The 430,319-nt window shown below is 57.7% G+C and carries 357 protein-coding genes, 9 tRNA genes, 9 rRNA genes and 3 pseudogenes (1 of these 378 only partly in view); 123 read left to right on the forward strand and 255 right to left on the reverse strand.

Features of this window, described 5'->3' with window-relative positions; all coding sequences use genetic code 11:
• Positions 1 to 295, reverse strand: the 5' end (the start) of a protein-coding gene (locus GQR90_RS15635; protein WP_158774909.1) for a 3-deoxy-7-phosphoheptulonate synthase. The gene continues 851 nt to the left of window position 1, outside the view; 295 of the gene's 1,146 nt are visible here — the first part of the coding sequence; the start codon lies at positions 293 to 295; the stop codon falls past the left edge of the window.
• A 781-nt stretch (positions 296 to 1,076) separates the two neighbouring features.
• On the opposite strand from GQR90_RS15635, the gene GQR90_RS15640 reads away from it, so the two are divergent.
• Positions 1,077 to 1,631: a sigma-70 family RNA polymerase sigma factor gene (locus GQR90_RS15640; protein WP_158774910.1), complete on the forward strand. Its 555-nt coding sequence runs from the start codon at positions 1,077 to 1,079 to the stop codon at positions 1,629 to 1,631.
• On the forward strand, positions 1,610 to 2,320 hold the full coding sequence (locus tag GQR90_RS15645) for an anti-sigma factor (RefSeq protein ID WP_158774911.1): 711 nt from the start codon (positions 1,610 to 1,612) through the stop codon (positions 2,318 to 2,320). Before GQR90_RS15640 ends, GQR90_RS15645 begins: the two co-directional genes overlap by 22 nt.
• A gap of 130 nt (positions 2,321 to 2,450) precedes the next feature.
• Here GQR90_RS15645 and folM read toward each other — a convergent pair whose 3' ends face one another.
• The 5 genes from folM to trxA form a co-directional block, all read right to left on the reverse strand.
• Entirely contained in the window at positions 2,451 to 3,164 is a 714-nt protein-coding gene (gene folM / locus GQR90_RS15650) for a dihydromonapterin reductase (RefSeq protein WP_158774912.1), read from the reverse strand.
• A gap of 21 nt (positions 3,165 to 3,185) precedes the next feature.
• Positions 3,186 to 3,980: an FAD-binding oxidoreductase gene (locus GQR90_RS15655; RefSeq protein WP_158774913.1), complete on the reverse strand. Its 795-nt coding sequence runs from the start codon at positions 3,978 to 3,980 to the stop codon at positions 3,186 to 3,188.
• Between the two features lie 87 nt (positions 3,981 to 4,067).
• Entirely contained in the window at positions 4,068 to 5,537 is a 1,470-nt protein-coding gene (gene ubiD, locus GQR90_RS15660; RefSeq protein WP_158774914.1) for a 4-hydroxy-3-polyprenylbenzoate decarboxylase, read from the reverse strand.
• Between the two features lie 154 nt (positions 5,538 to 5,691).
• On the reverse strand, positions 5,692 to 6,951 hold the full coding sequence (rho, locus tag GQR90_RS15665) for a transcription termination factor Rho (protein ID WP_158774915.1): 1,260 nt from the start codon (positions 6,949 to 6,951) through the stop codon (positions 5,692 to 5,694).
• Positions 6,952 to 7,477: 526 nt separating this feature from the next.
• Positions 7,478 to 7,804 carry a thioredoxin gene (gene trxA, locus GQR90_RS15670; protein ID WP_158775606.1) on the reverse strand — a complete coding sequence of 109 codons (327 nt, stop codon included), beginning with the start codon at positions 7,802 to 7,804 and terminating at the stop codon, positions 7,478 to 7,480.
• A 356-nt stretch (positions 7,805 to 8,160) separates the two neighbouring features.
• Here trxA and ppx point away from each other — a divergent pair, with 356 nt between their 5' ends.
• Positions 8,161 to 9,699 (forward strand): exopolyphosphatase, encoded by a 1,539-nt coding sequence (gene ppx / locus GQR90_RS15675; RefSeq protein ID WP_158775608.1) that lies wholly within the window; start codon positions 8,161 to 8,163, stop codon positions 9,697 to 9,699.
• A 35-nt stretch (positions 9,700 to 9,734) separates the two neighbouring features.
• Here the strand turns inward: ppx and tilS are convergent, their stop codons facing one another.
• The 18 genes and pseudogenes from tilS to rpsB form a co-directional block, all read right to left on the reverse strand.
• A complete protein-coding gene (gene tilS / locus GQR90_RS15680; protein ID WP_158774916.1) occupies positions 9,735 to 11,132 on the reverse strand; it encodes a tRNA lysidine(34) synthetase TilS in 1,398 nt (465 codons plus the stop codon).
• A gap of 166 nt (positions 11,133 to 11,298) precedes the next feature.
• Positions 11,299 to 12,252 (reverse strand): acetyl-CoA carboxylase carboxyl transferase subunit alpha, encoded by a 954-nt coding sequence (gene accA / locus GQR90_RS15685; RefSeq protein WP_158774917.1) that lies wholly within the window; start codon positions 12,250 to 12,252, stop codon positions 11,299 to 11,301.
• A gap of 236 nt (positions 12,253 to 12,488) precedes the next feature.
• Positions 12,489 to 15,989, reverse strand: coding sequence for a DNA polymerase III subunit alpha (dnaE, locus tag GQR90_RS15690; protein ID WP_158774918.1), 3,501 nt, complete (start codon positions 15,987 to 15,989; stop codon positions 12,489 to 12,491).
• A 431-nt stretch (positions 15,990 to 16,420) separates the two neighbouring features.
• A pseudogene (rnhB, locus tag GQR90_RS15695) lies at positions 16,421 to 16,963 on the reverse strand (ribonuclease HII); the annotation flags it as partial.
• A 237-nt stretch (positions 16,964 to 17,200) separates the two neighbouring features.
• On the reverse strand, positions 17,201 to 18,352 hold the full coding sequence (gene lpxB / locus GQR90_RS15700) for a lipid-A-disaccharide synthase (RefSeq protein WP_158774920.1): 1,152 nt from the start codon (positions 18,350 to 18,352) through the stop codon (positions 17,201 to 17,203).
• 2 nt (positions 18,353 to 18,354) lie between these two features.
• Positions 18,355 to 19,122: an acyl-ACP--UDP-N-acetylglucosamine O-acyltransferase gene (gene lpxA, locus GQR90_RS15705; RefSeq protein ID WP_158774921.1), complete on the reverse strand. Its 768-nt coding sequence runs from the start codon at positions 19,120 to 19,122 to the stop codon at positions 18,355 to 18,357.
• On the reverse strand, positions 19,119 to 19,562 hold the full coding sequence (fabZ, locus tag GQR90_RS15710) for a 3-hydroxyacyl-ACP dehydratase FabZ (RefSeq protein ID WP_158774922.1): 444 nt from the start codon (positions 19,560 to 19,562) through the stop codon (positions 19,119 to 19,121). The genes lpxA and fabZ overlap by 4 nt, the downstream gene beginning before the upstream one ends.
• Before the next feature lie 175 nt (positions 19,563 to 19,737).
• Positions 19,738 to 20,775, reverse strand: coding sequence for a UDP-3-O-(3-hydroxymyristoyl)glucosamine N-acyltransferase (gene lpxD, locus GQR90_RS15715; RefSeq protein WP_158774923.1), 1,038 nt, complete (start codon positions 20,773 to 20,775; stop codon positions 19,738 to 19,740).
• A gap of 91 nt (positions 20,776 to 20,866) precedes the next feature.
• On the reverse strand, positions 20,867 to 21,379 hold the full coding sequence (locus GQR90_RS15720) for an OmpH family outer membrane protein (RefSeq protein WP_158774924.1): 513 nt from the start codon (positions 21,377 to 21,379) through the stop codon (positions 20,867 to 20,869).
• Between the two features lie 116 nt (positions 21,380 to 21,495).
• Positions 21,496 to 23,832, reverse strand: a complete 2,337-nt coding sequence (bamA, locus tag GQR90_RS15725) for an outer membrane protein assembly factor BamA (protein WP_199269441.1) — start codon at positions 23,830 to 23,832, stop codon at positions 21,496 to 21,498.
• 245 nt (positions 23,833 to 24,077) lie between these two features.
• A complete protein-coding gene (rseP, locus tag GQR90_RS15730; protein ID WP_158775610.1) occupies positions 24,078 to 25,433 on the reverse strand; it encodes a sigma E protease regulator RseP in 1,356 nt (451 codons plus the stop codon).
• Between the two features lie 86 nt (positions 25,434 to 25,519).
• Entirely contained in the window at positions 25,520 to 26,749 is a 1,230-nt protein-coding gene (gene ispC / locus GQR90_RS15735; protein ID WP_158774925.1) for a 1-deoxy-D-xylulose-5-phosphate reductoisomerase, read from the reverse strand.
• Entirely contained in the window at positions 26,746 to 27,549 is an 804-nt protein-coding gene (locus GQR90_RS15740) for a phosphatidate cytidylyltransferase (protein ID WP_158774926.1), read from the reverse strand. Before GQR90_RS15740 ends, ispC begins: the two co-directional genes overlap by 4 nt.
• A complete protein-coding gene (uppS, locus tag GQR90_RS15745; protein ID WP_158774927.1) occupies positions 27,549 to 28,292 on the reverse strand; it encodes a polyprenyl diphosphate synthase in 744 nt (247 codons plus the stop codon). Before uppS ends, GQR90_RS15740 begins: the two co-directional genes overlap by 1 nt.
• 55 nt (positions 28,293 to 28,347) lie before the next feature.
• Positions 28,348 to 28,905 (reverse strand): ribosome recycling factor, encoded by a 558-nt coding sequence (frr, locus tag GQR90_RS15750; RefSeq protein ID WP_158775611.1) that lies wholly within the window; start codon positions 28,903 to 28,905, stop codon positions 28,348 to 28,350.
• Between the two features lie 4 nt (positions 28,906 to 28,909).
• Positions 28,910 to 29,650: a UMP kinase gene (gene pyrH, locus GQR90_RS15755; protein ID WP_024951246.1), complete on the reverse strand. Its 741-nt coding sequence runs from the start codon at positions 29,648 to 29,650 to the stop codon at positions 28,910 to 28,912.
• Positions 29,651 to 29,766: 116 nt separating this feature from the next.
• The gene (gene tsf / locus GQR90_RS15760) at positions 29,767 to 30,636 is read right to left on the reverse strand and encodes a translation elongation factor Ts (RefSeq protein ID WP_158774928.1); all 870 of its coding nucleotides are present in this window, start codon (positions 30,634 to 30,636) and stop codon (positions 29,767 to 29,769) included.
• Positions 30,637 to 30,815: 179 nt separating this feature from the next.
• Positions 30,816 to 31,550, reverse strand: a complete 735-nt coding sequence (rpsB, locus tag GQR90_RS15765) for a 30S ribosomal protein S2 (RefSeq protein WP_024951245.1) — start codon at positions 31,548 to 31,550, stop codon at positions 30,816 to 30,818.
• Between the two features lie 313 nt (positions 31,551 to 31,863).
• Between rpsB and map the strand changes: the two genes are divergently transcribed.
• From map to GQR90_RS15800, 7 genes are all read left to right on the forward strand, one after another.
• The gene (gene map / locus GQR90_RS15770; RefSeq protein ID WP_158774929.1) at positions 31,864 to 32,655 is read left to right on the forward strand and encodes a type I methionyl aminopeptidase; all 792 of its coding nucleotides are present in this window, start codon (positions 31,864 to 31,866) and stop codon (positions 32,653 to 32,655) included.
• 5 nt (positions 32,656 to 32,660) lie between these two features.
• A complete protein-coding gene (locus GQR90_RS15775) occupies positions 32,661 to 35,372 on the forward strand; it encodes a [protein-PII] uridylyltransferase (protein WP_158774930.1) in 2,712 nt (903 codons plus the stop codon).
• Positions 35,373 to 35,529: 157 nt separating this feature from the next.
• Positions 35,530 to 36,729 carry a succinyldiaminopimelate transaminase gene (gene dapC / locus GQR90_RS15780; protein WP_158774931.1) on the forward strand — a complete coding sequence of 400 codons (1,200 nt, stop codon included), beginning with the start codon at positions 35,530 to 35,532 and terminating at the stop codon, positions 36,727 to 36,729.
• 41 nt (positions 36,730 to 36,770) lie between these two features.
• Positions 36,771 to 37,127, forward strand: a complete 357-nt coding sequence (locus tag GQR90_RS15785; RefSeq protein ID WP_158774932.1) for a Spx/MgsR family RNA polymerase-binding regulatory protein — start codon at positions 36,771 to 36,773, stop codon at positions 37,125 to 37,127.
• Between the two features lie 39 nt (positions 37,128 to 37,166).
• The gene (gene dapD, locus GQR90_RS15790; RefSeq protein WP_158774933.1) at positions 37,167 to 38,192 is read left to right on the forward strand and encodes a 2,3,4,5-tetrahydropyridine-2,6-dicarboxylate N-succinyltransferase; all 1,026 of its coding nucleotides are present in this window, start codon (positions 37,167 to 37,169) and stop codon (positions 38,190 to 38,192) included.
• Positions 38,193 to 38,347: 155 nt separating this feature from the next.
• Positions 38,348 to 39,544 (forward strand): succinyl-diaminopimelate desuccinylase, encoded by a 1,197-nt coding sequence (dapE, locus tag GQR90_RS15795; protein WP_158774934.1) that lies wholly within the window; start codon positions 38,348 to 38,350, stop codon positions 39,542 to 39,544.
• On the forward strand, positions 39,541 to 39,966 hold the full coding sequence (locus GQR90_RS15800; protein ID WP_158774935.1) for a hypothetical protein: 426 nt from the start codon (positions 39,541 to 39,543) through the stop codon (positions 39,964 to 39,966). The genes dapE and GQR90_RS15800 overlap by 4 nt, the downstream gene beginning before the upstream one ends.
• Positions 39,967 to 40,104: 138 nt before the next feature.
• Here the strand turns inward: GQR90_RS15800 and GQR90_RS17790 are convergent, their stop codons facing one another.
• Entirely contained in the window at positions 40,105 to 40,569 is a 465-nt protein-coding gene (locus tag GQR90_RS17790; protein WP_158774936.1) for a cold-shock protein, read from the reverse strand.
• Between the two features lie 503 nt (positions 40,570 to 41,072).
• Between GQR90_RS17790 and GQR90_RS15810 the strand changes: the two genes are divergently transcribed.
• Positions 41,073 to 41,345 carry a SlyX family protein gene (locus tag GQR90_RS15810; protein ID WP_158774937.1) on the forward strand — a complete coding sequence of 91 codons (273 nt, stop codon included), beginning with the start codon at positions 41,073 to 41,075 and terminating at the stop codon, positions 41,343 to 41,345.
• Between the two features lie 107 nt (positions 41,346 to 41,452).
• On the opposite strand, the gene trxB is transcribed toward GQR90_RS15810, so the two are convergent.
• The 3 genes from trxB to GQR90_RS15825 all read right to left on the reverse strand — a co-directional run bounded on the left by trxB (position 41,453) and on the right by GQR90_RS15825 (position 44,080).
• Positions 41,453 to 42,412, reverse strand: a complete 960-nt coding sequence (gene trxB / locus GQR90_RS15815) for a thioredoxin-disulfide reductase (protein ID WP_158774938.1) — start codon at positions 42,410 to 42,412, stop codon at positions 41,453 to 41,455.
• A gap of 431 nt (positions 42,413 to 42,843) precedes the next feature.
• Positions 42,844 to 43,446: a peroxiredoxin gene (locus GQR90_RS15820; RefSeq protein ID WP_024951235.1), complete on the reverse strand. Its 603-nt coding sequence runs from the start codon at positions 43,444 to 43,446 to the stop codon at positions 42,844 to 42,846.
• 268 nt (positions 43,447 to 43,714) lie between these two features.
• The gene (locus tag GQR90_RS15825) at positions 43,715 to 44,080 is read right to left on the reverse strand and encodes a CPXCG motif-containing cysteine-rich protein (protein WP_233266348.1); all 366 of its coding nucleotides are present in this window, start codon (positions 44,078 to 44,080) and stop codon (positions 43,715 to 43,717) included.
• A 289-nt stretch (positions 44,081 to 44,369) separates the two neighbouring features.
• Between GQR90_RS15825 and acnA the strand changes: the two genes are divergently transcribed.
• The gene (gene acnA / locus GQR90_RS15830; RefSeq protein ID WP_199269442.1) at positions 44,370 to 47,114 is read left to right on the forward strand and encodes an aconitate hydratase AcnA; all 2,745 of its coding nucleotides are present in this window, start codon (positions 44,370 to 44,372) and stop codon (positions 47,112 to 47,114) included.
• 107 nt (positions 47,115 to 47,221) lie between these two features.
• On the opposite strand, the gene GQR90_RS15835 is transcribed toward acnA, so the two are convergent.
• From GQR90_RS15835 to radC, 11 genes are all read right to left on the reverse strand, one after another.
• Entirely contained in the window at positions 47,222 to 48,901 is a 1,680-nt protein-coding gene (locus tag GQR90_RS15835; RefSeq protein WP_158774939.1) for an NAD-dependent malic enzyme, read from the reverse strand.
• Between the two features lie 311 nt (positions 48,902 to 49,212).
• Positions 49,213 to 50,457 carry a YeeE/YedE family protein gene (locus tag GQR90_RS15840; protein WP_158774940.1) on the reverse strand — a complete coding sequence of 415 codons (1,245 nt, stop codon included), beginning with the start codon at positions 50,455 to 50,457 and terminating at the stop codon, positions 49,213 to 49,215.
• Between the two features lie 212 nt (positions 50,458 to 50,669).
• Entirely contained in the window at positions 50,670 to 51,683 is a 1,014-nt protein-coding gene (locus GQR90_RS15845) for a tryptophan--tRNA ligase (RefSeq protein ID WP_158774941.1), read from the reverse strand.
• 236 nt (positions 51,684 to 51,919) lie between these two features.
• The gene (gene ald, locus GQR90_RS15850; protein WP_158775614.1) at positions 51,920 to 53,041 is read right to left on the reverse strand and encodes an alanine dehydrogenase; all 1,122 of its coding nucleotides are present in this window, start codon (positions 53,039 to 53,041) and stop codon (positions 51,920 to 51,922) included.
• Between the two features lie 178 nt (positions 53,042 to 53,219).
• Entirely contained in the window at positions 53,220 to 53,732 is a 513-nt protein-coding gene (locus GQR90_RS15855; protein WP_158774942.1) for an acyl-CoA thioesterase, read from the reverse strand.
• Positions 53,729 to 54,097, reverse strand: a complete 369-nt coding sequence (locus tag GQR90_RS15860) for a putative signal transducing protein (RefSeq protein ID WP_158774943.1) — start codon at positions 54,095 to 54,097, stop codon at positions 53,729 to 53,731. The genes GQR90_RS15855 and GQR90_RS15860 overlap by 4 nt, the downstream gene beginning before the upstream one ends.
• Positions 54,098 to 54,212: 115 nt before the next feature.
• On the reverse strand, positions 54,213 to 55,403 hold the full coding sequence (locus GQR90_RS15865; protein ID WP_158774944.1) for a class I SAM-dependent rRNA methyltransferase: 1,191 nt from the start codon (positions 55,401 to 55,403) through the stop codon (positions 54,213 to 54,215).
• 118 nt (positions 55,404 to 55,521) lie between these two features.
• Positions 55,522 to 56,337 (reverse strand): bifunctional DNA-formamidopyrimidine glycosylase/DNA-(apurinic or apyrimidinic site) lyase, encoded by an 816-nt coding sequence (mutM, locus tag GQR90_RS15870; RefSeq protein WP_158774945.1) that lies wholly within the window; start codon positions 56,335 to 56,337, stop codon positions 55,522 to 55,524.
• A 158-nt stretch (positions 56,338 to 56,495) separates the two neighbouring features.
• Entirely contained in the window at positions 56,496 to 56,651 is a 156-nt protein-coding gene (rpmG, locus tag GQR90_RS15875; protein ID WP_024951224.1) for a 50S ribosomal protein L33, read from the reverse strand.
• Between the two features lie 92 nt (positions 56,652 to 56,743).
• Positions 56,744 to 56,980 carry a 50S ribosomal protein L28 gene (rpmB, locus tag GQR90_RS15880; protein WP_158774946.1) on the reverse strand — a complete coding sequence of 79 codons (237 nt, stop codon included), beginning with the start codon at positions 56,978 to 56,980 and terminating at the stop codon, positions 56,744 to 56,746.
• Positions 56,981 to 57,377: 397 nt separating this feature from the next.
• Positions 57,378 to 58,052: a RadC family protein gene (gene radC, locus GQR90_RS15885; RefSeq protein ID WP_158774947.1), complete on the reverse strand. Its 675-nt coding sequence runs from the start codon at positions 58,050 to 58,052 to the stop codon at positions 57,378 to 57,380.
• A gap of 318 nt (positions 58,053 to 58,370) precedes the next feature.
• On the opposite strand from radC, the gene coaBC reads away from it, so the two are divergent.
• The 5 genes from coaBC to slmA all read left to right on the forward strand — a co-directional run bounded on the left by coaBC (position 58,371) and on the right by slmA (position 63,480).
• Positions 58,371 to 59,669: a bifunctional phosphopantothenoylcysteine decarboxylase/phosphopantothenate--cysteine ligase CoaBC gene (coaBC, locus tag GQR90_RS15890; RefSeq protein WP_158774948.1), complete on the forward strand. Its 1,299-nt coding sequence runs from the start codon at positions 58,371 to 58,373 to the stop codon at positions 59,667 to 59,669.
• A 57-nt stretch (positions 59,670 to 59,726) separates the two neighbouring features.
• Positions 59,727 to 60,185 (forward strand): dUTP diphosphatase, encoded by a 459-nt coding sequence (dut, locus tag GQR90_RS15895; RefSeq protein WP_158774949.1) that lies wholly within the window; start codon positions 59,727 to 59,729, stop codon positions 60,183 to 60,185.
• Positions 60,186 to 60,269: 84 nt separating this feature from the next.
• The gene (locus tag GQR90_RS15900; protein WP_158774950.1) at positions 60,270 to 61,652 is read left to right on the forward strand and encodes a phosphomannomutase/phosphoglucomutase; all 1,383 of its coding nucleotides are present in this window, start codon (positions 60,270 to 60,272) and stop codon (positions 61,650 to 61,652) included.
• Positions 61,653 to 61,830: 178 nt separating this feature from the next.
• Entirely contained in the window at positions 61,831 to 62,748 is a 918-nt protein-coding gene (gene argB / locus GQR90_RS15905) for an acetylglutamate kinase (RefSeq protein ID WP_158774951.1), read from the forward strand.
• Between the two features lie 114 nt (positions 62,749 to 62,862).
• On the forward strand, positions 62,863 to 63,480 hold the full coding sequence (gene slmA, locus GQR90_RS15910; protein WP_024951218.1) for a nucleoid occlusion factor SlmA: 618 nt from the start codon (positions 62,863 to 62,865) through the stop codon (positions 63,478 to 63,480).
• Positions 63,481 to 63,629: 149 nt separating this feature from the next.
• Here the strand turns inward: slmA and GQR90_RS15915 are convergent, their stop codons facing one another.
• The 5 genes from GQR90_RS15915 to ftsY all read right to left on the reverse strand — a co-directional run bounded on the left by GQR90_RS15915 (position 63,630) and on the right by ftsY (position 70,678).
• Complete coding sequence (locus GQR90_RS15915) at positions 63,630 to 66,260, reverse strand: putative bifunctional diguanylate cyclase/phosphodiesterase (RefSeq protein ID WP_158774952.1); 2,631 nt, start codon at positions 66,258 to 66,260, stop codon at positions 63,630 to 63,632.
• Positions 66,261 to 66,435: 175 nt separating this feature from the next.
• Positions 66,436 to 67,311, reverse strand: a complete 876-nt coding sequence (gene rpoH, locus GQR90_RS15920) for an RNA polymerase sigma factor RpoH (protein WP_158774953.1) — start codon at positions 67,309 to 67,311, stop codon at positions 66,436 to 66,438.
• Positions 67,312 to 67,557: 246 nt separating this feature from the next.
• Complete coding sequence (ftsX, locus tag GQR90_RS15925) at positions 67,558 to 68,592, reverse strand: permease-like cell division protein FtsX (protein ID WP_158774954.1); 1,035 nt, start codon at positions 68,590 to 68,592, stop codon at positions 67,558 to 67,560.
• Positions 68,589 to 69,257 carry a cell division ATP-binding protein FtsE gene (ftsE, locus tag GQR90_RS15930; RefSeq protein WP_158774955.1) on the reverse strand — a complete coding sequence of 223 codons (669 nt, stop codon included), beginning with the start codon at positions 69,255 to 69,257 and terminating at the stop codon, positions 68,589 to 68,591. The genes ftsX and ftsE overlap by 4 nt, the downstream gene beginning before the upstream one ends.
• A complete protein-coding gene (gene ftsY, locus GQR90_RS15935) occupies positions 69,254 to 70,678 on the reverse strand; it encodes a signal recognition particle-docking protein FtsY (protein ID WP_442778553.1) in 1,425 nt (474 codons plus the stop codon). The genes ftsE and ftsY overlap by 4 nt, the downstream gene beginning before the upstream one ends.
• 526 nt (positions 70,679 to 71,204) lie before the next feature.
• Between ftsY and rsmD the strand changes: the two genes are divergently transcribed.
• Entirely contained in the window at positions 71,205 to 71,879 is a 675-nt protein-coding gene (rsmD, locus tag GQR90_RS15940) for a 16S rRNA (guanine(966)-N(2))-methyltransferase RsmD (RefSeq protein WP_158774957.1), read from the forward strand.
• Between the two features lie 229 nt (positions 71,880 to 72,108).
• The gene (gene zapB, locus GQR90_RS15945; RefSeq protein WP_158774958.1) at positions 72,109 to 72,363 is read left to right on the forward strand and encodes a cell division protein ZapB; all 255 of its coding nucleotides are present in this window, start codon (positions 72,109 to 72,111) and stop codon (positions 72,361 to 72,363) included.
• 132 nt (positions 72,364 to 72,495) lie between these two features.
• On the opposite strand, the gene GQR90_RS15950 is transcribed toward zapB, so the two are convergent.
• The 6 genes from GQR90_RS15950 to prfB all read right to left on the reverse strand — a co-directional run bounded on the left by GQR90_RS15950 (position 72,496) and on the right by prfB (position 77,990).
• Positions 72,496 to 72,990: a GNAT family N-acetyltransferase gene (locus GQR90_RS15950; RefSeq protein ID WP_158774959.1), complete on the reverse strand. Its 495-nt coding sequence runs from the start codon at positions 72,988 to 72,990 to the stop codon at positions 72,496 to 72,498.
• Positions 72,987 to 73,967 (reverse strand): hypothetical protein, encoded by a 981-nt coding sequence (locus GQR90_RS15955; RefSeq protein WP_158774960.1) that lies wholly within the window; start codon positions 73,965 to 73,967, stop codon positions 72,987 to 72,989. The genes GQR90_RS15950 and GQR90_RS15955 overlap by 4 nt, the downstream gene beginning before the upstream one ends.
• Before the next feature lie 2 nt (positions 73,968 to 73,969).
• Positions 73,970 to 74,293, reverse strand: a complete 324-nt coding sequence (locus GQR90_RS15960; protein ID WP_158774961.1) for a BolA family protein — start codon at positions 74,291 to 74,293, stop codon at positions 73,970 to 73,972.
• Between the two features lie 194 nt (positions 74,294 to 74,487).
• Positions 74,488 to 74,871 carry a hypothetical protein gene (locus GQR90_RS15965; RefSeq protein ID WP_035159577.1) on the reverse strand — a complete coding sequence of 128 codons (384 nt, stop codon included), beginning with the start codon at positions 74,869 to 74,871 and terminating at the stop codon, positions 74,488 to 74,490.
• Between the two features lie 313 nt (positions 74,872 to 75,184).
• Entirely contained in the window at positions 75,185 to 76,723 is a 1,539-nt protein-coding gene (gene lysS, locus GQR90_RS15970) for a lysine--tRNA ligase (RefSeq protein ID WP_158774962.1), read from the reverse strand.
• Between the two features lie 168 nt (positions 76,724 to 76,891).
• A protein-coding gene (gene prfB / locus GQR90_RS15975) for a peptide chain release factor 2 (protein ID WP_158774963.1) occupies positions 76,892 to 77,990 on the reverse strand; the annotation gives its coding sequence in 2 pieces (ribosomal slippage) (positions 76,892 to 77,914 and positions 77,916 to 77,990; 1,098 coding nt in all).
• A 452-nt stretch (positions 77,991 to 78,442) separates the two neighbouring features.
• Here prfB and GQR90_RS15980 point away from each other — a divergent pair.
• The 6 genes from GQR90_RS15980 (at position 78,443) to GQR90_RS16005 (ending at position 87,111) form a co-directional block, all read left to right on the forward strand.
• Complete coding sequence (locus tag GQR90_RS15980) at positions 78,443 to 80,062, forward strand: peptide ABC transporter substrate-binding protein (protein WP_233266349.1); 1,620 nt, start codon at positions 78,443 to 78,445, stop codon at positions 80,060 to 80,062.
• Positions 80,063 to 80,216: 154 nt separating this feature from the next.
• Positions 80,217 to 81,905 carry a peptide ABC transporter substrate-binding protein gene (locus tag GQR90_RS15985; protein ID WP_158774964.1) on the forward strand — a complete coding sequence of 563 codons (1,689 nt, stop codon included), beginning with the start codon at positions 80,217 to 80,219 and terminating at the stop codon, positions 81,903 to 81,905.
• A 121-nt stretch (positions 81,906 to 82,026) separates the two neighbouring features.
• Positions 82,027 to 82,953: an oligopeptide ABC transporter permease OppB gene (oppB, locus tag GQR90_RS15990; RefSeq protein ID WP_158774965.1), complete on the forward strand. Its 927-nt coding sequence runs from the start codon at positions 82,027 to 82,029 to the stop codon at positions 82,951 to 82,953.
• A gap of 12 nt (positions 82,954 to 82,965) precedes the next feature.
• Positions 82,966 to 83,889, forward strand: coding sequence for an ABC transporter permease (locus GQR90_RS15995; RefSeq protein WP_158774966.1), 924 nt, complete (start codon positions 82,966 to 82,968; stop codon positions 83,887 to 83,889).
• Positions 83,890 to 84,070: 181 nt separating this feature from the next.
• Positions 84,071 to 85,666: an ABC transporter ATP-binding protein gene (locus GQR90_RS16000; protein WP_158775617.1), complete on the forward strand. Its 1,596-nt coding sequence runs from the start codon at positions 84,071 to 84,073 to the stop codon at positions 85,664 to 85,666.
• A 263-nt stretch (positions 85,667 to 85,929) separates the two neighbouring features.
• Complete coding sequence (locus GQR90_RS16005) at positions 85,930 to 87,111, forward strand: porin (protein WP_158774967.1); 1,182 nt, start codon at positions 85,930 to 85,932, stop codon at positions 87,109 to 87,111.
• A 181-nt stretch (positions 87,112 to 87,292) separates the two neighbouring features.
• On the opposite strand, the gene GQR90_RS16010 is transcribed toward GQR90_RS16005, so the two are convergent.
• The gene (locus GQR90_RS16010) at positions 87,293 to 88,558 is read right to left on the reverse strand and encodes an OmpP1/FadL family transporter (RefSeq protein WP_158774968.1); all 1,266 of its coding nucleotides are present in this window, start codon (positions 88,556 to 88,558) and stop codon (positions 87,293 to 87,295) included.
• 434 nt (positions 88,559 to 88,992) lie between these two features.
• Here GQR90_RS16010 and GQR90_RS16015 point away from each other — a divergent pair, with 434 nt between their 5' ends.
• Together GQR90_RS16015 and GQR90_RS16020 are read left to right on the forward strand one after the other, a co-directional pair.
• Positions 88,993 to 89,448: a MerR family DNA-binding protein gene (locus tag GQR90_RS16015; protein ID WP_158774969.1), complete on the forward strand. Its 456-nt coding sequence runs from the start codon at positions 88,993 to 88,995 to the stop codon at positions 89,446 to 89,448.
• Positions 89,445 to 92,234 carry a heavy metal translocating P-type ATPase gene (locus GQR90_RS16020; protein WP_233266350.1) on the forward strand — a complete coding sequence of 930 codons (2,790 nt, stop codon included), beginning with the start codon at positions 89,445 to 89,447 and terminating at the stop codon, positions 92,232 to 92,234. Before GQR90_RS16015 ends, GQR90_RS16020 begins: the two co-directional genes overlap by 4 nt.
• 676 nt (positions 92,235 to 92,910) lie before the next feature.
• Here GQR90_RS16020 and rrf (GQR90_RS16025) read toward each other — a convergent pair.
• The 13 genes from rrf (GQR90_RS16025) to ffh form a co-directional block, all read right to left on the reverse strand.
• Positions 92,911 to 93,026: ribosomal RNA gene (gene rrf / locus GQR90_RS16025) — 5S ribosomal RNA — on the reverse strand.
• Positions 93,027 to 93,183: 157 nt separating this feature from the next.
• A 23S ribosomal RNA gene (locus GQR90_RS16030) occupies positions 93,184 to 96,072 on the reverse strand.
• 241 nt (positions 96,073 to 96,313) lie between these two features.
• Positions 96,314 to 97,854 (reverse strand): 16S ribosomal RNA (locus tag GQR90_RS16035).
• The 16S, 23S and 5S rRNA genes sit together here, the layout of an rRNA operon.
• A 479-nt stretch (positions 97,855 to 98,333) precedes the next feature.
• Positions 98,334 to 100,184, reverse strand: a complete 1,851-nt coding sequence (locus GQR90_RS16040) for a single-stranded-DNA-specific exonuclease RecJ (RefSeq protein WP_158774970.1) — start codon at positions 100,182 to 100,184, stop codon at positions 98,334 to 98,336.
• Between the two features lie 114 nt (positions 100,185 to 100,298).
• The gene (gene thrC, locus GQR90_RS16045; protein ID WP_158774971.1) at positions 100,299 to 101,690 is read right to left on the reverse strand and encodes a threonine synthase; all 1,392 of its coding nucleotides are present in this window, start codon (positions 101,688 to 101,690) and stop codon (positions 100,299 to 100,301) included.
• Between the two features lie 104 nt (positions 101,691 to 101,794).
• Positions 101,795 to 103,111 (reverse strand): homoserine dehydrogenase, encoded by a 1,317-nt coding sequence (locus tag GQR90_RS16050; RefSeq protein WP_158774972.1) that lies wholly within the window; start codon positions 103,109 to 103,111, stop codon positions 101,795 to 101,797.
• Between the two features lie 182 nt (positions 103,112 to 103,293).
• Positions 103,294 to 104,064 (reverse strand): DsbC family protein, encoded by a 771-nt coding sequence (locus GQR90_RS16055; protein WP_158774973.1) that lies wholly within the window; start codon positions 104,062 to 104,064, stop codon positions 103,294 to 103,296.
• Between the two features lie 39 nt (positions 104,065 to 104,103).
• Positions 104,104 to 105,009 carry a site-specific tyrosine recombinase XerD gene (gene xerD / locus GQR90_RS16060; RefSeq protein WP_158774974.1) on the reverse strand — a complete coding sequence of 302 codons (906 nt, stop codon included), beginning with the start codon at positions 105,007 to 105,009 and terminating at the stop codon, positions 104,104 to 104,106.
• Positions 105,010 to 105,242: 233 nt separating this feature from the next.
• On the reverse strand, positions 105,243 to 105,599 hold the full coding sequence (gene rplS, locus GQR90_RS16065; protein ID WP_158774975.1) for a 50S ribosomal protein L19: 357 nt from the start codon (positions 105,597 to 105,599) through the stop codon (positions 105,243 to 105,245).
• A 196-nt stretch (positions 105,600 to 105,795) separates the two neighbouring features.
• A complete protein-coding gene (gene trmD / locus GQR90_RS16070) occupies positions 105,796 to 106,548 on the reverse strand; it encodes a tRNA (guanosine(37)-N1)-methyltransferase TrmD (protein WP_158775620.1) in 753 nt (250 codons plus the stop codon).
• Positions 106,549 to 106,573: 25 nt separating this feature from the next.
• Complete coding sequence (gene rimM / locus GQR90_RS16075; protein ID WP_233266351.1) at positions 106,574 to 107,074, reverse strand: ribosome maturation factor RimM; 501 nt, start codon at positions 107,072 to 107,074, stop codon at positions 106,574 to 106,576.
• 74 nt (positions 107,075 to 107,148) lie between these two features.
• The gene (gene rpsP, locus GQR90_RS16080) at positions 107,149 to 107,400 is read right to left on the reverse strand and encodes a 30S ribosomal protein S16 (protein WP_024953044.1); all 252 of its coding nucleotides are present in this window, start codon (positions 107,398 to 107,400) and stop codon (positions 107,149 to 107,151) included.
• A gap of 201 nt (positions 107,401 to 107,601) precedes the next feature.
• On the reverse strand, positions 107,602 to 109,038 hold the full coding sequence (ffh, locus tag GQR90_RS16085) for a signal recognition particle protein (RefSeq protein ID WP_158774977.1): 1,437 nt from the start codon (positions 109,036 to 109,038) through the stop codon (positions 107,602 to 107,604).
• Between the two features lie 329 nt (positions 109,039 to 109,367).
• On the opposite strand from ffh, the gene GQR90_RS16090 reads away from it, so the two are divergent.
• The 3 genes from GQR90_RS16090 (at position 109,368) to GQR90_RS16100 (ending at position 113,110) form a co-directional block, all read left to right on the forward strand.
• Positions 109,368 to 110,165 carry a cytochrome C assembly family protein gene (locus GQR90_RS16090; RefSeq protein WP_158774978.1) on the forward strand — a complete coding sequence of 266 codons (798 nt, stop codon included), beginning with the start codon at positions 109,368 to 109,370 and terminating at the stop codon, positions 110,163 to 110,165.
• A gap of 123 nt (positions 110,166 to 110,288) precedes the next feature.
• Positions 110,289 to 111,566: an HlyC/CorC family transporter gene (locus GQR90_RS16095; RefSeq protein WP_158774979.1), complete on the forward strand. Its 1,278-nt coding sequence runs from the start codon at positions 110,289 to 110,291 to the stop codon at positions 111,564 to 111,566.
• A 311-nt stretch (positions 111,567 to 111,877) separates the two neighbouring features.
• Positions 111,878 to 113,110, forward strand: coding sequence for a multidrug effflux MFS transporter (locus GQR90_RS16100; RefSeq protein WP_158774980.1), 1,233 nt, complete (start codon positions 111,878 to 111,880; stop codon positions 113,108 to 113,110).
• A gap of 121 nt (positions 113,111 to 113,231) precedes the next feature.
• Here the strand turns inward: GQR90_RS16100 and GQR90_RS16105 are convergent, their stop codons facing one another.
• Both GQR90_RS16105 and GQR90_RS16110 read right to left on the reverse strand, forming a co-directional pair.
• Positions 113,232 to 115,124 carry an MFS transporter gene (locus GQR90_RS16105; protein ID WP_158774981.1) on the reverse strand — a complete coding sequence of 631 codons (1,893 nt, stop codon included), beginning with the start codon at positions 115,122 to 115,124 and terminating at the stop codon, positions 113,232 to 113,234.
• Entirely contained in the window at positions 115,121 to 115,765 is a 645-nt protein-coding gene (locus GQR90_RS16110; RefSeq protein WP_158774982.1) for a TetR/AcrR family transcriptional regulator, read from the reverse strand. Before GQR90_RS16110 ends, GQR90_RS16105 begins: the two co-directional genes overlap by 4 nt.
• 294 nt (positions 115,766 to 116,059) lie before the next feature.
• Between GQR90_RS16110 and GQR90_RS16115 the strand changes: the two genes are divergently transcribed.
• Together GQR90_RS16115 and GQR90_RS16120 are read left to right on the forward strand one after the other, a co-directional pair.
• The gene (locus GQR90_RS16115; RefSeq protein ID WP_158774983.1) at positions 116,060 to 116,770 is read left to right on the forward strand and encodes an SOS response-associated peptidase; all 711 of its coding nucleotides are present in this window, start codon (positions 116,060 to 116,062) and stop codon (positions 116,768 to 116,770) included.
• A gap of 102 nt (positions 116,771 to 116,872) precedes the next feature.
• Complete coding sequence (locus GQR90_RS16120; protein WP_158774984.1) at positions 116,873 to 119,854, forward strand: insulinase family protein; 2,982 nt, start codon at positions 116,873 to 116,875, stop codon at positions 119,852 to 119,854.
• Between the two features lie 104 nt (positions 119,855 to 119,958).
• On the opposite strand, the gene sbcB is transcribed toward GQR90_RS16120, so the two are convergent.
• From sbcB to minC, 4 genes are all read right to left on the reverse strand, one after another.
• Positions 119,959 to 121,434, reverse strand: coding sequence for an exodeoxyribonuclease I (gene sbcB, locus GQR90_RS16125; RefSeq protein WP_158774985.1), 1,476 nt, complete (start codon positions 121,432 to 121,434; stop codon positions 119,959 to 119,961).
• A gap of 112 nt (positions 121,435 to 121,546) precedes the next feature.
• Complete coding sequence (gene minE, locus GQR90_RS16130; protein ID WP_024953035.1) at positions 121,547 to 121,810, reverse strand: cell division topological specificity factor MinE; 264 nt, start codon at positions 121,808 to 121,810, stop codon at positions 121,547 to 121,549.
• Entirely contained in the window at positions 121,807 to 122,625 is an 819-nt protein-coding gene (gene minD, locus GQR90_RS16135; RefSeq protein WP_158774986.1) for a septum site-determining protein MinD, read from the reverse strand. The genes minE and minD overlap by 4 nt, the downstream gene beginning before the upstream one ends.
• A 189-nt stretch (positions 122,626 to 122,814) precedes the next feature.
• A complete protein-coding gene (gene minC, locus GQR90_RS16140; RefSeq protein ID WP_158774987.1) occupies positions 122,815 to 123,558 on the reverse strand; it encodes a septum site-determining protein MinC in 744 nt (247 codons plus the stop codon).
• Positions 123,559 to 124,088: 530 nt separating this feature from the next.
• On the opposite strand from minC, the gene GQR90_RS16145 reads away from it, so the two are divergent.
• Entirely contained in the window at positions 124,089 to 126,902 is a 2,814-nt protein-coding gene (locus tag GQR90_RS16145; protein WP_158774988.1) for a DUF349 domain-containing protein, read from the forward strand.
• Positions 126,903 to 127,143: 241 nt separating this feature from the next.
• Here the strand turns inward: GQR90_RS16145 and phbB are convergent, their stop codons facing one another.
• A complete protein-coding gene (phbB, locus tag GQR90_RS16150; protein WP_158774989.1) occupies positions 127,144 to 127,890 on the reverse strand; it encodes an acetoacetyl-CoA reductase in 747 nt (248 codons plus the stop codon).
• Between the two features lie 373 nt (positions 127,891 to 128,263).
• Here phbB and GQR90_RS16155 point away from each other — a divergent pair.
• The 5 genes from GQR90_RS16155 to GQR90_RS16175 all read left to right on the forward strand — a co-directional run bounded on the left by GQR90_RS16155 (position 128,264) and on the right by GQR90_RS16175 (position 130,272).
• Positions 128,264 to 128,340: transfer RNA gene (locus GQR90_RS16155), tRNA-Met, on the forward strand.
• A gap of 45 nt (positions 128,341 to 128,385) precedes the next feature.
• A tRNA-Met gene (locus GQR90_RS16160) sits at positions 128,386 to 128,462 on the forward strand.
• Positions 128,463 to 128,507: 45 nt separating this feature from the next.
• A tRNA-Met gene (locus tag GQR90_RS16165) sits at positions 128,508 to 128,584 on the forward strand.
• A gap of 120 nt (positions 128,585 to 128,704) precedes the next feature.
• Positions 128,705 to 129,184, forward strand: coding sequence for an EVE domain-containing protein (locus GQR90_RS16170; RefSeq protein WP_158774990.1), 480 nt, complete (start codon positions 128,705 to 128,707; stop codon positions 129,182 to 129,184).
• A 122-nt stretch (positions 129,185 to 129,306) separates the two neighbouring features.
• On the forward strand, positions 129,307 to 130,272 hold the full coding sequence (locus tag GQR90_RS16175; RefSeq protein WP_158774991.1) for a tetratricopeptide repeat protein: 966 nt from the start codon (positions 129,307 to 129,309) through the stop codon (positions 130,270 to 130,272).
• A 518-nt stretch (positions 130,273 to 130,790) separates the two neighbouring features.
• Here the strand turns inward: GQR90_RS16175 and GQR90_RS16180 are convergent.
• The gene (locus tag GQR90_RS16180) at positions 130,791 to 131,951 is read right to left on the reverse strand and encodes a MalY/PatB family protein (RefSeq protein WP_158774992.1); all 1,161 of its coding nucleotides are present in this window, start codon (positions 131,949 to 131,951) and stop codon (positions 130,791 to 130,793) included.
• Between the two features lie 111 nt (positions 131,952 to 132,062).
• Here GQR90_RS16180 and GQR90_RS16185 point away from each other — a divergent pair, with 111 nt between their 5' ends.
• From GQR90_RS16185 to GQR90_RS16225, 9 genes and pseudogenes are all read left to right on the forward strand, one after another.
• Positions 132,063 to 132,488, forward strand: a complete 426-nt coding sequence (locus GQR90_RS16185) for a hypothetical protein (protein WP_158774993.1) — start codon at positions 132,063 to 132,065, stop codon at positions 132,486 to 132,488.
• 575 nt (positions 132,489 to 133,063) lie between these two features.
• Positions 133,064 to 133,501 carry a universal stress protein gene (locus GQR90_RS16190; RefSeq protein ID WP_158774994.1) on the forward strand — a complete coding sequence of 146 codons (438 nt, stop codon included), beginning with the start codon at positions 133,064 to 133,066 and terminating at the stop codon, positions 133,499 to 133,501.
• A 96-nt stretch (positions 133,502 to 133,597) separates the two neighbouring features.
• A complete protein-coding gene (locus GQR90_RS16195) occupies positions 133,598 to 135,148 on the forward strand; it encodes an alanine/glycine:cation symporter family protein (protein WP_199269443.1) in 1,551 nt (516 codons plus the stop codon).
• A 226-nt stretch (positions 135,149 to 135,374) separates the two neighbouring features.
• Entirely contained in the window at positions 135,375 to 136,394 is a 1,020-nt protein-coding gene (locus tag GQR90_RS16200) for a zinc-dependent alcohol dehydrogenase family protein (protein WP_199269444.1), read from the forward strand.
• A complete protein-coding gene (locus GQR90_RS16205; RefSeq protein WP_158774995.1) occupies positions 136,394 to 137,224 on the forward strand; it encodes a hypothetical protein in 831 nt (276 codons plus the stop codon). Before GQR90_RS16200 ends, GQR90_RS16205 begins: the two co-directional genes overlap by 1 nt.
• 65 nt (positions 137,225 to 137,289) lie before the next feature.
• A pseudogene (locus GQR90_RS16210) lies at positions 137,290 to 137,691 on the forward strand (acyl-CoA thioesterase); the annotation flags it as partial.
• A gap of 80 nt (positions 137,692 to 137,771) precedes the next feature.
• On the forward strand, positions 137,772 to 138,251 hold the full coding sequence (locus GQR90_RS16215; RefSeq protein WP_158774997.1) for an aminoacyl-tRNA deacylase: 480 nt from the start codon (positions 137,772 to 137,774) through the stop codon (positions 138,249 to 138,251).
• Between the two features lie 67 nt (positions 138,252 to 138,318).
• Complete coding sequence (locus tag GQR90_RS16220) at positions 138,319 to 138,648, forward strand: hypothetical protein (protein WP_158774998.1); 330 nt, start codon at positions 138,319 to 138,321, stop codon at positions 138,646 to 138,648.
• Complete coding sequence (locus tag GQR90_RS16225; RefSeq protein WP_158774999.1) at positions 138,626 to 139,153, forward strand: DUF501 domain-containing protein; 528 nt, start codon at positions 138,626 to 138,628, stop codon at positions 139,151 to 139,153. The genes GQR90_RS16220 and GQR90_RS16225 overlap by 23 nt, the downstream gene beginning before the upstream one ends.
• Before the next feature lie 121 nt (positions 139,154 to 139,274).
• Here GQR90_RS16225 and GQR90_RS16230 read toward each other — a convergent pair whose 3' ends face one another.
• Positions 139,275 to 140,621: a sodium-dependent transporter gene (locus tag GQR90_RS16230; RefSeq protein ID WP_158775000.1), complete on the reverse strand. Its 1,347-nt coding sequence runs from the start codon at positions 140,619 to 140,621 to the stop codon at positions 139,275 to 139,277.
• Positions 140,622 to 140,981: 360 nt separating this feature from the next.
• Here GQR90_RS16230 and GQR90_RS16235 point away from each other — a divergent pair, with 360 nt between their 5' ends.
• Complete coding sequence (locus GQR90_RS16235) at positions 140,982 to 141,539, forward strand: TIGR00730 family Rossman fold protein (protein ID WP_158775001.1); 558 nt, start codon at positions 140,982 to 140,984, stop codon at positions 141,537 to 141,539.
• Positions 141,540 to 141,565: 26 nt separating this feature from the next.
• Here the strand turns inward: GQR90_RS16235 and GQR90_RS16240 are convergent, their stop codons facing one another.
• On the reverse strand, positions 141,566 to 143,368 hold the full coding sequence (locus GQR90_RS16240; protein WP_158775002.1) for a GNAT family N-acyltransferase: 1,803 nt from the start codon (positions 143,366 to 143,368) through the stop codon (positions 141,566 to 141,568).
• A 185-nt stretch (positions 143,369 to 143,553) separates the two neighbouring features.
• On the opposite strand from GQR90_RS16240, the gene GQR90_RS16245 reads away from it, so the two are divergent.
• Positions 143,554 to 144,522, forward strand: a complete 969-nt coding sequence (locus tag GQR90_RS16245; protein WP_158775003.1) for an NAD(P)H-quinone oxidoreductase — start codon at positions 143,554 to 143,556, stop codon at positions 144,520 to 144,522.
• A 144-nt stretch (positions 144,523 to 144,666) separates the two neighbouring features.
• Here the strand turns inward: GQR90_RS16245 and GQR90_RS16250 are convergent, their stop codons facing one another.
• A complete protein-coding gene (locus tag GQR90_RS16250; protein ID WP_442778528.1) occupies positions 144,667 to 145,164 on the reverse strand; it encodes a hypothetical protein in 498 nt (165 codons plus the stop codon).
• A 210-nt stretch (positions 145,165 to 145,374) separates the two neighbouring features.
• On the reverse strand, positions 145,375 to 145,860 hold the full coding sequence (locus tag GQR90_RS16255; protein ID WP_158775004.1) for a tetratricopeptide repeat protein: 486 nt from the start codon (positions 145,858 to 145,860) through the stop codon (positions 145,375 to 145,377).
• Positions 145,861 to 146,174: 314 nt separating this feature from the next.
• Between GQR90_RS16255 and GQR90_RS16260 the strand changes: the two genes are divergently transcribed.
• The 3 genes from GQR90_RS16260 (at position 146,175) to yaaA (ending at position 148,700) form a co-directional block, all read left to right on the forward strand.
• Complete coding sequence (locus GQR90_RS16260) at positions 146,175 to 147,206, forward strand: NADP(H)-dependent aldo-keto reductase (RefSeq protein WP_158775005.1); 1,032 nt, start codon at positions 146,175 to 146,177, stop codon at positions 147,204 to 147,206.
• Positions 147,207 to 147,345: 139 nt separating this feature from the next.
• A complete protein-coding gene (locus GQR90_RS16265; RefSeq protein ID WP_158775006.1) occupies positions 147,346 to 147,798 on the forward strand; it encodes a DMT family transporter in 453 nt (150 codons plus the stop codon).
• 113 nt (positions 147,799 to 147,911) lie between these two features.
• Positions 147,912 to 148,700 carry a peroxide stress protein YaaA gene (yaaA, locus tag GQR90_RS16270; RefSeq protein WP_158775007.1) on the forward strand — a complete coding sequence of 263 codons (789 nt, stop codon included), beginning with the start codon at positions 147,912 to 147,914 and terminating at the stop codon, positions 148,698 to 148,700.
• A 13-nt stretch (positions 148,701 to 148,713) separates the two neighbouring features.
• On the opposite strand, the gene GQR90_RS16275 is transcribed toward yaaA, so the two are convergent.
• Positions 148,714 to 149,319, reverse strand: a complete 606-nt coding sequence (locus GQR90_RS16275) for an isochorismatase family protein (RefSeq protein ID WP_233266352.1) — start codon at positions 149,317 to 149,319, stop codon at positions 148,714 to 148,716.
• Between the two features lie 73 nt (positions 149,320 to 149,392).
• On the opposite strand from GQR90_RS16275, the gene GQR90_RS16280 reads away from it, so the two are divergent.
• A complete protein-coding gene (locus GQR90_RS16280) occupies positions 149,393 to 150,274 on the forward strand; it encodes a Tim44 domain-containing protein (protein WP_158775008.1) in 882 nt (293 codons plus the stop codon).
• Between the two features lie 853 nt (positions 150,275 to 151,127).
• Here GQR90_RS16280 and rrf (GQR90_RS16285) read toward each other — a convergent pair.
• From rrf (GQR90_RS16285) to ilvC, 5 genes are all read right to left on the reverse strand, one after another.
• Positions 151,128 to 151,243, reverse strand: a 5S ribosomal RNA gene (rrf, locus tag GQR90_RS16285).
• A 157-nt stretch (positions 151,244 to 151,400) separates the two neighbouring features.
• Positions 151,401 to 154,289 (reverse strand): 23S ribosomal RNA (locus GQR90_RS16290).
• 241 nt (positions 154,290 to 154,530) lie between these two features.
• Positions 154,531 to 156,071 (reverse strand): 16S ribosomal RNA (locus GQR90_RS16295).
• 734 nt (positions 156,072 to 156,805) lie between these two features.
• Positions 156,806 to 157,657, reverse strand: a complete 852-nt coding sequence (gene pssA / locus GQR90_RS16300; RefSeq protein ID WP_158775009.1) for a CDP-diacylglycerol--serine O-phosphatidyltransferase — start codon at positions 157,655 to 157,657, stop codon at positions 156,806 to 156,808.
• Positions 157,658 to 157,869: 212 nt separating this feature from the next.
• The gene (ilvC, locus tag GQR90_RS16305) at positions 157,870 to 158,886 is read right to left on the reverse strand and encodes a ketol-acid reductoisomerase (RefSeq protein WP_158775010.1); all 1,017 of its coding nucleotides are present in this window, start codon (positions 158,884 to 158,886) and stop codon (positions 157,870 to 157,872) included.
• A 360-nt stretch (positions 158,887 to 159,246) separates the two neighbouring features.
• On the opposite strand from ilvC, the gene ilvY reads away from it, so the two are divergent.
• Positions 159,247 to 160,167 carry an HTH-type transcriptional activator IlvY gene (ilvY, locus tag GQR90_RS16310; protein ID WP_158775011.1) on the forward strand — a complete coding sequence of 307 codons (921 nt, stop codon included), beginning with the start codon at positions 159,247 to 159,249 and terminating at the stop codon, positions 160,165 to 160,167.
• A 134-nt stretch (positions 160,168 to 160,301) separates the two neighbouring features.
• Here the strand turns inward: ilvY and ilvN are convergent, their stop codons facing one another.
• The 5 genes from ilvN to rluD form a co-directional block, all read right to left on the reverse strand.
• Positions 160,302 to 160,793, reverse strand: coding sequence for an acetolactate synthase small subunit (gene ilvN / locus GQR90_RS16315; RefSeq protein ID WP_158775012.1), 492 nt, complete (start codon positions 160,791 to 160,793; stop codon positions 160,302 to 160,304).
• On the reverse strand, positions 160,793 to 162,517 hold the full coding sequence (locus tag GQR90_RS16320; RefSeq protein ID WP_158775013.1) for an acetolactate synthase 3 large subunit: 1,725 nt from the start codon (positions 162,515 to 162,517) through the stop codon (positions 160,793 to 160,795). Before GQR90_RS16320 ends, ilvN begins: the two co-directional genes overlap by 1 nt.
• Positions 162,518 to 163,167: 650 nt before the next feature.
• The gene (clpB, locus tag GQR90_RS16325; protein ID WP_158775014.1) at positions 163,168 to 165,798 is read right to left on the reverse strand and encodes an ATP-dependent chaperone ClpB; all 2,631 of its coding nucleotides are present in this window, start codon (positions 165,796 to 165,798) and stop codon (positions 163,168 to 163,170) included.
• Between the two features lie 288 nt (positions 165,799 to 166,086).
• Positions 166,087 to 166,866: a peptidoglycan editing factor PgeF gene (gene pgeF, locus GQR90_RS16330; protein ID WP_158775015.1), complete on the reverse strand. Its 780-nt coding sequence runs from the start codon at positions 166,864 to 166,866 to the stop codon at positions 166,087 to 166,089.
• 68 nt (positions 166,867 to 166,934) lie between these two features.
• The gene (gene rluD / locus GQR90_RS16335) at positions 166,935 to 167,888 is read right to left on the reverse strand and encodes a 23S rRNA pseudouridine(1911/1915/1917) synthase RluD (protein ID WP_088744178.1); all 954 of its coding nucleotides are present in this window, start codon (positions 167,886 to 167,888) and stop codon (positions 166,935 to 166,937) included.
• Between the two features lie 106 nt (positions 167,889 to 167,994).
• Here rluD and GQR90_RS16340 point away from each other — a divergent pair, with 106 nt between their 5' ends.
• Positions 167,995 to 168,786, forward strand: coding sequence for an outer membrane protein assembly factor BamD (locus tag GQR90_RS16340; protein ID WP_158775016.1), 792 nt, complete (start codon positions 167,995 to 167,997; stop codon positions 168,784 to 168,786).
• A gap of 133 nt (positions 168,787 to 168,919) precedes the next feature.
• Here GQR90_RS16340 and GQR90_RS16345 read toward each other — a convergent pair whose 3' ends face one another.
• Positions 168,920 to 170,554, reverse strand: coding sequence for an NAD+ synthase (locus GQR90_RS16345; RefSeq protein ID WP_158775017.1), 1,635 nt, complete (start codon positions 170,552 to 170,554; stop codon positions 168,920 to 168,922).
• A 180-nt stretch (positions 170,555 to 170,734) separates the two neighbouring features.
• Between GQR90_RS16345 and GQR90_RS16350 the strand changes: the two genes are divergently transcribed.
• Positions 170,735 to 171,001 (forward strand): PP0621 family protein, encoded by a 267-nt coding sequence (locus GQR90_RS16350; protein WP_158775018.1) that lies wholly within the window; start codon positions 170,735 to 170,737, stop codon positions 170,999 to 171,001.
• Between the two features lie 59 nt (positions 171,002 to 171,060).
• Here GQR90_RS16350 and thiO read toward each other — a convergent pair whose 3' ends face one another.
• From thiO to rplU, 26 genes are all read right to left on the reverse strand, one after another.
• The gene (thiO, locus tag GQR90_RS16355) at positions 171,061 to 172,206 is read right to left on the reverse strand and encodes a glycine oxidase ThiO (RefSeq protein ID WP_158775019.1); all 1,146 of its coding nucleotides are present in this window, start codon (positions 172,204 to 172,206) and stop codon (positions 171,061 to 171,063) included.
• Positions 172,207 to 172,381: 175 nt separating this feature from the next.
• Complete coding sequence (locus GQR90_RS17695; RefSeq protein WP_158775020.1) at positions 172,382 to 172,825, reverse strand: type IV pilin protein; 444 nt, start codon at positions 172,823 to 172,825, stop codon at positions 172,382 to 172,384.
• A 92-nt stretch (positions 172,826 to 172,917) separates the two neighbouring features.
• Entirely contained in the window at positions 172,918 to 175,701 is a 2,784-nt protein-coding gene (locus GQR90_RS16365; protein ID WP_158775021.1) for a pilus assembly protein, read from the reverse strand.
• A 628-nt stretch (positions 175,702 to 176,329) separates the two neighbouring features.
• Positions 176,330 to 176,866 (reverse strand): pilus assembly PilX family protein, encoded by a 537-nt coding sequence (locus GQR90_RS16370; protein WP_158775022.1) that lies wholly within the window; start codon positions 176,864 to 176,866, stop codon positions 176,330 to 176,332.
• A complete protein-coding gene (locus tag GQR90_RS16375) occupies positions 176,863 to 177,813 on the reverse strand; it encodes a PilW family protein (protein ID WP_158775023.1) in 951 nt (316 codons plus the stop codon). The genes GQR90_RS16370 and GQR90_RS16375 overlap by 4 nt, the downstream gene beginning before the upstream one ends.
• A complete protein-coding gene (locus tag GQR90_RS16380) occupies positions 177,813 to 178,334 on the reverse strand; it encodes a hypothetical protein (protein ID WP_158775024.1) in 522 nt (173 codons plus the stop codon). Before GQR90_RS16380 ends, GQR90_RS16375 begins: the two co-directional genes overlap by 1 nt.
• On the reverse strand, positions 178,309 to 178,866 hold the full coding sequence (locus GQR90_RS16385; RefSeq protein WP_158775626.1) for a GspH/FimT family pseudopilin: 558 nt from the start codon (positions 178,864 to 178,866) through the stop codon (positions 178,309 to 178,311). The genes GQR90_RS16380 and GQR90_RS16385 overlap by 26 nt, the downstream gene beginning before the upstream one ends.
• 258 nt (positions 178,867 to 179,124) lie before the next feature.
• Entirely contained in the window at positions 179,125 to 179,595 is a 471-nt protein-coding gene (locus GQR90_RS16390) for a type IV pilin protein (protein WP_158775025.1), read from the reverse strand.
• Positions 179,595 to 179,948, reverse strand: a complete 354-nt coding sequence (locus tag GQR90_RS16395; RefSeq protein ID WP_158775026.1) for a hypothetical protein — start codon at positions 179,946 to 179,948, stop codon at positions 179,595 to 179,597. Before GQR90_RS16395 ends, GQR90_RS16390 begins: the two co-directional genes overlap by 1 nt.
• Positions 179,949 to 179,959: 11 nt before the next feature.
• Positions 179,960 to 183,574 carry a pilus assembly protein gene (locus GQR90_RS16400; protein ID WP_158775027.1) on the reverse strand — a complete coding sequence of 1,205 codons (3,615 nt, stop codon included), beginning with the start codon at positions 183,572 to 183,574 and terminating at the stop codon, positions 179,960 to 179,962.
• A 13-nt stretch (positions 183,575 to 183,587) separates the two neighbouring features.
• Positions 183,588 to 184,166: a pilus assembly PilX family protein gene (locus GQR90_RS16405; RefSeq protein WP_158775028.1), complete on the reverse strand. Its 579-nt coding sequence runs from the start codon at positions 184,164 to 184,166 to the stop codon at positions 183,588 to 183,590.
• The gene (locus GQR90_RS16410; protein ID WP_158775029.1) at positions 184,166 to 185,161 is read right to left on the reverse strand and encodes a PilW family protein; all 996 of its coding nucleotides are present in this window, start codon (positions 185,159 to 185,161) and stop codon (positions 184,166 to 184,168) included. The genes GQR90_RS16405 and GQR90_RS16410 overlap by 1 nt, the downstream gene beginning before the upstream one ends.
• Positions 185,158 to 185,667, reverse strand: a complete 510-nt coding sequence (gene pilV / locus GQR90_RS16415) for a type IV pilus modification protein PilV (protein WP_158775030.1) — start codon at positions 185,665 to 185,667, stop codon at positions 185,158 to 185,160. The genes GQR90_RS16410 and pilV overlap by 4 nt, the downstream gene beginning before the upstream one ends.
• The gene (locus GQR90_RS17710; RefSeq protein ID WP_158775627.1) at positions 185,664 to 186,164 is read right to left on the reverse strand and encodes a GspH/FimT family pseudopilin; all 501 of its coding nucleotides are present in this window, start codon (positions 186,162 to 186,164) and stop codon (positions 185,664 to 185,666) included. The genes pilV and GQR90_RS17710 overlap by 4 nt, the downstream gene beginning before the upstream one ends.
• Before the next feature lie 87 nt (positions 186,165 to 186,251).
• Positions 186,252 to 186,740, reverse strand: coding sequence for a type IV pilin protein (locus tag GQR90_RS17795; RefSeq protein WP_325064278.1), 489 nt, complete (start codon positions 186,738 to 186,740; stop codon positions 186,252 to 186,254).
• A gap of 223 nt (positions 186,741 to 186,963) precedes the next feature.
• Complete coding sequence (gene ispH / locus GQR90_RS16430) at positions 186,964 to 187,932, reverse strand: 4-hydroxy-3-methylbut-2-enyl diphosphate reductase (protein ID WP_158775031.1); 969 nt, start codon at positions 187,930 to 187,932, stop codon at positions 186,964 to 186,966.
• Between the two features lie 54 nt (positions 187,933 to 187,986).
• Positions 187,987 to 188,430, reverse strand: coding sequence for an FKBP-type peptidyl-prolyl cis-trans isomerase (gene fkpB / locus GQR90_RS16435; RefSeq protein WP_158775032.1), 444 nt, complete (start codon positions 188,428 to 188,430; stop codon positions 187,987 to 187,989).
• Between the two features lie 20 nt (positions 188,431 to 188,450).
• Positions 188,451 to 188,978: a signal peptidase II gene (gene lspA / locus GQR90_RS16440; RefSeq protein WP_233266353.1), complete on the reverse strand. Its 528-nt coding sequence runs from the start codon at positions 188,976 to 188,978 to the stop codon at positions 188,451 to 188,453.
• 141 nt (positions 188,979 to 189,119) lie between these two features.
• The gene (ileS, locus tag GQR90_RS16445; protein WP_158775033.1) at positions 189,120 to 191,951 is read right to left on the reverse strand and encodes an isoleucine--tRNA ligase; all 2,832 of its coding nucleotides are present in this window, start codon (positions 191,949 to 191,951) and stop codon (positions 189,120 to 189,122) included.
• Between the two features lie 11 nt (positions 191,952 to 191,962).
• Complete coding sequence (gene ribF, locus GQR90_RS16450; RefSeq protein WP_158775034.1) at positions 191,963 to 193,096, reverse strand: bifunctional riboflavin kinase/FAD synthetase; 1,134 nt, start codon at positions 193,094 to 193,096, stop codon at positions 191,963 to 191,965.
• Positions 193,097 to 193,249: 153 nt separating this feature from the next.
• Complete coding sequence (murJ, locus tag GQR90_RS16455; protein ID WP_267902057.1) at positions 193,250 to 194,809, reverse strand: murein biosynthesis integral membrane protein MurJ; 1,560 nt, start codon at positions 194,807 to 194,809, stop codon at positions 193,250 to 193,252.
• Positions 194,810 to 195,058: 249 nt separating this feature from the next.
• Positions 195,059 to 195,325, reverse strand: coding sequence for a 30S ribosomal protein S20 (gene rpsT / locus GQR90_RS16460; RefSeq protein WP_158775035.1), 267 nt, complete (start codon positions 195,323 to 195,325; stop codon positions 195,059 to 195,061).
• A 276-nt stretch (positions 195,326 to 195,601) separates the two neighbouring features.
• Complete coding sequence (proB, locus tag GQR90_RS16465) at positions 195,602 to 196,783, reverse strand: glutamate 5-kinase (RefSeq protein WP_158775634.1); 1,182 nt, start codon at positions 196,781 to 196,783, stop codon at positions 195,602 to 195,604.
• A 244-nt stretch (positions 196,784 to 197,027) separates the two neighbouring features.
• Positions 197,028 to 198,224 carry an Obg family GTPase CgtA gene (gene cgtA, locus GQR90_RS16470; protein ID WP_158775036.1) on the reverse strand — a complete coding sequence of 399 codons (1,197 nt, stop codon included), beginning with the start codon at positions 198,222 to 198,224 and terminating at the stop codon, positions 197,028 to 197,030.
• Positions 198,225 to 198,349: 125 nt separating this feature from the next.
• The gene (gene rpmA, locus GQR90_RS16475) at positions 198,350 to 198,607 is read right to left on the reverse strand and encodes a 50S ribosomal protein L27 (RefSeq protein ID WP_158775037.1); all 258 of its coding nucleotides are present in this window, start codon (positions 198,605 to 198,607) and stop codon (positions 198,350 to 198,352) included.
• A gap of 33 nt (positions 198,608 to 198,640) precedes the next feature.
• Positions 198,641 to 198,952 carry a 50S ribosomal protein L21 gene (gene rplU, locus GQR90_RS16480; protein ID WP_158775038.1) on the reverse strand — a complete coding sequence of 104 codons (312 nt, stop codon included), beginning with the start codon at positions 198,950 to 198,952 and terminating at the stop codon, positions 198,641 to 198,643.
• 284 nt (positions 198,953 to 199,236) lie between these two features.
• Here rplU and ispB point away from each other — a divergent pair, with 284 nt between their 5' ends.
• The 3 genes from ispB (at position 199,237) to GQR90_RS16495 (ending at position 200,782) form a co-directional block, all read left to right on the forward strand.
• Entirely contained in the window at positions 199,237 to 200,226 is a 990-nt protein-coding gene (gene ispB / locus GQR90_RS16485; RefSeq protein WP_158775039.1) for an octaprenyl diphosphate synthase, read from the forward strand.
• 171 nt (positions 200,227 to 200,397) lie between these two features.
• A tRNA-Pro gene (locus tag GQR90_RS16490) sits at positions 200,398 to 200,474 on the forward strand.
• 83 nt (positions 200,475 to 200,557) lie between these two features.
• Positions 200,558 to 200,782, forward strand: coding sequence for a hypothetical protein (locus GQR90_RS16495; protein ID WP_158775040.1), 225 nt, complete (start codon positions 200,558 to 200,560; stop codon positions 200,780 to 200,782).
• Positions 200,783 to 200,827: 45 nt separating this feature from the next.
• Here GQR90_RS16495 and GQR90_RS16500 read toward each other — a convergent pair whose 3' ends face one another.
• Positions 200,828 to 201,088, reverse strand: a complete 261-nt coding sequence (locus tag GQR90_RS16500) for a hypothetical protein (RefSeq protein WP_158775041.1) — start codon at positions 201,086 to 201,088, stop codon at positions 200,828 to 200,830.
• A 197-nt stretch (positions 201,089 to 201,285) separates the two neighbouring features.
• Here GQR90_RS16500 and GQR90_RS16505 point away from each other — a divergent pair, with 197 nt between their 5' ends.
• From GQR90_RS16505 to GQR90_RS16515, 3 genes are all read left to right on the forward strand, one after another.
• Positions 201,286 to 202,140 (forward strand): TlpA disulfide reductase family protein, encoded by an 855-nt coding sequence (locus tag GQR90_RS16505; protein WP_158775042.1) that lies wholly within the window; start codon positions 201,286 to 201,288, stop codon positions 202,138 to 202,140.
• Between the two features lie 173 nt (positions 202,141 to 202,313).
• Positions 202,314 to 205,256, forward strand: coding sequence for an RNA polymerase-associated protein RapA (rapA, locus tag GQR90_RS16510; protein ID WP_158775043.1), 2,943 nt, complete (start codon positions 202,314 to 202,316; stop codon positions 205,254 to 205,256).
• A gap of 159 nt (positions 205,257 to 205,415) precedes the next feature.
• Complete coding sequence (locus tag GQR90_RS16515; protein ID WP_158775044.1) at positions 205,416 to 206,192, forward strand: RluA family pseudouridine synthase; 777 nt, start codon at positions 205,416 to 205,418, stop codon at positions 206,190 to 206,192.
• Positions 206,193 to 206,228: 36 nt separating this feature from the next.
• On the opposite strand, the gene GQR90_RS16520 is transcribed toward GQR90_RS16515, so the two are convergent.
• Complete coding sequence (locus tag GQR90_RS16520; protein ID WP_158775045.1) at positions 206,229 to 207,164, reverse strand: TIGR01777 family oxidoreductase; 936 nt, start codon at positions 207,162 to 207,164, stop codon at positions 206,229 to 206,231.
• Positions 207,165 to 207,430: 266 nt separating this feature from the next.
• Here GQR90_RS16520 and GQR90_RS16525 point away from each other — a divergent pair, with 266 nt between their 5' ends.
• The 12 genes from GQR90_RS16525 (at position 207,431) to fabB (ending at position 219,365) form a co-directional block, all read left to right on the forward strand.
• A complete protein-coding gene (locus GQR90_RS16525; protein WP_158775046.1) occupies positions 207,431 to 208,621 on the forward strand; it encodes an NAD(P)/FAD-dependent oxidoreductase in 1,191 nt (396 codons plus the stop codon).
• A gap of 37 nt (positions 208,622 to 208,658) precedes the next feature.
• Entirely contained in the window at positions 208,659 to 209,042 is a 384-nt protein-coding gene (locus GQR90_RS16530; RefSeq protein ID WP_158775047.1) for a sirohydrochlorin chelatase, read from the forward strand.
• A 278-nt stretch (positions 209,043 to 209,320) separates the two neighbouring features.
• Entirely contained in the window at positions 209,321 to 210,232 is a 912-nt protein-coding gene (locus GQR90_RS16535; RefSeq protein WP_158775048.1) for a MerR family transcriptional regulator, read from the forward strand.
• A 48-nt stretch (positions 210,233 to 210,280) separates the two neighbouring features.
• Positions 210,281 to 211,768: a deoxyribodipyrimidine photo-lyase gene (gene phrB / locus GQR90_RS16540; RefSeq protein ID WP_233266354.1), complete on the forward strand. Its 1,488-nt coding sequence runs from the start codon at positions 210,281 to 210,283 to the stop codon at positions 211,766 to 211,768.
• A gap of 75 nt (positions 211,769 to 211,843) precedes the next feature.
• Positions 211,844 to 212,314, forward strand: coding sequence for a nuclear transport factor 2 family protein (locus GQR90_RS16545; protein WP_233266355.1), 471 nt, complete (start codon positions 211,844 to 211,846; stop codon positions 212,312 to 212,314).
• 161 nt (positions 212,315 to 212,475) lie between these two features.
• On the forward strand, positions 212,476 to 213,288 hold the full coding sequence (locus GQR90_RS16550) for an SDR family NAD(P)-dependent oxidoreductase (protein WP_158775049.1): 813 nt from the start codon (positions 212,476 to 212,478) through the stop codon (positions 213,286 to 213,288).
• Positions 213,289 to 213,377: 89 nt separating this feature from the next.
• Positions 213,378 to 214,724, forward strand: a complete 1,347-nt coding sequence (locus GQR90_RS16555) for an NAD(P)/FAD-dependent oxidoreductase (protein ID WP_158775050.1) — start codon at positions 213,378 to 213,380, stop codon at positions 214,722 to 214,724.
• Complete coding sequence (locus GQR90_RS16560) at positions 214,724 to 215,533, forward strand: DUF1365 domain-containing protein (protein ID WP_158775051.1); 810 nt, start codon at positions 214,724 to 214,726, stop codon at positions 215,531 to 215,533. Before GQR90_RS16555 ends, GQR90_RS16560 begins: the two co-directional genes overlap by 1 nt.
• Before the next feature lie 31 nt (positions 215,534 to 215,564).
• Positions 215,565 to 216,848, forward strand: coding sequence for an SAM-dependent methyltransferase (locus GQR90_RS16565; RefSeq protein ID WP_158775052.1), 1,284 nt, complete (start codon positions 215,565 to 215,567; stop codon positions 216,846 to 216,848).
• Positions 216,849 to 216,850: 2 nt separating this feature from the next.
• Entirely contained in the window at positions 216,851 to 217,378 is a 528-nt protein-coding gene (locus GQR90_RS16570; protein WP_158775053.1) for a DUF2878 domain-containing protein, read from the forward strand.
• 240 nt (positions 217,379 to 217,618) lie between these two features.
• On the forward strand, positions 217,619 to 218,134 hold the full coding sequence (gene fabA, locus GQR90_RS16575) for a 3-hydroxyacyl-[acyl-carrier-protein] dehydratase FabA (protein WP_024952758.1): 516 nt from the start codon (positions 217,619 to 217,621) through the stop codon (positions 218,132 to 218,134).
• 13 nt (positions 218,135 to 218,147) lie between these two features.
• The gene (gene fabB / locus GQR90_RS16580) at positions 218,148 to 219,365 is read left to right on the forward strand and encodes a beta-ketoacyl-ACP synthase I (protein WP_158775054.1); all 1,218 of its coding nucleotides are present in this window, start codon (positions 218,148 to 218,150) and stop codon (positions 219,363 to 219,365) included.
• 108 nt (positions 219,366 to 219,473) lie between these two features.
• On the opposite strand, the gene GQR90_RS16585 is transcribed toward fabB, so the two are convergent.
• From GQR90_RS16585 to GQR90_RS16605, 5 genes are all read right to left on the reverse strand, one after another.
• Complete coding sequence (locus GQR90_RS16585; RefSeq protein ID WP_158775055.1) at positions 219,474 to 220,241, reverse strand: lysophospholipid acyltransferase family protein; 768 nt, start codon at positions 220,239 to 220,241, stop codon at positions 219,474 to 219,476.
• 12 nt (positions 220,242 to 220,253) lie between these two features.
• Positions 220,254 to 221,138 carry a sugar nucleotide-binding protein gene (locus GQR90_RS16590; RefSeq protein WP_158775056.1) on the reverse strand — a complete coding sequence of 295 codons (885 nt, stop codon included), beginning with the start codon at positions 221,136 to 221,138 and terminating at the stop codon, positions 220,254 to 220,256.
• A 62-nt stretch (positions 221,139 to 221,200) separates the two neighbouring features.
• Positions 221,201 to 223,702 carry a bifunctional diguanylate cyclase/phosphodiesterase gene (locus GQR90_RS16595; protein WP_158775057.1) on the reverse strand — a complete coding sequence of 834 codons (2,502 nt, stop codon included), beginning with the start codon at positions 223,700 to 223,702 and terminating at the stop codon, positions 221,201 to 221,203.
• A gap of 363 nt (positions 223,703 to 224,065) precedes the next feature.
• Positions 224,066 to 224,719, reverse strand: a complete 654-nt coding sequence (ssb, locus tag GQR90_RS16600) for a single-stranded DNA-binding protein (RefSeq protein ID WP_158775058.1) — start codon at positions 224,717 to 224,719, stop codon at positions 224,066 to 224,068.
• 87 nt (positions 224,720 to 224,806) lie between these two features.
• Positions 224,807 to 226,222 (reverse strand): MFS transporter, encoded by a 1,416-nt coding sequence (locus GQR90_RS16605; RefSeq protein ID WP_158775059.1) that lies wholly within the window; start codon positions 226,220 to 226,222, stop codon positions 224,807 to 224,809.
• A 206-nt stretch (positions 226,223 to 226,428) separates the two neighbouring features.
• Here GQR90_RS16605 and uvrA point away from each other — a divergent pair, with 206 nt between their 5' ends.
• A complete protein-coding gene (gene uvrA, locus GQR90_RS16610) occupies positions 226,429 to 229,326 on the forward strand; it encodes an excinuclease ABC subunit UvrA (RefSeq protein WP_158775060.1) in 2,898 nt (965 codons plus the stop codon).
• Between the two features lie 48 nt (positions 229,327 to 229,374).
• Here uvrA and GQR90_RS17720 read toward each other — a convergent pair.
• The 53 genes and pseudogenes from GQR90_RS17720 to GQR90_RS16870 form a co-directional block, all read right to left on the reverse strand.
• Positions 229,375 to 229,609 (reverse strand): annotated as a pseudogene (locus GQR90_RS17720) (integrase core domain-containing protein); the annotation flags it as partial.
• A gap of 226 nt (positions 229,610 to 229,835) precedes the next feature.
• A complete protein-coding gene (rplQ, locus tag GQR90_RS16615) occupies positions 229,836 to 230,222 on the reverse strand; it encodes a 50S ribosomal protein L17 (protein WP_024950676.1) in 387 nt (128 codons plus the stop codon).
• A gap of 46 nt (positions 230,223 to 230,268) precedes the next feature.
• Positions 230,269 to 231,267, reverse strand: coding sequence for a DNA-directed RNA polymerase subunit alpha (locus GQR90_RS16620; protein ID WP_024950675.1), 999 nt, complete (start codon positions 231,265 to 231,267; stop codon positions 230,269 to 230,271).
• 76 nt (positions 231,268 to 231,343) lie between these two features.
• Positions 231,344 to 231,964, reverse strand: coding sequence for a 30S ribosomal protein S4 (rpsD, locus tag GQR90_RS16625; RefSeq protein ID WP_024950674.1), 621 nt, complete (start codon positions 231,962 to 231,964; stop codon positions 231,344 to 231,346).
• Positions 231,965 to 231,976: 12 nt separating this feature from the next.
• A complete protein-coding gene (gene rpsK / locus GQR90_RS16630) occupies positions 231,977 to 232,360 on the reverse strand; it encodes a 30S ribosomal protein S11 (protein ID WP_024950673.1) in 384 nt (127 codons plus the stop codon).
• Between the two features lie 30 nt (positions 232,361 to 232,390).
• Positions 232,391 to 232,747: a 30S ribosomal protein S13 gene (gene rpsM / locus GQR90_RS16635; RefSeq protein ID WP_024950672.1), complete on the reverse strand. Its 357-nt coding sequence runs from the start codon at positions 232,745 to 232,747 to the stop codon at positions 232,391 to 232,393.
• A gap of 131 nt (positions 232,748 to 232,878) precedes the next feature.
• Complete coding sequence (gene rpmJ, locus GQR90_RS16640; protein ID WP_077373351.1) at positions 232,879 to 232,992, reverse strand: 50S ribosomal protein L36; 114 nt, start codon at positions 232,990 to 232,992, stop codon at positions 232,879 to 232,881.
• Between the two features lie 33 nt (positions 232,993 to 233,025).
• Entirely contained in the window at positions 233,026 to 234,360 is a 1,335-nt protein-coding gene (secY, locus tag GQR90_RS16645; RefSeq protein ID WP_158775061.1) for a preprotein translocase subunit SecY, read from the reverse strand.
• On the reverse strand, positions 234,361 to 234,795 hold the full coding sequence (gene rplO / locus GQR90_RS16650; protein ID WP_024950670.1) for a 50S ribosomal protein L15: 435 nt from the start codon (positions 234,793 to 234,795) through the stop codon (positions 234,361 to 234,363). It abuts the gene before it with no gap.
• A 3-nt stretch (positions 234,796 to 234,798) separates the two neighbouring features.
• On the reverse strand, positions 234,799 to 234,981 hold the full coding sequence (rpmD, locus tag GQR90_RS16655; RefSeq protein ID WP_024950669.1) for a 50S ribosomal protein L30: 183 nt from the start codon (positions 234,979 to 234,981) through the stop codon (positions 234,799 to 234,801).
• Between the two features lie 6 nt (positions 234,982 to 234,987).
• Positions 234,988 to 235,488, reverse strand: coding sequence for a 30S ribosomal protein S5 (gene rpsE, locus GQR90_RS16660; RefSeq protein ID WP_158775062.1), 501 nt, complete (start codon positions 235,486 to 235,488; stop codon positions 234,988 to 234,990).
• Between the two features lie 11 nt (positions 235,489 to 235,499).
• Positions 235,500 to 235,850 carry a 50S ribosomal protein L18 gene (rplR, locus tag GQR90_RS16665; protein WP_024950667.1) on the reverse strand — a complete coding sequence of 117 codons (351 nt, stop codon included), beginning with the start codon at positions 235,848 to 235,850 and terminating at the stop codon, positions 235,500 to 235,502.
• A gap of 9 nt (positions 235,851 to 235,859) precedes the next feature.
• Positions 235,860 to 236,390: a 50S ribosomal protein L6 gene (rplF, locus tag GQR90_RS16670; RefSeq protein WP_158775063.1), complete on the reverse strand. Its 531-nt coding sequence runs from the start codon at positions 236,388 to 236,390 to the stop codon at positions 235,860 to 235,862.
• Between the two features lie 9 nt (positions 236,391 to 236,399).
• On the reverse strand, positions 236,400 to 236,792 hold the full coding sequence (gene rpsH / locus GQR90_RS16675; protein ID WP_158775064.1) for a 30S ribosomal protein S8: 393 nt from the start codon (positions 236,790 to 236,792) through the stop codon (positions 236,400 to 236,402).
• A 32-nt stretch (positions 236,793 to 236,824) separates the two neighbouring features.
• Entirely contained in the window at positions 236,825 to 237,130 is a 306-nt protein-coding gene (rpsN, locus tag GQR90_RS16680) for a 30S ribosomal protein S14 (protein WP_158775065.1), read from the reverse strand.
• Between the two features lie 9 nt (positions 237,131 to 237,139).
• Positions 237,140 to 237,679: a 50S ribosomal protein L5 gene (gene rplE, locus GQR90_RS16685; protein WP_065392566.1), complete on the reverse strand. Its 540-nt coding sequence runs from the start codon at positions 237,677 to 237,679 to the stop codon at positions 237,140 to 237,142.
• 17 nt (positions 237,680 to 237,696) lie between these two features.
• Positions 237,697 to 238,014 carry a 50S ribosomal protein L24 gene (gene rplX / locus GQR90_RS16690; RefSeq protein WP_024950662.1) on the reverse strand — a complete coding sequence of 106 codons (318 nt, stop codon included), beginning with the start codon at positions 238,012 to 238,014 and terminating at the stop codon, positions 237,697 to 237,699.
• Positions 238,015 to 238,029: 15 nt separating this feature from the next.
• Complete coding sequence (gene rplN, locus GQR90_RS16695; RefSeq protein ID WP_024950661.1) at positions 238,030 to 238,401, reverse strand: 50S ribosomal protein L14; 372 nt, start codon at positions 238,399 to 238,401, stop codon at positions 238,030 to 238,032.
• Positions 238,402 to 238,452: 51 nt separating this feature from the next.
• Positions 238,453 to 238,713, reverse strand: coding sequence for a 30S ribosomal protein S17 (gene rpsQ, locus GQR90_RS16700; protein WP_158775066.1), 261 nt, complete (start codon positions 238,711 to 238,713; stop codon positions 238,453 to 238,455).
• Position 238,714: 1 nt separating this feature from the next.
• Positions 238,715 to 238,906: a 50S ribosomal protein L29 gene (gene rpmC, locus GQR90_RS16705; protein ID WP_024950659.1), complete on the reverse strand. Its 192-nt coding sequence runs from the start codon at positions 238,904 to 238,906 to the stop codon at positions 238,715 to 238,717.
• Positions 238,906 to 239,319 (reverse strand): 50S ribosomal protein L16, encoded by a 414-nt coding sequence (rplP, locus tag GQR90_RS16710; RefSeq protein ID WP_158775067.1) that lies wholly within the window; start codon positions 239,317 to 239,319, stop codon positions 238,906 to 238,908. The genes rpmC and rplP overlap by 1 nt, the downstream gene beginning before the upstream one ends.
• Before the next feature lie 11 nt (positions 239,320 to 239,330).
• A complete protein-coding gene (rpsC, locus tag GQR90_RS16715; protein WP_024950657.1) occupies positions 239,331 to 240,023 on the reverse strand; it encodes a 30S ribosomal protein S3 in 693 nt (230 codons plus the stop codon).
• Positions 240,024 to 240,034: 11 nt separating this feature from the next.
• Entirely contained in the window at positions 240,035 to 240,367 is a 333-nt protein-coding gene (gene rplV / locus GQR90_RS16720) for a 50S ribosomal protein L22 (protein ID WP_024950656.1), read from the reverse strand.
• A gap of 19 nt (positions 240,368 to 240,386) precedes the next feature.
• Positions 240,387 to 240,662 (reverse strand): 30S ribosomal protein S19, encoded by a 276-nt coding sequence (gene rpsS / locus GQR90_RS16725; RefSeq protein ID WP_024950655.1) that lies wholly within the window; start codon positions 240,660 to 240,662, stop codon positions 240,387 to 240,389.
• Between the two features lie 22 nt (positions 240,663 to 240,684).
• A complete protein-coding gene (gene rplB / locus GQR90_RS16730; protein ID WP_158775068.1) occupies positions 240,685 to 241,512 on the reverse strand; it encodes a 50S ribosomal protein L2 in 828 nt (275 codons plus the stop codon).
• 16 nt (positions 241,513 to 241,528) lie between these two features.
• Entirely contained in the window at positions 241,529 to 241,825 is a 297-nt protein-coding gene (gene rplW, locus GQR90_RS16735) for a 50S ribosomal protein L23 (protein ID WP_024950653.1), read from the reverse strand.
• On the reverse strand, positions 241,822 to 242,427 hold the full coding sequence (rplD, locus tag GQR90_RS16740; protein WP_158775069.1) for a 50S ribosomal protein L4: 606 nt from the start codon (positions 242,425 to 242,427) through the stop codon (positions 241,822 to 241,824). Before rplD ends, rplW begins: the two co-directional genes overlap by 4 nt.
• Positions 242,428 to 242,440: 13 nt before the next feature.
• Positions 242,441 to 243,079: a 50S ribosomal protein L3 gene (rplC, locus tag GQR90_RS16745; RefSeq protein WP_024950651.1), complete on the reverse strand. Its 639-nt coding sequence runs from the start codon at positions 243,077 to 243,079 to the stop codon at positions 242,441 to 242,443.
• A 151-nt stretch (positions 243,080 to 243,230) separates the two neighbouring features.
• A complete protein-coding gene (gene rpsJ, locus GQR90_RS16750) occupies positions 243,231 to 243,542 on the reverse strand; it encodes a 30S ribosomal protein S10 (protein WP_024950650.1) in 312 nt (103 codons plus the stop codon).
• A 149-nt stretch (positions 243,543 to 243,691) separates the two neighbouring features.
• Positions 243,692 to 244,885: an elongation factor Tu gene (tuf, locus tag GQR90_RS16755; protein WP_158775070.1), complete on the reverse strand. Its 1,194-nt coding sequence runs from the start codon at positions 244,883 to 244,885 to the stop codon at positions 243,692 to 243,694.
• Between the two features lie 29 nt (positions 244,886 to 244,914).
• Positions 244,915 to 247,032 (reverse strand): elongation factor G, encoded by a 2,118-nt coding sequence (gene fusA, locus GQR90_RS16760; protein WP_158775071.1) that lies wholly within the window; start codon positions 247,030 to 247,032, stop codon positions 244,915 to 244,917.
• 18 nt (positions 247,033 to 247,050) lie between these two features.
• Positions 247,051 to 247,521: a 30S ribosomal protein S7 gene (gene rpsG / locus GQR90_RS16765; RefSeq protein ID WP_024950648.1), complete on the reverse strand. Its 471-nt coding sequence runs from the start codon at positions 247,519 to 247,521 to the stop codon at positions 247,051 to 247,053.
• A gap of 101 nt (positions 247,522 to 247,622) precedes the next feature.
• Positions 247,623 to 247,997 (reverse strand): 30S ribosomal protein S12, encoded by a 375-nt coding sequence (rpsL, locus tag GQR90_RS16770; protein ID WP_024950647.1) that lies wholly within the window; start codon positions 247,995 to 247,997, stop codon positions 247,623 to 247,625.
• A 138-nt stretch (positions 247,998 to 248,135) separates the two neighbouring features.
• Positions 248,136 to 252,377 (reverse strand): DNA-directed RNA polymerase subunit beta', encoded by a 4,242-nt coding sequence (gene rpoC / locus GQR90_RS16775; protein WP_158775072.1) that lies wholly within the window; start codon positions 252,375 to 252,377, stop codon positions 248,136 to 248,138.
• Between the two features lie 87 nt (positions 252,378 to 252,464).
• The gene (gene rpoB / locus GQR90_RS16780; protein ID WP_158775073.1) at positions 252,465 to 256,541 is read right to left on the reverse strand and encodes a DNA-directed RNA polymerase subunit beta; all 4,077 of its coding nucleotides are present in this window, start codon (positions 256,539 to 256,541) and stop codon (positions 252,465 to 252,467) included.
• Between the two features lie 209 nt (positions 256,542 to 256,750).
• Positions 256,751 to 257,116 (reverse strand): 50S ribosomal protein L7/L12, encoded by a 366-nt coding sequence (gene rplL, locus GQR90_RS16785; protein ID WP_158775637.1) that lies wholly within the window; start codon positions 257,114 to 257,116, stop codon positions 256,751 to 256,753.
• 92 nt (positions 257,117 to 257,208) lie between these two features.
• On the reverse strand, positions 257,209 to 257,718 hold the full coding sequence (rplJ, locus tag GQR90_RS16790; protein ID WP_158775074.1) for a 50S ribosomal protein L10: 510 nt from the start codon (positions 257,716 to 257,718) through the stop codon (positions 257,209 to 257,211).
• 261 nt (positions 257,719 to 257,979) lie between these two features.
• The gene (rplA, locus tag GQR90_RS16795; protein ID WP_158775075.1) at positions 257,980 to 258,672 is read right to left on the reverse strand and encodes a 50S ribosomal protein L1; all 693 of its coding nucleotides are present in this window, start codon (positions 258,670 to 258,672) and stop codon (positions 257,980 to 257,982) included.
• Positions 258,673 to 258,674: 2 nt separating this feature from the next.
• Positions 258,675 to 259,106, reverse strand: a complete 432-nt coding sequence (rplK, locus tag GQR90_RS16800) for a 50S ribosomal protein L11 (RefSeq protein WP_158775076.1) — start codon at positions 259,104 to 259,106, stop codon at positions 258,675 to 258,677.
• 117 nt (positions 259,107 to 259,223) lie between these two features.
• Positions 259,224 to 259,757 (reverse strand): transcription termination/antitermination protein NusG, encoded by a 534-nt coding sequence (gene nusG / locus GQR90_RS16805; RefSeq protein WP_024950642.1) that lies wholly within the window; start codon positions 259,755 to 259,757, stop codon positions 259,224 to 259,226.
• 10 nt (positions 259,758 to 259,767) lie between these two features.
• On the reverse strand, positions 259,768 to 260,136 hold the full coding sequence (secE, locus tag GQR90_RS16810) for a preprotein translocase subunit SecE (RefSeq protein ID WP_043334897.1): 369 nt from the start codon (positions 260,134 to 260,136) through the stop codon (positions 259,768 to 259,770).
• A gap of 77 nt (positions 260,137 to 260,213) precedes the next feature.
• Positions 260,214 to 260,289, reverse strand: a tRNA-Trp gene (locus GQR90_RS16815).
• Positions 260,290 to 260,453: 164 nt separating this feature from the next.
• A tRNA-Thr gene (locus GQR90_RS16820) sits at positions 260,454 to 260,528 on the reverse strand.
• A gap of 35 nt (positions 260,529 to 260,563) precedes the next feature.
• Positions 260,564 to 260,637, reverse strand: a tRNA-Gly gene (locus GQR90_RS16825).
• A gap of 46 nt (positions 260,638 to 260,683) precedes the next feature.
• A tRNA-Tyr gene (locus GQR90_RS16830) sits at positions 260,684 to 260,767 on the reverse strand.
• Positions 260,768 to 260,877: 110 nt separating this feature from the next.
• Positions 260,878 to 261,717, reverse strand: coding sequence for a type III pantothenate kinase (locus GQR90_RS16835; protein WP_158775077.1), 840 nt, complete (start codon positions 261,715 to 261,717; stop codon positions 260,878 to 260,880).
• Positions 261,714 to 262,694, reverse strand: a complete 981-nt coding sequence (locus GQR90_RS16840; protein WP_158775078.1) for a biotin--[acetyl-CoA-carboxylase] ligase — start codon at positions 262,692 to 262,694, stop codon at positions 261,714 to 261,716. Before GQR90_RS16840 ends, GQR90_RS16835 begins: the two co-directional genes overlap by 4 nt.
• 99 nt (positions 262,695 to 262,793) lie before the next feature.
• Positions 262,794 to 265,163, reverse strand: a complete 2,370-nt coding sequence (locus tag GQR90_RS16845; RefSeq protein ID WP_158775079.1) for a DUF2339 domain-containing protein — start codon at positions 265,161 to 265,163, stop codon at positions 262,794 to 262,796.
• Positions 265,164 to 265,875: 712 nt separating this feature from the next.
• Positions 265,876 to 265,991, reverse strand: a 5S ribosomal RNA gene (gene rrf, locus GQR90_RS16850).
• 157 nt (positions 265,992 to 266,148) lie between these two features.
• Positions 266,149 to 269,036: ribosomal RNA gene (locus tag GQR90_RS16855) — 23S ribosomal RNA — on the reverse strand.
• Between the two features lie 241 nt (positions 269,037 to 269,277).
• Positions 269,278 to 270,826, reverse strand: a 16S ribosomal RNA gene (locus GQR90_RS16860).
• 578 nt (positions 270,827 to 271,404) lie between these two features.
• Positions 271,405 to 274,344: an FAD-binding and (Fe-S)-binding domain-containing protein gene (locus GQR90_RS16865; RefSeq protein ID WP_158775080.1), complete on the reverse strand. Its 2,940-nt coding sequence runs from the start codon at positions 274,342 to 274,344 to the stop codon at positions 271,405 to 271,407.
• 62 nt (positions 274,345 to 274,406) lie between these two features.
• A complete protein-coding gene (locus GQR90_RS16870) occupies positions 274,407 to 276,113 on the reverse strand; it encodes an L-lactate permease (RefSeq protein ID WP_158775081.1) in 1,707 nt (568 codons plus the stop codon).
• 424 nt (positions 276,114 to 276,537) lie between these two features.
• On the opposite strand from GQR90_RS16870, the gene GQR90_RS16875 reads away from it, so the two are divergent.
• Genes GQR90_RS16875 through GQR90_RS16885 form a run of 3 tightly spaced genes read left to right on the forward strand, consistent with a single transcriptional unit; the run spans position 276,538 to position 281,254 of the window.
• Positions 276,538 to 277,308 (forward strand): FCD domain-containing protein, encoded by a 771-nt coding sequence (locus tag GQR90_RS16875; RefSeq protein WP_158775082.1) that lies wholly within the window; start codon positions 276,538 to 276,540, stop codon positions 277,306 to 277,308.
• The gene (locus GQR90_RS16880) at positions 277,305 to 279,785 is read left to right on the forward strand and encodes an ATP-binding protein (protein WP_158775083.1); all 2,481 of its coding nucleotides are present in this window, start codon (positions 277,305 to 277,307) and stop codon (positions 279,783 to 279,785) included. Before GQR90_RS16875 ends, GQR90_RS16880 begins: the two co-directional genes overlap by 4 nt.
• A 47-nt stretch (positions 279,786 to 279,832) precedes the next feature.
• The gene (locus GQR90_RS16885) at positions 279,833 to 281,254 is read left to right on the forward strand and encodes a sigma-54-dependent transcriptional regulator (RefSeq protein WP_158775638.1); all 1,422 of its coding nucleotides are present in this window, start codon (positions 279,833 to 279,835) and stop codon (positions 281,252 to 281,254) included.
• A 50-nt stretch (positions 281,255 to 281,304) separates the two neighbouring features.
• Here GQR90_RS16885 and GQR90_RS16890 read toward each other — a convergent pair whose 3' ends face one another.
• The 3 genes from GQR90_RS16890 to GQR90_RS16900 all read right to left on the reverse strand — a co-directional run bounded on the left by GQR90_RS16890 (position 281,305) and on the right by GQR90_RS16900 (position 284,352).
• Complete coding sequence (locus GQR90_RS16890; protein WP_158775084.1) at positions 281,305 to 282,012, reverse strand: metal-dependent hydrolase; 708 nt, start codon at positions 282,010 to 282,012, stop codon at positions 281,305 to 281,307.
• A gap of 280 nt (positions 282,013 to 282,292) precedes the next feature.
• On the reverse strand, positions 282,293 to 282,835 hold the full coding sequence (locus GQR90_RS16895; protein WP_158775085.1) for a gamma carbonic anhydrase family protein: 543 nt from the start codon (positions 282,833 to 282,835) through the stop codon (positions 282,293 to 282,295).
• A 173-nt stretch (positions 282,836 to 283,008) separates the two neighbouring features.
• On the reverse strand, positions 283,009 to 284,352 hold the full coding sequence (locus GQR90_RS16900; RefSeq protein WP_158775086.1) for a sodium-dependent transporter: 1,344 nt from the start codon (positions 284,350 to 284,352) through the stop codon (positions 283,009 to 283,011).
• A 343-nt stretch (positions 284,353 to 284,695) separates the two neighbouring features.
• On the opposite strand from GQR90_RS16900, the gene prlC reads away from it, so the two are divergent.
• Entirely contained in the window at positions 284,696 to 286,744 is a 2,049-nt protein-coding gene (prlC, locus tag GQR90_RS16905) for an oligopeptidase A (RefSeq protein WP_158775087.1), read from the forward strand.
• 136 nt (positions 286,745 to 286,880) lie between these two features.
• On the forward strand, positions 286,881 to 287,132 hold the full coding sequence (locus tag GQR90_RS16910; protein WP_158775088.1) for a YheV family putative zinc ribbon protein: 252 nt from the start codon (positions 286,881 to 286,883) through the stop codon (positions 287,130 to 287,132).
• A gap of 110 nt (positions 287,133 to 287,242) precedes the next feature.
• Here the strand turns inward: GQR90_RS16910 and sodC are convergent, their stop codons facing one another.
• Both sodC and metF read right to left on the reverse strand, forming a co-directional pair.
• Positions 287,243 to 287,788, reverse strand: coding sequence for a superoxide dismutase [Cu-Zn] SodC (gene sodC, locus GQR90_RS16915; RefSeq protein WP_442778529.1), 546 nt, complete (start codon positions 287,786 to 287,788; stop codon positions 287,243 to 287,245).
• 240 nt (positions 287,789 to 288,028) lie between these two features.
• A complete protein-coding gene (gene metF / locus GQR90_RS16920) occupies positions 288,029 to 288,880 on the reverse strand; it encodes a methylenetetrahydrofolate reductase [NAD(P)H] (protein ID WP_158775089.1) in 852 nt (283 codons plus the stop codon).
• A 320-nt stretch (positions 288,881 to 289,200) separates the two neighbouring features.
• Between metF and GQR90_RS16925 the strand changes: the two genes are divergently transcribed.
• Positions 289,201 to 290,130, forward strand: coding sequence for an AEC family transporter (locus GQR90_RS16925; RefSeq protein ID WP_158775090.1), 930 nt, complete (start codon positions 289,201 to 289,203; stop codon positions 290,128 to 290,130).
• A 75-nt stretch (positions 290,131 to 290,205) separates the two neighbouring features.
• Here the strand turns inward: GQR90_RS16925 and GQR90_RS16930 are convergent, their stop codons facing one another.
• From GQR90_RS16930 to GQR90_RS16940, 4 genes are all read right to left on the reverse strand, one after another.
• The gene (locus GQR90_RS16930) at positions 290,206 to 291,117 is read right to left on the reverse strand and encodes a UDP-2,3-diacylglucosamine diphosphatase (RefSeq protein WP_158775091.1); all 912 of its coding nucleotides are present in this window, start codon (positions 291,115 to 291,117) and stop codon (positions 290,206 to 290,208) included.
• A gap of 138 nt (positions 291,118 to 291,255) precedes the next feature.
• On the reverse strand, positions 291,256 to 292,428 hold the full coding sequence (locus tag GQR90_RS16935) for a GGDEF domain-containing protein (RefSeq protein ID WP_158775092.1): 1,173 nt from the start codon (positions 292,426 to 292,428) through the stop codon (positions 291,256 to 291,258).
• 342 nt (positions 292,429 to 292,770) lie between these two features.
• Positions 292,771 to 292,896 (reverse strand): hypothetical protein, encoded by a 126-nt coding sequence (locus tag GQR90_RS17770; RefSeq protein WP_267902036.1) that lies wholly within the window; start codon positions 292,894 to 292,896, stop codon positions 292,771 to 292,773.
• Between the two features lie 504 nt (positions 292,897 to 293,400).
• Positions 293,401 to 294,882: an NCS1 family nucleobase:cation symporter-1 gene (locus tag GQR90_RS16940; protein ID WP_158775093.1), complete on the reverse strand. Its 1,482-nt coding sequence runs from the start codon at positions 294,880 to 294,882 to the stop codon at positions 293,401 to 293,403.
• Between the two features lie 471 nt (positions 294,883 to 295,353).
• Here GQR90_RS16940 and GQR90_RS16945 point away from each other — a divergent pair, with 471 nt between their 5' ends.
• Positions 295,354 to 296,094 (forward strand): aspartate/glutamate racemase family protein, encoded by a 741-nt coding sequence (locus GQR90_RS16945; RefSeq protein WP_158775094.1) that lies wholly within the window; start codon positions 295,354 to 295,356, stop codon positions 296,092 to 296,094.
• Between the two features lie 128 nt (positions 296,095 to 296,222).
• Here GQR90_RS16945 and GQR90_RS16950 read toward each other — a convergent pair whose 3' ends face one another.
• The 3 genes from GQR90_RS16950 to metK form a co-directional block, all read right to left on the reverse strand.
• Positions 296,223 to 297,494: a cation:proton antiporter gene (locus GQR90_RS16950; protein ID WP_158775095.1), complete on the reverse strand. Its 1,272-nt coding sequence runs from the start codon at positions 297,492 to 297,494 to the stop codon at positions 296,223 to 296,225.
• A gap of 262 nt (positions 297,495 to 297,756) precedes the next feature.
• Positions 297,757 to 298,281: a YgjP-like metallopeptidase domain-containing protein gene (locus GQR90_RS16955; protein WP_158775096.1), complete on the reverse strand. Its 525-nt coding sequence runs from the start codon at positions 298,279 to 298,281 to the stop codon at positions 297,757 to 297,759.
• 215 nt (positions 298,282 to 298,496) lie between these two features.
• Positions 298,497 to 299,717 (reverse strand): methionine adenosyltransferase, encoded by a 1,221-nt coding sequence (gene metK, locus GQR90_RS16960; protein ID WP_158775097.1) that lies wholly within the window; start codon positions 299,715 to 299,717, stop codon positions 298,497 to 298,499.
• 527 nt (positions 299,718 to 300,244) lie between these two features.
• Here metK and tkt point away from each other — a divergent pair.
• The 8 genes from tkt (at position 300,245) to GQR90_RS17000 (ending at position 309,438) form a co-directional block, all read left to right on the forward strand.
• Complete coding sequence (gene tkt / locus GQR90_RS16965; protein ID WP_158775098.1) at positions 300,245 to 302,239, forward strand: transketolase; 1,995 nt, start codon at positions 300,245 to 300,247, stop codon at positions 302,237 to 302,239.
• A gap of 521 nt (positions 302,240 to 302,760) precedes the next feature.
• Positions 302,761 to 303,921, forward strand: coding sequence for a type I glyceraldehyde-3-phosphate dehydrogenase (locus tag GQR90_RS16970; RefSeq protein WP_442778530.1), 1,161 nt, complete (start codon positions 302,761 to 302,763; stop codon positions 303,919 to 303,921).
• Positions 303,918 to 305,081, forward strand: coding sequence for a phosphoglycerate kinase (locus GQR90_RS16975; protein ID WP_158775100.1), 1,164 nt, complete (start codon positions 303,918 to 303,920; stop codon positions 305,079 to 305,081). Before GQR90_RS16970 ends, GQR90_RS16975 begins: the two co-directional genes overlap by 4 nt.
• A 120-nt stretch (positions 305,082 to 305,201) precedes the next feature.
• On the forward strand, positions 305,202 to 306,266 hold the full coding sequence (fba, locus tag GQR90_RS16980; RefSeq protein WP_158775101.1) for a class II fructose-bisphosphate aldolase: 1,065 nt from the start codon (positions 305,202 to 305,204) through the stop codon (positions 306,264 to 306,266).
• Positions 306,267 to 306,465: 199 nt separating this feature from the next.
• On the forward strand, positions 306,466 to 306,840 hold the full coding sequence (locus tag GQR90_RS16985) for a translation initiation factor Sui1 (protein WP_158775102.1): 375 nt from the start codon (positions 306,466 to 306,468) through the stop codon (positions 306,838 to 306,840).
• A 43-nt stretch (positions 306,841 to 306,883) separates the two neighbouring features.
• Positions 306,884 to 307,396 (forward strand): YbaY family lipoprotein, encoded by a 513-nt coding sequence (locus tag GQR90_RS16990; protein WP_158775103.1) that lies wholly within the window; start codon positions 306,884 to 306,886, stop codon positions 307,394 to 307,396.
• A 103-nt stretch (positions 307,397 to 307,499) separates the two neighbouring features.
• Complete coding sequence (locus GQR90_RS16995; protein ID WP_158775104.1) at positions 307,500 to 308,420, forward strand: nuclease-related domain-containing protein; 921 nt, start codon at positions 307,500 to 307,502, stop codon at positions 308,418 to 308,420.
• Positions 308,421 to 308,604: 184 nt separating this feature from the next.
• Positions 308,605 to 309,438: an ATP-grasp domain-containing protein gene (locus GQR90_RS17000; RefSeq protein WP_158775105.1), complete on the forward strand. Its 834-nt coding sequence runs from the start codon at positions 308,605 to 308,607 to the stop codon at positions 309,436 to 309,438.
• 134 nt (positions 309,439 to 309,572) lie between these two features.
• Here GQR90_RS17000 and GQR90_RS17005 read toward each other — a convergent pair whose 3' ends face one another.
• The 6 genes from GQR90_RS17005 to glnA form a co-directional block, all read right to left on the reverse strand.
• Positions 309,573 to 311,324 (reverse strand): BCCT family transporter, encoded by a 1,752-nt coding sequence (locus GQR90_RS17005; RefSeq protein WP_158775106.1) that lies wholly within the window; start codon positions 311,322 to 311,324, stop codon positions 309,573 to 309,575.
• Between the two features lie 206 nt (positions 311,325 to 311,530).
• Complete coding sequence (locus GQR90_RS17010; RefSeq protein ID WP_158775107.1) at positions 311,531 to 312,868, reverse strand: deoxyguanosinetriphosphate triphosphohydrolase; 1,338 nt, start codon at positions 312,866 to 312,868, stop codon at positions 311,531 to 311,533.
• A 214-nt stretch (positions 312,869 to 313,082) separates the two neighbouring features.
• Complete coding sequence (gene glnG, locus GQR90_RS17015; protein ID WP_158775108.1) at positions 313,083 to 314,492, reverse strand: nitrogen regulation protein NR(I); 1,410 nt, start codon at positions 314,490 to 314,492, stop codon at positions 313,083 to 313,085.
• Positions 314,489 to 315,568: a nitrogen regulation protein NR(II) gene (glnL, locus tag GQR90_RS17020; protein WP_158775640.1), complete on the reverse strand. Its 1,080-nt coding sequence runs from the start codon at positions 315,566 to 315,568 to the stop codon at positions 314,489 to 314,491. The genes glnG and glnL overlap by 4 nt, the downstream gene beginning before the upstream one ends.
• 263 nt (positions 315,569 to 315,831) lie before the next feature.
• A complete protein-coding gene (locus GQR90_RS17025) occupies positions 315,832 to 316,443 on the reverse strand; it encodes a DUF4124 domain-containing protein (RefSeq protein WP_158775109.1) in 612 nt (203 codons plus the stop codon).
• Between the two features lie 453 nt (positions 316,444 to 316,896).
• Positions 316,897 to 318,303: a glutamate--ammonia ligase gene (gene glnA, locus GQR90_RS17030; RefSeq protein WP_158775110.1), complete on the reverse strand. Its 1,407-nt coding sequence runs from the start codon at positions 318,301 to 318,303 to the stop codon at positions 316,897 to 316,899.
• Between the two features lie 628 nt (positions 318,304 to 318,931).
• Between glnA and typA the strand changes: the two genes are divergently transcribed.
• From typA to rnk, 4 genes are all read left to right on the forward strand, one after another.
• Positions 318,932 to 320,740 carry a translational GTPase TypA gene (gene typA, locus GQR90_RS17035; RefSeq protein ID WP_158775111.1) on the forward strand — a complete coding sequence of 603 codons (1,809 nt, stop codon included), beginning with the start codon at positions 318,932 to 318,934 and terminating at the stop codon, positions 320,738 to 320,740.
• Between the two features lie 467 nt (positions 320,741 to 321,207).
• The gene (locus GQR90_RS17040; RefSeq protein WP_158775112.1) at positions 321,208 to 321,375 is read left to right on the forward strand and encodes a hypothetical protein; all 168 of its coding nucleotides are present in this window, start codon (positions 321,208 to 321,210) and stop codon (positions 321,373 to 321,375) included.
• Positions 321,372 to 322,262, forward strand: coding sequence for a WYL domain-containing protein (locus tag GQR90_RS17045; protein WP_158775113.1), 891 nt, complete (start codon positions 321,372 to 321,374; stop codon positions 322,260 to 322,262). Before GQR90_RS17040 ends, GQR90_RS17045 begins: the two co-directional genes overlap by 4 nt.
• 154 nt (positions 322,263 to 322,416) lie before the next feature.
• The gene (gene rnk, locus GQR90_RS17050) at positions 322,417 to 322,830 is read left to right on the forward strand and encodes a nucleoside diphosphate kinase regulator (RefSeq protein WP_158775114.1); all 414 of its coding nucleotides are present in this window, start codon (positions 322,417 to 322,419) and stop codon (positions 322,828 to 322,830) included.
• 293 nt (positions 322,831 to 323,123) lie between these two features.
• Here the strand turns inward: rnk and GQR90_RS17055 are convergent, their stop codons facing one another.
• Complete coding sequence (locus GQR90_RS17055; protein ID WP_199269445.1) at positions 323,124 to 324,686, reverse strand: coniferyl aldehyde dehydrogenase; 1,563 nt, start codon at positions 324,684 to 324,686, stop codon at positions 323,124 to 323,126.
• A 269-nt stretch (positions 324,687 to 324,955) separates the two neighbouring features.
• Positions 324,956 to 325,032 (reverse strand) — tRNA-Arg (locus GQR90_RS17060).
• Positions 325,033 to 325,174: 142 nt separating this feature from the next.
• On the opposite strand from GQR90_RS17060, the gene GQR90_RS17065 reads away from it, so the two are divergent.
• On the forward strand, positions 325,175 to 325,783 hold the full coding sequence (locus tag GQR90_RS17065; protein ID WP_233266356.1) for a c-type cytochrome: 609 nt from the start codon (positions 325,175 to 325,177) through the stop codon (positions 325,781 to 325,783).
• A gap of 79 nt (positions 325,784 to 325,862) precedes the next feature.
• Here GQR90_RS17065 and rep read toward each other — a convergent pair whose 3' ends face one another.
• From rep to pyrE, 4 genes are all read right to left on the reverse strand, one after another.
• Complete coding sequence (gene rep, locus GQR90_RS17070; RefSeq protein WP_158775115.1) at positions 325,863 to 327,941, reverse strand: DNA helicase Rep; 2,079 nt, start codon at positions 327,939 to 327,941, stop codon at positions 325,863 to 325,865.
• A gap of 100 nt (positions 327,942 to 328,041) precedes the next feature.
• Complete coding sequence (gene trmL / locus GQR90_RS17075; protein WP_199269446.1) at positions 328,042 to 328,515, reverse strand: tRNA (uridine(34)/cytosine(34)/5-carboxymethylaminomethyluridine(34)-2'-O)-methyltransferase TrmL; 474 nt, start codon at positions 328,513 to 328,515, stop codon at positions 328,042 to 328,044.
• A 145-nt stretch (positions 328,516 to 328,660) separates the two neighbouring features.
• Positions 328,661 to 329,221 carry a YfaZ family outer membrane protein gene (locus GQR90_RS17080; protein WP_199269447.1) on the reverse strand — a complete coding sequence of 187 codons (561 nt, stop codon included), beginning with the start codon at positions 329,219 to 329,221 and terminating at the stop codon, positions 328,661 to 328,663.
• A gap of 55 nt (positions 329,222 to 329,276) precedes the next feature.
• Positions 329,277 to 329,951, reverse strand: coding sequence for an orotate phosphoribosyltransferase (pyrE, locus tag GQR90_RS17085; protein ID WP_158775117.1), 675 nt, complete (start codon positions 329,949 to 329,951; stop codon positions 329,277 to 329,279).
• Positions 329,952 to 330,037: 86 nt separating this feature from the next.
• Between pyrE and GQR90_RS17090 the strand changes: the two genes are divergently transcribed.
• Positions 330,038 to 330,805 (forward strand): exodeoxyribonuclease III, encoded by a 768-nt coding sequence (locus GQR90_RS17090; protein WP_158775118.1) that lies wholly within the window; start codon positions 330,038 to 330,040, stop codon positions 330,803 to 330,805.
• A 140-nt stretch (positions 330,806 to 330,945) separates the two neighbouring features.
• Here the strand turns inward: GQR90_RS17090 and rph are convergent, their stop codons facing one another.
• Entirely contained in the window at positions 330,946 to 331,692 is a 747-nt protein-coding gene (gene rph / locus GQR90_RS17095) for a ribonuclease PH (protein ID WP_158775119.1), read from the reverse strand.
• Positions 331,693 to 331,902: 210 nt separating this feature from the next.
• On the opposite strand from rph, the gene GQR90_RS17100 reads away from it, so the two are divergent.
• A complete protein-coding gene (locus tag GQR90_RS17100; RefSeq protein ID WP_158775120.1) occupies positions 331,903 to 332,766 on the forward strand; it encodes a YicC/YloC family endoribonuclease in 864 nt (287 codons plus the stop codon).
• A gap of 92 nt (positions 332,767 to 332,858) precedes the next feature.
• On the opposite strand, the gene GQR90_RS17105 is transcribed toward GQR90_RS17100, so the two are convergent.
• The gene (locus tag GQR90_RS17105; protein ID WP_158775121.1) at positions 332,859 to 335,432 is read right to left on the reverse strand and encodes a restriction endonuclease-like protein; all 2,574 of its coding nucleotides are present in this window, start codon (positions 335,430 to 335,432) and stop codon (positions 332,859 to 332,861) included.
• A gap of 45 nt (positions 335,433 to 335,477) precedes the next feature.
• Entirely contained in the window at positions 335,478 to 337,340 is a 1,863-nt protein-coding gene (locus GQR90_RS17110; protein ID WP_158775122.1) for an MrcB family domain-containing protein, read from the reverse strand.
• 551 nt (positions 337,341 to 337,891) lie between these two features.
• Here GQR90_RS17110 and GQR90_RS17115 point away from each other — a divergent pair.
• Positions 337,892 to 338,320 carry an organic hydroperoxide resistance protein gene (locus GQR90_RS17115; protein WP_158775123.1) on the forward strand — a complete coding sequence of 143 codons (429 nt, stop codon included), beginning with the start codon at positions 337,892 to 337,894 and terminating at the stop codon, positions 338,318 to 338,320.
• A 135-nt stretch (positions 338,321 to 338,455) separates the two neighbouring features.
• Here GQR90_RS17115 and GQR90_RS17120 read toward each other — a convergent pair whose 3' ends face one another.
• Together GQR90_RS17120 and GQR90_RS17125 are read right to left on the reverse strand one after the other, a co-directional pair.
• On the reverse strand, positions 338,456 to 340,036 hold the full coding sequence (locus GQR90_RS17120; protein WP_158775124.1) for a BCCT family transporter: 1,581 nt from the start codon (positions 340,034 to 340,036) through the stop codon (positions 338,456 to 338,458).
• A 282-nt stretch (positions 340,037 to 340,318) separates the two neighbouring features.
• The gene (locus GQR90_RS17125; protein WP_158775125.1) at positions 340,319 to 341,899 is read right to left on the reverse strand and encodes a BCCT family transporter; all 1,581 of its coding nucleotides are present in this window, start codon (positions 341,897 to 341,899) and stop codon (positions 340,319 to 340,321) included.
• 281 nt (positions 341,900 to 342,180) lie between these two features.
• On the opposite strand from GQR90_RS17125, the gene GQR90_RS17130 reads away from it, so the two are divergent.
• Entirely contained in the window at positions 342,181 to 343,218 is a 1,038-nt protein-coding gene (locus tag GQR90_RS17130) for a GlxA family transcriptional regulator (protein WP_158775126.1), read from the forward strand.
• A 100-nt stretch (positions 343,219 to 343,318) separates the two neighbouring features.
• On the opposite strand, the gene GQR90_RS17135 is transcribed toward GQR90_RS17130, so the two are convergent.
• Positions 343,319 to 344,506 carry an MFS transporter gene (locus tag GQR90_RS17135; RefSeq protein WP_158775127.1) on the reverse strand — a complete coding sequence of 396 codons (1,188 nt, stop codon included), beginning with the start codon at positions 344,504 to 344,506 and terminating at the stop codon, positions 343,319 to 343,321.
• A 378-nt stretch (positions 344,507 to 344,884) separates the two neighbouring features.
• Here GQR90_RS17135 and gmk point away from each other — a divergent pair, with 378 nt between their 5' ends.
• From gmk to GQR90_RS17155, 4 genes are all read left to right on the forward strand, one after another.
• Complete coding sequence (gmk, locus tag GQR90_RS17140) at positions 344,885 to 345,541, forward strand: guanylate kinase (RefSeq protein WP_158775128.1); 657 nt, start codon at positions 344,885 to 344,887, stop codon at positions 345,539 to 345,541.
• Positions 345,542 to 345,841: 300 nt separating this feature from the next.
• Positions 345,842 to 346,093, forward strand: a complete 252-nt coding sequence (rpoZ, locus tag GQR90_RS17145) for a DNA-directed RNA polymerase subunit omega (RefSeq protein WP_158775129.1) — start codon at positions 345,842 to 345,844, stop codon at positions 346,091 to 346,093.
• Between the two features lie 109 nt (positions 346,094 to 346,202).
• A complete protein-coding gene (locus GQR90_RS17150) occupies positions 346,203 to 348,368 on the forward strand; it encodes a RelA/SpoT family protein (RefSeq protein ID WP_158775130.1) in 2,166 nt (721 codons plus the stop codon).
• Positions 348,369 to 348,599: 231 nt separating this feature from the next.
• Positions 348,600 to 348,989: a RidA family protein gene (locus GQR90_RS17155; RefSeq protein WP_158775131.1), complete on the forward strand. Its 390-nt coding sequence runs from the start codon at positions 348,600 to 348,602 to the stop codon at positions 348,987 to 348,989.
• Between the two features lie 183 nt (positions 348,990 to 349,172).
• On the opposite strand, the gene GQR90_RS17160 is transcribed toward GQR90_RS17155, so the two are convergent.
• The gene (locus tag GQR90_RS17160) at positions 349,173 to 350,060 is read right to left on the reverse strand and encodes an NAD-dependent epimerase/dehydratase family protein (protein WP_158775132.1); all 888 of its coding nucleotides are present in this window, start codon (positions 350,058 to 350,060) and stop codon (positions 349,173 to 349,175) included.
• Positions 350,061 to 350,131: 71 nt separating this feature from the next.
• Between GQR90_RS17160 and GQR90_RS17165 the strand changes: the two genes are divergently transcribed.
• Both GQR90_RS17165 and recG read left to right on the forward strand, forming a co-directional pair.
• Positions 350,132 to 351,103 (forward strand): hydrogen peroxide-inducible genes activator, encoded by a 972-nt coding sequence (locus tag GQR90_RS17165; RefSeq protein ID WP_158775133.1) that lies wholly within the window; start codon positions 350,132 to 350,134, stop codon positions 351,101 to 351,103.
• A gap of 13 nt (positions 351,104 to 351,116) precedes the next feature.
• On the forward strand, positions 351,117 to 353,258 hold the full coding sequence (gene recG, locus GQR90_RS17170; RefSeq protein WP_442778531.1) for an ATP-dependent DNA helicase RecG: 2,142 nt from the start codon (positions 351,117 to 351,119) through the stop codon (positions 353,256 to 353,258).
• A 102-nt stretch (positions 353,259 to 353,360) separates the two neighbouring features.
• Here recG and yccS read toward each other — a convergent pair whose 3' ends face one another.
• Entirely contained in the window at positions 353,361 to 355,613 is a 2,253-nt protein-coding gene (gene yccS / locus GQR90_RS17175; protein WP_158775134.1) for a YccS family putative transporter, read from the reverse strand.
• A 196-nt stretch (positions 355,614 to 355,809) separates the two neighbouring features.
• On the opposite strand from yccS, the gene GQR90_RS17180 reads away from it, so the two are divergent.
• Complete coding sequence (locus tag GQR90_RS17180; protein ID WP_158775135.1) at positions 355,810 to 356,214, forward strand: DUF2780 domain-containing protein; 405 nt, start codon at positions 355,810 to 355,812, stop codon at positions 356,212 to 356,214.
• 88 nt (positions 356,215 to 356,302) lie between these two features.
• On the opposite strand, the gene GQR90_RS17185 is transcribed toward GQR90_RS17180, so the two are convergent.
• From GQR90_RS17185 to GQR90_RS17195, 3 genes are all read right to left on the reverse strand, one after another.
• Entirely contained in the window at positions 356,303 to 356,659 is a 357-nt protein-coding gene (locus tag GQR90_RS17185) for a hypothetical protein (RefSeq protein ID WP_158775136.1), read from the reverse strand.
• 136 nt (positions 356,660 to 356,795) lie between these two features.
• On the reverse strand, positions 356,796 to 357,071 hold the full coding sequence (locus GQR90_RS17190; protein WP_158775137.1) for an HU family DNA-binding protein: 276 nt from the start codon (positions 357,069 to 357,071) through the stop codon (positions 356,796 to 356,798).
• Positions 357,072 to 357,315: 244 nt separating this feature from the next.
• Positions 357,316 to 358,500, reverse strand: coding sequence for an NAD(P)/FAD-dependent oxidoreductase (locus GQR90_RS17195; RefSeq protein ID WP_158775138.1), 1,185 nt, complete (start codon positions 358,498 to 358,500; stop codon positions 357,316 to 357,318).
• A 221-nt stretch (positions 358,501 to 358,721) separates the two neighbouring features.
• On the opposite strand from GQR90_RS17195, the gene GQR90_RS17200 reads away from it, so the two are divergent.
• The 4 genes from GQR90_RS17200 to phoR all read left to right on the forward strand — a co-directional run bounded on the left by GQR90_RS17200 (position 358,722) and on the right by phoR (position 362,584).
• Positions 358,722 to 359,399, forward strand: coding sequence for a chorismate--pyruvate lyase family protein (locus GQR90_RS17200; protein ID WP_233266357.1), 678 nt, complete (start codon positions 358,722 to 358,724; stop codon positions 359,397 to 359,399).
• Positions 359,400 to 359,469: 70 nt separating this feature from the next.
• Complete coding sequence (gene ubiA, locus GQR90_RS17205; RefSeq protein ID WP_158775139.1) at positions 359,470 to 360,360, forward strand: 4-hydroxybenzoate octaprenyltransferase; 891 nt, start codon at positions 359,470 to 359,472, stop codon at positions 360,358 to 360,360.
• A 231-nt stretch (positions 360,361 to 360,591) separates the two neighbouring features.
• Positions 360,592 to 361,281 carry a phosphate regulon transcriptional regulator PhoB gene (phoB, locus tag GQR90_RS17210; RefSeq protein WP_158775140.1) on the forward strand — a complete coding sequence of 230 codons (690 nt, stop codon included), beginning with the start codon at positions 360,592 to 360,594 and terminating at the stop codon, positions 361,279 to 361,281.
• Between the two features lie 7 nt (positions 361,282 to 361,288).
• Positions 361,289 to 362,584 (forward strand): phosphate regulon sensor histidine kinase PhoR, encoded by a 1,296-nt coding sequence (phoR, locus tag GQR90_RS17215; protein ID WP_158775141.1) that lies wholly within the window; start codon positions 361,289 to 361,291, stop codon positions 362,582 to 362,584.
• A 123-nt stretch (positions 362,585 to 362,707) separates the two neighbouring features.
• Here the strand turns inward: phoR and cysZ are convergent, their stop codons facing one another.
• The 6 genes from cysZ to GQR90_RS17245 form a co-directional block, all read right to left on the reverse strand.
• Positions 362,708 to 363,433, reverse strand: coding sequence for a sulfate transporter CysZ (gene cysZ / locus GQR90_RS17220; RefSeq protein ID WP_158775142.1), 726 nt, complete (start codon positions 363,431 to 363,433; stop codon positions 362,708 to 362,710).
• A 232-nt stretch (positions 363,434 to 363,665) separates the two neighbouring features.
• The gene (gene phoU, locus GQR90_RS17225; protein WP_158775143.1) at positions 363,666 to 364,391 is read right to left on the reverse strand and encodes a phosphate signaling complex protein PhoU; all 726 of its coding nucleotides are present in this window, start codon (positions 364,389 to 364,391) and stop codon (positions 363,666 to 363,668) included.
• 196 nt (positions 364,392 to 364,587) lie between these two features.
• A complete protein-coding gene (pstB, locus tag GQR90_RS17230; protein WP_158775646.1) occupies positions 364,588 to 365,394 on the reverse strand; it encodes a phosphate ABC transporter ATP-binding protein PstB in 807 nt (268 codons plus the stop codon).
• Positions 365,395 to 365,423: 29 nt separating this feature from the next.
• Entirely contained in the window at positions 365,424 to 367,229 is a 1,806-nt protein-coding gene (gene pstA, locus GQR90_RS17235) for a phosphate ABC transporter permease PstA (RefSeq protein WP_158775144.1), read from the reverse strand.
• Positions 367,226 to 369,382 (reverse strand): ABC transporter permease subunit, encoded by a 2,157-nt coding sequence (locus GQR90_RS17240; protein ID WP_158775145.1) that lies wholly within the window; start codon positions 369,380 to 369,382, stop codon positions 367,226 to 367,228. The genes pstA and GQR90_RS17240 overlap by 4 nt, the downstream gene beginning before the upstream one ends.
• Before the next feature lie 113 nt (positions 369,383 to 369,495).
• Positions 369,496 to 370,422, reverse strand: coding sequence for a PstS family phosphate ABC transporter substrate-binding protein (locus GQR90_RS17245; RefSeq protein ID WP_233266359.1), 927 nt, complete (start codon positions 370,420 to 370,422; stop codon positions 369,496 to 369,498).
• Positions 370,423 to 370,890: 468 nt separating this feature from the next.
• Between GQR90_RS17245 and GQR90_RS17250 the strand changes: the two genes are divergently transcribed.
• Positions 370,891 to 371,343: an acyl-CoA thioesterase gene (locus GQR90_RS17250; RefSeq protein WP_158775147.1), complete on the forward strand. Its 453-nt coding sequence runs from the start codon at positions 370,891 to 370,893 to the stop codon at positions 371,341 to 371,343.
• 76 nt (positions 371,344 to 371,419) lie between these two features.
• Here GQR90_RS17250 and GQR90_RS17255 read toward each other — a convergent pair whose 3' ends face one another.
• The 3 genes from GQR90_RS17255 to hexR all read right to left on the reverse strand — a co-directional run bounded on the left by GQR90_RS17255 (position 371,420) and on the right by hexR (position 375,918).
• Positions 371,420 to 372,523: a TRAP transporter substrate-binding protein gene (locus GQR90_RS17255; RefSeq protein ID WP_158775148.1), complete on the reverse strand. Its 1,104-nt coding sequence runs from the start codon at positions 372,521 to 372,523 to the stop codon at positions 371,420 to 371,422.
• 168 nt (positions 372,524 to 372,691) lie between these two features.
• Positions 372,692 to 374,914, reverse strand: coding sequence for a DNA helicase II (uvrD, locus tag GQR90_RS17260; protein ID WP_158775149.1), 2,223 nt, complete (start codon positions 374,912 to 374,914; stop codon positions 372,692 to 372,694).
• A gap of 137 nt (positions 374,915 to 375,051) precedes the next feature.
• A complete protein-coding gene (hexR, locus tag GQR90_RS17265; protein WP_158775150.1) occupies positions 375,052 to 375,918 on the reverse strand; it encodes a transcriptional regulator HexR in 867 nt (288 codons plus the stop codon).
• A 166-nt stretch (positions 375,919 to 376,084) separates the two neighbouring features.
• Between hexR and GQR90_RS17270 the strand changes: the two genes are divergently transcribed.
• Entirely contained in the window at positions 376,085 to 376,309 is a 225-nt protein-coding gene (locus tag GQR90_RS17270; RefSeq protein WP_158775151.1) for a PA3496 family putative envelope integrity protein, read from the forward strand.
• Between the two features lie 394 nt (positions 376,310 to 376,703).
• Here GQR90_RS17270 and GQR90_RS17275 read toward each other — a convergent pair whose 3' ends face one another.
• Both GQR90_RS17275 and GQR90_RS17280 read right to left on the reverse strand, forming a co-directional pair.
• Positions 376,704 to 378,071 (reverse strand): sodium-dependent transporter, encoded by a 1,368-nt coding sequence (locus GQR90_RS17275; RefSeq protein ID WP_158775152.1) that lies wholly within the window; start codon positions 378,069 to 378,071, stop codon positions 376,704 to 376,706.
• Positions 378,072 to 378,452: 381 nt separating this feature from the next.
• Positions 378,453 to 379,361: a DUF72 domain-containing protein gene (locus GQR90_RS17280; protein WP_158775153.1), complete on the reverse strand. Its 909-nt coding sequence runs from the start codon at positions 379,359 to 379,361 to the stop codon at positions 378,453 to 378,455.
• Between the two features lie 270 nt (positions 379,362 to 379,631).
• On the opposite strand from GQR90_RS17280, the gene GQR90_RS17285 reads away from it, so the two are divergent.
• Complete coding sequence (locus GQR90_RS17285; protein ID WP_158775154.1) at positions 379,632 to 380,363, forward strand: YitT family protein; 732 nt, start codon at positions 379,632 to 379,634, stop codon at positions 380,361 to 380,363.
• On the opposite strand, the gene rluF is transcribed toward GQR90_RS17285, so the two are convergent.
• From rluF to argC, 22 genes are all read right to left on the reverse strand, one after another.
• Positions 380,360 to 381,586, reverse strand: a complete 1,227-nt coding sequence (gene rluF, locus GQR90_RS17290) for a 23S rRNA pseudouridine(2604) synthase RluF (protein WP_158775155.1) — start codon at positions 381,584 to 381,586, stop codon at positions 380,360 to 380,362. The two genes, GQR90_RS17285 and rluF, sit on opposite strands and share 4 nt — an antisense overlap.
• A 181-nt stretch (positions 381,587 to 381,767) precedes the next feature.
• Positions 381,768 to 383,615 carry a glutamine--fructose-6-phosphate transaminase (isomerizing) gene (gene glmS / locus GQR90_RS17295; RefSeq protein ID WP_158775156.1) on the reverse strand — a complete coding sequence of 616 codons (1,848 nt, stop codon included), beginning with the start codon at positions 383,613 to 383,615 and terminating at the stop codon, positions 381,768 to 381,770.
• Positions 383,616 to 383,626: 11 nt separating this feature from the next.
• The gene (locus tag GQR90_RS17300) at positions 383,627 to 384,406 is read right to left on the reverse strand and encodes a DeoR/GlpR family DNA-binding transcription regulator (protein WP_158775157.1); all 780 of its coding nucleotides are present in this window, start codon (positions 384,404 to 384,406) and stop codon (positions 383,627 to 383,629) included.
• Positions 384,407 to 384,592: 186 nt separating this feature from the next.
• A complete protein-coding gene (gene glmU / locus GQR90_RS17305; RefSeq protein ID WP_158775158.1) occupies positions 384,593 to 385,963 on the reverse strand; it encodes a bifunctional UDP-N-acetylglucosamine diphosphorylase/glucosamine-1-phosphate N-acetyltransferase GlmU in 1,371 nt (456 codons plus the stop codon).
• Positions 385,964 to 386,257: 294 nt separating this feature from the next.
• A complete protein-coding gene (locus GQR90_RS17310; protein ID WP_024951962.1) occupies positions 386,258 to 386,683 on the reverse strand; it encodes a F0F1 ATP synthase subunit epsilon in 426 nt (141 codons plus the stop codon).
• Between the two features lie 29 nt (positions 386,684 to 386,712).
• A complete protein-coding gene (gene atpD / locus GQR90_RS17315; protein WP_024951963.1) occupies positions 386,713 to 388,086 on the reverse strand; it encodes a F0F1 ATP synthase subunit beta in 1,374 nt (457 codons plus the stop codon).
• A 56-nt stretch (positions 388,087 to 388,142) separates the two neighbouring features.
• Entirely contained in the window at positions 388,143 to 389,009 is an 867-nt protein-coding gene (gene atpG, locus GQR90_RS17320) for a F0F1 ATP synthase subunit gamma (RefSeq protein WP_024951964.1), read from the reverse strand.
• A 70-nt stretch (positions 389,010 to 389,079) separates the two neighbouring features.
• Positions 389,080 to 390,624 (reverse strand): F0F1 ATP synthase subunit alpha, encoded by a 1,545-nt coding sequence (gene atpA, locus GQR90_RS17325; protein ID WP_158775159.1) that lies wholly within the window; start codon positions 390,622 to 390,624, stop codon positions 389,080 to 389,082.
• Positions 390,625 to 390,640: 16 nt separating this feature from the next.
• Positions 390,641 to 391,183 carry a F0F1 ATP synthase subunit delta gene (locus GQR90_RS17330; RefSeq protein ID WP_024951966.1) on the reverse strand — a complete coding sequence of 181 codons (543 nt, stop codon included), beginning with the start codon at positions 391,181 to 391,183 and terminating at the stop codon, positions 390,641 to 390,643.
• A 13-nt stretch (positions 391,184 to 391,196) separates the two neighbouring features.
• Positions 391,197 to 391,667: a F0F1 ATP synthase subunit B gene (locus GQR90_RS17335; protein ID WP_024951967.1), complete on the reverse strand. Its 471-nt coding sequence runs from the start codon at positions 391,665 to 391,667 to the stop codon at positions 391,197 to 391,199.
• 64 nt (positions 391,668 to 391,731) lie between these two features.
• Entirely contained in the window at positions 391,732 to 391,980 is a 249-nt protein-coding gene (atpE, locus tag GQR90_RS17340; protein ID WP_011508579.1) for a F0F1 ATP synthase subunit C, read from the reverse strand.
• A gap of 101 nt (positions 391,981 to 392,081) precedes the next feature.
• Complete coding sequence (gene atpB / locus GQR90_RS17345; protein ID WP_158775160.1) at positions 392,082 to 392,945, reverse strand: F0F1 ATP synthase subunit A; 864 nt, start codon at positions 392,943 to 392,945, stop codon at positions 392,082 to 392,084.
• A 9-nt stretch (positions 392,946 to 392,954) separates the two neighbouring features.
• Entirely contained in the window at positions 392,955 to 393,359 is a 405-nt protein-coding gene (locus tag GQR90_RS17350) for an ATP synthase subunit I (protein WP_158775161.1), read from the reverse strand.
• 382 nt (positions 393,360 to 393,741) lie between these two features.
• Positions 393,742 to 394,689 (reverse strand): ParB/RepB/Spo0J family partition protein, encoded by a 948-nt coding sequence (locus GQR90_RS17355; protein ID WP_158775162.1) that lies wholly within the window; start codon positions 394,687 to 394,689, stop codon positions 393,742 to 393,744.
• An 18-nt stretch (positions 394,690 to 394,707) separates the two neighbouring features.
• On the reverse strand, positions 394,708 to 395,475 hold the full coding sequence (locus tag GQR90_RS17360) for a ParA family protein (RefSeq protein WP_158775163.1): 768 nt from the start codon (positions 395,473 to 395,475) through the stop codon (positions 394,708 to 394,710).
• A gap of 152 nt (positions 395,476 to 395,627) precedes the next feature.
• A complete protein-coding gene (gene rsmG / locus GQR90_RS17365) occupies positions 395,628 to 396,278 on the reverse strand; it encodes a 16S rRNA (guanine(527)-N(7))-methyltransferase RsmG (RefSeq protein ID WP_158775164.1) in 651 nt (216 codons plus the stop codon).
• Positions 396,275 to 398,221, reverse strand: coding sequence for a tRNA uridine-5-carboxymethylaminomethyl(34) synthesis enzyme MnmG (mnmG, locus tag GQR90_RS17370; protein ID WP_158775165.1), 1,947 nt, complete (start codon positions 398,219 to 398,221; stop codon positions 396,275 to 396,277). The genes rsmG and mnmG overlap by 4 nt, the downstream gene beginning before the upstream one ends.
• A 1,283-nt stretch (positions 398,222 to 399,504) precedes the next feature.
• On the reverse strand, positions 399,505 to 400,251 hold the full coding sequence (locus GQR90_RS17375) for an amino acid ABC transporter ATP-binding protein (protein ID WP_158775166.1): 747 nt from the start codon (positions 400,249 to 400,251) through the stop codon (positions 399,505 to 399,507).
• 80 nt (positions 400,252 to 400,331) lie between these two features.
• Positions 400,332 to 401,003 carry an amino acid ABC transporter permease gene (locus GQR90_RS17380; RefSeq protein ID WP_158775167.1) on the reverse strand — a complete coding sequence of 224 codons (672 nt, stop codon included), beginning with the start codon at positions 401,001 to 401,003 and terminating at the stop codon, positions 400,332 to 400,334.
• Positions 401,004 to 401,149: 146 nt separating this feature from the next.
• Positions 401,150 to 401,911, reverse strand: a complete 762-nt coding sequence (locus tag GQR90_RS17385) for a transporter substrate-binding domain-containing protein (RefSeq protein ID WP_158775168.1) — start codon at positions 401,909 to 401,911, stop codon at positions 401,150 to 401,152.
• Positions 401,912 to 402,160: 249 nt separating this feature from the next.
• Entirely contained in the window at positions 402,161 to 402,514 is a 354-nt protein-coding gene (gene erpA / locus GQR90_RS17390) for an iron-sulfur cluster insertion protein ErpA (RefSeq protein WP_158775169.1), read from the reverse strand.
• Between the two features lie 175 nt (positions 402,515 to 402,689).
• On the reverse strand, positions 402,690 to 403,733 hold the full coding sequence (gene argC, locus GQR90_RS17395) for an N-acetyl-gamma-glutamyl-phosphate reductase (RefSeq protein WP_158775170.1): 1,044 nt from the start codon (positions 403,731 to 403,733) through the stop codon (positions 402,690 to 402,692).
• A 230-nt stretch (positions 403,734 to 403,963) separates the two neighbouring features.
• Here argC and GQR90_RS17400 point away from each other — a divergent pair, with 230 nt between their 5' ends.
• The 6 genes from GQR90_RS17400 (at position 403,964) to GQR90_RS17425 (ending at position 411,042) form a co-directional block, all read left to right on the forward strand.
• A complete protein-coding gene (locus GQR90_RS17400) occupies positions 403,964 to 405,715 on the forward strand; it encodes a chloride channel protein (RefSeq protein ID WP_158775647.1) in 1,752 nt (583 codons plus the stop codon).
• A 151-nt stretch (positions 405,716 to 405,866) separates the two neighbouring features.
• Positions 405,867 to 406,298, forward strand: coding sequence for a protoporphyrinogen oxidase HemJ (gene hemJ, locus GQR90_RS17405; RefSeq protein WP_158775171.1), 432 nt, complete (start codon positions 405,867 to 405,869; stop codon positions 406,296 to 406,298).
• 3 nt (positions 406,299 to 406,301) lie between these two features.
• Complete coding sequence (thiD, locus tag GQR90_RS17410; RefSeq protein ID WP_158775172.1) at positions 406,302 to 407,195, forward strand: bifunctional hydroxymethylpyrimidine kinase/phosphomethylpyrimidine kinase; 894 nt, start codon at positions 406,302 to 406,304, stop codon at positions 407,193 to 407,195.
• A gap of 283 nt (positions 407,196 to 407,478) precedes the next feature.
• Complete coding sequence (gene hemL / locus GQR90_RS17415) at positions 407,479 to 408,771, forward strand: glutamate-1-semialdehyde 2,1-aminomutase (RefSeq protein WP_158775173.1); 1,293 nt, start codon at positions 407,479 to 407,481, stop codon at positions 408,769 to 408,771.
• 159 nt (positions 408,772 to 408,930) lie between these two features.
• The gene (locus GQR90_RS17420) at positions 408,931 to 410,505 is read left to right on the forward strand and encodes a bifunctional aminoglycoside phosphotransferase/ATP-binding protein (RefSeq protein WP_158775174.1); all 1,575 of its coding nucleotides are present in this window, start codon (positions 408,931 to 408,933) and stop codon (positions 410,503 to 410,505) included.
• Positions 410,506 to 410,628: 123 nt separating this feature from the next.
• On the forward strand, positions 410,629 to 411,042 hold the full coding sequence (locus GQR90_RS17425; protein WP_158775175.1) for a hypothetical protein: 414 nt from the start codon (positions 410,629 to 410,631) through the stop codon (positions 411,040 to 411,042).
• A 133-nt stretch (positions 411,043 to 411,175) separates the two neighbouring features.
• Here GQR90_RS17425 and GQR90_RS17430 read toward each other — a convergent pair whose 3' ends face one another.
• The 7 genes from GQR90_RS17430 to GQR90_RS17460 form a co-directional block, all read right to left on the reverse strand.
• Complete coding sequence (locus GQR90_RS17430) at positions 411,176 to 412,285, reverse strand: hypothetical protein (protein WP_158775176.1); 1,110 nt, start codon at positions 412,283 to 412,285, stop codon at positions 411,176 to 411,178.
• A gap of 259 nt (positions 412,286 to 412,544) precedes the next feature.
• Complete coding sequence (locus tag GQR90_RS17435; RefSeq protein WP_158775177.1) at positions 412,545 to 413,033, reverse strand: hypothetical protein; 489 nt, start codon at positions 413,031 to 413,033, stop codon at positions 412,545 to 412,547.
• A gap of 350 nt (positions 413,034 to 413,383) precedes the next feature.
• A complete protein-coding gene (locus GQR90_RS17440) occupies positions 413,384 to 414,220 on the reverse strand; it encodes a CsgG/HfaB family protein (protein WP_158775178.1) in 837 nt (278 codons plus the stop codon).
• A gap of 28 nt (positions 414,221 to 414,248) precedes the next feature.
• Positions 414,249 to 414,662 carry a curli assembly protein CsgF gene (locus tag GQR90_RS17445; RefSeq protein ID WP_158775179.1) on the reverse strand — a complete coding sequence of 138 codons (414 nt, stop codon included), beginning with the start codon at positions 414,660 to 414,662 and terminating at the stop codon, positions 414,249 to 414,251.
• Between the two features lie 79 nt (positions 414,663 to 414,741).
• A complete protein-coding gene (locus GQR90_RS17450) occupies positions 414,742 to 415,245 on the reverse strand; it encodes a CsgE family curli-type amyloid fiber assembly protein (protein WP_158775648.1) in 504 nt (167 codons plus the stop codon).
• A 5-nt stretch (positions 415,246 to 415,250) separates the two neighbouring features.
• Positions 415,251 to 415,934 (reverse strand): LuxR C-terminal-related transcriptional regulator, encoded by a 684-nt coding sequence (locus GQR90_RS17455; protein WP_158775180.1) that lies wholly within the window; start codon positions 415,932 to 415,934, stop codon positions 415,251 to 415,253.
• Between the two features lie 557 nt (positions 415,935 to 416,491).
• Positions 416,492 to 417,151 (reverse strand): LuxR C-terminal-related transcriptional regulator, encoded by a 660-nt coding sequence (locus GQR90_RS17460; RefSeq protein ID WP_158775181.1) that lies wholly within the window; start codon positions 417,149 to 417,151, stop codon positions 416,492 to 416,494.
• A 484-nt stretch (positions 417,152 to 417,635) separates the two neighbouring features.
• Between GQR90_RS17460 and rdgB the strand changes: the two genes are divergently transcribed.
• The 4 genes from rdgB (at position 417,636) to GQR90_RS17480 (ending at position 422,026) form a co-directional block, all read left to right on the forward strand.
• Positions 417,636 to 418,256 carry an RdgB/HAM1 family non-canonical purine NTP pyrophosphatase gene (gene rdgB, locus GQR90_RS17465; protein ID WP_158775182.1) on the forward strand — a complete coding sequence of 207 codons (621 nt, stop codon included), beginning with the start codon at positions 417,636 to 417,638 and terminating at the stop codon, positions 418,254 to 418,256.
• A complete protein-coding gene (gene hemW / locus GQR90_RS17470; protein ID WP_158775183.1) occupies positions 418,256 to 419,455 on the forward strand; it encodes a radical SAM family heme chaperone HemW in 1,200 nt (399 codons plus the stop codon). The genes rdgB and hemW overlap by 1 nt, the downstream gene beginning before the upstream one ends.
• A 77-nt stretch (positions 419,456 to 419,532) precedes the next feature.
• Positions 419,533 to 420,195, forward strand: a complete 663-nt coding sequence (locus GQR90_RS17475) for an OmpA family protein (RefSeq protein ID WP_158775184.1) — start codon at positions 419,533 to 419,535, stop codon at positions 420,193 to 420,195.
• A 250-nt stretch (positions 420,196 to 420,445) separates the two neighbouring features.
• Positions 420,446 to 422,026 carry a 23S rRNA (adenine(2030)-N(6))-methyltransferase RlmJ gene (locus GQR90_RS17480; RefSeq protein WP_158775185.1) on the forward strand — a complete coding sequence of 527 codons (1,581 nt, stop codon included), beginning with the start codon at positions 420,446 to 420,448 and terminating at the stop codon, positions 422,024 to 422,026.
• Positions 422,027 to 422,147: 121 nt separating this feature from the next.
• On the opposite strand, the gene GQR90_RS17485 is transcribed toward GQR90_RS17480, so the two are convergent.
• The 6 genes from GQR90_RS17485 to rpmH all read right to left on the reverse strand — a co-directional run bounded on the left by GQR90_RS17485 (position 422,148) and on the right by rpmH (position 429,879).
• Positions 422,148 to 423,944, reverse strand: coding sequence for an ABC transporter ATP-binding protein (locus GQR90_RS17485; RefSeq protein WP_158775186.1), 1,797 nt, complete (start codon positions 423,942 to 423,944; stop codon positions 422,148 to 422,150).
• A complete protein-coding gene (locus tag GQR90_RS17490) occupies positions 423,941 to 425,830 on the reverse strand; it encodes an ABC transporter ATP-binding protein (protein WP_158775187.1) in 1,890 nt (629 codons plus the stop codon). The genes GQR90_RS17485 and GQR90_RS17490 overlap by 4 nt, the downstream gene beginning before the upstream one ends.
• 113 nt (positions 425,831 to 425,943) lie before the next feature.
• Positions 425,944 to 427,359, reverse strand: coding sequence for a tRNA uridine-5-carboxymethylaminomethyl(34) synthesis GTPase MnmE (gene mnmE / locus GQR90_RS17495; protein ID WP_158775188.1), 1,416 nt, complete (start codon positions 427,357 to 427,359; stop codon positions 425,944 to 425,946).
• 201 nt (positions 427,360 to 427,560) lie between these two features.
• Positions 427,561 to 429,225 (reverse strand): membrane protein insertase YidC, encoded by a 1,665-nt coding sequence (yidC, locus tag GQR90_RS17500; RefSeq protein ID WP_158775189.1) that lies wholly within the window; start codon positions 429,223 to 429,225, stop codon positions 427,561 to 427,563.
• A 118-nt stretch (positions 429,226 to 429,343) separates the two neighbouring features.
• Positions 429,344 to 429,733 carry a ribonuclease P protein component gene (gene rnpA, locus GQR90_RS17505; protein WP_024951035.1) on the reverse strand — a complete coding sequence of 130 codons (390 nt, stop codon included), beginning with the start codon at positions 429,731 to 429,733 and terminating at the stop codon, positions 429,344 to 429,346.
• Positions 429,734 to 429,744: 11 nt separating this feature from the next.
• Entirely contained in the window at positions 429,745 to 429,879 is a 135-nt protein-coding gene (gene rpmH / locus GQR90_RS17510; protein WP_024951036.1) for a 50S ribosomal protein L34, read from the reverse strand.
• Between the last annotated feature and the right edge of the window lie 440 nt (positions 429,880 to 430,319).

The following is a 430,319-nucleotide window of genomic DNA, read 5'->3' on the forward strand; positions in this document are numbered from 1 at the left end:
GTGCAGCCTTCGTGTCGTGGATCGAACATGGCCCCACGACAACCAGCATGCGGTCATCTTCACCGGCGAGAATGGCGTTGATCTCGGCACGATGCTGAAGAAGTTCGGTTTGCAGTGCAGCACTGACTGGCAGGCTCACTCGTAGTTCAGCGGCGCTGGGCAAGGCTTCACGACTGATGCGCCCAGTAGTCAGGGAAGGTGTCGGGCGGGCATCAGGGATCGTCACAGTAGCGTTCTCGGTCTCATTCTCGGAAAGGTCGTTAGCCGTCATGACACGTTCAAGGCTGGCATTCATGGTCTTTATCTCCGGTGATGAAGCATCTGCTCCATCACGCAATATTCAGTCTGGCAAACAGGGACTTCGCAACATGTCACTCTGGTGGCTCTCGCCCTGCCCCGCGGTGACAGCGGCAAGAGATAGGGCGCCACTAAATCGCCAGCGCCAATAACCATGCACGACCCGTAAGGAAGCAAGGATGAAGCGAGTCAATGTGGTCGTGGTGCGCATGGCAATTCCTCTGTTCATTCAAGCTGAGATCATTCGTGTCGCGATTGCTGGTCTACCAGTCCCGAGACGATGCCCTGTATTCGTACAAATTGACCGGACCATAAATACAAAAACCCCCGGTCGTGGCTGCGACCGGGGGTTTTTCAAGGTGGTGGCAGCCCGTACAAGACAGGCGCGCCGTAACCTCAGGCGCGCCCCTGTATAAACCAATACCAATAATCCGCAGCACACGTACTGCTGACTACCTGACCCGAAGGGCAGACAGTGGCAGAACGCAAGCTGGAAGATGTCGGGGGGTTCATGGGCAAGACCAGTATCCATTAACAACAATAAAGTGACATTATGCCAATAACGTAACGCATGAAGCGCGAGATCTCTATCCTTGCATCCAGAATCGTCGTGCGCAAGCGTGATCAGGCAACTATTCGTTGCCAGCTTGGCGTAAGGGAGACTATCGGCTCAGATATGCATCAGTATAATCATTGCTTGCCGACCGATCTTGATGACCGGCAACGCGCATTCGTTCAGCGGTGTCTGACCTACCGCGCCCACAGCCTGGAATGCATGCATGCAGGATACCCGAAATGACGCACTCGTAGAGTATCTGCTGGGATGTGCCCGGCAGGATGCAAAGGCACTGGATCGACTTTATCGTGCAACCAGTGCGCATCTATACGCTCAGTTGATGCGTATCTTGAGACATGAGGCATCCGCGCAGGATTGTCTTCAGCAGGTATACATCCGGATATGGGCTGCCGCTGGCCAGTATGATGCCAACCGCGCCCGCCCGATGACTTGGCTTGGCACCATGACTCGCAATATCGCCATCGACTGGATACGTCGACAGCGCCCCAGCGAGCATGACAGTGATGAATTGATCGCAGCCATGCCAGGGCTCAGTGATATCGAGGCAGATGTCGACCTGGCCCAGCATAGTGGTGAACTCCATCAATGCTTGGCCGAGCTGAATGATGATCAGCGCCGCGCCCTGGAACTGGCCTATTTCGAAGGCCTAACCCACCAGGATCTGGCCAACCAATTGGACCAGCCCTTAGGCACCGTCAAGAGCTGGGTCCGACGTGGACTCGAGAGGTTGAAGATATGCATGAGTCATTTGATCTGAGCGACCCCGAACTGCGCGAAATCGCAGCGGGTGAATACGCGCTCGGCACACTGACACGTGACGAACGCACAGCTTTTGAATCGTTGCTGTCCGTCAGCCACGACGTACAACGCGATGTAGAACGCTGGCGCGAACACCTGAACGTGTTCAACGAGCAGCTGACACCCATTGCGCCGCCTGCCAGTGTCTGGAAAGGCATCGCCGAGGCGACCGGTACAGCCCGCCAGCCGTGGTGGCGTCGCCTTGGCCTCTGGCAAGGCATGACAGCTACCGCCTTCAGTGTCGCGCTCGCCATAACGCTGACCTTCAGTCTCGGACAGAACGAGAGCATGGAGAGCGACTATGTGTTCGTGGTCAGTAACCCTGACAGCAGCCCTGGCTGGATCGTCAATGCGTCTCACTCGGGCGAGATGATGGTGCAGGCCGTGAGCCCCAATGCTCCCGCCCCTGGCAAGGTCTGCGAACTCTGGCTGATGACCAAGGATGGCGAGAAACCCATGTCATTGGGCATCCTGCCGCACTCCGGCTCCATGAAGGTGGAAGTGCCGAAGGAATATCTCGCGGCCTTCCCTGACAGTGATCTCGTGATCACGCTGGAAAACCCGGGCGGCGCCCACTCTGGCAAGCAGATGGGACCGACACTCAAGAAAGGTCAGTTCACTGCTGTCGAAGGGCGTCATATCCTGTAGATGACAGGTCGCAGCACGATATGCCATCAACGAAAATGCCCCCGCTGAAAAGCGGGGGCATTTTTGTGTGCATCATCTGGCTAGCCTTCTGGCGCAAGCGATGCCAGAGGCATCATTGGTCAAAAGCCCATCACTTGAGGTGACGGCCTCCATCTACCGGCATGGTGGTACCTGTCACATAGTGGCTGTCGAGCAGGTAGCGCATTGCCTGCCAGATCACACCCGGCCCCGGCACGCTCTGCATCAGTGACTTGGCTTTCGCCCGTTCGGCATAGTCATCATCGTCGTCAGGCTTGAGCATGATCAATGCTGGCGCAATCGTATTGACCTGAATGCGTGGGGCAAACATGGCCGCGAACGATAGCGTCAGGTTCTCGAGCCCAGCCTTGCTGGCCGCATAGGCCGCATGCTTGCTGGAGCCCTTCTGCACCACGAAGTCACTCATGTGGATGATATCGGCTTGTGATTCGATACCCGCCTCAAGCAGATCACGCAGTGCCAGATTGATCAGATACGGTGCCTGCATGTGAATACGGAAGAGATGTTCGAAGCTACTCCCTGCCGCCTCTCCATCAGTGTCCGGCAACCAGTCACTGGCGTTGTGCACAATGGCCCGAAGAGTCGGCGTCAGCTCACGTATCGCCGCGATGAACGCATTGATGCCCTCCTCCGTGGAAAAGTCAGCCTGAACAGTACGCACGCCAAGCGCCCGCAATGCTTCCAACTCATCACGCTCACGCCGATAGCTGATGATGACTGAATGGCCATCATCCACCAGCCGCTCGGCGCAATAGCGCCCAAGTCGTTGGGCGCCTCCGGTAATCAGAATCGGTGACTGACTCATGCTCTGGTCTCCTTCAAGCCTTCAAGCAGATACAAGCGTCGGGTCAATCAGCGGTACGCGCGGCGCATAGCTGAAGACGTCAGAGCTCAGCCCCGCCTCTTCAACACCTAGTGGCGTCAGTGCATCGACACAGGCGTACACCATGCCCGGTGAGCCAGACAGATAGATTCGCTTACCGGCCATACTGCCAGCATGCTGACGCAGTGCGGCATCGATACGCCCCAGATGACCTGTAAAGCCCGTCTCAACGCCAGCGGCTTCCAGCGCCAGATGATGCGCATCGCCAAGTGCCGGCGCTTCTTCCAACACCGGGATATAGCGGAAGTTGGGCTGGCTGGCAGCCCAATTGATCGCCGCACTTTCCAGATACAGATCACGCCGCTCGCGCGCCGCCCACCACAGCTCGATGGGCTGAGTCAGGCCACGCGCGAAAGCCGCCTGCAGCATGGCGTGCATCTGCGAGAAACCGGTGCCGGCACAGATCAGCACGATCGGGCTGGGGTCTTCGAGGTCCAGCACGCACTCGCCATTCGGCAGACGCAACTCCAGCTGATTCGCCGCAACCAGTAACGACCGCAGGTGCGCCGAGTTACTGCGCTCCGGCCAGTGCTGGATATGCAGCTCAAGCACGCCATCATCACTGGCGGCATTGGCGATGGAGAACGGTACCCAGATGGTGTCATCGAGCTTCATCTCGAGATACTGGCCCGGCGCATGCGCCAGGGCCTCGGGACGTGCGGCAAAGCGCACACGAAACACGTCCGGGGTCAGATCTTCCACACTCTCGACATGACAGGTCAGGGTCCGCGCCGTCATCGTATCCTCTTGTTGTCTGAAGCCTGCCACCACGTACTCGCGCAGCGACAGGGGTGTATGCGTAGGTGCCGATAGAAAAGAAGGGTATCAGTCCAGAATGCCCAGACTTTCCCAGCGCTCATCGACACGGGATTTGATCTCGTCACTCATCACGATGGGTTCGCCCCACTCGCGATCCGTCTCCCCCGGCCACTTGTTGGTGGCATCCATGCCCATTTTCGAGCCCAGACCCGCCGTCGGCGAAGCAAAATCAAGATAATCGATCGGCGTATTGTCGATCAGAACGGTATCACGGCTCGGGTCCATGCGCGTGGTGATTGCCCAGATGACATCCTCCCACTTGCGGGCATCCACGTCGTCATCCAGCACGATCACGAACTTGGTGTACATGAACTGACGCAGGAAGCTCCAGACCCCCATCATCACGCGCTTGGCATGACCGGGATACTGCTTCTTCATTGTCACGACCGCCATGCGGTAGGAACAACCTTCCGGTGGCAGATAGAAGTCGACGATCTCGGGGAACTGCTTGCGCAGAATCGGCACGAAGACTTCGTTGAGTGCCAGGCCGAGAATCGCCGGCTCATCAGGCGGTCGCCCGGTATAGGTAGAGTGATAAATGGGATCACGACGATGGGTGATACGCTCGATAGTGAAGACGGGGAAACTCTCCACCTCATTGTAATAGCCGGTGTGATCACCGTAAGGGCCTTCCTGCGCCATGTCATCCGGATACAGGAAACCCTCGAGGATGATCTCGGCACTCGCCGGCACTTCAAGATCCGATAGGCCACACTTGACCAGCTCAGTGCGCGAGCCGCGCAGCAGACCAGCAAAGGCGTATTCGGAGAGCGAGTCCGGCACCGGCGTCACGGCGCCCAGTATTGTCGCCGGGTCCGCCCCAAGTGCGACGGCAACCGGGAATGGCTCGCCCGGGTGCGCCTTCTGCCACTCACGGAAGTCCAGCGCGCCACCACGATGTGCCAGCCAACGCATGATCAGACGATTCTGGCCTATCTTCTGCTGGCGGTAGATACCGAGATTCTGGCGCTCTTTATGCGGTCCGCGCGTGATCACCAAGGGCCAGGTGACCAGCGGCGCCGCGTCGCCCGGCCAGCAGTGCTGGATAGGAATCATGTCGAGATTGACAGCATCGCCTTCAAGTACGACTTCTTGGCAGGCGGCACGCTTGACCCGTTTAGGCCCCATGCTCATCACCTGCTTGAAGATCGGCAGCTTGTTCCAGGCATCGCGGAATCCCTTGGGAGGCTCCGGTTCCTTGAGAAAGGCCAGCAGCTCGCCCACCTCACGCAGTGCTTCTACGGACTCCTGCCCCATCCCCAGCGCTACGCGACGTGTCGTGCCGAACAGATTGCCCAGCACCGGCATGGTATGGCCCTTGACGTTCTCGAACAGCAACGCCGGCCCACCTGCCTTCAGGGTACGATCGCATATCTCGGTCATCTCTAGATAAGGATCAACCTCAACACTGATTCGCTTGAGCTCACCCTTCTCTTCCAGCGCCGCGATGAAATCACGTAAGTCTCGATACTGCATGGGCTATTCCGCTCGGCTTGAACAAGTCTTGAGCATACCATTGCCGACCGGCAGTCGGCAGGTCATCAACGCAAGACGCCCGCCTCCTGATAAGGGAGACGGGCGTCCTGGTGAATACAGACACTGTCGATCTGAAAAGCCGGACCAATGACGATCAGCGGCGCTTCATGGCCTCGAAGAACTCGAGGTTGGTCTTGGTATCTTTCAGACGGTCAATCAGGAACTCGGTGGCCGCGACATCTTCCATCGGATTCAGCAGCTTGCGAAGAATCCACATGCGCTGCATTTCATCTTCAGACGCGATCAAGTCTTCACGACGCGTGCCTGAACGACGAATGTTGAGGGCCGGGAAGACACGACGTTCAGCCAGCTTACGATCGAGATGGGCTTCCATGTTACCGGTACCCTTGAACTCCTCGAAGATGACTTCGTCCATCTTGGAACCGGTATCGACCAGCGCCGTGGCGAGGATGGTCAAGCTACCGCCTTCCTCGATATTACGTGCGGCACCGAAGAAGCGCTTCGGCTTCTCGAGAGCATGTGCATCAACACCACCGGTCAACACCTTGCCGGAGGACGGCACGACGGTGTTGTAGGCACGTGCCAGACGAGTGACAGAGTCGAGCAGAATGACGACATCCTTCTTGTGCTCGACAAGGCGCTTGGCCTTCTCGATCACCATCTCGGCAACCTGCACGTGACGTGCCGGCGGCTCATCGAAGGTAGAGGCCACGACTTCGCCACGCACGGTGCGCGACATCTCGGTGACTTCTTCAGGACGCTCATCGATCAGCAGCACGATCAGATGACATTCAGGATTGTTGCGCGTAATGGAGGCGGCGATGGTCTGCAGCATCATCGTCTTACCGGCCTTAGGCGGTGACACGATCAGGCCACGCTGGCCCTTACCGATCGGTGCAGTCAGATCCAGAATACGGGACGTGATGTCTTCAGTGGAACCATTACCGATTTCCATCAGCAGACGCGACTGGGGGAACAATGGTGTCAGGTTTTCAAACAGAATCTTGTGCTTGGCATTCTCGGGACGGTCAAAGTTGATCTGACTGACCTTGAGCAGCGCGAAGTAACGCTCACCTTCCTTCGGCGGACGAATCTTGCCGGAGATGGAGTCGCCCTTGCGCAGATTGAAACGTCGAATCTGGGAAGGTGAAACATAGATGTCGTCGGGGCCAGCTAGATAGGAAGAGTCTGCGCTACGTAGGAAGCCGAAGCCGTCCTGCAGAATTTCCAACACACCGTCGCCGTAAATATCCTCACCGCTTTTCGCGTGTTTCTTGAGGATGGCGAAGATAATGTCTTGCTTGCGCGAACGTGCCAGATTTTCAACGCCCATGGTCTGGGCAAGTTCTAGCAGTTCGGGGACGGTATTTTGCTTGAGTTCGGTAAGATTCATCGGCTTTGTTTGAACGTGGCTCATGTCAGCAGGGCTGAAAGATTAAGAAGGGAATCGAGAAGACAGACAGGAGGCAGAGACTGGCACCGAAAGGTGCAGGCAGAACTCGACAGCATTCCCGGGGGCAAGCGCCTGAGTTGGATAAAGACAGGTGCTAAAGGTTCAGGAAAGATCACTCACCACAACCGTACAACAACAAGTTCAGCGACGGAGTGTCGAGTCACTACGGCCCAGTCTGATAGACATGGGGCGTCGTGCTTCCTGACTGAAAAGTCTTCTCGATATGGAATCTAGCGGTATGAATCGCCTGGCAGCTGACCTGTAATGGTAGGACAGAGTTACCAGAAGGCTGGCTGACAACTGGGGGACCGTGGGACGGTCGACATGACGCAATCAGAGAGCGTGTAATCAGGCGAACGCTTCGATGGTAGTCAAGCCGACGCCCGAACGCAAGCCCCCGCATCAAGGGCCGGAGGTAGAGGAGAGTTCATCGCGAACTCATCGACACCACCAGCATGGACATGGCTTAAAGATTGGCATCCAGAAAAGCGGCCAGCTGAGCACGCGGCATGGCGCCTACCTTGCTAGCTTCGACATTACCGCCCAGAAACAGCATTAGCGTCGGTACACCACGAACACCAAAGCGGGCTGCAAGCTCAGGGGCTTCATCAACGTCAATCTTGACGATATTCAAGCGTCCGGCGTATTCCTCGGCCAGCGCTTCAAGCGTCGGAGAGACTGTCTTGCACGGCCCACACCAGGACGCCCAGAAATCGACAAGTACCGGTTGCTCACTCTCCAACACGACTGACTCGAAATCCTTCTCTGCAATCTGTGCCACACGCTCGCTCATCGCGATGTTATCTCCCAGGCTGCTCCAGTCTTGCTGATCATCAGTGATCATGCGCAAACCATGCACTTTCTGTCATATCACGACCCTAGAATACCATGCTCTGCGTGATGCATGTGCCAACAAACCCTATCCTGCATGTCAGTAGAGCGCAGCAAGAGGTTTGACACCTCACGCAAGTCACCGCAATCTTGCAAAAGTCCCCTGTCGCCATCGTATGCGATGTTATCTTTTGTTGCGCCAGGCTAGATGCATCAGTTCACGCATACAACCGTCAGGCCCGTGCCGTGACCCTGTCGTGAAAGGCCTGTCATAAAGGACTCTGCCCCTTGAGTGATTCTGTCCCCGCCTCACCCCTACTGCCCGCCAATGCCGGCGATAAAAGCCTTGGCTCTGACGATGATGCATCGCTGCTCAAGCTGGCCGCCATCGACCTTGGCTCCAACAGCTTTCACTTACTGCTGGCCAATTATCAGGAGGGTCAGTTGCAGGTAGTTGCCAAGCAGGGTGAGAAGGTCCAGCTAGCCGCAGGCCTCGACGAAGACGGCATGCTCAGTGAAGAGGCCATGGAACGAGCACTTAATTGCCTTGGTCAGTTCGCGCCCTTCATCGATGGAATCGAGGCTGACAATCTACGCATCGTGGGCACCAACGCATTACGCGCTGCCCACAACAGTCAAATATTGATCGACCGTGCCGAAGCATTGCTGGGACATCCGATCGAGATCATCGCCGGCCGTGAAGAAGCACGCCTCATCTATCTGGGGGCAGCTCACGCGCTGGCTGACGTGCATGGGAAACGCCTGATCATCGACATTGGTGGCGGCTCTACCGAATTCATCATTGGTGAGCAGTTCGAGCCCCAGCTATTGGAAAGTCTGCACATGGGCTGCGTCGCCTATACCAGGGCCTTTTTCACTGACGGCGAGATCAGCGAGAAGCGCATGCGACGTGCAGAGCTTGCCGCCCGCTCGGAATTGGCCAGCATTCAGCGCAGCTATCGTGAGATGGGTTGGGATGACCCTGTGGGTTCGTCGGGCACCATCAAGGCGGCCGCCAGCGTACTGGAAGCTCATGGATGGGCAGCACATGGACTCGTCACACGCGAAGGACTCCAGCGTCTGCGCACAGCACTGCTGGGCTTCAAACGCCTCGACAAGGTCAATCTCCCGGGCTTGAAAAGCGATCGAGCGTCGGTGTTCCCCGCAGGTATCGCCATCCTGTGCGCGGTGTTTGAATCCCTTGAACTTGAACAGTTACGTTACTCAGATGGGGCGCTGCGTGAGGGCGTATTGTTTGACCTGGTCGGCCGCAATACTGCCGAAGACTCCCGCATTACGGCCATCGATCTGCTGCGGCGTCGCTATGCAATTGATACTCGGCATGCTGATAACGTACGTACTACCGCGCTCGCCCTGTTCGATCAGGTTGCAGAGGATTGGACACTCGGCGCGACATCTCGTCAGATGCTGGCGTGGGCAGCAGAGCTGCACGAGGTTGGCCAGGCCGTTTCGCATAGCCAGTTCCATCGGCATGGCGCCTACCTGATCGAGCACTCCGACCTGGAGGGTTTCTCACGGCCAGAACAGAAAGCGCTGGCCTTCCTGGTACGCGCTCACCGCCGCAAGTTTGCCACCCGTGAACTAGCCAGTCTGCCACTGACACTACAGCCGCGAATCGCACGCCTGGCTCGCCTGCTACGCATTGCGGTAATGCTCAATCATTCGCGCCCAGAGCAGCCGGTACTCGGCACATGCCTTAACGCACAAGGCGATGAGCTAACGCTCTCGTTGGCCGAGGAATATCGTGACCACAGCCTGATCCATGATGACTTGAGTCAGGAAAGCGTATTGCAGAAAGCCGCTGACATGACGCTGACCCTCGAGGACTTTGACTAGCCATTACGTGATTTCCAGCCTAGCAGCATCGGGACTCAAGGCTGATCGTGTGGGGCTAGTAGCCACCAGCCCCGCGCCGGATGCCATATTCCTTCGATCCGCTCCTCACTTACCGCTTTGGCTGCCTCTTCACATTGTCGACTTGCTCCCGTCATCTGCCTCGCCACACGCAGCAGGTGACGCTGCCAAGGAGGAATATCGGCTTCCTGCAACAACCGCTTGAGGTCGCGTCGACCACGCCCCGGTACACGTAACATATCGCCGGGCTGTCGCGGCGTGATATTCACCGTGTCAGGGTCTCTCCCCAGTGCGTGCCATGCCAAACGTGCCTGAGCCTCCAGTGCATACCCTGCATCAGCATCTCCTTCGGCATCAGCATCAACCTCAGTGACCTTCCACCACAGCTGGCCCCGCCAAGCACGTACTACCACAGCATGCCGAGTATTCGCCCACCGCACCTCACCCACCGATGCTGATGGCGTCATGATCAACTGCTGCACACTCATTAGCCGCCCCCGTGGTGGCACCGGCCAGTCTCTCGCGTGACACAGATGCCGCAGCACCAACCGCTGACGCGCCTCCCCCAACATGGCGAGCCTTGCTTGCGACAGACGCAGCGAATCATCGTCGGTGCTCGGCGAAACTTCCAGTAGTAAAGGTGCCAGCAGTTCAGCGGCCAGCTCCTCCAGCAACTGCTGCTCTTCCTGCAGATGATGTGCCGATCGCGCCAGACTGGTAGTTGCCTGTGGCCAGCGCTCTTCAAGCTTCGGCACGACAACATGACGTAGATAGTTGCGATCGAAATGTTGATCAGCATTACTGGGGTCTTCGCACCAGTCGCGCGTCGCGCACATATCCTGCTCTCTCGCTAATGCTGCAAGTTCGCGTCGCGAGACGTTCAGCAATGGCCGCACTAGCCGGGCTGCCCCCCTGGCCCCCAGTCTCAGCGAACGCTCATCCGGCATAGCCGCCAGCCCGCGCCCACCACTACCTCGTAGAGCATTGAGCAGCAATGTCTCGGCTTGATCATCACAATGTTGCGCCAGCCACAAGCTGTCGCCGTCGCGCGCGCAGTCAGCCAGCGCAGCCAGGCGTCCCTCACGTGCGGCAGCCTCAAGCCCGCGAGCCTTCAGCACCGTGTCAGATAACGCCAGATGGCGCACACTGAGCGGTAAGCCCAGTTGTGAGGCGACTCGTCGTGCGAAACATTCAAACGCATCATTGGCCTCCTGCAGGCCATGATGCACGTGCACCAGTCGCAGACGCCGAGGGCAATCATGTGCGGCCCGCGCCGCCAGACGCGCCAGCATCACCGAATCCAGCCCTCCGGACAGCGCGATCCATACCGTATGATCAGCAGCGGTGTTCGCCAGCGCACGCTGAACAGCAGCCAGCACGAGGGACATGGGCATCTCGCATAGCGGGAGAGGCATATGGACTCCTGAGTAAAGGGACGCACGTAGTGGGATGTGAGTTTACGCACGACCTATAACGCGATCTTCCGCGCACTCTGCAACGAAAAGACGCCCCCGGAAGGCTTCCGGGGGCGTCTTGATAATCGTATGTCAGCTCGACAACCGTTCAGAGCTGCTTACTCGCTCAGGCCGGAGCACCGTAGCTCATCAGACGCTTGTAGCGGCGATCCAGCAGGGCTTCCGTATCCAGCGCGCCAAGACGCTCCAGACCTTCACCCAACACCGCCTTGATGCTGTCGGCAGTCGCTTGCGGGTTGCGATGCGCGCCCCCCAGCGGCTCCTTGATCATATTATCGACGAAGCCCAGCTCCTTGAGGCGCGAGGCCGTGATGCCCATGGCATCAGCCGCATCAGCTGCACGCTCTGCACTCTTCCACAGAATGGAGGCGCAACCTTCCGGCGAGATCACCGAGTAGGTGGAGTATTGCAGCATGTTCAGCTCATCACATACGCCAATGGCCAGTGCACCACCGGAACCACCCTCGCCGATCACGGTAGAGATGATCGGCGTCTTCAGGCGAGACATGACGGCCAGATTATAGGCGATGGCCTCTGACTGACCACGCTCCTCGGCACCGATACCCGGATAAGCACCTGGGGTATCGATGAAGGTCAGGATCGGCATCTTGAAACGCTCTGCCATTTCCATCAGGCGACACGCCTTGCGGTAGCCTTCCGGACGCGGCATACCGAAGTTGCGGCGAACCTTTTCCTTTACGTCACGACCTTTCTGGTGGCCAATCACCATCACCGGCTTGTCGTCGATACGTGCGATACCGCCGACCAGTGCTGCATCATCAGCGTAGTGACGGTCACCGTGTAGCTCGTCGAAGTCCGAGAACAGATTCTCAAGATAATCGAGGGTATACGGACGCTGCGGATGGCGCGCCAGCTGGGTAACCTGCCAGGCACCGAGGTCCTTGAAGATGGACTCGGTGAGCTTGGTACTCTTGCCCTGCAGGCGCTCGATCTCATCAGCCAGACTCACCTGGGAGTCGTTACCGACCAGACGGAGTTCCTCGATCTTGGCCTGCAGCTCAGCGATCGGCTGTTCAAAGTCCAGATAATTGGGATTCATAAGGCGTTTCGTTCGTCGTCTCGGGCAGCCAGGAAAGCGAGTCGGCCGGGTCACTCCCCCTGAGCGAACGCTCAGGCGATCTGTGGCTCGCGGCGGTCACAGTCGGCATGGAAAAAAGATAGAAGAGCATTATCGCACCCTGTTCGACAGGTGCAAACCTTGCCCGCCTGTATCATTGCTTGTTCACATTATTCCGACAGCAAACCGGTAACGCCAGTGCCTGCTGTCGGAGGACATCAATCTCGATACTTGAGGCGTACGCCCCGCTGCCCTTCCACCTCGCCTAGCTGCACCAGTAGCTCATCACTGGGAGACACTCGCCAATTCTCCCCTAGCTCCAGCCAGGCTTCGGCGGAGGCATTACGGTAACGCAGGCGCATTGGCAGGCCTTCACGCGCAAGATGCGGGGTCAGTAAATTCGACAGATCGCGTGTGAAACGCCCGCTGATATCGTCAGCGACAACACTTATTTCTACCGCCTCACCGAAGCGCATCCGCGCATCGATAATCGGCGTAACATCTTTGCCGCGCAGCCGCAGGCCACCGGAATAATCATCCTGACTGACCTCACCTTCGACAATCACTATCGTGTCTGGTGCCAGCTTATTGCGCACTTGATCATAAAGCTCACCGAACATCGATGCCTCTATGCGACCGGTGCGATCATCCAGTGTCACGAAAGCCATGGTGTCGCCACGTTTTGACTTCATGGTGCGCATGGCAATGACCAGCCCGGCAATACGCTGCGGCTCACGCGAGGGCTTCAGGTCGCTGATACGCGCATTGATGAAGCGCTTGAGCTCCCCTTCATACTCATCGATGGGATGACCGGTCAGATAGAGGCCCAACGTCGTCTTCTCACCGGCCAGACGTTCCTTGTCGGTCCACTCACGTGCCTTGCGATAGCCTGCGTAAACATCCTTTTCAGGCTCACTGAAGGCATCACCAAACATGTCGATGATCCCCACGTCATTATTGGCGTGATTCTGCGATGCGGCCTTGAGTGCATCCTCCACGGCCAGCATCAGCACTGCACGTGACGGACCGATGTTATCCAGCGCACCAGAGCGGATCAGTGCTTCCAGGGTGCGCTTGTTGATTTTCTTGGCATCGATACGCTTGCAGAAATCGAAGATATCACTGTACGGGCCGCCCTCGGCACGTGCGCTGACGATCGCCTCGATGGGTCCCTCGCCAACCCCGCGAATGGCGCCCAATCCATAGACCACGCGACCTTCCAGATCGACAGTAAACTTGTAGCCACCGATGTTGACATCCGGCGGTGTCACCGTCAGGCCGATATGACGACATTCCTCGATCAGCGGCACCACCTTTTCGATGGTCTGCATCTCAGTGGAAATGACCGCCGCCATGAACGGGCCTGGATAATGCGCTTTCAGCCAACCAGTCTGGTAGGACACCAGGCCATAGGCTGCCGAGTGTGACTTGTTGAAGCCGTAACCCGCGAACTTCTCCACCAGGTCAAAGATGTTACCGGCAAGGTCTTTATCAATATCCTTGTCGGCACACCCTTCCATGAAGCCGGCACGTTGCTTGGCCATTTCTTCCGGCTTCTTCTTGCCCATCGCACGGCGCAGCATATCGGCCTGACCTAGCGTATAGCCGGCCAGTACCTGTGCGATCTGCATGACCTGTTCCTGATACAGGATGATGCCATAGGTCGGTTCCAGTACTGGCTTGAGTAGCTCGTGCTGATAGTCCGGGTGTGGATAAGATACTTCGGCACGACCATGCTTACGGTTGATGAAGTCATCCACCATGCCGGACTGCAACGGGCCGGGGCGGAACAACGCCACCAAAGCGATCATGTCTTCAAGACAATCGGGCTTGAGCTTCTTGATCAGCTCCTTCATGCCACGCGATTCCAGCTGGAAGACGGCTGTTGTTTCCGCCTTCTGCAGCATGTCGAAGGTCTTGGCGTCATCCAGCGGGATGTCCTCGATCTCCAGCGCTCCAAGCCCTTCACGCGCACGGATCTTGTCGACCATCTCGGTTGCCCAGTCGATGATGGTCAGGGTGCGTAACCCCAGGAAGTCGAACTTGACCAGCCCGGCTTCCTCGACGTCGTTCTTGTCGAACTGGACGACCAGACCGTTGCCATCTTCGTCGCACAGCAACGGCGCAAAGTCGGTAAGCTTGGTCGGTGCAATCACCACGCCGCCAGCGTGCTTGCCGGTACCACGCGTGGTGCCCTCGAGCTTGAGGGCCATTTCCCAGATTTCCTGAATTTCCTCGTCGTTCTCGACGAATTCCTTGAGCTGCGGTTCCTGCTCAATGGCCTTCTCAAGCGTAATACCCACTTCAAAGGGGATCAGCTTGGAGAGCTTGTCACCCATCGAGTACGGCTTACCTTGAGCACGCGCCACATCACGCACCACGGCCTTGGCAGTCATGGTGCCGAAAGTGACGATCTGTGATACCGCGTTACGCCCGTAGCGTTCGGCCACATAATCAATGACACGATCACGCTTTTCCATGCAGAAATCGACGTCAAAATCGGGCATCGAGACACGTTCCGGATTCAGGAAGCGCTCAAACAGCAGATCGTATTCCAATGGGTCAAGATCGGTGATCTTCTGAGCATAGGCGACCAGCGAACCGGCACCGGAACCACGCCCCGGGCCGACCGGTACGCCGTTGTCCTTGCCCCACTGAATGAAGTCCATCACGATCAGGAAGTAGCCGGGGAAGCCCATCTGCAGGATGATATCGAGCTCGAAATCCAGCCGCGTGCGATAGCGCTGCTCAATCTCGGCCCAGGCATTGGTGCCCCGCGGATGTTTGATCAGCGGATACAATTTGTCGAGACGTTCCGTCAGGCCATCATGTGAAACCTTGCGGAAGAATTCATCCATCGTCATGCCGTCCGGCACCGGAAATTCGGGCAGGAAGTAAGTTCCCAACTGGACGGTAACCGAGCAACGCGCCGCGATCAGCACACTATTTTCGAGCGCCTCGGGAATGTCGGAGAACAGCTCACCCATCTCCTCAGCGGTCTTGAGATACTGCTCATCGCTATAACGGGTTTCGCGGCGCGGGTCGTCCAGCGCCTTGCCCTCTCCAATGGAGACTCGTGTCTCGTGCGCCCAGTAATCGTCACGTTTGAGGAAGCGCACATCGTTGGTCGCGACCACGGCAGTATCGGTCGCCTCGGCAAGGGCTACCGAGAGATGAAGACACTCCTCCTCGTACTGACGTTGCGTACGTGTCAGCTCCAGATAGAAACGATCACCGAAGACTGCCTTCCACTCGGCCAGCAAGGCGCGGGCGCTATCCTCGTGATCGGACAACAGATGGCGGCCAATTTCGCCTTCACGACCACCCGACAGCACGATCAACCCTTCAGCTTGATCGAATATCCACTGCTTTTCCAGATAGGCCTTGCCCTGCTTCTGGCCGTCAGTCCAGCCACGTGAGATCAGCTCGGTCAGATTACGATAGCCAGTCTCATTCATCGCCAGCAAGGTGATGCGGTACGGACGCGTGACATCCTGAGAGTTGATCAGCCACAGATCAGACCCGATGATCGGCTTGATCCCCGCACTCCGCGCATTGGTATAGAACTTGACCAACCCGAACAGATTGGCCTCATCCGTGACGGCTACCGCCGGTTGACCTGCGGCAGCCGTTGCCTTGATCAGCGGCTTTACGCCGGGCAGGCCATCGACAAGAGAGAACTCGGAGTGAACGCGCAGGTGAACAAAGGGCGTGGTCATGGAATCGGCTCGTGAAGTCTGCGTGACGGTGAAAGATTTTATCGCGGGTGCTGGCGAGGCGATGGGCCCCACATTGTGAGGCACATCCGTGGGCAACAGCACATCAAATGCAGGCTTGAAGGATAGCGCGTCGCCTTGCTCGGCTGTAGTGCTGGTATTTTCGACCATGGCTACTGCAGGCTTACCAGAAGATGTCTCCTGCTCGACCGCCGTTGTGATAGGCGGCACCTGCGATGCAGGTATCTCTGTCGATATGGAAATATTGGCATCGTACTTGCCGACAGGGGTTGGCGCCGCGGGCTCACTGGCATCAGTCAGACCACGGCTTGCGGCTTTTTTTCAGCAGACACTACCGTCTCTTCGACTGGAGTGGACAACGGAACAAGCACATCTTCCGGTACCACCTGTGGCACATGTCCGGCCATGAAGAGACGCTTGACCGGCCCGAAACTCTTGCGATGCAAGGTGAGGATGCCGTGCGCTTCAATGGCAGCCTGGTGTTCCCGCGTCGGATAGCCCTTATGGCGCGCAAAGCCGTAGACCGGGAAGTGGCCATCGAGGGCTGCCATCTGAGCATCGCGGTGCACTTTAGCCAGAATCGAGGCCGCACCGATGGCGGCGTGACGCAGATCACCCTTGACCACCGCCATGCCGGGAATCTCATGGCCCGGCAAGCGATTGCCATCGACCAGCAGATACTCGGGGCGTACGCCCAGCGCATCGATGGCACGCCGCATGGCCAGATGCGTCGCCTGGTAGATGTTGAGTTCATCGATCTCGTCGCTGGTTGCCTCAGCAATCGCCCAGGCCCAGGCACGAGTCCGGATCTGTTCAGAAAGGGCCAAGCGCTTCTTCTCGCTGAGCTTCTTAGAATCGGTGATGCCCTCGATGGGATCACGCGGATCCAGAATCACCGCTGCCGCCACCACTGGCCCGACCAGCGGCCCGCGCCCAACCTCATCGATACCCGCCATCAATTCACCATGATAGGGAATCACCAGCGCAGGAAAGTCGTCGGCAGGTTTGCGCTTGCGTGCGGGGGGCGTGGGTGCTGTAGAGGCATCGGCAGAGTCAGTCATGGTATCTCGAAGGCGTCAGACAACAGACAGACCGCTACTGCGATCTGCCTGTCTGGATGAATCAATAGTGGAGTAGAGTCGTGTCAGATCAAAATGATGTCGGCGTAGGTGTCACACAGAACAGAAACTGTGTCAGCGACCTGCCAGCTCACCGATGGCGCGTGCAGCGGCAGCACTGGCATCGCAGGTCAACTCTCGATGCATGGCTTCGAAACGCTCACGCAGCTCGCGCTGACGACAGATGTCGCCAGCAGCGCGTGACAACAAAGGGGCGAGGCTTTCTTCGATGGCTTCAGGAGTCGCAGCATCCTGAATCAGCTCCGGCACCAACGTTTCACGGGCAATCAGATTAGGCAGCGAAATCCACTCGGTCTTGACCAGATGACGTGCAATGCGATGTGTCATCGGTGCCATGCGATACGCCACTACCATCGGGCGGTGACACAGCAGACATTCAAGCGCTGCTGTGCCCGATGCCAGCAAGACAGCATCTGCGGCTGTCATTGCCTCGCGTGATTGACCATCCACCAGGTGAATGCGGGTACGATCGAGAGATGCACGATCTTCCATCAGTGCTTCAAGTTCAGTACGCCGGAGAGGCGTAGCAGCGGGAATGATGACTTCAAGGTCAGGGTAACGCAGACACAGCCGCTCAATAGCGGACAGGAAGGTATCACCAAGGAAACGAATTTCGTTACCGCGTGAACCCGGCAACACAGCGAGCAGCTGAACCTCAGGATCGAGGCCCAATTGCTCACGTGCAGCAGCGCGGTCGTCTATCAATGGCAGCTCGTCAGCCAGCGGATGACCCACGAAGGTCACCGGCACCTGATGCTCACGATAAAAAGCTGCCTCGAAGGGCAGGAAGGTCAGCATGCGATCAACCGCGCGACGGATCGTCTTCACACGCCCCTGCCGCCAAGCCCACACAGAAGGGCTGACATAGTGCGCGGTAGTGATACCGCGCTTGCGCAGACGTAGCTCGAGCCCAAGATTGAAGTCCGGTGCGTCGATGCCGATCATCACGTCCGGCTGCCATTCCAGCGCATCGCGCAGCAAATGACGACGTACCTTGATCAGCTCCGGCAGGTGCTTGAGCACCTCCACTAGCCCCATCACGGAAAGAGTCTCTAGCGGATAGAGACTGTCGAAGCCCTCAGTCTGCATGCGCGGACCGCCAATACCTCGAAACTCGACGTCGGGGTAACGTGCCTTGAGCGCACGCATTAGACTAGCGCCGAGGATGTCACCGGAGAGCTCCCCGGCTACCAGATAGATGCGCATGCTTAGCGTGTCAGGCCGCGAGTAGACGCTTTGAGAGAGGCGATAAAGATATCGCGCTCGGCAAGCGGCGGCTCGGCTTCAAGCTGCTCAAGTGCCTGTGCCAGTGTCAGGCCCTGACGGAAGACCGTCTTGTAGGCCGTATTCAGGGCAGAAATGGTCTCACGAGCGAACCCACGACGCTTGAGACCAACGCTGTTAAGACCATGCGCTTCAGCAGGATGACCATTGACCATCACGAAGGCAGCAATATCCTTGGTAATGATGGAGCCACCACCGGCCATGGCATGCTCGCCGACATGACAGAACTGATGCACTGCCGACAAACCGCCCAGAATGACATGATTGCCAACGTGGACATGGCCGCCAAGCGTCGCCTGGTTGGCCATGATGCAGTCGTCACCGACGATGCAGTCATGGCCAACGTGTGCGTAGGCCATGAGCAGGTTACGGCTGCCAATGCGAGTAAGACTGGCATCCTGGATAGTACCGCGATGCAGCGTTACACCTTCGCGGATGACGTTATCATCCCCGATTTCCAACCGGGTCGGCTCGCCTGCGTACTTCTTGTCCTGACAGTCCTCGCCGATCGACGCGAATTGAAAGATACGATTACGCTCACCGATGATGGTAGTGCCCTTGATGACGACGTGCGGCCCCACCACCGTGCCAGCGCCGATCTCGACATCAGCCCCGATCACGCAAAACGGACCGACCTCGACATCATCGGCCAAGCGGGCGCCGGGATCGACAATGGCAGTAGGATGTATCAAGCGACCTTCCTCTCGGCACAGATGATTTCGGCCTCACAGACCACGTCGCCGTCGACCTTGGCCTGACAGGCGAACTTCCAGATTCCACGCTTCTCGCGCAGCACACGGGCACTGATTTCAAGCTGATCACCCGGCATTACCGGACGCTTGAAACGCACCTTGTCGCTACCGACGAGATAATAGATATAGCCATCGGCAGGACGCTTGTCGACGGTCTTGAAGCCGAGAATACCGGCTGCCTGAGCCATTGCTTCCACAATCAGCACACCTGGCATGATCGGATGACCCGGAAAATGGCCATTGAAAAACGGCTCATTGATGCTCACATTCTTACGCGCGACGATGTACTCGCCAAGGGTCAGCTCCATGACCCGATCGACCAGCAGGAAAGGATAGCGGTGCGGGAGATACTCACGGATCTCGTTGATGTCCATAACCATTGGCTTACAACCTCTGAAATAACGAAATGCCTGCCGCACTCGGGCAGGCATGTAATGACGGTCCGGGCCGCCGTTCAGGCAATGGCGCGCATTATAGCGTTCTTGCGCGAGGCTGGCAGCCGCTCATTGCCCGACAGATCGCCGAGCAAACAATAGGAACCCTTCAAAACAGGAGCTACTTGTCCTTCAGCTGCTTCTCGACCTGATTCAAGCGTCGTGCCAACTGGTCGAGCTGCTTGAAACGCACAGCATTGCGACGCCACAGGCTGTTGTCCATTGCGCCGGTACCGGAGGAATAGACACCCGGCTTGGTGATGGAATTGGTCACCAGACTCATGCCGGTCACCTGCACGCCATCCGCAATTTCCAGGTGCCCCGCCAGGCCCACACCACCGCCCATCAGGCAGTAGCGTCCGACTTTGGTGGAGCCGGCGATGCCGACACAGCCTGCCAGCGCCGAGTGATCACCGATCTGCACGTTGTGTGCGATCTGGACCTGAGAGTCGATCTTGACGTCATTACCGATGATGGTATCGCCGAGCGCGCCACGATCGATACTGGTGCAGCTGCCAACTTCCACATCATCACCGATCAACACACCGCCGAGCTGGGCAATCTTGTGCCACCCCTTGCCGTCATGCGCAAACCCGAATCCATCGGCCCCGATCACGCAACCGCTGTGCAGCACGGCGCGCTCACCGATCAACACACCATGATACAGCGTGACATTGGGATGCAGCAGTGCACCCTCACCCACCGCGCTATCAGCACCGATGACACAGCCGGCCAGAATGCGGGAATTGTCACCGACGCTTGCGCCCGGGCCGATCACGACCTGAGGACCGATCTCGACGTTTTCGCCAAGCGTCGCAGTCTCATCGACGACCGCACTGGCGTGAACACTGCCTTGCGGCGCACCAGCCAGCGGGTCGAAAAGACGCGACAGCTCAGCGTAAGCCAGATAAGGATTGTCCAGCACCAGCGCATTGCACTTGCATTCATCAAGATGGCTCTCGTGAAGCAGGACGGCAGTGGCTTCGGACTCACCTAGATATTTGAGATAGGCGCGATTGGCGAGGAAGGCAATATCACCCGGAACAGCGTCTACCAGGGTCGACAAGCCGGTGACTCGAACCGCTGGGTCACCGACCAGTCGAGCGCCCAGGCGCTCAGCCAGATCCTCGAGGGTGTAGGAGAATTGTTGCTTTTTCATTCTGTCTCTGGGCGCTGGGCGCCTCTGGCTCGCATTCGTGTTGGCATACTCGGATGCAACACACCCCGCGCGCTCAGCGCGCGGAATGTACTCAGTTGAGCGAGTTGAAGACCTGAGTCACTTCATCGGTCAGATCCAAACCGTCCTTGCTGTAGACCGTCGCACTGCGGTCTACCAGCAGTTCGACATCATGCTTGTCGACCACTTTCTGAATGGCTTGATCCAGCTTGGGCTTGGACTGCTTGAGGAAAGCCTGCTCGGCCTGCTGCTGCTGCTGCTGAACCTGGCCGCGCAGCTGCTGGAACTGACCGCCCTTCTGACGCAGCTGCTGCTGCATGGACTTGCGCTCGGAATCAGACATCACCGCGCCATCTTTCTGCAGCTTCGCCTGAAGGGACTCGAGTTCCTTGGCAAGTGCCTTGGCCTGGTCCTGCTTGCCAGCTAGCTGATTCTTGAGCTGATTCATGGAGATCTTGGCGGAGTCGGAGCTGAGCAGCGCCTGGCGCCAATCAAGAACGGCAACATCGGAGGCCTGTGCCAGCATTGGAGTTGCAAGGGCAGCGAGGCCGCCTGCCAGACACAGCGCGCGGGTCAATTTACGCATCAAAAAACTCCTTGTAGACCTGTTGTTTGATGATCGACGCCAGAACAGGAACAGGCGGGGTCGATCGTCATGGCAAAGGCCGCACCGGCATCAACTGGTGCGGCAAACAGCGGTATTTAGAAGGTCTGACCCAGCGAGAACTGGAAGATCTCGGTGTCGTCGTCGTCGTCACTGCCGATCGGCTGCGCGACGCTGAAGGTCAGTGGCCCTACCGGGGTGATCCACGACAGTCCGATACCGGCACTGTAATTCAGATCACCCAGATCCACACCGCTTTCACAGCTGCTGCTGTAGCTGGAACTCACGTCATAGCAGGAAGTCTGGAACGTGTTACCGGCATCGACGAAGAATGACGGCTGGACGCTACGCTTGTCCTTGACGAAAGGCATCGGGAAGATCAGGTCGATCCCGCTTTCGATCAGGACGTTACCGCCCAAGGTATCGTCATCACCATCGTCGACTTCCGTGGAAGACTGACCCAGGGTGTTGGAGCTATACCCTCGCACGCTGCCAAGGCCGCCCGCGTAGAAGTTCTTGAAGAACGGATAGCTATTGCCGGAGAACGAATTGGCATAGCCCAGCTCAGTACGGAACTTGAGCGACCAATCTCGATTGAGCTCGAAATACTTGGCACCCTTGTAGCGGAACTTGTAGTAATCCGCATCGGAGCCCGGAACAGCGACCTCGAGGGACAAGGTCTGCGAACTCCCCGCCGTCGGCAAGATGCCGCGATTGAGGTTGTTGCGTGACCAGCTGGCGGTCAGCTTGTACAGATTGAAGTCTTCACCTTCATCTTCGATGTACTCGGTGACCTCGGATGGACTGTCGTCGAAGTCTTTCACGCGCACGAACTCATAACCGGCGCCGAAGTTCAGGCGCGAGAGCTCGTTGATCGGATAACCGAAGTTGATCCCGCCACCAAAGCTGTCTGTCGCATAGCTTGCAACATCATCATCATCGTCATAGTCCACCTTGCGGTAGAAGATGTTGTAGCCACGAGAGATGCCGTCCAGCGTCCAATACGGGTCGGTATAACCGAAGCTGACGTTGGTGTAGTCATCCGACTTCTGGGCATTGATGTTGACTTCGTTACCGGTGCCCAGGAAGTTCTTCTGCGACAGGCCAACCCCGTAGATGACACCGTCACCCTGGGAGAAACCGACGGAGGCGGAGATGGAACCCGAAGCCTGCTCTTCGACGTTGTAATTGACGTCCAGCTGGTCCGACTCTCCAGCCACGGGACGAGTATCAACATCAACCTGCTTGAAGAAACCAAGACGTTCAAGCTTCTGCTTGGACTGCTTGATCTTGTCGGTAGAGGCCGGTGCACCTTCATATTGGGTCAACTCACGACGCAAGACTTCGTCTGCGGTCGTGGTATTGCCCTTGAAGTTGATGCGTCGCACATAGGCACGTTTGCCTGGATCAACCGCGAAGGTCAGATCAACGGTATCGGACTCTTCATTCACTTCAGGGATGGCATTGACCTTGGCAAAGGCAAAACCATCAGCCCCAAGCGCTTGACGCAGCGACTCACTGGAAGCCGTCACATCGCGCTGAGAATAAAGGGCATCCGGCGCCAGCTTGACCAGCTCCCGGGCACGCGGCTCCTTCATCTTGATGTCACCCGCAAAGCCGATCTTGCCAATCTTGTACGGCTTGCCTTCATCGACATTGATGGTGACAAAGATTTCGGATTTGTCCGGTGAAATGGAAACCTGGGTCGAACGCACCTGGAAATTGACGTAGCCACGATCCAGGTACCAGGACTTGAGTGTCTCGATATCGCCTGTCAGCTTCTCGCGGGAATATTCGTCATCAGAGAACCAGCCGAAGAACCAGCTGGGACGATCCTCAAGCTCCAGCTGCTCACGCAGGGTCTCATCATCAAAGGCATCGTTGCCGATGATGTTGATCTGGTGGATCTTGGCGATCGTCCCTTCCTTGACGTCGATATTGACTTGAACACGATTGCGCTCAAGCTCCTCGACCGAGGTTTCGATACGTGCGCTGTAACGCCCCTGGGCCTGATAGACACGCTCAAGCTCACGCTGCATTTCTTCCAACGTGGAACGCTGCAGCACCTGCCCTTCAGCAAGCCCAGCCTCTTTGAGGCCTTTACGCAGGTCCTCATCAGGAATCTGCGAATTACCATCAATTTCAATCTTGGAGATGGTAGGACGTTCGACGACATCGATGATCAACACATCGCCGTCACGCTTGAGCTGGATGTCATCGAACAGGCCAGTATCGAACAACTGACGCGCCGCAGAGGACAAATCGTCCTCTGCGACATTCTGATCCGCGGACACAGGGAAGGCGTTGAAGACGGTGCCCGCAGACACGCGCTGGAGGCCTTCTACCCGGATATCCGATATTTTAAAAGACGCAGCCAAGGCGCCCTGACTGGCCCCGAGCAGCGCAGCTGCCAATCCAATGGTCTTGAGTTTCATGCAGTCGCTTCGCTTCTCTGGATTCCGCCCGCTTGGGTGAACAGGCACCTTATACACAACCCCCTGCAACTGACAAGACAGCTGCCAGCGGAGGTCGGCAGTCGGGGCCGAAGTCGTGTGGGCATGATGACGGGAGTTGGGCACATTGACCAGCCCGCGCAATGAATTGACCCTCATGGGCACTGACAGTTCAGATTCGGTTCATCTGGATAGGGCGATCATGCAAGAACCGCCCTCCGAATTCATCACCACAGACGCATGAGGTCGAAGTAGATGGCCATCAGCATGAGCGATCCTACCAGCGCCATACCGATTTTTAGCCCCGCGTTCTGCACTCTTTCAGACAGTGGCTTGCCGCGCACAGCCTCCACCAGGTAGAACAGCAGGTGCCCCCCGTCCAGTACTGGAATTGGCAGCAGATTCAATACGCCAAGACTAATGGACAGGTAGGCCATAAAGCTCAGAAACGCTTCAAGTCCAGAGCGCGCCGTATCACCTGCAATGCGCGCGATGGTAATTGGACCTGACAAATTGGAAGGTGCAATCAACCCCACCAGCATCTTGCGGATGGAATCGAGCGTCAACACGGTCATTTCACCAGTCTTGCCGATCGCCTGACCCACTGCCGCCAGCGGCCCATAACTCAGCTCACGCTGATACTCCGCCGGCCAACTGATATTCTCGACACCAGCACCCACCTGACCAATAGTGCGTCCATCCTCAAGGGAATGGCTAGCCGGCGTCAGCGACAAGGTCTGCTCGCGGCCACCGCGGGCGATCAAGACCGACAACGTCTTGCCGGGAGCGCCACGCACCCGTTCCACGAAATCGATCCAATCGACCACCAGCACACCGTCAATGCTAACAATACGATCGCCAGCGTTAAAACCAGCGGCCTTGGCAGCACCTTCATCCAGCACCTGCCCAAGCACTGCCGGTAACTGTGGCCGCCACGCCGTGATCCCCAGCGTTGCCAATGGACGCGGCGGATCCTGGTCGACCAGGAAGTGATTGACCTTGAGCGCCTGCTCGCGCGTTGCACTGGCACCGTCAGCACGGGTGGTGATATTCAAATGGTCATCACCGATGGCACCGATCAAGCGCAGGTTGATTTCATCCCACGAGCGCGTCGGCTGACCATTGATGGCAACGATCTCAGCCTTGGGTGAAAGTCCGGCCAACCCCGCGGGTGAATCCGCCGCCACACCTCCAATCATCGGTACGACACTGGTGGTGCCAGCGACGAACAGTGCCCAGTAAGCCACGATCGCAAGCAAGAAATTTGCAAGCGGCCCAGCACAGACCACCGCAATACGCTTCCATACGGATTTGGTATTGAAGGCCAGATGGCGTTCTGAAGGGTCAACCGGCCCCTCACGCTCATCCAACATCTTGACGTAACCGCCTAGCGGTATCGCTGCCAGCCCATACTCGGTGCCATGGCGATCAGTCCACGACCAGAGCGGCTTGCCAAAACCAATGGAGAAGCGCAGTACCTTGATGCCGCAGCGACGTGCGACCCAGAAATGGCCGTATTCATGGATGGTGATCAGCACACCCAGCACGACAATCACCGCAAGAATATTCTGGATCACACCCATCATTCGCTCCTGGAGATTAGTGCCCGACATGGGCAGTCCGTGTGCCGACTCTCATACCGAGAGTGGCAGGCGAACCAAGGTACGACTCAGGGACTAAGGGCAGCAAGCTGCTCGCAAGCAAGCTTCCGCGCGGCCGCATCTTCGGACAGGATTATCGCCAGGCCATCCACCGCATGTGGCGGCCGCGCCTGCATCACCGCTTCCACCAGAAGAGGAATGCGATCGAAGGCCAGCTGGCCATCAAGAAACGCCGCGACCGCAACTTCATTGGCAGCATTCATCACCGCAGGCCAGGTGCCACCTGCTGCAATGGCTTCACGCGCCAGCCGCAGACATGGAAAACGCACTTCGTCCGCCGCCCGGAAATCGAGGCGCGCGATCTGGAAGAGATCCAACGGTTCGACGCCCGCATCGATGCGCTCCGGCCACGCCAACGCATAGGCGATGGGCGTGCGCATGTCAGGATTGCCCATCTGCGCCAGCACCGAGCCATCGCTGTAAGCTGCCATCGAGTGAATGACACTCTGCGGATGTACCACTACCTGGATGTCATCTGGCCGACAGGCAAATAACCAACAGGCTTCAATCAACTCCAACCCCTTGTTCATCAGGGTGGCGCTATCGACAGAAATCTTGCGCCCCATCGACCAGTTGGGGTGCGCACAGGCCTGATCAGGCGTGACAGTCGCGAGACGCTCAACAGGCCACTCCACGGCATCACGGAATGGGCCGCCAGACGCCGTCAGCAGCAGCTTTTCGACGCCGATAGAAGCAAAGCCGTCTCGATGCTGAGCCGGCAGGCACTGGAAGATAGCGTTGTGCTCGGAATCAATCGGCAGCAGGGTCGCACCATGCTGTTTCACAGCGTCCATGAACAGCTGACCGGCACACACCAGCGCTTCCTTGTTGGCTAGCAAGACACGCTTACCGGCACGCACCGCAGCCAGCGTGGGCAGCAAGCCTGCAGCACCGACAATCGCGGCCATTACGCTATCAACTTCCGACGCTTCGCTGATATCAACCAGCGCTTGCTCACCGTAACGCACCTCTATTGGCGTTCCGGCATAGCTCTTGACGCCTGACAGCGCTTCGCGAAGCACCTCTGCCGCGCCAGCAGAGCCAATCACGACCACCTGTGGCCTGTGTTCAAGACAGAGTGCCAGCAGCTTCTCGTGACGACTAGCGGCCGTCAAGGCATGCACACAATAACGCTCGGGATGGCGCGAAATCACATCCAGCGTACTCGTACCGATAGAGCCAGTAGCGCCCAGAATGACAATGCGCTGACGAGCAGGCGTCACAGCAGTAACATTCATGCGCCACCTCCCAGAATCCACGGCAGCAATAGTGAGAACAGCGGCACAGCGGCAGTCAGGCTATCGATGCGGTCCATCACGCCTCCATGGCCGGGCAGCAGCTGACTGGAATCCTTCATCTTCCGCTCGCGCTTGAACATGCTCTCGAGCAGATCCCCCAGCACCGAGGCTGCCGTTACACCAAGCGTGACCAGCAGCAACGGCAACCAGTCAGCAAAGCCTGACAGTGCATAGCCAGTGGCCAGCAACCCAGTAGCTACCAGCCCGCCATACACGCCCTCCCAGGACTTCCCGGGACTGACGCGTGGCGCCAGTTTGCGCTTGCCGAATCGCTTGCCCGAAAAGTAGGCGCCAATATCCGCTGCCCAGACCATCAGCAGTACATACAGCAGCCACTCACCGCCACTCGCCTTGAGCTGAATGAAACCAAACCAGGTCGGCAGCAATGCCAGCATACCCACGGCCAGACGCACACCCGTGGCATGCCACTCCTGGCTGGCAACGGGGTAGCGCATCACCCAACGCAGATTATTTGCCCAGGCCAGCGCCGCCAGATACAGCGGCCAACGGGCGTGAGAGTCATCAGCAAGCCAAGCCAATAGCATCAGTGCCATCAAGGCGAGCGGGAAGATCAGACGTGCCGCACCGGCACGTACGCCGGACAAATTGGCCCACTCCCACGCCCCCAACATCACCACACCACCGGTAAAGACGGCAAAGGGTGCACCATCGAGACCAAACAGCCCCAGTAGCGCCAAGGGCGCGAGAATCAGCGCGGTAATAATACGTTGTTTGAGCACTAGAGCCCCTCGGCGTCGAGTTGTTCGCTGGTCATGCCATAACGACGCTGACGCAGGGCATAGGCATTGAGCGCCTCGTCAAAAGCCACCGAGTCGAAATCAGGCCATAGCACTGGTGAGAAATAGAACTCGGCATAGGCCAGCTGCCAGAGCAGGAAGTTGGAGATGCGCTGTTCGCCACTGGTGCGGATACACAGATCCACTTCAGGCAGCTCATTCAGACAGACTTCTGCCCCTAACCGCTCTTCGTCGATATCAGCTGCCGCCAACTCACCACGCTCGACCTGTTCAGCCAGACGGCGGGCCGCCTCAGTGATATCCCAGCGTCCGCCGTAGTTGGCACAGATCACCACGTGCATACCGCGGTTATCGCACGTCATGTCTTCGGCGCTCTGGATATGCTTCTGGATGGAACTGGAAAAGCGGCTGCGCTCCCCGATGACAGAGAGGCGGATATCGTGACGATGAAGCTTCTTGACCTCACGCTTGAGCGCCATGAGGAACAGCTCCATCAGCGCACTGACCTCCGTGGCCGGACGCTTCCAGTTTTCACTGGAGAAAGCAAAAAGAGTCAGCACCTCGACGCCCTGTTCGGCAGCGCGACGAATGGTACTGCGGACGGTCTCGGCACCGGCACGATGGCCACGGATGCCTGCCCAACCGCGGGATTTTGCCCAGCGATTGTTGCCGTCCATGATGATCGCCACATGGCGTGGCGTAGAGAGGGAATTCGGTGACGTCATGGGGTCTCACTACGAGCACCGGATGCCGCCGACAGAGCGCCGGCGGCAGACCCGATCAGACCTGCATCAGGTCGGTTTCCTTGTGCTCCAGAGCACTGTCGACTTCTGCAACATACTTGTCGGTCAGCTTCTGGATCTCGTCTTCTCCGCGACGTGCATCGTCCTCGGACACGTCCTTGTCCTTGAGCAGGCTCTTGATGTCGCCGTTGGCATCACGACGAACATTGCGGAGTGCAACACGGGCGTTTTCCGCTTCTCCGCGCGCCTGCTTGGTATAGCCGCGACGCGTCTCTTCCGTCAGCATCGGCATCGGAACACGAATTACGTCACCGTTAGAAGACGGATTCAGGCCCAGATCGGACGTCATGATGGCCTTCTCGACCTTCGCCACCATGGGTCTTTCCCACGGCACGACAGTCAGAGTGCGCGCATCTTCAGTGGTGATGTTCGCCACCTGATTCAGCGGCACCTGACTACCATAATAATCGACGGTCACGGCATCCAGAATACTCGGATGCGCACGGCCGGTACGGATCTTGCTGAAGGCGGCACCGAGAGACTCGATGGTCTTCTTCATACGTGCTTCGGCGTCTTTCTTGATGTCGTTGATCACAAACTTACCCTCTTCTGTCAATCAGCGTGCCTTCCTTGCCACCCACCACCAGGTTGAGCAGCGCGCCTACCTTGTTCATGTTGAACACCCGCACTGGCATGTCATGGTCACGCACCAGACAGATGGCGGTCAAATCCATGACGCCAAGCTTTTGATCCAGCGCATCGTCATAGCTCAGGCTGTCGTATTTCACGGCATCCGGGTATTTGACCGGATCCTTGTCATAGACACCATCGACCTTGGTCGCCTTGATGACCGCGTCCGCATCAATCTCGATGCCGCGCAGACATGCCGCAGAATCGGTCGTGAAGAACGGGTTACCGGTACCGGCGGAGAAGATGACCACATCACCCGAGGTCAGGTAGCGAATCGCGGTACGGCGATCGTAGTGCTCGACCACACCACTCATCGGGATGGCAGACATCACGCGAGAGCGAATATTGGAACGCTCAAGAGAATCGCGCAGCGCCAGACCATTCATGACAGTCGCCAACATACCCATATGATCACCGGTCACACGCTCCATGCCAACTGCCTGCAGGGCTGCGCCGCGAAACAGGTTACCGCCACCGATCACGATGCCGACCTGGACGCCGATACCCACCAGCTGACCGATTTCCAGCGCCATGCGGTCAAGCACCTTGGGATCGATGCCAAACTCGCCATCGCCCATCAGGGCCTCACCGGAAAGCTTGAGCAGTATGCGCTTGTACTTGGCATTGCGTTCAGCGGGAATGGTGGCCATGCGAAACTCTCCTGATACTGACACTACGGGGAACGGGGTGGCCCGAAGGCGGGGGCCAGATACACGATGGCGTGCGACTAAGCGCACGCCATCGTGAGAGTGGAATCAATCAGCCATTACGCGCGGCTGACCTGCTCCCGGACTTCAGCTGCGAAGTCGACTTCTTCCTTCTCGATACCTTCACCGACTTCCATACGTACGAAGGAAATCACTTCACCACCGGCGGCCTTGGCAAACTCGGCGACGGTCTGGTTCGGATCCTTGACGAACGGCTGTTCGGTCAGGCTGTTCTCAGCCAGGTACTTCTTCAGACGACCCAAGGACATCTTCTCGGCGATTTCTGCCGGCTTGCCAGCCATGTCAGGCTGAGCAAGGATGATGGCCTTCTCGGAATCCATCTGCTCCTGCGGCATGTCCGACGGACGTGCGCAAACCGGGTTAACGGCTGCGACGTGCATGGAAATGTCACGAGCCGCGTCACCAGTACCACCGGTGAGAAGCGTCAGCGCAGCGATACGGCCACCGTGGACATAACCACCGACGACGCCACCAGCCGGTGCTTCGACGATTGCAGCACGACGAACGGAGATGTTCTCACCGATCTTCTGGACCAGCTGACCGCGAGTATCTTCCAGCTCGCCTTCCATCAGGGAAGCGATATCGGTGTTCTTGGTTGCGAACACACGATCGGCGATCAGGTTGGTGAAGGCCTTGAAATTGTCATCACGAGCGACGAAGTCGGTCTCGGAGTTGATTTCGACCATCACGCCGTAGCTGGAATCATCGGCGACCTTGATGACGATGGCGCCTTCAGCAGCCACACGGCCCGCTTTCTTGGAGGCCTTCAGGCCGGAGTTCTTACGCAGGTTCTCAATCGCCAGCTCGATGTCGCCACCGGCTTCGGTAAGAGCCTTCTTGCATTCCATCATGCCGAGCGCAGTACGCTCACGCAGTTCCTTTACCATAGATGCGCTGATAGCTGCCATGGGATGAAACCTCTGTCGTGTCGACGTCTTTGAATACGGGAATTCGGTCACGACCGCACCAAGCGGTCGCAAATAAGGGGGCCGTGGCCCCCTTATTGCTTGACCTGACTGCCGTTGGGCTAGGCCATGCTGCCTGAGTATAGCGCAGCGTTCATGACAGTCAGATCAAGCCGCCAGGATCACTCAGCTGCGTCTTCTTCAGCCGCAGTCTCGACAAACTCACCGGCCAGCTCTTCTTCCTTGTTCTTGCCACAGGCGTTTGCAATTGCCTGGACATAGATCTGGATAGCGCGGATGGAGTCATCGTTACCCGGAATGACGTAGTCCACGCCGTCCGGATTGGAGTTGGTATCGACGACGCCGATGACCGGGATGCCCAGCTTGTTGGCTTCGTTGATCGCGATGCGCTCGTGGTCAACGTCGATCACGAACATTGCGTCCGGAAGGCCGCCCATGTCCTTGATACCACCGATGGAACGCTCGAGCTTGTCTTGCTCACGAGTGGCCATCAGGACTTCTTTCTTGGTCAGCTTCGCGAAAGTACCGTCTTCATGCATCTGCTCAAGTTCACGCAGACGCTTGATGGACTGACGGATCGTCTTGAAGTTGGTCAGCATGCCGCCCAACCAGCGATGGTTGACGTACGGCTGACCAGACTTGCGAGCTTCTTCCTTGATGATCTTGCCGGCAGCGCGCTTGGTGCCCACGAACATGATCTTGTTGCCATTGGCAGCCATCTTCTCGACCACAGCGACGGCTTCATTCAGAGCCGGCAGTGTGTGCTCAAGGTTGATGATGTGGATCTTGTTGCGAGCGCCGAAGATGAACTTGGACATCTTCGGGTTCCAGTACTTGGTCTGGTGACCGAAGTGTGCGCCTGCCTTGAGCAGATCGCGCATGTTGACTTGCGCCATGTGAATATCTCCTGGATATCGGGTTGGGCCTCCACGTCCCCCATGGATCCAACCGCTTGCGCGGCACCCGGGACCATGTGACGGAACGTGTGTGGATTGGGGTTATGTACGCGTTCCTGCAAGCTGTTGCCGTCTGGTCTACTCACAAGCGACCTGTCGGGTAAATTTGCAGGAAAGCGCGCGGCTTTATACCATAGCTCAACTGCGATATGAAGTCGTCGATGTCCTCGTGGATATGCGACTTACCTGGACATTCTCCCGCCACGCGCGGTCTGGCGGCGTTTTTCCTCCCTCATTACTGCCTAGAGTCCACATGAACATTCCCATCAAGACAGCTGAAGAAATCGACAAGATGCGCGTCGCCGGCCGTCTGGCGGCCGAGGTACTGGAACTGCTCGACGAACACATTCGTCCGGGCGTCACTACCGGCGAGTTGAATCGCGTGGCGCACCACCACATCACCGAGGTGCAGGGCTGCATTCCAGCCCCGCTCGACTACCACGGCTTTCCCAAGTCCATCTGCACCTCGATCAACCACGTGGTGTGTCACGGCATTCCGGATGACAACAAGAAGCTGAAGAAGGGCGATATCCTCAACATCGATATCACCGTCATCAAGGATGGCTACCACGGCGATACCTCCAAGATGTACATCGTCGGCGAGCCCACCATTCAAGCCGAGCGCCTGTGTCGCGTCACCCAGGAATGTCTCTACAAGAGCATTGAACTGGTACGCCCCGGGGTACGTCTGTCAGCGCTTGGTCGTGTAATTCAGAAGCACGCCGAGTCGGCCGGTTATAGTGTAGTACGCGATTTCTGTGGCCACGGCATTGGTGCCGGCTTCCATGAAGATCCGCAGGTGCTGCATTATGATGGCTATGAAGCACGCGCTGACGCTGAGCTGCTCGAAGGCATGTGCCTGACTATCGAGCCAATGATCAATGTTGGCGGCTACAAGGTAAAAGTCCTCAAGGATGACTGGACTGCTGTCACCAAGGACAAGAGCCTGTCTGCCCAATGGGAACATACCCTGCTGGTGACAGCGACTGGCGTCGAGGTGCTCACGCGTCGCGCTGAAGAGGACTTCTCCTTCCTCGAGGGTTGATCACGATGCTCCTGCACCACTACCACTTCGTCGAACGCGAAGCGCTTTACGACGCTGTCACCTTCGATCGCGAACTGGCCACGACGAAGATGCCCATCCCGCTGTTCAAGCGGGCATTGGCGCAGGTGCAGGAGCGGCTTGAAACCCGCTTCAAGGCAGGCGCCGACATCCGTGATCTCATTCATGGTCGTGCCCGTGCGCTGGATCGCCTGCTGACGATTGCCTGGCAGCGACAGACATGGCCGGATGCCGGTATCGCCTTGCTCGCCGTCGGCGGTTATGGCCGCGGCGAGCTGCACCCTCATTCTGATATCGACCTGCTACTGCTACTGGAGCAGGACGATGACACGCCCTATCGCGAGGCGCTGTCTGCCTTCATCACCTTCCTGTGGGACATCGGTCTCGAGATCGGCCAATCAGTACGTTCGCTGAATGATTGCGAGCGTGAGGCACGCGCGGATGTCACCGTGATCACCAACCTGCTCGAATCACGCGTTATCGCCGGCCCTCAGCGGCTGCGCGAAGCCATGCGTGAGCGACTGGCTACCGAGCACCTGTGGCCAGCAGAGGCCTTCTTCGAGGCCAAGTGGCAGGAGCAGATCACCCGTCACCACAAGTTTGCCAACACCGAGTACCACCTCGAGCCCAACATCAAGTCATCCCCCGGCGGCCTGCGCGATATCCAGATGATCGGCTGGGTCGCCAAGCGTCATTTCGGGGTTGAACGCTACGACAATCTTGTGGAACTGGGCTTCATGAACGATGCCGAGCTGCGCATCCTCAGTCAGGGCCAGGCCTTCCTGTGGCAGGTACGCTTTGCGCTGCACATGCTGGCCGGCCGCGCTGAGGACCGCTTGCTGTTCGATCATCAGCGAGCTATCGCCGAACTGTTTGGCTTCATCGACACACCGGAGCATCTCGCGGTCGAACAGTTCATGAAGCGCTACTATCGTCACGTCACTGCACTTGCTGGCCTCAATGACATGCTGCTGCAGCATTTCGATGAGGCCATCCTGCGCCGAGACGAGCCAGTCAGTGTGGTGGCGCTGAATCCTCGCTTCGAGATCCGCAATGGCTATATCAGTCTGCGCGAGGAAGGCGTGTTCCGACGTCGCCCTGCCGCGCTGCTGGAGCTATTCCTGCTGATGGCGCAACACCCGGAGATTGAAGGCGTGCGCGCCGACACCATCCGGGCGCTTCGCGATCATCGCCATCAGATCGACGACGCTTTCCGCGATGATGTGCGCAATCAAAGCCTGTTCATGGAACTGATGCGCTCCGGCGGCAACATCCCTCGCGTGCTCAAGCGCATGTCGCGCTATGGCATCCTTGGCAAGTATCTACCGGCCTTCGGCCGTGCCGTCGGCCTGATGCAGCACGACCTCTTCCACGTCTATACGGTAGATGCCCATACGCTACGCCTGCTCAAGGTTGTGCAAGAATTCCGCGTCCCGGATGCCGAAGATGAGTTTCCTGTCGCAGCAGCGCTGATCCGTGAGCTGCCCAAGCTAGAGCTTTTATGGATTGCCGGGCTCTATCACGATATCGGCAAGGGACGCGGCGGCGATCACTCAGAGATTGGCGCGCTGGAAATCGAAGACTTTGCACAACGTCATGCGCTCAGCCTGCGTGACACCCGCACACTGAGCTGGCTGGTACGCCACCACCTGCTGATGTCGATGACGGCACAGAAGCAGGATATCGCCGACCCTGAAATCATCACCCGCTTTGCTGAAATTGTCGGCGACGAGATGCATCTGGATTATCTCTATGTGCTGACAGTGGCTGACATCAACGCCACCAACCCATCGCTATGGAATGGCTGGCGGGCTTCACTGTTGCGCCAACTGCACATGGAAACCCGCCGCGCGTTGCGTCGTGGCCTGGAGCACCCACCGGAGCGTCACGAATGGATTGCCGAAACGCGTGAGGAGGCGCTCTCTCTGCTGATCGGCATGGGCACCACACGCAGCGATGCCGAAGCGTTATGGACCAGCCTCGGCGATGATTACTTTGTGCGTTATGCCCCGAGCGAGGTGGCGTGGCACACCCAAGGCATTCTCGCGCGGCAAGCCAATCCTCAGTACGACGCAAACGGCGAGCCACTGCCGCTGGTATTGACGAGCGCGCCGACCGAGGAGATGACCGAAGGTGGCACCAAGGTCTTTATCCATACCCGTTCGGTCGACAACCTGTTCGCTGCCACCGCGGCCGCACTTGAGCAGCTGGGCCTGTCGATCCACGACGCGCGTATCGCCACCTCCAGCCACAACTGGACGCTCAACACCTTCATCCTGCTGGATGACGATGGCGAGCCAATCCGCGACGCCACGCGCCTGGCTGATATCCGTACGCACCTGGTCGAGGAACTCGATGATCCAGATGACTACTCGGTGATCGTCAATCGCCATACGCCACGCCAGCTCAAGCATTTCCGTATCGCACCGCGCATCACGCTGAGCCAGGACTACACCAACGGTCGCAGCGTACTGGAAGTGGTCGCCTCGGATCGTCCGGGCCTGCTGGCGCGCATCGGTCGCGTCTTCATGGAGCATGAGATAGCCATCGATGCAGCCAAGATCGTCACCCTTGGCGAACGGGTAGAAGATATTTTCTTCATCACCGATCGTGCGGGCGATCCCATCACCGATCCAGAGCAGCAAGAGCGTCTACGCGATGCTCTGACGGAAGTACTGGAGGTCGGCGAGCGCGGCTAGGTCAGTACTCGAGGTAGCCAGGCGGCGCACATACGATTGAGGGTGCCGCCTCGCTTCCCTATAATCGCGAATCGACTTGCATGGCAGTCCACCGGACGCCTTCTCCTCTTGCTCGGCCCCATGCTTTACGCTCACGGCCATCACTTATGGAATGTGCATGAATCCGGATCTCGACCAGCTCAAGCCCTATCCGTTTGAAACCCTGGCCAAGCTGCGAGAAGGCGTCGTGCCCAACCCGGCGCTGGAGCCTATCGCGCTGACCATCGGTGAGCCGCGTCACGCGCCGCCAGAGTTCGTGCTCGACACCCTGCGTGAGCACATCATGGGCGTGGCCAAGTATCCAGCCATTGGCGGCATACCCGAACTGCGCACAGCCATCGCACAGTGGCTTGATAAGCGTTTTTCGCTGAATGTCACGCCCGACATCGAGCGACAGGTTCTGCCGGTCACCGGCACCCGTGAAGCGCTGTTTTCCTTCATTCAGGCCACACTGGATCGCACGCGCCCAGCACGGGTATTGGTGCCGAACCCCTTCTATCAGATCTACGAAGGCGCCACGCTGCTGGCCGGCGGTGAAGTCACCTACCTGCCCTGCCCCGCTGAAAACGGCTTCCGTCCTGACTACGCGGCGGTACCGGCCGATGTCTGGCGTGATACCCAGATCGTCTTCATCTGCTCACCGGGCAATCCCACGGGTGCGGTGACACCGCTGGCCGACTTCCAGCAGCTGATTCGCCTCGCGGATAAGCACGACTTTCTGATCGCCTCTGATGAGTGCTATTCAGAGCTGTATCTCGACGAAGCCACCCCGCCGCCGGGTCTGCTGGAAGCCTGCGCCGCCATGGGTCGCGATGATTACACACGCTGTGTCGTGTTCCATTCGCTTTCCAAGCGCTCCAATCTGCCCGGCTTGCGCTCTGGCTTCGTGGCCGGCGATGGCGAGGTGATCCGTCGCTTCCGTCATTACCGCACCTATCACGGCTGTGCGATGCCGCTACATCATCAGTACGCATCTATCGCCGCATGGAATGACGAGGCGCATGTATTGGCCAATCGCGATGCCTACCGCGAGAAATTTACCGCCGTGACCGACATACTGGCCCCAGTGATGGACTTCCCGACGCCCGAAGCCAGCTTCTATCTCTACCCCGCCGTACCGGGTGGTGACGATGCTGCTTTTACGCGTGAGCTACTGCGTGAAGAGGCCGTCGGTGTTCTGCCCGCCAGCTATATGGCCCGTGAAGTTGATGGCGTGAATCCAGGCACCGGGCGCATTCGCCTGGCACTGGTGGCCGAACTGGCACAGACCGTTGAAGCAGCACAGCGCCTACGTCGCTTCGTGGAACGCATTCGCTGAATCCTGACCTCTCTCGATCAAGGCCGTTCAAGGAGATCACCATGCATGTGCTCTACGGCATCAAGACCTGTGACACCTGCCGCAAGGCGCGTCGTGCCCTCGACACGCAAGGGGTGCCCTATCGCTGGCACGACCTGCGCGAGGATGGCCTCTCCGCCAGCCTGCTGGACTCCTGGCTGACAGGTACGCCATGGGACCTTCTGCTCAACAAGCGCAGTACCAGCTGGCGCGGACTGAATGATGAACAACGTGACAGCATCGACGCCAACAGCGCGCGCACCTTGATGTTGGAGCACCCGACCCTGATCAAGCGTCCCATTCTCGAGCTTCACCTCACCGAGAATGCGCTGGATCTGGTGATCGGCTATGACAAAGCGGTCTACGAGCCGCAAGACTGATACGCCCTTTCACTACTGGACACCCCGGAGATTGACACGATGTTGAGCCTTGCCCTCGGAATCGGCACTCAGAACACTACCGGCGACTGGCTGGAAGTCTACTATCCCGCCCCGCTTCACACGCCGAATGCTGCCGTCGCTGAAGCCGCACGCAAGGCACTCGATGCGCCGACTGGCACCACTGCCACCAGTTTCCTGCCGGAACACTGCGCCGCACTGGCAAGCGCCCTGCGCGACGCTGGTGACACGGCTCAGGCTGAACTGGCTGAAAGCCTGGCCGCCGCTCAGCGCCCGCTGGTCGCCATGTTCATCGAGGAAGACGCCGCACCGCAGAGCGTGCCGGAGGTCTACCTCAAGCTACACCTGCTGTCCCACCGCATGGTTCGTCCACACGGCATCAACCTGACCGGCATGTTCGGTCTGCTCAAGAATGTCGCCTGGACCAATGAAGGCGCCATCGATATCGAAGAGCTGCCGGCACGCCGCCTCAAGGCACGTCTGGAAGGACGCACCCTGTCCGTGGACTGTGTCGACAAGTTCCCGAAGATGACCGACTACGTGGTGCCGACCGGCATCCGCATCGCCGACACCTCTCGTGTGCGTCTGGGTGCCTACCTGGGCGAAGGCACCACCGTGATGCACGAAGGCTTCTGCAACTTCAATGCCGGCACCGAAGGCCCGGGCATGATCGAAGGCCGCATCGCTGCAGGCGTCGTCGTCGGCAAGGGCTCTGATCTCGGCGGCGGTTGCTCCACCATGGGCACCCTGTCCGGCGGCGGCAACATCGTCATCAAGGTCGGCGAAGGCTGCCTGATCGGCGCGAACGCCGGTATCGGCATCCCGCTGGGTGACCGTTGCACCGTGGAAGCTGGCCTGTACATCACTGCCGGCACCAAGGTCATGGTCTTCGACAACGAAGGTCAGGAAGTCGAGACAGTCGCAGCACGTGATCTGGCGAGCCAGAATGACCTGCTGCTGCGTCGCAATTCTGTCACCGGGCGTGTCGAGTGCCTCACCAACAAGAGCGCCATCGCACTCAACGATGCTCTGCACGCGCATAACTGATCCGTGTGTCGAACGCCTATCTGAGATGAAACATGGATAGGCGTTCACCGAATCATCCGGCTCGGGCTTGCCCGGGCTGGAACGACGACGTTCTGTCACCTTTCTGAATTTCGCGTTGCCGTGTCTCACGACAATGCCCTCTGCGATGGCCCACGATGACTGATTTGCACGCACCGCTTCCGCCACGCCCCACCGATCTATCACCGACGCTGGAACTGGCCTTCGATCTGATCGAGCGCCCCTCCGTCACGCCAGATGATCTGGACTGTCAGGCACTGATGATTGAGCGCCTCGAAGCCATTGGCTTCGAGATCACACGCTTGCCGTTCGGCGATGTCGAGAATTTCTGGGCGGTGCGCGGTCATCATGGCCCTGTAATGGCGTTCGCTGGCCATACCGACGTCGTACCTACTGGCCCTGAGGCCAACTGGCAGTACCCGCCGTTCTCGCCGTGCATCGACGCTGACGGCTTCCTGTGTGGCCGTGGCGCTGCCGACATGAAGGGCTCGCTGGCCGCCATGTTGACTGCCACCGAGCGCTTCGTGACGACGCACCCGGATCACGAAGGCCGCATCGCTTTCCTGATCACCTCCGATGAAGAAGGCCCCGCGGTGCACGGTACACGCGCTGTGGTTGAGCACCTGCGCGAGCATCACGAACGTCTCGACTATTGCATCGTCGGCGAACCATCCTCCACCGACTATGCCGGTGACGTCATCAAGAATGGTCGGCGTGGTTCGCTAGGCGCTGTCATGCGTGTTCGTGGCATTCAAGGTCATGTGGCCTATCCGCATCTGGCACGCAATCCAATCCACGAGGCCGCACCGGCGCTGACCGCACTGACTGCTGAGCATTGGGATGACGGCAATGCGTTCTTCCCGGCGACCAGCTTCCAGATTTCCAATATTCGCGGCGGCACTGGCGCGACCAACGTCATCCCCGGCGAGCTGGAAGTCGTGTTCAACTTCCGTTACTCCACCGAGCTGACGGCAGATGACCTCAAGCGTCGTACCTACGAGATTCTTGAAAAACACGGCCTGGATGTCGAGATCGACTGGAATCTCAGCGGTGAGCCCTTCCTGACGCCAGAAGGCGCGCTGGTCGATGCCGCCGTCCATGGCGTGGCGCGTGCACTGGGTCGCAAGCCGGTACTGTCCACCTCCGGTGGCACCTCGGATGGTCGCTTCATCGCCACACTCGGCACTCAGGTCGTTGAGCTAGGCCCGGTCAACGCCACCATCCACAAGATTGACGAGCGCGTGTTGGCCAGCGATCTGGATCAGCTCTCCAGCGCCTACGAGCACATCCTCGAATACCTGTTCGTCCCCGCGACCCGAGAGGCAACGGCATGAGCCATACCATTAACGCTACCGCCTTCGACCCTGACGATGAGCAGTATCCAGACATCGAAATTTACCTGAAGCCGCTCAGCATTGAGGCTCTCGGTGCCTGGCTGGGCGAGCAATTCGGACAGGTAGTCGTATTTCAGCCCGCGGGCAGGCTTCAGCACCGTGCTCGCCTGACACGTGATGGCAACGACATTGCATTGCTGGTGGTAGAAAAAGTGGCCAACGGCTTTGCCAGCCTATGGTTCGACAGTGCAGCCACGCCATGGGCACGGGATGTGGACTGTGCTCGTGCCGCTGCCGCTGCACTGCAGGTGGAGAGTCGCTGTTCGCTAGGCAGTTGGCAGCCCGGCGATGAGCCAGACCGCTTCTATCGCATCTTGCCGGATGGTAGCGAAGAGGCATTTACCTGGCCGGACAAGGGCTGAGCAAATACGCCGCTCTCGCTGGTTGGCCAAGGCTTCATCGCCAGATGCAAGAACGCCCCGCAGGCAAGCCTGCGGGGCGTTCTTGTTTTCAAGCACTGCGCCATGCTCTCCCGGCTACCCGAGAGAGCATGTCACTCCTCAGGTGATGACAGTGACATCATCCGCCTGCAGGCCACGCTCATTACTGATGATGTGATAGCGCACTTTCTGACCTTCAGCCAACGTACGATGACCCTTGCCACGAATAGCACGGAAGTGAACGAAAACATCTTCACCGCTCTCACGAGTCACGAAGCCATAACCCTTGTTGACGTTGAACCACTTGACCTCGCCAATCTCACGATCATCGTCTTCGACTTCAGCCATGGCAGCCGTACGCGGTGACAGCGCAGGAATGGCCAGTGTTGCAACTAACAGCAGAACGAAGACTGCGACCGCGGCAGCACCGTAGGCTAGCTCGAACCCTTCAATACTCAGTGCATGGTTCAAGATTTCAGCCAACTCACCACCGGTCAGAGTAATGAAAACAGCGATCAGCAACGGTGCCGGCAATGCCAACAACACGCTGATGATGAAACAACGGAATAACGTCTTGGAACTCATCAAGATAAACTCTCTCAAGTAATGGATGTAGGTAGATCACGATAGAGACAGAAGGCGGTAATTCAGATGATCCGTATCAGAATGTTCTGCCTCATATCGTCGCAAGGACAGTGGTCCTTATGCCTGGCGGGTTACGTGTCAAAAGATCCGCCGGGCATCAGGAAATCTGTCTGAACACAGCGCCTCTCGGCGGTGCCCGCAGCCCGCACTGCCACCGAAGCGACAGGGTTGACCACGTCTTGGCTCGTGATGCAGGTTGCCCCGCATCAGTCGATGGAACCGGCAGTAGAGTGTATCGAGAAAGTCTCGACGCCATCTCTTGCCGTCAACAGGTGCGTTACGCGAAAAAGGGGTAAATCGCACCATAATCAGTCTATCACGGCTCATCCATGCACGCCTGATGCTACTCGGAGGCAATACTTCAACTCTAATCATGCCATGTCGCACGACGGCATTTCTGACTCAACGCTTTACCTCTCACACCGCCGCGGAGCACATTGACAATGCCAGTCTCTCTCGACCCTGATCTTGCAACACGCAATGAAGATCACCTGGAAGCACGTCTTGAAACGCTCGAGTCGCGCCTCGCCCATCAGGACGACTGGCTCGACACGCTGGACAGTACGGTTATTGCTCAACAGCGCCAGATAGAGACGTTAGAGCGCCTCAATGCCCTGATGGCAGTCCAACTCCGCACTCTGCGTGAGCAAGCCAACACGGGAGGCCAGGACGACGATCATGCGTCGCTGCAAGACGATCTCCCGCCACACTATTGAACTCCTTCGACATGCCCCCCACATCCGGCGACCCTATAACGCAAACCGGCCCCGCAGTAAGCCGCGGGGCCGGTCAGTCACTCTGTCACGCATGAGCTAGTGGCTCATCAGGCGACAAGGCCATCGAGATAACGCTCCGCATCCAGTGCTGCCATGCAGCCGGTGCCGGCAGAGGTGATGGCCTGACGATAGACATGGTCCATCACATCGCCACAGGCGTATACGCCGGGAATGCTGGTCTGCGTCGCATTGCCTTCCAGACCGGACTGCACCTTGAGATAACCGCCCTGCATCTCAAGCTGGCCCTCAAACAGGCTGGTATTCGGGCGATGGCCAATGGCGATGAACACGCCCATGGCGCTCAAATCCTTGGTGGCACCGCTTTCGACCTGTCGCAGACGCACACCGGTCACGCCGGTGTTGTCGCCCAGCACCTCGTCCAGCGCATGGTGCCACTCGATTGCCATATTGCCGTTCTCGACTTTATCGAACAGCTTGTCCTGTAGAATCTTCTCGGCACGCAAGCTGTCACGGCGATGTACCAGCGTCACCTTGGAAGCGATGTTGGACAGATAGAGCGCTTCTTCAACGGCAGTATTACCGCCACCGACGACTACGACTTCCTGATTGCGATAGAAGAAGCCATCGCACGTCGCACAGGCCGACACGCCCTGCCCCATGAACTGCTGCTCGCTAGGCAGGCCCAGATACTGAGCGCTGGCACCAGTGGCGATGATCAGCGCATCACAGGTGTAACTGCCATTGTCGCCCTTGAGCAGGAAGGGACGTTCACCGAGGGTGACGTCATTGATATGGTCAAACAGCACCTCGGTCTCGAAGCGCTCGGCGTGACGACGCATGCGCTCCATCAGCTCAGGCCCCTGGACACCGGCATCATCGCCCGGCCAATTATCGACATCAGTGGTGGTCGTCAGCTGCCCACCCATCTGCAAGCCGGTAATCAGCAGCGGCTTGAGATTGGCGCGCGCAGCATAGACGGCGGCGGTGTAACCCGCAGGGCCGGAGCCGAGAATGATCAGGCGTTCGTGACGGACGACGTTGCTCATGGATGACCTCGATGGCAAACACACTAGTGAAACAGGAAACATCATCCGCTTGTACAAACGGATGGTCAGTGATCTGAGCCATGCAGACGTTCGGGCTCCCAGCGCTTGCGACGAAGTGATGTTCGCGAAGGACCGGCATGGCTCAGTGCACTGCATGTGAAGATGAAACGCCTCATGCTCCCATGACAGGGGTGGCAGAGTAGCGCAGACGGCGACGGCTTTCAGCACTCCACTCAGACCGGCATGGCAGAAGCTTATGTCGACATCACCTGTGCCCACCTCTTGCACGTCACTAGATGTGCAGAAGCCGCCGCCAAAGGCGACGGCTTCCGGTATCACCTACCTCTCGATATTCTCAAGAGGCAGGCGACTCGCTTGTAGAGCGGGCGGCGACCAGCTCGCCGATACCCTTCTCTAGTTCAGGCAGCGACTTACAGACTGCTGGAGTGGCCAGCCAGGTACTTGGCGACGCCTTCAGCAGTATCTTTCATGCCTTCCTGACCTTCTTCCCAGCCTGCCGGGCAAACTTCGCCGTTGGTCTGGTGGAACTGCAGGGCTTTGACCATACGGACCATTTCATCGACGTTGCGGCCCAGCGGCAGGTTGTTGACGACCTGGTGCTGAACAACGCCGTCTTCGTCAATCAGGAAGGAAGCGCGCAGAGCGACACCTGCTTCCGGATGCTCGATACCATATGCCTGTACGATTTCGTGCTTGACGTCGGCCACGATCGGGAAGCCGACTTCACCGATGCCGCCAGCGTCCGGAGAAGTCTTGCGCCATGCGTGGTGAGTGAACTGGGAGTCGATGGAAACACCGATGACTTCAACACCGAGTTCCTTGAACTTCGCCAGACGATTGTCGTGGGCGATGATTTCAGACGGGCACACGAAGGTGAAGTCCAACGGCCAGAAGAACAGCACGCGCAGCTTGCCCTTGGAATCGGACAGCTTGTAGTTGTCAACGATGGTGCCGTCACCCAGTACTGCTGCGGCTTCGAAATCCGGGGCTTGACGTCCGACCAATACGCTCATGGTGATCTCCTGAAAATGATGATGATGTTAAAGGCAGCGGGCCGCCTTCGTGATGAATCGCTACACAGACTAATCGTCACAGGTTGCAGATGCCAAATGTTTGCCACAATCAGCATCATAGAAATTGGCTATAGCAGTTCAATGACAGTGATGTTGAATGCCTTGCCGCCAGAGTACTCGTACTGTGCAGCCAAAGCACTGTGTGATCAAAGCACTGCGTGATCAAAGTGCTCAGGATGCCGTGTAGCAGCATCGTGCCGCACCAGGATCATAAGACATCATCATCCTGGCCGATATCCACTCCGTTCAGCTCACCACTGACCAGATCTACCTGCTGGCGCACCTGAATCGGCTGACAGCAGCGTTCGCAGTCGACGATATTCAACGCGCTACCTTCGCCCAGATCGAGAAACAACGTAAAGGGAGTATCGCAGTAAGGGCAGTTGATCTCGGCTTCATGCAGCGCATCATTGGTCGCCCCCTCCCCTTCACTCTCTAGTAACTCATGCCCTGGCCATTCATCGGGCTGGCCAGCAGAATGCTCCGCCAGCCATTGCTCAACGGCAGCATCAAGCATTTCATCATCTTCCGGCAGTCCTGCAGACTCCGGGCTTTCACTGGCGTCATCACGCATGGCAACCTCCACGACATCGGCGTCGGCGACCGCCGACTCTCACCTGTATGGCAGCGAACGCGACACTGGGTTCCTTACTTATACTGCGTCCATTACGTTGCGTACGCTTGATTTTCTGTCACATGATGACCATAGCTTTAACCATGACGTAATTTGCGATTTTGGATATCGCTCGCCTGCGACGCTTCGCATCCGGCCAGACAGCACCTGACGACAGCGCTGTTTTTGATAGCTGCTTGATGAATCATCAGTTATTGGTCCGGGCAAGATAATGACAAGGAGGAGAATCATGGGTTCCCAGCACTCTCAGTCACTGGATTCGCTCAATACACTCTCCGAGCTAAAGGTCGGAGACAAGCAGTATCACTATTACTCGCTGAAGAAAGCGGCCGAGACGTTGGGCGACCTGACGCGATTACCCTTCACTCTCAAGGTGCTGCTGGAAAACCAGCTGCGCTTCGAAGATGGCGAGACCGCCACCAAGGCTGACATCACGGCATTGGCCGACTGGCAGAAGACCGCTTCCAGCACGCATGAAATCGGCTACCGCCCGGCACGTGTTCTGATGCAGGACTTCACCGGCGTGCCGGGCGTGGTCGATCTGGCCTCGATGCGTGATGCTGTCAAGAAGCTCGGCGCCGACCCGGAGAAGGTCAATCCTCTGACACCGGTGGATCTGGTCATCGATCACTCGGTCATGGTGGACCACTACGGTGATGCCTCAGCCTTCAAGGACAACGTGCGCATCGAGATGGAGCGCAACCGCGAACGCTACGAGTTTCTGCGCTGGGGCCAGCAGGCTTTCGATAACTTCTCCGTCGTGCCGCCAGGCACTGGCATCTGTCACCAGGTCAATCTCGAGTATCTGGGCCGCGCCGTCTTTACCAAAGAGGAAGATGGCAAGACATTTGCCTATCCTGACACGCTAGTCGGCACCGACTCGCACACGACGATGATCAACGGCCTTGGCGTACTGGGTTGGGGCGTCGGTGGCATTGAGGCGGAAGCCGCGATGCTGGGCCAGCCCGTCTCGATGCTGATTCCTGAGGTGGTCGGCTTCAAGCTCACCGGCAAGCTCAACGAAGGCATCACCGCGACTGACCTGGTATTGACCGTCACCCAGATGCTGAGAAGCCGTGGCGTGGTCGGCAAGTTTGTCGAATTCTATGGCGACGGCCTTGATGACTTGCCGCTGGCCGATCGCGCCACCATCGCCAACATGGCACCGGAATACGGCGCAACCTGTGGCTTCTTCCCGCTGGATGGCGAGACGCTCAACTACATGCGCCTGTCTGGTCGTTCCGACGAACAGGTCTCACTTGTCGAAGCCTATGCCAAGGAGCAGGGCCTGTGGCGCGAAACAGGGCATGAGCCGGTGTTCTCCGACATCCTTGAGCTGAACATGACCGAAGTCGTGGCCAGTCTCGCTGGCCCCAAACGCCCGCAGGATCGTGTTGCACTGACGGACATCAAGCAGGCCTTTGAGAAGATTCTCAATGAGCAGCTGGGCGAAGTGCCGACGGTCGAGGAAGGCAAGTGGCTCTCTGAAGGCGGCCAGACAGCCGTGGATGTCGAACAGAGCTATGACAAGGACGTCGGTTACAGTGAACTTGAAGGTGAAACCTTCCGCCTTGATCACGGCGATGTCGTCATTGCCGCCATCACCTCCTGCACCAATACGTCCAACCCCAGCGTGATGCTGGCGGCGGGCCTGGTGGCACGCAAGGCGCGCGAGAAGGGCCTGCGCAGCAAGCCATGGGTCAAGACCTCACTGGCGCCGGGCTCCAAGGTCGTCACCGACTATCTGACGTCCGCCGGTGTGCAGGAGGATCTCAACGCACTGGGCTTCAATCTGGTCGGCTACGGGTGCACTACCTGTATCGGTAACTCCGGCCCGCTACCGGACTCCGTCGAAGCTGCCATCAACGAGCGAGACCTGACGGTCGCCTCGGTGCTGTCTGGCAACCGTAACTTCGAAGGCCGTGTGCATCCCAACGTGCGTACCAACTGGCTGGCGTCACCGCCCCTTGTGGTCGCCTATGCATTGGCCGGTACCGTGCGGACTGACCTTTCCAAGGAGCCGCTGGGCAAGGATACCGAGGGCAACGATGTCTTCCTGAAGGACATCTGGCCGACCCAGGCTGAAATCGCCACGGCCGTCGAGCAAGTACGTACCGAGATGTATCGCAAGGAGTACGCCGAGGTCTTCGACGGCGACGAGACATGGCAGGCCATCGAGGTTCCGGAAGCCGAGGTATACGAGTGGAAAGACTCCACCTATATTCAGCATCCGCCCTTCTTCGAGGGAATGAAGCGTGAGCCGGAACCCGTCAAGGATGTCGAAAATGCCCGCGTATTGGCCATGCTTGGCGATTCGGTGACGACGGATCACATCTCCCCCGCCGGTGCCATCAAGCCAGACAGCCCGGCCGGCCATTATCTCAAGGAGCACGGCGTCGAGGTCAAGGACTTCAACTCTTACGGCTCGCGTCGCGGTAATCACGAAGTGATGATGCGCGGTACCTTCGCCAACGTGCGTATCCGTAACGAGATGCTCGATAACGTCGAGGGTGGCGAGACCCGTCACGTGCCTTCCGGTGAACAGATGGCGATCTATGATGCCGCCATGAAGTACGCCGAGGACAAGACACCTCTGGTGGTGATAGCAGGCAAGGAATACGGCACAGGCTCCTCACGGGACTGGGCTGCCAAGGGTACCCTGCTACTGGGTGTGCGCGCAGTGATTGCCGAATCCTACGAGCGCATCCACCGCTCCAATCTGATCGGCATGGGCGTCGTACCCTTGCAGTTCCCGGAAGGCGAGAGCCGTCAATCCTTGGGCCTGACCGGTGACGAGGAAGTCAGCATCAGCGGCCTGAATGACCTGAGCGCCGGCGGCAAGGTCAAGGTCACCTTCAAGGGCGAGAAAGGCGAACAGGAAATCGAGGCACTCTGCCGTATCGATACCGATAACGAGCTGGAGTACTACCGTCACGGCGGCATTCTCCACTATGTGCTGCGCGGCATGCTGTAATCCTCAGTTCCACTGCATGTGATTGAGTCGTAAGCATCAGAAAGACAAAAACCCCCGCAGGCTGAGCCTGCGGGGGTTTTTTATGCGACATTCCTTGCGACGAGAGCTTAGAAGGCCTTGCGACGATAGGAGCGGTAACGCGGCTGCCAGAAGTTCTTCTCGATATTGGCGAGTATCACCTCTTCGCTGGATGCCAGTGCCACGCCATCGGCCTGCGCCTGACGCGCCACATCGAAGGCGATCTGCCGACTGATGGACTGGATGTCGCCTAGAGACGGCAGCAATGCACCTTCGCCGTTCACGACGATAGGCGCGTTGTTGGCCAGCGCATTGGCCGCGGCCATCAACATGTTGTCGGTGATGCGCGAAGCATTGGCTGCCAGCACACCCAGACCGATGCCCGGGAAGATGTAGGCGTTATTGCACTGTGCAATCACATGAGTCTGACGATTGTGCTCGACCGGCGCGAACGGGCTGCCAGTGGCAACCAGCGCCTTGCCATCGGTCCATTCAATGACTTCAGCCGGCGTCACTTCGACACGGGAGGTCGGGTTGGATAGCGGCATGACCAGCGGGCTTTCACAGCCGGCATGCATGGCACGAATCACGTCTTCGCTGAACAGGCCGCGCTGACCGGATACGCCGATCAATATCGTCGGACGTGCACCCTTGACTACGTCCAGCAGCCCACGGTCACCCAGTTCGGCAACGCTGCCCACGTCATGGGCCAGACGACTCTGGAAGTCATAGAGGCCATCCATATCGCTGGTCAGCAGACCAAAACGATCGACCATGAAGACGCGCTTGCGCGCTTCGCGCTCGTCCATGCCTTCTTTGACCATCGCCACCACGATCATCTCGGCGATACCGCAACCCGCACTGCCGGCGCCCAGGAAAGTGACGCGCTGATCAGAAAGCTTTTCGCCCTTGGCCTTGCAAGCTGCCATCAGAGTCGCAACGACGACGGAAGCAGTTCCCTGGATGTCGTCGTTGAAGCAGCAGACTTCATCGCGATAACGCTCAAGCAGCGGCATGGCATTGGCCTGCGCGAAATCCTCGAACTGGATCAGCGCTTTCGGCCAGCGACGCTTCACGGCCGTGATGAAGTCGGCGACAAAGCCGTTGTAGTCATCGCCCGTGACGCGCTCGTGACGCCAGCCCATGTAACGCGGATCGCCGAGCAACTTTTCGTTGTTGGTGCCAAGATCCAGCGAGATCGGCAGCGTATAAGCGGGACTGATGCCGCCACAGGCGGTGTAAAGGGACAGCTTGCCAATCGGGATGCCCATGCCGCCGATGCCTTGATCGCCCAGCCCCAGGATACGCTCGCCATCGGTGACAACGATGACCTTGACGTTGTCCTTGGTCGCGGAGCGCAGGATGTCATCCATGTGCTCACGGTCCGGATAGGAGATGAACAGGCCACGGTGATTACGGTATATATTGGAGAACTCTTCACACGCCTGACCGACGGTCGGAGTGTAGATGATCGGCATCATCTCTTCGAGATGCTCCTCGAGCACACGGAAGAACAGGGTCTCGTTGTCGTCCTGCACCGAACGCAGCAAGATGTGCTTGTCGAGATCATTGGTGCATTGCTGATACTGACTGTAGACCCGCACGACCTGCTCTTCGATGCTCTCGACATTCTGTGGCAGCAGCCCCATCAGATTGAAGCTGACACGCTCTTCAAGGCTGAAGGCACTGCCTTTGTTGAGCAGCGGCATCTCGAGCAGGCTCGGGCCAGCATAAGGAACATACAGGGAGCGCTTGGAAGTATCGGTCATGGCGGGACTCTTCATTCAGTTGGGACGACCTCACGCCCGACACTCTCTGCAGCATGACTGCAGGCTGCCGTACGCCCGAGGGACCTGTCGACGTGCGACTACCACGTGCGACCAGGGCCGAATGATAACATGCGCACCTTATGCACCGGCAGTCTGGGACGAGGTTGCCTGACGTTGCGTTGCGAGATGCCATTCACGATGCAAGACGCCCCGCACGCCACTCTCATCGAGGGGCAGGCAGGGCGTCCGGGGTCATGCGCTTCACAGTGAAAGTCGGGTATCTATCGCCGTCTTGCCACTTGCCTTCTGGCTCAGGCGAGGTCGGCCCGCGAGGCTGCCTTGCGGGGGGCCAACGCAAAGAAGGGGCGCAGGCGCACACCCAGCATGTTGCCGGCGAAGGCCATCACCAACCACAGCCAGCCATGCAGGCTGCCAGAGGCGATACCGCCGAAGTAGGCACCGATGTTGCAGCCGAAGGCCAGGCGCGCACCATAGCCCAGCAACAGCCCACCGATCACTGCCGCGATCAGCGAGCGCAGCGGAATGTCCCACTTCGGCGCGAACTTGCCCGCCAGCAATGCCGCAGCCAGTGCGCCGACCACGATACCGATATTCATCACCGTGGTGATATCGCTGTAAAGCGGTGCTGCCAGCGCCTTGGCATTGCCGGCTGCCTGCCAGTAGCCCCAATCACTCACATCAAAGCCCAGCGTGGTATACGCCTTGGCGCCCCACAGTGCGAAGGCTGAGGTGATGCCCCACGGCCGACCAGCCAATGCCAACGTCGCGAAGTTGAGCAGCGCCAGCGCCACGGCACCCGTCAGTAGCGGCCACGGGCCACGCAGGAAACGTGACAGCCCACGCGGCTGACTGTCAGTCTCGGCGGCCCTCTCGAGCGTGCCATGACGACGCTTTTCCAGTGTACGTGTCACCACCACGATGATGGTAAACAGTACCAGGCTTACAATGATACCGCCCACTGCGCCGAAGCTATCCACCAGCGAGACCGGCGGCAGTGATGGCAGGCTCTGCCACCAGCTGAAGTGCGCGGTACCGATCACGGAGCCAACGCAGAAGAAGATCAGGGTGATCATCATGCGTGCATTGCCGCCACCGACTGTGAACAACGTGCCCGAGGCACAGCCGCCACCCAGTTGCATGCCGAGCCCGAACAGGAAGGCACCGACTACCACCGAGATACCCAACGGCGACACGAAGCCCGATACCTCCTGCCCCCACAGACTGCCCGCTGCCAGCACCGGAAAGAACAGCACCACGGCAATCGCCAACATCAGCATCTGGGCGCGTAATCCACGACCACGACGGTCAGTGATGAAAACACGCCATGCAGATGTGAAACCGAAGGCGGCGTGATAGAGCACTACGCCCAGAGCGCCACCGACCAACAGCAATAGCCCCTGCCGCCAGCTGGCCACCAGGGTCAGGATGATGGCGGCGATCACCAACAGCCCACCGGCCCAGATGGCACGCGGATTGATAGTGGTGGAAGGCAGATCAGGCCCGCTGGCCCTGCCCTGTATTGCGTCGTGTTTCATATCTCGCTCCCCGACATTCTGGTCATGTTGCATTCATCATTGCGCCAAGCCTAACGCCTTCCCTTATGCCTGTGAACGAACTTTCAGAGCGCTGATCATTCCATGCAGGCATATAAAGCCATGAGGCGTCACTCACCCGGCCTTTTCACGAAAACACCCGCCATCGAAAACGATGACGGGTGTTCATGGCGATACGTGAAATGACGTAGGCGTTAGAGGAAGCTACCCAGACCCACTGCGCTCCGTAGACGCGCCATCATCGGTGCAGCTTCATCACGTGCACGCTCGGCACCACGCTTGAGAATGGCCTCGACATGCGCCGGATCTTCCATCAGTGCTACGTAACGCTCACGCGGGTCCTTGAGATGAGCATTGAGGTACTCGAACAGCTCATTCTTGGCATCACCCCAGCCGATACCGGCCGCATACTGCTCACGCATGGCCGCCACTTCCGCCTCGTTGGCGAAGGCCGAGTAGATCTGGAACAGTGAACAGGTGTCCGGATCTTTCGGCTCACCCGGCTCCAGCGAGTTGGTCTTGATCTTGCGCACGCTCTTGAGCAGCTGCTTCTCGGTGCCAAACAACGGGATGGTGTTGTTGTAGCTCTTGGACATCTTGCGACCGTCAAGACCCAGCAGCAGCTGGGATTTCTCGTCAGTCACCGCCTCAGGCATGGTGAAATAGTTGCCCTTGAAGAGGTGATTGAAACGTCCCGCCATGTCGCGGGCCATCTCGATGTGCTGAATCTGATCACGCCCGACCGGCACCTTGTGCGCATTGAACATCAGGATGTCCGCCGCCATCAGCACCGGATAGCTGAACAAGCCCATGCTGATGCCGCGATCCAGCTCATCGATACCACTCTCTTCGTTCTCGGCCACGGCGCCCTTGTAGGCATGCGCACGATTCATCAGTCCCTTGGCGCAGACACAATTGAGCAACCACATCAGTTCCGGAATTTCCGGCACGTCCGACTGGCGATAGAAGATGGCGTTGTCGGTATCCAACCCCAGCGCCAGCCAGGTCGCGGCGATCTCACGACGCGATTCCTGTACGCGCTTGGGGTCCTGACACTTGATCAGGGCATGGAAGTCAGCCAGGAAGTAGAAGGACTGGACCGTCGGGTCCTGACTGGCGTCGATAGCAGGCTTGATAGCGCCAACATAGTTGCCGAGGTGAGGGGTGCCGGTAGTCGTGATGCCGGTAAGAACGCGAGTCTTGGTCATGGATGCACTTCTTGGCCGTCTGTGTCGGAGTAATCTTGCAATGTACGTTGCAACAGAACGCATCGGGGCCACCGCCTCAGACGGGAGCCCCGATGCATGATTGCCATTATCTTACCCCGAGGCGGATAGCCTCCGTAAGGCCTACCCCTCGCCCTGCCTTATGCCCTGGTCGCATTCGAGGGCCTGGTATGCAAGTCCCTCTCTTTAATCTCAAGCCTTGCCCCCGCCTCCCTCCACTAGCCTTTTCTCAGCGCCTCATCCAATGGCGTAACGGGCATATCGAAGGCTTCACCGACTTCCGGCAAGATGAGGTGGCCATCGTGAACATTGAGGCCGCCAGCAAAGTGACGATCTTCACTTAACACCTTGCGGAAGCCACCATTGGCGAGGCGTACGACATACGGAAGCGTGGCACTGGTGAGGGCCTGAGTCGATGTGCGCGATACGGCGCCGGGCATGTTGGCCACGCAGTAGTGAACGATGCCATCGACCAGATAGGTGGAGTCAGCATGCGTGGTCGGTCGGCTGGTCTCGAAGCAGCCACCCTGATCAATGGCAACATCCACCAGTACCGCACCGGGCGTCATGTTACGCAGGTGCTCACGTCGTATCAGCTTGGGCGCTGCGGCACCGGGGACCAATACCGCACCAATGATGAGCACCGAGTGGCGTATCGCCTCGTCCAATGCTTCAGAGGTGGAATATACGGTACGAATCTGGCCCTGATAACGATGGTCCAGCGTCTCGAGGCGTGCGAGTGATGTATCGAGAATCACCACTTCAGCACCCAGCCCCAATGCCATGCGCGCGGCATTCTCGCCCACTACGCCACCGCCGATGACTGTCACGCGGGCCGGGGCAACACCAGGCACACCCGGCAACAGCACACCCAACCCGCCCTGCGCCTTCTCCAATGCATGCGCGCCGGCCTGAATCGCCATACGCCCAGCAACACGACTCATCGGGGCCAGTAGCGGCAAGCCGCCAGCAGGGTCCGTCACCGTTTCGTAGGCAATCGCGGTGACGCCACTGGCCAACAGGCCCTCGGTCAGCTCGCGAGCGGCAGCCAGATGTAGATAGGTGAAGAGCGTCTGACCCTTGGATAGTCGCGCCACCTCGTCAGGCTGAGGCTCCTTGACCTTGAGGATCAACTCAGCCGCAGCAAAGATACGCTCAACGTCTGATTCAAGCCGCGCACCGACACCTTGATACTCGGCATCACTGTAGCCGCTGCCCTCCCCGGAGCCACACTCGACAGTCACCTCGTGCCCATGAGCGATCAGCTCACGTACCCCCGCGGGGGTGAGTGCGACGCGATACTCATGGTTCTTGATTTCCTTCGGCACGGCGATCTGCATGGCGAATTCCTTGTGCTGCTGGTGAAGTGCTGCTGGCGGAGTGCTGCTGGTCAAGTAATACGCATTGCACGCAATACCCTTTAAGCACAGCAGACATGACGCTGACTCGCCAGCCAGATACCAGTGGCTTCCACCAAATCACACCACCTTTACAGAACAATGGATGCAAATTTGGCGACTAGGCAGATTCCTCACTCACCAGCGCCTCGCCATAGCACTCACGATAGGCAGCTGGCATACGCCGGGCGCGTCCACTGGAGAGCTCTATACACACAAAGCGTGTCCGCGCAGCGAGCAACGACACCCCATCACTGCAACGGCGCAATTGAAAGCGTCGCGTCAGGCTCAGTCGCCCATCACAGTCCACCAACCAGGTCGCCAGCATCAGCGTCTCACCGAGACGGGCACTGGCCAGATAGTCGATCTCATGCCGATGAATGGCCATCGCGCGATCCTGCTCACGGTAGTGATCAAGTCCTAGCCCGAGCGCTTCGGAATGCGCCCAGCTGACCTGCTCCAGCCAGCGGACATACTCCACATTGTTGACATGCCCATAGCCGTCCAGGGACTCCTGGGCCACCGTGATCGGCAGTAGAAATGGACGAGGCAATGCCCAGCCGGGAGAAGCCGCGTTCAACTCGTCGGACGTTGCCAAGGCCTCGGCAGTCGGCCCATCATGCGGCAAGCTCATGCGACAAACTCCGAATCAGTGCTCGTGTCGGTAGCATGGCCATCCGGTGGAGCACCCACATCGATGGGTGCGCTGGCACCACAGGCCCAGCATTCGCTGAAGCTTCCTTCGAGGCATTCACCACAGGCACACTGCCAATCCGGCTGGGCAGGCGCTGACTCGATACGTGCCAGCAGTTGCTGGGCGCGCGATAGATTATGCTCAGCCACCCATAGCTGCGGCTCGCAATCATGTACCGGAAGCTCACCTGCCGCCGCACCAAGCAGGCGGTTGCGCAGTTCACAGGGAATGCCCTCGCTCTCCAGCAGATTGCGCCAATGATCGATGAGCACGAGGTTATGGTGAGATGTTAGTCGTCTATACATGCCCTCAGATTACCAGAGTCCCGGAAGGACGAAAGCCATAAACGACAGCGCCGCCCCGAAGGGCGGCGCTGTTACAGCCATGACGTCAGCGCTGAGCACTGATCAATCACGATGCTTAGTCACGATACACGCGCAGGCCGAGTGCCTTGAGATAGGACGTCTCGGGGATCGACGGGTGCACCGGGTGATCACTGCCTTGATGGCCCTGGAAGATGACCTGGCCGTGTCGATCCTGGTGACGTACAGCGCCACGCACGACATCCATCAGGCGATCCGGTGCCAGATGCATGGAGCAGGAACCTGACATCAGCAGGCCGTCACGGCCCAACAGGCGCATGGCTTCACGGTTCAGGCGCGCATAGGCACGCTCGCCGTTGGTGATGTCCTTGCGCTTGCGGATGAAGGCCGGCGGATCAACGATGATCACGTCAAACTGCTCGCTTTCAGCACGCAGTGCCGCCATGGCTTCGAAGACATCGCCTTCCGCAGTGGAAACACGGTCTTCGACGCCATTGAGCACGGCATTGTCAGAAACGCGTTGCAATGCGGCGGCAGAAGAGTCGACACACAGCACTTCGCTGGCGCCATGTGCAGCAGCCTGCACGCCCCAACCACCGACGTAGCTGAACAGATCCAGGACGCGCTTGCCCTTCACCTGACGGTTGAGCCACGCACGGTTGTCGCGGTGATCATAGAACCAGCCGGTTTTCTGGCCATCGAGTACCGGCGCGGTGAACTTGACGCCGTTCTCTTCCAGCATGACGTCGTCCGGTAGTTCGCCGTAGACGACTTCGACGCTGCGATCGAGTTGTTCCTGACGACGGCCACTGGAATCGTTCTTGAACACGATAGCCGTCGGCTTGACGACCTTCAGCAGCGCATCGACGATCACTTCCGCCAGACGCTCCATACCGAAGGTATTGAGCTGACAGACCAGCACGTCACCAAAACGGTCAACGACCAGACCCGGCAGCAGGTCACCTTCACCATGAACCAGGCGATAGTAAGGCTTGTCGTAGAGGCTCTCACGCAGGGCCAGCGCCTGATTGAAGCGATGCACCAGCAACGAGCGGTCGAGACACTGTTCTGGGTCGCGCGACACGATACGCGCGCAGATCAGCGAGTTCGGGTTGACGTACGCCACCCCCATCGCACGACCATTGCTGGCCTCGATGATCGCTTGAGCACCCGGCTCGAAATTCTTGATCGGCGTTTCGGCGATGTCGACTTCATTGGAGTACAGCCACAGATGGCCAGCCTTGAGGCGGCGATCAGCATTCTTTTTCAGGCGCAGACGTTCAGTCACGGTAAATATCCAGAAAGCAGAGGAAGGGGACAGGACGACGACAGGACGCGCCCGAACGGGCCTATTCTAGTCGTCATGGCGGCCCCGGTCACGGAAGGGCCCCCGGTCAAGCAGTGGACTAGTGCTGGCAGTAAGGGCAAAAGCAGCTTGCCCGCTGGCCAAGCACCAGACTCATGATCTCGTGGCCGCATTCGCGACAGGGCTCGCCACCACGTCCATAGACATTGAGACGCTGGGCAAAGTAGCCCGGTTTGCCGTCGCCGCCAACGAAGTCACGCAGGGTCGTTCCGCCCTGCTCAATAGCCGCTGCCAACACCGTACTTGCCGATGTGACTAGCCGTCCGCACTCCTCACGGGTGACGTCACCTGCAGGTCGACGCGGATCGATGCCGGCCGAGAACAACGCTTCACTCGCGTAGATGTTACCGACACCGACCACGTTGGCGTTATCCATCAGGAACGGTTTGATCGCGACACGGCGGCGGCGCGAACGCGTAAAGAGATACTCGCCGGTAAATGCGTCAGACAGTGGCTCCGGCCCCAGTCGGCTCAACCGGATATCGGCATATGGGTCACCGCGCACGAAATCCACGAAGCCAAAGCGACGCGGGTCGTGATAGCGCAGTATCTGTCCGTTGCCCAGCACCACATCTACGTGGTCGTGAGTACGCGGCGGAGTGCCCAGCGGCACCAACCTGAGGCTACCCGACATCCCGAGATGCCAGAGTAGATGGCCCTCGGCGATAGGCAGCAACAGGTACTTGGCACGCCGAGACAATTCGCCAAAGCGATGCCCGACCAACCATTCAGCAAGCTCTCCCGGGACAGGGGTACGCAGACGTGGCTGACGCACGATCACCTCAGTGACCTCCTGGCCCTCGACCAGCGGTGCGATACCGCGGCGAGTCGTCTCGACTTCTGGCAATTCGGGCATACTTCGTCCTCGACTTACGACCAAACGCACAACAGGGTGGCGGCCAGTGCCGACACCCTGTTGCAGGAGATGCCCTATCGGGCAGCATCCAGATACTCGAAAACCCGGTCAGGACCGGGTTTTCGAGGGTTCCGACAGCACGCTGACGGGAAACAAGATCACTTGATCTTGGATTCCTTGTACATCACGTGCTTGCGAACAACCGGATCGTACTTCTTGAATTCAAGCTTGTCCGGAGTGTTACGCTTGTTCTTGTCGGTGGTGTAGAAGTGACCGGTACCGGCACTTGACACCAATTTGATCTTGTCACGCATTTTCAGTTTCCTTCCACATTCGCATTCACCGAACGGATGAGAGCTTCGCTCTCGGTCCGGTTGCCATGGCTACAAGGGCTGTCTTCTAAAATTTAGAAGCGCTCGCCACGTGCAGTGAGGTCCTTGAGGACTTCGTCGATACCCTTCTTGTCAATGATGCGCATGCCCTTGGTAGAGACACGCAGCTTGACGAAGCGCTGCTGGGATTCAACCCAGAAACGGTGGGAGTGCAGGTTCGGCAGGAACCGGCGACGAGTCTTGCGCTGGGAGTGAGAAACATTGTTACCAGTCACCGGGCGCTTGCCGGTAACCTGACATACTTTGGACATTGGAGCCTCCAACCGCTGCGTTGGCTAAGTTGTTCAAAACCTGTCGGGCAAACCGGAAGTGGCAGGCGCCGCCTCATGCCCTGATTTCAAAGTGTGTTACGTCCGTTCCGGAAGACAAGCTTCAGGGTACTGGAACGTGCAGGCGCAGCATTTTACCCGAAGAGGAACGCGAAAGCACGCCCAAGACGGATTTTTTTCGCCAACACGCCCGTGCCCGAAGTGTCACATCGGTACAGCCGCTTGCTTAGCCGAACGCTTCACTCAGCCAATGTCGGCCAGAGTGGTCGCGAATTCTGTGGTGGGTGATACGGGAGGCGCAACATTACCACAACCAGTGCCCTGTTTTGCAATCCCCCCGTGCTACAGCATGCCCCTCACGATGCTGGCGAGCTGCCCTTTATAGCCAGCCACGCTCTGCAAAAGAGATGACTTCACCGTCGCCAACGACGAAATGATCCAGCACACGGATATCAAACAAGCCCAATGCCTCTTCCAGTCGTTGAGTGATGCGTCGGTCGGCATCGCTGGGCTCAGCGACGCCCGAGGGATGGTTATGCGCGAGAATCAAGGCACCTGCATTGAGTGCCAGCGCACGCTTTACCACTTCACGCGGATAGACAGCGGCGGCATCCAGCGTGCCGGTAAAGAGCGTCTCAAAGCGTATGACGCGATGCTGACTATCAAGAAAGAGTGCCGCAAAGACCTCATGCGGTAGATCCCGTAGATGTGACGACAGATAGCGCCTCACGAGTACGGGCGACGTCAGCGCGGCCCCCCGCATCAACAGACTTTCCAGGTGACGACGCGACAGCTCAAGCGAGGCCTGCAGCTGGACATACTTGGCATCACCAAGGCCTCGGGCGGAGCAAAACTCCTCTCGCGTCGCCTCCAATAACGGTCTAAGACCACCAAAGGTGGTCAATAGGTCACGCGCCAGATCCACGGCAGAGCGCCCCTTGATACCGACTCGCAAGAATATTGCCAACAACTCGGCATCCGACAGCGCAGCAGCACCCAGCGACATCAACTTCTCGCGCGGGCGCTCCCCAATCGGCCACTCTCGAATCCCCATGCTTCACCTCTTCCGCGTCGTCTGAAATACGGCTTGAGAATCGGCGTCCAGCGCTAGCGCTGATGTACGCTTCGTACCAGCCAAGACCCATCGTTAAGAATGAGAAGCGTGGTGACTCAAAGCCATGCCTGCCACTGACACTCTCAACGCTTGTCGCTTCAACGCTAGCCTTGGAAATCAGGATGGCATGTCAGTAAATGCACTCGTGGTAGACGCCGCACCCCGTCGGAGACGCTACGCAAGGTTGCGTCGCGGTGATATGGTAGAGAGCAGACTCGAGAGCTTCGACATCGACGAATCAGGGACGCAGGACATATCATGCACTCACTTGCTGGACGGCATATTCTACTAGGCATTAGCGGTGGCATTGCGGCTTACAAGGCCGCCATTCTCACCCGTCTTTTGAAAAAGGCCGGTTGTGACGTGCGTGTTGCCATGACGGAGGGAGCCCAGGCCTTTATTACGCCACTGACCCTGCAGGCACTGTCGGGCAATCCCGTGCATACCTCGCTACTCGACCCCGAGGCAGAAGCCGGCATGGGGCATATCGAGCTGGCGCGCTGGGCAGAGGTCATACTCATCGCTCCCGCCACTGCCGACCTGATGGCGCGGCTGGCCCACGGCCATGCCGATGACCTGCTGACCACGCTGTGCCTGGCCAATAGCGCATGCTGGGTGATGGCTCCGGCGATGAATCAGGCCATGTGGGCGCACCCCGCCACCCAGCGCAATGCCCGCCAGCTTGAGTCAGATGGCTGGACACTGCTCGGTCCTGACAGTGGCGAGCAAGCCTGCGGTGATGTTGGCGCAGGACGCATGCTGGAGCCGGAAGCCATCTTCAGTGCTCTGAGCACCTTGATGGACGAGCTGCCAGCCCTTGCACCTGCCGGAAACGTACTGCCCGCTGCAGGTCTGACAGTCACCATCACGGCAGGCCCGACTCGTGAGGCGCTCGATCCCGTCCGCTACCTGAGCAATCATAGCTCCGGCAAGATGGGCTATGCGCTGGCAACAGAGGCCATCGCATTGGGTGCCAAGGTGCGCCTGATCAGCGGCCCTGTTGCACTGCCAACACCAGAAGGCGTAGAGCGTATCGACGTGGAGTCTGCACTCGAGATGCAGACAGCAGCCGAGGGGGCACTCGATGACAGTGACATCTTTATCGGTTGCGCCGCCGTCGCTGACTTCCGGCCTGCCGAGATCGCCACCCATAAGCTCAAGAAGCAAGCTGGCGAAGCGCAGATGCACGTCGTGCTGACGCGCAACCCCGATATCATCGCTGGCATTGCCAGCCACAGCCACGAACGTCGCATGGCCGGACAACCATCACCACTGGTAGTGGGCTTTGCTGCCGAAACGCGCGATGTCATCTGCTACGCTCGCGACAAGCTGACGCGCAAGCGCCTGGACATGATTGTGGCCAATGATGTCAGTACACCGGGGCTCGGCTTCGGCAGCGATTCCAATGCCGCCACATTGCTGTGGCACGAGCACGATACGATCGCGCAGCAGGCTATCGATGCCTGCCCAAAATTGGCGCTGGCGCGTGAGATATTGCTCCGCGCGCTGACGCTTCATCACCGCAAGACAGACATCGGCCCCCGAAAGCGACGTTGAGTGTGACGCTATCGCGGTGACCTCACCTGCTACCATTAACGACCAGGACATACCTTGATGACCCGCCCCCGGCTCGAACTCAAGATTATCGACGAGCGCGTTCGCGACTATCCGTTACCGCATCACGCCACTCCCGGCAGTGCCGGGATGGATCTACGCGCCCTGCTCGATGCGCCGCTGACACTGGCACCCGGTGCCTGCGAACTGGTGCGCACTGGCCTGGCGATTCACATCGCCGACCCAGCACTGGCCGGCATGATCCTCCCGCGCTCCGGCTTGGGTCATAAGCACGGCATCGTACTGGGTAATCTGGTCGGCTTGATCGATTCCGACTACCAGGGCGAGCTGATGATTTCGGTCTGGAACCGCGGCACCAGTGAGTTCGTACTAGAACCCGGCGAGCGACTGGCACAGTACGTGCTAGTACCTGTCGTACAGGCCGAGCTGGTTGAGGTTACGGAATTCAAGGCCAGTGAGCGCGGCGAGGGTGGCTTTGGCCATTCGGGTCGCCACTGAGCCTCACACATTCGCGCCATTCACCACAGGCCAGCAAGCCGGCCTCGCTGCTTCAATGATTGATTCAACCGACAGGGATGCACCATGAGTCAGGTACCCGCTTCAATTTTTCGCGCCTACGACATCCGTGGGATCGTAGATGAAACCCTTACAGAAGATGGCGTACGCGCTATTGGGCAGTCCATCGGTAGCGAAGCTGCCGCGCGCGGTGAATCTACCGTCGTGGTCGCCCGTGACGGTCGCCTCTCCGGCCCACGTCTTTCCAAGGCATTGATTGCGGGCCTGCGTGACGCCGGTCGCGATGTCATCGACATCGGCATGGTGCCGACGCCGGTGCTTTACTACGCCACCCATATTCTGGAAGGCACTCGTTCAGGCGTAATGCTGACAGGCAGCCACAATCCGGCCAATTACAACGGATTGAAGATCGTACTGGCAGGCGAGACGCTGTCTGGTGACGCCATCACCGATCTGTACCGTCGCCTCACGGAAAATGATCTGAGCCAAGGCGAAGGCAGCCTGCGCGAAGAAGACGTTCGTGAGCGCTACCTGGATCAGATCACCGGTGATGTGGTCGTCAAGCGTCCGCTCAAGGCCGTGGTCGACTGCGGTAACGGCGTAGCGGGCGAAATGGGACCGGAGCTGATCCGCCGCCTTGGCGTTGACACCATCGCGCTGTTCGACGAGATCGACGGCAACTTCCCGAATCACCATCCGGATCCGGGCAAGCCGGAAAACCTCCAGGACCTGATTGCCAAGGTGAAGGAGACCGGTGCTGACATCGGCCTGGCTTTCGATGGCGACGGCGATCGCCTGGGCGTCGTCACGCCCAAGGGCGAAATCCTGTATCCGGATCGTCTCATGATGGCCTTGTCGGAAGATCTGATCGAACGCGTCCCGGGCGCGCGCATCATCTTTGACGTCAAGTGCACGGGCAATCTGGCCACCGTGATCGAGAAAGCCGGTGGCACGCCGGAAATGTGGCGCACGGGTCACTCTCTCATCAAGGCGCGAATGAAGGAAACTGGCGCAGCGCTGGCTGGTGAGATGAGCGGCCACATCTTCTTCAAGGAGCGCTGGTTCGGCTTTGATGACGGCCTCTATGGCGCAGCGCGTCTGCTGGAAATTCTCGCCAAACAGGACGTGGACGCTGACACCTTCTTTGATCGTTACCCCCAGGACCTCGGCACCCCTGAGATCAATGTCGAGGTGACCGACGAGACCAAGTTCGCTATCGTCGAGCGTCTTGCACGTGAGGGCGATTTCGGCACTGACGGCGTCAAGACCACTCTCGACGGCATCCGTGTCGACTACGCCGATGGCTGGGGCCTGTGCCGCGCATCCAACACCACGCCGGTGCTGGTGCTGCGCTTTGAAGGCAAGTCAGAGGAAGCGCTCGAGCGTATCAAGGACAGCTTCCGTGTCGCGCTCAAGCAGGCAGAACCCAGCATCGTGGCCCCCTTCTGATCTGATCAGCACACGATGTATCAGCGCCCCAGCATGCGCTGATGCGCGGCATGCAAGCGCAACATGATGGAATGGATAGCAGGTGCGGCGATGGGAAGATCCCGGCGCCGCACCTGCTTGTCCGCTGACAGTTTCCGGAGACAATTTCCGGACCTATTTTCTGTGGAGTGATACGCTGATGAGCCACGCCAACCGCGACCCGCATCAGGTGGTCGAGGTCCTGTCCGAAGCCCTGCCTTATATCCAGCAGTTCTCCGGCAAGACTGTGGTGGTCAAGTACGGCGGCAACGCCATGACCGAAGAAGCCCTGATCAACTCCTTTGCACGTGACATGGTGCTGATGAAGGAAGTCGGCATCAATCCGGTGGTCGTGCACGGCGGCGGCCCTCAGATCGGCGCTTTACTGGCCAAGCTCAACATCGAATCACGCTTTGTTGATGGCATGCGCGTCACTGATGCCGAGACAATGGATGTAGTCGAGATGGTACTCGGCGGCCTGGTCAACAAGGGTATCGTCAATCTGATCAATCAGTGCGGCGGCAAGGCCATCGGCCTGACCGGCAAGGACAATAGCCAGATTCGTGCACGTCAGCTCAAGGTCAGCGGCCATATGCCGGGCATGAATGCTTCTGAAATCATCGACATTGGTCATGTTGGTGAAGTGGAGCACATCTCTACTGATCTGATCGAATTGCTGACGCGCAATGACTTCATTCCGGTCATCGCACCGATTGGTGTCGATGCGCAAGGTCGTAGCTACAACATCAATGCTGACCTCGTGGCAGGCAAGGTCGCCGAAGCACTGGGCGCCGAGAAGCTGATGCTGCTGACCAACGTGGCGGGCCTTTTGAATGCTGAAGGCGAAGTGATGACCGGCCTGACAACGGAGGCGGTAGATGCGCTCATCGAAGATGGCACCATCTATGGCGGCATGCTTCCCAAGATCAGCTGTGCTCTGGATGCCGTGAAACAAGGCGTTCGTAGTGCGCACATCATCGACGGTCGTGTGCCGCATGCCACCTTGCTGGAAATCTTCACGAATGCCGGGGTTGGCACGCTGATCAGCAATGCCGAGGCAGAGACTGGCACTGCATAAAGAGCCTAAGCTGGGGCATGCCCCAGTGTTTCGCGCGAGGCAGCCACAACACGCCTCAGGACACGGACCCGCCCATAGCACATCGCTACAGGCCGCGAGAAACGACAAGATCCCATGACGCAGGCGAATCCAAAACAATCACGTCGCGAACAGATCCTCCAGGCACTCGCTTTGATGCTGGAAGAGGACAGCGGCAAACGCATCACTACCGCAGCACTGGCACGTCAGGTCGGCGTATCAGAGGCAGCACTTTATCGTCATTTTCCCAGCAAGGCGCGAATGTTCGAGGGGCTGATCGAGTTCATCGAGACCACCCTGTTCGAGCGTATTGCGCTGATCCTTCAAGACAACGACACTGCTCATGCTCGGGTGCATCACATCCTGAGCTTGCTGCTGGGCTTTGCCGAGAAGAATCCGGGTCTATGCCGATTGCTCAACGGCGATGCGCTTACCGGTGAGACGGCACGCCTCCGCGTGCGCATGGCGCAGCTGTTCGAGCGTCTCGAAACGCAGCTCAAGCAGGTATTGCGTGAAGCCGAGCCTCGTGAGGGACTACGGCCGGCCATCACTGTCACAGCAGCTGCCAATCTGCTGCTGGCCTGTGCAGAAGGCCGTATCGGTCAGTATGTGCGTAGCGATTATCGCAAACGTCCGACCGAGCATTGGGAAGACCAGTGGATGCTGCTGAGCCGCGATCTACTGCTGAGCAGTCAGGAACGTATCGCTGTTTAACAGCGTCCGCCCCTGACAACGCATGAAAAAGCCCCATCGGCAGTAGCCGATGGGGCTTTTTTACCTCGAGCATCTCTTCAGACAGGGCTCTCATCATCCCTACAACATGCATCCAAGACGCGCGCCAGTATCAGTCATGAAGTGGCATGTCAGTTCGGTGTCGCGTAACGCTCGACAATGGCTTCCGCTGACATCGGTCGCGCCAGCAAGAAGCCCTGATAGGAATCACAGCCCAGACGCTTCAGACCTTCGAGCTGCGCCTCAGTCTCGACACCCTCTGCCACAATCTCATGCCCCAGCGAATGACCCAGGCTGATGATGGCCCCTAGCAGCTGAGTCGCCTGATGATTGGGGCAACGACTGTCACTGCCGGCCTCCACAACCGCATCCATCTTCATGACGAAACTTCGATCTACCTTGAGCACATCCAGCGGTAACGATGAAAGATAGGAGAGCGAGGAATAACCTTGCCCGAAATCATCCAGCGCCACTCTGACTCCCAGTTCACGCAGTGCATTCAATACAGCAAGCCCGCCTTCCATGTCTTGAATCAGTAGCGTCTCGGTCACCTCAACCTCCAATCGCGTCGGTGCGAGATTCTGGCTTTCCAGTACGCTGATCACCTCATGCTCATAACCGGAAGTCAGCTGACGTGCCGAGAGATTGACGGCCATACGCGGCATGTGAAGTCCCGCATCCTCCCAGCGCACCATCTGGGCACAGGCTTCTTCCAGCACAAAGCGTCCGAGTCGGAAAATCAGACCCGTTTCCTCTGCCAATGGAATGAATTGCGCGGGAGAGATCATACCCAGCTCCGGATGCTGCCAGCGCAGCAGCGCCTCGACACCCAGCAACTCACCCTCGGCATTCAGTTGTGGCTGGTAGTGAAGGTATAACTGGTCACGATCGATGGCTTGACGCAGGTCCTGCTCCAACGTCATGCGTGACGCAACATGCTTGTCCAGTGACGACTCCCAGCACAACGCATGATCTCCGCGCGACTTGGCGTGATAAAGCGCAACATCGGCATTCAACATCAGCGCCTGTGCATCGCCACCCGCTTCTGCCAGCGCATACCCTGCCGTCAGGCTGATGATCAGCGGCCGCCCCAGAATCGTAAACGGACGCTCAATCTTCTGCTGAATGTCTTCCACTATCTGCGCCGGATGCTCATTGCCATGTGGAAAATAGAGGCCGAACTCATCAGCCCCAAGCCGCGCCACCAATCCGCCAGGAGGCAACAGGCGACGCAAACGCTCACCCATCGACACCAGCAGCTGATCGCCGGCCTCGTGGCCTAGCCCATCATTGACGGTGGAGAAGCGATCAATATCGGCGTAGATCATCAACCCGCCGACCGCGACATTCTCACTTGCCGCCGCCATGAAGGCCTTACGATTGTGGAGCCCGGTCAAGGCGTCATGACGTGCGAGAAAGTCGAGCTGGCGCTCGGATTCTTTATGGGCGCTGATGTCGAGCAACAAGCCCTCCCAGTAGCGCACTCCGTCGTCGCCTTCAATCATCACGCTACGCTCCAATACCCAGCGCTCGTGGTCAGCGATGATTCTGAACACCTGCTCCTGGCGCATCTGCGCGCACATCGCCCAGTGACGCGCCGTACTGACGGCCTGACGATCGTCTTGATGGATCAGCTCGGACAGCGTGACCCCAGCGCCCACCAGTGACTCGGCAGAACGCCCGAAAATTTCCGCTGCACCGCTACTGATAAACGTCAGTACACCGGTATTGACCTCAATGCGGTACACCACGCCCGGCAGATTATCCATCAGGGTCACCAGCGTGCGCGAGCGCGCCGTCATGGATTCCAGCGCTCCCTCAAGCTCATCATCTCGCTCACTACGCTGGCGTTCAGCACGCACCACGACAACGAGGAGAACCATCAGGAAGATACCGCCCAACAATAGACCGAACCAGGTACGCTGCCACCAGAACCACCATAGAGTGGACACTGGCTGACTCACCACGCTGAACAGTTTCAATGGGGCGATATAGCTGCCCGCCGCCATCCGCGCCTGCCCATCAAACCCCGGCACATGATAACGACGCACACCGCGCTCAGAGATGTACTTGCCCATATTGGCAAGCGAAGACAGCGGGAGCTTTCCGGCTACACCAAGCGCATGCTCTTGAGGGCTGGAAAACAACAGCAAGCCGTTGGTAGAAAACAAGCGTAACCGCTGCCCGTGATCAGCACCGGGATTGGCCAACAGACTACGAGACTCGGCGAAGTCCAGGCAGCCGACGATCAGCCATGACATACCATCGATCTTCATATGCCGATAAAACGGTATGCCTGGCTGCCCGGAAGCCAGCGGCAGCGCCGACCCAAACAGCAAGCTGCTACGACCGGGCAATGCTTGCGCCTCGGCCTGAGAAAGCTGCCAACTGCAGCTGCGCCCGACGCCAATCTGATGCAGGCTGCTTCCGCGGTAATCAGCGAAGGGCACCACCATCAAGGACACTAGCGCGGGGTGCCGTCCCAGTGCACTATCAAGCGAGCCACGCCATTGCTCATCAGTCTCTCCACGCAGCACGCGTTCCAGCACCAACATCTCGCGAGCGACATCCGAGATCAGCTGCTCGGTAGAGATATGCAGCTGAGTATCCAGGGTTTCTAGCCTGCGCATTTCCTGCTCGCGCACATCAAACCATTGGCTGGCCAGATAAAGCCCCCCCAGCACCACCAGCAAGGCGGCATTGATTCCAAAAATCCGCCAGAGCGAATGTGTGCCACCGTCACGGCGAGTAGTCGGGTCCACAGGGCCACCATCAATAAAATGATATATGTCGCAATGTGACAGAATGAAACATTATGTTGCACTGTTCAACTGCTAACTACAGAAGTACCAACATCTACTTTGCCTCAACTAAGAAGCCCCACCGAGAATCTCGGCGGGGCTTCTTTCATGACAGCGTTAAGAACAAAAGGTGAATTTAGGCCGCGAAACCTTCACTCATATCCCCCATCCATTCACGCAGCTTCTTCATGGCATTTTTCTCAAGCTGACGAATACGCTCGGCAGACACGCCATAGATATCCGCAAGCTCATGCAGCGTGGACTTGTTATCACTCAACCAGCGTTGCTGGAGAATATCGCGTGAGCGCTCATCCAGTGCAGCCAGCGCTTTCAGCAAGCGGCCATGGGAGTCATTCTCCATGTCTTGCTGCTCAACCCGGGCGGCCGGATCAAGACTATGATCCTCGAGATAATTGGCCGGCGCCTGATAAGCAGAACTTTCATCATCGCTGGGACCTGCATCAAACCCGGCATCGTGTGCCGAGAGACGGCTTTCCATCTCGCGCACTACCGTAGGTTTGACATCGAGGTCACTCGCGATCGCGTCCACCTCGTCGTTGTTCAACCATCCCAGACGCTTCTTGGCACCACGCAAGTTAAAGAACAATTTGCGCTGAGCCTTGGTGGTCGCGACCTTGACGATACGCCAGTTACGCAACACGAACTCATGGATTTCGGCCTTGATCCAATGCACAGCAAAGGAGACCAGACGAACCCCCTGATGAGGGTCAAAACGCTTGACCGCTTTCATCAGGCCAACATTGCCTTCCTGGATCAGATCTGCCTGCTGCAGGCCATAACCGCTATAACTGCGTGCGATATGCACGACGAAACGCAGGTGCGACATGACGAGGCGGCGCGCTGATTCCAGATGATTATCTTCATGCAGTCGTAACGCTAGCTCATGCTCTTCTTCCGCAGTAAGCACAGCGATACGATTCACCGACTGAATATAGCCGTTTAGATCTTGACCCGGTGACAGATGGCCAAGTGGCTGAAGACTGGTGCTCATAATACAGGGTCTCCATGGTTGCCTAGTTCACGCATGCAAGTAGTAAGACTGTGAAGGTAACAACAGGTTCCCGTCAAGGGCTGTACATGACGTGTATAAATGTCATGACACGTTTCACGACGTAACACCGAAGAGTGGGAATATCGTTTAATTGCCCACTCCACCTTCACTGCTGCCCGGCAACATGTTGCCGGAGCGTAATCAGTGTCTGCCTTTATGACGACATCAACAGCTAACCACCCAAAATCAGCGCGGAGATATGCTGGCGAGATGACGCCCCACCGCAAACCAGGCACCGATCCAACCCAGCATTGTACTCGAAAACAGTAACGAGGCACTGCCCGCTGCCCCCAGTGAAGGCAACATATAGTGGCCACCATAGCTTTGTACAAGAGCAGAGACCGGAGCGACTAGCCAGTTGCCGCCCAGTGCCAGAATGCCACAAGCCAGCAATCCTCCCCCCAGCCCGTACCAAGCACCGCTGTACAAGAATGGCCGTCGCACAAAGGCGTGCGTCGCTCCAATCAGTGTCACCACTTCAATTTCCTGTCGGCGGCTCTCTACGGATAGGCGAATGGTATTGCCCACCACTAGCAGAACGCCAAGCCCAAATAATACTGCCAATCCCAGCGTCACTTTTTGACCCAGCTCACCTAGTTGGCGTAAACGCTCCAACCAGGCCAGATCGAGTCGCGCACTCTCGATGCCCGGCTCGTGCTCAAGTCGACTGGCGAGCTGGCGTACGGACTCAGGTGTCGTATCGATCGGCGTAATCATGATGCTGGCAGGGAGTGGATTATTATCCAGCAGACTCAAGGAACGCTTGAGATCCAGTGCCTGGGCAAACTCTTCCATACCTTCAGCCGCAGTGATCAGACGTACACCGCCGATGCCTTGCTCATCTCGTAACCTATCTGCCAGATCCAGCGCCTGACGCTCACCGACAGACGTCTTGAGATACAACGTGAGCTGGGCACTATCATTAAGCTCATTGTCCAGCAATCGCGCACTATCCAGCGCCAGCCACAACGCTGCCGGCAACGTCAGTGCGATCGCGATCGCCAGCATGGTCAGCAAACTGGCAATCGGCGTAACCAACAGTCGGCGAGCGCTATCACGTGCCATGGCACTGTGATGACGTAACCAACTGCGATAACGGCTTTCGATGGAGACACGACTGGAACGCGCACCCTTACGCGCGCGACGCTCGGCAGCATCGTCGGTATCAGTCGATTCAGGGAGCGACTTGCGAGGCCGCGATGGGGGACGAGTGGAGCTCATCGGGCATCCTTATCAGCAATCAGGCGGCCATCGGAGAGTTCAAGCGTACGATGATGAAGGCCTGCAATCAGCGCCAGATCATGGCTGGCAATCATCACCGTAGTGCCGATACGATTAAAATCCTCGAACAGGCGCATGATATCGGCAGATAACGCCGGATCAAGGTTGCCAGTAGGTTCATCAGCCAGTAGTAACGCAGGCTTGTTGACCACTGCCCGCGCAATGCCTACTCGTTGCTGCTCACCACCGGACAGTTCAATCGGCAGTGCCTTTTCTCGATGAAGCAGGCCCACCTTATCGAGCGCAGCACGCACGCGCCGCGCCTGTTCGCGTGGCGTGAAGCCCTGGATCATGAGTGGCAGAGCCACGTTATGAAAGATATTGCGATCACTGAGCAGCTGATGGTCCTGGAAGACCACGCCAATCTGGCGACGGTAATACGGTACCTGAGAGGCATGCAGCCGGCCAATGTCATGCCCGGCCACCATGATTCGTCCGCGCGAGGGCCGCTCAAGGAGCATGATCAGCTTGAGCAGAGAGCTTTTCCCTGCACCGGAATGCCCGGTAAGAAAGACCATCTCACCACGCTCGACGTTGAAGTCGAGCCCAGCCAGTGCATCAAAACGCCCACCATAGCGCTTGCCTACATGCTCGAATGCGATCATGCCTCGCGCTGCTCCTCGTCGACCTCTTCCCCGCTACGGGCAAACAGTGCGTTGACGAAATCATCGGCGGCGAAGGGGCGCAGATCATCCACTCCTTCACCGACACCGATGTAACGAATCGGCAGATTGAGCTGCTTGGCCAGCGCAAAGATGATGCCACCCTTTGCAGTACCGTCGAGCTTGGTCAGCGTCAGGCCAGTAATGTTTACGGCCTCATGGAAGGTAGACGCTTGCGCCAGTGCGTTCTGACCGGTACCCGCATCCAATACCAGCATCACTTCATGCGGTGCAGCAGCGTCCAGCTTGGCCATCACGCGCTGTACCTTCTTGAGCTCTTCCATCAGATGGCTCTTGTTGTGCAGACGACCCGCAGTATCGGCAATCAGGATATCGATATTACGTGCCTTGGCGGCTTCCAGTGCGTCATAGATGACAGAAGCACTATCCGCCCCCGTGTGCTGAGCGATGACCGGTACCTTGTTACGCTCACCCCAGACCTTGAGCTGCTCGACCGCGGCAGCACGGAAGGTGTCGCCCGCCGCCAGCATCACGCTACGCCCCTGACTCTGATAACGCTTGGCCAGCTTGCCGATGGTGGTGGTCTTGCCGACACCATTGACACCAATCATCAGGATCACGAAGGGACCACTGCCCTTGGGCGGTAGCTCGATATCACGCGCGACGGGAGCCAGCATCACACGCAGTTCTTCCTGCAATGCCTCATAAAGTGCCTGCGGCTCCTTCAACTCCTTGCGGGAGATACGGGCCGTCAGGTTGTCGATGATCTCGGTAGTTGCCTCAATGCCCACATCTGCCATCAGCAGTTGCGTCTCGAGATCCTCCATCAGCTCATCGTCAATCTGCTTCTTGCCAAGGAAGAGGCTCGCGACACCCTCGGTAAGATTGGCGCGCGTCTTGCCAAGCCCTGCCTTGATGCGAGCGAAGAAACCACGGCGCGGCTTCTCGCGGCCATCGCGAGCAGTATCCCGCTCATCTTCCGAGGCGCTGGCCGATGTATCAGCGTCCTGCTCCTCGTGGATAGAGAGGACGGAGCCTTCAGCGGTACGAGAGCCTTCAGCGGTACGAGAGCTTTCAGCAGCACGCACTTCCGCTTCCTGACGGGCCTGTTCTAGCGCCGCCCTCTCTTCTTCCTCGATGGCCGCAAACTCGGCTGCAGCACGCGCTTCAGCAATGCGCTCTTCTTCCTGTCGTGCGGCAACCCGAGCGTCTTCTACACGTGCGGCTGCAGCGACTTCTGTCGCAATGGCTTGTGCTTGGGTCTCGGCTGCCTTTTCAGCCGCAACTCTTTCTGCTTCAGCCTTGGCGGCCTGCTCGACAGCGATGCGATCTGCTTCAGCCCTGGCAGCCTGCTCGGCAGCGATGCGATCTGCTTCAGCCCTGGCAGCCTGTTCGGCAGCGATGCGATCTGCTTCAGCCGTGGCAGCCTGCTCGGCCGCGATGCGATCTGCTTCAACCTTGGCAGCCTGTTCGGCAGCGATGCGATCTGCTTCAGCCTTGGCAGCCTGCTCGACAGCGATGCGGTCTGCTTCAGCCTGGGCAGTCTGCTCGGCCGCGATGCGATCTGCTTCAGCCTTGGCGGCCTGCTCGGCCGCGATGTGCTCTGCTTCAGCCTTGGCAGCCTGCTCGGCCGCGATGTGATCTGCTTCAGCTTGGCTGGCCTGCTCGGCAGCAATGCGATCTGCTTCAGCCTGGCTGGCTGGCTCGTCAGCCGGTGCAGAGGTCTGCTGCGTCTGTTCAAGAGCCTGTTGCTCGAGAGCCTGCTGCTCAGAGGCGTTCTGCTCCTGAGCCTTATGTTTCTTGCGCTTGAAAAAACCGAACATGGCGAGACAGTCCTGAACCCGTGAAAGTGGCCTCATCCTACCATCCCTTCGGGGCTGAAGGTACGCACCGCGCGGCATCCGGCGTCGCACATGCTAGACTCGCGGCATGAATAAACGCGCATCTTCCCAAGGCCCCGCTCGGGGCAAATCCTCAGCGACCTCACGTAGCGGCGAGCATCGTGGTCAGCGGGGTCAGACGACCGGTGGTGCCGGGCGCCTACGCATCATCGGCGGGCGCTTCAAGCGTCGACTGTTGACCGTGATCGATGCGCCGGGGCTGCGCCCGACGCCGGACCGTGTTCGCGAGACACTATATAACTGGCTCGGCGCGCATGTCGCAGACGCTCGCGTGCTCGATCTGTTTGCAGGAAGTGGCGCTCTGGGGCTTGAAGCATTGTCCCGCGAAGCAGCACATGTCACCTTCGTCGAGCGCGAGAACCGTGTGGCACGTGCACTCCAGGCGAATATCGACACACTGGCCGGCGATACAACACTGCCCGCCAGTGTATCGAGCGCAGAGGTGATGCATTGGCTTGAGACAGTCCAGCCACCACAAGGAGGCATGGACCTGGTACTGCTCGACCCGCCCTTCCGTCTCGATCTCGCGGCATCCAGCTGCGCCTTGCTAGAAGCTCGGCACTGGCTCAGCGATGACGCCATGATCTATCTGGAAGTCGAGTCAGGCCTCGAGCCAACTGTACCCGCCAACTGGCAATTGCATCGTGAAAGCCGTGCCGGCGATAGCCATGGGCGCCTATATCAGCGCTATCCGCCAGCCTGAGCCATGGAGAGAATAGCCCGTCGGATGGCAGCGAAAGCCGTCGCCGTGCGGCTTTCGCTCTTGTGTCGACCCAAGCGGCGTCGTAGTCTGCCTGCAGGCGGGTATCGCTGTGCCGTCCGGCAAGGACTTCCGGAGTGGCTGATCTTCATCGCACCAGCATTCACCGCATACGTTTACCGCCCTTAACGAACATCCTCGAGCCGCCAAAGTGGCCCGACAAGGAGATAGCATGAGCACCGAACTCTTTACCCAACTTGAGCAGAAAGTCGGCCAGGCCATCGACACCATCGAAATGCTGAAGATGGAAGTTGATGAACTCAAGGAAGAGAACCAGCGTCTGAGCGAGGCCAAGAATGGTCAGGGCGAAGAGCTTGAGCAACTACGTCAAGCCAACACTCGCTTGCAAGAGGAGCGTGATCAGTGGGCTGGCCGTCTGGAATCTCTGGTGGCACGTTTCAGTGAAACCGAAACCCAAGACGTCTGAGGTTCAGGGCACCTGAAGCGATGAAGCGTCAGAACATCTGATATTTCAGTGCCCTGGAAACAACAATGCCCCCGACAGGAGACTGCCGGGGGCATTGTTGTTTGTACTGGTACGCAAGGTACGGTCGTCGAGTCAGCCGAGCGGACAGGACATCAGCACGGCATCTTCACGCGCCCCGTCAGCGGCAGGGTAATAGCGTTTGCGAATACCGTCTTCACAGAATCCGGCGCGAGCATAGAGCGCCCGCGCCGGAAGATTCCCCGCGCGTACTTCCAGCAACAATCGCTCAAGCCCTCTCTCTCGATGCCAATCACCCGCACGCGCAAGTGCCCCTTGCAGCAGCAACTGTCCGATGCCCTGCCCGCGCAACTCAGCGTGGACGGTGATCGCCTCGATTTCTGCCTCGAAAGGGCCACGCGCCACCACCACGAAACCCGCCAGGCGTTCAGGCTGCCGATTCATCGCCGGTAGGTACCACCCCAGTACACATCGAGTGGTATCGCTAAGCACCCCCACCAGCTGGCACTTGCTCAGACCGTGTGGCTGACCCGCATCAATGACGAGCAGAGCAGTCAGAGTGGCATCATCGTGCGCCAGCTCGCGTAGCCCCCCCGACACCTTACTCATGCTGAATCGCCCGACGTGGCACTCTCACTTTTCCAGCCACGTCCCCAGCGAACCAGCAGTGGCCATAGTGCACGCTTGGCTTCACTGGAATGTGCGAGCGCCGCCAGCGATGGCCCGTGCCAGATAGGCAGGTTCAGCAGGCGTGACTCACCTGTGCCATTCATCGATGACGTGATATCCAATACCTTGCAGAGTGCCTTGCTTGTCTCATCGTTGCCAAAGACAAGTACGCGTTCCGGCTGCCACTCACGCCGCGCTGGCCCAGCAAGGAAAGCCCGCAGCCCTTCCTGAGCTTCTTCCAACGGAGCACTGGCCTTGAGGTTTGGCAACAAGGGCCAGCGGAAGCGACTGAACGTGAGCTTACGTGACTCAGTGATACCTGCCGCGCGCCATAGCGCTTTCAAGAGTGCCTCGCCTTGCAGATGCGGCGCCTCATCACCCGGGAGCAGTACCAGCCAGCGACCGTCAAGTGCAGCGATCTGCAGACTGAAGCGCAATGGAGGCTGATCAGCCGGTGGCGGCGTAACAGCCGCTTCGTCAGTCATCTCGGCAGGCGTTGACATCTTTTCAGGCGGTGTGCCCCAAGAAGCGGTACTGCCTTGCTCCACTGGCAGCGAGACTGACGAAGCGGAAGATGACAAGGCCGACGGCGCCTGGGCTGCTGGCGTTTTCGGCTGCTGCACAGAGTCTGCCATGCCCAGTAGCGCACGCGCGTTCTGCGATGGCGGCGGACCCGCAGGGCGAGTGGTAGCCTCCGGCGCACGAACAGCCAAGGGAGCCGTCTGATGTGCCGCCGGACGCGGCGCCTCATCAATCAGAGCGTGCAAGCGCGCCTGTGGCGCTACAGCCTCATGCGTGATCAGCTCAGGCCATTCGCATGCCGCGGTGGGCAGCGCATTGGGCAGCTGGTAACGACCAACCCAAGCGGTCAGCCCCATCGCGTCCAGATATTGCAGGCGTTGCGGTTCAGAGGTCATGGTCAGTGCTTGCCACCGCTCTTGCTTCCACCCAGGCAGTTGGGAGAATCAGGAATCTCGCCACCACGCGCCGTCCACTGCTGCGGGGTATACAAATGCAGTGCCAAGGCATGAACGGGACCCGCCAACTCTTCATCAAGCAATGCATAGAGTAGCTGATGGCGTTTTACCGGCATCAGCCCCTCAAAGCGCGTACTGACCAAGGTGACCTTGAAATGCGTCTCGGAGTTGGCCGGCACACTGTGCATGTGGCTCTCGTTGACGACCTCGACCATCAGCGGGTCGAGCGTCGTGAGCTTGCTTTCGATCTCGGCCTGGACGCTCATGCGCACTCTCCTGTAACAGGGCAACTACCGAACGGACGGCAGGATAAACGGGACGATACGGGCAACATCCATTGCTCCATGTCAGAGACTGGGCACACAACGCAAATGGCCCCGAGCATATTGCCCGGGGCCATTGTAACGCCTGTAGCGCTGACTGGTAGTGCTAGCCGTCAGTCAGGTAAACACAGGTATGCTCAGTCGAGGTCTGCGAGCAGCTCATCGTCCACTTCGCAGACTTCCAGCGGCGCCTCGTCATCGAGATCCACTGCCAGATAGCTGTGCTCGACGGTGATGAAGCTATTGAACAGCGCCTTGTCCAGCGGCTGCGGCCAATGGCGAGTGTCTTCTTCCCAGGCACGCAGCTCACTTTCGAGTACGTCAAGCCAACGCTCGGACACGAAGCCATCCAGCGCCTCACGGGTATCCATCTCGGGAATCAGGTAGACGGTACTCTCCTGATTGACATCCTCCAGCGCCAGATCTTCGCCACCCTCGCCATCGGATTCCAGCGAGTTGATCCAGTCGACAAACGCCTGGGTCGGCTTGACGCTCAGGGCGGAACGGTTAAGCAGCTTCATTCTGCACTCTCCAGGACATTCAGGGGCAATTCCCAAGATAAGACACACCGTTCACCTGCTGTGCGTGACATGCCACACGTACATAAAGGCCGGTGAATCTCGGGGCGCTGCTGTCGGATATCGTCGTGTAAAAAGGCCGACAGACAAGACGCCGACCATTATGGCCGCTCGCAGGCGACAAAGCCAAGCGTCGCCGTGCCTCGTCGTTCATGACGCGACGCAATGTACCGACTCACGCACATGAAAAACGCCCCCGATCATGGATCGAGGGCGCTGAGGAGCAGCGGTGCTGTTCGTCACTCCGCCAAGCGACTTAGTCCTGCTGCGGACGCATCGCCGGGAACAACAGTACGTCACGAATAGAGGCACTATCCGTCAGCAGCATCACCAGACGATCAATGCCGATGCCTTCGCCAGCTGTCGGTGGCATGCCGTATTCCAGCGCGCGCACGTAATCAGCATCGTAGAACATGGCTTCGTCATCACCAGCATCCTTCTCAGCAACCTGCGCCTGGAAGCGTTCCGCCTGGTCTTCTGCGTCGTTGAGCTCCGAGAAGCCATTGGCGATCTCACGACCACCGACGAAGAACTCAAAACGGTCAGTGACGTGCGGGTTGTGGTCATTACGACGCGCCAACGGACTGACTTCGGCCGGATATTCAGTGATGAAGGTCGGCTGGTCGAGACGGTGCTCGGCGACTTCCTCAAATATCTCGGTCTCGAGCTTGCCCAGCCCCCAGATCGGCTTGACCTGAATACCCAGACGCTCGGCCGTGGCGCGCGCTGCCTCGAGCGTAGCCAGATCATCATCGCTGATGCCATCACTGTACTTGATGATCGACTCACGCATGGTCATCTGAATGAAGGGTTGGCTAAGGTCGTACTCGCTGCCCTGACAGGTAATCTGCATGGTACCGAGCACTTCCTGTGCCGCCGTGCGAATCATGTCCTCGGTGAGGGAAATCAGGTCACGGTAGTCCGCGTACGCCCAGTAGAACTCCAGCATGGTGAATTCGGGATTGTGTCGTGTGGACAGCCCTTCATTGCGGAAATTGCGGTTAATCTCGAACACACGCTCGAAGCCACCCACCACCAGACGCTTGAGGTACAGCTCCGGCGCGATACGCAGATACATCTGCATATCCAGCGCATTGTGATGCGTGATGAACGGACGCGCCGTCGCACCACCCGGAATCTGCTGCAGCATCGGCGTCTCGACTTCCATGAAGCCACGGTCGCTGAGGAAGCGACGGATGGAGGCGACGATACCGGCACGCAGCGCGAAGGTGCGACGCGACTGCTCGTTCATGATCAGGTCGACATAACGCTGACGATAGCGAATTTCCTGATCGGACAGACCGTGGAACTTGTCCGGCAGCGGACGCAGGTTCTTGGTCATCAGCTGGGCGCTTTCGATCATGACATACAGATCGCCCTTGCCGGATTTATGCACCGGACCGCTGGCACCTACGATGTCACCGATGTCCCAGCTCTTGATATCGTCGAGCAACGCTTCCGGTAGACCTTTCTTGTCGACGTAGAGCTGAATCTGGCCGGAGACTTCCTGCAGCACGATGAACGGGCCACGTTTACGCATGATACGGCCAGCGACGGCCGCCTTGCGATCGAGGGTCTCGAGCTCGGCCTTGTCTTTCTCGCCAAGCTCGACCAATAGATCAGCGGCGAGGCTGTCACGGCGAAAATCATTGGGGAAGGCGCTCTTGCCTTCGGCAGCAGCCTGCTCGCGACGAAGGCCAAGTTTGGCGCGACGCTCGGCAATCAGGTGGTTTTCTTCCTGGGCCTGTTCGGTGGCCTGCTGCTCATCAACGGCGGGGGTCTGCTCTGTCGACATGGAGGTGCCTGTCTCGTGTCAAAGGGTCATGGCCAACAGGCCACGACAGATCATGATCAGACTGAAAGGAGTCTCCGCCAGCTCTGATCGCGATACGGGAATTCATGGCCTCCACCGCACTGAGCGGTGGAGGCGAGGGAAGCCCCAAGGGTCAGCGAGTGCCGAACCTTAGAGCCCCATCTTGAGGCTGGCGACGATGAAATCATCAAGATCGCCATCGAGCACCTTGTCACAGTTGCTCGACTGGACGCTGGTTCGCAGGTCCTTGATACGCTGGTCATCTAGGACATAGGAGCGAATCTGGCTGCCCCAGCCGATATCAGACTTGGAGTCCTCGAGTTCCTGCTTGGCCGCGTTGCGCTTTTGCATCTCGGCTTCGTAGATACGCGCCTTCAACATCTTCATGGCACGATCACGATTGGAATGCTGGCTACGCTCGGTCTGGCAGGCCGCCACGATGCCCGTGGGGACGTGGGTGATACGTACCGCCGAGTCGGTGGTGTTGACGTGCTGACCACCTGCACCCGAGGAACGATAGGTATCGGTGCGCAGATCAGCCGGATTGATGTCTATCTCGATGTTGTCATCGATTTCCGGCGACACGAACACGGATGCGAACGAGGTGTGACGACGGCCGCCTGAGTCGAAAGGACTCTTGCGGACCAGACGATGTACGCCAAGCTCGGTGCGCAACCAGCCAAAGGCGTAATCACCTTCGACATGGATGGTCGCGGACTTGATACCCGCGACTTCACCGGCACTCGCCTCGACGATCTCGGTCTTGAAGCCGTGATGCTCAGCCCAACGAAGATACATGCGCAGCAGGATATTGGCCCAATCCTGCGCCTCCGTTCCGCCGGAACCTGACTGGATGTCGAGATAGGCGTTGTTGGCATCCATCTCACCGGAGAACATCCGGCGGAACTCGAGCTTCTCAAGGCTAGCCTTGAGGTGATTGAGTTCGCGGACGACTTCATCCACGGTACCTTCGTCGTCTTCCTCGACGGCCATTTCCAGCAAGTCGCTGCAATCGGTCAGACCGTTGCTCATGTCATCGAGGGTCTTGACGACCAGCTCCAGCGACGCGCGTTCCTTGCCAAGCTTCTGAGCGTATTCCGGGTCATTCCAGACGTCCGGATTCTCGAGCTCGCGGGAGACTTCCTCTAGCCGATCCTGCTTGTCGGCATAGTCAAAGATACCCCCTCAGGACTTCTGCCCTTTCGGACAGGTCCTTGATGAGGTTGGTAATCGGATTGATCTCTTGCATGGTCGTCCTGTCTTGAGGCGATGATGCGTGAATGGGTGCGCGGCGGCTCTGTCATGTACGACAGGTTACAAGACGTGCGCCCAGAAGGCGCACGCGCAAGCCGACAACGCGCAAAGCCCGATATTGTAGCCATTTCCCTGCGTGGCGACCATGCCTGTCGCCAGCGTCGACGTAGTGGATTGTGCTGACTACTCTCCGAAGTCGCAGATGGCGCACACAGCACCTTTCAGAAACGTGAACACGACTAAAGTTATTGACCGCTCCTGAAACGTTGAACCCCTCGCCAGCGTTGCTCTGCATGCCGCCTATCGAATACTTGCATGCGTCATCCATTTTTTAACATGGACAGCATGGCCATCTAAGTTCAATGGTAGACAGTACATGCTGGCTCCATGATTCATGCCAGCGGCATAACAGCATCATCACTAACAACAATAGCGAGCCACTCGATCATGAGACAGCTGCACACCGATTCACCGGCGATGCCCCCCGGTTTTCCGCTCAAGCGTCTGGTCACCTCTCTGCTGCTGGCTGGTAGCCTTGTAGCCTCAAGCGGCGTACTCGCTGACACTCTCAAGCTGGCCATCATGGGCGAGCCCGCCTCACTGGACCCGCAGCAGATCTCGGGCACCTGGGAAAATGATGTGGTCGGCGATCTGTTTGAGGGCCTGATCACGGAAGCCGCCGATGGCAAGCGTGTTCCCGGCGCGGCCGAATCCTGGAAGATCTCTGACGACGGCACGACCTATACCTTCGCGCTGCGCAAGGACGGCAAGTGGTCGGATGGCCAGCCAGTGACCGCTGATGATTTCGTGTTTGCCCTCCAGCGCATCATGACGCCAGAGAACGCCTCGGATTACGCCTACATTCTCTATCCGATCAAGAATGCCAAGGCCATCAACACTGGCAAGGACAAGCCAGCGTCGCTGGGTGTGCGTGCCGTCGATGATTACACCCTCGAGATCACGCTTGAGCGCCCGACACCCTACTTCCTGGATCAGCTGACTCATTACACCGCCTACCCGCTGCCCAGACATGTGGTGGAGAAGTACGGCAAGGATTGGACTGACCCGGGCAAGATGGTCTCCAACGGTGCATTCGAGCTGACCGAGTGGCAGCCACAGACCCGCATCGTCGCGGTCAAGAATCCCGAATTCCATGATGCCAAGGATGTCGCACTCGATGAGGTGATCTACTACCCCATCGAGGAGCGTAACAGTGCCCTGAAGCGTTTCCGTGCCGGCGAGATCGACATCGCGCGCGAGTTCCCGACTCAGCAGTACCGCTGGCTGAAAGAGAACCTGCCGGAAGCGACTCACGTCGCGCCCTACCTGGGCATCTACTACTACGTTCTCAACTCACGCGATGGTCATGCCACTGCCGACCCACGCGTGCGCGAAGCGCTCAACCTGTCGGTACGCCGCCAGGTCATTACCGACAAGATTCTTGGCACCGGTGAAGTCCCCGCCTACAGCTTTGTGCCAACAGGGGTGAATCACTACGACATCCAGGAGATGGCCTTCAAGGACATGTCGATGGATGAGCGCATGACGAAAGCCAAGGCGCTGATGAAAGAGGCCGGCTATGGCCCAGACAAACCACTGGAACTGACCCTGCGTTACAACACCAGCGAAGACCACAAGAAGATCGCCATCGCGGTCGCCGCCATGTGGAAGCCGCTGGGCGTGAAGGTCAATCTGCTGAATGCCGAAGTCGCCGTGCATTACGAGGACATGCGTCAGGGCAAGTTCGATGCTGGCCGCGCCGGCTGGATCGGTGACTACAACGACGCCCAGAACTTCCTCAACCTGCTGGAAACCGGCGTGCCCAACAACTACGGTGCCTATTCCAACAAGGCGCTGGATGCCGACATGAGCAAGGCGGCCAATACGCTGGACATGGACGCACGTGAAAGCTTGATGCAGGACGCCGAGCGCAAGGCACTGGACGACTATGCCGTACTGCCGATTCACTACTACGTGTCGCGCAACCTGGTGAACCCCAAGCTTCAGGGATGGCAGGACAATATCGAGGATACCCACCGCTCGCGCTGGATTTCATTCTCCGAATAATTCTCTGCACCATCAGGTGATCACGCTCCCGACCTCAGGGTCGGGAGCCTCCACCCTCTCGCTATCGAAGCTTCATGCAGCGGTAGCCAAGAGAGTGACGTCCGCCATGGATGGCAATGTCGCGTCGCCTGACGGGCGACAAGGAGCCTGCAGCATGCACTTTTCTTCCCCTGTCGATCGCCCTGTTGGCGTTCGTTTTGGCGTGGCCGCGTGTCACGTCTCGCGCCAATCACTCCCCGCGATATTCGTGAGTACCGGTCTATTACTGGCGGGCCTGCTTCCCCTATCACAGGCACTGGCAGCCGATACCGAGCCACGCTCATCTCAGCACGCCCCCCAGGTATTACGTATCGCCAATGGTGCCGAGCCTGGCTCTCTCGACCCTCAGCTGACCAATGGCACCTGGGAGACGCGTATCACGCGTGACCTGTTCGAGCCACTGATTGCCTACGCGCCTGACGGCACCTTGGTAGCGGGATTAGCCGAACGCTGGGAGGTCTCCGATGATGGCCTACGCTGGACCTTCCATCTGCGCGAAGGCCTTGAGTGGTCCGATGCGACCCCGCTCACTGCCAACGATGCTGTCTTCGCGCTACGCCGATTGATGACACCTGAAACAGCGGCGCATAACGCCACACTCTACTATCCGATCGTCAATGGCCGTGCGGTCAATACTGGCGAACTACCACCGGAAAAACTCGGTGTCTCGGCACCCGATGCTCAAACGCTAGTCATCTTGCTCAGCCATCCTTCGGCTACCCTCGAGCAAACGCTGGCCATGAGCGAGGCCGCGCCACTGCCCCGCCATGTCATCACTGCCAGCGACAGTCAATGGACGCGCCCCGCGAACATGGTCAGCTCTGGTGCCTTCGTCCTGAAGGAATGGGCACCGCAGTCACACATAGAACTCGCACCGAACTCGCACTATTACGCTGCGGGCAAGGTCGCGCTCGATACGGTGATCTATCTGCCCATCGAGGAGGGCCACGCGGCGCTCAATCGCTTTCGCGCCGGCGAGGTCGATATTGCCTACAGCGTTCCCGCCAGCCACTTCGCGTGGATAAAGAAGCACCTGCCTGAGGCACTGCATACCTACCCGATTCTCGGGGAGTACTTCTACGCATTCAATCTACGCGACGGCTCACCCGTCGCAGACCCACGTATTCGGCGTGCGCTGAACCTGGCCACTCGTCGTGACGTGATCACCGAGCGCATCCTTGGCATGGGGCAGATCCCCTCGCTGCACTTCGTGCCAAATGCGCTCACTGATCACACCGGTGGCCGGTTTGATTTTGCTGACTGGCCAATGGAAAAGCGCATGGCACGCGCCCGCGAACTGATGGCAGAAGCCGGTTTTGGTCCAGAACATCCTCTGGCACTGGAGCTGCGCTACAACACGCTGGAAGACCACAAGAAGATCGCGGTGGCATTGGGCGCAATGTGGAAGCCACTCGGCGTTGCCGCCACCCTGACCAATACCGAGGCTGCCGTTCACTATCGTGATTTAGCACAGGGCAATTATCAGGTGGGCCGCTACGGCATGATCGCAACGATTGCCGATGCCTACGACTTCCTGAACGCCTTCACTTCCGATAACACCTCTAACGCACCCGGGCTGCATTCACCGACTTATGACGCGCTGATCTCCGCCGCTGCGAGCGAAGGCGATGCCCAGGTACGCCGCCAGCACTTGCACGAGGCCGAACAGTACCTGCTAGACCATGATGTGGTGCTGCCGCTTTACGACTACGTGACCTCGAGCCTGATTACGCCGCGCCTGGCGGGCTGGGCACCGAATGCGCTGGACGTACACCCAAGTCGCTTCATGCATTTCGATGAGTAGTGCTGATAAGCCGCTGATCCTGATCATTCATGGCCAAGCGTTTCGATTGAGTCACTGCTAGCCACCACTGCTATCAACAACAACGACACACAGCCGGGCACTCTCCCGGACGGAGCACGCGATGCTGATCTACACCCTCAAGCGATTGCTGCAGGCGATTCCCACCCTGCTGATCGTGATCACCCTGTCGTTCTTCTTGATGCGTGTCGCACCCGGTGGGCCATTTGATGGCGAACGACGTTTGCCACCCGAAATCGAGCAGAATCTACGCGCGGCCTACCATCTCGATGAGCCGCTACCAATGCAGTACCTGCGCTATCTCGGGGATCTGGTGCAGGGCGATCTCGGGCCATCCTTCAAGTACAAGGACTTCGATGTCAGCGAGCTGATCAGCCAGGGCTTTCCCGCGAGTCTGGAGTTGGGGATGTGGGCAATCATCGCCGCATTGCTGGTCGGCGTGCCGCTGGGGGTAATCGCTGCACTCAAGCGAAACTCGACGGCTGACTACGTCGTGATGAGCACGGCGTTGGCGGGTATCGCAGTACCCAATTTCGTGATTGCACCGATGCTGGCACTGGTATTCGGCGTACTGCTGGGTTGGCTGCCTGCCGGCGGCTGGAACAATGGTGCCTGGCAGAACCTGATCCTGCCCGTGGTCGCGCTCTCCATCCAGCAGATCGCCTATATCGCTCGCATGATGCGCGCCAGCATGATCGAGGTACTGGGCAGCCACTACATTCGTACCGCGCGCGCCAAGGGCCTCAGCGAGTGGAAGGTCATTCTGCACCATGCACTACAACCGGCAATGCTGCCCGTCGTCTCCTACCTCGGCCCAGCCATCGCCGGCATCATCACTGGCTCGGTGGTGATCGAGCAGATCTTCGGTATTCCCGGCATCGGCCGCTACTTCGTGCAAGGGGCGCTCAACCGCGACTACACCCTGGTGATGGGCACGGTGGTGTTTTACGGCGCACTGATTCTGGTGCTCAACCTGATCGTCGACCTGCTGTACAGCGCGCTCGACCCACAGATTCGCTACGACGACTGAGACGAGGCCAACATGTCCAACACTACTCCAACGCCTCACGGCCACGCCGCTGCCAGTATCCTTGATGGCAAGCCACCTGCTGCACCAGCCGGCGACAGCCTGACTCGCGATGCCTGGCGCCGTCTCAAACAGAACCGTGCTGCCATGTGCAGCCTGGTGGTAATGGCCGTGATCATACTGGCCTGTCTTGTCGGCCCTTGGCTGACGCCCTTTGAACTCGACGAAGTGGACTGGGATGCCATTGGTACTGGGCCAGACCTTGCCTCCGGCCATGTGTTCGGCACTGATGTCAACGGTCGTGACCTGCTCACTCGCACCCTACACGGCGGCCAGATCTCACTCTCGGTGGCACTGGTGGCCACCTTCGTCAGCCTGGTGATCGGTGTGCTGTACGGCGCGATTTCCGGCTATTTCGGCGGGCGGACCGACAATCTGATGATGCGCTTCGTCGACATCATGTATTCGTTGCCGTTCATGTTCCTGGTGATTCTGTTGATGGTGGTCTTCGGGCGTAACATCTTCCTGATCTACGCGGCCATCGGCGCGGTGGAATGGCTGGATATGTCCCGCATCGTGCGAGGCCAGGTGCTAGCGCTCAAGAAGCGTGAGTTCGTCGAGGCAGCTCATGCCCTCGGTGTGCGTGATCTACAGGTCGTGACCCGCCATCTGATCCCCAATGCGCTAGGCCCGGTGATCATCTATGTCACCTTGACGGTACCCAAGGTCATCTTGCTGGAGAGCTTTCTGTCATTCCTCGGCCTCGGCGTACAGGAGCCGCTGACCTCATGGGGCGTGCTGATTTCCGAAGGCAAGGACATGATGGAAACCGCGCCCTGGATGCTACTGGTGCCGTCGATCTTCCTTGCCGCCACCCTGTTCTGTCTCAACTTCCTCGGCGATGGCCTGCGTGATGCCCTCGACCCCAAAACTCGCTGATACCGGAGCGCTGATGATGACCACTTCCCACTCCCCCTCCGGTACTACTCATCCTGCCGTTGGCGCCCCGCGCCCTTCAGGAAACGCCGGCGATGCTCCTCTCAGCGTTGGCGATCAGGCACGCGCCGATACCCTCTCCCGTCTCGGCCTTGAGGCCGAGGCGCCAGGCACGCCATCACTGATGGAAATCGAAGATCTGCGCGTCGACTTCCAGCTGCCGGATGGCCCCGTCCCTGCGGTCAAGGGCATAAGTTTCACCCTCAACAAGGGTGAGACACTGGCTCTGGTCGGCGAGTCTGGCTCTGGAAAGTCGGTGACATCTACCGCCATCCTGCGCCTGCTACCTGAACTCGCTGAGGTACAAGGCGCCATCCGCCTGCGTGGCGAAGACTTGCTGAGCGCCTCGACGCGTCGCATGCGTGAGCTGCGCGGCAATCGAATCGCCACCATCTTCCAGGAGCCGATGACCTCGCTGAACCCGCTACATCGCGTCGGGCGCCAGATCATCGAAGTACTCTCTCTGCATCGTGACCTAAAAGGCCGCGCAGCGCGCAACAAGGCACTGGAACTGCTGGAGCAGGTCGGTATCCCGGAACCCGCACGACGTATTGATAGCTTTCCCCATGAGCTGTCCGGTGGTCAGCGTCAACGCGTGATGATCGCCATCGCGCTGGCCTGTGAGCCAGACCTGCTGATCGCCGATGAGCCCACTACCGCGCTCGACGTCACGGTGCAGGCTCAGATTCTTCGTCTACTCAAATCACTGCAGAAGCGCTATGGCATGGCGATTCTGTTCATCACTCACGACCTTGGTATCGTGCGCCACTTCGCAGACCGCGTCTGCGTGATGCGCTACGGGGAACTGCTTGAAAGCGGCACGACACACGACGTGTTCGACAACCCCAAGCATGCCTACACTCGTATGCTTCTCGATGCCGAGCCTACCGGCGAGAAGCTGCCCGTCGCCGCAGATGCACCGGTATTGCTATCCGCCAGAGACGTGCGCGTCAGCTTCACCATCAAACGTCCATTGTTCGGGCCCAAGATCACCTTCGAGGCGGTGCGCGGCATCAGTCTCGACGTCAAGCGTGGTCAGACTATCGGCATCGTAGGCGAATCCGGCTCAGGCAAGTCGACGCTAGGCCGCGCCTTGCTGCGCCTGCTGAAGAGCAAGGGTCAGATCACATTCGATGGTATCAATCTCTCGCCGCTGGATGCCGCAGCGTTGCGGCCACTGCGTTCGCGTATGCAGGTGGTATTCCAGGATCCGTTCGGTTCACTGTCGCCCCGCCTCACTGTCGGCGAAATCATCAGTGAGGGCTTGCGCGTACATCATCCTGAATTCAATCGTGCCCAACGTGATGCCAAGGTCTGTGAGGCACTTGATGAAGTCAGTCTCGATCTCTCCATGCGCAACCGCTATCCCCATGAATTTTCTGGAGGACAGCGCCAGCGTATCGCCATCGCCCGTGCGCTGGTACTGAAGCCTGAATTCCTGTTGCTGGACGAACCCACCTCGGCACTGGATCGCTCGGTGCAGGTCACGGTGATCGATCTGCTGCGCGACCTGCAGGCACGTCATGGTCTGACCTATCTATTCATCAGCCATGATCTCGCGGTCGTCCGCGCGCTCTCTGATCACCTGATCGTGATGAAGGACGGTGAGGTGGTGGAAAGCGGCAGCACGCGCGCCATCTTTGATGCGCCAAGCGAGACCTATACCCGTGAGCTGATGCAAGCTGCTTTCGCCCCGGATCTGGGGCACACCGCTCACTGAACCCATGACGAAATGACATGAAAGTCTGATGGGCGCCTCGTGCGCCCATCAAGACCCCACCTTGCCCGAAGGAAGGCAGACTCCTCGTATTGAAGGCATTCGGAATAGCGACAATACATGGGAGAGGCCTTCCGTCGGACAGGAGGAATCGACGTCACAGGACAAACGAACGTCGGTTTCATACAGGGTGCCTGCATCCTGATCACCGCCGGAGCAGGAGGCTCCGGTGTTACCAACATCCCGAAAAACCACAAGAGATGATGATGCAACCTACAACAACAGCCAGCATCCCCTCCCTGACCCACTCTCGTCTGCGCCGCGCGATGGCGGCAGGTCTGCTAAGCACAGGACTGCTGGGCATGGCCTCTGCGGCACAGGCCATCGAGGTCTACAAGACCGATGTGGATCGTATCGAATTCAGTGGTCGCCTGGCGGCATATGCCGTCGTACAGGATGGCGAACACGATGATATCTACAATGGTGGCTCACGCGTGCGTTTGATCTACCAGCATGAGTTCCAGCAAGGCTGGAGTTCAATCGCCTATGCCGAATGGGGCTTTGACCCGTGGTTCAAGGACGGCACTGACGCACATTACAAGCGCTCTCTTTATGCGGGCGCCAGCAATGACAAGTACGGCAGCTTTACGGTCGGCAAGCAGTACGGCCCCTGGTATGACATGGTGGCTGGCAACACGGATTGGTTCTGGATCAATGGTGGCGAGGCGTCCGGTACCTTCAGTGGCCGCAATGGCGATGGTGGCCTGCACGGCACCGGGCGCCCGGACAACTCGATCTACTGGAAGAAGGATGTCGGCGAATTCACCGTCGGCCTGCTGTATCAGCTCAGCCATGATGGCAAGCACAGCAACGACGAGTATTCGCTGGTCGATGGTGCAATCGTCACCGATACCGATTACACCGGGTATGAGCGTGACTACAGCTATGAAGCCGCACTCAACTGGAACCCGACCGATGACCTGACCATCGGCGGCGTCTTCCACCACACGGAACTGACCGATTACGACAACAGCGGCAGCGCAGAGAATGGCGATATCGATGCCTGGCTGCTGGGCGGCCACTGGTCACCAGGTAACTGGTATCTTGCCGTGGTCGGCGGCGAATACCGCAATCATATCGCCGGCAGCGTGCTGGACTCCTCCGAGGATTACGTCGACAAGGCGCGTGGCGCTGAAGTTGTCGTCAACTACAAGTTCAAGGATGTCATCCTGGGCGACGATTCGGTCGAGCTCTATGGCGGCCTGAACCACCTGAAAGATACCAGCAGCGAAGCGCGTTATGCCTATCAGGTCCTCGGGACTGCCTGGCGGGGCAAGGGCTTCACTCTGGCCTCTGAATACCGCTTCGACAACAGCCGTCAATCTGATGGCAGCGAGTACAGCAGCAACAAGGACCAGCTGATGTTCCTGGTACGCTACGACTTCTGATCGACCGGCATTTGCCTGCCGCCAATGCTTGCACCAGGGGGTAGCCTGTCTGTCGCATCACGAGTGCTTGATCAGCGGAACCAGCAAGATATCTACACAAAAAAGCGCCCGGTCATGTGACCGGGCGTTGCCGTATTGACCACTCTGAAATCGTCATCAGAGCGACAAGAGCATGATGTGATCAGAAGCGGTATGTCGCACCAAGACCGAAGCCATGAGCCTCGTTCTCGTACTCGGCCTCGAAGGTGCCGGAAGAATCGTCCGTAAGGCTGACAGTGACGGCATCTTCCCACAGGTAGGTATAGGCCATGTCGATGGTCAGATCGGGAATCGGGGTCCAGCCTGCACCCACAGAGAAGATCGTGCGATCCCCGGTGGGAATACGAACACTACGATCGGTATCCACCGTCGGGCTGTTGTCGTAGGCCAGACCGGTACGCAGCAACCATTGCGGGTTGAGCTGATAGCTCAGGCCAACCGCGTACTGCCAGCTGTCCTTGTAGTTCTGTTCTTCGACGATCGTGCCAACAATAGTGTCGGTTTCCACCTCGATGGCATCGAAACGACTCCAGCGCACCCAGGTCGCACCGGCCATCACCGTCCAGCGGTCATCAATCTGATGGGTGATGCCGAAATCGATGCTCTCGGGCAAGGTGACATCCAGCGAGGCATCCCCGGAGTCGGAGAAGGTACCGAACTGGGTCAGAAGATCAGAGACATCTGCACTGCCTTCCAGGCTGTAATCAACCTTGGAGTGGTAAGCCAGGCCCAGCGTGGTACTCGGGACCGGTTTGAAGATGACACCGACGTTGTAGCCCCAGGCTTCATCATCCCCTTCGATCGAGACCTCACCATCCGAGGTGATCCCGGTCGTATTGGACGTCAGCTCGCCCTCTATGCGGTTATAGGTGACACCGGCGCCTATTGCCCACTTTTCATTGATGCGGTAGGAAATCGTCGGCTGGGCCGTGACGACTTTCACTTCACTGTAGCTGCCGTGATAGCGGCCCTGGAAGTCGGAATCATAGTCGGTGATGACCCCATAGGGGGCGTAGACACCGAAACCCAGGGTGACCCGGTCGCTGACCGGCTGCACATAGTAAAAGGACGGTACGGTGGACCCGGGCACCATGTCATCACCGGAACTTCCTGAAACATCACGCCCCAGCGCATCAGTGGCCTCTTTTACATCAATGTCATTGCTGACATCGAGATAGGTCGCGCCCGCAGTTATCTGGGCACGATCGAGAAACGACATGCCGGCAGGGTTGCCGTAAACGGTCGAGGCATCGCTGGCGTTGGAGGCACGCCCGGCGAAAGATGTCCCCTGACCACTGATGCTCTGCTCATTGAGCTGGAAGGCACCCGCCTGGACGCCACCAGCATAAGCAGTGGCTGCAGCTGCCAGCGCAACTCCGAGGGTGAGTTTGTTAATGTTCTTTTTCATTATTGGTGGCGTCCCATTGCAGATGGCTTGGAGAGCTGCATGTTGTTGTTATCGTTCGCTGATGCGTAGCCCTGTCACATACGTTGTGGGCGAGTCGCGCGCCCAAGTCAAGGGCGAACGATTGTTTGAATATGGAGATTTCTAGTATGCAGGGAACTTTCAGTCACACTTGCAAATGCGTCAGGTCGCTAAGCCTATGTCCTGCGGTCTATTTGCACGTTTAATTGCAGCGTTTAAAACACCCACCGACACATCAGCCTCTCTCTAGCCTATTGGTCGAATATCAGATTTATTTCATATAACTCATCCCTTGACCTATGTGTTGCACATAGGTCTTACACTGATGATCGACATGGCAGATATCCCGCTGGCAGCGTCACTGGCAGCTTTGCCAAACCCGCTTCCTGCATCAAGAACCTAGAGGAGATTGCGCAATGAAAGTCGCTGAGCTAGCCCGAGCCGGTGGCGTCACTGCCGAAACGGTTCGACATTACACACGACAAGGTTTGATTACCGCGCAACGCGATCCTGGTAACAATTATCAGCGCTTTGATCAGCAAGCACTGACGCGGATCAAATTCATCAGTCAGGCACGCCTGCTAGGCTTCAGCCTTGCCGATATACGCCAGATTCTGGAGCAAGCAGATCACCAGGACTCTCCCTGTCCGCTGGTGCGTGATCTGCTCCAACAACACCTACCCAAGGTCCGTGAGCGTATCCGTGAGCTAGAAGCTCTGGCCGGACGCATGGAGTCTGCCCTCGATAGCTGGCAGGAAATGCCGAACGGTGTACCAGATGGAAACAGTGTCTGCTGCTTGATCGAAGGGCTACCACGAGAGGCCATCACCAAGACCTCTCCTACCGAACATCTTCACGGGAGGACATCATGAATCAGGCAACACTTCCCAATACACGACTTCTGCGTACACAAGGCTTGAGCTGCCAAGCATGCGTGAGCGGTATTCGTCGCGCACTGCTGGCCCGAGACCCGAAGGCTGAGATGATCGGCGCGCCGGATGACCAACTATTGCTGATCCGCAGTCAACTCGATGAGCAAGCGCTGCAGCATGTCGCAGAAGACAGTGGTTATCCGCTCGAAATTGAAGCACTGACCAGCAGCGATACACTGTCCCTGCAGGTGTATGGCATGCACTGCCAGAAATGCGTTTCCAAGCTACGTACGGCGATCCAGCACTGGGACCAAGCTGCTGAAGTCAGTGGTGTCCCTGCCGATAATACATTGCAGGTAGACAGTACCGTGCCGCGAGCACTGCTCGACCGCATAGTGCTTGATAACGATTACTCGCTGGAAGCCGTTGAAAACCCTGATGCTGCTGTCGAGACTGTAGCTACCACTACGTCAACGACTGTCGATGACACTCCGACGTCGATGGTCAGCCCCCTCACGGGGAACAAGGAGTTCTCGCTAACGGGTATCACGTGCGCCAGCTGTGTAGCGACCATTCAAAAAGCGCTGGATGGACTCGAAGGAGTAGAAAGCGCAGAGGTCAATTTCGCCTCGCGCACCGCTCAGGTGAATAGCCGGCTCGATGACAAAGACATCATTGCAGTGATAGAAGGCGTCGGCTATGGCGCCAGCCCGATTGCAGACCCCCAGGCTAGTGATCAGCAGCAGCAACAGGATGCTCAGCACGAATACCGTACGCGGATTCGCGACAGCATACTGTCACTGGGTATCGGTATTCCGCTGATGATCAGCATGTTCTTTCATCATCCGGGCTTTGAAGGCGCCGAACGGGGTGTATGGCTAGCGATCGGGGTGGCAGTATTCGCAGTACTCGCGACGGCAGGCCGTAGCTTCTTCACCAGCGCCTGGAAGGCGTTCACTCATCATCAGGCCAACATGGATACCCTGGTGGCACTGGGTACCGGTGCAGCATGGCTGTACTCGATGGGCGTGTTGTCATTCCCTGAAAGCATTCCTGAAGCTGCACGCGGACTATATTTTGAAGCCTCTACCATGATTATCGGCTTGATAAGCTTGGGTCAGGCGCTGGAAGTCCGTGCACGCGGCCGTACTCAGCAGGCACTACGCTCGTTATTGGACCTTCAGGCACGTACCGCACGAGTGATACGTGATGGCGAAGAACGCGAAATCGATGTTGATGACGTACGCAGTGGCGACAAGGTCCGCATACGCCCAGGCGAGCGCATCCCTGTCGATGGTCGTGTGACCGAGGGCAAGAGTCATATCGACGAATCGATGCTCACAGGCGAGCCTTTGCCTGTCGCGCGTGGCGCCGGTGATGAAGTTGCCGCAGGCACACTCAACACACGCGGCAGTTTGGTATTCGAAGTCAATCGTATCGGTAGCGATACACGCCTTGGCCGCATCATTAGCCAGGTGCGCCAGGCACAGAACTCACGGCCTCCTATAGGACGGCTAGCCGATACCATTTCTGGCGTCTTCGTTCCCAGCGTGATGATCATCGCGATTGTTGCCGCCCTGATCTGGTTCAACTTCGGGCCTGCTCCGACGGGCGTTCATATGCTGGTCGTCGCAACGGCCGTGCTGGTAATTGCTTGCCCCTGCGCTTTGGGATTGGCCACGCCCATCTCGACCATGATCGGTGTCGGCAAGGCAGCAGAATACGGCGTACTGGTTCGCAGCGGCGAAGCATTGCAAACAGCTAGTCGCCTCACAGCACTTGTCGTGGATAAAACAGGCACTCTGACCCGCGGCAAACCAGAAGTCACAGAGACGCATATTGTGACAGGAGAAGATGAAAACAGCGTGCTAGACGCTGCGCATGCGCTGGAACGTGGCTCTGAGCATCCATTGGCGGCAGCACTGCTAACGCATATTGAATCCAAGCGTCCGGAAGCATCACGCGCTTCAGCTTTCAGTGACTATCACACGCTGAGCGGGCGCGGTATCAGCGCTCAAGATGATAAAGGACACCTCTGGCGGATGGGTAATGCCGCGATGCTGGAAGAGGCCGGCATTAGCCTTGCACCACTGGCTGATATCATCTCTGAGCTAGAGGACAACGCCCGCACGCTGATACTGATGGCGCGCGATGAAACATTGATTGCGGCTTTCGGCCTGGCGGATCCGCTACGCGAAGATAGCCGCGAGGCAGTTGCTCGCCTACATGCCATCGGTCTGAAGGTGATAATGCTAACCGGTGATAATGAACACACGGCCGCGGCGGTAGCTCGCGAAACCGGTATTGATGATTATCGCGCAGGAGTCTCACCTGACGACAAGCACGACGAGATAGCACGCCTCCAGGAAGAGGGCCATGTGGTCGGTATGGTCGGGGATGGCATCAATGATGCTCCGGCTTTAGCGCTAGCAGATGTAGGCTTCGCCATGGGAGAAGGGACAGATGTCGCCATTGAAACGGCCGGCATAACACTGATGCAGCCATCACTGGGTGGGATTGCCGATGCTATTGCGATCAGCCAGGCTACGCTACGCAACATCAAACAGAACCTGGTCGGTGCCTTCGGCTATAACCTGATTGGGATTCCCATCGCTGCCGGTATCCTCTACCCCTTCACCGGCATCTTGCTTTCGCCCGTCATTGCCGGACTAGCCATGTCATTGTCATCCGTCACCGTGGTGACCAATGCCAATCGCCTACGCAGCTTTACGCCTCCGGGCGGCACTCACTCCTCACGCAACATCTCACATGGAGACACAGCATGATGTGCATAGTCGTTAATCTAGCCGGTCTGGGGCTGATCGCTGCTATCGTCTGGTGGTTCTGGCTCGCCAAATCCTGAGCCTGATCATCATTCACTGACGGCAATAACTCTCTATAAAGTCCTGCTACGCCCTCTGCGTAGCGGGACTTTTTTGCATCCACTCCGCACCCATGTTCTTTCGCTTAACCTCTATATAAGTTCAGAAGTATGTACTGCTACCCTTTACGTATTTATGGAATCAATACTCAATTTCCTCGCCCTACTTCGTTACCCTCCCTACTTGATCGCACTTGATGGAGAAACTATCCAGCGACATGACTCCTATGCTTTCACTTGATCTATCCCAATCAATAACCCGCATCAACCAATGGATTCATTTCGCTGAAGAGAGTGATACACAATCCCCTATCACCATTAACTCGTCCATCGCCTGCCCTGTCATCGAGGTGTCATTGCACGAAGAGTACGTCATTTCCTCCAGTGACTCATGCCAAGCCCGAAATTCAGCCATCTCAAGCACTGTACCGAGGCCCTACTCTCTATAAACGCACAACGCCCCTGTCGCGGTGGCGACAGGGGCGTTTGAGAGTTATTGCTTCAGATATTTTCTGGGCATTTTTCTGTGCACAAAGAGAACCGCCCCTGTAGCAAGGCTACAGGGGCGGTTCAGTATAAGTGCCTGACGATGACCTACTCTCACATGGAGAAACTCCACACTACCATCGGCGCTAAGCGGTTTCACTTCCGAGTTCGGCATGGGATCGGGTGGTTCACGCTCGCTATGGTCGTCAGGCGAAACGGTGGTACCTTGCGGTACCTGAGTCTCAAGGCTTTCGGGCCTCGTGACTCGCAATATGAATCATGCTGAACGCTATGTCGGAGCTGTCTGACGCACACTGTCGTGTGTCGTAATCCCGGCGGTTCGCCGAAGCAAACCCCTTGGGTGTTATATGGTCAAGCCTCACGGGCAATTAGTACTGGTTAGCTCAACACATTGCTGTGCTTCCACACCCAGCCTATCAACCTTGTAGTCTTCAAGGGCCCTTCAGGAGGCGCAAGGCCTCAGGGAAGTCTCATCTTGAAGGGGGCTTCCCGCTTAGATGCTTTCAGCGGTTATCCCGTCCGAACGTAGCTACCGGGCAATGCCACTGGCGTGACAACCCGAACACCAGAGGTTCGTCCACTCCGGTCCTCTCGTACTAGGAGCAGCTCTTCTCAAACTTCCGACGCCCACGGCAGATAGGGACCGAACTGTCTCACGACGTTCTAAACCCAGCTCGCGTACCACTTTAAATGGCGAACAGCCATACCCTTGGGACCGACTTCAGCCCCAGGATGTGATGAGCCGACATCGAGGTGCCAAACACCGCCGTCGATGTGAACTCTTGGGCGGTATCAGCCTGTTATCCCCGGAGTACCTTTTATCCGTTGAGCGATGGCCCTTCCATACAGAACCACCGGATCACTAGAACCTACTTTCGTACCTGCTCGACGTGTCTGTCTCGCAGTCAAGCACCCTTATGCTCTTGCACTCAATGCACGATTTCCAACCGTGCTGAGGGTACCTTCGTGCTCCTCCGTTACTCTTTAGGAGGAGACCGCCCCAGTCAAACTACCCACCATACACTGTCCTCGATCCAGATAATGGACCTGAGTTAGAACGCCAATGATGTCAGGCTGGTATTTCAAGGTTGGCTCCACCTGAGCTAGCGCCCAGGTTTCCAAGCCTCCCAGCTATCCTACACAGACAACATCAGCATCCAGTGTAAAGCTATAGTAAAGGTTCACGGGGTCTTTCCGTCTAGCCGCGGGTACACAGCATCTTCACTGCGATTTCAATTTCACTGAGTCTCGGGTGGAGACAGCGTGGCCATCATTACGCCATTCGTGCAGGTCGGAACTTACCCGACAAGGAATTTCGCTACCTTAGGACCGTTATAGTTACGGCCGCCGTTTACCGGGGCTTCGATCAAGAGCTTCGGACGAATCCTAACCCCATCAATTAACCTTCCGGCACCGGGCAGGCGTCACACCCTATACGTCCGCTTGCGCGTTTGCAGAGTGCTGTGTTTTTAATAAACAGTTGCAGCCACCTGGTATCTTCGACCGGTAAGAGCTTACGGAGCAAGTCCTTCACTCAAACCGGTGCACCTTCTCCCGAAGTTACGGTGCCATTTTGCCTAGTTCCTTCACCCGAGTTCTCTCAAGCGCCTTGGTATTCTCTACCTGACCACCTGTGTCGGTTTGGGGTACGGTCGCATATGATCTGAAGCTTAGAGGCTTTTCCTGGAAGCGTGGCATCGGCAACTTCCTGACCGTAGTCAGTTCGTCTCGCATCTCGACCTCAGAGGAACCGGATTTGCCTGATTCCTCGGCCTACATGCTTTCACCAGGACAACCAACGCCTGGCTCACCTAGCCTTCTTCGTCCCCCCATCGCAACCATATCCGGTACGGGAATATTAACCCGTTTCCCATCGACTACGCGTTTCCGCCTCGCCTTAGGGGCCGACTCACTCTGCTCCGATTAACGTAGAACAGAAAACCTTGGTCTTCCGGCGGGGGAGTTTTTCACTCCCCTTATCGTTACTCATGTCAGCATTCGCACTCGTGATACCTCCAGCAGACTTCTCAATCCACCTTCATTGGCTTACACGACGCTCCTCTACCGCTCATCCATAAGGATGAACCCGTAGCTTCGGTACCTGATTTAGCCCCGTTATATCTTCCGCGCAGGCCGACTCGACTAGTGAGCTATTACGCTTTCTTTAAAGGATGGCTGCTTCTAAGCCAACCTCCTAGCTGTCTGAGCCTTCCCACATCGTTTCCCACTTAATCAGGATTTTGGGACCTTAGCTGACGGTCTGGGTTGTTTCCCTTTTCACAACGGACGTTAGCACCCGCTGTGTGTCTCCCACACTGCATTCATCGGTATTCGGAGTTTGCGTCGGGTTGGTAAGTCGGGATGACCCCCTAGCCGAAACAGTGCTCTACCCCCGATGATGATATGTGAGGCGCTACCTAAATAGCTTTCGAGGAGAACCAGCTATCTCCGGGCTTGATTAGCCTTTCACTCCGATCCACAGCTCATCCCAGCATTTTTCAACATACTTGGGTTCGGGCCTCCAATTGATGTTACTCAATCTTCACCCTGGCCATGGATAGATCGCCCGGTTTCGGGTCTATACCCTGCGACTGGTCGCCCAGTTAAGACTCGCTTTCGCTACGCCTCCCCTAATCGGTTAAGCTCGCCACAGAATATAAGTCGCTGACCCATTATACAAAAGGTACGCGGTCACAGAACAAGTCTGCTCCCACTGCTTGTACGCATACGGTTTCAGGATCTATTTCACTCCCCTCGCCGGGGTTCTTTTCGCCTTTCCCTCACGGTACTGGTTCACTATCGGTCAGCCAGGAGTATTTAGCCTTGGAGGATGGTCCCCCCATGTTCAGTCAAGGTTTCTCGTGCCCCGACCTACTCGATTTCACGATACTCAGACTTCGACTACGGGACTATCACCCTGTATCGTCAGGCTTCCCAGCCTGTTCGTCTGTCAGTTGTATCGCTTAAGGGCTGGTCCCCGTTCGCTCGCCGCTACTTGGGGAATCTCGGTTGATTTCTTTTCCTCCGGGTACTTAGATGTTTCAGTTCCCCGGGTTTGCCTCTATAGGTTATGTATTGGCCTATAGATACTCACCTGATGGTGAGTGGGTTTCCCCATTCGGAAATCGTTGGGTCGCAGGGTATTTGCCACCTCGCCAACGCTTATCGCAGGCTATCACGTCCTTCATCGCCTCTGGCTGCCAAGGCATCCACCGTATGCGCTTAATCGCTTGACCATATAACCCCAAGGGGTCTGTCAAGGATTACGAATTGTCGGACAACTCCGACATATCGTTTGATGGACATATGCTTGGCGCACATATCCATCGTCAGCATGATTCACATTGTTAAAGAGCGGCTGTTCAGTGAACAGTGAGAAGCGCACTCGTAGGAGCGCGCTTGCCACTGCCGGCTAAGCCAGCAATAAGATCAGGTAATTCGTTGTGAGCACTTGCCGCGAGCGATAAACAGTGTCGATAAGGAGGTGATCCAGCCGCAGGTTCCCCTACGGCTACCTTGTTACGACTTCACCCCAGTCATGAACCACACCGTGGTGATCGCCCTCCCGAAGGTTAGGCTAACCACTTCTGGTGCAGTCCACTCCCATGGTGTGACGGGCGGTGTGTACAAGGCCCGGGAACGTATTCACCGTGGCATTCTGATCCACGATTACTAGCGATTCCGACTTCATGGAGTCGAGTTGCAGACTCCAATCCGGACTGAGGCAAGCTTTATGGGATTGGCTCCACGTCGCCGTATTGCAACCCTTTGTACTTGCCATTGTAGCACGTGTGTAGCCCTACCCGTAAGGGCCATGATGACTTGACGTCGTCCCCACCTTCCTCCGGTTTGTCACCGGCAGTCTCCTTAGAGTTCCCGACATTACTCGCTGGCAAATAAGGATAGGGGTTGCGCTCGTTACGGGACTTAACCCAACATTTCACAACACGAGCTGACGACAGCCATGCAGCACCTGTCTCAGAGTTCCCGAAGGCACCAATCCATCTCTGGAAAGTCCTCTGGATGTCAAGGGTAGGTAAGGTTCTTCGCGTTGCATCGAATTAAACCACATGCTCCACCGCTTGTGCGGGCCCCCGTCAATTCATTTGAGTTTTAACCTTGCGGCCGTACTCCCCAGGCGGTCAACTTATTGCGTTAGCTGCGCCACTAAGTCCTCAAGGGACCCAACGGCTAGTTGACATCGTTTACGGCGTGGACTACCAGGGTATCTAATCCTGTTTGCTACCCACGCTTTCGCACCTCAGTGTCAGTATCAGTCCAGAAGGCCGCCTTCGCCACTGGTATTCCTCCCGATCTCTACGCATTTCACCGCTACACCGGGAATTCTACCTTCCTCTACTGTACTCTAGCCAAGCAGTTCCAGATGCCGTTCCCAGGTTGAGCCCGGGGCTTTCACACCTGGCTGACTTAGCCACCTACGCGCGCTTTACGCCCAGTAATTCCGATTAACGCTTGCACCCTCCGTATTACCGCGGCTGCTGGCACGGAGTTAGCCGGTGCTTCTTCTGCGAGTGATGTCCTTCCTCTAGAGTATTAGTCCAAAGGCTTTCTTCCTCGCTGAAAGTGCTTTACAACCCGAAGGCCTTCTTCACACACGCGGCATGGCTGGATCAGGCTTTCGCCCATTGTCCAATATTCCCCACTGCTGCCTCCCGTAGGAGTCTGGGCCGTGTCTCAGTCCCAGTGTGGCTGATCATCCTCTCAGACCAGCTACGGATCGTCGCCTTGGTGAGCCATTACCTCACCAACTAGCTAATCCGACATGGGCTCATCCGATAGCGCAAGGTCCGAAGATCCCCTGCTTTCTCCCGTAGGACGTATGCGGTATTAGCCTGAGTTTCCCCAGGTTGTCCCCCACTATCGGGCAGATTCCCATGCATTACTCACCCGTCCGCCGCTCGACGCCTTCTAGCAAGCTAGAATCGTTTCCGCTCGACTTGCATGTGTTAAGCCTGCCGCCAGCGTTCAATCTGAGCCATGATCAAACTCTTCAGTTGATAAGCTTGATAGTCTGTTAAGCAGACCAAACTTGGTTCAGAGTCAAACTTCTCGTGAGAGGCTTGCTCCGATATTTGGTGACCTTGTCACCACTCATCGGCAAGCGCTCACACGAATTACCTGATCAAATTTTTAAAGAGCGTCGCTGTTAAGCGAGGAGGCATATTCTACCAGGAACGCTTGAGAAGTCAAGCACTTGGTGATGAGTCAGTCGACTGCCTCTAAGCATCATCAAGTAGTGAGGGGCGATGCCCGTTCACGTGTTCCGTAAGGTGTGCGGCGTATTCTAGCGAATCTGCCGGGATTGTCAAGTGGAGTGTTTCGGAGAGATTTGAAAAACATCAATCGAAACAATCACCTGCACACCTCTTTCACCGCTGGTAACGCCCTGCGTCACCGGCAGCGGATGCGTACTTTACGCACCGAACTGGTTCAGCGCAAGGGCTTTTGGGTCGAAATGTCATCTTTATCGCACACGTCACGCCGGCAGGGCATATTCCAGCATCAACTGGAGTGTTTCTCGGCCTCGCCAACGGTTGCGAGACAACTTATAAGCGCAGTGCAGAAGATCTCCCAGGCCAAAGACGGGAGCTTCGCCAGGCGTTAATGCTCTGAACCAGATGGCTTTTATGCGCACTCGCCCCAACGACAGCTCCAAAGAGAGGTGGCTACCGCCAGCACCTACGGGCCGCAAGCTTTCTATCATGAAGCGCCCCTCGAAGAGAGGCGCTTCAAACTCACGCCCGAAAGGTGCGAGCCGCTCGATCTCGTCGAGAGTCGTCAGACTCAGCTGCCCTTCTGCCAACTCTCCATCACTCAGTATCAATGGATTGAGCGACTGATCACCTAGCTGCTCGTCAGCGGCCTGTTGAATGGCTTGAACAAAGGCATCTTTCTCTTCCATTGGCAGCCCAACGCCGGCGGCCCCACTGTGACCACCGAAACGCGGCAAACAGTGCGGGGCTAAATCATGAGCCCGCTGCAAGGCATTACGCAGATGCAGCCCTTCAATAGAACGACCCGAGCCTGTCAGCATACCTGGCGCCGCCGCTGGGGTAAGCACGACAGCAGGACGACCAAATTTCTGAACCAGGCGAGAAGCTACAATCCCCTGCACTCCCGGATGACCATCTTCAAGGTAGATGACGATGATTTTATGCCCTGCCCGCAGCGACTCCATGGCGAGCGAACGCGCCGACTCCACCATGTCAGCTTCTATCGTCTTACGTGACTGATTGTCCTGATCGAGCACATCCAAAGCCTTGTTTGCCACCGTATCTTCACGCGCCAGCATGAAGTGCAGCGCAGCATAAGGATCATCAAGGCGAGAGCGTGCATTGATGCGTGGCCCCATCTGAAAGGCCAGCGTCTCGGCATTGAAAGGTACACTATCAGCACCAAGGCGCTCAGCCATCGCACGCCAGCAGGGCTCCTGCATGCGATTGATCAGCGTCAGGCCGAGATTGACCACTGCACGATTGATTGCACTGCCCCCCAGCGACACACAGTCCGCCACGGTACCCAGTGCCACATATGACAGCCACGGCGAGAGCTTGGGCGCATCGCCAGGCAACCTGCCCTGCTCGATCAACACGTTGCGGGTCAGCGACATGGTTAGCCAGGCCACCATACAACCTGCAATAGTGGCATCCGGATAGTCACAATCAGCACGTGTCGGATTGACAGTGGCATAGGCCGAGGCTGGCGGCCCTTCAAGCGGTAGTGCGTGATGGTCTGTCACTACCACCTCTATCCCGGCCTCTTTGAGCAGCGCCAGACGCGCCTCATCACTGGAGCCGCAATCAGCAGTAACGATCAATGAGGGTCGCGGCGACAACGTCATGATTCGCTCAACCAGCGACAGACTGATCCCATAGCCATCGTGTATACGATGACCTATCAAGCTATGCACGTGATCATTCGGCACGCCAAACAGCTCGGTGAGTGTACGCAGCATCACTACATGGGAAGTGATGCCATCTACGTCATAGTCCGTCAGAATGCCAATGTGCTCACCGTCACTGACCGCGCGAGCAATACGCTCGGCGGCGCGACGACCATCTGCCAGCCGCTCGGGATGCTCAATATGCTTGAGTGCCGGCGTGATCAGTGCTTCCAGCGGTGCCTTGCAACTCTCCAATGTCAGTCGCCCGGCCAGTACACGAGCCTGCAATTCACTCAGACCTGTCGCGATGCCCTGTTGATAGAGGCGCTCGTCCCGTGCACGCGGACGAATGACGCGCGCAATGCTGACCGCGAGCGTACGCTCATCCGGACGCGCCAAAGTGCTCTGGAATGAAGGGGCCGGCAAGGTGGAAGTGACTGACATGAAGGACTCCTGACAAACGACATGGCCGCCATTTCGGCAGAAGACTGCAAAAATGACGGCCATGAAAAAATGACTACCGATCAGCCCCAAAGGCCCGACCGGTAGCTGATGCGATCACCCGCGGCGATTCTCACGCACGAACTTCTGCACGGCAGCCAATTCAGCTGGCAGCACGCTGTAACGCTCTTCGCGTTCAAGCAGATCACTCAGGTGCGGCGGCAGATCAACACCCGCAAAGCCTGCACGCGCGACAGCCTCAGCGAACTTGGCGGGATGAGCGGTCGCCAGCGTAATCATCGGTGTCACGGTATCAGTGCGGCAGGCTTCTGCCGCGCGATAGCCTGTGGCCGTATGCGGATCAAGAATCTCGCCGGTACGCTGATGTGCCTCACGAATGACCTCAAGGATCGTCTCGTCGTCGACGCTATGACTAGAGAACAGCTCACGCAGCTTGGCCAGCGGTGCATCCGCCAATGCCGACGGTTCACGCGAGAAGTGCTCAAGAAGCTCGCGGATCGCCTTGCCATCACGTCCATAGGCTTCAAACAACAGCCGCTCGAAGTTGGAGGACACCACGATATCCATCGACGGTGCCAGCGTCGCTTTCAGCTCCTGACGCGAGAAGTCATTGGAGGAGATCGTACGGTGCAGGATATCGTTGGCGTTGGTGGCGATCACCAACTGACGGACCGGCAACCCCATGCGCGAGGCCAGATACCCGGCAAAGATATTGCCGAAGTTGGCCGAAGGGACCGTGAAGCTAACCTGACGTGCCGGCGCACCAAGTGCGACGCCCGCTGCTATGTAATAAACCGTCTGGGCCATGATACGCGCCCAGTTGATCGAATTGACCGCGACCAGACGCGTACCATTCAGGAAGTCCTGATCAGCAAAGCTGGCCTTGACCATTGCCTGAGCATCATCAAAATTGCCTTCGATGGCAATATTGAAGACATTCGGTGCCAGCACTGAAGTCATCTGGCGACGCTGCACTTCAGACACCCGGTTATGCGGATGCAAAATGAAGATATCCACGTGGTCGCAGGCACGACACCCCTCAATGGCAGCAGAACCGGTATCACCCGACGTCGCTCCCATGATGATGGCACGTTCGCCACGCTTGGAGAGGAAATGCTCGAGCAAACGGCCCAGCAACTGCAGCGCGACATCCTTGAAGGCCAGCGTCGGCCCGTGAAACAGCTCCAACAGATAATGATTGCTGTCGAGCTGATTGAGCGGCACTACCGCATCATGACTGAACGTGGCGTAAGTCTCGCGCACGATACCGCGAAATGTCTCGTCATCGATGGCGCCGTCGACAAACGGCTTCATGACACGGAAGGCAATTTCCGCATAAGACTCACCAGCCATCGCACTGAGCTCATCAGCACTGAACTGCGGCAAAGTTTCCGGTACATACAAGCCACCGTCGCTGGCCAGCCCTGTCAGGACTACATCTTCAAACCCGAGCGCCGGCGCCAGGCCGCGCGTAGAAATATAACGCATGTCGTGTCTTCCCGTGGCCTTTGCCACCTGAATGATTCTTGCCCTTCCGACCCTCGCCGGCTGCCCAGCGGGAGTGACCAAAAGCCACTCCCGAATGCACGCCGTTAGGCGTTGTCGTCGAGATCTTCGACGCGGATACGCACCACGGAGCCAGCGACATCGACCAATGCTTCCAGCTGACGAATCGCTTCGTTCATATGCAGCTCACGAGCACGGTGCGTCAGCAGAATGATCGGCACCAACTCACCTTCGGTGGCTTCCTTCTGGATAATCGCCTCGATGGAAATGCCCTGCTCAGCAAGTATTGTTGCGACACGCGCCAATACGCCTGGGCGATCCACTGCCTGTAACCGCAAATAGCAGGCAGTTTCGATATCTTCCATCGGCAGAATCGGCAACGTATCACCGTGCTGATTGACCTCAGAGAAGGCCAGATACGGCACGCGATAGCGATGGTCAGTCGCAATGTCCCGCGCCACGTCGAGGAGGTCAGCCACGACAGCTGAGGCCGTCGGCTCAGCACCAGCACCCGCTCCGTAGTAAAGAGTAGGGCCGACCGCATCACCCATCACTTCAATGGCATTCTTGACGCCATGCACATTGGCCAGTAGGCGCTCCTTGGGGATCAGCGTCGGATGCACGCGCAATTCGAGCCCCTTGCCAGTCGCACGCGTGATGCCCAGATGCTTGATGACGTAGCCAAGGTTATCAGCCTGTTCGATGTCCTCGGCAGTAATGCGCGAAATGCCTTCGGTGTAGGCCTTGTCGAACTGCAGCGGTACACCAAAGGCAATAGAGGCCAGGATGGTCAGCTTATGCGCGGCATCGATACCTTCGATATCGAAGGTCGGATCAGCCTCGGCATACCCTAGCGCCTGCGCTTCAGCCAACACGTCATTGAAACTGCGGCCTTCGTCACGCATCGCACTGAGAATAAAGTTGCCTGTGCCATTGATGATTCCAGCCAGCCACTGGATGCGATTGGCACCCAGGCCTTCGCGCAATGACTTGATGACCGGAATGCCACCGGCAACAGCGGCTTCGAAAGCGACCATGACGCCCTTTTCAGCAGCAGCACGGAAGATCTCGTTACCGTGTACGGCAATCAATGCCTTGTTGGCAGTGACGACATGCTTGCCATTGGCAATGGCTTCCATCACCAGCTCATACGCGACGTCATAGCCGCCAATCAACTCGACCAGCACATCAATCTCGGGATTGCGCGCCACCTCGAAGATGTCATGAGTACGGCTGACACCAGTGAGATCGCAGTCGGGATTATCACGTCGTGCACCGATCTGTTCGATAATAATAGGGCGCCCGGCACGACGCGCAATTTCATCGGCATTACGGGTCAACACGTTGAACGTGCCGCCACCTACGGTACCCAGACCACAGATTCCTACTTTCACCGGTTTCAACGTCGCTTTCCTCTCTTGTTACTGTATCCAGCGTTGATGGCCGCGCCTGTTGCGCTGTCGCCTTGCCGACCTGTCGTCGGTCTCTTATCCAGACAGCATGAACCTGCTGCAGTCTGCCGTGACCACGGTAGCAAGGCAGGACGGCCTGTCAACGCGTGATCGATGTATTACTTGCCTTCCACTCAGCTATCAACACCCAGCATCGTGGCAAGGCGGTCAACCGGAAGGTAGCCCGGCACCATCTGGCCATCTGGCATCACGATCGCCGGCGTGCCCTGAACCCCCATGCGCGTACCGAGCTCAAACTGGCTAGCGACCGGAGCATCACAACTAGCGGCCTGCTTGGGCACCTCACCTTCATTCTTGATGCGATTCATGGCTTCAGTAGGATTCTCGGCGCACCACACCTGAGCCAACTCACGGGCCCCCTGAGAGCGCATGCCCCCGCGCGGGAAAGCCAGATAGCGCACTTCGATGCCGCGTGCGTTCAGCTCAGGCACTTCCTTGTGCAGCTTGCGGCAATAGGGGCAGGTGGTATCGGTAAACACGCTGATAACTGCCTTGACCTCACCAGCAGGCCGGAAGATGACCATGTCATCTTCGCTGACATCAGCCAGCAACTTGCGGCGCTCACCATTGGCCTTCTGCTCACTGAGATTGACCAGCCCCTTCTCCGCATCATTGCGATACATTTCGCCAACAATCAGATGCTGACCATCAATGTCGGTATAGAAACTCTCACCACTCGTCAGACGTACCTCATAAAGTCCCTTTATCGGACTGGAGGCCAATGTCTCGATCGGCAGCGGTTTGCCATTGACGACCAACTTGCCACGCAGGTCATCCAGTGCATCAGCCTGCGCCAGCGGTGCCAGAAGTGTCAGTAACGCGCCGGCACCAAGCAGGCGGAGAGCGTACGTCAGACGCTGTGTCCGGGGGGGAAGTTTGCTCATTGATCTCTCCTTGACGTCCGCGGGCGAGGTCATAGCCCATCAGCCACGCGGATGGTGTTCGGCATGCAGGCGTTCCAGGCGCGCCTGGGCCACATGAGTATAAATCTGGGTCGTGGATAGATCGCGATGTCCCAGTAACAGCTGCACAACGCGCAAATTGGCACCGTGATTAAGCAGGTGCGTAGCAAAAGCATGGCGGAGCGTATGCGGTGACAGCGGCTTGTCGATGCCGGCCGTCACAGCATGGCGACGGATGCGATGCCAGAAAGTCTGCCGTGTCATTGCGCTATCGTGCCGACCGGGAAACAGCGCCGGACGTGCCTGGTCGGCCATCATCGCAGGTCGGCCAACGGACAGCCAGCGTGACAACCAGTCACAAGCTTCCTCCCCCAATGGTACCAGCCGCTCGCGATCACCCTTGCCGATGACTCGCACCACACCTTGGCGAAGGTTCAGCGCATCAACGCTCAAGTTCACCAACTCACTGATGCGCAATCCCGCACCATATAACACTTCAAGCATGGTGCGATCGCGCAATCCAATGGCGGTCTCCAGGTCCGGAGCCTCCAGCAAGCGCTCGACTTCATCTTCATCCAATGTGCCGGGAAGACTGGGGATCACACGGGGCAGACGCACCTCATGCAGAGGATCGGACTCGATCATCCCTTCTGCCAGCGCCCAACGATAAAAGCGTCGCAATGCCGATAACAGGCGCGCGGTAGAGCGAAGCGCATGCGACTCGCGACGCGAATCACAGAAGGCCTGTACCTGCGGTGAGGTCACTGACAACAAGGGCATTCTTTCTGTGCCATCTAACGCTTGAACAGACAACCAGCGCCGCCATGCGTCGAGATCACTACGATAAGCACCAAGCGTATTGTCACTGGCACCACGCTCAAGCCACAGCGTGTCGAGAAAGCGCTCAACAAGTCCATCGTCATCCATGATACCGGCGCCTCCTTGATTATCGAGTGAATGTAATGTGCACGTGACTGTCAATTCTACTCTGACAGCCTGACAGGTGGATTAACCCGCTCCACTCATCGCAGCTTTCCGACTTTCGGAAACGAGAACACCCCGCCATGCGATGCATGGCGGGGTGTTCTCTACGAGAGTACAAGTGGCAATTCGTACCCTCGTGGGGTGCCGAGTTCTGCATTCAGAAAATACGGAGCCGCTTAGCCCAGCTTTTCTTTGATACGTGCGGACTTACCGCTACGCTCACGGAGGTAGTACAGTTTGGCCTGACGCACGTCACCACGACGCTTGACGGCGATACCGTCAACCTGCGGGCTGTAAGTCTGGAAAGTACGCTCGACGCCCACACCGTGGGAGATTTTGCGAACGGTGAAAGCGGAGTTCAGACCGCGGTTACGCTTGCCGATCACCACGCCTTCGAAGGCCTGCAGACGTTCACGAGTACCTTCCACGACCTTGACCTGGACGACGATGGTGTCACCCGGTGCAAAGGTCGGGATTTCCTTGACCATCTGCTCGTTTTCGATCGCCTGGATCAGTTTATTCTTGCTGCTCATCGCTAGCTCCAAATTCGTTAGCATCAACCCTGAGGCTGATGTTTGTCATGACCCCGGCACCGCAAACGGCCTTGAACACGGGGATCGACCTTGTGTGTGACGCGCCACGGGGCTCCCGCAAGATGACTCCGGGCCGTGCCGCACCTCCGCCACGATGGAGACCTTCTCCTAAAAGCGAACGCAATGTCCGCGAAGATCAGGCCTTACCTTTCCGGGCGTGCTGCGCGATGAACTCGTCGAGCAGCTTGCGCTCCTCTCGAGTCAACGTGCGGCTCTCAAGCAAATCCGGACGCCTTAGCCAAGTACGTCCCAGAGACTGCTGTAACCGCCAGCGCTTGATCAGAGCATGATTGCCACTGAGCAAGACATCTGGCACCCGCTTGCCGTCGATGACTTCGGGGCGAGTGTAGTGCGGACAATCGAGCAAACCATCGGTGAAGGAATCTTCCTCCGCGCTGGCTTCATGCCCAAGTACGCCCGGCACCAGGCGTGCCACCGTATCGATCAAGACCATGGCTGGCAGCTCACCGCCAGACAGGACGTAATCGCCGATCGACCATTCCTCGTCGATCTCCTCCTCCACCACGCGTTCATCAATGCCTTCATAGCGTCCGGCCACCACGATCAGGCGCTCTTGCGTCGCCAATTCGCGGGCACCGGCCTGGTCCAGCCTGCGACCTTGCGGGGAGAGATAGATCACACGGGCATTGTCACCGCCAGCGGCGCGAGCGTCACGAATGGCGCCACGCAGAGTCTCGACCTTCATCAACATGCCGGGACCTCCGCCGTAGGGACGATCATCGACCGTACGGTGCCTGTCGGTGGCGTAGTCACGCGGATTCCAGAAATCGACCTCGAGCAGGCCTTTATCGACCGCCCGGCCGGTCACGCCACTGGCCGTAATGGCCGTGAACATTTCCGGAAACAGACTTACTACACCAATCCACACAGGCATCAGCTCTCTGTGCTTAACATCAGAATTCGGGATCCCAATCGACGCTTATGCGCCCAGTGACGAGATCCACATCGCGAACCACCTGATTGGGAAGGTACGGCACAAGCCGTTCCTTCTCATCGATACTGTCGTCGTTCGGCTTGATCACCAGAACGTCGTTAGCACCGGTTTCCATCAGAGTGCTCACTTTCCCGAGGCGCTGGCCATCCAGCGTCACCACCTCGAGACCTTCCAGTTGATGCCAGTAGTACTCACCCACCTCCAGCTGCGGCAGATGTTGCTTGGGCAGGAGAATCTCCGCTCCAGCCAATGCCTGCGCAGCCTCACGACTATCGACACCTTCCAGCTGTGCCACCAGGCCTTTGCCATGGCGACGGGCTTGCATGAGGCGTGCGGGAATCTGCTTCCCGTCCAGCTTCAGCATCCAGCCGGCATAATCAAAGATGCCGTCGATCGGGCTGGTGTAGGAATACACCTTGAGCCAGCCTTTCACGCCATAGGGGCTGGTAAGCTTCCCCATGACTACAACATCATCACCATGCGGTGAATGTGCAGTCGGCTGCGGGTTATTGGAGTGAGTAGGCATCCTGGATATCAAGCCTGCTGCTTGCCAGCTTCCTTGAGCAGCTGAGCGACACGGTCAGAGACCTGTGCGCCCTGCTGCTGCCAGTGAGCGACGCGCTCGAGATCGACGCGCAGACGCTCTTCCTGGCCGCGAGCGACCGGGTTGAAGAAGCCGACGCGCTCGATGAAGCGGCCATCACGGGCTGTGCGGGAATCAGCTACAGCGAGGTGGTAGAAGGGACGCTTCTTGGCGCCACCACGTGCCAGACGAATGGTAACCATTGCGTAATCTGTCCTTCGTGTTGAAGTGAAAAACGTGCCACAGAACTCGGCTTCGCATGGAGGGTCCACACGAAGAGGCGACATTCTACGGAAATTGACAAGCCTTGGAAACCTTTTTCCAAGGTCACACAAACGCTCCGCAACACCATCGGCATCGTGGAGCGCAATTCTTGGCGATAAAGACCGTCAGGCGTCAGAGGCTTAGCGGCGCGGGAAGCGACCGCCACCCATTCCGCCAGGACCGCCCATTCCGCCCATACCACCGGGGCCACCCATGCCGCCGGGACCACCACCACCGCCCATCATGCCAGACATGCCGCGCATCATTTTCTGCATGCCGCCTTTCTTGCCGGCCTTCTTCATCATCTTGGCCATCTGCTTGTGCTGCTTGAGCAGACGATTGAGATCAGGCACCTGGGTACCGGAGCCCATGCAGATGCGACGCTTGCGCGAGCCGTTGATGAGATCAGGATTGCGGCGCTCCTTGTGCGTCATGGAGTTGATCATCGCCTCAAGCTTGCCCAGCTCCTTCTCGCTGGCCTGGCCCTGGGCAGCTTCTGCCAACTGGCCCATGCCCGGCAACTTGGACATCAAGCTCCCCATGCCACCCATGTTCTTGAGCTGCTGGAGCTGATCACGGAAGTCCTCAAGATCAAAACCCTCGCCCTTCTTGACCTTGTTGGCCAGCAGCTCGGCCTTGCCCTTGTCGACGGTACGTTCGGCTTCCTCGATCAGCGACAGCATGTCGCCCATGCCGAGGATGCGGGACGCAACACGGTCTGGGTGGAAGGGTTCGAGCGCATCGACCTTCTCACCCATCCCCATGAACTTGATCGGCTTGCCAGTAATGTGGCGCACGGACAATGCTGCCCCGCCACGTGCATCACCATCGGCCTTGGTCAGTACCACACCGGTCAGCGGCAAGGCTTCATGGAAGGCCTTGGCAGTGTTTGCGGCATCCTGACCGGTCATCGCATCAACGACGAACAGCGTCTCATCCGGTGAGAGGGTGCGATGCAGTGCCGTGATCTCGTCCATCATGTCGGCATCGACATGCAGACGGCCTGCGGTATCGACTAGCACCACATCGTGGAACTGGATGCGTGCGTGCTTCATTGCCGCTTCAGCGATCGCGACCGGCTGCTGAGAAGAATCAGACGGGAAGAAATCGACGTCCACTTCCTTGGCCAGCATTTCGAGCTGATCAATGGCCGCAGGACGATAGACGTCAACCGAGACCACCAATACTTTCTTCTTCTCACGCTCACGCAGGTAACGCGCCAGCTTGGCGACGGTTGTCGTCTTACCCGCGCCCTGCAGGCCCGCCATCAAGATGACGGCTGGATTGCTCTTGAGCACCAGCCCTTCATTGGCCTCGCCCATGATCGATTCCAGCTCCTGCTGGACGATCTTGACGAACTGCTGGCCCGGCGACAGGCTCTTGGACACTTCCTGACCGACGGCACGCTCACGTACACGGTCGATGAAGGCCTTGACCACTGGCAGGGCAACATCCGCCTCAAGCAACGCCTTACGCACTTCGCGCAGGGTGTCCTTGATGTTGTCTTCCGTCAGCTTCGCCTGGCCGGTAATCGACTTCAGCGTGTGCGACAGACGATCACTCAAACTTTGAAACATGGGCCTCTCCGGCTAGGGACGTCTGGGGTCCGCGCAGCGGGACGAGAATATGAAACTATCTCGACTCCGACGTCACGGCATGACGCCCCAGCGCGTAAATGGTTATCCTGCGGCACATTATACGCACAGGGCGGGTCTGTCTCCATGATAGGTGCACTGATGATCAGGACAATATGTGTATCGCTGCACCTCCTTCATCGACATAAGCCGTAATAGAAGTACCGAGGTAGATGCAATCCCGCCAGTGCTTTCGGTATAGTCTCTGCATATAGACAGCGCCTCAGATGAGACCTGCTCTCCCATACCCTCCGGCACCTGGACAACAGCACATGCAGGCTCTGCCCTTTGCCATTCTGGCCATCATTTTCTATCTCGCTGCCGGTCTCTGGCAGGGCCTGACACTGACGCGCCGTGTTCCGGTACGCGCACGACTGGTGCGCAGCCTTGCGCTGATTGCCGTTGCCTGCCACGCCGTCATCGTGTGGGTCACCCTCAATCACGGTGGACAGCTCCACCTGGGGCTATTCGAGAGCGGCTCACTGGTCAGCTGGGCCATCAGCCTGCTACTGGTCGTTGCAAGCCTGTTCAAACCCGTGCTTGCCGGCGGCGCGGTGCTGTTCCCCGTTGCTGCAGCCTGTGTGCTCGGAGTAATCAATCTGCCGAGCGCCAATACCGAAAACCCGCTTTCGCCCGGACTTATCGCCCACATCTTCACGTCTGTGGCAGCGCTCGCCTTCCTTAGCATCGCTGCCATGCAGGCAGGCTTGCTCTCACTCCAGCAGCATGCACTCAAGACGCGTCACACCCGCGGCATCGTGCAGGTGTTACCGGCGCTGACCAGCATGGAACGTGCGCTATTTGAATTGATCTGGGCCGGCATGATCCTGCTGAGCGTATCGATCATCAGCGGCATGATCTATCTCGACAACATGTTCGCTCAGCACATGGCCCACAAGACTGTCCTCAGCTTAGGTGCTTGGGTAATCTTCGCCATTCTGCTGTTCGGGCATCACGTTCTGGGATGGCGCGGACAGCGTGCAGCACGCTGGACGCTCGGTGGCTGCCTGGTATTGGCACTGGCTTTCTTCGGCACCAAGTTCGCATTACAGATTGTCTTCGCTCACTGACATCAAGCCCATGAATGCCACGCTCTGCCCTGTCGCGGTTCACTCATGCCTGTCTTGGCGGATGCAATGCAATTGGCGTGGCAGTATCATGCGCGTAAATCCGCCACCGAGGACCCTTCACTCTTGAGCGACGACACCCCGTTGGGGCTGCTGTTCGGCCTACTGGTCGTTCTGATCATCCTCTCTGCCTTCTTCTCGAGTTCCGAGACCGGCATGATGTCGATCAACCGCTACCGCCTGAGCCACCGCGAGAAAAGCGGTGAGCGCGGTGCCAAGCGCGTTACCCGCCTACTATCCCGTCCTGACCGCTTGATCGGCGTCATTCTGATCGGCAATAACTTCGTCAACAATCTGGCTGCGTCACTGGCCACCATCATCGCCATCCACTATTTCGGTGATGTATCTGGCCCGGCTGTCTCTACCGCCGTGTTGACCATCGTGGTGCTGATCTTTGCGGAAGTGACGCCGAAGACCATGGCCGCCTTGAACCCTGAGCGCATTGCCTATCCGGCCTCACTGATTCTCGAGCCGATGCTCAAGGTGCTTTATCCGCTTGTGTGGTTGGTCAATGGCATTTCCAATGGTCTGCTGCGCCTGTTTGGCGTGCGTGATGTCAGCAACAATGCCGACAGTCTGACGCGCGACGAGCTGCGTACCGTCGTGCACGAGGCAGGCAGCATGATTCCCCGCCGTCACCAGGGCATGCTGCTGTCGATTCTTGACCTTGAGAACGTGACCGTCGATGACATCATGGTGCCGCGTCAGGAAATCTTCGGCATTGACCTCGATGACGACCTCGACATCATCCTGAGCCATGTTCGTGCGAGCCAACACACTCGCGTACCGGTCTACAAGGGCGACATCAACAACATCATCGGCATCCTGCACCTGCGCAATGCCGCTCGCTTCCTGTCGCTGGACGAGATCACCAAGGCCTCCATCATCCAAGAGGCTCGCGAGCCGTACTTCATTCCGGAATCCACGCCGCTGCACACGCAGCTGCTCAACTTCCAGAAGCAGAAGCGCCGTATCGGTATCGTGGTCGACGAGTATGGTGACGTGCAGGGTCTGGCGACGCTGGAAGATATCCTGGAAGAGATCGTCGGCGAGTTCACCACTGACGTAGCCGGCACTCATCAGGAGATTCATCCGCAGGACAACGGCAGCTACGTCATCGAAGGCACGGCCAACATTCGCGAGATCAACAAGGCCATCGGCTGGCAGCTGCCGACTGACGGCCCCAAGACACTCAATGGCTTGATCCTCGAGCATCTGGAGTCGTTCCCGGACGCGCCTGCCAGCCTGGCGATCGGCACCACGCGTATCGAGATCCAACAGGTGAAGGACAATCAGATCACCTCGGCTCGCTGCTGGCAGGCAGCGCGCACCACGCGAGGCTGATGAACCGCTTGCAGCATTGGCTCGACAGAGCGTGCTGGCAACACGCAAAGGCCCGCCATCCGGCGGGCCTTTTGCCTTCAATTCTCGCGCAATGCGGTATTGCATTGCGCGGGGCGGTCAGCGACTGACGCAAGCGCTATCCTGTGCCGATGCCTGAAAGATCGGCACAGTGATCGATACATGGTATCCGGCGCGGGCATCTGCGTGCGGCGACTGCCACATGACCCTCTACCGCTGACGATTCCCGACTGGTGCTACCCCAGCCAGATGCATCGCCAGACAGGCTTCTCCACTCAATCCCGATGGCTCTCATGACCTCAGCTTCCACCCACACCTCGACGCCGGCCCTGCACCAACAAGCGCGCTTTACGCTGATGCTGGGCCTGATGGTCGCACTCGCCCCACTCGGAACCGACGCCTACCTTCCCGCCATGCCCGAAATGGCCAGCAGCTTCGGGGTGGATGATCATCAGATCGGACTGACCATCACGGCCTTCTTCTTCGGCTATGCCATGGGTCAGCTGGGAGGAGGCCCGCTGTCTGACAGTCTGGGGCGTCGTCCCGTTGCCCTGAGTGGCTTCGTACTGTTCCTCATCGCCGGACTCGGCTGTGCGCTGACTCAGGACTTTCATTGGCTACTGGGCTTGCGCGTACTGCAGGGGATCGCCACCGGCATGACCGGCGGTGTGTCTCGCACAGTGGTGAGAGATGTCGCGACCGGCAAGGACGCCGCCCGCCTGATGACCAATGTGACCATGGTGTTGATGACAGCTCCACTGATCGCGCCATCTCTGGGGGCGCTCGTGATCTCGCTGAGCGACTGGACAACCGTCTTCTACGCCTTGGCGGTCTATGGCCTGCTGGTCGGACTGACCATCTACCGCTGGTTGCCGGAAACCCATCCTGCCAGTGAGCGAACCCCCTTCCGGCCGCGCAATGTGCTGCGCAGCTACCGTGAGGTTCTGACCACACGCGGAGTGCCGGGGCACCTGATTCTGATCCTGTGCGGGCCGGGCATCATGTTCACCTTCATCACCAATGCCAGCTATCTGTATCAGGGGCTGCTCAACATGACGCCGACCCAGTTCGCCCTGGCCTTCAGCGCCAACGTGGTGGCCATGTTCGTGGGCAATCGTCTCAACCACGCTGGTCTCAAGCACCTGCGCACACGCACATTGGTCAAGATGGCGCTGGGGGTTCAACTGACAGGGATCTGCGTGCTGCTTGGCCTCGCTCTGACGGATTCGATCACTGCCAGCACCCTGATTCCCGGCATGCTGGTAGTGCTTGGCGCGGGCGCCATGATCACGCCCAACATCATGGCCGACTATCAGTCACTCTTCCGCCGCGGTCACGGCGTCGCCAATGCCATCTCCGGCACCGTGCTCTTCATGGGGGGTGGCCTCTACGGCGCCTTCGCCAGTCTGTGGCTGAACGGTGACAACATGCTGCCGGTACCGCTGGTAATGTTGGCCGCCTGCCTGCTGGGCTGCTTCGGTTTCTGGATCACGCGCCATACCGCCCCGTCCAATCAGACTGCCTGAGGCACCGCGCTAGCAGAGCAAGGAAGCAGAACACAAAAACGCCGCTCCGGAGACTCGAAGCGGCGTTTTTCATGGCGATGTCACCAAGCTTATCCAGACCAAATCAGCCACGCTTGGCACATCATTGACCTCGCGCCAGACGGGATGCCTTGCGGTGCAGATCGCGTACCGCATCCTCGAGCTCCTTCGCCTTCACGGAATCAGCCTCGAAGGTACGCCCGACACACAGCTCGACACGACCGCGAATACGTCGCGGCCACTTGGAGAATGCCGGGCCTCCACCGTGAGAGAACCAGGAGCCCCACAACCCACCTAGTGCCATCGGAATCACCGGTGCCGGATTACGCGCCAGGATCAGCTCCAGCCCGCGCCGGAAACGCCCGACCTCACCATCGCGAGTCAATTTACCCTCAGGAAAAATCATCACGACCTCACCGTCACGTAGTGCCTTGCCGACCTCTTCCAGTGAACGCCTTACACCTGCGGGGTCCCTGCGAGAAGAATCGACCGGGATAGCGCCCGCGATCCGGAAGAACCATTTCAACCACGGTGAGTTATAGATCTCAGCGTCCATCAAGAAACGCAACGGCCGTGGGCTGGCCCCCCCAAGAATCAGGGCGTCCATGAAGCTGACATGATTGCAGACCACCAGTGCCGCCCCCTCTGCCGGTATCCGCCAGCGCCCCTTGAGGTGCAGACGGTACATCAGATGAATGAGGATGAAGATATTGAGACGCAGGAAGGGGCGAGGATCACGCAGCATGCAGACCACGGCAATCAGTGCGCTGATCAAGGCTAGCACCAACAGGAAGTCAGGCAGGCTACGCTCCAGCGTACTGAGCATCAGAATGCCGAATCCGGCTGACAGTACCATCAGCAAGGCATTGAGCACGTTATTAGCCGCAATCACGCGCGCACGATAACTTTCCGGACTGCGAATCTGCAGCAGAGTATAGAGCGGCACGATATAGAGACCGCCACCGAAGCCAATCACACCAAGATCCAGGCACATCCGCCAGAATCCTGCCACCTGAAGCAACTCCAGCAACGGTGTCGCCTGCGCCGCACTGCCCAGTGTCGGGCGCAGGGCGAGATCCAGTCCGCCAACGAAGATGATCAGTGCACCAAAGGGTACCAAGCCGGTTTCGAGTCGACCGCGCGAAACACGCTCGCAGGCCAGCGACCCCATCCCAATGCCGATCGCAAAGGCTGCCAACAGCGCAGACGTCGCGCCTTCCGCACCATGCACAATATCGCGCGCATAGGCTGGTAACTGAGTGAGATAGCTAGCCCCGAGAAACCAGAATGCGCTGATGCCGAGCAGTGCCCACTTGAGGCGACGATTCCCCAGCCCTTCACGCATTACCGAGATGCTACCGGAGAGAGGTCGCCAGGGGACAGGGCCTGGTGATAGCGATGGCGCCGGCGGGATTTTTCGCGCCACGAACACACCAAGTAGCGATAGCGTGACCAGCGACGCAGACAGGGCCCAGCGTGCCAGATCCCCTCCGAGTGCCATCAGGGCAGCGGCGGCTAGCGTACCGATCAGAATGGCGAGGAAGGTGCCCAGCTCGACCCAGGCATTGCCGCTGACCAGCTCATCAGGCTTGAGATGTTGCGGCAGAATGGCGTATTTGACGGGGCCGAACAGTGCCGACTGGGTGCCCATCATGAATAGCAGCGCCAGCAACAGCTCCCATGCTTCAAAAATCAAGGCACCCGCTGCGACACTCATGGTCGCTAGCTCCAGCCACTTGAGATTGACGATCAGCCGCTGCTTATCCAGGCGGTCTGCCAGCAGGCCGCCCCAGGCAGAGAACAGCAAGAAAGGAAGGATGAACAACCCGGCCGCCAGATTATTGACGATGCCGGTATCCCACCCTCGCTGCTCGATCACCACAAAGGTCATCAATAGCAGCAAGGCATTCTTGAAAAGATTGTCGTTGAAGGCACCAAGGGCCTGGGTCCAGAAAAAAGGCGCGAACCGTGGGCGCCGGAGCAAATCTCGACTCATTGCTCCTCTTCCGTCACATCCCCCGCACTTGCAGCCTCGCTGCGCACTCTGAGCCCTGCCAGCATGGTATCAAGCAGCTGGTCCAATAGTTCAGTCACTTCCAGTGGCTGACCCTGCCACAGGCCAAGGCGTTCATTCATGCCCAATTGAACCAAGCCATGCACGCTACCCCACAGGGTGCGTGCCATGCGTTTGGCTTCAACAGACTCGACACGAGGGGCGTACTCAACCAACGCTATCTCGACACGCTCGAACAATCCTTCAATCATGGCGTTCTGACGCTGGTCCAGCTCACCTTCCTTTGCCAATGGGAAGTCAAACAACAACTGCCAGCGGTAGGGATCACGCTGGGCAAAGCCCCAATATGCGCGCGCAAGCGACTTGAGACGCTCTGAAGGGCTCGGCGTCTCATGCCCGGCAATCGCAGCATGCAGACGGTCCAGCGTCGCCAGATTGACGTGCTGGAGCAGGTTGCCAAAACTGCCATAAAGCTTGAGCAGGGTACTGGGCGCGCAGCCGACTTCACGAGCCAGGTTGCGTAGAGACAGGGCGTGAACAGGCTGCTCTTTGAGCCATTCATCGCAGGTCTCCATTACCCGCGCATGCAGCGCTTCCGGTGCATGCTGACGTGGACGGGCCATCGAATTCCTCTGATGCTTGAGATGCGTTACCGCGTAGCAAATCTAACGCGGTGTGTGTCCGCACTGCACGGGTGAGCAAAGCCATAGGATGTCATTGCAACATCTTTTGAAGCGGCCCGTATCAGCCATTGAATCGAACACTGTTTCCGTCCAGCATATCGAGACTGAGCGCAAACGCAAGCGCCACCAAGGTGTGGCATGCTGTTGCATGCCGCATGCTCTGGGCTCATGGCCGCCCATTGGGCAGCATGAGAGCCTGCATGTTCCTCTCGCCCTCCGCCTTCAAGGATTTCCGTGGCCGGACGTCTGTATATCCCCCCCTTCCCCGAAGACCTGCCGCCTCGCGACCTGCTCGGCAAGCTCGCGACCGCCTCACTCACTCGCCAACTGCGCAATGAGCTGCTGACCAGCGCCAACCGTGCACCGCGCATGCCGGCCTCGATGTTGCGCCTTGAAGGCCAGAAGCTGCGCCTGGTGCCTGCACTGTGGGGGCTGACGCCTAGCTGGCTGGACATCATGGACCATGCCCCACACGTAGCACGTGCGGAGACGCTGGAAACGCGACGCATGTTTCGTGAGTCCTTCATCAGCCAGCGGGCACTGATCCCCGTCGGTGGTGTCTACGTCTGGAAGGAACAGCCCAACATGAAGCAGCCGTTTCTGATCACGCATGCCGATCGTGCACCCTTGCTGCTGGCAGCGCTCTGGACTCGCCACTTCAGTCCGCCATTGATAGAAGGCATGCCGCCGGAAGGGCGCGACAGCTTTGCCTTGATCAGCGTGGGATGTGCGGGTGTCAGCGCTCGCCTTACTGACCGAATGCCAGCCGTCATTGCGCCGCATCAGGTACGTGAGTGGTTAACGGCTGACACACCATTGGAAACGGTACGTGGCATGCTGGTACCCGATGCCAGGCTCGCGGCATTTCCGGTAGCACGGCGCGTCAATGATCCAGCACATCAGGAATGGAGTGTGGCGCACCCTACCGGCCCCATGCTGACCTAAGTCTTGCTCACGCGTCCGTCAGCGCGTTGAGCGCGTAGCTCATATACAGCGGCGCACTCATTACCGCCTTGCCGTCACCGGTCTTTCGTACCAGGAGAGAAGATGCCACTGCTACCCAGGTTTCGCCCACTCGGCCTAAGCGCCGCCATCGCCGCCATCGTTCTGGCTGGTCTCTCCCCCACTCTCGCGCTAGCGGAAACTGCCAGCCCACCCGGCAGCCCCCAGAGTGTCAGCGTGAACACGCAAGCGGGGCCAGTCATCAAAAGCGAGAATGACAAGCGTAGTTATCGCAGCCTGACTCTCGATAACGGCCTCAAGGTACTGCTGGTAAGTGACGCCGATGCCGACAAGGCAGCGGCGGCCATGGACGTGGAAGTGGGGAGTGCTCAAGACCCGAAAGATGTGTTGGGGCTGGCACACTTCCTTGAACATATGCTGTTCCTGGGGACCGATCGCTATCCTGATCCAGACGCCTACCAGGACTTCATCACCAAGCATGGCGGCCAGCACAATGCCTTTACTGCCAGCCAGGATACCAACTTCTTCTTCGATATCGACCCTGATGCCTTTGATGAGGCATTGCCACGTTTTGCACGCTTCTTCGTCGCGCCGCAGTTCAATGCCGAGTATGTGGATCGTGAGCGTCATGCGGTGAACTCTGAATACCAGGCGCGCATGCAGGATGATGGGCGTCGCGTATACGAAGCCGTCGAGAAGGCGCTGAACCCTGAGCATCCTTTCAATCGCTTCAGTGTGGGGAGTCTCGACACCCTGCAAGACACTGACGCCGGCAGCCTCCGTCAGCGATTGGTGGATTTCTATACCGCTCACTACGGCGCAGGTGTCATGCGTCTATCGCTGGTGGGCCCGCAATCTCTCGATGTACTGGAGCAACTTGCGCGCAACAACTTCAGCGATGTCCCTGATCGTGACCTGACACGTTCCGATATCGATGTACCGCTGGTCACACAAGGCGAGCTACCGGCACGCCTCGAGGTCAAGACGCTGAAGCAGGAGCACGAGCTCGCGTTCATGTTCCCGATCGATGACCCTATCGAACATTATCGCGCGCAGCCCGTCAGCTATCTCGCCAACCTGATCGGTCATGAAGGTGAAGGCAGCCTGCTTGCGTCTCTCAAAGCCAAGGGCTGGGCAGATGCCCTCTCCGCCGGTGGTGGCCTCAGCGATGGCCATAGTGCGCTGCTCAGCATCAATATCACCCTGACGCCAGAAGGCGCCAAGCACCAGCCCGAAATTCGCGCAGCGTTGTTTGATTATCTGGCCTTGATCCGTACGCAGGGTGTCAACGACTGGCGCTACGCTGAGCAAGCCAAGCTGGGCGAGCAGGAATTCCGCTTCCAACAGCGTAGCTCGCCAGTCGACCTGGCCAGTAACCTGGCGATGATGATGACGCGCTATCCGATCAAGGACGTGCTGGCCGCCCCCTACCTGATGCAGAACTTTGACGCGCCGCTGCTCGACAAGACACTGGCACGCCTCACGCCGGATAATATGCTGGAGGTCTACTCTGGCCCCGAGGTAAATGGCGACGAGCAGGGCCAATGGTTCAAGGCGCCTTACACGCTGACGCGCCTGAAGACTGATGAAGTCGTCTCGGACACTGCGAAAGACACCTCTGATGACACATCGACCGACGCGGCTGAACCACTGTCCAGTCAATTGACCCTTCCCGAGCCCAATCCCTACCTGGCCAGCGACTTCCGCGTACTGTCACTGCCCAAGGCCGCACCGTCACAACTGCTGGATGAGCCAGGCGCAGAACTGTGGTATCAGGGCAATGACAGCTTCGGTGTACCACAGGCAGAGTGGCGCTTCGGGCTACTCAACCCTGAGGTAAGCACGACGGTCGAAGAGCAAGTCATGAATCGTGTATTGGCGGCCTGGCTGAACGAGAGCCTCAACTCGCGCCTTTACCCGGCACGACTGGCAGGGCAGGACGCACTGGCCTATGCCCATGGCCGCGGCATCACACTGCAATTCAATGGCTGGCGTGATGGACAACAGCCCGAAATGCGCGAAGTGCTCAATCAGCTGGTCAATGGCGAGATAGTGCCCGCCACGCTCGAGCGCATTACCCAGCGTCTACGCCGTGGCCTGCAAAATCGCGCACAGGCACCGCTCTACTCCCAGCTGGGGCGCAGTCTCAGCGAGACGCTAGTGGGCCCGCTGGCAACCACACCTCAGATGATGGCTGCACTGGACAAGGTAGACAGTCAAACACTAGACACCTTCCGCAAGCGCTTCCTCGCCCGCCTGCACGTGCAAGCGATGGTGACCGGCAACCTCTCTGCCGCACAGGCGAAAGAAACCGGCCAGCTAGTGTTCAATGGCCTCGCACCACGTGTCACGCGTGAGGCAATCCCGGCACTGGAAGTTCGTCAGATCAGTCAGCAGACTGAATTGCGGCCGGACAGCACTCGCAGTGATGCCGGCGCGCTGCGCTACCTGCAGGGCCAGGATCGTACGTTGCAAAGCCAGGCACGCCTCGCCGTGTTAGGGCAGTTGATCGAAGCCCCCTTCTACAGCCGTCTACGTACCGATGAGCAACTGGGCTATATCGTCTCGGCGAGTTACTCACCAATGCTGGATGCACCAGGCTTGAGCATGCTGGTGCAATCGCCGTCCAAGGACAGCAAGACGCTATTCTCGCGCATGGATGCCTTCATGGCCGAGTTCGATAGTCGCGTTCAGACACTCGATGAGTCGGCGCTGGCAACCTACCGCCAGGCCGTCATTGACAGCCTGACCCAGAAGCCACGCCGCCTATCTGAGCTGGCCGCACGTAACTGGAACGAACTGAGCTTCGGCTGGACCGGCTTTGATCGTCGTCAGCAGCTGGTCACTGCCGTGAAACAGATCAGCCCGGAAGACATCCGCGCGACCTGGAAGCGACTGCGGACCGCTGACTCGCTGGAACTCGCCTTCGACCCGAATACGCCCAGCAACTTCAATGAGCGCATTCCGAAGCTCGCGCTACCCCTCCTGCCGGAGGCACCGCGCGCCCAGGCGGAAGCGACCACGTCGGCCCCTTCTGCACAGCAAACAGGCGGCGCGAAGCACTGACAGGCGCTGGGCTTGGCAATGGCCCTACACAAAACGACCCCGGCGAAATCGCCGGGGTCGTTTTGTGTAGGGCCATATTTTAACGTCCGCCTAGCCTGGCCGTTCTAGCCAAAGGCCTGGGACGGCATGATGCCTTCCACATACATCGCCAGCTCTTCAAGAATCTGTACCCGATCAGGGTCTTGCTCGGACTGTCCCAATTGCTGGATTTCTGCCACAAATCCCTTCACGGTCAGGCTAGCCACCGTCTCGTCATTCATGCGCTCCCAGCGCCACTGCTCCCAACGCTCGCGTTCGGCAGAGTTGAGCGTATAGCCGTAACTGCGTGCGCGATAGCGGAACAGCATCTCTTCAAGACGGCCATCCTGAAAGGCGAACGGCGTATCGTCCAGTGCTTCCGGATGCGTGGCACGCACCCGTTCCATCTCCTTGCGATCTGCCGGCGAGAAGAAGCCACCAGAGTAAAGCATCAGATCCGGATCAGCGGGAGGCTCAGGCGGTGCTTCGGCAAACACCTGCGCCACCTTCACGCCAATACCCACATTGTCCTTGAGCCACTTCCAGTGCACACGACATTGCGCGGGATCGATCTGGAAGCGCTCGACGATCTCGCCGTACTCACCCTTGCTCGGCCCCTCGACATCCTTGAGCGCATTGGCGGGCAACAGCACTGGACTCTTGTTGAGATGGATGACCTTGAGTGGAATACGCTCCTCGCCTTCGGCCAGATCATCCGCACGCGCAAACACACGGGCACGAATTTCCTCTGCCGTGAGCTCCATCATCGGTGCAGGGTCTACCGACAAGTCATAGACAATCACACCATTGGCATTGGACGGATGCTCTGCCAGCGGCACGACAAGCGCACCACATGCCCGCGAAGCAGGATAGCGACGCGAGATATGCAGCATCGGCTTACGTGCGCCAATATCGAGCAGGCTCGCGACGTGGCGCTTGTTACGCAACTTGAGCAGGTAGTCAAACAGGCGCGGATTGCGCTCCTTGAGCAAGCGCGCCAAGGCAATGGTCGCACGTACGTCAACCAGCGCATCGTGAGCTCCGGCATGCTCGATACCATTGGCTGCCGTCAGGTGCTCCAGGCGGAAGCTGGGCGCGCCGTCTTCACGCTTGGGCCACTCGATGCCCTCAGGACGTAGTGCATGGAAGGCTCGCACGATATCGATCAGATCCCAACGCGAATTGCCGTTCTGCCATTCACGTCCATACGGATCGAGGAAGTTGCGATAAAACAGATGGCGACTGACTTCGTCATCAAAACGCAGGCTGTTATAGCCCAGCGTACAGGTGCCCGGCACGCTCATCTCGTCGTTGATACGCCCAGCGAACTCAGCCTCCGGGATACCGCGCCGCTCAGCCTGCTGTGGTGTAATCCGCGTAATGAGACACGCCACCGGATGGGGCAAGAAGTCGTCAGCTGGCTTGCAGTAGAGCGTCAGCGGCTCGCCAATCTCGTTGAAATCGGCATCGGTACGAATGGCCGCGAACTGCGAAGGACGATCACGGCGCGGATCAGCGCCGAAGGTCTCGTAGTCGTGCCACAGGAAGGTGGGCTCTGCCACAGGAAATCTCCACGCGGGCGGTCTGAAAATGAACGTGCCAGAACACCGTACTCAGCAAGGCTGGCACAGTGCTCTGGCAGGAAGGGTCAGGCGTGACGCAAGGCGCCGCCGATCAATTTTTCTCGCCGGGACGCGGCAAGGTGACATTGAGCTCCAGCACTGAGCAATCGTCTTCGCGATCAAGAGAGATGTTGATGGCATCTTGATCGACCTGAACATACTTGCGGATCACCTCAAGCAGCTCGCGCTCCAGCATCGGCATGTAATCCGGCTGGTCACGCTGACTACGCTGGTGCGCAACGATGATCTGGAGCCGCTCCTTGGCGACATTAGCGGTCTTCTTGCGCTCTCGCTTCAGAAAATCCAGTAATTTCACTTGCGCCCCCCTCCGAACATTCTGGCCAGTAGACTGCGCCTCTCAACTTCATGGAAACGCAGCGGCACTTCCTCGCCCAACAGGCGGGAGACGCAGTCAACATACGCCTGTCCGGCATCGCTTTTCTGATCGTGTGTTACCGGCACGCCCTGATTGGAGGCACGCAGTACGGCATCGGATTCCGGGATCAGGCCAATCAACGGAATCGACAGGATTTCCTGGATGTCCGTCAGATTAAGCATATCGCCACCGGTCACACGTGCCGGATGATAGCGAGTAATCAACAGGTGCTCGACGACCGGTGTCTCGCCGAGCTCTGCGCGGCGGGTCTTGGACGATAACAGACCAATGATCCGGTCGGAGTCACGTACCGAGCTGACCTCAGGGTTGGTGACAACGACGGCTTCGTCAGCGAAGTACATCGCCAGCTGAGCACCGCGTTCGATACCTGCCGGGGAGTCACAGATGACGTAATCGAAATCCTCACGCAGCGCGATCAGTATCTTCTCGACGCCTTCCTGAGTCAGCGCATCCTTGTCACGAGTCTGAGACGCCGGAAGGATGTGCAGATTGTCGATACGCTTGTCGCGTATCAGGGCCTGTTTGAGATTGGCTTCGCCTTGGATGACGTTCACCAGGTCATAGACCACACGGCGCTCGCAACCCATGATCAGGTCCAGGTTACGCAGACCCACGTCGAAGTCGATCACGACCGTCTTGTTGCCACGCAGAGCCAGTCCGGTGGCAATGGCGGCGGCGCTAGTCGTCTTGCCAACCCCGCCCTTGCCTGACGTCACTACGATAATCTTGGCCAAAGGTATCTTCCTTGCTGAGAGTCACCCGCAGAACGGGGATCGCCTGTAAATATTAGGGTTCGTTTCACGCGCAACCGTGTATGAATCAGAAACCTCGTAAACACCGGTCTTGCGCGACACGATGATGTAAGCACCAATGTCGACAGATAGTTGGCGGACCGCGACATATCATCAACGGCCTTCGCGTTATCAGTTGAGTCGTGCGATGCAGAGTTGATCGTGTTCAAGCACGACTTCGACACTGGCGCCCAGCAAACGGTTGTCGATATCATCAAGCCGCTTGTAGGTACCGGCTACCGAGAGCAGCTCGGCATGCAGTTCCTTACAGTAGATGCTGGCATTGCGGTCGCCATGAATACCGGCCAACGCGCGACCACGCAAGGCCCCATAAATATGCACGCTGCCAGCGGCCAGAATCTCGGCGCCCGCATTCACCGCCCCGATAATGACGAGGTCACCATCAGAGGCACTGATCTGCTGACCTGAACGCACCGTGCCACGAAATACCTTGCTGGCATGAACAGGTTCTACCTCGGGCTCAGGCTCGGGGGCGGCAACAGCTTCAGGCTCGGCAACTGGCGGCACGGATTCCAGTGTACGACCACGGTGCTCCTGCGGCGGGAACCAGCCAAGTCCCAAGGCCCAAGCCGACTGGCGCACAGGGTCACCGCCGCCACGGACAGCCACGGGCAGTAATTTATGGCCACGGCACACGGCACAGATGCGCTCCAGTGCCAGATGCGGTTCATCGAGTTTCTCGACGCTCAACACTACCGGCGTGTGCTGAAAAAAGGCCGGCGACTGATTGAGCTTACTGGCCAGCTGGGCCCGGATCTGCTCCGGATCACCACTGGCCAGCTCCATGACCGTCATCGGCAGCATGCCGCCCTTGAAGATGAAGGCCTGAGAGGCCCTGTCCGTACTGAGACTCATGACCTGACTCCGGGTTGCGTAAGGAGTATCGAAGCCCTTCGACACTCTTGATGATGCACGTGAAGCCCGATGCATCCTCCGAGTGGCATCCCGAAGAAGAAGGCCACTTGGATAACATAGCTCTCACTCGCACATGACACAGCGCTGTATCACATACCCTGAATAACAAAGCACCTGGCGACAAGGCTCTGGATAACAAAGCTATGTGAGCTGACACGGCGCTGCAACTGATGATACGGCCAGCAGACCGCACTGTCAGGTGTCGCGAGGTCACGACGTCATCACTATTATCACGACCATGATGCGTCACACGGCCCGTGATGTCGCGCACGGAGCCTTGCCAAGCCAGCCATGCGCATTCATCCACACGTGAGAACACACAAATGGGAGCCTGCGACTGATAAGATAGTGGGGTGACGAAATTCATGCGCCGTCACCCCGGAATCGATGTCGACGCTACCAAACCACGTCTATCTTCGTGACCGGCTGTTGTTGCGCCCCTCTATTTTTGCCTGGATAACCGCTCTCTCATGACCGGACTGCTTTCCCGCCTCACTGGCCGCCTTTTCACGCCTCGCTGGCAACATGCCAACCCCGCCATTCGCTCTGCTGCCACCGATCAACTTGATCCTGACATCCCGGAACAGCGCAAGATTCTGGAAACGCTGATTCTCAGCGATTCCGCTCTTGAAGTGCGCCATGCCGCTCTGACACGCATGCAGACGCCTGAGCGCTTGCTGCCGCTGCTGGATCGTGCCGATGGGTTGGTCCGCGAACGTCTGGTTGAACTGCTGAGTGGTGGGCAGGATGCTCCCTCGCTGCTGAGCCGAGAGCAACTGGTCGAGCGCTTGGATGATAGTGAGCTGCTCTCGGCTGTTGCCGCGCGTGGCGACAACCAGCAATTGCGTCTGACAGCACTGGCACGCATCGACGATGAAGATGCGCTGATCCAGCAGGCCTGCCACAACACCATCGCGGCAGTGCGTCATGCTGCAGCAGCGCGTATCACAAGCCAGACCGGCCTTGAGCGCCTTGTGCGTGATGCCAAGCGTGACCGTCACGTACAGCGTCAGGCGCGTGACACCTTGGCACGTCGCCGCGCTGATGCGCAGGAAGCCGATGCCCTCACTGTCAGCCGTGACAACCTGCTACGCCAGATGGAAAAGCTGCCCCGTCAGGCGTGGGAGGACAGCGTGCCGTCGCGCTATCGCTCACTGCTGCGCGAGTGGGAGCGACTGCCAGCCGCCGAGCACACGACTCAACAGTACTTTGAAGATGCCCGTCAGCAGGCATACAAGGTCATCAGCGATCATGAGTCACGTGAACAGGCCATTCGTGAGCACGAGCGCCTGAGCGCCAATCTGAGCACACACCTGACAGAAATCCTGACAGCCCTGACGCACGCCAGGGATGACCTGCAGAGTCGTGAACGCGTCAATGATCATGATTTCGCCAGCCTGCAAGCCCAGCGTCGTCTGCAAGGTGAGCGCTGGCGCGAGTTGACCGACCAATTCTCGGCGCCGTCTGAATTGCTGGAGCAGCATCAACGCCTGCAACAGCAACTGCAGAATCCACTGGATGCCTGGCATCGTCATCAACTGGCTCAGGTCGAACTCGACGCCGCGTTGGTCGACAACGATATCGAGCAGATGATGCGTCTGGAGCGGGAAATCGCCTGGCCATCGGGCCTGCCGATGACCGCGAGCCTCATTGCGCTTCAAGAAGCCTTGGCCAATGCTGCTCCGGCAATCTCGGATGAAGCGCAACGCGAAGACGACGCGGAGCAGCCGTCAGCCATCGACGAAGCCGCGAGCTCTGCTCTCGATGCCGCGGCACTCGACGCTGAAATCGATATGCTGGAAGCTCAGCTCGATGCTGGCAAGCTCAAGCCTGCCAGTCGACTACACCGCTCACTACGTGACCGTAGCGAAGGGAAGTTGGACGCTGCCCGTCAGACACGCCTACGCCAGCTCGGTGCCCGTGTGGCAGAGCTGCGTGACTGGCAGAATTTCGTCGCCGCACCAAAGCGTGAACAGTTGCTTGATGCCATCACCACACTGGCCGAACGCGACGATATCGGCGATGAGCAGCGTGACCGCCAGCACCAGCTGCTGATTCAGCAGTGGCGCGAGCTGGCCGATGCCGCAGCGACCCGTGAGACAAGCCAGGCCTTCCGCACAGCCTCTGACGCCATCAAGCAGCGCCTCACGGAGTACCGTGAGGCTCGCAAGCAGGCGCGTGAGCATAATCTCGCCATGCGCCAGTCACTCTGCGAGCAGCTGGAATCTCTTGACGGCCATGCCATGGACGATGCTGACCCGGACTTCCTGCGTCAGATTCGTGATCGTGCGCGTGAAGAGTGGCGCCGCCACACACCGGTACCAGCAGGCCCTGGACGCCAGCTGTCGCATCGCTTCGGCGAAGCACTCACCGCGCTACAGAGCTTGATCGATAACCGCGCGGGGCAGATTGCCGCCGCCAAGCAAGCATTGGTAGAAGCAGCTGAGGCGCTGGCCGATGAAAATTCGCCCGCGCGTCCGCGCGCCGAGCAGGCCAAGACACTGCAAACCCGCTGGCGTGAGCTGGGCCGTGCTCCCAAGGGCGAGGAGCAACGCCTGTGGACAGCCTTCCGTGCTGCCTGTGATCGTATCTTCGCTGCCCGCGATCAAGACCGCGAAGACCGTGACAGTCGCGAACAAGTCCGCCTTGATCAATGGCAGGCACTGATCGAGCGCCTCGACAGCTGGGAGCCAGAAACACTCGAAGACGCTGCGCAGCTTGATGATGCATTGAAAGAAGCTGATAGCCTCGGCGCACTGCCGCGCGGCAAGCGTGGCGACGGTATGCGCCGCCGCTGGAACGGCATCCTCAAGCGCCGCGAACAGCGCCTGGATGAGCTGCATGCTGTGCAACTACTCGAAGAATGGCAGCAATGGCGCGATCTTCTGGAGCAGCATGCTGTCGCCGACGCCAGCGCTATCCGGGGCGACATCAGCGAGGTTGAATTGCCAGACACCTCGGCATTCGACGACAACAGCCGTCAGGCCAATGCAGCACGTAACATGATGCGCCAGGCTGAACCCAGTAACTGTAGCGCCGCCAACGAGCGTCTGGCCGAGCTGCGCGTGCATCTGGCCATCCTGTTTGAAGCACCGCTGGGAACCGAAGATGAATCGCGCCGCCTGACCGTTCAGGTGGCACGCATCAATCAACAGCTAGGTGAGCGCATGGAGCGTGAAGAAGAGCTGGATGAAGTGCTGGACGCCCTGCTCGCCAACGGCCCGCTGGATTGGGATGCCTGGCAAACCGAGCTGCCACGTTTCGATGCGCTATTCAATCACTAGCAGCAGCATGTGAACCGCAGCACGTCATGACGTAGGTCAGCGCCGCACCTGAACGGCGCAATACAAAATAAGCCCCCGCCTCTCTCGAGGCGGGGGCTTATTTCATCATGGAGGAATCATCCTCCATCTGGACTCAATCAGCATGCCCTGCAAGTGCACTCTCCAGCCTCATGAACACGGGCCGGATGAACGTGAGCCGAAAGAACCAACTGGCGCGAACCAGTGCAAGGCGAGCGTCGCCTCACCCCATGAACTGACCACCATTGATGTCCAGGTTGGCGCCGGTGATGAATCCTGACTTCTCGTCGGCAAGGAAGGCGACAGCACGCGCAATTTCTTCCGGAGTACCGTAGCGCTTGACCGGAATGGTTTCACGGATGGATTCGCGAATCTCTTCCGGAATCTTCATGATCATGTCAGTGGCAATATAGCCCGGTGACAGGGTATTGACGGTGATGTTCTTGGTCGCAGTTTCCTGCGCCAATGCCATCGTCAGGCCGTGCATCCCGGCTTTGGCTGCCGAGTAGTTCACCTGGCCAAACTGACCCTTGCGGCCATTGATGGAGGAGATGTTAACGATGCGACCGTACTTGTGCTCCAGCATGTCGTTGATGACAGCACGGCAGGTATTGAAGACGCTATCGAGGTTGCAGTTGATGACCTCGCGCCATTGCTCATAGCTCATCTTGCGCAGAGTGGTGTCACGCGTGATGCCCGCACAATTGACCAGTACGGAGATCGGCCCGAAACGCTCACGAATTTCATCCACACCGGCCTGACAAGCCTCGAAGTTATCCAGCTCGATACCAGAGAGAGCGATGTTCTCGAACCCGGCAGCATGCTGCTCTATTAGCCAACCCTCTGCCTTTTCCTTGTTCCTGTACCCAGCGATGACCTGATACCCCTGGCTCGCCAGCTCACGACAAATAGCGGAACCAATACCACCGGTCCCACCGGTAACCCATGCAACGGGTGCTGTTTGCGTCATGGTGTTGTAACTCCCTGTTCCTGGAACGTCCTGTGTCCTGTAACGGACACAGCATGGCATGTTCCCGGTCAGCAACCTGCCCTTGGGCAGTTTGCCGCCTCGGTAATAACGACAATAGCGACTCTCTCCAACAGCGTGATAACCACCGTGCGCTCAACGCATTCGGCTATCAGCTTGTCCGAGGCGCGTCACAGTCCAGTATGGACAATATCCAGCCGGAAAGTATGTAGCAGATCTCTCACATGCAATGACGACTATCTCCTGAATCTCGATGGCAGGTTTGTCCTCACTCGCACATCGCAAAGTCTTTGCACCAATTACGGGATAACGGTTGACCCAGCGCTGTATATGCTTATACTACGCCCCACGTTGATGCGGGGTGGAGCAGTCTGGTAGCTCGTCGGGCTCATAACCCGAAGGTCATCGGTTCAAATCCGGTCCCCGCTACCATTGAAGAGTCAGTATTTTCAGACTTTTAGGGAACCAACGTAGTGTTGCGGGATGGAGCAGTCTGGTAGCTCGTCGGGCTCATAACCCGAAGGTCATCGGTTCAAATCCGGTTCCCGCTACCAACATCTGATGCGTCAGAGAGTTGGAGCAAAAGCAGTATCCAGTGTTGCGGGGTGGAGCAGTCTGGTAGCTCGTCGGGCTCATAACCCGAAGGTCATCGGTTCAAATCCGGTCCCCGCTACCAAGAATTCGAAAGGCTTGATGCTTATGCATCAGGCCTTTTTCGTATGCGCACAAAAAAACATGTCCAGCGCGGTAGCATGCGAGAATCTTCAGACACCATTTTCCTTGCAGGGAGTCTCGCATGCGCCATTGGCTAGTCAAGACGGAGCCCGACACCTTCTCTCTGGAAGATCTACGTCGTGAGTCTCCCGCGCTATGGGATGGGGTTCGCAACTATCAAGCCCGCAACTTTCTACGTGAAATGAGCTGCGGCGATGTAGTGCTTATCCAGCATTCCAGCTGCAAGGTGCCTGCAATAGTGGGGCTAGCCGTCGTCAGTGAGATCGCACTACCGGATCCTACTGCCAGCAATCCTGATCACACGGGGTTTGATTCTCGCCAGGTCGCTGATCTGGAAGCGGGAAAGCCACCCCGCTGGCTGGCACCGCACCTTGCTTATCTGCGCCCGCTCTCCGCCACTCTCCCCCTGCCTCGCATCAAGGCCGCTCCACCGATGGCCGAAAGCCACCTGGTAAGGCGCGCACGCCTTTCCGTGATGCCACTAAACGAGAAGGAAGTCGCCTGTATCGCCTCTTTGGCGGGCGACAGCCTGATACCCTGAAGTGCCAATGCCTGCCTCTCATGTGCGAGCACCTTGAACTCCGCTGCGTCGGCCCGCATCATCAGGCCAACCGGCTCGCTTGCGAGCCTTGAATCGCATACAGAATCTTCGGGGCATGTCTCATGATCATCGATCCCAATACCGGCAAGCCATTGACCGGAAATGACACCACTGCAGCCCAGCCAGAAGGCATTGTCGGCGCTGGCAGCGCAGCAGCCCCCCGACAGGCGGAGGATGCCAACACCTACATCATTGATGTCGACATGAGCAATCTGCAGCAGGTACTGGAAGCCTCCATGCAGGTGCCGGTGCTACTTGACTGCTGGTCACCGTCGAGCGAATCCTGCCTGGCACTGATACCGGTACTGGAGAAGCTGGCACGGGAATATGCCGGTGGCTTCATCCTTGCCAAGCTGAATGTCGATGACAACCGTGATATCGCCGCTCAGCTGGGCGTGCAATCAGTGCCGGACGTCAAGCTGGTGATGCAAGGCTCTCTGTCTGGCAACTTCACCCAGGCACTGTCGGAAGCAGAAGTCACCACGTTCCTCGCTCAGCATCAGGTGCTACCTGCAGCGGGGGGCGGCCCTAACCTGTCAGAACAGGCGGCAGAAGCGCTTGAGAACGGTGACCTCGGCACTGCCAAGGCGCTATATCAGCAGCTCGCTCAGGACGCACCGGATGTACCGGAATACCGTATCAATCTCGCCTCCGTTCTCGTGGCCGAAGGCAATGGCGAAGACGCTCGCCAGCTGCTCGACTCACTGAAGCCGGAAGATCGTGATGGCGCGAAAGCGCGCGGAGTCAGGGCGCGCATCGATTTCATCGCCGAAGCGCCGACGCCGGAAGACGTCCAGGCAATGATGGAGCGAGACGACAGTGAAGCACGCTACCAACGTGCCATGCGCGATCTGGCTGATGGTCATTACGAACTGGCACTGGATGCTCTGATCAGCCTGGTCAAGACCGATCGCCAGTACGGTGAAGACCTTGCACGCAAGACACTGCTGCGCGTATTCGATGCTCTTGGCGCAACGCATGAGCTAACGGTGCGCTTCCGCCGCCAGCTCTTCGCGCTGATGTATTGATATCGCATCACTTGAGACTTGATGCCCCTCTGCGGATACGATGCTGACGGCCATCAGACGGTAAAAAAGCGCCCCATGGACATGAGATGTCCATGGGGCGCTTTGCGATGCCGTACGTGAATCCATGAGAGTGCGTGGCGCTGCGCGGACGGTGCCTTGGCTACGCGCTATGAGCGATGACGAGACCAGCCTCTGAGTAGTGAGGGTCGCGCCCGCGCCTGCTGTGCGGTAAGCGGAAACTCCCAGAATACATCCTCAAGCGAAGCGCTGGCCTGACGCGCCAGTCGCAGACAGCCACCATGGCAGCACCACTGGTGGCAGGCAGCATACGAGACTCCCTCCCGCCAGACAGACCCTTGCCCGTTCTCTGCTGAAATCTCGCGCATCATCGCTCCACCTCCTGAATGACAGCCGCTCGTTTCGAGCGACCTCACTACAGACTTAACGATAATGATTATCAATTCAAGGAAGAGATACACAAGACTTCGATGACGTGATCTGGATCATGCTCTCGTCTGTCACTTATCTTGAGCCGCCAGCCGTTGATCCATCTGTAATAACGCCTGCTCCAGCTGTAACCGGGTAGTCCCGTAGTTCAGACGTACAAATCCCGGCCAACCAAAGTCAGCACCGTCTGACAGGGCGACATCGCACTCATCAATCAGCGTCTGCTGTGGTGAATCCCCCAGCCCAGCCTGACGCATATCCAACCAGGCAAGATAGGTCGCTTCTGGCCGCGACATGCTGACGCCGTCCCAGCGCGCCACATACGCTTCCAGCAGATCGAGATTGTCACGCAGCACGCTCAACAACTCCTGACGCCACGGCTCGCCCTCACGCCATGCCGCTTCGGTCGCTGCCATGCCAAGCACATTGGTATCGGGCATCAGGCCATTGGTTGCATCAGTGAAGCGCGCGCGTAACTCGGGATTGGTGATCACCGCACAGGCGAATGTCAGCCCGGCCGTATTGAAGGTCTTGGAGGGTGCCCACAAGGTCACGCAACGCGCTGCCAGCTTTTCATTCAAACTGGCCAAGGGAATATGACGAGCCGTCGGGTCAACGACCAGATCGGCATGCAACTCATCGGAAATCACCAGCAGATCATGACGCTCGATCAGCTCTGCCAGTGCATCGAGCTCTTCCTCGCGCCAGACGCGGCCGGTAGGATTATGCGGATGGCACCATAGCAGCAGCTCGGTCTCGGGCGTGATCGCCGCTTCCAGCACCTCCATGTCCAGACGCCAAGGGCCACCCGCTGTCAGTGGCTCTGTCAGCGGTGCCATCTGCGCCAGGCGGCCAGTCTTCTGGGCCACCTTCAAAAAGGGCGGATAGATCGGGGTCGTCGTGACCACGCCAGCACCGGGTGACGTCAGTGCCAGACTGGCCAGGTGCAGTGCCGGCACCACACCAGGTAGCCAGACAATAGCCTCACGCGGCACCTCCCAGCCATAATGCTCACGACTCCAGTCGCGCAGACTGTCGTCAAGACTGCTTGAGGGCTTGGCATAGCCGTAAACCGGATGTGCCACTCGCTCAGCCAGTGCTCGTGTCACTGCCGGTGGGGCGCTGAAATCCATGTCAGCAATCCAAAGCGGCAGGATATCGGCATCGTAGCGATCCCACTTCTGGGATGGATACTGGCGTCGATCAATAGGGGTGAGAAAATCATATTCCATGACGGGTTCTCCCTGTAGCAGGTAACGTGAGGCAGGACTCGTCATCTCGCCGATAAAAGGCTAGCGAGTACAACAATCCCTGTGGATTTACTACAGCATAAGGCTTTGCGCATGTCAGAAGACACTTTTTACCAACAGGCACAGCGGGGTCTTCCCGGCTTGCTGGTCGCCTGGCTGACCCATGGCCGAGGCGACAGTGAGCGTCTTGCCGTACTACTGGCCGATACGGCACGCGTAGCAAGCCTCGGCCAGCCTTCATCCAACCCCGATGGGGCGATGCTGGAACGCTGGGCCAATGATGGCGGTGCGCCTCTATGGGCACCCAAGGCGGCATTATTCCTGTTGATGCAGATGCCAGCGCGCCCTCTCCCCGGCGACAGTGATGCAGCCTGCGCCTGGGCCTATTGCTGGATGCGCATGCGTGAGCATGCCAGCCCCGACGCCGCGCTGATCGCACTGCCTGAACACCTGCGTCAGCCACTGGCATGGCCCATTGACGCCGCTTGGCAAGACCTTACCCACCAGCGGCTGGTGTAGCCCGATAGCGAAAGTCTACCGGTAGGCTAGCCTCGCCTGCCAACTCCCCTTCTGCGACTGCGCTTTGCACAACCTGTCGTAGTCACCTAGTGGCGGCCACCTGCTAGTGCTTGACGCGGTCGCCAAGCAAGAATGTCTTGCGCCTTTACTTTGCCCCTACCCTGACTCCTCATCCAGACCTCTCCTCGCTACTGCATATTTCTTTAGGCATTCCAGCCACCACAATTCAGCTACCGTACATAACTTCTATTTCCCGAAGTCCATGGCCTGCCGGATAACAGTCCACTCGCGCTCTGCTTGTGCACCATCACGACCCATGGTGGCAGCGCTGTCGTCTGGCAACTGGCGACAGCACCTTGTTCACAGTGGCCCAGGAATTATCAGGCACGGTAAATGCTTGAGTAGCGAAGGCTTCTCAATATTCTTTCGTTTAATCATCGTTTCATGAAGCGTTATTAACGCAGGGATTTCTGCCAGTTACGAGGAGTAAAGTTCATTCAACCGTCTACGGACGGTATTTCAACAAGAATCCGCTAGCCGCATCACAATGGCTAGCAAGCTCCTGGAGAGCCTTAATGACCACCTCCCTGATTGTCGGACTGGATGGCACACCGGGTGGCGATAGCGCCATCGCCCATGCCAAGCGGGTCGCCACCCTCATCGGGCCAGAGACCAATATCATTCTGTGTTACGTCGTTGAGTGGTCGCCCTACAGCTTCAACACGCCGGAAGAGAATGCTCAACGCGCTGGACGCCGTGAGAATGAGATCAAGCTGGCACGCGAACGCGTATTGGCACCGGCCATCGCTGAACTGGAAAAAGAGGGTTATCAAGTAGAAGGACGAGTACGCCACGGTGATGCGGCCGAGATCCTGAGTCTGCTGGCTCGCGAAGTGAATGCCGAGCTGATCATCGTCGGCCGCAAGGGTGAGAGCGTCCGCTCGCGCATTTTCGGTAGCGTCACCGCTCATCTGATTCAAGAAGCCTCCGTTCCCGTCACTGTCGTGCCCTAGCCCCATGAAATGCCCTTGGCAAAGCACTGGGCAAATAGCACACGTCATGTCCCGGCCCCCCTTATAACGACAACATGCTTCTCGAGGTTTCTTCTCATGAGTCGAATTCGCTCCCTGGCCCCCTGGGCCGCTACCATGGCAGCCTTCATCGCCAGCCTTATCGCAAGCCCTGCACGTGCTGAAGGCATGGATCAAGCCATCAGTGACATCATTGGCCCGATCGTCAATCCGATCGTCTCGTTCATCTTCTATTCCGTGCCGGTGGCAGGCACCCAGTTCCCGCTGATCGTCGGCTGGCTGATCATTGCTGCCGTCGTCTTCACCCTGTACTTCGGATTCGTGCAGTTCCGCCTGTTCGGCCATGCCATTCGTCTGGTCAAAGGGGATTACACCGACCCGAAGGATGAAGGTGAGGTCACCCACTTTCAGGCACTGGCCACAGCCCTATCTGGCACAGTCGGACTCGGTAACATCGCTGGTGTCGCCGTGGCTGTCTCACTCGGTGGCCCGGGCGCGACTTTCTGGATGATTCTTGCTGGCCTGCTCGGCATGGCCTCCAAGTTCTGCGAATGTACCCTGGGGGTGAAGTACCGCAACATCAATCCGGATGGCTCTATCTCCGGTGGCCCGATGTACTACCTTTCCAAGGGCTTCGCTGAAAACGGCAAGGCTGGTCTTGGCAAGGTACTCGCGATCTTCTTCGCCATCTGTGCCATCGGCGGTTCCATCGGCGGCGGCAACATGTTCCAGGCCAATCAGTCCTATCAGCAGGCCGTCAACGTCACCGGCGGTGATACCAGCTTCCTGATCGGTTACGGCTGGCTATTCGGCCTCGTGATGGCGGCCATTGTCGGCATGGTCATCATCGGCGGCATCAAATCCATCGCTCGCGTCACCGAGAAACTGGTCCCGATGATGGCGATCATCTATGTAATCTCAGCCCTCATCATTCTCGGCTTCAACTTCAGCGCGATTCCGGATGCCTTCAGCGCCATCATTGAAGGTGCCTTTGCTCCAGTCGCGGTCGGTGGTGGTATCGTCGGCGTACTGATTCAGGGCTTCAAACGTGCCGCTTTCTCCAACGAAGCCGGTATCGGTTCTGCTGCCATTGCTCACTCTGCGGTCAAGACATCCCAGCCGGCCACTGAAGGTATCGTTGCGCTGCTCGAGCCGTTCATCGATACCGTCGTCATCTGCACCATGACTGCATTGGTTATCGTCATCACTGGCGCTTACCAGGTCGAAGGCCTTGGTGGCGTTCAATTGACCTCCTACGCCTTTGAAACCGCCTTCCCGTGGTTCCCGTATGTGCTGGCACTCGCGGTACTGATGTTCGCCTTCTCTACCATGCTGTCCTGGTCCTACTACGGCCTGAAGGCATGGACCTACCTGTTCGGTGAAGGCAAGGGTTCTGAAATCCTCTACAAGCTGATCTTCCTTGCTTTCGTCGTCATCGGGTCGTCCATGAGCCTGGGGCCGGTCATCGACTTCTCCGATGCGATGATCTTCGCCATGTCCATCGCGAACGTCATCGGCCTCTACTACCTGATGCCAGTCGTGAAGCGCGAGCTGAGCCAGTATCTGGCCAAGGTAAAGTCCGGCGAAATAGCACCGGTCGACAAGAAGGCCAAGCGTCAGAACGCCTGATGGCAGCATGTTACGTACTGTGGATCAGACACTGAGATAGGCTTTCTGGCCGCAACATGCTCCAAGCCCCTGCCTGATGGCAGGGGCTTTTGCGTTTCTGAACACACAATTCAGCAAATCACCCTGTACAACCCGCCTTGGTCGCATTGCCGAGTCTCGGTGCAATGGGTAGGGTGTGCCGTTCACTGGCCGAGATGGCCGGAACTTGTTTCAACGAGGACGTCACATGCTCGCTTCCATGCACGCCATGGTGCTGCGCAACCCCGGCCCGGATGCCGAATTTGTTGCTACTGAATGCCCACTACCCACACCTGGCCCTGGTCAGGTGCGTATCCGTGTCGCGGCATCCAGTGTCAATCCGATTGACCTGAAGCTGGCGGGTGGCCTTGTGACACTGCTCCCGCCCACTCCCAGCGTGCTGCACGGTGATGTCGCCGGTGTGGTCGATGCTGTCGGCGACAATGTGCTGACCTTCTCGCCCGGTGATGAAGTCCTCGGGTTTGCCGGCGGGGTTGGTGCCCATCAAGGTGCATTGGCCGACTACATGCTAGCCGACGAGCGTTTGATCACTCGCAAGCCTCGCCGCCTGAGCTTCATGGAAGCAGGTGCCCTACCCGTCGTATTCATCACGGCTTGGCAGGCACTGATTGAGCGCGGCCAGCTGGAAGCCGGACAGCGCGTACTGATTCACGGGGGTGCCGGTGGTGTGGGGCATATCGCGCTTCAGATCGCACGCTGGCTGGGCGCAGAAGTCACCGCCACGGTCTCAAGCGATACCAAGGCACATATGGCACGTGCCTGCGGTGCAGAACACGTCGTGCTCTACCGCGAGGAAGCCGTGTCGGAGTATGTCGCACGCCTGACCGAAGGCCAGGGCTTTGACCTGGTATTCGACTGTGTAGGAGGTGACAACCTGGCCGCCAGCTTCGCCGCCAGCAAGCTAGGCGGTCGCATCGTGACGATCAATGCCCGCACCATGGCCGACCTCTCGCCGCTACATGCCGGCAGTCGCAGCCTCGAAGTACTTTCTATCCTGCTGCCCCTGACGGCTGGCATCGGTCACGAGCAGCAACGTCAGGCACTGGGCAAGCTGGTGGAGTTGGTCGAGGAAGGCGAGTTCAAGGTCCACCTTGACGACCGCCAGTTTGATTTCAGTGAGGTAGCCGAGGCACACCAGCATCAGGCTTCTGGACTAGCACTTGGCAAGATCTCGCTTTGCCATCGACGCTTTTGGGACTCGCATTGATGGAAAGCGTTTTGACGCCAGAATTTGGCCTGCAAGTGCTGAAACTGCTGATTTCCATCGCGGTGGTCCTGGGACTGTCGCTGGTCGCAGAGCGACTCTCGACCCGTACCGCAGGAATGCTGTCTGGCTATCCGCTGGGCACGGCCATCACATTAGGGTTTATCGGCATCGAGATCTCGCCTGATTTCGCCGGCCAGAGCGCCGTCTATACCCTGGCGGGCTTTTCTTCGACGCTCGCACTAGGAACGGGTTACTGGCTTGGCGGTCGCGCGACGGGTATCCGTGGCGTGATCAATGGCACATTGGGCGGCATGCTGGCATGGCTGGTGGCCAGCCTGGTGCTGGCGCAGTTCAATTTCACACGCGTGACAGGCGTGCTGGTTACGCTTGCCGCCATCGCGCTCTGTATGCGCCTGTATCGCAATGTGCCAGAAACACCCGCCAGCAAAACGCCCTTCTCGTGGATCACTCTGATGGCACGCGCAGCATTGGCCGCCGGCATCGTGTTCAGCATCACCGCACTAGCCCATGTGCTGCCGCCTTCGTGGGCGGGGCTGGTCGCGGCATTTCCGGTCACCATGTATCCATTGCTGGTCATCTTGCATCTGACGCAAGGGCCATCAGCCGTTGCCACCGTGATCAAGCACTACCCCGCGGGTCTTGGCTCGCTGCTGTGCTACGCCGTGGTGGTCTCGCTCAGTTATCCGACGATAGGCGTCGCGCTCGGCACTCTATTGGGCTTCCTCGTGGCAACAGCATGGCTTGCCGTGTTCATTCCACTGCAACGACGATTGATCTCGCGTCGAACGACACAACTCCAGTCTTCCTGATAGTCTGAGGTCAATGGGCCGATTGGAGCGCCTTCGGCAGCGCGAACGTTCACAGGAGTGATGGCATGTACTTCAAAAGACTGGAACCCGCCTTCTTCGATACCGATGCCCTCGGACACGTCAACAACACCCGTCTACCGGCGTGGTTCGAGTGGGCGCGTAATGATCTGTTCCGTGTCTTTGTGCCCGACCTGGACCCACGCCAGTGGCCACTGATCATGGCGCGTATTGAAGTCGATTTTCTCGCTGAGCTGCAGTACGGTCAGGACGTGGAAATCCGCACCTGGCTATCTCGTCTCGGTGGTAGTTCTTTCACTGTCACGCAAGAGGCTTGGCAGCAAGGCGTATGCGGGGCACGCGGACAGTGCGTGTTGGTGCAATTTGATCATCAGAGCAAGCAGTCGCGACGCATTGAAGGCGAACTGCGCGAGACGTTGATCACCCATCTCCACGAGCACACCGATAGCGCCGAGCTGGATGTGTCTGCCCTGCGTGAGGCAGCCATGACTCGCGACGCACGCAGCATGACAGTGGAGAGTGTGCCGGCATGACGCCTGCGCTCAAGCTACTCAAGGGCAAGCCGCATCGTACGCTGGAGTATGCGCACGACCCGCGCGCGCCAGCCTATGGAGAAGAGGCCGCTCAGGCGCTGGAGCTTGATCCAGCCCTAGTCTTCAAGACACTAGTCTGTCAGTTGGAGGGTAGCAATGCCCGCCAGCCACTCGTCGTGGCGGTCGTGCCCGTAACGGGCACACTGAACCTCAAGGCCTTGGCGCGGGCAGCTGGCGCACGCAAGGCGGCATTGGCCGCACATGATGCTGCCGAGCGTGCCACCGGCTATGTGGTGGGCGGAATCAGTCCACTGGGCCAGAAGAAGCGTCTGCCGCTGTGGGTGGACGACAGCGCCGAGGGGGTGGAGGAGATGTTCATCAGCGGTGGACGCCGAGGACTGGAGATCGGTCTCGCTCCCGCGCTACTGTGTGAACTGGGCAATGGGCAGTTCGCGCCGCTGGCGCGTGAGGACTGAGGCTCTCGCCACCTGTCACCCTGCCGCTACCTGCCGCTACCTGCCGCCACGCCAGCGAGGAGGCCCGATGGGCATTCGCTACAGCAAGTGGATTTATCCGGAGATGACAGCGCTGCATGCGCAAGTAGAGGCAGCGCTGGAGGCGTGGTTCATCGAGCGCTTCGCCGACTACCCCCACATCAGCTTGCCGGGCCTTGACCCCTACGATTATGATGGCTGGTTCAATCGTCTGGCCCCAGAACTGATGGCGCGCGGCAGTGACTACTGCGAACGTGAGTGGCATGGCTATGTGCCAAGCCCCCAGCAGCTCAACCAGGCGTTCTTCCGGGCCGTTTCCCGGTCCAACAAGTGTGTGCTGGAGCCTGACCGTAAGCATGGTGATCCTGACCAATCATAGTCCTGACGCGCGTGAGCTCGAGATCATCGAGCGCCAGCTCGGGCGTAAACCGCGTGGCATCCAGGCCGTGGCCGCCACCGATGGTGAAGGCACCCCACTGGTGCTGCGCATGCATTCGCTGGTGGATGGCAAGCCCTTCCCGACCCTCTACTGGCTGTGCGACGAACGCCTCAAGATCTCGCTGTCGCGCATCGAGGCTGAAGGTGTCATCAAGGGGTTGGAAGAAAGCCTCAAGTCTGATGACACGCTGCTGGCCCGCTATCGCGCCAGCCATGAAGCCTATGTCGCCGAGCGCTGGAGCTTCATGAGCGAGGCGGAGCGCACCGCCATCGAAGCCCAGGGTTTTGGTGATTTGATGCGAGAGCGTGGCGTCGGCGGCATCCGCGACTGGAATCAAGTGCGCTGTTTACACACCCAGTACGCCCAGCACCTTGCTTACGCCGATGGCAATGCCATCGGCCATTGGGTCGATGCCCACTACGACGTGCTGTCCGAGCTGCCCTGAGTCTTTATCGCTCTCTCGCTTCACTGTCTGGCGACACATGACATCCCTCGGTTGTCAGACATGAAAAAGCCCGCCAATCGGCGGGCTTTTTGCGTTGTGGGAAATACTTACCTCACGGCTATCAGCCTTGCAGTGAATGCACGAAGACCAGTGCAATGCACAGCGGACAGATCACGCGCACGTACCACGGCCAGATCTTCCAGAACAGGCTGGACTCGATGTCCGGCGCGCCGCTCTGGATCTCCTTGAGCAGTGCATGACGCGACATTGCCCAGCCGACCAGCAGGCACATCACCAGCGCGACCAGCGGTTGGCTGTACTGAGTGGTCAACATGATCACCAGGCCAAACAACGCGCCGAAGTTGGCCGCGATGGTCAGGCTGACGGCCATCACAGTGGCACCCACAGCCAGTGTGGCGGCACGCCGCCCGAGCCAGCCACGCTCGACCACGAAAGATACCGGCACTTCCAGCATCGAGATAGAGGACGTGATACCCGCCACGCTCATCAATGCGAAGAAGGCCACCATCAGCACATCACCTGCGCCACCCATCTGGGAAAACAGCGCTGGCAGCGTATCGAACAGCAAGGTATCGGAGCTTTTCAGCAGGCCTTCGGCATCGAAGATCTCGACGCCCAGATGACGTGCGGCATACATGGCAGGAATCACCAGCAGTCCGGCGAGGAAGGCGATACCGACATCTATCAGTGTCACCAGCACCCCGAGGCGTGGCAGGTTCTGCTCCGGCCCGAGATAGGAGCCATAGATCAGCATCGCGCCCACACCCAGTGACAGCGAGAAGAACGCCTGTCCCATGGCACTCAGCATCAGATCAGCATCGAAGATACGATCCCACTGGGGGGTCAGATAGACACGAAGTCCCTCGTCGGCTCCCGGCAGCGTCAGTACATAGCCAATCAAACCCACCAGCAACACCAGCAGTACAGGCATCAGGCGCGTGGACCACTTCTCGATCCCGCCGCGCACGCCACCGACCACGATCGCCATGGTCAGGCCGAGGAAGACGGCCGTCAGCGAGACATTGCGCGTGAAGTCGAAGGTCGTCAGCCAACTGGCGGCGCTCTCCATGCCGAACGCTTGCGTCACGGGAGCGACGGTATAGCCGAGCAACCAACCCGCCACGATCGCATAGAAGGCCAGAATCAAACTCGCGGTGAGCATGCCTACCCAGCCCGCAAATGCACCAAAGCGCTTGGTGAGGCCACGGCCGAGGCTCATGCTGGATACGATATTGGCTTGTCCATGACGACCAATGACCAGCTCTGCCATCAGTGCCGGCCAAGCCAGTAGAAAGGCCAACACTAGATACATCACCACGAAGGCTCCGCCTCCGTTATTGGCTGTCTGGGACGGGAAACCCCATACATTACCAAGTCCTACTGCCGAACCAGCGGCGGCCATCAAGAAGCCCAGCCGACTGGCGAAGCGTCCGCGCACCTGCGCCATCTGCCTCTCCTGCCCTGTTGTCACGCGATTCCCCTCATCGGGTATCGTCGTGGGTTGTGATGCATTCCCATGAGAAGGCTCAAGGGCGTCAGCGCCCGCCAGCCGTCGCCTGCGGGGGGGCGGCAAGGGTAGCAGAGCAGGCCCATGAATGCAGTCTGCTGCCTACCGAATGATGCGACGGTGAAATCATTGGTTGGCGTCATACCGTCAGCGCGCAACTCGGGTAGGATAAAAGGCAAACGGCAACAGTGGCTCTTCAAACCCTTCATTCAAGGCAAGTTGTCACAACAGACCTTCAGAACAGACCTTCAGAACAGACCTTCAGAACAGACCTTCAGAACAGACCTTCAGGAGAGAAGTATGCATCGCATCTGTGTCTATCTAGGCTCCCGCGAGGGTAACTCACCGCATCACAGCCAACAGGCTGAAGCACTAGGCAAAGCCATCGCTGAGCGTGGCTGGGGGCTGGTCTATGGCGGTGCACGGGCCGGCCTGATGGGAGCGCTCGCCGATGCTGCGCTCGCTGCTGGCGGAGAAGTGATAGGCATCATTCCCGAGGCGCTGGTGCGTAACGAGAAGGCGCATGGCGGTCTCACCCGCCTGATCGAAGTCGAGGACATGCATGAGCGCAAGGCACAGATGGCCGCGCTGGCAGATGCCTTCATCACCCTACCGGGCGGCATCGGTACGCTGGAGGAATTGTTCGAGACCTGGACCTGGCAATATCTGCGCTTCCACGCCAAGCCGATTGCCGTGCTCGATAGCGATGGCTTCTACGCACCGCTACTCGAATTTCTGGATCGCACCGTCGAGGCTGGCTTCCTGGATGCTGACACCCGCGCCCGCTTGATCAGTGAACGCGAGATTACGTCGTTACTTGCGCGCCTGACACCCGAGGCCTGCATCCCGACTCCGTGATGGTCAGCGCCGGCATTCGTCACGAATCATCCATATACTGACTCGACACCGCTGGCGATATCGTTTCTGACAGACACAGCAGAGAGAGCATTCGTGTCGCCGCCAGCAGCAGCGACCCCTATATAGCGTGCACGCTTGTTGGCCGTGATCTTCTCTACGTCGACCATGACCAGCCCATCAATGCAGTAGCCGAAATCGGCATCGACACTGAAATCGAGGAAGCATGTGCCGCCTGGCTCAGTGACCTCAGCATACTGCTTGTAAAGCGTCGGCACGGTCACACCCATCGCATCCAACTGGGTGCGCAAACGTCGGAAATCACCGGCAGCATCCTGACCATCAAACAGATGGGCTGCCGCGTCCATCTCCCTGTCAGATGTCGAAGAGGTAACGGGCGCGCGCGCGCGCGCCAAGCCTTCATCATCCCCGTAGTAGTGACGGTAATAGCTGACAATCAATGCGCGCGCGGCTTCAGGATAACTATTGGAAAGCGTCACTGGGCCAAACAACCAGCGAATCTCGGGGTGACAACGCAAATAGGCGCCTAGCCCCTGCCAGAGATAATCAAGACTGCGCCGTCCCCAATAGCGCGGCTGCACGAAGCTACGTCCCAGTTCTAACCCTTCATCCATGCGCTCGAGTAGCGCTGGGGTGAAGCGGAACAGGCTCGGGCTATAGAGTCCCTTCTCGCCATGTGCAGCCAGAATCTGCCTCACCTCTCCAATGCGATACGCACCAGCAATCTCGAGATCAGCGTCATCCCATAGCACTAGATGGCGATAATGCGCATCGTAGCGATCAATATCGCGCCGCTGCCCCGTCCCCTCCCCCACACGGCGGAAGCTGATTTCACGCAGACGGCCAATCTCGCGCATGACACTGGAGCCGGGAAAGGCATCGAACAGATAGATCTTTTTACCGTCACGCGTCTCGCCCAATAGCTCACAGGGCGTGAGCTCTTCACGTAGTGCCTGCCGCTCCTCTGGATGGCCGATCGCCTTCTCGGTAATGAATAACCCTTGTTTTCCGCGTCCGATACGGTACAGATGCTTGCGTAGCAACCGTGTCTTGGCATTGGTGCTTAGGGCATCGCTATCAAGCCGTGCCAGCGGAATCAGCTCACCGATGCGAAGCGTGAGCTGGCGCGCACGCTGACGAAACATTTCATGCGCCAACAACGATGTACCAAGACCGCGATTCAGCAACGAGAGCGCATAGAACAGTGTCGAGTTACGCCCACTGACATGGATCGGCAATACCGGGGCGTTGGTCTTGCGTGCAAAGTGCAGGAAACCGGACAACCACTTGCCATCGCGAGGCCCCGTAGGACCCGCGCGCGAGACCTCTCCCGCAGGGAAGATGATCACCGCCTCTTCGTTCATCAGGGCATCACAGATCAGGCCACTACTCTTGCGATAACCGCGCCGACTGAGGTTATCCAGCGGCAGCAACAAGGGTGCCAGCGGCTCGACCTTCATCAGGATGTCGTTGGCGATGATCTTCACATCACGGCGGACTTCACCTACCAGCTTGAGGAGCGCCAGGCCATCAAGTGAGCCCAGCGGATGATTTGCCACGATGACCACGCGGCCATATGCCGGGATATTCTCACGCTCTCGCGAAGAAACGGTGTAGCCGAAGGAGAAGTGGTCCAGTACGCGATCAATGAAGTCAAAGCCACGTAGTTCGGAATGCTCGGCGAGAAAGGTATTGATCTCGCGTTCATGTACCAATCGACGTAGCAGCGCCAATGCCGGCTGGCGGATCAGCGGATGCCGCTGGGCAAAAGCTGGATACTTGGCGGCGATAACACGGGCAGTATCGATCATGCTCACTCCTCAGACCGCAGCGCGATGCGGAACTCTCTGTCTGTATCAAAGGGGCTTGATATCACGACAGGTTCACGCCATCTCATGACAGGCAAGTCACAGTCCGCGTACAGTCAGATGACAGTGAGTCCCATGATCACGACCGACAAGAAGGCAGCAGCCCTGCCAAGCCAAGGAGATAGCGAATGTTTGCGATAGCCGTCGAGAATGAGGCACTGGTCTGGCAGGAGTGCGAGGCACCTCAAGGTATTGCATCAGATGAGGTGCGCATCGAGGTCGCTTGGGCTGGTGTCAATCGCGCCGACCTGATGCAACGTGCTGGCCAATATCCGCCTCCTGAAGGTGCCAGCCAGATTCTAGGACTGGAAGTCAGCGGAACGATCCGTGAAGTCGGTCGCCATGTGGAGCGCTTCAAGGTCGGTGATCCAGTCTGCGCACTGCTGTCAGGTGGCGGTTATGCCGAAGAGGTGGTGGTCAACGAATTACAGGTGCTACCGGTACCGGAAGGTTATGGCCTACGCGAAGCAGCGGCCCTGCCGGAGATGTTTGCGACTGCTTGGCTGAACCTGTTCATCGAGGGCAATTTGAAGCGCGGGGAGCGAGTGCTGCTGCATGCCGGTGCCAGCGGTATCGGTACGACCGCTATCCAGCTATGCGGACTGTTCGGGCATCCCTGCTTCGTCACCGTCGGTAGCAAGGAAAAGCTGGAGACCTGCCTGCGACTAGGGGCAGATGCTGGCTGGAATCGTCACGATGGCAGCTTTGTCGATGCGGTGAACGAATGGGGTGGCGCTGACATGATCCTCGATCCCGTCGGCGGTGGCTATCTGGCCGGCAATCAGCAAGTACTGAACCAGGATGGCCGCATGGTGCTGATCGGCCTGATGGGCGGGCGCATGGATGAACTGGATCTGGGACGCATGCTGATGAAACGCCAGCGATTGATCGGCTCGACACTGCGTTCTCGCTCGCCCAAAGGCAAGGGCATGGTGCTGGATGCGCTCTACGTACATGTCTGGCCGCGTCTCGCACGTGGCGAGCTGCGCCCGCATATCGATCGTAGCTGGCCAATTCAAGAGGCAGACGCCGCCCATGCCTATATCCAGGAAAACGCCAGTACCGGCAAGGTACTGCTGGCCATCACCGGTACCTGAGACGACGTTCCAGACGGTATGAAATACTGCCTGTGAAACCACAAAAAAGGGCTGCCTCTCTCGCAAGAGAAATAGGCAGCCCTTTTTTGGCTTCTGACCCTCAGAACACACCACTATCAATGTGCAATGATGAAAGCATGGCGGCTACTCGCGATCGATATGCTGAGCCCGTTGCCATGTCAACTGCAACAAGCGCGCATCGTCGCCAGCACGATGACGCTGGATCCCGCCCTCGGTGATCACCGCCTCTTTGAGATCCGCCCAGACATTGAGCTGATCTTCATCAAGCAAGCGCCGCAGCGCTTCCAACCGAAAACGCGGCAACATACCGGCATGATAGAAGAGCAACGATAGCCAAGTATTGTCATAGCCCCAGCTGTCGCTATAAGCGAGACGCGTTTCACTCAACTCATCATTGACCCACTGTGCTACCTCACGCACGGGCCGTCCTTCTCGTGCCAGTCGAGCACGTGAAATGCCGTGCAGCAGCTCCGCCTTGGGATCCCAGTGGACCCACTCATCCAGTGGCTGGATAAGAAAGGCGCAACTACTACCGTCGGCACGCGCCAAGCCGATCTCGATCGGATAGCTGCCGCGGCCAAAGCCGGAGGCTTCAATATCGAGCAGAATAGGCAGCGTCACACAGATCTCCCAAGGTGTCTCAGGCAGGCAAGGCCCGGGCGAGAAGAGGTTGAATGTCTTCAGGTTACGGGAATTGCCCCCCGCTTGGCGAGTCCTGCACGCCTACCGATGAACGTCGATGTTCACGTGACGGCAAGAGACAACAACGCCCTCGCAAGGAGGGCGTTGTTGAGAGAGGCTTGAAGTACCGCCGCATCAGGCGAATCACCCTTAGTGCAGTTCAGCGTCACTGCCAGTACGCGCGTGGGCTTCCCACTGTTCAGCCTTGTGCGGACAGACCGACAGTCCCAGCGAGCCTTCACGGTAAGCATGCGCCAGGCGCTGGGCGGCGAGTGCATGATGGCACTCCGCAGCACGCGCATACCAGGTCACAGCCTTGGCCGGATCACTCTGGTACTGGGCACAACCGTGCTCGTAGATACATGCAGCCTGATACTGGGCGTGCACGTCGCCCGCCTGGGCGGCCTTGATGACGAATCGTGCGCCCTTGGCCTTTTCCTGCGCGGAATTGCCACGCTGGAAAAGCATGTGACCGTACAATGACAGCGCGCCGGTGTGACCGGCATTCGCGCAGTGATTGAACAGACGCATGGTCAGACGATGCTTCTGCTGAGAGCCGGAAAGCCAGGAGGCGTGGAACAGACGCTCCGCCAGGCGGTATTTCAGTCCGGTCATCAGGGTTTGGGCCTGCGGCATGACGAGTAACCTTGAAACTGATAAGAGGGGTGACGCCGTATGTAACTCGATCCTGAGTCTGCGACGCTGTTCTCCTTGCCACCGCGGTCAGTTTACCCTTGCGGGCGGTCTCGAAAGACTGCTCCCCTGACGGCGGGGCGCCAAGCATACGCGCGCAATCGGAGGGACTCAACCCTGCCTTGTGGGTTTTTATTACACTGCTAATATGTGCGCCGTCCCCCGAGCGAAATTGCCGACGGGTTCCTCACGAAACCGGCGCCCGATACTCGCTCTTCCCTGCATTTCCAGACATCCATTCGATAGGTGAATTCCGCATGCAACGTAGAGCTCTCGGCCGTACCGGCATTGACGTCAGCCTGCTATGCCTTGGCACCATGACCTTTGGCGAGCAGAACAACGAAGCCGATGCACATCAACAGCTTGATCGCGCGCTCGAGGCCGGTATCGACTTCATCGACACCGCCGAAATGTACCCGGTCCCCCCAAACGGAGAAACCCAGGGTCGCACCGAGCAGTACATCGGCAGCTGGCTGGCAGCTCGCGGCAATCGTGATCAGGTAAAGATTGCCACCAAGGTGACAGGCCCGGGCATGGACTATCTGCGTGGCGGCTCTCGCCTGACGCGTGAACAGATTCTCGCCGCCTGCGATGACAACCTGCGTCGCCTCGGTACCGACTATATCGACCTCTATCAATTGCATTGGCCGGACCGCAAGACCAACTTCTTCGGCAAGCTGGGCTATCAGGCAGTTGAAGACGAAGACATGACCCCGCTGGAAGAAAGCCTTTCAGCACTCGGCGAACTGGTCACTGCTGGCAAGATTCGCGCCGTTGGCCTCTCCAACGAGACGCCGTGGGGCGTGATGCAGTGCCTGAATCTGGCCGAGCGCTTGAATCTTCCGCGCGTCGCCAGCGTTCAGAACCCCTACAACCTGGTCAACCGCAGCTTTGAGGTAGGCCTGGCAGAGTTCGCACACCGTGAAGATGTTGGCCTGCTTGCCTATTCCCCGCTGGCCTTCGGCACCCTGTCTGGCAAGTATCTGGATGGCGCGCGCCCGGAAGGCGCTCGCTTGACACTGTTCGAGCGTTTTCAGCGCTATAACGCTGAACCGGCTCAGCACGTCATCGCCTGTTACGTGGATATCGCGCGTCGTCACGGCCTGAATCCGGCCCAGATGGCGCTCGCCTTCGTGAATACGCGCCCCTTCCTGACCAGCAACATCATCGGTGCCACCACCATGCTGCAGCTGGAAAGCAACATCAAAAGCCTTGAGGTCGAGCTGAGCGATGAAGTGCTGGCCGAGATCGAGATGATCCACAACACCGCACCCAATCCCTGCCCCTGATCACGCTTCATCCCGTTGGCGTCTGCTCAAACGTGGGCTCTGATCGCTCCAGAGCACTCGCGCGACAACTCCTCCCACAGCATCGCACGCTCACAGGCCGGCCAGCACGCGCGGCCTGTGAGCGTTCAAGGAATGCACAATGAATCCCACTGAACTGAGCATGGTTCTGATGGCAGTGGCCGCCGGTGCCATGATGCCGATTCAGGCAGGCGTCAACTCCACGCTAGCTCTGCAGACTCACAGCTCGATCATGGCGGCCATGGTCAGCTTCGTGATCGGCTCCATAGCACTGATAGGCATCGTGATGGCCATGCGGCTACCAATGCCGGCTATCGGTGCATTGAAGGCGGCGCCATGGTGGAGCTGGACTGGCGGCCTGCTAGGCGCCTTCTTCGTCGCAGCGAGCGTGATCCTCGTTCCCAAACTGGGTGCTGCGACCATGATGGCGACCTTCCTGGCCGGTCAGCTGACGGCCTCCGTAGTACTGGACCACTTCGGCTGGGCAACCTTCCCGCAGCATGATCTATCGCCAGGTCGCGTAGCAGGGGTGCTGCTGCTGTTCGCTGGCGTATACCTGATACGGCGATACTGACTGTACCGTCTGATGCACATCCCATGCATGCCCTATGGCCCCGATAGTTCCACTGGACTCGGGGCCTTCTTGTCGCCCTGATATACTGAATCTTTCCCCGTCAGGAGGTCTTCATGCTGAGTGTGATTTCGCCCGCCAAGTCGCTGGACTTCGATAGCGCCCCCGTCACGTCACGTCATACCCAACCGGACTTTCTGGAGCAAGCACAGCCACTGATCGATATCCTGCGTGATCAGTCGCCGCAGGATATCGCCAGCCTGATGAAGCTGTCCGACAAGCTGGCTGGCCTCAATGCAGCACGCTTTCAGGAATGGCAGACACCTTTCTCGCCCGATAATGCCAAGCAGGCAGTGCTCGCCTTTCAGGGAGATGTCTATCAGGGCATGGCAGCTGATACTTTCAGTGAGGCTGAATTCGAGCGCGCACAGCGAAAACTGAGAATACTCTCCGGTCTGTACGGCCTGTTGCGTCCACTTGACTTGATTCAGCCTTATCGATTGGAAATGGGCACACGACTGAGCAACCCGGCGGGCAAGGACTTGTACGCTTACTGGCGCAAGACACTGACCCCAGCGCTCGAACAGGCCGTGGAAGACAGTGGGTCATCGGTCCTCGTCAATCTAGCCTCCAACGAGTACTTCAAGGCCATTGATGGCAAGGCCTTCCGTCATCGTATCGTTACACCTGTCTTCAAGGACGAGAAGAATGGGCAATCCAAGATCATCAGCTTCTATGCCAAGAAAGCACGCGGCATGATGAGCGCCTGGATGCTTCAGGAAGATATCGATACTCCAGAGACCCTCAAGGACTTTGATGTCGCAGGCTATCGCTTCGACAATGCTGCCTCCGAGGCAGATACGTTCGTCTTCACTCGCAGTGAGTCCGATGCAGCGCGCGCCTGAGCGCTCTTGAGAACTAGTCACCCAGACTTGGGAAGTTCAAGATTTCACTGGCGCGCGGTTTGAGGTAACGGTGGTGTATATCGTCGAACATGGCGTGATCAGCACGTCCCAGCCACTCATATGCGACCATCTCGGCACTGACGATACTGGCGCCTGCCGCCTCGCAGCGCGCCACTCCCAACGCTGCCTCGTGTGGGCGGCGACTGGCGATCCCATCGGCCACCAGCGCTACGCGATAGCCTGCCCCACATAACGACAGCACTGTTTGCATCACGCAGATATGAGCTTCAGCACCACAGACCACCAACTGATCACAGCCGCTTGCGGCAAGTGCCTCCCTGAAATCAGGCGCTTCAAAGGCACTAAAGCTACGCTTGGTAAAACACCGGCTCCTCTGACTCAGCATGTGCGTCAGAGGAGCACCCTCGCCCAATTTATCAGGGCAATGTTCGGTCAGCCATACCGGAATTTCCAGCGTCTCGGCTATCCCGCCCAGCCAAATCGCTGAGTTGATAGCCTCTGTTCCCCCACTCAATACCGGCATCAGGCGTGTCTGAAAATCAATCAGCAGCAGCAGCGAACGTCGTGCCATCAGATGTAGAGAATTTTCGTCGTCCATTGATCCTCCCTCAGCGGTTCCAAGGCTAGAATGGGCTTCCACTTACACGCTAGCGCATTCAAGGAGATACCACATGCGCCATCTGTTCATTATGCTGATGGTCGGCCTACTCGGCTTCGGGCTAAGTGTCGAACACGCAGAAGCCAAACGCTTTGGCGGCGGCAAGAGTTTTGGTAGCTATTCACGTTCTGCCGATAGCGGAAAATCCTCCAGCTCGCTATTCGGCAGCAACAAGACGACCAGCGGTACAACCACGAAATCCAAGCCCTCCAGCGGTTTATCCAAGTTCGCAGGGCCCATGGCAGGGCTGCTTGCTGGTGGCCTCCTGGCTTCATTGTTTTTCGGTGGTGCCTTTGACGGTCTACGCATGACAGACTTCCTGATCATCGCGGCAATCGCCTTCGTAGCCTTCAAATTCCTCAGAGCGTCCAAGAAAGCGACAATGCCGAGTGGCGGGCCAGCAGGTCAGCGCTCACAGCACGATGACCAGCCACGCAATACGCAGTCGCGTGAGCAACATGAACACGGCGAATCATTGGCGCCTGCTGGTGGTATCGGTGCAGGTCTCACTGACGATAAGCCCACCGGCGAGCCAGCATGGTTCAACAAGGAGCAGTTCCTCGGCGGAGCCAAGGAGCACTTCATGACCCTGCAGCGTGCTTGGGATAACAATGATTTACCGCGCATACAGGAGTATGTGACACCCGCACTCTACAACCTGCTGCGCGAAGAGCGTGCCAAGCAGCCAGCCAACAACCGCACCGAGATCATGCGCCTCTTTGCTGAACTGGGCAGTGTGCAGGAAGTCGGCCAGCAAGCCGAAGCCACAGTTCTGTTCCACGGCGTGCTCGACGAGAACGGTGAGCAGAATGAGTTCAATGAAACCTGGCACCTCATCCGCGAGCTACGCGATGGTGCCGACTGGTACATCCAGGGTATCGAGCAGAATCATTAAGTAACACGTAGACTGATAGAGGGTAGGCCGGCGGCTGGATGAGCAATCATCTAGCCGCTTTTTTATGCATTGCCAGCATCCACTGCTCTGCTTTTCACCCGTCGCGTAAAGGAGTCAACCAGTACTGAGTACTGATGATGACAGGAGGTCATTGTCTGACAGCGTCGGAGACATGAAGCTTTCAGGCATAAAAAAACCGGCCACTGGGGAAGTGGCCGGCGGATAGGCTGCTCGACTGCAAGGCAGGAGCGCCGTATCTCAAAAGTCTGCTGATGGGATAGCACAGACAAGTTTCTAAGCAAGGGAACGTCGAAACTCACATACTCAGATACCGCCATACGCTATTGGTTCACCCTAATTTAAAAAAACTTGCGCAACCTTGCAGTGCAGAATGCTGGACACTGAAAACTCGGGTCATATTTCAGTCGCCCCCTCTGATTGAAAGTTACAGAAGATAATTTAACCTACTGATATTTATGATATTTTTACGCGATTATCTCAGGAACTCCTATGGTGTTGTGACAATAGCTCGATACAGTCAAGGTCCTGAACATCTCAATCACTCGGACTGACACATCACACTCCGCAGACTGCTCAATTTTCCGAGTAGGTTTCGCCAGCAGATCGACCCAAGGGTATTCGTTACTCTACATTGCCCGATGAAAGAAACTTATGCACAACCACTCATCTATTCCTGCAAATGCATCATCAATTTCTATAAATGCACAACGCCCCTGTCGCGGTGGCAACAGGGGCGTTTGAGAGATATTGCTTCAGATATTTTCTGTATGTTTTTCTGCGCACATAGAGAACCGCCCCTGTAGCAAGGCTACAGGGGCGGTTCAGTATAAGTGCCTGACGATGACCTACTCTCACATGGAGAAACTCCACACTACCATCGGCGCTAAGCGGTTTCACTTCCGAGTTCGGCATGGGATCGGGTGGTTCACGCTCGCTATGGTCGTCAGGCGAAACGGTGGCACCTTGCGGTACCTGAGTCTCAAGGCTTTTGGGCCTCGTGACTCGCAATATGAATCATGCTGAACGCTATGTCGGAGCTGTCTGACGCACACTGTCGTGTGTCGTAATCCCGGCGGTTCGCCGAAGCAAACCCCTTGGGTGTTATATGGTCAAGCCTCACGGGCAATTAGTACTGGTTAGCTCAACACATTGCTGTGCTTCCACACCCAGCCTATCAACCTTGTAGTCTTCAAGGGCCCTTCAGGAGGCGCAAGGCCTCAGGGAAGTCTCATCTTGAAGGGGGCTTCCCGCTTAGATGCTTTCAGCGGTTATCCCGTCCGAACGTAGCTACCGGGCAATGCCACTGGCGTGACAACCCGAACACCAGAGGTTCGTCCACTCCGGTCCTCTCGTACTAGGAGCAGCTCTTCTCAAACTTCCGACGCCCACGGCAGATAGGGACCGAACTGTCTCACGACGTTCTAAACCCAGCTCGCGTACCACTTTAAATGGCGAACAGCCATACCCTTGGGACCGACTTCAGCCCCAGGATGTGATGAGCCGACATCGAGGTGCCAAACACCGCCGTCGATGTGAACTCTTGGGCGGTATCAGCCTGTTATCCCCGGAGTACCTTTTATCCGTTGAGCGATGGCCCTTCCATACAGAACCACCGGATCACTAGAACCTACTTTCGTACCTGCTCGACGTGTCTGTCTCGCAGTCAAGCACCCTTATGCTCTTGCACTCAATGCACGATTTCCAACCGTGCTGAGGGTACCTTCGTGCTCCTCCGTTACTCTTTAGGAGGAGACCGCCCCAGTCAAACTACCCACCATACACTGTCCTCGATCCAGATAATGGACCTGAGTTAGAACGCCAATGATGTCAGGCTGGTATTTCAAGGTTGGCTCCACCTGAGCTAGCGCCCAGGTTTCCAAGCCTCCCAGCTATCCTACACAGACAACATCAGCATCCAGTGTAAAGCTATAGTAAAGGTTCACGGGGTCTTTCCGTCTAGCCGCGGGTACACAGCATCTTCACTGCGATTTCAATTTCACTGAGTCTCGGGTGGAGACAGCGTGGCCATCATTACGCCATTCGTGCAGGTCGGAACTTACCCGACAAGGAATTTCGCTACCTTAGGACCGTTATAGTTACGGCCGCCGTTTACCGGGGCTTCGATCAAGAGCTTCGGACGAATCCTAACCCCATCAATTAACCTTCCGGCACCGGGCAGGCGTCACACCCTATACGTCCGCTTGCGCGTTTGCAGAGTGCTGTGTTTTTAATAAACAGTTGCAGCCACCTGGTATCTTCGACCGGTAAGAGCTTACGGAGCAAGTCCTTCACTCAAACCGGTGCACCTTCTCCCGAAGTTACGGTGCCATTTTGCCTAGTTCCTTCACCCGAGTTCTCTCAAGCGCCTTGGTATTCTCTACCTGACCACCTGTGTCGGTTTGGGGTACGGTCGCATATGATCTGAAGCTTAGAGGCTTTTCCTGGAAGCGTGGCATCGGCAACTTCCTGACCGTAGTCAGTTCGTCTCGCATCTCGACCTCAGAGGAACCGGATTTGCCTGATTCCTCGGCCTACATGCTTTCACCAGGACAACCAACGCCTGGCTCACCTAGCCTTCTTCGTCCCCCCATCGCAACCATATCCGGTACGGGAATATTAACCCGTTTCCCATCGACTACGCGTTTCCGCCTCGCCTTAGGGGCCGACTCACTCTGCTCCGATTAACGTAGAACAGAAAACCTTGGTCTTCCGGCGGGGGAGTTTTTCACTCCCCTTATCGTTACTCATGTCAGCATTCGCACTCGTGATACCTCCAGCAGACTTCTCAATCCACCTTCATTGGCTTACACGACGCTCCTCTACCGCTCATCCATAAGGATGAACCCGTAGCTTCGGTACCTGATTTAGCCCCGTTATATCTTCCGCGCAGGCCGACTCGACTAGTGAGCTATTACGCTTTCTTTAAAGGATGGCTGCTTCTAAGCCAACCTCCTAGCTGTCTGAGCCTTCCCACATCGTTTCCCACTTAATCAGGATTTTGGGACCTTAGCTGACGGTCTGGGTTGTTTCCCTTTTCACAACGGACGTTAGCACCCGCTGTGTGTCTCCCACACTGCATTCATCGGTATTCGGAGTTTGCGTCGGGTTGGTAAGTCGGGATGACCCCCTAGCCGAAACAGTGCTCTACCCCCGATGATGATATGTGAGGCGCTACCTAAATAGCTTTCGAGGAGAACCAGCTATCTCCGGGCTTGATTAGCCTTTCACTCCGATCCACAGCTCATCCCAGCATTTTTCAACATACTTGGGTTCGGGCCTCCAATTGATGTTACTCAATCTTCACCCTGGCCATGGATAGATCGCCCGGTTTCGGGTCTATACCCTGCGACTGGTCGCCCAGTTAAGACTCGCTTTCGCTACGCCTCCCCTAATCGGTTAAGCTCGCCACAGAATATAAGTCGCTGACCCATTATACAAAAGGTACGCGGTCACAGAACAAGTCTGCTCCCACTGCTTGTACGCATACGGTTTCAGGATCTATTTCACTCCCCTCGCCGGGGTTCTTTTCGCCTTTCCCTCACGGTACTGGTTCACTATCGGTCAGCCAGGAGTATTTAGCCTTGGAGGATGGTCCCCCCATGTTCAGTCAAGGTTTCTCGTGCCCCGACCTACTCGATTTCACGATACTCAGACTTCGACTACGGGACTATCACCCTGTATCGTCAGGCTTCCCAGCCTGTTCGTCTGTCAGTTGTATCGCTTAAGGGCTGGTCCCCGTTCGCTCGCCGCTACTTGGGGAATCTCGGTTGATTTCTTTTCCTCCGGGTACTTAGATGTTTCAGTTCCCCGGGTTTGCCTCTATAGGTTATGTATTGGCCTATAGATACTCACCTGATGGTGAGTGGGTTTCCCCATTCGGAAATCGTTGGGTCGCAGGGTATTTGCCACCTCGCCAACGCTTATCGCAGGCTATCACGTCCTTCATCGCCTCTGGCTGCCAAGGCATCCACCGTATGCGCTTAATCGCTTGACCATATAACCCCAAGGGGTCTGTCAAGGATTACGAATTGTCGGACAACTCCGACATATCGTTTGATGGACATATGCTTGGCGCACATATCCATCGTCAGCATGATTCACATTGTTAAAGAGCGGCTGTTCAGTGAACAGTGAGAAGCGCACTCGTAGGAGCGCGCTTGCCACTGCCGGCTAAGCCAGCAATAAGATCAGGTAATTCGTTGTGAGCACTTGCCGCGAGCGATAAACAGTGTCGATAAGGAGGTGATCCAGCCGCAGGTTCCCCTACGGCTACCTTGTTACGACTTCACCCCAGTCATGAACCACACCGTGGTGATCGCCCTCCCGAAGGTTAGGCTAACCACTTCTGGTGCAGTCCACTCCCATGGTGTGACGGGCGGTGTGTACAAGGCCCGGGAACGTATTCACCGTGGCATTCTGATCCACGATTACTAGCGATTCCGACTTCATGGAGTCGAGTTGCAGACTCCAATCCGGACTGAGGCAAGCTTTATGGGATTGGCTCCACGTCGCCGTATTGCAACCCTTTGTACTTGCCATTGTAGCACGTGTGTAGCCCTACCCGTAAGGGCCATGATGACTTGACGTCGTCCCCACCTTCCTCCGGTTTGTCACCGGCAGTCTCCTTAGAGTTCCCGACATTACTCGCTGGCAAATAAGGATAGGGGTTGCGCTCGTTACGGGACTTAACCCAACATTTCACAACACGAGCTGACGACAGCCATGCAGCACCTGTCTCAGAGTTCCCGAAGGCACCAATCCATCTCTGGAAAGTCCTCTGGATGTCAAGGGTAGGTAAGGTTCTTCGCGTTGCATCGAATTAAACCACATGCTCCACCGCTTGTGCGGGCCCCCGTCAATTCATTTGAGTTTTAACCTTGCGGCCGTACTCCCCAGGCGGTCAACTTATTGCGTTAGCTGCGCCACTAAGTCCTCAAGGGACCCAACGGCTAGTTGACATCGTTTACGGCGTGGACTACCAGGGTATCTAATCCTGTTTGCTACCCACGCTTTCGCACCTCAGTGTCAGTATCAGTCCAGAAGGCCGCCTTCGCCACTGGTATTCCTCCCGATCTCTACGCATTTCACCGCTACACCGGGAATTCTACCTTCCTCTACTGTACTCTAGCCAAGCAGTTCCAGATGCCGTTCCCAGGTTGAGCCCGGGGCTTTCACACCTGGCTGACTTAGCCACCTACGCGCGCTTTACGCCCAGTAATTCCGATTAACGCTTGCACCCTCCGTATTACCGCGGCTGCTGGCACGGAGTTAGCCGGTGCTTCTTCTGCGAGTGATGTCCTTCCTCTAGAGTATTAGTCCAAAGGCTTTCTTCCTCGCTGAAAGTGCTTTACAACCCGAAGGCCTTCTTCACACACGCGGCATGGCTGGATCAGGCTTTCGCCCATTGTCCAATATTCCCCACTGCTGCCTCCCGTAGGAGTCTGGGCCGTGTCTCAGTCCCAGTGTGGCTGATCATCCTCTCAGACCAGCTACGGATCGTCGCCTTGGTGAGCCATTACCTCACCAACTAGCTAATCCGACATGGGCTCATCCGATAGCGCAAGGTCCGAAGATCCCCTGCTTTCTCCCGTAGGACGTATGCGGTATTAGCCTGAGTTTCCCCAGGTTGTCCCCCACTATCGGGCAGATTCCCATGCATTACTCACCCGTCCGCCGCTCGACGCCTTCTAGCAAGCTAGAATCGTTTCCGCTCGACTTGCATGTGTTAAGCCTGCCGCCAGCGTTCAATCTGAGCCATGATCAAACTCTTCAGTTGATAAGCTTGATAGTCTGTTAAGCAGACCAAACTTGGTTCAGAGTCAAACTTCTCGTGAGAGGCTTGCTCCGATATTTGGTGACCTTGTCACCACTCATCGGCAAGCGCTCACACGAATTACCTGATCAAATTTTTAAAGAGCGTCGCTGTTAAGCGAGGAGGCATATTCTACCAGGAACGCTTGAGAAGTCAAGCACTTGGTGATGAGTCAGTCGACTGCCTCTAAGCATCATCAAGTAGTGAGGGGCGATGCCCGTTCACGTGTTCCGTAAGGTGTGCGGCGTATTCTAGCGAATCTGCCGGGATTGTCAAGTGGAGTGTTTCGGAGAGATTTGAAAAACATCAATCGAAACAATCACCTGCACACCTCTTTCACCGCTGGTAACGCCCTGCGTCACCGGCAGCGGATGCGTACTTTACGCACCGAACTGGTTCAGCGCAAGGGCTTTTTGAAAGGAATGTCATCACAATGTCAGAAAGCGCTGATACTGGCTTTCAGCACACTCTTGACGGTAGATGAGACAAGAGTACCAGCTGCCAGCATCACCCAAGGATTTGAACGATATAGCTCAGCACCCTCATGCTCCTTCACCCCACTTCTTCTCTTCCCCTGCCCCTTCCCTACCTCTACATCATCCCCCTGAAGGCCTGACCGCGGTCTGGAAACGAAGCGACCCCGCCAATGAATGACGGGGTCGTTTGCCGGGACTGTATAACGACATCCACTAACAGTCTTACGCCTTGCTGCTGCGCAACTTACGTCCTAGCGCCATGACTGGACCACTGGCCACATAAAGCGCGAAGAGTCCGAGCAGCATCACGGAAGGCTCCAGCGAGATGACCACGAAGGCCAGCACAATGGCGAGCAGTGCCACGAAGGGTACCGGCCCCTTGAGGTCGATTTCTTTGAAACTGTAGTAGCGAATGTTCGAGACCATCAGGATACCAGCGGCCGCCACCACAAAGACCATCAGCGACTTGAAGGCGAAGGTCTCGGCATCGAAGTTATGCATCGTCCAGACACACCCTGCGACCAATGCTGCTGCTGCTGGGCTCGGCAGACCGATGAACCATTTCTTGTCAGTAGACCCTATCTGCACATTGAAGCGTGCCAAACGTAAAGCAGCACCTGCGACATAGACAAAGGCAGCAATCCAGCCAATCTTGCCCACGTCTTGCAATATCCAGCTGAAGGTAACCAATGCTGGCGCCACGCCGAAGGACAGCATGTCTGCCAGGCTATCGTATTCCGCGCCAAAGGCGCTCTGGGTATTGGTCAATCGCGCAACGCGACCATCCAGACCATCAAGTACCATCGAGACAAAGATGGCGATGGAGGCGTTGGCAAACTCTCCATTCAGCGCACAGACCACCGCAAAGAAACCGGAGAACAGCGCCGAGGTAGTAAACAGGTTGGGCAACAGATAGATGCCACGCCGACGGACAGGCTTGCCATCCTCGACCGTCTCTTCAACCACTTCGCTGTCGTCCGTGAATTCTTCCACCACTTTATCCAACACCGAGCTGCGGCGCGGGGGTGTTTGAGGGGCGTCTTCAGCGCCGGAATTTCGCTTGTCGTCTGTCATGGGATTCCTTGCGTCTTGCCTCGTCGTGGCAGGGTAACCACATTCTACACCTGCCGGTGACCGCGGATAGTGCTGACACCCTAGCGTCCTCATCACTAACTGTCATCTCTGGACGCTACCTCAGTGCATCTTGAGCAAGCCTAACGCAAGCAGGGCGCCCTCCTTATGGAGAGCGCCCTGCTGATACCAACACGACTATCGAACGAATCCGATCAGTTGCGTGACTTGTCAACCAGCTGGTTGGCAGTGATCCACGGCATCATGCCGCGCAGCTTTTCACCGGTCTGTTCGATCGGGTGCTCTGCGTTCTGACGACGACGTGCTGTCATCGACGGATAGTTGGTATTGCCTTCTTGGATGAACATCTTGGCATATTCACCGTTCTGGATGCGCTTGAGTGCATTGCGCATGGCCACACGGGACTGCTCATTGATGATTTCCGTACCGGTCACGTACTCCCCATATTCCGCATTGTTGGAGATGGAGTAGTTCATGTTGGCGATGCCGCCTTCATACATCAGGTCGACGATCAGCTTGAGCTCATGGAGACACTCGAAGTAAGCCATTTCCGGTGCATAGCCAGCTTCCGTCAGAGTCTCGAAGCCCATCTTGACTAGCTCGACTGCACCACCACACAGAACTGCCTGCTCACCGAACAGGTCCGTTTCGGTTTCGTCCTTGAAAGTCGTCTCGATGATACCGGTACGTCCACCACCGACACCGGCTGCATAAGACAGTGCAATGTCCTTGGCTTGACCAGACGCATCCTGGTGAATAGCGATCAGATCAGGAATACCGCCACCCTTGACGAACTCGGAACGCACGGTGTGACCCGGAGCCTTCGGTGCGATCATGATGACATCGAGATCGGCACGCGGGATCACCTGGTTGTAGTGGATGTTGAAGCCATGAGCGAAGGCCAGCGTGGCGCCCTGCTTGAGATTCGGTTCCACCTGATTTTCGTAAATGGCTTTCTGGTTTTCATCAGGCGCCAGAATCATGACAATATCTGCAGTCTTGACGGCTTCTTCAACTTCGGAGACTTTCAAGCCAGCAGCTTCAGCCTTGGACCAGCTGGAGGAGCTACGACGCAGAGCAACAGTGACGTCGACACCGGATTCCTTCAGGTTGTTCGCATGGGCGTGGCCCTGTGAACCGTAACCGAGGATGACCACCTTTTTACCCTGAATGAGGGAGAGGTCGCAGTCCTTGTCGTAATAAAGTTTCATCGTCATTGCTCCTGGCGGCACATCCATGCAAATGGATGGCATGAGATCATGAAATAGCGTGTCTGTTGTTCTTGCCGCCTCTTCCCTACCGGGAGAGACGTTCAGCAGTGTCCAGCGCCGACGGCCAACTATTCTGGGCCGCTCTGCGTCCTGGAAGGTCGTGCACCCTGGAGATCAAAACCTTTTCTACGCTTTTGATCAAGGTCTGCCGTCCTTCTCTTGCGCGGCGATAACACCACCTTACCCGCCGCCCTTCATTGCGTAAAATGCTATATTTGCACCACTACATCCCGATTACTGCAATGATAAGCATGCAGCAAAATAGCTCATCCCAGCATTCACAGATAGCGGACCTCCGGCATGGATAATCGTCAACTCAAGCAATTCCTGACACTCGCCGAGACGCTGCACTTCGGGCGGGCCAGCACTGCCTGTCACCTGAGCGCCTCCGCACTGTCGCGCGCGATTCGCGCCATGGAGGAAGACCTAGGCGTTACGCTGTTCGAGCGTGACAACCGCAGCGTCGCCCTGACACCCGCTGGCGAACGCTTTCGCCGTCATGCTCGCGAACTGCTGAATCAGTGGGATGACATACGTCAGTCACTACTGGAGGACAGTAACGAGCTACGCGGAGAGCTATCTCTCTATTGCTCGGTGACCGCCAGCTATAGTTTCTTGTACGACATTCTCGCCGCCTTTCGCGCTCGTCATCCACATGTGGAATTGAAACTGCACACAGGTGACCCGGCAGTGGCGCTGGAGCGTGTATTGATGGGCCATGAGGATCTCGCGATTGCCGCTCGCCCCGATGTACTGCCAGCCCGCCTTGCCTTCACTGACTTTGCCGAGTCACCGCTACGCTTTATCGCACCGCGCCGTGATGGCCCCGGCCAACAGCTTGAAGGCATCGATGAGACAGGTGCAGACGAGACGAGCATCGATTGGGCACGCGTGCCGATGATTCTGTCGGAGACGGGACTCGCGCGCGAACGTTTCGACGCCTGGTGCCATGCGCGAGGCATCAAGCCACGTCTGTATGCTCAGGTCGCAGGTAACGAGGCCATCGTCAGTATGGTCGGGCTGGGCTTTGGGATTGGCGTGGTACCGCAGATCGTCCTCGATAACTCACCCTTGGCGGATCAAGTACGGATTCTCGACGTCGACCCGCCACTGACGCCTTACAAGGTAGGCTTGTGCGTACAGGAGAAAAGGCTACGCCATCCGTTGGTGCGCGCGCTGTGGGAGCAGCTGCCCACCTCCCCACAGCGCCCTATCAAGTAAGTCATCTCGCAAGTCACTTTGATAGACAGCCCTCAAATAGAGAATGCTACAACGAAAAACGGCGCCCTGAAGGGCGCCGTTCTAGTGTGTGGTCCATCACACACGCGACAACATCATCACTGAAGAGACTGTCCTTAAAGGCTCAGCACCTTCTCACCACGTGCAATGCCAGAAACACCCGTACGCGCGACTTCCAGTACGCCAACCGGCTGCATGGCTGCCAGGAAGGCATCCAGCTTGCCGGTGTCACCAGTGATCTGAATGGTATAGAGGCTTGGCGTGATGTCGACGATCTGAGCACGGAAGATATCCGCCGTGCGCTTGATCTCGTCACGCTGGGCACCCAGCGCCTTGACCTTGACTAGCATCAGCTCGCGCTCAATGTGGCTGCCCTCGGTCAGATCCACCAGCTTGACCACATCGATCAGCTTGTTGAGGTGTTTGGTGATCTGCTCGATGACCTTATCTTCACCCACCGTAGTCACCGTCAGACGTGACAGCGTCGCGTCCTCTGTCGGCGCCACATTGAGGGTTTCGATATTGAAGTTACGCTGTGAAAACAGCCCGACGACCCGCGACAGCGCGCCCGGTTCGTTTTCCAGCAGAATGGAGATGATATGTCGCATCAGGTCCGCTCCGTCTTCGTAAGCAGCATGTCACGCATGGAGCCGAGGGGCACCTGCATCGGATAGACGTGTTCGCGCGGGTCGACATAGATATCGAGGAACACCAGCTCGTCCTTGTTACGGAAGGCCTCTTCCAGCGCCGGCTCCAGCTCTTCCACTGTGTGCACCTTGATGGCACGGAAGCCATAGGCGCCCGCCAGCTGAACAAAGTCCGGCAACGACTGCATATAGGAATGCGAGTGGCGGGACTTGTAATTCAAGTCCTGCCACTGACGCACCATACCCAGCGACTGGTTGTTGAGATTGATGATCTTGACCCCGACTCCATACTGCTTACAGGTCGAGAACTCCTGCATCATCATCTGGAAGCTACCCTCTCCAGTGAACAGCACCACGTCGTCATCCGGATAGGACATCTTGATGCCCATGGCCGCCGGGAAGCCGAAGCCCATGGTGCCGAGTCCGCCAGAGGTGATCCACCGATTGGGGCGCTCGAACTTGTAGTACTGAGCGGCAAACATCTGGTGCTGGCCGACGTCAGTGGCCACAAAGGCCTCTCCGCGCGTAATACGATGTACCGCCTCGACTACCTGCTGCGGCTTGAGCGGCTCGCCTGGAGCAGAAGGCTCATAGAGCTTGCCGACACGCTCGGCACGCCAGCCGTCGATCTGGGTCCACCAGGCTTCCAGCGCCTCGGGGTTAGCCAGTTCACGCCCTTGCACGAGACTGATCATTTCGTTGATCACGGCATCCGCCGGACCGACGATCGGCACATCAGCGCGCACAGTCTTGGAGACCGAGCTTGGGTCGATGTCGACGTGAATGATCTTGGCGGTCGGGCAGAACTTCGAGGTGTTGTTGGTCACGCGGTCATCAAAACGTGCGCCGATACAGATGATCAGATCCGTATGGTGCATGGCATTGTTCGACTCGTAGGAGCCGTGCATGCCAGGCCAACCCAGACACTGACGATCACCCTGCGGATAGGCACCGATGCCCATCAACGAGGTGGTGATCGGGAAGCCGAGACGACGGACCAGATCAGTCAACGCCTCACAGGCACGCCCGGAGACAACGCCACCGCCCGTGAAGAACAGCGGGCGACGCGCCTTGAGCATCAGCTCAACCGCTTTCTTGATCTGACCACTATGACCACGAGTCACCGGACTATAGGAGCGCATGCGTACCTTTTTCGGGTAGCTGTACTCATAGCGCTCGGTCGGCGCCGTCATGTCCTTAGGTATATCGATCACGACCGGGCCAGGGCGGCCACTGGCAGCCAGATAGAAGGCCTTCTTAATGACGCCCGGAATTTCGCTCGGATGTCTGATCGAGAAGCTGTGCTTCACGATGGGGCGAGTCACACCGACGATATCAGTTTCCTGGAAGGCATCCTCACCGATCAGATGGCTGGCGACCTGTCCGCACAGCACCACCATCGGAATCGAATCCATATAGGCCGTTGCGATACCGGTCACGGCATTGGTCGCACCGGGACCAGAGGTCACCAGTACCACGCCAGGCTTGCCGGAGGCACGTGCGTAGCCATCAGCCGCATGGGTAGCAGCCTGCTCATGACGGACCAGGATGTGCTGAACCTTGTCCTGACGGAACAGGGCGTCATAGATATGCAGCGCCGCTCCCCCGGGATAGCCGTAAATATATTCCACGCCCTCATCGTGTAGGGCACGGGCGATCATGTCAGCGCCAGAAAGCAATTCCACTTGATTATTCTCCCCTGGAGGTCTCGAGTGCGTCCGGCGGCAATACGCAAGCCGGATCGAGTGCGACCTGAATGTCGCTGCCGTGTTGTCACGGCACCTGATGCCAAACCCTGGCGTCTGAGGCCCGGTTAGGGCCTGCACTCTTGTCACATCGGTTGGATGCGGTCGGGGCTGATGGCCGATCGGTACGGTTGGCGTACCCGGATCGGCATATCCTTCGACAGGCGGGCAGAGACTCAGCGTCTGCCCTCAACGCGGTACTTCGAGGGTCGCTCGAAAGGCCGCGCCCGCAATCAGGAATGGTCAAGAGTCCAACAGCCACAGGGGACTGTCAACTGCACCTTACGCCAGTTTGCGTCGCTTGCGCCAAAAGCCGCGCCAAAGATGCAGAATGTCGCCACATACATGCGCAAAGCATCTTGATTTGCCATTAATTCGCAATTTTCTGCGGCGCCTATTTCATCCTGATACATACCTGATTATCGGTTTGCGCTCGAAGTACGGAAACGACAACGCCCCGCGGCCTGCTGGACATTGCTGCCAGCCCGTCACGAGGCGTCGATTACTGCACTCTTTCACTGCACTCTTTCAGCGTCCCAACGCGAGAGACCTACGTCAGCCCCCTGCATGAGAGATATCTCACGCAGATCCTAGCGCGTGAAAGTCAACTCACCTTCTGATACATCGACGTGGATCACATCACCCGGCACAAAATCACCGGCCAGCAGTGAATGTGCCAACGGGTTCTCGATACGACTCTGGATCGCGCGCTTGAGCGGACGCGCCCCATAGACGGGGTCAAAACCTGCCTTGGCCAGCAGCGTCATCGCGGCATCGGTGATCTCAAAGCCAAGTTCACGTTCGGCCAATCGGGCTTTCAGTCGCTCAAGCTGAATACCTGCAATCGAGGCGATCTGGGCCTGTCCGAGCGCATGGAACACCACCACCTCGTCGATACGGTTGATCAGCTCGGGACGGAAATGGTTACCGACCACCTCCATTACCGCGGCTTTCATGTCGTCATACTGGAAGGCGGCTTTATCAGCAGCTTCGCTTTCTGTTTCGCCTTGCACAGCGCCATTGAGGCCACTCATGCGCTGGATCATCTCTGACCCCAGATTCGAGGTCATCACGATCACGGTGTTACGGAAGTCGACGGTACGGCCCTGACCGTCCGTCAGGCGGCCATCTTCCAGCACCTGCAGCAGGATGTTGAACACGTCTGGATGCGCCTTCTCGACCTCGTCGAGCAGCAACACCGAGTAAGGCTTGCGACGCACGGCTTCAGTCAGATAACCACCTTCTTCATAGCCGACATAGCCGGGAGGTGCACCGATCAAGCGTGCCACGGAATGCTTTTCCATGAACTCTGACATATCGATGCGCACCATGGCCTCTTCGGTATCGAACAGGAAGTTGGCCAGCGACTTGCAGAGCTCCGTCTTGCCGACCCCGGTCGGGCCGAGGAACAGGAAGGAGCCATTGGGACGATTCGGATCCGATAGCCCAGCACGTGAACGACGTACTGCATTGGCCACCGCGATCACCGCTTCATCCTGGCCGATCACCTTCTCGTGCAGCGCCTCTTCCATGCGCAGCAGCTTGTCGCGCTCGCCCTCGAGCATCTTGGAAACAGGGATGCCTGTCCAACGTGACACGACCTCGGCGATCTCTTCTTCGGTGACATTGGAGCGCAGCAGTACATGATTCGAGGTGTCCGCCTCATTCTCACCGGCCTCCTTGATCTGCTTCTCGAGGCCAGGAATAACGCCATATTGCAACTCGGACATGCGGCTGAGATCACCTGCCCGCCGTGCCTGCTCGAGGTCAATACGCGCTTGCTCAAGCTCAGCCTTGAACTGGGCCGCACCCTGAATGCTGGCTTTCTCGGCCTTCCAGACCTCGTCAAGATCCGCGTATTCCCGTTCGAGCTCTTCAATCTGACCTTCCAGCGTTTCAAGACGCTTGCGGGTCGCTTCGTCAGTTTCTTTCTTGAGCGCCTCGCGCTCCATCTTGAACTGAATCAAACGACGATCGAGGCGGTCCATCTCTTCCGGCTTGGAGTCCAGCTCCATTCGAATGCGTGACGCTGCCTCATCGATAAGATCAATCGCTTTATCGGGTAGCTGACGATCGGTGATGTAGCGCGAGGACAGCCTCGCTGCAGCGATGATGGCGCTATCGGTGATATCGACACCGTGATGCACTTCATAGCGCTCTTTCAAGCCGCGCAGAATGGCAACGGTGTCTTCTTCACTGGGCTGATCGACCTGCACCTTCTGGAAGCGGCGCTCCAGCGCGGCGTCTTTCTCGATGTACTGGCGATACTCATTCAACGTGGTGGCGCCGACACAGTGCAACTCACCGCGCGCCAGGGCGGGCTTGAGCATGTTGCCGGCATCCATCGCGCCTTCCGCCTTGCCCGCGCCGACCATGGTATGCAGCTCATCGATGAACAGGATGACCTGGCCTTCCTCCTGCGACAGCTCCTTGAGCACCGACTTGAGGCGCTCCTCAAACTCACCGCGGAATTTGGCACCCGCCAAGAGCGAGCCCATATCCAGTGACAGCACACGCTTGTTCTTGAGGCCTTCCGGCACTTCACCATTGACGATACGACTGGCCAGCCCTTCGACGATGGCCGTCTTGCCGACACCTGGCTCGCCGATCAGTACCGGATTATTCTTGGTACGACGTTGTAGTACCTGAATCGTGCGTCGAATTTCCTCGTCACGCCCGATGACGGGGTCGAGCTTGCCTTCCCGCGCACGCTCGGTCAGATCCATGGTGTACTTGTTGAGCGCTTCGCGATTGTTTTCCGCGTCTGCATCTCCCACGGCCTCACCACCACGCAAGGCATCAATCGCTGCTGCCAGTGCTGGCTTCTTGACACCCGAAGAGGTGAACAGCTTGCCAAGATCCCCGCCCAACTCCAGCGCTGCCAGCAACGCGAGCTCAGAGGCAATGAACTGGTCACCGCGTTTCTGGGCTTCGCGGTCTGCCAGATTGAGCAGTTTGCCGAGCGCTTGAGAAGGCGCGACATTACCGTCGAATTGCGAGACGGTAGGCAGGTCATCCAGCTGACGCCGCAGACCGCTCATCAAGCTGGTGGCATCACCGCCCGACTTGTTGACTAGCGCCTTGAGACCTCCGTCACGGTCCTCCAGCAATGCCAGCAACAGATGCTGAGGATGAATCTCGTTATGGCCACGACCCACCGCAAGGGACTGGGCATCGGACAGTGCGTTTTGCAGCTTGCTGGTCAACTTGTCCATACGCATGGTGCTTCTCCTGAGAGTCATTGCGGTACTCCTTTTCTCAGGAGCTTCGCCTGTAACAATTCGTATCTGACCCTCAAGATGGGGGCTGACTTGCGGCTTTCAAGGGAGCATGGCTACGCGGTGTGCGGCACCGCAGCATATATGCCACATTCCCTGACCTGGATCAGATATTCAGCGTTTCTCTTGAACAGTCCTGGCGAGCCTTTCTGCCAAAAGTTACTCAAAAAAAACGCCCCGCCCGCCTGAAAAAATTCAGGCGGGCGGGGCGTTTTTTTTGAGCGATGCTGTTCAGCGCAGCCAGATCACCGTGGCCAAACGTCCCGTCACACCATCATCACGACGATGGGAATAGAAACGCGGTTCCGAGGCAGTACAGAAATGTCCGCCACTGATATGGCCAACGCCGGCGCGCTCGAGCCGCAAGCGTGCCAGCTTGTAGAGGTCACACATGTAGTGACCTAACCGGTAGGGGCTGGATTCAAAGGCATCTTCTGCCTCAGCCTGATCGGCCACGAAAGCTTCGCGGACCTCAGGGCCCACCTCGAACTGTGCATTGGAAATCGCCGGCCCCAGCCAGGCCATCAGCTCGCCGGGGTCTTCCCCGAGACGCGCGACCGTGGCCTCAAGCACACCCTCTACCAATCCACGCCAGCCAGCATGTGCCACGCCGACGCGCGTACCCTGACGATCGCAGAACAACACCGGCAAGCAATCTGCCGTCATCACGACACAGGCTTGGCCCGTGCCGGTACTGACACAGGCATCTGCACGCGGTGATGCGACAGTAGCCGCAGCCTCACCGCCATGACAGACCTCAAAGGCATCCACGACCTGAGTGCCATGCACCTGATCCAGCCAGGCCAACGGGCGATCATCATCGACTTCTGCTGCCAGTAACTCTCGTACCCGCGCCACCATCGTCGGGTCATCACCGACATGCAGTGCAGAATTGAAACCGGCAAACGGCCCCTGACTGGGGCCACTTTCGCGCGTGGTGACAAAGGCCTGCACCGGGCTGGGTGCGGGCCAATCCGGTAGAATCAGGGTCGGGCGCTGGCTGTCGTGCATGTCATCTCCTTGGCGCCAGCGCAGGCCGATCGCCATTCTTGCTCGACCGACACGGTGCCAGCAGTCACTCAGCGGGCGATGTCTTCCTTGAGATAATCGATCAATACCAGCATGTCGCCCGGCATCTCGGCACGGAATTCCACTTCCTTGCCGGTGATCGGGTGAATGAAGGCAAGACGACGTGCATGCAGCGCCTGACGCGGGAACTGACGCAGCAGCTCCTTCAGTGGATCACTGGCACCCGGCGGCAACTTGAAACGGCCACCGTAGACCGGATCACCGACCAGCGGATAACGCTGATGTGCCATATGGACGCGAATCTGATGCGTACGCCCCGTCTCCAGCTTGCAGCGGACATGGGTATGACCACGGAAACGCTCAACCACGCGATAGTGCGTGATCGCCAGCTTGCCACTGTGCGTGACCGCCTGACGCTTGCGATCCTTGGGATGGCGACCGATCGGGGCATCCACGGTACCGCCAGCCGTCATCACACCGGTCACGACTGCATCGTATTCACGCGACACGGTACGTGCCTGCAACTGCTCGGCCAGCTCAGTCTGTGCCGTCAGCGACTTGGCGACCACCATCAACCCACTGGTGTCCTTGTCGAGACGATGCACGATACCGGCTCGCGGCAGCATGGAATTGCCCGGGCAGTGGTGCAAGATGGCGTTCAGCAAGGTGCCATCATGATTACCAGCTCCGGGATGCACGACCATGCCGTGATCCTTGTTGATGACCAATACATCATCATCTTCGAAGACGATCTCGAACTCGATATCCTCAGGACCGTGACTGACTTCTTCCTCAAGCTCGGCGTTCAGGGACAGGCGTTCACCGCCATATACCTTCTCGCGAGGCTTTACGGCAGCGCCGTCGAGGGTCAACACACCGGTCTTTATCCAGTGTTTGAGGCGCTCACGGGAGTAGTCGGAGAAGATCTCGGCACAGGCTTGATCGAAGCGCATGCCAATCATCGTTTCCGGAATCCGCTCTTCGCGGTTAATGGTGTCTGCCATATTGCTCTCTGAGGCCGTTTCGCAGGAAAGGGCCTTTGCTTTATAGTAAGTGCGGATCGGCGGATTCTAGCATGCCCGCCATGGATTGCCCGAGATGAGGAAACCGATGCGCGCCCTTCCCTTGACTGCCCTCGCCCTGGCCAGCACTTTGCTGGCTGGCTGCGCGACCTCCGAGCCGGCACCGGATCTCCAGGAACAGGAGCTGTATCGTCAGGCTCAGGTTTCCCTGGATACCAGTCGCTTCAATTCAGCCGTTCAGCAACTCGAAGCCCTGGATACCCGCTTCCCGTTCGGCAGCTATGCCGAACAGTCGCAGCTGGAACTGATCTACGCCTATTATCAGGTCGACAACTGGGAAGCGGCACGCGCCGCGGCCAGCCGCTTCATTCGCCTGCACCCCGATCACCCGCAAGCCGACTACGCCTATTACATGCGTGGACTGGCAGCTTACAGCGCAGGCCGGTTCAGTTTGGAATCCCTCGAGATGATCGATATTTCCAAACGTGATCTCGGCGCCACGCGTGATGCCTATGTCGACTTCGGTGAACTGGTGCGTCGCTTCCCCAACAGTACCTACGCGGCAGATTCACGTCAGCGCATCATCTATCTGCGCAACGTGCTGGCGCGAGGCGAGCTTCAGACTGCTGATTTCTACCTGCGCAAGCAGGCCTATCTGGCAGCCGTCAAACGTGGCGAGTGGGTGTTAGAGCACTACCCTAACACTCCTGCTACCCGCGATGCGCTGGCCGTGATGGTAGAAGGCTATCTGGGCCTCGGTCTCCGTGACCGTGCCAGCGAGACTCTGAAGGTACTGATTCAGAATGATCCGGACAACAAGCGTCTGGATGGCCGTACTTTTGAACCGCGTTACGTGAAGGCTGATGACCTGACAGTTTAACCACTTTCAGACGTGAGCCATCATCATCGAAAAGCCCGTGATCACCGATCACGGGCTTTTTTTCATGCGACGACGTCGATTTGAGCAGCTTGCGCAAAGAATCCCAGATCTGTCATATCACCTGCCGGATACCTTATTCGCCAGCGGCCCAGCCATTGACGATCGGGTAGCGACGGTCTCGTCCGAAGCCGCGTGGCGTGACACGCACACCCACCGGCGCCTGCCGACGCTTGTATTCACAACGATCGACCAGACGCACCACACGGTAGACGTCTTCCTCTTCAAAGCCTGAGCGAATGATCGCCTCGGCGCTCATGTCACCTTCGATATAATGGGTGAGAATCGCATCCAGGGTGTCGTAATCCGGCAGTGAATCACTATCGAGCTGATCTTCAGCAAGCTCTGCCGATGGCGGACGCGTGATGACACGCTCCGGGATTGCCGGACTCATGGTGTTGCGCCAATGCGCAAGGCGGAACACCCACGTCTTGTAGACATCCTTGAGCGCATTGTAGCCACCGACCATGTCACCGTAGAGCGTGGCGTAACCGACGGCCATTTCGCTCTTGTTGCCGGTGGTCAGCACCATCAGGCCCTTCTTGTTCGAGATGGCCATCAGCAGTACACCGCGACAACGGGACTGAAGATTTTCCTCTGTGGTATCACGCTCACTACCGGCAAAGCTCTCGGCCAGGGTCTCGGTGAATGCCTCGACCATCGGCGCAATAGGCATTATCTCGTAGTTCACACCCAGCAGTTTGGCCTGCTCTGCGGCGTCTTCCTTCGAGATGTCCGCCGTGTAGTGGTACGGCATCATCACCGCATGCACACGATCTGCTCCCAGGGCATCGACAGCAATCGCCAGCGACAGGCCGGAGTCAATTCCACCGGAAAGGCCCAGCACCACGCCCTTGAAGCCACTCTTGTTGACGTAGTCGCGCAGACCGGTGACCAGCGCACAGTAGAGCGATTCTTCGGGCGACAGCAGCTCGGCGATTTCTCCGGACTGAGGCACCCAATGACCATTTTTCTGCTGGAGGAACTGCACTGGCATCAGGCCGACATCCCACCACGGCGCCTGCACGCAGGTATTTCCCTCGGCATCGATCGCTGCGGAGCCACCGTCAAACACCAGCTCATCCTGACCGCCAATCTGATTGACATAGACCAGCGGGCAGCTCACTTCCGCGGCACGCTGGGCAAACAGGCGATTGCGCTCGGCCGGCTTCTCGAGATGATAGGGGGAGGCATTGAGGCTGACCAGGATGTCGGCACCCGCATCACATGCCTGACGGATCGGCGCACCGTCCCAGAGGTCTTCACAGATCACAATCCCCAGACGAGCGCCACGACACTCCACCACGCACGGCTCGGTGCCTGGCGTGAAGTAGCGCTGTTCATCGAAGACCTGATAGTTGGGCAATGCCTGCTTGGCATATTCAGCAATCCACTCGCCATCCTTGAGGACACCGGCCAGATTGTAGCGCTTGCCGTCACGCATGCCGGGATAACCGACGATGACCATCACTCCCCGCGCGACCTTCTTCGCCATGCGCGCACGCGCCTCTTCAAGGCGTGCTTCCATGGACTCGCGCAACAACAGATCTTCCGGCGGATAGCCGGTCAGACATAGCTCAGGGAGCACTACGACGTCGGCCTTATGCTCAAGACTCGCTTCGCGAACTGCCTCAATGGCGCGTTCGGTATTGCCGGGAATATCACCGACCAGCGGGTCGAGCTGGGCCATCACCAGAGTCAGATCTTGCATGCAATAAGGATCTCTCGATTGGCGGTTCGATAAGGGGCCAGTACACTGTGGCCAGACATCTGGCTCAGACGACTGAGCCGTGCACCGGTCCATCTGAATTCATGATGACCGCCATTGTCCCGCAAGGTCACGCCGCTGGCAAAAGCCAGTCGCGTGTCCTCATCAGGGAGTTATATAGGAATGAGCCTGTTGATCATCCGTCTGCTGGTTTTCGTCGTTCTATTCTGGGCCGGTCTGCGTCTTTACCGCATGTATCGCCAATGGAAGCTAAGCCAAAACGACTATCACGATGACGTTCCGGCCGAGCGAAAGGCGCAAAACATGGTGCGCTGCGCCTATTGCGATCTACATCTGCCGGAAAATGACGCCATCCGTCATGAAGCACTGCATTTCTGCTGTCACGAACATCAGACGCACTTCCTCGAGGAAGGCCCGCGCAAGAAGTAACCCAGCGCACGGGAATCAGAGCATTCCGATGCGCTAGAAAGCGTTTCCGAACAACCGCATCACGCCCAGTGCGTCGTCGCTGCTTCTGACGGCGCCTCTTCCCCGGAGACCTCTGCCAGCAAGGTCGCGGGCTGGTAGGGCATGGGGTCGATGATCGGCGTGCGCCCGAGCAGCTGATCCGCCAGCAGGCGGGTCGATGCCGGTGCCAGCACGAGTCCATTGCGATAATGACCAGCATTGACGTGCAGATGCCGGCGCTGGGGCACTGCACCAATGAACGGCGTGCCCGTGGGTGAGCCGGGGCGCAAGCCTGCCCAGTGGTGCTCAACCTCACACTCTGCCAGCGCAGGGATGATCTCGCAGGCACTCTTGACCAGCGAGTCGCGCGCCTCTGCGGTGGTGGTCTTGTCGAAGCCGACCTCCTCAAGCGTAGAACCCGCCACGATGCGTCCATCAGCACGTGGGATCACGTAGCGCCCATTCTTGAGCACCACGCGCTCGACCAGTCCCTTGGGTGCCTTGAACAGCACCATCTGGCCGCGCACCGGGCGCACCGGCAGCGCCAGGCCTGCCTCGCTCAGAATCTCACGACTCCAGGCACCGCCACAGACCACGACCTGACCGGCAGACAGCACCGAATTGGCGGTCTGCACTCCGATGGCAGTATCGTCCTGCATCAAGATGCCCTTCACCGCGACATTCTCCAACAGGCGCACACGTGAATGCGCTTCAAGCGCCGCCCGCAGAGCCTTGCCAAGGCGTGGATTGCGAATGCTGCCCAACGTCGGCATCCACAATGCGGACTCGCAGCCCGGCGCGACGGCAGGTGCCTTGTCGTAGAGGACGTCAGCACCGACGCGCGTGAGCGGCTTGGCATATTGCTCAGACCAGGCAAGCGCCTGCTCGGCGTCTTCGACATTCAGGTACAGGAGCCCCTGCTGACGGAATTCAGGATCAATGCCGGTAGATTCGATCAGCCGATCAGCGAGTGTGGGGTAAAAGCCTTCAGACCATGCCGAGAGCCGCGAGATCGGCGCACTGTAGCGCCAAGGATATAGCGGAGACACGATGCCACCGCCCGCCCATGAGGCTTCGCGTCCACATTGACCGCGCTCGACCAGCGTGACCTCTGCCCCGCCATCCGCCAGCTCAAGCGCGGTCAGCATGCCAATCACGCCTCCACCCACCACCAGAAAGTCATTCACGCCAAAGTGCTCCCGCCGCTAGCCTTGAAGAGAAGTCGTCTACGATACGCCGCCCGCGACGAGGCGCAAGAACCGGCATGACATATTCGTGACAGCCCATGAATGGCAGTCGTCAATCACCGCGCTACAAATGACAGACCTCTGGTTATCGCATCGTCACCATCAACAATCATCACTACCAGCAATCATCACCGGTACCGGTGGTATCTCTCACCCCCGTACTGCTCAAGGTCAGTGCATCGCACTCGGTATCGATGTCCTGTGGCGAGACCGCATCTGCCGTCAAGGTGAAACGAGTCGTCGTGGAGTCCGAGAGACTCAAGCGGTAATAACCTTCAGGAGAATCCGTGGAGCGGCCGAGCCCTTCGGCATCACAGTCACTGTCTCCAGCGATGCTGGTGGCATATTCGCCGCAGCGAGCCATGTAACGCTCCTGCGCCTGAGCCAGAGACATCAATGCCGCCTGACCATCCGCGCGACGCGAGCGAATCACCTGGTTCTGATAGCTCGGATAGGCAATCGCGGCCAGTATCCCGACGATGACCACGACGATCATCAGTTCGGTCAGCGTAAAACCGGCGGCATGCTTGCGGCGCGAAGAGAAGGTTGCAGCTATCATCAGTCTTCCTTGAAAGCCTTGCTTGAAAGAAAAGACGCCGCCGCACCCTCATGAGGTGCAGCGGCGACGTCAGTGGTATTTCTGCGTCACGATCAGCGCAGCTGATACCACGATACGCGACCACTATCAGTGGAGCTGGAGACATTCAGCGTATAGGACGAGACATCACCCTCCACACTGCCAAGCGAGCTGGTACCGACATAGACGGTACTGCCGACACTGACACTGGCCGTCGGTGTCCCGCTGAGCTTGATACTGACCACGACATTGCCCACAGCGGCGGTGTCGTCAACGATGGTGCCCACCAGATCATCACTGCTGAAGGCGTCATCCTGATTGAAATCAAAGATGGTCACGTAACTCCCTTCGTCATCGTCATAGGTCGGCAGGCCTGTCTCGGCATCCAATGCGAGCAACCAGCCTCCCCCGGTGCTCTCACAGAAGTTGGTCCCGCTGCTGGTAGTGCTGGTGGAGAACAACACCAGATTGGAGAGCAGCGAGGCAGGTTCCACGACCTCTTCTTCCTCGCTGTCATCCAGATCCACATACCAGCCAAAACGATCGCTGTCCTGGTCATCCAGCTGGTTGGGATAATAGCTGAAGCTATCGCCACCCAATGTACGCCCCGTCAGCTCTCCATTGGTATAGGTACCACTGACGAAGGTGCGCTCCTCCAGATGGGTACGATTGAGACTGGTGTGACTGCCCCCCGCATCCAACACGGTATAGACGCTCTGGGTCACCCAGGCGGCATCGTCGTCATCCGCGTACATGTCCTGCCCAGTGCCGAAGGCGATCAGCAGGTTGGGAGATGACATGGTCTGCGACTCACCGGAATAACGACTCAACGTCGGCTTGACCGTGATGGGCTGCAATGCGGCCGTCGGACATTCGCCTCCGGAAAGACTCGTGGCACACGCTGTAAACAGGCGCGTGACGTTCCACTGGCTGCTGTCATCATCGCTGAGATCAAACTTCCACAGTCGCCCGAGAAGATCACCGCCATAAGCAAAGTCGACGGTGCCATTGCTGTCCAGATCTGCCACCTGCAGGTTGGTCAACCCACCAGTCACACCACTCGGTGCCAGTTTGGCAATCACGCTACCGGCATTGACACCATCGAGATCCAGAATGAACAGGGTCGGCGCCGCACTCTCGTCGGCAGTCTCGACACCATTGCCTACCAGCACCGCATTGTCGCCATTGTTGAGCGTCACGACATGTGCCGTTCCGTAGACATGGCCCATGTCATCATCGTCACTGGTTCCGAATTCCCAACGCACGATATCGTCTTCATTGAAATCTTCGCCGGCGACGGCCTTGGTGACGTTCAAGGCAAATACGCCTCGCCCACCACCACCGAAGCCCGAGATCAACCACTCTTCATCATCCAGTGACGTCAGGCGCAGTTCACCATCGACATAGTAGCGATGCTGGTAAGCAGGATCCGCCAGATAGCCCAGCCCTTCATCATCGTCTTCGCTATAAAGCAGTTCTGGAATATAAGCGAACTGCTCTTCACCGGAACTGAGATCAAAGGCATGCAGCATGCCATCGTTGGCTCCGACGAAAACGCTGCCCTCGGTGGTGGAGCCATCACGTGTCACCACCACAGGAGATGAGCCGATGATGTCACCCAACTGAACGCCACTGCGGCTGCGCAGGCCATCGCCCTCATATTCATCATCGCCACGCAGCCATTCAATCGCGGCGTCCACGTAATCATCCGTGGAGTTACCACCGATTTCCATACGTGCCAGATCGGCCTGCTGGGTGCTGGTCAAATGGTCGGCATTGTCCGTGGTCAGCTCCAACGCACTCCCACTGGCCATGGTGTAGACAGTGCGCCCATCCAGGCCGCCATCTTCTTTCAATGCGGCACTCAGCTGAGTGGCGGCGCTCCAGACTTCATCATCATCATCGACATCATTGCCTTCCTCGACCGATGAGGCGACGACATCCCCCGTCCAGGTAGAGGCGGAATAGCGGCTTTCCAACAACAGAGTATCCGTCTCGACACTCGCCGTGGTCAGATTGGTGGAGAGACCACTGACGCTGTTGCCGACTGCGACGATTTCCGCCGCGATGGAGGCCAGAGCACTGACGAGGTCCGTCGGGCTTGAGGCATTGAAATAGGAACCGCCACCATCGATGGCCGCCTGCTCCAGATCATCGATAGTGCTGGAACTACTTTCAGTCACTTCCTTGTCGTCATCCCACTCATCACTGGTGGACTCGACACCGAAGGCCACCGTATAAGTCGTCATGACCTGCTTTTCGTAAGTACCGCTGCCCAGGTCAGTCAACAGATCATTGTTGGCGTAGTAGTACGCAACATCAGCCAGAGTGGTGACCCCGCCCTTCTTGCCAGAAGAATAATTCCAAATTCGTCCGTCACCATTGGCATCAACAATATCTTCGACATCACCAGCAGTACTAGAGCTTTCCTCATTCCAGAAACCATCGGTAATCAGGACCGTGAAGTTCTGTTGACACATGCCGCCTTCATCTTCCGACAGAATGGGGGTAGACCCCAACGGTGAATAGTTGTCACTGTAATATTCCCCGGCACGATATAGTGCCTCACGCAGTGGAGTGCCACGGTAGCTATTATAACCACTAACGGTACTTGGAATTATTTCCGAACCAACAATGGCATCTCTGATATCTTCAAGATGGTCGTTCCCGCTATCACTATTGGCAACAAGCTCAACCACAACTTTCAGTGCATTTGTTACATACTGGATAATGGAATCGAATATATCATCGACTTCAACTTTGTTGGCTGTACTGGCATCAGGATTTATCGTGATGAACCCCGTACGATATTCAATACCGGAAAGCAGCTCCAATCCAGCAGCCTTACCAACACTCAAACGGCTCCTGTAGTAAGTAAACCAATTGGCATAGTTGACTTTTTGGGCAGATGTTAACTTAGAAACTGTCATCTCTGTATCACACCTACCTCCGGTGTAATATCGATAATTCAAGCTGGAATCTGTAAGGTCAACTCTATTGTACCTGTTATCGCCAGAACTGAAATCTATCCATGCCTCAGTAGGATCCATATTATCATATCGCTCATCACCATCGCCTTTTTTCCAAGGTAGGTAAGTTTGCTCCGGATCGTAAGCCTGCGTATTCTGAGTGGCACAAAAGAACTTGTTATCCAAGTTTGTGCGGGGTTTGAAAACAACAGAACACCATGAGAACTGGCAATAGTTACTCTTATAATCCCATGTGTAGATGAGATTATAACTTTGTTCAGTTTCCCCACCTTCAAATGTATCTTCAAACGACATCGAGCCCGAGTCATCCAGCACCAGCAGAACATTGGGCGTAACCCCGACACTTTGCGTCGTAGGTAACTGGAGCAGGCTATCGCTATCTGCCATGGCAGGCACGGCAAGCACCAGCCATCCACCAGACAATAACGGGAGAAAGCGCACAGAGCGCCACTTGAATACGCGGTGCAGATACTTCGATGTCATCGATAGACTCTCTTTACTCGGCCATCATGATTTCGCTCTGCACCACTGCCAGTGCACGTTTTTCTCCGGCGCTATCCAGACCCCAGCCTGCAGCGGTAATCCGATAAGCCTTCAACAATTCACTACTGCTCAGGTTGTCAGCATTGAGGACGCCTTCCGTCGTTTCCCCGAGATATTCGATGACATAGTTGCCATTCACTGCATCATCACCGCTCAAGACGCCCTGCCCTTCCCATGCATCAAGCTGCGTCGGATCGAACTCCAGCGCATCTCCCGACGTGATATCAAAGAGCCCATCACCGCTGATGAAGTCTGACAGTGTCAGCTCTCCTTCGAGCAGGCGATCTTCGGCCTGCTGTTGCTGACTTTCGGCCTCGGCATAGGCGGTATCGTAATGTTGGGTGTTGATCAGCATGCGAGTCTGCAACTGGGTGTCTTCATTGCCGGTCACCGCCATCACACCCACCACGATCAACATGATGAGCACGACCAGCAACGCCATGCCCTGCTGGCGAGGCGGATGAGGTAAAGACTTCTGGGCGATACTCATAATCCGATATTCCTCGGGCTCAGGGTGATATCGAAAGTTCGCTGCAACTCACCATTGTCTTCACCTGCAACATTGACCGTGGGTGGCGTCTTGAGCGCAAGGCTGAGATGTATTCGTCTGACGTTGCCCCAGTCATCATCCGCTTCGATCTCTGCGACGCTTCGTTCCACCTCGAAAGTAGCGCTGCTGCCGCTACCGCTAGCAGTGTCAAAGGTGATATCCAGGCCCTCGACATAACGTGCCACTTCCTCGCCACACCCAGCCTCAGGATCACCGTCAACATCTTCCAGATTCAAGCACAGACGTACGGGCGAATCGTCATCCTCCTGATCCAGTAATAGATACCAGCGCTGAATCGGATAGACATAGGCCTGTGTCTGCTGCGAGCCGCCATAGCCATGCTCGACGGCGCTCGCAAGACTCAGTGAATTGCTGCTATCGCCGGTCAAGCGCACGATATCGCCACTTTCACAATCACTGATCAACACGAAGCTATCCGTGTCGAGAGTGCCGGAGGTGTAATCGCTCACCGCGATCGTGGTATCTCCTTGTGCCACTGCAGTGGACACCTGCCAGCCACGCTGACTGCCCAGCAACGGTACCTGCATGGCGAGACGATCGTAGGTGATACCCGCGACAGTTTCAGTGTCGGCTGCGAGGGGAGTCTCAGACAGTGCATGACTACCAGTGCCATCACTGACACTGCTGGAATCCGTACAGCCGGAGAAACCGGTATTGCGAATCAAGGGCTGAAGTCGACGTGTCGTGTGGCGTGCTGATTCCTGAAGATACGAGACAGCCGACGTCGTATTCAGCGTCGAGCGAGAGGCCAGAAAGTATTCGAGCGCCATGGCCGAGATGAACAATCCCAGCACCATCGCCAGCATCAACTCGACAAGACCGACACCCTGCTGGTGCCTGAGAGACAGGGGAGTTCGCATCGTCATCAGGGCATTACTCTTATCTGCAACGTCTCGTTGAGTGTCTGCGCAGCGTCGTCCATGTTGTCGGCATCCTGTCCCAGCAGTGCGGCACTGCTCCAGCTCAGCGTCAAAGTCAAAAGATCACTGCCGCTGCTGGCAATACTGCCGACTGCCGAGTTCAATCCAGTGTCATCCAATGCCTCTGCCCACACGGCGATATCGCGTGTCGCCAGCTGGGCAACGCTACAGGGGCAGCCGCCCGGGGTGCCTGCCGCGGCAGTGGATAGTCCATCATAATCATCCACGCCGTCAGGATTGGCCTGGATGCGCTCAGCCATGCTGATCAGTTGAATACGCGCCTGAGTGCGTGAATAGCTCTCTCCATTGGCCTGCAAGGTTTCCATCTGCATGAGACCGAAACCCAGCAAGGTCAGCCCCATCAGCAACAGGGCGATCAAGGCCTCCAGCAGGCTGGTACCTCGCTGGCTTTTATATGAACTGCGCGGAGCCTGTCCGACATCAGCAACTCTTGTTATCGGTTCCATAGGTCTCCGTCACGACACGTCCGATGGATGTCAGCTCCAGTTGGCGGTGGTCTTCCCCCCCGGATTGATCGCAGATCAGCAGCCAGGTGGCATTCTCTGTAGCCCCCTGGCTGTCAAAGGTGATACCAGCGACATCCGCCTCTACCGTGATGGCCGCATCGTACACGCGCAAAAGCTCAAGATCTGCATCATTGAGCGAGGACTGCGCATCGGAAAGCGCGCCTTCCACCACAGCCCAGCCATTGCTCCAGCTGGTCGAGTTCGTACAAGCATCTCCCGCACCATTCAATGGACAGAGGGTGATGTCATGACTGGTGGCAACCGCTTCACTACGGGAATAATTGATGGCTGCCGCGAGCGTCTCTGCCGTCCCGGCAACCGCATTGCGTGCAACGATTCCCTGCCAGGCGGGTACGGCTATCGTTATCGTGATGACGAGTACCGCCAACGTGATCATCAACTCGATCAGCGTGAAACCTCGTTCACTGCCGCCACACTCTCGCTCGTGTCGACACATGCGAAAGTACCGCATTTGCATACCCCTGATTGCCGTGCAGGCCAGTGATGAACCACGATGAGGGAAGGTTTGGCTACCGGTTATCCTCGGGAGCCACACATGGATGCATTATGTTACACAAGATTACCAAAAGGGCTGCTCCTGCCACGCATTCATGCTTTCTCCACATTTTCATATTGCCATATCATATTTGTCGAATGAACTGGCATGAAAAAGCCCCGGTCACGAATGACCAGGGCTCGGGGATTACACACATGAAGGTTGTAGCCAGATCTACCAGCAATCGTTATCTACGAGCGTATTCGGGTCTATTCGTACACCTCCAGATTTGATCCCTAATTCTGTCAGCTCAAAGGTTTGGCAGTCCTCATCATTGACCTGTGCACCCTGCGCAGTCGCCGTCAGTTTGTAGCTGTCCGCGTCTCCTGCGACGACCAGGGAATAGAAGCCCCCTTCACTGACCGCATCCGCACCCAGACCGATACCACCACCTACATCACCACAATCAGTTTCTTTCGTCATACTCGCCGTCGCGTACTCACCGCAGGTTGCCATGATGCGCTCCTGCACCTGCGCCAATGCCAGCAACGCCGTGGTGGCATCCGTACGCCGAGAACGCTCTACCTGGGATTGATAACTCGGGTAGGCGATGGCAGCAATGATGCCGATGATCGCCACGGTGATCATGAGCTCCAGCAGACCAAAGCCATCTTGACGTCGTGAAACATGTCGCTTGGAATGCATCAGCCACCTCGTCTCAGCAGGATGATATCGATGACCCTTCTCGGCTCGTAACGCGGATCAAAGTGGATCTCGACCTCCTGTCCTTCATCCAGATGGAAGGACTTGAGCTCTCGTCCGTTGCGCGTCAGCACACGTGACGATGGCACCATTTCAAAGCCCGCATCGCCGACCATCAACATGTTGTCCTCGAGTGATTCTATCGTCCCCGTGGTCTCAGCCTCGAAGTCTTCCTTGATCGCCAGCCCTGCGGACGATGCCAGCGACGACACCCCCAGCAGCAACACCCCGACCAATGCCGTCATGACGTGAGGCGCGCGAACGGTTCGCCATATTCGATCGTTAACATTGCTCATCTCTGATTCTCCTAGCGCAGCTGGTACCAGGCACTTCGGCCTTCAAGACCACCAATACCGAAGTCCATCACGGTCGAGAACACTTCGGTCGTACCGCCCAGTCCCACATATTGAGTGTCACCCACGAACTTGGGAGAGGTCGGCTCACCGCCTACCTTGATTGACAGCACCACCTGATCATTGATGTTGTCACTGGCATCCACCTTGCCGTCGCCGTTGTAATCGAAGACCTGCTGAACGTTGTTGGTACTGCGTGACGGCTGTAGGCCATTACGCAAGCTCAGCGCATTCAGCCAACCACTGGCACCGCCCGTACAGGGGCCATTGGTGCCGGGAATGGTACTGTTGAAAACAATCAAATCACCTCGTACGGCCGGGATGGTCACGACACGTTCACCTGAGTCAGGCAGATCCACATACCACCCGTACTGACGCCCTTCGCCCCTCTGATTGGCATAATCGACGCTGATACCGGTCACGGTACGTGCATCATCGACGCCATTGATCGACGTAAAACTCTGCTTTTCCAACTCACCATGATGGCGACGCGTCGAGGAGCCCGTATGTAGCACGCTATAAAATGACTGCACGGAATCGTCAACCGCATCCTGGAGGGTGATCAGCTGCCCCGTCCCCCAATAGACATTCAGGTTGGGCGTATCGACCGTACTGTTATAGACACCGCTACGGGCCAGAGCGACTCGTGAGGTGATCGGCTGACGAGAGGCAGCAGGACAGCTTGCTGAGGTACTGGTCAGCGCGACGGCGCAGGACTGGAAGAGGCGAGAAATCTCACCACTGCCGATATCTGCCAATGAGAACTGGCGCATGTCGAAGGTCCAGACATTGCCGTGCAGGTCGCCAGCGTAAATCCAGTCTGTAATGCCATCGGCATCAATATCGGCAAGTTCCGGGCTCGACATGCCGTTGCAGTCGCTATTTGAGGCGGTACATTCTCCCCCCGCATTGGAGCCCTGCTGAGTATCCAGTACGGCATAGTTGCTGGAATCCGCCAGATCCACGATGAACAACTTGGCACGCCCATCGCTGTCTGCGTTGTAACCGTTGCCGAAGATGGCGTACCAGCCGCCATCATCCAGGCGTGCGACCTGTATGTCGCTGAAGGTATAGCCAAGATCCTCATGCATGAATTCCCACTGCACGATATCCGAAGGGGCAGTGCCATCTGCATCGCCCAATGAATCGAAGCTTTCCGGATCCGTGATATCCAGCATGTAGACCGCTTTGCCGCCCGCCCCCAATCCCCCCAGCAGCATGGAGTGCCAGCTGGCAGCATCTTCATCTGCCAACTGGATATGGACATCGCGTGCAATGGGGGTGGAGTCGACATAGTACTGGTGGACGTAGTTTTCATTCGCTAGCTGACGAATGCCACGCCCGCTATCGATACTGAAGGTGGCATACGGCATATAGGCAAACTTCTCTTCCCCTGACGCCATGTCAATCGCATGCAGCATGCCGTCATTGGCGCCCACGTAGACCATGGAGGGCCGGTCTTCGTACAAGGACTTGAAGGCACGATAGGACGACACTTCCATGTCATTGCTATAACTGGCCGACGGCGGCCCGACGATCGCGGGCGTCGCGTTCACGATATCGCCCAGGTAATTCCCCTCGCGCTCTCGGAACAAGGTGCCTTCATATTCATCCTCACCCTTGATGTACCCGATCAGATTCTCGAGCTCTGACGTTTTGACGCCTGTCGCGACACCATTGAGCTTGAGAAAGGTACCTGTAGTATCGAGAATCTGCCCCGTCAGCTGTGTCACCGTATCTCCGACAAGACCCAGCACACCACTGGCCGTGCCATTGAGTCCGATGGCACTGGCCAAGCCATTGCCAATATTCAGACCCAGCCCCAAGCCATTGGCAACCCCCGTAGTTACCCCATTGGCTGCCTCGCGTACGGAAATCAACAGGCTGTCTGACAGCAGGGACTCATCGATGAAGCCCAGCAGATCAAGGATCTGCTCAGCCTCGAGCGAGCCCGCCTGCTCGATATCGAAAAAGAAGGCCTTTTCATCCACCTCAGCGATACCCGGGTTATAAGTCAGCACCTTGCGGGTGCTGCTGCGATCAGCATCGTCGCTCAGCCAATCAGCGACGGACCACTCGGAAACCGTACTCAATGATCCGTCGTTCTCGATCTTGCGCGCCACGATATCCCCAGACCAATCTGCTGGGTCATAGGTGGTCTGGATCAGGTAGGTATCGGTGCTCTGGCCGCTACTGCTGATGTCCAGGCTACCGGTGCTGGCTGAACGGCCCGCAATGGACTGCGCAATGTTGTTCAAGGCATCAATCAAGGCCTGCGGATTGGCTGCACTCAAGTACTCGCCGCGCCCGTTCCATGCGGCATGGCGCAGGTCATCGATAGTGGTACTGGTATTGGATGTCGGCTGCGGCCAATCAAAGTTGCTGTCCAGCGAAGCAGGGTTACTCGACAGAGTGCCATCGACACCGAAGCCGACGGTATAGGTCACCATATGCTGTGAGGGATTCTCATCCACGCCCGGGATGATGGGTACGCTGTTGATCAGGTCTGAGCGCAGGTCTTCACGGTAATACTTCATCGCGACATCACCCAGTGTATTGGCGTAATTGTCTCGATGACTGGCGCTGATGTAATCGCCACTACCGCCATCGATGTTGCCGACACTGGGGCTGTTACCGTTCCAATAACCGTCAGTCATCATGATGGCGTAGTTCTGCTGACACATACCACCTTCACCAGCACTCAGGATGGGGGCATTGCTACCGGTGCTGGAATAGTACTCGCCCGCACTCTTGAGGGCTGTCCGCAACGGCGTGCCACCAGAGGGATAGGCGGTGAACAGCTCTTCCATCAAGTCATCACGCTCACCTGAGTCAGTCATGTCCGCAACATTGCGATTGTTGCGACCTTGAATGGTGCGCAAGCCTACACGCGACTCATTGGTGTTGATCACACCCGCCATGGCGGATTTAGCCACTGACATGCGGTCACGATAATACGTGAACCAGTTGGAAAAATTGATCTGCTGTGCCGCTGATAGCTGATTGACGTAGACCCTGCGCTCAGTATTCACGAAGGTTCCTCCGCCACTGCGGTAGAGGCCACATTCCTCGAAATCGTATTCGCCATCCCCGTCATCATCCGACCAGGACATGTAATAGACCCCCAACAGATTGACGGTCGTAGTGGGATCATAAGGATTGGAGCGCGCCGATGACAGAGTGGCGTTGGTATAGGTGATGCCCAGGCGGTCCTTGCCGGCCCACGGCGAATACGTTAACTCGGGGTTATAGGCGAGAACATTGAAGCCATTGCACGACCCGATGGCTTGGGCGACGGTAGTCTGAGACTGATGACTGACCGTGCCGATCGCATTGATGGAGTAGACACCACTGCTACCTAAGACGGAAGACGCCGGCTGATAACCCCATACCTCAACGCCATTGTTGAGGGTGTCCTGCCACTCCATGCTGCCCGAGTCATCCAGAATGAACAGGATATTGGGCTGCACGCCGGTCGCTTCCGTCACTGGCGCACGGGCTATTTCCCCAGGGGCTGCCAGACAAGGCAAGGCGAAAAGGCATAAGGCACCACTCAATAGATAACGCATATCAATGTTCCTTTCAGAAATAGGGGCCTAGCTCCATCTCGCTTTGCACGACCGTCCAGGAAGCACCATTTCCGCCGCCCGTACCCATCGCACTGATTCGGAAAGCATCCAGCCGCGTGCCGACGGCATTCAGCTCATTGCTGGTATTCAGTGGTGGCGTCCCTACCTTGCCGAGATATTCAATTACATAGGCACCAATGGCATTGCCGGTCGCATCATCCAGTGTCTGGATGCCGCTGGCCTGCCAGTCCGCTTCAGAGAGCGGATCAATGGGTGGCGCATCTTCCGGTAACGCCAGCATCAGTCCCGCCGAGTCATCAAAATTGGTCAGGCTCCAGCTACCATCCTCAAGGCTCTCTTGCAACGCTCGCTCGCCAATGCTCAGACTGGTTTCCGCGTTGTAATAGGATTGCTCGAAGTTGCGGCTATTGACGGCCATGCGTGACTGCAACTGGCTATCTTCAACACCCGTCACCGCCAACAGGCCGATCACCACCAACATGACCAGCACGATCAACAGCGCGATGCCCTGTTGCTTGCTCGGCCCGCGCAGCACGCCATTGCGGGGAATCCTTCGCGACATACTGTGCATCAACTATCCCTCAATTGAAGATTGCGCGGCGTGAAGGTGAGATTGAAGGTGCGTGTCAGGCGACCATTGTTGTCGCCGCCCGGCACAACGCCCGGCAGACTCTCAAGCGTCAGGGCAATCTCGATACGACGTACCTCACTCCAGCGATCTTCACTGCGTACCGTGGCTGCTGGCACCTTCACGCGATCAACGCTGCCATTGCCGGTGGTATCGAGACTGAAACTCACATCGAAGCCCTGTACACCAGACGCCAGCTCTTCTCGAGAGAAATTGGCATTGATGCGATCGAGATACAGTGCGCGCACGGAGGTATCGCTGGCCTGGTCATCCAACAGCAGCTCCCAGGCATGCACGGGATAAAGATAGGCATTGGAGGACTGACTGCTGCCATAGGTACGCGAGAGAGTATCGAGGGTTTCCACCTTGCCCTGAGTCGTCCCGGAGACCTTGAAGACATCGGTGCTGTTGCAATCGCTGACGAGCGCGAAATCACCGGCAGTAAACGCCGCTTCACTATCACTACGCACAAAGAGCGGGCCACCCAGCGAGCTCATGCTGCTGGTCATGGTGGTCTCATCGCCATCCTTGCTGGCCGCAACGAAGGACAGGTTGAAATAGCTGACGCCACGTTGGGTACGCTGCTGCCCCCCAAAGGGGGCCGTCAGATCATGCTCATCATCCACGGAACTTGAATTGGTGATATCGCGGCTATTCGCACACCCGGCATAGCCCACATTGCGCATCAGCGGCTGCAGGCGGAACGACACATAGCGTGCCGATTCCTGCAAGTAGGACAGGGCCTCTTGGGTACTGACGGTACTGCGCGATGTCGAAAACATCTGCACCGCCATCGCTGTGATCAACAGGCCTAGCACCAGACTGATCATCAATTCGACCAAGCCAACGCCGGCCTGACGACCAAGGCGCGGAGACCCACGTGATGAGGTGATACGCGATACGGTGTTGCGTGAAGTCATATGTAAAGAAGTGCTCATGGCTCCACCTCGAAACGATATGTCTGCTGGTCGTCACCGCCGCTGATAGGATCACTCCACTGCACTTGGACACTCACGTCATATATGCCAGTGCCAGTCACTCCGACCAGGCGCTCGTCGACGATCACGCTGCCGACGCCGCTGGTCAGGGTCGAATCCACAATTGCATCACGCCAGTCGATGACATCCTGGTTAGCCAGGTCATTCGGAACGCAATCCGACGGGCAACCTTGTACAGGTGCATTGGTCGTGTTGGCAGCATCGTATTGATCGATGGCCTCGAGATTGGCGCGGATACGCTCCGCCATGTCCAAAGACAACAGCTGAGCGACGGTATTGCTGTAACTGACGCGCTGGTGCTGGAGCGTCTGCACCTGCAATAGCCCCAGCCCGAGAAGAGACACACCCAGCAACAGTACGGCGACCAGAGCCTCTATCAGCCCGATCCCCTTCTGGCGATGCATGCTGGCAAGTTGCCGCGATGAGTTCTGCTGACGAAATGTCATGAGCAGTCCCCTCCTGATTCAAGACGCACACGTCCCGATGGCGCGACGACTACCGAGGTCGAGTCTGATTCTGCACAGAACACCAAGGTACTGTTGCCGCTGGTCAAGGTGCCCCGATCGTTATAGGTGATCCGTGAGGCTCCACCAGATTGGGCCACGGCATTGCTGCCCTGATGAACCCACAGACGGTCGTCGAGCGCGAAATTGGCCGTATCGCCAATGAAGACGACCCACCCATTGGCCCAGTCAGCATCACAGACCATAGGATTCGGACTGGCAACGCTGGGAGCATAGGGACAGATGCTCACCGCGACGCCATCCGTGGTTGCCTTGCTGCGCGCCATGCCCAGTGCATGCGTCAACGCACGTACATCGGATTCCACCTGAGAGCGCTGCACCATGCCTTGCCAGGCAGGCACCGCCCAGACGGCGATGATGGCGATGATGGCCACCGTCACCACCAGCTCGATCAGAGTGAAACCACGGGAATGCCGCATGAGTTGAATTCTCCTTGTCCGGCAGCGAGGGCACTGAGAGGCATTGCCAACAGTCATCAATCGAGGGACTGCAAGCACTGACGATCATCACCAGCACCGGCCGCCGCCCTCTGCGCCGGCATTCATCAATTCGTCCATCCACAGGATTCCGCAGTCATCGTTGAGCTGGGCGCCCTGCGGCGTGGCTTGCAACACGAAGGCAGTCGACGTCAGGCTGCGATACGAAATCAGATAACGCAGGTTTCCTCCGCTATCCTCGATTCGACTGACCCCATCTGTCGGTTGATTGTCATCACTGACAGGCGCCTCGGAAAAATCCTGGTAGTAAAAACCGTGTAACTGTCTCGCCTGCTGCCCTAGCGCTTGTTGAGCATGGGAGCGCCAACTGCGCTCCACATAACCGAGATAGGAAGGCACAGCAACGGCGGCCAAAATGCCGATGATTGCCACGACCATCATCAATTCAATCAGAGTGAAACCTCGGCTACGGCGCCCTGATCTCATGCCATGAACTGCCACACTACTACGGCGTGCGGATGCACTCGTGACGCCGTGAGTGGGCAGAATATGAGGCATGTACGGTTCTCCAGATCATGACACCTACTTCTATTATGTATCATTTGAGTAACTGCGCATTACATTTTTTTTCAATACTTGCTCATTAGATCAACGATTCACGACACGCAATAGCGCGCAGATCTCTGAAACTCCTGAGATTCCTGTCAGCATTCAAATGTCAGAAACGAAAAAGGCCGCGACTATGTCGCGGCCTCTGAGACTGATACCTACTTACATGGCGTTACAGCTCGCGAATCTGATCCGAGGCGATCAAGCGCTCCTTGAGCTCCTTGGGCATCGAGAAGACGATGTTCTCTTCCTGCCCCTCCAGTTCTTCAGGCGCAGAGGCGCCCAACGCCATCAAGCGATCGATCACCCCCTGTACCAGCACTTCCGGCGCACTGGCGCCTGCCGTGATACCGATGCTGCCGATCCCTTCGAGCCAGCCAGCTTCGATCTGCTCGGCATCATCGATCAACCAGGCAGGTGTCTGCATGCGTTCGGCCAGCTCACGCAGGCGATTGGAGTTGGAGCTGTTGGGGCTACCGACCACCAGCACCACGTCACAGGCTTCCGCCAGCATGCGAACGGCGTCCTGGCGATTCTGGGTCGCGTAACAGATATCGTCCTTGCGCGGCCCCTGAATTGCCGGGAAGCGCACGCGCAGCGCATCGATCACGCGTGCCGTGTCATCCATGGACAGTGTGGTCTGGGTAACGAAGGCCAGTTGCTCCGGGTCCTTGACCTCAAGGCTCGCGACATCGGCTTCATCTTCCACCAGATGGATGGTGCCACCCTTGGAGGTGTCATAGCGGCCCATGGTGCCTTCGACTTCCGGGTGTCCTTCATGACCGATCAGCACACAGTCCTGGCCCTTGCGCGCATAACGCAGCACTTCCATATGCACCTTGGTCACCAGCGGACAGGTAGCATCGAAGACCTTGAGATTGCGGCGCTCGGCTTCTACCTGCACGGCGCGTGAGACACCATGCGCCGAGAAGATGACGATGACGTCATCTGGCACTTCGTGCAGTTCCTCGACGAAGATCGCGCCGCGCTCCTTGAGCGAGTCGACCACGAAACGGTTGTGCACCACCTCATGGCGCACGTAGATCGGCGGACCGAACACGTCGAGTGCCCCGTTGACGATATCGATGGCGCGATCCACTCCAGCGCAGAAACCGCGCGGGTTGGCCAGCTTGATCTGCATGACAGGCTCCGCTTGATAGCAAGGCACCTCACAAGGAGGACCTTGGGATAGGACTCAGTGCGTTGTCACAGGGGACACCGACAGAACTTCAACCTCAAATGTCAGGGTGCGTCCGGCCAACGGATGGTTGAAGTCGACCTTGACGTCGCGTTCATCAATCTCGCGTATGATGCCCGGCAACTCTGAACCGGAAGGCTCAGCGAACGACATCACCATGCCGACTTCGATATCGTCATCGAAGCTCTTGCGTGACACGACCTGCACATTCTGCGGGTTATGCTGACCGAAGGCGTGCTCCGGCGTCACCGTAAAGCTACCGGTCTCGCCCGCCGCCATGCCCATGATCGGCCGCTCGAAGCCTGGTGGCAGATTCCCGTCACCGATCTCCAGCGTAGCAGGTGCCTTGTCGAAGGTGGAGTCCACCTCGGTGCCGTCCTCCATGCGCAGACGGAAATGGAGGCTGACCTCCATGTTATCGGCGATACGATGTTCGCTCATGTTGACCTCAGCTCTACCGCTCATTCTTTGCGGCTACGAAAGGATTCAAGGATCAGTGCCACGGCACCCAGGCTGATACCCACATCCGCCACATTGAAGGCGGGGAAGTAGGCACCGTTCCAATGGAAGGACAGGAAATCCACCACATAGCCGTGCACGATCCGATCATAGAGATTGCCAAGCGCCCCACCCAATACCAGCGCAATACCCAGCGCAGTATAGGTTTCGTAGCGCTTGAGCCGTGTCAGCCAGATACTCAAGCCCACAGCTGCCACGACCGCGATACCCGCAAACAGCCAGCGCTGCCAGCCATCGTGAGCGGCCAGGAAGCTGAATGCCGCCCCGGTATTGTGCAACAGCGTCAGATTGAAGACCGGCAGTACCTCATTGGCCTGCCCGTAGATCAGCGAGCTGCTGGCCAGCCACTTGGTGGCCAGGTCCAGCACCACGATGGCGAGGGATAGCCACAACCAGCGCAGTGGAGCGCGCATCGGCATATTGGCCGATGACGACATCTCGCTGGCTGGACCTTGAGTAGAAGCAGTCATGTTGCCTTCCTGTCGGGGATATCTAAGACACCCACCCATGAAATTGGGCTTACTGCGGCAAGACACGAACGCCGGGCCTGAGCCCGGCGTTCGCTGACACAGATCCATCATGCGACCCATGCCGTTACCGCATCATCCTGATCACGCGAAGTGACGCGTCTCGCCTTCGCCATCCGGCAGATTGGTCACGCAGCGACTGCACAATGTCGGATGCTCAACCAGCGTGCCGACTTCCGGACGGTGATGCCAGCAGCGCTCGCACTTGGCATATTCACTGACCTTGACCGCGACCTTGAGCCCTGCCACTTCGGTCTCTTCTGCGTCACCGGCGGCATCAAAGGACGCCAGCGTCACGCCGCTGGTCAGCATCACGAAGCGCAGCTCATCACCGAGACTTGCCAGCAACGCCTTGAGCTCGTCAGTGACGTAGAGCGTGACTTCTGCTGCCAGGCCATTCTTGACGAGACCCGCGTTACGCGCACCTTCCAGCGTCTTGTTGACCGCCTGCTTGACGTGCAACACCTGCTCCCAGAAATCACGCCCCATCGCGGCGTCATCCGCCAGCATGCCAAGGCCCGTGTAGGATTCCTCGAGGAAGATGGTGTCCTTGCGCGGGCCCGGGATGTTGGCGTAGATCTCTTCTCCGGTGAAGGAGAGAATCGGTGCCATCCAGCGAGAGAGCGCCTCGATCACATGATAAAGAGCTGTCTGACAGCTACGACGCGCCAAGGAATCCGGCTGCGTGGTGTACTGTCGGTCCTTGATGATATCCAGATAGAAACCACCCAGCTCACGAGAGCAGAAGGTCAGCACCTGCTGATAGATATCCAGGAAGCGATACTCCTCATACGCAAGCTCGACTCGCGCCTGCAGCTGCGCAGCGCGATCCACGACCCACTGGTCCAACGCCAGCATGTCGTCGAAGGCCACCACATCACGCGCCGGCTCGAACCCGTTCAGGTTCGACAGCAGGAAGCGCGAGGTGTTGCGGATACGACGATAGGCATCGGCCGTACGCTTTAGGATCTCGTCCGACACCGCCATCTCGCCGGAGTAATCGTTGGACGACACCCACAGGCGCAGGATGTCGGCGCCCAGCTTGTCCATCACCTGCTGCGGCGCCACCACATTGCCGACCGACTTGGACATCTTGCGGCCCTGAGCGTCGACGGTGAAGCCGTGAGTCAGCAGTGCCTTGTAAGGCGCATGGCCATCGATGGCACAACCGGTCAGCAGCGAGGAGTGGAACCATCCACGGTGCTGATCAGAGCCTTCCAGATACAGGTCAGCACGCGGACCTTCGGCATGACCATGCGGGTGTGAGCCACGCAGCACGTGCCAGTGAGTCGTGCCGGAGTCGAACCACACGTCCAGCGTGTCGGTGACCTTCTCGTAATTCTCGGCCTCGTCGCCCAGCAACTCCTGGCTATCGAGAGCCCACCAGGCATCAATGCCCTGCTCGGCGACGCGATCCGCGACCGCTTCCATCAGCTCGACGCTATTGGGATGCAGCTCGCCAGTGGCGCGATGCAGAAACAGCGGAATCGGCACGCCCCAGTTACGCTGACGGGAGATGCACCAGTCCGGACGATTGGCGATCATGCTCTTCAGACGCGCCTGACCCCAGGCCGGAATGAAGGCAGTCTCTTCGATGGCAGACAGCGCCTTGTCGCGCAGAGTCACGCCGTCAGCACCGGCGATATCCATGCCGACGAACCACTGGGCCGTCGCACGATAGATGACCGGCGTCTTGTGGCGCCAGCAGTGCATGTAGCTGTGGGTGATCTTCTCGTGCGCCATCAGCGCGCCGAGTTCTTCAAGACGCGCAACGATATTCGGATTGGCCTTCCAGATGAACTGGCCACCGAATTCCGGCAGGTCCGGCACATAGACGCCGTTGCCTTGCACCGGGCTCTCGATCTCGTCGAAGCTCATGCCGTAGCGACGGCAGGTATGGAAATCGTCCTCGCCATAAGCCGGCGCAGAGTGAACGATACCGGTACCAGCGCCCGTCTCGACGTAGTCCGCCAGGTAGACCGGCGACAGACGATCATAGATCGGATGACGGAAGTTGAGGAGTTCAAGCGCCGCACCGTTAACGGTAGCTAGCGTCTCACCACTCAGACCGAAGCGCGCCAGACTCTCATCGACCAACTCTTCGGCCAGCACCAACAGACGTTCGCCGGTATCAACCAACGAGTAGATGAAGTCCGGGTGTACGTTGAGTGCCTGGTTGGCCGGAATGGTCCACGGAGTGGTGGTCCAGATCACGATCGCCGCCGGCTTGCTCAAGGACTCGAGACCAAAGGCCTTGGCGAGTGCCGCGGTGTCATCAGCGATGAAGGCGACATCGATGGCGTCAGAGGCCTTGTCGGCATATTCGACTTCGGCTTCCGCCAGCGCAGAGCCACAGTCGAAGCACCAGTTGACCGGCTTCAGCCCCTTGAAGACGTAGCCACCCTTGACCATCTCAGCCAGTGCGCGAATCTCACCTGCTTCGTTGGCAAAATCCATCGAGCGGTACGGGTTGCCCCAGTCGCCGACGATGCCGAGACGGATGAACTCGTGCTTCTGCCCTTCGACCTGCACGCCGGCATATTCGCGGCACAGATGACGGGCCTGAGCGGGTTCAAGATGCTTGCCGTGAGTAGTCTCGACCTTGTGCTCGATGGGCAGACCATGACAGTCCCACCCCGGCACATAGGGAGCATCGAAGCCCGCCATGGTCTTCGACTTGACGATGATGTCCTTGAGAATCTTGTTGACGGCATGACCGATATGAATATTGCCGTTGGCATAGGGAGGGCCGTCATGGAGCACGAAGCTCGGACGGCCCTTGCCTGCTTCACGAAGACGCGCGTAAAGGTCAATCTCGTTCCAGCGCGCCAGTTGATCCGGCTCACGCTTGGGAAGATTGCCACGCATCGGGAAGTCGGTATCGGGCAGATTCAGGGTGTGCTTGTAGTCGCTCATAGCCTTTCGGGTCAGCCGTCGTGGGGGCGGGAAGCCTGCGCTTCCCGAGCTGTGGAATCAGACACCTCAGCAGTGCCGTGTAAGGGTGTCGCCTGAGCGCGCGCCATCAGCACACTCAGCGGACAGCTGGCCAGCGGCAGGTCAGCTATGGAGGTAATACAGTGGTACATCTCACGCTCATCAGCGGCAGGTGTCTCGCCCGCGGCCAGAGCAAAGAAGCGCCGAGCCAGCGCGATATCGGCATAGATCGCTACCTTCAAGGCATCGAGACCATCGAAACGCATCTCGCCACGCAGGAAAGCACAGAAACTCACGCCTAATCGTTGGCCATAAATATCTTCAGAGAAATCCAGCAAATGGACCTCGAGTACCGGTCGCGGCGTACCGACTGTCGGCCGCCAGCCAATGTTGGCCACCGCGGGACAGATGCGCCCATCGGATAAATGCGCCATCACTGCATAGACGCCCGATACTGCCAGCGGTGCATTCGGCAACGGTAGATTCGCGGTCGGCACGCCAAGCGTGCGCCCCAACTGGCGGTCCGCAACCACACGGCCCTGCCAGTAGTGAGGACGCCCTAGCAGCTCAGCGGCCAACGTCATGTTGCCGTCGGCCAGCACCTTGCGCACCCGAGTACTCGAAACACGCTCGTCTGCGACCTCAAAGGTGCGGGTATGCTCCACCGCAAAGCCTTCGGTCGCGCCGATACGCTCCAGCAGCGGGAAATCGCCGGCGCGATCACAGCCGAAGCGAAAGTCATCGCCGACCACCAGGTGGCGCACACCAAGGCCATCAATCAGTACCTGCTCGATAAACTCGCGCGCTGACAATGAGCGTAACGCTTCATTGAAGGGCAGACACAAGACGCGTTCAGCGCCGTGCTGACCCAACAGGCGCACTTTATCCGCCAACCGTGTCAGTCGTGGCGGCGCCTTGGCTCCAGCAAAAAACTCGCGCGGCTGTGGCTCGAACACCACTACCGTCGCCGGCAGGCCGTAAACAGCCGCGCGTTCCCGGAGTTGTTCCAGAATCGCCTGATGCCCGAGATGAACACCATCAAAGTTGCCGATAGTGGCCACGCAGCCGCGGCTGCCGTCCTGCTTTCGCAGGCGGGCTAGATTGTGCAGTCCTCTGATCAAGTCCATGCGTGCATCACACAAGCTGCCGAAAGTGGTCAATTATAGCGGAGGGGCGCGGCGCTGACAGCCACCACGGAGCCCGTAAGCGAAAATCAACGGGAACAGAACGTCCGCTGATGTGCGCAGCCAATCCTATGCTCTGGCACATGGGGTCAACGGCTAGCCCTGCATACGAAAATGACGCGGGCGCACGCCGCACAGCCCCAACCACAGGCCATATACCAGCAAGCCACCCACAACCAGTGCCCCCATCATCGCACAGCGCTCCCATAGGCCCCAACCAAGCCAGGTATTCCAGTCTGGTGACAACCACATCAAACCGCCGCCCATGAGGACACAGCCACCGAGCAATGTCAGTGAGTAACGCCCCCATCCGGGCTGGAATCGCAGCACACCTTCGCGATACAGGCCTCGTGCCAGCAAGCCGGCATTCAAGAACGCTGACAGTGCCGTGGCCAACGCCAGCCCCGCATGCGCCAGCGGCCCGATCAACATCAGGTTAAAGACCATATTGGCAATCATGGCAATGATACCGATCTTCACGGGAGTTCTGGTGTTCTGTCGAGCATAGAAGCCGGGTGCCAGCACCTTGATCAGCATGAACGCGAGCAGCCCGAAGCTATAGGCTCGTAGACTTTGCGCCGACATCACAACGTCATTGTCGGTCATCGCTCCGTAGTGAAAGAGCGTAATCAGCAGTGGCTCCGCCAGCACACCCAGCGCCAACGCTGCCGGCACACCGATCAACAACACTGAGCGTAGCGCCCAGTCGAGCATCTTCTGAAAGTGCTCCAGTGACTGCTCGGCATGTCGCTTGGAGAGCGCCGGCAGAATGACCGTCCCAATCGCGATGCCGATGATACCTAGCGGCAACTCAACCAGGCGATCGGAGTAGTACAGCCATGAGACGCTACCGGTCACGAGGAACGAGGCCAGCACAGTGTCGAGCAGCAGGTTGATCTGCGACACCGAGACCCCGAACAACGCCGGCGTCATCAGCCTGAGGATGCGACGCACTCCTTCATGGGCAAAATTCGGCCACGGCTTGGGCATCAACCCCAAACGCAGCAGGAATGGCACCTGGAATAGCAGCTGAACACACCCGGCAATCAACACACCCCACGCCAGTGCCATTGCTGGCGTCTCAAAGCGCGGTGCCAACAACAGCGCGGCACCGATCAGGCTCAGGTTCAGCAGAACCGGGGTAATCGCAGGAACCGCGAAACGGTTCCAGGTATTGAGCACACTGCCAGAAAAGGCTGTCAGCGAAATCAGCAGCAGATAGGGAAAGGTCAGACGTAGCATCTCGCCAGTGAGAGCGAGCTTACCGGCATCTTCGCTGAAGCCAGGGGCAAATACCCACACCAACCAGGGTGCGCACAGCATCGCCAGCGCGGTGATCAGTGCCAGGATGACCCCGAGACTGCCACTGACCGCATCAAGTAACTCGCGGACCTCCTCACGCGTGCGCCGAGTGGCGTACTCGGAAAGCACCGGCACGAAGGCTTGGTTGAAAGCACCCTCGGCAAACAGACGCCGCATGAAATTGGGAATCTTGAAGGCAACGAAGAAGGCATCTGCTCCGCTACCTGCACCTAGTAACGAGGCAATAATGACATCGCGAGCCAATCCCAGTACCCGCGAGAGCATCGTCATCACACTGACGATCAACCCCGAGCGCAACAGCCCGGAGCGCACCGGCAAGCTATCGCCGACCACGGCTTCTCCCTGTGCACTCGCCTGAGTACCAGCCTGCACACTGGCCTGCACATCAGATTTCCCTACAGCGGGCGACTCATCCTGCGGCTTGCTCACCCTGACACCTCTCTCGATTCCCTATCCGAACACCGATACATGCGGCGCTTCCCTGGCATCTCGTGTCACTGCCCACTGCGCATCACAACACTACAGCACGACAGACAGACACAAAAAAACCGGCCGAAGCCGGTTTTTTCAAACAAACACGTCTTAGACAGCCAGTGCCTTGACGCGAGTGTTCAGACGGCTCTTCAGACGAGCGGCCTTCTTCTTGGACAGAATGTCCTTGTCGGCATAACGGTCGAGGACCTTCTGCGCAACATTGAAAGCGGCCATGGACGCAGCGTGGTCGCCGGTCTTGACTGACTTCAGCACGTTCTTGATGCTGGTACGCACGGCGGAACGCTGTGCGGAATTGTGCTGACGACGAACTTCAGACTGACGAGCGCGCTTACGTGCCTGCTTGGTATTTGCCACTTTAATGCTCCTTATGAGTCCACCCGTAGGCGCGTACTCATGAACTTGAATTTGGAAGACGTTGTCGCAACGCGACAGCGAGTCCGATCACTCTCCCAATGCCCTGCCTAATACTTCAGAAAGCATTCGGAAAATCAGCGACTTGGCGTGGAAGCCCCACCAAGTCTTCTCCATCAGGACGGACCAGCACCCGATAGGACGGCAAATTCTAGCATGGCCGACCGCTGCATCGCCAGCAGCAGACAGCACATGCCCTGCCGCCGGCAACGTCATATCTCACAACACAATCAGGTTGTCGCGATGAATCAGCTCAGGGGCCTCCATGTAACCCAACGCCGCTTCAATCTGATGACTCGGCAGCCCCAGAATGCGTCCCGCGTCCTCGGCATTGTAGTTGACCAATCCTTTGGCGACCCGCACGCCCGATTCATCGACACACTGCACCATGTCGCCGCGCCGGAAGCTGCCCTCGGCCTTTTTCACACCGACAGGCAGCAGGCTGGAGCCACGTGTGGTCAAGACATTCACTGCCCCGGCATCCAGCGTCAGGGTGCCACGCACCTGCAATTGGCCCGCCAACCAACGCTTGCGCGCTGCAATTGGCGCATGCTCTGGTAGTAGCAACGTACCGAAGCGCTCACCCGCGACCAACCGCGTGATCACGTCCGGCTGACGCCCGGAGGCAATCACGGTCAGCGCACCGCTTCGTGCAGCCAAGCGGGCAGCACGCACCTTGGTCGCCATACCACCACGCCCCAACAGACCTCCCCCACCTGCCACCTTGACCAAGATCGGGTCATCCGCCTGCGCCTCCTCAATCAACCTGGCTGAGGGATCATGACGCGGATCAGCATCAAACAGGCCTTCCTGATCCGTGAGCAACAGCAGGGCATCGGCTTCCAGTAGATTGGCCACCAGCGCACCCAGCGTGTCGTTGTCCCCAAAGCGAATCTCATCGGTGACCACGGTATCGTTCTCATTGATCACCGGCACCACACGCAGCTCGACCAGCGTCCGCAGCGCAGAGCGTGCATTCAGATAACGTTTACGGTTGGAAAGATCATCGTGGGTCAGCAGAATCTGCGCCGTCGTCAGGCCATGACGCTGGAAGTGTTCTTCGTAGCACTGGGTCAGGCCGTTCTGGCCAACAGCCGCCGCCGCCTGGAGTTCATGCACACCACTGGGGCGCGCCTTCCAACCGAGACGCGACATGCCCACCGCAATGGCACCAGAGGACACGACGATGACCTCAACGCCGCGCGCATGCAGCGTCGCAATCTGGTCGACCCAGCGGCCGATGCTCGCATCATCCAGCCCACGGCCATCGTCGGTCAGCAGTGCACTGCCAATCTTGACCACGATGCGGCGTGCACTGGCTAGCGCTGCGCGCCCCTGCTCACCACTTACCGCTTCCACTCCCGCCGCCTGCTGTTCTGCCACCGTACCTTCTCCTGTCATGTGGGCCATCCACTCCGAGGCGCCGTCCATCGTACAGGCACTCCTGCGGCTCTCAGCATTGTCCGCTCCCGCCTGCTTGCTGTCATCTCTCTCGAACGCGATGCCACCAAAAGTGAGACCACTGAAACGACAACGCCCCACCTCGAGGCCAACAGGCTCGGGGTGGGGCGTGATACGTACCAAGGCGAACATGGGCTCAGGACGCACATGACTCAGAGAGCCTATGTGTCAAAGAGCATCAGGCTCAGGGCGCGTATTCGACTTCGACGTCATAATCATCTTCATTGAAGTCGTCATCGTCCTCTGCTTCATCATCTTTCTTGCGATTACGACGCGTCAGGCGCTCTTCAACGCGCCCTACAGACTCTTCTTCCATGCGCGCGAGCAGTGCGGCATGCGCCGCTGCAGCTTCCGGATCTTCCGCAAGGTGCAGACGATGCTCGTTGAGCCAGCGGTGTGCCGCCTGAACCAGATCTTGAGTGCCGATACCACTGGCAGCCGACACGACGAATAGCTCACCTTCCCAGCCAAGACGCTCAACGAGATCCTTGACCAGCGCGTCGCGGTCTTCTTCAGCCAGCAGGTCAATCTTGTTGATCACCAGCCAGCGCGGCAATTCGGTCAGCGCTGCAGAGAAGTTCTTGAGCTCCTTGAGGATGGCCTCGACCGCATAGGCCGGGTCACTCTCGTCAAAGGGCGCAATATCCACCACGTGCAGCAGCAGACGCGTGCGCGTCAAATGCTTGAGGAAGCGCAGGCCAAGGCCGGCACCGTCAGCAGCACCTTCAATCAAGCCAGGAATATCGGCCATCACGAAGTGCTGATGGCTACCGATTTTCACGACGCCAAGGTTCGGCACCAAGGTCGTGAAGGGGTAGTCGGCGACCTTGGGCTTGGCAGCAGAGACGGCGCGGATCAGCGTGGATTTGCCGGCATTCGGCATACCCAGCAGACCGACGTCAGCCATCACCTTCATCTCGAGACGCAAGCTGCGACGCTCACCCCAGGTACCCTTGCTGGTCTGGCGCGGCGCACGGTTGGTCGAGGACTTGAAGTGGATGTTACCCAAACCACGACGACCGCCCTGCGATACCAATAGCAACTGACCAATTTCGGTCACATCACCGATCATCTCGAGGGTTTCCTCGTCGATCACCGTAGTGCCGATCGGCACCTTGACGAGCAGATCTTCACCCGCCCGGCCTGCCATCTGGCTGCCTTGGCCAGCGATGCCGCTTTCCGCCTGATAGTAACGCTGGAATTTGAAATCGATCAGGGTATTGAGCGAATCATCCCCGATCAAATAAACACTGCCGCCATGCCCGCCGTCGCCCCCATCGGGACCACCACGTGGCACGTATTTTTCTCGGCGAAAACTCATGCAACCATTGCCGCCACGTCCGGCCTCGACAATGATCGACGCTTCATCAAGGAACTGCATGCTGCTCTCTCCTGACGACGACCCGGGCCGTCATGCGACAAAAAAGCCCCGCGAGAGCGGGGCTTCCTTGCAGACTGTCATACGATACCGGGGCATCGGGCAGTCTGCGTAAGCTGTCAGACGTTTCAGGCAGAAACGATGCTGACGAACTTGCGGTTCTTCGGACCCTTGACTTCAAACTTCACGTGTCCGTCGGACAGTGCAAAGAGAGTGTGGTCCTTGCCGATGCCAACGCCAGTACCAGCGTGGAAACGGGTGCCGCGCTGACGCACGATGATGTTGCCGGCGATGGCAGCTTGGCCACCGAACAGCTTCACACCAAGGCGCTTAGCTTCAGAATCGCGACCGTTGCGGGTAGAACCCGCCGCCTTCTTATGTGCCATTGGATAATTCTCCTATGGTGGGTAGCACTGCAATTACGCAGAGATACCAGTGATCTTGACTTCGGTGAACCACTGACGGTGGCCAGCACGACGCATGGAGTGCTTCCGGCGACGGAACTTGATGATGGTGATCTTGTCGCCACGGCCGTGAGACACGACCTCTGCAGCAACCTTGGCACCGTCAACCAGCGGAGCGCCGACCTTGATGTCGTCGCCGTCGGCGACCATCAGGACTTCGTCGAACTGGATAGTTTCACCAGTGGCGACTTCAAGCTTCTCGAGCTTCAGGGTCTCGCCTTCCTGAACGCGGTACTGCTTGCCACCGCTCTTGATAACTGCGTACATGATTCTCTCCATCGGACTCATCTAAGGGTGTGCTCTTGGGTGGCCTGCTGCGAGTGGCGCCCCTTCTGGAGCCATCTGACAGGGAGCGTGATGAGCCACGGCCGCGTATTATAGCGGTGCGTGCCGCGTTCGACAAGCAATGTCAAGCCAGAGGCACCTCTCTCGCCGTCAGCCAGCATTTTTACGCGGGCGCGCGCCTTGACGGCCATGGGGGTGCCCCATAGCATAACCGCCAAACGGCACGCTACGGCGGCCTCACCTCTCGCTACGGGCACGACGATCTCATGCAAGCCGACGCAACGACCCTTCACGCGGCAGTGGCAGATGACTTCGCCGCCGTGGACCGCACTATCCTCGCGCAGCTCGAATCGCGCGTGCCGCTGGTCCAGACCATCGGACAGTACATCATCCAGAGTGGTGGCAAGCGCCTGCGCCCCGTTCTAGTACTACTGGCCGCGCGCTCGCTGGGCTATCAGGGGGAGCAGCACGTCAGCCTGGCAGCCCTGATCGAATTCATGCACACCTCGACACTGCTACATGACGATGTTGTGGATGAATCCAGCCTGCGACGTGGCCGCTCCACCGCCAATGACACCTGGGGCAATGCACCCTCGGTGTTGGTCGGTGACTTCCTCTACTCACGCTCCTTTCAGATGATGGTGGCAGTCGGTTCGATGGAGGTAATGGCCATTCTTTCGGCTGCCACCTGCACCATCGCCGAAGGTGAGGTTCTGCAGCTGACGAATATTGGCAATGCAAACATTGATGAAGCGGCCTACTTCGAGACCATTCACGGCAAGACAGCCATGCTGTTCGAGGCCGCCGCTCATGCCGGTGCAGTACTCGCCAAGGAAGCTGACGCGGCGATTACACCGGCGCAGGTCAGTGCGCTACAGAATTATGGCCGTTATCTGGGCCTCGCCTTCCAGCTGATCGATGATTTGCTCGACTATCAAGGCGATGCAAAGACCATGGGCAAGAACGTCGGGGATGACCTCGCCGAAGGCAAGCCAACCCTGCCACTGATCCGCGCCATGCAGGTCGGCAGCCCCGCTCAGGCCAGCCTGGTGCGGGGCGCCATCGAGAAAGGCGGCCTTGAGCAACTCGACGAAGTACTGGAAGTTGTCCGCGCCACGGGCGGCCTTGACTACACGCGCAGTCGCGCCCAGGAAATGGCCGATAGCGCGCTAGCAGAACTCGAGGCGCTACCTGACAGTGAGTTCCGCGTCAGCCTTGAGCGGATCGCACTACTCAGCGTCGGCCGCCAGGCCTGATACGTACCAGAAATCACAAGAGGCAGGCAGGCCCGGGAGTAAATCCCGACCCTACTGCCAGCCTCTTGTCTGAGCACCCGAGAACAGCACAAAAGTTTTTGCCCTCAATGGCTTGCAAACAAAAACTCTCTGCGTATAATTCATCTCCGTCGAGACAAGCTCGCGACGCATCGGAGTATAGCTCAGCTTGGTAGAGCGCTGCCTTCGGGAGGCAGAGGTCGTAGGTTCGAATCCTGCTACTCCGACCAGATTATTGAAAAAGCCGCTGATCATTGATCAGCGGCTTTTTTGATGTCCGAACGATAGCTTCACATCCATCAGGGATGCTCACATGCCAACGCTGCGCCTTGCTTTACCGTTCCTGCTTGCTGGACTTCTCACTGCCTGCGCCGCACCTCAAGCGCATTGGGAGAAAGACGGCGCCTCCAGCACACAGGTGCATAACGCCTATGCAAGCTGCCGCTACGATATTGGCATGTCCGACAAGTCGGATAATGAAAAACGGGCACTGATGCAATTCTGCATGGAGCGAGACGGCTTCCGCTTACAGCCCTGAGCTTCTTGTTCAAAGAAACGTCTAACGACGCGCTCCAAGTACGGGCTAGTCAGACATCCCGCTATTGCTTGCCTTCAAGGCCCGCTCGCGACCGGCACGTTCCCGTTCGCGGCGGGCCTTTTGCTTGAGATAGTAACTGCGTAGTGCGAGTCCGAGGCCACAGGCCAGCATCAGGGCAAACACCAGCCCTTGCCATGGGCGCGCAGCATCACCTAGCCAAGTTTCCAGCGCGACAATCGCGATAAGACCGGCTGCCTGACTGGCGACCGCAATCGCGCGACTACGATCGTAATGGTGGGACAACATGAGAGCAGTCTCCGCAAAGGGCACCGTATCGCCGGAGCGCGGGGTGAATTGACGAACAATGAGGGCTCGGGCATTCATCGAATGAACGCCGAGCGGGTGTCGAGACAGTGCAATTATCGCATACTCGAAGGCATCGCCTGCACCACCCCTGACATTGTCACGCCAATAGCGCATCGCCTCAATTCAAGGACACCCGCATGGACGCCATTGCACTGGGCCCAGCCCTGATTTCCGTCGAACGCCTCTATGCCTTTCTTGCCGCGCTGATGATGCTGGGAGAATTCTCACTGCTGATCTGGTTGCTCAAGCGCGTTCGCGCGCCAGCACTGTCATCTGCCACCCTCTCGTCTACTCCACTTAGCCTGTCGCGCTGGTTCAACCACGTACTGATGGGCTGGGTAGTCGGGGCGCGGCTGACCTATGTCGCACTGCATTGGCCCAGCTATCAGGGTACGCCTCTTGATATTCTCAAGCTGTGGCAACCGGGCTATCACATGATCGGCGGGGTAGTTCTCGCTGCACTCGCCAGCCTATGGCTGCTACGTCGCCATGGCGCCCTGCTACACGTCATTGCACTTGGCAGCCTGACACTCGGCCTGACCGCTTTCCTCGGACTCAAACAGCTGGACCCACTGGGAAACACCTCAGCACTCGACCGCATGCCGGCCATCACGCTCAATCATCTTGATTTGAGCCCCGTGGCACTCGATTCGATTCACGATGAGCGCGTCATCGTCAATCTATGGGCAACCTGGTGCCCGCCATGCCGTCGTGAGATGCCATTGCTGGCTGAGGCTGACACGCATCCCAAAGTGACAGTCGTACTGGCCAATCAGGGCGAGCAACCTCTCGCCGTGTCACGCTTCTTGAAAGGTGAACGACTGAATCTGGAATACGCGCTGCTCGACCCTGCCATGCAGCTGATGGGACTTGCCGAGGCTCAGGGCTTGCCCGCGACATTGGTATTTGACGGCGAAGGACGCCTGATCGAGCGCCATATCGGTGAACTGAGTCGCGCTCAGCTGAATTCTTTACTGCCAGAAGGCCGCTAGGTCGTAATGCCGCCACTCGGCGGCTCGCAGGCAGAAGAGGCCATTTTAATTCGCTCCGTCAACGCCAAAGACGCACGACAAAGACAAAAGGCGCTTAAGCCACGGGCTTTGATCCGTTAAGATACCGCGCCCCTGTATTCCCGATTCCCGTCTTTGTCCTACCCCGAGGCATCATGAGCGATTTCATTCCCGGTCAGCGCTGGATCAGTGACGGCGAGGCCGATCTCGGTCTTGGCACCATTCTCAATGTCGATTTCCGCACCGTCACCGTCCTCTTTGCCGCCAGCGAAGAAACCCGCACCTACAGTCTCCGCGAAGCACCCCTGACCCGGGTCGCCTTCGGTAGTGGTGATCGCATCCAATCCGACGATGGCGAATGGCTCATCGTGGACGACTTCAAGGAAGTGCGCGGCCAGATCATCTACATCTGCGAGCGTAGCGGCGACACCGCGGGTGAGCTTGTCGAGCTCTCCGAGGCACGCTTGAATGACAAGATGCAATTCAATCAGGCGCGTGACCGCCTGCTGACCGGCCAGGTCGACCGCAATGACTGGTTCGATCTGCGCTATCGCACGCTGCGCCACTTCCATCGTGTCGAGCAGAGCCCCGCGCTTGGCCTCTCCGGCCCCAAGGTCGACCTGGTGCCTCATCAGCTCTACATCGCCGATGAAGTCTCGCGCCGTCATGCGCCACGCGTCATGCTGGCCGATGAAGTCGGGCTGGGGAAAACCATTGAAGCCGGCCTGATCCTGCATCGGTTACTGATCAGTGGCCGCGCCAGTCGTGCGTTGATTCTGGTACCGGCCAGCCTGACTCACCAATGGCTGGTCGAGATGCTACGCCGCTTCTCGCTGGACGTGTCACTGCTCGACGAAGAGCAGTGCAAGGCTTATGGCACGCGCAATCCGTTCGAGGGAAATCAGATCATCCTCGCCAGCCAGGACTGGCTGTTTGCCAATCCGTCGCGTCAGGTGCAGGCCGCCGCGTGCGACTGGGACATGCTGATTGTCGATGAGGCGCATCATCTCGACTGGAGCGAAGACAAGGTCGGCCCGGGCTATGCCTGCGTCGAATCCCTCGCGCGTCAGACCGCTGGGGTGCTGCTGCTGACCGCCACGCCTGAGCAGATGGGCTTTGAGAGCCACTTTGCGCGCCTGCGCCTGCTTGACCCCGAGCGCTATCACGATATCGCGCGCTTCAAGGCCGAAGAACAAGGCTACGTGGCCGTCGCGACCGCCATCGATGCGCTGGAAGCACTACCTGCCGACCAGAACGGACTAGAAAGCCTCAGCGCGATGCTGGATGACAGCGACAGCCGCGCCCTGCTCGACACCCTGATGGATGTGGATGCCGACGACACCCAGCGTGACAGCGCTCGACGTCAGCTGCGCGATCAGCTGCTTGACCGCCACGGCACCGGCCGCGTGATGTTCCGCAACTCACGTAGCCATGTCGCTGGCTTCCCTGAGCGTCGCCTGCATGTCCACGAGCTGGAGATGCCCTCCTCCTATCGCCGCGTCGTACGCAAGCTGGAGCGTGACGAGGACTACCTCGACGACTTGCTGATTGAAACCGGCATGAACCACCCGGAAGTAGTGCTGTTCCTCGACGAAATGTATCGCGCGCTGCCGGACGACCGCATGAATGCCGAGCCGTGGTGGCAGATCGATCCGCGTGTCATGTGGCTATTGGAAACCCTGACGAACCTCGGCCATGAGAAGGCGCTGGTGATCTGTCACACCGCCGATACTGCTCGCGAGCTGTCTGAAGGCCTGCGCGTGCTGGGCGGGGTGCATGCACCTGTCTTCCATGAAGGCATGAGTCTGGTCGAGCGCGACCGTGCCGCAGCAGCATTTGCCTCCGAAGAGGAAGGTGTGCAGTTGCTGATATGTTCGGAAATCGGCTCTGAAGGACGCAATTTCCAGTTCTGTCACCATCTGGTGATGTTCGATCTACCGGTACATCCGGATCAGCTTGAACAGCGCATCGGCCGCCTCGATCGTATCGGCCAGCTATTCCCGATCGAAATTCACGTCCCCATCTTTGAAGGCTCCCCGGGTGCTCAGCTACTGCGCTGGTTCCGTGATGGCATGGATTCCTTCAGCGCACCACACGGGATCGGTAGTGAGCTTTATGCTCAGTTTGGTGACGAGCTGGAAGAAGCGCTGCTCGATAGCGAAGAAATCGACAGTATCATCACGCAGACGCGTGAGCGCTTCGATGCCCTGCAGGCAGAGCGCCAGTCGGGCCGTAACCGTCTGCTGGAGCTGAATGCCTGTCGCCATGAGCGTGCCGAGGAAGTCATCGCGGCCGTCAAGGTGCTTGATAACGACAAGGCTCTGCCGGGCTATCTGGAACGCGCCTTCGATATCTTCGGCATCGAGAGCCGTGATATCGGCAATGGCATCACTTATCTGGCACCGGGGCCGCATATGCTCGATGGTCTGCCGGGACTGGTGAAGGGTGAGGAAGGTTTCAGCGTCACCAGCGACCGTGCAACTGCGCTGTCACGCGATGACGTGCATCACCTGTCCTGGGAGCACCCGCTGGTACGTGAAATGCTGGACCGCATCATTGAAGGCTCCATGGGCAATACTGCACTGGCACTGCTCAAGCATCCGGCAATTCCCGGTGGCCGCCTGATGACAGAGGTCATCTTCCGCACGCAGTCCTCGGCGCCGCGCGGCCTACGCCTGGGTCGCTTCCTGCCGCCTACCGCTATCCGTGTACTATTGGATGAGGCAGGCAGCAACCTGTCTGGCAAGGTGTCCTTCAGCGGCCTATCCAAGAACCTCAAGCCGGTGAAGAAGGCTGTCGCGCGTGATCTGATCAAACAGAGCCACGCCACCCTGCGCAAGCTGATGAGCGATGCGGAGAAGGAAGCCGAGCGCGAACTGCCGAGCATCATCGAGCAGGCCCAGCAGCAGATGCGCGAGCAGCTGACCAGTGAACTGGCACGCCTGGAAGCACTGGCGAGCCACAATCCGGCCGTACGTGAAGAAGAACTCGAAGCGCTGCGTCAGGAACGTGCTGCACTCGACAATGCCATAGAGACGACTCGCCTGCGCCTCGATAGCGTGCGCGTGATTGTCACGGTGGATGCTCACGAACATTGATGGGGGCTTGAGCCTCCCTGCATGACCCACAAACGCCCCGCCTGCGACTCGCAGGCGGGGCGTTTGTCTTTCCAGGGCGGCCTTTCTGTACTTATGCATCCGAGCTTGTCAGATCAAGCCTCGACCACGATGATTCACTCTCACCGACAGAGCGTTTTCATGCAGACACCTATCTCATCGAGTGCCGATATGACGCTGAATGCTCTTCATGACACTCATGGCTGGCAAGGCGAACGGTTACAGGAAGAACGCGAGCGAGTGGCAGGGCTGAAACTATCGCTGCTGGCCGCTGGCGACGACTGGTGGGCGATCGACAAGCCTGCCGAGCTACCCTCGGTGCCAGGCCGTGACCCGTCTCGCTTCGACAGTGTGTACTCGCGCCTGTGTCAGCTAAGCAGCGACACCCGTGCGGTACATCGTCTCGACGTGGCCACCTCCGGAGTACTGCTGGTGGCGCGTAACGTCGAGGGCCAACGCCGCCTGTCGCGACTATTTCAGTCACGCACCATCGACAAGCGTTATGTCGCTGTCGTCGCTGGTCACCTTGCGCCAACAGAAGGCAGTATTGCACTGCCCCTGCGCTGCGACTGGCCACACCGGCCTCGTCAGATCGTCGACTTCGCTTACGGCAAGCCAGCACTGACCCACTATCATATCGAGCAATACCTGACGCTTCCCGGTCAGCGACCGGATGGCACCCCGCAGACACTGTCCTGCTCACGAGTGCTGCTAACGCCGCACACAGGACGATCACATCAGCTGCGTCTGCACCTGTTGGCGCTGGGCCATCCCATCATCGGCGATGCTTTCTATGCACGCGGCGCAGCGCTGAATGCCAGTCCACGCCTGCTACTGCATGCGGCACGGCTAACCATACCGCCAGCAGTCGATAGTGGCGAGCCCGCACTGATGCTTGAGGCACCGTTGCCATTCTAATCGCGACTGCATGTCTCTAGCTCAGTGCTGGCTACCTCAGTCCTTGTTCAGAATATCGGCAAGTGCCACATCAAGTGTCGGGTAGTCGAATTTGAACCCCGCGTCCTCCAGGCGGGCCGGCACCATGCGCGCACCTTCCAGCAGCAGTGTACTCATCTCACCCAAGCCCAGTTTGAGCGCTGCCGCCGGCAGCGGCAGGATAGCCGGTCGCCCCAGCGCGCGGGCCAATGCATGGGTAAAGCCCATGTTGGTGACCGGATGTGGCGCGCTGGCATTGAAAGCTCCATTCAGCGTGGTGTCCGTCAGCAGGTGCTCAATGATGCGAATCAGGTCATGGCGGTGAACCCACGGCATATAGTGGCGACCATCACCAAGACGCCCTCCAAGCCCGAACTTGAAGGGTGTCAGCAGTTTGGCAAGCGTGCCGCCATCAGCCTCCATCACCAATCCAATACGAATGATCGCCAGTCGTACACCACTGTCAGTCACCGGCATGGCCGCCGCCTCCCAGTCGCGACACAGACGGTGATTGAAGTCATCGTGAGGCGTGGCCTGCTCATCAATCTCGATATCACCCAGCTGACCCGCCTTGGGTTGCGCGCCGTAGTAACCCATCGCCGAGCCAGACACCATCACCTGCGGGGGATGCCCTTCGGCCGCCAGCTGCTCACACAGCATCACGAGATGTCCGGTGATGTTCAGGCGCGACTCTCGTAGCTCACGCTTATGCTCCTCACTCCAGCGGCGACCCGCAATCGACTCACCGGCAAGATTGATGATCGCCTCGGGCTGCCAATCCTTGAATGCCAAGGGTGTATCCGCGGCGGTGACAGTAAGCCCTTGAGCACCCAATTCACGCTCGGCACGCTCCGGATGACGCGACACGACTGCCAGCAAATGCCCAGCCGTGGCGAGATGGCAGCACAACGCCTGCCCCACGAAGCCGGTAGCACCAGTGATCAAAATACGCATGCTGTTTCTCCTTGCCGCTGGATGGCACTGGCGATGGGACATTGGGCTAAGCGCGAGTCACAGGCTTTCCGTCTGCACTTAGCACTACGCGCCATCAAACACTCTGACACATTGAACTCCCACCAAAACTATACATTTATTGTACAAACAGATACCAAGAAGTTAACTTTAGCGTAATACACCTTCAATCAGTAAGTAGCCGTCGTGCTAGCACATCAGCACTTACACGCCTCGCTATCCATGCCACTGCTCACAGGGAGAGCCCGATGTCAGTATCGTCCATCGCCATCATCGGCGCCGGTATCGCCGGTCTTTCTGCTGCGGCTGTCCTGGCCGCCAGCGGCCATGCAGTCACTCTCTTCGAGAAGGCACGCGGCCCCGGAGGGCGGCTCGCGAGTCGCCGCACTCCGGAGGGTCCCATCGATATCGGGGCGCAATACTTCACAGTGCGTGACCCACGCTTCGCTCACGCACTCGGCGACTGGCAAGCCGCAGGGGTCGTTGCGTCATGGGGCGAGCGCCTACTCAGCCTTGGCGATGGGGGCTGGATGACGCTAAAAGATCAGTCGCCACGCTACGTGGCCAGTCCACGCATGAGCGCCCTGAGCCGCCATCTGAGCGCTCAACTACCAGACAATGCGCAGCTACACAGCAACACGCGCATCACGCGCCTGGTGCCTACCGGTGATGATTGCTGGCAGCTGGAAAGCGCCGAAGGTCAACAACATGGCCCCTTCGCTCGCGTATTGATCACGGTACCAGCACCTCAAGCCATCGCATTACTCGCCACGGCAGGCACAGATGAAAAAGGGATGGCACGCTCACAGGACTCACTGGCACCTCATCTCAGCACAGCACTGGCGAAGATCGAGATGGCGCCTACCTGGACCGTCATGGCTGCCCTCAAGAGTTCACTGCCTCCTCTGAAGGGGCAAACTGACTGGCAAGGACTGTTGGTCAGTCGCGGTGATGACGTACCTCTGCGCTGCGTGATGCGTCAGCATTCGCGCCCCGGACGTGAGGCAGCCCGTTCAGAGACTAGCAAGGGCAGAGTGACCTCGACTGATCATGACCACGTGGCCGCCAAGGAAACTCTGAGCCTGCTGGCGAGCGCCGGCTGGAGTGAGGCACATCTGGAAGACAGCCCCGAGCAAGTCGCCAGTGCACTCTGGCGTGCGTTTTGCGCACTGCCAGACATGGCTAACCTGCCGCGAGAGGGCGATGGCGTCACACTGACGGCACATCGCTGGCGCTACGCACATCCCACGCACTGCGTACCGCCATCCATGACGACGACCCCTCTCGCGGAAAAAGGGCTGATGCTTGCCGGGGATGGCGTGCGTGGGCCACGCGTCGAAGATGCCTGGCTGTCCGGGCTTGAAGCCGCCGAGCAGCTAATTGAAGATCAGCTAATTGACGAGCGCGAGAATCCGGCAGGACAGCACGCCAGCAACTGATGCGCTGCCTCAACACCCTATTCACGAGGATACTTGCATGACTTCCCCCCCCGATAGCAGCGATGCCCTGATACTGCTGGCTCATGGTTCACGTGATCCACGTTGGCGCGAGCCCTTTGAGGCACTCGAGACCGCACTGGCGACTCGCCTGAAGCGTCCGACGCGCCTGGCGTACATGGAGTTGTGTGATCCGCTGCTGACGGACACGATCAACACACTGGTCGCCGAGAACGCGTCTCGCATCGATATTCTGCCGCTCTTCTTTGCGGCTGGGCGTCATCTGCGAGAAGACGTGCCCGCCATGCTTGAAGTCTCTCAGCATGATCACCCTGATTGCCCCATTGCATTGCTGGATCCTGTCGGTGCACATCCCGCCTTTGTCGAGGCCTTGATCCAGATTGTGGAGCAGCAAGATCGCTAAGTCGTGACTCAAAGAAGGGGCAAGCTAACGGTCAGAACAGGCGGTGTCATGCGTCATCTGAGCATGCGTGTGGGTGATGCGACGCAGTTAGGCGTTACATGCCACTTGTCAGGGTAGGGCTGCTGCGCCATCCTGATGCCCACATGTATAGCTAGTGCACAAGATGCATTGCTGGCATCCCGCAGTTCTTTGGTCGCGCCACTTTATTTTACTCTGTGTGTCGCCCTCACCAGTGCTTCATTCGGGATGCCTCGTCACCGCAAGAGGTAACATCATCCATGACTGACAAGGCCACGGAAACTGCCAGCTCTCCGCTGTTTCCGATCCGTGAAGTCTCACGCCTGACCGGTGTCAACTCGGTCACGCTGAGAGCCTGGGAGCGTCGCTACGCGTTGATAGAACCGCGCCGCACGCCCAAGGGGCATCGCCTGTATGCCCGTGAGGATATCGAGCGCATTGAGCATATCCTGCAATGGCTCAATCGCGGCGTGCCGGTCAGTCAGGTACGCGAGCTACTCGACCAGCCGCAGCCGGAAGCGGCACCGATGCCTGATGAGGGTAGCTGGAGCGGCCAACAGCAGCTGGCGATGGCAGCGATTGATGCGCTGGATGAGACGCGCCTGGCGGAACTCTATAACCAGAGCCTTGCGTTATACCCGGTCAGCAGTGTGGTTGAGCGTCTATGGCGACCGCTGGTCGAGCAACTGGAAGAGCGCAGTAGCGCCACCTTTGGTGCACGCCTGTCCCAGTGCTTTTTCGAAAGCTTCCTGCGCTCGCGCGTGGGGGCCCGCCTGGTATTTGCCAATCAGGAGCGCCATGCCCCGCATATCACGGTAACGCGCCTGCCTGACGAGCCGGGGCTATGCTGGCTGTTGCTGTTTGCATTGGTGGCCAGTGATGCGGGCTATCACGTCAGCTTGCTGGATGGCCCGTTGCCTTTGGCTGAGCTGCCACTGGCCGCTGAACGCCTCCAGGCGCAGGCCGTGATTCTGGTCGGCACACAGGCAGAACGTACCGAGGTCATGCGCCGCCAGTTGCCGCGCATCGCCGAACAATTGTCAGTGCCGCTGGCCATTACTGGCCCGGCAGCCCAGATTCGTCAGCAGGAGCTGGTGGGTGGGCCTGTTGAAGGCCTTGGCGCCGACCCCATTCAAGCGGTCGCTCGCCTGAGGTCGCTGATAGCCCGCTGAGCCCGAACTCCTGCGCGAGACTTACGTCATCATCGCCAAGGAGTTCGCGTGCCTTCATCTATCTCTGTTTCTACCCCCCCCACGGCCTCCGCAGAAGCGGAGGCTCTCCTGCAGCTTGTCTGGCTGCGCAGCGACCTGCGTGTACACGACAACACTGCACTCGCGGCCGCAGCGGCTCGTGGCCCGGTCGTTGCCGTCGTTGCTCCCTGCTACGCGCAATGGCGTCAGCATGGCCACGGCGCCAACAAGCTCGACTTTCTGCGCCGTGGCCTACACGTGCTGCAGCAGGCACTCGCCGGCTATCACATCCCCCTCAAGATTCTCGACTGCGATACCTTTGCAGAGGTCCCCGATGCTCTGGCCTCTCTCTGTAGCTCTCTGAATGTCGCTGCACTGCACTTCAACGACGAGTACGCCGTCAATGAGCGTGCACGCGATACCGAAGTCCGCCAGCGCCTCATTGACATGAATATCCGGCTACATCACTACACCGACATGATCGCGTTCGCGCCGGGCGAATTGCTGACCGGAAAAGGCGACTACTACGGTGTCTTCACGCCGTTTTCCAAACGCTGGCACAAAGAAGTCGATGCTCGTCGACTCGAGGTACAGTCAGCCCCTGCTGTACAGGCAGTACCCAGCGATACCGACGGACAACCCATCAATGGGGATGCCATTCCACCGCTGCCGGAAGATCTCCCCTCTCCAGTAGATGCCAGTCTGTGGCCTGCAGGCGAAGACGCGGCACAGGAACGCCTCGAACGCTTCATGACCTTCCGCGCGCGCCGCTATCACGATCAACGTGATCTCCCAGCCACACGTGGCACCAGCGAGCTATCAGCCTACCTGGCATTGGGCATGATTTCGGCACGACAGTGCTATGCCGCAGTCCGCGCAGAGAACGGCAGCATCTCAGATGGCGACGTTGGCCTGACCTCCTGGGTCAACGAGTTGATCTGGCGTGAGTTCTATCAGCACATCCTCGTCGGCTTCCCGCGCGTCAATCGCCATCGTCCCTTCCAGCGCCATACCGAAGCGCTCACATGGCGCGATGATGATGCAGGCTTCGATGCTTGGTGCGAAGGGCGTACCGGCTACCCACTCGTCGATGCTGCCATGCGCCAACTGGCTAGTACCGGCTGGATGCATAATCGCCTGCGCATGGTGACGGCCATGTTCTTGACCAAGCATCTGTTGATCGATTGGCGACGTGGTGAAGCCTTCTTCATGGCGCATCTGGTCGATGGCGAGCTCGGTGCCAACAATGGTGGCTGGCAATGGGCAGCCTCGACTGGCACCGATGCCGCGCCCTATTTTCGGATTTTCAATCCAACGACCCAAGGCGAGCGTTTTGACAAGGATGCTGATTTCATCGCCAATCTTGTACCAGAGCTATCCAGCCTGCCTGCCAAGCACCGCCATCAACCGAGTGATGAAGATCGTCACGCATGCGGCTATCCGCGTCCGATCGTCGACCACAAGGCAGCCCGTCTGCGTGCCCTCGACACCTTCAAGGCCTTGTCGAAAAGCGAGTAATCGCCACGCTTATATCGCGTTCTATGATGACCACTATTGCCAACACCTTTACACCATTGCTCAAGGATTCCTGCTATGCAGGCACTCCCCAAGGACATGAGTCCGGCGCTTGTTCGTGTATGCCGACTTTACGAAAAACTGGACAAGACCTCTACAGAGCTGCTGAAATCAGTCTACAGCGATGACATTGTCTTCCGAGATCCACTGCATGAAGTGCGAGGCATTCGTGCTCTCAACGCTTACTTCTCCGACCTTTATGCCAATGTCGAGTCGATAGCGTTCGTCTTTCATCAGCCGCTTGGGCCGCTCGACAGCACAGAGGAAGGCAGTGAATACGGACTGGCGTGGTTGAGCTGGACCATGACCTACCGTCACCCACGCTTGAATCGTGGCCGGGATATCACAGTAGAGGGAGCGTCGCGCCTTGAGTTTCATGAGGGGCGCATCCTCCGCCATCGCGATTTCTTCGATGCCGGCGAGCTGCTCTATGAGCAACTGCCCATTCTGCGCAACGTGATTGGTCTACTGAAGCGTCGACTGGGCTGACTGATCGGTGCAAAGGAAGTGTTCAAAGGAAAAGAAGCCCAAAGGAGCAAGATAAATCAACCACGAGCTGACATGCCGGACATCTGAAATACTTTCCGGTGCGTTACTCACGTCAGGACATCGCTCACAGCGTGTCCGCAAGCCTCAAGGAAGGAGACAGCATGTCCGGTGCCACTTCACACGCCCACTCCACAAGCCCAGCGACCCGTAAGCGTATCTGGCTGACAGGTGCCAGCTCTGGCATCGGAGAAGGCGTGGCTCGCCGACTGCTGGCTGACGGTCATCGCGTCGCAATAAGTGCGCGTTCGACCGATAAGCTGGAAGCACTCGCCCAGGCAGCAGCAGGCGGCCCCGGCGAAGCGCTGGTCGTGACGCTCGACCTGACTGACCGTGATGCCATCTGCCAAGCCGCGTTGCAGATAGAAGAGAGCTTTGGCGGGCTGGATCTGCTGCTATTGAATGCCGGCACCTGTGAATACCTTGATGCCCGTGATTTTGAGGCAGATCTCGTTCAACGAGTCTTTGCGACCAATTTCCATGCTGCCATTGATGTCATCGAGAGTGCCCTGCCGCTATTGCGCATGGCAGCCGCCGAGGGCGGCGAACGGCCTCAGCTGGCTGCGGTTTCCAGCGCATCCGCTTATCTGCCCCTCCCGCGCGCAGAAGCATATGGTGCATCGAAAGCGGCGCTCAGCTACTTCCTTGAGTCCCTACGGCTGGATCTGGAGGCGCAAGAAATCGACGTCAGCATCATTCACCCAGGCTTTGTGAAAACGCCACTGACGGAGCGCAACGATTTCCCGATGCCCATGCAAGTGACCATTGAGCAGGCCGTTGATGCCATTCTCAAGGGCCTTGCCAGGCATCGGCTCGATATTCATTTCCCCAAGCGCTTCACGCTGATGGTCAAGCTGTTGGGCATTCTGCCGCAATCCGTTCGGCGTCGTATCGGACTGCGCATGACGCGCAGCTGATTCATGACGGTTGCCTGTCACCGAGGCCTTGTTAACCAGCTTTTGTCGGCCGCCTTTGTGGCAATACCTTTATTTGTATCAGGAGTGGCATGAACACATCCTCTTCGCGCTCATCGGCAGACCTGCCTCGCCAACGCATTGCCGTGATTGGCAGTGGCATCAGCGGCATGGCCGCCGCCCATTACCTCAATCGCCATCATGAGGTGCATGTCTTCGAATCTGCGGAGCGACTGGGCGGCCATACCGCCACCATGCAGGTGGAAACGTCCGATGGGCGTGAGTGGGCGATCGATACCGGTTTCATTGTGTTCAATGATCGCACCTACCCCCATTTTCTGAGTCTGCTAGAGCAGCTCGGCGTGCCCTACCAGCCGACCGAGATGAGTTTCTCGGTGCATTCGACCGCTCAGGATTTCGAGTACAACGGCCATACCCTGCTGTCGCTGTTCGCTCAGAAACGCAATGTACTGCGTCCCCGCTTCTATCGACTGTTGCGTGACATCCTGCGCTTCAACACTCAAGCAGCCGCTGATCTCGACAACGGCAAGCTGGCCAGCGGCGCGACACTGGGCGAGTACCTGGAGGCCAATCGTTACTCACAAGTGTTTCGAGACTACTACCTGCTGCCGATGGGTGCCGCGATCTGGTCCGCCAGCATCGAAGACATCGCGCGCTTCCCACTGGTCTTCTTTGTGCGCTTCTTCCGCAATCACGGCCTGTTATCAGTCAATGATCGTCCTCAGTGGTTCACGTTGGTGGGAGGCTCAAGTAGCTATATTCCTCAGCTGACCGAGCGCTACGCCGAGCACATACATCTAGGCTGCGAGCTACGACGCATCACGCGTGATGCAGATGGCGTGACACTGGAACACGTCGATGGTCGCAGCGATCGTTTTGATCAGGTCGTGCTGGCTTGCCACGCGCCACAGGCGCTGGCACTACTGGATGATGCCAGCGATGTCGAGCGCGAGGTGCTCTCCGCCATCACGACTCAGCGAAATGAGGTCGTCATGCATACCGATACCTCGCTGTTGCCCAAACGACGTGCCGCCTGGGCGAGCTGGAACTATCGCCTTGACGGTCGAGAAGATGCGCAGCGCGTCAGCGTCACCTATGACATGAATATCCTGCAGCGCCTCGACGATACCAAGCATCCGCCACGCGACACCTTCTGCGTGACACTCAATGACAGCGATGCCATTGATCCAACCAAGGTGCTTGGGCGTTATGCCTATGATCACCCGCGCTTTACGCTGAAAGCCGAGGCTGCCAAAGCACGCTTCGCGGAAATTTCAGCCGTTGAAGGCAGCGTCGGAGGCCCGGTGGGGCGCACACATTTTTGCGGTGCCTGGTGGCGTAACGGTTTCCATGAAGACGGTGTATGGAGTGCATTGCGTGTTGCAGAGGCACTCGGTACCCGCGAGGCAGACGATTGATGACACCCGCCAGTCGCATCGGCTACGGCACATTGCGTCACCGACGCCACGCGCCACGCGAGCATAGCTTCCGCTATCGCGTGGCCATGGCCTGGTTGGCACTGGACGAAATGCCATTACTGATGAGCGGTCAACGGCTCGTCAGTGCCAGTCATGCGGCACCGCTGGCCTTTCGCGAGAAGGATCATCTGCCAGCAGATATTCATGGGCTAGCGGCTGACTCCCTTGAAGAGCGGGTACGTGAAGCCTGCACGCGAGAACTGTCACGCGAAGGGGATAACGCTCCGCTACCGGCGGGCCGCATCTTCCTATTGACTCAACTACGCCATTTCGGCATCGGTTTTAACCCTATCCGGCTCTATTACCTCTACACCGTAGAGGGCCAGCTGGGAGCTGTACTTGGCGAAGTCACCAATATCCCATGGGGCGAGCGAGTGCTATACGCCTGGCGCACCGATATCCATCGCCGCATGCAGACAGCCTGTTTCGACAAACGCATGCATGTCTCGCCCTTCATGCCGATGGGCATGCGCTACCACTGGCGCTTCAATGACCCCTGCAAGGGACAGTTATTGCTGCAGATGGAGAACCATCCACTGACTGACGACACGGCGCGTATTTCTGAACAGGTGGTCTTCGATGCAAGCCTGAGCCTGACGCTAGAGCCAGCAACCCCCCGCGCCCTGACCCGACTGCTACTGCGCTTCCCCTGGATGACGCTCAAGACCGTGGCAGGCATTCATTTCGAGGCACTGCGTCTGGTGCTCAAGCGTGTGCCGATCTTCGATCACCCACGCGCCCAGCCATAGTCTCAGTACCCGTCATGAGGAACTCACCATCATGAGTCATTTCGAATCCGTACCGCCCAGTCCTGCGACGACCCATCTGCCGACAGACCGTCTGACTCGATTGCTACGTCCACGCCTACTGCGCATGCTGAACTCGCTGGAGGGCGGCACGCTGACCGTACTGGAAGGCCATGAACGGCATGTGCTGGGCAAGGGCGGTCCACGTAATATCACGCTGCGCATCAATGACTCACGCGCCTGGCGGCGCATGGCACTAGGTGGCACCGTCGCGGCATCGGAAGCCTACATGGACGGCCAGTGGGAGGCGGATGATCTCGTCGGCCTTATTCGCCTGTTCGCCTTCAATCTGGAACAGGTCAACAGCTCAGTAGATAGCGGTACCTCACGCTTCTCAAAATGGGCACTCAGTGTGGCGTATGCACTGGCGCGCAACACGCTGGAGGGCTCGAAACGCAATATCTCGGCCCATTATGATCTCGGCAATGACCTGTTTACGCTGTTCCTCGATCATGAACATCGGATGTACTCCTCCGCCGTATTCCCGACCCCTACCGCCAGCCTCGAAGAGGCCTCAACACATAAGCTCGAGCGACTGTTCGACATGTTGGCGTTAGGGCCAGAGCACCACCTGCTGGAAATTGGAACAGGCTGGGGAGGACTTGCACTGCATGCGGCCAAGACGCGCGGATGCCGTGTCACTACCACGACGATTTCCGATGAGCAGCATGCTTATACGGCAGCGAGAATCGCTGAAGAGGGTCTCGAGGATCGCATTACGCTGCTCAAGCAGGATTATCGTGCGCTGGAAGGTCGCTTTGATCGTATCGTCTCGGTAGAAATGATCGAGGCAGTGGGCCATCAGTACTTGCCCACCTACCTGAAAACACTGGAGCGACTGCTCACGCATGACGGCCTGATCGCGCTCCAGGCCATCACGATCCGTGATCAACGCTTTGCCGCCGCACGCCGCGAGATGGACTTCATCAAGCGTTATATCTTCCCGGGGGGGTTCTTGCCCTCACATGGCGCCATTCTGACTGCCATGCAGCGTGATACTCAGCTCAACCTGCTGCAACTCGAGGATATCGGGCTGCATTACGCCGCCACGCTCAAGGTATGGGGGCAGCGCTTCGAAGCGCGTCTAGGAGACGTCTACGCACAGGGCTATGACGAGCGATTTGTACGTATGTGGCGTTACTACATGGCTTACTGCGAGGGCGGTTTCCGTGAGCGCACCATCGGCACCTGCCAGCTACTATTGGGCGGACCCAATGCACGCCCGATCCAGGCAGGCCTGACAGACTGGAACGCCTGAGCATGCTGGCACCTAACACGCGCCTCTTACTCAATGCCGGCCTTTTTCAGCTTGGCTGGTTCAGTTGCGTTCTGGGAGGATCGCTGGTCGCCACGCTGATGGCGCCGTTGATATTGGCGTTTCATCTGGCGGTCATCGTCCCCGCCCATCAGCGCCGTCGCGAATTACGCTGGCTCATCGGCTTTGCAGCATTGGGGATGGTAATTGATGGTAGCTTGTCACTGGCAGGGGGGTATTCACTAACACCGAAAGCCTCTGTCGGCTGGTCACAGTGGCTACCACTCCCCGTCTGGATGTGGTGGCTATGGCCACTGTTCGCCAGCACCATTCATCATGCACTCGCCTGGCTGTGGAAGCGTCCGTGGCTGGCAGCAGCTGGCGGGGCAGTCAGTGCGCCACTCTCATACTATGGGGGCGCCCAGTTCGCAGGCATCGGTCTTGCAGACTGGCTGCTGCCGGCGCAAGCCCTCATCTGGGGCGTAATGTGTCTCGCCATTGCGCGACTGTCAGTTGAGCGGCAGAGGGCCTAACCGAGCAAGTCTCTCAACAAACGTCTGCCGTCACTCTCATGGAAATATGATGCCACAGTGGTGATACCATGCGTCCTATCGACCGCTTTAGCCCAAGCTGCAGGACATATTTGCACCTGGCCTTGCTGCCCTTTAGTCTGACCCCCACGTGCATTCACGGGGGCCAGCCATTAGACTAGCCCCATTCGGGCGCTGATGCGCCTCGTACGGTATAACCATCCCGCTACTCGGAATGACTCAGTGACCAAGCAACACTCTTTTACTCACGACGAGCTGCTGGCCTGTGGCCAGGGCGAACTCTTCGGCCCAGGCAATGCTCAACTGCCTGCCCCCAACATGCTGATGCTAGATCGCATCACTCACATTAGTGAGGAAGGCGGCAGCCACGGCAAAGGTCAGCTGATCGCTGAGCTGGATATCTCCCCGGACCTGTGGTTCTTTGACTGCCACTTCCCGGGTGACCCGGTGATGCCCGGCTGCCTGGGACTTGATGCCATGTGGCAGCTGGTTGGCTTCCACCTCGGCTGGCTCGGCAATCCGGGGCGCGGTCGCGCACTGGGCTGCGGTGAGGTCAAGTTCTCTGGCCAGGTGTTGCCGACGGCCAAGAAAGTGACCTATACCATCAACATCAAGCGAGTTATCACTCGCAAGCTGATCCTCGGCATTGCCGATGGTACAGTGACTGTTGATGGCCGCGACATCTATCAGGCCAACGACCTGCGCGTCGGTCTGTTCACCTCCACTGCGAACTTCTGAACGGGAGGCTCCCATGCGTAGAGTGGTAGTCACCGGGCTGGGCATTGTTTCCTGCCTGGGCAACGATCGCCAGCAGGTCCTGAATTCGCTCCGTGAAGGGCGTTCTGGTATCCGCCGCAAAGAGGAATACGCCGAACTGGGCTTCCGTAGCCAGGTTGCCGGCGTTGTCGACATCAACCTCGAGGACCATATCGATCGCAAGCAATTGCGCTTCATGGGCGATGCAGCGGCTTACGCTTACATCTCCATGGCGCAGGCGATTGCCGATTCTGGCCTCAGTGAAGAGCAGGTTTCAAACGAGCGTACCGGCCTCATCGCTGGCTCTGGCGGCGCCTCCTCAGCGAATCAGGTCGAGGCGGCAGATATCATGCGCGCCAAGGGCCTCCGTCGTGTCGGACCGTACCGTGTGACACGTACCATGGGCTCCACCGTTTCCGCCTGCCTGGCCACGCCGTTCAAGATCAAGGGGATCAACTACTCGATCTCCTCAGCTTGCGCGACGTCGGCTCACTGCATTGGCAGCGCGGTCGAACAGATCCAGCTGAACAAGCAGGATGTGGTATTTGCCGGTGGTGGCGAAGAAGAACACTGGACTCTGTCTTGTCTATTCGACGCCATGGGTGCCCTCTCCACCCACTACAACGATGCACCAGAAACAGCGTCACGCCCTTATGACAAGACCCGCGACGGTTTTGTCATTGCCGGTGGCGGTGGCATGTTGGTGCTTGAAGAGCTGGAGCATGCCAAGGCACGTGGCGCCAGGATTTATGCTGAAGTGACTGGCTATGGTGCAACGTCTGATGGCCACGACATGGTCGCTCCGTCTGGCGAAGGTGCAGCACGTTGCATGCGTCAGGCGATGGCAACCGTGAATGGCAAGATCGACTATATCAATACTCACGGCACCTCGACGCCGGTGGGTGATGTAGCTGAACTCAAGGCCATCCAGGAAGTCTTCGGTGCAGACAGCCCGGCGATGAGCTCGACCAAATCGCTGACGGGCCACTCACTGGGTGCGACTGGCGTGCAGGAAGCCATCTACTCGATACTGATGATGGAAAACGACTTCATTGCCGCCTCTGCCAATATCAGCGAGCTGGATGACCGTGCTGGCGGTCTCGACATTGTCACGACCCGTCGCGATGGTGTGAAGATCGACCGCATACTGTCCAACAGCTTCGGCTTTGGTGGCACCAATGCCTGTCTGATTCTGGAACGCTTCGAGGACTGACCAGCGTTACTGGTCGTCATGAGCTGCACGTTGCAAATGGTACGATGCAAAAAGGCCGCCCTTCGGGGCGGCCTTTTTCGTTCCAACATGACACAGAGCGGTGCACTATCAAACGCCAACACTGTCCGCCGGAGCTTCAGCCTCTAGCGGTGGGCGCTGTACTTGAGAGATCTCCACCAGCGTTGCCTCGACCCATGCCTCAGCTTCAGCGACTACCACATCCGGCTTACGTCCTGTCGTTTCGATGGCAGGACCAAATACGACATTGAGCGTACCGGGATGTTTGATCCAGCTATCGTTGGGCCAGATTTCACCCGCGTTGTGAGCAACTGGCACGACTGGTACGCCTGCACGACACGCGATGGCAGCACCGGACTTGTTGAACTTCTTGCGGCTACCCGGTGCAATGCGAGTCCCCTCCGGGAAGATCAATACCGTGAAACCATCCTTCAGGCGCTGTGTGCCAACGGTCAGCACTTGCTTGAGTGCCTTGGCAGGCTGAGTGCGATCCAGCGGAATCGGCTCCAGTAGTTTCAAACCCCATCCGAAGACGGGAATCTTGAGTAGTTCTTTCTTGAGCACGGTACACAACGGACGTTTGACGACCTGCAGGTAGATGGTTTCCCACTCGCTCTGGTGGTTGGCCAGCAGCACACAGGCGCCTTCTGGCACCTGCTCACGACCGCTGACGTGCACGGTTACACCGCAGGTGAGGCGAAACCACCACAGCACAATATGGTTGTAGCTATGCAGTACACGATATCGTGCCTTGAGCGGCAAGCAGGCCGCCAGTGGTACCAACACAACAGCACTCAACAGCAGCGCCATGAAATAACCAAAATAGAACAGCACACTACGCACCGCATTCACAGGCATGATCTCCGCATGTCAGGTAGGGTCAGAAATGGAGGCGGTGGGTGCGCGCTGCGCAATCCAATCATCCAGCAAACGAGAAAGCTCGAGGCGCCATGGCTTCTGGTGAACACCAAAAGTCTCTAGCACGCGTCGGCAGTTGAGAACACGGCGGAGCGGCGTGCCGGAATTCAGAGTCAGTGCCCGGAGCGGTCCTGGCACGACCGTCTCACCGATACCTTCCAGACGTGTGACTAGCTGAGTACGCACGATGCTCACGAACGCGTAGGCACTGATCGGCTCGGTACCGGCGAGGTGATAGGCGCCCCAGGAGTCTGCACCACAGCGCTGCTGCTGCAGTATGCCAATCAATGCCATCGCCACGGCATCGACACTGGTCGGACACAGAACGACATCCTCCGCTGCACGCACTTCTTTTCCCGCCAGCAGACGTTCGATCAACGTCGGCAACCATGCATCTCGCCCATCGGGGCCAAACAGCGGACCAAGGCGTACAATCAAATGATGTGGCAGTTCAGCGCGGATCCGATCCCCTGTTGCCATGACACGACGCAAGGCAGTATCAATAGGGGACGGAACTTCCTCTTCGTCCAGCAGGCCTTCCCCGCCCTGCTCGAACATTTGATCGGCCACACACCACACCAACGGAGTCTCTGTCTCAATACAAGCGGCCAATACCGCCTCTACCGCCTCGGCATGGGCAGTGACATCTGCCGGCGCGGCATCCGCTGGACTGACAAAAGGCGGTACGATGACGACATCAGCATGGCAAGCGCGAATGTCGGCTACGCCAATACGATCAGCATCGACGACATTGAGCTCAAGATCAGCGCGTGAACTAGCCGTACGAGCCAAGCCGAGGCTCAGGCAATGCCCGGCATCAAGCAGCAAGAGTTTCACAGGCACACTCCAGCAAACAGGCGCATCGATGCAAGGGGCGTCGATGCAAAGGCCATATTCTATCAACCTTGCGCGCTGGCTGCAGGCCCGTTATCACGTGGCACACCTAGAGAAAAAGAAGAGCCAAGTGGCTTGGGGCGGCCCACGCCATAGCCCTGCACAAAATCGACGCCAATCTTCTCAAGAGCCGGTAGCAGCTCGGCACGCTCAACGTACTCCGCTACCGTGATAATGCCCATCTGCGTACAGATCTGGCAGATGGCAGAGACAATGGCAGCATCCAGACTGTCGCGAGTGAGGTTGCGAACAAAAGCCCCGTCGATCTTGAGCTGGTTGATCGGCAACTCCTTGAGATAAGCAAAAGAAGACATGCCGCTTCCGAAGTCATCCAGCGAGAAGCTACAGCCCAGGCGGCGCAAACTGTAGATAAATTCGCGAGCCTGCGTCATGTTCCTGATGGCAGCTGTCTCGGTGATCTCAAAGCACAAGCGCTGGGGCTCGATCGTGCTCTGACTTACCAGCTCAATCAGCTTGTCCCGCAACTTCAAGTCCCCCAAGCTCTGCCCCGAGAGATTGATTGCCAGTATGGCATCCGATTCAAGACGTCCGTCGTTCGCTTCCAACACGTGAAGCGCCTCAGTGACAACCCAGGTATCGATGGCAGGCATTAGGCCGAAACGTTCAGCGGTCACCATGAAGTGAGCCGGTGCAAGATGCTCGCCAGCATCGTTGACATAGCGCAGCAATACCTCGTAATACGGCTGGCCCGCTGGAGTGCTCAGTGAGCGAATAGGCTGGATATAAAGCGTGAAGCGGTTGTTTTCCAATGCGTCGTGCAGCAGCGGTAGCCATTGTACTTCGCGTTGCGCGCGCTCAAGACTGGCGTCCCCATCCAGATAGCTGTGTACCTGATTACGCCCGTTCTGCTTGGCCATATAACAGGCGGTATCCGCCTGACGCAATACATCAGAGGCCTGATACTCTCCGTCTATAGGCGATACACCGATACTGACCCCCAGCTGGAACGGGCGCCCTTCATCGTAATAGCGATACTGGCTTATCGCTGCACATAAGGCCTCGGCCCGCTCCATCGCCTGCTCTCGAGTACACCGATACAACAGGATGGCAAATTCATCCCCTCCCAGACGCGCCAATATATCGGAATCACGCACGTGTGAGCGCATCAGTGCCGATAACTCACGCAACACAGTGTCGCCAGCAGCATGTCCACAGGTGTCATTGATGACTTTGAAGAAATCCAGATCCAGATAGAGAAGCTGATGGCCGCCACCGTCACCAATCGACGTACTCAATGCGTCATCGAAGGCGCTACGATTATGCAAGCCTGTCAGGCTATCGTGGTACGCCTGGAAATTGAGACGCCGTATCATGGCCTGCCGGTAACTGATGTCACGAAATACCAACACGGCACCGTCGATATCACCATTGCGATGGCGAACGGGCGATGCCTTGACCTCCACAGCACACTCACTCCCGTCACGCGCGACCAGCAGCGTCTGCGTAGACATATGTACCACTTCGCCATGACTCAAGACGCCATCGAGCTGAGCGTCCAGTGACTGAAGCGTACCTTCATGCCGTAGCTGCAGGATTCGTGCCCAAGGCCGTTGTCTCGCAAGTGATGGATCCCACCCACACATCCCTGCCGCAATCGGATTGATATGCTGGATCAGACCGTCACGATCAAGGCTAATCACTCCTTCATCTATGGAGTCCAGCATCACTGTGACTCGGTCACGCTCGTGGCGCAGCTTCCGGGTACGATTCTCCAATAAGTCATTCACGCGTGAGCGGTAATGAGTGCTGCGCCGAATGCGTTGCTCAGCGGTGATGGCCAGCAGAGTCAGCCCCAGCACTGATAGCGTTGCCACACCGATGGAAAGCGCCAACCAGAGATGCTGGCCTTCTGCTGGAAGAGCGCCGGAGAGTGGTGTGACAGCGATGGGAGTCATCTTCATTGCGGCCATACCCAGATAATGCATCCCCGAAATACTCAGCCCCATCAGGCATGCCGCTAACGCTTGATACGTTCTACGTGGGCGACGCTGATGCAGAAAAGCGCTTCCCACCCATAGCCCGGCGGTCGAGGCGGCAATGGCGACCAGTACCGAGAGCGACAACAGCAGGTCATCGTACTGATACGTCATATTCATCTGTACGGCCGCCATGCCGGTGTAGTGCATCATTGCGATGCCACTACCCATCACGACACCGCTCCCCGTCAAGAGAGATGGCGTCACATGTGGCAGGGTATTGACCCATAGCGCCAATCCCGACGACAACACCGCAATCAGCATTGACAGTGCCGTTAGCCCCAGCCCGTATGACATCGGCACGCCTGTCTGGTAGGCCAGCATACCGATGAAGTGCATCGACCAGATGCCTAGCCCCATCGCAAGCGTCCCTCCCAGTAACCAGCCGAGATTACTGGCGCGCGAGGTCGCTAACGCAACCTGCCGAATGAGTTGCAACGCGGCATGAGAGGCAAGGACGGCGACGACGATCGAGAGCACTACCAGGGAAGGGGAATAACTGCCATGCATGGATAGCCTCAATCATCAGTGGCACGCCACAGTAGACAAGAAATGTGGGCAAATACGTCAATGGAAATAGCAGTCTACTCGGAGGCACCGTCAGAGCGGACATTTTCCGTGTTCTACTCTCAACGACTGCTCGCTGTTGATTAACACCAAGAAATAGTCTGCTGGTCTCCCCCCTCTACGCTCATCACGATGATACAGATGTCATGCTATAAAATATTTTTCCTCTAGTCTGTGAGCAGTTCATCGCAGCACACTAGATAACAGTTACGGTCATCGGCAGATGCCCCATTCGCTGAAACCAAAAGCCCCCGCTCAGGGCGGGGGCTTTAAACAGAATGTCACCAAGTTATCTAGCAGTACTTGCTAGAACGGAATTTCATCATCGAAGTCATCGAAGCTGCCTGCGGGCGGCGCCCCAAAGTTATTGTTCTGTTGATTCGCCGGCTGGGCTGGGTTGGACGATTGCTGACCACCAAAGCCTCCGCCTTGCTGCGGAGCAGGTTGCTGACCACCCGTATTGCCGCTCTGCTGAGCAGATTGTTGGCCTCCGAAGTTGCCGCCCTGCTGTGGTGTCGCGGCAGACTGTGACGCTGCCTGCTGCTGGCCGCCGAAGTTACCACCTTGCTGCGACGATGCCTGCTGCGGACGGCCACCACTGAAGTTACCACCACCGCCTTCACCGCGCGTGTCAAGCATCTGCATATCGTTAGCCACGATCTCGGTGCTGTAGCGATCATTGCCGCTCTGGTCCTGCCACTTACGCGTCTGCAGACGACCTTCAATGTATAGGCGCGAGCCCTTTTTGACGTACTGCTGAGCAACCTCTGCCAACTTGTTGAACATCACCACGCGATGCCACTCGGTACGCTCCTGACGCTGACCGCTCTGACGATCATTCCAGGTATCGGTGGTAGCGAGGTTCAAGTTGCATACCGCGCTGCCAGACGGAGTGAAACGGACTTCCGGGTCTTGACCGAGATTACCGATCAAAATGACCTTGTTTACGCCGCGAGCCATGGGGATTACTCCTGCAAATAGACCAATGCGCATCTGGCATCGGAGAAGGTATCAAGTGCACCGGTAACAATTTCCCGATGTCAGGGTTCAGCTGGCAGGTACCTCGGTACCTGCCGGTGTCTCATCGTCACGCTGGCGTGTGAAGCGCGCCAGCGCCTTGTCATCTAGTGTATCGCGTGTGACCTTCAGGTAGGCGACCTGTTCCTCCTGCACTACCAGTACCTCTTCCACGCCAGGAATAGCTAGCAACCTGGAGTGCAGCTCGACGGTCGGCAGGCAAGATGCTTCGCGGGATAATCCTACGACTTCACTGGCTAGATGCCGTGGTGGCTGCATGCCCCAGACAGCCGCAAGCCAGAGTAGTGACAACAGTCCCATGGCGATAAAAACACCACTCAAGCCGAACTGGCCTGTCAGCCAGCCACCACCCACACCACCCACAAAGGCACCGAGGAACTGACTGGTCGAATAAACGCCCATCGCCGTGCCCTTGGCGCCTGCCGGTGCCAGCTTGGAAACCATCGACGGCAGTGTCGCTTCCAGTAGATTGAAGGCAACAAAGAACAGCCACAGGACAGCGAGAAACATGGTAAGTCCGGCATGCTCAACACCATCCACGCCCAGCAGTAGCAGGCTGATGGCGATGGTCGCGACCGCGCCAAGGAAAACCGGCTTCATACGTCGATACTTCTCAGCCACAATGACTAGGGGGAGCATGGCGACAAATGCCAGTCCCATCAAGGGTAGGTAAATCCAACCATGGTGTGCCGGCTCAATGCCGAAGTTGACCAGCTGCTGAGGAATGGCCACAAAGCAGGCCGTAAGGATCATATGCAGCGCGAATATCGAGATATCCATCCGTAATAGTGCTGAATTCGCCAAGATGCCCTTGAGCTGGCGACGATCAAGCCCCACATCCTGATGTTGACGCTTCGGTGCAGCAGGTACCAACTTCCAAAGTACGAGTAGACTGGCGACAGCCATTACCGCTGTTAACCAGAAGACGCCTGACAGACCGAAGGCATCCGCGGCCAAGGGGCCGACCACCATGGCTAGCGCGAAAGCCAAGCCGATCGACATGCCAATAGAGGCCATCGCGACAGTGCGAACCTCTTCACGCGTCTGATCGGCCAGCAACGCCATGATGGCTCCGGCAACTGCACCGCTGCCCTGCAAGCAACGCCCGAGGATGATCATCTCGATACTGGTCGCCGTCGCGGCGACGACCGAGCCAAGAATGAACAATCCCAGCCCGAAGCCGATGACGGCCTTGCGACCAAGACGGTCAGATAACCAGCCAAACGGTATCTGCAGTACGGCCTGAGTCAGGCCGTAGCCACCAAGCGCAATGCCTACCAGAGTCGGTGTCGCACCAGCAAGATCGCGGGTGTATAGCGCCAATACTGGCAACACCATGAACAACCCCATCATGCGCGTAGCGTAGAGGCTGGCAAGGCCAGCGATCGCGCGGCGTTCAGGGCCTAGCAGTTGAGAGGTCTTCATGGGCGGCGGCGGGCTCCGGAGCATGACAGTCTAGAAAAGGAGGCCGACCATACGGGTCGCCAAGAAGTGCCGTTTACACGCAGTGCATGCGTGTCGGACTGCATATTCTAAGGCCCGCTTGGCGGCTTTGAAAGCATGCAGCCTTTGCCGGGCGTTTCGCCCGCGCCTTATAATCGTTGCTTTTATCGACGCAGCCCGAGGTGGCAATGGACAGGATTCAGGTCAGGGGTGCGCGCACCCACAACCTCAAGAACATCGATGTCGAACTGCCGCGTGACAAGCTCATCGTGGTAACGGGCCTTTCCGGCTCTGGCAAGTCCTCTCTTGCCTTTGACACGCTCTATGCCGAGGGACAGCGGCGCTACGTCGAATCCCTGTCTACTTATGCTCGTCAGTTTCTGTCGATGATGGAAAAGCCTGACATTGATCATATTGAAGGTCTGTCGCCAGCAATCTCCATTGAGCAGAAATCGACGTCACACAATCCACGCTCCACTGTGGGTACCATCACCGAGATCTACGATTACCTGCGCCTGCTCTATGCACGTGCCGGTACGCCGCGTTGTCCCGATCACGCCATAGATCTTGAAGCTCAGACCATCTCACAGATGGTCGATCAGGCACTTGCACTGCCCGAGGGCAGCAAACTGATGCTGATGGCCCCCGTTGTCAGTGGTCGCAAGGGCGAGCACTTGCAATTGCTCTCCGAGCTACGTGCACAAGGCTTCGTTCGCGCTCGCATCGATGGTGTCATTGTTGAGCTTGACGATCTCAAGCCGCTGGAAAAGAACAAGAAACACAACATCGAGGTTATCGTCGATCGTTTCAAGGTGCGTGAAGACCTCAAGCAGCGCCTGGCTGAGTCCTTCGAGACTGCGCTCAATCTTGCAGATGGCAGTGCGCGCCTGCACTTCATGGATGGCGAGCAGGAAGACCTGGTGTTCTCCTCCCGCTTTGCCTGTCCAGTATGCGGTTACGCACTGGCCGAGTTGGAACCACGACTGTTCTCGTTCAACAACCCGGCGGGTGCATGCCCGACGTGTGATGGTCTTGGCGTAAAGCAGTACTTTGACCCTGACAAGCTGATCAGCCATCCAGAGCTATCGTTGGCTGAAGGCGTCATCAAGGGCTGGGATCGTCGCAGCGTCTATTACTTCAGCCAGCTACAGGCAGTCGCTGAACACTATGGATTCGCGCTTGAAGCCACATGGGAGTCATTGAGTGACGAAGCGCGTAACGCTGTGCTCAATGGCAGCGGCCGCGAAGATATCGCTTTCAGCTACGTCAATGATCGTGGCCGCAAGGTTACTCGTGAGCACCCGTTCGAGGGCGTTCTGCCCAACATGAGCCGCCGTTACCGCGAGACGGAATCCAACATGGTACGCGAAGACCTTTCGCGCTATCTGGCCGTACAACCTTGCCCAAGCTGCGATGGCGCACGCCTGCGTCGAGAAGCACGTAACGTCTATGTCGATAACCGCACACTCTCTGAAGTGGTACGACAGCCGATCGGTGAAGCCTGGAAAGAATTTGGCAAGATGAGCCTACCCGGGCGCAAGGGAGAAATTGCTGCCAAGATCGTCAACGAAATCCAGGCGCGACTCGAGTTTCTCGTCAATGTCGGCCTCGACTATCTAACCTTGGAGCGCAGCGCCGATACGTTGTCCGGCGGAGAAGCACAGCGCATTCGCCTCGCCAGCCAGATCGGCGCAGGGCTGGTGGGTGTCATGTACATCCTTGATGAGCCCTCTATCGGCCTGCACCAGCGCGACAACGATCGCCTTCTCAAAACGCTGATTCATCTGCGCGACCTCGGCAATACCGTGATCGTGGTCGAGCATGACGAAGATGCCATCCGTGCTGCTGATCACGTACTCGATATCGGCCCTGGTGCCGGCGTACACGGTGGTGAAATCGTCGCCCAGGGGACTCCTGCGCAAATCGAAGCGACGCCAGGCTCACTGACAGGCCAGTACCTGAGCGGAGCACGCGAAATCGCGGTGCCTCCCTATCGACTGCCAGCCAACCCTGACAAGGTGCTGCGCCTGAGTGGCGCTACAGGCAACAACCTGCAGGACGTGACACTGACAGTGCCTACGGGCCTGCTGACCTGCATCACCGGTGTGTCAGGCTCGGGCAAGTCGACGCTGATCAACGCGACACTGATGCCATTGGCAGCGCGTGAACTGAATCGTGCAACAACACTGACGCCAGCCCCCTACGGCAAGATCGAAGGCTTGGACCTGTTCGATAAAATGGTAGATATCGATCAGAGCCCTATCGGTCGTACACCTCGCTCTAACCCTGCCACCTATACTGGTATCTTCACACCGATTCGTGAGCTGTTCTCTGGTACCCAAGAGGCACGTGCACGCGGCTACAAGCCTGGGCGCTTCAGCTTCAACGTCAAGGGAGGCCGCTGTGAGGCCTGTCAAGGCGATGGCCTGATCAAGGTCGAGATGCACTTTCTCCCCGACATGTACGTGCCTTGTGATGTCTGCAAGGCCAAGCGCTATAACCGTGAAACACTCGAGGTGCAGTACAAGGGCAAGAACATCCATGAAGTGCTGGAAATGACGATCGAAGAGGCACTCGAATTTTTCTCGCCGGTGCCTGCCATCGCGCGTCGCCTGCAAACATTAATGGATGTAGGCCTGTCCTATGTACGCCTCGGCCAAAGTGCGACGACACTGTCAGGCGGTGAAGCCCAACGCGTCAAGCTGGCCCGCGAACTCGCCAAGCGCGATACCGGCAAGACGCTCTACATTCTTGATGAGCCAACCACTGGCCTGCACTTCGAGGACATTCGTCAGCTACTGGTCGTTCTGCACCGCTTGCGTGATCATGGCAATACGGTGGTAGTGATCGAGCATAATCTCGATGTCATCAAGACAGCAGACTGGCTGATTGACCTCGGCCCGGAAGGCGGTTCCGGTGGCGGACGGATCATTGCCGAAGGCACACCGGAGCAGCTAGCTACACAGGAGATATCTCACACTGGGCGCTTCCTTGCCCCTCTGCTAGCACGCCAGGCAGCCAACAAGGTTGCGAAAGACAAAGCGGCTGGCAAAAACACGAAGGCAACTACCAAAACGATAAGCTGAACCGGTAGGTGGATGTCTAGTTCTGAAGCAGGTTGACACTTTTTGGACTCAAAACGCCTGATGCACTGCATCGGGCGTTTTGTATTTCAAGACCAAGTGAGATCGAACCCGGTTATAGGTATCGATCGACTCTCTGACCATCTAGCGCGCTTGCGTCAGGTCCTCTGGCTGCGCCAACAGGAATCCCTGTCTTCAGAATCCCATTGATTGGTTCTGCCAAGGCATTCTGCTAGCCGTCATACCCATCGGTCATCGAGCGCGGGTCGCCATGCTGGCGATGCAGCTACTGGTAGCTGTCTCAGTGCCTTTCGGAAGACCTGCTCAACGACGGCCAGTTTGAAAGCCAAGGGGGGAGGTAATCGCGCAGGATATGCTTAACTCGTTGGTTCACCACACTCTTCCTAAAGACAGGTCAGAACGTGTCAATGCTATTCAGGACGGGACACAAGCATAAAAAAAGGCCAACCCCTGGGGGCTGGCCTTTTCTTGTGGACGAAGCAAGCCGGAGCTTACTCTTCGCCCGCTGCCTCAGAGGCAACCGGACGATCGACCAGCTCGACGAATGCCATCGGGGCATTGTCACCGGTACGATAGCCGCACTTCAGGATACGCAGATAACCGCCCGGACGGGTGGTGTACCGCGGGCCGAGCTCAGTAAAGAGCTTGCCGACCGCTTCCTTGGAGCGCGTGCGAGAGAACGCCAGACGGCGGTTCGCAACGGTGTCCTGCTTTGCCAGGGTGATCAGCGGCTCGATGTAACGACGCAGTTCCTTGGCTTTCGGCAGGGTAGTCCTGATGACTTCGTGCTCTACCAGAGAGATGCACATGTTCTTGAACATGGCTTCACGGTGAGAGCTGGTACGGTTCAGGTGACGACCACTCTTACGATGACGCATGGTTGTGATTCCTTACCAGTCTGGGGCTTGAGCCGACCGGACTTCCTTAAGCGGAAGCCTTGTCGTCCTTCAGGCTTTGAGGCGGCCAATTTTCCAGCCGCATGCCGAGGGACAGACCACGCGCGGACAGCACGTCCTTGATTTCATTCAAGGACTTCTTGCCGAGATTCGGGGTCTTCAGCAGCTCAACTTCGGTGCGCTGAATGAGATCACCGATGTAGTAGATATTCTCGGCCTTGAGACAGTTCGCACTGCGAACAGTCAGCTCAAGATCGTCTACGGGACGAAGGAGAATCGGATCAATCTGATCTTCTTCTTCTTCGACTTCCTGTTCCTTGTCTGCTTCCAGATCAACGAAGGCGGCCAACTGCTCCTGCAAGATAGTTGCAGAGCGGCGGATCGCTTCTTCCGGATCCAGCGTGCCGTCAGTTTCCAGATCAATCACCAGCTTATCGAGGTTGGTGCGCTGTTCAACACGCGCAGCCTCGACGGCGTAGGAGACCCGGCGAACCGGCGTAAAGGTCGCATCCAGCTGGAGGCGGCCAATGGCACGAGATTCGTCATCTGCAGAAAGACGCGCATCAGCCGGTTCGTAGCCACGGCCACGAGCGACTTTGAGTTGCATCTTCAGCTCGCCACCATCATTCAGGTGAGCGATGACATGGTCCGGATTCACGATTTCAAGATCATGATCACCGGCGATATCGCCAGCGGTCACGATACCTGGACCCTTCTTGTTCAGCGCCAGCACAGCTTCGTCGCGACCATGCATCTTGATGGCCACGTCCTTGAGGTTCAGCAGGATTTCAATCACATCCTCCTGCACCCCTTCAATGGCGCTGTACTCGTGCAGAACGCCTTCGATCTCAGCTTCCACGACGGCGCAGCCAGGCATGGAAGAAAGCAGGATGCGACGCAGAGCATTCCCCAGGGTGTGGCCAAAACCACGCTCGAAGGGCTCGAGGACGATTCGCGCGTGATTGGCGCTGACTTCCTCGACCTTGATATCGCGGGGACGGAGAAACTCTGTCACTGAGCGCTGCATAAGAACACCTTTAAGGCTGCCAAACGGATAATCTGGGTACTCCATAGCTGGGCCGAAGAATCGACCCAGCATCACATTACTTGGAGTACAGCTCGACGATCAGGTTTTCGTTGATATCGGCAGACAGGTCGCCACGCTCGGGGACAGCCTTGAAAGTGCCTTCCATCTTCTTGGAGTCGACGTCGACCCAGGTCACATCGCCACGGTTGGCAGCAATTGCCAACGACAGCTGGATGCGAGCTTGGTTCTTGGCCTTCTCACGAACGGTAACCACATCGCCAGCCTTCACTTTGAAGGAAGCAACGTTAACGGTACGGCCGTTCACGGCGATCGCCTTGTGGCTGACCAGCTGACGCGACTCAGAACGCGTAGAGCCGAAGCCCATGCGGTAGACGACGTTATCGAGGCGAGCCTCGAGAAGCTGGAGCAAAACCTCACCGGTCGCACCCTTGAGGCGAGCGGCTTCTTTGTAGTAATTGCGGAATTGCTTTTCCAGCACGCCGTACATACGACGAACCTTCTGCTTTTCACGCAACTGCAGGCCGTAGTCTGAAAGACGCTGACGGCGCTGGCCATGAACACCCGGGGGTTGTTCGGATTTGCACTTTTTCTCGAACGGAGTCACGCCACTCTTCAGGAAGAGGTCGGTGCCTTCACGACGAGACAGTTTGCACTTCGGTCCAATATAACGAGCCATGAGTCTGTCTCCTTAAACGCGGCGTTTCTTCGGCGGACGGCACCCATTATGCGGGATGGGGGTCACGTCGTTGATGCTTTGCACGCGGAAGCCTGCGGCATTAAGAGCGCGCACGGCAGACTCACGACCCGGACCCGGGCCCTTGACCAGCACGTCGACGTTCTTCACACCATATTCGGCTGCAGCTGTAGCTGCACGTTCACTTGCGACTTGCGCAGCGAACGGGGTGCTCTTGCGAGAACCACGAAAACCCGAACCACCGGCAGTTGCCCAGGAAAGAGCATTGCCCTGGCGGTCTGTGATCGTCACGATAGTATTGTTAAAAGAGGCGTGGATATGCGCGATGGCATCCACAACCTGCTTTTTAACTTTCTTGCGCTTACTCGGGTTAGCCATTAGATGTTTCCTGTCTAAACGCCAGTTCGTTTACTTGCGAATCGGTTTACGCGGACCTTTGCGTGTACGTGCATTGGTCTTAGTGCGCTGACCGCGCAACGGAAGACCACGACGATGGCGCAGGCCACGATAGCAACCGAGGTCCATGAGACGCTTGATGTTAAGCGTGATCTCACGACGCAGGTCGCCTTCGACGGTGTACTTACCCACCTCGGCACGAACCAAGTCCAATTGTTCAACAGACAGATCAGCGATCTTGACGCTCGGCTCTAGACCGAGGGCGGCGCAGATCTGCTGTGCACGCGTACGGCCAATCCCGAAGATATAAGTCAGCGAGATCGCCGCGTGCTTGTTGTCCGGGATATTGACGCCAGCAATACGGGCCATCAGTTTTCTCCGAAAGGTTAGCGGCGGATTTTTCATCCACAAAGGGCGCAATAGCATACCCCCTGATCCCATTGGGAGCAAGGGGGTATGCCAGCACCCGAGCTTGTATTCAGCTAAGCGGGTCTAGGGGATTAACCCTGACGCTGCTTGTGGCGCGGCTCAGTGCAAATGACCCGCACTGCGCCACGACGCCGAATGATCTTGCAGTTACGGCAAATTTTCTTGACGGAAGCTCGAACTTTCATCGTTCTCTCCAGTTGCTAACAGGGGCTGCGCAATCAGCGCGTCATGCCACCGCTGCCATAGCCTTTGAGGTTGGCCTTCTTCATCACCGACGCGTACTGATTTGACATCAAGTGCGATTGCACCTGGGCCATAAAGTCCATGACTACCACAACCACGATGAGTAGAGAGGTGCCGCCGAAATAGAACGGAACCTGCCATGCAACAACGAGGAATTGAGGCATCAGAGATACGAGGGTGATGTAGAGGGCGCCGAACAGCGTCAGGCGAGTCATCACCTTGTCGATGTAACGGGCCGTCTGTTCGCCTGGGCGAATACCCGGCAGAAACGCTCCTGACTTCTTGAGGTTGTCAGCAACATCCTTGGGGTTGAAGACCAGCGCCGTGTAGAAGAAGCAGAAGAATACTACAGCGGCAGCGAAAAGCAAGATGTAGAGAGGCTGACCTGGCCCAAGAGCCTGAGAAGCCGTCTGTAACCACTGCATGCTTTCACTTTGGCCAAACCATTGGCCCATCGATGCAGGGAACAGCAGAATGCTTGATGCGAAGATCGGCGGGATAACCCCAGCCATATTGACCTTCATCGGCAAGTAACTGCTCTGACCTGCATACATCTTATTGCCCACCTGACGGCGCGGGTAGTTCACAGTGATACGGCGTTGACCGCGCTCAATGAACACCACAAAGGCAATGGTAATGACTGCAAGCAGCGTTAGCGCCAGCAGCGGAAGCACATTCCAGGCACCATCATTGCGCGCCAGTTCGAAAGACTGGCCGATGGCACTCGGCAGCCCGGCGACAATACCAGCAAAGATGATCAATGAGATCCCATTGCCAATACCCTTCTCGGTGATCTGCTCACCCAGCCACATCAGGAACACTGCACCAGCCACGAAAGTACTCACGGCGGTAAAGTAGAAACTGAAGTCAGCGGAATAGGCGACACCGTTTCCGACCAGTCCGACTGCCATGCCGATCGATTGGACCAGGGCCAGTACTACCGTGCCGTAGCGCGTGTACTGACTGATCTTGCGACGGCCGGCCTCGCCTTCCTTCTTCAATTGCTCAAGCTGAGGCGAGACCACCGTCAGGAGCTGCATGATGATCGACGCGGAGATGTAGGGCATGATGCCCAGCGCGAAGATACTCATTCGCTCCAGTGCACCACCAGAGAACATGTTGAACATGCTCAAGATGGTGCCCTGGTTTTCCCTGAACAAGGCAGCAAGCTGGTCAGGATTGATACCGGGAACGGGGATGTGCGCACCGATTCGGTACACCACGATGGCGATGAACACGAAGCGCAAACGCGCCCAGAGTTCGCTCAACCCACTTCCCTGCACTGCCGGTACGTTTCCTGACTTAGCCATTTAGTCCTCTACCTTTCCACCGGCAGCTTCGATCGCAGCACGGGCACCTTTGGTGACCTTAACGCCGCGGACGGTAACTGCCTTGTCCAGTTCGCCGGAGAGCATGACCTTCGCAAACTTCGTAGAATTACGAAGCACGTTGGCCTTCTTCAGCGTTTCGAGGTCGACGATGTCGCCGTCTACCAATGCCAGTTCGCTCAGGCGCACTTCTTCCGAAATCAGGGATTTCGCGGAAGTGAAACCAAACTTCGGCAGACGACGCTGCATAGGCATCTGACCGCCCTCGAAGCCCGGCTTGACACTGCCGCCGGAACGAGATTTCTGGCCTTTATGGCCACGACCGCCGGTCTTACCAAGACCGGAGCCGATACCACGACCAACACGCTTTGCAGCGTGCTTGGAGCCCGGTGCGGGGCTCAGGGTATTCAATTTCATGGATTACTCTCCCTCAACACGGACAAGGTAGTGAACCTTGTTGATCATGCCGCGTACCGCGGGGGTGTCTTCCAGCTCGACAGTATGACCGATGCGACGTAGCCCAAGGCCTTTCATAGTAGCCTTGTGCTTTTCTAGGACGCCGATGGTGCTGCGGATCTGGGTTACCGTGATCTTAGCTGCCATGGTGTCTTACCCCGCAATCTTGTCGACAGACAGGCCACGCTTGGCGGCGATGTCTTCCGGAGATTTCATGGAGGCGAGACCAATAATAGTCGCGCGCACCACGTTTACCGGATTGGTGGAACCGTAGCACTTGGCCAGGACGTCATGGACGCCGGCCAGTTCGAGCACGGAACGCATCGCACCGCCGGCAATGATGCCGGTACCTTCGGATGCTGGCTGCATGTAGATCTTGGATGCGCCATGACGTGCCTTCACCGGGTACTGCAGGGTGTGGCCCTTCAGGTCAACCATGATCATGTTGCGACGTGCTTGATCCATTGCCTTCTGAATCGCGACCGGCACTTCACGCGCCTTGCCACGACCGAAACCAACACGACCATTGCCGTCACCAACGACAGTCAAAGCGGTAAAACCGAAGATACGGCCGCCCTTGACTACCTTGGCGACGCGGTTGATCTGCACGAGCTTCTCTTGCAGATCACCGCCCTTCTGTTCGATATGCGCCATCGTAAAACCCTTTAGAATTCCAGGCCGCCTTCACGTGCGGCATCGGCCAGGGCCTTCACGCGACCGTGGTACTTGTACCCGGAGCGATCGAAAGCCACTTGCTTGATACCCGCTTCCTTCGCGCGCTCGGCAATCAGAGCACCCACCTTGGCGGCGGAGTCCGAGTTACCGGTAGAACCTTCGCGCAGGCTCTTATCGAGCGTGGATGCGGTGGCCAGGACCTGACCGCCATCCGGCGAGATGATCTGCGCGTAGATGTGACGCGGGGTGCGGTTCACGCACAGGCGAAACACGCCCAGCTCGCGGATTTTCGCACGAGCGCGGCGGGCACGACGGAGACGAGATTCTTTCTTCGCGTTCATAACCCTGCCTTACTTCTTCTTGGCTTCTTTACGACGGACGACTTCGTCACTGTACCGAATACCTTTGCCCTTGTAGGGCTCTGGCGGACGGAAGGCGCGAATCTCTGCGGCGACCTGACCCAAAGCCTGCTTATCAGCAGACGTCAGGACGATCACAGTGTTCTTCGGCGTTTCAGCCGTAACACTTGCCGGCAGTTCATAGTCGACCGGGTGTGAGAAGCCCAGTGTCAGGTTGATTGTCTGGCCTTTGGCTTGGGCACGATAACCCACACCATTGATTTCCAAAGACTTGGTAAAGCCTACAGAAACACCAGACACCATGTTGTTGACCAGAGCACGAGTGGTACCGACCATCGCCCAGTTCTTGGCTGTTTCACTCGGAGTGAAGGACATTTGCCCTTCTTCCAGAGTGATAACCACGTCCTGGTGGACGGTCAGTTCCAGCTGGCCTTTGCTGCCCTTCACGGTCAGCTTGTCGCCATCGAGTTTTGCCTCGACGCCGTTCGGCAATTTAACCGGATACTTGGCTACGCGGGACATTCCAAACTCCTAGAATACGGTGCAGAGGACTTCGCCGCCGACACCAGCTTGACGGGCCGCACGATCGGTCATCACGCCCCGGGAGGTGGAAACGATCGCAATACCCAGGCCATCCGCGACTTTCGGAAGCTCGCCCTTGCCCTTGTACTGGCGCAGGGAAGGCTTGGAAATACGCTTGATGTGCTCGATAACCGATTTGCCTTCAAAGTACTTGAGGGTCACGGTCAGCTCCGGCTTGGCGCTTTCTGCGACAGCAAACTCGGAAATGTAACCCTCTTCCTTCAATACGCGGGCCACTTCAACCTTGAGCTTGGAAGACGGCATGGAAACCGTCTCCTTGGTGGCCATCTGCGCATTGCGGATACGAGTAAACATATCCGCCAGAGTGTCTTGCATGCTCATTTACGTTGCGCTCCTGAATTCTTGCAGTGGTGTTACCAGCTGGACTTGGTCAGTCCAGGCACGTCACCACGCATAGCGGCTTCACGCAGCTTGTTGCGGCTCAGGCCGAACTTGTTGTAGTAACCGTGCGGACGGCCAGTGATACGGCAGCGATTACGCTGACGAACCGGGTGGGCATCACGCGGTAGTTGCTGCAACTTCAGCTGTGCGTCGAAGCGCTCTTCTTCGGAAGCGTTGACGTCATTGATGATGGTCTTAAGTGCGGCGTGTTTAACGGCGTACTTAGCGACCAGCTTGGTGCGCTTGAGCTCACGCTCAACCATGCTTTTCTTTGCCATGATCCACCCTTATTTCTTGAACGGGAAGTTCAGCGCGCCCAGCAACGCACGACCTTCATCATCGGTGTTGGCGCTAGTGGTGATAGTGATATCCAGGCCACGAATCCGATCGATCTTATCATACTCGATCTCAGGGAAGATGATCTGTTCACGCACACCCATGGAGTAGTTTCCACGGCCATCGAAGGACTTCGGGTTCAGACCGCGAAAATCACGAACGCGCGGGATAGCAACGTTCACGAGGCGGTCAAGGAAATCCCACATACGATCGCTACGCAGGGTCACCTTAACACCGATAGGCCATCCTTCGCGGACTTTGAAGCCAGCGATGGACTTGCGTGCCTTGGTGATGATCGGCTTCTGACCAGAAAGCATCTGGAGATCGGCAAATGCATTGTCGATCAGCTTCTTGTCAGCGGTCGCTTCACCGATGCCCATGTTCAGGGTCACCTTGGTGATACGCGGTACCTGCATCACGTTGGCGTAGCCGAACTGCTCTTTAAGCTGGGCGGCCACTTCGTTCTGATAACGTTCTTTCAAGTTCGCCATGTTGTACCCGACTCGCGTTAGGCGTCGATCAGCTTCTGAGTCGACTTAAAGATACGTACCTTAGTACCGTCTTCTTGTACCTGGATACCGACACGATCCGCCTTGCCGGTCTCCTGGTTGAAGATGGCCACGTTGGACGCGTGAATCGGAGCCTCGCGCTCGACGATACCCCCCTGAGTGCCCAGCATCGGGTTGGGCTTGGTGTGACGCTTAATCATATTCACACCGGACACGACCAGACGGTCACCCTTCAGCACTTTGCTGATGGTGCCACGCTTGCCCTTGTCCTTCCCGGCGATGACGATGACTTCATCGTCACGTTTGATCTTTTGCATATCCGCTTCCGCTCCTTACAGCACTTCGGGCGCCAGGGAAATGATCTTCATAAACTTCTCACTGCGAAGTTCACGGGTAACCGGGCCGAAGATACGGGTACCGATCGGCTGTTCGTTGGTATTATTCAACAAAACGGCCGCATTACCGTCGAAGCGGATCACGGAACCGTCATTACGACGGACACCGGCTCTGGTACGAACGACCACTGCCTTCATGACTTGGCCTTTTTTGACCTTGCCACGCGGGATAGCTTCTTTGACGGTGACCTTGATAATGTCTCCAACACGAGCATAGCGGCGGTGTGAACCGCCTAGCACCTTGATGCATTGCACCCGGCGCGCGCCACTGTTGTCGGCGACATCCAGCATTGTCTGAGTCTGAATCATCGGTTTTCTCCAAACCTAATCTAACTGCCTGGTGGGAACTGGCCTAGGGAATTAACCCTTGGCCTGTTCAACCACCTCGACCAGGGTCCAGGCTTTTTTCTTGGACAGCGGACGAGTCTCGGCGATAGAGACGGTGTCACCGGTCCGAGCCTGATTCGCCTCATCATGGGCGTGCAGCTTGGTGGAGCGTCTCAGGTACTTGCCATAGATCGGATGACGCTCACGGCGCTCGATCATGACAACGATGGATTTTTCCATCTTGTCACTCACCACTTTGCCGGTGAGTATGCGTGCTTTAGTTTCTTCGGCCATTTTACTCACCTGACTTCTGGTTGAGCACAGTCTTAACCTGAGCAATTTGGCGACGAGTCTGCTTGAGCAGGTGAACCTGGCTCAGCTGACCGGTAGCCTTCTGCATGCGCAGATTGAATTGCTCACGCAGGAGTTCAAACAACTGCTCCTGGAGCGCTTCGACTGACTTTTCACGGAGTTCCTGGGCTTTCATCACATCACCGTCCGCTTAACAAAGGTGGTGGAGATCGGCATCTTGAAAGCGGCCAGACTAAATGCTTCACGAGCCAGCTCTTCAGACACACCTTCGATCTCGTAGAGGATCTTGCCGGGCTGGATCTGAGCGACCCAATACTCGACAGAACCCTTACCTTTACCCATACGAACTTCCAACGGCTTGTTGGAAATCGGCTTGTCTGGGAAGACGCGGATCCAGATCTTACCACCACGCTTAACGTGACGGGTGATGGCACGACGGCCAGCTTCGATCTGACGGGCGGTGAGACGACCACGACCAGTGGCTTTCAGGCCAAACTCACCAAAGCTTACCTTGCTTCCGCGATGCGCCAGGCCACGGTTGCGACCTTTCTGCATCTTACGGAATTTCATACGCTTGGGCTGTAACATCGATTACCCCCTTACTTGCCTTTCTTCTTGGGTGCGGACGCGGGCTGCTTCGCCTTGGCTCGCACCTCTTCGATGCCACCGAGGATCTCGCCTTTGAAGATCCAGACCTTGACACCAATGATGCCGTAGGTGGTATGAGCTTCGAAGGTGGAGTAATCAATGTCAGCACGCAGAGTGTGAAGCGGAACGCGGCCTTCGCGGTACCATTCGGTACGGGCGATTTCGGCACCGCCGAGACGACCAGAGAGCTGAATCTTGATGCCCTTGGCGCCCAGACGCATTGCGTTCTGCACAGCACGCTTCATCGCACGACGGAACATTACACGACGCTCGAGCTGACCTGCCACATTGGCAGCAACCAGCTTGGCATCGAGTTCCGGCTTGCGAATCTCCTCGATGTTGATGTGGACGGGAACGCCCATCATCTCGGAAACTTCACGACGAAGGCGGTCGACATCTTCACCTTTCTTGCCAATCACGATGCCCGGACGGGCGGTGTGAATGGTAATACGGGCGTTGTTTGCCGGACGCTCAATACTGATGCGGCTCACGGAAGCGCTTTTCAGCCGCTCTTCCAGGAAGCTACGCACCTGCAGATCGTTGTTCAGTTTGTCGGCATAGGTAGCGCCTTCGGCGTACCAGACAGAGGTATGATCCTTGACGATACCCAGTCGGAAACCTGTCGGATTAACTTTCTGACCCATCTGGTCGTCTCCTACTTCTCGGCTACCTTGACGGTGATATGACAAGTGCGCTTCAAGATACGATCCGCACGGCCTTTGGCACGTGGCTGGATGCGCTTGAGCGTCATGCCTTCGTCGACACAGATAGTCGAGATGCGAAGCTCGTCAATGTCCATGCCGTTATTTTCTTCCGCATTTGCGATCGCGGACTGCAGAACCTTGCGAACTATCTTCGCAGCCTTCTTCGGTGAGAAAGCGAGCAGATTCAGCGCCTCGGCGACCGGCTTACCGCGCACCTGGTCAGCCACCAAACGGGCCTTCTGGGCGGATAAACGAGCGCCGCGCAGCTTAGCAGCTACTTCCATCTCTTAAATCCTCTCTGGCTTACCGTTTGGCTTTTTTATCTGCAGCGTGCCCACGGTATGTGCGGGTGGCAGCAAACTCGCCGAGCTTGTGACCGACCATTTCCTCAGAAACGAGAACCGGTACATGCTGGCGACCGTTATGGACGGCAATGGTGAGCCCGACCATGTTCGGCAGGATCATGGAACGACGCGACCAGGTCTTGATCGGTTTGCGGTCGTTCTTTTCCACTGCTGTCTCAACCTTCTTCAGCAGATGAAGGTCAATAAAAGGACCTTTCTTCAGTGAACGTGGCACAGCCGTTACCCCTCAATATCTGTTACTTGGCCTTACGGCGACGGACGATAAGCTTATCGGTGCGCTTGTTCTTACGAGTCTTGTGACCCTTGGTCGGGACGCCCCACGGGCTGACCGGATGACGGCCACCAGAGGTACGACCTTCACCACCACCATGCGGGTGATCGACGGGGTTCATCGCGACACCGCGAACTGTCGGGCGCACGCCTCTCCAACGCTTAGCACCGGCCTTGCCCAGCTGACGGAGGCTGTGCTCAGAGTTGCCCACTTCGCCGAGAGTTGCACGGCATTCGGACAGCACTTTGCGCATTTCGCCAGAGCGCAGACGCAGGGTAGTGTAGTTACCTTCACGTGCCACAACCTGGGCACTGGTACCAGCACTACGTGCAATCTGAGCGCCTTTGCCCGGCTTTAGCTCGACACAGTGAACGGTGGAACCCACCGGAACATTGCGCAGCGGCAGAGCGTTGCCTTTCTTGATCGGTGCGTTAACACCGGACTCGAGACGGTCGCCAACAGAGACACCCTTGGGTGCAATGATGTAACGACGTTCGCCATCGAGGTACTTCACCAGCGCAATGTTCGCGCTGCGGTTCGGATCGTATTCCAGACGCTCAACGATAGCAGCGATGCCATCCTTGTTACGCTTGAAATCTACCAAACGGTAATGGTGACGATGACCACCGCCGATGTGGCGAGTAGTGATGCGACCATTATTGTTACGACCACCGGACTTTGACTGCTTTTCAAGCAGCGGAGCGTACGCGCGACCTTTAAAAAGTTCGTCATTGACGACTTTTACCAGGTGGCGGCGACCGGCGGAGGTAGGTTTTGTCTTAACAATTGCCATGATCCGTACTCCTGCCTTACTCGGCGCCAGAGAAGTCTTCGATGGTCTCGCCGGCGGCCAGAGTTACATAGGCCTTGCGATAACCAGCGCGACGACCAACACCGCGAGCGGTGCGCTTGGTTTTGCCCTTCATGTTCAGAACCTGAACACTATTGACCTTTTTACCAAACAGCGCTTCGACGGCTTTCTTGATTTCGGGCTTTGTCGCGTCGCTGGCAACCTTGAACACGTACTGGTTGTTCTCGGCGGCGACCGCGGCCTTCTCGGTCATATGAGGACCAAGCAGGACCTTGAATACGCGTTCCTGATTCATCCCAGGTTCTCCTCGAACTTACGCAGGGCAGCGACAGTCATCAGCACCTTGTCGTAACCGACGAGGCTGACCGGGTCAGCGCCAGCGACATTGACAACGTCAACATACGGGATGTTGCGCGCAGCCAGATACAGGTTGACGTCCTGTTCTTCAGTGACGATCAACGCTTTCTCAAGGCCCAGTTCCTGGAGCTTGGCAATCAGTAGCTTGGTCTTCGGAGAATCGACGCTAATAGCATCGACCGCGACCAGGCGATCCTGACGGACCAGCTCAGACAGGATGGAACGCATGGCAGCGCGATACATCTTGCGGTTGACCTTGTGCGAGTGGTCCTGAGGACGCGCCGCAAAGGTAACACCGCCAGAACGCCACAGCGGGGAACGAATGGTACCGGCACGTGCACGACCAGTACCTTTCTGACGCCACGGCTTCTTACCACCACCGGACACGTCAGAACGGGTCTTCTGAGCCACGGTACCTTGACGTGCACCAGCCAGATAGGCGGTGACGACCTGGTGAACCAGAGCCTCGTTGAAGTCCTTACCAAAGGTGGCATCGGAGACGTCTACTGCGCCGCCTGCACCTGCAAGATTAAGATTCATCGGTTAATTCCCCTCAGCGAGCTTTCACAGCGGAACGCACGATCACTTCGCCGCCCGGAGCACCTGGAACGGCACCCTTGACCAACAGAAGATTGCGTTCTGCGTCGACGCGAACCACTTCCAGGCTCTGGACGGTGGAACGGACGTTGCCCATCTGGCCAGCCATCTTCTTACCCTTGAAGACGCGGCCCGGGGTCTGACAGTTACCGATGGAACCCGGCGCGCGGTGCGACAGTGAGTTACCGTGGGTAGCGTCTTGGGTGCGGAAGTTCCAGCGCTTAACTGCGCCCTGGAAACCTTTACCCTTGGAGGTGCCGGTCACGTCAATCTTTTGACCAGCTTCAAAGAGGGATACGGTGAGTTCGCCGCCCACTGCAGGAGCTTCATCGCCTTCGTTCAGGCGGAATTCCATTAGGGTACGGCCAGCCTCGACACCCGCCTTGGCGTACTGACCAGCAGTCGCCTTGGTTAGGTGTTTGGCTTTACGAGAGCCAGTTGTCACCTGAATGGCATTGTAGCCATCAGTCTCGAGAGACTTGATGGTCACGATGCGGTTAGGCTCAACTTCAATCACGGTAACCGGCACAGATGCGCCAGCTTCGGTGAAGACACGGGTCATCCCGGCCTTCTTACCGACTAAACCGATAGACATGTTCAGTCTCCTTTAGTGTACGGGGCTGTCACCCGCTATGGCTGCCCTTTCCAGAGCATTCCACTAGCACATTGTATGACGCCATCCCGGCGTGGCGGCTGCTGTTCCGGAATCAGTTTCGGAACGCTGGGCCGCAGTGACTAGTGAGGTATCAGTCAACCTTGATCTGGACGTCTACACCGGCGGCCAGGTCAAGCTTCATCAGCGCGTCGACAGTCTTCTCTGTCGGCTCGACGATGTCGAGAACGCGCTTGTGGGTACGAATCTCATACTGGTCGCGTGCGTCTTTGTTGACGTGCGGAGAGACCAGGATGGTGTAACGCTCGCGACGGGTCGGCAGCGGGATCGGGCCACGAACCTGAGCACCGGTACGCTTTGCAGTTTCAACAATCTCTGCAGAGGACTGGTCGATCAGACGGTGGTCGAATGCTTTCAACCGGATGCGAATCTTCTGGTTTTGCATTGCCCAAAACTCCAATGGATGTCGACGGCGTAGGCCGTCACCCACGCATTCAAAGGATGCGCATTATAGGCAGACTGACATCAGGTGTCAAACATGCGAGAAAAGGGGGCCCTTTCGAGGGCCCCCTTCTGTGTCAGGCAAGGAGGACCTTACTCGACAATCTTGGCCACGACGCCAGCGCCGACGGTACGACCGCCTTCACGAATAGCGAAACGTAGACCATCTTCCATCGCGATCGGAGCGATCAAAGAGATAACCATCTGGACGTTGTCGCCCGGCATGACCATCTCGACGCCTTCCGGCAGTTCACAAGTACCAGTGATATCGGTGGTACGGAAGTAGAACTGCGGGCGATAGCCTTTGAAGAACGGAGTGTGACGTCCGCCTTCTTCCTTGGACAGGATGTAGACTTCGGCTTCGAACTTGGTGTGCGGCTTGATGGTGCCCGGCTTGGCCAGAACCTGGCCACGCTCGACGTCATCACGCTTGGTACCGCGAAGCAGGGCGCCGACGTTTTCGCCAGCACGACCTTCGTCCAACAGCTTGCGGAACATCTCGACACCGGTAACGGTAGTCTTGGTAGTGTCACGCACGCCGATGATCTCGATCTCTTCGCCAGTCTTGACCAGACCACGCTCGATACGGCCAGTAACAACAGTACCGCGACCAGAGATGGAGAAGACGTCTTCGATCGGCATCAGGAACGGCTGATCAATAGCACGCTCCGGCTCCGGGATGTAGTCATCCAGAGCCTTGATCAGGTTGGCAACGGCGGTAGTACCCATGCCGTTGTCATCCTTGCCTTCCAGAGCCATCAGGGCAGAGCCGATGATGATCGGAGTATCGTCGCCCGGGAAGTCGTACTGGCTCAGAAGTTCACGAACTTCCATCTCGACCAGCTCAAGCAGCTCCTCGTCATCGACCATGTCTGCCTTGTTCAGGAAGACAACGATGTACGGGACACCGACCTGACGGGACAGCAGGATGTGCTCGCGAGTCTGCGGCATCGGGCCGTCTGCGGCAGAACATACCAGGATAGCGCCATCCATCTGCGCAGCACCGGTGATCATGTTCTTGACGTAGTCAGCGTGTCCCGGGCAGTCGACGTGCGCGTAGTGACGCACTTCAGACTGGTATTCAACGTGAGCTGTGGAGATGGTGATACCACGCTCACGCTCTTCCGGGGCGTTATCGATGGAGTCAAACGCACGCGCGTCACCACCGAAAACCTCTGCAGAGACGCGAGTCAGAGCCGCAGTCAGAGTGGTCTTGCCGTGATCGACGTGACCAATGGTGCCGACGTTGACGTGCGGCTTCGAACGCTCAAATTTTTCCTTAGCCACTGCTATAACCTCTTTCGTTAGCTAATCGGTTACTTCTGATTGATGACGGCTTCGACGATGCTGTTCGGCGCTTCGTCGTATTTCGCAAACTCCATGGAGTAGCTTGCGCGGCCCTGGGTCTGTGAGCGTAGATCGGTTGCATAACCGAACATCTCACCCAGCGGCACCAGTGCATTGATGATCTTACCAGTGGAAGAGTCATCCATGCCCTGAACGAGACCACGACGACGGTTCAGATCGCCCATGACGTCACCCATGAAATCTTCAGGTGTGACGACTTCGACTTTCATGAGCGGCTCAAGCAGCACAGCACCCGCTTTCGGGGCGCCCGCCTTGATTGCCATGGAAGAGGCAACCTTGAACGCAGTCTCGTTAGAGTCGACGTCGTGGTAGGAACCATCGAACAGCGTTACCTTGACGTCAATCATCGGATAGCCGGCGATGACACCATTTTTGAGCTGCTCAGCGGCGCCCTTCTCGACGGCAGGCACGTATTCCTTCGGAACCGCACCACCGACGACCTCGGACACGAACTTGAAGGTCATTTCCTCGTCGTCGCCCTTGTCCTCTGCAGTCAGAGGCTCAATGCGAAGCCAGACGTGACCAAACTGACCACGACCGCCGGACTGACGAACAAACTTACCTTCCTGCTCGACCTTGGTACGGATGGTTTCACGATAAGCCACCTGCGGCTTGCCGATGTTAGCTTCAACATTGAACTCGCGACGCATACGGTCAACGAGGATGTCCAAGTGAAGCTCACCCATGCCAGAGATAATCGTCTGACCTGACTCTTCGTCAGTCTCGACACGGAACGACGGATCTTCCTGAGCAAGCTTGCCCAGTGCAACACCCATCTTTTCCTGGTCAGCCTTGGATTTCGGCTCAACAGCAACAGAAATCACCGGCTCCGGGAATTCCATACGCTCAAGGACGATCTTGTTGTCCGGATCACACAGGGTATCCCCGGTGGTCACGTCTTTCAGACCGATGCACGCGGCGATATCACCAGCGTACACTTCCTTGATCTCCTCGCGAGAGTTAGCGTGCATCTGGACGATACGCCCAACACGCTCCTTCTTGCTCTTGACGGAGTTGAAGACGCCGTCACCAGACTTCAGCACGCCGGAATAGACGCGAATGAAGGTCAGAGTACCCACGAACGGATCGGTGGCAATCTTGAACGCAAGCGCCGCGAACGGTGCATTGTCGTCTGCTTCACGTGTCTCGATAGTGCCGTCTTTGTCGTCAAGCTCACCTTCGATGGCTTTGACTTCAAGCGGAGACGGCATGTATTCGATGACCGCATCCAAAACAGCCTGGACACCCTTGTTCTTGAAAGCAGAACCACAGGTCACGAGGCAGATTTCGTTAGCCAGGGTGCGCTGACGCAGCGCGGCCTTGACTTCTTCCTCGGTGAGTTCGCCTTCTTCAAGGTACTTGTCCATCAGCTCTTCAGACGCTTCAGCAGCAGCCTCAAGCATATGCTCACGCCATTCAGCAGCTGTTTCTTGCAGATCAGCCGGAATGTCGATCAGCTCATGGTTCATGCCGTGGTTGTCTTCGTTCCAGACGATCGCCTTCATCTTGAGAAGATCGATAACGCCCTTGAACTCTTCTTCTGCGCCCCAGTTGATCTGGATCGGCACAGCGTTGGCACCCAGACGCTTGCGCACCTGGTCAACAACCATGAAGAAGTCTGCGCCAGCACGGTCCATCTTGTTGACGAAGATCAGACGCGGCACTTCATAACGGTTAGCCTGACGCCAGACAGTTTCTGTCTGCGGCTGGACACCGGAAGAAGCACACAGCACAACGACCGCGCCATCGAGAACACGCAGTGAACGCTCGACTTCAACAGTGAAGTCAACGTGCCCCGGAGTATCAATGATATTGATGCGGTGCTCGTCGAACTGCTTGTTCATGCCCTGCCAGAAGCAGGTGGTCGCCGCAGAGGTGATCGTGATGCCACGTTCCTGCTCTTGCTCCATCCAGTCCATGGTGGCTGCGCCATCGTGGACTTCGCCGACCTTGTGAGACAGGCCAGTATAGAACAAGACACGCTCGGTAGTAGTCGTCTTACCGGCGTCAACGTGAGCCACGATACCGATATTGCGGTAACGCTTAAGTGGAGTCTTGCGTGCCACGGTGAGTATCCCCGTTGTTTAGAAGCGGTAGTGGGAGAAGGCCTTGTTGGCTTCCGCCATGCGATGCACGTCTTCACGCTTCTTCACAGCAGAACCCTTGCCTTCAGCGGCATCCAGGATCTCACCAGAGAGACGCTGCACCATGGTCTTTTCGCCGCGCTTGCGCGCAGCGTCCACCAGCCAGCGCATGGCAAGCGCATGACGGCGGGAAGGACGAACTTCGACCGGCACCTGGTAAGTTGCACCACCGACACGACGGGATTTCACTTCAACCATCGGCTGAATGGCTTCCAGCGCCTTGTCGAAGAGGTCCAGCGGGTCTTCATTGGAGCGTTCGGCAACGCGATCGAGGGCACCATAAACGATGCGCTCGGCAACAGATTTCTTGCCGCTGAACATCAAGTGGTTCATGAACTTGGCCAGGCGCTCGCTTCCGAACTTAGGATCCGGGAGAATTTCGCGCTTAGCTGCTACACGTCTTCTAGGCATGATAAGCCCTCAGTAGAAGGGTCCTTCAGGTAAACCCGGGATGCTTCGCGATAGACGCGACGCCCGACCTTACTCTTATCAGACCGATATTAAACTTTGATTTAGACTTTCGGGCGCTTGGCGCCGTACTTGGAACGACCTTGCTTACGACCTTGCACGCCAGAGGTATCCAGTGCACCACGAACTGTGTGGTAACGGACACCCGGCAAATCCTTCACACGACCGCCACGGATCAGAACAACAGAGTGTTCCTGAAGGTTGTGACCTTCACCGCCGATGTACGAAGTGACTTCGAAGCCGTTGGTCAGACGAACGCGGCAAACCTTACGGAGTGCGGAGTTCGGCTTCTTCGGGGTAGTAGTGTATACACGAGTACACACGCCACGCTTCTGCGGACATGCCTGCAGCGCAGGGACGTCGCTTTTCGTGACCTGACGCTTGCGCGGCTTGCGCACGAGCTGGTTAACGGTTGCCATTTGCTTGCTCCAATGGGTTGTACTGCCTTCCAACAGCAAGACAGGATTTACCCGCCCTACTGTTAAAGGCTGCATATTCTAGGGCTTGGGCCACAAGGGCGTCAACCCCGCCGTCAGAGACGGCGGGGTTGCAAGACCTCAGAGGTCGTCGTCGTCCGCGTCGAGCGCAGTGAGCTGGGCACCCAGCTCTTGCTCAACGTCCTGTGCCGACGGGGCCGGTGCGAGCGGAAGGCCATCACGACGGCGGCGACGCTCGTCGTGGTAAGCCAAGCCAGTACCCGCCGGAATCAGGCGACCGACCACGACGTTCTCCTTCAAACCACGGAGATAGTCGCGCTTGCCGGTAACAGCCGCTTCGGTCAGAACTCGCGTGGTTTCCTGGAAGGACGCCGCGGAGATGAACGATTCGGTTGCCAGACTCGCCTTGGTGATACCGAGCAGGATGCGATCGAACTTGGCCAAGAACTTGCCATCGGCCTCGAGACGCAAATTTTGCTCAACGACACGGGCGTATTCCACCTGGTCGCCGGTGATGAAGGTGGAATCACCAGAGTCAGTAATCTCTACCTTACGCAGCATCTGACGCACGATAACTTCAATGTGCTTATCGTTGATGCCAACACCCTGGAGGCGATAGACCTCCTGGACCTCGGTAGTGATGTACTTGGTCATTTCCGCAACACCCAGCAGACGCAGAATATCGTGCGCATTGCTTGGGCCATCGGAAATGACTTCGCCCTTCTCGACCGTTTCCCCTTCGAAGACGCTGATTTGACGCCATTTCGGGATCAACAGTTCGAACGGATCACCTTCAGTCGGGGTGATGGTCAGACGACGCTTGCCCTTGGTTTCCTTGCCGAAGGTCACAGTACCGGAGATCTCGGCAAGAATAGCCGGTTCCTTCGGACGACGAGCTTCAAACAAATCGGCAACGCGCGGCAAACCACCGGTGATGTCCTTGTTACTGGTCGCTTCCATCGGGATACGTGCGATGACGTCACCGACACCGACAGTCGCGCCATTCTCCGCGGAGACAATAGCATTACCCGGCAGGAGGTACTGTACCGGCGTATTGGAGCCCGGCAGAGTCACGTGCTGACCACTGGCATCCACCAGCATGATCATCGGACGCTTGTCACGAGCCGCAGACGGGCGTGAGGCGCTTTCGATGATCTCGATGAAGGACAAGCCTGTCATCTCATCAGTGGTACGGTTGATGGTCTGACCATCATCCATATCAGTGAACTGCACCTGACCCGCGACTTCCGCGACAATCGGGTGGGTGTGCGGATCCCACTTGGCAACAGACTGACCGGAAGCAACCGGATCGCCATCACGTATGGAAAGTTCAGCACCATACGGCAGCTTATAGAATTCACGCTCACGACCGTGATCATCTGCCACAGCCAAGGCGCTGGAACGCGACACGACAATCAGCTTGCCATCAGCACGTTCAACCGACTTGATGTTATGCAGACGTACCTTGCCACCATGCTTGACCTGCACACTATCCACTGCAGAGGCCCGCGACGCGGCACCACCGATGTGGAAGGTACGCATGGTCAGCTGGGTGCCGGGCTCACCGATGGACTGTGCCGCGATGACACCAATAGCCTCACCGACGTTGACTTGATGGCCTCGCGCCAGGTCGCGCCCGTAACAGGCCGCACAGACACCATGCACGGTTTCACAACCGATGGTGGTACGCACGATGATCTCGTCGACACCCATGGTATCGAGCTGTGCACACCAGGCTTCATCCAGCAGCGTGCCGCGCGCAATCAACACGTCGTCAGACGCCGGATCAATGACATCCTGTGCCACGACACGCCCCAACACACGCTGGGACAGCGGGACGATGATGTCGCCACCCTCGATGACCGGGTGCAGAATCAAGCCTTCCTGAGTACCACAATCGACTTCGGTGATGACCAGATCCTGGGCAACATCAACCAGACGACGCGTCAGGTAACCGGAGTTGGCGGTCTTCAGAGCCGTATCCGCCAGACCCTTACGGGCACCGTGAGTCGAGATGAAGTACTGGAGTACGTTCAAACCTTCACGGAAGTTGGCGGTGATCGGCGTCTCGATGATCGAGCCATCCGGCTTGGCCATCAGGCCACGCATACCGGCTAGCTGACGGATCTGCGCAGCAGAACCACGTGCACCGGAGTCAGCCATGATGAAGACGCTGTTGAAGGAGTCCTGCTCCAGCGGCTTGCCATCTTCGCCGTAGACCACTTCGCCTTTCCAGTTGATGACGGTCTCTTTCGAGATACCGGCCATCATCTCTTTGGCAACGCGATCGTTGGCACGGGCCCAGATATCGATGACCTTGTTATATTTCTCACCCGCGGTCACAAGACCTGAGGAGAACTGGTTCTCGATTTCTTTCACTTCGTCTTCAGCTGCGTCGATGATGACCTTCTTCGCGTCCGGGATGACGAAGTCATTGACACCGATGGAGGCGCCAGACCACGTCGCAAGACGGAAGCCGGTATACATCAGCTGATCGGCAAAGATCACGGTGTCTTTCAGACCCACGCGACGATATGCCTCGTTGATCAGTCCAGAGATGGCCTTCTTCTTCATCACCTGGTTGATCAGCTCAAACGGCATGCCTTTCGGCAGGATGCGGAACAACAGCGCCCGTCCGACAGTGGTGTCATGCAAGGAAGTCTTCTCGTACAGCTCACCGGACTCGTCGTCCTTGAGCGTTTCGGTCAGACGTACCTTGACCATCGCGTGCAGGTGAGCATTGTGAGTGCCAAAGGCACGCTCAACTTCACCCAGATTCGCGAAGGCCATGCCCTCACCCTTGGCACCGATCTTCTCGCGGGTCATGTAGTACAGACCCAGCACGACGTCCTGAGACGGCACGATGATCGGCTCGCCGTTGGCCGGCGACAGCACGTTGTTGGTCGACATCATCAGCGCACGCGATTCCAGCTGAGCTTCCAGCGTCAGCGGTACGTGAACAGCCATCTGGTCACCATCAAAGTCGGCGTTGTATGCAGCGCAGACTAGCGGGTGAAGCTGGATGGCCTTGCCTTCGATCAGCAGCGGCTCGAACGCCTGGATACCCAGACGGTGCAGTGTCGGAGCGCGGTTCAACAGCACCGGATGCTCACGAATGACGTCAGCGAGGAAGTCCCATACTTCGGGCGCTTCACGCTCGACCATCTTCTTGGCAGCCTTGATGGTGCTGGCATGACCTGATGCTTGCAGCTTGGCATAGATGAACGGCTTGAACAGCTCGAGTGCCATCTTCTTCGGCAGACCGCACTGGTGCAGACGCAGAGTCGGGCCGACAGTGATGACGGAACGACCAGAGTAATCGACGCGCTTGCCCAGCAAGTTCTGACGGAAACGCCCCTGCTTGCCTTTGATCATGTCAGCAAGCGACTTCAGCGGACGCTTGTTGGAACCGGTGATGGCACGACCGCGACGACCATTGTCGAGCAGAGCATCCACGGATTCCTGCAGCATGCGCTTCTCGTTGCGCACGATGATATCCGGCGCATTGAGGTCGAGCAGACGCTTGAGACGGTTGTTACGGTTGATCACCCGACGATACAGATCGTTGAGATCCGACGTCGCGAAGCGGCCACCGTCCAGCGGCACCAGCGGACGCAAGTCCGGCGGCAGCACTGGCAGTACTTCCATGATCATCCAGCCCGGCTTGTTGCCGGAATAGTAGAAGGCTTCCAGCAGCTTGAGGCGCTTGGAAAGCTTCTTGATCTTGGTCTCGGAGTTGGTCTGCGGGATCTCTTCACGCAGACGCTCGACTTCTTCTTCGAGCTCGATATCTTCGAGCAACGCCTTGATCGCTTCGGCACCCATGCGGGCATCGAAGTCATCGCCGAATTCTTCCAGCGCTTCGAAGTATTGCTCATCGTTGAGCAGATGACCCTTTTCAAGAGTCGTCATGCCCGGATCGATGACCACGAAGCTCTCGAAATACAGCACGCGTTCGATATCACGCAACGTCATATCAAGTAGCATGCCGATACGGGACGGCAGTGATTTCAGAAACCAGATATGCGCGACCGGGCTTGCCAGTTCGATGTGAGCCATACGCTCACGACGCACTGCCGCCTTGGTCACTTCTACGCCACACTTTTCACAGATGATGCCGCGATGCTTCATCCGCTTGTACTTGCCACACAGGCACTCGTAGTCCTTTACCGGGCCAAAGATCTTGGCACAGAAAAGACCATCACGTTCCGGCTTGAATGTCCGGTAATTGATGGTTTCAGGCTTTTTCACTTCACCAAAAGACCACGAGCGAATCATGTCCGGTGACGCCAAGGTAATCTTGATAGCGTCGAATTCTTCGGACTGCGCCTGTGATTTGAGAACTTTCACCAAATCTTTCATGGGTCGCTCCGCTGCGGAGTTGTCATGGGCAAAGCCTGGCTGCTGACACCAGGCTTTGCGGACCGTCAAACTTGTGGCTTTTCGGCGTCAGCCTTCCAGCTCCATGTCGATACCCAGCGAGCGGATTTCCTTCACCAGCACGTTGAAGGATTCGGGCATGCCCGCTTGCATAGTGTGATCGCCATCTACGATGCTCTTGTACATCTTGGTACGGCCTTCCACATCATCGGACTTGACCGTGAGCATCTCCTGGAGGGTGTAGGCAGCGCCATACGCCTCGAGGGCCCAGACCTCCATCTCACCGAAGCGCTGACCACCGAACTGCGCCTTACCACCCAGCGGCTGCTGCGTGACGAGGGAGTAGGAGCCGGTAGAACGCGCATGCATCTTGTCATCCACCAAGTGGTTGAGCTTGAGCATGTACATGTAACCGACGGTCACCTTGCGATCGAACTTCTCGCCGGTGCGGCCATCGTAGAGATCCATCTGACCGGATTCCGGGATGCCTGCCAACGTGAGCAGCTGCTTGATCTCATGCTCCTTGGCACCATCGAAGACCGGCGTTGCCATCGGCACACCTTTCTTCAGGTTATGAGCCATGGAGATGATTTCATCATCGCTTAGCACGGACAGGTCTTCCTGACGGCCACCGACAGTATTGTAAACCTTGTCGAGGAACTCACGGATCTGCTTGACCTGCTCGGCACGTTCTTCGCGCAGCATGTGCTCAATCTTCACACCGAGACCACGCGCAGCCATGCCGAGGTGAGTCTCGAGGATCTGACCAACGTTCATGCGCGACGGCACACCCAACGGATTCAGAACCACGTCAACCGATTCGCCAGAATCATCAAACGGCATGTCTTCTACCGGCATGATTGCGGAGATGACACCCTTGTTACCGTGACGACCAGCCATCTTGTCACCCGGCTGGATACGACGCTTCACGGCGACATATACCTTGACGATCTTGAGTACGCCTGGCGCCAGATCATCACCCTGAGTGAGCTTGCGCTTCTTGTCTTCAAAACGCTCATCCATCTCACGACGACGAATCTCGAGCTGCTCATCGGACTGAGCAAGCAATTCGTTGAGCGCTTCATCCTGCAGACGCAGTTTGAACCACTCCTGACGCGGCAGGGACTCCAGATAGTCATCAGTCAGTACGTCGCCCTTCTTGAGCTTCGGTCCACCGTTGACTGCCTGACCCATCAAGTTGCGCTGCATACGCTCGAAGGTCGCCTCTTCCGCAATGCGGTAGGTTTCCTGCAGGTCCTTACGGACCTCAGCGAGCTGCATCTGCTCGATGGACAGTGCACGCGCATCTTTCTCGACGCCATCACGGGTGAAGACTTGAACGTCAATGACGGTCGCCTTCATGCCGGTCGGGGCGCGCAGAGAGGTGTCTTTGACGTCAGACGCCTTCTCACCAAAGATGGCACGTAAGAGCTTCTCTTCCGGTGTCAGCTGGGTCTCACCTTTCGGTGTGACCTTGCCGACCAGAATATCGCCCGGGTTCAGCTCGGCACCGATGTAGACAACCCCCGACTCGTCCAGCTTGGAGAGTGCAGATTCGCCGACATTCGGAATATCGGACGTGATTTCTTCCGGCCCGAGCTTGGTGTCACGTGCGACACAGGTCAGTTCCTGGATGTGGATCGTGGTAAAGCGATCTTCCTGCACCACCCGCTCCGAGAACAGGATGGAATCCTCGAAGTTGAAGCCATTCCAAGGCATGAACGCCAGACGCATGTTCTGACCCAGCGCCAGGTCACCCATGTCGACGGACGGACCGTCGGCAAGGATATCGCCGATAGCAACTTCGTCACCCGGACGCACGATCGGGCGCTGGTTCTGACAGGTATTCTGGTTCGAGCGCACGTATTTGGTCAGGTTGTAGATATCAACGCCGGCTTCACCGCCGATGATTTCTTCTTCCCGCACACGTACCACGATGCGCTTGGCATCGACAGAATCGATGAGACCACCACGGCGTGCCACGGCACAGACACCGGAGTCACGTGCAACGAAGCGCTCCATGCCAGTACCGACGAGCGGCTTGTCAGCACGCAGGGTCGGAACGGCCTGACGCTGCATGTTCGCACCCATCAAGGCACGGTTGGCATCATCGTGCTCGAGGAACGGAATCAATGCTGCAGCGACAGAGACGACCTGACGCGGAGATACATCCATCATGGTCACTTTTCCCGGTGCCATGAAGGTGGTCTCACCGCGGTGACGCACCTGAACCAGGGCATCTACCAATCGGTTATTCTCGTCGACAGTCGCAGAGGCCTGGGCGATGATGAAATCGCCTTCCTCAATTGCTGACAGATCAACGACATCGTCAGTGACCTGACAATCCACGACCTTGCGGTACGGCGTCTCGAGGAAGCCATAGCTATTGGTCTTGGAGTAGGTCGCCAACGAGTTGATCAGACCGATGTTCGGGCCTTCAGGTGTTTCGATCGGGCACAGACGACCGTAGTGCGTGGCGTGTACGTCACGAACTTCAAAGCCGGCGCGCTCACGAGTCAAACCACCCGGGCCGAGCGCTGAGACACGACGCTTGTGCGTCACCTCAGACAACGGATTGTTCTGATCCATGAACTGGGAAAGCTGGCTAGAACCGAAGAATTCTTTCACCGCTGCCGCAACCGGCTTGGCGTTGATGAGATCCTGCGGCATCAGGCCTTCGCTCTCCGCCATGGAAAGACGTTCCTTGACCGCACGCTCGACACGCACCAGACCGACACGGAACTGGTTCTCCGCCATTTCGCCCACAGAGCGAATACGACGGTTACCCAGGTGGTCAATGTCATCGACATCGCCATTGCCGTTACGGATACTGATCAGCTCTTGCATGACCGTCAGAATATCGTCCTGGCCCAATACACCGCTGCCAGTGTCGGTTTCACGACGCAGACGACGGTTGAACTTCATACGACCCACGCCCGACAAGTCGTAGCGGTCTTCGTTGAAGAACAAATTCTGGAACAAGGATTCTGCAGCGTCCTTCGTGGGCGGCTCGCCCGGACGCATCATGCGATAAATCTCGACCAGTGCTTCAAGCTGATTGCGCGTGCCATCCAGCTTCAGCGTGTCGGAAACAAACGGGCCGCAATCCAGATCATTGGTGTAGATGACCTCGAACTGAGTGATCTTGGCCTGAGCCATTTTCTCCAACAGTTCCGGGGTAATCTCGCTGTTGCTTTCGCATATCAGCTCACCAGTGGCCGAATCAACCTGATCCTTGGCCAGCACCTTGCCGTACAGATAGTCCATCGGCACTTCAAGATGCTTGAGGCCGGAGGATTCTATCTGTCGGATGTGCTTCTGGGTGATACGACGACCTTCCTCTACGATCACACTGCCATCGTTATCCTTGATATCGAAGGCGGCTGTCTCGCCACGTAGGCGCGACGGCACAAGCTCAACGGAGAAACCGCTGCGCTCGATGTTGTACATCGTGGTATCGAAGAAGGCACCGAGAATCTCTTCGCTGGTCATGCCCATGGCACGCAACAGCACAGAGGCCGGCAGCTTACGACGACGGTCGATACGGACGTAGACGTTGTCCTTCGGATCAAACTCGAAGTCCAACCAGGAACCGCGGTAAGGAATCACACGTGCCGAGTACAACAGCTTACCGGACGAGTGGCTCTTGCCCTTGTCATGGTCGAAGAACACACCCGGCGAGCGGTGTAGCTGAGACACGATGACGCGTTCGGTACCATTGATAACGAAGGTACCGTTCTCTGTCATCAGGGGGATTTCCCCCATGTAGACTTCCTGCTCCTTGATGTCCTTGATCGCCTTGTTTGACGATTCTTTGTCATAGATCATCAGGCGCACTTTCACGCGCAGCGGTGCAGAGTAAGTGACTCCGCGCAGCTGACATTCCTTGACGTCGAACGCCGGCGTACCAAAGCGGTAGCTGACATACTCGAGCGCTGCGTTGCCAGAGAAGCTGGCAATCGGGAACACGGACTTGAAGGCAGCGTGAAGGCCGACTTCCAGGCGCTGTTCTGGCGCCCTGTCCTGCTGGAGAAAGTCGTGGTAGGAATCAAGCTGGATGGCCAGCAGGTAAGGCACATCCATCACTTGGGGCAGTTTGCCAAAATCCTTGCGGATGCGTTTTTTCTCAGTGTATGAGTAAGCCATCTGTATTCCCCAGCTTGTTCACCTTGGGTGACCGATGCGTGGTCGGCTCATCCTGATGGCGCGGCGATGTCCATCAGGCGCGGACGGCAAGCCTCCCTTGCGGGCTGGCTCGCCGTCATAATTCGTCTTGCAACAGAAAAAGGCTGGCGGCGGAGTCAGTCCGCCACCAGCCTGGAAGCTTACGCAGCGTGCGCAGCTTGGAACACGTGTTACTTGAGTTCCACGGACGCGCCAGCTTCTTCCAACTTCTTCTTCGCCGCTTCAGCGTCGTCTTTGCTCAGGGCTTCTTTCACAGTAGCCGGTGCAGCATCGACAGTTGCCTTGGCTTCTTTCAGACCCAGACCAGTCAGCTCACGAACAGCCTTGATGACGTTAACTTTCTTGTCACCAGCAGCAGTCAGAATGACGTCGAATTCAGTCTGTTCTTCAACAACTTCAGCAGCAGCCGGGCCAGCAGCGACGGCGGCAGCGGCAGAAACGCCGAATTTCTCTTCCATTGCTTCGATCAGCTCAGCCACTTCCATGACGGTCATGTCAGCGACGGCGTTGATGATGTCTTCTTTGGTCAGTGCCATTTTAGCAATCCTAAACTTTGCGGAGCAAAGATGCTCAGTCAAACGGAAATCGATTCAGGCTGCACGAGACAGCCAGGAGGAAGAAGCGCAGCTTACGCGGCGGCTTCGGCTTCCTGCTTCTGATCGCGCAGTGCTGCGATAGTACGGACCAGCTTGCCTGCAGAAGCTTCCTTCATAACAGACAACAGCTTGGACAGTGCTTCATCGCGAGTCGGCAGAGATGCCAGACGGTCGATGTTCGCCGCCGGGATGAACTCGCCTTCGTAGGCTAATGCCTTGACTTCGAATGCCTCGACTTTCTTGGCAAATTCCTTGAACAAACGAGCGCCAGCGCCCGGGTGTTCCATGGAGAATGCAAGCAGTGTCGGGCCGACGAAGGACTCATTCAGCACCTCATAAGAGGTGCCGGACAGCGCGCGACGAGCTAGCGTGTTGCGAACAACACGTAGCTGGACGCCCGCTTCGCGGCACTGTTTACGCAATTCGGTCATTGCGCCAACAGAAACACCACGAGAGTCGGCAGCGACTACGGAGAGAGCACCCTTGGCGGTTTCGCTGACCTCAGCAACAATTGCCTTCTTGTCTTCGAGACCTAAAGCCACGGTGTTGACTCCATTTCGTGCCAGGGAACGAATTCCCTAGTGGTTTACCATCTCTCTCACCTGTAATGCGCGGGAGAGTCTTGGATGATGGTTGCCACCAGCAAGGCTGGGACACCATCTGCGCAGGCTACGAGCAATGCAAGCATCACCTCGCGATTAAGCTAGCCTTGATACCAGAGCAACAACGCTAGCACCTGCGGTCTTTGACGGCGCCCCGCGGCTGAGCACGGGGACCGCAAAGTGAAACATTCTGTGACTGCCTTACGCGTACTTGGCGTGATCGACGGTCAGACCCGGGCCCATGGTGCTGGACAGGGAAATCTTCTTCAGGTAGATACCCTTGGAAGTGCTCGGCTTGAGCTTCTTGACTTCGGCGACCAGAGCGTCAATGTTACCCTGAATGGAGTCAGCACTGAAGTCGGTCTTGCCGATACCGGCATGAATGATGCCGTTTTTGTCGGTGCGGAAACGCACCTGGCCAGCCTTGGCATTCTTGACGGCAGTTGCGACGTCCGGCGTCACAGTACCGACTTTCGGGTTCGGCATCAGGCCACGCGGACCAAGAATCTGACCCAGCTGACCGACAACGCGCATGGCATCCGGAGAAGCGATGACGACGTCAAAATCCATCACGCCCTTCTTGACCTGCTCTGCGAGGTCATCCATACCGACGATATCTGCACCGGCTGCTTTCGCTGCTTCAGCGTTGGCACCCTGGGTGAAGACAGCAACACGCACTTCGTTACCAGTGCCGTTAGGCATGACGGTAGCGCCGCGAACGACCTGATCGGATTTACGCGGGTCAACACCCAGGTTCAGAGCAACTTCGATAGTTTCTTTGAACTTGACAGTAGACAGCTCGGAGAGCAGAGCAACAGCTTCTTCGACGCTGTAGACCTTGCCAGCTTCAACTTTCTCGTTGATCGCTTGGGCGCGCTTTGAAATTTTAGCCATGATCAAAGACCCTCCACGTTCAGGCCCATACTACGGGCAGTACCAGCGATAGTACGAACAGCAGCATCCAGATTGGAAGCTGTCAGGTCCGGCTCTTTAGTGGTCGCAATCTCTTCCAGCTGAGCGCGAGTCACAGTACCGACCTTCTTCTTGTTCGGCTCACCAGAACCAGACTTGATGCCAGCAGCTTTCAGCAACAGGACGGCGGCAGGCGGCGTCTTGGTGACGAAAGTGAAGCTACGATCAGAATAGACGGTGATCACGACAGGAGTCGGCAGACCGACTTCGATGTTCTGGGTAGCGGCGTTGAACGCTTTACAGAACTCCATGATGTTCACACCGTGCTGACCGAGGGCAGGACCTACGGGCGGGCTCGGATTTGCTTTACCGGCTGCAACCTGCAGCTTGATGTAAGCATTGACTTTCTTAGCCATGATAAGACTCCAGTATGGGTGGTAGCGCCTTGCGGCTCCCCGTAAAACCGGGCCGCCTCAGGCGACCCGTCATGTTGCCGCGATGCTTCGACTCAAAAAGAAATACGGATCCGAAGATCAGTCTTTCTCGACCTGAGAGAACTCGAGCTCCACTGGCGTAGCACGACCGAAGATCAGCACGCTGACCTGCAGCCGGCTTTTTTCATAATTCACTTCCTCGACAACCCCGTTGAAATCTGCAAACGGACCGTCGGTGACGCGAACTGTTTCGCCCGGCTCGAAGAGCGTCTTCGGCCGCGGCTTGTCGGTACCATCCTGCACGCGCTGCAGCATGGCATCCGCTTCTTTCTGGGTGATTGCTGCCGGCTTTTCCGGAGTACCACCAATGAACCCCATGACGCGTGGGGTTTCGTTCACCATGTGCCAGGACTGATCATTCATTTCCATTTCGATCAGCACATAGCCAGGGTAGAACTTGCGCTCGCTCTTGCGGCGCTTGCCGTCACGCATCTCGACGATTTCTTCGACAGGCACCAGAATTTCACCGAAGTGATCTTCCATGGCATAAAGCTTCACGCGTTCAGTCAGTGAACGCAGCACCTGTTTTTCGAAACCGGAATAGGCGTGTATGACATACCAACGCTTGGACATGGAAACTCCGTTAACTGACGATGCCGGACATCAGCCAGCCGAGGGTGGTATCGATGAGCCATAGCAACAGGCCCACGATCAGCACGGCACCCAGCACGATGGCAGTTGTCTGGACAGTTTCCTGTCGGGTCGGCCAAACGACGCGCTGGATCTCGCGGCGCGCACTACTCGCCAGCTCAACAACATCACGACCTTTGTTGGTAGTGATAGCCAACGCAGCCGCTGCAACGCCAAGCACGACGACGCCAAGCACGCGATAAAGCAGCGCTTGGTCAGCAAAATAGGCGTTACCGGCAACAGCCAGCACAAGAAGAATGACGACGACTGACCACTTGAATCCGTCGTGGCGCGCTTCCTGCACCTCGGCGTTCTGTTTCATCAAAAGAGACTCCTCAAGGGTGCAGCGATCGCTAGAATCGAGAATCGGTAAGAAGTCGATACCATCCTGGGGAAGGATGGCAGGCCAGGAGGGAATCGAACCCCCAACCTGCGGTTTTGGAGACCGCTGCTCTGCCAATTGAGCTACTGGCCTGTAACACTTGCGTGTTCCAGAGACTAAAAACAAGGCTGAATGAACAGCGGGCGCCATCATAGCTGAGACAACCCAAACTGACAAGCCTTATCTTTGACCGTGACCTGGGAGGTCGCCGGAAACGAAAAATACGAGCCAAACAGCGACTCGCCTCTTGCGTTGTATGGAGCTCGTGGGCGGATTTGAACCGCCGACCTCACCCTTACCAAGGGTGTGCTCTACCCCTGAGCTACACGAGCAAAACCTTGCATCACTCTCGCACCGCGAGATGAACTGGAGCGGGCAGCGGGAATCGAACCCGCGTCATCAGCTTGGAAGGCTGAGGTTCTACCATTAAACTATGCCCGCTTTCCAACTTTTACTGCCCTGACGCGCAAGGCGTCACAAGCGAATCTGGTGGTGGGGGAAGGATTCGAACCTTCGAAGCTTTCGCGGCAGATTTACAGTCTGCTCCCTTTGGCCACTCGGGAACCCCACCTTTCTATGGCGACAAATCTTACGTCGCTTGCGATACACTGTCAAGTGCTTGATTTTATTTCACTTCAAGCGCTTGAGGGAATTTATCGCCTCAGAACGGGGCGTAGTATGTCAAAGCATCTGAGACAGTGCAAGCCCCGAGCGAATTTTTTCCAGATCAGCCACTCGTGGCAATTCTGGCGCCCCTGAAAGGCGCCCTGCTCGCTCTGCTGCGGTCAACGGATACAGTGCCTCCAGGCCCGCATAGACCATGTCTGGCCACAAGGCATGCGGCATACGCAATCCTCGCGCGACGACCCGCGCATCCCCTCCCGTCAACAACAATGGTAACGCGACACCTTCGCGATCACAGACCTCAGCGTACAAGCGATTCACTGCACTGACGGCAGCCATGTAAATACCATGATTGACAGCCTCGACCGTATTGCGGCCCGGTGCCAATAGACTATCCACCTCACTATCCGGGTCGATGGCGACATTGCGCGTCCCAAGCTTGAGACTCTCTTTCATCAGGCGGAGTCCGGGAATAATGAAGCCTCCCAGATGACGCCCACCGGGCAGAACGAAATCAACGGTGATCGCGCTGCCACAATCGACACTGCAACACCCTCCCGTCAGATGATGCCCTGCCAAGGCTCCTAGCCAGCGGTCAACTCCCAGCCGATGAGGCTCTTCGTAGCCGCAGCTGACTCCGAGAGCCTCTCGCGTCGAACGCGCGACATGGACCGCGCCCACCTGGTCACGCAGGAGTGTGACGGTTTCGTCCAGTACCTGCTTGCGCGCCACGCTGGAGATACGCACGGCGGTCACCACATCAAGATCTGGAATGTCTGCCCCCGGACGCCACTCCTCACGCGTCCAGACCGCGCCACGCGAACGAATTTCACTGGAGACTGTGTCCTTTAAACGCCACTTGGACAACGTGTTGCCAATATCGAGATCCAGAATCATGAGACTGCGCGCAGACTGATCTCGCCACCGGCAAGGGTGACAGTTTCACCATTCATACGCACCTCGAGATTTCCATTGATATCGACTCCTTCCGCGACAGCTTCATCACGTCTTTCACCACGCAGAATGACTACGTCTCGTCCAGCGAAGGCATTGCGCTGATTCCAGCGTGCCTGCCATGCAGAAAAACCGTGCTCCTCGAACTCCGGCAACAGCGCCAGCAGAGATTCCATGAGGCGTGCGGCATATCGATTGCGTGAGGCGCCTGGAATGATATCTCGCACGGCCGCGACAGGCTGGCCAATGCCTTCTCGACGAGAGGCCGGCAGCTCAATATTCAGGCCAATGCCAATTACCACATCACAGGGGCCCGACACATCACCGGTGACCTCGACGAGAATCCCCGCAATCTTGGGCTGATCTTTCTGAATCTGTAACAAGACATCATTTGGCCACTTTAGACGCGCCGGCAAGCCTTCGCCTTCCAACAATTCAGCGACGGCCACGCCGATAGCCAAGCTCAACCCTTCTAGAGAAGATGCACCTGACTCAAAACGCCAACCCAGCGAAAACACCAGGCTACGCCCCCAAGGGGTCTGCCACTCACGACCGCGGCGACCTCGTCCAGCCGACTGCACCTCCGCCAGACAGACTTCAGCGTGACCAGCCCCCTGTCGGAAGCGTTCGCGCATGAAGGTATTGGTAGAATCCACCGACTCCTCAACAAACAGACGCGTCAGACGCTTACGCGCTTCTCGCGGCAGCGCTTCGATAATGGATTGCCCGTCCAGCAGCTCAATGGGATGCGCAAGACGATAGCCAAGCCCCTTGACGGCCTCGAGCGGGATATCAAGCGCCTCCAGCTTTTTAAGCTGCTTCCAGACCGCCGTACGCGACACCCCAAGCTCTTCGCCCAGGGCCTCTCCGGAGTGGTAACCACCATCTCCAAGCAGGCGAATGAGATCACGGATGGTCATGCGGGGCGTGTCCCTGTGCAAAAGGCCACATTCTATCGGATTCAGAGGCTTGCGAGCCAAGAACAACGACCAAAGTTGCCTGACAATTCATGAATTCTTTCATTTATCACCACTTCCCGCTCCAGCGAGGCGCCTAAACAGGCCCGCTAGCAGCATCAAGGCCGTACCCAAACCAAGCCAAGACCCTGCACGCCACAATCCTTCCAGCGTCGCGGTATCCCATGCACCAACCTTTATGACTGCCAGAATCAGCACACCCTGCCCCACCCGCTGCCAATGTTGTTGTTGCAGCTTGGCTCCACTCACCACTAGCGCGGCGGCTATGCAGAGCAGTGCCAGACTGTAGGTATAAAGCTCTGCTTGTACGACACCATGCCACAGTCCCAGCTCCTCTCCATGCCAATGGTGACGCAAATTCAGACCCACCCAAAGACCGCCGGACAGAAGGCCAAAGCCCTCACACAAACGACGCAAACGAGAGCCTTGCGACAAGAGATGCCACGCGAATGCTGCTCCCAGCGCTGGTATGCCATAGGCCGGCAACAACCAGTTGAGTATTGGCCAAGCCCCCATGCTGTCGGGGTACCAAAGTGGATTGAAGGCCAGCAGTACAGCGCTGCACCAAGCGATGATCGTGAGAGAGCCGACCCCCATGGCCAGCCACCGATAGAGTGAGACGTCACTCCTCGCCCCTTTGGCTCGCCATGTATATCCTGCAGCGACTCCCGCGAGCGCCAGAATCTGTAGCGAGGCTTCCGGCAGAGAGAGGCTTCCAGTGAAAGGCTCACCGCCCGTCAGCAGATAGCGGATTTCTAGCACAGGCGTCGCTACTGCAAGCTGGACAACCACGCCTTCCAACCAAAGCTGGATGCGCGGCCGGTGACGCATGCCAGCACTGGCAAGGGCAACACAGGCCAGTACCGGCAAGAAAACCTGAAGCGGCCAATGTGGCAGGTCGACATAGCGGCCCGTCGCGGCCTCATATGTCAGACGTAGCACCAATCCCCATGCCAACAGCCGCGTCAACTCGGAAAATAATGAGCGAGCAGTCGATTGGCTGTTCCGCCACCAGCGCCACTCGCAGGCCGTCAGGCCGAGTAGCTGTAATGCCAGCGCCAACGTCAGCGAGGGGCCTTCAAGCCCAATCACCAACGATAGGAAAATACCAAACTGAGCCGGCAACCAGAGCCCGGCAGCGAGTTGTACCCCCTCCCTGGCATAGAAACGGTTCGCGCCTATCCAGCAAGCAAGCCCCCAGATCAGCGGCGGCAGTGCTCCGTTGAGTAATATTTCGCCAGTTCCCGACGCAGTATTTCCAGGCATCACTCCCTGCCAGATAGCTAGCATCCACGCGAATAGTGGAGTCAGCGTGGCCAGCGCCCACCAACAGGCTCCTACCAAACGGAGATGCTCTGTGCGAGCGATACTCTCCGGCTGCCAACGCGCCAATATCAGTAGAGTCAGGCTTATCAGTAGCGGCCAACCGATGATCTCAGTGCCGCTTTCCTGTGACAGCGTGGTAGCCCATACGAGCAACCATAGCGTGACATTGACCAGTAGCATTGACCACAGCACGGCATGACGGCGAGATGACCAGGCAATGACCAGCATCGGCAATATTCCGATCATTCCCCAGCTCATTCCATTCGACAGCTCACCCACCACCCCGCTTGATTCAATGGATTGACACCATAAACTCAATGCAATGGTAGCGCCAAGCAAGGTACCAGCCAGCCATTGACGACGTAGAGAGACATTGGCCTGCCACGGATACCAAGCCTCATCACTGATGACCGCCTCTTCCTGTTGATCCGTGGAGTTAGCCTGGATAGGCAATACACCTCGCCACGGAGACAGATACGCAAGTGCTATAGCACCGAGCCAGATACTCCCCAGCATGCGTCCTTCAAGTATCGAGAGTTCTGCTGGATTCAGCATCAGCCACCAGCCTACGGCACCCAACAACCCTCCCCAATAAAGCCAATTCATTGCCACTTGTTGATAAAGCAGTCGGCATGCCAGTGCAATCACACCTATATGGCAGAGCAACAATAAATTTGCAGAGCCATCCAGCAAACGCGCAACAGGTAACGCTAACGGCAAGGCATAGCCACCTAACATACCAAGAGCAGCCAGCCATGGGCCATGATGGCGGGCTCGCTCCATCGTCCACAAGCTAAGCAAGGCAAGTGTGAAGAGGGTGGTGGGCAACGAAATTAGCGATAGAAGATAATGGCCCGCAAGTAGGCTTGCTGCCACGACCAAGCTACCGGCACCGCTGATAGCACCAGTCAAACTCGACGATTGAGTCGTTCGCAGTCGTAACCACTCTGCGAGCAACCCCATGATCACCCCAAAGCCTAACCCCAATGCCAAGCGTACTCCTGGCCCTAGCAGGCCTTGATCAAGGGAGTAGCCTACTAATAGAACGCCTGCCATCACTAGCGACAAGGCGCCGACGAGGATCATCCAGTGCTCTCGCACAAGCGTAATGAACCGAGAAGCATGCCTATGCTCCGGCCCGAGGCGTACAGCCCTTTCTGACGCCTGCTTAGAGCTGACATCAGCAGTAGATGCCCCATACAACAAACGTTTCAGCAGTGTGCCGAATAGAGAAGAACCTTGCGCAAGGTGTGTCGCATCAGCGGCGTCTTTTGAGGCAGTCCATTCGTCGCCGTCCATGCGACTTGCCTCACCCGGCATAACCCTCGTCGCCTCGGTGGCTACCGTGACAGACACTGCCGACTTATCCACACCCGGTAACACGCGCCTGCTGGGTATAACAGTAGACGCCGGATGTAAAAGCCTTGCCTCCACCTGGCGCAGCCGTTGCTCCAATTCTCTAATCCTCAGCATGCTGAGCCAGCCCATCAATGCGCCGCCCACTACAAGCAGTGCTAGCACTGCACCTATTACCATTAACTCGTCCATCGCCTGCCCTGTCATCGGGGTGTCATTGCACGAAGAGTACGTCATTTCCTCCAGTGACTCATGCCAAGCCCGAATTTCAGCCATCTCAAGCACTGTACCGAGGCCCTACTCTCTATAAATGCACAACGCCCCTGTCGCGGTGGCGACAGGGGCGTTTGAGAGATATTGCTTCAGATATTTTCTGGGCATTTTTCTGTGCACAAAGAGAACCGCCCCTGTAGCAAGGCTACAGGGGCGGTTCAGTATAAGTGCCTGACGATGACCTACTCTCACATGGAGAAACTCCACACTACCATCGGCGCTAAGCGGTTTCACTTCCGAGTTCGGCATGGGATCGGGTGGTTCACGCTCGCTATGGTCGTCAGGCGAAACGGTGGCACCTTGCGGTACCTGAGTCTCAAGGCTTTTGGGCCTCGTGACTCGCAATATGAATCATGCTGAACGCTATGTCGGAGCTGTCTGACGCACACTGTCGTGTGTCGTAATCCCGGCGGTTCGCCGAAGCAAACCCCTTGGGTGTTATATGGTCAAGCCTCACGGGCAATTAGTACTGGTTAGCTCAACACATTGCTGTGCTTCCACACCCAGCCTATCAACCTTGTAGTCTTCAAGGGCCCTTCAGGAGGCGCAAGGCCTCAGGGAAGTCTCATCTTGAAGGGGGCTTCCCGCTTAGATGCTTTCAGCGGTTATCCCGTCCGAACGTAGCTACCGGGCAATGCCACTGGCGTGACAACCCGAACACCAGAGGTTCGTCCACTCCGGTCCTCTCGTACTAGGAGCAGCTCTTCTCAAACTTCCGACGCCCACGGCAGATAGGGACCGAACTGTCTCACGACGTTCTAAACCCAGCTCGCGTACCACTTTAAATGGCGAACAGCCATACCCTTGGGACCGACTTCAGCCCCAGGATGTGATGAGCCGACATCGAGGTGCCAAACACCGCCGTCGATGTGAACTCTTGGGCGGTATCAGCCTGTTATCCCCGGAGTACCTTTTATCCGTTGAGCGATGGCCCTTCCATACAGAACCACCGGATCACTAGAACCTACTTTCGTACCTGCTCGACGTGTCTGTCTCGCAGTCAAGCACCCTTATGCTCTTGCACTCAATGCACGATTTCCAACCGTGCTGAGGGTACCTTCGTGCTCCTCCGTTACCTTTAGGAGGAGACCGCCCCAGTCAAACTACCCACCATACACTGTCCTCGATCCAGATAATGGACCTGAGTTAGAACGCCAATGATGTCAGGCTGGTATTTCAAGGTTGGCTCCACCTGAGCTAGCGCCCAGGTTTCCAAGCCTCCCAGCTATCCTACACAGACAACATCAGCATCCAGTGTAAAGCTATAGTAAAGGTTCACGGGGTCTTTCCGTCTAGCCGCGGGTACACAGCATCTTCACTGCGATTTCAATTTCACTGAGTCTCGGGTGGAGACAGCGTGGCCATCATTACGCCATTCGTGCAGGTCGGAACTTACCCGACAAGGAATTTCGCTACCTTAGGACCGTTATAGTTACGGCCGCCGTTTACCGGGGCTTCGATCAAGAGCTTCGGACGAATCCTAACCCCATCAATTAACCTTCCGGCACCGGGCAGGCGTCACACCCTATACGTCCGCTTGCGCGTTTGCAGAGTGCTGTGTTTTTAATAAACAGTTGCAGCCACCTGGTATCTTCGACCGGTAAGAGCTTACGGAGCAAGTCCTTCACTCAAACCGGTGCACCTTCTCCCGAAGTTACGGTGCCATTTTGCCTAGTTCCTTCACCCGAGTTCTCTCAAGCGCCTTGGTATTCTCTACCTGACCACCTGTGTCGGTTTGGGGTACGGTCGCATATGATCTGAAGCTTAGAGGCTTTTCCTGGAAGCGTGGCATCGGCAACTTCCTGACCGTAGTCAGTTCGTCTCGCATCTCGACCTCAGAGGAACCGGATTTGCCTGATTCCTCGGCCTACATGCTTTCACCAGGACAACCAACGCCTGGCTCACCTAGCCTTCTTCGTCCCCCCATCGCAACCATATCCGGTACGGGAATATTAACCCGTTTCCCATCGACTACGCGTTTCCGCCTCGCCTTAGGGGCCGACTCACTCTGCTCCGATTAACGTAGAACAGAAAACCTTGGTCTTCCGGCGGGGGAGTTTTTCACTCCCCTTATCGTTACTCATGTCAGCATTCGCACTCGTGATACCTCCAGCAGACTTCTCAATCCACCTTCATTGGCTTACACGACGCTCCTCTACCGCTCATCCATAAGGATGAACCCGTAGCTTCGGTACCTGATTTAGCCCCGTTATATCTTCCGCGCAGGCCGACTCGACTAGTGAGCTATTACGCTTTCTTTAAAGGATGGCTGCTTCTAAGCCAACCTCCTAGCTGTCTGAGCCTTCCCACATCGTTTCCCACTTAATCAGGATTTTGGGACCTTAGCTGACGGTCTGGGTTGTTTCCCTTTTCACAACGGACGTTAGCACCCGCTGTGTGTCTCCCACACTGCATTCATCGGTATTCGGAGTTTGCGTCGGGTTGGTAAGTCGGGATGACCCCCTAGCCGAAACAGTGCTCTACCCCCGATGATGATATGTGAGGCGCTACCTAAATAGCTTTCGAGGAGAACCAGCTATCTCCGGGCTTGATTAGCCTTTCACTCCGATCCACAGCTCATCCCAGCATTTTTCAACATACTTGGGTTCGGGCCTCCAATTGATGTTACTCAATCTTCACCCTGGCCATGGATAGATCGCCCGGTTTCGGGTCTATACCCTGCGACTGGTCGCCCAGTTAAGACTCGCTTTCGCTACGCCTCCCCTAATCGGTTAAGCTCGCCACAGAATATAAGTCGCTGACCCATTATACAAAAGGTACGCGGTCACAGAACAAGTCTGCTCCCACTGCTTGTACGCATACGGTTTCAGGATCTATTTCACTCCCCTCGCCGGGGTTCTTTTCGCCTTTCCCTCACGGTACTGGTTCACTATCGGTCAGCCAGGAGTATTTAGCCTTGGAGGATGGTCCCCCCATGTTCAGTCAAGGTTTCTCGTGCCCCGACCTACTCGATTTCACGATACTCAGACTTCGACTACGGGACTATCACCCTGTATCGTCAGGCTTCCCAGCCTGTTCGTCTGTCAGTTGTATCGCTTAAGGGCTGGTCCCCGTTCGCTCGCCGCTACTTGGGGAATCTCGGTTGATTTCTTTTCCTCCGGGTACTTAGATGTTTCAGTTCCCCGGGTTTGCCTCTATAGGTTATGTATTGGCCTATAGATACTCACCTGATGGTGAGTGGGTTTCCCCATTCGGAAATCGTTGGGTCGCAGGGTATTTGCCACCTCGCCAACGCTTATCGCAGGCTATCACGTCCTTCATCGCCTCTGGCTGCCAAGGCATCCACCGTATGCGCTTAATCGCTTGACCATATAACCCCAAGGGGTCTGTCAAGGATTACGAATTGTCGGACAACTCCGACATATCGTTTGATGGACATATGCTTGGCGCACATATCCATCGTCAGCATGATTCACATTGTTAAAGAGCGGCTGTTCAGTGAACAGTGAGAAGCGCACTCGTAGGAGCGCGCTTGCCACTGCCGGCTAAGCCAGCAATAAGATCAGGTAATTCGTTGTGAGCACTTGCCGCGAGCGATAAACAGTGTCGATAAGGAGGTGATCCAGCCGCAGGTTCCCCTACGGCTACCTTGTTACGACTTCACCCCAGTCATGAACCACACCGTGGTGATCGCCCTCCCGAAGGTTAGGCTAACCACTTCTGGTGCAGTCCCACTCCCATGGTGTGACGGGCGGTGTGTACAAGGCCCGGGAACGTATTCACCGTGGCATTCTGATCCACGATTACTAGCGATTCCGACTTCATGGAGTCGAGTTGCAGACTCCAATCCGGACTGAGGCAAGCTTTATGGGATTGGCTCCACGTCGCCGTATTGCAACCCTTTGTACTTGCCATTGTAGCACGTGTGTAGCCCTACCCGTAAGGGCCATGATGACTTGACGTCGTCCCCACCTTCCTCCGGTTTGTCACCGGCAGTCTCCTTAGAGTTCCCGACATTACTCGCTGGCAAATAAGGATAGGGGTTGCGCTCGTTACGGGACTTAACCCAACATTTCACAACACGAGCTGACGACAGCCATGCAGCACCTGTCTCAGAGTTCCCGAAGGCACCAATCCATCTCTGGAAAGTCCTCTGGATGTCAAGGGTAGGTAAGGTTCTTCGCGTTGCATCGAATTAAACCACATGCTCCACCGCTTGTGCGGGCCCCCGTCAATTCATTTGAGTTTTAACCTTGCGGCCGTACTCCCCAGGCGGTCAACTTATTGCGTTAGCTGCGCCACTAAGTCCTCAAGGGACCCAACGGCTAGTTGACATCGTTTACGGCGTGGACTACCAGGGTATCTAATCCTGTTTGCTACCCACGCTTTCGCACCTCAGTGTCAGTATCAGTCCAGAAGGCCGCCTTCGCCACTGGTATTCCTCCCGATCTCTACGCATTTCACCGCTACACCGGGAATTCTACCTTCCTCTACTGTACTCTAGCCAAGCAGTTCCAGATGCCGTTCCCAGGTTGAGCCCGGGGCTTTCACACCTGGCTGACTTAGCCACCTACGCGCGCTTTACGCCCAGTAATTCCGTATTCCGATTAACGCTTGCACCCTCCGTATTACCGCGGCTGCTGGCACGGAGTTAGCCGGTGCTTCTTCTGCGAGTGATGTCCTTCCTCTAGAGTATTAGTCCAAAGGCTTTCTTCCTCGCTGAAAGTGCTTTACAACCCGAAGGCCTTCTTCACACACGCGGCATGGCTGGATCAGGCTTTCGCCCATTGTCCAATATTCCCCACTGCTGCCTCCCGTAGGAGTCTGGGCCGTGTCTCAGTCCCAGTGTGGCTGATCATCCTCTCAGACCAGCTACGGATCGTCGCCTTGGTGAGCCATTACCTCACCAACTAGCTAATCCGACATGGGCTCATCCGATAGCGCAAGGTCCGAAGATCCCCTGCTTTCTCCCGTAGGACGTATGCGGTATTAGCCTGAGTTTCCCCAGGTTGTCCCCCACTATCGGGCAGATTCCCATGCATTACTCACCCGTCCGCCGCTCGACGCCTTCTAGCAAGCTAGAATCGTTTCCGCTCGACTTGCATGTGTTAAGCCTGCCGCCAGCGTTCAATCTGAGCCATGATCAAACTCTTCAGTTGATAAGCTTGATAGTCTGTTAAGCAGACCAAACTTGGTTCAGAGTCAAACTTCTCGTGAGAGGCTTGCTCCGATATTTGGTGACCTTGTCACCACTCATCGGCAAGCGCTCACACGAATTACCTGATCAAATTTTTAAAGAGCGTCGCTGTTAAGCAAGGAGGCATATTCTACCAGGAACGCTTGGGAAGTCAAGCACTTGGTGATGAGTCAGTCGACTGCCTCTAAGCATCATCAAGTAGTGAGGGGCGATGCCCGTTCACGTGTTCCGTAAGGTGTGCGGCGTATTCTAGCGAATCTGCCGGGATTGTCAAGTGGAGTGTTTCGGAGAGATTTGAAAAACATCAATCGAAACAATCACCTGCACACCTCTTTCACCGCTGGTAACGCCCTGCGTCACCGGCAGCGGATGCGTACTTTACGCACCGAACTGGTTCAGCGCAAGGGCTTTTTGAAGAGATTGTCATCATGCTGTCACCGATGCCGAATCTCCGCATGGTTCTCCCCTCTTTATAGCTATCTACTCCTATAACAAGAGGAACCCATTTGCCCCCCCCCCCTCTCTCAAGCAGAGAACAGGCTATAGGGGTGTAGAAGCTCTATCGACCAATCCCAGAATCGATTGATAGCTCAGTCCGGAGTGTGCACTCAAGCCTATCTCACAGGTACGCGAGTTCGAGACACCGTAATCGCAGCCTCCCACCACTTCCTTGAGCCCCTTGAGTGCCGAGGCATTCAATTCAGGTGTCGCGAAGCCCTTGTCACCTGCAAAGCCACAGCAAGTAATCTCTTCCGGCACGACGATCTCCATGGCGCACTGGCGCGCCAGTTCGACAAAGCGATCAGCCAGGCCCATCCGTACACTGGAACAGGTGACATGTACGGCGACTCGCGCCTTCAATGGTGTGATGGATAGGTAAGGCAGCAGATAGTCGAGTACCAGCTGCACCGGTTCGACCAGCGTGAGCGATACCTCGAGATGCTCCCGCGCGTAGGCCTGAGCTTGAGCCAGGCACGGACTGGTATCGCAGAAGATAGGCAGACGTCCCTTGTCACTCGCCTCGATCAGCGCATTTGCCAGCTCTGCCGCCTTGGCATCTCCCGCCTCGAACTGCCCCTTGGACTGGAAGGCCATGCCGCAGCACAGCGCATCCACGCCTTGCGGCAACACGACTTCAAAACCTGCCTTGTCCATCAAGGCCAATGCCATTTCCGTGGCACTACGCTTGTCGAGGTCCTCTGCGGCCACACCGAATACGCGCGTGGCACAAGAAGGGAAGTAGACGACATGGCCATTGGGCGCACCACTACGACCGAGAGGCTGCGCCAGATGCTTGAGATAGGGTCGCGATGCAGCCGCCGGCATGCTCGGCGTCCACTGCTGCACTCTGTCGCCCGAGACCTTGCGTGCTGCCTGGGTCATGCGCTGCATGTTGCGCGTCCCAATGACGCCACGCACCCCATCAGCCAATCGCAACACTCCACGCATGCCGCTTGTAACACGCGTGAAATGCGCGCCCACCAGGCTTGCTACCTTTACCTTGCCACCGTGTGCCTCTCCCGCATTCTCCTCATGACGCAGACCACGAATCAGATCACCGGTATTGATGCCGACCGGACATTGCGTCGCACACAGGCCATCACCGGCACAGGTTTCCATGCCTTGATAGGCATAATCCTTCTTGAGCGCCGTCAGCTGAGCGAGCTGCTCGGCATTCGGTGTTGCCAGTGCCGCCAGTCGCGCGATCTCACGTCGGATGACGATACGCTGACGCGGCGTCAGGCTCAGGTTCTTTGACGGACAGACCGACTCGCAGAAGCCGCATTCGATACAGCGATCCACCAATGGATCAGCCGCGGGGAGTGGCTTGAGATTTTCCAGGTGCAGTCGCGCATTGCGACTCAGGATCACCTCGGGATTGAGCAGGTTATCGGGATCAAACGCTGCCTTGATACGCCACATCAGCGCGTAGGCATCCGAGCCCCACTCAAGCTCTACATAAGGCGCCATGTTACGCCCAGTACCATGCTCGGCCTTGAGTGATCCTCCATATTCCTGCCCAACCAGCTGTGCTACCTCATCCATCAGTCCCTGATAACGCTCGACTTCACCGTCATGCTCGAAGCCCTGCGGGAAGACGAAATGTAGATTGCCCTCCAGCGCATGCCCGAACAGAATCGCTTCGCTATAGCCATGACGACGGAAGACCTCCGTCAGCGCACCGACACCTTCTGCCAGTCGCTCGATGGGGAAGGCGACATCTTCGATGATCACCGTCGTGCCGACATCACGCACTGCGCCGACTGCCGGAAAGAGCCCCTTGCGGATCTTCCAGTAGAGCGCATAGCGCGCAGCATCCTGAGTGAAGTCCCACGGTTCACAGGTAGCGATGTCTGCAAGCACGCGCTCGACTTCGCCCATGCGAGCCTCGAGCTCGTGCAGTTGCGACCCCCGCACATCGATCAATAGCGCGACAGCAGCGTCCGGCAGGCAGCGGAGTATCTCCGGCATACCAGGTTCATTCTCGACCGAGCGAAGCGCGGCGTGATCCATCAGCTCCACGGCAGCGACCGGTGATTGCTTGAGCAGCATGGTGGCGCGGCAGGCAGCATCAATATCCGGGTAATAGACGAGTGCGGCCGCCTTGTGTGCCTCCTCGACGACCGTGCGATAGGTAATGGAAGCAATGAAGCCCAGCGTACCTTCCGACCCGATCATCAAGTGCTTGAGAATCTCGAGGCCATCGACATAGTCGACAAGCGCATTGAGGCTATAGCCAGTCGTGTTCTTGAGGCGGTACTTGTGGCGAATGCGCTCCGCCAGTGGCGCGTCACGGCGTACCTCATCGGCCATCTCTTCCAGCGTGGTCAGCAACGCTGCATGACTTTCACGGAAGGCGGCCACGCTTTGGCGGTCTGCTGTATCCAGGCAGCTGCCATCCGCAAGAATGACGCGCATGTCCTCGACGGTACGATAGCTGTTGTGCGCCGTACCACAGCACATGCCCGACGCATTGTTGGCCGCGATGCCGCCGATCATGCAGCTATTGATGGACGCCGGATCAGGCCCGATCTTGCGCCCGAAAGGGGCCAGCAACTGATTGGCCCGTGCGCCGATGACACCCGGCTGAAGACGAATGCGATTGCCCTGCTCAAGAATCTCGGCGCCGCGCCACTCTCCTCCCAGCTGGATGAGCACTGAATCCGTCAGCGCCTGCCCAGACAGCGACGTGCCTGCCGCACGAAAGGTGACCGGCAACTTGCGCGCACGACATTCACGCAGCACATGCCCCAGCTCTTGCTCATCGTGCACGCGTACTACCAGCTTCGGAATCAGTCGATAGAAGCTGGCATCCGTGCCATAGGCGAGCGTCCGCAACGAGTCATGTATCAGTCGCGCAGTCGGAATGTACAGCGCCAGCGCCTCTCGCAGTGCCACATGAGCTGCAGCACTTTCGGTCGGCGTGGGGACCTCGCTCAAGGTATCTTGAGGGGCAGAGTCAGGGGCAGCGGCGTTCATGGCCAATCTCATCTTTTATCAGTCAGGATGTCAGTCGGGGTATCAGGCGCAGTACGTGGCACTCATGGCAAAAGTGGATCCGTCAGGCCCAGCAAGTGGAACGCCAGCATCCCCAGTACACCTGAGGCAAGTAGATAGTAGGCTGTCGGAATGGCGGTCATGCGCAGCGTCTGTCCTTCGCGCCCAAGCAGGCCAACGGTGGCCGATGCCGCCACGACATTATGGATGGCAATCATGTTGCCTGCCGCAGCACCTACTGCCTGCAGCGCCACCATCAGTGCCCCCGACAACCCGAGCTGCGTCGCGACGTTGAACTGGAACTGCGACAGCATCATGTTCGAGACAGTGTTGGAGCCGGCAATGAAGGCACCCAATGCTCCGATGGTGGACGCGAACAGCGGATATACCTGCCCTAGCCCATCAGAGACGACATTGGCCATCATCACCGGCATGGAGACCAGGTCGTTCAGATTGACCCCGGAGTTGATCAGGATGCGCACCATGGGAATGGTGAAGATCAGCACGAAACCGGCGCCGAGCAGCGTACGCCATGACTCACTGGCCGCGGCCACCAGCTGCCGCCCCCGCATGCGATGCAGTACCAGCGTGAGAAGCGCCACGAACACCATGATGCCGCCTGGCAGATACAGCGGTTGCACCGAACCGGATATACCACTCGCGCCCAGCAAGTCCGTGGCGCTGAACTGCAGGCTGACCAGCAACGCCTTGAAGTCAGTCGATACTCGCGATGCCACCAGCAGCAGTGCGATCAAACCGTATGGCAGCCATGCCAACCACAGCGGTAGGCGACGCTGGCCTGCGGCGGCCACTTCGACATCATCACGCTCCAGCTTGAGGTCACCCAACCAATGCGTAGGCCATTGGGCCTCGGGCGGGAAGTCCCAGCGGTCTTTCGGCAGCAGGAAGCCTGCACGCGCTGCGGGCACCACGATGATCAACCCGACCAGCGCCCCGATCAGCGAGGGGAATTCCGGGCCGAGAAACACGCCAGCGGCCACATAGGGGAGCGTGAAGCAAAGGCCTGCAAACAGTGCAAAGGGTGTAATCGAGAGTCCTTCGGTCCAGCTTTTGTTGGCTCCGAAGAAGCGCGTCATCATCACCGTCATGAAGAGAGGCATCAGCAAGCCGACGATCCCATGCACGATCGCCACCTCGGAGGTGATCAACTGCAAGAAGACATCCCAGCTGGAGTGATGGGCCAACAGCTGCTCGCTCAGGCCAGCCTTGTCCAGGCCCGCATTCACGCCAATCACGATGGGCGTACCCACTGCGCCAAACGAGACCGGCGTCGACTGGATCATCATGCCGACCATCACCGCCCCCAATGCAGGGAAGCCGATCGCCACCAACAGAGGCGCAGCAATCGCCGCCGGCGTACCAAAGCCCGACGCCCCCTCGATGAAGCTACCGAACAGCCAGGCAATGATGATCGCCTGCACGCGTCGGTCTGGGCTGATGGTGGTGAAGGCGCCACGAATCACCGCGATCGCCCCGGAATGCTTGAGGGTGTTGAGAAGGAAGATGGCACCGAAGATGATCCACAGCACCGAGACCGTCACCAGAAGGCCTTGCAGCGTAGAGGCCACGATACGTGTCAGCGACATGTGCCACACGAAGTAGCCGATGACCGCAGTGACCAGAAAGACCAGAGGCATGGCGCGTCGCGCAGGCCAGTGCAGGCCGACGAGCAGTACGCCCGCCAGCAGAATGGGGGTAAAGGCCAGCAAGGCCAGAAGGGGCTCAGACATGACGGGGACTCCACAGGCGTATTGTTTTGATTTGTTATCCTGGCGCAGTGATGACGAGTACCGAGGGTTTGGCGTTCCCGGGGTCGATAGGTATCTCGCATGCGATAATTGGTCTTACCAATTTACCTTTCTACGCTTCGCCATAATCTAGGCCTCACTCATGGGTGGGTCAAACCCCATGAAGCGTATATGTAATAGACATTGGTCAAAGCTTATCGATGATTGATAATTGGTCTTACCAATTTTTTTTCTTGTGTATTTCCTCATGCGGCGCACGGTTGTCAGACATATTGGCAAGACCAATGTCTGGCTTTGTGGCCTGCCGTGCACACGACACACTTGTTGAAAAAGTGCCTATCGGCGGCGTCCTCATACGCACTGCTGGATCAAGAGCGCGCATCAACCTCGCAGCAAGGACAACCCCATGCGTTATGCCCCTGTTCGTCAGCCCCGCATTGCCGACGTACTGACCGAGCGCCTCGAGAGCATGATCATCGAAGGCAGCCTGAAGCCAGGTGAGCGACTGCCTCCCGAGCGCACGCTCGCCGAACAATTCGCGGTATCACGTCCATCGGTACGTGAAGCGATTCAGAAACTGGCGGCACGCGGCCTGCTCACCTCGCGTCAGGGAGGCGGCACCTACGTCTCCGAGGCCCTGTCGCGCGCCTGGTCTGATCCACTCAGTGAATTGCTCGGTCGGCATGGTGAATTCAATCTCGACTTGCTGGAGTTTCGTGACGCACTGGAAGGCATCAGCGCCTACTACGCTGCCCTGCGCTCCACTCCGGCAGACAAGGAGATGCTGCGGCAGCGCTTCGAGGCACTGGAGCGCAGCTTCGAAGGACGTGATCCCGAGCGTGAGGCAGGCGCCGATGCGGCCTTTCATCTCGCGATCGCCGAAGCCGCTCACAACGTGGTGCTACTGCACTCGATGCGCAGCCTGTTCCAATTGCTGGAAAAGAGCATCGTGGCCAACCTGCGTCATCTGTTCGAGAAACCGGAATCACGCCCGCGCCTGATTCAACAGCACCGCGCATTGTTCGAGGCCATCATGGAAGGTCGCCCCGAAGATGCACGCAACGCGGCACACGAACACCTGGTATTCGTCGAGGATTCTCTACTGGAACTGGAGCGCGCCGAAACCCGTGCTCAACGTGCGCTACGGCGCGCTCAGGCCATGCCGGACCGCTCATGAAAGCCACACGTCTGCCGCACCTCTGGCGCCTTGTACTGGCAGTCATCCTGCCGCTCGGGCTGATGCTGTGTGTGTGGCAGGCGGTCAGCGTCGCGCGAAGCCAGGGCCTTGAGCGTCTGACTCACGAAGCCGATAACGAGCTACGCCTGACAGCCGCCAGCCTGCGCGGCCAGTTGAGCCGACATGCCTACTTGCCACGATTGGTCGCCGAGAATAACCAGCTGCGTGCCTTTCTCGACCATTCGGATGACCCCAGCGCCGAGGTCGCACTCAATCAGCGGCTGGATCGCATGCGCGCACTGGCCGGCGTGTCAGACCTCTATCTGGTGGATGATGACGGCACCACCATTGCTGCCAGCAACTGGCGCTCAGCCTCGACCTTCATTGGCCAGAACTATCGCTTTCGTCCTTATTGGCAGGATGCCATCGGCGGCGGCGAAGGGCGTTTCTATGGTCTGGGCACCAGCTCCGGCGAGCGCGGCTATTTCTTCAGTGCCGCCGTCACCAGCCCTGCTGGCCGCCACGGTGTTGTCGTGGTCAAGGTATTGATCGCGGATCTCGAAGCCGGTTGGTTGGAGCAGAATGCCGATATCATGGTCACGGACCCTCACGGCGTCATCTTCATCGCCAGCCATCCAGAGATGGTGCTGCGCACGCTTGAACCACTCGATGAGGCGACGCGCAACCGGCTGCTGGATACCCAGCGTTATGCCAATCAGCGGCTACGCCCGCTACGTCTTCATCATCGTGAGATATTGCCTCTGATCACTGAATCATCAGGACTTTCCACTTCAGTGAGCGGCAACGACTACGACAGCCCTGTCGAACTGATCCAGTTCACGCCTGGCGATCTCTGGCAGCATGCCAGATTGAGTTTGTCACGCCCGCTACCTGATATCGGCTGGCGCCTGCATGTTCTCAAGCCTCTCGCCCCGCTACGCGCCGGCATCTGGCAAGCTGCGGGATTGGCTGCCGGTGTCTATGCCTTGCTGTGTCTGCTCGGTGGGCTTGGCTGGCAGCGACTGCGCATCCTGCGCGAGCGTCGATTGTTCGCCGAACGCGAACGCTTGAATCTCGCCGCCGGCCAGCAGCGCGTACGAGGCATCATCGATCGGACTCAAGCAGGCCTGTGCATCCTCGATGAACACACGCGACTGGTATATCTCAACCCCACCGCCGAGGCGCTGTTTGGTACGCCACTGAGTGCGATGCCAGAAGCAGCAGCTCAAGAGACAGCAGGCCATGAAACTACAAATCATGAAACTACAAACCAAAACCGCCCCACGCCCAGCGCACGCGAAGGACGTGACCTGCGCGAGTTGTTTCTGCCAGCCGAACGCCATCAGCTCAATCGCCTGACCAGCGCTCATTCAGTTGGGCCGCTGGAACTCCACGGACTGCGCGCTGGCGTCGCTGTACCGCTGGAACTGTCCTGCTCACCGCTGCCCAGCCCCAACGGGCCACGCTGGCTCGTCACGGTATTTGATGTCAGCGAGCGCCGCGCGCAGGCCGAAGCGCTTGCCCAGGCCCGCGATGCCTTCGAGCAACGAGTGGTCGAGCGGACCCGGGATCTCGCCGCCAGCAACGCCCGCCTGAGCGGTGAAGTCGAAGAGCGCACGCGAGCGGAACGCGAATTGCGCGCCACACGTGATGAATTGATCCAGACCGCCAAGCTGGCCGTACTGGGTGAGCTGGCCGCAGGCATCAACCACGAACTCAATCAGCCGCTGGCGGCCATCCGAGCCTATGCCGAGAACGCCAGTGCCTTTCTCGCTCGTGGCCAACATCAACACGTCGATGCCAATCTGACGCTGATTACCGAGCTGACGCAGCGCATGGGCGAGATCAGCGCTCAGCTGCGACAGTTCTCACGCAAGAGCGGTAACCGCCTCGAGCCGGTCGATCTCGCCACCAGTCTCGACTATGCCCTGCGGCTACTGCATGTGCGCAGCGAGCAGCAGGGTGTCGCCATCTCGCGTGACCCTGATCCTGCCGTCGAACAGCTTGGCGATGGGCAGCATGACAACGAACAGCCTGGTGCCTCATTCCAGGTGCGCGCCGAACCGGTGCGTCTGGAGCAGGTGCTGGTCAATCTGCTGGGCAATGCGCTGGATGCCCTGGCAAGCCCGATAGCGGAGCACTCGCGACCGCCCTGCATTCAGGTGGAATTGCGTGAGACGACGATCGACGCCAAGGCCATTGTCATACTGGAAGTGCATGACAACGGCCCCGGACTCGCGCCAGCGCAACTGGCACGCGTCTTCGAGCCCTTCTATACCCAGCGCGCCGACGGCCAAGGGCTCGGACTCGGGCTATCGATCAGCGCCCGCATTGTCAGTGATCTCGGCGGTACGCTCGAGGCACACCCCTCTCCGCTGGGTGGCGCACTGTTTCGGCTGACACTGCCCGCTCTACAGGCCAATACCACCGCACAGATGCCACCTGACTTTTCCAACATATCCCGGGAGCCGACGTGACCTCATCACCTGAGCATGCCAACGATACTGCGACCTCATCCGCCGTCATGCAGGTGCTGGTGATTGATGACGAGCCCGCGCTACGCGACAGTCTGAGTCAGAGCCTGATGCTGGCTGACTACACCACCCTGCCACTGGCGAGTGCGGAACAGGCGCTCGAGTTGCTCCGCCGCGAGACGCCCTTTTATGGCGTGGTGATTACCGATGTTCGTATGCCGGGCATGGATGGCCTGAGTCTTTTACGCGCCGCCCGTGAGCTGGATGACGAGCTACCGGTGATCGTGATGACCGGCCACGGAGACATCGATACGGCAGTGTCTGCCATGCAGGCAGGTGCCTGGGACTTCATCGAGAAGCCGTTCGATCGTGAGCGGCTATTGGACGGCGTGCGCCGTGCTGTGGCGGCGCGAAGGCTGGCGCTGGAAAATCGCTCGCTACGTGCGCAACTGGAAACTCAGCGCAATAGCGCTGGCCCACGCCTGGTGGGTAGCAGTGAAGTGATTCAGCGGTTGGATGCTCAGGTATCACGCTTGGCACGCGTGGATGCCGATACCCTGCTGTTTGGCGAGACAGGCGCCGGCAAGGACCGCGTCGCTCGCTGCCTGCATGAGCGCAGCGCACGCGCCAGCAAACCCTTCGTGGCCCTCAACTGTGGTGGCATGCCAGAGACGCTGATCGAATCAGAGCTATTCGGCCATGAGAAAGGGGCCTTTACCGGCGCCAGCGTGCAGCGCATCGGCAAGTTGGAACACGCCGACGGAGGCACGCTTTTTCTCGATGAGATCGAGTCAATGCCGCTATCGCTGCAAATCAAGCTGCTGCGGGTGTTGCAGGAGCGCAGTATTGAACGACTCGGCAGCAATACCTCACACCCGATAAACATCCGCGTCATCGCCGCGACCAAGCGCGATCTGCGTGAGGCCGCCAGTGCGGGCGAGTTCCGCGAAGATCTCTACTATCGCCTGAATGTCGTCACACTCTATCTACCGCCCTTGCGCGAGCATGCTGAAGATATCCTGCAACTGTTCCGCCACTTCGCGATTCTTGCCAGCGAACGCACAAGTCTTGAGGTACCCCCCCTCGATGCGACGACTCTACAGGCGCTATTGAGTCACGACTGGCCGGGCAATGTGCGCGAATTGCGCAACTGTGCCGAGCGGCATGTACTGCTGGGCGGGCTGGAGGGCAATATCGGTGACAGCATGGCGGAAGGACGCGCACTATCCGGGCCATCAGAAAAGCCCGGCGAGCAAGCCGGTGGCTCTGTGGAGAATGTCGTTGGCAATGCAACGACAGGATTGACGCTTCCGGCGCGCATGGAGGCCTTCGAAGCCACGCTGATTCGCGAGGCGCTGGCCGCCTGTCAGGGCCAGGTCGTGCTGGTCTGCGAGCATTTGGGACTGCCGCGCAAGACCCTCTACGACAAGCTAAAGAAGCATGGGCTGAGCGCCGAGTCTTATCGCATCTGAAGGGGGTATTCATCACGGCGTTCAAGCCCGGATGCTGACACTCCCACGTTTCAGACCCCGGCCATCAGGCGCGACAAGCCCGCTCCAAAAACGGAGAGCGGCCCTTGCAAGTGCAGAATATTCACCAGTACCTGCAAGGGTGGCAACCACGGACTCATCGCACCGATCACCACCACCATTGCCAGCGAATTGCCGGGCTGACGATAGTCGAACAACTTGAAGGCGGTACCAAAGCTCTTCTTGAGACGAGCCCCCACCATGTCGACGCTGTACATCTCATCGAGTAGCAGGTGGATCATCGCGCCGAACAGCAGCGCCGCCCCTTGCCACCAGGCTTGCTCTTCACTCTGCCCGAGTACCTGTAAACTGGCTGCCGTGACGCCAAGCGCACACAGCAACGAGGCCAGCAGTGAATGCCAGATGCCACGGTGAACGGTAAAGCGCTTGAAGATCGCACTGGCGACATAGCGCACACCCATGTAGGTACCACCGCCCGCCATCAGCAGCGGGCCGGCCAACAGTCGGTCTTGCAGCAGCAGTACACAGGCCATGGTCGCCAGTACCGCAAACAAGGTGAACAGAATACGGATAGCGCGTGAGTTATCGGAATCAATGTCCGGCAGAATGCCGCCGAAGGTGGTCAGGCCGGCCAAGGGGATACCATCAACCAGCGACCAGAGACCGCCCTGCCAACCGACAGCCGCCACGATGCCGCCAGCAAAGGCAGCAACGGTAATATGGGTACGAAAATTGGCCATGAGATACGGGTCGCGAGCCCTCGCCAAGGTTACTGGACCAGTCGCCACTTATGACTACTGGATATATGTCCAGATTATGACGCAGGCATTTCATGAAAAACAATGGCTTGTATGGGATTCGGTATGAAGATCGTGCATATCGTCTCCCTACCGTGCTCTGTCAGGACGCCAAAACGCACACTCCCCCGCCAGCGTGAGCCAACAGGGGAGTGTGTGTTCATGTGTCTGACAACATATCCGGCGAGGTATGGGGGCTAGCGCCAGAACCTCAGATCACAGACTACTCGGCATAGTCCTCGGCCAGATGCTGATCCTTCAGCTTGACGTAGTTCACCGCCGAATAGGCGAAGAATTCACGCTCACTATCCTTGATGGGGCGCAATGCCCGCGCGGGATTGCCGGCATAGACATGCCCACTTTCCAGACGCTTGCCCGGCGGCACCAATGCACCCGCCGCGATGATGACTTCATCTTCCACCACCACACCATCCATCACGATAGCGCCCATGCCGATAAGCACACGATCGTGGATGGTACAGCCGTGCAACACAGCCTTGTGACCGATGGTCACGTCATCGCCAATTTCCAGCGGATAGCCGCCGGGATTGAAGTCGCTGGCGTGAGTGATATGCAGCACCGAGCCGTCTTGCACGCTGGTACGCGCGCCAATACGGATACGGTGCATGTCGCCACGAATCACGACCAGCGGCCATACCGAGCTGTCATCGCCGAGGGCAACATCGCCTAACACCACACTGGTGGGGTCGATGAAAACCCGTTCGCCGAGACGCGGCGTCAAGCCCTTGAAGGATCGAATGCTCATGCCTTACCTCCTGATTTAGGCGCCCAGACTACTGCCAGAAAGCCCTCGGCGCCAATCCCATTGACCATTGCGCTGCGTTGCCCGCGTCACCACACCATCGTTCACGGACAATTCACGCAGAACGGCTGTCGGGATATGAGGGCAGCTTGTGTGTACTGAAACGTCATACCTTGCTATTTGAGAAAGCTCCAGACCAGCACGACCAGCACCAACGGAATTGATACCCAGCGCAGCACACCGCGCCATACGCGGAAGAAGTGACGCGACGTCCCCAATCCCGCCAAGGCCAGATTCTGCGGCATCACCCAAGCGGCAAAGATGGCGATCAATAGGCCGCCCACCGGCAGAAAGAAGTCCGGTGGAATCGTCGTCACCACATCAAAGAAGTTCATCTCGCCCAACACATGCACGTCTTTGAGGCTAGAAAACGACAACACGGACAGCAGCCCCGCCGCCCACACACAGATACCCACCACGAGTGCCGCGTTACGTCGTCCCATTCCCCAGCCCTCCAGCACCTCGACAATCGGTTCAGCGATATTGATCGAGCTGGTCCAGGTCGCCAGTAACAACAACAGGAAGAACAGTGACAGCAATAGTGCACCACCTGGCAGATTGGCAAAGGCGATCGGCAGGCTGACGAACATCAGGCCGGGACCAGACGCCGGGTCCAGGCCCTGGCTGAATACCGCTGAAAATATAGCGATACCCGCCAGCAGTGCCACGCCAATATCCAGTGCGGCAACTGCCACAGCCGCTGTCGGTAGGCTCTGACGCTCTGGCATGTAAGCACCATAGGCCATCAGGGCACAGGCCCCGACGGCCAGGGTGAAGAAGGCATGTCCCATTGCATTGAGCACCACGTCCAGCGTGATCGCATCCGGGTTGGGCATGAACAGCCAGCTGAGCGCTGGCACAAAACCCGGAGTGCTGATGCTATAGCCCGCGAGTGCCAGTAACAGCACGTAGAGCATCGGCATCATCAGATTGTTGAGGCGCTCCAATCCCGACGAAATACCCGCCGCCACCACACTCATGGTCATCAGCATGAACAGTGTGTGATTGAAGGTCATCGAGATAGGGTCATCAAGGAAGCCATTGAATGCAGCGCCGACTTCTGGCGGCGTCATGCCACTGAAATCGCCTTTGAGCGAATCCACCAGATATTCGATCGACCAGCCCGACACTACCGAATAGAACGACAGGATGAAGAACATGGTGATGGCGCCAAATAGCCCCAACCAACGCCAGTGGGGTGAGCTACCGCCAGCGGTCGCCAAATAAGCCAACGCTTGCATCGGCCCACGACGCCCGGCACGCCCGATCATGATCTCCGCCATCATCACCGGCAGGCCAAGTAACACGACGAAGCCGATGTAGAGCAGCAGGAACGCCGAACCGCCGTTCTCGCCGGTCATATAAGGGAAGCGCCAGATGTTGCCCAGCCCGACGGCAGCGCCGGTCACTGCCAGAATGAAGGCCCGGCGGCTGCCCCAGCGTTCGGTGGTTTCGCTCATGTCTGCTCTCGTGGTCAAGGAACGGTGGTGAAGAAATGTGATCCAGTAACGGTCATCAAGGGCTGCAAGATAGCAGCCGCGCGGGCCAGGGCCAATGCGACGCTGGTGACTGAGCGAGACTCACGCCAGGGCGCCAGCGGTCATCTTCTGCCCACTCCTCCACCACTCCCGCCATCAGTCATCGAACGCTGCCTATCACGTCGATAGATTGAATAACGCGCCTTGTGGCCTCACATTCAGTGTATCCCCGCGGCAACGGTGGTCATGTTTTCGAATGCGCCCCAGCGCATGGCACTTTTATCTTCCTCCCGCTGCCGCCCACCTGAATAGTGTGAGGTACCGCATGTCGATCAATCCCCTGCTGGAACATAACACCCTGCCGCCCTTCGATAGTCTGAAGGCCGAGCACGTCGAGCCCGCAATCAGCGAACTGCTGGAGCATAACCAGCAGGAAATGGAACGCCTGATCGACGCGACTCGCGACGACACGCGCTGGGATAACTTTGCTGCACCGTTGGAAGCACTGGGCGATCGACTCAGTCAGGCGTGGTCGCCGGTTTCGCACCTCAACTCGACCATGAATTCGCCGGAGCTGCGTGAAGCCTATCAAGCCTGCCTCGCCAAGCTATCGGCCTACTCCACCTGGGTCGGTCAGAACAGCGACCTGGCAGCAGCCTACCAGCGCCTTGCTGATAGCAGCGAATTCCCGACACTCGATGAGGCGCAGCAGAAAGCTATTACCAACAGCTTGCGCGACTTCCGCTTGGCCGGTGTGGATCTGCCTGACGACAAGAAGCAGCGTTATGGCGAGATCCAGGCACGTCTGTCGGAGCTGTCCAACACCTTCTCCAACCACGTGCTGGATGCCACTCAGGCATGGCACAAGGATGTCGACGAAAGCGCCCTCGTTGGCGTACCGGAAAGCGGCTTGTCGGCGCTCAAGGCCAACGCCGAATCAAAGGGACTGGAAGGCTATCGCATCACGCTCGACTTCCCGAGCTTCTTCCCTGTCTTGAGCTACGCCGAGAATCGCGAGCTGCGTGAAGAGGTCTACACCGCCTTCGTGACCCGCGCCTCCGATAAAGGACCACAGGCGGGTGACTATGATAATGGCCCTGTCATTGAGGAGATTCTTGCTCTGCGTCAGGAGCTGGCCGGCCTGATCGGCTTTGACGACTATGCCTCGCTGTCACTGGCCACCAAGATGGCTGATTCACCGGCACAGGTCATTGCCTTCCTTGATGACCTGGCGACCCGTGCGGTGCCGCAGGCCCGTGAAGAGTTCAACGAGCTGGCCGCGTATGCCACCGAGAGCCTCGGCATCGATGATCTGCAGCCGTGGGATGTCGGTTTTGCCAGTGAGAAGCTGCGTGAATCGCGCTATGCGATCAACCAGGAGCAGCTGCGCCCTTACTTCCCGGCACCGCAGGCCATCGAAGGGCTGTTTGAAGTGGTCAATCGCCTCTATGGCATCACCTTCCGCAAGCGCGACGTCTCGGTATGGCACGATGACGTCAGCTATTACGAGGTGCTGGAAGATGACGCGCCGATCGCTGGTTTCTATCTTGATCTCTACTCGCGTGAAGGCAAACGCGGTGGAGCCTGGATGGACGAGTGCCGCGTGCGTCGTCGTCGTGAAGATGGCAGCCTGCAGTTGCCGGTCGCCTACCTGACCTGCAACTTCACCCGTCCGGTGGGCAATCGTCCGGCACTGCTGACGCACGATGAAGTGGTCACACTGTTCCACGAATTCGGCCACGGTCTGCACCACATGTTGACCCGTCAGGAAGTCGCCGAAGTCTCCGGTATCAATGGCGTGGCCTGGGACGCGGTCGAGCTGCCCAGCCAGTTCATGGAAAACTTCTGCTATGAGCGTGAGGGTCTGGATCTGATTGCACGTCACGTCGATACCGGCGAACGCCTGCCAGATGACATGCTCGAGCGCCTGCAGGCTGCCCGTAACTTCCAGGCCGCGATGACCATGGTCCGCCAGCTGGAGTTCTCGCTGTTCGACTTCCGCATGCACCATGAACTGGACAAACCTTCTGCCAACGACGTCCAGTCACTGCTCGACGAAGTACGCAGCAAGGTTGCGGTAGTGCCGCATGTCGACTTCAATCGCTTCCAGAATGGCTTCAGCCACATCTTTGCCGGTGGCTACGCGGCAGGCTACTACAGCTACAAGTGGGCAGAAGTGCTGTCAGCGGATGCCTTCAGCGCCTTCGAGGAGAGCGCGGTATTCGATACCGCAACAGGTTTGCGCTTCCGCGAGGAAGTGCTGGCTCGGGGTGGCTCACGTGATGCCGCCGAGCTGTTCCGAGCCTTCCGTGGCCGTGATCCGCAGGTGGATGCACTGCTGCGTCACTCGGGAATCGGCGCGCAGGCGGCCTGATCTAACAGGCCATATCCGCCAGTACGTCCACACGCCCCTGACCTTTATCGGTCGGGGGCGTATCATATGGCGCATTGAATGCTCTGTCTGGCTGATGCTGTCCTGACTGACCTGACCTGACCAAATAGGAGGCTCCATGTCTGCCATCAAGCGCTTCATCGCTGGCGCCGTTTGCCCGCGTTGCGGAGAAATGGATCGCCTGCGTACCTGGGAGCAAAACGACATGCGCTACCGCGACTGCGTGTCCTGTGACTTCTTCGAGCAGATAGCCATTGAGGAACCGCCGACGCTGGCCGAGATCTCCACACGGGTCAATGCGCCACGCGAGGCACCGGCAGTCGGCGAGATTCAGCCGGTCAGGATCATCGACCCCGGCAAGCGCCACTGATGCCTGAATGCAGCGACTGTCGCTGACAGTCAGCCATGAAAAAGCCCCGCCAATTGGCGGGGCTTTTTCATGGGCAGCGTAGGATTGATACGTATACGGAAAGCGCCGGGCTATTTGACGACGCCACAGGCCTCGCGTGCACCACCCCCCCCTAGCGTGGGTGTATCGGTGTAGTTGTCACCACCAGAATGAATCATCAGCGCATGGCCATCAAGATCACTCTCCTCGAGACGTGGCGCCAATACCGGCAAGTCGACACTGCCATCGGCATTGACGGTCAGTGCCGGTAGATCACCAAGGTGGCCTTCGCCATAGGGTCCCTGATGTGTCTCGGTACTGTCGGGATCAAAGTGACCTCCCGCCGAGGCTGCCGCGACCATTTTCCCGTCTTTCTCGGCTGGCGCACAGCTGTCGTTGGCATGCAGATGGAAGCCGTGAACACCTGCCTTCAACCCACTCAGCTTCGGTGTCAGTAGCAGTCCGCTCTGAGTATCCTCGGCCGTGATGGTCCCCACGGACTCACCGACTCCTTCGGCACTCACACGGTGCATCTCAATCTCGGTAGAGGCCTGAGCCGCCCCACTGGCCAGGCAGGCACCCAAGGCCAGTGCAACACATGTTTTCAGCAAGGGGCGCTGCGTCGTCATGATGTTCATAAGCAATCTCTCCAGCACGCGAGACGACACCAGAGCTTGAGATTCAAGCTCGACACTGGGTGCCGAAGCAATGAGTGATCAGTGTTACCCCTCTATGACTTCGGGGCCTACAGCGCAATGTTCAATGCCTCTCATATAATAAACTCGCCCCCACAACGCATACACCCCCACCAGAAGCTGGCGGGGGGTGTGTGACTAACGACTTTTCGGAGCAACGCTCAAGATCACCCCAACGGATAATTACACGCTGGTGATGCCAAGATTCTTGAGTACCTTGAGGCATGGATCAGCCTGATTGAGCGTATAGAAGTGCAGTCCGGGGGCGCCGCCGTCCAACAGACGCTCACTCATGCGGGAAATCACTTCAGTACCAAACTGCTGGATGCTCTCGCTGTCATCGCCGTAGCTCTCGAGCTGCTTGCGGATCCAACGCGGAATATCCGCACCGCAGGACTCAGAGAAACGCGCCAGCTTGGTGTAGTTGGTGATCGGCATGATGCCCGGAATGATAGGCTGCTCGATACCTATCGCTCGCGCACGCTCCACGAAGTGGAAGTAGGCATCTGCATTGAAGAAGTACTGAGTAATGGCGATGTTGGCACCCGCCTCCATCTTGCGAGCGAAGTTCTCGAGATCACGCTGATGATTCTCCGCCTGCGGATGACATTCCGGATACGCTGCAACCGCGATCTCGAAATGATCACCGGTCTCTTCACGCACGAACTCGACCAGCTCATTGGCATAGCGTAGCTCACTGCGGGCACCCATCCCGGAAGGCAGGTCACCGCGCAGTGCTACCAGACGCTTGACGCCCTTTTCACGGTATTCGCCGAGAATTTCACGTAGCTCCCCGCGATCACTACCGACACAGGAAAGATGAGGCGCAGTGCAAACCCCTCCATTACTGACGGCGTTGACGGTATTGAAGGTACGCTCACGGGTAGAACCGCCGGCACCATATGTCACGGAAAAGAATGTCGGATTGATGGCTGCCAGACGGTCGCGAACACCCATCAGCTTCTCGTGCCCCACCTCGGTATTCGGGGGAAAGAATTCAAAGCTGATACCCAATGGATGCTCACTTGCGCTCATGGCATGGCCCTCTGTAGTCAGTCGTGTCCAGCATTGACCTTTTTCCGCCGCACACTTCATGGTGTGCGTGCTCCAGCATGTCTTGCATTGTGAACTGGGCAACGAACCTCGGCCAATGAAAGCTTTTCGCCTCATCATCAATACCGCTCATATAAGGAAACTCTTTCTTATAACCTTACAGATGGCTAGCACGTGAATTATCATCCAGAGGCTCTATCTCGGGCCCTGCAAGTGACATCACAGCATTCAGTGGATGACGCCAGCGCATCCCGCACGGCATGATGACGCTGGCCAACAACCTCACTTCACAAGGATGCGTGATGGATCATATCGACCTGCAGCAGCCTCTTTGGATGCTGATCAGCTTCGTTGTCATCGGTGCACTGTGCGCTCGACGGCTGGCCATCGACCCGCGCCCCATCGCGACGCTATTGATCTATGTGATCGCCCCGCTGACATTCTTTCGTGGCCTGGTACTCGGTGAACCCTCGCTGAGTGACCTGAAACTGACGCTGGCGCTGTTCACGTTGTCGAGTCTCATCTGCCTGCTGGTACGTCCGTTGGCCGCGAAATTCTTCCCCCCTCAGGAAGCCGCGCTACTGGCCTTCTCCTCTGGCACCGGCAATACCGGCTACTTCGGGTTGCCTGTCGCGATGCTGCTGTTACCTCCGGAAGGTGTCACCCAGTATCTGTTCTGCCTGCTCGGCATCACGCTGTATGAATTCACGCTGGGCTTCTACGTCAGTGCACGCGGCCAGTTCTCGATGCGCCAGAGTCTTGCCAAGATCGCTCGTCTGCCGATGATCTATGCCTTCCTGGCTGCACTGCTGGTCAGCACGCTGGGCATATCAGTGCCTCAAGCGGTATTGGAGGGGCTGAACTACTTCAAGTACAGCTATACGGTGCTGGGGATGATGATCATCGGCATGACGCTGGGAGGCGTCAGTCTGCGCGAGGTGGATCCGCGCTTCATCCTGTCCGCGACGGCACTGCGCTTCGTGATGTGGCCGCTGCTGAGTCTGGGTAGCGTGATGCTGCTGGGCAGCCTCTTCACGCTGGACCCGATACTGGCCAAGGTCTTCCTGCTGCTGGGCGTGGTACCGATGGCCGCCAATGTCGTGGTACTGGCCATCGAGTTGAACATTCAGCCTGCGAAGGGTGCGATCGCGGTCATGCTGACTACACTGGCCGCCCCGCTGGTCATCCCACTATATCTCTCATGGATGCTGACGATCAGCGGGCTGGGCTAGAGAAGCTGACAAGCTAGTTGAGTGGGGTTCAGGGACTCACCTGAAACCCCACCTGACAACGCGCGTAAAAAAGCATCAGACTCCTGCCATCTCGGGAGTCTTGTGTGCAGCGCCAGCCTGCGGTGTCGCGATAGGTGGAGAGATGGACTTTTCTTCGACGGCCTGGCGCGACATCACGAACCGCGGGGCGCTTTCCATGATCTGCCCCTGCCAATCAATCAGATGCAGCGCACCCTCTGCGTCTTCCGCCAGCGCAGTGCAATGCTCGACCCAATCGCCATCATTGCAGTAGAGCACACCATCCTCGACGCGAAATCCCGCCTGATGAATATGCCCGCCGACATAACCGTCAAGACCTTCCAGTCGTGCCTGACGCATGGCGGCTTCCTCGAACTGCGCGACATAGCGCTGCGCTGTACCACTGCGACGCTTGAGCGCACTGGCAAGCGACCAGTACGGCAGCCCGAATAGTGAGCGGCCACGATTGCACCAGCGATTGAGCGACAGAATAAATCCGTGCATGCCATCGCCTAGCGTGAGCAACCACGGCGCGATGCGTACATGGGTATCAAATTCGTCGCCATGTGAGACCAACAGACGACGACCATTGGCAGTGAGATGAATCGCGCGGCGCTCGATGGAGACATTGTGCAGCTTCAAGCCACATAGGCGGCGAAAGGCAGCATCGTGATTGCCGGGGATATAGATGACTTCACAACCACTGCGCGCCAAGCGCAGTACTCGCGCCACCAGCGCCTGCTGGTCCTTGTCGAGCACTGCGCGCTTGCGCATCGCGAGCAGGTCCACGATGTCGCCCACCAGATAGAGCCGCTCAGGGCGAACGCGCCGCAGCAACTTGGATAGCAGCGCCGCCTGACAATCCGGCGTGCCAAGATGCAGGTCAGAAATGAACAGGGTACGAACCTGCCCGAGGGCGGCAGGTCCAGTGCAGGAGTCATCCCGGGAGGGAAAGCGCGGCGCGGTCATCTCTACCACCTCTGAATCAGCGGGTGTGGCCGGAAGAGCCAACTTGCCGAGACAGCGTGACGTGGGTTAATGACATGAACGTAACAAACAGATGAACACACGGTGACAGCTGGCGCGCATTCAAAGGATATCGGTAGCTCAGGCCTGACGATTGCTCAGGCCAGCCATCGCGCGGCGACGTGCGCGCTTCTGGCGATACATGCGGTCATCAGCGATATGAATCAGATCATCCACATCCACATCGCTCTGCAGCACGGGATCATGCGTTACACGCCCGATGCTGATATCGACCGGAAAGGCGATTCCCTCATGCAGGCGGCGCTCCTGCAAGCGACGCATCAACTGAGTCGCTGCCTGCTGACTGGCCATGTCACAGGCCCCTGGCATCACCACCAGAAATTCATCACCGCCCAAACGACAGGCCATGCCCTGATCACCTGCTGCCTGCGCCACGCCTTCTGCGACCAGCTGAATCAGATGGTCGCCCTCGGCATGCCCAAAGCTATCGTTGACGTGCTTGAGGCGATCGACATCCACAAACAGGATCGACAGGCATCGGCGCGCACGTGTGCTGTCGAGCAGTACCTGCTCGAAGAATTCGAGGCCAAAGCGACGATTGGGCAGGCTGGTGAGCAGATCATGATTAGCGCGGTACTCGAGCTCATGCTGTTGCGTCAGCAGCTGCTGATTGACGCGATTCAGTTCAGTGTTACGTCCTTCCAATGCGAGCCGCAACATGACCGTGCGCTGAAACGTGGAGGAGCGTGCATGCGCAAGTGCCGGCGCGATACACAGCGTCGTCATCAGATAGGCACCGCCCGCCCCGACCAGATCAGTCAATTGCAGTGGGCTCAGCCAAGTGAAGATGGGGATATAGCACACGATCAAGGGCAGACTACTGGCGAGCTGATAGCGCCAGCCCCATACCAGCCAAGCCGGCATGGCAATCAGCACACAGGTGGCAAAGCTCAGGTTCCAAAGCGACAGCGCGATGACGTTATCAATCATCGCAGCGCCAAAACAGAAGAAGAGATTGCTCGCTAGCGCCCCGAACAGCACGATGCTATCGGGGTTCTGTGGATTCCGTCGCAACAAGAAAACACACAGCAAACAGATCCCGATCAATAGGAAGCGTCCTGCCCATAAAAGCTGCCAGGCGTGCGGCACCTCGAAGTAATCGAAGAGCAGGAAGCAGGCTAGCCCGGCAATCGCAAACATGACAAAGGTGTAATTGAGTCGGGCACAAAACCGGCGAGACTCACTATCAGTGCCCAGATTACCTGGCGGCATAAGGTAGTCATGAAAAGGCATGGCGCATCCTCAGACAATAACTAGCGTTCTCTCATGCTACACCCCACGTAGAGATGCCTCTATCTCAGTGTTGACTAGTTTGTTAACGCTACTGCACGGCCCTGGAGATTCTTGGCATGAACGACAATACCCCGGCGAAAGGGCCGAGGGGGTATCAGGCACGAGGCTGAGTCAATGTGGCATTCCCCGCCAATATCTCGCGAAGTTCCCATGCCGGCCTATCGCCTGCATGCCACTCATGTGCCAGCAGATGCGCGACGCTACCGCATTGGAGAAGTCACCGACTGTCGAGACGACACGGTAACGATAAGGCCACCACACAACATGGTGGCCATCTCATGCTCAATGAATTGAAGAAGTGCTGCCAGGATTCTTGGCCGTCTTGGCCGTCTTGGCCGCTTTCTTCTCTTTTGCTGTTAAAAGTGGCTTCTTTTTTGTCGCTTTTTTACTGTCTTGGCCTTTACTCATGATATTTCCCTTCTGAGATGAATTCTAAGCTGAAGTCAGTATTGTCCAATCTCATGGCCGAGATGACACAGTAAAGCTACAGACTGAGGCACTACGATTCAGTATGGCCCCAAGAGTACGCGATAGATAGGGATAGATGATATTGTCTGGAAAATAAAATCCTTGGGTCTATAAAACCAAATAATCTTCTTCCCTGATAATTTGACTACAACAAATCAATGCCACAAGAAATATTACTATCGATATTACCGGATGTTCATACCAACTCCAATATTTACACGATGAATCCATAGACATGATGCCTTATGGATTATTGAATACTAAATACTGATATTATTGTTCTACTGCTGAGACTACTGCTGAGACTACTGCTTCCGCTTAGTCCTTCATCCCAGATCGCCCAAGGACTACAACGCCCCGGTACTCCTGTCGAGAGCAGCGGGGCGTTGCGTCTTTTCAGTTGTGGCTCAACATTCACTCACGACTCGATTTTCAGCCAGGCATTCAATATGCCTTGCGGCGTGAGGTCGTTGGCACGTAGATACGCGCAGAGGCCGCATCTCCCAGCCAGTAGCCAGAGAAGATGCCATAAAGCCCCGCTGCCATCAGGCCGCCAATGAACAACGTGAAGTGTGTGATATCTCCAAGCGGCATGAAGCTGATGATCAATGTCACGGTGGATGACGCAAGTAGCGCCTTGACCGCTGCCACATTGACACCCTTCTCGAAGAAGTAATCCCCTTGCGCACTTTCCGTGAACAGGGCGCGCGTATTGATATTCCCCTTGTGGATCAGATAATGGTCAAACAGGATCACTCCATAGACGGGCCCGATGGCGGCCGCGAGGATACCCACTGTGTACTGAATGATCTCGGGATTGTTGAACAGATTCCACGGTGTGATGAAGATGGAACCAATGGCCGCTATCATGCCCCCCATTCGCCAGCTGATACGCGAGGGGGCCACATTGGAGAAATCAAAGGCTGGCGAGACGAAGTTGGCCACGATATTGATGCCGATGGTCGCCAGTACCAGGGTCAGAATGCCCAGCGCTGCTGCCACACCATTGTCGATGCGCGCCACGGTCTCCATCGGGTCATGCAGCATCTCACCGAAGATGGGCTGTGTGCCGGACACCACGACGACGGTGATGATGGCAAACAACAGGAAGTTGACTGGCAGGCCCCAGAAGTTGCCACGCTTCACGTCCCCGGGCGTCGCGCAATAGCGCGAGAAATCGCCAAAGTTGAGCGTCGGCCCAGCGAAGTAGCCCGCCACCAATGCCGCCGCGATCACCATCTGCCAAAGCGCTTCACTGCCGGACAGTGTCTTGCTCCCCAGTGTGAAACTGATGTTTTCCCAGCCGGCCTGCCAGACGATCCAACCTGCCAACGCGAACATCACCACATAGACTGCGGGGCCTGCGAAGTCGATGAAGCGGCGTACGGCATTCATGCCCCACCAGAACACCAACGCCTGCAGCACCCACATGAAGAGGAAGCAGTACCATCCCAGCGTAGAGAGGCCGAAATACTGAACCTCGGTCAACCCTTCCAGCGACGGCACATAACGCAGCAGCACCAGCATCAGTGCATGTGCGGCCAGATATGTCTGGATGCCGTACCACACCACCGCGATCAGGCCACGGATGATCGCGGGAATGTTGGCGCCGTAGATACCGAAAGACTGACGACAGACCACCGGGAAAGGAACACCGGTCAGCTGACTGGGGCGCGAGATCAGATTGGCAAACACCTGCACAATGAGAATTCCCACCAGCATCGCGACCAGTATCTGCCAACTCGCCAAGCCCAGAGTAAACAGGCTGGCCGCAAACACGTAGCCACCGACACTGTGCACATCGGACATCCAGAACGAGAAGATGTTGTACCAGTTCCAGTTCTGATCGCAAGGCGCGAGGTCCTCGTTGATCAGTCGCTTGCTGGCCTCGGGCAGATCAGCGCTTGGGGTGGTCTGGCGTGTCATTGTCGTCTCCAGAGTGGGCCTTTCCCGAGGCGACATGTCTCGGAATGCCTCCCACCTTTCAACAAGCGTGCCAGTGAAACACTTGTTGCTGACTTTCAATCCATAATGCTTTCTCGCACCCTCACCATCCGATCGTCTTTGCCTGGCGGAGACGCGAATCATGAGGAATCCCCAGTAACGACGCACCATTGATGGCTGATCGATCAGGAGTCTGCACCATTGACGAGCAGAGTTCAGGGTGCCGGAAAGGGCCCTCTGCCTTGTCGCGACGTCAGTGGATAGGGGAGTGATTGATGAGGCGAACATACATGATGAAACGAACGTTTCTTTGCTGATGGGCTCCGGGCTGGCACGAAAGCTGCTGGTGCTGGTGGTCATTCGCGGTCAGGCATTCCCGACTTGTCAGTCCCTTCCAGCGCGTGTCATTCGCCTCATTCATCAGGCCAGACACGCCCAGACGAGAACTTCAGCATGCTGCGTCTCAAGGTCATCAACCCCAATACCAGTCACACCATGAGCCAGCAGATGGCCGAGCGCCTGATGCAGCAACTGCCAGAGGATGTAAAGCTGGAGGTGCTGACTGCCGAACATGGCGCCCCAAGCATCGAGACAGCCGTTGAGGAGGCCATGGCCGTCATCGCGCTACTTGCGCTGATCAGTCAGGACAGAGCTGGCCTGCTGGAGACGCCTCCCGCCGATGGCTACCTGCTGGCCTGCTTCGGAGATCCCGGGCTGGAAGCCGCGCGGGAGCTGAGCCCCGTACCGGTATTGGGTATCGCACAGGCAGCCATGCACATGGCGGCACTTTCGGTGCCTCCTTTTGCCATCGTCACCAGCATGGCCAGTACGCTGCCGATGTCGCATCAGCTATTGGAGCGCTACGCGATGCGCTCGCTCTGCTCCACGGTACTGGCGTGCGAGGTGCCGGTAATGACGCTCTCGCAGGCACAGACACCTCCTCCCGCCTTGCTGGAAAGCTGTGAATCCGCTCGGGCCAGCGGTGCTAGAAGTCTGGTGTTGGGGTGCGCTGCGATGGGGCCATTGCGCGACGCCATCGCAGCCAAGATCAAGCTGCCGGTCATCGATCCGATGCTGGCGGGACGTGATCTGCTGCTGACCCTGATGCGTCAGCCTGGTGCTCGCTCAGATAATCTCGTCTCGGAACACAAGCCGCTGAGCGGCATTTTCGCCTCAGGGCTGAGCAGGCTGTAACCCCGCAATGCCAGAGCCTCCAAAGGCCTGAACCACAACGCCCCGACACTCCTGTGAAGGGGCATCGGGGCGTTGCGTCTTTTCAGTCATGGTTCGACTTCCAACCACGGCTCATTGTTCATCTAGGGCTAATGCTTTTCTTCCTGCGACTCCGCCTGAGAACGATCGCCGACGATGACTTTCACCAGTTTGCCGATGCTCAAGCCCTGCACCAGAATCGAGAACAACACGATGATGTAGGTCGTCACCACCAGCGGTTCACGGAATTCGCCTTCAGGAATCGCCAACGCCAGTGCGACCGAGATACCCCCTCGCAGGCCGCCCCAGGTCAGCACTCGAGTGGTGCCCTTGCGGAAGGTATACCAGCGACGCAGGATGCTCAGCGGCACACCGATGATGATCAGGCGAGACAGCAGGATGACAGCCACCAATGTCAGCGCGATACCAATCGCGGTCAGACTGATCGGCATCAGGACCAGCTCGAGGCCAATCAACACGAACAGCACGGCATTGAGAATCTCATCGATCAACTCCCAGAAGCCGTCAAGATAACGGCGTGTGTTATCCGACATCGCTCCAGCACGCGCCATGTTGCCGATGATGAGTCCCGCCACCACCATCGCGATGGGACCAGACACATGAAGAGCAGAAGAGAGCGCGTAACCCCCGAGAACCAGCGCCAGACTCAGCATCACCTCAACCTGATACTGATCAATGCTGCGCATCAACTGATAGACAAGCCACCCCAGCACCAGCCCCATCAGAATACCGCCGCCCGCTTCTTCGACAAACAACAGGCCCATGTGGCCCAGATCAATCTCACCATTACCGGTAGAGGCGGTAGCGAGCAATGCGGTGAACAGCACCACCGCCACGCCATCATTGAAGAGTGATTCACCGACGATGCGAATCTCCATATCCGATGGCGCCCCCGCACTGCGCATGATGCCGAGCACCGCAATGGGGTCCGTGGGCGAGATGAGTGCTCCAAAGACCAGGCAGTAAAGATAGGGCACCTCGATGCTCGCCCACTGAAACAGCCACCAAGCCGCCGAACCGATCACTATCGTCGAGACCAGCACACCCAGCGTTGCGAGCAAGCCAATGGAGCGGCGATAGGCTTTCAGCCGAGAGAGATCAACATGCAGTGCACCGGCAAACAGCAGGAAGGACAGCATGCCGTCCATCAACAGGCTGTTGAAGTTGATCCGCGACAACCAGTCTTCAGCGCTATCCGCGACAGCGGTGGTAATCGCAAAGTGATCCAGCCCGATGACCACCAGAGACAGCACCAATCCGATGGCCATCACGCCAATGGTGGGCGGCAGTCGTAGCACCCGCTGGTTGAACCACATGCACACGGCAGTGATGGTAATGAACAGTGCGGCGAGATTAAGCATCCAAATGCGTTCCTTTGTGGTGATGCTGCCAGCACGCACAGCATAGTCATTCCATGGTACTGGGAAATGGCCTGGGCCACTTGGTCTTCTGTGGCATCGCTCCTGCCAGCGCCCAGGCCCCGTGATAGTGAAATCCCGAACGAGGGCCTCTCAAGCAGATGACGAAGCCAAGCTGAATCAGCTAAAGGCTATACAACTATCACCCGTCCTCTATTTCAGGAATAAAGACGCAAGAAGAGTGAACTCATCTTGGACAGGCAATTTACCAAAGATCTCCAAAACGATCTCGATGGCATAAGTAAAGGCGCAGATCGAACTCGAGCTGATGATAGTCCGGCTCCATATAACAACACAGCTTATAGAACGCCTTGTCATGTGACTTCTCACGCAGATGTGCTAATTCATGCACGACGATCATTTTTAGCAATGGTTCAGGAATACGTCGGAATAAAGAAGAAATTCGAATTTCATTCTTGGCTTTGAGCTTATTACCCTGCACTCGAGAAACGAATGTATGCAATCCCAGTGCATTGTTAATCACGTGAATCTTGTCATCGTAAATCACTTTGCTAATAGGCGCAGAGCTACGCATGAACTGATTTTTCAATGCCATCGTATACTCATACAGCGGACGAGTACCGTTAATGCCATGGACCTCAGGGTATCGCTTCAGAAAAAAGTCAGCCGTCTTTTCTGCCTCCAGCAAGTCATGAGCTTGCTGCTGAAGCTGCGGGCTATAGGCATTGAGATAACGTAAATCAGGTGCCTTCTGGCCACTCTGGCTCATAGTATCTTTCCTGGAACACGACATTGGAAAAAATTTCTCACCTACCTGAGTGCGGTACCGGTACCGCTCGCTCATACGCGCACCCCGACTGACGGTGCCTGAAAACACGAAAACCCGCCGTGGCGGGTTTTCGTGTGTCTGATACTCATGAGTCATTGACACAGAATGTCTACGCAGACTCATGAGCACCATGGCCTATCATGGCAACGCGACCTTTACAGGCCAGCGGCCGCCTTGAGGGCATCAGCACGATCGATCTTTTCCCACGGGAAGGCGGTAAAGGTTTCGGTCTTCTGCTCGCCACTCACGTCAGTCCAGCTGTAACTGTGCTCGAAAGGCTCACGACCGAAGTGCCCGTAGGCTGCCGTCAGCTGGTACATCGGGTGCGCTAGATCCAGCATGGTGGTAATGGCATACGGACGCAGGTCGAAGTGCTCACGTACCAGCTCAACGATCTTGGCATCGCTGATCTTGCCAGTGCCGAAGGTGTTGATCGCGACGGACGTCGGTTCTGCCACACCGATAGCGTAGGAGATCTGGATCTCGCACTTGTCAGCCAAGCCGCTGGCGACAATGTTCTTGGCCACGTAACGGCCGGCATAGGCAGCGCTGCGATCGACCTTGGACGGGTCCTTGCCAGAGAAGGCACCGCCACCATGACGCGCCATGCCGCCGTAGGTATCAACGATGATCTTGCGACCGGTCAGACCACAATCGCCCACCGGGCCACCGATCACGAAGTTACCTGTCGGGTTGATGTGGTACTGGGTCGTCTCGGTCAGCCATTCAGCCGGCAATACCTGCTCGATGATTTCACGCTTGACCATCGCACGCAGATCTTCCTGAGATACGTCCGGATCGTGCTGAGTCGAGAGGACGACCGCTTCAACGGAGATCGGCTTGCCGGCTTCGTTGTAACGGAAAGTGACCTGGCTCTTCGCATCAGGACGCAGCCACGGCAGCATGCCGTTCTTGCGCAGTTCAGCCTGACGCTCCACAAGACGGTGGGCGTAGTGGATCGGCGCCGGCATGTAGGATTCGGTCTCGTTGGTGGCATAGCCGAACATCAGGCCCTGATCACCCGCGCCCTGATCTTCCGGTTTGCTGCGGTCAACGCCTTGGGCGATGTCAACGCTCTGCTTGCCGATCAGGTTCAGGACACCACAGGTCGCGCCGTCGAAGCCGACGTCGGAAGAGGTGTAGCCGATATCGGTGATGACTCGACGTACCAGCTCCTCGAGATCCACCCACGCAGTGGTGGAAATCTCGCCGGCCACGATGGCAACGCCCGTCTTGACGAGCGTTTCACACGCAACGCGTGCCTGCTTGTCGCGTGCGATGATGGCATCGAGCACGGCGTCGGAAATCTGATCAGCAATCTTGTCCGGATGACCTTCAGACACTGACTCGGATGTGAAGAGTGAGTATTCGCTCATTGGTCCTCGACCCTCTTTTCGGATGCGGGGATGATTCGGCCACTGACGGCAGATTGCTGCTTGAGACCGAGTAGAAACACGCTTGCGGCGCACGATGAGGCTTGGCTCAGATGGCTTGGCCTCGGGGTGGCGAGTTTACACGCCACTTATGTGAGTGCCTAGCGCCATGAGCCACCTACGGCGGTCATATCGAGACCTTTTTGCGACAAGGTCATACCTAGTGGCTGGCTCAGGGCTGGCTCAAGTCAAAGTCTGTGCTTTGCGTGGCAGTCATCATCACTGCCAATACCTCTATATACCTCTTATGAACCTCCCTACGGGCGGAATGAGGTTTGCCGCGCCCTGTCATCTCGGTGACAATGCTCATTCGGAGATAACGCTCGGGCACTTGTCCGTGCGTCACAAGGTTCACGCGACGCCTCTGTCTTTCCCAGCGCGCACAGTCCTTCACGACGTCATGCGCCCTCAGCAGATCGCCGTGATTCATTGCCCCCACTCTTGACGCCCCGCAGGCGAGGAGCTACTGCATGCCTTCCCGTTTTGACCTGGCCAACGCCATCCGTGCACTTTCCATGGACGCCGTTCAGAAAGCCAAGTCTGGCCACCCCGGCGCCCCCATGGGCATGGCCGACATCGCTGAAGTGCTCTGGAACGATCACCTCAAGCACAATCCGGCCAACCCGAACTGGGCCGACCGTGACCGCTTCGTGCTGTCCAATGGCCACGGCTCCATGCTGCTCTACTCGCTGTTGCACCTCACGGGTTACCAGCTGAGCCTTGAAGATCTGCAAAACTTCCGCCAGCTACACTCCAAGACTGCTGGGCATCCGGAATACGGCTACGCGCCGGGCATCGAGACCACTACTGGCCCATTGGGTCAGGGCCTGGCCAATGCGGTGGGCATGGCGATTGCCGAGAAGACACTGGCGGCGCAGTTCAACCGTCCGGGTCATAACATCGTCGATCACACTACCTGGTGCTTCCTGGGTGATGGCTGCCTGATGGAAGGTATCTCCCACGAAGTCAGCTCATTGGCCGGCACCCTGGGTCTGGGCAAGCTGATCGCGCTGTATGACGACAACGGTATCTCCATCGATGGCGAAGTCGAAGGCTGGTTCACCGACGATACCGCCAAGCGCTTTGAAGCGTACGGCTGGCATGTCGTGGCTAACGTTGATGGCCACAAGCCGGAAGAGATCAATGCCGCCATCGCGCTGGCCAAGAGCCACGACGACAAGCCGAGCCTGATCATCTGCAAGACCGTGATCGGCTTTGGCGCACCCAACAAGGAAGGCACCGAGGCTTGTCACGGCGCGCCGTTGGGCGATGACGAAGTCGCCGCCACCCGCAAGAAGCTGGGCTGGACTCACGCTCCCTTCCATATTCCGGAAGACATCTACCACGGCTGGGATGCCAGCGAGCGCGGCACCAAGCTCGAGAGCGAGTGGGACACCCGCTTTGTCCGCTATCAGGAAGCGCACCCGGAACTGGCCGCCGAGTACACACGTCGTCTGGCCGGCAAGCTGCCGCATAACCTGACCAGTGAGAAGATGATCGAAGACGCCCAGGCCGCCGGCGATAGCCCCGCGACCCGCAAGGCGTCCTTCGAGTGCTTAAACCAACTGGGCCCGCAGCTGCCGGAACTGCTCGGCGGTAGCGCTGACCTGGCACCGTCCAACCTGACCTTCTGGAAGGGTGCCAAGGCTATCACCCACGATGATTTCAGCGGCAACTACCTGCACTACGGGGTACGTGAGTTCGGCATGGGCGCGATCATGAACGGTGCTGGCCTGCACGGCGGCTTCATTCCGTACGGCGCGACCTTCCTGATCTTCATGGAATACATGCGCAATGCCGTACGCATGGCCGCATTGATCGGTCAGCAGGTTATCTACGTCTTCACCCACGACTCCATCGGTCTGGGCGAAGATGGTCCGACCCACCAACCGATCGAGCAGCTGACCAGCCTGCGCACCACGCCGAACCTGTCCACCTGGCGCCCGGCGGATGCTGTGGAAACCGCCGCCGCATGGGATGCGGCCATCAAGCGTCATTCCGGCCCGACCGCGCTGATCCTGTCGCGTCAGAACCTGCCGCACCAGAATCGTGACAAGGCGCAGCTGGCCAACATCGGTCGTGGCGGTTACGTACTGAAAGATGCCGCCAACGGCCAACCGGAACTGATCCTGATCGCGACGGGCTCTGAAGTCGGCCTCGCGATGGATGCTGCCGCTGAGCTGGAAACCGCCGGTCGTGCCGTGCGTGTCGTCTCCATGCCGGCCACCGATCTGTTCGATGCCCAGGACATGGAATATCGCGAATCCGTGCTGCCGTCCTCCGTCACTGCACGTGTGGCGATCGAGGCCGGTCATCGTGACTTCTGGTTCAAGTACGTCGGCCTGAACGGCGATATCGTCGGCATGGAGACCTTCGGGGAATCCGCACCGGCGGGAGACCTGTTCAAGCACTTCGGCTTCACCGTCGAGAATGTTGTCGAGCGTGCCAGCAAGCTACTGGGCTGATACCCCAATAGAAAGTCAGCGCTAGAATATTGGGGCTTGAACATCAGTGCCAGTATCACAGCGCTATCGACGCCGCTGTCTCCCGCAAGGGGGCAGCGGCGTTTTGCTGTGCTCTCTCCCCATTTCCATCGTGGGGGCGTTGCTGCCTTGTGCGTTGCGGCACGTCTTGAGGTGAGTTTCATGGCAGGCTCAATCTCCGCCTCCTCGATAAGGGCCTCCTGGATTCCCGCTGGGTCATGTGGAAAGTGTCGCCTGTAGTCAACGCCCATTCGACCTGGCGATACCGGGTGACACGATTCAACCAGCGTGAGCATTCAGCTTGCGGCGATTTTCGTCTCCCGCGACACTCTCTGGCCCGACTACACAACTGGCCAATATCAGTAGTCTAACTACCCGTCGTTAGACGAAAAAACCCATAAATCAGGCGCTTGCGCACGTCTCGTGCCCCCCGCCCACCAATGCGATGCGCTACCATGAACCCCCTACGAGAAGAACATCACGACACACGACACGAGACACACTTGAGCCACGACAGCCCTCTGAAGACATCAACGTCTGCCTCGGAATCGAAGCAGCGCCAACAGCGGGAAAACGCCCCACTGCGTATCGCCATCAATGGCTACGGGCGTATCGGTCAATGTGTGCTCAGGGCACTGGTCGAGCGTGAAGCGCGCGGCGAGTCTCTGCCACTGGAGGTCGTGGCGATCAACGAGCTGTCGGACCTCGATACCATCACCTATCTGACGCGTTACGACACGACTCACGGCCGCTTCCCCGGCACGGTAGAGCAGTGTGATGGACAGCTGGTAGTCAACGGCCACGCCATCACCATCTTGTCTGAGGCAGATCCCGACTATTTGCCGTGGCAGGCACTGGGGATTGATCTGGTGCTGGAGTGCTCCGGTAGCTTCAAGGATCGCGCCACTGCCGAGCGTCATCTGGCAGCAGGCGCAGGTCGCCTGCTGTTTTCACAGCCAGGCGATACCGATGCTGATGTAGACGCCACCATCGTATGCGGCATCAATCAATCTGCACTGTGCGCGGGGCTGAGCATCGTCTCCGCTGCCTCCTGCACGACCAACTGCCTGATCCCGGTATTGACCGTATTGGAGCAGGCTTTCGGGCTGGAGCGTGGTGTGACCACCACAGTGCACTCAGCGATGAATGATCAACCAGTGATCGATGCCTACCACCAGACTGACTTGCGTCTGACGCGCTCAGCGATGGGCTCGATCGTGCCGGTGGATACCGGACTGGCCAAGGGTATCAATCGCTTGATGCCGCATCTTGAGGGTCGTTTTGAGTGCCTTCATCTACGCGTGCCAACCATCAACGTCTCGTGCATGGACATGTCGATTGAAGTGAAGCGTGATGTGACGGCGGAAGAGGTCAATGCCTTGCTGCGCACCGCCTGTGCCGAGCGTCTTTGTGGGCTGATAGGGTTGAGCGAGGAGCCAACGGCATCCATCGACTTCAACCACGATCCGCGCTCGGGTATCGTGGACACGACCCAGACCCGCGTTGCCGGCGACCGCCTGATCAAGTTGCTGTGCTGGTTCGACAACGAATGGGGCTTTGCCAATCGCATGCTGGATGTCGCCACACACTGGCACGCCTGCGATTCAATGCCTCGGGCGACGGGAGATCTCCCCACTGATTCACGACCAAGGAACCCGTCATGAACGTGAAAACGATGACTGCTCTCGACCTGTCCGGTAAGCGTGTCCTGATCCGCGAAGACCTCAATGTCCCGATTCGCGACGGCAAGGTGAGCAGCGATGCCCGTATCCGTGCCAGCCTGCCGACCATCAAGGCAGCCCGCGATGCTGGTGCACGCGTCATGCTGATGAGTCATCTGGGGCGCCCGACCGAAGGCCAGCCGGAAGACCAGTTTTCGCTTGCACCGGTCGCGGCGCATCTAGGCAAGCTGCTCGGTAGCCCAGTCCGCCTGATCAGCGATTATCTCGATTCCGCACCGGACATTGCTGATGGCGAAGTGGTACTGCTCGAAAACGTGCGCTTCAACGTCGGTGAAGGCAAGGATGAAGAAGCGCTGTCTCGCGCCTATGCATCACTTTGCGATATCTACGTGATGGACGCCTTCGGTACCGCACACCGCGCCCAGGCCTCAACTCACGGCGTCGCCCGCTTCGCACCGGCTGCCTGCGCTGGCCCGCTACTGGCAGCAGAGCTTGAAGCCCTCGAGAAAGCTTTGGCGGCACCACGCGCGCCGATGGTCGCCATCGTCGGCGGCTCCAAGGTATCCACCAAGCTGGAAGTGCTCAAGGCACTGTCTGACAAGTGCCACCAGCTGATCGTCGGCGGTGGCATCGCCAACACCTTCATTGCAGCGGCCGGCTACAACGTCGGCAAGTCGCTCTACGAGGCTGACCTGCTCGATACCGCACGCGCACTGATGGATAAGGTAGAGATTCCGCTGCCGACCGATGTCGTGGTCGCCACCGAATTCTCTGACAAGGCAGAAGCGATCGTACGCGCGGTCTCTGACGTACGTGACGACGAGATGATTCTGGATATTGGCCCGGACACCGCGTCTCGTTTCGGCGCGCTGCTCAAGGGTGCCGGCACCATTCTGTGGAATGGTCCGGTCGGCGTGTTCGAGATCGAGCAGTTCGCCAATGGCACCGAGAAGCTGGCCTACGCCATCGCCGAGAGCGACGCCTTCTCGATTGCCGGTGGCGGTGACACCCTGGCGGCCATCGACAAGTACGACGTCGAGTCTCGCGTGTCCTACATTTCTACCGGTGGTGGCGCTTTCCTCGAATACGTGGAAGGCAAGGTACTGCCGGCCGTTGCGGCATTGGAAGCCGCAGCAAGCTGAACCCGTCTGTGTCCTCATCGGCGCAGGCAATAGAGTCACGGCCACAAGGTCGCCCCTCGTCAATTGACGGGGGGCACCCGACGCTTCTCCACTCGATTCCTCAAAAAGACAGGTGAGATCATGGCATTGATCAGCATGCGCCAGATGTTGGACCACGCAGCCGAGTACGGATACGGCATCCCGGCGTTCAACGTCAACAACCTCGAGCAGATGCGCGCCATCATGGAAGCCGCCGATCACACCGATTCTCCGGTGATCGTTCAGGCTTCCGCCGGTGCACGCAAATACGCTGGCGCACCGTTCCTCCGGCACTTGATTCTGGCTGCCATCGAGGAATTCCCGCACATCCCGGTCGTCATGCACCAGGATCACGGCACCTCCCCGGCGATCTGTCAGCGCTCCATCCAGCTGGGCTTCAGCTCAGTGATGATGGACGGCTCGCTGGGAGAAGATGGCAAGACTCCGGCTAGTTACGAATACAATGTCGACGTGACCCGTCGCACCGTCGAGATGGCGCACGCCTGTGGTGTGTCAGTCGAAGGCGAACTGGGTTGCCTCGGCTCGCTGGAAACCGGCATGGCCGGTGAAGAAGATGGCGTCGGCGCAGAAGGCATCCTGGATCACGAGCAGATGCTGACCAACCCGGAAGAAGCTGCTGACTTCGTCAAGAAGACGCATGTCGATGCACTGGCGATCGCGATTGGTACCTCTCATGGTGCCTACAAGTTCACCAAGCCGCCGACAGGTGACACCCTGTCTATCCAGCGCATCAAGGAAATTCACGCCCGCATTCCGGAGACGCACCTGGTCATGCACGGCTCTTCCTCCGTGCCACAGGAATGGTTGGAAATCATCAACGAATACGGTGGCAAGATTCCGGAAACCTACGGCGTGCCGGTCGACGAGATTGTCGAAGGCATCAAGCACGGCGTGCGCAAGATCAATGTCGATACTGACCTGCGTCTGGCCTCTACCGGCTCTATCCGTCGCTTCATGGCACAGAACCCGTCCGAATTCGACCCGCGCAAGTATCTGAGCGAGTCCGTGAAGGCCATGCGCGACATCTGTATCGCGCGTTATGAAGCCTTCGGTGCCGCCGGTCACGGCAGCAAGATCAAGCCGATCAATCTCGAGCAGATGTTCGAGCGTTACGCCCGTGGCGAGCTGGACCCGAAGATCAACTGATCTTCCTACGCCCACAGATGAAACCCTGAAAAGGCGACCCGATAGGGTCGCCTTTTTTTATCTTCATATACTGGAATACTGACGATCACATGGGGCCAGATACTCGCTGCCTGGTACCTGCGCAGGTATCCTTATATTAACGGCATACGGCACACACGCCGCCGGCCACTCGTTTATCGTCAATATCTCAGGAGTCATCATGGCCTCGCTCAAGGATCAGCTATCCGGGCTTGTCTATTCCACCGAACATGGCGCAACCTGCCCTGAGTGCCGCCGCGCGGAGGCAGAGTGCGAGTGTGCTGATCTGGCCGAACGTGAACGGCTGGAAAATCTGGATGGCGTGGTACGCATTCGCCGTGAAACCAGTGGCCGCAAGGGTAAGGGTGTTACCACCGTGACGGGTATTCCGCTCGCCGAGAAGGAACTCAAGACGCTCGCCAAGACTCTCAAGCAGCGATGCGGTACCGGCGGTAGTCTCAAGGACGGCATCGTGGAGATTCAGGGCGATCATCGCGATACGCTCAAAGCCGAACTCGCTCGACTGGGCTATACCGTCAAGTTGGCCGGCGGCTGAGTCATATAAGCCATCTTTTTCAAGAGCCTCAAAAGGGACTTACATGCCGCATTCCGATACACAACGCCATTCTTGCTCGGCGTGCAGTCGCGCGCCAGGTCGTGCTACCCGCGCCATCCCTGTTCGCGCCATCTCTGTTCGCGCTATCACCCTCACGGCGCTGCTGGCCGGCGTATTGGGATTGAGTGGCTGCATGACAGGCCCCGACTTCACGCAGATGGATGCACGCGTGGTGCCACAGCAGGCCTTCACGGCGCCAGCGGATGCCCAGCTTGAAGTACGCTTGGTGGATGTCTCGAAGGCGGATACTCCTGCCGGTCTGATTGCCAGCACACGCTACGGTGGCCTACGACAGGGGCCCTTCCCTGTCAGCCTGCAGTACGATCGCAATGCCATCGAAGACGGTCATCGCTATGCACTACAGGCGGATGTGCGCAGCGAGGGACAGCTTTACTGGATCAATGACACGGCCGTACCGGTATTCGAAGGCAACAGTGCGCGTGATAACGTGACTGAAGTTCCCATCATGCCGCTACCTCGTGCACTTGGGCACTGAGGCGGCGCGTTCGGCTCTGACGCTCGATCCGACAGCTCTCAATCCGACATACGCGACGGCGTGCGCTAGACGCCGACGCCCCTCTAGCGGGTAGGACAACATCATGCAATGGCTGGAATATCTGCTCCCCGTCTTCTTTCTGACCCCATTGGGCGCCATCGCGCTGGTGGTGTTGGGCATGCGTGGCCTGCATGAGCGGCGCATCCAGTCACCACTGACTCGCCGCCAGCTGCGCGAGCCGGGCCAGAGCCTGCGTGATCGTCTGGATGCCGCCTTTCAAGCGTTGTTTCTTGATGGCGCGCTGGGGCCGTTGATCACCCTGAGTCCACTGGTCTACGGCATGGGTCGCATGGTCTTCGGCGAGCATCAAAACTGGCTGGAGTGGTCTGGCTACGGACTGGCCTGTGCGCTGTTCGTGCTGATCTTTGCGCTGCGCCTGACGCGTCACTTCCAGCGTATCCGCAAGCTCAAGCTGGGTCTCGCTTGCGAGCTGTCCATCGGACAGGAGCTGGACCAGCTGATTCGTCCGGAACAGTTGAGTAGCGTGGTCTATCACGACGTACCCGCTGACGGCTTCCATATTGACCATCTGGTGGTAACACCGGCCGGCGCTTACGCGATTCGTACCAAGGCCCGCTCACGTTCACTGGATGCCCTGGGCGTGATCAAGAATGAGGTCAAGTTGAAGGATGGTCGCCTGTATTTCCCGGGTAGCCGCGAACGCAAGCCGCTGCGCGAGACGCGTATTGCCCGCGACTGGACCGCCGCCTGGCTGAAGCGCGAATGTGGCGTCGACGTCCCGGTCCATGGCGTGCTGGCACTGCCCGGCTGGCAGATCATCCCGCAAGGTGAGCAGCGTAAGGGCGACCCTGATGTCGTCAACGGCGAGGGGCTGGCCAAGTGGCTGAGTACCCGCTGCATGTCACCCGAGGCCGATTGTCCAGTACTGGATGAGTCTCTCAAACGGCGTATCAATGAGGCAATTCTTGATCGCGTACAGGCCGAACGTCTTGCCAACACGTAGCACAAAAGACGTGTCAACGAGACAGACGGTGAGGCTGCACCTGAGACAGTGACGCCACTCTCCTCACCCGTCGCCCGATAAAGGCTTGCCAAGGCGTCCGGCGCGGCATTAAATACGCGCCGGTCCAGCTCTGGCACCCTTAACGCGCTATCGCAATGATGGCGCTCTTGGCGACATATCTCGCATGAAACTCATCACCTTCGACGCTTTTCGCACTCTCGGTATTCCCGGCGTTCGCTATATCAAGCCGGAGCGCATGCTAGACCATCTCGATGAGATCCGCGCGGCCGACATCCTGTTATTCCCCGAGTACTGGCAGATCACTACGCTGGTCTATGGCCTGGGGAAACGTATCTTCCCGAGCCTGCCCAGCTACGCGATCGGCCACGATAAGGTCGAGCAGACGCGTGTCTTTCAAGCCATCTGTCCCGACAACGTCCCGGCGACCGAAATTCGTGGGGCGAGCCGTCAGTCGATGGATGATATCGAGGCGCGCTTCGGCTACCCGCTGATCGTCAAGGAAGTGAAGAGCGCGATGGGTATCGGTGTCAAACTGATCACCTGTCGCGCTGAGCTGGAAGCGCATGCCATAGATCACCCAGTACTGTATGCCCAGCCACGACTCGATATCGACCGCGATCTGCGCATCGTCGTGGTCGGTGGGGAAGTCATCACGGCTTACTGGCGCGTCACGCCACTGGGAGGCTATCGCTCCAATATCAGCCAGGGTGGTGAGACGGCTTACGACAATATTCCGGGTCCCGCTATTGCGCTGGCACTGCGCCTGGCGAAGACACTAGGCGTCGATCATGCCGGCTTCGATATCGCGATGGTTGACGGATGTCCTATCGTATTCGAGTTCAATCGGCTGTTCGGCAATCAGGGTATCGTCGATAGTTCACGCCGAATCGGGGCAGCCATCAGTCGCTATCTCGCCCTAGAGAGTAGCGATAGTGATCCGATGCCGCCGATGATAAGCCCGCAAGCATCGCCCACACCTTGCCTCGAAGTCGCCTGAGCACCGCTTGTACAGCCGCATTGCATACCACGCCTGATCGCCTTGCTTCACTTTCCAACGCTCAGCGCTACTGTCAAAAGCCAAAAAAGCCGCCCCAGTGGGCGGCTTTTCAATACGTCACGACTGGCTATCGATCACAACCGTGAAGGACGGCTATGCGGGTCGCCTTCAATATGGTTCTTCGGCGGATCCTGCAGCGGCTTGCCAGCAGCCGGAACATCACCTTCCTCTATCTCCCAGCTACCGGCCTCGCTCCAGGGATCATCTGCCGGGAACTCCTCGATATTGATCTCCTTCACTGAATAGTCCGGCTGATAGCGTAGATCATAATGTGCCGCACGTACGACGGAGATGCACAGCAGCAGCGCTACCAGCAGTAGCGGGACACCGCCGATGATCGAAGCGGTCTGCAAGGTATCCAGTCCGCCGACAAACATCAGCACGATGGGCATGAACGACAGTGCGAAGGCCCAGAACAGACGATTCCAGCGCATCGGCTCTTCATCCACTTCCTTCTGCACCACGGCAGCGAGAATGTAGGAGATGGAGTCGAAGGTGGTGGCCGTGAAGATCAGTGCCAACAGAGTGAAGGCAAAGATCACCAGGTAATCCAACGGCAGCGTATGCAGCATCGCGAAGATAGCCGCCGTCGGACTCTGTTCATTCAGAATACTCACCACATCCAGTATTCCCGATAGCTGCAGGTACAGTCCGTAGTTACCCAACACCATGAAGAACAGGAAGCAGCCCATGGTGCCGAAGAACATCGAACCCGCCACCATCCCACGGATGGTACGCCCGCGCGAAATGCGAGCGATGAACAGGCCAACACTCGGTGCGAATACCAGCCACCATGCCCAGTAGAAGATCGTCCAGTCTTGCGGGAAGTGCGTATTCTCGAAACCCTTGAATTCGCTAAACGGTTCCGTCCAGGTCGCCATGTGGATGAGATTGCTCATCACGCGTCCCAACGCGTCCAGCCCGGTATTAGCCATGAACAGGGTGGGTCCGGCAATGAAGACGAACAGCAGCAGACCGATAGCCAACCAGAAATTGATGTCGGAGAGCAGTTTGATGCCTTTCTTGAGCCCCACGTAGGCGCTATAGCCAAATAGCGCCGTGCACACCAACAACACGATAACCTGCGTGGTCAGCGACTTGGGCACGCCGAATAGCTCATGTACCCCTTCGTTGATCATCGGTGCCGCCAGACCCAGTGTGGTTGCACCGCCGCCGAGCATACCGAAGATGAAGCTGATATCGACCAGCTTGCCCAACCACCCCCGCGCCAGCTTCTCGCCCAGCACTGGCATCAGCGCTTCAGAGATCTTCAGCACACTGTGGTGGCGTACATAGTAGAAATAGGCGATAGGGACGGCAGGAATCAGATAGATAGCCCACGCCAGTGGCCCCCAGTGGAAGATGCCATAGGCAGCGGCCCATTCAGCGGCTTCCGGTGTCTGGCCCTCGATGTGGAACGGCGGTGACTGGTAGTAGTAGACCCACTCGATCATCGACCAGTAGAGAATCGAGGCTCCGATGCCCGCGCAGAACAGCATGGCCGCCCAGGACACCATCGAGAACTCAGGCTTCTCTTCCGGCTCGCCAAGTTTAATCTGTCCGATATCGCTGAAGATGATGTAGACCATGAAGCCGCCTGCACCAACCCCCATCATCAGGTACAACACGCCGAGCTTGCTGGTGACGAAGTCCTTGGCTGCCGCTACCCACAGCGCACCTTGCTCGGGGAAGACAAGTAGCGGTACGGTCACTGCCAGCAGCAAAAGGATAGAACCGAAGAAGGTCGGCTTGTCGATCATGTCGAACGAATTTCGCACGCCTCCCTCGGAAGAGGCAGAAGAGGTCTTGGCCGGTTTCGTACTCATGAATAAGCCTCGGTTATAATTTTTATTCCTCCATGATTGTCGCGCCATCATGGATTGTCGAAGGCAGCGTTGCGCCGCTCTTCGTATAATTCTAGTACAACACTTTGATAGTTTTAGTAAAGTTAATTCAACGGCGACTTGCTGCATATTTACATGGCATCGCGCCACAACCGCACCACGATGCCATCTGACTTCAAGTGCGGACGTCAATCCCCCCGCAGACGACCACCCATTTCCTGTGCCAGATCAACGGCGAAGTGATCCGTCATGCCACCGATAAAATCGAGCATGCGTCGATAGCTGCGATAGAGATCCCAGTCACGCGTGGGAGTATTTTCACCGATCAACGCCAGCACCCGCTCATGCTTGAAGCTGGAGCGTCCAGTGGTATGCAGCTCATGCGCCGCACCGATAAAGGCCTCGAGTAGAATACCTAGCGTGGTATAGGCGCCGATTTCCAGCTTGGCCTTACGCTCATTGCGAAAGATTTTCTGACGCGCCAGATTCTTGGCTTCACGCACACCCCAGCCAAGATCAGGATGACAGAGGTCCAGCAGGTCCTCACTGAGCGTACCCGCAAGCAGCTCATGCTCGTGCAGCACGAAGGCCTCAGCGACATCTTTCACGGCGCGCTCCATCGCCGCCCCTCGCAGTGCGGCTACCTTGCGTCGCTGAGACGTGCCTCTAGCTTCCATCTCGGCATACTCACGCGGTTCACCGCCACTGATGCCTGTCAGTATGTCGAATACCTCCGTGAACTGGAGAATGCCCATCTCGAGGCCGTCTTCCAGATCCAGCAGCGCGTAGCAGATGTCATCTGCCGCCTCGACCAGCCATGCCAACGGGTGACGGCACCAGCGTCCATCGGCACGTGCTATCAGCCCACAGCGCTCTGCAACGCCATCCAGCAGCTCTCGCTCACTCTGATAGCAACCGAACTTGCCACCAGCGGTGGCGTGTTCCACCGTCCATGGGTACTTGAGCAGTGTGCCCAATGTGGCCGCTGTCAGGCGCATGCCACCATGAAACTGGTTGTACTCAATCTGGGTGACGATACGAAAACCCTGCGCATTGCCTTCATAGGTGAGCAGGTCGGCGCGCTCGGTCTCACTGAGCCCGGTGAGGCGTCCGTGACCGCTGGCAGCTTCGGCAGCGAACCAGTCACGAATGGCATACTCTCCCGCATGGCCGAAGGGCGGATTACCGATGTCGTGCCCAAGGCACGCCGTCTGCACAATCACGCCGAGGTCGGCTGGCGTGATCCATTCAGGCAGGCGCGCGTGCAGCTTCTCACCGACCATCATGCCCAATGAACGCCCGACACAGCCGACTTCCAGGGAGTGAGTCAGACGGGTATGGATATGATCATTATCGGTCAGCGGATGTACCTGGGTCTTGCGTCCCAAGCGACGGAACGAGCCGGCGAACACGATGCGGTCATGGTCCTTGTGGAAAGGTGTACGCCCCATCTCACGTGGCGCGGTACCCGGCGCATCGTGCAGACGACTCGGCTCCAGCAGGCGTTCCCAGTTCATTGGTGACATCAAAAGACTCCTTGGCGATCGCCCGAGCAAGACAGCGAAAGCAGACGACAGAGGGCAAGCACGCGCATAAAAAAAGAGGACAGGGGATTGTGGCACCCTGTCCTCTTGCTCTCCAGCTTCCCTCTCACCCTGCCTCGGCCAATCATGACCGAGGCAGGAGCGAGGCAGGAGCGATGCACGAACACGGCACGACAATGGCGCGCCTCTGAAGCGGTCAGTCTTCCGCCAGTGCAGGCAACAGCACCTTGAGCTTGCGCGTCAGGGTATTGCGTCCCCAGCCCAGTAATTCTGCGGCTTCGCCCTTGCGTCCGCCGGTGTGCTTGAGCGCCGTCTCGATCAGGATGCGCTCGAAGTCCGGCACGGCCTCTTCCAGCAGATGGGTATGGCCAGCCGCCAGAGCACGGTCCGCCCACTCACGGAAGGCCCCCCGCCAATCGCCCGACGCGGCCTCGGTGCCGCTGGCGTCACGCAGCTCCGGCGGCAAGTCTTCCACCATCACCTCACGCCCAGAGGCCATCACTGTCAGCCAGCGACAGGTGTTCTCGAGCTGACGCACGTTGCCGGGCCAATCGAAGCGTGTGAGGTGCTTCTCGGCCGCCTCAGTCAATATCTTGGGCTCCGTCGAGAGTTCACGTCCAGCTTCACCGAGGAAGTGGCTCATCAGGCGTGGAATGTCTTCACGGCGCTCCGACAAGCGCGGCAGATGCACGCGAATGACATTCAGGCGGTGAAAGAGATCTTCACGGAAGCGACCATCTTCCACCAGCCGCTCCAGATGCTGGTGCGTCGCGGCGATGATACGCACGTCAACCTTGACCGGCGTGACACCGCCCACACGATAGAACTCGCCATCGGCCAGCACACGCAACAGACGTGTCTGGGTCTCGGCGGGCATGTCGCCAATCTCATCGAGAAACAGCGTGCCGCCATCAGCCTGTTCGAAGCGCCCACGCCGGAGTGCCGTGGCCCCGGTGAAAGACCCCTTTTCGTGACCAAACAGCTCGGATTCCATCAGGTCTTTCGGAATCGCCGCCATATTGAGTGCGATAAAGGGTTTAGTCGTGCGCGGCGAGTGCTGATGCAATGCCTGTGCAACTCGCTCCTTGCCGGTGCCGGACTCACCATTGATCAGCACGGTGATATGCGACTGGGACAGACGGCCAATGGCGCGAAACACCTCCTGCATGGCCGGCGCTTCACCGATGATCTCCTTGGTGAGACCTGCCGGCACGGCGACGGGTGCCTTGGATTCGCGTGAGTGCGCCACGGCGCGACGTACCAATGCCAACGCCTCATCCACATCGAAGGGTTTGGGCAGGTATTCAAAAGCCCCGCCCTGATAAGAGGCAACGGCACTGTCGAGGTCGGAGTGTGCCGTCATCACGATCACCGGCAAGTCGGGATACTGCTCACGCACACGCGCCATCAGGTCGAGGCCATCGATACCCGGCATGCGGATATCGGTCACCAGTACATCAGGGCACTGACGCATGATGCTGGCTTGCGCCAGGTCAGCACGCTCAAAGCACTCCACTTCCAGGTCGGGGTGGGCCAACGCGCGCTCCAGCACCCAGCGGATGGCGCGATCGTCATCAACAATACAGACACGGGCAGTCTCGCTCATGTGTGATCTCCAGAAGTGCCGGCAAGCGGGATAAGTAGGCGGAATTCGGTATGGCCGGGGCGCGAGTCACATTCGATCAGCCCCTGATGCTGGTGCAGGATGCCTTGGGCTATCGATAACCCAAGACCTGAGCCTTCGGCACGCCCCGAGACCATCGGATAGAACAGCGTCTCACGCAGGATCTCGGGGATTCCGGGGCCGTTATCAATGATGGCCAGCTCACAGACCAATCGATGGCGCTCGTGGCCCAGCGTGAACTGACGACGCGCCCGAGTGCGCAGCGTAATCTCGTAATGTGAAGCTTCCCCGTCAGCCAGCCCCTCGGGCTGCTGCTCATTGAGCGCCTGGGTCGCATTGCGCGCGATGTTGAGTACCGCCTGAATCAGCTGCCCCTCATCACCGATCACCTCGGGAAGACTCGGGTCATAATCCGCCACCATGGTGATGCTGTTGCCTTCGGCCAGCAGCAGCGAACGCACACGCTCGGTGACAGCATGAATATTGACTGGCGCCTGCAAGGGAGGACGGTTCGGGCCCAACATGCGATCGACCAGATCACGTAGACGGTCGACCTCCTCGATGATGATCCGCGTGAACTCCACCATCTGGGGCTCAGGCAGATCGCGCTCCAGCAGCTGAGCAGCGCCACGAATGCCCCCCAGCGGATTCTTGACCTCATGGGCCAGCCCGCGCGTCAGCACCTTGACGGCTTCCTGCCGCGCAATCAGTGCCTCTTCACGCGAAATCTGCATCAGACGATCACGCGGCTCTATCTCGACCAGCAGCTCATCGCGGCTGATCGGGGTCGCCGTGAAGTCGACCGTCAGTACCTCATTGGCCACATTGACGATTTCGGCTTCACGTTGGGTGTAGGGGTGCTGCTCATCAAGCGCCTTGCGCAAGACCTTGATAGGGTCGGCATCCATACCCGTCAGATGCTCTGGCGTGTGGCCCTTGACGCGCACCAGACTGACCGCCAGCAATGTCTCTGCCGCCGGGTTCATCCATACCACTCGCAGCTGTGCATCCAGCACCACTACAGCAGTATTGAGGTGTTCGAGCAGTCGTTGATGCATGAGTTTATTCGCCATTCGCGGTACGTCTCCCTGTTCTGCAATAACCGCGCCAGTCTGGTGCAGGTGCCGTGTGTGTGGCATCCGATGCTGTGCACGTCATATCACACCTCACCCATTGCATCATTATGGTGCACCCATGAGATGGACTGCCATGTCCGCCATAATTTTACCTGCACATCCGTCAGCGATGCTGACTCCCAAAAAATGAAAAAGCCGCCCGAAGGCGGCCTGTCGATATTCATGCTAATTGACGCGAGCACCAATCAGCCCCCGCTATTCGCAGGATTGTTGGGGTTGCGCGGCAGATTGACACTGGCACGCTGCACATAGATGACGCGTGGCTCACTGGTCTGACGGACGCGACCTGAGGCATCCAATAACTCAGCCTGAATGACATGCTTGCCTCGCGCCAGTGCAGGCACCATGAACACACTGCTGTTCATTGCCGACTGCGACGGTGCACCATCGACGGTCACGCGTACCTTGTCCCCCGGCCGCAATGCTGGCTCGATACCAAGACGCACGGCCAGGTTTCCGGCCTGACCAGTAGGCAAGGTTTCCTCATTGGCGGGGCTCTGTATGGCAAAGCGAGTATAGCCCCGGAAGCGCACATCCACCGCTGGCGCCACGCGGGTCCGCGAGGAAGACGACTCGGATGATGGCGCGACACGCGCAGACGATGAACGCGGTACACCAGACGACTCTGCAGACGGCACGACGCTCAGTGGTGTCAGCTTCACCTTGCTACCTCCAGCAGGCTGATCACTGAACACGACATTGCCATTGGCATCCACATGACGGTAGACCTGAGCCGCCTGAACCTCGAATGACACACTTGGCAATACCAGCAACAACGCCAGTAACAGGCAGCCCATTGGGCCGCTCATTACTTGAGTGCGCGCGAGCGAGTCTGATAACGATCTATGTTCAGTCGCAGTACTACCGACAGATAAAGCGGATACGAAAGGCCACATCCGAAGATTCCTGAAAGAGTCATGGGAGGCCAGAAGCCGCGTACAGCTTCTGCAAGTTGGTTGAGTAAATACGTTGACCTACTGCCAAGTTACAAAGCTTACCGCGTTGACGCCAGCATTGGATTTCCCAAGAAAGGTCTATCATCACATCGCCTGTCGTGCAGGGTCGCCATGTCGACGCTCATTGAGCTCGACCGTTCAGCTGCCGCCATGAAACATGGCCATCAAAAACAGAGACGCAATAAAACAGGGCCATACCTTTCGGTATGGCCCTGTCGTTATCTTCTCCACTATCGCCTATCGCTTACGACTGGCATAGCGAGAAAGACCGCACTGGACTTACAGGCAGCGTGATTAGACGCTGTAGTACATGTCGAATTCGAGCGGGTGAGTCGCCATGCGCAGGCGCTGGACATCTTCGCCCTTCAGTTCGATGTAGGCATCGATCATGTCGTCGGTGAAGACGCCACCCTGAGTCAGGAACTCACGATCGCCGTCCAGTGCTTCCATTGCCTGTTCGAGACTCTCGGCCACGGTCGGGATGGATTTTGCTTCTTCGGCCGGCAGGTCGTAGAGGTTCTTGTCCATCGCGTCGCCCGGGTGAATCTTGTTCTTGATACCGTCGATACCAGCCATCAGCATCGCGGAGAATGCCAGGTACGGGTTGGCTGTCGGATCAGGGAAGCGTGCCTCGACGCGCTTGCCTTTCGCACTCGCGGTGTACGGGATACGAATGGAGGCAGAACGGTTGCGAGCAGAGTAAGCCAGCATGACCGGCGCTTCGAAGCCCGGGACCAGACGCTTGTAGGAGTTGGTGGACGCGTTGGTGAAGGCGTTCAGAGCACGGGCGTGCTTGATGATGCCGCCAATGTAGTAAAGCGCCATTTCAGACAGACCAGCATACTCTTCACCAGCGAACTGGTTCTCGCCACCCTTCCAGAAGGATTGGTGAACGTGCATGCCAGAACCGTTGTCACCTACCAGCGGCTTGGGCATGAAGGTCGCGGTCTTGCCGTAAGCGTGCGCGACATTGTGAACCACGTACTTGAGTTCCTGAACTTCGTCAGCCTTCTTCACCAGGGTGTTGAACTTGACGCCGATTTCATTCTGACCTGCGTTCGCCACTTCGTGGTGATGAACTTCCACTTCCTGACCGATCGCTTCCAGCGTGTTGCACATGGCGGCACGGATATCGTGGAAGCTGTCGACCGGCGGTACCGGGAAATAACCACCTTTCAGACGCGGACGGTGGCCAAGATTGCCGCCTTCCGGAGTGGAATCAGTCGCCCATGCACCTTCATCGGAAGAGATCTTGAACATTGAGCCGTTCATCTCGTTCTTCCAGTGAACTTCGTCGAAGATGAAGAACTCAGGCTCCGGCCCGAAGAAGGCGGTGTCGCCCAGGCCAGTAGACTTGAGGAACTCTTCGGCGCGCTTGGCAACAGAGCGCGGATCACGCTCGTAACCCTGCATGGTAGCCGGCTCGATGACATCACAACGCAGCACCAGAGTGGTGTCTTCGGTGAACGGGTCGAGGAAGGCAGTGCCGTCATCCGGCATCAGGATCATGTCGGATTCGTTGATGCCCTTCCAACCTTCAATGGAAGAACCATCGAACATCTGACCATTTTCAAAGAATTCGTCGTCAACTGTGCGCGCCGGGACGGAGACGTGATGCTCCTTGCCTTTGGTGTCGGTGAAGCGCAGATCAACCCACTTGACTTCGTGTTCTTCAATCAGGGCAAGTGTCTTCTCAGCCATGGTAATTCTCCGATGGAGCCGGCGGCTCGGTTTACAGTTGGTGTCAGCGTTGTCTGTCGTTTGTATCTCTTTTCTCTCATGGCCAGCGTTTTGATGCCAGTCATCAGACAGGATGCTCTAACATTGCAGCGAGCGTGCCAGAATGGCGCAGAAGCAGCCCAAAAAAATCATAACCCAATGAAATTAATGAAGAAAAATATATCCATCGAACGTAAATAATCGCTTATTTCCAGAGAATTTGACCCTAGAAGGTGCAAAAAATCCTTTCTGACACGCCATAACATCTATTTTGGTGCACGAAAAAAGCTTGCCGCTCTATCTTGGTGCGTCACTGTATTATCCATCAATGATTGCCTCCATTGATCTGGACGATAGCACGACGTTTTACAGGCACTTCTTCAGTTTCACGCCATATTTCGGTTCTCTCACAAGTTTTTTTCATCTTGAATAAAAGAAAGGAAAAGACTTGAGAGACAACCATTTGGCCGCCTCAAGCCATTCAATGACGTCTATAAGCAGGGCTTGCGAATTCGGGATGCTGGCAGGAGGCATGCCATGCCCCCTATAATGCGCCCCAAATCACAAGCGCCCGGTACGCGAGCGCCCATTTTCCGCACAGGTTCCCGTCGTGATCGAGAAACTTCGCAACATAGCCATCATCGCCCACGTTGACCATGGTAAGACTACATTGGTCGACAAGCTCCTGAGTCAGTCTGGCACCCTGGACCGCAAGGCCGAGGGTCAGGAACGCATCATGGATTCCAACGACCAGGAAAAAGAACGCGGCATCACCATTCTGGCAAAGAATACCGCGATCCAATGGAACGACTACCACATCAACATCGTGGATACCCCTGGGCACGCTGACTTCGGTGGCGAAGTCGAGCGCGTGATGTCCATGGTGGATTCCGTGCTGCTGCTGGTCGATGCCGTCGATGGCCCGATGCCGCAGACACGCTTCGTGACCCAGAAGGCATTTGCCCAGGGTCTGAAGCCGATCGTCGTCGTCAACAAGGTCGACCGTCCGGGCTCACGTCCTGACTGGGTCGTTGACCAGATCTTCGATCTGTTCGACAACCTCGGCGCGACTGACGAGCAGCTCGACTTCCCGATCATCTACTGCTCTGCCCTCAACGGCATTGCGGGTATGGACCCGGAAGACCTGCAAGACAGCATGGACCCGATGTTCCAGGCTATCGTCGACATCGTCGAGCCGCCGAAGGTCGAACTGAACGGCCCGTTCCAGATGCAGATCTCCGCACTGGACTACAACAGCTATGTTGGCGTCATCGGTCTGGGTCGCATCAAGCGCGGCTCTGTCAGCCCGGGTCAGCAGGTTTCCGTCATCACCAAGGAAGGCGCTACCCGCAAGGGCAAGATCGGCCAGGTCATGACGCACATGGGTCTGGATCGCGTACAGACCGACAAGGCGACTGCCGGCGATATCGTCTGCATCACCGGTATCGAGAACCTCGCGATCTCCGACACCATCTGTGACAACGCTGCCATCGAAGCGCTGCCGCCGCTGACCGTCGACGAACCGACCGTCTCCATGACCTTCCAGGTCAATGACTCTCCGTTCGCCGGTCAGGATGGCAAGTACGTCACCAGCCGCAACATCCGTGAGCGTCTCGAGCAGGAACTGATCCACAACGTCGCCCTGCGTGTTGAAGAAGGCGAGACTCCGGAGAAATTCGTGGTTTCCGGTCGTGGCGAGCTTCACCTCTCCGTCCTGATCGAATCCATGCGCCGTGAAGGCTTCGAACTGGCCGTAGGCCGTCCGGAAGTCATCATCAAGGAAGTCGACGGCAAGAAGCAGGAACCTTACGAAGAAGTCACCATCGACTGTGAAGAGCAGCATCAAGGCTCCATCATGGAAGAGCTTGGCTATCGCAAGGGCGAGATGACCAACATGAACCCGGATGGCAAGGGTCGTGTGCGTCTGGACTTCATGATTCCGTCGCGCGGTCTGATCGGCTTCCGTGGTCAGTTCCTGACCATGACGTCCGGTACCGGTATCCTGACCAGCCGCTTCGATCACTACGGTGACCTGAAGCTGGGTGCAGCCGTCGAGCGTCGTAACGGCGTGATGGTCTCCATGGTGACAGGCAAGGCATTGTCCTATGCGCTGTTCACTCTGCAGGAACGCGGCAAACTGATTCTCGGTCACGGCACCGAAGTCTATGAAGGCATGCTGGTGGGTATCAATAACCGCGCCAATGACCTGGTCGTCAACCCGACCAAGGCCAAGAAGCTGGATAACATGCGTTCCACCGGTAACGACGAGAACATCGTTCTGACGCCGCCGATTCGCTTCACTCTGGAACAGGCTATCGAGTTCCTGGATACCGATGAGCTGGTAGAAGTCACGCCGGTACACATCCGTATCCGCAAGAAGCACCTCAAAGAAAATGAGCGTAAGCGCGCTGCCAAATAAATTGGCTGCTTTCAGCTCCTGTCAGCATGACAGGAGCTGAAATATAGAAATGCAAAAGACCTGCCTTCGGGCGGGTCTTTTGCATTTCTACAGGACTGGTTTTCTGACATTCACGCATATCATTGCAGAAAGTGCGTCGCTATTAAGGCCGGCAGAATAAGGCGTCTTTGGCATTTTCCTTGGCCTGTCCTGCCCTAACCCCTTAAATGGAGGCTATATAAGACTTATTACTGTTGCGCATATAGCTATTTCTCTCACGAACAGCAAAGAACTGCCCATAACAGCCGATAGCTGATCACAACATGCTTTCGTCATACGGTGCAGTCGCGCAATTTTTCGATGCCTATAGTGGAAAAAGCATCGCTGTTTGATGCTGCGTCGCGTTCTGACGACGCGATAGTGAGACATCCATGAGCATCGACTAGGGTCAGCGCATCTGAACAGGTATCTTTTGCCGGAGATTTTTCATGGATGACCAGCAGTCAACAGAACTTCATCCGCGACAAGAAACCCGGACCTGGGGCATCTTTCCGAACATCGTGAGCGTTAGAGATATGTCGACATTGCAGAATAATCTTCATGCGGTGCGGCACAAACTCGCTCCAGAAGACCCGTATGAAAGGATTCAGCAATGAGCATCAAGGAACGTCTGGAAACCCTGCCGTGGGATACGCTAGCTCGCTATCGCCTGATCGAGATCATCGCGTTGTGGGAAGGCCGTGTCACATCACGTCATCTTGGCAATGCGTTCGGTATTGCTCGGCAACAGGCGTCCCGTGTGATGAAGACCTATCGCGAGACTATCGCCGAGCATAACCTTCAGTACGATCCGGTCATCAAGGGCTATCGCCCCTCGGCAAATTTTCATCCTCAGCTGACTCGAGGTGAGGTTGATGAATACCTCCAGCTGCTCGGTAACCATGACAATCTGAATCCGCACTTCACAGGGCTCGGGCTGGGCCAGGCGAATACCGAAGCCCTTCGCTTGCCCTCACGCAGTGCAAGTCCGCCGGTAGTGAGAACACTGATCGAGGCCGCCAGCCAGGGTGCACGTCTGGAAGTGACCTATGCATCGCTCAACTCACCACAGGGCGAAGAGCGCATCCTGTGCCCACATACACTGGTCTATGCCGCGGGGCGTTGGCACGTACGTGCGTTCTGCGAAAAGCACCGAGCTTTTCGTGACTTCGTGCTGTCTCGATTCCGCGCAGTGCCAGAACTCTTTGGCGAAGCACTGGATGGCAGCAAGCGTGAATTCGATGATGACTGGGAAACTCACGTTACCTTGCGGCTTGGCGCAGACTCGCGCCTGTCGCCGGATGAGCGCGGGCTGATCGAACAGGACCACGGCATGGTCGATGGCGAGTTGCATTTGCCAACCCGCGGCGCACTCGTGCAGTACGTGCTGCGCGAACTGGGTATCAACCCGGATTATCTGGACGAATCTCCCCGCGCCCAGCAGCTGGTAGTCCTCAATCGTGACGAGATAACCGACTGGTTATTCGTGAACTCCAGCGCCTGAACATAATGCACCCCAGCACTATCCAGCGATGACTGAAGTTTATATGATGACTTCTGCACACAGTCCTTCACCTCTTGCAGGTGGAGGACTGTTTTTTTGGCCCCCACCATGCGCTGAGATAAGCCACTGGGTGCCATCACTGACAGGAGGTCTCATGGCTACACTCCCCGGTATCATCATCAATCGCCTTGACGCCGAACGCCTTCAGCGCCTGATTGATCGCGCCCCCGCCGCCGACCGCCATGTGGCGGAGCTGCTGGAAGACGAGCTGGAGCGCGGCGAGATCGTCGAGCCCAATGAAATCCCTGCAGATATCGTCAGCATGAACAGCCGCGTAGAGTTCACTGATCTGACCCGTCAGCAAGCCCTGGTGCGCACACTGGTCTACCCACATGCGCTAGCGAGTCAGGAAGATGGCTTATCGGTGCTGGCACCGCTTGGGGCGGCGCTGTTGGGTCTCAAGGTCGGCAGTCATATCGAGTGGTCACTACCGGACGGTAGCCAACGACAGGTAAGAATTGATGCCCTGCTCTACCAGCCAGAAAGTGCTGGCGACCTGCATCGCTGATGCCCGCATGTGAGCGCCATGGATATTGACGCCGATAGCAATGGCCACTCATGACACGGCAGCATGCTGACAGAATCGCCTCAGCGGTTCACTAAGCACGCTACAGCCAGCGGAGTGCCCCCCCTCGCATCATTCCATGCCAACCCGGCGGACAGCGCGTCAGCGACGCGCTAGCCCTTCTCCATTGACAGCACGAGCCGCTCGGAATGGCTGACAGCCGCGGCGGCTTGGACTGATGGGGCAGAAGGAGCAGGCAGAAAGCCTGCACAATGGCACGATCAGAATCGACAGCACTACCGCATCAACAAACGTCGGATCAAACCATGAATGGCGCGCCCCGCCACACCTTCTGCATAGGGCGGGTACATCAGCTTCGCACCATTCAGGCGGCCCTTGGCGAATACGCCCTTGGCCTTGCTCAGCGTCAGAAAACCTTCATGACCATGGTAATGGCCCATCCCTGACGGGCCGATGCCGCCAAACGGCATGTCGTCCTGTGCCACATGTAGCAAGGTGTCATTGAGGCACATGCCCCCCGCATGGGTCCCTTCCATCACCCGCTGCTGCCCTGCCTTGTCATGCCCGAAGTAATAAAGCGCCAGCGGGCGCGGGCGAACATTGACGTAGGCCATCGCGGCGGCCAGCTCGTCTGCCGCCGCCGGCAGACCCACAATCGGCAGCAGCGGCCCGAAGATCTCATCCTGCATCACCTGCATCTCATCCGTGACATTGAGCAACGCCAGCGGCGGCATCAGGCGCTTCTCAACCAATACGGGATCATTCCAGCTCGGCCCCTCGACCAACGGCGTCACCGTCGCACCCTTCGCCAGTGCGTCGCTGAGCACCTCGCTCAAGCGATCGTACTGGCGCTGATTGATGATGCGCGAGTAGTCCAGCGTGTCCGCGAAACATGGATAGAAGCGTTGGAAGCTAGCCCCCAGCGCCTGCACCAAGTCTGCAACCTGGTCCTCAGCACACAGCACGTAGTCCGGCGCAACGCAGGTCTGGCCCGCATTCATGCCCTTGCCGAATGCCAGTCGTGACGCGGCCTCTCGGCGCTGTGCCTCATCAGCCATCAGCGCACGCGACATGATGACGGGCGACTTGCCCCCCAGCTCCAGCGTCACTGGCGTGAGATTATCAGCCGCGGCACGCATCACATGCTTACCCACTGCCGTGCTGCCCGTGAACAGCAGGTGATCGAAGGGCAAGGCGGAGAAGGCAGCCGCCACGTCGGCCTCACCGGTCACCACTGCCACCTGCATCTCGTCAAAGGCCTCCGCCAGCATCACGCGCAAGGCTTCAGCCGTGGCGGGGGTGAACTCGCTCATCTTGATCATGACGCGGTTACCGGCACTCAAGGCAGTAATCAGCGGACCCAGTGCCAGATACAGTGGATAATTCCACGGCACGATGATCCCGACCACGCCCAGCGGCTGGTACACCACGCGTGCACTGGCCGGCTGGAAGGCCGCGCTGACATGACGTATTGATGGCTTCATCCAGCCCTTGAGGTGGCGGCGTGCATGGCGGATGCCCTCGAAGGTCGGCACCATTTCTGCCAGCCGCGTCTCATGGGCGCTACGGTGACCAAAGTCAGCGCTGATGGCGGTAATCAGTGCCGCTTCATGGCTTTTTAGCGCATCACGTAGCCCGGCCAACCAGCCACGACGCACCTCAGCGCTTGGCATGGGAGCGATGGCAAAGGTCGCGCGCTGATCAACTAACAGCCGCTGCATTCGAGTCTTTTCCCCCTCCCCAGAAGAAGAAGGAGTGTCAGTCTCGAACGCATCGAGCGGCGAGGAAGGTGGCAGAGCAGAAGCATCAGATGACGTAGCAGTAGCATCGTGCGACATGGGTATATCCAGTGAATTCAGCGCAGAAATCAGCAAGTAGGACCGGCGCAGGCGAGGTGGCCAATAGAGCGGCAAGTGATACGGCGCCGATACGTGGTGGTGTAATAGCCCTCAGTTTTAGAACACTCGTTTGATTTCGTCAAAGAAAGTGCTTCTTGCGCACTCGGGATGGCTTGCTGCATCCCCAACGCAAGAAGCCCCCACACCGTGAGGTGTGGGGGCTTCTTGCGCGTGACATGATCGTGAAAGGTCATGCCTCAAAATTCGTCTGGCGCGCCCAGCAGGATTCGAACCTGCGACCACTGCCTTCGGAGGGCAGTACTCTATCCAGCTGAGCTATGGGCGCGCATACCATGACTGCTGCCAGTCAGGCGCGCTTATGGTAACGCCTTGATTCTACGTTGTCGAGATGTCACGACAGCAACAGAGTTGCCGAGGCAAGGCATAGCGCTATACTGGCTCGATACACTGCTCAGAAGGTGCCTGCCATGCGTTTTCGCCCACTTGTGTCGTCTGCCGTGATCACGCGGACCACTGACACCACGCAATCGATGGACCACCTTCCCTCATCAGCTACCGCTCGATCATCGACCACGGCGCGCACCGCAGTGAAGTTTGGCCTGTGTGCGAGCGGTGCTCTGCTGGTTGGCATGTTCAGTGCGACCTTCAGTGCGAGCAGCCTGGCGGCCGATAACTCACGTGAGGCCATCACTGAGCGCATCCGTCCGGTAGGCGAGCTGTGTTTGACAGGAGAGGCGTGCGCCAGCGACAAAGCATCCGGGAGCAGTGCTCAGGGCGTGGCAGCACAACAACAACCGGCAGATGATACCGCCACCAACGGTACCGATGCGCAAAAGATCGATGGCGAGAAGGTCTATGGCGGCATCTGCATGGCATGCCATACCACAGGCGCCGCGGGTGCGCCGCGCCTTGGCGAAGCCGCCGACTGGGCAGCACGACTGACCAAGGGCACCGATACGCTCTACACCCACGCCATCGAAGGCTTCAATGCCATGCCTGCCAAGGGCGGTAATCCCGCGCTGTCAGATGATGAGGTGAAAGCTGCCGTCGATTACCTGGTCGATTCGGCCCGCTAAACCTTCCGTCTGCTAACCCTTCCGCCCCTGACTGTCGGCTTCTTGGCGATACTCGGGCAGTGCCGAAAAGCGCACGGGCCTAGCCCAACAATGAGCGCAGGCCTGCGATCGCATCACGACCACGGGCGACTTTCTTCTCTTGATCCTGCGGCTTGTCGGCACGCCCTTCCCACTCGAGGTCTTCCTGCGGCAACTCCTCAAGGAAGCGGCTCGGCACGCAATCCATCATCTCGCCGTAGGTCTTGCGCTGGCGCGCCAGCGTCAGCACCAGCGTGCGGCGGGCACGGGTAATGCCGACATAGGCGAGACGTCGCTCCTCCTCCACCGTTTCCAGCTCGATGGCGTTACGGTGCGGTAGCAGATCTTCCTCCAGCCCCATCACGTAGACATGCGGGAACTCCAGCCCCTTGGAGGCATGTAGCGTCAGCAGCTGCACGCGGTCCGAGTCGTCTTCCTCAGCTTGTTGCTCCAGGATGTCACGCAGCACCAGCCGTGAGATGGCCGCGGCCACATCGCCCGTCTCGGTGTCGCTGACCATATCCTCGCCCCCTTCCAGCGCTTCCACATCCTGCGGCTTGCCGCTGATCGACTTCTCCAGCTGATCGATCAGGATCCACACGTTGGCCATGCGCCGCTCGGCGATCTTGGGTGCACTCGCGTTCTGATACAGCCAGCCTTCGTAATCGACTTCACGGAACAGCTCACGGATGGCACTGATCGACTGACCGGACTCCATGTCGCGACGCACCCGATCCAGCGTGTGAGTGAAGCGACCGAGACGGTCCAACGCACGCTCACTCAGTTGCTCACGTAGTCCCATTTCGCTACAGGCGGCGGACAGCGAGATTTCGCGACCCGTAGCGTAGTTGGCCAGCTTCTCAAGTGTGCCAGGCCCAACCTCACGCCGCGGTACGTTGACGATACGCAAGAAGGCGTTGTCATCGGCCGGATTGATCAACAGCCGCAGATACGCCATCGCGTCCTTGATCTCATTGCGGCCGAAGAAGGAGGTGCCGCCGGAGAGCTTGTAAGGAATCTGGTAGTGCTGCAGCTTCAGCTCCAGCAGGCGTGCCTGAAAGTTACCGCGATAGAGCACCGCGAAATCACGCCACGCAGCGCTCTCCTTGATGCGGCGGGTCAGAATCTCGCCTGCGACACGCTCGGCCTCGGCCTCTTCATTGCGATTCATGATGATACGAATCGGATCGCCATCACCCATCTGCGACCACAGCGTCTTCTCGTAGACGTGCGGATTATTGGCGATCAGGGTGTTGGCCGCGCGCAGGATGATGCCGGTGGAGCGATAGTTCTGCTCCAGCTTGATCAGATTCAAACGCGGAAAATCCTCACCCAGCGTGACCAGATTCTCCGGTCGCGCCCCGCGCCAGGCGTAGATCGACTGATCATCGTCGCCTACGACGGTGAAGGTCTGACGGTCCTGCATCAGCATCTTCACCAGCAGATACTGACTGATGTTGGTGTCCTGGTACTCATCGACCAGCATGTAGTGGATGCGCCGCTGCCAGCGTGCCAGGGCTTCAGGATGATCACGGAACACCACTACCGGCAACAGGATGAGGTCATCGAAATCCACCGCGTTGTAGGCCTTGAGGTGACGGTTGTAGGCCTCGTAGATCACCGCGGCGTATTGGGCATCTTCATCTTCCGCGTAGGACAGCGCGGCACCAGGCAGGATCAGGTCATTCTTCCAGGTGGAAATCTGACTCTGCACCGCGTTGATCTGCTCGGCGTCAGTGTCAGCCTCCTTGTGCATCAGCTCCTTGATCAACACCTTGGCATCATCGGTATCAAACAGTGAGAAGCCCGGCTTGTAGCCCAGTGTCTTCAGCTCACTGCGAATGATGGTCAGGCCGAGGGTGTGGAAGGTCGAGACAATCAAGCCGTGGCCTTCACGACCTTTGAGCATCTTGCCGACTCGCTCCTTCATCTCGCGCGCCGCCTTGTTGGTGAAGGTCACGGCGGCGATGTTGCGCGCCTTCATGCCACATTCCTGCACCAGATAGGCGATCTTGGTCGTGATCACACTGGTCTTGCCAGAACCGGCACCGGCCAACACCAGACAAGGGCCGTCAATGGCGCGCACGGCTTCCTGCTGGCGAGGGTTGAGCTTGGCGAGGCGATCACGGATCTCGGTCATCACGGTGTCCTGCGGGGCGAGGAAAAGAACGAAGCAGCAAAAGGTGCAGCGAAAGCGATTGGTACGCGTCGATCAATACGAGTCGACCGATAAAGACAGCTCAGTCGAGCTGGACGGCACCGGCGAAGTCGAGCTGACGCCAGCTCTCGTAGACCACGACGGCAACGGCATTCGACAGATTCATGCTGCGGCTGTCAGCCAGCATCGGCAAGCGCAACACTTGCTCGCGCGGCAGGCTGTCGAGCAGCGCTTGCGGCAGGCCGCGCGTCTCGGGGCCGAAGACCAGCGCATCACCGGTCTGGAAGCTGGCCTCGTGCGGTGCGGTACGTCCACGCGTCGAGAGCGCGAAGAGTCGTGCGGGCTTCACCGTTGTCATGAACTCATCGAGACTGGCATGCCGCTGCACGCGTGCCCACTCATGATAATCCAGTCCGGCACGACGCAGGCGCTTGTCATCCAGCTCGAAACCCAATGGCTCGATCAGATGCAGGCGATAGCCGGTATTGGCACACAGCCGGATGATATTGCCGGTATTGGGCGGAATCTCGGGCTGATAGAGCACGATATCGAGCATGAGCAGACTCGCAGCGGAAAGCGAAGACAGGGCGTAAGCGGGCAGAAATCATGCGCCGCGACAACGAAAAAGCGGGCCCCGAAGGGCCCGCCATCTTACCGCACTGCGCCGTAATCTCGCAGGGAACGATGATGCAGTACGAGGATCAGAACTGCAGACGCATGCCGACCAGCGGGCCGGAATCCAGCGTACGCTCGTCACGGTTCTCGAAGTCAGCCTTGACCTTGCGGTAACCGACATAGCCTTCGACATTGTCGATGACCTGATAACGGGCGCGCAGGCCGTACTCGTAGCTGTGCTCCAGATCATTGCTGGTCACGACATCGGGTGTCACGTAACCATAGCCACCCAGCGAGACACGCGGAGCGCCCGGCAGATAGTAGTAGCCGTAGCCACCGAGGCCCAGACCGCCACCGTCACCGTGCTCGGTGTCGTACTGGCTCCAACGTGCGCCAAGGCCCACGTCATACTCGCTGGTACGCTCGGTGCCCAGCAGCTGGACGTGACCTGCCGTGACGTCATCGTGGTCATTGCTGGACAGGATGCCGCCGCCGATCTGGACGCCATTGCTGATCTCGCCGTTCAGCTCGCCCTGTACCGCTTCGCTGTTAAGGTTGAGATCGGCGTTGCCGGCCAGCGCCGGAGCAGACAGACTAGCGGCAATGATGGCTGCTGAAAGGCCGAGAATGTTACGGTGAAGTATCATGTGCATCTCTCTTTACGTGACTGGGAAGGTAGTAGTGCGCGGATCATGAACGCTCTCAGGCGCTCTGGAGACCATACTGCGCACGGTAGTCGCGGATTGAAGCCGCATGCCCAGACAGTTCTTGCTGCGCGTATTGCTCCAGATACTCCAACACCTGGTCGAGCGTTACGATACTGACCACTGGCATGGAGAAACGTGCCTCCACTTCCTGAATGGCACTGTTCGCTTTCAGGCCTCCCTGGCCATCCGGAGCACGCTCCTGGCGGTCGAGGGCGATCACGACACCCGCTGCCTTGGCGCTTTCGGCATGGATTATCTCCATCACTTCACCAATAGCGGTACCGGCAGTAATGACATCGTCAATGATCATCACGCGACCCTCGAGTGGCGCGCCGACCAGCGAGCCACCTTCGCCGTGAGTCTTGGCTTCCTTGCGATTGAAGGTAAACGGCATATCACGACCATGATGATCGGCCAGCGCCACCGCCGTCACAGCACCCAACGGGATGCCCTTGTAGGCCGGACCAAACAGCACATCCGCCTCAAGACCCGAGTCAACGATGGCCCGCGCGTAGAAACGACCGAGACGTGCCAACGCCTGACCGGAGCGGAATAGGCCAGCATTGAAGAAGTAGGGGCTCACCCGTCCGGACTTGAGCGTAAACTCGCCAAAACGCAGCACATCCTGCTCGATGGCAAACTCAATGAACTCCCGCTGGTAGTCCTGCATCCGATATCACCTTTGAATTCGTTAGCCATTTACCAAATCGTCTAAAGCTCGGGTATCATACAGGCGCGACGAACCAGGGACTACGTATGAAAATCGCTACAGTTAACGTCAATGGTATTCGAGAAGCGGTCAGCCGCGGCTTCCTGGACTGGCTTGCCAGTCAGGACGCCGACGTCGTCTGCATCCAGAACCTCAAGGCCAAGAGCTTCGAGCTCGACGACAATGTCCTCTATCCGGAAGGATATGAAGGCTACTTCCTCGACGCCGAGAAAGATGGCTTCTCCGGTGTCGGGCTCTATTGTCGCAAGATACCCAAGGCCATCATGTATGGTCTGGGCTTCGAGCAATGCGACAACGAAGGCCGCTACCTGCAGGCCGATTACGACCGCTTCAGCATCTGCTCTTTCCTGATGCCTGATGGAAGTGATCCGGCCGCAAAAAGCACCTTCATGGAGCAGTATCAGGAATATCTCAGCAAGCTACGCCGCAAGCGTCGTGATTACATGATCTGCGGCACCTGGCATGTGGCCCACAAGACCGTCGACCTTGCCAATTGGTCCGACAACCAGATGACGCCGGGCTTCAAGCCGGAAGAGCGTGCATGGATGGATCAGGTCTTCGGCCCGATCGGTTTCATTGACGCCTTCCGCGAAGTCAACCGTGAGGCGCACCAGTACTCCTGGTGGCCGGCACTGGATAGCGACCAGCCACGCGCCCGTCAAGAAGGCTGGCGCCTGGATTATCAGGTCATCGACCCGAACCTGCGCCGCCATATCAAGGATGCGTGGATCGACACCGAGGCGACCTTTAGCGAGTTCGCACCGGTCATTGTCGAGTACGACCTCGAGCTGTGATCACTACCGTCACGCCTTGAGGTTACCGGCCTTGTGCCACCCTGCCAGTCGCATGGAGTGCCATCAGGTACTCACGAAAACGCCCCCACCGCGCAAGCGATGGGGGCGTTTTCTTGTTGCGGCATACTACCGTCAAGCGATCAGACGCTGGCAGGCATACCCAGCGCAGCACGCTGTGCAGCAAACAGCTCAATGCCGGTACGCTCAGCGAGATCCAACAACGCGTTGAGCTCGGCGCGATCGAAAGCGGCACCTTCTGCGGTGCCCTGCACCTCGATCAATCCCTTGCCCTCGGCCATCACGACATTCATGTCGGTATCGGCCTTGCTGTCTTCCGGATAGTCGAGATCGGTGACAGGCACGCCCTTGTAGATACCCACCGATACCGCGCTGACCAGGCTCACCAGCGGATCAGTGGTGATCTTGCGATCGCGTTGCAGCCCCTGCAGCGCATCCACCAGCGCCACGCAGCCACCGGTGATCGCTGCAGTACGGGTACCGCCATCGGCCTGCAGCACATCGCAATCGATGGTGATGGTGAACTCGCCCAGCTTCTTGAGATCAATCGCGGCACGCAGTGCACGACCAATCAAACGCTGAATCTCGACCGTACGGCCACCCTGCTTGCCACGCGCCGCTTCGCGATCATTCCGGGTATGCGTTGCACGCGGCAACATGCCGTACTCGGCGGTCAGCCAGCCCTTGCCAGACCCGCGCAACCAACGTGGCACACCCGGGATGACAGAGGCGGTACACAGCACGCGGGTATCCCCGAACTCCACCAGTACCGAACCCTCGGCATGGCGAGTGAACTCACGGGTCAGACGGATTTCGCGCGGCTGCTCCGGGGTGCGGCCACTGGGACGGGTCACGTTGGCTTCGCTCATGGGGATTCCTTGTTGCAGTGTTCGGGAGGCCAGAGTCTACACGCCACAGCCACGGGCGACGACCTCGCCACGCTGCGCAGACTGGGCGCTGCATGACGGCGAGCGTACAATTCAGACAATCATCGCAGGCATGCTGACATATTCTTGCGGCATGCCCGACCGCATCACCCTCTTTGCCCTCCCTTTCTCTCTACCGACAAGGAGCATGTCATGGTCCATAGCATGACCGCCTTCAGCCGCCAGACACACGACGCCGACTACGGCACCCTGACGCTGGAACTACGCTCGGTGAATCAGCGCTACCTCGAACCCCACTTCCGCCTGCCAGATAGCCTGCGTGAATTGGAAAGCAGCTTCCGTGAAGGCCTGCGCAAGGGACTAAATCGCGGCAAGATCGAGCTCTCGCTGCGCTTTGACGCCGAAGCCGGTGCCGACAGCCTCGCCGTCGATGCCAAGCGCCTGGGTGAACTCAGCCGCGTACTCGCTGAAGTCGGCCAGTACTGTCCGGAGGCGCCGCAGCCCTCACGTCTCGCACTGCTCGACTATCCCGGCGTGCTGGTGCGTGAAGGCGCGGATCTCGAGCGCATCAAGGCCGACGCCATCAGCCTCTTCAAACGTGCCCTCGATGAGCACATCGAAGGCCGCGCTCGCGAAGGCGAGCGTCTCGCCGAGCTGATCGTCGCACGCCTCGATGGCGTGGATACCCACGTCGCCGAAGTCCGCCGCCTGATGCCGGAGATTCTGACCCGTCAGCGTGACGCTTTGCTCGCCCGCCTCGAAGAAGTGCGTGCCACCCTTGACCCGCAACGCCTTGAAGCCGAACTGACCCTGATGGCTCAGAAAGCCGACGTTGACGAAGAACTCGACCGCCTCGCCACCCACGTCAGCGAAGTCCGTCGTCAGCTCACCCAAAAGGGTCCCATCGGCCGCCGCCTCGACTTCCTGATGCAAGAACTCAACCGCGAAGCCAACACCCTCTCCTCCAAATCCGTCGTCGCCGACACTACCCGCTGCGCCGTGGAGCTCAAGGTGCTGATCGAACAGATGCGTGAGCAGATTCAGAATATCGAGTAATAGCGACCAGCAGTATTAAGAAACTGGCGGATGCCATGTGCAAACTCCCTTATAGGATAAGGGAGTTTGCACATGGCATCCGCCAGTTCTACTTACACCATAGCCTCTTTGTAAACCTTCTCTACATCGGTAAATATTGTCACGCTCTCTAACTGAGACAAGGTAGTGAGCTTCATTGAATGAGCTATTGGTCGATGTGGCACACGTGTTACAGGAACTTGTAATGTAAGCGGTTTCCCAAGCTCAAACAAATAATAAAGATCAGACACACTGGATATTTTACCTGCTTGCTCTTCATTGATAGCATATCGTGGCAGCACTGTTACACACTTAACCGGCCAAATTTTATCAATTTTCATAGTGGTGCTTTGCATGTCGGAGGTTGACGCCAAGGCCAGATAACGAATTTCCTCAACAACGTGCTTCTTGAATTTTCCCAAGAAAGTGTTTTGCGGAAGGTGATACCATTGTGCGACCCCTTGCTCAAAAGCTTCGAAGTAGCCATTATCCCGCCTATGTTTACCACCTAGTGCCACCGTCATTGTAAGGTCTGGATATAATACTTGCTGCATTCCCGAGTAAGGTATACGAGCAGCTTCTTGCACATAGAGTTTTTCTGTCATACTGGATAATGAATATGACTCTTCATGCGCTGTGGGTGCAGAGCCAATTTGCATCCTCAGAAAATTTAATAACCATTGATGCCCACAATAACCACCATCGATTTGGCTAGGGAGCAATGCAAATGCTCCGATACCAATTTCTTCAATCGCATTAGCGTAAGGGTTTTTTTGCTTCGCCTGATCGAAAAAACCAGGATATAGCGCAAATGCCCCAAAAACGGGACGACTTTTTCTTACTTGATAACGAGCTTTGGAGCTTGAGTTTTCATCATCTGAATCAGATTCAGATAGACGAATTAATGCATCGCGATAGCGATGCATCTGATTGATCGCGTCATTTGGAACATAATCAGTCTTTTCAATATTCTCACTTTCATCATCAAAACGTCCCTTGTGGCTTTTAATTCGATATTTTGCATCAAACAACCAAACAAATCTTTGTACTTCGCCTGATTTACTAGCCCCCGGAACAGTAACCTCCAATACAATATCGGGCTCTTGGCTTACTAGATATGCACGTATGTACTTCCCCTGTTTTGTGAATTTTGGTTCATGAGCTAATCGGGCTGTCACGCCATCGGATCGTTGGAAACAGAATGCTCCAGCAAACCCGTCCTTTAATTGATATTCAAAAAAATTATTTTGCGATAAATTAACTAACTTATCATCAACAAGCTGGAAACCAAGATCTTCTTCCAGGATATTCTTTAAACATAAAAAACACCACACTTCATAAATCTCTGCCACCGACTTCATCGAGACACTAGCTTGATTGCCAAATACATCTAGATAAAACTTCAACTCCTGCCAGACTCGATATATTGCACTATAGCCAGTTTTCTGTTGTAGCACTAATGATTCACGAGTCAATCCAGAGTAAGGACCGACTTCTTTTAGAAAACTTTGGTTTAGTACTTTTTGTAATGGTTGCTGCCAGCCATGTAACTCATCTAAAAAGTGATCGGATAAACGTTGACGTTCTGGCACCCGATTACTGATACGTAACTTGGCTTCAAAATTAGCTAATTGGTGCTTGCTTTGATTTACTGCCATTTTAATAAAGCGGTTTTCAGGTGTATCAACACTAAGCTTCTTTTTCTCGACCCTATAGCGTTTTTCATATTGACCATTGACAAAATCTTGCTTAACTTTTTCAGCCAACTTACGTGGTATACATCCCTTTAACTTAGTTGCTTTTATATTCTCAATTTTCGATTGAAGACGGCTATGAGGTGCTGCGCAAATCACTTTAAGACCTTGTTCAAAGCGTAATCTTAAAGCAGTAAAATTCGCTAGCCACATCAAAGGAAAATGGCCACGCTGCTTTCCTGTTGCTGCATCTTGCTCGGTTTTTTCAACCAAACTAAAACGCCACAGTGGATAAACTGTATCAATAGCTCGATACATGCACGGCAAGTCTTGATGAAGTGCCATTTTGGTAGGTAGAACTTCAAAGGCCATGTGCTGTGTATGGGATGTACCTTCAATTTCAAAAGATAACGGTAAACGCATCCATCCTACATCATTACCAGTATTTATAGTCCCTATTAAACGAGCAGGTACAGGCCCTCGTTGCTTTGAAAATCGAAAGGACTCATTGACACTCTGACTGCGATGCGTCAAATGCGCACAAGTGACGGAGGCGAAGAATATCCACTCAAACTGATATTGAGTATTTTCAAAGAACAAAGGGGACTGCAATGTCAGTTCATTATATTTTTCAGGCTCAATAGTACTAGTTACAAAACTATCTTGCTCTGTGGCATCCATTATGTCTAGAGTCGTTTTGAACTCACTATTGATCGCAACAAGTTCGACTTCAGGCGAAAAGCGTAACTTATAAACAGGTGACGAATTGGTAAGTGTCGTATCAGTATCTTTTGAAAATACTACGCCTCCCTCACTATCACCAGTTAAATCTATAGACGATAGGCCAGCTATTTTCATCATTGTTGATTGATACATCTTGGTACGCTGGCTGATATCGTTGGACCAAACTGAAAACTCGAAATTCGGTGTTTGTAATCGTATTAAATCTGGCATATCTAACCCCCTTTTTTTCCAATTATTATCACTATAGCGAGAAGGTTAAGGCCAGAAACTAGTGAAGGTAGCGCTAGCTAACCTCTGTTTCATCCATGCTATTTTATCTTTAGAGCGACACACGATATACAGTACTTTATCATTATCACTTCCATCTTCTACCATCGCTTTTTCACGGTAAAGGTCTGGACGCTGGCTTACTTCATTCTGTTCAACTGATTGCCAAATAGGTATTAATTGCATAGCCAGCACGTCATTCAACTCAGTTAATATCTCTTTCCCACTCGCAGTCGTGAGCTTATCGCTGTCGCCCTCAATACGTGGAAGTACTTTACACATCATAAAGTCATCCCAAACCGATTTTAGAGTCAGCTCATCTTGCGGTTTAGTACTGATAACAGCCAATAACAATTCATTGAGTGCACGATAGGCTAATTCAAAGGGTGTATTCTTTAGTACTTTATTGACGGCCGTTAAAAACGCCACGGTTTGCGTACCATCGAAATCACAGGTTGAGACTAAATATTTTTTATTGGCTTGTGATAAAATAGGATAACTCAGTCGTTTACTACGAGTTTTTGGAACAAAAAACTCGTCATAGTTATTCGGGAAAAAAGCACCAAAATCAAAGCTTAGTGCCCTGTCAATCACTTTACGCGAGAAACCATGAGTGGTTTCATCCATATTTACCGTGCCAGCCACCATTAGGTTAAATGGAATAGCTAAGCCGTATTGACAGATCAACTGCCATAGCTCGTCGTATCCAGGCGCCTCAAAACCTAAATCGCTACGTAACTTGTCTTTATCTACTATTTCTTTGATTATCGATGGCTTTAATAACGCATCACTACTATAAGTAAAACTATCGCCATCCCAATTCCATTCACAGGTTTCTAGCACCGACAGGTAATCAGAAAAATACTGCTCAACTGGGGCAAGGTTCATCTCATCTAAGCACAACCAATAAGGTAAAACTTGGTCGAGTGCATCACAATTGCCTGCAACCACCAAGCGCTTACCCTGTCCCTCTACATTCTGTGCTTCTATAGTTAAACCACAATCAGTAATGCTACGCCACACTTTAGCAATAAACTGCAACACATCGGTCGTGATGTATTTTGCGTCACCATTAAGCCGTGATATATAACCCAGTAAGTCACTCGGTTCATGCCAATCAGGTCTTACAGAAGTAAGACAATAGGTATCATTAAACTGACCAGAGGATTTAGCTTGTTCACGTACAAAGCGCGTTTTACCTGTGCCTGAGATACCAGCTAGCATAAGAAAGGATTTTGGAAGAGACTGAGCCTTTTTGACAATTTGAATATTCATTACTTTATCCTGCGTTCTAATATCAGCATATATTGCCAAAAGGTCTGCTAGATCTGAAATTATAATACTGTCGTCTGGCATATTCTCTAATGGATAAAACTTTGCTCCCGCAGAAGCCCATTCATATGATTGACCTAATGGTGTGCTAGAATGCAAATCAATCTCATCATTCCAATAATGCAATCTTGAATCTGCGTTACGTATATTATCCCTCAATTCTTTTGCTTTTGTTTTCGCTAGTACTGTCCCATACTTTTTTTTAAGATCAGTAGTTCCAAAACCCAAGGACAAATAAACACCGCTGCCATCGGAACAAAATAAATAAACTGGGTAAACTCCCGATTGAGTTGATTCAGTTATTGTAGGATTCAGAATCGAAAGCCATGGCACATCAGCCCAATTTCCTGCACCAGCACTAGATTTCATCAAGTAATCACTTGAACAATCTATTTCTTTTTTAACTTCTGAAATTAAATCATGCCTCAATAATTTTGCTATAGGGTGCCCAGTAAACTGCTCATTTCTAGCTTTTACCCAGCCGCCAGCTATTTCTGACAGGACTTTTTTTAAACTCATAAATACCTCTTGCGTTAACACTTAAAATATTTGATATATTAATTTAATTTTCTTTTGTTACAACAACGGCATTAAAATCATGGTACTTAAGCAACTAACGATTTCAGTGTCCTTTACATATTGTAGCCTGGGTATATCAATCAAAGATTGGTTTTGCTCAGTATTTTACATCCTAAAGTCACCTACAAGCTAAACCCTTCACATATGTACATAATAAGAGAATATTATCAAGCGCTTATTATAGAGAAAATTTATACCCATACCCAGAAAATACACAACCAGTGCACAAGTGGCATCGTCTGCTTGAGAAAATAAGCAAAAAGCGAGCTTTAGAGAACTAGCGGTTTACTGATCGGTCATCTTGCCTGCCAATAGTGGGTGCAGACGATCCAGACCTCTATCCACAACTGACGCTCAATCCGCAGAGCTATCGCGCTCAAGTCCTGTAGGTGGAAGATATCCTTTCCCCAAGCGACAATTGAAACTCTGCCCAACAGGCTCCATCTTGTTTTCATCCCTCAGATGAGGGCCTTATGCTCAAGGAGTCAGGCATGTCCATCGAACAAGTGCTGTACCGTGCAGAAGCCACTACCACTGGTGGTCGTGAAGGCAAGTCCCGTTCTTCCGACGGTGCGCTCGACATTACGCTGAGCACCCCGAAAGAACTGGGCGGCGGTGGCGGTGAAGGCACCAATCCGGAGCAGCTGTTTGCGGCGGGTTACTCTGCCTGCTTCATCGGTGCCATGAAGCACGTTGCCAGCACTGATGATGTGACGCTGCCGGAAGGTCTGGAAGTGACGGGCAAGGTGGGTATTGGCCAGATTCCGGCTGGTTTCGGTATCGAAGTCGAGCTGGACGTCAGCCTGCCGGGCATGGACAAGGCCGCGGCGGATGCACTGGTCGAGAAGGCGCATCAGGTCTGCCCGTACTCCAACGCAACGCGCGGCAATATCGATGTGACGCTTAACGTCAGCGTCTGATCGTCAGGCCAGGCCTTGGCGATCTAGCCACTGACGATCTGGATCAGATCTCGATGGCGAGACACAAAAAACGCCGCCCCTTGGGGCGGCGTTTTTTGTTGCGTGCTCAGCAGTCATTGCGCTGATGCACGCTGCTTAGACACCTTGTTCACGGGCCATTTGATGGGCAATGCGCGGGGCATTCCACAGGCTCGGGAGCAGTATCAGCGAGACGGGTACAGCAGTGACGACGATGAAGGATTGCAGCGCATTGATACCGCCATCGCCCATCGAGATCAGCAGTGCGGCCATGGCCCCCATCATCAGGCTCCAGAACACGCGCACGCCACGCGGCGGATTGTCGTGTCCGCTCATCACCATCGAGACGGCATACGTCATCGAGTCGCCGGTGGTCGCCACGAACAGCGTGGTCAACACCAGGAACAGCACCGAGATGATGAAGCCGAATGGCAACTGCTGAGTGATGGCGATCAACGCGGCGGGCAGGTTGAAGCCAGTGAACGGACCAGAAACGCTGCCCGGCGTGGCAAGCTCAAAGGCCAACCCGCTGCCACCGATGATGGTGAACCACAGACAGGTAATCAGCGGCGAGACAATCGCGATCAGCAGCACCATCTGACGCAGGGTGCGGCCACGCGAGATACGCGCCACGAACATCGCCATCAGCGGACCATAGCCGATGAACCAACCCCAGAAGAACAGCGTCCAGCTGTTCAGCCAGCCACCATTTTGACGGAAAGCCGCCATCGAGACGAAGTTGCCGACATAGCGCGTCAGCCCCTGCGGGAAGGCTTCAAGCAGGAAGCCAGTTGGCCCCATGACGAGGATGAACAGCAATAGCGCCCCGCCCAGCAGTACGTTGGCACTGCTCAGCATCTGAATGCCGCGCGTTACACCGCTCACTGCTGACAGGGTATAGATCACGGTCAGCACCGCCAGCAATGCCAACTGGGTCGCGTAGGTATCGGGAATGCCAAACAGCGCATTGAGACCATAGCTGACCTGCAGGCCAAGGAAGCCAATTGGCCCTACGGTACCGGCGACCACTGCCAGTACACAGCAGGAATCGACCAAGGTGCCGATAGGGCCACGCATCACGCGCTCACCAAATACCGGGTAGAGCAATGTGCGCGGCTTGAGCGGCAGGCCCTTCTCGTAGTGCAGGTACATGAAGACAATACCTGTCAGGCTGCCGAGCATTGCCCAGGCCAGAAAGCCCCAGTGCATGAAACTCTGTGCGAGTGCGTTATAGGCGGCATCTACATTGCCCGTCGGTGCATCAGCACCGAACACGGGCGGCGGGGAAATGAAGTGAGCTATCGGTTCCGCCGCGGCCCAGAACACACCACCACCCGCCAGAAGCGTACATAGAATGATGGCCATCCAGCGCAAGGTCGAAATGTCCGGCGTTGCCAATCCCCCTAAACGCACACGACCAGTACGGCCAAGGGTCAGCGCGATGGCGATGACGAATGTCGCCAGCATCAGCGCTTGCCAGTAGGCACCGAAGTAGTGGGTCGAGAAGGAGAAGGCGCCTTGAATAAGCGCCGAGACACCTTGGAGATCAACGAGTGCAGCAATGGCAAACAATGCCAGTACACCGCCACTGATGATGAAGACTGGCCAATCGAGACCGCCATGTAGGGGGCCAGAATCGGCGTTGGATGCTTCGGGTGTCGCAGGACCGGACGATACTGTCCGGGAGGTATCCGTCATTAGTCAGCCTCTAGGCATGATCTGAGTGACGGTGCAGTCTAGCAGCCTTGAAGCGCTGGAATATGACACAAGCGCTTGTTTTTACATGCGTGTAACGCGGCGTATCAGCAATCCCACGCCTGTTTTACATTCCCCCGCATGGGGTAACACTTTAGTGGCAGATAGCGCGGCGTGGCTTATCTGTAACCGTCTCGCTCGCGGGGACATGTGCAATAACGAAAACGCCGCCCATCAAGGGCGGCGTTTTCTGCGCGTCGACTGAAGTCGACACTCTCACTCGATTTACAGCCCTTGCTCGCGCGCCATCTGGCGTGCAATCCGCGGTGCATTCCAAAGGCTGGGCAACAACACTAACGAGACTGGCACCGCAGTCACGACGATGAAGGATTGCAGCGCATTGATACCGCCATCGCCCATCGAGATCAATATCGCGGCCACCACACCCATGATCAGGCTCCAGAACACCCGTACGCTGCGCGGTGGGTTGTCATGCCCGCTCATCACCATCGAAATGGCATAGGTCATCGAGTCACCGGTAGTGGCGACGAACAGCGCCGACAAAATCAGGAACAGCACCGACATGGTAAAGCCGAACGGCAGCTGCTGAGTGATGGCAATCAACGCCGCCGACAGATTGAAGCCGGTGAAGGGGCCAGACACGCTACCGGGATTCGCCAGCTCGAACGCCAGGCCACTGCCGCCGAGAATGGTGAACCACACACAGGTCGCGAGCGGAGACAGGATGGTGATCAGCAGTACCATCTGGCGCAGCGTGCGCCCCCGCGAGATACGCGCGACCAGCATCGCCATCAGCGGTCCGAAGCCGATGAACCAGCCCCAGAAGAACAACGTCCAGCTATCCAGCCAGCCACTGTCACCGCGGAAGACGGCCATCGGCACGATATTCTTCAGGTAGTCCACCATGCCCAGCGGGAAGGCCTTGAGCAGGAATTCCGTCGGCCCCATGATCACGATGAACAACAGCATTGCCCCCCCGATCAGCACATTGGCGCTACTGAGGAATTGAATGCCGCGCATCACGCCACTCACCGCTGACAGGGTGTAGACGACGGTCAGGATGGCCAGCAATACCAGCTGGGTCGCGTAGGTATCGGGAATCCCGAACAGCGCATTGAGTCCGTAACTGACCTGGATACCGAGAAAGCCTACCGGCCCCACGGTGCCAGCAATGACGGCCAGTACGCAGGAGGCATCGACCAGTGCGCCGATAGGCCCACGCATCACGCGCTCACCAAACAGCGGGTAGAGCAGCGTGCGCGGCTTGAGCGGCAGACCTTTCTCATAGTGAAGGTGCATGAAGACGACACCCGTCAGACTGCCCAGTACCGCCCAGCCAAGAAAGCCCCAGTGCATGAAGCTCTGCGCCAGTGCGTTATAGGCAGCATCGAGATTACCGACCGGCGCATCCGGCCCGAAGACGGGCGGAGGCGAGCTAAAGTGGGCAATCGGTTCAGCTGCCGCCCAGAACACGCCGCCCCCTGCGAGCAGGGTGCAAAGAATGGTCGCCATCCAGCGTGGGGTGGAGATATCCGGCGTGTCCAACCCTCCCAACACTACGCGACCGGTGCGGCCGAAGGTCATGCCAATGGCGACGAGGAAGGTACCGATCATCAGCGCTTGCCAATAGGCGCCGAAGTAGGTGGTCGAGAAATCAAAGGCGATCTCAATAAGCGCCGAGACGCCCTCGAGATTGATCAGCGCGGCAATGACAAACACTGCCATGACACCACCGCTGATGATGAAGACAGGCCAATCAAGCCCGCCATGCTGCGAAGTGGCACTGGCGTCAGATGCTGCCTGTGTCACGGTTCCGGACGGTGAAGTCCGGGGGGTATCCATCATGTTCAGCCTCGGGCATCGTACAAAAGGCCGCGCAGTCTATCAGCCATCGCCGTCATCAATTACAGGTAAATAATAGTTTTTACGTCCAGATAACCGGATATTTCAGTAAAATCACGCACGTTTTACATTTCTCCTCACGGCGTAACACTTCAGTGGCGAATCGCGAGGTGGGTCGAGTGCTACAAACATTCGCCTCTCGCTACCGACAAGGTGCTACGGTAAAGCCATATTGCTCACCACTTCTTGCCACCTCTCATCACTGCTCACGTTAGCCATCCGCCATGACCAACTCACGCCGCCGTGACTTTACCCCGACAATGAAGCTCCGCAATCAGCGCCTGCTTAAAGATGTCGATTGCCCACAGGCAGCCCCCTTGAACGTGGCCTTTGTCCTGCTCGAACATTTCTCGATGCCAGCCTTTACCTCGGCACTCGATGTGCTGGTGACGGCCAACCTGCTGCGTGAGGTGCCCTTCTATCGCATACATACCTACGGAGTCACCACCGGCAGCGTGCGTAGTGATCTCGGCATCGACATCATGGTGGGTGGCGCACTGACCGAGCTGCTGCATGCGCAGATCGACCTGGTCGTGATCTGTGGCGGTTATCGCGTACGACTGGAAGCGTCACCGGTGCTCAGCGAGGCGCTGCGCCGAGCGGCACAGCACGGCTGTCGCCTGGGCAGCTTATGGAATGGCAGCTACTTCCTCGCCGCGGCAGGCGTGATGGACGGCCACGCCTGCACCATTCATCCCGAGAATGCGGCACTTTTCAGCGAGAAATTCCCGCAACTCGAGCTGTCTCGTGCCCCGCTGGTCGTTGAGGGGGCGCGCTTCACCAGCGCCAGTGCCGGCAGTGCACTCGACATGATGCTGGAGGCCATGCGCCAGCGGCTGGGAGAGGATCTCACACGCAGCGTCGAGGAGATTCTGGCCTGCGAGCACCCGACCACACCGCCCACCTGGCATGCCGAGCAGACCCTGCCGGCACCGGACAGCCATCTTCCGGAAGCACTGCGCACCATCCTCGATCTGATGAACAGCAACTTGGAAGAGCCGCTGAACATGAGTGAGATATCACGCTATGTGACGTTGTCTCGTCGTCAGATCGAGCGGCTGTTTACCCGTCATCTCGATACCACTCCCTCACGGCATTATCTCGAGCTACGCCTGACGCGAGCCCGACAGCTGCTGACGCAGGGCAATGCCAGCATCACCGATGTCACCGTGGCTTGCGGCTTCGTCAGTACCACGCATTTCAGTCACTGCTTTCGGGATTATTTCGGCATGTCTCCCACTCGAGCACGCCAGCAGCGCTGACGTACTATTGATGATGGCATGCGCTTGACGATGGTATGCGCTTGACGAAAAACGCCGCCCCGAGGGGCGGCGTTTCAGTGTCTTGCCTGGCTTCTGGGCTTCAGGCCGAGGCAGTGTTCATCTGGCGACGCTCATAGCGCTGCCCCAGCAGGAAGACGATCAAGCCGGCAATGGCCATCGCCACCCCGACCAGGCCAATGGAGGAGTGTGACGGGCCATAGGCGAAGGCCAGACCACCACACCAGGCACCCAGCGCATTGGCGATGTTGAAGGCGGCATGATTGAGAGTCGCGGCCATGGTCTGGGCGTCTTCCGCCACATCCATCAGGCGCATCTGCAGTGCCGGTGCCAGGCCGATGCCCGTACCGACCAGGCCAACGAACAGCAGACCACTCCAGACACCATCGGCAGCGAAGTAGAAGCCACCCTGAACCAGTGCACTCCAGATCAGCAGTGCCGGGATGGTGCGCATCAGATCGATATCCGCCGCGCGGCTACCCACCAGGTTGCCCAGGATGGTACCCACACCAAACACTGCCAAAACCATCGGCACCAGCGAGGGCGCCAGATCTGCCTGCGCATTGAGCGTCGGCACGGCATAGCTGTAAACACTGAACATGCCGCCAAAACCGATACAGGCAATCCCGAGGGTAAAGAGAACGCGCGGCTTGATCAGCGCGGCCAGCTCGGTCAACGGCGTAGCATGCCGATTTCCCGGCTGATAGGGCACGAAGCTACGTACCAGTGCAGCCGTGATCAGCGCCAACATGCCCACCACAATGAAGGCGGCGTGCCAGCCGAACAGACTGCCGATCCAGGTGGCGACCGGCGCACCGGCCAGAATGGCGACCGTCAGGCCCATCATCACGCGGCCCACGGCTCGCCCTCGCTCACCGGCGGGGGCAGCGTCTGCCGCGACCAATGCCGCCACACCGAGATAAACCCCGTGCGGCAAGCCAGCGATGAAGCGCAACGCGGCAAAGCTCGCCAGTGATGGTGCCAACAGACTCGCCACGTTGCTGACGGCAAACAGCAGCATCAGGCCAATCAACAGACCGCGGCGTGGCAGACGAGCCCCCAGCGCCGAGATCAGCGGTGCCCCCACCACGACTCCCATCGCATAGGCACTGATGGCGTAGCCGACCTGCTGTGAGCTGACACTGAAGGCATCCGCGATATTGGGCATCAAGCCCATGATCACGAACTCGGTGGTCCCGATGGCAAAGGCACCAAGCGCCAGCGCCAGTTCGGCCATACGCGGATGTCGCGCAACGTGAGAAGCAGGCATGTCGGGGTCTCCTGAAAGCCGGTGATAGAGAAGCGAGGCGACGTTCGCCAACAGGCCAAAAGGCCGCGCGCCACCCGTCCAGCGCCGAAAGGGCGAGGAGGATGGCGCGCGTCACGGATAACCGATGGCATGCTCGACGCGGAATCTCTTGGGATTCCTGCTCTCGGGTCGCTGCGTATTCACTAAAGTATACGACCATTGTTGCAGATAACGTGGCATCGACACAGTCACTACGCAATGACAACTCTGGTGCCTGGGGTGCAACATCCTGTCTTGTCACTGCGGTTGCCCCGTCATCACCCTGCCGTCACGTGCAGCAGAAGCGATACGGATTATGCGATAATGTGCCGATTCAGCGACAGCAAGCGGATCTCTTCAATGTCTTCGACATCATCAGCACTCTCCTGTGTGGCCAGCACCGCGCGTGGCACGCTCTACATCATTTCCGCGCCTTCCGGTGCCGGCAAGACCACGCTGGTCAAGGCATTGCTGGAGCGCATGGACGATATCGGCGTCTCCGTCTCGCATACCACCCGCGCTCAGCGTCCGGGTGAGCAGAACACCGTCAACTACCACTTTGTGGACGTCGATCACTTCAAGACGATGATCGAACAGGGCGACTTCTTCGAGCACGCCCAGGTCTTTGACAACTTCTATGGCACTTCTCGCTCCGCCGTGGAGGCACGTCTGGCCGCAGGCGAAGATGTGATTCTGGAAATCGACTGGCAGGGCGCTCAGCAGGTACGCAAGCAAGTGCCGGAAGCAGTCTCCATCTTCATCCTGCCGCCATCACGTGAAGCGCTGCTCGAGCGTCTGTCCGGCCGTGGCACCGACGGTGCCGACGTGATCGCACGTCGCATGCGCGACGCTGTCAGCGAGATGTCGCACTATGACGAGTACGGTTTGATTATCATCAATGATGACTTCGCCGTGGCACTCGATGAACTCTGTGCCTTGATCACCGCGCAGCGTGCACGTCTCGCGCGCGTTCAGTGTCATCAGGCAGCGCTGCTGACATCACTGCTGGCAGAATAGAAAGTTGCGCGTAACGTGAGTCATGTAGTCGCGTAAAGCGTCGACACGCTGCGTTGTCGCGCCGTACTTGTCACGCCACAAGGCCGTCGAGTAGACTCGATTCCCTTTCAGAACAACTGGCCGCTGCGCTGTCTCGCCCCTGGCGGGCTGGCGCAGCGGCATTGTGATTGCATCGTGTGCAAGATACTGTCAGGTACATGGGTGAGTCGTCGCTTACGCTCACCCCCAGATTGGCCGGCATTCTGCTGCGCACGACGTCAGTATCATTCGAATCCTCCCGCTATTTACAGGTACTCCGCCATGGCCCGCGTTACTGTTGAAGATTGCCTCGAACACGTCGATAACCGCTTTCAGCTGGTAATGGTTTCTACTCGTCGCGCCCGTCAGCTGGCGCGTGGCAGCCGCAATGCCCAGCTACCGTGGGAAAACGACAAGCCTACCGTACTGGCGCTGCGTGAAGTGGCCGCTGGTCTGATCAGCCGTGACATCCTGAACGAGCCGGTTGAAGCGCCGATTCAGCGCAAGCCGGTACTGCCGCAGATCGAGGACTGAGCCCAGGCTCATTCCGCTGCCTGCAAGTGTGCTGATCCGCACCTCTCACGTGGCCATACGCCAGACCTGAGGTGCGGGCCCGGAATTCCCCCCTAACCAAGGGCGCTGAATGTTCACGATCGATGACCTGGCAGACCGCCTGGGCGGTTATCTTCCCGAGGAAGAGATCCGTCAGGTTAGGCGCGCCTTCTATTACGCCGAGCAGGCCCATGATGGCCAGCGCCGGCGTTCCGGTGAACCCTATGTGACCCACCCGCTTGCGGTGGCGAACATCCTCGCCAACATGCACATGGACCATCAGAGCCTGATGGCGGCCATGCTGCACGATGTCATCGAAGATACCAGCGTGACCTTCGAGGCCCTGGCCACCCAATTCGGTGAGCCGGTCGCCTTGCTGGTTGATGGCGTCTCGAAGCTGACGCAGATCACCTTTGAAGACAAGGCTGTCGCCCAGGCCGAGAATTTCCAGAAGATGGTACTGGCAATGTCTCAGGACATTCGCGTCATCATCGTCAAGCTGGCGGATCGCCTGCATAACATGCGGACGCTTGGCGCCTTGCGCCCCGAGAAGAAGCGACGTATCGCACGCGAAACCCTCGAAATCTATGCGCGTGTCGCCAATCGCCTCGGTATCAATACCATCCGAGTCGAACTGGAAGACCTCTCCTTCCAGGCGCTGTATCCGATGCGTTCCGAACGCATCAAACGGGCTGTCACCGCCGCACGCGGCAATCGTCGCACGCTGATGCGCGAGATCCAGGCCAGCCTGCAAAATGCGCTGGAACGGGACCAGCTGCCCGGCTCAGTCATTGGCCGTCAGAAGCACCTGCTATCCATCTATCGCAAGATGCGCGATCAACAGAAACCCTTCAATGAGCTGATGGATGTCTTCGGCTTCCGCATCATCACCGATGACGTGGATAGCTGTTATCGCATTCTTGGCGTAGTGCACAACCTCTACAAGCCGGTACCGGGGCGCTTCAAGGATTACATCGCGATCCCCAAGGCCAATGGCTATCAGAGCCTGCACACCACGCTGTTCGGCATGAACGGCATGCCGATTGAAGTGCAGATCCGCACTCGCGAGATGGAAGCGATGGCCAACAATGGCATCGCGGCGCACTGGCTGTATAAAGCCGGCCAGACGGATCGTCCCATCGGGGCGGGTAGCCATGCCCGTGCACGGGAATGGGTACGTGGACTGCTGGAGATGCAACGTCACGCGGGTAACTCGCTTGAGTTCATCGAGCACGTCAAGAACGACCTCTTCCCTGACGATACCTACGTGTTCACCCCCAAGGGCGACATCATGGAATTGCCGCGCGGTGCTACCGCCGTCGACTTCGCCTATGCAGTGCACACCGACGTGGGCAACAGCTGCATCGCCTGCCGTATCGATCGTCATCTGGCACCGCTGTCATCACCGTTGGAAAGCGGCCAGACCGTCGAGGTGATTACCGCTCCAGGCGCCAAGCCCAACCTGGCGTGGCTCAATTTCGTCACCACCGCCAAGGCCCGCTCGGCCGTCCGCCATTACCTCAAACATCAGCAGCGCAGTGAATCCGTGGCACTGGGTCAACGCCTGCTGATCAAGGCACTGGCAGGGCTGGAGCAGAACTTCGAACAACTACCGAAGCAGCGTCTTGATGCACTGGCGCTGGAGTTGGAGCTGACGGGAGGCCGTGACGACCTGCTGGAAGCCATTGGTCTCGGGACGCGTGCTGCCTACAGTATTGCCCAGCAGCTGCTGAGTGACGGTACGCTGCAGAGCCCCAATCGCCAGAAATTCTCGGCCAAGGATGGCAACGTCCAGCCAGAAGGCGATGGCGCTGGCCCGATGCAGGTCAGTGGTGGCGATAGCATGGTGACCAGCTATGCGCGCTGCTGTCACCCACTGCCCGGCGAGCCGATCATGGGCCATCTGTCAGTGGGCAAGGGGCTGGTGGTCCATCGTCAGGAGTGCAGTAATCTGAATGAGCTGTCCGGCGATCCTGAGCGCGTCTTCCCATTGGCCTGGGCTGATCAAGTGGAGGGCGACTTTACGGTCGCTCTGCGCATTGAGGCCCAGACGCAGCGTGGGCTGATTGCCGAGCTGGCCGAGATGGTCACCGATGCCGATGCCAATATCGAACGTATTGGCATCGAGGAGCGCGATGCGCATCTCGCCATCGTCAATCTGACGCTAGCCGTCCGTGACCGTACCCACCTGGCACGCATCATCAAGCGCATGCGTAACCTGTTGCACGTGGAGCGAATCACCCGCGTCATCAGCTGATCGCATGACTGGCCGCGCCGTCCGCCACGTGCGGGCGGCGCGGTTTTTGTTTTCAAGGCATGGTGCTTGTTGTGCAAAGACAACATGACGCCGCGCCAAAGCTGCCATAGAGCAGCGACTGGACATCTCGGGCTCACGCCCGACATCGCCGAAGATGGCGGTACCTTATAACCACAATCGCAACTCACTGCCGGTCGCCCTGCGCTTCCGGACAGTCACAAGGAGCATGTCATGAGCAATCGCGCGATCATCAATACCGACAAGGCCCCGGCCGCGATCGGACCCTATTCCCAGGCCATCAAGGCCGGCAATACCGTCTACCTGTCCGGCCAGATTCCGCTGGACCCGAAGACGATGGAAGTCGTTGAAGGCGGTATCGAGGCACAGGCACATCAGGTGTTCACCAACTTGCGCGCCGTATGCGAAGAAGCGGCTGGCACGCTGGGCGATATCGTCAAGCTCAACCTCTATCTGACCGATCTCGACGACTTCGCACGCGTCAACGCGGTGATGGAAGAGTACTTCAGCGCCCCGTACCCGGCGCGCGCCGCCGTGGGCGTCAAGGCACTGCCCAAGGGCGTGGCCTTCGAGGCAGAAGGCGTGATGGTCATCGGTGACTGATCAGCAATGACTGGCGCTGCGCGATACCGCCGCCATGAGCACTGATCGTAGAGACAACAATGCCCGCCCCGGAACCCCGAGGCGGGCATTGTCTGTTCAAGAGCCAGCAACTTATCCACATCCGGTATTGCTGCCAGCAGGAGAACCGGGTGTGGATAAGTCATGCTTCGGCGGCGATGATGCTCAGGTGCCGGACAGCTCGCTGTCTGCCACGTTCACACCGTGTTCCTTGAGCACCTCAGCATAGCCTTCACGGAAAGTTGGATAACGGAAGGTATAGCCGCTGGCCAACAACTGGGCGTTGCCACAGCGTTTGCTGGAGCGGCGACGCAGCGGTGATTGGATCACCTGAGTCGACTCGACCTTCAGCTGACGCGCCAACCATGCCATCACTTCATGCAGCGGCGCGCTATCGCAGTCAGTGCCCAGATAGATGGGCTGTACCGGCTTGCCTGCAAGGCTCAAAGCGATCAGATGCGCCAGTACACCGGCACAGTCGTCGCGGTGGATGCGGTTGGAGTACAGTGGAGGATTGCTGGCAGCAATGCGGCCATCGCGCGCCTGGCGAATCAGCATGTCGCGTCCCGGCCCGTAGATGCCGGAGAAGCGCACCACCGTGCCATTGAGCGAGGAATCGAGCAGTACCTGCTCACCCTCACGCATCAACTGACCAGAGAAACTGGTAGCGTCGGTAATGGATTGCTCATCGACCTCTTCACCCTCTTTCTGGGCATAGACGGACGTTGAGGACACGAACAGCACACGTGTCGGCGGATTGGCGCGTGACTCGAGCTCCGTGACCAATGCACGAATACCGTCGACATAAGCGGCACGATAAGCATCTTCGTCGAAACGGTCGGCACTCAACACATGTACCACCGTGTCGGCATCTGGCAAGCTGGCCAGTGCGCCTTCGGCAGTGATGTCGAGCGCCAGCGATTCAATGCCGAGATCAGCGAGTGATGACACATCGCGTCTGACACCGATGACATGCTGACCGGCCTTGAGCAGCTCACGTGCGAGCGCGCTGCCAACGTCGCCACAACCGAGGATGAGACTCGTCTTCTTCACCTTTGCCATGCTCCTTGGTAAAACGAATCGGTACCCACCGCATCCCAGGATGCCAGTTCCGGGCAGGAATAATGACTCTAACAGAACTCCGCTACATCGTAACCTTGGCTCAAGAGCGTCATTTCGGACGCGCCGCAGAGCGCTGCTTCGTCTCGCAGCCCACGCTGTCGGTGGCCGTCAAGAAGCTGGAAGAGGAGCTGGGAGTCGCGCTGTTCGAGCGTTCCAAGTCCACCGTACAGGTCACGCCGCTCGGCGAGAAGATCGTTCAGCAGGCTCAGCGTGTGCTGGAGCAGTCCAGTGTGATCAAGGAATTGGCCAACTCCGGCAAGGATCAGCTCTCCAGCCCGTTACGCATCGGTGCCATCTATACCATTGGACCTTATCTATTCCCGCACCTGGTGCCGGAACTAACGCGCCGCGCGCCGAAAATGCCGCTCTACATCGAAGAAGGCATGACCGGTGATCTGCGTCGCAAGCTCAGAAATGGCGAACTGGACGTGATCATCATCGCGTTGCCGTTCACCGAAACTGACGTGCTGACCAAGACGCTCTACGAAGAGCCCTTTGAAGTACTGTTGCCATCGGGCCATCCGCTATTGGCGCAGGATTCCATCGCCAAGGAGCAGCTGATCAGTGAGCGCCTGCTGATGCTGGGAGAAGGACATTGCTTCCGTGATCAGATTCTCGCGGCTTGTCCGGCCATTGGTCATCAGATCAATAACCCCGAGAACACCTTGATCGCGGAAGGAGGGTCGCTGGAAACCATCCGTCACATGGTGGCCTCGGGACTCGGTATTACCGTGTTGCCCTACTCCGCGACGGGAACCGGCCACTATGAGGCCGGCGTGCTCGAAACACGTCCCTTCCAGGACCCCGCCCCCAGCCGTAGCGTGGCGCTCGCCTGGCGCGCCAGCTTCCCGCGGCCCAAGGCCATCGATGTGATCAGTCAATCGATTGCCGAGTGCCAGAATCGTGCGCGCCACAGTAACGAGAATGGCCTGCACGGACAGAAACCCTCCGCGCCGAGCGACGAGACCGCATGAGCATAGAAACCGTATGAGCAAGGTAGGCATGGATGCCACTCATGCCGGGCCAGCCAGCGCCGGCGTATTCGCCAAAGGGGCGCTGGCACAGCCACTGGACAGCCTCACTGGTGTTGGCCCCGCGCTGAGCGAGAAGCTGTCGCGACTGGCACTGGAGCGCGTCGCGGACCTGCTGTTCCATCTACCGCTGCGCTATCAGGACCGCACGCGCGTCACGCCTATCGGTACGCTCAAAAGCGGTATGGAGGCCGTTGTCGAGGGCGAAGTGACCGCCTGTGATGTCATTGCAGGACGCAGGCGTAGCCTACTGGTCCGCCTGCGCGATGGCAGTGGCATCCTCAGCCTGCGCTTCTTCCACTTCTCGCCAGCGCAACAACAACAGTTTCAGTGCGGCTTTACGCTGCGCTGTTTCGGCGAAGCTCGTGCTGGTGCGACGGGGCTTGAAATCTACCATCCGGAGTACCGTCTGATCGGGCAAGGCGCGGCACCGGTGGAAGACCACCTCACCCCTATCTATCCGACGACCGAGGGGCTCAATCAAGCACGGCTACGTGCCTTGATCGCTCAGGCGCTCAAGCAGTTGGAAGAAACACCGGAAGACTTGCCGGACCTGATTCCCGAGGTGCTGCGCACTCGCTTCCGCCTTCCCGGCGTGATCGAGTGTCTGCGCTTTCTGCATGAGCCGCCGCCGGATGCCCCCGTCGAGCAGATGAGCGCTGGTGTACACCCCAGTCAACGACGGTTGGCACAGGAAGAATTGCTCGCGCATCAACTGAGCCTGCGCCAGGTGCGGGCACGCATCCAGAAAGATGGTGCGCCGCCGCTGACGGCAACGGGTGGCCTGGGCGCGCGCTTCCTCTCCCAACTGCCTTTCTCACTGACTGGTGCCCAGCGGCGCGTACTCGATGAAGTGCGGCGTGATCTGGCGCGCGAAGTACCCATGCTCCGCCTGGTGCAGGGCGATGTGGGGTCGGGCAAGACAGTCGTGGCCGCGATGGCGGCGCTGATCGCGATTGGCGGTGGCTGTCAGGCGGCGTTGATGGCGCCCACCGAGATTCTGGCCGAGCAGCATTATCGCAACTTTCGTGAGTGGCTGGAGCCGCTGGGCATCGAGGTCGCGTGGCTGGCGGGCAAGCTCAAGGGCAAGGCGCGACTGGATACCAAGGCCGCGATTGCTGATGGTCGCGCGCGCATGGTGGTGGGGACGCATGCGCTCTTCCAGGCAGATGTGATCTTCCAACGGTTAGGGTTGGCGATTGTGGATGAGCAGCATCGCTTCGGCGTGCATCAACGTCTCGCACTGCGCGAAAAGGGGGAGGCTGGCGGCCTGACGCCGCATCAGCTGATCATGACCGCGACGCCGATTCCGCGCACGTTGGCGATGAGCGCCTACGCGGATCTCGACCTGTCGGTGATTGATGAGTTGCCACCAGGGCGGACACCGGTGCAAACCGTCGCCGTGGCTGATCCGCGTCGTCCACAGGTAATCGAACGCATCCGTGCTGCCTGCGCCGAGGGACGTCAGGCCTACTGGGTGTGCACGTTGATCGAGGAATCGGAGGTGATGACCTGTCAGGCCGCCGAGGCCACGCGCGACGAGCTGACAATAGCCTTGTCGGAGCTGTCCGTCGGCCTGATTCATGGGCGCATGAAAGCCGCCGAGAAAGCCGAGGTGATGGCACAGTTCAAGGACGGCGTACTTGATCTGCTGGTTGCCACGACGGTGATCGAGGTCGGGGTCGATGTGCCCAATGCCAGTCTGATGGTGATCGACAATCCTGAACGGCTCGGCCTGTCGCAGCTTCACCAGCTACGTGGGCGGGTCGGACGCGGCAGTACCGAGAGCTTCTGCGTACTGCTCTACCATCCGCCCCTGTCGCAGAACTCCAAACAGCGATTGGCAGTGATGCGCGAGACGTCGGACGGCTTCAAGATTGCCGAGAAAGATCTCGAACTGCGCGGGCCAGGCGAGGTGCTTGGAACGCGTCAGACGGGGCTTGCCAGCATGAAGATCGCGGACCTTGAGCGTGACAGTGATCTGATCGCGATCACCACGACGCTGGCCGATGCGCTGCTCAATGAAGCGCCTCAGGCTGCCGAGCCGCTGATCCGTCGCTGGCTGGGCGAAGCGGCAGGCCAATACGGTGCGGTGTAAGTACGCATCTCAACGACAAAGCGCACTGATGGCGGAAACCATCAGTGCGCTTTGTCGTTGAGTCCTCTTTTCGCTCAGTCATCAACTTGGCCAACACTGGTGTCAGCTGGCGCGACTGGACTTGATCAATGCTTCGGCGGCTGCCTCCAACGGCTTGAGCTGACGCAGGATGAAGGCCAGCTGTGCTGCAGCCTGACGTCCACTGGCAGCTTCAATCTGCTCGGCCTCACTATCCAGAGCATCCGCCTCACCTTCACTATCCAACGTCAGCACCACATCTTCTCCCGCCTCCAGCTGCTCGCCCAGCGCCATCAACTGCTGGCTGAGAAGATCGCCATGATGCAATAGCGTCTTGATCCCGCTACTGGCGGCCGCCGTCGCTTCCAACTCGCCACGATGTGCCGCCAGTGCAGATAGATACCCCAGCAGCGTGTGTGCTTGCAGCAGGAACCCGAAGCCCGGCTCTACATCGCGCCGGAAGTGGCCTGGCTCCTTGCGGGCAGTTGCCAGCAGATTGGAAAAGGTAGCATCGGCGTTATGAGCATTGCGCCGCGCCAGGCGATAGGCCAGGTCATCGCGCTTGCCATGACGGTATTGCGACAATACCTCGCCCAGATAACGACCGCTGGTCTTGAGGCTGATACCAGCCTGTCGATAGAGCTTGCGCCCTTGCCAATCCGGCAGAATCAGCACGACGGAAAGCCCCGCCAGCAATCCACCGACCAGGGTGTCGAACAGTCGCGGCCAGATGAGATCGAAGCCATCCCCTACCTGATTGAAGCAGGCGAGTACCATCAAGGTGATGGCAGCCGTCGCCAGTGTGTAGCGTGTGCCACGGGTCGCAAAGAACAGCACTCCCGCAACGACCGCAATACCGGCCTGCATGGTGGGGGAGGGAAACAGGCTGATCAACGCCCAGCCTGCCACCAGCCCGACCAAGGTACCGAGAATCCGTTGTGCCAACGTGCGGCGGGTATCCCCGTAGCTAGGACGGCACACGAATAGTCCGGTCAGCAGAATCCAGTAACCCTGTGTCGGGTGCACAGCCAACAGTACGCCATAACCGGCAACCAACGTGGCCGTCAGTCGCAATGCATGACGGAAGATGGGGGAGCGCGTATTCAGATGGTTGCGAATGCGCTCGACAATGTCCTTGGCACCACTCGGAGAGCGATCAAACAGGCTGTTATCGCTCTCATGTGTCACGGCTTCAAGATCACTCAATCGCGCGATCTGCCCTTCAATCAGACGAAGATTGCTGGTCAGTCCTTCCAGCGCCTGCATCAAGTGCTGCCATTCCGGTCGCTGCTGTTGCTTGAGATAGTTCAAAGAGGCATTGAGGTCTTCCAATGCCTGCTGGCTGTCGCTGGCATCAAACGGCTGGCGCATCAGCAGTGCCTTCCCCAGCCCCTTGCAGGCACGGCCCTGCTGCTCCAATAGCCGCTGACAGCGGAACAGGATGTCGTGATGGAAGAAGGCATCCGTCAGCTGACCGTAGGGGTAGTGGCTGGAACTGGCACGCTCATGCAGATCTTGAGCAATGAAATAGAGCCGCAGATAGCGGTCCAGCTTGGTGGTATCACGCCGACCGGCCAGACGCCGGAATACCATTTCCTTGGTCTGGTTGAGCGCCACGACCACGCGACCGTTCTGCTCGGCGAGTGCCAGCCGGCGCGCGGATTGATCAACATTGCGCAGCGGCTCGAATAATTGCGCCTTGAGAATCAGGTAGCGGCCCAGCTCACGGTAGAGCATCGCCATGCTGTGCTTGAGTGGTTGACGTGAAAACAGCGCGCACCACAGTACCGACAACAGGCCGTACCAGGTCGCACCGATCACCAGCAGCATCGGCTGTACCAGATTGATGCCAAGGCCCGGCTCGCGCAGCCATGACGGCAAGCTCTGCTCAAGCAAGGCGATACTGCCATCGCCGTGCTGCTGCTCCAGGCTGATCATGGTGTAGACAGCCAGAATCAGTGATGCCCGCGCAATGGCGCCATAACGGGCATCCACCGCGCCCAGCATGATCATCGAGAAGGTCGCCAGCGCCAGTCCGATCACAAAGGGTACCGGCATGCCGAACAGGAGCTCTACCGACACTGAAGCAATGCTGAAACACGCCAGCGTCATGCCTAGTGCTCGTAATCTGCCGCGCCAGTGATCATCGGTTTCAGCCAGTCCCGAGGCAATCACGCCGAGAAATAGCGGAATCACCAGCGCCATCTCATCGAACCAGAAACCGACCCCCATCACACCGCCCAACGCGATCAGCATGCGCAGAGAGTAACTGAAGGCATCCAGCGTCCATAAGCGACGCAACGAATGCAGAAGGGAGTGCCAAAGGGAATGAGTCATGAAGTGTTCCGGGACAAGAGCGCCGAGCCGCGCATTAGACTTTAGATTTATATCGCTAGCATATCATCCTGTCGAGCCGCGTCCGAGCACTGCTCGATCTCCACTGCGTTGGTAGCCCCGTGAGCGGCACACGCCATCATTCGTGGCACCCTGACATGGCACCAACGACCTTCACTGACTGTCATGGAGACTCTCAATGCATCCCCTTATCGAACGCGTCACTGGCTCTCTTGGTCTATCACCGGACATTGCCGAACAGGCGATCGGCACAATTCTCAAATTTATCCGTGAACAAGGCCCCGATGGCCCGGCAGCATCACTGCTGAACGCAATCCCGGGCGCTGAAGGCCTGATAGGCAGTGCAGGAGAGGATGATTCCGGTGGCGGTGGCCTGCTGGGCGGCCTGATGGGGGCCGCCAGTGCCTTCACGGGCGGTGGTGGTGCCATGGCGCTGGGCCAGAAGCTGATGGGGCTGGATTTGAGCATGGACCAAGCGCGTGGTGTCGCCGATGAAACTCTCACCTATGCACGCGAAGAAGCCGGCGATGGTGTGGTTGATCAAGTACTCGACGGCATTCCTGGCCTCAAGCAGCTATTGTGAGCCAACGCCTCTCCGCATCATGAGAAACGCCCCGCTGATCAGATCAGCGGGGCGTTTTATGTGGCGTCCACCTGGCGTGTGGTGCGCGTCAGCGAATGCGTTTGAGCAGCGACTGCAGACGATTGAGTTGCGCGGAATCCCCTACCAATCGAATGCGCTGCTCCATCATGCCCTGCATGAAGGCCTTGGGAGATGGCTTGAGCAAAAAGGCCACGGCACTGTTGGCATCGGCAAATCGCAGCTCTAGATCCGTATCCACCGGCAGGCCGGGGGCAGCACTGATTCCCGACTCCGACATCCGGTAGTGACGAGCAATACGCATGTCTTCCGTCGCGACACCCCAATCCAGTGGGCGAGACTGGAGTTGTGCCCGAAACTCGGGGTCACGCTTGAAGGCCCGCTTGAGCAGCAGACCCAATACCCAGAGCAGTATCTTGAGCTTCATGGCGTCATTCCTTGAACAACAGGGGAGTCAGCGACGGGCCCAACGAGCAAATCATGAAAATGCCACCGACCCCGCAAGGCGGAGCCGATGGCATCGTCAATGACTCTCAGCAAGGGCGCGTCGCCGCGTACCAGCGTTATTTGGTCACTGCATCCTTCAGCGACTTGCCTGGCTTGAAGGCCACCGTCTTGCTGGCGGGGATGGTCAACGGCTTGCCTGTCTGGGGGTTCTTGCCAGTACGGGCCGCACGCTGACGCACAGTGAAGGAACCGAAACCGATCAGTGATACATCATCGCCCTTGGCAACGGTGTGAGTGATCTCGTCGAGAATCACGTTCAGCACCTGACTAGCCTTGTCCTTGGACAGATCTGCACGCTCGGCGATGGCCGCAGCGAGTTCTGGCTTGCGCATGAAAAGCCCTCCTGGTTTGGCATTATGCACGGGCGGCTAAGCCGCCGATTTCATTGTTGTTCTTGCTAGCGATGACACATGGCTGTGACGCAATTCGCCACCCAAAGAGTCTTGAACCGGGCAACGGCCTACGGCAGCAACTCGTCATGCGGGGTCCGCTCGGCACTCTTTCTCGCGGAGTCTTCACTATCGTGCCTGATCGAGCTGACAGCAAGCGACTTGCGACCAACGGCCATGACAAACCCTAGCCTAACAATGGCGGCGCTTGCCGCGCTAGCACGACTTTCCGGCGAACGGCGGTGCCTGTCAATGCATATCCGATCAAGCGTTCGTTTTTATCCAACGCCAGCGCTTCAAGATTATCGCCCTCGCCACTGATTTCCCAATGTGCCACCGCACTGCGCGGTGGATACGCCACCACTGGCAAGGCAGGCGTCTTGACCAGCACAGGCCAGGCTTTCCAGTCGAGCACACTGCTCTCGCCACACAGGTTGGCCGCCAGCGTGCGCGCAGCCATCTGTAGCGGCTGGACATACATGGCATTGACACCCTCGACACTCGCACAGTCACCCAATGCCCAGACATGCGGCTGCGAGGTGGCCAGATGACGATCAACCCGGATACCGTCACCCCCGGCGCTCAAGCCAGCTTCCTGCGCCAACCGGATACGCGGCGCGAGCCCAGTGGCAAGTAATACCAGCGACCCTGACAACTGCCGTCCACTCTGCAAGCGGATAGCGACCGGCGCAGTGGCGTCGTCGTTGCCCGTTATTGACTCGACCATCTCACCCTGCAGACGCTTGAGACCGATGCCATCGAGGGCCTTGCCGAGACGTTGTCCAAGCGCCTGAGGCAGTAGGCCATCAAGCGGCGTCTCTTCTGGGGCTACCAGCGTGACGGAGTGTCCAGCGGCGGTCAGATCATTGGCATATTCACAGCCGACCAGACCCGCGCCGACAATCACCACATGCCCTGCTTCGCCCTGCTCACGAGCCGTCGTCAATGCGGCGCTGAAGGCAGCATAATCGTCCAGATCATTGATGCTCATTACGCGCGACGCGGCAGCCGCCTCAACCGGGAAGGGTCGGCGTGGTGCGGCACCGACGGCCAGTACCAGCTCGTCGTAATGCAGACATTCTTCACCGAGCCATAGCTGGCGGGCAGCCGTATCGATGGCAGTAACCCGCTGGTGAGTACGTAGCTCAGCGTTCAACTCATCCACCAGTGCAACCGGTGCCTGATGCGAGAGTGTCTTCCTCGTCATGCCCTTGGCAAAGGCCGTCGACAACAATGGCTTGGAATAGTCATGGCCGCTGTCCTGACTGACGAGTATCAGTCGGCTGTCCTTGTCACGGGCACGCAGAGCACGGGCCAGACCGATACCGGCCATGCCGGTACCAATGATGACAAGGGTGCGGGGGTCACGCATGGCGCCGTCTCCTGAAAGTCGATCTGAAGGCAAGGGAGTCACAGCATACCAGTCTGCCACCATCGTCGGCTTGCGGTGCGACACGCACACACCAAATGCGGAGATATCGCTGATATGTCGCGCGTGCGCTGCCGATTTATGGCGGGGTTACCCAGGCGGCGCCACTGCCTGAGCATGCTAGACTCGCCTCTTGTCACCTGACAGGGAATAGGGAATCCATCGTGGTCTGTCACTCTTCTTCACTTGCCGTTTCCACGCCATCGCTCTCACAGACGACGCACGGCGGTACGCCTCTCAACCTGCTCGAGTCAGCAAGCGACCAGTTAGCAACGCCCTCATCGATAGCGTGTGAGGCCTCTACGCCGCGTCGTCACTGGCAGCCGGCGGCGGTCTTGAAGGGGGTGATGTCCGCAGGTTGGTGGCCATGGTTATCTTCCCGCGGCTCACTGACTCAGCGTCTGGACACTGCCATGCGTGCAAGCGACGGTGTCGGCCTGCGCGTCCGCCTATTGCTGCAAGACACCGGCCCAGCCCGCTGTGATGAAGCCCGCCTGTTGGGCGTCAGCGGGCGGCGGCATGTCTGGCGGCGCGAGGTGGCGCTGTGTCACGGCGATACACCTTGGGTGATTGCCCGCTCGCTGGCAGCGCTGGACGTGGCGCACAGTCATCGACTCTCGACGCTCGGCGAGCGCTCGCTGGGACATTGGCTGTTCCGTCAACCAGATCTGCAACGCAGTGCCATCGATATCAGCCGCGCGCCGCTGTGCCTCTCGAGTCAGCAGTCATTGGCGATGGTAGACAGCGTATGGATGCGGCGCTCAATGTTTTCCCACGGCCGCTTCCGTGTGCTGGTGCAGGAAGGCTTCACGCCGGCGTTTCAAGCGGCCATCGGTCTCTGATACCACAGCAGATGACAGTGCCTTGTCAGCCCTTCGATTACCTTTTTGCGCAGCCCGTTCAGGAGTCCTGATGTCCGCGTCATCCCCCTCGCCCGCCGCTCGTCCATCCCGCCTGGCCGACTATCTCGCACTGACACGCCTCGATCGTCCGATTGGCACCTGGCTACTGATGTGGCCAACCCTTTGGGCACTATGGCTGGCAGCTGATGGCCTACCACAGCGCAATACTCTGCTGATCTTCGTGGCAGGGGTCTATTTGATGCGCGCCGCGGGCTGCGTGATCAACGACTACGCCGATCGCCACTGGGACAAGCATGTCGAACGCACCCAGGATCGACCACTGACCTCGGGGCGCATCTCGGAGCGTGAGGCGCTGACCTTGTTCGGTGTGCTGGTAGCCGCCTCCTTCATACTGGTGTGCTTCACCAATCTGACGACCGTACTGCTGTCTATCGTGGCCGTACTACTGGCCGCCAGCTATCCCTTCATGAAGCGCTTTCACCACCTGCCGCAAGTCGTGCTGGGCGCCGCCTTTGGCTGGGCGATTCCGATGGCGTTCGCTGCCACCCTGGAAGAGGTACCAAGCTATGGCTGGTGGTTATTTGCGGCCAACCTGATGTGGACCGTGGCCTACGACACCGCGTACGCCATGGTAGATCGTAATGATGATCTCAAAGTCGGGATCAAATCTACCGCCGTGCTGTTTGGCCGTGCCGACAAGCTGATGATCGGCCTACTGCAACTGGGCATGCTGGCGGTACTGATCGGTATTGGCCTGCATCTCGCGCTGAATATCTTCTACTGGCTAGGGCTGACGGCAGCCGCTGCTACCTTCCTGTGGCAGCAGCGCTTGATTCGCGATCGTGAGCGAGGCCCATGCTTCCAGGCCTTTCTCAATAATCACTGGTCAGGTCTGCTGATCTCCGTGGGTATCATATTGGCGACCTGGCCAGCGACCTGAGTCGCCTGCAACTTCAATGCCTCAGCACCAGATGAGCCACCTGCCTTGCAGGTGGCGCATTTCATTTTGAAAAGGATAAAAATACTCGCCAACGTGGAGTTCAGCCCTCTGGTCGCAAGCTCAGCAAGCTGCCATGCTTGCCACTGTCATCTCGTTGTCATACAAGCGGGGTGTAATCGTCATCGACCTGTCATTTTGGCGCCTGCGCCGACTGCTGCCTGGGATCTAGCGATGAGCTCCAAGACTGTACTGATTGTCGACGACGAATCTTCGATACGCGAGATGATCGCCGTCGCACTGGAAATGGCGGATTACCGCGTGCTGGAGGCCGATAACGCCCAGGACGCTCACGCCATCGTGGTTGATGACAAGCCTGACCTGCTACTGCTGGACTGGATGATGCCAGGGACCAGTGGGCTGGAACTGGCGCGGCGTCTCAAGCGTGATGAGACCACCGCCGAGATTCCCATCATCCTGTTGACCGCCAAGGGCGAGGAAGACAACAAGATTCAAGGGCTGGAAGCGGGAGCTGATGATTACATCACCAAGCCCTTCTCACCCCGGGAATTGGTAGCCCGACTCAAGGCCGTACTGCGTCGCACGACGCCCAAGGGAGTCGAAGAGGCAGTGGAAGTCGAGGGCTTGATGCTCGACCCTGCCAGCCATCGCGTCACCGCGCATGGCAGCTCTCTGGAAGTCGGCCCGACCGAGTACCGCCTGCTGCAGTTCTTCATGACCCATCAGGAGCGTGCCTACACCCGTAGTCAGCTGCTGGATCAGGTATGGGGCGGTAATGTCTATGTCGAGGAACGCACCGTGGACGTGCATATTCGCCGTCTACGCAAGGCGCTGGGCGAAAGCCATCAGCACCTGATTCAGACCGTGCGCGGCACCGGCTACCGCTTCAGCGCCCAGGCCTGAGGCGTAGATGCGCTACTGGACGAATGAGCTATGGCGACTCGGCTATCTGGTCGGTGGCTTCGGGTTGATTGGTGGTTTGCTCGGCTTCCTTGCCTGGGGGCTTACGCTAGGGTTGGCACTGTATCTTTTCGTGCACCTGCGCCATCTCAAGAGTCTCTACACCTGGCTGATCACCAATCCCCATGAAGAGCCTCCGCCGGGTGATGGCGTGTGGGGAGATCTGCTCGATCGCCTGTATCGTTACCAGAAGGGCCAGCGCAAGGCACAGGAGCGCTTGCGCAGTATCCTCAACCGTATTCAGGAATCTTCCGAGGCAATGCGTGATGGCCTGGTGATGCTGGATAACCACGGTGACATGGAGTGGTGGAACAGCGCTGCCGAGCAGCTTATCGGTCTCAAGGCCAGTCATGATCGCGGTCAGCACGTCACCAACTATCTGCGTGATCCTGCCTTCATCGACTACTTCAATCGGCTCGACTATCGCGAGCCGCTGACGCTTCAGTCACCGCTGTCAGATAACATGATCTTGCAGGTGTCCATCACGCTGTTTGGCGATAACGAACGTCTGGTAATGGCACGTGACGTGACGCGCCTCTATCAACTGGAAGAAATGCGCCGCGACTTCGTGGCGAATGTCTCTCATGAGCTGCGCACGCCGTTGACGGTGCTGGCGGGCTATCTGGAAACCTACAACGACTATGCCAGTGATCTACCGCCCCGCTGGCAGCGTGGTCTGGGGCAGATGCAGAGCCAGACAGACCGCATGCAGCACCTGGTGGAAGATTTGCTGACCCTCTCGCGACTGGAAACTGACGAGCTGACTGGCGAGGGGCATTGCCTCAACATGCCGGCTTTGCTGGAACAAATCCGTGAAGATGCAGCGGGACTCTCTCAGGGACGTCACACCTTCTCCGTGGAGGCAGAGACCACATTTTCACTCTGCGGAGAGGAGCAGGAGTTGCGCAGTGCCATCTCGAATCTGGTCTTCAATGCCGTACGCTACACCCCGGAAGGCTGTCATATCACACTGCGCTGGCGCGCGACCGATGACGATTTGATAGTGGAAGTCGAAGATGACGGTGATGGCATTGATCCTGTTCATCTGCCGCGCTTGACCGAGCGCTTCTACCGTATCGACAAGGGGCGCAGCACGGCGACCGGTGGAACCGGTCTGGGACTCGCTATCGTCAAGCATGTGCTGATTCGCCACCAGGGCCATCTGGACATTGATAGCCACCCTGGCGAAGGGTCCCGCTTCCGGTGTCATTTTCCGGCATCACGGCGCTGTACGCGGGATAACTGATGGATGGGAGCTCGCGAGCCCCTCTTCTGTTATGCGCATACGACAACGCCCCGTAGTGTCCTCATGATGAGGCCATTACGGGGCGTTGTCGTATTCCTCTATCACCTCACCTGTCAGCCGCTGTCACACCGGTGCAGGCAACTGGCGATAGTGGCTCTGCCACATCAACACGGCACCCGCGACAGCACCGGGGATCAATAGCAGATTGGCCAACGGTACCAGCGTCACGACAAAGACCACGCCCCCGAAGGTCAGCGACGGCCACCAGCGCGCCTTGAGACGCTGCTTCATGTCACCAAAGCTGACCTGATGGTTGTCCATTGGATAGTCGAGATACTGAATCGCCATGCTCCAGGCTGAGAACAGCCCCCATAACAACGGCGAGAGCAGATTCAGCCCCGGGATGAAGCCGATGATGAACAACGCGATCATGCGTGGAATGAAATAGCCCAGCTTGGCCATCTCACGACTGAGTGAGTCAATGCCAATCTTCATCAGGCCACGATCATCATCGATCAGGGTGCCATCAAGGCGATGCTCGACCTTCTCGGCAAGAATGCCGTAAAAAGGCGCGGCGATCAGATTGGTCACCAGGCTGAAAGTAAAGAACACCACCAATAACAGACTCAACACCAGTACCGGCCAGATCAACCAACTCAGCCATTCCAGCCAGCTGGGTACCTTGAGCATCCAGTAGTCGATCCAACCGCCAAACTGGCTGAACAGTACCCACAGCGTCACGCTATAGAGCACCAGGTTGATCGCCAGCGGCACGAACACGAAGCGACGCAACCCTGGGGTGTAGACCATGCGGGTCCCGCGGACCAGCGCCGATACGGCATCAATCATGCGACGTCCTCGTCATCTAAAATGAAGCGGCTGCTCTGTGGCGGCCGGAGCCACACCCTAGCATTCCCGACCGCGCTGCGCAGCAGCAATGCCTGCAGATGCAAACGCCCCGCAGGCACTCGTGAGAGCATCTGCGGGGCGTCTTGTGATTCGATGACATGAGGGAGACAAGGTTGTAACGATGAGCGCCAGCACATCTCTCAGGTGTCAGCCCGCACCGACTACACCGTTCTCAACGCTTGTCGAAATCCTGCGGCTTAAGATCGTGGGTATCGGTATGACGCACGTCCACGCCCTTGACCAGGAAGATGACGTATTCAGCAAGGTTGTCAGCGTGATCACCGATACGTTCCAGCGCGCGCAGAATCCACATCACGTTGAGCACCGGCGTGATCTGACGCGCATCTTCCATCATGAAGGTCATCAGTGAGCGCATGGCACTCTGATATTCCTGATCCACCGAGACATCTTCGCGCAATACCTTGAGAGCCAGATCCGTGTCAAAGCGGGCGAAGGCCGTAAGCGCATCACGCACCATGCTGCGGACATGTTGGCTGAGGTGGCGCACCTCGACCATGCCGCGCGGGCTCTGGCCATTTTCGACCAACGACAGGGCATTGCGTGCAATCTTGCTTGATTCATCACCGATGCGCTCGAGATCAGACGTGGCGCGAATGACCGCCAGCACCAGACGCAGATCAGAGGCGGCTGGCTGACGGCGTGCCAGCACGCGGGTGCACTCGTCATCAATCTTGAGCTGCATGTCGTTGACGGCCTTGTCATTGTCACGCACACGAGTCGCCAACTCACTATCACCTTCCAACAGCGCGGTGACGGCATCCTGCAATTGCTTTTCTACCAGACCGCCCATGGCCAGAAGGTGTGTCTTCAGCGCATCCAGCTCGTGATTGAACTGCTGAGATATGTGCTTGCCGTGCGAATCGCTGGTGATATCCATTACCCTCTCCCGGGAAGTCATCCGCCGAGGAAGGCGGTATGTGACATGAGTGACATTACAAGTATGGGCCGTGCAGCATGGCGTAGCACAGGTGTCTCCCACCCAGCATGCCAATGCATGATGACAGTTTTGTTGCACTGCCATCAGAACGGCCTGATACGAGGGCCGGGACGCTCAACTGCATCCTCACTCAGGCTTAACCAAAGCGACCCGTGATGTAGTCTTCTGTCTGGCGACGGCGCGGATTGGTAAACAGCTGATCGGTGGGTGCGTACTCCACCAGCCGACCCTCATGCAGGAAGGCGGTAGCATCAGAGACCCGTGCCGCCTGCTGCATGTTATGGGTGACGATGACCAGCGTCAGGCGTGAACGCAGCGAGCGGATCAACTCCTCAATCTTCAGTGTCGAGATTGGGTCCAGCGCCGACGCTGGCTCATCGAGCAGCAATACCTCTGGCTCTACCGCTAGCGCACGAGCAATCACCAGCCGTTGCTGTTGGCCGCCGGAGAGGCCTAGTGCACTGTCGAACAGACGGTCTTTCACCTCATCCCACAATGCGGCGGCACGCAGGCAGGCCTCGACCTTGTCATCCAGGTGGCGCTTGTCACGCACACCGACCAAGCGCAGTCCGAAGGCAACATTCTCATAGACCGACATCGGGAAGGGGTTGGGAGCCTGGAAGACCATGCCGACGCGACGGCGCAGCATCGGGACATCAACGCCACGCGCATGAATGTCCTCACCTTCCAGCCGTATCTCTCCCGTCAGATGCGACTGCTCATCGAGATCCGTCATGCGGTTGAAAGTCCGCAACAGACTCGACTTGCCACACCCGGACGGGCCGATGAAGGCTGTAACGCGCTTGCGTGCAATACACAGACTGATGTCATCCAGCGCACTCTGCTGACGCCCCTCGCGCGAGCGATACCCCAGCGAGAGACCGCGCGTTTCCAGGCAGACATCACTCGTAGCAATGCGAGTCGAATCCTGGGGTGGTGTCATCCGTGTACGCACTGTCTCGTCATCACGACTCATTCGGTGGCCCCCTTATAACGTTGTGCCAGCAGGTGACGCAGGCGGATGGCACTCAGATTGAGGCACAGAATGACGGCCACCAGCACCAATGCGGTGGCATATACCAGCGGGCGGTTACTGAAGGCATCGCTGCTCTGGAACGCCAGATCATAGACCTGATGCCCGAGGTGCATGAATTTACGGTCGAGATGGAGCCACGGGAAGCTGTCATCGACCGGCAATTCCGGCGCCAACTTGACCACCCCGACCAGCATCAACGGTGCCACCTCACCGGCGGCACGAGCCACTGCCAGAATCAGACCCGTCATCAGCGCAGGGGAAGCGGCAGGCACTATCACGCGGCGCAGTGTCTCAAGGCGCGTCGCCCCGAGCGCCAGAGCCCCTTCACGTAGCCGCTGTGGCACACGTGCCAACCCCTCTTCAGTGGCCACGATAACCACCGGCAACGTCAATAACGCCAGCGTCAGCGAAGCCCACAGGATACCGCCGGTACCGAAGGTGGGCGTGGGTAGCTGGTCGGCATAAAACAGACGATCAATCCCCGCACCCACCCCGTAGACAAAGAAACCCAGCCCGAAGACACCGTAAACAATCGACGGCACACCGGCCAGATTGCGCAGTGCAATGCGCGTCAGTTGCGTGAGGCGTCCCTGGTGCGCCACCTCATGCAGGTAGAGCGCTGCCATGACACCAAAAGGCATTACGATGACTGACATCAACACCACCATCAGCACGGTGCCGAAGATCGCCGGCCAGGCACCTTCACCACCGTCATTGGACGTACCGGAGACAAAATCCGCGAATCTGCTCAATGTCAGGGAAAGGCGCCCGCCAAATCCCAGCGCGTTAGGCTGCCAGACACGCTTGATATCATCCAGCGCTACCTGACCGTCATATCCACCGCGCCCTGCGAGGCTCAGCTGACCAGCTGTCAGTGCATCGCGAAGCGTCATGAGGTGTTGTTCACGCTGGATAAGCGCCTGACGGGCAGTCTCTATCTTCTCTGCAAGTGCCGGCGATACCTCTCCACTATTGAGGCTGGCGGTACCCTGCTGCATGAGATCAGAAAGCTGCTCGCTCAGCTGTTTGCTGTCACTGCGCAGAGCCGCCAGATTACGCCGCTGCCCCTCGAGATGCGCCAGGCGTGAAAACAGTGGCGTGGCGTCATCCACCAGTGGCTTGCCGCTGCCTGTCTCATCAGCAGGACCAGTGGTGACAAGCTCACCTGTTGTGGGATCACTCAGCGATTCCGCCATGCCGTAGAGCACCCGGCCATCGCGCAATTCCAGCGCCAACGCCTGCTCAGGAAAGATTAGTGTGTTCAGCATGTCCTTGGGCAACCATCGCCAGCTGGCGGCGGCACTCTGCTCGGAAGACGTCTGTAACAACCACCATTGCTGAGGCCGAGAGGCACCAGTGGCCATCTGCACATGGCGGACCTCCTCACGCATCAACTCACCGAGCAGATGCTGCCCTTTGTCTACTGGTGCTGCGTCTATTGATGTTGTTCCAACGCCCACTCCAGCTTCTGTCGTCTGCACAGAGGCATTGATCGTGTCAGTCGTCGGGGGCACCAGCGCTATCTCGACAAGGCGCGAGGGCCAGAAATGACCCAACGAGCCCGCCAGCAGCAACCCGACCAGCCCCATCATCAATAGCAGCGAGACACTGACCGCCATTGCATTCAGCCATCCCCAAGGGCCGCCATCGCGCCAGTAGCGGGACAATCGTGCAAGTAGGTGCTCCTGCGGGCGTAGCAAAGAGGGAGATGAAAGTGGCCGAGGCGTCCGAACGGTACTCATCCCCAACCTCCTCGCGCAGGCGGCGCAAATCGCTGACGCAGCACTTCGGCGAAAGTGTTGACGATGAAGGTGAAAAGAAACAGTGCCAGCGCTGCGAGGAACAGCAGACGATAGTGGCTACTGCCAATGTCGGCTTCCGGCAGCTCGATCGCAATCGTGGCCGCCAGTGAGCGAAGCCCCTCGAACAGGCTGGCATCCACCAGCGGTGTATTGCCGGCTACCATCAACACGATCATGGTTTCGCCGACGGCACGTCCCATGCCAATCATCAGTGCGGAACACACACCCACGGCGGCGGCAGGCAAGATTACGCGGCGCAGAGTTTGCCACGGCGTCGCACCCAATGCGGCAGAGCCTGCGGCCAGTCCTCTAGGCACAGAGGACAGAGCATCTTCACTCAAGGTAAACAACGTCGGCATCACGGCCAATCCCAATGCCATGCCCGTCACCAGGGTGTTGCGCTGCGCATAGCCAATCCCGTAATGGCTAAACAGCCACTGCTTGATATCCCCTTCAAACCACCACTGCTCGATATGGCTGGCAATGGTGATATCCAGCCATAGCAGCAGCACAAGTAGCGGGAGCAAACCAAAGGCAGCCATGTTTTCCGGTAACACTACCCGCCAGCTGCGCGGTGCGAGCGTCCAGAGAAAACCAGCCACCATGGTACCCAGTGGAATCAATGCCAGTCCCAACAACACGGCCATCAGCTCGCGCTCGACGAAGGGGGCGACTACCAGTGCCGCAATGAAGCCGATCACGACGGTCGGTAGTGCCTCCATCATTTCCAATAATGGCTTGATGCGAGACCGCTGACGCGGTGCCATGAAACAGGACACATGGATTGCACAGCCCAACCCCAGCGGAACGGCAAACAGCAAGCCGACCAATGCGGCCTTGAGCGTGCCCCAGACAATGGGCACCAGTGACAACCGTGGCTCGCTGCGGGTATCGCCCATCTGCCAGATCCACTCCGGCGCTGGCCGCCCTTCATACCAAACCTTGCCGAGCAGGGTGGATAATCCGACATCGGGGTGTGGATCATCGATGACCAGCCCTTGCGCTGAGGGCTGACCAGCAGAGAGTGACCGAGCGTCGCTGGACGTGTCATCGGCAAGACCCGTCGCCAACAGCTGACGATCATTGCGGCTGAAGGTCAGTGTCACACCTTCGGCCACTGTCTGAGGCGACAGCCAGTCCTGCACCAGGCGCTGACGCTCGGTAGTCGCCTGATAAAGGCCTAAGCGCCCCGTAGCATCCAGTGCTGAGAATCCGAGGCTGTGATGGGCGGCGGCAAGCGCCACGATGGGCGCTTCAAGCTCACTATTGAAGGTACCGATAGCGACCAGCGGCTGGGCATGCCCGGGCTGCACGTAATGCGTCAAGCCACCTGCATCATCACCAATGATCAGGCTTTTGCCACCACGCAAGACACGCAGTGCCGTAATGCGAGCATGCGGGTGCGTTCCGCGACTGATCATACGGGCCAGCGGACCTGTCTCATCGACGGAGGCCGTCAATTGCCACTGCTGGAAATCATGCTCTCCGGCCGTGATCAGCAGTCGGCCTGCCATACTTGCCTGCCCTCCGGGACTCTCAAGCCATTGATGCTGCCAAACAGCTTCGGGAGTGTTAAGTGATAGGCGTGCCAGCCACAGACGGGCACCCAAGGAATCAGACGCACTCATCCACAGCTGATCACCACTGACCATCAAATGAGCAGACGCATGCGCCAGTCCCTCTGGCACGGTGAGCGGTGTCAAAGGTATCGCGATGGGCAGTGAAGCGGATTCAGTAACATGCACGGGTTGTAGCCGGCCATCTGCCAGCCAGGCCCCTGCAAATGCCAGCTGGTCGGTGTCGGTCGCGATCAGCGCAGAAGAGGCATCACGCGGCGAAGGCAGGGTTGCAGATGACGCGAGCAAATCATCCAACCGCTGAGACTCGTTATCAGCGGCAACCGACGTTTCTTGCGCCATCATCGGCTGAGTACTGGCCGGCACTAGCAACGGCCACGACACACTGAACAGATACCCCAGCATCACGATCACTACCACCATCACGCCAAGGCCTGACGCGGTCAGCCATAGGCTGGCCAGACGATCGTGCCGCAAGCGGCGACGCTGCATTCGTGAGGCATCAACTGCCGACATGAAGAGGTACCACGCGAGAAATTGCACTCAAAAGAGGCTCAGCCGACCAGGCGGAGAGCAAGGAATTCATCAAGATTATGTCCGTAGGATGACAAACAGGTGACATGACCATCTCAGCTCGCGGGTACGCTATCCAGCCCCAGCTGCGTACGCCAGTGATTCAGCTGAGCTTCCGGGAGTGGCACGTATCCTTCACGCAAGATGGATTGCTGTCCCTGACGCGACATGATCAGCGACAGGAAGGCCTGTTCAAGCGTGGGCAATGGCTTACCCGGAACGCGATTGACATAGATATACAGTGCGCGCGTGAGCGGATAGCGACCATCGCGAATGCTCGCACGACTAGGCGAGACAGCTGACGGGTACTCATCCGTGCTGACCGGCAGCTGCTTGACCATCGGCGAAGCCGTGCTGAAGCTGGCGTAGCCTATCCCGCTGGGTGTGGCACCGACTGCCTGAATGATGGAAGCCCATCCTGGCTGTTCGCTGACATCAAGTCGGAAATCGCCGCCACAAAGCGCAATCCGTCGGAAGGCACCATAGGTGCCAGAGGTGGCGCTACGTCCGTAGAGACTGATCTGCCGCGCCGCCCACCGCCCGGTCAGCCCCAGGTCTCCCCACTCAAGAAACGCCTTGCTGCCACAGGAATGCGTAGCGGAGAAAATAGCATCCAACTGATGCAAGCTGATTTTCTCCAACGGGTTATCGCGATGCACCACGATACCCATCGCATCCAGTGCGACCGGAATACCCAGCGGCGGATAGCCATACTTGTGCTCGAACTCCATCCGCTCCTGCTCACGCATGGGACGCGACATCAGGCCAATACGGGTAGTGCCGGCCACCAGTGCCGGCGGTGCCGTCGAAGACCCTGCTGCCTGCAACTGCACCCGCACACCGGGATGATAGCGGTGCAGCTGTGATGCCCAACGTGTGACCAGCGCAGACAGGGTATCAGAGCCGACAGCCGTCAAATTGCCTACCACGCCTGCTACAGGGCGATATTCCGGGATAGCGGTCGCGGCAGAAGCTGAGCTCATCGCTACCACGGTCATTGCGAGGCCTGCGCAAAGCAGGGCCGCCGTCCTCAAAGAAGAATGTGCCGAGGACAGGAAGCGCAAAAGACACTGCAGCGGACGACCTACTGATGACATGACCATAGCTATCCCCAGCCTGGATAATGAAGAGTACAGAGTGACTTCAGGACGTAATGATCACGTGGGCGAACATCAACTACTCGCTGATGTCTGACGTATCAATCAAGTATCCGCCATTGTTACGTTGAGTACCTATGACACCATGCTGCATCGCAAGAAAGCGGCCTGACAGTCCTTCGTCAGGGGGAGTAGGATACAAGGAATGATGCTGACCCTGTGGCCTGATAGTTCACTACGCCAAGTGCCTGCTTGAACATGTCATGCCCGTGGTACAAGTGCCATCATCGTAAGTATTATCACCCTTGCAGCCATCACGATAATTTTCATAACAACAAGATAGCGAGTCACATCATGCAAGCTTTGGATGACGTCCCAACGCCCAATGGGGCCCTGACGCTCAAGTTGATTGCTCAACGCCATGATACCAATCTCTATGGTGATATCAGTGGTGGCTGGTTGATGCACCGCATGGACGAGGCCTGTGAACTGGCGGCCGGTCGAGTCGCCAATGGCCGAACAGCCACCGTAGCCGTGGAAGGACTCGACTTCCTGTCTCCCGTTCGTGTTGGCTCGGTAGTGAACGTATTCACCAACATCGCGGAGGTGGGTCGTAGTTCTATCCGGCTGTCCGTCGAGGTCTGGATTCGCCCCCCGCAGGAGCGCAATCATCGCGCTCTGACCAAGGTGACCGAGGCCTGTTACGTGATGGTGGCGCTCGACGATAATGGCCGCATTCGTGCCGTTCCCACCGCGCCTGTAGAACAGCCATCACTCCTGTCATCCTCTCTTCCCCCAGTGGAATGAGGGATAACGCCAGAAGACAAAAGGCCGCTCCGGATTCGGGGCGGCCTTTTACGTTATCAGTCTGCTCAGAAAAAACTCAAGACGTCGCGTCTTCACTCAATACGCGTGCACGACCATCAAGATAGGCGCGCTCGCCAGTTCTGGTCCAGGGTGCGACCCGTTGCTGGAAGGCGCGGTAGGAATCATATACCCGCTTGGCATCGGCATCTTTCGCGACGAATTCGTCCAACACCTCGTTGGAAGCCTCGTACAGCGCGGTATAGACATCCTCGGGGAATTCGCGCAGTTGCACACCGTGCTCCTCGACCAATGACGTCAGGGCAGTGGCGTTGCGCAATGCGAACTCGTCGACCATGGCATGATTGGCAATCTTGGCCGCCTGAATCACGACCTGTTGGAGATCTTCCGGCAGCGCCTGCCACGCCTCCATGTTGACCGTGCCTTCCAGAATTGCCGAAGGCTCATTCCAGGCCGGTGAGTAGTAGTACTTGGCGACCTGATGCAGGCCAAAGGCCAAGTCATTGTAGGGGCCAACCCAATCCGCCGCATCAATCACGCCGGTTTCCATTGCCGTGAAGATCTCGCTGCCCGGCAACGTCAGCGTACTGGCACCGATACGATTCATCACCTCACCGGCAAGCCCGGGCAAGCGAATCTTGAGCCCTTTCATGTCGGCCAGGCTCTTCACTTCCTTGTTGAACCAGCCCGCCATCTGCGTACCGGTATTGCCGACGGCCAGCGGCTTGAGATTGTGACGCGCATAGATTTCATCCCACAGCGCCATGCCGTCGCCGTAATACAGCCAGGCATTGGTCTCGGTGGTATTCATGCCAAAAGGCACTGCCGTGAAGAACTGGGCAGCAGGAATCTTGCCCTTCCAGTAATAGGATGCCGAATGTCCCATCTGGGCCGTGCCGGAAGATACCGCATCAAAGACTTCCATGGCCGGTACCATCTCACCGGCACCGTAGACCTTGACCTGCAGACGGCCACCGGAGAGCGTGCCTATCAATTCCGCGAATTCATTGGCTCCCGTGCCCAACGCAGGGAAATTCTTCGGCCAGGAAGTCACCATCTTCCAGTGAATGGTCTCGGCGGCGTGCGCGGTGGAGACAAAGGGCGCAGCGGCGATACCAGCAGCCCCCGCACCGAGAGCGGTAAGAAAACGACGGCGTTGCATGGCACAGTCCTTGTTCGAGTTATTGGTTTGCGAGTTACTGGGCGATACGAATGGCACAATCTGAAAGTAGGGCGTCTACCTCCACTATGCCGCTGCCAATGTATCGCCCACAACTGCACCAAGGCCGTAGTCCGATGCTTTAGCTTGCCCCTTTTTCATGCCATATCTTCAACTCAGCACTTCAAGTTTGGCAAAACCAAGTACTAGCCACTTGTCACCCTCACCTTCGAAACTGATCTGCACACGAGCGCGTTCCCCCTGTCCTTCGGCATTGATCACGACACCCTCACCAAACAGCGGATGACGCACCATGCTACCCAGTGACAACGCAGGCATGCCATCGCTGGCCTCGACACTCTCCTGACGCGGGCCGGACGGGCGACGATTCGGGGTCGCACGTTGCGTCGAGACCGGGCGCGAGATCTGGCCGCGCAGGCGCACCTCTTCCAGCAACTCCTCCGGTAGCTCGCGCAGGAAGCGCGAGGGACGCTGGAAGGTCTCTTTGCCGTGCATGCGGCGCAGCTCGGCATAGGTGAGATAGAGGCGCTGCATGGCACGGGTGACGCCGACATAACATAGGCGACGCTCTTCCTCGAGACGGCCCGGCTCTTCCAGTGACATCTTGTGCGGGAAGAGACCTTCCTCGACCCCTGCCACGAAGACCACCGGGAACTCGAGCCCCTTGGCAGAGTGCAGTGTCATCATCTGTACGCACTCTTCGCCTTCAGCAGCCTCATGATCACCGGCATCCAGCGCGGCTTCCGCAAGGAAGGGCTCCAGTGCCTCGGCACCTTCACTGACGGCATTCGGGTCCATCCGCTCACCCTGACCGAAGGCACGGCAAGCATTGACCAGCTCGGCCAGGTTCTCGAGACGCGCCTGCGCCTTTTCGCCTTTTTCAGCAGCATGGTGCTCGCGTAGTGCCGAGACATGAATGACATGCTCGACCAACTCATGCAGCGCCATGCCAGCGGTATCATTATCAAGGCCATCAATGAGATCACTGAAGGCGCGCACGGCCGTCGCAGCGCGGCCCTTGAGCGCACCATCAGCGACAGCATCACCCATCGCCTGCCACATGGTCAGGTTACCGAAGCGGGCACGCTCGCGCAGTTGCTCGACTGTCCGCATGCCGATACCGCGCGCCGGTACGTTGATCACACGCTCCAGCGCCGCATCATCTTCACGGTTGTTCATCAGACGCAGGTAAGCCAGTGCGTTCTTGATTTCGAGGCGTTCATAGAAGCGCTGGCCGCCATAGATGCGATACGGCATGCCCTGACGGATCAGCGTTTCCTCCAGCACTCGTGACTGGGCGTTGGAGCGATAGAGGATGGCCACATCATCACGGCTGTAGCCATGCTCGTTGACCAGTTCACGAATGGTGTCGGCGATGAAGCGTGATTCATCGATGTCATTGAAGCCGGCATAGATACGGATGCGCTCGCCGCGCCCGCTGTCGGTCCACAGATTCTTGCCCATCCGCCCGCCGTTGTTGCTGATCAGGGCGTTGGCGGCTTCGAGGATGGCGCTGGTCGAGCGATAGTTCTGCTCCAGACGCACTACACGCGTATTGGCGAATTCGTCGGTGAAGCGTTGGATATTCTCGACCCGCGCGCCCCGCCAGCCATAGATCGACTGGTCATCATCACCCACCACCGTCATGCACTCACGATTGCCGGCCAACAGTTTCAGCCACGCATACTGCAATGTGTTGGTGTCCTGAAACTCATCGACCAGGATGTGGCCGAAGCGTTCGCGGTAGTGGTTCAGCAGGTGCGGCGTGTCACGCAACAGCTCAAGCGAGCGCAGCAGCAGCTCACCGAAGTCCACCAACCCACCACGTTCACAGGCCAGCTGGTAGAGCTCATACATCTCGACCATCTTGCCCATGTAGGCATCGCCATGGGTCTGCACCTGATGGGCACGTAGCCCCTCTTCCTTGCAGCCGGAGATGAAATACTGAACTTGCTTGGGCGGCCAGCGTTCGTCATCGACGTTGTGCTGCTTGAGCAGGCGTTTGACCATGCGTAGCTGGTCATCGCTGTCGATGATCTGGAAGTGTTCAGGCAGGCGCGCCTCCTGCCAATGCGTGCGCAGTAGACGATGACTGATGGAGTGAAAGGTGCCGACCCACATATGACGCAGACTGGCGCCGTTGAGCGCCTCAAGCCGCGTGCGCATCTCGCGGGACGCCTTGTTGGTGAAGGTCACCGACAGGATGGCGTAGGGCGACATCTGATACTGGTCCATCAACCAGGCGATGCGATGAACCAGCACACGGGTCTTGCCGGAACCGGCCCCGGCCAGCACCAGCATATTGCCAGGCGGCGCGGACACAGCCTCGCGCTGATGCGTGTTGAGATGGTCAAGAAGGGGCGATTCAGACATGCAGGGCTCACCACAGGGCAGAGGGTCGGAGATCGGAGCAGCCCGTCTATCGCCGCCCCTGTTCAGGCATCCACCTTATCACATGGCTGCGCTGTCACTCTCCCCTCTCCAGCAGCCTTCCATCGCAGTCATTGCGATCAATGAGCGTCGAAACCGTGCTCATCCAAGCGCAGTGTCGCCAAGCTCTTCTTGACGGCTTCAAGCTGCTCCTTGAGCTTGGGACCACGCGTCTTGGCAACGCCGACTGCCAATGTATCGACGATGACCAGATGTGCAATACGCGAGCTCATCGGCGTGTATATCTCGGTGTCTTCGTGCACATCAATATGCAGCGGCAGCGTGACCTCTTCTGCCAGCGGCGAGCCGCTCGGACACAGGCCAATCACCGTGGCGCCAGCATCGCGCGCCAATCTGACACTCGCGATCAGTGCCTTGGTGCGCCCTGTCTGGGAGATGGCAACGACAACATCACGCGGCCCCAGCGTCACCGCCGACATGTTCTGCATGTGCGGGTCGGTATAGGCTGCGGTAGAAATCTGCAGGCGGAAGAACTTGTGCTGGGCATCATGTGCCACCGCGCCAGAAGCGCCATAACCATAAAACTCGACACGGCTGGCAGACGCCAGTGAGTGGATCGCGCGGGCAACGGCCTCGGCATCCAGACGGTCACGTACTGACAGCAGAGTCCCGATGGTGGAGTCGAACAACGCATGGGAGAACTCCGCCACGCTGTCGGAATCGTTCATCGAGAACTGGGCAAACTGGGTGCCCGTCGCCAGACGCTGGGCCAATTGAAGCTTGAAGTCCTGGAATCCGGCAAACCCCATCGCTCGACAGAAGCGTACGACGGTCGGCTCACTGACAGATGACTCACTGGCCAGATCCACAATCCGCATGTGAATCACTTCCTCCGGATTACGGAGAACATAGCGGGCGACCTTCTGTTCTGAGCGACGGAAATTTTCCATCCGGCTTCTCAGGTCGTCGAAGATGGCATGACTCACGGCACACTCCTTGCAGACTTCATGGGCATGCCTGAGCTTACGTCATCCTTTAGGGGGTGTCGCCATCGCAGGCGGGCTGTAGTCACAATTTTGTCAAGTGCGCTATAGTAAAACGGTGTGGCGCCAGTGAAAGCCCACATCCTTTGGATACCATGGAGGTCGAATCATGCGTAGTTCAGAGCAAGTAGATACGCTCAAGAAAGAGCTTCTCGATATTTTCATGACCTTGGGTGCCGATGAACATCAGGCCCGAAAAAAACAAAGCGAAGTCCGCCACCTCCGCGCACGTCGTGGAATTGAAATGCACAACGAAATCAAGCGCCTAAGCAAGGATTTAAGCGACATCGAAGTGCTGGAAATGGATACCGCAAGCGACATCGACACCCACTGAGTTTCTGGCGGGAATGCGATTCGCTTCCCGCCGTTACTGCTCTGCCTTCCGTCTACCCTCTCTTGAGTGGACAGATCAACCATGCACTCGGCATCGGCGCCACAGCGCGGTACGCCAATCTTCTCCTGTTATTTTTCCCAATACTTGGCACTTGCCTTTCATGACACTCATTGCGCTATTGCAGTGCAACACCTGCACGATCATTCAGAATCATGCTTCTTTCTGTTGCATCACCACGCAATGAAATACCTACCTCTATCGACTGATAATAATAATCAAAAACACGCGAGGCCCGCCAAATTGGCGAGCCTCGGTGATGACACTTATCGAGAAGATATTACGACATAAATCGTTCAGTCGTCAGGCAATAACCTCTCAAAACTCTCTTCCTTTCTTACAGGCTGGAAGCGAACACTACGACCACACCAACCGGGGCGATATAGCGGGCAACAAAACTCCACAATGAAAAGGCAGAGTCGCTCATGTTGAGCTGACTGCGAACTTCATCACGGCCCATGAACCAGCCCACGAAGACAATGGTTGCCAGTCCCGTCAGCGGTAGCATCAATTTACTGGTCGCATAGTCGAGCAGGTCGAATACCGTCATGCCTTCGAACTTGCCGAACATGCCCAGCGGTGCCACGTCGCTCCACACATTGAAGGACAGGATAGTGGCAATACCTAACAGCCAGGTCGCGATACCTGCCACCCAGGCAGAGACGACACGTGACATCGGCGTCTTCTCTTCCAGCCATTCGACGATGGGCTCCAGCAGTGAGATGCCGGAGGTCCAGGCAGCGAACACCAGCAACACGAAGAACATCACGCCAAACACTTCGCCGCCCGGCATTTGACCGAAGGCCAGTGGCAGCGTCTGGAAGATCAGGCCCGGGCCAGCGGCAGCATCGAGTCCATTGGAGAACACTACCGGGAAGATGGCCAAACCTGCCAACAACGCGATCACGGTATCCAGCACTACCACAATCAATGCGGTGCGGCCGATATTGACGTCATCGGAGAGGTAAGAGCCGTACGCCATCATGATGCCCATGCCCAGTGACAGGGTGAAGAAGGCATGTCCCATCGCCGCCAGCACGCCATCCTTGTCGAGCTTGGAGAAGTCCGGCGTCAACAGCCAGGCAGCCGCTTCAGCGAAACCATCCGTGGTGGCCGCGTAGCCGACCAGCATGATCAGCATGACCGCCAGCAGTGGCATCAGAATCTTGGCAGCACGTTCAAGCCCTCCAGCAACCCCGCCCGCGACGACCAGAATGACCATCAGCATGAAGGCACTGTGCCAAGCCAAAAGAGTGGCCGGATTACTGAGTAGCCCACCAAACAGGCTACCGGCCGTGTCTGCGGTCAGGCTCTCGAAGCTGCCGGTTGCCGCATCGGCGATGAAGGCCAGCGCCCAGCCCCCGATCACGCTATAGAAGGACAGGATCAAATAGGCGCCCAGGACACCGGCCACCCCGATCAACACCCAGGCAGGGCTGCGCTTGAGGCGCGCACTGATGTTGCTCATGGTCGAGATAGGGTTCTTCTGACCCAGACGGCCCAATAGCCATTCAGACATCAAGATCGGCAGACCGATCAGCAGAATACAGACCAGATAGACGAGCACGAAAGCGCCACCGCCGCTCTCGCCGGTCATGTAGGGGAATTTCCAGATATTGCCAAGGCCAACGGAAGACCCGACAGCGGCCAGGGTAAAGGCCAGACGGGAAGACCACTGTGCGTGGGTATGCGGTTTGGATGACATGTGAATCCCTGATTCGTCGCGAGGATGCCTGTCGTTGATAGGACAGTCGGCATCTTGTTGTGCTTGTTGCATCTTGCCGCGTATTCGGACGGATCATCCGCTTGCAGACAAGATGGCGTCGCAGGATCACTGCTGTGATGCATCTACCTCCCCCCGATGGCCGGATAGGTCATGGAAGGCAGGCAAATTGATGCCGATAGGCACGCCGGAACAGACACTGTGCTCATTTCCGGTAAATATCGCCGTGGTAGCAGCGACATGTAGCTAAAGTTACTTGATTGGCCCTCTATCTGCCAGCAAGCCACCATCAGACCATCGCCTCACGGAGAAATTATATACTGGGGGTGAATCACTGCAGATAGACGTCTTGAGCGCGATAGATCAGAACAGGCTGCCCTGACATTCCCCAGGGAACTCACCTATTGCCGGCCGATCAAGGCGAGCATATACCTGGTTGGCGAGCAGACGAGCCAGCGCAGGGGCCGCTTTATTGTCAGGAGTATGTATAAACAGAAAGGGGCTTTTCCCCTGATTTATCCACAAGAAAAGCCGTTCAATCCAGGGAGAAAACAAGGCGATATTCGTTGCCTCATCATAGTGACCAATAAAACGGATGATGGGCTGATGGGCACTCGAGAACACATGTAACGGGCGGTGTGGCTTTTCAGAGCGCGCGATGGCCAGGCCAGGATGCGCGGTAGTCGGACCACTGAAGAGTGGTCGCACATCCAGCATGACGCGATCAGCGCCATGAGTTATCAACAATCGATTCAACTGCCGTTCAGCCTCACCCTTGGCGAAGAATGCCGGGGCGCGAGGCTCGACGGCCCACGCAAGTCCTTCGCCGCGTACATGCAGGAAGAATTGCTCCAGAAGCGGCAATACTTCGGCGCCCAGATCGCGTGGCAGCTGAATCATGATAGGGCCCAACTGAGCTTTCAGAGGCGCGATGCGCTCAAGAAATGCCGCAAGCTCATCCTCGATACCGACCATGCGCAACTCGTGGGTCAGACGTCCTGGCAGCTTGAAACAGAAACGAAATCCCGTAGGCGCCTGACGTGCCCAGCTGGCGACGGCCTCTACCGTCGGCTGGGCATAGAAACTGGTATTGCCCTCGACGCAATCAAACACCTGCGCGTAGTCCGCCAGATGCTCACGCGGTCCACTGGCCGGCAGCAGACTGCCTCGCCAATCATCATTGGCCCACATGGCAAGGCCAAGGTGCAACTCACCCGGGGGAGTGTCTGCTAGCGGTGCATTGGACGATGATGCTGCGCACTGAGGGTGCATCTTGAGCTGGATTCCCAATGGATATGACTCGATAACTGCTGATTACGTAGCAGATATTTCTGCTACCAAAGCGACGTAAGCACAATAATAACTGTCACTTCCTCATGCTATGGTCCGCTTCCTGCATGACGTCATCATGGCAACAGCTGAGGCTTGATGCCATGCGTAGTGCCAACAGGCGGAACATCCACCGCCTTGGCCCCCCTTCCTGCTAGCCACAAGCCAAGCCGGGAGACATCTCCATTGACTGCCCTTACCCCGGAGCCTGTCATGACAGCTTTTCAACGTCTTATTCTGCGTGCCAACAGTGGATGCTCATGGGCGGCCAATGCCATCACGCTACGTAGCCTGATCACCCTCTTCGAGGGCTGCTTGCTCGTCGCCCTTGGCGTTCGCCTGCTGCAGGCCGGAGGTCTGTTGGTCAGCGGTACCGCAGGGATATCACTGCTAGGGGCTGATCTCACATCTCTGAGCTTCGGTAGCCTGTTCTTCCTGATCAACCTGCCCTTCTACTGGCTGGCGTGGAAGCAGCTGGGATTGAACTTCACTCTACGCACGCTGGGCTGCGTGACATTGCTGTCCGTACTCTCTGATCTACTGGCCAGCAGTCTGCCACTGGGCAATGTGAGCCTACCGGTAGCCGCCATCGCCGCAGGGCTCTTGATCGGCCTCGGCGTGACACTGCTATTTCGCGAGAATGCCTCACTGGGCGGCCTGAACATTCTGTCGCTCCATCTGGAACGCCGCTACGGCATTCACGCCGGACGCACCACGTTCAGCTTTGATCTGCTGCTGATTGCGCTCGCGGCACTGGTCTACCCTTGGCCACAAGTGGTTGGCTCGACTCTGGCTTTTGCCACGCTGTCCTTCGTGCTCGGCCGTTATCACCGCCGGACACCGCAGACGACGAAAATCGTCAGTCAAACTGATACTACCCAGAACGATGCTACCCAGAGCACTGCCTCTGCCTACGACAAGGCCAACGTACAGACGGTTCTTTAACGCCGCCCACGACCTCCACCATTGCCGCCATTGTTCGAAGGCCCCTTGCCTGAGGTGTTTCGCTGAGGGGCCCCTCTGTTGGCTGCCGTCTTGCCGTTACCCGAGGCCTTGCTGCCGGAATTCCCGGGCTTGGTGCTCTTGTTGATGGAGGACTTTCCTGCACTGCCTCGATCATTCCCGCTGCCCGTGGCATTGCTGCGAGTACGTGGCTTGAGACTACTGGCCAAGGTCTCTTCGCGACCGCCGCTGCGCTTTTCACTTGTATTGTGACCCGCGCCGTCCTTGCGACTCGTCTCTCTGCTTCTCTGCTCTCTACTGCCCTGCTCTCTACTGCCCGCCTGCTTGCGACTGGCATTTCGGCTGCCGGTGCTCTTGCCCTCGGCACGCTGAGGCGCCCCGCGTCGATCAGGGTCGGTATCCTGTGCAGCGCGCTGTTGACGCGCTGCGACCGCACGCTGGGTGGGCGGCGGAGCAGCCTCGAAGCGTGAGGCTTCTTCAGTACCACTGGAGCCTTCAATCATCTGCTGGATGTCCGACATCTCGCGTTGAGTCAGATAACGCCATTGACCGATGCCAAGCCCTTCCAGACTGATGTTCATGATGCGGACGCGCTTGAGCTTGAAGACCTCATAGCCCAGCGCTTCGCACATGCGTCGAATCTGACGATTGAGCCCCTGGGTCAGCGTGATGCGAAATACATAGGTCGATATCTGCTCAATGCGACACGGCAAGGTGACGGTATCCAGAATTGGCACACCCGCCGCCATGCGCTTGAGAAAGTCAGTGTTGATGGGACGATCAACCCTGACGATGTATTCCTTCTCATGAGCATTTCCGGCGCGCAGGATCTTGTTGACGATGTCGCCGTCACTGGTCAAGAAAATCAAGCCATCAGAGGGCTTGTCCAGACGCCCAATCGGAAAGATACGCTTGGGATGACCGATATAATCGATGATATTGCCTTCAACATGACGCTCGGTCGTACAGGTGATACCCACTGGCTTGTTGAAGGCCAGGTAGACGGCTTCCTGCTTGGCTCTCAGTGGCTTGCCATTGACCAGCACCTCATCACCCGGTGACACCTTGGTGCCCATCTCGGGGACGACACCATTGATGGTTACTCGCCCATCGGCGATATAACGGTCAGCCTCGCGACGCGAGCAGAAGCCCGTTTCACTGATGAACTTGTTGAGGCGGGTAAGCGATGCGTCACGATCAGTCATGGCAAGTCACGTGCGTGCGCCGGGCGATGAACGCGCAGCGGACGGAAGGGAATAAGGAGGCAGGCACACAGGATACCAAAAACGGCAGCCCTGAGGCTGCCGTCTGGTGGACAAGGTTTGTCACCTCGCCGATTCGGAATGTACCCACTGAGGTACTGTTCCGTGAGCCTGGTCGATCGACTTACTCGACCGTGACGCTCTTGGCCAGATTACGCGGCTGATCGACGTCTGTGCCCTTGAGTATAGCCACATGATAAGACAGTAGCTGGAGCGGCAAGGTGTAGAGGATCGGGGCCAGCAGTTCGCTGACATGCGGCATGCGTAGCACCCGCACGCCGTCACTCTCTTCCAGGCTGATGTTTTCGTCGGCGAAGACAAACAGTTCACCGCCACGTGCGCGGACTTCCTGCAGGTTCGACTTGAGCTTCTCAATCAGCTCATCATTAGGCGCGACCGCCACGACTGGCATGTCAGCATCCACCAGCGCCAGCGGGCCATGCTTCAGCTCGCCCGCCGGATACGCCTCGGCGTGGATATAGGAGATTTCCTTGAGCTTGAGCGCGCCTTCCAGTGCGATCGGGAACTGGGTGCCGCGACCGAGGAACAGGGCATTGTGCTTGTCGGCAAACGCCTCGGAGAGATGTTCGATCTCGCTGTCCATGGCCAGTGCCTTGGTGAACAGGCTCGGCAGCTCGCGCAGATCACGTACGACTTCGGCTTCACCTGCGTCATCACCTCCATGTGCGCGACGCAGTGCCAGTGTCAGCAACATCAGGCCAATCAGCTGGGTGGTGAAGGCCTTGGTAGAGGCAACACCGATTTCCGGGCCGGCCATGGTCATCAGACTGAGGTCCGACTCACGCACCAGTGAGCTGCCCGGTACGTTGCAGATGGCCAAGCTACCAAGAATGCCCCCCAGCGACTGCGCATAGCGCAGTGCAGATAGCGTATCAGCCGTTTCGCCGGACTGGGAGAGCGTCACGAACAGCGTGCCGTCGGCCACGACAACCGGACGATAACGGAATTCAGAAGCGACCTCGACCGCTGCCGGAATCCCTGCCAGACGCTCGATCCAGTAACGCGCCACCATGCCGGCATGGTAGCTGGTACCACAGGCAACGATCTGCACCTGCTTGACCTGACTGAATAGCGTCTCTGCCTGGTTTCCGAAACTACGCACCAGTACGTGGTCGCCATTCAATCGACCTTCAAGCGTTGCGGCCAGCGCACGGGGTTGCTCATGGATTTCCTTGAGCATGAAGTGGCGATACTCGCCCTTGGAAGCAGCATCCTGTGCATGCTCGAAGATCTGCACCGGACGCTCATTGCTCGAGGTGATCAGGCGCTCGCCCTGTTCAAAGATCTCGATCTTCTCGGCTGTCATGCGGACCAGATCACCTTCCTTGAGATAGATGAAGCGATCGGTAACCTGTAGCAGTGCCAGTTGATCAGAGGCCAGGAAGTGCTCATCGATACCGACACCGATAACGAGTGGGCTGCCTTGGCGTGCCCCGATCAGTACATCTGGCTGAGCGCGATGAATGACACCCAGTGCGAAGGCGCCATCCAACAGTGCAACGGATTTCTGCACTGCAGTCAGCAGGTCCTGACTCAGGGTGTATTCGCGCGCCAACAGATGAGCGACGACTTCAGTGTCAGTCTCGGAGGTGAAGACATAGCCCTGACCTTGCAGCTCACGCTTGAGGGTTTCGTAATTCTCGATGATGCCGTTATGCACCACGGCCAGGCTGTCACCTGACTGATGCGGGTGAGCGTTGGCTTCCGTCGGGGCACCATGTGTGGCCCAGCGCGTGTGAGCAATACCCACGCGACCCTTGAGCGGCGAATCACCCAGACGCGCTTCCAGCGCACCGACCTTGCCCAGTGCACGAACGCGGTTCAGACGCCCTTCTTCCGAGAGCACTGCCATGCCCGCGCTGTCATAGCCGCGATATTCGAGGCGATGCAGCCCCTCAAGCAGGATGTTCTGAACGTTACGACTGGCGACAGCGCCTACGATTCCACACATGAGCAATCTCCTTATGCTGGGGTGTGCGCAGGCAGAGGGGCAACAAGTACCTCGACGCCATGGGCACGAATTTGGTCACGCGCGGCACTGGGCAGCGCGTCATCGGTAATCAGGGTACTGACGCTGGACCAACCCAGCTCCAGATTGGGAATGCGGCGGCCCAGCTTGTGGGATTCCGCCATCACCACCACTTCGCGCGACACCTCGGCCATCACGCGTGACAGGCCGATCAGCTCATTGAAGGTGGTAGTGCCACGCTCGACATCCAGTCCGTCCGCGCCAAGAAAGACCTGATCAAAGTCATAGCTGCGCAGTACCTGCTCCGCCACCTGACCCTGGAAGGAGTCGGAATGTGGATCCCAGGTACCGCCCGTCATCAGCAATACCGGCTCGTTCTCCAACTCGCGGATGGCATTGGCAACGCTCAGCGAGTTGGTCATCACGATCAGGTCATCACGACCCTTGAGCTCGGGAATCAACACCACAGTGGTCGTGCCGCTGTCGATGATGATGCGCTGATGGGCGCGAATGCGACTGGCCGCCAACCGAGCGATGGCCTGTTTGGCGGCACTCACCGGCTCGTCATGTACCAGCAACTCACGTGGCATGGCTACGGCACCACCATAGCGACGCAGCAATAAACCGCTTTTCTCGAGAAAGGCCAGGTCCTTGCGGATGGTGACCTCCGAAGTGGCAAGCTCCCTCGCCAGCGCCTCGACACTGACTTCACCATCACGCGCCAACTGATCGAGGATCTGGTGACGCCGTTGTGGTGTCAGTCGCTTTGACATCGGGGACTCCCATGAAGTTTCGAAACGAAAGATAAAAGAGATAAAACGAAACATCAAGCGAAAGACAACATGGCATGATGAGATCCATACTCTGGATGCACGACGGGGGACACCTCTCGGTATCCCCCGTCGTATCTGCCTCATGCACGCGTTATCACACGATGCCTAACAGCTACTTCTCGCCACTTACTTCTTCGTCGGGCGTGGCCATTGTGGCTTATCGACACGCTTGCCACGCGCCACGCTCAGCGCGCCATCTGCAACGTCACGGCTCAACGTCGACCCAGCACCTACTGTCGCGCCCGCGCCGATCTTGAGCGGTGCCACCAACGCAGAGTTGGAACCGATGAAGGCATTGGCACCAATTTCAGTGCGGAACTTGTTGGCGCCATCATAGTTACAGGTGATGGTGCCAGCACCGACATTGACAGCTTCGCCGAGTGTGGCATCGCCGATGTAGCTCAGGTGATTGATCTTGGCATTCACGCCCACCTGAGCATTCTTGGTCTCGACGAAGTTACCGATGCGCGCACCACGCGCAAGCTTGGTTCCCGGACGCAGGCGCGCAAACGGCCCGACATTGTTGTCACCTTCCAGCACGGCACCATCAATGACGCTGTGCGGTGCGATATGCGTGCCTGCGCCAATGCTGGCATTGCTGATCACGCAGTGGGCACCGATGACCACGTCGTCACCGATGCTGACCTTGCCTTCAAACACGCAGCCCACATCAATGCTGATGTCGGTACCGATGCTTAGCTCACCGCGTACATCGATACGTGACGGATCTGCGAGGCTTGCGCCTTCAGTCATCAGACGATCTGCTTCACGGCGCTGGAACGCACGCTCAAGCCCAGCCAATTGCAGACGATTGTTCACGCCCTGCACTTCTTCGACCGCGGCCGGCTGTGCAGTGGCAATGGTGACACCTTCGCCTGCTGCCATGGCGATGATATCGGTCAGATAGTACTCACCCTGCGCATTATCAGCAGACAGTGCCGGTAGCCAGCGCTTGAGCTGGGAACCGGTCGTGGCGAGAATACCGGTGTTGCCTTCCTGAATCGCCAACTGCTCCGGCGTGGCATCCTTGTGCTCGACGATGGCGCTGACACGACCTTGAGTATCACGCACGATACGTCCGTAACCCGTCGGATCATCCAGAATCACCGTCAGCAGTCCCAGTGTCTGCTCACTGACCTCGGCCAGCAGCGCCTCAAGCGTCTCGCGACGAATCAGCGGTACATCGCCGTAAAGGATCAACACCTTGCCGTCACCGATGGCGTCAAGCGCCTGTGCGACGGCATGGCCAGTCCCCTTCTGTTCTGACTGAACCGCAAAGCTGGCACCTGTCTCAGCCAGTTGCTGCTGGACACGCTCACCACCATGACCAATGACCACATTCAGACGCGCACCCTGCAATCCGGCAGCAGTATCTGCCACATGCCGCACCATGGCCTTGCCGGCCAGTGGGTGCAGTACCTTCGGCAACCTGGAACGCATGCGGGTACCCTGGCCAGCGGCAAGGATGACAACATCGGTACGGTCTGCGGTGCTCATCATTCAACTCCTGTAGAAATGGGCGCTTCATACCTGAAGCCGCTGAAAACTGGCGCCATCATAGCAGCTGATGGATTACCTGCCAGTGGCGAGGTTTACCCACGCCGATGTCGCCCAAGACAGACCCTTGTCTCCAGATCACGTGCCAGGAGGACGTGTAATCCCAAAGAATCAGATCACTGATATACACACAAACTGGATTTATCAGCACTTTTCTGCGCGCGGACAGGCATAAAAAAAGGCGACCCGAAGGTCGCCTTTTTCATGTCACTGACCATGCTGGCCCAGTGAACCTCAGCGCTTGTAGCGATCACGCAGCTGCCGCACGGTGCGCAGCTGAGCCATCGCTTCGGCCAATTCGGCCGTGGCACGTGAGTATTCCAGTTCGGAAGCCTGGTTATTCATGGCCTGCAAGGCCTGATCCTTGGCTTCCTGGGCTGCCGCCTCATCCAGGTCGTCGGCACGTACCGCTGTGTCGGCGAGGACTGAAACGAGGTTCGGCTGCACTTCAAGGAATCCACCACTGACGTAATAGATTTCCTCAGCCCCGCCCTGGCGCTGGATACGCACCGGACCGGGGAGCAGCACAGTCAGCAGTGGAGCATGACCTGGCATGATGCCAAGATCACCTTCACTGCCGGCAGCCACGAGACGCTCGACCAGGCCGGAAAAGATGCCTTTCTCGGCGCTGACGATGTCGCAATGGACGCTCATAGCCATACCTGTTTCCTCATGCCTGAACAGGGAAATTACATGCCCTTGGCTTTCTCGACAGCTTCATCGATGGTGCCGACCATGTAGAACGCCTGCTCCGGCAGTTCGTCATATTCGCCGTCCAGGATACCCTGGAAGCCGCGGATGGTGTCCTTGAGAGACACGTACTTGCCCGGTGCGCCGGTGAAGATTTCCGCCACGAAGAACGGCTGAGACAGGAAGCGCTGGATCTTACGCGCACGTGCCACGCTCTGCTTGTCTTCGTCAGACAGCTCGTCCATCCCGAGGATGGCGATGATGTCTTTCAGCTCCTTGTAGCGCTGCAACACACCCTGAACATTACGGGCGGTGTTGTAGTGCTCCTCGCCAACGACCAACGGGTCGAGCTGACGAGAGGTGGAGTCGAGCGGATCAACGGCCGGATAGATACCCAGCTCGGCAATCTGACGAGACAGTACGACGGTCGCGTCAAGGTGCGAGAAGGTGGTCGCCGGAGACGGATCGGTCAAGTCATCCGCAGGGACGTAAACGGCCTGTACGGAAGTGATCGAGCCAGTCTTGGTAGAAGTGATGCGTTCCTGAAGGACACCCATCTCTTCGGCCAGAGTCGGCTGATACCCTACCGCAGACGGCATACGACCCAACAGTGCGGACACTTCGGTCCCCGCCAGGGTGTAACGATAGATGTTGTCGACGAACAGCAGTACGTCGCGACCTTCGTCACGGAACTTCTCGGCGATGGTCAGACCAGTCAGTGCAACGCGCAGACGGTTACCCGGCGGCTCGTTCATCTGACCATAGACCAATGCGACCTTGTCGAGAACGTTCGATTCCTTCATCTCGTGATAGAAATCGTTACCTTCACGAGTACGCTCGCCAACACCCGCGAACACGGAATAACCGCTGTGCTCGGTGGCGATGTTGCGGATCAGCTCCATCATGTTGACGGTCTTGCCCACACCAGCGCCGCCAAACAGGCCGACCTTGCCGCCCTTGGCGAACGGGCAGACCAGATCGATGACCTTGATGCCGGTTTCCAGCAGCTCGTTAGAGGCTGCCTGTTCCGCGAAGCTCGGGGCTGCGCGGTGGATCGGCATGTGCTCTTCAGCACCCACGTCACCGGCTTCGTCGATCGGCTGACCCAGCACGTTCATGATGCGACCCAGAGTCGCCGTGCCGACCGGCACGGTGATCGGAGCACCGGTGCTCTCAACTGCGAGACTGCGCTTGAGACCTTCGGTCGAACCCATTGCGATAGTACGCACCACGCCATCACCCAGCTGTTGCTGGACTTCAAGCACGGTCTCACTATCGGCGACGTTCAGGGCTTCGTAGACCTTGGGCACTGCGTCCCGCGGAAACTCGACGTCAATCACCGCGCCGATGATTTGTACGATACGTCCGCTCATTCCTGGTTCCTCTTAAACCTGCGATTGAAACCTGCTTGCCTGTTGCCACGCTGTCATCAGACTGCAGCGGCACCGGATACGATCTCGGAGATTTCCTGAGTGATCGCTGCCTGGCGGGCCTTGTTATAGACCAGCTGAAGGTCGTCGATCAGGTCGCCGGCATTATCGGTAGCACTCTTCATTGCGATCATTCGCGCTGCTTGTTCGCAGGCGATGTTCTCGACCACGGCCTGATAGACCTGGGCCTCGACATAGCGTTTGAGCAGCTTGTCGAGCAACGAGACGGCATCCGGCTCATACAGGTAGTCCCATGTGGTAGGACCGGTTTCTTCGTCGTTCTGATCAGCTTCGAGAGGAAGCAGCTGACGGACGACCGGCTTCTGCGTCATGGTGTTGACGAACTCATTGAACACCACGTACAGACGGTCGAGGCTGCCCTCGTCGAAAGCGTCCAGCATGGCCTTGACGCTACCAATCAGATCCTGGGCGCCCGGAGCATCTCCGAGGCCGGATTTGGCGGCAAGCAGGTTGCCACCGTAGTTGCGGAAGAAGGTACCGGCCTTGGAGCCGAGGGCACAGAAGTCCACCTCGACACCCTGGTCGCGCCAGCTCTTCGCATGCTTGGTGACGGCTTTGAACAAGTTAGCGTTCAAGCCACCACACAGGCCGCGATCACTGGAGACCACGATATAACCGACACGCTTCACATCGCGTTCCATCAGATACGGATGGCGATATTCGGGGTTAGCCCGAGCGATGTGTCCTACAACCTTGCGGATCTGATGAGCATAAGGCTGGCTGGCCGCCATGCGATCCTGCGCTTTACGCATCTTGGATGCAGCCACCATTTCCATGGCGCTGGTAATCTTTTGCGTATTTTTGATGCTCCCGATCTGGGAGCGAATCTCTTTTGCAGCTGCCATAGCGATCTGCCCTATTCATGCCACCCGAAGGGAAACGACAGAGCCCGGTGGTTGCACCGGGCCATGCCACTTACCAGCTCTGGGTCGCCTTGAACTTCTCGACGCCAGCCTTGAGACCATTCTTGATCTCATCATCGTAGCCGCCGGACTGATTGATCTTGTCCAGAAGATCCGCGTGCTCTGAGCGCATGAAGTCCAGCAGCGCCTTCTCGAAGTCCAGCACCTTGGCGACGTCAACGTCGTTCAGATAGCCTTCGTTGGCCGCGAACAGCGAGATCGCCATATCGGCCACGGACATCGGAGAGTACTGCTTCTGCTTCATCAGCTCGGTAACGCGCTGACCATGCTCGAGCTGCTTGCGAGTCGCTTCATCCAGATCAGAAGCGAACTGCGAGAAGGCAGCCAGCTCACGATACTGAGCGAGTGCCAGACGAACACCACCACCCAACTTCTTGATGATCTTGGTCTGCGCAGCACCACCGACACGGGAAACAGACAGACCCGCGTTGATGGACGGACGAATACCGGAGTTGAACAGGCTGGTCTCGAGGAAGATCTGACCATCGGTGATGGAAATCACGTTGGTCGGAACGAACGCAGACACGTCGCCACCCTGCGTCTCGATGATCGGCAGTGCAGTCAGTGAGCCGGTCTTGCCTTTCACTTCACCCTTGGTGAACTGTTCGACGTAATCGGCGTTGACGCGTGCAGAACGCTCAAGCAGACGGGAGTGGAGATAGAAGACGTCACCCGGATAGGCTTCACGGCCCGGCGGACGCTTGAGCAGCAGGGAGATCTGACGATACGCCCATGCTTGCTTGGTCAGATCGTCATAGACGATCATCGCGTCTTCACCACGGTCACGGAAGTACTCGCCCATGGTGCAACCGGAATACGGTGCCAGGAACAGCATCGCGGCCGGATCAGATGCACCGGCAGCCACGATGATGGTGTGTTCCATCGCGCCGTGTTCTTCCAGCTTGCGCACCACGTTGGCAATGGTGGACTGCTTCTGGCCGATAGCGACGTAGACGCAGGTAACACCCTTGCCCTTCTGATTGATGATGGCATCAATCGCGATGGCAGATTTACCAATCTGACGGTCACCGATGATCAGCTCGCGCTGACCACGGCCGATCGGCACCATGGCATCGATGGACTTGAGGCCCGTCTGTACCGGCTGATCGACAGGTTCACGAGCGATGACGCCCGGTGCAACCTTTTCAACCGCGTCGGTCAGCTTGGCGTCAATCGGGCCTTTGCCGTCAATCGGATTACCCAGTGCATCGACCACACGGCCGATGAGTTCCGGGCCTACCGGCACTTCAAGAATGCGACCGGTGCACTGCACGGTCATGCCTTCTTCAAGTTGCAGGTAATCACCCAGAACGACAGCACCGACATTGTCGCGGTTCAGGTTAAGCGCCATACCAAAGACGCCACCCGGGAATTCGATCATCTCACCGAACATGACGTCTGCGAGGCCGTGGATCTGTACGATGCCGTCGGAAACGCTGACGATGGTGCCCTGATTACGGGCTTCGGATGCGACGTCAAGCTTTTCGATACGCTGCTTGATGATGTCGCTGATCTCGGAAGGATTCAGTTGCTGCATGCCATGTCCCTCGGACTCAGGAGTTCAGTGCTTCAGAAAGCCGCGCCAGCTTGCCGCGAATGGAGCCGTCAATGACAGTATCTCCAGCGCGGATGATGACGCCGCCGAGCAGCGTACTATCCACCTGAGTGGTAATGGAGATGTCGCGATTCAGACGCTTTTGCAGGGCAGCAGCGAGCTTTTCTTCTTGCTCACTCTCAAGTGCAAAGGCTGACACCAGGGTCACCTCGACACGCTTTTCCTGCTCGGCCTTCTGAGCCTCGAACAATTCGGCCACGGACGGCAGGGCCGATAGACGGTCCTGCTCGCCGAGAGTCCGGATGAAATTGCGTGCGCTGTCATCCAGCGCGTCGCCACAGACGTCCAGGAAGATATCGATCCGGTGCTCGGTAGGGAGCTTCGGATTATCGAGCACTGCCTTGACGTTTGCGTCGACAGCGACAAGTGCCGCTGTCGACAACATTCCGGACCAAACCTCTAGCGCCTGCTGGTCGCGTGCAAACTCGAACGCCGCCTTGGCGTACGGGCGAGCTGCAGTGGAGGTAGACGTTTCAGCCATGGAATCAGACTCCTCAGAGCTCAGCGGCGAGCTTGTCAATCAGCTCGCGATGCTTGGCTTCGTCAATGGAGGATTCCAGGATGCGCTCTGCGCCAATCACTGCCAGAGACGCAACCTGACCACGGAGCTCGTCCTTGGCCTGATTGATTTCCTGGGTGATTTCAGCACGAGCCTGCGCAACCATACGCTCGCCTTCAGCACGTGCATTTTCACGCGCTTCCTCGATCATCTGGTTGGAGCGCTTGTGGGTCTGTTCAATGATGCGTGCTGCTTCATCCTTGCTTTCCCGTAGTGTCTCGCTGGCTTTTTCCTGCGCCAGTTCGAGGTCACGGGTAGCACGGCTGGCAGCATCCAGACCATCTGCAATCTTCTTCTGACGTTCTGCCAGAGCCTGTGTGACCGGCGGCCAAACATACTTCATGCAGAAGAAAACGAAGACCGCAAAGGCGATGGCCTGACCAATCAGGGTTAAGTTCAGATTCACGCCAGCACCTCTCGCTTCACGATTGTTGGGTCAAAATCACGGTCGGCCTTTGGCCAGCCGAGGTTTAACCGACAAACGGGTTGGCGAAGGTGAAGAACAGCGCGATACCAACACCGATCATGGTCACGGCATCCAGCAGACCAGCGACGATGAACATCTTGACCTGCAGCTGCGGGATCATTTCCGGCTGGCGCGCGGCGCCTTCCAGGAACTTGCCACCGAGGATACCGAAACCGATGGCGGTGCCCAGGGCACCCAGGCCGATCAGCAGGGAGACGGCGATAGCGGTCATGCCAAGAACTTGTGCTTCCATTGTGGAACTCCAGTTTTAGTCAAGTTTAAGTCAAGGGTTGAGGGTGTGAGCAGAGCTCGGAAATCTTGCCCCACGCCCGTCAAGGCGTGGGGCGAATAACATCAGTGATCTTCGCTAGCCATGCTCAGATACACGATGGTCAGCATCATGAAGATGAAGGCCTGCAGGGTGATGACCAGGATATGGAAGACTGCCCACGGGAAGTGTAGCGGCAGCTGCCAGATACCGACCAGCGAGATCAGAATGAAGATCAGCTCGCCTGCATACATGTTACCGAACAGACGCAGTGCCAGAGAGATCGGCTTGGCGATCAGCGTCACGAACTCGAGCAGGAAGTTGACCGGAATCAGGGCAATCTGCGCCAGCTTGTTCGGGGTATTGAATGGATGCAAGGTCAGCTCGGCCACGAAGCCCTTGAGGCCCTTGACGCGAATGGAATAGAAGATGATCAGCGCGAACACGGACAGTGACATGCCAAGCGTGGCATTGATGTCCGTCGACGGCACCACCTTGAAGAACACGTGAGCCGGATCTGCACCGAACATCTCGCCTACCTTGGCGGCAACGCCCGGCAGCCAGTCGACGGGGATCAAATCCATCACGTTCATCAGGAAGATCCAGCAGAAGATCGTCAGTGATAGCGGTGCAATCAGGCGGGAGCGACCATGGAAGGTCTCACGTACCGACTGATCAACGAATTCGACCATCAGCTCAACGAAATTCTGCAGACCACTGGGCACACCTGTGGTCGCGGTCTTGGCTACTTTGCGGAACACGAACAGGAAGATCAGACCCAGACCGATGGACCAGCCCATGGTATCCAGGTGGATTGCCCAGAAGCCCATATCGGACGCTTCTTGTGCGTTATGGGCCATCGACCATCCGTGCTCCGGATGATTACCGAACGTTAGATTCTGCAGGTGGTGCCGAATGTATTCGGAGGAGCTCGGGTTATTGCCTGCCATGACTCTGCCTCAGGTTCGTGTGTACGGTGTTCGCTTCACCAGCCAAGGTCCCAGCCAGTGAACTGCCATTGCCGCCACGTAAGCGCAAAAAAATAAAGCGGGGTTTGAAGGCGGCACTGCGATGAAGAAAAACGCAAACAATACGGCCGTCAAACCGAACTTTCCGGCCTCAGCCTGATAGAAGGCCTTGACCATTGCCTGAGCGTAACGTGCACCAGTGACACGGAGCGAACGCCAGGCGAAAAATAGATTGGGCAGCAAGCAGACCAGTCCACCACACAGGGCAGAGATAGCTGCACCACTCCCCTTCGTTAGCCCCGCCAATACCATGGCAATCACGATCACCAACGCCTGGCCCCAAAGAAGTCGTGCAACCTGAGGGCGTCGTAGTGCAGCGGGCGTCGTCTTGTGCATCTTGGACCTGTGTATCGCGCGGTGATGGCAAGCGCCATTCCTGATGACTACGCTTCTCGTAGCCAAGGAGCAAACTCGCCGGATTATAGGGGAGCGCCGCACGGCCATCAACCAAACTGCACGCTAAATTCCTTGATCTTTCGCAAGCTTACGACCAAAGCCTCACTATCTTGCAGGAAACAGATGACAGTTGGCTTACGTTGACAGTCACTTGCACAGCGAGCGACCAAGGGTTGCGCCAATCACAACTCGGTTTTTTCCAAGCCTTCATATAAGACCGGTATACAGATACGTTTCGCGCCCCTGCGACAATAAGTCACAGAAGCGCGAAAGCATCACGACTGAACTTTTCTGGGCAAAGACTACAGATCCACATCGATAATCACTTGATGTGGCCGAGAATACCGTCCAGTTCATCGAGACTGGTATAGGAGATGGTGACCTTTCCCTTGCCACTCTTGCCGTGACGGATACTGACGGCAGCTCCGAGCTGTTCGGAAAGGCTCGTCTCAAGGCGCTGGATATCAGCATCGGGACGAGTCGGTATTGCCTTGGCCTGCTCGCCTTGCTGAACACTCTTCACCAACGCCTCGGTCTGGCGCACCGTCAGCTCACGCTCCACAACGTCGTGTGCCAGCTTACGCTGACGTGCCGGGCTGAGGCCGATCAAGGCGCGGGCATGGCCCATGTCCAGCTCACCTCGTTCCAGTAACGTCTGAACCTCCTCTTCCAGCGTCAGCAAGCGCAGCAAATTGGTGACCTGGGCGCGTGACCTGCCGACAGCATCTCCAACTTGCTGCTGAGTCAGCTCAAACTCTTCAATCAAACGCTTGAGCGCCATCGCCTCTTCGACTGGATTGAGATTCTCGCGCTGTATGTTCTCGATCAGCGCCAGGGCTAATGCAACCTCGTCACTGATACCTTCACGAATAACCGCGGGAATGGTATCCAACTCGGCCAACTGCGATGCACGCCAACGACGTTCACCGGCAATAATTTCGTAGCGCCCTCCACCCACCGGACGTACCACGATGGGCTGCATGACACCTTGGGCACGAATGGAATCCGCCAGCTCTTCAAGCGCATCTGGCTGGATATCACGCCGCGGTTGATACTTGCCACGTTGCAACTGTGCCAGTGGTAAACGCTCGAGGCGCTCGTCTGGCATCGCGACAGTCGAGTCTACCGTTTCAGTGGCATGCGAGACTTCCAGCGATGCATCAGCAGTAGCACCGCCAGCTGCCTCAATATCGATTTCGGCATGGCGGCGACGGCTTCCGGCGCCAATCAGGGCATCCAGGCCCTTTCCCAGGGCACGCTTACGCGTCATGGACCTTCCTCGGTAAAGTTACAGCGAGAGACGACGAATCAATTCCTTGGCGAGTACCCGATATGCCTGGCTGCCACGGGACAGACGCGCATACTTGGTCACCGGCAGCCCATGACTTGGCGCCTCGGCTACCCGTACATTGCGTGGAATAGTGGCTTTGATCAGGGTATCGCCAAAGTAATCGGAAAGTTGCTTGCTAATATCGCGAGTCAGACTATTACGCGCGTCATACATGGTGCGCACGATACCAAACACATCAAGGGCTGGATTTACATTAGCCTGAATTTGCTCGACGGTATCCAGCAATGCTGACAGCCCTTCCAATGCATAGAATTCGCACTGCAACGGAATCAATACGCCATGCGCAGCTGTCAGCGCATTGACTGTCAGCATGTTCAGAGAGGGCGGGCAGTCGATCAATACTACGTCGTACTCACCAGCGATGGGCGCAAGGGCCTCGCTGAGACGACGCTCTCGACCTTCAACAGACAGTAGATTGACTTCAGCGGCGGTCAGATCACCATTGCCGGGCAATAACGCATAGCCGGCGTCAGGACAATCGAGAATGACATCACTGGCACGCAAGTCTCCCAACAGTACATCCAGCACACTGCCTTCGAGATCGTGCTTGTCGATACCACTGCCCATGGTGGCGTGGCCCTGCGGATCGAGATCGATCAACAGAACGCGGCGATCGAGCGCCGCCAGCGAAGCCGCTAGGTTGACGGCCGTGGTGGTTTTGCCGACGCCACCTTTCTGGTTGGTCAGCGCGATGATCTTGGTCACGAGCGACTTCCTTGGTTCCTTGAGAAGCGGGGCCAGTGGCACCAGCTACATGTTCATGAAAGACAGAACAGTGATCTGTCTTTCATGAAGAGCTTCAGGCTGCCTACCTTTTACGCTCGGCACAATCCCTGCGCACGTCTTGTATCGCTGAATCAATCACGCTGCAGACGCAGAAGATGACGTTCACCTTCCTCGCCCGGTACTGCTAGCCGCAATGTCTCGATCAGCGACACGCCCTGTGGCAGTCGCGCAATTTCATCTTTTGGCACGCGTCCTTTCATGGCTAACCATTCGCCATTCTCGGCCAATACAGACGCTGACAGATTGACAAAAGCATCAGTATCCGCAAAGGCCCGCGAGATGATTTGCTCGAAAGGTGCACCATCATAAGCTTCGATACGTACCTGAGTCGGATGCAGATTCTTCAGACTCAGCTCATGTCCGGCCTGAATCTGGAAGCGGACTTTCTTGCCATTTGAATCCAATGGTACGACCTCGATATCGGGCCGCATGATAGCGATCACGATACTCGGCAGGCCAGGGCCAGCACCGACATCCAGCAGGCGCGGCCCCTTTATATACGGCAGCACACTGAGACTGTCGAGCAGATGGCGCGTCACCATCGCTTCCGGCTCACGCACCGCGGTGAGGTTATAGGCGCGATTCCACTTGTGCAACAGCACCAACAGGGTCATCAGCTGAGCATGTTGCTCATCGCTCAGGTCAATCTCGAGCGTCTGTGCGCCTTGGCTCAGCAACTGGCCACAACGCGTGAGCTGGGTCTCGTTAAGCGTGTGGCTCATTGCACAGTACCAGTATCAGTTGCGAGGGCTGCAGCAGCTTCTTCACGCTCAGCATCGACGCTGGCATCTGTCTTGAGAAGCTGGCGCTTTTTCATGTGAATCAACAGGATAGAAACTGCCGCGGGTGTGACACCTGAGATACGCCCCGCGTGTGCCAAGGTGACTGGCCGCGCTTCATTAAGTTTCTGCTTAATCTCGTTGGACAACCCATCCACCGTGTCGTAATCGATCCCCTCCGGCAGAGCGGTATTCTCGTGACGACGAAGGCGGTCGATCTCTTCCTGCTGTCGCTGGATATAACCGGCGTATTTGGCCGTGATCTGTACCTGCTCGGCGATACGCCAATCCTCGACACCTTGGCCCTTGAGACTGGCCACGTCTGGGTATTCAAGTTCCGGACGCTTGAGTAGCTCCATCAGACTCGCTTCGCGCTTGAGCGGTGAGCTCAGCTTATCCGTCAATGGAGCCAGCTCAGGGCTCGAAGGTGTCAGCCAGGTACTTTCCAGGCGTGTCGTCTCACGAGAGATGGCATCACGCTTGGCTTCAAAAGCGGCCCAGCGTGCATCATCGATCAAGCCGAGCTCGCGACCCTTCTCGGTCAGGCGCAGGTCAGCATTGTCTTCACGCAGTAACAGACGATATTCAGCACGTGACGTGAACATGCGGTATGGCTCGCGCGTTCCGAGCGTAATCAGGTCATCAACCATCACACCGGTGTATGCCTCATTACGCAGCGGATGCCAAGCCTCGTCATCTGTAGCACGGAGGGCCGCATTTACGCCGGCCAGCAACCCCTGGGCGCCCGCTTCTTCGTAACCAGTGGTGCCGTTGATCTGCCCTGCAAAGAACAGATTCTTGACGAAGCGAGTCTCAAGAGAGTGCAGCAGATCCTGAGGATTGAAGAAATCGTATTCGATAGCGTAGCCAGGCCGCGTGATATGGGCGTTTTCCATGCCACGAATCGAACGAACCACCTCAAGCTGCGTATCAAAGGGCAGCGAAGTGGAGATGCCATTGGGATACAACTCATGGGTATTTAGGCCTTCCGGCTCAATGAATACCTGATGGCTGTTCTTGTCGGCGAAGCGATGAACCTTGTCCTCGATGGAGGGGCAATAACGCGGCCCGACGCCACCGATCACACCGGAATACATTGGCGAACGATCAAGATTGGCAAAAATAATCTCGTGAGTGCGCTCATTGGTATGAGTGATGTAACAGTTGACCTGCTCTGGGTGCAGCTCACGGCTGCCCATGTAGGACATCACCGGACGCGGTGTATCACCAGGCTGCGCTTCCATCACGCTGAAATCGACGCTCTTGGCATCGATGCGCGGCGGAGTCCCCGTTTTGAGGCGATCGACCCGGAACGGTAGCTCACGAAGTCGAGCGGCCAAGCCATTGGCCGGCGGATCCCCTGCGCGACCTCCTGCGTGGTTATCCAGGCCGATATGAATGATTCCACCAAGGAACGTACCGGTCGCCAGCACCACCGTGGTGGCATGAAAGCGAATACCTGTCTGGGTAACCACACCGCGCACGGTATCGCCCTCGACAATCAGATCTTCAGCGCCTTGCTGGAATAGCGTCAGATTTTCCTGATTTTCCAACTGACTGCGAATGGCGGCCTTGTACAGCGCTCGGTCTGCTTGAGCACGGGTAGCACGTACCGCAGGGCCCTTGCGGGCATTCAAGGTGCGGAATTGGATACCCGCCATGTCGGTCGCCAGGCCCATCGCACCGCCTAGCGCATCAATTTCCTTGACCAGATGACTCTTGCCAATCCCGCCAATGGCGGGATTGCAGGACATCTGGCCCAGCGTCTCGATGTTATGGGTCAGCAGCAGGGTCTGGCGTCCCATGCGGGCAGCAGCCAGTGCGGCTTCCGTACCGGCATGACCGCCGCCGATGACGATCACGTCAAAGCGGTTCGGGTAATCCACGTTGGCACCTCGGGTATCACAAAACTTGAGAATGAAGCGATGTCTGCGCAGTGCAGATCAGGCAAAACGGCCAGACCCGGCAGTGACGGATGAATGATCGCCGTCGATGCAGCTGGCTCGACCTTGGTCAGGGAGCTCATGGGCAGAATCGGGATGACGTCTGGGCCGCACAGTATAAACCGGCTGTGGGTAACCGTCAGGAGTTTTCCACAACCGCCTGACGAGGCCGAGGCGTTTGGAATGCTCGCCACGGTGCCTGTAGCGCACCAATCGGTCAACCGTCGGATAGCACGTGAGCTGGCAGCGCTCGAAGTGGATTTGCCGTTGCGGCGGAGTGTCCATCTCGGTGTTCGTTATCCCGAACGGCCGTGCATCGCAGGGATGGGATCGACGCTCAAGAGGACTTTGACCTAAGCCCTTGGTTTACCGGATAACAAGATTATATAAAGAAAAGAAGAAGGGGTTCTGTTGATGCTGTAATTACTGTTGTGGACAAAATCAGTGGGAAATCGACTTTATCGCTTTAAAAACATGAAGTTAGGGTGTTGATATACCTGGGGAGAAAATGAGGGCTACCTGAGGACGCCACCGGTGGCTTCCTGTGGATGAAATGCCACTTTGTCCACAGCCCGAATTATCCCCTGATTCATACCGTGTTGATACCCGACTTTTCTGCCCTGCTGTGCACAAGTGAGCCATTTACCCACAACCCCTAGTGCTGCATGGGCTAACGTCAAGACGGCCGCGGATAATGCCGCAAAATGTCCACAGAGGCAAATGACTTTTCCTTTGGGTATCAAAGCCTGTAGATAGTCATGGGATAACCCGTGAGTGAAATGCTGTAGAGCGCTTGAATGGTGCCTGTTTGGCGACGAGCCCCCTTTTGTGGACAGTTTTTAGGTACCTGAGCACGAAATATCTACGGAAGTGGAAATATTCCACGTGAATAACCAATACCGTGCGTGTGCTTTACCAGCTTCGTATCCTGAATAGGGGCCGATGGATGTCTCTTTTGATGAGGCCAAGCGATGAGGTTTTACCGGTTATCGGCTAGTCAGCAGTCAGGAATACCTTCCAGCGCGTGACGATAGGCGAAGAGGTCGGCATGTGTTTGTTCGTTTTTATCAGTCGAAAATACGAAAAATATTTTTTAAAAAACGAAAATATTCATGTGATATGTCCCCGTCACACGGAGATGGTGCTGTTCATGTCCAAAAAAATGCCCCGATCCTGGGATCGGGGCATGACCTCGCGTCTCTTGGTGCTCTCTATCTTTCAATATCCTAGTGCTTGAGAACGCGTGCGAGGAAGCTTTGGGTACGAGGATGTTGCGGATGATCGAAAATCTCTTCAGGTGTTCCTTGCTCCACGATAGTGCCTTGATGAATGAAGATGATTCGATCAGCGACCTCACGAGCAAAGCTCATCTCATGAGTCACGATCATCATTGTCATACCTTCACGGGCAAGCTCGCGCATGACGTCGAGAACCTCACCAATCATCTCGGGATCGAGTGCTGAAGTAGGCTCATCGAACAGCATCAGGCGTGGCTCCATCGCCAGTGAGCGTGCAATCGCCACCCGCTGCTGCTGGCCACCGGAAAGTTGCCCAGGATACTTGTCAGCCTGCTCCAGGATGTTGACCCGCTCAAGGAGCGCGTTGGCTTGTTTCTCGGCAGCGCAGCGATCAGTGCCACGCACTTTGATCGGCGCCAGGCTTACGTTGTCGCGTACCTTCATGTGGGGGAACAGATTGAACTGCTGAAAGACCATGCCAACTTCGGTACGTACTGCCTTGAGGCCACTTCGGCTCTTGCCGTACGGGGTAAGTGCATGGCCATCGACCTCGATACCTCCTGCTTGAAAGGCCTCCAGTCCGTTCACACAGCGAATGAGTGTTGACTTGCCGGAGCCGCTGGCACCGATGATCACGACGACCTCACCGACAGCGACATCCAGCTCGATATCCTTGAGAACATGCAGGCTACCGAAATGCTTGTTGATCTTGTTTATGTGCACGATGGCAGTCATGAGTTACTCCTTGCCGCTAGGCGTGCCGCATGGGTGGCGGGAAGCGAGGTTGTAGAGGGATAGGCAAGGCAGATATCGCGTCATTGCCCTACCAGCCCACGCCGCTCAAGCATCCGCAATCCAAAGGACAGGCTCATGGTGATGATCAGATACAGCATGGCAACCATGAAGTAGGTTTCCAATGCATTGAAGGTCGTCGCAATGTAGATCTGCCCTTGGCGAACCAGCTCACCGACCCCGATCACCGAGAACAATGACGTGTCCTTGATGGAGACGATGCCCTGGTTACCAAGGGCAGGGATCATGCGGCGCAGAGCTTGCGGCCAGATGATGTAGCGGAAGGTCTGGGGAGCTGATAGCCCTAGCGACAGCCCTGCCTCACGTTGACCACGGGCGATCGATTGAACGCCGCCGCGCACTATTTCCGAGATATAGGCTGCCGAGTTGAGCGCGATGGCGGCGATACCGGCGGTGAGAGCATCAATGGGACCGCCGATGATCTGCGGCAGGCCGTAGAAGATGAAGAGCACCTGCACCAGTACGGGGGTGCCGCGGAAGATTTCGATATAGGCAGTCGCCACCCAGCGTAACAAGCGGCTAGGAGACAGGCTCAGCAGACCAAACAGGATGCCGAGCACGAAGCCGATGGCAAGACCACCGAAGGAAATGGCGAGGGTCCAGGGAATGCCCTCAAGCAGAAACGGCAGCGAATTGAATGCCGCTTGCCAGTCAAACTGGAACTGAACGTCCACGTCGGGCTCCTTGACGCGATGTTCTCACGCCCACGCAACATACAGGGCGCAAGAGTCATACAGACAGGCATCGTCGCTGTGAGGCAACGACGATACTTGAATGGTAAGAGAAAAGTGACGGAAGGCAGTGCTAAAAGGCGTAGGCCTTATTGGCCGTCTGCGGGAAGCGCGTCGAACCATTTCTGGTAGATTTCGGCATAGCTGCCGTCCGTCTTCATCTCGGCCAGTGCCTTGTTCGCGGCTTCAGTCCACTCGCTGCCTTGCCTGAACGCAATGCCGTACTGCTGGCCCTCGTAGAGCGGTCCAACGGTCTTGACCCGACCGTTACCCTTGGTCTTGGCAAAATAGCCGACGTTGGGCGCGTCATAGAAGACGGCATCCACGCTTCCGGACATCAGTGCCATGTACATGTCAGAGCTGCCCGGGTAAGGCGTTACAGTGGCATCGTCGAGATTGGTCTTCAGGTAGTCATAGCTGGTAGAGCCAATCTTGGTACCGATCTTCTTGCCTTCGAGGTCATCAAAGTCCTTGATCTCGGCATTGTTGGCAGATGTCAGGATGCGAAGACCGGAGTCATAGTAGGGCTGGGTGAAATCGACGATCTTCTCGCGAGCATCGGTAATGGTGATACCAGCGATGGCAACATCGACACTACCGGTTTGTACTGCGGGGATGATGCCATTGAAATCCATGGTCTTGAGGTCGATATCGAAACCGGCACGCTTGCCGATAGCCGCCAGAATATCGATATCAAAGCCGACCATTTCGCCACTGTCCTGATCGAGCATTTCGAAGGGGACAAAACTGGGATCAGTTGCAGCTTTCAAGGTGACGGCCTGAGCCGTGCCGGCAAGTAGTGTCGCCGCGGCAAGCCCGGTCAGTGAAGCCAGCAGGTGGGATCTGCGCATGAACATCGTCCTCTTATATTTGGATTTTAGGATGTAGCGCTTTTAGATTGGCCAGACCAATAGCTCCCCGTCAAGTATGGCAATGGAGGCGTGCGACCTATGTCTCGTGTCATCGGAAAAGCTAATGCCTTGATGAATAAGGGGTATCCCAACGAAAGGTCAATAAAAGAACGCCCCCGCTTCGGGATGACCGAAACGAGGGCGTTGGGGGTGATGCTTTGCGGCACTGAGAGTGCTCAGAGGGGCTTTCTACACCATGAAGGAGGAGCCGCAGCCGCAAGTACTGGTGGCGTTGGGGTTCTGGATAAGAAAGCGGGCGCCAGCCAGGCCTGTCTCGTAATCAATGGTTGAACCCACTAGATACTGATAGGACAGTGGGTCAATCACGATGGCTGCTTCGCCCAGTTCGACGACGGTATCGTCGTCGCTGAGATCAGTGGCGATATCGAAACCGTACTGGAAGCCGGAACAGCCGCCGCCGGTGACATAGACTCTGAGGCGTAGCTCTGGGTTGGCCTCTTCCGCACGCAGCGCCGCGATCCGGGCACTGGCGGCCCCGGACAGAAACAGCGGCGTGGGGATGAAGCTTTGTGCTTCGCTCATGCGGGCCTCCTGAGAGGAGTCGGAGGTCGGGCACCGAATGGATACCCGACTCGGGAGATGAAACGGATTGCCGCCCATTATCCCTATTTCCGAGTAAAAGGGTCAACTTTGTCCGTGTGAGTTTGTATCAGCATCCCATGTGCTGCAGATGAGGCCGATGATGGGCTTCAGGGCTTCAGGGCATCATGGCAGGTGCGCCGATTCCCATCATTTCATCTAGACCAAACATCAGGTTGAGGTTTTGAATCGCCTGTCCTGAAGCGCCCTTGACCAGATTGTCGATCACCGACAATACCACGAGTGTGTCACCACCCCCCGGACGATGCAGCGCGAGCCGGCACATGTTGGTGCCGCGTACGCTGCGGGTTTCTGGATGACTACCCAGTGGCATCACATCGACGGCCGGATGATCGGCGTAGCGTTGCTCGAACAGCGTTTGCAGGTCTTCCAGTGTGCCGGAGAAGTTTGTCAGACGCGGATAAAGCGTGGAGTGAATGCCCCGAATCATCGGCGTCAGATGTGGCACGAACGTCAGGCCCACCGCGCTGCCAGCGGCCAAATCCAATCCTTGGGTGATTTCCGGCAGATGACGATGCCCAGAAGCACCATAAGCCTTCATGGATTCACCGGCTTCGCACAGCAGAGAACCCACCTTGGCACCACGTCCTGCACCTGACACGGCTGACTTGCAGTCGGCGATGATGTTGTGGGTGTCGATCAGACCCGCTTCCAACAGCGGGATCAGCCCCAGTTGTACGGAGGTCGGATAGCAGCCCGGGACCGCGATCAGACGTGCTTCCCGGATGGCATCGCGATTGACTTCCGGTAGCCCATAGACAGCTTCACCGAGAAGTTCCGGGGCACCGTGAGGCTGGCCGTACCACTCTGCCCATACGTCAGCGTTCTTGATGCGGAAGTCGGCTGAGAGATCGATCACACGCGTGCCACGTGCCAGCAGATCGCCTGCCAATGCGTGGGCGACGCCATGTGGGGTCGCGAAGAACACGGCGTCACAAGCGGCCAGTGTCTCGGGATTCGGTTCGCTGAAGGCGAGCGTGTCGTAATGGCCGCGTAAATTCGGGTACATCTCGTCGACACGCATCCCCTTCTCGCTGCGTGAGGTGATCACGGTGACCTCGACCTGCGGATGGCTGGCCAGCAATCTGAGAAGCTCTACCCCTGTGTACCCCGTACCGCCGACGATACCTACCTTGATCATGCTGCCTCCCCGCCTTCGAGCGGTGTCCTGTTGATGCGTGATAATGGCGTGTGCCAGCGCAGTCGTGCCAGGGCGTTGCGTTATGTTCTCCCCGGGGTGTCGTAATGTGCACGGTCGCGACGAGCCGCAGTCGATATGATACACAAGGTGTCAGGCGGGCAGTAATGCGCTGCCGACACGGATGTCCCGATGCAACTGACTGTGCACCCAAGGAGTCGTGAGTGTCACGCCTGACGCGCCCGCACCTGCCCCACCCTAGCCTCGATAATTTTCGACGCAAGCTCGCCGCTGTCGATGCGCTTCCTCAGCTGTGTTTGCTGGGGCTTATCGCGGGACTACTGACCGGCTCATTGATGGTTGGCTTCCGCTTGCTGCTCAGCGCGGGGGCATTGGGCTTCATGCCCAATGACAATCCGGAAAACTTCGAGGGCCTTGATCCATGGGTGCGGGCGCTGTTGCCACTGCTGGCCGTTCTGGTCATTGGCATTGTGCTTGGCCGCCAGCCACCAGCTCAGCGCAAGTTGGGCATCGGGCACGTCATTGAGCGTCTCACCTATCATCAGGGCAAGATGCCATTACGTGGCTGGCTCAATCAGGTGGTCGTGGGTGTCGTGAGTGTTCTCGGCGGGCTATCTGCTGGTCGTGAGGGGCCTGCGATCCATCTTGGTGCGGGCGCGTCAAGCTGGATTGGCGAGCGGCTTAAGCTGCCTAACAACAGTTTGCGCGTCCTGGTTGCCTGTGGCACGGCGGCCGGTATTTCAGCTTCCTTTAATACGCCGATAGCCGGGGTCATCTTTGCCATGGAAGTGGTGATGATGGAGTACACCTTGACCGGCTTCATGCCAGTGATTCTGGCCTCTACCGCTGGCGCTGTAGTCTCCCAGATATTCTATGGCTCAGCGCCGGCCTTCGCGGTGCCCTCGCTGCTGTTGCACTCGCTTCTCGATCTCCCTTGGGTCGTGATTACAGCGCTGGTCATTGGCGTGTTGGCGGGCAGCTTCGTACACCTTGCACGCCAGCAGGCACTTGCCGCCCGCATTCCCTGGTGGATGCGCATGGCGTTGGTCGGTGTCACGACCGCAGGCGTTGCCTGGTGGTATCCACAGGTGCAGGGCATTGGTTACGACAGCCTGGCCCAGCTACTGGATGGCCAGCTGGCGTTGGACGTGCTGCTGGCATTGGTCGTAGGCAAGCTAGTGCTATCGGCATTGTGCGTGGCATGTGGTGTGCCGATCGGCATCATCGGACCGGTCGTGGTGGCAGGAGCTGCAGCGGGTGCCTTGATGGGGATGCTAGGGGGCTGGTTGATGCCAGATCAGGCTTCCGATATTGCACTGTATGCCTTGTTAGGCATGGCAGCCATGATGGGTGCGGTCTTGCAGGCACCGCTGGCAGCATTGATGGCTCTACTGGAGCTGACTCATTCACCGACCATCATTTTGCCTGGTATGTTGGCAGTGGTCGTGGCCGGTCTGACCAGCCGCCAGCTTTTCCACTGTCAGGGGTTTTTCATCTCGACGCTGACTGCGCAGGGACTACATCCTCTGCAACAGCCATTGATGCAGGCGTTATCACGTGTGGCGGTGCCTGCCGTGATGGAGCGTTCGGTGGTGAGTGTGCCGCGGCTCATCAGCCGTGAGCGCGCGCAAGTCGTACTCGACAGCAAGCCGGTATGGCTGGTGGTCACGCGTTCGACACCTGAAAAGCCGATGGTGGCTCTGCCGGCAGCGGATCTGGTGCGTGTATTGATGGATGAGCATTGGAGTGGACACGCGGAGCTCGATCTACTCGAAATACCGGCTCAGCGTCTCGATCTTGCCCCCATTCACTTGCAAGCCACGCTGTCTGAAGCTTATGAGCGGCTATTGCCTACCAATATTGATGCCTTGTATGTGGAGCACACCACTGCACCGATGATCCGCAAGATTTCCGGTATCATCACGCGGGATGCCATCGAGAGTTACTATCGTTATACCCCTTGAATGGGTGCAGTTTTCGATGCCTCAAGGCCTGTGACCTGATACCGCATAGGCGGCAGGTACTGAACATGGCACCTTGTCATGCTCGGCCGTAACGGTTCTTCCTGACCTGTTCCTTTCTGACCTTTCCGCCCCTGACTGACGGAGTTATCCCATGTACGAGTGGATCAAGGCTTTCCATCTGATTGCCGTAGTGACCTGGTTTGCCGCCCTCTTTTATCTGCCGCGCCTGTTTGTCTATCACGTCGAAGCGCGTGATGCCGGTGACCAGCAAGCGATCAGCTATTTCAAGACCATGGAGCGCAAGCTTTACCGTGGCATCATGATGCCGTCGATGGTCGTCACGCTGGCGCTGGGTATCTGGTTGCTGACAATAGTGCCGGCCTACATGAGCATGGGTTGGATGCACCTCAAACTGCTCATGGTGGTCTTGCTGGTCGGTTATCATCACGCATGTGGTCTGTATCTGAAGCGATTGGCGGCTGATAGCTGCAACAAGACCTCGCGTTACTTCCGTATCTTCAATGAAGTGCCGGTGCTCATGCTGGTAGTGATCGTCATCTGCGTCATCGTCAAACCTTTCTGATCGATGACATTGCGCACAGCGGTGATCTCTGGTCAGTCCGATGAGAGGGTTCTAGTACCGCCCATCGTGCTGGTATTGGCTGGACATGACCCTAGCGGTGGAGCCGGATTGATTGCTGATAGCGAGGCGATCCGTGCTGGTGGCGGTTGGGCGCTGACGGTGCCTACCGCGCTTACGGTGCAGAATTCCTGCAATGTGCAGGCAGTGCTGCCTCAGCCTGGCGAGTCGATATTGAGCATGGCGCGGAGTCTTGCAGACGACTTCACGCTACAGGCCATCAAGATTGGCCTGCTCGCCAGCCATGAAGCACTGACTGCGACGGTGACGCTGCTTGAGGAGTTTCGGTCACGCTGGCCGATGCTGCCAGTGATATGGGATCCAGTACTCAAGGCCGGTGGCGGTTGCGAGTTATCCAGTGAGGCGTTGGTGGAACAGGCGCGTGAGTTGCTGCTGCCTCGCGTGGATGTCATCACGCCCAATCGTGCTGAATTGGCACGATTGGGCGGTCTGGCTGCAGGTATCGATACTGATGCACAGGTTGAGCGCTTACTGGCCCTTGGCGTCGGTGCGGTACTGGTGACAGGCACAGATCCACTGGAAGGCGAGTTACTGCTTGAAGAAGGGCTGGCGGAAAATAAGCCATCCGCAGATATCCTGCATTGTCTATACCGCTCTGGTGTTGCTCCGCTCTCCCTTGCCTGCCCGCGACTGCCGGGCAGTTACCATGGCAGTGGTTGCACACTGGCGTCTCATCTCGCAGTACGGCTGGCGCAAGGCATGTCACTTGAGTCGGCTTGGCACGGGGCCCAGCAAGCTACCTGGCACAGTCTTCAGGCCGGTTACGACCATCAGCTGCGCGGTAGCCTGGAAGACGCCCAGTACCTACCCTGGCGCTGATGCTGATGTGGTCGTTGCTGAAGCATTGCGCGTCTGATCGGCTGCAACTCGCCCTTGAGTCGCGTTAAGCTAATGTCATCATGGAAAATGGCTTATCCACAAGGGGATTGCCGCGCAGCGATAACGCTATTCTTTGCCGATACCCGTTGTGGGTAAAGTGGGAGTTGCGGTTATCCACAGTCGGTATTTCCACGTCGTTATTTTGATCTTGTGCGACGCCACATCTTCCTTTTTCTTTGTGTGGCGGCCGATGTGCCGCTCGCCGTTTATCAAGAGGTATGTCATGACCACGTCCGCTGCCCAGTTCGAACGCGCTAGCCGTCATATTCCTGGTGGCGTGAACTCACCCGTTCGCGCTTTCAAGGGACTGCATCGTCCGCCGGTGTTCATTGATCATGCCAAGGGCGCCTATTTATTTGACGTCGAGAACACGCGCTACATCGATTATGTCGGCTCCTGGGGACCGATGATTACTGGTCATGCCGATGAAGATGTATTGGAAGCCGTGCGTCAGCGCCTCGAAAGTGGCCTGTCCTTTGGTGCGCCGACCGAGATCGAGTCAGAGATGGCCGAACTGATCTGCGAGATGCTGCCCAGTATCGACATGGTACGCATGACCAACTCGGGCACCGAGGCCACCATGTCAGCGATTCGTCTGGCGCGTGGTTTCACGGGGCGAGACAAGATCGTCAAGTTCGAAGGTAATTACCACGGCCACTCCGACTCGCTGCTGGTCAAGGCTGGCTCTGGTGCGTTGACACACGGTGAGCCCAGCTCGCCCGGGGTACCAGCGTCACTGGCTGAGCACACGCTGACTCTCGACTACAACGATGCGGAGGGCGTGCGACGCTGCTTCGCTGAGCTGGGTGACGAGATTGCCTGCATCATCGTCGAGCCTGTCGCCGGTAACATGAATTGCATTCCGCCGCTGCCCGGCTTCCTCGAGAGTCTGCGCGAGGTCTGCGATGCTCACGGCAGCGTGCTGATTCTTGATGAAGTGATGACGGGATTCCGTGTCGCACTGGGCGGTGCCCAGGCGCATTACGGCATCACGCCGGATCTGACTTGCCTGGGCAAGATCGTGGGGGGGGGCATGCCGGTCGGCGCTTTCGGCGGCAAGCGCGAGATCATGCATCATCTATCACCGCTGGGGCCGGTCTATCAGGCCGGCACGCTGGCAGGAAACCCGCTGGCGATGGCCGCAGGCGTGGCGTTGCTACGCAAGCTGCGTGTGCCGGGCTTTCATATTGAACTGACTCGCAAGGTTGAGATGCTGTGTGAGGGGCTTGAGCAACGTGCCAGCGCCGCCGGCATCCGTCTTGTCACCCAGCGGGCTGGCGGCATGTTCGGTGTTTTCTTCACGGATGAAGTGGCGGTGAGTAATTTCCAGTCAGCGACTCGCTGTCGTCAGGAAGATTTCGTGACCTTCTTCAACGGTATGCTCGATGAAGGTGTCTATCTAGCACCCTCTGCTTATGAGGCTGGCTTCATGTCGGCGGCTCACAGTGATGCTGATATCCAAGCCACGCTGGACGCGGCTGAGCGGGTTTTTGCAAAGATGACTGCCAGTGCCTGATAGCAGTATCTGAGCTAGCGCGCGAGCCAGCCCTTGAGTAAGTGCTGGCTCCGTCCTGTCTGATAGGCTGTCGAGCGGGCCACCATCCGGTACACTTGGCGCCAACGATAGCGATTGCGCTAATGACCTTATAGCCAGCTTGCCTTAGCGGAGACGACCTTGAGCCAGGCCCTGATTCGAGCCCTTCACACTGCCGGATGTTTCGATCACCCCGTGAAGGATATCGAGGTGCACGAGACCCATATTTCGTGGATCGTGTTAACCGGCGATTACGCCTACAAGATCAAGAAACCAGTCGATTTTGGTAGTTTCCTGGATTTCTCCACGCTGAAGCGCCGCAAGTACCTCTGCGAGCAGGAGGTGCGTCTTAACCGCCGCCTGGCGCCCTCTCTCTATCTGGACACGGTGGCCATTTCCGGTACGCCGGAAGCGCCGCGAGTCGACGATGAGAGTGCCGTATTCGAATATGCGGTCAAAATGCGCCAGTTCTCCAATCGCCACCTGTTCAGTGCCTTGCAGGCCAGTGGCGAGTTGTCGCTGGAGCTATTGGATGATCTCGTCGATCAGCTTGTGGCTTTCCATGAGCAGGCCGAGCGTATCCAGGGTGACAGCGATCTGGGTAGCCCGCAGATGGTCTGCCGTACCATCGATAATGAATTCGAGTTGATTCGTCCGCGCCTTGAGAATGATGACGAGGCGATTAGCCGGCTTGGACTGCTTCAGCAATGGACGGCAGAAACCTTTCAGCGCCTCACTCCGGAATTCGAGCGTCGCTGGCAGGAAGGCTTCGTGCGTGAAACCCATGGTGACATTCATCTGGGTAATGCGGTGCGTCACGAAGGGCGTGCACTGTTGTTTGATGGAATCGAGTTCAACGAAGAGCTTCGTTGGAATGATGTAGGTTGCGATCTGGCCTTTTTGGTGATGGATCTCGAGGCGCGCGATGAACCTGCTTTTGCTCATCACGCACTCAATCGCTATCTCGAGCTGTCCGGTGACTACTCACTGGTGCGTTTGCTGCCGTACTACAAGATTTATCGTGCGCTCATTCGTGCCAAGGTGGCGATGATTCGCTATCACCAACCGGAGTTAAGCGACGCCGATCGTACTGACGTAAAGGCGGAGTACGAGCGTTACATCGGGCTGGCGGAGCGCTATAGCGAGATATGCTTCCCCTACATGATCATCGGGGTAGGTGTGTCAGGCAGTGGCAAGAGTCGCTTTACCGAAGAGATGGTCCGTGAGCTGGGTGGTGTACGGATACGCAGCGATGTGGAGCGCAAGCGTCTCTATGGCTTTACTGCCGATGATGACACTCGCTCCGGGCTCAATGGCGGTATTTATACGCCAGAGGCAACGCATGCTACCTACGAGCGTTTGTCCAACCTGTCAGCCACGTTGCTGGAATCCGGGATTCCGGTCTGCATTGATGCGACCTGTTTGAAGAAAGCGCAGCGCGATCGCTTGCGTCATGAGGCAGAGGCTCGTGGCCTACCGGTACTGATGATCAGTTTTGAGGCTGATGACGCCACGCTACGTCAGCGCATCATCAAGCGTAGTCAGCGCAGCGGAGAGGCTTCTGAGGCTGGGCTGGAGGTGCTCGACAAGCAGCTGGCCAATCGAGAGCCTTTTGCAGCAGAGGAGCATGGTCAACTGGTTCACATCGACACGACGGCTCCGAATGCCAATGTCACCCTGGCCCGTTTGATCCGTGAGCAGCTTCGTCTGCACTGAAAAATATTCTGACATGAGGCATGGCAACAGAACGGCCATGTCTCTCTTTCATGCATTGCATGTCGTATTCGTTAGCAAGGCTTGAAAGTCTTCTAGAGAAACATGCTTCTGATGGGGATTCCCATGCGCAAGAGTTTTGTAGTACGTACCGCTGCCACTGCCCTTGGTGTCGTGATCATGGCGGGGTGTTCCAGCCAACCGACCACCGCTGACCTGATGCGTAGTCAGGCCGATGAAGCCAAGTCCGTTGCCAAGGCTCGCGATACGCTGGCAGATAACTGGGAAAGCGGCAAGGCGCTGGTGGCCAGTGGCGAGAAGGAAGTCGTCAAGGGTGAGTCTCTCGTCGATGATGGCGAAGACAACATTCGCAAGGGACAGGCGCTGATCGACAAGGGCAACAAGCAGGTCAAGAAAGGCAAGGCCCGTGTCAGCAACGGGAACCAGCAGGTTGCCAAGGGACGTCAGATGGTGGACAAGAGTCTCGTCAGTTATCGTCAGTCCTTCCCGGAGCAGTCCCTGATACCCGAAAAGAAGTAATTCTCTTTGGACGGGATGAAAGCCCCGTGAGAACGAAAAGACCGCCAATGTGACTGTTGGCGGTCTTTTCGTTCATGGAAAATGAATAAAAAACCCCGCGAGGCGGGGTTTTTTATTCGAGATCAGAGGGTGATCAGTACTGCATCACGGTGGCAATATTGCCGCCACCAGTCTGGGTCACGCTGGATGTGTTGTTTGCACCAGCTTGCACTACGTGTGCACGGTTGGCAGCAAAGCTCATGAAGCCTCCAGCCTGCTGGAGAACCTCGGAGTACTGACCGCTGCCGGACTGTTGGACGCGCGCGTGGTCGTTGTAGCCAGTCTGGGTAATCAGAGAGTCACTATTGGTGCCGGACTGTTCGACGATCGCCAGATTGAAGTAGCCGCTCTGGTTGTTGATGGCCAGATTCTCGCTGCCCGTCTGGCTGATATCGGAGTACTGCAGCATGTCAGCTTGTGTGACCTTGGCGGTGTTAGCCGTTCCGCTCTGCTTCACCATGGAATCATGGGAGCTACCGTCCTGATTGACCAGGGCACGCTGAGCATCACCACTCTGGGTAACAGTGGAATCGCTGCGTGATCCGGACTGCATGACGATGGCTTGGCCCATGGAGCCTGTCTGAGTCACCGTAGAATTATGGAAACGACCGTCCTGAGAGACACTGGCACGATTGTTCAGCCCATCCTGGGTAATGTCGGAATCATGCATGAGGCCAGCTTGCGCCACGCGAGCGATGCTATCGCTACCACTCTGGACGGCGGTGGAGGTGTTGAAGCCCCCTTCCTGAGTTACTGCAAGGCGATTGTCGCGTCCGCTGGACTGCGGGCCACTGTCGCCCTGCCAGGAGTCTGAGCGGTTACGATAACCAGCCTGGTCAATATTGGCAGCGTTCTTGAAGCTCTTCTGATTGAGATTGGCGGTGTTCAGAGCGCCGACCTGTTCAACAATACCTGTCTGTGTGCTGCCGTACTGTGTAGCTTGTGTGATATTGCCACCGCCTAGCTGATTGATACGGATCTTGCTGGTGACACCGCTTTGATAGACAGTGGCTTTGTTGAAAACCCCTGCCTGGTCAACATCGCTGCGATGCTCGCTATCGCTATTGCCTCCAGTACGCGGCATCTGTGTAATTTCGGCATTGTTCATGAAGCCGGCCTGATCGAGATCAGAGGTATTGCCGTCTGCCATGGCATGAGAAGAGAAAGCGATAGCGACTGCGAGAAGGCTCATCTGGATTTTCATGTGTGTTCCCTTGTATTGATCATTATGTCATTTATTTTTTATTATGAACCGCAGGTACTACATCCCCATCACATGGTGCTATTCATCAACCCGTCGATGATCATCCACACCATGCTTTACAACAAAATCGTTTTTTATTTTCATGATGTTGTTGTTTTTTAGTATTTATCTTGCAGTGAATTCAATGTTTTATTTTCTATTCCAACGAGACGATAAGTAAGTATTCATCTCGCGAAGCATGTTGTTCATGTCATTATTGCTATTGCTGAATAACCTGTACTTGCATACGGCCACGCGACTGTTGAGTAATGCTGACAGGCACTTGACTACTTCCTTTCTGAATCAGTGCTGCACTGCCGCCAATTCCCGTTTGTTGAATGGCCGCCGTTTGTGAAAATCCCTGCTGAAGGATCAACGCATCGTGATACTGGCCTTGCTGGAGAATATTCGCTTCGTTCTGTGCGCCACTCTGCAGCGTTTGGGCTGTATTACTATTGCCGCGTTGTGACGTTTGCGCGCGGTTTATCGATCCATGCTGAGTAATCATCGAGGAATTGTTGGCACCTTGTTGATAGACTTCGGCAGAGTTGTAGTATCCCTGTTGGTCGATTGAGGACACTGAGCGGCCATGTTCAAGTTCAGAACTAATCGCTAGATCATCCGCCATTACCAGCAGGCTGATGGAAAGGGCGGAAATGAATAGGCCTACCTGCAAGATTCTCTGGTACTGATAGTGTCCTTGAACCATGGTGAAGATCCATCCTGATTGTCCATCTTGCATGCATACTGGATAGCACTAACTATTGATCTTCGAGAGTCTGTGCGCCATCAGCTCTTTTCAGGGTTACAAGAGTGAGGAGAAACTAACTTTAGGTCATGACAAAAAGTGGAAAGTTAATAATGAATAGTGGGGTGCGAATCAATAAAGTTAGCGGGTGGTTTAGTTAATGAGGGATGTGATATCTAATACCAGGAAGGAATGTTTAACTAATTAATAATATTTGTATGTATGTATGTTCCATAATGCAAAAGGCACCTTCTGAGAGGTGCCTTTTGCATAACGTTCTGTCTCTTATAACTTTCTTGTTCGGATAATCATTACAACATGGGCGTTGGAGCCTGTAGGTAATCCATCAGTTCTGAATCTTGCATCTCGGTAGGCTCTGCCAGGGCCCAGAGCTGACGATCTACACCCTGAGCGATGAGATGGATGACAGCAGACTCAATGGCAGACATGACAGCCAGCTGTACGGGTTCGTTGTTGGTATAGCCGGATTCAACTTCCAGTAGGCGCTTGAAGTCGATAAAGCGATAGACGCCAGCACGAAGCTCACGAGAGAAGATCGTCTTGCTTGTATTGACGTTGGCGATCACCTGGCCAGTAGTGATATCAACAGCACGCAGATTGATCGTCACCTGATCAACCTGATATTGCCCTGAGGCACCAATGCCGAAATATTCAGCCCCAGAGCCGCCCGTTCTCACATTGGAATCAAAAGCGATGATACCTCCCTCGAAGAGTAGGTTCGCGGCCTGCAATGCTTCTAGGTCATTACTGCGGCCAGTACGCTCCAGATTGGCTCGGATGATCTTGCGCTCTGTCAGCAGATTCTGAAGGCCGACGCGTTCCAGCGGGATGAACCACCCAGAGTCCGCCAGTGCAGCACTCAGCATGGCAGCACCACCTTGAGTCACCGCGGTAGAGAAGGTACTTGCTGGTGCGGGACGATATTGGCCTGTTTGATCACGGAAATCGTAGATGGCGACAGGAATGCGCCCCGCCGGTTTCGGCAGACTGATCAGATCATTATAGGTGGAGGTTCTTGGCATCAAGGTGCTGGGCACACCCGCCAAGCCATCTGTGTTGGCTACCATTGGGGCGCAGCCAGAGAGCGCCAGACCCGCAATAGCCAGCAGGGAAGAAAGCAGCTTCATTCGCGATACCCTTCATCAGAGGTCGATATCAGAAAGTGTTACCTGATGTACCAAGGTTGATGACGGTGGTTTCTCCGGTTGCGCGGTCAAGGACCTGCATGGAGAACCCACCATTGCCGTTACTGACGACCTCTATGCGTAATTGAGCACTGTCTATTACGCTTGAGCGTCCAGGTTCAGCAGTATCGACGGCATCGGTAATGGCATCGGAGACCAGGCTATTGCGAAGGTCATTGATGAAGAGCTGTGTATCGGAAAGGCTATCGAAGGCGAAAGCATCAGGGTCGTCATGAGTATCCTGAACCTGAGCCTTGTTGAGGAGGTAACTGCCATTTAGCGGATTACCGCCAAAGCTTGGATTGATGGGTTGGTATATGAGTTCGCCGGCATGTAACGGCATCGCCGAGAGTAGCAACGACATGGCGAGTGTCTGGTGCTTCATGATGTTCCCCTGTTCCCTTGCTTATTGTTAGGGTCTCCGTTACCGGAGCCCATTTATTATTGATTCGGTCTGCAGTACATCAGAATTCGTCACCGGCCATGTCTGGATCGTTGCGCAGTGCGTCAAGTACCTTGCGCCGCAGAAATTGGTCGGAAACAGTTGCTACCGCTGAACTGGCATAAAGATCGACATCGTTCAGTCTGGGAGGCAGCGTCGCTTCATACAGTACGGTATTGCCTTCCGTTATCCAGATTAGACTTCCCCAGCGCGCCGAAGGTCGCTCATGGATGCTTAGCGAGGTGTTTCGCAGCACTGGGCTATCGAGACGTTGCTGACTGAATTGACGGAAGAAGGTTTTGCCTATCATGGTCATGGTGCGATCGATCATGACCCCGCTCAGGCCATCGCTGAGCATGGGGCGCGTGCGGGTAACTTCTACACCGTCCGCGCCTTGAGCATCAGACCCCTGATTTTCGCTGGCGACAGATACCTTTGGTCGTACCACCTCCGGCGCTGTTTGCGCGGAGGCGGTCGACAGATAGCAGAGCGTCAATCCCCAGGCGAGAGCATGGCGGCTGACCATGCCGGTCACGACATCTGGGCTCGACGAGCAACACGCGGTGTACGTGAGACAGGCATGGCCAGATTCTGGCGTGCCCAGTTCATTGCCTGGATACGGTTATGAACCTTGATCTTGCGGAAGATATTGTAGAGATGCGATTTGACCGTGTGTTCACTCACGAATAGCTGGTCGGCGATCTCGGTATTGGATGCACCAGTACCCAGCAGGCCGATGATTTCTACCTCACGCTGTGTCAGGCCACAGACCGGACGATAGGCATTGAGCTGCTGGCGGCGATAAAAATCCAGCAGGCGGGTCATCAGCGGACGAGACATCCACATATCGCCTTCCAGCAATTTAGCGATGCCCTTGCTGATCAGCGATAGGCTGTCCTGGCGGTAGAACACGCCTTGAAGGTGAGTACTGACCAGTAGGCTGGCCGCTTCTTCTTCGTCGCTGATATTGATGGCGGCCAGCTCAGCGCTGGCATCCTGGCTGGCATCTGCGTCCCAGCGCTGCATCGTGCCCTCATCGACATGATCGGTGTCTAGCAGGACAATCGTTCTATCTGCCTGCCCGGGTGTGTAGTCTTCGTCGGGGCTTGCGGAAGCCACCTGACACTCAAGCTGCTGGCGAATATAATCCATAAACAGCGCCGACTGCGGATTGCAGTCAGTCACCAGCAGCACCATTGCATTCCCTGTAATCATGGTGCGAAACCTCTGAGTTGTCGTATCAATTTTCTTGGTGGAGCCTTATCTACACCGTGATCAGATTGAGCCTGTAAGCCAGTACTCATTCACGTCGGGCATTACGCGCTGAGCACCTATATAGGATTACCCGAGCGAGAAGATAAGGCAACCTCTAATCAGTACTTGCTAAATTAACCAGTTTATCCATTCCCGCCTATTTTTACCTGATTTGGAAAAAGAACAGGAAAAACAGTACGTAAATTTTGATACATAAAGGCAAGGCTTAGTAGTCATTCTCTAGAGTGTAATAAAAACCAGACCATTGCGATTTTTGTACCACGAAATAGAGTAAGCAAAAGGTACCATGAATCTAGTACCAAAGCGTGGCTATTCGGCACCAATTTGTAAGCGTAGTTATTTTTTTGTATCTAGGGGAAGTGCCTGTGTTAAAAAAGCGACGCACATTGGAAAAAGCGCCTGCCAAACCTTGCTAAGTGAAGTACTTACTACGCCCAGGGCGCATGAAGCGAAGCTGTTGGTACAAGCAGGCTCCTAGACGGTGCGTACGATAGACGTCAACCGTACGGATTCTGAGCCTCATGTTTCGGGATGAGATGACTGCCGGGGATGTAAAGATTCAGATGCTGGTGAGCCCACTCGATGGCCTGATGGCGGTTGTGGACTCTGATCTTACGGAAGATATTATATAGGTGTGACTTGACAGTGTGCTGACTCAGTATCAATCGCTGGGCAATATCGATATTGCTTTGTTGCGAGGCAATCAGTGTCAGTATCTCTAGCTCACGCTGTGTAAGTCCCATGACAGGCTGGAAGGCAATTTTCTGTTGTTGACGGTAATGTCGGATCAATGTCTGCATCATGTATCGTGTTAGCCACACCTCCCCTTCTATTATTTTTTCTATTCCTTTGCTGATGTTGGATAAATTATCATGTCGATAAAATATCCCAATGAAGGGAATGTTCAATAATAAAGATACTGCGTCATCTATATGCTCAACATTGAATGCAGCGATCTTGTCGACACCCCCCCAGCGCGTCATTTGAGAGAGATTGCACTGAGCACTATCGATCAAAGCCAGGCAAGGGATGGAAGGGAGTGTTGCCTCCCGATCGCAGGCTTCCACTTCGCACTGTAGTTGCTCGCGGAGGTAATCGACGAAAAGTTCGGTTTGTGGTGAGGGAACCGTCACGAACAGGATTCTCGTTGAGGACATGGGGCTCTCCCGCCGTTCGATTGTGGGGCTGCCTCATCATCAATAAGCTGATAAGCAGAGTGATCAAGAAGTTGGCCAGTGACCCTCTACAGTCTAGTTAAGCATCTCCCATGGATTGCAGATCTCCATAGTGTTAGATGGCATAAAGCCAAAATCTTTTAGATGAAGAATAAAGTCTTTATTAATCAGTTTGTTATGTGGAAGTCTGAGGAAAAAAACGAATCATTCGTCGCCAGACACAGGAAAATCCTGTTCAGGCATGAGCGATGACTGGGATTAATCGGGAGTATTGATCGGTATGAGGCCAAGGTGGGAAGTATGAGTTTCATAGGCTGCAGGCATCAGCCATCTCAGCTCCCCCAGCAATAGCCCCTCGCGTGTACGCATCGGACTCCCGCGGTAGAATGTGACATTACCTCCTATATCGTCGCGCGCTGATGTCATTGGTAGCGCTACCTTTCCCAAGACAACCTCGGAGATATTCATGTCCGCATCCTCTCTCGTGCTGGCCAGCGGCAATGCTGGAAAGTTGCGCGAATTTTCTCATCTGCTCGCCCCATTGGGCATAGATCTGATACCTCAGGGGCAGCTGGGAGTGAGTGACGCTGACGAGACAGGGCTGACCTTCGTTGAGAATGCCTTGATCAAGGCGCGCCACGCAGCGCTTGTTACGGGGCTGCCGGCGCTGGCAGACGATTCTGGTATCGAAGTGGATGCACTTGGCGGGGAGCCCGGTATTTATTCCGCGCGCTTTGCATCACGTCAGCAGCAGGGCCAGGGTGATGTGGATAACAATACCGCTTTGCTAGCTGCGCTTGAGAATGTGCCGGAGATAGAGCGCACAGCACGTTATTGGTGTGTGTTGGTGTATTTGCGCCACGCAGCAGATTCGGTACCGATTATCGTGCAGGCCAGTTGGGAAGGGCGTGTACTGAATACGCCTGATGGCGAGGGCGGCTTTGGCTATGACCCGCTATTCTGGCTACCAGAGCAGGGCATGAGCGCAGCGTCACTTGATGCTGCAACCAAGAATCGTCTCAGTCATCGCGGCCGTGCCATGCAGCAGTTACTCGATGCGCTCTCTGAACGGCGTGAGTACGCGTGATGTCTGCCCAGATGCTGCCTCCGTTATCGCTCTACATTCACGTGCCTTGGTGTGTGCGTAAATGTCCTTATTGTGACTTCAACTCTCATGGCGTAGGACGTGATGCAGGCTTGCCGGAAGAGGAGTATGTCACTGCTTTACTGACGGACCTCGATCAAGATCTGCGGTTACTTGAAGGTCAGCCTCAGCGCGAATTGCACAGCGTCTTCATCGGTGGTGGTACACCCAGTTTGTTGAGTGGGATGGCCTATCAACGGCTGTTTGATGGCATCCGCGAGCGCATGACGCTATCGGCTGACTGTGAAATCACGCTGGAGGCCAATCCTGGCACGCTTGAGCAGGGGCGCTTCGCGGCGTATCGCGCTGCGGGTATCAATCGATTATCACTGGGAGTGCAAACCTTCCAGCCCGAGCAGCTCAGCATACTGGGACGTATCCACTCGGCCGAAGAAGCAGAGCGTGCAGTGGCCAGTGCGCGCGCGGCAGGATTCGATAACTTCAATATCGATCTGATGCATGGATTGCCGGGCCAGACACTGGAAACGGCACTGGACGATATTCGGCGGGCCTTGGCACTGGGTCCGAGTCATCTCTCCTGGTATCAACTGACGCTAGAGCCCAATACCGAGTTCTATTCACGTCCTCCGGTGCTGCCGGAAGACGATCTGTTGTGGGATATTCAGGACCACGGCCATGCTGAGTTAGAGGCAGCGGGATTCAGACGTTATGAAATTTCAGCCTATGCGCTTGAGGGGCGTAGGTCTCGTCACAACCTCAATTACTGGCAATTTGGCGACTATCTTGGCATCGGTGCAGGCGCACACGGCAAGCTGACGTTGCTAGAAGCAACGGCAGATGAGGACTCGGTTGCTTTACCACGCTTGCAGCGTCGTTGGAAAAGCCGTCAGCCGGATGCTTACTTGCGTAGGATGCAGGACCCTCGCGGGTTCCTTGCCGGCCAGCAAGATATTGAGCGTGGTGATTTGGCACTAGAGTTCATGATGAATGCCCTGCGACTTACTGATGGTGTCAGTGTGGCGACTCTGCTGCGAACTACTGGACTGGGTCCTGAGGTGCTGGAACCGACGTTGGGGCAAGCCCGTGAACGGGGGCTTATTCGTGGAGATGCCTCGCGATTATGTGCTACCCCTCAAGGACTGTTATTCCTGAATGACCTGTTGGCCATGTTCGATACTTGAACGATCAGGCATCATTGTCAGTCTGACGATTGTTTGCACGATTGCCTTTTATGAGAGTGAAGATAGGGAGCGTTACCATGAAGAAGTCCGTACTTCTGGCATTACCGTTGGCAGCTGTCGTCGCGATGGCGGGTTGTAGCACGACGAATCCGTACACCAATGAGAAGCAGACCTCCAGTGCTGCCAAGGGTGCCGGTATCGGTGCTGTCGTAGGCGCGATTGCAGGTGCCACCAAGAGTGGCAACCACCGTTTGGACAAGGCATTGATCGGTGCTGCCGCCGGTGCCGCCGCCGGTGGCGGTATCGGGTATTACATGGATGTGCAGGAAGCCAAGCTACGTGATCAACTGCAGGGTACTGGTGTCAGCGTGACGCGTGTTGGTGACCAGATCATCCTTAATCTGCCGTCCAACGTCACCTTCGGGTCTGATTCCAGCACCCTGTCTGGCCAGATTCAGCCGGTCATGGATGGTGTGATCACGGTACTCAAGGAATACGATGAGACCCGCGTCAATATCGCGGGCTATACCGATTCCACCGGCGCCTCCAACTACAACCAGAATCTTTCTGAGCTGCGCGCTCAATCAGTGGGTAACTATCTGGCCAGTGGTGGTATCGCCTTCAATCGCCTGAACATGCGCGGTTATGGCGAAGCCAGCCCAGTGGCGTCCAACGATACGACGTCAGGTCGTGCTCAGAATCGCCGTGTCGAAATCACGTTGACGCCGCTGGAGAGCTAATCGTTTCCCGTGCTGTGCCATGCCATCAGGTACAGCGCTATGGAAGTGAGCATCGAAGTCAACGCATGTGAAAGAGAGGCTCGCGCTCCGGCGCGGGCCTTATTGCGTATGAAGCATGGCTTTTCCGGCGATGGTGCATCATCTCTGCTATCCTTCAGCCCCCTCGGCGGCCTTCCCTTAACGCCGCCCCCAGATTTCCGTCTGCCGGCCTGCAAGACGTCGCAGACATTGCCGTATCAAGGAGGCGCTCTTGCTCGCCTATCAGCACGCCTATCATGCAGGCAACTTTGCCGACCTGCACAAGCATCTACTGGCCAATACGCTAGCAGAACAGCTATTACGTAAAGAATCTCCCGTTACGTTCATTGATACTCACGCAGGTCGTGGCTGGTATCCCTTGGCGGCACCCGAGACAGAACAGCTGCGCGAGTATGAGCAGGGTGTTCTGCCGTTGTGGCAGGCGCGCAGCCAGTGGCTGAGCGAGAGCGGTGAGATGCAGCAGCGAGCGACGGATAAGCCGGTCACTCGCTGGCTGGCCCGCCTGGCCGACATGCAGCCCGATGCCGGGAAGCATACTGCCAGCGACCTGAGTGTCTATCCGGGCTCGCCGTGGTGGTTGAGCCAGTCGCTGCGTCGTGGTGACAGACTGTTGGCGTATGAGCTGCATCCAGGCGAGATCTATCACTTTGATCAAGCGCCGGTGCAGCGTGACAGTCTCGGCAAGGTCATGCGTCGTCAGCAGGACGGCCTTTCTGGTCTGCTGGCAGCGGTACCGGTCACGACCCCGCGTGTGGCCGTGTTGATCGACCCCAGCTATGAGCTCAAGAACGAATATCGTGATGTGGCGGAGGTAGTAGTAGAGACGCTACGCAAGTCACGCCACGCCACCATCATGATCTGGTATCCCATGCTGCCGGCAGGGCGTCAGCATGACCTTCTCGAGCGGCTCAAGAAGCAGTCGCCGGCACCGATGTGGCGTAGTGAGTTGCTTATCGATACGCCGGAAGGTGAGCACGGCATGTACGGCTCCGGCATGCTGGTGATCAATCCGCCGTGGCAGTTTGACCGCCTATTCACCACTGCCATGCAGGAAGTGGTTGAAGTGCTCAAGGCTGCATTGCCGGCACCGCAATCAGTGGCTGTCGAGCACAAAGGCCTCTGGTGGCTGACGGAAGAGGTGGCGCGCGCACGTAATGAGCCCAAGGCCATGCCGCGTGAGCGTCTGCTGTCGCTGCGCAAGCTCAATCAGAAGGTCAAGCGCGATACCGAAGTCGAGGTGACCCAGCCCAAGCCCAAGCGCGAGAAGCTCAAGCGTGGTGAGGGCTGGGCCAAGCCTCGCGTGCGCAGCGATAGTGCGACGCCGAAATCCAAGGGCAAGCGCCACTCGGCCACCGCCAAGCCGAAGACCAGCATCAAGGCGCAGGTCAAGGATCAGGTGCATGGTCACTCTGCACCGAGCGAGAAGCGTGTCATCGATAAGCCTTCGGAGCGCTCGTCCTCGCGGGCAGAGCCTGCTCGTCCGCGTGGCAAGGGGGAGGCGGGTGGCAAGGATAAGTCAGGCTGGAGCGATTGGTCTTCCAGCATGCCGGGCAATGATCGCAAGGAGAGCACGACGCGCGTCAATATGCGCAGCACGCCTGCTATCGGTCGCGATGGCCAGGTGAATCCGAGCAGCACGACGAAACTACCGAAAAAATACGCACCCAAGAAGCGTCCTGAAGGGACTGCCGAAGTCGGTAAGCCACTGGATGCACGCGAAGCACGCGCTCTGCGCGAGAAAGCCGAGCATAATGCTGGCCGCGGCAAGCCGCGTGGTCCACGCAAGCCTTGATGGCTTGAAGAGGTGCCAGTCACATGGCCCCTCTTTGTGATGCATCATCTTGTCATGCCAAAACACCCCCACAGGTCACGCCTGTGGGGGTGTTTTGCGTTCATGTGAACGTGTGTCGAGGTCAGTGGGGGATATCCTCTTGCCACAGACGTCGATAAAGGCCTGGCGTCGCCATCAGTTCGTCATGCGTCCCTTGCTGAGTGATGCGTCCTTGTTCCAGGACCAGCAAGCGGTCAGCATCGCGCACAGTGGCCAGCCTATGGGCCACGACAATCAAGGTCACCTCGCCCCGTAACTCATGTAGCGCTTGCTGCAGAAGTGCTTCGGTATGGCTATCGATACTGGCGGTAGCCTCATCCAGCAGCAGGACTCGTGGGGTCGTTATCAGTGCGCGCCCGAGTGCGAGTAGCTGGCGCTCACCCGTGGATAGACTCAAACCACGCTCTCCCAGCAGGGTGTCGAGCCCCTGTGGGAGGCCAGCGATCAGCGGTGCCAGGTGTGCTTTCTTCAGTACACCATTCAGGTGGGCCTCATCGACTTCACGGCCTAGTAGCAGGTTGTCACGCAAGCTACGAGCGCGGATGAATGGCTCTTGAGGCACGACGGCAATGGCATGGGCTCGCTGGTTCGAGGACCAATCACCAAGCGGGCGTCCGTCCAGCATCAGCTGTTCACCCGGTACCGGGCGCTGTCCACTTAATAGATCGAGGAGGGTGGATTTTCCGCTGCCAGTAGGGCCGACCACACCGATAAACTCACCGCTATCAATCGTCAGTGTAAGGCCATCCAATGTCACGTTATCAGCCCCTGCATGCCTGAATTCAAGCTGGTCAATGCGATAGTGACCACTTGCTATCGAGCTGCTGCCTTCTACTTCTCCTGATGCTGCCTGCGAGGTTTCACGAGGCTGGTCGAGTACTTCTTCAAGACGTCCCGCTGCCACGAGTGCTGACTGGAAGACTTGCAGGCGCTGGGTGATCTCAATCAAGGGCGCACTGATGCGGCCCAGCCAGGCAATGAAGGCATAGAGCACACCGAGTTCGGCGCCACCCCCCAACTCTCGCAGACCAAATACAGCGACGAGTGTGAGGGTGATCAGCATGGCCATTAGATCGATGGCCGAGCGCAGCAGTAGGCCCGAAACGCGTACCGTGCGCATGCGCGCCCGGTATTGGGCAATATTGAGCAGGTGGTAGCGCTGATTGAAGCGCTCTGTCTGGTTGCTGGCCTGCAGCACGCTCATGCCGCCAATGGCTTCGGCGATACGCGCGTTCTGCAGCGCACGAAGTCTACGCACTTCGCGGGCGGCGCGTCCGGAGAAATGCTGATAGAGCCAGGTCACCCCGATGGCTAACGGGATGAGCATCATGGCGATCATCGCGAGTGTGCCATCCATCAGTGCCATTGCTGACAGAATCCCGATCAACAGCACTACGTTGCCGACCAGTGTCCCTAGCACGCCGACATACAGCTCCTTGAGCGACTCGGTATCGTTGGTGACGCGTGCGACCAGCTCGCCAGCAGCAATGTTATCGAGCTTCGCTAGCGGAAGATGGAGCAGGTGAGTGAATACTTGCTCACGTAATTCGCGAACACTGGCAAGAGCTAGTCGGGAAAAGCGTAGTTGTTGAATATAGCGTCCAGCTGCCGCGCCTAGCTGAGTGATGGCATAGATCCCCAGTAGGCCCATGAGCGCCTCTGGCGCGAGATTGCCGGGAATCAGGTAGTCGTCGAGATAGCGCTGGGTCAGCCATGGGCCGAGCACATCCAGTACGGTGGCCGCGATAAGTATCAGCATGGCGCGCGCGACCGCACTTCGGCGCGCCGCCAGTGGCCGCCACAGCAGCGCCAGCCGACGGCGACTGAGTAGGCGAGCGGAAACTGGGCCGGGCAGGCGGGAGGCGTCAGAAGTGCTCATGAGTGCTCTCCTGCAGGGCGATCAGTCTCGCGACTCGCTTGTTGGACTTGCCACAGGCGCCAGTAAGCTCCTTGAGCGGCCAAGAGAGTGGCGTGGTTGCCTTGCTCCAGAATGCACCCGTCTTGCAGTACTAGAATGCTCTGACAGGCCTGTACTGCCGACAGGCGGTGACTATTGATGATCAGGCTGCGCCGCCGGCCAGTGATATCTGGCTGTTGCAACTGGGCGAGTGTAGTGAGCAAGGCGCGTTCCGTCACCTGATCCACCGCCGACAAGGTGTCATCGAGCAGCAGGATAGGCGCATCCGTGAGCAGGCTTCGGGCAAGCGCCAAACGTTGCCGCTGTCCACCGGAGAGGGTGATGCCGCGTTCTCCGATCAGCGTGTCGAGCCCATCAGGCATACGACGCAGGTCATCATCGAAGGCGGCGGCTGTCAGAGCGCTACGAATCTCGGCATGACTCGCCCCGGGGCGGGCGAGGGCGACGTTATCAGCGACCGACAGCGCGAACAGGAAGGGGTCCTGTGGTACCAGCGAGAATTGCGGGCGCCATGCCGATAGTGTGTACTCACTCGCTTCGTGCCCACCTAGCGCGAGCTGCCCTTGCGATGCGGTCATCGGCCAGCTACGTGACAGCAGGCGTAACAGGGTCGACTTTCCACTACCGGTAGCACCGACGATGCCGAGACTCTCACCGGCGGAAACCTGCAACGATAGAGGCCCGAGTGCACGCTGCTGGCTACCTGGATATCTGAATTCATTGACTTCAAGGCGAAGTGAGTGATCGCATACTTCATCACGGAGGCCGTTGTCCTGAAGTGCTTCCGGCGCCGCGTGGAATACCGATAGTCGTCGAGCGGCTGCAGCACCGCGCTGCAGGATGTTGAGGCACCAGCCAAGAGCGAACATCGGCCATATCAGCTGAGCGAGATAGAGGCTGAAACTGGTGAGCTGGCCGAGTGTGATGGCGTCTTCGAGATAGCGCCAGCTGCCTACGCTGAGTGTCAGGAGTGTGGCGACTGACAGCGAAATAAAGACGACAGGATCAAAGGCAGCTTCGAGTTTCTGGACACGATAGTCGACAGCTTCAGCGGCGCCTGCGCGCCGTGAGAAAGCGGTTGTCTCATCATCAAGCAGCGCGTGACTTCTAAGCATGCGGATGCCGGCGAAGGCTTCCTGCGTCTGATCATTCAAGTCAGAGAAGCGCTCAAGCGACTCTCGAAAGCGTTCACCAACACGCGTAGAGATACGTGCAAAAGCCCAGGCCATGAACGGGAAAGGCAATAACGCGAGTAATGTCAGGGGAACATCGATACCGATCAGCATGATGCCAAGCACCAGCACGAAGGTCATGGCCCCATCGACACTGGAGAGAACACCTTCGGCGGCGGCCATCTCCACGGCATCGATATCCTGGCTGGCATGCGCCATCAGATCGCCGGTGCGATGATGTTGGTAGAAGCCCGGGTCGAGTCGCGTCAGCTTGGCGTGAAAGGCATCACGTTGCTCGGTGCCCAGCTGGTAGGCGGTGCCGAACAGTGTGACGCGCCACGCATAGCGCAGCGCGTAGAGCCCCACTCCCGCTCCGATGAGCCACAGTAGCCGTGTCATCAGCGCTTCGCGATTCAGCGTGCCGGCACGCAAGGCATCGATGGTGACACCAATGGCCCACGGCAAGAGTAGATTCAGCCCCGCCACGCCAATCAGAAACACGATGGCCAGCAGGTAGCGCGGCCAATGGCGTTTGAAGAAGGCGATTAGCAGGCTGCGTAGCGGAGTGGTGGAAGGTGTGCCCGAGGAGCTGTCCGGGAGGGTATGCGGTGTACCGAGGTTATCGCTTTTCTGTGTGGCATCTTGCACCGTTGCCGGTGTCTCGCGTCCTGCCATATCGCCCCCTGTCCTGCCTTCGCCCCTGCCCCCGCCTGTCGGGAGTGATCGGCAGGGGCAGTATAGCGAGGTGGCGATGTGTGGGGGCAACAAGACATGCACTACTGTCCGCGTTATTTGCCGATGCAGAAGCTGCCAAAGATCTCGCCGAGCAGGTCATCAGCAGAGAACTCCCCTGTAATCTCGGACAGCGCCATCTGGGCAGCGCGCAGGTCTTCGGCCAACAACTCGCCCGCACTGGCACCGAGCAGTTGAGCCTCACCATTGTCGAGTGACTCGCCGGCGCGCTCCAGCGCATCCAGATGACGACGGCGGGCACTGAAGCGGCCCTCGGCAGTACCAGTGAAGCCCATGATGTCCTTCAGATGATCGCGTAGTGCCCCAAGGCCCTGATTGTCGCGTGCAGAGATACGCACCACGCTGGCTTTATGGCGTGCCTGTTCAATATTGCCCGTATCAGTATTCGCATCTGTCAGCCCTGGCGTTTCACCACTGGTATCGATCTTGTTGCGAACCAGTGTCAAGCGGGTGGGGTCTGGCAGACGCGCCACAAACTCTGGCCAGATCTCCATGGGATCCGTCGCCTCGGTCGTTGCCGCATCTACTAGCAGCAACACGCGATCCGCCTTTTCAATCTCGTTCCATGCACGCTGCACTCCTATGCGTTCAACGGCATCGGGTGTGTCGCGCAGGCCGGCAGTATCAATGATGTGCAGCGGCATTCCGTCGAGATGAATGTGCTCGCGCAGCACGTCACGGGTGGTGCCCTCGATGTCGGTGACGATGGCGGTGTCCTGCTCGGTCAGTGCGTTGAGCAGACTCGACTTGCCAGCATTGGGACGTCCGGCGATCACCACCGTCATGCCCTCGCGCATCAAGGCGCCCTGATTGGCAGCAGCCCGCACGCCGGCCAGCTCTGCCTTGACCTCCGTCAAGCGGGCAGCGACATGACCATCAGCGAGAAAATCGATCTCTTCCTCGGGGAAGTCGATAGCCGCTTCGACATAGATGCGCAGCTCAATCAGGCGCTGCACCAAGGCGCTAACGCGAGTTGAAAACTCGCCCTTCAATGAGCGCAATGCGTTCTCGGCAGCAGCCCGTGAGCTGGCATCAATCAGGTCAGCGATTGCCTCGGCCTGTGCCAGATCGACCTTGTCGTTGAGGAAGGCACGCTCGGAGAACTCACCCGGGCGTGCCAGGCGTGCGCCAAGCTGAACGCAGCGCTCCAGCAGCAGGTCCATGATGACTGGTCCACCGTGGCCCTGTAGCTCCAGTATATCCTCGCCAGTGAAGGAATTCGGCCCCTTGAAGAAGAGTGCGATCCCCTCATCGAGCGCGATGGGACTGCCTGTGGTATCCAGGCCCATGAAGGGGCCGTAGTGCGCGTAGCGAGGCGCTGGACACTGGCCAAGCATGGCGCTGGCAATGGCCTGGCAGGCGGGGCCAGAGACACGGATGATGCCAACGCCGCCACGACCCGGTGGAGTGGCCAGCGCAGCGATGGAGTCGGGCTGATAGACGGAAGACATGCGAAGACCTCGGGCAGGGAGCCAGAAAGTGAAGAAGAGATGGCACGTATTGTCGCGGTTGGTGCCCCGTGACAGCAAGTGAGGGTAATTGGTCGAGGCGAGGCCGGCTTGCGGTGTGCTGTCTTGAAACGACACGACCCCCGCCAGAGGCGAGGGTCGTGTCAGTCATGCATCGATCATGTCGAGGCGGAGTAAAGCACGTTAGATGCTTTTCTTGACCGGCTCGGCTTTTTCGATCTGGCGCGTGATGAAGTACTGCTGGGTGATCGACAGCGTGTTGTTGACGATCCAGTACAGGACCAGGCCCGCCGGGAACCACAGGAAGAAGAAGGTGAAGACGATAGGCAGCATCTTCATGATCTTCGCCTGGGTGGGGTCCGGAGGTGTCGGGTTCAGCTGCTGCTGAATGAACATCGTAGCGCCCATGATGATCGGCAGGATAAATAGCGGATCTTTCATCGAGAGATCTTGAATCCAGAGCATGAACGGCGCATGGCGCAGCTCAACGGATTCCATCAGCATCCAGTACAGGGCAATGAAGACCGGCATCTGAATGACGATAGGCAGACAGCCGCCCAGCGGATTGATCTTCTCCGTCTGGTAGAACTTCATCATCTCTTGAGAGACTTTCTGGCGGTCGCCGCCATGCTTTTCCTTGATGCGCTGCATCTCGGGGCCCATCTTGCGCATCTTGGCCATCGAGCGGTAAGCCGTCGCAGACAGCGGGAACAGCACAACCTTGACCAGCACGGTCAACAGGATGATGGAGGCACCCCAGTTACCGACCAGTGCGTGGATATGCTCCAGCAGCCAGAACAGCGGGTTGGCGAGGAACCACAACCAACCGAAGTCGACGACCAGTTCCAGGTAAGGCGCGGTGGCCTCAAGCTGGTCTTGATCCTTCGGGCCAACGTACAGCGTGGCGCCTAACTCAGCTTGCTGGCCGGCAGCGACCTGCGTGCTCGGGCTGGCAAATGCCGCCACGTTGCGCTGCTGTTTGTCGATGCTGGTGTAGTACAGGTTCTTCTGATTCTCATTCGGGACCCAGGCAGACACGAAGTAATGCTGGATCAAGGACACCCAGCCCCCCTGAATGTCGGCATTCTTGAAGCTGCCCTCCTGGATGTCGTCGAAGTCGACCTTCTGGTAGTGATTCTCTTCAGAAGAGAAGGCCGCGCCCAGATAGGACTTCATGCCCATGCCGCCGCCGGTAGACGGGTCTGCGCTGTTATCGCGTGCCAGCTGACCAATGAAGCGAGCGCTGATCGGCTGCTGAGACTGGTTGTCCAACAGATAGTCTACCTTGAGCTGGTAGCTGTCCTTGCTGACGGTGAAGCGCTTGATGATCGCAACGCCATTGACGTCAGCCTTCAGATTGATCTGCAGACTCTTCTCGCTTTCGCCAAGCGTATAGCTGTTGCTGTCGGCGGAGAAGGCGATACGTCCCTTGTGTCCATCCAGCTGTAGGCCAGACTTGGCCACATAGCTGCGTGACTGGTTATCAGACAGCAGGACGAAGGGAGACTCGGAGGCGTTGTTCTGCTTGTGCTCGAGCAGTGCAGCGTAGACCACGTCGCCACCCTGCGGATCGATGCGCAGATCAAGCACATCGGTCTTGATCTCAATCAGATTACTGCTCGGAGTGCTGGCAGCGGTGTCCGGTGTGGAGAGGCCTGCAGCATTGTCGGCAGTAGCGCTGCTACTCGGAGCTTCTAGGCCCTGAGCAGTCGCTTTGGCAGCCTGAGTGGCGACCTGGGGAGCCTGTGTTTCCGCAGCCGGCTGATCGTAATCCTTGTTCCACTGGATCACCATTAGATAGGCGACAACCGCAAGCGGAATCACGAGGAGTAATCGTTTGACGTCCATTGTGTATGCCCGTTGGAGGGTGAATCAATCTGGCGGGAGTCAGATGAGACCGGTCACGAACGGATGGGCGTATAACGAAAAAAACGCCACATGCCGGACGCACCGGGAAGGTGTCGCGTCAGGCAGGTGGCGTTGACTTAGCCGCTTTCAGGCGTCTGGCATCCTTCTCCAGACGAGACCACATGCCGTCAAGCTGGCGATGCAGAGTCTCGTTATCCAGCTCATTCACACCTCGTTTGGCCAAAACGACAATGTCGATGGCCGGAAGGCGTTGCTGGCGGAGGCGAATGGATTCTCGCGTCAGACGTTTGAGGCGGTTGCGATCTACGGCACGGCGCACGTTCTTCTTGCTGAACACCAACCCCAGGCGGGCATGTCCCAAGTCATTCGGACAGGCCAGGGCCAAAAGCCCCTTGCCGTGTACCTTGAGGATGGTGTGATCGAAGACGTGCCGGTAATCCCCGGCAGTCAGCAAGCGAAGCTGCCGGGGAAATCCCTGACGGGACATCCGGGCCTCGATCAGGCGCTCAGACGCTTACGGCCTTTCGCACGACGGCGCTGGATGACCGCACGGCCACCTTTGGTCGCCATACGAGCACGGAAACCGTGTGTGCGCTTGCGCTTAAGGACGCTCGGCTGAAATGTGCGTTTCATAGCTGCTTCTTCCCACGTGGTTGTTTGGAAAAGGTCAACGAATGTTGCCCTGTATCCACATGAGGACAGGGCAGATTGGTCAGGGGCAGGGATTCTAGTGAATCTACAAGTGGCTTGCAATGTCGAGTCGAAAGTTGTCCACAGCCGGTTGATGGTATTTCAGTCTGTTTGTGCGCCGCGCCGCCCGCCAGATGGCGATTCCTGTCTTGTGATGGTGGATTCGAAGTCGAATGTAGATGGGTAAAAAAACTTGGTTTGCCTTGCCAACATTATCAGGAGGTCCTGGATACCACCTCGAGCAGCTTGTCATCGAGAGGTAAAAAGTCCCAGGTCAAAAAGCATTGAGTCCGCAGGGCATGGCGAGACGACGGGGAGATGTTTTGCATGGTGTGTCAATCATTGTCAGGTGATGCAGGTATCTCGTGAGATACGGGTCCTGT

The organism is Cobetia sp. L2A1 (genome assembly GCF_009796845.1).
In the GTDB taxonomy this organism is placed as follows: Bacteria; Pseudomonadota; Gammaproteobacteria; order Pseudomonadales; family Halomonadaceae; genus Cobetia.

Excerpts from the sequence above, each read along its gene's own strand:
- prlC (WP_158775087.1), top strand. The coding sequence starts at position 284,696 with ATGTCGATCAATCCCCTGCTGGAACATAACACCCTGCCGCCCTTCGAT.
- GQR90_RS17195 (WP_158775138.1), bottom strand. The coding sequence starts at position 358,500 with ATGCGTGACCCCCGCACCCTTGTCATCATTGGTACCGGCATGGCCGGT.
- rpoH (WP_158774953.1), bottom strand. The coding sequence starts at position 67,311 with ATGAGCACCAGTCTTCAGCCACTTGGCCATCTGTCACCGGGTCAAGAT.
- GQR90_RS16390 (WP_158775025.1), bottom strand. The coding sequence starts at position 179,595 with ATGCATTCCAAGCGACATGTTTCACGACGTCAAGATGGCTTTGGTCTG.
- hemW (WP_158775183.1), top strand. The coding sequence starts at position 418,256 with ATGTCTGCCCAGATGCTGCCTCCGTTATCGCTCTACATTCACGTGCCT.
- uvrA (WP_158775060.1), top strand. The coding sequence starts at position 226,429 with ATGGACAGGATTCAGGTCAGGGGTGCGCGCACCCACAACCTCAAGAAC.
- GQR90_RS16955 (WP_158775096.1), bottom strand. The coding sequence starts at position 298,281 with ATGAGCCAGAGTGGCCAGAAGGCACCTGATTTACGTTATCTCAATGCC.
- sodC (WP_442778529.1), bottom strand. The coding sequence starts at position 287,788 with ATGAACATCATGACGACGCAGCGCCCCTTGCTGAAAACATGTGTTGCA.
- GQR90_RS17110 (WP_158775122.1), bottom strand. The coding sequence starts at position 337,340 with ATGAGTTTAAAAAAAGTCCTGTCAGAAATAGCTGGCGGCTGGGTAAAA.
- hemJ (WP_158775171.1), top strand. The coding sequence starts at position 405,867 with ATGTACGAGTGGATCAAGGCTTTCCATCTGATTGCCGTAGTGACCTGG.
- GQR90_RS16195 (WP_199269443.1), top strand. The coding sequence starts at position 133,598 with ATGAGTCGAATTCGCTCCCTGGCCCCCTGGGCCGCTACCATGGCAGCC.
- GQR90_RS16865 (WP_158775080.1), bottom strand. The coding sequence starts at position 274,344 with ATGAACGCCGCTGCCCCTGACTCTGCCCCTCAAGATACCTTGAGCGAG.
- GQR90_RS17300 (WP_158775157.1), bottom strand. The coding sequence starts at position 384,406 with ATGTCAAAGCGACTGACACCACAACGGCGTCACCAGATCCTCGATCAG.
- accA (WP_158774917.1), bottom strand. The coding sequence starts at position 12,252 with ATGAATCCCAATTATCTGGACTTTGAACAGCCGATCGCTGAGCTGCAG.
- ffh (WP_158774977.1), bottom strand. The coding sequence starts at position 109,038 with ATGTTTCAAAGTTTGAGTGATCGTCTGTCGCACACGCTGAAGTCGATT.
- GQR90_RS17445 (WP_158775179.1), bottom strand. The coding sequence starts at position 414,662 with ATGAAGCACCAGACACTCGCCATGTCGTTGCTACTCTCGGCGATGCCG.
- GQR90_RS16910 (WP_158775088.1), top strand. The coding sequence starts at position 286,881 with ATGTCTGCCATCAAGCGCTTCATCGCTGGCGCCGTTTGCCCGCGTTGC.
- rplR (WP_024950667.1), bottom strand. The coding sequence starts at position 235,850 with ATGAACGCGAAGAAAGAATCTCGTCTCCGTCGTGCCCGCCGCGCTCGT.
- GQR90_RS16245 (WP_158775003.1), top strand. The coding sequence starts at position 143,554 with ATGTTTGCGATAGCCGTCGAGAATGAGGCACTGGTCTGGCAGGAGTGC.
- hemL (WP_158775173.1), top strand. The coding sequence starts at position 407,479 with ATGACCACGTCCGCTGCCCAGTTCGAACGCGCTAGCCGTCATATTCCT.
- rimM (WP_233266351.1), bottom strand. The coding sequence starts at position 107,074 with ATGGGGAAGCTTACCAGCCCCTATGGCGTGAAAGGCTGGCTCAAGGTG.
- pyrE (WP_158775117.1), bottom strand. The coding sequence starts at position 329,951 with ATGCAGGACTACCAGCGGGAGTTCATTGAGTTTGCCATCGAGCAGGAT.
- rplP (WP_158775067.1), bottom strand. The coding sequence starts at position 239,319 with ATGTTACAGCCCAAGCGTATGAAATTCCGTAAGATGCAGAAAGGTCGC.
- trxB (WP_158774938.1), bottom strand. The coding sequence starts at position 42,412 with ATGAGCAACGTCGTCCGTCACGAACGCCTGATCATTCTCGGCTCCGGC.
- GQR90_RS16935 (WP_158775092.1), bottom strand. The coding sequence starts at position 292,428 with ATGCCTTTTCATGACTACCTTATGCCGCCAGGTAATCTGGGCACTGAT.
- GQR90_RS17040 (WP_158775112.1), top strand. The coding sequence starts at position 321,208 with ATGGATGACCAGCAGTCAACAGAACTTCATCCGCGACAAGAAACCCGG.
- GQR90_RS16340 (WP_158775016.1), top strand. The coding sequence starts at position 167,995 with ATGCGCGCCCTTCCCTTGACTGCCCTCGCCCTGGCCAGCACTTTGCTG.
- GQR90_RS16260 (WP_158775005.1), top strand. The coding sequence starts at position 146,175 with ATGCAACGTAGAGCTCTCGGCCGTACCGGCATTGACGTCAGCCTGCTA.
- GQR90_RS17240 (WP_158775145.1), bottom strand. The coding sequence starts at position 369,382 with ATGTCGGCAGTTGATGCCTCACGAATGCAGCGTCGCCGCTTGCGGCAC.
- uppS (WP_158774927.1), bottom strand. The coding sequence starts at position 28,292 with ATGACGTCACCGAATTCCCTCTCTACGCCACGCCATGTGGCGATCATC.
- GQR90_RS17185 (WP_158775136.1), bottom strand. The coding sequence starts at position 356,659 with ATGAAGCTCAAGATACTGCTCTGGGTATTGGGTCTGCTGCTCAAGCGG.
- uvrD (WP_158775149.1), bottom strand. The coding sequence starts at position 374,914 with ATGTCTGAATCGCCCCTTCTTGACCATCTCAACACGCATCAGCGCGAG.
- rplW (WP_024950653.1), bottom strand. The coding sequence starts at position 241,825 with ATGAATCAGGAACGCGTATTCAAGGTCCTGCTTGGTCCTCATATGACC.
- rplD (WP_158775069.1), bottom strand. The coding sequence starts at position 242,427 with ATGAATCTTAATCTTGCAGGTGCAGGCGGCGCAGTAGACGTCTCCGAT.
- GQR90_RS15985 (WP_158774964.1), top strand. The coding sequence starts at position 80,217 with ATGCACTTTTCTTCCCCTGTCGATCGCCCTGTTGGCGTTCGTTTTGGC.
- GQR90_RS16875 (WP_158775082.1), top strand. The coding sequence starts at position 276,538 with ATGCGTTATGCCCCTGTTCGTCAGCCCCGCATTGCCGACGTACTGACC.
- GQR90_RS16585 (WP_158775055.1), bottom strand. The coding sequence starts at position 220,241 with ATGCCTGTGAATGCGGTGCGTAGTGTGCTGTTCTATTTTGGTTATTTC.
- GQR90_RS17255 (WP_158775148.1), bottom strand. The coding sequence starts at position 372,523 with ATGCAACGCCGTCGTTTTCTTACCGCTCTCGGTGCGGGGGCTGCTGGT.
- GQR90_RS17180 (WP_158775135.1), top strand. The coding sequence starts at position 355,810 with ATGCATCCCCTTATCGAACGCGTCACTGGCTCTCTTGGTCTATCACCG.
- ftsX (WP_158774954.1), bottom strand. The coding sequence starts at position 68,592 with ATGAGCTCCACTCGTCCCCCATCGCGGCCTCGCAAGTCGCTCCCTGAA.
- rplC (WP_024950651.1), bottom strand. The coding sequence starts at position 243,079 with ATGTCTATCGGTTTAGTCGGTAAGAAGGCCGGGATGACCCGTGTCTTC.
- rpmC (WP_024950659.1), bottom strand. The coding sequence starts at position 238,906 with ATGAAAGCCCAGGAACTCCGTGAAAAGTCAGTCGAAGCGCTCCAGGAG.
- GQR90_RS17450 (WP_158775648.1), bottom strand. The coding sequence starts at position 415,245 with ATGGTCAGCCGCCATGCTCTCGCCTGGGGATTGACGCTCTGCTATCTG.
- ispB (WP_158775039.1), top strand. The coding sequence starts at position 199,237 with ATGCAAGCCGACGCAACGACCCTTCACGCGGCAGTGGCAGATGACTTC.
- GQR90_RS15800 (WP_158774935.1), top strand. The coding sequence starts at position 39,541 with ATGAGCCATACCATTAACGCTACCGCCTTCGACCCTGACGATGAGCAG.
- GQR90_RS16190 (WP_158774994.1), top strand. The coding sequence starts at position 133,064 with ATGACCACCTCCCTGATTGTCGGACTGGATGGCACACCGGGTGGCGAT.
- tkt (WP_158775098.1), top strand. The coding sequence starts at position 300,245 with ATGCCTTCCCGTTTTGACCTGGCCAACGCCATCCGTGCACTTTCCATG.
- GQR90_RS16350 (WP_158775018.1), top strand. The coding sequence starts at position 170,735 with ATGAGCCTGTTGATCATCCGTCTGCTGGTTTTCGTCGTTCTATTCTGG.
- GQR90_RS17285 (WP_158775154.1), top strand. The coding sequence starts at position 379,632 with ATGACAGCTTTTCAACGTCTTATTCTGCGTGCCAACAGTGGATGCTCA.
- GQR90_RS16620 (WP_024950675.1), bottom strand. The coding sequence starts at position 231,267 with ATGCAGCGCTCAGTGACAGAGTTTCTCCGTCCCCGCGATATCAAGGTC.
- GQR90_RS16545 (WP_233266355.1), top strand. The coding sequence starts at position 211,844 with ATGCAGGCACTCCCCAAGGACATGAGTCCGGCGCTTGTTCGTGTATGC.
- GQR90_RS16110 (WP_158774982.1), bottom strand. The coding sequence starts at position 115,765 with ATGGCCCGTCCACGTCAGCATGCACCGGAAGCGCTGCATGCGCGGGTA.
- ilvC (WP_158775010.1), bottom strand. The coding sequence starts at position 158,886 with ATGAAACTTTATTACGACAAGGACTGCGACCTCTCCCTCATTCAGGGT.
- GQR90_RS16005 (WP_158774967.1), top strand. The coding sequence starts at position 85,930 with ATGCAACCTACAACAACAGCCAGCATCCCCTCCCTGACCCACTCTCGT.
- ubiA (WP_158775139.1), top strand. The coding sequence starts at position 359,470 with ATGTCCGCGTCATCCCCCTCGCCCGCCGCTCGTCCATCCCGCCTGGCC.
- ftsE (WP_158774955.1), bottom strand. The coding sequence starts at position 69,257 with ATGATCGCATTCGAGCATGTAGGCAAGCGCTATGGTGGGCGTTTTGAT.
- GQR90_RS16495 (WP_158775040.1), top strand. The coding sequence starts at position 200,558 with ATGCCAACGCTGCGCCTTGCTTTACCGTTCCTGCTTGCTGGACTTCTC.
- GQR90_RS16555 (WP_158775050.1), top strand. The coding sequence starts at position 213,378 with ATGAACACATCCTCTTCGCGCTCATCGGCAGACCTGCCTCGCCAACGC.
- acnA (WP_199269442.1), top strand. The coding sequence starts at position 44,370 with ATGGGTTCCCAGCACTCTCAGTCACTGGATTCGCTCAATACACTCTCC.
- GQR90_RS16280 (WP_158775008.1), top strand. The coding sequence starts at position 149,393 with ATGCGCCATCTGTTCATTATGCTGATGGTCGGCCTACTCGGCTTCGGG.
- GQR90_RS16015 (WP_158774969.1), top strand. The coding sequence starts at position 88,993 with ATGAAAGTCGCTGAGCTAGCCCGAGCCGGTGGCGTCACTGCCGAAACG.
- rpsP (WP_024953044.1), bottom strand. The coding sequence starts at position 107,400 with ATGGTTACCATTCGTCTGGCACGTGGTGGCGCCAAGAAGCGTCCCTTC.
- trxA (WP_158775606.1), bottom strand. The coding sequence starts at position 7,804 with ATGAGCGAGCGTGTGGCACAGATTGCAGAGAAGGATTTCGAGTCAGTC.
- fabB (WP_158775054.1), top strand. The coding sequence starts at position 218,148 with ATGCGTAGAGTGGTAGTCACCGGGCTGGGCATTGTTTCCTGCCTGGGC.
- ilvY (WP_158775011.1), top strand. The coding sequence starts at position 159,247 with ATGGATAATCGTCAACTCAAGCAATTCCTGACACTCGCCGAGACGCTG.
- GQR90_RS16180 (WP_158774992.1), bottom strand. The coding sequence starts at position 131,951 with ATGGAATATGATTTTCTCACCCCTATTGATCGACGCCAGTATCCATCC.
- rpsC (WP_024950657.1), bottom strand. The coding sequence starts at position 240,023 with ATGGGTCAGAAAGTTAATCCGACAGGTTTCCGACTGGGTATCGTCAAG.
- GQR90_RS16020 (WP_233266350.1), top strand. The coding sequence starts at position 89,445 with ATGAATCAGGCAACACTTCCCAATACACGACTTCTGCGTACACAAGGC.
- rplS (WP_158774975.1), bottom strand. The coding sequence starts at position 105,599 with ATGAGCAGCAAGAATAAACTGATCCAGGCGATCGAAAACGAGCAGATG.
- rpmH (WP_024951036.1), bottom strand. The coding sequence starts at position 429,879 with ATGAAACGCACATTTCAGCCGAGCGTCCTTAAGCGCAAGCGCACACAC.
- pstB (WP_158775646.1), bottom strand. The coding sequence starts at position 365,394 with ATGACACCACCCCAGGATTCGACTCGCATTGCTACGAGTGATGTCTGC.
- GQR90_RS17080 (WP_199269447.1), bottom strand. The coding sequence starts at position 329,221 with ATGATACTTCACCGTAACATTCTCGGCCTTTCAGCAGCCATCATTGCC.
- gmk (WP_158775128.1), top strand. The coding sequence starts at position 344,885 with ATGTCTTCGACATCATCAGCACTCTCCTGTGTGGCCAGCACCGCGCGT.
- dapC (WP_158774931.1), top strand. The coding sequence starts at position 35,530 with ATGAATCCGGATCTCGACCAGCTCAAGCCCTATCCGTTTGAAACCCTG.
- GQR90_RS17435 (WP_158775177.1), bottom strand. The coding sequence starts at position 413,033 with ATGGTTCAAGGACACTATCAGTACCAGAGAATCTTGCAGGTAGGCCTA.
- lpxD (WP_158774923.1), bottom strand. The coding sequence starts at position 20,775 with ATGAAAAAGCAACAATTCTCCTACACCCTCGAGGATCTGGCTGAGCGC.
- rsmG (WP_158775164.1), bottom strand. The coding sequence starts at position 396,278 with ATGAGCCACACGCTTAACGAGACCCAGCTCACGCGTTGTGGCCAGTTG.
- GQR90_RS16890 (WP_158775084.1), bottom strand. The coding sequence starts at position 282,012 with ATGGCCAATTTTCGTACCCATATTACCGTTGCTGCCTTTGCTGGCGGC.
- rplF (WP_158775063.1), bottom strand. The coding sequence starts at position 236,390 with ATGTCCCGCGTAGCCAAGTATCCGGTTAAATTGCCGAACGGCGTCGAG.
- rho (WP_158774915.1), bottom strand. The coding sequence starts at position 6,951 with ATGAATCTTACCGAACTCAAGCAAAATACCGTCCCCGAACTGCTAGAA.
- rpmD (WP_024950669.1), bottom strand. The coding sequence starts at position 234,981 with ATGGCAGCTAAGATCACGGTAACCCAGATCCGCAGCACCATCGGCGTC.
- bamA (WP_199269441.1), bottom strand. The coding sequence starts at position 23,832 with ATGAAACTCAAGACCATTGGATTGGCAGCTGCGCTGCTCGGGGCCAGT.
- GQR90_RS16605 (WP_158775059.1), bottom strand. The coding sequence starts at position 226,222 with ATGAAGACCTCTCAACTGCTAGGCCCTGAACGCCGCGCGATCGCTGGC.
- GQR90_RS16380 (WP_158775024.1), bottom strand. The coding sequence starts at position 178,334 with ATGGAACCGATAACAAGAGTTGCTGATGTCGGACAGGCTCCGCGCAGT.
- ald (WP_158775614.1), bottom strand. The coding sequence starts at position 53,041 with ATGCAGATCGCCGTGCCGAAGGAAATCAAGAACCATGAGTATCGCGTC.
- ispC (WP_158774925.1), bottom strand. The coding sequence starts at position 26,749 with ATGAATGTTACTGCTGTGACGCCTGCTCGTCAGCGCATTGTCATTCTG.
- mutM (WP_158774945.1), bottom strand. The coding sequence starts at position 56,337 with ATGCCCGAATTGCCAGAAGTCGAGACGACTCGCCGCGGTATCGCACCG.
- rpsG (WP_024950648.1), bottom strand. The coding sequence starts at position 247,521 with ATGCCTAGAAGACGTGTAGCAGCTAAGCGCGAAATTCTCCCGGATCCT.
- coaBC (WP_158774948.1), top strand. The coding sequence starts at position 58,371 with ATGCACTCACTTGCTGGACGGCATATTCTACTAGGCATTAGCGGTGGC.
- GQR90_RS16925 (WP_158775090.1), top strand. The coding sequence starts at position 289,201 with ATGGATCATATCGACCTGCAGCAGCCTCTTTGGATGCTGATCAGCTTC.
- rpmA (WP_158775037.1), bottom strand. The coding sequence starts at position 198,607 with ATGGCACATAAGAAGGCGGCGGGTTCTACCCGCAACGGTCGCGATTCT.
- rpsL (WP_024950647.1), bottom strand. The coding sequence starts at position 247,997 with ATGGCAACCGTTAACCAGCTCGTGCGCAAGCCGCGCAAGCGTCAGGTC.
- GQR90_RS16560 (WP_158775051.1), top strand. The coding sequence starts at position 214,724 with ATGACACCCGCCAGTCGCATCGGCTACGGCACATTGCGTCACCGACGC.
- GQR90_RS16530 (WP_158775047.1), top strand. The coding sequence starts at position 208,659 with ATGACTTCCCCCCCCGATAGCAGCGATGCCCTGATACTGCTGGCTCAT.
- GQR90_RS15655 (WP_158774913.1), bottom strand. The coding sequence starts at position 3,980 with ATGACGGCGCGGACCCTGACCTGTCATGTCGAGAGTGTGGAAGATCTG.
- yidC (WP_158775189.1), bottom strand. The coding sequence starts at position 429,225 with ATGGACGTCAAACGATTACTCCTCGTGATTCCGCTTGCGGTTGTCGCC.
- rpsH (WP_158775064.1), bottom strand. The coding sequence starts at position 236,792 with ATGAGCATGCAAGACACTCTGGCGGATATGTTTACTCGTATCCGCAAT.
- ubiD (WP_158774914.1), bottom strand. The coding sequence starts at position 5,537 with ATGCAGTATCGAGACTTACGTGATTTCATCGCGGCGCTGGAAGAGAAG.
- yaaA (WP_158775007.1), top strand. The coding sequence starts at position 147,912 with ATGCTGAGTGTGATTTCGCCCGCCAAGTCGCTGGACTTCGATAGCGCC.
- ribF (WP_158775034.1), bottom strand. The coding sequence starts at position 193,096 with ATGGACTTGATCAGAGGACTGCACAATCTAGCCCGCCTGCGAAAGCAG.
- rplL (WP_158775637.1), bottom strand. The coding sequence starts at position 257,116 with ATGGCACTGACCAAAGAAGACATCATCAACGCCGTCGCTGACATGACC.
- GQR90_RS17280 (WP_158775153.1), bottom strand. The coding sequence starts at position 379,361 with ATGCACCCTCAGTGCGCAGCATCATCGTCCAATGCACCGCTAGCAGAC.
- GQR90_RS16570 (WP_158775053.1), top strand. The coding sequence starts at position 216,851 with ATGCTGGCACCTAACACGCGCCTCTTACTCAATGCCGGCCTTTTTCAG.
- pyrH (WP_024951246.1), bottom strand. The coding sequence starts at position 29,650 with ATGGCCACCATTCCCGCTGAACGCAATGCCAAGTACAAGCGCATACTG.
- GQR90_RS15810 (WP_158774937.1), top strand. The coding sequence starts at position 41,073 with ATGCCAGTCTCTCTCGACCCTGATCTTGCAACACGCAATGAAGATCAC.
- GQR90_RS15840 (WP_158774940.1), bottom strand. The coding sequence starts at position 50,457 with ATGAAACACGACGCAATACAGGGCAGGGCCAGCGGGCCTGATCTGCCT.
- GQR90_RS16895 (WP_158775085.1), bottom strand. The coding sequence starts at position 282,835 with ATGAGCATTCGATCCTTCAAGGGCTTGACGCCGCGTCTCGGCGAACGG.
- GQR90_RS17190 (WP_158775137.1), bottom strand. The coding sequence starts at position 357,071 with ATGCGCAAGCCAGAACTCGCTGCGGCCATCGCCGAGCGTGCAGATCTG.
- GQR90_RS16395 (WP_158775026.1), bottom strand. The coding sequence starts at position 179,948 with ATGAGCAATGTTAACGATCGAATATGGCGAACCGTTCGCGCGCCTCAC.
- phoB (WP_158775140.1), top strand. The coding sequence starts at position 360,592 with ATGAGCTCCAAGACTGTACTGATTGTCGACGACGAATCTTCGATACGC.
- GQR90_RS17115 (WP_158775123.1), top strand. The coding sequence starts at position 337,892 with ATGTCCATCGAACAAGTGCTGTACCGTGCAGAAGCCACTACCACTGGT.
- thiD (WP_158775172.1), top strand. The coding sequence starts at position 406,302 with ATGACATTGCGCACAGCGGTGATCTCTGGTCAGTCCGATGAGAGGGTT.
- GQR90_RS15900 (WP_158774950.1), top strand. The coding sequence starts at position 60,270 with ATGAGTCAGGTACCCGCTTCAATTTTTCGCGCCTACGACATCCGTGGG.
- rpsN (WP_158775065.1), bottom strand. The coding sequence starts at position 237,130 with ATGGCAAAGAAAAGCATGGTTGAGCGTGAGCTCAAGCGCACCAAGCTG.
- GQR90_RS16520 (WP_158775045.1), bottom strand. The coding sequence starts at position 207,164 with ATGCGTATTTTGATCACTGGTGCTACCGGCTTCGTGGGGCAGGCGTTG.
- proB (WP_158775634.1), bottom strand. The coding sequence starts at position 196,783 with ATGACAGGAGAAGGTACGGTGGCAGAACAGCAGGCGGCGGGAGTGGAA.
- rpsJ (WP_024950650.1), bottom strand. The coding sequence starts at position 243,542 with ATGCAAAACCAGAAGATTCGCATCCGGTTGAAAGCATTCGACCACCGT.
- dapD (WP_158774933.1), top strand. The coding sequence starts at position 37,167 with ATGTTGAGCCTTGCCCTCGGAATCGGCACTCAGAACACTACCGGCGAC.
- rplA (WP_158775075.1), bottom strand. The coding sequence starts at position 258,672 with ATGGCTAAAATTTCAAAGCGCGCCCAAGCGATCAACGAGAAAGTTGAA.
- thrC (WP_158774971.1), bottom strand. The coding sequence starts at position 101,690 with ATGCGTTATATTTCTACGCGCGGCCTGGCGCCGGCGCTCGGGTTTGAA.
- GQR90_RS17125 (WP_158775125.1), bottom strand. The coding sequence starts at position 341,899 with ATGATGGATACCCCCCGGACTTCACCGTCCGGAACCGTGACACAGGCA.
- oppB (WP_158774965.1), top strand. The coding sequence starts at position 82,027 with ATGCTGATCTACACCCTCAAGCGATTGCTGCAGGCGATTCCCACCCTG.
- GQR90_RS17090 (WP_158775118.1), top strand. The coding sequence starts at position 330,038 with ATGAAAATCGCTACAGTTAACGTCAATGGTATTCGAGAAGCGGTCAGC.
- recG (WP_442778531.1), top strand. The coding sequence starts at position 351,117 with ATGAGCAAGGTAGGCATGGATGCCACTCATGCCGGGCCAGCCAGCGCC.
- GQR90_RS16200 (WP_199269444.1), top strand. The coding sequence starts at position 135,375 with ATGCTCGCTTCCATGCACGCCATGGTGCTGCGCAACCCCGGCCCGGAT.
- GQR90_RS16385 (WP_158775626.1), bottom strand. The coding sequence starts at position 178,866 with ATGCGGTACTTTCGCATGTGTCGACACGAGCGAGAGTGTGGCGGCAGT.
- mnmE (WP_158775188.1), bottom strand. The coding sequence starts at position 427,359 with ATGTCTTCCGTCTATCAGCCCGACTCCATCGCTGCGCTGGCCACTCCA.
- fba (WP_158775101.1), top strand. The coding sequence starts at position 305,202 with ATGGCATTGATCAGCATGCGCCAGATGTTGGACCACGCAGCCGAGTAC.
- rseP (WP_158775610.1), bottom strand. The coding sequence starts at position 25,433 with ATGGGTGTGATCCAGAATATTCTTGCGGTGATTGTCGTGCTGGGTGTG.
- rluD (WP_088744178.1), bottom strand. The coding sequence starts at position 167,888 with ATGGCAGACACCATTAACCGCGAAGAGCGGATTCCGGAAACGATGATT.
- yccS (WP_158775134.1), bottom strand. The coding sequence starts at position 355,613 with ATGACTCATTCCCTTTGGCACTCCCTTCTGCATTCGTTGCGTCGCTTA.
- pssA (WP_158775009.1), bottom strand. The coding sequence starts at position 157,657 with ATGACAGACGACAAGCGAAATTCCGGCGCTGAAGACGCCCCTCAAACA.
- dnaE (WP_158774918.1), bottom strand. The coding sequence starts at position 15,989 with ATGACCACGCCCTTTGTTCACCTGCGCGTTCACTCCGAGTTCTCTCTT.
- GQR90_RS16010 (WP_158774968.1), bottom strand. The coding sequence starts at position 88,558 with ATGAAAAAGAACATTAACAAACTCACCCTCGGAGTTGCGCTGGCAGCT.
- GQR90_RS16375 (WP_158775023.1), bottom strand. The coding sequence starts at position 177,813 with ATGACGATGCGAACTCCCCTGTCTCTCAGGCACCAGCAGGGTGTCGGT.
- GQR90_RS17330 (WP_024951966.1), bottom strand. The coding sequence starts at position 391,183 with ATGGCTGAAACGTCTACCTCCACTGCAGCTCGCCCGTACGCCAAGGCG.
- tsf (WP_158774928.1), bottom strand. The coding sequence starts at position 30,636 with ATGGCAGCTATCAGCGCATCTATGGTAAAGGAACTGCGTGAGCGTACT.
- secY (WP_158775061.1), bottom strand. The coding sequence starts at position 234,360 with ATGGCTAAGTCAGGAAACGTACCGGCAGTGCAGGGAAGTGGGTTGAGC.
- GQR90_RS16880 (WP_158775083.1), top strand. The coding sequence starts at position 277,305 with ATGAAAGCCACACGTCTGCCGCACCTCTGGCGCCTTGTACTGGCAGTC.
- GQR90_RS17440 (WP_158775178.1), bottom strand. The coding sequence starts at position 414,220 with ATGAAGCTGCTTTCTTCCCTGCTGGCTATTGCGGGTCTGGCGCTCTCT.
- rpmB (WP_158774946.1), bottom strand. The coding sequence starts at position 56,980 with ATGTCCAAAGTATGTCAGGTTACCGGCAAGCGCCCGGTGACTGGTAAC.
- lysS (WP_158774962.1), bottom strand. The coding sequence starts at position 76,723 with ATGTCGACAGAGCAGACCCCCGCCGTTGATGAGCAGCAGGCCACCGAA.
- GQR90_RS17105 (WP_158775121.1), bottom strand. The coding sequence starts at position 335,432 with ATGCCAGATTTAATACGATTACAAACACCGAATTTCGAGTTTTCAGTT.
- GQR90_RS16930 (WP_158775091.1), bottom strand. The coding sequence starts at position 291,117 with ATGACCGCGCCGCGCTTTCCCTCCCGGGATGACTCCTGCACTGGACCT.
- rph (WP_158775119.1), bottom strand. The coding sequence starts at position 331,692 with ATGAGCGAAGCCAACGTGACCCGTCCCAGTGGCCGCACCCCGGAGCAG.
- metK (WP_158775097.1), bottom strand. The coding sequence starts at position 299,717 with ATGAGCGAATACTCACTCTTCACATCCGAGTCAGTGTCTGAAGGTCAT.
- glnG (WP_158775108.1), bottom strand. The coding sequence starts at position 314,492 with ATGAGCGAGACTGCCCGTGTCTGTATTGTTGATGACGATCGCGCCATC.
- GQR90_RS15820 (WP_024951235.1), bottom strand. The coding sequence starts at position 43,446 with ATGAGCGTATTGGTCGGACGTCAAGCCCCGGATTTCGAAGCCGCAGCA.
- rnpA (WP_024951035.1), bottom strand. The coding sequence starts at position 429,733 with ATGTCCCGTCAGGGATTTCCCCGGCAGCTTCGCTTGCTGACTGCCGGG.
- minC (WP_158774987.1), bottom strand. The coding sequence starts at position 123,558 with ATGAGTCTCAGTACGGACAGGGCCTCTCAGGCCTTCATCTTCAAGGGC.
- folM (WP_158774912.1), bottom strand. The coding sequence starts at position 3,164 with ATGAGTCAGTCACCGATTCTGATTACCGGAGGCGCCCAACGACTTGGG.
- GQR90_RS17065 (WP_233266356.1), top strand. The coding sequence starts at position 325,175 with ATGCGTTTTCGCCCACTTGTGTCGTCTGCCGTGATCACGCGGACCACT.
- GQR90_RS16175 (WP_158774991.1), top strand. The coding sequence starts at position 129,307 with ATGATCATCGATCCCAATACCGGCAAGCCATTGACCGGAAATGACACC.
- rnk (WP_158775114.1), top strand. The coding sequence starts at position 322,417 with ATGGCTACACTCCCCGGTATCATCATCAATCGCCTTGACGCCGAACGC.
- GQR90_RS16505 (WP_158775042.1), top strand. The coding sequence starts at position 201,286 with ATGGACGCCATTGCACTGGGCCCAGCCCTGATTTCCGTCGAACGCCTC.
- GQR90_RS17010 (WP_158775107.1), bottom strand. The coding sequence starts at position 312,868 with ATGTCACCAATGAACTGGGAACGCCTGCTGGAGCCGAGTCGTCTGCAC.
- GQR90_RS16550 (WP_158775049.1), top strand. The coding sequence starts at position 212,476 with ATGTCCGGTGCCACTTCACACGCCCACTCCACAAGCCCAGCGACCCGT.
- rplO (WP_024950670.1), bottom strand. The coding sequence starts at position 234,795 with ATGAAATTGAATACCCTGAGCCCCGCACCGGGCTCCAAGCACGCTGCA.
- GQR90_RS16205 (WP_158774995.1), top strand. The coding sequence starts at position 136,394 with ATGGAAAGCGTTTTGACGCCAGAATTTGGCCTGCAAGTGCTGAAACTG.
- GQR90_RS15640 (WP_158774910.1), top strand. The coding sequence starts at position 1,077 with ATGCAGGATACCCGAAATGACGCACTCGTAGAGTATCTGCTGGGATGT.
- GQR90_RS17385 (WP_158775168.1), bottom strand. The coding sequence starts at position 401,911 with ATGCGCAGATCCCACCTGCTGGCTTCACTGACCGGGCTTGCCGCGGCG.
- GQR90_RS15720 (WP_158774924.1), bottom strand. The coding sequence starts at position 21,379 with ATGCGTAAATTGACCCGCGCGCTGTGTCTGGCAGGCGGCCTCGCTGCC.
- GQR90_RS16945 (WP_158775094.1), top strand. The coding sequence starts at position 295,354 with ATGCTGCGTCTCAAGGTCATCAACCCCAATACCAGTCACACCATGAGC.
- GQR90_RS17045 (WP_158775113.1), top strand. The coding sequence starts at position 321,372 with ATGAGCATCAAGGAACGTCTGGAAACCCTGCCGTGGGATACGCTAGCT.
- rplV (WP_024950656.1), bottom strand. The coding sequence starts at position 240,367 with ATGGAAGTAGCTGCTAAGCTGCGCGGCGCTCGTTTATCCGCCCAGAAG.
- rpoC (WP_158775072.1), bottom strand. The coding sequence starts at position 252,377 with ATGAAAGATTTGGTGAAAGTTCTCAAATCACAGGCGCAGTCCGAAGAA.
- ssb (WP_158775058.1), bottom strand. The coding sequence starts at position 224,719 with ATGGCTCGCGGCGTAAACAAGGTCATTTTGATCGGTAATCTCGGTCAA.
- rpsM (WP_024950672.1), bottom strand. The coding sequence starts at position 232,747 with ATGGCCCGTATTGCTGGCGTCAATATCCCGGACAACAAGCACGCGGCG.
- GQR90_RS16950 (WP_158775095.1), bottom strand. The coding sequence starts at position 297,494 with ATGCTTAATCTCGCCGCACTGTTCATTACCATCACTGCCGTGTGCATG.
- GQR90_RS16995 (WP_158775104.1), top strand. The coding sequence starts at position 307,500 with ATGCAATGGCTGGAATATCTGCTCCCCGTCTTCTTTCTGACCCCATTG.
- rpsD (WP_024950674.1), bottom strand. The coding sequence starts at position 231,964 with ATGGCTCGTTATATTGGACCGAAGTGCAAACTGTCTCGTCGTGAAGGC.
- dapE (WP_158774934.1), top strand. The coding sequence starts at position 38,348 with ATGACTGATTTGCACGCACCGCTTCCGCCACGCCCCACCGATCTATCA.
- GQR90_RS16255 (WP_158775004.1), bottom strand. The coding sequence starts at position 145,860 with ATGCCGCAGGCCCAAACCCTGATGACCGGACTGAAATACCGCCTGGCG.
- GQR90_RS17770 (WP_267902036.1), bottom strand. The coding sequence starts at position 292,896 with ATGAGTAAAGGCCAAGACAGTAAAAAAGCGACAAAAAAGAAGCCACTT.
- GQR90_RS15960 (WP_158774961.1), bottom strand. The coding sequence starts at position 74,293 with ATGAGCGTCCAGGCCGAGATCGAAAGCAAGCTCACGACGCTCGACCCG.
- GQR90_RS16870 (WP_158775081.1), bottom strand. The coding sequence starts at position 276,113 with ATGTCTGAGCCCCTTCTGGCCTTGCTGGCCTTTACCCCCATTCTGCTG.
- metF (WP_158775089.1), bottom strand. The coding sequence starts at position 288,880 with ATGAGCGCAAGTGAGCATCCATTGGGTATCAGCTTTGAATTCTTTCCC.
- GQR90_RS16000 (WP_158775617.1), top strand. The coding sequence starts at position 84,071 with ATGGAAATCGAAGATCTGCGCGTCGACTTCCAGCTGCCGGATGGCCCC.
- GQR90_RS16235 (WP_158775001.1), top strand. The coding sequence starts at position 140,982 with ATGCATCGCATCTGTGTCTATCTAGGCTCCCGCGAGGGTAACTCACCG.
- GQR90_RS17275 (WP_158775152.1), bottom strand. The coding sequence starts at position 378,071 with ATGTCATCCAAACCGCATACCCACGCACAGTGGTCTTCCCGTCTGGCC.
- GQR90_RS16090 (WP_158774978.1), top strand. The coding sequence starts at position 109,368 with ATGCAGGCTCTGCCCTTTGCCATTCTGGCCATCATTTTCTATCTCGCT.
- rpoB (WP_158775073.1), bottom strand. The coding sequence starts at position 256,541 with ATGGCTTACTCATACACTGAGAAAAAACGCATCCGCAAGGATTTTGGC.
- pgeF (WP_158775015.1), bottom strand. The coding sequence starts at position 166,866 with ATGCACGACAGCCAGCGCCCGACCCTGATTCTACCGGATTGGCCCGCA.
- GQR90_RS16985 (WP_158775102.1), top strand. The coding sequence starts at position 306,466 with ATGGCCTCGCTCAAGGATCAGCTATCCGGGCTTGTCTATTCCACCGAA.
- rpmJ (WP_077373351.1), bottom strand. The coding sequence starts at position 232,992 with ATGAAAGTTCGAGCTTCCGTCAAGAAAATTTGCCGTAACTGCAAGATC.
- GQR90_RS17150 (WP_158775130.1), top strand. The coding sequence starts at position 346,203 with ATGTTCACGATCGATGACCTGGCAGACCGCCTGGGCGGTTATCTTCCC.
- rpsK (WP_024950673.1), bottom strand. The coding sequence starts at position 232,360 with ATGGCTAACCCGAGTAAGCGCAAGAAAGTTAAAAAGCAGGTTGTGGAT.
- GQR90_RS17055 (WP_199269445.1), bottom strand. The coding sequence starts at position 324,686 with ATGTCGCACGATGCTACTGCTACGTCATCTGATGCTTCTGCTCTGCCA.
- GQR90_RS15835 (WP_158774939.1), bottom strand. The coding sequence starts at position 48,901 with ATGACCGATACTTCCAAGCGCTCCCTGTATGTTCCTTATGCTGGCCCG.
- GQR90_RS16500 (WP_158775041.1), bottom strand. The coding sequence starts at position 201,088 with ATGTTGTCCCACCATTACGATCGTAGTCGCGCGATTGCGGTCGCCAGT.
- GQR90_RS17485 (WP_158775186.1), bottom strand. The coding sequence starts at position 423,944 with ATGAGCACTTCTGACGCCTCCCGCCTGCCCGGCCCAGTTTCCGCTCGC.
- atpD (WP_024951963.1), bottom strand. The coding sequence starts at position 388,086 with ATGAGCGGACGTATCGTACAAATCATCGGCGCGGTGATTGACGTCGAG.
- GQR90_RS16835 (WP_158775077.1), bottom strand. The coding sequence starts at position 261,717 with ATGATTCTGGATCTCGATATTGGCAACACGTTGTCCAAGTGGCGTTTA.
- GQR90_RS17165 (WP_158775133.1), top strand. The coding sequence starts at position 350,132 with ATGACTCTAACAGAACTCCGCTACATCGTAACCTTGGCTCAAGAGCGT.
- GQR90_RS16370 (WP_158775022.1), bottom strand. The coding sequence starts at position 176,866 with ATGAGTATCGCCCAGAAGTCTTTACCTCATCCGCCTCGCCAGCAGGGC.
- GQR90_RS17135 (WP_158775127.1), bottom strand. The coding sequence starts at position 344,506 with ATGCCTGCTTCTCACGTTGCGCGACATCCGCGTATGGCCGAACTGGCG.
- argC (WP_158775170.1), bottom strand. The coding sequence starts at position 403,733 with ATGATCAAGGTAGGTATCGTCGGCGGTACGGGGTACACAGGGGTAGAG.
- rapA (WP_158775043.1), top strand. The coding sequence starts at position 202,314 with ATGAGCGATTTCATTCCCGGTCAGCGCTGGATCAGTGACGGCGAGGCC.
- GQR90_RS17155 (WP_158775131.1), top strand. The coding sequence starts at position 348,600 with ATGAGCAATCGCGCGATCATCAATACCGACAAGGCCCCGGCCGCGATC.
- xerD (WP_158774974.1), bottom strand. The coding sequence starts at position 105,009 with ATGGATGACGATGGACTTGTTGAGCGCTTTCTCGACACGCTGTGGCTT.
- GQR90_RS16185 (WP_158774993.1), top strand. The coding sequence starts at position 132,063 with ATGTCAGAAGACACTTTTTACCAACAGGCACAGCGGGGTCTTCCCGGC.
- GQR90_RS16040 (WP_158774970.1), bottom strand. The coding sequence starts at position 100,184 with ATGTCAGTCACTTCCACCTTGCCGGCCCCTTCATTCCAGAGCACTTTG.
- rep (WP_158775115.1), bottom strand. The coding sequence starts at position 327,941 with ATGACCGAGATCCGTGATCGCCTCGCCAAGCTCAACCCTCGCCAGCAG.
- GQR90_RS17795 (WP_325064278.1), bottom strand. The coding sequence starts at position 186,740 with ATGCCTCATATTCTGCCCACTCACGGCGTCACGAGTGCATCCGCACGC.
- rluF (WP_158775155.1), bottom strand. The coding sequence starts at position 381,586 with ATGACTGATCGTGACGCATCGCTTACCCGCCTCAACAAGTTCATCAGT.
- GQR90_RS16975 (WP_158775100.1), top strand. The coding sequence starts at position 303,918 with ATGAACGTGAAAACGATGACTGCTCTCGACCTGTCCGGTAAGCGTGTC.
- glnL (WP_158775640.1), bottom strand. The coding sequence starts at position 315,568 with ATGCATCAACGACTGCTCGAACACCTCAATACTGCTGTAGTGGTGCTG.
- GQR90_RS16215 (WP_158774997.1), top strand. The coding sequence starts at position 137,772 with ATGACGCCTGCGCTCAAGCTACTCAAGGGCAAGCCGCATCGTACGCTG.
- GQR90_RS17130 (WP_158775126.1), top strand. The coding sequence starts at position 342,181 with ATGACCAACTCACGCCGCCGTGACTTTACCCCGACAATGAAGCTCCGC.
- GQR90_RS17250 (WP_158775147.1), top strand. The coding sequence starts at position 370,891 with ATGCAAGCTTTGGATGACGTCCCAACGCCCAATGGGGCCCTGACGCTC.
- GQR90_RS16405 (WP_158775028.1), bottom strand. The coding sequence starts at position 184,166 with ATGCACAGTATGTCGCGAAGGATTCCCCGCAATGGCGTGCTGCGCGGG.
- nusG (WP_024950642.1), bottom strand. The coding sequence starts at position 259,757 with ATGTCCAAGCGTTGGTATGTCATACACGCCTATTCCGGTTTCGAAAAA.
- dut (WP_158774949.1), top strand. The coding sequence starts at position 59,727 with ATGACCCGCCCCCGGCTCGAACTCAAGATTATCGACGAGCGCGTTCGC.
- GQR90_RS17310 (WP_024951962.1), bottom strand. The coding sequence starts at position 386,683 with ATGGCTATGAGCGTCCATTGCGACATCGTCAGCGCCGAGAAAGGCATC.
- rplB (WP_158775068.1), bottom strand. The coding sequence starts at position 241,512 with ATGGCAATTGTTAAGACAAAACCTACCTCCGCCGGTCGCCGCCACCTG.
- GQR90_RS17350 (WP_158775161.1), bottom strand. The coding sequence starts at position 393,359 with ATGCACAAGACGACGCCCGCTGCACTACGACGCCCTCAGGTTGCACGA.
- GQR90_RS16230 (WP_158775000.1), bottom strand. The coding sequence starts at position 140,621 with ATGGCGCAGGTGCGCGGACGCTTCGCCAGTCGGCTGGGCTTCTTGATG.
- atpE (WP_011508579.1), bottom strand. The coding sequence starts at position 391,980 with ATGGAAGCACAAGTTCTTGGCATGACCGCTATCGCCGTCTCCCTGCTG.
- GQR90_RS16845 (WP_158775079.1), bottom strand. The coding sequence starts at position 265,163 with ATGATCCTCGTCGGCGCCTTGTCGCTAGTGATGGCAGGCGTTCTATTA.
- rplN (WP_024950661.1), bottom strand. The coding sequence starts at position 238,401 with ATGATTCAGACTCAGACAATGCTGGATGTCGCCGACAACAGTGGCGCG.
- ileS (WP_158775033.1), bottom strand. The coding sequence starts at position 191,951 with ATGAGCGACTACAAGCACACCCTGAATCTGCCCGATACCGACTTCCCG.
- GQR90_RS15845 (WP_158774941.1), bottom strand. The coding sequence starts at position 51,683 with ATGACCAAGACTCGCGTTCTTACCGGCATCACGACTACCGGCACCCCT.
- secE (WP_043334897.1), bottom strand. The coding sequence starts at position 260,136 with ATGAAACAGAACGCCGAGGTGCAGGAAGCGCGCCACGACGGATTCAAG.
- GQR90_RS17455 (WP_158775180.1), bottom strand. The coding sequence starts at position 415,934 with ATGATTACAGGGAATGCAATGGTGCTGCTGGTGACTGACTGCAATCCG.
- lspA (WP_233266353.1), bottom strand. The coding sequence starts at position 188,978 with ATGACTGCTTCTACTCAAGGTCCAGCCAGCGAGATGTCGTCATCGGCC.
- pilV (WP_158775030.1), bottom strand. The coding sequence starts at position 185,667 with ATGACATTTCGTCAGCAGAACTCATCGCGGCAACTTGCCAGCATGCAT.
- GQR90_RS16120 (WP_158774984.1), top strand. The coding sequence starts at position 116,873 with ATGCCACTGCTACCCAGGTTTCGCCCACTCGGCCTAAGCGCCGCCATC.
- glmS (WP_158775156.1), bottom strand. The coding sequence starts at position 383,615 with ATGTGTGGAATCGTAGGCGCTGTCGCCAGTCGTAACGTTCAGAACATC.
- trmL (WP_199269446.1), bottom strand. The coding sequence starts at position 328,515 with ATGCTCGATATCGTGCTCTATCAGCCCGAGATTCCGCCCAATACCGGC.
- rplQ (WP_024950676.1), bottom strand. The coding sequence starts at position 230,222 with ATGCGTCATCGTAAGAGTGGTCGTCACCTGAACCGTACCAGCTCTCAC.
- fabZ (WP_158774922.1), bottom strand. The coding sequence starts at position 19,562 with ATGGTTATGGACATCAACGAGATCCGTGAGTATCTCCCGCACCGCTAT.
- atpA (WP_158775159.1), bottom strand. The coding sequence starts at position 390,624 with ATGCAGCAACTGAATCCTTCCGAGATCAGCGACATCATCAAGCAGCGT.
- GQR90_RS15860 (WP_158774943.1), bottom strand. The coding sequence starts at position 54,097 with ATGTATAGACGACTAACATCTCACCATAACCTCGTGCTCATCGATCAT.
- GQR90_RS17460 (WP_158775181.1), bottom strand. The coding sequence starts at position 417,151 with ATGTCCTCAACGAGAATCCTGTTCGTGACGGTTCCCTCACCACAAACC.
- GQR90_RS16940 (WP_158775093.1), bottom strand. The coding sequence starts at position 294,882 with ATGACACGCCAGACCACCCCAAGCGCTGATCTGCCCGAGGCCAGCAAG.
- rpsB (WP_024951245.1), bottom strand. The coding sequence starts at position 31,550 with ATGGCGCAAGTCAACATGCGCGATCTGCTCAAGGCAGGCGCACACTTC.
- rplE (WP_065392566.1), bottom strand. The coding sequence starts at position 237,679 with ATGGCGAACTTGAAAGAACGTTATCAGAACGAAGTGGCCGCCCAGCTT.
- GQR90_RS16990 (WP_158775103.1), top strand. The coding sequence starts at position 306,884 with ATGCCGCATTCCGATACACAACGCCATTCTTGCTCGGCGTGCAGTCGC.
- phoR (WP_158775141.1), top strand. The coding sequence starts at position 361,289 with ATGCGCTACTGGACGAATGAGCTATGGCGACTCGGCTATCTGGTCGGT.
- GQR90_RS16220 (WP_158774998.1), top strand. The coding sequence starts at position 138,319 with ATGGGCATTCGCTACAGCAAGTGGATTTATCCGGAGATGACAGCGCTG.
- GQR90_RS16225 (WP_158774999.1), top strand. The coding sequence starts at position 138,626 with ATGGTGATCCTGACCAATCATAGTCCTGACGCGCGTGAGCTCGAGATC.
- GQR90_RS17790 (WP_158774936.1), bottom strand. The coding sequence starts at position 40,569 with ATGAGTTCCAAGACGTTATTCCGTTGTTTCATCATCAGCGTGTTGTTG.
- GQR90_RS15955 (WP_158774960.1), bottom strand. The coding sequence starts at position 73,967 with ATGACCTCTGAACCGCAACGCCTGCAATATCTGGACGCGATGGGGCTG.
- GQR90_RS17025 (WP_158775109.1), bottom strand. The coding sequence starts at position 316,443 with ATGGGCTGCCTGTTACTGGCGTTGTTGCTGGTATTGCCAAGTGTGTCA.
- GQR90_RS15995 (WP_158774966.1), top strand. The coding sequence starts at position 82,966 with ATGTCCAACACTACTCCAACGCCTCACGGCCACGCCGCTGCCAGTATC.
- atpB (WP_158775160.1), bottom strand. The coding sequence starts at position 392,945 with ATGGCAGGCAATAACCCGAGCTCCTCCGAATACATTCGGCACCACCTG.
- GQR90_RS17490 (WP_158775187.1), bottom strand. The coding sequence starts at position 425,830 with ATGGCAGGACGCGAGACACCGGCAACGGTGCAAGATGCCACACAGAAA.
- GQR90_RS16410 (WP_158775029.1), bottom strand. The coding sequence starts at position 185,161 with ATGAGCACTTCTTTACATATGACTTCACGCAACACCGTATCGCGTATC.
- cgtA (WP_158775036.1), bottom strand. The coding sequence starts at position 198,224 with ATGCAGTTCCTTGATGAAGCGTCGATCATTGTCGAGGCCGGACGTGGC.
- GQR90_RS16515 (WP_158775044.1), top strand. The coding sequence starts at position 205,416 with ATGCAGACACCTATCTCATCGAGTGCCGATATGACGCTGAATGCTCTT.
- GQR90_RS16535 (WP_158775048.1), top strand. The coding sequence starts at position 209,321 with ATGACTGACAAGGCCACGGAAACTGCCAGCTCTCCGCTGTTTCCGATC.
- rdgB (WP_158775182.1), top strand. The coding sequence starts at position 417,636 with ATGTCCGCATCCTCTCTCGTGCTGGCCAGCGGCAATGCTGGAAAGTTG.
- fkpB (WP_158775032.1), bottom strand. The coding sequence starts at position 188,430 with ATGAGCGAACATCGTATCGCCGATAACATGGAGGTCAGCCTCCATTTC.
- GQR90_RS16900 (WP_158775086.1), bottom strand. The coding sequence starts at position 284,352 with ATGAGCGAAACCACCGAACGCTGGGGCAGCCGCCGGGCCTTCATTCTG.
- GQR90_RS15855 (WP_158774942.1), bottom strand. The coding sequence starts at position 53,732 with ATGAGCTTGCCGCATGATGGGCCGACTGCCGAGGCCTTGGCAACGTCC.
- GQR90_RS17475 (WP_158775184.1), top strand. The coding sequence starts at position 419,533 with ATGAAGAAGTCCGTACTTCTGGCATTACCGTTGGCAGCTGTCGTCGCG.
- GQR90_RS16145 (WP_158774988.1), top strand. The coding sequence starts at position 124,089 with ATGACCGGACTGCTTTCCCGCCTCACTGGCCGCCTTTTCACGCCTCGC.
- slmA (WP_024951218.1), top strand. The coding sequence starts at position 62,863 with ATGACGCAGGCGAATCCAAAACAATCACGTCGCGAACAGATCCTCCAG.
- GQR90_RS16100 (WP_158774980.1), top strand. The coding sequence starts at position 111,878 with ATGACCTCAGCTTCCACCCACACCTCGACGCCGGCCCTGCACCAACAA.
- GQR90_RS17100 (WP_158775120.1), top strand. The coding sequence starts at position 331,903 with ATGGTCCATAGCATGACCGCCTTCAGCCGCCAGACACACGACGCCGAC.
- rplX (WP_024950662.1), bottom strand. The coding sequence starts at position 238,014 with ATGCAAAAGATCAAACGTGACGATGAAGTCATCGTCATCGCCGGGAAG.
- GQR90_RS15950 (WP_158774959.1), bottom strand. The coding sequence starts at position 72,990 with ATGAGTAAGGTGTCGGGGGGGCTACGCGAGCTGGCGCACGATGATGCC.
- GQR90_RS16595 (WP_158775057.1), bottom strand. The coding sequence starts at position 223,702 with ATGCATGGCAGTTATTCCCCTTCCCTGGTAGTGCTCTCGATCGTCGTC.
- clpB (WP_158775014.1), bottom strand. The coding sequence starts at position 165,798 with ATGCGTATGGACAAGTTGACCAGCAAGCTGCAAAACGCACTGTCCGAT.
- GQR90_RS15775 (WP_158774930.1), top strand. The coding sequence starts at position 32,661 with ATGCTCCTGCACCACTACCACTTCGTCGAACGCGAAGCGCTTTACGAC.
- erpA (WP_158775169.1), bottom strand. The coding sequence starts at position 402,514 with ATGAGCGAAGCACAAAGCTTCATCCCCACGCCGCTGTTTCTGTCCGGG.
- ispH (WP_158775031.1), bottom strand. The coding sequence starts at position 187,932 with ATGCAGATCAAGCTGGCCAACCCGCGCGGTTTCTGCGCTGGAGTGGAT.
- glmU (WP_158775158.1), bottom strand. The coding sequence starts at position 385,963 with ATGAGCACCGCAGACCGTACCGATGTTGTCATCCTTGCCGCTGGCCAG.
- GQR90_RS17375 (WP_158775166.1), bottom strand. The coding sequence starts at position 400,251 with ATGACTGCCATCGTGCACATAAACAAGATCAACAAGCATTTCGGTAGC.
- glnA (WP_158775110.1), bottom strand. The coding sequence starts at position 318,303 with ATGGCTGAGAAGACACTTGCCCTGATTGAAGAACACGAAGTCAAGTGG.
- GQR90_RS16240 (WP_158775002.1), bottom strand. The coding sequence starts at position 143,368 with ATGATCGATACTGCCCGTGTTATCGCCGCCAAGTATCCAGCTTTTGCC.
- rpoZ (WP_158775129.1), top strand. The coding sequence starts at position 345,842 with ATGGCCCGCGTTACTGTTGAAGATTGCCTCGAACACGTCGATAACCGC.
- GQR90_RS16265 (WP_158775006.1), top strand. The coding sequence starts at position 147,346 with ATGAATCCCACTGAACTGAGCATGGTTCTGATGGCAGTGGCCGCCGGT.
- GQR90_RS16885 (WP_158775638.1), top strand. The coding sequence starts at position 279,833 with ATGCAGGTGCTGGTGATTGATGACGAGCCCGCGCTACGCGACAGTCTG.
- GQR90_RS16400 (WP_158775027.1), bottom strand. The coding sequence starts at position 183,574 with ATGCGTTATCTATTGAGTGGTGCCTTATGCCTTTTCGCCTTGCCTTGT.
- GQR90_RS17355 (WP_158775162.1), bottom strand. The coding sequence starts at position 394,689 with ATGACGCGTAAGCGTGCCCTGGGAAAGGGCCTGGATGCCCTGATTGGC.
- GQR90_RS16565 (WP_158775052.1), top strand. The coding sequence starts at position 215,565 with ATGAGTCATTTCGAATCCGTACCGCCCAGTCCTGCGACGACCCATCTG.
- GQR90_RS17430 (WP_158775176.1), bottom strand. The coding sequence starts at position 412,285 with ATGAAAATCCAGATGAGCCTTCTCGCAGTCGCTATCGCTTTCTCTTCT.
- phbB (WP_158774989.1), bottom strand. The coding sequence starts at position 127,890 with ATGACGCAAACAGCACCCGTTGCATGGGTTACCGGTGGGACCGGTGGT.
- atpG (WP_024951964.1), bottom strand. The coding sequence starts at position 389,009 with ATGGCAGCTGCAAAAGAGATTCGCTCCCAGATCGGGAGCATCAAAAAT.
- argB (WP_158774951.1), top strand. The coding sequence starts at position 61,831 with ATGAGCCACGCCAACCGCGACCCGCATCAGGTGGTCGAGGTCCTGTCC.
- phoU (WP_158775143.1), bottom strand. The coding sequence starts at position 364,391 with ATGGATATCACCAGCGATTCGCACGGCAAGCACATATCTCAGCAGTTC.
- GQR90_RS15825 (WP_233266348.1), bottom strand. The coding sequence starts at position 44,080 with ATGCGTGATGACGCCAGTGAAAGCCCGGAGTCTGCAGGACTGCCGGAA.
- GQR90_RS16840 (WP_158775078.1), bottom strand. The coding sequence starts at position 262,694 with ATGACCATCCGTGATCTCATTCGCCTGCTTGGAGATGGTGGTTACCAC.
- rpsE (WP_158775062.1), bottom strand. The coding sequence starts at position 235,488 with ATGGCGCATATCGAACAGAAGGGCGGTGATCTGCAAGAGAAGCTCGTG.
- rpsQ (WP_158775066.1), bottom strand. The coding sequence starts at position 238,713 with ATGGCCGAAGAAACTAAAGCACGCATACTCACCGGCAAAGTGGTGAGT.
- GQR90_RS17710 (WP_158775627.1), bottom strand. The coding sequence starts at position 186,164 with ATGCGGCATTCCCGTGGTTTCACTCTGATCGAGCTGGTGGTGACGGTG.
- GQR90_RS17120 (WP_158775124.1), bottom strand. The coding sequence starts at position 340,036 with ATGACGGATACCTCCCGGACAGTATCGTCCGGTCCTGCGACACCCGAA.
- rsmD (WP_158774957.1), top strand. The coding sequence starts at position 71,205 with ATGAATAAACGCGCATCTTCCCAAGGCCCCGCTCGGGGCAAATCCTCA.
- GQR90_RS17425 (WP_158775175.1), top strand. The coding sequence starts at position 410,629 with ATGCGCAAGAGTTTTGTAGTACGTACCGCTGCCACTGCCCTTGGTGTC.
- GQR90_RS16170 (WP_158774990.1), top strand. The coding sequence starts at position 128,705 with ATGCGCCATTGGCTAGTCAAGACGGAGCCCGACACCTTCTCTCTGGAA.
- tilS (WP_158774916.1), bottom strand. The coding sequence starts at position 11,132 with ATGCCTCTCCCGCTATGCGAGATGCCCATGTCCCTCGTGCTGGCTGCT.
- rpmG (WP_024951224.1), bottom strand. The coding sequence starts at position 56,651 with ATGCGTGACAAGATCAAATTGGTGTCAAGTGCCGGTACCGGTCACTTC.
- pstA (WP_158775144.1), bottom strand. The coding sequence starts at position 367,229 with ATGAGTACCGTTCGGACGCCTCGGCCACTTTCATCTCCCTCTTTGCTA.
- GQR90_RS15785 (WP_158774932.1), top strand. The coding sequence starts at position 36,771 with ATGCATGTGCTCTACGGCATCAAGACCTGTGACACCTGCCGCAAGGCG.
- lpxB (WP_158774920.1), bottom strand. The coding sequence starts at position 18,352 with ATGCGCATCTATCTGGTAGCCGGGGAGCTCTCCGGTGACATCCTCGGC.
- GQR90_RS16525 (WP_158775046.1), top strand. The coding sequence starts at position 207,431 with ATGTCAGTATCGTCCATCGCCATCATCGGCGCCGGTATCGCCGGTCTT.
- GQR90_RS17005 (WP_158775106.1), bottom strand. The coding sequence starts at position 311,324 with ATGAGTACGAAACCGGCCAAGACCTCTTCTGCCTCTTCCGAGGGAGGC.
- GQR90_RS15645 (WP_158774911.1), top strand. The coding sequence starts at position 1,610 with ATGCATGAGTCATTTGATCTGAGCGACCCCGAACTGCGCGAAATCGCA.
- GQR90_RS16105 (WP_158774981.1), bottom strand. The coding sequence starts at position 115,124 with ATGAGTCGAGATTTGCTCCGGCGCCCACGGTTCGCGCCTTTTTTCTGG.
- cysZ (WP_158775142.1), bottom strand. The coding sequence starts at position 363,433 with ATGATTGATGCCGTATCGGCGCTGGTCCGCGGGACCCGCATGGTCTAC.
- GQR90_RS15965 (WP_035159577.1), bottom strand. The coding sequence starts at position 74,871 with ATGAAGCTGCTTAACCGTTCCGCCCTGAGCGTCAAGCCGACCCAGGCG.
- rplU (WP_158775038.1), bottom strand. The coding sequence starts at position 198,952 with ATGTACGCAGTTATCAAGAGCGGTGGCAAGCAGTACCGCGTTCAGGAA.
- map (WP_158774929.1), top strand. The coding sequence starts at position 31,864 with ATGAACATTCCCATCAAGACAGCTGAAGAAATCGACAAGATGCGCGTC.
- rplK (WP_158775076.1), bottom strand. The coding sequence starts at position 259,106 with ATGGCTAAGAAAGTCAATGCTTACATCAAGCTGCAGGTTGCAGCCGGT.
- GQR90_RS17245 (WP_233266359.1), bottom strand. The coding sequence starts at position 370,422 with ATGAGCTCAGCTTCTGCCGCGACCGCTATCCCGGAATATCGCCCTGTA.
- GQR90_RS17695 (WP_158775020.1), bottom strand. The coding sequence starts at position 172,825 with ATGATAGCTGCAACCTTCTCTTCGCGCCGCAAGCATGCCGCCGGTTTT.
- radC (WP_158774947.1), bottom strand. The coding sequence starts at position 58,052 with ATGGGGATTCGAGAGTGGCCGATTGGGGAGCGCCCGCGCGAGAAGTTG.
- ilvN (WP_158775012.1), bottom strand. The coding sequence starts at position 160,793 with ATGCGACATATCATCTCCATTCTGCTGGAAAACGAACCGGGCGCGCTG.
- GQR90_RS16055 (WP_158774973.1), bottom strand. The coding sequence starts at position 104,064 with ATGAGCAAACTTCCCCCCCGGACACAGCGTCTGACGTACGCTCTCCGC.
- GQR90_RS17270 (WP_158775151.1), top strand. The coding sequence starts at position 376,085 with ATGCGTAGTTCAGAGCAAGTAGATACGCTCAAGAAAGAGCTTCTCGAT.
- GQR90_RS15980 (WP_233266349.1), top strand. The coding sequence starts at position 78,443 with ATGAGACAGCTGCACACCGATTCACCGGCGATGCCCCCCGGTTTTCCG.
- zapB (WP_158774958.1), top strand. The coding sequence starts at position 72,109 with ATGAGCACCGAACTCTTTACCCAACTTGAGCAGAAAGTCGGCCAGGCC.
- GQR90_RS17000 (WP_158775105.1), top strand. The coding sequence starts at position 308,605 with ATGAAACTCATCACCTTCGACGCTTTTCGCACTCTCGGTATTCCCGGC.
- GQR90_RS16275 (WP_233266352.1), bottom strand. The coding sequence starts at position 149,319 with ATGGACGACGAAAATTCTCTACATCTGATGGCACGACGTTCGCTGCTG.
- GQR90_RS16345 (WP_158775017.1), bottom strand. The coding sequence starts at position 170,554 with ATGCAAGATCTGACTCTGGTGATGGCCCAGCTCGACCCGCTGGTCGGT.